The sequence below is a fragment of the Streptomyces spororaveus genome (genome assembly GCF_016755875.1).
Lineage (GTDB): Bacteria > Actinomycetota > Actinomycetes > Streptomycetales > Streptomycetaceae > Streptomyces > Streptomyces spororaveus.
Map to the genome: position 1 here is coordinate 335,500 of NZ_BNED01000005.1, position 452,986 is coordinate 788,485.

The following is a 452,986-nucleotide window of genomic DNA, read 5'->3' on the forward strand; positions in this document are numbered from 1 at the left end:
GGCTGGTGGCGGGAACGCTGGTGGATGTCTTGACGCTCTGCGCGTCGATCACACACGCAGTTGGCTCTGCATTCCGCCCTTCCTTCTCCCGTAAAAGCTGCCTGAGCAGGCCATTGAGCTGGGCAAATACGCCCTCGTCAGCCCATCTGGCGAAGTAGCCGTAGACGCTCTGGTGCGGTGGGAAGTCGTGCGGGAGGTAGGCCCACTGGCAGCCGGTGCGGTCCACGTAGAGGATCGCGTTCATGATCTCGCGCAGGTCATGCCTCGGAGGCCGGCCAAAGTCCAGAGCCCGGCCACGGCGCTCGAAGCGCCAGGCCGCAAGGACCGGCTCGATCAACTCCCAGCGTGCGTCGGACAGATCACTCGGATACGGACGTCGTGTTGTCATGAGTCCGGCGTACCGCCGCGGACCGAATGCGCCCAGGCGCACGGCCGCGACGCTGGAAGCACACGGGCCGCCAATCGACGGACATCCTGGGATGAGACAGGCGCAAGAACCAGCCCGCCCCACAAGCCACCCCACACACCCCACAGAAACCGACTCCGTCAATGGTCACTACCGCACCGTGGTCGACCACTTCAAGAATCGCATCAAATCTCCAGATTCTGGGATAAAAAGACCTCTTAGAGGTCATCTCATTTGGCGAGTCCGCGGTACCCGGCCGCGACCGGTACTCGGCAGCACCACAAGGTGCAGGGTGACTGCCGATGGCTCGCCACGGTGGTCACGGACGGAGCGCGGGCCCGGTCAGAACACGTCGGTGGTCCACAGGACGTGCATATCCCATGCGATGTCCAGGGATTCCTTCGCTCCCTGATACCACGCACGTTGCGCGGTGTCGTCCGGCACGGTGTGGAGGGCCGCGAGCACATCGGCCGGCATCCATGCTCCACCCCAGTGGCCCAGCCAGGTCCCCGGCGTCTCGGCGGGTTCCGGGGTTCGCGGTATGGAGTAGCCCTCGCTCCGGAGAATCTCCAGAGCGGTATCCCGTTGATTCCTCATCAGATGCTCTGGGGAGAAGATCCCGTAGGCATCTAGACTGATTCTGTTCCCGTTCAGGTAGGCCTCCCATGCCGCCTCCGCCGTGGGCTGATCGCGCCAATCGACCACGGGGATCTCCACGGAGGGCCGCGCCGCCCACGGGCCGCCGGTACTCGCGCGCACCTCCTGCGGTGCGGATCCCACCACGACGAATGCGAGCTCATGGCGCGGAACAGGGAGCTCGATGCTCTGTCCCGTCCCGCTGTCCCAGCTGGTCGTCATTCCCGCCGCGATCCGGACGATGTACTCGCCATCGTCAAGCCCCTCATGCGCGTCGAACAGAGCGCCCTCGCGTATCTCGGCCGGCACGCCGTCACGGTTGAAGAACCTCCGGATCGGAGGGCCCCCCGTCGCGGAAACGATCTCGACGTCGTAGTTGCCCGGGCTGCCCAGGTCGCGGCCGAGTGCGTAGGACGAAACCCGACAGGCAATACCGTCCTTCACTACGTACGTCTTCCGGGCCAGACCGCAGGTGATGAACTTGCGACCCTCAGACGTAGGAACTCTCACCTCCAAGCGCGTCTGCATCAGGTGCAGGCCGTCCTGAGACACCGTCTCCACCCAGTCGGTGCGGATCTTCCCGTTGGTCATGCTGCTCTCCCTGCCGTCCGGTGCGAGTGGATTCGATGCCCGGCCGCGGGCAGGGCCCGATGCCGCCCGGCCCGGAGGTGGGCGATCACGGCGTGCCGGACGTCGGTCTCCGGGGTGAGGGACAACGCGACGGTGGCCTTGCCGCTGGTCAAGGCACATCTACGGGCTCGTAGAGCACGTCGGTTCTGAGTATTGTTTTCGTACCCTCAAGAAGCGGGGCCGAGTCGTGAAGTGTCCGATGCCAGAAGAGGAGCGCATCGCCCGGTTCGGGGTGGTGGGCACTCAATATTTCCTCAGGCTTCGCGAGCCGCGGCCAGTCAGAGAAATCACGTTGCGCAAAGGGAAGATCGTTCTGCTTATCGGCGATGAACCGCGTTTCTCCGCCCACGGCCTCATACGACAGGTAGATGACGACCGTCAGGAGAGTGCGCCTTCCGTCGGGGGCGAAATAGGGCGAATCGTAGTGCGGGACAATGAATCCGCCGTGTTCGTACGTGATGAAGCGCATACGCGGATTGACGGCCGTCGGCCTCCAAGGCCTTCCGTCCGAATCCGTCGGATCGCCCGATCCCACTTCAAGCGATAGAAGCGTCCGCAGCCTGCGGTAGAATTCAGCCGCCAGGACTGTAGATTCGGCCGTGGCGCGGAGATGAGCGACCGGATCTCCCTCTGCATAGTTGGCGGCAACGCCGTCTCGGCCCACCGGGGCAAAGCGCTGGGCGGCCAGTTCGGTCGTGAATGCCTCCACTTCGGCCGGAGTGAGGAAATGGCGAATCACCTTGGCGTTGGCCTTTGGGATCTCCGACTCGATCGGGGTCCATGAGTCATCGGCAGATATTCGGCTCAGCGCTTCTTCGGAGAGCTCAAAGGGATTTACCGGCATTTCGAACATGATCACTTCTCCGTGCTGAGGCCGTCGTCGATCCCAGCGTGGTCGTGGGCTCCACCGCCCGGAACGGCCGCGGGCAGCGCATTGAGGTGGACGGCGGGACCGCGGGCCACGTACTTGTGTGCTTCGGGTCCATGGAGGGACTCGAAGCCCCTGGAGTCAATGCCTGCAGGGAGGGGGCCACTGGGCGGTTATCGTCACGATGACGATATTAGGCCGGGGTGAGCCCACAAAGCAAGTAGGACGACCCAACGCGGCGGAAAGGGCCGGGAGACGGGGCGGGGACCGGCTCAGGGGACTACCGAGGCGACAACTGACGACGGCCGGCCAGGACGAGGTGGAGCGGCTCCGGGCGCGGCAGGAGGCCGTCTGGCAGAGCCGGATCAAATCCCTGCTGGAGGACCTGGACGGGGTAGAGCGCGACCAGTCGGTGGCGGAGCTCAGCGAACTCCTGGCCCAGGCCCGCCCACAGCCCGGCCCCGCGGACGCCGGCCCCGCCGAAGAGTCCGGCAACACGTTCAACGACCCTGCCGCCTTCCAGATCGGCGGCGAGCAGCACGTCCACTTCACTTCCGGCTCCCAACCCAACCTCCTTAGAAGCCATCTCATCCGGTGAGTCTGCGGTAGCAGATGAGGGCTGCGGCGATGCCTGCGAACGCGAGAAAGTACTCGGCCTTGCGTTCGTAGCGGCGGTGTAAGCGGCGGCAGCCCGCGAGCCAGGACACGGTCCGTTCCACGACCCGTCGGTGTCGGCCGAGCCGGTTCGACGGTTCGATTCCTTTGCGGGCTATGCGGTGCTTGATGCCGCGTTCGCGTAACCATCTGCGCAGGTGGGGGTAGTCGCCTCGTACGTCCACCGCAGGGTGACGCGGTAGGTGGTGGGGTCGTCGCCGTTCCCGGCGGTGAAGGACGTCTACGTCAACGACGCCGTCCGGGCCGAGCCCCTCGCCGTTCGGTTCGCCCTCCAGCACCGCGGCGAACCGGTCGGCGAGCAGCTGCCCGGTACCGGCGTGACCGCGGTCGACGTCCAGCCCATGGAAGCCGCCCGGCAGGACAACCCGAGGTTCGTCGCCCCGGTGCCCGGCGCCACGCCGCCGCCCCCGTCCTCCTAGAGGGTGTCCGGCAGCATGACGTGATCCGGGATCGGCCTCGGTCCTGACGTCACCGGCGGGGGTGGGCTTCGCGCTTCTATTTCCAATCTGCGTTGTTCCTAGAATGGGTCGCGTGAACGATATCGACGCGATCGCGATGTTGCAGGATCCGGTGCGGCGCCGCCTGTACGAGTACGTGGCGGCACAGGGCCGCGAGGTCGGCCGCAACGAGGCCGCCGAGGCGGCCGGGGTCGCGCGCACCCTCGCCGCGCACCATCTGGACCGGCTGGCCGAGGCCGGGCTGCTGGAGAGCGGCAGCCGCCGCCTGACGGGCCGCTCGGGTCCGGGCGCCGGCCGCCCGGCCAAGGTGTACACGCGGGCGCGGGCCGAGCGGTCGGTGTCGCTGCCCGCCCGCGACTACCTCACCGCCGCCGAGTTGCTCGCCGAGGCCGCCGAGCAGGCGGGACTGGACGCGGGGCTGTACGCGGCCGCGGGCCGCCGCGGCGAGGCACTGCGGGGCTCGGCTGCGCCCTGTGGCGGCCTGGAAGAGGCCGTGGAGATGCTGGCCGGCCGCGGTTACGAACCGTACCTGGACGGCGGCGAGGGCGGTGAGGGCACGGAGGGTACGGAGGGTGTCCGGGACGCCGAGGGCGCCGCGGCGACGCCCGGAGCGGCCGCGGCTGTCGTCCGTATGCGCAACTGCCCCTTCCATGCCGTCGCCGAACGCTTCCCGCCGCTCGTCTGCGGCATGAATCTCGCCCTGCTGGAGGGGCTGCTCGGCGTGGACGGTCCCGTGCGCGCCCGGATGGACGCCCGGCCCGGGGAGTGTTGCGTGGTGGTCGAGGCTTCTAAAAACAATGATCGTTGACATAGAAGGAGGGGCGTGCTGGGATGACGCCATGACCGCATCCACGCGTGCCACCCACCTCGCCCAGCTCAACGTCGCCACGCTCCTCCACCCCTTCGACGACCCGCGCATGGCGCCGTTCGTCGAGATGCTCGATCCGGTCAACGCCGCCGCCGACAGCACGCCCGGCTTCGTGTGGCGCCTCGTGGAGGAGGGGGCGGCCGACGCCACCGGCCTGCGCCCGGCGGGAGCCGACGTCGTCGTCAATCTGTCGGTGTGGCAGACCCAGGAGTCTCTGTGGGACTTCGCCTACCGCAGCGGGCACCTGGAAGTGATGCGACGGCGCCGCGAATGGTTCGAGCGGCACGTCGAGGCGCACATGGTGCTCTGGTGGATCCCCGCCGGGCACCTGCCGACCGTGGAAGAGGCTCTGGAGCGTCTGGCGGATCTGCGGGCGCACGGGCCGTCCCCCCGCGCGTTCACCTTCGCCTCCGCCCATACCGCCGCCGAGGCGGCCCCTCACCTCCGGGCCGCCCCGCCGACGCAGACGGCCTAGACCAGGCGGGCCGCGCCGGGCGACGGGGATGCCGTCGTGATGCGGGGCGGGGCGAAGCCGGCGCGGCGGAAGGCGTCCGTCACCGCCCGGGTCACCGACCGCTCCGCGTCCGCGTCGATCAGGGACAGGGCCGAGCCGCCGAAGCCGCCGCCCGTCATGCGGGAGCCGTACGCGCCGGCCGCGTCGGCCGTCGAGACGGCCAGGTCCAGCTCCGGGCAGGACACCTCGTAGTCGTCGCGCAGCGAGGCATGGCCTTCCGTGAGCAGCGGGCCCGCCTCGCGCAGCCGACCCGCGCGCAGGAGTTGCTCGACGCGCAGGACCCGTTCGTTCTCGGTCACCACGTGCCGGACCCGCTTGCGTACGACCGGGTCCTCCAGGCGGGCCAGGGCCTGCTCCAGCCCCTGGTGGGGGAGGTCGCGCAGGGCGGCCACGCCCAGGGCCTCGGCCGCCCGGTGGCAGGAGGTTCGGCGCTGGGCGTAGGCCCCGTCGGCCAGTGCGTGCCGGACCCGGGTGTCGATGACGAGCAGCCGCAGGCCGGCCGCCTCGCAGCCGAAGGGGATGTGGCGCTGTTCGAGGCTGCGGGTGTCCAGGTGGAGGGCGTGTCCCCCGGTCGCGCAGGCCGAGGCCGTCTGGTCCATGACCCCGCAGGGAACGCCGACGTACGCGTTCTCGGCGCGCCGGGCGAGGGCCGCCAGGTCGGTGCGGGTGAGCGGGATCCCGTACAGGTCGGTGAGGGCCAGCGCGGTGGCCACCTCCAGGGCGGCGGAGGAGGACAGGCCGGCGCCGGTCGGCACGTCGGACCGTACGTGCAGATCGGCGCCCCCGACCGGAAGTCCGGCGTCCAGCAGGGCCCATGCGACTCCGGCCGGGTACGCGGCCCAGCTCGCGGCGCCCTGAGGAGGGCGCTCCGGATCGAGCTCGGCGAGGTCGAGGGTGACCGCGCCGGAGGGGACTTCGGCGGAGTGGACCCGCAGGATCCGGTCGGTGCGCCGGGCGGCGGCCACCTCGGTGCGCTGCGGCAGGGCGAAAGGCAGGGCGAACCCGTCGTTGTAGTCGGTGTGTTCGCCGATCAGATTGACCCGGCCGGGGGCCGCCCAGACCCCCTCGGGCGGGTACCCGTACAGCTGCCGGAAGTCGTCCTGGGCCGTCCCGCTCACGCGCTCGCCACCTCCCGCAGTCGCGCGGCCGCGGCCTCGGGCCGGACGTCGTTCATCTAGGCCTCCATGCCGGACTCGGTCCCGGCCAGGTACTTGAGCTTGTCGGCGGTCCGGCGGATCGTGAAGAGCTCCAGGTGGAGCGCGAAGTCCGCGCGGCCCTCGCCCGCCGGGGCCTGGTGCCAGGCGGAGATGTACGGGGTCGGTTCGGGCCGGTCGAAGAGCCGGTCGAACCGGCGCAGCAGCTCCAGGTAGACCCGGGGGAAGTCGGCGCGGGCCGCGTCGCCGAGGGCGGGCAGGTCGGGGACCCGGTGGCGCGGGTAGAGGTGGACCTCGTACGGCCAGCGCGCCGCGTACGGCACGAAGGCGGTCCAGTGCTCCGTTTCGAGGACGACGCGCGTGGCCTCGGCACGCTCGGCCGCCAGGACCTCCTCGAAGAGGTTGCCGCCGGTCCGCTCGCGGTGGGCGGCGGCGGTGGCGAGCATCCGGGTGGTGCGCGGGGTGACGAAGGGAAAGGCGTAGATCTGCCCGTGGGGATGGGCGAGGGTGACGCCGATCTCGGTGCCGCGGTTCTCGAAGCAGTAGACCTGCCGGACGTCCTCGCGGGCCGAGAGTTCGGCGGTGCGGTCGCTCCAGGCGGCGAGGACGAGCGCGGCGCGCTCCTCGTCGAGCTCGGCGAAGGAGGTCCGGTGGTCGGGGGTGAAGCAGATGACCTCGCAGCGGCCCGTGTCGCCGGAGAGGGAGGGGAAGCGGTTCTCGAAGACGGCCACCTCGTAGTCGGGGGCCGGGATCTCACTCGCGCGTCCCTCGGTGGAGGGGCACAGGGGGCAGGCGTCGGCAGGCGGGTGGTAGGTGCGGTCCTGGCGGTGGGCGGCGATGACGACCCGGTCGCCGAGCAGTGGATCGCGCCGTACCTCGGGGCCGGTCCCGGCGGGCGGGGCTGCCAGGGGACGGGTGTCCGGGACGGCGCGGACGGCGGTACGGGCGGCCTCGCCGCCGGCGTCGTAGTAGAAGATCTCGCGGCCGTCGGCGAGGCGGGTGCTCGTGCGCTTCACGGGAAGAAGTCTCTCACTGGAGTGTGGGGCGGCCTCGGGGCGGCCGAGGTCGGGCTGTTCGCGCAGCGGCAGCTCGGCGCCGGGGCGCTCCGGTTCGAGAACGCGGTGGTGGATCAGGCGGTGGCTCTGTCCGAGCCGTTCCATGGACTCGGGGCGGGGCGACGGGACCTGGCAGGGCGGTGGAAGCGTGGGCCCAAGCGTCACATAACGTGCCCCGCATGGATCAGGAGTACACGGCCGGGCCCGCCGCCAACCACGAGCACGCGGGCCCAGGCGAAGGCGAAGGCGCCGCCAGGCGGCGGTTCCTCGCGATCGCGACGGGGGCTGCCACGGCGGCGGGCCTCGGGGCCGTGACCGGCTGCGCGCAGGGCGACGGCCCACCCGCGGCGGGGTCCGGGGCGACGTCGGAGCCCGACGCGCGCGCCGGGAAGCCGCCCGCGGCCGGGGCGCGCGGTCTCGACGTCAAGGCGGAGAACGCCCTCCCGGGCCACCCCGACTGGCCGGTGGTCACGGCCGGCCCGGCGCGGGCCATCGAGGGGTTCGCGGACAGGGTGAGCGTCCTGCCGGGCGAGTCCTTCGGGCTGCACGTCTCCACGACAGCGCCCCGGTTCACCGTCTCCGCCTACCGGATGGGCTGGTACGGCGGGGCCCGGGCGCGGCTGGTGTGGCGCTCCGAGGCCCTGCCCGGAGCCCGGCAGCCGGAGCCCACGGTGGACGCCGGGACCAGGACGGTCCGCACGCGGTGGACCCGTACCGCCACGGTCGCGACGAAGGACTGGCCGGAGGGCAGCTACCTGCTGCGGCTCGACGCGCAGGGCGGCGAGGGGCGGCGCTTCGTACCGCTCACCGTCCGGTCCGCCGTGACCGCCGGCCGTACGGTCGTGGTCAACGCGGTGGCCACCTGGCAGGCGTACAACCGGTGGGGCGGCTACGGCAGCTACGACGGCCCCGGCGGGGGCTTCGCCTCGCGCTCGCTCGCCGTGAGCTTCGACCGGCCGTACGAGTACGACGACGGCGCGGGCCTGTTCCTGGTGTACGAGGCTCCGCTGATCGCGCTGGCCGAGCGGCTCGGCATACCCCTCGCCTACGCGACCACCACCGACGTGGCACGGGAGAAGCGGCTCCTGGAGGGGGCGACTGCGGTGCTCTCGCTCGGGCACGACGAGTACTGGTCGCCGGAGCAGCGGGCCCATGTCACCGCCGCCCGCGACGCCGGTACCAACATCGCGGTCCTGGGCGCGAACTGCTGCTACCGCCGGATCCGGCTGGAGGCCTCCGACCTGGGGCCGGACCGTACGCTGGTCTGCTACAAGTCGTCCTACGCGCAGGACCCGGGCTTCAGGCGCGGCCATCCCGCGACGGTGGACTTCCGCTCGGCTCCCGGCGCGGACCCGGAGAGCTCGCTGCTCGGTGTGATCTACGACGGCTATCCGGTGGACGCCCCCTACGTGGTGACCCACCCCGGGCACTGGCTCTTCGAGGGCACCGGCGCGCGGGAGGGCGACCGCTTCGAGCACCTGGTCGGGGTCGAGTACGACAAGGTCGACACCGGTTTCCCGACCCCGCGGCCGATCGAGATCCTGGCCCACTCCCCCGTGGTGTGCGAGGGGCGGCCCAGCCACCAGGACACGGCCTACTACACGGCGCCGAGCGGGGCGGGGGTGTTCGCGACCGGCACGATGCGGTGGGTCGAGGCCCTGGACGCGACGGGCGACGGCCGGAGCGGACGCAACCACGGCCTGGACGCGCGCTCGGGGGCGCTGACCACGCGGGTGACGGAGAACCTCCTGCGGGTGTTCGCGACGGGCCCGGCCGGCCGGACGCACCCGGCGCAGGACAACGTCAAGGCGGTGTACGGGAGTTCCTGAGGCGGGGACCGCGGGAGACGGGGCGGACGGGGTGGACTTCGCCGGGAGGGGTTGCCTAGGATCGTGATCACGGCATCGCGTGCCGGTCACCGACCGGGTGAGGCATGGAGGCGCCCGTGACGTGCCTTTCGGAGGCATTCACTCATGTCCGTTCATCTGAACCACACGATCATCCATTCCCGTGACAACCGGGAGTCCGCCACCTTCCTGGCACACGTCCTCGGACTGGAGGTAGGGACCCAGTGGGGTCCCTTCATCCCCGTGGACACCGGGAACGGCGTCACCCTGGACTTCGCGACCATCCCGGCCGAGTCCATCACCCCGCAGCACTACGCGTTCCTCCTCTCCGAGGCGGAGTTCGACGTGGCGTTCGAGAGGATCCGGGCGGCGGGGGCCCCGTACTTCGCCGACCCGCACGGCCGGCACCCCGGCGAGATCAACCACAACGACGGGGGCCGCGGCGTCTACTTCACGGACCCGAGCGGCCACGGCATGGAGATCATCACGCGTCCGTACGGCTACCAGGAGCCGGGCACCGAGTAGTTCCGGCTGAGCACGGGCGCCGCGGGGGATGGGTACTCCTACTCATCCCCCGTCGCCGCCGGCCCCGCAGACTTGGATCATCACCCCGAGTCAGCAACAGGAGCCGGCCATGCCCGCAACGCCCTTCGCGCCCGCCCGACCCGTCCCGCCGAACAAGGCCCTCGTCGTGGCGTCCGTCCTGCTGTGGGCCCTGACCGGACTGTCCCTCGCCGTCATCGGCTTCTTCGTGCTGATGATCGGCGTCTGGGGGATGGCGGCCGGCGAGGACGTGACGCGCCCGCTGCTCCAGGTCGCCGCCATCGTGGTCGGAGCGGCGCTGGTGGGCGCCCTGCTGTACGTCGCCCCCGGAGTCCGGCGGCTGTCGCGCGAGGCCCGTCTCACCCTGCTGGGCGCCCTGGCCTGCCCCGCGCCCCTCGTACTGGCGGCCCACCTCATGACCCTGTGACGGCCGTCCGTTCCATGACGGCCACCGGCGCGCCGGGGAAACAGCGGCGCCCGGCCGGGAGGGATGCTCTCGGCCGGGCGCTCCCGACAGCCGTGCCGTCGGTGTGGCAGGGGCGGCAGGATTCGAACCTGCGGCCTTCGGTTTTGGAGACCGGCGCTCTGACCAGCTGAGCTACACCCCTTCGGTGGGACCAACCATGGCACGACCCGGCCCCGAGATCCAATCAATTGCCGACCCGAACGGGTGCGAGTTTCCCGGCGGTGTGGACGCCGGGGCCGACCACGCCGACGCCGTGGAGGCCGGACGCGGCCCGGACCGCCCGGTGGCAGGGCCGCGGGGTGCGGAGGATCGTAAGTGGGGGGACCCGTGGAGCGGGAGGTCTCGTCATGCCCCGAAGTCGACGGCCGGGGCGCCTGCGGGGCCCGCTCCTGGCGCTCGCGCTCCTCGCACCCGCTCTGCTCGGCGCGGCCCCGGACGGCTCGGGCGAGACGATCTCCCTGGCCGGGAACGAGCCCGGCCTGCGGCTCGACGTCACGTTGACGCGGGTGGTGGATCCGGCGAGCCCGACCGGCCCGGAGTCCGCCGGTGGCGACCGGCTCGTCGCGACGCGCTTCAGCCTGGAGAACACCGGGACCGCCGTGTACGAGGACTCCCCCGCGCCGTCCGCGCACCTGCTGGACACCACGGGCCGGCGGTTCACCGGGACCGACACCGCCATCACCGCCGGACCGGGCTTCCCCGGAACCGTCGCGCTCGGCCCCGGCGCCTCGGCGGAGGGATTCATCACCTTCCGGATCCCGGTCGGCGCCGAACCGGCCGCCGTCCAGTTCGCCCTCGACACCGGCCTCGCCGACGACGTGGGCCACTGGAGCCTCCCGCTCGCGTAGGGATGTTTCGGCCGCCCCCTTGACCACTCTGGTCCAGACCAATAGTTTCCGGCATGCACAGCGCACGCGCACACGCCCCGCTCCCCGCATCCGCAAAGGAAGCCCATGCGCCGCAGCATGCTCGGCAGGCTGGCCGTCGCCGCCTGTTCCCTCTCCCTGCTGACCGCCTTCGCGCCCGCCGCCGCCGCGCAGGCCGACGGCGGCGGCCACGACCGTGCGTACAGGAAAGTCGGCTACTTCACCCAATGGGGTGTCTACGGGCGGGACTTCCAGGTCCAGGACCTGGAGGCGAACGGCTCCGCCGGAAAGCTCACCCACATCAACTACGCCTTCGGCAACGTCAGTCCGCAGGGCACATGCTTCACCGGGAACGTGCCCGGCGAGGCCGACGCCTGGGCCGACTACGTACGCCCGCTCGACGCCGCGAACTCCGTCGACGGGGTGGCCGACACCGGTGAGCAGCCGCTCGCCGGCAACTTCAACCAGCTGCGCGAGCTCAAGGCCAGGCACCCGGGACTCAAGGTGCTGATCTCGCTGGGCGGCTGGAGCTGGTCCACGCACTTCTCGGACGCCGCGCTGACCCCGGCCTCCCGCAAGGCCTTCGTCGAGTCCTGCATCGACCTCTACATCAAGGGCAACCTGCCGCAGGACGGCGCTCGCGGCGGGGCCGGAGCGGCCGCCGGCGTCTTCGACGGGATCGACCTCGACTGGGAGTGGCCCGGTTCCGCGGGCGACACCGACACGACGTACCGGCCCGAGGACAAGCAGAACTTCACCGCGCTCGTGAAGGAGTTCCGCACGCAGCTCGACGCGTACGCGCGGAGTCAGCGGAAGAAGACCTCGTACGAGCTGACGGCCTTCGTCCCGACCGCCCCCGCCAAGATCGACGCGGGCTTCGACGTCCGCCGGATCATGCGCGACCTCGACTTCGTGACCCTCCAGGGCTACGACTTCCACGTCTCCGGCGAGCCGAGGACCGCCCAGCAGTCCGCGCTCCACGCCCGGAACGACTTCAGCGTCGACGGCACGGTGGACGCCTGGCGCCGGCGCGGCGCACCCGCGGACAAGCTGGTGATGGGCATGCCGTTCTACGGGCAGGGCTGGACCGGCGTCAGCGGCGGCGGGGACGGTATGGGGCAGCCGGCCACCGGGCCGGCACCGGCCACCTGGTCCGCCGGGTACGAGGACTACAAGGCGCTGAAGAAGCTGGCCGACTCCGGCGCCTACACGGTCCACCGGGACCGGCGCGGGGGCCACGCCTGGCTCTTCGACGGCACCACCCTGTGGACGTACGACGACCCGCAGGTGCTGCGCGCCAAGACCGGGTACATCCGCGAACACGGCCTCGGCGGTGCGATGTTCTGGTCCCTCGACGCGGACACCTCGGACGGCGAGCTGATGACGGCCGTGGACCGGGGCCTGCGCGGCCGCTGACCCGGTCCGCGCCGACCCGCACGACCCGCACGACCCCTGACCGGCGCCGCCGGGCCGCGGAAATCCATCCGGCCCGGCGGCGCCCTCCACATACGCTCGGCCGCATGAAGACCGAGACGGTACGGGCGGTCAACCGCCTCACGGGACACTGGGCCGCTCAGGCCCTCGCGCGGGACACGGGGACGGTCTTCGCGGCCTCCGGGGTCTGGCCCCTGCTCGCCCTGCTCGCCGACGGCGCGAGCGGTCCCGCCCGCGCCGAGCTGGCGCAGGCCCTGGACATACCCGCCGACGCCGCGGCCGGGGCGGCACGGGAGCTGCTGGCCGCGCTGGCCGGCGTACGGGGCCTGCGGGCGGCGACGGGGCTGTGGACCGCTGCCGGGCTCCCCCTGGAGGAGGACTGGTCGTCGAGGCTGCCCGCGGGCGCCCGGGGCACGCTGACCGGTGTGCCGTTCGCCGACGAGAGGGCGTTGGACGCGTGGGCGGCGGAGCGGACCGGCGGGCTGATCGAGCACGTGCCGGTGACGTGGCCCGGGGACTCCTGCCTGGTCCTGGCCTCCGCGCTGGCGCTCCGGGTGCGGTGGGCCGAGCCCTTCCGGGAGACGCCCCTCGCGATGGCCGAGGGACCTTGGGCGAGGCGGGTCCTGCGACGGCTGTCCCGGAGCACCCGTGCGCTGGACGGGGTCCGGGTGGCCGACGGGCCTGCCGGACCCGTCACCGTCCTGGAAGTGGCCGGCACCGAGGACGTGGACGTGCATCTGCTGCTCGGCGAACCCGGGGCACCGTCCCGCTCGGTGCTGCGGACGGGTCTCGCCGCCGTCACCGGCGCCGCCGCGTCCCTCCCCGGCAGCGAGCTCCCCGACGGAACCCCGGGGCCCGGGCTGACCATCCGTACCGAGGACTCGCCCTACCCGGTGGACCTGCTGACCGTCCACGCCGTGGCGTTCTCGCTGTCCGCCGACCACGATCTGCTCGACCATGCCCCGCTGTTCGGGCTGGACACCGCCACCGACGCGGACCGCGGCCACTTCCGCGGGATCAGTTCCGAGCCGCTGGCGATCGGTTCGGCCCGGCAGTCCGCGATGGCCCGGTTCCACGCGACGGGATTCGAGGCCGCCGCCGTCACTTCCGTCGTGGGGCGCTTCGGCGGCGCGGCACGGCCCCCCGCGAACCGGCGGGTCCGCCGGGCGGACGTCCGGTTCGACCGGCCGTTCGGGTTCCTGGCCGTCCACCGGGCCTCGCGGCTCGTCCTCGCCGCGGGCTGGGTCACCGATCCGGACGGGGCGGTCGAAGGGGGAAGGCACGTCGGTGCGCGGCGGCCAGCGCCACGGTCTCGGTGAAGGCGGGGACGCGCCCGGTGCCGCCGCGGCCGGACACCGACAGGGAGGCGGCGGCCACGCCGTAGGCCACGGCGTCCGTGAGGGTGTCGCCGAGGGCGATCCGCGCGGTGGTGGTGCCGCTGAAGCAGTCGCCCGCACCGGTCGCGTCCACCGGCTCGGGGTTGACCGGCACGGGCAGGTACACGGCCCCCGAGCCGTCGTGCAGCAGCAACCGGTCGGCGCCCGCGGTGACCGCGACCGTACGGGCGCCCAGCGCGCGGCAGCGGGCGGCGGCGGCACGCGGGTCCGCGGTGTCCACGAGGGCCAGCGCGTCGGCCGGGCAGGAGGTCTTGAGCAGCCCGGTCAGCGGTGCGATCCGGGCCAGCAGCTCGCGCGCCTCGGCCCGGCCGGTGAGCCGGGAGCGGAAGTTGGGGTCGTACGTCAGGTGCCCGCCCGCCCCGTGCACCAGGCGGGCGGCTGCCAGTACGGCGTCGCGGCTGCTCGGCGACAGGGCGCCGGTGATGCCGCTGGTGACCAGGGCTCCGCAGCGGGTCAGCAGCCCGCGCCAGGAGGCGACGTGCCGGGGCGCGAGGGTGGATCCGGCGCTGCGGGTGCGCCAGTAGACGAACTCCCGGTCGCCGTCGGTGTCGGCGGAGAGCAGGTAGGCGCCGTTGGGGTGCGGGGCCCGGCGGACGTGCGAGACGTCCACGCCGAGCCCGGTGGCCCGGCGCAGCAGCGGGACGCTGAGCTCGTCGTCGCCGACGACGGCCAGCAGGGCGGTACGGGCGCCGGCGGCGGCCGCGGCGGCCGCCGCGTTGAGGGCGTCCCCGGAGTAGGAGATACGGGCCGGGGTGCCGGCGGCGGCATCGCGCAGGGCGGTGCCCGCGTGGATCTCCACCAGGACCTCGCCGAGTACGAGCACGTCGTAGCGCATGTCGCCCCGCGTGGCGGCCCGCGCGGCGGCTCGTCCGGCCACGCTCAGTGCCCCGCGGCGCGGGGCGCGCCGTACGGCACGGCCGCCGCGGCGAACACGGCGGCCAGTTCGCCCGGGTCGGACGGCAGGCCGTCGCCGAGGCCCACGGCCGTCGCACCCGCGGCGAGCCAGCCGGGGACCTCGGCGGGCCGGATGCCACCGGTGGGGATGATCACGGCCCCGGGCAGGACGGCCCTGAGGGAGCGGACGAACCCGGGTCCGCCCACGTGCGCCGGGAAGACCTTGGCCGAACCGGCGGCCCGGACGGCGGCGGCGATCTCGCCGGGGGTGAACCCGCCCTCGATGAAGACGGCTTCGCGGCGAACGGCGACGGCACGGACCTCGGGGGCCGGGTAGGGGGAGATCAGGAAGGCGGCGCCCGCGTCCAGGGCGGCCTCCGCCTGCGCGGTGGTGGTGACCGTGCCGACGCCGATGAGCGCCGGGCGGCCGTGGACGTCGCTCAGCAGGGCGGTGCGGGTGACGGCTCCGGCCCAGCCGGGGGTGGACGTGGTGAGCTCGACCGCGCGGCACCCGGCGGCGAGCAGGGCGGTGGCGCGGAGGACCGCCGCGTCGGCGTCGGCCTCGCGCAGCACGGGCAGCACGCGCTGGGCGGCCAGCACGGCGTAGGGATGGTCGGACGGGTGGCCGGGCAACGGACCTCCCCCTTCGCTCCAGGATTGTTCCACGTAGTGGAACGGCGTACCGTATGGCGGAACCCTGTGGTCTAGACCCTACCCATGCCAGGAGCGCTCGTGTCAATGGACGGAACGTCAGCGGGCGGACGTACGGGGCGGACTTCCGCGGCCGGTTCCGCCCTGGAGAAGTCGCTGCGCGTCCTGGAGGCGGTGGCCGCGCCCGGCGGCCCGCACCGCCTCGCCGAGGTGACGGCCGCGGCCGCGGTGCCCAAGTCGAGCACCTTCCGGATCCTGGCCTCGCTGATCGACCAGGGCTTCGTGCGCCAGGAGGCCGACAGCCGGTACGCGGTGGGGCCGCGGCTGCGCGGGCTGTCCGCCCTGGTCGGCGCCGGGGAACCGGCGGGCGTCGGGGGCGTCCTCAACGAACTCCGGCGGGCCACCGGCCAGACGGTCCATCTGGCCCTGCACAGCGGGCGGAACATCACCTGCGTCCGCAAGCTGGAGAGCGACGGCCAGCCGTTCCGGACGGCGTCCCGCGTCGGCATGCGCATGCCGCTGCACACGACCGCCATCGGCAAGAGCATCCTGGCCCACCTGCCGGCCGAGGAGGTATGGGAACTGATCGACGCGACCGGGCTGCCGCGCCGGACGCCGCGGACGCTCACGACCGCACGGGCCCTGCACGCCCAACTGGCGGCGGTCCGGGAGCAGGGCTTCGCCCTCGACGACGAGGAGAACGAGACCACCATCCGCTGCATCGGCGCGGCGGTCCTCGGTCCGGCGGGCCGCCCGGTCGGCGGGGTGAGCGTCACCACCGTCACCTTCCTGGTCTCCCGCGAGGAGATCGAGGCGTACGCACCGGCCCTGCGCACCGCCGCGCTCGCCCTGGCTCCGCTGCTCTGACCCCCGGTGGAGGGGCCCGGAGAAGTCTTCGGGAAAATTCTTCCGGATAACTGTTATCGACGCCCCCGTCGACGGTCTCCCATGTATCGGGCATCATCGACCGCCGGTACGGACAGGGAACATCACATGGCTACTCAGCACACCGCAGCGCTCGTGGCAGCGGCTCGCGCGGGCGACCCCCGCGCGCAGGACGAGCTCGTCGGCGCCCATCTCCCGCTCGTCTACAACATCGTCGGGCGGGCCCTCAACGGGTCCTGCGACGTGGACGACGTGGTGCAGGACACGATGCTGCGGGCGCTCGACGGGCTGGGCGGCCTGCGCGTGGACGAGAGCTTCCGGTCCTGGCTGGTGGCGATCGCGATGAACCGCGTACGGGCGCACTGGCAGGCCCGGCAGAGCGGCTTCGGCGAGAGCACCCTGGAGGCCGCGAGCGATGTGGCCGACCCCGGCGCGGACTTCGTCGACCTGACCGTCGCCCGCCTCCACCTCGCCGGCCAGCGGCGCGAGACGGCCCGCGCCACCCGCTGGCTGGAGCCCGAGGACCGGGCGCTGCTGTCGCTGTGGTGGCTGGAGTGCGCCGGGGAACTGACCCGGGCGGAGGTGGCGGGCGCGCTGGAACTGTCCCCGCAGCACACGGCGGTGCGGGTGCAGCGGATGAAGGCGCAGCTGGAGTCGGCCCGCGTGGTGGAACGCGCGCTGGACACCCACCCGGCGTGCGAGGAGCTGCGGACGGTGATGGCGGGCTGGGACGGCCAGCCCTCGGCGCTGTGGCGCAAGCGAATAGCCCGGCACGCCCGTGAATGCGTACGTTGCTCCGGTCTGTGGAGCGGACTGGTTCCGGCGGAGGGACTGCTGGCCGGTCTGGCCCTGGTACCGGTCTCGGCGGCCCTGCTGGCGGGGTTCAAGACGGCCGGGGCGGCCGGCTTCGCCCCCGCGAGCGTCGCCTTCGCCGAAGGTGGCGACGGGGGCCCGGGCGGCGGCTTCGGCGGCGGCTTCGACGAGGCGGCGACCCAGCTCACCCCGGTGGCCGACGTGGGCGGTGGTGGCGGTGGTGGCGGCCGCGGCGCGCTGCGCAAGCGCCGGCAGAGCCGCCGCCGGGTGGTCGGCGGTGCGGTCCTCGCCGCCTGTGTCGCGGGCGGCGGGCTCGTGTACCTCGGGGGGCTCCCCGGTTCCGGCGGTACGAAGGAGGGCGCCGCGGCGCCCGCGACCCCGCTGGCCGCGCTCTCGGCGACCGAATCCGCCGCTCCGCCCCCGGAGTCGGCCTCCCCCTCCGTGTCCCCCTCGCCCTCCGCGTCGGCCTCCGCCTCGCCGAGCCCGTCGGCGAGCCCGAGCCCGACGCAGTCCAAGAGCAAGTCCCCGAGCCCGAAGGCCTCCCCGGCCAAGCCGGCGCCCGCCCCGCCGTCGGGCGTGGCCGGCCAGGTCGTGGCCCTGGTCAACAGCGAGCGGGCGGCGGCCGGCTGCGGCCCCCTCAAGGAGGACACGCAGCTGCGCGCGGCCGCTCAGGGGCACTCCGACGACATGGCGGCCCGGGACTTCTTCGATCACACCAGCCCCGACGGCAAGGACCCGGGCGACCGGACGACCGCGGCCGGGTACCGCTGGTCGACGTACGGGGAGAACATCGCGCGGGGCCAGCAGACGGCCCAGTCGGTCATGGACTCCTGGATGAAGAGCCCGGGCCACAAGGCGAACATCCTCAACTGCTCCTTCAAGGACATCGGCGTGGGCATCCACCAGGGTTCGGGCGGGCCCTGGTGGACCCAGAACTTCGGCGCGCGGTAGAGCGCGGTCGCGTCTCCCGGCGGGTGCGGGGCCCCCGCGTCAGGGCCGCAGGCCCCGCAGCTTCTCCGGGTTGACGCTGACGCGCAGTGCGGTGATCCGGCCGTCGGCGGCCTCGAAGGTCATGGCGCCGACGGTCGTGCCGTTGTGGACGAGCAGCAGGCCCGGCTCGCCGTTGATCTCGGCCGGGCGCATCGCCCCGTCGCGGACCTCGGACTTGGCGAGGACGCCGAGCCACCAGCGGGCGACGTGGTCGGCTCCGTGCAGCGGCCGGCGGGCGGCCGTGACGACGCCGCCGCCGTCGGCCCAGGAGACGACATCGGGCGCGAGGACCGTGAGGACCTCGCCGAGGTCCCCGCCGAGGCAGGCCTGCCGGAACTTCTCGACGATCTCGCGCTGCTCGGCCGCTTGGGCGGTGAAGCGGGGGCGGCGGGCCCGGACGTGTTCGCGGGCGCGGTGGGCGCACTGGCGGACGCTCGCCCCGGTCTTCCCGACGACCTCCGCGATCTCGGTGTAGGAGTATCCGAACACCTCGCGGAGCATGAAGACCGCGCGCTCGGTGGGGGTCAGGGTCTCCAGTACGACCAGGACCGCCATGGAGACGGTGTCGGCCAGTTCGGCTTCCTCGGCGATGTCGGGCGAGGTGAGGAGGGGTTCGGGAAGCCAGGGTCCGACATACGCCTCGCGGACGACCTGGGCCGACCTGAGCCGGTTGAGGCTCAGGTTCGTGACGGTGCGCACCAGATAGGCGCGGGGGTTCTCGACGGCCGTGCGGTCGGCGCGGTGCCAGGCGAGCCAGGCGTCCTGCACGATGTCCTCGGCGTCGGCGACGCTGCCCAGCATGCGGTAGGCCGTGCCGAACAGCAGGCGCCGGTGCTCCTCGAAATCCTCACTCATGATCACCACAGTGTCAGGCGCGCACCAGGATGCTCAAGGGAGCCCTTGCCCCGGTGCCCGTCACGGCACGGCGGACGCGGGTCAGTGGTGGAAGCCGGACCGCGGCTCGGTGGCCGGTACGGGCGGGGGCGTGGCCGTCAGGTGTTCCACGGCGGCGCGCAGGTCGGTGACGAGCAGGGCCATCTGATCGCGGGTCACGCCGTGCCGGACGAGGACGCGCTGGATGACGGTGTCGTCGCGGTCGGCGGGCAGCGGGTACGAGGGCACCTGCCAGCCGCGCATGCGCAGCCGGTCGGAGAGGTCGTAGAGGGTGAAGGGGGCGGCGTCCGGGTCGGTGAGTTTGTAGGAGACGGCGGGCAGGGCCCCCTGGCCGTCGTAGAGGAGGGTGAAGGGCCCCATCGCGGCGATCTCGCCGGCCAGGTACTGCGCGGTGTCGGCGCAGGCCTGCTGGACGCTGCGGTAGCCGGCCCGGCCGAGGCGCAGGAAGAGGTAGTACTGGGCGATGACCTCGCCGCCGGGGCGGGAGAAGTTGAGGGCGAAGGTCGGCATGTCACCGCCCAGGTAGTCCACCGTGAACACGAGGTCCGCGGGGAGCAGGTCGGCGGTGCGCCAGATGATCCAGCCGACGCCCAGGGGCGCGAGCCCGTACTTGTGGCCGGAGGTGTTGACGGAGGCGACGCGCGGGAGCCGGAAGTCCCACACCACGTCGGGGTGGAGGAAGGGCGCGACGAACCCACCGCTGGCGCCGTCCACGTGGATGGGGACGTCCCAGCCGTGCTCGGCCTGGATCCGGTCGAGCTCGGCCGAGATCTCGGCGACGGGCTCGTAGTCGCAGGTGTAGGTGACGCCGAGGATGGCGACGACGCCGATGGTGTTCTCGTCGACGTACTCGGCGAGCTGATGGGCCTGCAGGCCGGTGGCGCCGTCCTCGATCGGGACCTGGCGCAGTTCGACGTCGAAGTAGCGGGCGAACTTCTCCCAGCAGATCTGGACCGGGCCGCACACGAGGTTGGGGCGGTCGGTGGGCAGACCGGCGGCGCGGCGGCGCTCGCGCCACCGCCATTTGAGGGCGAGGCCGCCGAGCATGGCGGCCTCGCTGGAGCCGGTGGTGGAGCAGCCGGCCGCGGTGGTGCCGGCGGGGGCGTTCCACAGATCGGCCAGGATGTTGACGCAGCGGGACTCGATCTCGGCGGTCTGCGGGTACTCGTCCTTGTCGATCATGTTCTTGTCGAGGCAGGCGTTCATCAGGCGGTGCACGCCCTCGTCCGACCAGGTGGTGCAGAAGGTGGCCAGGTTCTGGGCCGCGTTGCCGTCCAGGAGCAGCTCGTTGCGCAGCAGTTCGTAGACGACCTCGGTGGGTGAGTGGTCCTCGGGAATCCTGTACTTGGGGAGGATCTGGCCACTCAGCGTGGACGCGAACACGTCCGTGTCGGCGTCCTGGGCGCGTACGTCCTTCGTCTCATGAAGAGCCATATCCGCACTATAGGGACATGAAATGCCATTCCCGGGCAGGCCTGGGGCGGCGATTACCTCCGGGGTAATCGCCGGGACCGCCCCCGCGCGGCTACGTTCACGCCCGTCACCCACCGCCGCCACAGGAACGAAGGAGCCCCGTCGTGCCCGCCTACGGTTTCGCCCATCTCCGCGGCCGCCGCAACCACCCCGACGTCATCGAGTACCTGCACCGCATCCAGGCGACCCTCGACCCCTTCGCGGGCCGCTTCGTCATCCACGGACCTCCGGCCGAGGTCGTGGAGGGCTCGTGGCCCGGCAGCATGGTGCTGATCGAGTTCCCCGGCCTGGCCGAGGCCCGCGCCTGGTACGACTCCCCCGCCTACCGGGCCATCGTGCGCCTGCGCACCGACCACATCGAGGGCGATCTGCTGCTGATCGAGGGCGTCGGCCCCGACTACGACCCGAGGCGGCGGGCACAGGCCCTCCAGGCGGCTCCTTCCGCCCGCGAACCCGCCCGCGAGCCCGGCGGCGAGGGCGCCCGGTAGCCTCCGGGGCGCGGACGGCTCCCCTTCAGCCCCTGGCGTGGAGGTACGCGTCCAGGGCGGCCGCGCCCGTCAGCAGGGCGCGGCCGCGGGAGGAGAGTCGGGTGCGCCAGGCGGTCAGGGCCGACTCCAGGGGTTCCGGGCCGCCCGCGGCGCGGACCTGCGCGAGCAGGGGGGCGATCTGCTCCAGCAGGTAGCCGCCGCGCCGGAGTTGGTGGGCCATGCGGGCGTCCCGTACGTCGGCCTCGTCGTACACGCGGTACCCGGTGAGCGGATCGCGGCGCGGGCGGACCAGCCCGGCCCGCTCCCACGCACGCAGGGTCGCTGGCCGGATCCCGAGCCGGCCCGCGAGCGGCCCGATGAACAGGGGGCCGGATCCCGCCGTGGAGCCGGCGGCCGCGGGGCGATCGGCAACGGCGGCCGACGCCAGGTCGCGCAGGGCGTTCTCCACGGCTTCGAGGGTGCGCCGGTCGGCGAGCAGCTCGGCGTGGGTCCCGTCGATGAGGCCGAAGGCCTCGTCGGCCGCGCCCTCGTTCACGGCCCGCATGATCGATGCCGCCGTCCCGTGGCCGTGCCCCGGCACGAGGGCGAGGAACGCGGCCAGGGCGCGCTCGTGCAGCGGGGTATAGGCGCGGTAGCCGTGGGGGGTCCGGTCCGCGGCCGGGAGGATGCCGGCCTCCTCGTAGTTCCTGATCGCCTGCGTGGACAGTCCGTGCCCGCGCGCCAGGTCGATCGGCCTCAGCCGACGGCCGCTTTGAAGGTTTCGGGTCACCCACCCCACGATAGAGCGGAAAAGTTTCCACCGAAGCTTCAACGATAGCGTTGAAGGCATGCCCATCGACATCACTGACGTGAAGGAAACCGTCCGCCCGGTCGACGCCGCCGGCCTCATGGATCTGCTCGCGGCGCGACCGCGACTGCTCGCCCTCGGCGAGCCCACCCACGGCGAGGACTCACTGCTTCGAGTGCGCAACGAGCTGTTCCGCCAGCTCGTCGTACAGGAGGGCTACCGCACCATCGCGATCGAGAGCGACTGCCTGGCGGGCCTGCTCGTCGACGCGTACGTCACCTGGGGTACCGGACGTCTCGACGAGGTCATGGAGCGCGGCTTCAGCCACGGGTTCGGCGCCTCCCCCGCCAATCGCGAACTCGTCCGCTGGATGCGGGCGTTCAACGAGGGCCGGCCCGCGTCCGAGCGGGTGCGCTTCGCCGGGTTCGACGGCCCGCTGGAGATGGCGGGCGCCGCGAGCCCCCGGCAGGCACTCACCGCGCTCCACGCCCACCTCGCCCGCCGGGTCGACGCCGGCCTCCTGCCCTGCAGCGCGGACACGCTCGACCGCCTGCTCGGCGCCGACGACCGGTGGACCGAGCCCGCCGCGATGACGGACCCCGCGCGGTCCACGGGGCGCTCCGCCGAGGCCCGTGAGCTCCGGCTGCTCGCCGACGATCTGGTGGCGCTGCTGGCGGAGCAGTTGCCGCACCCCGTCACGGAATCCGGGGAGGACTCGCAGCGGGCGGAGTTGTTCGGACGCTCCGCCGTCGGCCTGCTGCGCTACCACCACTCGATGGCCGACACCTCGCCGTCCCGGATGACCCGGCTGGTGGGCCTGCGGGGCCGGATGATGGCGGACAACCTGCTCGCGCTGGCGGCCCGGGGCCCGGTCCTCGTCCACGCCCACAACGCCCATCTGCAGCGGGAGAAGAGCTCGATGCGGATGGGTGGCGTGCGGTTGGAATGGTGGAGCGCCGGGGCACTGGTGAGCGCCCGGCTGGGCGCGGAGTACGCGTTCGTGGCCACGGCCCTCGGCACGATCCGGCACCGGGGTGTGGACGCTCCGCCGCCGGACAGCGTCGAAGGCCTTCTGTACGCACTCCGGGACGAGCTCCGCCTCGTCGACGCCGGCCGGCTGGCCTCCGCGCTCGGCGACGCGCCGCCCGCGCCCCGGGTCTCCCCGTGGTTCGGCTACGCCCCGCTCGACGCGGCCCACTTGGGCGTGATCGACGGGGTCGTGTTCATCAAGGATCTTCCGGAGGTCCCGGACCCCGCCATCCCGGCGTCACCTCGTACGTCCCCGGCCCGGGCCTGACGCTCTGCTTCCAGCCGACTCTGCAGTGTGACCCCGCACATAGGGCCCCCTTGACGCAGGAGAAATTACTGCCGAGTAGAGTGCAGCCCGCAGATCTTCCCGTCCGGACCCCCGGAGCCGCTCCGGACGGGAAGATCATCCAACTTGTTCTATCCGAAACATATCCAGGGATGTCCGGATACAGGCCAACCCTCCCCCGAGCCCTGATACCTCTTCGGGCCATGAAGAAGATCACTCGCCGTCAGGCCCTGGGGACAACTGCCGGTGCTCTCACCGTCCTCGGCCTGACCGCTGCCGCCGCGGGCGCCACGAGCGCCGCCGCGACCCCCACCGAGCCCACCACCCCGGGCACGGTCGACGAGGTCTACAAGGGCCGTCGCATCCAGATCACCCCCGGCGGAGGCGGCCACCACGGCGGCCACCACTCGCCCGGTCAGCCCACCGTCCGAATAGACGGCCAGGAACTGCACATCATGCGCAATGCCGACGGCACCTGGATCAGCGTCATCAACCACTACGAGACCTTCGCCGACCCGAAGCTCCTCGCCCGCGCCGCGGTCCGCGATCTCCAGGGCGCCGCCCTCGTCCCCTTCGGAGGTGCGGCATGACCGTACGCAAGAACCAGGCCACGCTGACCCCCGAGGAGAAGCGCGCCTTCACCTCGGCGCTGCTGGAGCTCAAGCGCACCGGCAGTTACGACCGCTTCGTCACCACCCACAACGGCTTCATCATGAGCGACACCGACTCGGGCGACCGCGTCGGGCACCGCTCCCCGTCCTTCCTGCCGTGGCACCGGCGCTTCCTCCTGGAGTTCGAGGAGGCGCTGCAGAAAGTGGACGCGAGCGTCGCGCTCCCGTACTGGGACTGGACCGTGGACCGGACCTCCCGCGCCTCCCTCTTCGCCGCCGACTTCCTCGGCGGCACCGGGCGGGCCCGCGACGGGCAGGTCATGGACGGTCCGTTCGCATACTCGACGGGCAAGTGGAACATAAACGTCCGGGTGGACGGGCGCGCCTACCTGCGCCGTGACCTCGGCACGGCCGTCGCCCAGCTGCCGACCAAGGCCGAGGTCGACTCCGTACTCGCCATGCCGGTCTACGACATGGCGCCCTGGAACAGCTCCTCCAACGGCTTCCGCAACAACCTGGAGGGCTGGCGCGGCGCCAACCTGCACAACCGGGTGCACGTGTGGGTCGGCGGACAGATGTCCACCGGGGTCTCGCCCAACGACCCGGTGTTCTGGATGCACCACGCCTTCATCGACAAGCTGTGGGCGGACTGGCAGGCCAAGCACCCCCAGTCCACGTACCTGCCGGCCGCGGGCACCCAGAACGTGGTCGACCTGAACGACACGATGCGGCCGTGGAACAACGTGACTCCGGCGGACATGCTGGACCACCGGAAGTTCTACACCTTCGACACCGAACCGGCCGCCGCCAGCCAGCGGTAGTGCAGTTCGGGGCGGCCGACCTGGCCGTACCGGGGGGTGCGGTCCGCACGGCCGGTGTCCACCAGGTGCTCCAGGTAACGGCGGGCGGTGATACGGGAGATCCCGGCCGCCTCGGCCGCCCCTGCTGCGGTCAGCCCCTCGGGCGCCGCCCGCAGCAGGGCGGCGACCCGGTCCAGGGTCGGCGCGCTCAGCCCCTTGGGGAGCTCGGCCGGGCGGGGTGCGCGCAGTGCGGCCATCGCCCGGTCGACGTCGTCCTGGCCGACCGCCTCGCCCGCCGTCTGGCGGAACTCGGCGTAGCGCAAGAGCCGTTCGCGCAGGGTGGGGAACGCGAACGGCTTCAGTACGTACTGGACCACGCCGAGGGAGACGCTCTCGCGGACCACGGCCAGGTCCCGCGCGGAGGTCACCACGATCACGTCGACCGGATGTCCGGCGGCGCGCAGCCCGCGCGCGAAGCGCAGGCCGTGCCCGTCGGGCAGGCCGAGGTCCAGGAGCAGCAGGTCGACGCGGGTCCGCTCCAGGAACCGGGTGGCCTCGGCGAGCGAGTGGACGGCGCCGACGGCGGTGAAGCCGGGCACCCGGCCGATGTAGAGCGCGTGTGCGTCGGCGGCCACCGGGTCGTCCTCGACGATCAGGACGCGCACCTCGCCGCCGCTCACCGCGAACCCTCCGGCTCCGCGCCGGGCAGGGACCCGATCGGCAGGCGGACCGTGAACTCCGCGCCTCCGCCCGGGCCCTGCGCGGCGATCACCGCGCCTCCGCAGCGCTCCGCCACCTGCCGGACCAGTGCGAGGCCCAGTCCCCGGCCCTCCCCCTTGCCGGACCAGCCCCGGCGGAAGACGTCCACCCCCTCGGGCAGCCCGGGTCCGTTGTCCGCGACCCGCAGCAGCAGCTCGTCCGGCTCCGGCCGCAGCGTCACGGCGATCCGGGCCCCGGGTACGGCCGTGAGCGCGTCGACCGCGTTGTCGATGAGGTTGCCGAGCACGGTGACCAGGTCCCGGGCCGGCGGCAGCCCGGCGCCGTCGGCGAGGCTGCGGCTGTCGGCGGTCACGACCAGCTCGACGCCCCGCTCGTGCGCCTGCGCGGCCTTGCCCAGCAGCAGCGCCACGAGTACCGGCTCCCCGACCGCGGTGACCACCTCGTCGGTGAGGGCCTGGGCCAGTTCCAGCTCGGCGGTGGCGAAGTCGACCGCCTCGTCCGCGCGGCCGAGTTCGATGAGCGAGACCACGGTGTGCAGCCGGTTGGCCGCCTCGTGGGCCTGGGAGCGCAACGCCTGGGTGAAGCCCCGCTCGTGGTCCAGCTCGCCGGTCAGCGCCTGCAGTTCCGTGTGGTCGCGCAAGGTGACCACGGTGCCCCGGCGGCCGCCGCCCGCGACCGGCGAGCTGTTGACCACCAGCACGCGGTCCGCGGTCAGGTGCACTTCGTCCACCCGGGGCCGGTCGGCGAGCAGGGCCCCGGTGAGCGGGGCCGGCAGGCCGAGGTCGGCGACCCGGGTGCCGGTGATCTCGCCGCCCGGCAGGCCGAGCAGTTCCCGCCCGGCGTCGTTGATCAGGGTGATCCGGCGCTGCCCGTCGAGCATGAGCAGCCCCTCGCGGACTCCGTGCAGGGCCGCCTGGTGGTAGTCGTACATCCGGCTGAGCTCCGCCGCGTTCATGCCATGAGTGTGACGGCGCAGCCTCGCATTGACGACGTACGTGCCCACGCCGCCGAGGGCGAGCGCGCCGCCCGCGACCCAGGCGAGGGCGGACAGCTGCGTGGCGAGCCGGTCGCTGATGGCGCGGACGGTGATGCCCGCGCTCACCAGGCCCACGATCCGGTCCCCGTCCCGGAGCGGGGTGACCACCCGGATGGACGGGCCGAGGGTGCCCGTGTACGTCTCGCTGAAGGTCTCGCCGCGCAGTGCGGGGGCGGTGTTGCCCATGAAGGGCTCCCCGATCCTGCGCGGGTCCGGGTGGGTCCAGCGCCGTCCGTCGGGGGCCATGATCGTCACGAAGGCCACCCCGGAATCCGCCCGGACCTGCTCCGCGTAGGGCTGGAGCGCGCCGGACGGGTCGGTCCCGCGCGCCGCCCCGCGTACGGCCTCGCGTACGGACGGGGAGTCGGCGACCGCCCGGGCCACGGCTCCCGCCTGGCGGCGGGCGGCCTCCTCGGCCTGCCCCCGGGCGGTGGCGTACGCGAAGACGGCGCAGCCCGCGACGACCACGGTGACCAGCAGCACCTGCATGGCGAAGAGCTGGCCGGCGAGACTGCGCGGGGGCCGGGGGAAGCGGAACATGGCGCTCAGTGTGCACCGGGTCGTGAACTCAATGAACGCAAGGGTGACCGGGGTCACAGCCCTGGGCGATGGTCTCCCCGAACGTAATCACCACCGGGAGGCATCGTGGCCGCCAGGCGCGACAGAACGCACTTTCTCTACATCGCGGTGATCGGCGCGGTGCTGCTCGGCATCGCCGTCGGCTTCGCCGCCCCCGGCGTGGCCGTGGAGCTCAAACCGCTGGGCACCGGCTTCGTCAACCTCATCAAGATGATGATCTCGCCCGTGATCTTCTGCACGATCGTGCTGGGCATCGGATCCGTGCGCAAAGCCGCCAAGGTGGGCGCCGTGGGCGGGCTCGCCCTCGGCTACTTCATGGTCATGTCCACGGTGGCGCTGGCCATCGGTCTGCTGGTCGGCAACCTGCTGGAGCCCGGCAGCGGGCTGCACCTGACCGAGGCGGCGCGCAGTGCGGGCGAGGCCCAGGCCAAGGCGGGCGGGGCCGAGAGCACGCCGGAGTTCCTGCTCGGGATCATCCCGACCACGCTGGTGTCCGCCTTCACCGGCGGCGAGGTGCTGCAGACCCTGCTGGTGGCGCTGCTCTGCGGGTTCGCGCTGCAGGCCATGGGCGCCGCGGGCGAGCCGGTGCTGCGGGGCGTCGGGCACATCCAGAAGCTGGTGTTCCGGGTCCTGGCGATGATCATGTGGGCGGCTCCGGTGGGCGCCTTCGGGGCGATCGCGGCGGTGGTCGGGGCCACCGGCATGGACGCGCTGAAGTCCCTGGCCGTCATCATGATCGGCTTCTACACGACCTGTCTGCTCTTCGTGTTCGTGGTCCTCGGCACGCTGCTGCGGGTGTGCACCGGGGTCAGCGTCTTCTCACTGCTGAGGTATCTGGGCCGGGAGTTCCTGCTGATCCTCTCGACCTCCTCCTCGGAGTCTGCGCTGCCGCGGCTGATCGCCAAGATGGAGCACCTGGGGGTCTCCCGGCCCGTCACCGGGATCACCGTGCCGACCGGATACTCCTTCAACCTGGACGGCACGGCCATCTATCTGACGATGTCCTCGCTCTTCATCGCCGAGGCGATGGGCAAGCCGCTGGCGCTGGGCGAGCAGATCTCGCTCCTGCTGTTCATGGTCATCGCCTCGAAGGGCGCGGCCGGCGTGACCGGCGCCGGCCTGGCCACCCTCGCCGGCGGACTGCAGTCGCACCGGCCGGAACTGGTGGACGGGGTCGGCCTGATCGTGGGCATCGACCGGTTCATGAGCGAGGCCCGGGCCCTGACGAACTTCGCGGGCAACGCCGTGGCGACGGTCCTCATCGGGACCTGGACGAAGGAGTTCGACCGCGCGCGTGCCACCGAAGTCCTCGCCGGCCGGCTGCCGTTCGACGAGAGCACACTGGTCGACGACGGACACGGCGCGGAGCATGCGGTGACGGAGCCGGCCGCGGCACGGCCGGCCGGGTCCGACACGGCGCCGGCCGAGGCTCCGGTCCCGTCGCACCACCCCAAGGACGGCGTGCCGGTCTAGGACTCCTCCCCCAGCCGGTCCCGCCCGCACGGGCCGGCCGGGCAGGGCTCGCCCCCACGGTGCCCAGCCCGGTCGGCCCGCCGCATTCTCCGCACTTGCACCCATAGTCGGTATTCGGCCACCGATAACCGAACCCCCAGGCTGTAAAAGGTACTTCCGTAACAGGCTGTGTGCATGACATCTTGCGTCCACCACTTGTTTCGTTCGACCCGGCCTGACCACCGGGTCTTCGGAGGACGCATTGATACCCCACATATCCAGCCGACCTCGACGTACCCTCGTGCTGGCCGCCACGCTCGGCGCGGCACTCGCCTTCGGGGCTCCCGCCGCGCTCGCCGGCACCGCCCCCGTCTCGCCGAACGGCTCCTCGGCCCCCGCCCCCGCGGCGGCCCCCAAGGCCGCGGCCCCGACTTCCCAGAGTGCGACCTGGGTTGCCGGTACCCGCGCCTACCTCGTGATCACCGCTCCCGGTGACACCACCGCGGTGCGGAACGCGGTGACCGCCAACAGCGGCACGGTGTTCCAGTACTACGACGCGATCGGCGTGATCGTCGCCCACTCCGCGTCCGCGAACTTCGCCACCACCCTGCGCGGTGTCAGCGGCGTCCAGCAGGTCGGCGCCACCCGCACCTCGGACGTGCCGGCGGACGCCTACAACCCGGCGCTGCCCGCCAACCCGGCGCAGGCCACGACGCCTTCGGGCGAGCCGGTCCGCGCCGACATGACCCAGATCAAGGCCGACCAGGCCTGGGCCGTCACCACCGGCTCCGCCTCCGTCAAGGTCGGCATCCTGGACACCGGTGTGGACGACCAGCACCAGGACCTGGCCCCGAACTTCAACGCGGCGGACTCCGCGTCCTGCGCGTACGGCAAGCCGGACACCCGTACGGGCGCCTGGCGGGACGTCGGCACCCACGGCACGCACGTGGCGGGTACGGTCGCCGCCGCCAAGAACGGCAAGGGCGTCATCGGCGTGGCGCCGGGCGTGAAGATCTCCTCGGTGCGCATCGCCGAGCCGGGCACCTCGCTCTTCTTCGCCGAGAACACCGTCTGCGGCTTCATGTGGGCCGGCGACCACGGCTTCAAGGTCACCAACAACAGCTACTACACGGACCCGTGGCAGTTCAACTGCCCGGACAACGCCGACCAGGCCGCGATCATCGAGGGCGTCAAGCGCGCCCAGGAGTACGCGGAGGGCAAGGGCTCGCTGCAGGTCGCGGCGGCCGGCAACTCCAACGTCGACCTGGCCAACAAGACGACCGACAGCGAGAGCCCGAACGACTCGACGCCGGTCACCCGCACCATCACCAACGCCTGCCTGGACATCCCGACCGAGCTCCCGGGCGTGGTCACGGTCTCGGCGATGGGCACCACCGCGAAGGCCTCGTACTCCAACTACGGTCTGAACGTCGTCGACGTGACGGCCCCCGGCGGCGACACCGTCGGCATCTACAGCACCCAGCCGGGCGGCAAGTACGGCACGATGAGCGGTACGTCGATGGCGTCCCCGCACGTCACCGGTGTGGCGGCCCTGCTGGCCAGCACCAACCCGGGCATCACCCCGGCGCAGCTGCGCGACAAGCTGGCCACCCAGGCCAATGACGTCGCCTGCCCGTCGGACAGCCGCTGCAAGGGCACCACGGCGAAGAACGGCTTCTTCGGCGAGGGCCAGGTCGACGCGCTGAAGGCCGTCGGCAGCACGCCGCCGCCCGGCAAGTACTTCGAGAACACTGGTGACTTCGCCGTCGGCGACAACACCACCGTGGAGAGCCCGATCACCGTCAGCGGTGTCACCGGCAACGCCCCGGCCACCCTCAAGGTGGGCGTGAACATCGTTCACACCTACATCGGTGACCTCAAGGTCGACCTGGTCGCGCCCGACGGCACCGTCTACACCGTGCACAACCGCGCGGGCGGCAGCACCGACAACATCAACCAGGTCTACACCGTCAACGCCTCCTCCGAGGCCGCGAACGGCACCTGGAAGCTGCGGGTCAACGACAACGCCGGCGGCGACACCGGCAAGATCGACTCCTGGAACCTGACCTTCTGATCTGTCCTCCGGAAGTTCTGCCGGCGGAGACGGCCATCGGGGAGCAGTGCAACTGCGCCCCGATGGCCACCGTCGTTTTCCGGGGTCCAGACGTCCGTGAGCACGATGCCCTCGCGGGCCTGCCCCTCAGCCCGCCCGCCGCCCCGTCCGCAGGACGCAGTCGCCGCAGAGCCCGCCCGCGGGCACCTGGTAGTAGAGGCAGCAGCTGCGCCGTACGAAGGCCACCCCGAGCCCCTCCTCGTGGAGGAAGGTGCCGGTGCCCTCCAGCGCTCCGCCGTCGGCCAGCAGGGCGCCCGCCAGCTCCACGGCCGCGCCACCCGGCACCCGGTCGATCAGCACGCGCAGCGCGCCGACGAGCCCAGACGCCGCATTGCCCCGCAGGACCTTCGGGGAGACCCCGAAGCGCTGGCGCAGGCCCTCGTCGAGCACGGCCAGGTTCGCCAGGACGTTCTCCCCGAGCGCCTCGGCCGGCAGGCCGGGGCCCGGCTCGGGCAGCCACAGCTGGAGCGATCCCGCGTCCGGCAGCCGCCACCACACCCGGTCGGCGGCCAGGTCCGGCACCCGGCCCGCCAGGGCCGCGCAGCCGAGCCCCAGCGACCAGAGCCGGGAGGCGATGCCGAACTGCGCGGTCGAGGCGGCCACGCGGCCGGGACCGCTGCCGATGCGCCGGCCCACCTCGGCCACGTACGGCTCCAGCCGCTCCCCGTACAACGCCGAGAGCGGCCGGAAGCCGGGGCCGGGCGGCTGCGTCCCGTACGGAACGGTGAAGAAAGGTCCTACGGCGGCCAGTCGCCGCAGTACGTCGTCCATGACCGGAATGATCTCAAAGCCTCGCGGGGGGCCGTACGGGACCCGGGTGGCGCAGTCGTACCCCTCCCGTGATCCGGCCGTTCGTGGACACACCGCCGACGATCATCTGTTCGACGTCCGGGCGGGCCGTCCGGGCGGCGGATCCGTCCGGGGGATCCGCGCGCGGAGCCTTGCCCGGGACCACCGGACTTCGTCTGCATCCTTGCAGGTCAGACGTGATCGCACGGGGGGCGGAGGCCGCCGGGGCGGCCGTCCGGGGGGCTCGCGTCGTGCGCTTGAAGGGATGTCCGTGGATCAGGATTACGGGCGCTTCGCGGCGGGGACCAAAGTCATCGGAAATCGGTGTCGCGCCATTGCCAAATTGGGGGTTCATGAGAGGACTTTAAGGAGCTACATTGAGCCACTCGCGTTCACCTGACAGCCGGTTGCCTTTCACTCGTGTTTTGCACGGGGGGCGACGTCATGGACGCAGACTGTGCAACCACCCCACCGCCCAGAAGGACCGAAGGCTCCGTGCCCGTACCCGTACACCTCGCGGGCCGCACCGTGCGGCTCGAGCCCCTCGCCCCCCACCACACCGAGGCTCTGGCCGTGGCCGGGGCCGAGGATCGTACGACTTACGCCTTCACTCCCGTGCCCCACGGTGTGCAGGCGTCACACGAGTACATCGAACGTGCCCTCGCCGATCAGGCAGCGGGTCGATCGCTCCCGTTCGCGGTGGTCAGAGCCACCGACGGGCGGGTCGTCGGTTCGACCCGGTTCCTGGAACTCGACTACTGGCAGGGGCCTCTGGTCTGGCCCGCCGTGCCCGGAGTCCCGTTCGGCGATCCGGCGACGGCGATCCCCGATGCCGCCGAGATCGGCAATACCTGGCTGTCCCCGGGCGCCCAGGGGACCGGCATCAACACCGAGGCGAAGCTGCTCATGCTCCGCCATGCCTTCGAGACCTGGGGGGTACGGCGCATCTCGCTGCGCGCCGACGCGCGCAACGGCCGGTCGCGGGCGGCCATGGAACGTCTGGGCTTCACCTGCGAGGGGGTCCGCCGGGCCCATTCGCGGGGGCTGGACGGCGCCGTCCGCAGTACGGCCTTCTACTCGATCCTCGACGAGGAGTGGCCGGCCGTACGGTCGATCATCGAGCTGAGGCTGTCGGCGGGCGCGCAGCGCAAGCGCCGCCGCAAGACCCTGATCCCCGCCTGACCCGTTCCACCGGACGGACAAGCGGAAAAACGGTCCTGCCCTCGCCGCGGCCTCCTCAGCCGAGGAAGGCCGGGGCGAGGGCGGAATCCATGAGCCGGGCGGGGGCGCCGCCCCCGTCGGCGGCCACGGCGTACAGGTCGGCGCCGAAGTCCCCCGGCAGGGCGTAGACGACGGTCCCGTCGTCGCTCCACACGACCTGGTCGTCCACGCTGCGCTCCTCGGCGAGCGGGGTCTCGGCGCCGGAGGCCAGGTCCAGGGCGTACAGCCGCCACGGCACCTCGGCCGGCAGGCCCGGCACGCGCTTCTTGAACACCACCCGGGTCCCGTCCGGTGACAGTGACGGGCACTCGGCGTTCTCGCGCAGGGTCGTCACGGTGCGCTCGCCCAGGTCCCCGCGGACCAGGTGGGTCCGGCCGCCGGTGGCGAGGGTCGCGTAGAAAGTCCGCTCGTCGGCGGCGAAGGTCACTCCCCAGAAGTTGACGTCCGCGCTGCGGTACGGCTTGCCGTCCTTCAGGATCGTGAAGTCCTCCAGCGAGGCGTCGAGCCTGCCGGTGCGCAGGTCGAGCACCGAGGTCCGCGTCGAGAAATTCGTACCGGCGTACGAATCCCCGCCGACGAAGACGGTCCAGGCGGCGAGGTGCCCTCCCGGCGAGACCCGGGCCCGGGTGGGGAGGCCGCCCAGCGGATACGCGGACACCTGCTCCAGGTGTGCGTCCAGTACGACGGCCCGGTAGCCCTCCTGGATCCCGCTCCGGTCCGACTGGAGGCAGATCCCGGTGCCGGCCGCGGCGTGGAAGCGCAGGCAGCTCACCCCGGACGTGGTCCGGGCCCCTTGCGGTGCGTCGGCGGCGACCGTGGCGAGCTCGTCCCGGTGCGGCCCCCAGGCCAGGGTGCGGAACACGATCCGCCGGCCGCCGTCGCCCGGCGCCAGCGAGAGCGCGCCCCGGCTGACGGACGGGCCGCCCGGCCGGGTGTGGTCCTTCTCGGCGGCGCGCGAGGAGGCCCGCACGACGGCGAGTACGCCCACGGCGGCGAGCAGGACCACGGCGGTGGCCAGGATCAGGATCCGGCGCTGGAGCGTCATGGGAGGACTCCGGGGCAGGGTGGGGTTCCGGGGGCGGCGCGGGGGCACCATACCCAGCGGCCCGGACAAGAGCCAGGCACGGGCGGGGGCGGGTCGGTGAACTCCACCGGCCGTACGGGGGCCAGGCAATGGCCTCCCCCAGGGCACCCCAAGAGTAGGAAAAATGCGGAACCCTGACATGCTTGCGTTCATCCTTCGAACGGAAGGACCCAGCAGTCAGACCACCCCGCCCCTCTGGGGCAGCAGCAGCCGGAGAGCCACCGCACATGTCGTACGCACCCGACGGGCAGCAGTACCAGCCGTACCGGCCGGAAGGACGGATCCCGCAGCCGCCCCACGGCGACCAGTACGGCCAGCCGTACGGACAGCAGCCGCAGCCCGGCCGCCCCCAGCAGCCGTACGGGCAGCACGACCGGAACGGGCAGCAGGCCCCGTACGCACCGCAGGAGCAGTACGGCCAGCAGCAGTACGGGCAGCAGGAGCAGTACGGCCAGCAGGGTCACCACGACGGCTCCGAGCCGCCGCGCCGCAAGTCGCGCGGCCGCCGCTGGCTGATAGCGGGCGCCTCCGTGCTCGCGCTCGCCGGCATAGCCGCGCTCGTGCTGAACCACTACGAGATACCCCCGTTCACCGACAAGGGCTCCGCGGTGTCCTTCGGGCAGGCGCCCTCGGGCGGCGGCAAGAAGAACGACGCTCCCCCGCCGAACTCGAAGATGCTCATGCCCACCGGGCCGGCCGCCGAGTTCAAGAACACGATGACCCTCGCCGACGGCACGCACGTGGCCGTCACCACGCTGGACGGCAAGAAGTCCGGCTTCAAGGGCAAGGTCTGGGTCTGGGCCCCCAAGGAGTACAACGACCCGAAGTTCGCCAAGAGCGGCTTCCCGGTCATGATCGCCCTGCCGGGCGGCGCCGGTTACCCCAGCAACTACTGGATGGGCACCGACCTCGGTCTCCAGACCAGCATCAGCAAGTGGTACGCGGAGGGCAAGAGCAAGCCCTTCATCCTGGCCATGCCGGTCCTCAACCCGGGGCCGGACGACAAGGGCGTCTACTGGGACGGCTCCGACATCCCCGGCCAGCCCAAGATGGGCACCTGGCTGACCGAGGACGTCCCGGACCTGATGAAGGCGAACTTCCGCACCGTCAAGTCCCGTGACGGCTGGGCCTTCATGGGCTCCTCCACCGGCGGTTTCGCGGGCCTGAAGGCCGTGCTGAAGCACCCGGACAAGTTCAAGGCCGTGATCGCCTCCGGCCCGGACGTCGTCCCGGACTCCTCGCTGTGGAAGGGCCACGACAAGGAGAAGGCCGAGAACAACCCGGAGCTCCTGGCCAAGCAGCTCATCGACACCAAGGGGCCGGAGGTCTACCTCGCCTTCCAGGTCGGTGACAGCGAGAGCAACAAGAAGACCCTGCCCGACGTGCAGAAGTTCGTCGCCACCTACGGCAACAAGGGCCCCATCCACGCCGAGTTGAAGGTCATCAAGGGCGGGCAGCACAACGCCAAGACCTATGTGCCGAACATGGGCGAGGGACCGGTCCAGTTCATCAGCAAGGTCATGGAAGGGCCCGTCGAGTAACCACCGGCGCTCCCTCACGATCGGGCGACGGCCCGCCGAACACCTTCGGCGGGCCGTCGCCGTTCCATGCCGCCCAGCCCGGATCGCCCGTCACCGCGAACCGCACCCAGGCCGCGTGCATCTCGTCCGCCAGCGCCTGCGGGGTGTCCGGCCCGGCCAGCCAGGCGGCCTCCGGCACCGAGAGCGTGTCGAACACGAAGCCCAGCTCCAGGGCGTGGCAGGCGCCCAGGCCCGGAACCCCCGACGGCCAGCCGAACTCGTACAGGAAGCTCGGCGCCGCCCGCCGCGCGCCGGCGAGCCTGCGCAGCGGGTCGCGCAGCAGCCGGTCGGTGAGCAGCTGTCCGGCGAGCTCGGCCGGACCCGCCGCGGGCAGCGCGGTGCGCAGCGCCCGTACGGCCGCCCGGTCCGCGCCGGCCCGCGCCCGGGCCAGCGCCACGGCGAGCGGGCCGAGGCGGTCCAGCAGCCGCATCCCGCCGGTGGGGGCGAGCCAGAGCCGGTACTCCTCGGTGGTCCAGCCGAGGAGCAGCGGCACCTCGCCGGAGGAGGCCGCGGCGCACAGGGTGTCGAGGGGGTCGGCCGGGACCGTCCCGGGATCGGTGACCAGGCCGAAGGCGGGTCCGGCGATGAGCGGGCCGGATCTGCGCAGGACGGCCGCCTGGGCGGCGAGCAGGTCGGGCAGCGGGGTCGCGGTGAAGGCCGCGGCCGTGGCGTCCACCTTGAGGAGCGAGGCCATCCGCCGGACCATGGCACGGACCCTGGGGCGCGGCAGGACCTCGGGGGCCCCGCTCTGCAGGACGGCCCGGGTGAAGAGCCCGGCCGCGCGCGGGGCGGCGAGGAGGGCTCCGATGCTGATGGCCCCGGCGGATTCACCGAAGACGGTGACCCGGTCGGGGTCCCCGCCGAAGGCCGCGATGTTGTCGCGGACCCATGCGAGGGCGGCGATCTGGTCCAGCAGGCCGCGGTTGGCGGGGGCGTCGGGGAAGAGCCCGTAACCGAGGACGCCGAGGCGGAAGTTGCAGGAGACGAGCACGACGCCGTCGCGGGCGAAGGCGGAGCCGTCGTACACGGGGACGGCCGAGGAGCCCCGCGTGTGCGCCCCGCCGTGGATCCACACCATGACGGGCAGCCGGGCGCCGGGGGCCGGGTCGGGGGTCCACACGTTCAGGTTCAGGCAGTCGTCCCCGGGGATCGCCGGGTCGGGCAGCAGGGCCGCGAAGGTGTCCGGGTAGGGCACTTTGGGCGCGGTCGGCCCGTAGTGGGCGCAGTCCCGTACGCCGTCCCAGGCGGCCGGGGGCGCGGGCGCCGCGAAGCGGAGGGCGCCGACGGGCGGGGCGGCGTAGGGGATGCCCAGGAAGACGGCGGTCCCCCCGGGCCCGGTCCGGCCCTCGACCAGGCCCGCGGCCGTCCTGGCCCGCGGCCGGCCGCGGGCGCCTGTGGCGCCGTCTGCGCTCATCTCGTCCTCCCGCGATGCCGGGGTGCCGGTCGCACCGTCGCACGGTCGCACAGCCGTCCAACGGGTGACAAGGCGTGACCGGGTCCCGGCCCGGCCCGGTTGGACGGGCATGCGATTCCTGCGTATCCACCATGCCGTGCCCGTCGCCGTGCTGCTCGCGGGCGCCACACTCGCCGCCGGGCCGGCCCTGGCCGCCGGGCCGGACTTCCAGTACGTCGGCCAGGACGACCGGGTCCACGGCCTCACCGCGCCGAGGGGGTGCGTGGCGGCCGAGGGCGGCGGAGCCCGGGCGGTCACCAACGGGACCGGGCACTCGGCCACCCTCTACGAGGGCCCCGGGTGCTCGGGCCGGGTTCTGCGGGTCCTGCGGCCCGGGGAGGTCGGCCAGGTGCGGCCGTATTTCGCCTCCGTCCGGTTTTCCGTCACCGGGTAGGCGCACGGGCCGTGACCCCTTGGCCTCCCCCGCGTTGTATGCCATGTCAAATGCCACAGAGCCTGTGGCGCCCCACATATCTCATGAGGAGATCTTGATGTCGCGTATCGCGAAGGCATTCGCCATCACCGCTGTCACCGGCAGCGCCGTGGTCGCCGGTGCGGGTCTGGCAGTCGCCGATGCCGGAGCGCACGGTGCGGCGGTCGGCTCCCCCGGTGTCCTGTCGGGCAACCTGCTCCAGGTTCCGGTGCACGTCCCGGTCAACGTCTGCGGCAACACCGTGAACGTGATCGCCCTGCTAAACCCGGCGTTCGGCAACACCTGCGTCAACGCCTCCGGCGGCGGCGACCACCACACCGAGGGTGGCGACTACGGTCACTGATCGGCTGACCGCTGATCGGCTGACCGCTGATCCGCTGATCCGCTGATCGACGGAAGGGCCCCCGCCACCCGGCGGGGGCCCTCTCCCGTGTCCGCCCCGTGCGCACGGGCCGTTCGGGTGCGGGTCATTCGTAGCGGTACAGGCCCTGGTGGCCGGACATCTCGCGCGGGGTGACGTTCCACGGCGGCATCGGCTCGTCGAGGGCGATCACCCGGCCGCGCTGGAGGTCGCCGACGGCGAGCGGGGCGGCGGGCAGGTAGCCGGAGCCGGGGTGCCTCTGCTGCCAGCGGTCCCAGATCAGGTCGACGAAGGCGTGGTGCAGCCAGAACGCCGGGTCGTTGGGGGCCGTTCCGCCCGTCATGTGGCCGCCGATCCACTGGTGGACCTTGTTGTGGTTGCGCCAGCGCTCGCTCCTGGGGGCCGACCAGCCCTCCAGCTTGTTGCGGAAGCCGCCCGCGGTGGCCGTGGAGTCCCAGGGCGGGACGTCGTAGGTCGGGTCGTCGATCGCCCACCGGAGTTCGGCCTCGGTGGGAAGGGCGATCGGGTTCTGCGGCCGGCCGAGGTTGCGGGTGAGGAACGCGGACTCGGTGATGCCCACGGTCACCGTCCAGTTGCCCGTGTCGTAGGCGAACGGCCCGGTCATCACCTTGCGGTCGCTCGCCCGGCCGGTGCCGCCGAGGAAGTCGTCGGCCCAGAGGGAGGACACCGGGCTGGCGTCGGCGGTCCAGTCCCAGTACGGGACGCTCACGGCCGGGTCGATCGCCTGCAACTGCCGCTCGAACTCCAGCAGATAGCGCCTGTGCCAGGGGAAGAACGACGGGGACATGTGTCCGACGCGCAGTTTGCGGGCGCGGTCGGGCACGAAGTACTTGTCGTGGGTGCGCACCAGGGCGTCGTAGGCTCCGCTGCGCTTGAGCTCCAGCACCGCCGCGGTGAACCGCTTCTTCTGGGCGCTGGTGAGGTTCTTCTGGTTCTGCCGGACGTGCAACGCGGGGGTCCTCCCGTTCCCGTGGGTCAGTCAGCCGTGGTGCGGGGCCGCGAGGGCGAGCTGGGCGGTGCCCAGCTCGTCGACGGCGGCCCGGGCCAGTTCCAGTGGCGTGGCATAGGACTGGAAGTGGTTGATCCCGCTGAGGTAGCTGCCGTCGGCCCGGCGCATGACGTGCAGCGGGCGGCCGTCGATCCGGACCCCGGCGACGTCGACGGCGATGTGCCGACCGCGGTACGTCTCCTCCTCGGCCAGCGGAGCCGGGGTGAGGGTCTGCCGGGGGCGCCGGGCGCGCAGTACGGGGGTCAGGGCGGCGGCCGTACCGGCGAGCACGGCCGCGGTGAAGGCCGTACGGAGAACCGCGCGGCGGGTCAGTGGTGCGGCGGGCGATGCTGCGGACATACGGTCTCCCTCGCTCGGTGGCCGGCGGCTACGGGTCTAACGCCGCGCGGCGGGCGAGGTCACCCGTGGGCGCCGCGGAGCTGCTTGTAGAAGAGGGTCGTGGGGTGGAGGCGGCCCGCGGGGTCGGTGGCGAAGTCGGGGATGGTGCCGGCCTCCGTCCAGCCCGCGGAGCGGTAGACGCGCTCGGCTCCGCTGCCGGTCTCGGTGTCCAGGAACAGCAGCAGCACCCCGGCTCGGGCGGCTGCCGCCTCGGCCTCGGCGAGCAGGGCCCGGGCGGTGCCACGGCCGCGGGCGGCCGGGTGGACCATGAGTTTGCGCAGCTCGGCGCGGTGGCGGCCGTTCGCCTTGGTCTCCCGGTACCAGCTGACGGTGCCGTCGATGCGGCCGTCGCCGCCGGTGCGGGAGACCCACAGCGCGAGGGAACCGTCCTCGACGGCGGGCAGCAGGGAGTCCCACCAGGCGGCGGCGCCCCGGTCGTCGAGCCCGGCGAGGAAGCCGAGCGACGAGCCGCCGTCGACCACGGCGAGCAGCAGAGCGGCGAGTTCGTCGCGGTGGGCGCGGAGTCCGTCGGCGCGGAGCGCGGTGATGGTGGCCGTCATGGGGCGAGGATAAGGACCGTCCCACCCCCCGCCGGAGGCGGGGCGGCACGTCCCGGGAGGCTGTGCCCGGGCCGGGACCGGGAGGCGGAGGGGGCCGGAGCCTCCTCCCGGACCGGGAGGAGGCCGTACCGGACATGCCGTCCTACGGGGCCGGGAGTTCCACGAAGTCCGCCACCAGGCCCCGGTGGTGGCCCGCCGTGCCGAGGGCCAGGGCGTCGGCCTTGGCCCGCTTGAGGTAGAGGTGGGCCGGGTGTTCCCAGGTCATGCCGATGCCGCCGTGCAGCTGTACGCACTCCTCGGCGGCGCGGACGGCCACGCCCGAGCAGTAGGCCTGGGCCACGGCGACCGTCAGCGGGGCGTCGGGGGCCGCCGTGGCCAGGGCGTCGGCCGCGGCTCTCGCCGCCGCGCGGGCGGAGGCCACGTCGAGCCAGAGCCGGGCGAGGCGGTGCTTGAGCGCCTGGAAGGAGCCGACGGGGCGGTTGAACTGGTGGCGTCCCCGGACGTGGCCGACGGTCTCGGTCAGGCACCACTCGGCGAGCCCGAGCTGCTCGGAGGCGAGCAGGCCGGCCCCGGAGAGCAGGGCTCCGGCGACGGCCGCCCGGGCCGTACCGGCGTCGGCGAGGAGGGTGCCCTCGGCCGCTTCCAGGGTGACGGTGGCGAGGGGGCGGGTCAGGTCCAGCGGGACCCGCGGGGTCAGCCGGGCCGAGGCGGCCGGGACGGCGTACAGCCCGGTGTCGGCCAGGACCAGCAGGACGTCGGCGGCCACCGCGTCCGCCACGGAGGTGACCGTGCCGGTCAGGACGCCGCCGCCGTGGTCCCGGACGGGGGCCGGGAGGGGCGCGCCCGGGGCGAGGGTCAGCGGCACGGCGGGGATGCACACCGTGCTGCCCGAGGCCAGCTCCCGCAGCAGCGGGGCGGCTTCCGCGGTGTCGCAGCCGAGCAGGATCTCCGTGGCGAGCACGGCGCTCGTCAGGTACGGGACGGGGGCCACGGCCCGGCCCAGCTCCTCCAGGACCACGGCCGCCTCACGGTGGCTCGCGCCCTGCCCGCCGAGTTTCTCGGGTACGAGGAGGCCGGCCGTGCCGATCCCGGCGGCGAGGGTGTGCCAGAGCGCCGGGTCGTGCGGCCGGCCGGTCTCGGCCCGGTCGAGGACGCTCTTGGCGTCGCAGCGGTCGGTGAGGAGCGCGCGTACGGCGGAGCGCAGTTCCTCCTCGGTCCCGGAGTAGAGCAGGTCGGTGGGCGCGGCCGCGGTGGTCATCGGTTGAGGTCCTTCCAGGCGAGGTCCTTGTCGTCGCGCGGTTCGGGGGGCAGGCCGAGGACGCGTTCGGCGACGATGTTGAGGAGGATTTCGCTGGTGCCGCCCTCGATGCTGTTGCCCTTGGCGCGCAGGTAGCGGTAGCCGGCCTCGCGGCCGGTGAAGTCGACGCCCTCGGGCCGGCGCATGGTCCAGTCGTCGTACAGGAGGCCCTCCTCCCCGAGGAGTTCGACCTCCAGCCCGCTGATCTCCTGGTTGAGCCGGGCGAAGGTGAGCTTCATGCCCGATCCCTCGGGGCCGGGCTGTCCGGCGACGAGCTGCTGGCGCAGCCGTTCCCCGGTGAGGCGGGCGACCTCGGCCTCGACCCACAGTTCCAGCAGCCGCTGGTGGAGGGCGTGGGTGCGCAGCTCGGGACGTTCGCGCCAGGCCGCGGCGGCGGGGGCGATCATGCCGCCCTCGCGCGGGATGCGCATGCCGCCGATGGAGACCCGCTCGTTCATCAGGGTGGTGCGGGCGACCGCCCAGCCCTCGCCGACGGCGCCGAGGCGCTGGGCGTCGGGGACGCGGACGCCGGTGAGGAACACCTCGTTGAACTCGGCCTCTCCGGTGATCTGGCGCAGCGGCCGGACCTCGACGCCCGGGGCGTGCATGTCGCAGAGGAAGTAGGTGATGCCCTGGTGCTTGGGAAGCGCGGGGTCGGTGCGGGCGATCAGGATGGCCCAGCGGGCGGTGTGGGCGCTGGAGGTCCACACCTTCTGGCCGTCCACGATCCAGTCGCCGGAGCCGCCCTCGCGGACCGCGCGGGTGCCGAGCGCGGCGAGGTCGGATCCGGCGCCGGGCTCGCTGAAGAGCTGGCACCAGACCTCCTCGCCGAGCCACAGGGGGCGCAGGAAGCGCTGCTTCTGCTCCTCGGTGCCGTAGGCGAGGATCGTGGGCGCGGCCATGCCGAGGCCGATGCCGATCCGGCGCGGGTCGTTGTCGGGTGCGCCGGCGGCCTCCAGTTCGGTGTCGACGACGCTCTGGAGGGAGCGGGGCGCGCCGAGTCCGCCGAGGCCCTCGGGGTAGTGGACCCAGGCGAGTCCGGCGTCGAAGCGGGCGCGCAGGAAGTCGGCGCGGTCGGTGTCGGCGGGCGGGTGGGCGGCGAGCAGGTCCCGTACGCGTGTGAGCAGGTGTTCGGCGGTGATCACGGTCATCGGGACACACCCGGCTGCCGGGGCATGGCGAGGACGATCCGGCCGGTGGTGGTCCCCTCGGCGAGGCGCTGCACGGCGTCGGCGACGGCAGGGAGTGCGATGAGTTCGCTGATGAGGGGCTTGATGGCGCCTTCGCCGGCGAGGCGGGTGAGTTCGGTGTGGCAGGCCAGGACGGCGGCCGGGTCCTTGGTCGCGTAGAGGCCCCAGTGGAGGCCGAGGATCGAGTAGTTCTTGACCAGGGCGTGGTTGAGGGCGGGGGCGGGGACGGTGCCGCTCGCGAAGCCGACGACGACGATCCGGCCCTCGAAGGCCACGCATTTGGCGGAGGCCGTGTACGAGTCGCCGCCGACGGGGTCGTAGACCACGTCGGCTCCGCGCCCGGCGGTGAACTCCTTCACCCGGGAGACGACGTCCTCGGCCGTCCGGTCGATGACCAGGTCGCAGCCGAGTTCCTCGGCGGTTCGCGCCTTGTCCTTGCCTCCGACGACGCCGATGACGGTGGCCCCGGCGGCCTTGCCGAGCTGGACGGCGGCGCTGCCGACCCCGCCGGCGGCGGCGTGCACGAGCAGGGTCTCGCCCGGCTGGAGGCGCGCCCGGCGGTGCAGGCCGAACCAGCCGGTCTGGTAACCGATGTGCAGGGCGGCGGCCTGGGCGTCGTTCAGGCTCTCGGGGGCCGGGAGCAGAGCCCGTTCGGACGCGATCACGTACTCGGCGAAGCCGCCGTGGGGCAGGCTCGGGGTGGCGATGACGCGGCGGCCGTCTTCGGTGAGGCCGCAGACCTCGACGCCGGGGGTGAAGGGCAGCGGCGGGCGGATCTGGTACTGGCCGCGGACGAGCAGCGCGTCGGGGAAGTTGAGGTTCGCGGCGAGCACTTGCAGCCGCACCTCGCCCTCGCCCGGGACCGGTTCGGGAATCTCTTCGAGGCGCAGGGCCTCTCGGGGTTCGCCGGGGGTATGTACTCGCCATGCCTGCATCCGGGGCCTCCAGCCGCCGTCGATGAACCACGCTCCGCGGGCATACTAAGCGGTCGCTTGCCCTCTTGTGAACCGTCGGTCGGGGTGGAGAACCGTCCGGTCCGGATCAACACGCGCCATTCAGGCCACTTGCGCCTCAAGATCAGGCAACATGTGGCGTGCACGTGTCATGACTCAACGGGGAACAGCACCTGTCCAGGGGGGACCACCACATGAGAAGAAGCATGTCCGCGGCCGGAGCCGCCGTCGTTCTGGCCGGCCTGATCACCGCGGCCGGCCCGGCCGCGGCGGCGGGCACGACGGCCTCCTGCGCCCCCGGGATCGAGATCCTCCCGGGACTGCCGGGATCGACGGGCTCCACCGCGGTGGGCTTCGGCACCGGCGGGATCGTGGTCGGCGACAGCGCCGGTCTGCCCGTCTACTGGACCGGCGTCGAGCACACGGTCCACGCCGTCCCGCTGCCCGCCGGCTTCGACCGGGGCAGCGTCAAGGCGGTCAGCGCCAAGGGCCTGATGGTGGGCACGGCCACCCGCGCCTCGGACCAGGCCATGGTCGCCTTCACCCACCAGCGGGGCTCCGCGGCCTCCGAGCCGCTCACCGCCCCGGGCAAGGAGGGGCTCTTCGCCGATGTCGACGTCAACGAGTCGGGGCGGGTCGTCTTCGCCGACGGGGGCGTCGCCAAGGAGTGGGTGAACGGGAAGGTCGTGCGTGAACTGCCCGTCCCGGCCGACGCGATCGCCGGCAGCAAGGTCACCTCGCTGAACGGCGTCAACAAGCGCGGTGACATCCTCGGCACGGTCTCCGGCTCCTACTTCGACGCCGAGAACGACATCATGGTCACCAAGACCTTCCCGGTGGTCTGGCCCGCCGGCGGCGGCTACCCGCCCTACAGCCTCCAGGTGTGGAACGGCTACCACTCCTCGTTCGTGACGACCGGCCGGGACATCGACGACCGCGGCCGGGTGGTGGGCCTGGAGGACTACTACTACCGCAACGACCCGAAGCTGACCCCGGCCGTCTGGAAGAAGCCGTACGACGCCCTGCCCGCCGACCCGGGCCGGGCCAAGGGCTACCACGACCTGGAGCTCTCCGGCAGCAGCCCGACCACGAACGTGGCCGTCGGCACGGCCACCAACTTCGAGGAGAGCTGGCCCAGTTCCTTCCAGGCCGTCTACTGGCCCGGCAAGGGGGAGCCGCTGGTGCTGCCCTTCCCCGCCGGAACCCCGGGCGTGCCGCTGAGCCGGGCCTTCGCGGCCACCGACGACGACCGTGTCGGCGGCATGATCACCGACCGGGAGACGCGGGACAGCAAAGCCGTGGTCTGGACCTGCGCGAGCAAGCAGGCGTACGCCCCGCAGGGCTGACCGCCGGGCTGACTGCCGGGCGGTTCCGGAGCGCGGTCCCGAGTCGGTCCTGTCAGAGGGATGGCGATCTCGGCGCCCGCGCGCTATCGATGCCCCATGACGGACGAGATCCCGCGCGGGCTGCCCGCTCCCCCGGCGCTCGGCGCCGTCGCCCTGCCCCCCGGCACCTACGAGGGGCAGGTGGTCCTCGTGACCGGCGGCGGCACCGGGCTGGGCAAGGCCATCGCCACCGAGTTCGCCCGGCTCGGCGCCGACCTGGTGATCGCGAGCCGGCGCGCCGAGCAGCTCAAGGCGGCGCGGGAGGAGCTGGCGGCCGTCCCCGGCGCGGGCCGGGTGACGGCCGCCGTCTGCGACATCAGGGATCCCGAGCGGGTCGCCGACGTCTTCGACGCGGCTCAGGCGGCCTTCGGGCTGCCGGACGTGCTGGTCAACAACGCGGCCGCGAACTTCCCCTCCCCGGCCGAGGACCTCTCCCCCCGTGCCTGGCGGGCGGTGGTCGACATCACCCTGACGGGTACCTGGTTCATGACCCGCGAGTTCGGCCGCCGCCACCTCGCCGCGGGTACCCCCGGCTCGATCGTCAACATCGGCGCCTCCTACGCCTGGACGGGCGGACCCGGCTTCGCCCACAGCGCCGCCGCCAAGGCCGGGGTGAAGAACCTGGTGGAGACGCTCGCGGTCGAGTGGGGCCCGTACGGCATCCAGATCAACGGGCTCGTGCCCGGGCTGTTCCCGCACGCCGACATGAGCGAGGACATCCGGGGCGGGCTGGAGCGAGCCGCGCCCGGCACGAAGGACGCCCGGCAGCCGGCCCTGCGGGTCGGCGCACCGCGCGAACTGGGCTGGGCCGCCACCTTCCTGGCCTCCCCGTACGCCCGGTTCGTCACCGGGCACACGCTGGTGGTGGACGGGGCGAACTGGCAGCGCCGCTCGGTGGTCAACCCCGAGGTGGTCCCGGTCCGCACCCAGCTGGGGCGCGGCCCCTTCACCGCCTCCTCCTGACGCCCCCTGAACGCCCGTTGTCAGTGGGTGGTGCGAGGATCGGGGCATGTCTCTCGCCGACCTGACCCTCGACCGCTGGCGCTCCTTCGACCGGGCCGCCGCCGAACGCGTCGCCCACGAGGCCGCGGCGCAGGTGGGCGGCCGCGTGGTGCTGCTCGACGCCGTCGGCCACCTCGGCGGACCGCTGCACCGGGTACGCGTCGAGCGCGAGGGGCGGGAGTTCGCCCTCGTCCCCGGCGGGACGGTTCGGCTGGGGTTCGACCTGGACGCCTGGGAGCCGACGCCCGCCCAGGCCGCCGACTACGCGGAGAGCGCGGACGAGGGGTACGGGTACGGGCACCCCGACCTGAAGTCCTATCTCGCCGACGTGCTCAGTCCGCCGCGCACGGCCACGCTGGCCACCGTGCTCATGGCCGTGGAGGACGAGCACCTGACCGGGTCCGCGGCCGACCTGCCGGCCGCGCTCGCGGCGCGCGGACTGCGGATACCCGGCGCCGACGAGTGGGAGCACGCGTGCGGGGCCGGGGCGGACACCCTGTTCCGGTGGGGGAACGAGTGCCCCCTGGACGAGCCGTCGTACGGGAGCGGCGGCCCGCGCCACGAACCGAACGCCTTCGGGCTGCACATCGCCTACGACAGCTACCGCACGGAGCTCAGCGGCGACCCGACAGCGGTGCACGGCGGGGACGGCGGCGAGGCCGTCTGCGGCGGGTACGGCACCCTGCTCGGCTGGCTGCCGCTGGCCACCGCCAACCGCAACCCGTACGCGGCCGAGTTCGCGTACGGACCGGACGGCGCGGGCATGTACGAGGCGTTCTCGACCCGGCCCGTGCTCAGCCTCCGCTGAAGCGCGGGGGCCGGCGGGCCGCCTTGGCGGAGTAGCCCTCCCGGCAGTCCTCCGAGGTGAGGGTGAGGGCCGCGGTCATCGCCACCCGGTCGAGCGCCGCGGGCAGGGCCGCATCGGCATACCCGTCGATCGCCCGCTTGATGCCCTGGACGGCGAGCGGCGCGTTGGCGGCGATCTCCCGCGCCACGGAGCGCGAGGCGGCCTCCAGCTCGCCGCCGGGGACGACCAGTTGCACCAGATGGAGCCGCTGCGCCGTCGCGGCGTCGATGCGCCGGCCCGTCAGGGCCAGGTACTTGGCCCAGCCCGCACCCGCCTCGCGGGCGATGCGCAGGTCGCCGCCCGCGTCCACCGCCACGCCCAGCCCGGCTTCCGGCAGGGCGAAGACGGCGTCCTCGGCCGCCACCCGGACATCCGCCATCAGCGCCAGCTCGAAGCCGAAGCCGAGGCAGTAGCCCTGGACCGCGGCCACCACCGGCTGCGGGAGGCGGGCCAGGACCGCGAACCGCTCGTGCACCCAGCGGATGCCCTCGTAGTAGTTGCGGGTGCGCTCGGCCGGGGAGCCGCCCGTGACAGCGCCGCCCGGGGCGCTCACGTCGATGCCCGCGCAGAAGGCCCGGCCCTCGGCCCGCAGCAGCACCGCCCGTACGGACGCGTCGAAGCGGATCCGGTCCGCGAGCAGGCCGAGCTGGCGGGTGGACTCCCAGCTCCAGCCGTTGAGTTTGTCCGGGCGGCACAGGGTGAGGACGGCCAGGCCGTCCGCGACCTCCAGCCGGATCCGCTCCTCACCCTCCGCGATCTCCGTGGAAATGGTGTCGATCACCGTGTCCCGCACCCCCGGCCCGCTGGCTGACGACCGTCGAACTGACGGATCGTCAGACTAGGGGTGGCCGGTCAGCGGGGGAAGACCTCGAACGCCACGGCCGGACGCCCGCCGAAGCGGGCCGCGGCCTGCTGGGCGTTCCCGGTGAGGAAGGTACGGACGTACTCCTCGGGGTCCTGTTCCGTGAGCACCTCGATGTACGCCTTGTGCTCCAGCAGGGACTTGATCGAACGCTCCAGCCCCGGGCCGGCGTCGACCGCGTGCGTCGGGGTGGCGGATCCGGCCACCGCGACCCAGCGCACGCCGTCCCACGGCTCCAGGCCCTGCTCGATGAGCTCCGGGAAGATCCAGCGGTTCCCGGCGTCACCGGCTGCGTCCAGCACGGCCCGGCCGACGGCCTTGTGGTCGGGGGTGTTCCAGTAGCCGCCGCCCTGCGCGCCGCCCCACGTGTCACGGTGGTTGAGGGTGACGATCAGCTCGGGCCGGTGCCGCCTGATGGCCGCGGCGATGTCCCGGCGCAGGTCGAGGCCGTACTCGATGACGCCGTCGTGGTAGTCGAGGAACTCCACCTCGGAGACGCCGACGACCGCGGCGCTCGCCCGCTGCTCCGCCTCGCGCAGCGGGCCGCACTCGGCGGGGGCGATGCTGTCGATGCCGGCCTCGCCCCGCGTGGCGAGGAGGTAGACGAATTCACGGCCCCCGTCCGTCCAGTGCGCGATGGCCGCGGCGCACCCGTACTCCAGGTCGTCGGGGTGCGCGACCACCGCGAGGGCCCGCGTCCAGTCGGCGGGCATGGGCTGCAAGGCGGGCTGCTGATCAGGTTGTTCGGTCATGTCTCGCACAATAGGCGAATGGACCGTCATGGGCAGGTGGTGGCGTTGCTCGACGCCACGGGGATCTTCTTCGAGCCGGCCCGCACCGCTTTCCCCGGGGCGGACGAGGCGGCCTGGGAGCGGGCCGGGCGGCTGGATCCCGGCGCGGCCGGGCCCGACGGGTCCTGGGCGCTCGCCTTCAGGTGCTTCGCGGTCGCCCGGCCCGGCGGCCGCTGGCTGCTGGTGGACGCCGGGGTCGGGCCGGCGCAGTCCCCCGCCGCCGCGTGGGCACCGGTGCCGGGGCGGCTGCCGGACGCCCTCGCGGCGGCCGGAATCGCTCCGGCCGACGTGGAGGCGGTGGTCCTGACCCACCTGCACGAGGACCACGCGGGCTGGGCGTCGGGGATCGACGGGGAGCCCTTCTTCCCGGCGGCCCGGTACATCGTCCAGCGCGCGGAGGTGGCCGCGCTGGACCGGGCGGACCCGGTGTGGGACTGGACGGTGGCTCCGCTCCGGGCGAGCGGGCGGCTGCACGAGGTGGACGGCGTCCACCGGCCCGCCCCCGGCATCACCCTGCTGCCGACGCCCGGCCACACCCCGGGGCACCAGTCGGTGCTGGTGGACCAGGGTGCCGGGGCCCGGGACGTGGTGGTCACCGGGGACGTACTGGTGCACGCGGTCCAGCTGGGCGACCCGGCGGTGCCGTACTCCCACGAGCGCGACCGGCGGACCGCCCGGGCCTCCCGGGAGGACCTGCTGGCGCTGGCCCGGCGGCGCGGTGCCCTGCTGGCCACCGCGCACCTGACCCGCGCGTTCGTGGAGCCGCCCGCAGAGACGACGCCGGGCCGGCGCCCCTGAAGGGGGGCGCCGGCCCGGCAGGCTGAGGTGGCATCAGCCGATGGTGTGCGGGGTGGCGCCGATCCCGGTGGCGGTCGCCGCATGCACACTCCACACATCGGTCGGTTCTCCGGGTACGAGCGCCCACCCCAACCGTGTGATCAACTTCTGCGGGAGCGATGAACAGCCGCCCCTCGTCAAGCCATTGACCTGAGCGGACAGCAATCAGGCCTCGTCGCGGACGAGGGACAGCAGCCGGTCCAGGACGCGGGTGCCGCCGGCGCGGACGCCGTCGTGCTCGAACTCGTCCGTCACCCAGGTGCGCAGGCCCCGGATGGAGCGGGCCGTCTCCAGCGAGTGCGCGGTGTCCACGTACATGTCGTCGTGGTAGACGGCGGCGGCCACCGGCACCTCGTTGGCGGCCAGGCGCGCCGGGTCGTAGAGCGGCTGCCAGCCGGTACGGGCGGCCAGGAGTTCCGCGGTCTCGCGCAGCGGGGCGAGGGACGGGTCGGTGGTGAAGTGCCAGGGGTGGATGGTCTCGCCGCTGAAGAGCAGCGGCTCGTCACCGGCGAGCGTCTTGCCCGCGTCGAAGCGCGGGTGGTCCGCACGCACCCGCTCGGCGGCCCAGGCGGTGGGCGTGGCGGGGTCCTGGGCGTAGATCGCCTCGTGGACCAGCGCGTAGAGCGGGTGCCCGGCGAAGGAGAGCAGGGAGCGGGCGCTCTCCAGGAAGGCGTCGGAGAGGGCGGGTCCCCCGGGGGTCGTCACGAAGGCGTCCTCCAGCAGGTAGTGGAGCTGGTGGCTGCCGTCGCCGCCGCCGAGGAGGATGCCGAGGGACTGGAATCCCTCGACGGTGAGGCGGTGGCCGCCGGGGAGTTCGGCCGGGTGCTCCGCGAGATGGGCGGCGATCCGGCGGGCGCGTTCGACGTCCATCGGGTACCGGGCGTAGTGGGCCCGGTTCTTGCGCTCGATGCGGGGGAACGCCGCCTGGTACACCGCGTCGGCGGTGGCGGTGAGGGACGGGAGGCCGCCGGTGATCAGGGCGGCGGTCAGGCCCTCGGGGGCGGTGGAGAGGTAGTGGGTCGCGCAGAAGCCGCCGAAGCTCTGCCCGAGCACGGTCCAGGGCGCGCCGCCGGTCAGGCCGGGGCGGATGGCCTCGGCGTCGCGCACGATGGAATCGGCACGGAAGTGGGCGAGGTACTCCGCCTGCCGGTCGGGGGTGCCCCGCAGGGGCAGGGTCTGCCGGTTCACCGGGGTGGAGCGGCCGGTTCCGCGCTGGTCGAGGAGCAGCACCCGGTACTCGGCCAGGGCGCGCTGCAGCCAGGCCTGGCGGCCGATGAAGCGGCGGGCTCCGAAGCCCGGACCCCCCTCCAGGTAGAGCAGCCACGGCAGCGTCTCGGGGTCCTTGCCGGCGGCCACGACCTCGCGGGCGTACAGCTCGATCCGCTCCCCGTCCGGGCGGGCGTGGTCCAGGGGGACGGCGAACCGGTGGTCGGTGAGGACCGTGCCGGGCTGGCGGTAGCTGTGTGCGATGGTCACGGACGGCCCCCAGGGGTACGAGGAGAGGAAGGACCGCGCCCCCGGCCGGGTGACGGCGGGGGCGCGGGAGTTGTGGCGGTCCGAGTCTAGGCAGGACCTGCCGGGCCCGGCCGGGCAGGACCTGCCGGGCGGGGCGGACGGGGTGGACGGGCTGTCAGAACTCGACGACCGAGCGGAGGACCTCGCCGCGTTCCATCCGGGCGAAGGCGTCCTCGACGCCGTCGAGCGGGATGGTCTCGGAGACGAAGGCGTCCAGGTCGAGCCTGCCCTGCAGGTAGAGGTCGATGAGCAGCGGGAAGTCGCGCTCGGGCAGGCAGTCCCCGTACCAGGAGGACTTCAGGGCGCCGCCGCGGCCGAAGACGTCGAGGAGCGGGAGTTCGAGCTTCATCTCCGGGGTCGGCACGCCCACCAGGACCACGGTCCCGGCGAGGTCGCGCGCGTAGAAGGCCTGCTGGTACGTCTCGGGGCGGCCCACGGCGTCGATGACCACGTCCGCGCCGTTGCCGCCGGTGAGGCCCTGGATCGCCTTGACCACGTCGTCCGTGCGCCCGTTGACGGTGTGCGTGGCCCCCAGGCCGCGGGCCCACTCCAGCTTCCGGTCGTCCAGGTCCACCGCGATGATCTTCGAGGCGCCGGCCAGCCGGGCTCCGGCCACGGCCGCGTTGCCCACTCCCCCGCAGCCGATGACGGCGACGGAGTCGCCGCGGCCGACGTTGCCGGTGTTCAGGGCGGCGCCGAGGCCTGCCATCACGCCGCAGCCGAGAAGTCCGGCGGCGGCCGGGGCGGCGGCCGGGTCCACCTTGGTGCACTGTCCGGCCGCGACCAGGGTCTTCTCGGCGAAGGCGCCGATGCCGAGGGCCGGGGAGAGCGGGGTGCCGTCCTCCAGCGTCATCGGCTGCGTGGCGTTGTGCGTGGCGAAGCAGTACCAGGGGCGGCCGCGCTTGCAGGCGCGACAGGTGCCGCACACCGCGCGCCAGTTCAGGATCACGAAGTCGCCGGGGGCCACGGAGGTGACGTCCGCGCCGACCGATTCGACGACTCCGGCGGCCTCGTGGCCGAGGAGGAAGGGGAACTCGTCGTTGATGCCGCCCTCGCGGTAATGCAGGTCGGTGTGGCAGACCCCGCAGGCCTGCACCCGGACGAGGGCCTCGCCGGGTCCCGGGTCGGGCACGAGGATCGTCGTCGTCTCCACCGGTGCGCCCTTGCTCCGGGCGATGACCCCTCGTACGCGATGCGTCACGTCGTACCTCTGCTCTGATCGAATCCGTCTGGATCAACGAACGTACACGGATGCCACGCCGTACGGGAGTTGTGTCACCTCACGGCGCGCGACCCGGCCAGATCCGGTGGTACGGCGGCGCGAAGTGCCGTCCCGAAGGCGGCCACGGCCGGGTGGGCGCCGGCTCCGCTGCGGAAGGCGAGGTTGGTACGGCGCTCCATGAGCAGGCGGGTGAGGCGTACCGCCGGATCGGCCGGGCCCGTGATCCCGAGCTGCGGTACGACGGCCACGCCCTGGCCCGCCGCGACGAGGGCGAGCACGGTGGCGAACTCGTCGACCTGGTGGCGGACTCGGGGGGTGAAGCCGGCGGCCTGGCAGGCCCGGACGGTCATGGCGTGGCAGAGCGTGCCGGGGGTGGCGGTGATCCAGGGTGCCCGGGCGTGCGTACGCAGGACCGCGCCCTGGTCCGGTTCCCCGGACGGGCCGGGCGCCTCGGAGGCGGGCGCGGCCAGGTACATCGCCTCGCCGTAGAGCGGTTCGGTGGCCAGTCCCGGCTCGGGCTCGGCGGGTACGAAGTCGTACGCGTGCACCAGGGCCACGTCCAGGTCCCCGGCCCGCAGGGCGTGGGCCACCGCCGCCGGGTCGGTCTCCGAGACCATCGGCTCCAGCCCCGGGTGGAGCCGGGCGAGGGCGATCAGCGCGGCCGGGACGATGGCCCGGGTGGCGGTCGGGAAGGCGCCGATCCGCAGGGCCCCGGCCAGGCCCCCGCGCGCCTCGGCAAGGTCGGCGTCGGCCTGCTCCAGCCGTTCGAGGACGGCCTCGGCGTGCCGGACCAGGTTCTGGCCGGCCGGGGTGAGGCGGACCCGGCGGCCGGTGCGCTCCAGCAGGGGCAGGCCGGCCTCCCGTTCGAGGACGCCGAGCTGCTGGGAGACCGCCGAAGGGCTGAAGGCGAGGGCCTCGGCCACGGCGGCGATGGTGCCGCGGCGGGCGAGTTCGCGCAGCAGGCGCAGGCGTCGTACATCGAGCATCGGCTCAGCTTACGGGTCGGGTAAGAAATGCGAACTGGATTTGATCCTCGGAGCGGGCGAGGCTCGGGGGCATGGCACAGGACATCGCACAGGGCATCGCACAGACCTTCCCGCTGCACGGGATCCACGTACCGCTCGTCACCCCCTTCACCCGCGCCGGAGGCGTCGCCGCCGAGGCGCTGGAGGCGCTGGCCCACGAGGTGCTCGACGCGGGTGCGACCGGGATCGTCGCGCTCGGCACCACCGCGGAGACCGCCGGACTCGACGAGGCGGAGCGCGACCTCGTCACGTCGGTGTGCGCCCGCGTCTGCGGCGAGCGGGGCGCGCCGCTGACCGTCGGCGCGGGGGCGGGCGGCACCCGGGCCGCCGAGGCCTCGCTGACCCGGCTGACGCGGTGGCCCGAAGCGCGGGCGGCGCTGGTGACCGTGCCGCCCTTCGTGCGGCCCTCGGCCGCCGGGGTGCTGGCGCACTTCGCGCGGCTGTCCGAGGTGAGCCCCGTACCGCTGATCGTTTATCACATCCCCTACCGCACGGGGCAGCCGCTGGACGCGGCCGCGCTGCGGGCGCTCGGGGAGCTGCCGGGGGTCACCGGGGTGAAGTACGCGGGCGGTGGCATCGGCGAGGACGCGGTGGCGCTGCTCGGTGACCTGCCGGCCGGGTTCGGGGTGCTGGCCGGTGACGACGTGTACCTGTCACCGCTGCTGGCGCTGGGCGCGGTGGGCGGGATCCTGGCCTCGGCGCATCTGGCGACGGACCGTTTCACGGAGCTCGCCGCGGCCTGGCGGGCGGGCGACGCGGCCCGGGCGCGGCCGCTGGGGCACGCGCTGGCCCGGATGTCGGCGGCCGCCTTCGCCGAGCCCAATCCGGCGGTGATCAAGGGCGTCCTGCACGCCCAGGGGCGGATCCCGTCCCCGGACGTCCGGCTGCCCCTGCTGCCGGCCTCGCGGGGGGCGGTGGCGGCCGTGACGGCGGCCCTGGAGCGGCTGGCGTGACCCGCGGGCGCAGACCGGCCGGCGATCCGCCGGAAAGAGTCCTGAATGGGCGATTCGCCGCCTAAGGGCCAGTCGCCCGAATGAGCCCACCGGAGGGCGGACTTGCCCGTATTGGCCGTCCGGTCGGCGAGCCGTGATGTGAGCCACACCGGACACCTCAACATCATTTCCGGAAAACAGCCGATTCCCTTTCCCCGGAAAGGGAATCGGCTATTGCACCGATACCCCTTCAAGGTCATTTACCCGTCCGATAGCGAGATGTCGATCTATCGGTGGAATTCGGGTCTTGTTCCCACGTGGCGAGCTCACCTACGGTCACCTCGTTCCTGGTGGTCAGCTGCCTGATAAGGCCGCCGCCCGGGATCTCCCGTCCCCCCACGTGAGGAATTCCGCCATGCCTGCAAAGGGTAAGCACCGTCGGCCGAAGCAGTACCGGATCACCCGCAAGCTGGCTCTCGCCGGCACCGGTGGCGCGGCCCTCACTCTCCCGTTGATCAGCGCGACCACCGCCGGGGCGGCGGAGACGGCCGCCGCCCCCACGACGTATTCCGTGGTCGCGGGCGACACCCTTTCGGAGATCGCGGCGGACCATTCCCTGAGCGGCGGCTGGCAGCAGCTCTACGCGGCGAACCGGAGCGTCATCGGCGACAACCCGTCGATCATCCGGCCCGGCATCAAACTGAAGCTCGGCACCCCGGCGGAGACCGAACGTGCGAGCAGGTCCGCCGCCCGGACCACCCTCAAGCCCGCCGCCCAGCCCGCTGCCAAGCCGGCCGCGAAGCCCGCGACCGCCTACCCGAACAATCTCGACGGGTGGATCCGCGAGTCCCTCGCCGTCATGGCCAAGCACGGTATTCCCGGCTCCTACAACGGAATTCACCGCAATGTGATGCGGGAGTCCTCGGGCAATCCGCTGGCGATCAACAACTGGGACATCAACGCCCAGAACGGGATCCCGTCCAAGGGGCTGCTCCAGGTCATCGATCCGACCTTCCGCGCCTACCACGTGCCCGGCACCTCGCAGAACTCCTACGACCCGGTCGCCAACATCACCGCCGCCTGCAACTACGCGGCCGCGCGGTACGGCTCGATCGACAACGTCAACGGGGCCTACTAGAAGCCGGGAAACCCGCGCCGGTTCACACCGGGCGATGCCGGGCGGCGCGGACGAGGATCCGCAGGGGCGCCGCCAGGCCGTAGCCGATGTCCCGCCGCAGGGCGGTCACCCCCGCCCGCTCCACGGCGGTCAGCTGGTGCGCCATCAGCTCCGTCATGGTCGCGATGACGGGACGCAGCCCGGGTTCGGCGAGGCCGAGGATGCCGTGGGTGGCGTCCAGGGCCGTACGGGCACGCCGGCACTCGGCGGCCAGCAGAGCGCGCACGGCCGGGGTGTCGCGGGCCTGTTCCAGGTCGGCGCGGGTCACCGCATGCTCGTCGAGCCGGGCGCGCGGGATGCAGAGCCGGCCGTCCGCGAGGTCCTCGCGGAGATCGGCGAGGAAGTCCACGCGCTGGGCGGCGTCGACGAACCTCCGCCAGCCCGCGGCCTGCTCCGGGTCGGGGCCGCCCTGGTACTGCAGTCCGGTGAAGACCAGCACCCCGGGCCACGCGTAGGCGTCGAGGTAGGCCTGGAAGTCCTCCTCCGCGGCGAAGCCGTCGAAGCCCGCCTCGGCAGTGGCCGCGCCCTTCAGGAAGCGGGAGACCCAGTGCGGGGGCAGGCCGCGGGCGTCCACCGCGTGCGCGTAGGCCCGCAGAAGCGGGTCGGGGCTGTCCCCGGACGTCAGGGCCGCCTCCACCCGCTCGGACAACGCGGCGAGACCGGCCGCCCGTTGCTGCGGGGTACCGGTCTCGGCGACGTCGTCGACCAGGTTCATGAAGGCGAGACCTGCGGCGAGGGCGGGCACCAGCGGCGGCGCGGCGAGCAGCCGCAGCGCCAGGTACGGGGCGGGCTCGCGGCGGAGCACCCGGCGCGCGGCGTGGGTGTAGTCGTCGCGCAGCCGGGGGCCGGAAATGCCGGCCCCCGTGAGGGTGGTGCGCCAGCTGGGCATCGTGGTCGTACTCCTGAACGCGTCGGTCCGCACGTGCGTACGCACGCACGGGTATGACGATGTCAGAACTTGGTGACCTTCTTGACCTTGCCGTCGACACCGGCGAGCGCATAGCCGCCGCGACCGTACTCGTCGATGAGGTAGGGCCGCATGCAGGGGACCTGGTCCATCATCCAGGGCTCGACGACCACATAGGTCATGGTCGGCTTCTCGACGCCCGACTCCTTCTTGGTCTGCTCGAACAGGCTGGGCAGCGCGTCCCAGTTGACCGCGGCCATGTCGATGAGCGGCTTGCCCTCCCCGACGGTGCCGTCCGGGCCCGTGCGCCGGGCGGCGCCGTCACGGTACTGCCAGGCGTCGACGGTCTCGGCGCCGGGTGCGGTGGGGATCTTGGCGAGAACGTAGCCCTCGTAGACCTTGAGGTCCACGAAGGTGGTGGTGCCGGTCTTCTCCTTGAGCGCGTCCAGGGCGATCCGGATGTTCTCCGGGGTGAGCATGCTGCCGCGGGCCGTGCCGGCCTTGGACGCACTCGCCTTCGCAGCGGGGGTGGAAGCCGGGGTACCGCCCGCGGTGGCAACGGCGGGCCGGGTGGCGCGGGAGTCGGCCGCGTCGTCGTCCCCGGACTTCCCGTCGGGCATCAACTGGACGATCCCGACCACCGCGGCCGCCAGCACCACGGTCAGCACGGCGCCGATCAGAGCCGGGCGCCTGCGCGCTGCGGGGGCCAGCCCGACGGGCGTGGTGGGAGCCGCGTAGGGGGAAGCGCCCTGGCCGAACGGCGGCGGGGTGGGCGATCCGTACGGGCCGCCGTACGGGCCGTACTGACCCGGGACGCCGGGCGCGGCCGGTGCGCCCGGCGTGGAGACCGCCGGTGCGGAGACGGCCGGCGCGGCGCCCGGCGCCCCGTAGCCGGATCCGAAAGCGGCGCTCGCGGCCCGGAGCAGTTGTTCCAGCTGGGCCCCGTCGGGCCGGGCGGCCGGGTCCCGTACGAGCAGCCGTTCCAGTACGGGTGCCAGCGGGCCGGAGCGCACGGGCGCCGGGATCGGCTCGTCGAGCACGGCGACGACCGTCGCCAGGCTGGTGGCCCGGCGCAGCGGGTTGGTCCCCTCGGCGGCCACGTAGAGGAGCATGCCGAGCGACCACAGGTCGGAGGCGGCCAGCCCCTCCTCCCCGCGGACCCGCTCGGGCGCGATGTACTCCGGGGAGCCGATCAGCACGCCGGTCGCGGTGAGTCCGGTGGAGTCGTGCAGCGCGGCGATGCCGAAGTCGGTCAGCACGGCCGACCCGTCGGGGCGCAGCAACACGTTGGCGGGCTTCACGTCGCGGTGCAGGATCCCCTCGGCGTGGGCGGCGCGCAGCGCGGACAGCACGTCGAGGCCGAGCCGCACCACGTCGGCGGGCGGCATGGGGCCGGACTCCAGGCGGTCGTGCAGGGACCCGCCCCGGACCATCTCCATGACGATCCACGGGTGCCCGTCCGTGCCCTCCGTGGGCTCGACGATGTGGTGGATCGTCACCACGTGGGGGTGGGCGAGACGGGCGAGGGCGCGGGCCTCGCGGACGGCGCGTTCGCGCATCTGGTCCGCGAGGCCCGGCTGGGCGGCGGCGGTGGCCGGGTCCGGCGGGCGCACCTCCTTGAGCGCGACCTCGCGGTGCAGGGCGATGTCGCGGGCGCGCCACACCGTACCCATGCCGCCGCTGCCTAGCGGTGCGACCAGCTCGAAACGGCCGTCGATCAGCTGTCTGCCGGCCTCACTCGTATCCATGGGCGCTCATCGTAGGGGGCGGCCGGCTCAGCAGCGCAGGCGGTCCGCCGTGAGCGTCCCCTGGACGGTGGCCAGCGTCCGGTCGTAACAGCCGCCGGGCACCGCGGACCCGTACAAGCGGTATCGGGTGGAGGTGGTGGCGACCGCGTGCCGCTGGTCGCGCGGGACGTTCGCCGTGTAGGTGGCGTCGCCCGTGTACCGGTCGTCGAGACGGGAGTTGTCGACGGTCCGGCCGCCGCGCCGGGTGACGGTGTCGGCCCGGTCGCCGAGCGACAGGACGGTGCGCAGCCGGTCGCCGGCGCCGAGGGTGGTCTCGCCGTCCATCGTGTAGGTGCGGGCGGTCCGGGTGGTGACCGGCCCGCGCGTCACGTCCTCCTCGTCGGTCCAGGTGGCGGCGAGCGCGTCCTGGTTCTCGCCGTCGGTCCAGCGGTGCACGGAGGTGTTCCGCACGGCGCGCGTGACGGTGGTGGCCACGCGGCCGTGGGAGGTGTTCAGGTGTCCGGCGACGGTGAGCCGGTGGCCGCCCTCGGTGTCCAGGCGGTGCTGTCCGCCGGGGGCCGCGGGGGTCCAGCGGGAGTGGCCGCCCGGATCGCTCTGCTCGTGCCGGGTCAGGGCGCCGGTGACGACCGCCCGGGCCTCGTCCTGCCAGAGCAGCAGGTTGGTGGGGGTGCTCCAACCGCTCTGGCCGGCCGGGACCCCGGCCACCGAGACCTCGATCCGGTGCGGACGGCCGTCGTTGAGGAGGCCTGCGTAGGGGGTGAGGTCGTAGCGGATCGGCTGGACGTCGAAGGCGCGCGGGCCGGGGGTGACGTACCAGAGGAAGGGGTTGGACCAGCCGCCCGTCCAGACGGTGGGGAAGGGCGCGGCGATGCCGGCGAGCTGTCCGTCGACCGAGACGCGGACCTCGCGGTACGGGCCGTCGGCGGCCTTGCAGGAGTACGGGGCCGCGTCCGGGGTGGTCATGTACCAGTACTCCTCGCAGCCGCCGCCCGAGCCGGTGGCGTACACCTCGGCGAGGAGGCGCTCCGTGTTGCGCGGGGTGGTGACCGACGGGGAGGTCAGGGGCAGGACGCGGTCGGGGGTGTCGGGGGCCGGGTTGCGGCCGTCGGCGGCGTAGAAGGTCAGGGTCGCCTTGACGTCGATGACACCGGTGTAGGTGTCGTCGACGACGTTGCCGATGAGCATCTCGACGGGCTGCGGGCGGGCGAGGGTGTCGCGGTAGCGGGTGACGTCCTTCTCGACGGACCAGGTGATGCCGTCGGGCGAGGGCTGCGGGGTGGAGGTGCGCAGGATCTCGACCCCGCCGAGGGCGAGGTGGCCGAGGCGGTCGTACTGGCGGCCCTTGACCTTGCCGTCGAGGCGCAGGACCACCTTGGCCCAGCCGGCCGCACCGCAGTCGGCGGGCGGTGTGTAGCTGCCCCGGTAGGGCGTGAAGTCGCGGAACTGCGCCTCGGCGAGGGTCACCTGGCAGGACCGGGTGGCGGGCCGGGCGACGGGCGGGGCCGCGGTGAGCGGGTCGTGCCAGTCGGTGCCGAACTCGGCGGGCGGCGGGTCGGCGGCCGGGGTCCCGGCGTACGCGGGTCCCGCGGCGGCCAGGGCGGCGGCGGTCAGCGCGATCGCGCCGAGCAGGCCGGTGATCCTGTGTCGTCGTCGTCTCATGGGCCCGCAGTGAAACGCGGCTCGCCGGGGCCGTGCCAGGGCCGGTGGCGCGGCCCTGGCCGGTTCCGGCCCTCCGGTCGTCCTGATCCGCCGGGTCCGTCCGATCCGTTCGGTCCCGTCGAGGCCCGTGCGGACGTCAGCGGGGCAGGACGACCACGCCGTCGTCGTCCGCGTGGACGGTGTCCCCGGCACGGAAGGTGACGTCGCCGATGGTGACGGGTTCGTCGACCGCGCCGTCGCCGGTCTTGCCGCTCTTGCGCGGGACCGTGCCGAGCGCCTTGACGCCGAAGTCGAGTCCGCCGAGGGCGACGCTGTCGCGGACCGAGCCGTTGATGATCAGGCCGGCCCAGCCGTTGGCCTCGGCCGCGCCCGCGATGAGGTCGCCGACGAGGGCGGTACGCGGCGAGCCGCCGCCGTCCACGACGAGGACCGCGCCCTCGCCCGGCGTGTGCAGGAGGGTGCGCAGCAGCGCGTTGTCCTCGTGGCAGCGCACGGTCCGTACGGGGCCGGCGAAGAGCCGGCGGCCGCCGAACTGGCGGAACCCGGTGGCGCAGATGGCCAGGGACTCGCCGTACTCGTCGTACAGGTCTGCGGTGGGGACGGGGGTGACACTCATCTGGCTACCGGATTCCTCGCTGCTCGTGCTCGTACGTCGCGGTGGTGCGGCCAGCGTAGTCGGCGGTCGCATGGCCGCTGATCCGCAGGCCCGCGCCGAGGACGAGCACGCCCGCGCACACCGCGAGGAACAGGGCCACAGGCACCGGGACGGCCCTGAGCCTGGGGGCGGTCGGGGCCGAGGAGTCGAGCGGCCGCCTGGGCGAGGTGCTAGTCGCCGGTGGCGCTCCGGAAGTTGGAGCCTGACATCGGCCGGAACCCGACGGGCGGCCGGACGTCGCCGGGCGCGAGCGGGCTCGGTTCGAGGCGTCGGGAGGCGTCGGGAGGCGTCGGCGCGGATCCGGCCGGCTCGGCCGGCGGCGCCCGGGCGGCCCGGGTCGTCCCGTACGGCGATGCCGATCCGGACGCGCACGGCGTGCACCCGCCCGGCGGCGGCGTCCTCGCGCAGCAGCCGCTGGGCGGGTCCGAGCTGCCGGCCGAGCAGCCCGCCGAGGGCGTACAGGGACGTGGCGGCCCCGAAGAGGAAGGCGATCAGGGGCCGGGGCGGCGGGCGGGCGCGTGGGGCCGGGTCAGTTGCGGGAGTTGCCGAACAGGATGCGGTACGCGATCAGCAGGACCAGCGAGCCCGCGATGGCGGAGCCCCAGGTGGCGAGGTCGAAGAACTCGGTCGTGATGGGCTTGTCCAGGACCTTCGCCGACAGCCAGCCGCCGATGAAGGCTCCGGCGACGCCGATGAGGGTGGTGCCGATCAGGCCACCGGGATCCCGGCCGGGCAGCAGGACCTTGGCGATGCCCCCGGCCAGCAGTCCCAGGATGATCCAGCTGACGATCCCCATGTCCAGTCACTCCGCTTCAGTCGTTCGGGCGTTCTCCCGGGAGGACGCGCCCGGGGGCGGAACGGTTCTCCGACGCTCAGACCGCCACGCGGCCGACCGGTACGGGAAGCTCGGCGCCCGGGCCGGGACCGGCGCCCGGACCCGCCCCCGCGGCGGGGGTCCGGGTGAGGAGGAGCACCCCGCGTGCCGCCAGGAAGGCTCCGGCCCCGGCCAGCACCAGTCCCGGCACCCCGCCCTGCAGCCGTTCGCCGAGCAGGACCATGCCGATGGCGGCCGCGGCCAGCGGGTTGGCCAGGTTCACCACGGCCAGCGGGGCACCGAGTCCGCCGCGGTAGGCCCGCTGCGAGAGCAGCATCCCGCCGACCGCGAACACCATGACGAGCACGGCCACCGCGACGACCCGGAAGCTGAGCAGCGCTCCGCCGCGACCGGCCGCCACGGCCACCGTCTGGGTCAGGGCGGAGGCCGCCGCGGAGGCCAGCCCTGAGGCGGTCGCGTGGCGCAGGCCCGAACGCGGGTCCTTGTCCGCGGTCAGCATGAGGATCACCACGAGGGTCGCGCCGGAGACGGCCAGCGCCTCGATCAGCGTGAGGGTGTCGTCGGGGGCCGGCCCGGAGGCCGGAAGCAGCAGCAGGCCCAGCCCGGCGACGGTGGCCAGGGTGCCGCGCCATTCGGTGGCGGCCACCCGGCGGCCGGACCTGCGCGCACCCAGTGGGACGGCGGCCACCAGGGTGAGCGCGCCGAGCGGCTGCACCAGCGTGAGGGGGCCGTAGCGCAGGGCCGCGGCGTGCAGCAGCGCCGCGGCGGCGTTCAGCCCGGCCGACCACCACCAGGCGCCGGAGCCCAGCAGGGCCTTGGCGGTGCGTGCGACGGCGGCCCGGGCGAGCCGTTCCTGGGCTACGGCGGCGGCCGCGTAGGCCACGGCCGAAGCGAGGCAGAGCCCGACGGCGAGGGCGGTGTCGTTCATTGTCCTGCTCCTACGGCCGCGTCCGCGCTCCGCGGGCGCGGCAGGCCTCGTACGGGGATGTCCTGTCGGGGTTCCGGGCCCGCCTCCGGGTCCGCACCCCGATCCGGGTGGTGGTCCGGGTCGTGGCCCGGGTCGCTCGTGCGTGGCTTCGGGATGAGCAGCAGCGCCGCCCAGAGGAGGACCGCGGCCACGACGGCGTCGAGCCAGTAGTGGTTGGCCGTGCCGACTATCACGAGGAGGGTCAGCAGCGGGTGCAGCAGCCACAGGAAGCGCCACCGCGAGGAGGTGGCGGCGATCATGCCGAGCGCGAGCATCAGCGCCCAGCCGAAGTGCAGTGAGGGCATGGCGGCGAACTGGTTCGCGAGGGTGTCCTCGGCCGGTGCGGCCTTGTAGACGGTGGGCCCGTAGACCTGTGCGGTGTCGATGAGCCGCGCGGCGTCGAGCAGTCGCGGGGGCGCGAGGGGGAAGGCCAGGTGCAGGGCGAGGGCGGCTCCGGTGAGTCCGGCGAGTACGCGGCGCGTCCACAGGTAGTGGGCGGGGCGTCGGACGTAGAGCCAGATCAGGAAGAGCGCGGTCGCGGGGAAGTGGACGCCGGCGTAGTAGGTGTTCGCCGTGGTGACGAGGGCGTCCCCGTGCAGCAGCAGCCGCTGTATCGCGCCCTCGCCCGGCAGGTGCAGGAAGCGCTCGGCGTCCCATATTCGCGCCGCGTTGCGGAAGGCCTCTTCGGTGCGGTCGGTCGAGAGCAGCCGGCCCGCCTTGTAGACGGTGAAGAATCCCGCGACGAGCAGCAGCTCGCGGACGAGTCGGCGGCGCGCGGCTCTCGGTCCGGCTGCCGGCCCGGCAGGTGTGGTGTGGGAGCTCATCCCCCGGTCTCTCTTCCTGTTTACGCGCACAGCGACACGCCAGTGTATCGATACATTGGCGTATCGATACGCTGGTGTACCGATACGGTCGCGTTCCCGTACACTTCCGTAGTGGAACCTGCCGTCGAGGCGACCCCGAGGAGAGCCGCATCCATGACGTCGACACCGGCCCCCGCGCGCCGCTCCAAGATCACACCGGAGCGTGAGCAGGAGTTCTACGACGCCGTCCTGGAGCAGCTGCGCGAGCACGGCTACGAGGCGCTGACCATGGAGGGCGTGGCCGCCCGGGCCAGCTGCGGGAAGTCGACGCTCTACCGGCAGTGGAAGACCAAGCCCCAGCTCGTCGCCGCCGCGCTGCGCGCGGGACGCCGCGGCCCCTTCGTCGCCGTGGACACCGGGTCCCTGGCGGGCGATCTGCGCGAGGCGGCCCGGATCGCGGCCGGCACCTCCGGCCGGGACACCCGGCTGACGCAGGCCCTCGGGCACGCCGTGCTCAGCGACGAGGAGCTCCAGGCCGCACTGCGCGAGGCACTGGTCGAGCCGGAGCTGGCCGCGTTCGCCGAGATGGTCGGGCGGGCCGTGGCGCGGGGCGAGATCGCCGCGGACCATCCGGCCGTGGAGTTCCTGCCCGCCCAGCTGATGGGTGTGCTCCGGATCCGCCCGGTACTGGAAGGGCGGTACGCGGACGCCGACTACCTGGTCCGGTTCGTCGACGCCGTGATGCTCCCGTCCCTGGGCCTCGCGCCTTCCCTCCCCACCGGCCCCCCGGCCGACCAGGCCCCCTGAACCGGCGGGCCGCCGTCCTGATGACCTGACGGCGACCTGCCCGCGCTGCCTCGTGGGGACGGCGGCAGCGCGCCACCCGGACCGGTCGGCGGCCACTCACCCCAGGGGTGGCCGCCGCCCGGTCCGCGCGGCTCGGCACCGGTCCCGGCGGCGGCCGGCCTCAGCGGAGCGCGCCCATGGTCCGGGCGAACGCCTCCGGGTCGGCCTCGAAGCCGTGCAGGCGCAGGTCGAACGACCAGGCGCCCGAGGCGTCGCGGGTGAACTCGGCGACGGTGGCCGCGGTGGCGGTGGCCACGTCCGCGAAGTCACCCTGGGCGAGGTCGGTGTGGCCCTCACGGATCCGGAACCCGGTGCCGCCGATGTCGGCGAAGGTCTTGGTACGGCCCGCGTGGCCGGCCTCGGCGTTCTGGATGACCACGCCGACCACCACCCGGCTCGACCCCGTCGCCATCCGGTCCAGTTCGATGGTCATCACCTCGTCGAAGCCGAAGCCCTGGCCGGTATGGCTGTCCCGGTTCAAGGTGATGGTTCCGTCGGGCGACCGGCTGCCGAAGTGCACCAGCTGGACGGGCGTCCCGTGGAGGTCGGCGCCGCCGTAGACCGCGGCGACGATGTCGAGGTCGTTCGCGGGCGTGCCCGCCGGGCTGGGGTCCCACCGCAGCGCGAACTCCACCCTGGCCAGCCCCTTGCGTACACCGGTCACCGAACTCCCCCTTCGTCCACAGGCATTGCCCGCCGATGATCCCACGAGCCCCCGGCCCGGTACGAACGATCGTACGTTTTCGGCCAGTTAGGCCGGTTCGGCCATGCGGCCCGGCCCTGGTCACGGCTCCGGATCCCCCGACGGAAGGGCGTCCGTACCGGATTCCGGCAGCCGCGGGGTACGGGCAGACATGATGCGCGCCACTTCACCCCATAGCGGCGCTTTTCCGCCTATTCGCGCCACACCCCTTGCGTCGCCGCCTATTGCCCCGATCCAACGCCGGCCAATCGCACGATCCGCGGCTGACCCGGATCGTTATCCTCAAGTTTTGCTCAAATCTAGTGACGGTAAGCCCGTCCACTTCCTAGCTTCCTCGTACACGTGTCCCGACGCCCCCCGTATACGCGCGGTTCCACACGCCTCCGGCGATCCCGGTGGCGCGTCCCGCGTTCCCCAGGAAAGAGTGCAGCATGAAGGTTCCCCAGGCCGGTGCGGTCGCCGCAGTGATCGCGATCGCCCTGACCGCCTCCGGGTGCGTTTTCGGCGATGGGGACCAGGGGGACGGGACCCTCGCCATCGGGATCAAGTTCGACCAGCCCGGCATAGGCATGCGGGAGACCGACGGCACCTTCTCCGGATTCGACGTCGACGTCGCCACCTATGTCGCCAAGGAGCTCGGCTACAAGGCGAACAAGATCGAATTCAAGCAGGTCTTCAGCAACGACCGCGAACTGCTGATCCAGTACAACGAGGTCAAGTTCGTCGTCGCGAGCTATTCGATCAACGAGAAGCGCAAGGAGAAGGTCGACTTCGCCGGCCCGTATTTCGTCGCGCACCAGGACCTGCTGACCCGCGCCGAGGACCGCTCGATCAACAAGGCCGAGGACCTCAATTCGAAGAGCCTGTGCTCGGTCTCCGGCTCCACCTCGGCCGAGAACCTCCGCAACAACCTCGCCCCCAAGGCGGGCCTGCTGGAGATGGGCGGGTACTCGGACTGCGTCGTCGCCCTCCAGGAGAGCCGGGTCGACGCCATGACCACCGACAACTCCATCCTGGCCGGGTACGCCGCCCGGAAGGGCAACGAGGGCAAGTTCAAGCTGCTCGGCCAGAACCTGAGCAACGAGAACTACGGCATCGGCGTCAAGAAGGGCAACAAGGAGCTCCAGCGCAAGATCAACGACGCGCTGAAGAAGATGGTCGCGGACGGCTCCTGGGAGGCGGCCGTGAAGAAGAACTTCGGCGCGAACTACAAGTACGACCCCGCTCCGGCGATCACCCCCGTGAGCTGACGGCCGTCGGGCGGCGCCGCCCGACGACCTGGTCGGAACCGGCCCCGCCGACACGACCCGACGGCCGTGACCCCTGTGCGAGGGGGTCACGGCCGTCCGTGCGATCCGTTGTCCCGCTCAGGCCACCGGGGCCTTGCCGCGCAGCACGGTCAGGAACTCCCGCATCCACCTGGAGTGGTCGGGCCACGCCCGGGCCGAGACCAGGGTGCCGTCGACGACCGTCTCGGAGTCCTCGAACTCGGCGCCGGCCGCCTTCATGTCCAGCTCCAGCGCCGGGTACGCGGTCACCCGGCGGCCGGCCAGGCCTCCGGCCGCGGCCGTGATCAGCGGGCCGTGGCAGATCTGGGCGATCGGCTTGTCGGACTCCGCGAAGGCGGCCAGGATCCGGCGCACCTCGGGGTCGTTGCGCAGGTATTCCGGCGCCCGGCCGCCGGGGACGACCAGGGCCGCGTAGTCCTCGGTGACGACGTCCGCGAAGGCCAGGTCGGCGGGCCAGGTGTAACCGGGCTTCTCGGTGTAGGTGTCGAATCCCTCCTCGAAGTCGTGGACCACGAAACGCAGTTTCTTCACCTGCGGGGCCGCGATGTGGACCTCGTACCCCTCCTCGCGCAGGCGCTGGTACGGATACAGGACCTCCAGCGACTCGGCCGCGTCGCCGGTCACGATGAGGATCTTCACTGCCATGGGCTGCTCCCGATCGGGCTGGTCATGGTCGCTCCGGCCCCACCGGGGCCACCGCTACCCTGCCCGCGGCGCGCGACCGGCACACACGAAGATCACCCAGTCCCGACACATGGTTTTCACCTGTTCGGCACATGACAATGTGACCCTCGCTCTGCCACTGACACTCCGCCAATTCCCCGGGCGGAGACGGTGCGTATGGAGAGGTACCCCCCACCCGATGAGAATCTCGCGCCTGACCCCCTGGGCGGCCTGCCTCGCGGCCGCCGCTCTGTTCGCCGTACCGGCGGCCGCGTCCGCCGGACAGCAGCGCACGACCGCAACCGAGGACGCGACGGCCGCCGCTGCGGACCCGTACGCGGACTACTACGCGAGCGCCCAGGGCAAGACCGGGCCCGCCCTGAAGACCGCCCTGCACAACATCATCAAGACCCAGTCCAAGGTGACCTACGACGGCGTGTGGAACGCCCTGAAGGTGACCGACCAGGACCCGGCGAACCCCAACAACGTCATCCTGGTCTACTCCGGCCGCTCCCAGTCCAAGTCGACGAACGGCGGTGGGGTCAACGACTGGAACCGCGAGCACGTCTGGGCCAAGAGCCACGGCGACTTCGGCACCGCCACCGGCCCCGGCACCGACCTGCACCACCTGCGCCCCGAGGACGTCACCGTCAACAGCACCCGGGGCAACAAGGACTTCGACAAGGGCGGCAGCCCCGTCAGCGAGGCGCCGGGCAGCCTGACCGACGCCGACTCCTTCGAGCCGCGCGACGCGGTCAAGGGCGACGTGGCCCGGATGCTGCTGTACATGGCCGTCCGCTACGACGGAGGCGACGGCTTCGCCGACCTGGAGCCGAACGACAAGGTCAACAACGGTTCGGCTCCCGCGATGGGCCGGATCAGCCTGCTGAAGCAGTGGAACCAGATGGACCCGCCGGACGCCTTCGAGCAGCGCCGCAACCAGGTCATATTCGACCAGTACCAGCACAACCGCAACCCGTTCATCGACCACCCGGAGTGGGTCAACTCCATCTGGTGACCGGGTCCCGCAGTCACGGCGTCCTCCGGGGGTTGGGCCGCGTCAGGCAGGGTATTCCCAGGCCAGCGGCTGCGACCCGCGCCCGACGGCAGCAGTCGTCGGAGGTACGTCGTGATGGACGGAGCCGGACTCTCCGATCGCGAGCAGCGCGCCCTCTCCGCGATCGAGGCCGAACTCAAGGGTGACCGTTCCCTCGACCGGATCCTGCGGTCCACGTCCCACCGCCGTCACCGCACCGTGGCCGCCTGGCTGCTCGGTGTGGTGGCGGCGGTGCTGTTCGTGGCGGCCTCCGTCACCGTCTCCCGGCTCCTGATCTGGATCTTCGCCGCCGTCTGGACGGCGGCGGTGCTCCTGGCGCTGCCGCTGGCCGGCCAGTGGCTGCGGCGCCGTCGGCAGCGTGCCGCCCGTACGGGGCGGCCCTAGGCCGTCTCTTCCGGATCTTGCCGGGCCCGGCCCGCCCGGCACGGCACCTCGCCGGCCCCCGGGAAGATCCGTGACCATCCGCGACCGGGAAGATCCGTGACCGGTCAGAGCCGGTCGGCAAGGGCCTTGAATTCGGACCAGGGCAGCTGGGGGGTGCGCGCGTCCCACACCTTCTGGGAGAGCGCGGCCAGCGGGGCCTGGATGCCCGCGGCCACCTGGGCCTGCGTCTGGGCGCCGGACAGGTCGCTCCAGACGGCGAGGCGCCCGCCGAGGATCTGCGGCCCGTAGGAAGCCGGGACGGGGGTCGTGCCGCGCAGTACGAGCGGGGTCCACTGTTCGTAGATCCGCTTCCCAGTGGGGTACGTGAACTGGTTGGGCTCCCCCAGCACGTAGTAGAGGAACTCGTCGTTGAGGTTGACGAGCTTGCGGCCCTCGCGCAGGTACTCCAGCGGCGGCCGGGCGCCGTTCTCCTTGCCGGTCCAGTACTCGACCTGGATGTCCTTGGCCGCGCTGGTCACTCCGCCCGCGAAGAACCCGTCGTTCCACGCCTTCAGCGCCTTGCCCGACGGCCGGACCACGTCGGCGCGGTCGTTCAGCCAGCCCGTCGCCAGGTCCTGGACCCGCGCCGAGGGCCCGTACCGCTGCTGGGCGGCGCGGGCGAGCTGGGGGAAGGAGGCCTGCGGGTCGCGGTAGACCAGTGCCTGGTACTCGTCGGCGCCCAGGTGCCAGGCTCCGCCGGGGAAGAGCGGGATGTACTCGCGCAGCAGCTCGTCCACCAGCTTGGCGGAGGCCGGGTTGGATATGTCCACGGCCCCCTTCACCGCCCGTCCCTGCGTGTCGCGCAGCTGCAGGTCGGGGTGGGCGCGCAGGACCGCGCCGAGGTGGCCGGGCGAGTCGATCTCGGGAACCACCGTGATGTGCAGCCGGGAGGCGAGCGCGTTGATCTCCCGGACCTGGGCCTTGGTGAGGTGCGGGGTGGAGACGATCTCGGGGTGCGTGTCGGACTGGATGCGGAAGGCCTGGTCGTCGGAGAAGTGCAGGCCGAGCTGGTTGAGCTTGAGGTCGGCCATCTCGCGCAGCCGGTCCTCGATCCAGTCGGCGGTGAAGGGCTTGCGGGCTATGTCGAGGTTGAGGCCGCGCTGCGGTTTGGCGGGTGCGTCGCGCACGGTGCCCTCGGGGGCCGAACCTGCGCTCTTGACCGCCTGCTTGAGGGTGCGGGTCCCGTAGAAGACCCCGGCCTGGTCCGGGCCGTTGATCCGGACGCGGCCGTCCTTGACGTCGAGGGTGTACGACTCGGGCCCTCCCCCGGCCCCGGCGTCCAGGGACAGCTGGACGTCGCCGGCGCGCGGCGCCGCCGCCGCGCCGTATCCGATGTTCAGCTCACCGGCGAGCAGTCGGGCCTCGTCGGAGAGGGCGGCGGTGTCGTCCGGGGCGACGACCACGCGGGCGTCGGGGGTGGGCTTCCAGCCGGGGCCGCGGGCGGGCACGTGCTCCCGTACCGCCGGGATGGTGCGCGGGGCGGTGGACAGGGGGTAGGACGGGGTCGGCGTGGGGGTGGGGGTGGGGGTGGGGGCGGCCTCGGCCCGGCCGGCCGCTCTGGCGGAAGAGGCCTGGGCGGAGGCGTCCGGGGCACCGGGGGCGCGCGCCTCGTCCGAGGCGGCCGTGCAGCCGGGGAGGGCAAGGGTGACCAGCGCGGCGACCGCAGCCGTCACGCTCGCGCGGACCCTCTTGTGCCGTCTCGGTGTGCTCATCATGTGCCCGTGTCCCCCGTACCAACGTGGCACGGGGGACACGGGCGCGCGACCCGGAGGTCTCAGCCGAGGGCGTCCCGCGCGGCGGTGGCGAAGCCGTGGTCCTGGTCGGGGGCGCCGCCGCCGACACCGATGGCCCCGATGAGACGGCCGTCGCGGTGGACGGGCAGCCCGCCGGCGATGAACAGCAGGGGCCGGTCGAGGGCCGTGGGCAGGGTGTGGAAGGGGGCGCCGGGCTGGACGGCTTCGACCAGGTCGGCGGTGGGGGCGTTCAGCTGGAGCGCGGTGAAGGCCTTGCGGGTGCTGGTCTCGCCGCTGATCAGGACGGCGCGGTCGTCGCGGCGGAAGGCGAGCAGGTGGCCGCCGGCGTCGAGGACGGTGACGCTGACCGTGACCCCGGCAGCTTCGGCGGCGGCCGTGGCGGTGGCGACGAGCAGCTCGGCGTCCTCGGTGGTCAGGGGAACGACGGCGGCGCGGGTGGCGGTGGGCGTGGGCATGCGGTGCTTCTCCTTGCGGTGGGGCAGGCGGAAGGGGGCAGGCGGAAGGGGGCGGTTCAGTGGTGGGCGGGGACGGGCTCGGTCGCCCCGGGTGTTCCAGCCGCCACGACGGTGCCCCGGTCGCTGGGGGCCGCGCGCAGCGCCGTACGGCGTTCCAGTGCGCCGGAGACGAGGGCGAGCGCCAGGGCGGAGGCGGCCAGTGCCGCGCCGACCCAGTTGGGGGCGGTCCAGCCGAGGCCGGCGGCGATCACGAGTCCGCCGAGCCAGGCGGCGAGGGCGTTGCCGAGGTTGAAGGCGCCGATGTTGACGGCCGAGGCCAGGGTGGGCGCGCCTGCGGCCTGGTCCAGGACGCGCTTCTGGAGCGGCGGCACGGTGGCGAAGCCGAGGGCGCCGATCAGTACGAGGGTGACGGCGGCGCCGGCCTTGGTGTGGGCCGTGAGGGTGAAGACGGCGAGGGTGACGGCCAGGGCGCCCAGGGCCACGTACAGCATCGGCATGAGCGCGCGGTCGGCGTACCGGCCGCCGATGAGGTTGCCGGCGACCATGCCGAGGCCGAAGAGGACGAGGAGCCAGGTGACGGAGGTGTCGGCGAAGCCGGCCACGTCGGTCATCATCGGGGTGATGTAGGTGATCGCGGCGAAGACGCCGCCGAAGCCGAGGACGGTCATCGCCATCGCGAGCAGCACCTGGACGTTGCGGAAGGAGGCGAGCTCGCGGCGGATCCGTACCCCGCCCTCGGGACGGGGCAGCTCGGGTACCAGCCGGGCGATGCCGAGCAGACCGGCGACACCGAGCGCGGCGACGATCAGGAAGGTGACGCGCCAGCCGAGGGTCTGCCCGACGAAGGTGCCGAGCGGGACGCCGATGACGTTGGCCACCGTCAGCCCCGTGAACATCATGGCGATCGCGCCGGCCTTCTTCTCTGGGGCGACGAGTTCGGCGGCCACGACCGCGCCGATGCCGAAGAAGGCGCCGTGGGCGAGTGAGGCGACGACGCGGCCCGCGAGCATGACGCCGAAGGCGGGGGCGAGGGCCGAGAGTACGTTGCCCGCGATGAACAGGCCCATGAGCAGCATCAGCATGCGCTTGCGGGGAACGCGCGTGCCGAGCACGGTCATGAGGGGCGCGCCGAGGACGACGCCGAGGGCGTAGCCGGTGACCAGGAAGCCCGCGACGGGGATCGAGACGCCGTACGTACCGGCGACCTCGGGGAGCAGGCCCATGATCACGAATTCGGTGGTGCCGATCCCGAAGGCCCCGACGGCGAGGGCGAGGAGTGCGAGAGGCATGGGGGAGGTGTCCTTCAGGGGAGGGGGTGGTGCGGGTGCGGCGGGACGACGGCTTCGATCGCGATCGGGGGCGATTGCATGCGGTCGCCGCTTGCATGCGTCCACATTAATTGCAGACGCGGGATATTTGCAAGCGCGGGCTATTGCGGATGTGGACTATCCTGGTGGTCACAGACCCCAGCCCGGGACGCTTCGATGGAGGAGCCCATGACGGCCACGGACAGCGCGCTCACCGCCCTCTCCCAGGGCTGGTGCGCCCTCTCCCTCCTGCACGGGCGGATAGAGGCGCACATCGAACGGGCCCTGCAGGCCGGCCACGGCCTCAGCGTGCGCGAGTACTCGCTGCTCGACGTCCTCAGCCGCCAGCACAACGGCCCCGGCGGGCACCTGCGGATGCACCAGGTCGCCGACTCGGTGGTGCTCAGCCAGAGCGCGACGACCCGGCTGGTGAGCAGGCTGGAGGACCGCGGCCTGCTGAACCGCTACATCTGCGACACCGACCGGCGGGGCATCTACACCGACGTGAGCGAGGCGGGCCTGGCCCTGCTGGCCGCGGCCCGCCCCACCAACGACACCGCCCTGCGCGAGGCCCTGGACGAGGCCTCGCACACACCGGAACTCGCGCCGCTGGTCGCGGCGGTGGAGAACCTCCGGGGCTGAACCCGCCGCCGCGGACACGGCCTAGGTGTGTTGTCCCGGGACGTTGGTGACACGCGTGCTGGGTTCTTGAAATGGGTGAGGGCCTTCTGGCTCGGTGTGGACTGCGACATCTACGCCAACTTCAGGAGGCCCTCGTGGTCCACCGTAATGCGCCACCGCGACGTCGACCACGCCCTCGCCTACCCGGAACCGCCGCCCTCGCCGCTCTGGCACCGCAACCGCCCCAAGGCCCGCCCGATCGCCCCCACTCAGCAGCAGCGCAACTGCGAGCTCCTTCTCCGTGCGCATCACACCCCCCTACCCCGTACGCCGCGCACCGCCAAGGCCCGGGCGGAGGCCCGATGATGAACCCCCGGGCACACCTGGCCGTAGACGGCTACGTCGACGCGATCCCGACACCCCTGACGTCGCGTACGCCTGCACCACCGGCGACCCGCGCATCGCCGACGTCCTCCTGCGCGACATCCAGCCCGACGACCTCCTGCGCGTCACCGGCACCGTCGTCCAGCCTGACACCCCGGGCGCCTCCGCCCAGATCACCGTCGACGCCCTGGAGGTTCTGCACGCTGCCCCCGCGCCCGTGCCGTACGACCTCATGATCGAGCGCTGGGGCAACTACGCGACGGTCTTCGACGCCGACCGCGACACCGTGCCCGTATTCACCGTGGACGGGAAGTGGGTCGGCGAGGCCGCCAACCACGACAGCATCAGCGACCTGATCGACGCTTTCGAGAACGGAGGCGCACCATGACGACCGCCCTCCCCGCCCCGCGCACTGTCCTGGAGCGAGTCCCGCCGGTCATCCGCGCGGCTCCTGGCCCGCTGACGAGTACGCCGCCGAGCAGCGCGCCCGGGTCGCCGACGTCCGGGTCGTCATGGACCAGCGACCAGTTCCGAGTCGTCGTCGGCACTTGATCAGCGAAGGTGTCGCAGTCCACGCTGCCTCGCTTCGCCATGCCAAGGCCATGTCCGTTTCCGTGTCACCCACGGTGGGCGAGGCTGTGCAGGTGAGCGGTGCCGAGCACGGCGTGGTGGATTCTGGCGCTCTCAGGCGGCGGAACCGCTTTCCGCCGCCGTTGTCATATCGCGCCGCCGCACTCGTCGCATTCGCTGCGGCCCCAGGTGTTCGACGTGCCGCAGGCCGCGCAGGCCCAGGACGGGTGCTGATGGGCTTCGTCGGTGAGCCGGGTGTAGAGCTGGTCCCCGCGGTCTTGGCACCCGTCCACCCGGGCTAGGTCCCGGGCGGCGGACAAACGTTCGAAGCCGTGGAAGGTGGTGTCGTCGGCAAAGGCGATCAGGCGCTCGGCGCCCGCATCCCGGTACCCGTCCACGCCGGCCAATTTCGCTGCCGCCACGCGTCGGGAGCCATCGCGGGTGGTGTCGTCGGCGAAGGCGATCAGCCGGTCGGCGCCCGCATCCCGGTACCCGTCCACACCAGCCAGTTCCCGGGCCGCTGAGACGCGGTCGTTGTCAGTGAGGGTGGTGTCGTCGGCGAGCCGGGCGTAGAGCTGTGCCACGCGATCCCGATACCCGTTTGCCCTGTCCAGGTTCCGGGCTGCGGATAGGCGCGTGATGCCACGGAGGGTGGTGTTGTCGGCGAGGGCGATCAAGCGGTCGGCGCCCGCGTCCCGGTACCCGTCCACACCAGCCAGTTCCCGGGCTGCTGAGACGCGGTCGTTGTCAGTGAGGGTGGTGTCGTCGGCGAGCCGGGCGTAGAGCTGTGCCACGCGATCCCGATAGCCGTCCACGCCGGCGAGGTCCCGGGCCGCGGACAAGCGCTCGAAGCCATCGAAGGCGGTGTGGTCGGCAAAGGCGATCAGGCGCTCGGCGCCCGCATCCCGGTACCCGCCCACCTTGGCCAACTCGTAGGCTGCGGACACACGGTCGTGGCCACGGAGGGTGGTGTGGTCGGCGAAGGCGATCAGGCGCTCGGCGCCCGCGTCCCGGTACCCGTCCACGCGGGACAGGAACCCTGCTGCGGACACGCGCTCGTAGAGACTGAGGGTGGTGTTGTCGGTGAAGGCGATCAGATGGTCGGCGCCCGCATCCCGGCATCCGTCCGCGCGGGACAGGTACGCGGCCGCCAACACGCGCGCGATGCCAAGGAGGGTGGTGTCGCCGGTGAGGGCGATCAGGCGGCCGGCACCCGCATCCCGGTACCCGTCCACACCAGCCAGGCCCGAGGCTGCCTCCACGAACGCGAAGCCACGGAGGGTGGTGTCGTCGGCGAGGGCGATCAGGCGGCCGGCACCCGCATCCCGGTACCCGTCCACACCAGCCAAGCTCGAAGCTGCCTCCACGCGTGCGGAGTCGTCGAGCGTGGTGTCGTCGGCGAGCCGGGTGTAGAGCTGGGCCGCGCGATCCCGGTACCCGTCCACGACGGCCAGGCCTTGCGCCGCCCACACGCGGTAGAAGCCACGGAGGGTGGTGTCGTCGGCGAGGGCGATGAGGCGGTCGGCACCCGCATCCCGGTACCCGTCCATGCCAGCCAGGCTCGAGGCTGCCTCCACCCGCAGGGAGCGGTCGAGGGATCCGTTCTGAGCGAAGTTGCTGAGTTGTCTTGCGGTTGGCTCGGCTGGGAGGTTAGTCCTCAAGCCCACTTGTTCCACGAGGAACCAGCAGACGCGCTGTCCCTCCTGGCGGATGAGGGCTTCCAATCTGGTGGTGGTCTCGGCTGCGATGCCGTCTGGGGAGGCGAGGAGAGCGTCGAGGAGGAAGCCCAGGGAGGACTGCTCGAGGGCTGGAACCCGGGGTTGCTGTCCGGGAGGGAACAGCTGGTCGAGGAGCTTGGCACGCGTCTGTTCGTCGTGTGTGGCATGGCGGGCGGCGTGGTATTCGAGGAAGGTCTGGTGGGGAAATCCGAGGCCGTCCGCGTGGTGGACCAGCAGGCCGGTATGCCGCAGCAGGTCTTCCAGGAACGCCTGCCAGATCTCCGGGCGCACCTTGCCCGGACGGTGGAGGGCGTCGTGTGCGGACAGTGTCGCGGCCGCTGGGGCCTGTTGGCCGGTGAACCATTCGTAGGCGAGGTAGTCGATCAGTTCGGGCAGCTGCTCTTGGGCCTGCCGTGCGGCTTGGTCGGCTTCCTTGCGTGCCCGGGGGCTCTGGAGACTTTGAACGAGGTGCGTGATCGCTTCCTCGTGGCTGTCCGCGACGTGCTTGCTCTGATTGTTTTCGTAGATCAGATCGGTGAATGCCTCGTACACCGCGGTGCGGCCGCCGGGCAGCGGGCGGTCGGGGGCGGCGAGGTAGAGCTGACACAGCATGTACGCCATGAGCGGGGTGTGGGCCAGAACGGTCAGGGAAGCGCTGCGGAGCGCGCTGGTGAACTGCTCGGCACGGCGGGCGGCTTCCTCCGGAGGCCAGTGGGTGCAGAAGTATTTTTCGATGTAGGTGTGCAAGTCGTCGGTGGTGAAGGGCTGCAGGTCGTAGCGCGGAGCCTTGTGGCCGAGGACGTGGTCGAGTACGTCGAGTTCGTTCTCGGTCAGGGGCCGGGTGGCGATGAAGCACCGGTAGAGCGGTGGGTCGTCCGTGACGGCGTTGGCCAGCTTCTCCAGCACGGCGCGTCGCTGGGCCGCGTTGGGGAGCTCGTCGAGGTCGTCGACGAGCAGCTGCCAGTGCGCTCCGGTGCACGGCCGTTCTAGAAAGCGGACGTTTTCCAGTCCGGGGTGACGCCCGAATCGGCTGAGCTTTCGGGTGGCAGCGGCGAGCGCGTCGGCCACCGGCATCTCCTCCTGGGCGAGGATGTGTGCGCTGACCCAGACCGGCACAGCAAAGGTGCTCTTCGATGCGTTCCTCGTGGCGCCGAGCCATTCGTCGGCCGTATCGCGCAGCCACGTGCGCAGCAGTGTGGACTTGCCGCCTCCCGGGCCGGCGATGAGCACGCAGACACGATCAGGCTTCCGGAAGACAGCCTCCGCAGGCTCGGCCGCAGTGCTGCCCTGGGCTGCAGGCCTGCTGTGCTGGCGTACATAGACATGGGCCAGGGAGGGTGGGGCGGTCCGGCCGGGAATGCCCGGATGCGGGTGCTGCTCGGCGGCCTTGCGGCCGGCTTGAAGGTAACCGCGCACCTGCTCGTCCAGGCTGGTCCCGCGCTGGGCGTCGGTATGGAGCTCGTTCCAGTGGTGGCGTTGCCTGCCCGCGGAGGGTTTGTCGGGGAGCTGCCCGGTCCATTCCAGCATGACGGCGACCACGGACCACAGGTCCGCGAAGTCCTGCGGCATTCTGGGCTCTTTGGAGCCCTTCTGCTTGGGGAACCAGTCATTGACCGTCTGGACCGGCAGGTCCAGGCCGCCTTCCTTACGGGGCCACGGCGCATCTTGCGAACGGCCTGCAGCTGCCCGCCGACGCCGGTTGGCCTCTTCGACCGCAGCCTTCTGCGTCTTCCCTTTCCGGCGCAGCTCGGCCTGGAGCCACCCGAGCTCCTCCGCCAGAGCACCCCGTCCCGAGGCAGTACCTGTTGCCGCGTTCACTTGCCAACTTCCGCTCGGGGGCTGTTTCAATCCGGCCCGATCCGGAGGCCGAGGGCCGACGGGCTGCGAGACCTGGAGGGCTTGCTGCCGGGAATCCGGCGATCCGACATCCGTGGCCTACTGCGGAGGGCCCTGGCGAAGGTGCTCTTGGCCGTCTCGTCCGGGGCGGTCGAGGCTGCTTGCGGAAGGACTGACACATGGACATCTGGTCGGCAGCGGTGCTCGTGGCCGGGCTTGCGATCCTCGCGACCGCCGTGGTGACCATCACCGGCATGGCCCTGAAGGGCACCGCTTCGCAGGACCGCGCCGACGTCCTGCGCGCGGTTGCGGCATTCGTGCGGGAAGTTCGCCGGCGCCGATAACGACCCGGGCTCGGTGGCCCGCCGCCTCGCAGCCATCGGCCCTCCGCCACTGGGCCGATGGTGAGGCGGGAACCGAGGTCGAGTCGGACCTCGCCGTAAAGCCGTACGCGGGACCACAGCAGCGGGAGGCCCAGCTCCTTCAGTGTGTGCCCACCCCCGCGCACGGCCGGCAGGAGCACCTCGCCATCCGGCTCGCACAGCGACGCCTCGGCGATGGCGAGCAGAAGGCACTCCTTGCCCGACACCCGCTTGAAGGCGTTGATCAGCTCGTTGGTCACCTTCTGCCCGGCGCGGGAGCCGATCCGCTGCACCGTGGCGATCAGCAGGCCTCCCAGAGAGTCGGTGGCCGCCCGCTCCCGTTCCAGCAGCGCGGCAAGCAGCGTCACCACTGCTTCGTCCGACCGTCGGCACGGGCGGGACAGCGACTTGACGGCATGCCCCTGCCTCCAGGACGCCGGCACCTTCGGTGCCACGTCGGCAATGAGCGCCCCAGGCAGACCGATCGCCCGGGTCACGGTCAGCATGCGGATCTCCCGCAGCATCGGCTCCAGGCTGAGTTGGCCGGGCATCGCCTTGAACAAGGCCAGCACCGACTCGGCGTCAGAGTCATCCCGCACCTCGTTCTGCCAGTCGTCCGGCACCAGAGCAAGACCTCGGTCCCCTACGTCCAACGCCAGCCGAGCCGCTACCAGACAGGCTGTCAGCTTCTCCGCGTCTTGCACCGAGCACATCCGGAACCCCAGGACCTCGCGGGCTTGTGCGCGGTGGTACTCCATCCTGCTGCCGCTCCACTGGCACGAGTCGAACACTGCGGTCGGCACCTTCATCTGCCGGGCGACGAACTCCACTACCTCGTCAGGGAACTCCGCCCGTGGCCGGGGGCTCCAGCCGTGCCGGGTGGGGTACTTCAGCAGCGACACGAACCCCAGCCGGGCACCTCCCCGCTTGCCCGTCACGAGCCCCAGTTCGCCGTCAAGCACTGTCCAATGCTCGACCAGCTCGTCCATTCCCACCAGCTGCCGACCCACAGCCACGCATCATGCCCGAGCGTCGCTTGTCAGGGCAGTAACTCCGTCGAACCCGCTTTGAGGACAGGTGGCAGCCCGCCCACGAGTGGAGCGGCTCGCCATGCAGGAACCGTCCACGAGTGTCCTGTCTCAGCGAAGGTTCACCGGTCTCACCGAAGATTGACGACCGCCCTGTCCGTCTCATCGAAGTTTGATGAGCCAGCTGGCCGGCCGCTGTTCCGCCGCGGGTGATCTGGGGCTGAAGCCGATGGACTGGTCCGCCTTGACGGGCGAAGGCTGGCGCCCGCGGCACGCCATACTGCACATCGTGAATCGCGAAGACCTGGCTGCTGCGCTCGAACAACAGGCAACCGATGCTGCCTATGGGACTGCCCTGGCCTTGCGCTCCGGGGCAGCCTTCAAGGTGTGGGCAGGATCGCTGCAACCAGCTCGCCGGTACCTCGACATCTACGCATGGCGGGCTGAATGCATGGCGGAGGACGGCGTCTCCACCTGCAAGGACTTCGAACAGGGGTTGCCGGATCTTCAGCGTGCGGGAGATGACCCGGTTGCCCTGGGACGAGTTGATACCGCTGAAGGCACCCACGTGGTCTTCCTGGCCGCCGATCTGAAGTCGGTCGTTGCCGTGCTGTAGGGGCGGGACTCGTGACGGTGCCACTGCCGCCGGTCCGCCCGTCGCAAGCGCAGTAGCCCCGAACGTGGAGCAGCAGGCGGTCAAATTTCGGTGAGACCGGTCAATCTTCGTTGAGGCAGGACAACAATCACCGCATGATCCGCAACCGCGTCACCTATCGCACCGTGGACGGCGTCCGCATACCCGGAACCTGGCGGCACGTCTTCATTCACAACGGCCGCTACTTCCTGACCGACCTCCGCGTCTATGCCGACGGGCTCGTCGACTGCTGGGGCCTGGTCACCCTCGAGGAGTTCGAGGAGAAGCTCCGCTCCGGATGGGTCGCCACAGACCTGCCGGACGGCGCCCCAGCAGCCGCACACGGTATGGCGCGCTGGAAGTTCAGCGAGCCCCGGAGTCAGCTCACACCTGAACTGCTTCTCGCGGAAGTCAAGGACACCATCGACCAGCTGAACGACAGGCCCGACTCGACCGGCCGTTGCCTGGCCGCCGTCGACGCGTTCCTCGAGGATCGGACGGAGGAGAACCGGGCCCTGGCCCGCGATGCGTTCCTGGCCGTCCCCGTCACGAAGCGCCGCTTCGCCCTGGGCGACATGGACCGCAAGGACTGGCCCCTGCGAGTGCTGGTGGCAGGGCCTGGAGGCCGGACGTACCTGTCCTTCGACGAGCAGGTCACGCAGGAGGACTACGACAGGGCCCTCGCGTACTTCGAGGAGCGTTCCCGCTTGAAGGCCGAGTGGCAGACCCGCACATCGGCGGACGGCCCCGCGACTCCGTACGCTCCGGCGGTCCACCTACCCCCCTTCGCGGCGAAGGAGCGGGTGATGGACCCAGGCCTGCGCGGTCTGCGCAACGACTACCCCGCGCCGATCACCGTAGGCGAGGTCGACTACCCCTCGGTCGCACACGCCTACTGGGCTCTGTCGCTCGCGCGTCCGGAGGACCACGACGCGGTCGCGACGGCGGATTCCGGCGCTGCAGCACAGGAGATCGCGGCAGGTGCACCGTGCCGCGAAGGCTGGGAGCAGGCCCGTACCGCTGTCATGACCAGCTTGCTGCGCGCCAAGTACGAACAGCATTCCGAGCTGGCCGCGATCCTGCTGGCGACGAATGACTCCACCCTGCTCTACGAGGACGTGTACTCGAGCTTCTGGGGTGAGAGCGGCGGCCGTGGCCGCAACTGGCTCGGCCGGCTCCTCGAGCTCGTCCGCTCCGACCTCCACATGCACCGATCCGGGATTCCGGTGCTGTAGGCGGACCGCGGTACAGGTTGTCTCTCACCTTGTTCTTTATCTTCTGGCGCTTCGGAAGTGGTGCGGGCAGGGTGGGCGGCATGACAGACAGTTCCGCCTCTGTTCCTGTGGATGTAGATGACCGCCAGGCGATAGAGCACCTTCTGGTTCGTCCCTTGAGGGGGACATGGCCGACGGGTGCACTGGCACCGGGGAGCCGGGTCACGGTCGTTCGTGCCCCGGACTGGGACGGTCCTTGGCAGGCCGAGTTTCCCGGAACGATCGATGCCATGGGTGCACCCGAACCCAATGAACATGCCCAGGCGCTCAGCGGCGAGCTGGTGTACTGGGTGATCTTTGACGCGCCGCAGTACGACTGCGACGGGGACGGTCCCTATCGCAAGGCCCAGATCTGGGATCGGTACCTCAGGGCCGAGCCGGAGCCCGAGGCGTAGGGTTACCGCGCCTCGGGCTCCGGCTCGAATCGTCCGTCGAACTGGGTCGCTCACCTGGGCATTCGCCTGACGCGCGGGCGGCCTTCGTCTGATCATGTGCTCCGACCAAGGTGCACGTGACCAAGACGAAGGCCGTGAGGGTGAGTCTGCTGTCTGATGCTGTCCGGAGGGAAGCGTTCGCGGAAGCGTCACGCTTCCGGGGCGAGTTCTACGAGTGTCTGACCGCCCGGCGCGACGAGTTGTTCGAGCTGGTGGACGCGGTGCTTTGTGCGGACGGGGCGGTGAAGTCCCCGGTGGACCTAACGCTGCTGCCCGAGCATCGTCGTGGGCACGGAGCCATGTACGGCGGCCTGAACCGCGGCCGGATCGACGTCGACCGGCTGCGGACACTGCTGGCCGGGCTGCCGTTGCCGCGGTTCGACGGTGGACGCCTGGTCTTGGCGGTCGATGTGTCACCGTGGCTCCGCTCGGACGCGCCATGCTCAGCCGACCGGCTGTTCTGCCACGTCTACGGCCGTGCAAAGACGGCCTCCCAGTTCATCCCGGGCTGGCCCTACTCCTTCGTGGCCGTGCTGGAGCCGGGTGCCACGTCCTGGACCGCGATCCTGGACGCGGTCCGGCTCGGCCCGATCGACGACGCGACCGCGATCACCGCCGACCAGCTCCGAGGAGTCGCTGAACGCCTCATCGCCGCGGGGCAGTGGCAGGCAGGGGACCCGGCCATCGTGATCGTCTGCGATGCTGGCTACGACGCCACCCACCTGGCCTGGGTCTTGCGCGACCTGCCTGTTGAGCTGGTCGGCCGGGTCCGCTCCGACCGCGTGATGCGTCTGCCGAAACCACCGCGGATGCACGGCGTCAACGGCCTGCCACCCAAGCACGTCCCGGAGTTCCGGTTCACCAAGCCGGAGACCTGGCCCGAGCCCGCGATCACCACGGTCACTGACACCACCAACTACGGCAAGGCCGAAACCCAGGCATGGGACCGGGTCCACCCAAGGCTCACCCACCGCTGCTCATGGCTTGACCACGACGGTAGACTTCCCCTGGTCGAGGGAACGCTGATGCGGTTGAAGGTCGAGCACCTGTCGAAGGACCGGGACGCTCCGCCGGTGTGGTTATGGTCCTCCAAAACGGGCGCCACCCCGGACGATGTGGACCGTTGCTGGCAGGCATTCCTCCGCCGCTTCGACCTGGAACACACGTTCCGCTTCGCGAAGCAGGCCCTCGGCTGGACCACTCCGAAACTCCGCACTCCCGAAGCCGCGGACCGCTGGACCTGGATCCTGATCGTCGCCCACACCCAGCTCCGGCTCACCCGGCCACTCGCCGCGGCCCTCCGCCGGCCCTGGGAGAAACTCACCACCCCCGGGCCGGCTCACCCCGGCCCGGGTCCGCGGGGCTTCAGGAACATCCGCGCGCACCTCGCCTGCCCGACCCATGTTCCCAAACCCCGAGGAGCAGGCCCCGGACGCCCACCCGGCGCCAAGAACAAACAGTGGGCACCCCGCTACGACGTCGGCAAGACCGTCAAACGCCCCGAGACACTCAAGGCCATCGGCAAGCCCGGAAGATCTTGGTAGATAAAGAACAAGCTTAGCGCGGAGCGGAGCTCGGCGGGGGCGGCGAGGACGACACGGCGGCCCGGGCGCCGGACGGGCTCGGCGACGGGGACTGCGACCCCGACGCCCTGGGTGAGACGGGGACCGACGGGCTCGCCGACCCGCTCGGGGGCGAGGACACGGAAGGGGTCTGCCGCCCGGACGCGGAAGGCTGCGGGGCGGGTGACGTCGGGTCCCGCGGGGACGGGCCGGGGGCCGTGATCCGCGGCGGGTTCGCCGGCAGTCCGGGGCCGGGCGGCGACGGGTCCGGGGCGAGCAGCAGGTAGCCGATCCCGGCGACCGCCGCGGCCGCCGCCAGGCCCGCCAGCGGCAGCGCGAACCGCCGCAGCCCGGCCATCGGCAGCCGTCCCCGGTGCCCCCCCGGCGGCTGCGCGGGCCGCAGCCGGCGGACGTCGATGCTGTCCGCGCGCGCGTCGAGGGCCTGCCGCAGCCTGCGCTCGACGGGGCGCTCGGTGAGGCGTTCGCCGTCACGCGTCATATCCGTCCCTCCAGAATCCGTTCCAGGGCGTCCAGGCCGCGGCTCGCGTTGGACTTCACCGCTCCCCGGCTGATCCCGAGGGTGGCCGCGATCTCCGCTTCGCTGAGGTCGGCCCAGTACCGCAGCACCAGTACCTGGCGGCGGCGCGGCGTGAGCCGGCCGAGTGCGGCGAGCACCTCGCGGTGCGCCTCGTCCAGGACCACGTGGTCCTCGGCGGACGGGATGTCGGCCGCGGCCGGCGGGGTCCAGGCCCGGACGGTGCGGCGGCGGCGCAGCACCGAGCGCGAGGTGTTGACCACCGCGGTACGCAGGTAGCCCAGCGCGTTGTCGACCTCGGCTATCTGCTCCCCGTGCCGCCGGTAGAGGGCGGTGAAGGCGTCCTGGACCACGTCCTCGGCGGTGGCCAGGTCGTCGACCAGCAGCACCGCCAGCCGGACCATGCGCAGCCGGTGCGCGTGGTAGAGCTCGGTGACGGTGGGCGGCCGCTGGTCGCCGTGGCCCGTGAGGTCGTACGTGTGCGGGGAGCCGTACGGGTCCGTGTACGGCCGCGGGGTGACCGGCGGAGCGTGCCGCTCCCGGCGCAGCAACGACCGGAGGCCCCGCCACGCCCGGCCGAAGCCGGGCGTGAGGGGGCCGACGGGTGAGGCGAGTTGGAGCACGGGATTCCTCAGCTGTTCGCGCGGCGCCGCACGGCGTACAGGGCTCCCGCGCCGGCGAGGACCAGAACCGTGGCCCCCGCCCCCATGGCGATGGTCGTCGCCGAGGAGCCAGTATGCGCGAGCTCGGCCCCGCCCGGTGCGACGGCGGGTTCGGAGGGCGACGCGCTGGGCCTGGCGCTCGAACCCGGGGACGACGGAACGGCGCTGGGCGCGGCACTGGGGGACGCGCTGGGGGACGCGCTGGGGGACGCGCTCGGCGGGGTGCTCACCGACGGGGAGGGCTTGACCGCGCCCGCGCTGGGCGAGGCACTGGCGGGCGCGCTGACCGACGGGGAGGGCGCGGCGGCCGGGCCACTGCTCGCGGCGAAGGCCGGACCGGCGAGAGCGACGGCCGCTCCGGCGGCGGCAGCGGTGACGGCAGCGGTGACGGCCGTCCGGCAGAAGGCCAGGGGGACACGCGACAGGTTCTTCACGGAGGTTCTCCACGGTCGGGTCGAGGACGCGGTACTGCGCCCTTCACCCCCGCACGACGCGCGACCCCCCGGGAGGTTGCCGCCGTTCCGGAAAAACTTTCCGGCCGGTTTCCGGCAGCGCGTCCACCCCCGCCAGGGCCGTGGCCAGGGTGGCGATGCCCTCCTCGATCTCTCCGGCCGAGCCGGCCGCGTAGCCGAGGATCAGACCCGGCGGCCCTGGCCGGACCCGGTGCCAGGACAGCGGATGGGTCTTGACCCCCAGGGCCAGGGCCGCCGAGGCCAGGGCCGTGTCCTCGAAGCCCGCACCGTCGAAGGTGACCATCAGGTGCAGCCCGGCCGCCGCGCCGTGCACCCGGGCGCCGGGCAGCAGCTCGGCGACCGCCCGGAGCATGGCGTCGCGGCGACGGCGGTGGCGGCGCCGGACGTGGCGCAGGTGCCGTTCCAGCTCGCCCGAGTCCATCAGCCGCGCGAGGACCAGCTGGGCGAGGACCGGATTGCCGAGGTCGGCGTAGCGCTTGGCGGCGGTCACGGCGTCGAGCAGGCGCGGCGGGACCAGCAGCCAGCCCAGGCGCAGTGCGGGGGCGAGGAGCTTGGACACGCTTCCCGCGTAGCAGACGCCCTCGGGGAGCAGGGCGCGCAGGGCGGGGACGGGCGCCCGGTCGTAGCGGTGCTCGGCGTCGTAGTCGTCCTCGATGACCAGTCCCCCGGCGGCCGCCCAGCCGAGCAGGTCCCGGCGGCGCTCACCGTCGAGGACGACGCCGGTCGGGAACTGGTGCGCCGGGGTGAGCAGGACGGCTCCGGCCCCGCTCGCCCGCAGCGCGGCCACGTCCAGACCAGCCTCGTCGACCGGTACGGGGACCGTCTCCATCCGCCCGTACTCCAGTTGCTGCCGGGCTCCGAGCGAGCCGGGGTCCTCGACCGCGACCCGGTGCACGCCGCCCTCCTCCCGCAGCACGTGCGCCAGCAGCGCCAGCGCCTGGGCCACACCCCCGACGACGACCACCTCGGCGGGGTCGGCTCGGATCCCCCGGTTCCGGGCCAGCCAGCCGACGACCGCCTCCCGGAGCGCTGACGCGCCCTGGGGGTTCCCGTAGCCGAAGTCGGCCGGGGTGAGGGCGGAGAGGACGCGCCGCTCGGCCTGCAGCCAGGCGGTGCGCGGGAAGGCCGCGAGGTCCGGGACGCCGGGCGAGAGGTCGATCCGGCACGGTACGGCGCGCAGGGCGTCCACCAGCCCGCCGCGCGCCGGGGCGGTGGAGGGGGCGGCCACCGGGGCCGGGGCGGCGACGACCACGGTGCCGCCCCGGCCCCGGCCGCTGACCTGGCCGGTCTCGGCGAGGCGCTGGTAGGCCTCGGTGACGAGCCCCCGGGAGACGCGCAGTTCGGCGGCGAGGACCCGGCTGGCCGGGAGCCTGCTGCCGACCGGGAGGGTGCCGTCGGCGATGGCGGCCCGCAGCCGCCCCGCCAGCCATTCGGTGCGGCCGCCCGGCGGGGCCTGGCCTACGTCGAGCTGGAGGAAGTCCGAGCCGCTCGGGCTTTTGGACCCCTCGGAGGCATCATCATTGGACCTGCTCATGGGGCCATTGTGCGGACACGCTGAATGCCATGCAGACACCACCCGCTTCCACCACCGAATCCGGCTCCGGAACCGCCCTCACGACCGTCACCGCTCCGACCGCCTCCGCCACGACCGCCTCCGCTGCCACCGCCGGCTCCACGGCGTTCCGGGATCTGGTTCCGGGGATCGCCGGAATGGCCCTGGTCGGCAGCAGCGTCACGGTCTCGCGGGCGCTCGCCGACGCCCCGCTGTTCGCCACCCAGGCCGTCCGCTACGCGGCTGCCGCACTGCTGCTGTTCGCCCTGGCCCGGGCCGCCCGGGTGCCGCTCCACCGGCCGCGCGGCCGGGAGTGGCTGTGGCTGGCGGGGATCGCGGCGACCGGGCTGGTGCTGTTCAACGTGGCCGTGGTCCGCGGGGTGGCGCACGCCGAACCGGCCGTCATCGCCGTCGCGGTGGCCTCCGTGCCGATCCTGCTGGGGCTGCTCGGTCCCTTCCTGGAAGGGCGGCGGCCCAGCCGTCGGGTGCTGCTCGCGGCTCCGGTGGTGGTGGCGGGGGCGGTACTGGTCGAGGGAACGGGCCGGACGGACGCGGCGGGGGTGGCCTGGGCGGCCCTCGCACTGGGCTGCGAGGCCGCTTTCACCCTGCTCGCGGTGCCGGTGCTGCGCCGGCACGGGGCGTGGGGGGTGTCCGTGCACGCGGTGTGGCTGGGCGCGCTGATGCTGACGGGGCTCACGGTCGTCTTCGAGAGCCCGGCCGCGGTCGCGTCGCTCGGGCGGCCCCAGTGGGTGGCGGCCGGATACCTCGCCGTCATGGTGACGGCGGTGGCCTTCCTCCTCTGGTACCGCACGGTGGCCGCCGTGGGCGCCGGGCGCGCCGGCCTGCTGACCGGGGTCGCGCCCCTGGCCGCGGCCGGTGCGGGGGTCGTCACGGGCAGCGGGGTCCCGGGCCCCGCGGTGTGGCTGGGCCTGCTGGTGGTGATCGCGGGGCTGGCCGCGGGCCTGCGGCCCGACCGGACGCCGGGGCCGGGCGCGCGGGCGTCGCGTACCGACGGCCGGGCACCCGCGTCCCCCTGAGGGCGCCCGGCGGTCGGTACGGGCCTCACACGCTGCGGCGGGCGTAGCAGAAGAGGTGCTCCTCGGGGCCCGCCCGGTCATCGGCCGGCCGGAAGGGTGCGGTGTGGTGGTGCAGCACCTCCATGCCGAGGCCGGCGAGCCTGGCCAGGTGGTCCTCCGTGGAGAGGCTGCTGACGGTGACCTCGTGGCCCATCCACTCGATGTCCAGGCCGCGGATGTCCCCCGGCACCGTGGCCAGCACGAAGTACCCGCCCGGCGCCACCCAGGACGCCATGCGGTCCAGCGCCTCCGCGACCTCCGGCTGGTCCATCACGAGCAGCGGGAAGAAGGAGCACACCGCGTCGAAGCCGGCCCGCTCGGGCGTGTAGGTGCGTACGTCGGCCTGCTCGAAGCGGGCCTGCGGGACTCTGGCGCGGGCCAGTTCGACCATGGCCGCCGAGACGTCGATACCGGTGACGGCGCATCCGGCCCGGACCAGTGCCTCGGCGGTGGGCCGTCCGGTACCGCTGCCCACGTCCAACACCCGTGCTCCGGAGGGCAGTCGGCCGGTGAGCCAGTCAAGGGCCGCCAGTTGGCCGGGAACCCGCCCGAACACCTCCTCGTAGCGCTCCCCCAGCTCGTCGAACACCTCTGCCGCCGACTTGCGTTGACTCATCGGGCCGCCCCTTCGTCTCCGGAGCACCACCGTAGTGGCGCGGTGCGGTGGGGGCCACGCCCCCCGTTAGGCTCCGTCGGACCAGGAGCTGACGATGGGGTACGACGGGATCCGGACCTCGACCTCGTTCGGCAAGAGCAAGGGGCCCACCCCACGGTGCCGACGTACCTCACCGAAGTGACCCTCTGGAAGCGGTAGTCGCAGCCCGCCGTGTGAGGCCGCGGCCTCACACGGCCCGTTCCATGCAGACCAGCCGGTCCCGCTCGTCCCACGACTCGGTGACGGTGAAGCCGAGCCGTTCGTACAGCGCGATCGCGCCCGTCCGCCAGTCCCACACCGACAGCCGCACCACGTCGGCGCCGCTTTCCCCCGCATGGGTGAGCGCGGCGCCGACGAGGCGGGAGGCGATGCCCGTTCCGCGGAACTCCGGGGCCGTCCAGAGCCGCTTGACCTCGGACCGTCCCCCGGCCGGGGCGGTCACCACCAGGCAGCCCACCGCGGTGTCCCCGCTCAGCGCCAGCAGCACCATGTCACCGGCGAACGCGGTCCGCGGGTCCGCGATCTCCATCCGGTAGCGGTCCGGCAGGCCGTCCACCCCGGCGACGGCCGCACCCTTCTCGGCCTCTGTCCGCAGGTGGTAGGCGGCCAGCAGCCCGGCCAGCCCGTCCCCGGCGCGGAGCGCCCGGCCCGGCCGGCCGGCGATGACAACCTCGTGTCGATCCGTCATGGACCGAGCATCGCATCAGGGGCCGGCCGAAGGCCCGGCGGGTCGGGCGGCTCAGGTGGAGGCGGGAACGAGGACGACGGCCGTTCCGTACGCGCACACCTCGGTCCCGACGTCCTGCGCGTCGGTGACGTCGAAGCGCATCATCAGCACGGCGTTGCCGCCGCGCGCCTTCGCCTGCTCGATGAGCCGGTCCATGGCCTGGTTCCGGGTCTCCACCAGGGTCTTGGTGAGGCCCTTCAGCTCGCCGCCGATCATGGACTTCAGGCCCGCGCCGATCTGGCTGCCCAGGTGCCGGGAACGGACGGTGAGGCCGAAGACCTCACCGATGACCCGTTCGACCCGGTAGCCGGGGACGTCGTTGGTCGTCACGACGAGGACGCCGCTCTCGTGTGCGCCGGGGCCACCGCCGTAGTCATCGATACCCATGGCTCCCACTCTCGCTCGGGCCGCCACCGCCCGCATCCGGGGCCGGGCGGTCAGGGGGGCACAGCCTCGCACTCCAATAGACAAATTGGTCATATCGGGTTAAAGGACGGTGAGCCACCGGGGCTACGCGCCCCGCCCTCGTCATAGTCGTCCCTGGCAACCGCCTGGTTGCAGCCCCGCGCCGCACGCCGCGGCCGGGTGGATGTCTTCGTAGAGGAGCCGGCTCATGCTGAAGCCCACCAGAACCACCCTCGCTCTCGCCACCGGCAGCCTGGTTCTCGGTCTGGCCGGAGCGGGCGCCGCCGTGGCCGACGACGGTCCGGAGAACCGGCCGCCGCGGGAGATCGTCGTCGGCGGAGGGTCCCAGGAGCCCGGCGCGTACCCCGAAAAGAAGCACGTCACCGGCAAGGTCGTGTCGAAGGGCCCGCTGACGGTCCGCAGCAAGCCGAGCACCCACTCGCAGTCCCTCGGCCACGTGTACCCGAACAGCAAGGTCGAGATCGAGTGCAAGAAGTACGGTGAGAAGGTCGACGGCAACGGCATCTGGTACCGCCTGGCCGACAGGAACAGCAGCTGGGAGCACGACGCCGAGGCGCCCAAGCGCGCGTACGACAAGGAGCGCTGGGTCTCCGCGCGCTACGTCAAGAACCTCTCCGAGGTGAAGTACTGCCGCTGAGCGGTCAGTTCACCGGGCGTACGGCACGCGGCCCCACGCACTCGACGCCGTACGCCCGGACCCGCTCCCGCAGTTCACGGTCGGCCGTGACCACGACGCAGCCGCGCTCCGCGTATGCGGCGGCCAGCTCCACGATCCGGTCGTCACCGCTTCCGGGCGCCGAGTCCACCCGGACGCCGGGAACGGACCCGACGCCCCGGGCGGCACCCTCGACGACGAGTACGATCTCCTCGTCCCCGCCCCGGCCGGCCAGCAGGTCGCGCAGCCGGACCGCGGCGCCCCGCCGGTCCCGCCACCAGCCGTCCGGCACCGAGCCGACGACGTTCGCACCGTCCACGATCAGCACGTTCCGCACGGCGTCCGGAGCGTCCTCGGCGTTCACCGCGTCCACGGCAGCCCGGCCTCAGAAGTCTCCGTAGTTGACCTGCCAGGTGGGCAGGCCCATCCGGCGCCAGATCGCGACCACCCGGTCCCGGTCGTCGAGCGAGACCCGTACCGCGTACCGGTGGCGGACGTGCGTGTCGAACAGCTCCGCCTTCACCACGTCGTCGCGGCGTGTGTCGCCCGCCGCGCGCATCCACAGCTCGTCGTACGGCACCTCGTGGCGCCGCAGCCAGGATTCCGTCTGCGGGCGGTGCTCCTCGCCGCGCCCCGACAGCAGCACGATCACGTCGCCGTCTGCGCGGCGGAAGGCGTCGAGCGCGTGCCGTACCGGCTCGTTGAGCAGGTCGAGCTCGCAGCGCGAGAAGTCGTACGGGCCCCGGTCGCCGGTCAGCGCGAGCGTGCCGTCGATGTCGCACATGACCGCCGCCGGCAGGGCCGGGTCGGGAACGTACGCGGTCACGGGCGGCGCGGCCACCCCGCTCGACCCGCCGTTCATCCACGCCGACGTCAGCCGCCAGCCTCCCCTGCGTGCCTTCTCGTGCTTCTCGGCCAGGATGCGGATGATCTCCTCGCCGACCTGGCGCTCGCGCGCGGCGTCCCGGCGCAGGCACTCCTCCAGCGGGACGTCGGTGAAGTCGTGGACGACGAAGGTCGCGAGACCGCCGACCGCCGCCTTGAGCCGCTTGGGGATGTTCTTGGTCAGGTGGGTGTTGTCGACGACCACGTCGAAACCGCCGTCGACCGCCGCGCGGACCGCCGCGTCCTGGACGGCCAGCACGGTCTGCTCGTGCCGGAAGCTGCGGCCCCGTGCCGGGTCCGGGAGGTCGAGCATGAGCCGCAGGTCGTCGAGGTTGACGCGGCGCATGCGGCCACCGGCCTCGGCCTGCAGGGCGCGCGCGGCCGTCGTCTTGCCGGAGGCCGGCAGGCCCGTCATGACGTGCACGACGGGCAGCGGGGCCTCCTCGGCGGCGGCCACGGCCCCGGCCGCGTTCACGTCGTCATCCGCATCCGTATGCGTGGGTGTCTCTTCGGACACGGGTCAGTTCTCCTCGTCGTTCGTGAAGGGGTCGGACGTCTCCGGCCGCACGTTGCGCCATACGGCCAGTTCCGTGGACCGGCCGTCCAGGCGCAGGAACATCGCGGCCCTGACCTCCCGGTCGGGCAGTGTCTTCACCGCCCGGGCGAAGGCGCCCCGGTCGGCGGCCAGGTGCGCGAGGCCCGCGTACGCCTCGTCGATGGCGCGCTCGCGCCGCGCGAACTCGCTCTCGATCCGCTCGATCACCTCGCGCACCCACGTGTCGAACTCGTCGGGCACCTGGTCCAGCAGCGCGTCGAGGGGCTTGCCGCCCGAGGCCTCGATCTCGGCGACCGTGGTGCCGAGGCCCTGGGCCAGCTGCTTGAGGGGCAGGCCGGCGAACCGCTGGATGCCGTGGGCGCGCCAGATGTCCCGCTCGGTGGCCTTGGTGAGCAGCCGGTGGAGGCGTACGTACTCGGACAGCTTGGCCTTGGCGCGCACACCGGAGGCGAAGCGCAGGACGAAGCCCTCCGCCTGGGTGCCGGTCGCCCGGGCGCCCCCGGGCAGGGTGTTGGAGTCGGTCAGCGCGATCAGGTCGTCGATGGGCATGGCCGGCCACACCGTGACGACGGAGCCGATCCCCTCCCAGTGGGACGCGGCCTCGGCGAGCGGGACCTCGGTGCCGTCCTGTCCGAAGGCGGCGAGGAGGACGAGGTCCCGGCGGTCGCCGTAGTCGACGACGATGCGGTTCTGCGGGTACAGGATCTCGGCGAGGTAGGTGGTGCCGGGGCGCAGGGCCGCGGTGTCCCTGCCGTCGAGCGTGCGCTGCGCCCAGGTCGCCTGGGCGCTGATGAAGGACCCCTTGGAGGCGACCCGCCAGCGGTCGGCGTAGTGGAAGACGACGGCGAGGCTGCCGTCGACCTTGTCGTAGACCTCGAACGGCTCGTCCGGGAGGGCGGGGGCGTACGGCTGACCCGACTCGTGCTCGCCGACGTTGAAGAACTTCGGCAGCGGCAGGGCGACGATCGCGCCGGTGGTGTCGTCGGCGACGAGTCCGCGGCAGCGCGTGGTGACGTCGTTCCAGACGCGTTCGTACTGGGCCGTCCGTGTGTAGGTGTAGATGGACAGCGGCAGTTCGGGGTGCGACTTGCGGGTCACGTACCCGGCGTCGATCGAGTCCGCCAGCGCCTGTGCGGGCAGCAGGTCATGCAGAGTCAGGGTCTCCTGGCTCATGGGGTCCTCCCGGTTTGAGATGGCTCATTCTCACGTGCGGGAGGGTGTGCCCGGTAGTCAATTATGCCTGGTCGGCGCACCACCCAGGCGGTTGATGTCGGCGGGCCGCAGGATGTGGCCGGGGACCTCGGTGCCGGGCGTGGCGACGGCGATCATGGCGCGGCCGAAGGTCTCGGAGGTGATGACGAGGTTCGGGGCGACCCGCCGTACGAGGGGGACCAGGGGGCCGAGGACCGCGTAGAACATCCGGGAGATACGGGCCTTGGAGGGCACCCCGCGCACGGGCTGGACGATGCCGGGGCGGAACATGTAGGCGCGGAAGGGGAGTTCCAGCAGGTCGTTCTCGGTCTTCCCCTTGACCCGGGCCCACATGGAACGGCCCCGCTCGGTGCTGTCGGTGCCCTCGCCGGAGACGTAGACGAAGGTCATACCGGGATTGGCGGCGGCCAGCGGCCGGGCCACGGCGAGGGTCAGGTCGTGGGTGACGCGCCGGTAGGCCTCCTCCTTCATGCCGACCGAGGAGACCCCGAGGCAGAAGAAGCAGGCGTCGTGGGCGGCCGGGTCGATCCCGGCGGCGGCCAGGTCCGACGGGTCGTCCTGGACGCACTCGCGCAGCTTGGGGTGGCTGACGCCGAGCGGGGTGCGTCCGACGGCGAGGACGCTCTCGACCGAGTCGTCGCGCAGGCATGCGCGCAGGACGCCGCGGCCGAGCATGCCGGTCGCGCCGAAGAGGATGACGTTCACGAAGGGCAGCTTAGGCGGTGTCCCGCCGGCCGGGCGGGGCCGGCGAGCGGTCCGGTGCCGGCGAGCGGCGAGCGGTCCGGTGCCACGGTGCGGGCGCGGGGGCGTCATCGGGCCACCGGTCCGCGCCCGGCGGTGAGGTGCGAGGCGACCAGTGCGGCGAAGGTCAGCAGCCAGGCGCCCACGGCGATCCAGAGCAGTACCTCGCCGAGTGTGCGCAGCCGGGCGATGCCGGCCGGGGCCGCCACGGAGAGGCAGGCGGTGGCGGTCATGCCGAGCGGGAAGACGGTGGCCCAGCGCCGGATGTCGTAGCGCGGCCTCGGGTGGCGCAGTTCGGCGGCGAGGAGGACGACGTACCAGACGAGGGACAGGGCGAGCAGGGCCAGGGTGACGGTGCGCAGAACGCCGTGCGCGGCTCCGGCCCATACGGGTGACGCCATGAGCCTGGATCCGGCCAGGGCGGAGATGGAGAGCGCGCCGCCCGCCACCCAGTGGTCACCCGCACCGCCGACCACCTCGCGCAGGTCGAAGCGGAAGAGGGCCGCCAGGTAGAGCATCAGGCCGAGGCAGAAGGCGGCCATGGCCGCCCACGCCAGCGGGTCGCGGTGGCCGGCGTCGGCGAGGGACGCGGCGAGGAGGGAGAGCCCCTGGGTCGCCACACAGCCGAGGAAAGCCGCGCCCGGCATGCGCCGCCGCCAGTGCCGCAGGACGTTGAACAGCAGCCCGGGCCAGAGCACCGCCGCCAGCACGAGCAGTGCGGCGGCCGCCGTCTGCAGGCCCTGCTGCGAGAGCCGGGCCCCGATGACGGTGGTGGCGGCGACGGCCGTCAGCGCGGCCGGGGTGTCGGCCTCGGCGCGGAACCTTCCGCGGTCGCCGAGCAGCCGGGAGGTGAAATCGGCGGCGAGTACCAGCCACAGCGCCCCGGCGACGACCAGCGCGGCCAGCGACGCCGGCTCGTGCCCGGTCAGGTGCAGGCCGACGGAGATGATGCCGGTGGCCATGACCGCGGCTCCCGCCGCGGGCGGGAGCCCGGTCCACCAGTCGCGGCCGGGGAGGATGCTCACGCGTCCAGCGGACCCCACCGGCCGGCCGGCTGCCAGCGGACGGGGCCGACCCGCCGGACGAACCACACGCCCGGACGCCACACCCGCCGCACGCGGAACCGGGCGAACCAGCGCGCGATGCGCGGGCGGGGATGCGGGCCTGCCGGTCCGTCACAAGGGTGCGCGGCGGCGGGTCCCCGGTCCCTCGCGCGGGCGCGCCGACCCGCCCCGCCGCGCCCCGAGCGGGGTGGCTCGGGGCGTCGAACGCCCCGGTGGGTGGCCGGAACTCGCGCTTGTCAGCCCGGTTAGGGCTACCTAACCTATGGCTCGCCCACGCTCAAGAACCTCGGCACGACTTCGGGATCCGTCCCCGACCGAAGGAGCCTCCCCCCATGAACGTACGTCTCCACCATGCCCAGCCCTACGCCGTCGGGCTGTTCCGGATCGTCACCGGACTGCTCTTCGCCTCGCACGGTGCCGCTTCCCTCTTCGGTGTCCTCGGCGGTGCGCACGGTGGCGGAACCATCGCCGCCGGCACCTGGCCCGGCTGGTACGCCGCGGCCATCCAGCTCGTCGCCGGCGCCCTGATCCTGCTGGGTCTCGGCACCCGGGCGGCCGCTTTCGTCGCCTCCGGCTCGATGGCGTACGCGTACTTCACCGTGCACCAGCCGGACGCGCTGTGGCCGCTGCAGAACGGTGGCGAGGCCTCGGCGATGTTCTGCTGGGCCTTCCTCCTGCTGGTGTTCACCGGCCCCGGCGCCCTGGCGGTGGACGGGTTGTTCTCCTCGCGTTCGGCGGCGGCCTCCGCCGGGCGGCGGGACGAGAACCGCCCGGAGGCCGTGACCGCCTGAGAAAACGATTCAGCACCGCGCGGGTCAGCACCACGGGTGTCAGCACCGTGCGCGTCAGCACCGTGCGCGTCGGCGCCGATCGCGTCCCGGCGCCCGGGCCCTCAACGGGGCGGTGCGACCAGGCCCATCTCATAGGCCATGATGACGAGCTGGACCCGGTCCCGGGCGCCGAGCTTGGTGAACAGGCGCGAGACGTGCGATTTGGCCGTGGCCGCCGAGATGAACAGCTCCTCGGCTATCTCGCCGTTCGAACGACCCCGCCCCACCAGCGTCAGGACCTCCCGTTCGCGCTCGGTGATGCCCTCGACGGACCGCGGCGCCCGCGCCTCGGGTGCCGCGGGTCCGGGCGTCCGGACGAAGTCCGCGATCAGCCTGCGGGTGACGCCCGGCGCGATCAGGGCGTCCCCCGCGGCGAGCACCCGGATCGCTGCGAGGATCTCCTCCACGGCCATGTCCTTCACGGCGAATCCGCTCGCGCCGGCGCGCAGCGCCCCGTAGACGTGGTCGTCCTCGTCGAAGGTGGTCAGCACGAGCACCCTGACCGCCGCCGTCCCCGCGGTGATCAGCCGGGTCGCCTCGATGCCGTCCATGCCCGGCATGCGGATGTCCATCACCACCACGTCGGGGCGCAGTTCGGCGGCGAGGCGGACGCCTTCGGTGCCCGTACCGGCCTCGCCCACGACCTCCAGGTCGGTGGTGTCGGCCATCAGCACCCGCAGGCCGGACCTGACCAGCGGCTGGTCGTCCACGAGCAGGACGCGGATCGCCCGCGCGGGAGCCACGGTCATCGGAGCCCGCCCACGGCCGGTGCGGCGAGGGGCAGCGGCAGCGCCGCCTCGACCCGGAAGCCGCCCCCGGCCCGGGGGCCGGCGCTGAAACGGCCGTGCAGCAGGCTGACCCGCTCGCGCATGCCCGTGAGGCCGAATCCCGTACTCCCGATGCCGTCGGGCGTGCCGCGCCCGTCGTCGACGACCTCCACGGTCAGCTCCTGTTCCCCGTATCCGATGGTGACCCGGCAGTGCCCGGTGTCCGCGTGGCGGACCACGTTGGTCAGCGCCTCCTGCACGATGCGGTACGCCGACAGGTCCGTCTCGGGCGGAAGCCGACGGCTCTCCCCCTCCCACCGTACGTCGACCCGCACTCCGGCGTCGGCGGTGGTGGCCACGAGCCCGTCGAGTTCGGCGAGTCCGGGCGCGGGCCCGAGCGGCGCCTGCCCCTCGGGGCCGTCCGGCTGCGCCCGGCGCAGCGCGACGAGTGTGCGGCGAAGCCCGGACAGGGTTTCGCGGCTGGTGGCCTCGATGGCCCGCAGGGCGGCGCGGGCCTCGTCCGGCTGGGTGTCGATGACCCGGCTGCCGACACCCGCCTGGATGGCGATCACTCCGATGCTGTGGGCGACCATGTCGTGCAACTCGCGTGCGATGCGCAGCCGTTCGGCGGTCACGGCCTCGGCCACCTGCCGTGCGCGCCGTTCGGCCGCGTGCTCGCGGCGCTCACGGAACCGCAGGCCGGTCATGCAGACGGCACCCAGCGACAGGAAGGCGATCAGGCCCGTACTCATCAGGTCGTACGGTCCGATCGAGAACAGCCCGACCGCCGGAAGCTCCACGGCGAACACCATGACGAGGGCGATGGCCGCGTCCCGCCGGGGTCGCGTGGCGACGATGCATCCGAGGACGAGGTCCGAGGCGAGGAAGACGAGGAACCGGCCCGGGCCGTGGTCCCGGGCGGCTCCCGCGACGAGCGTGCCGCCGAGGAGGGTCAGGGTCAGTGCCACCAGGGGCCGGTACCGCAGCAGCGGGACGAGCGGGGTCACGGCCAGCAGCAGCACGATCCCGAGGAGCGGTCCGGCGGCGTCCGGGACCCCGCCGATCAGCAGGCCCGGGACGAGGGCGTAGAGGAGCGCACCGCCCCAGGCCGCGCGGGCGGAGCCGGGCACCCGTGACGAACTCCGCTTGACGTGCTCGGTGTTCGGCGCATGCGAGACGTTCGGCGCCTCCGCGGCCCTGTCGGCCTCCGTGGCTCTGTCGGCGTTCGCGACCCTCGCGGTCGTCTCGTGCTGCGGTGGGTTGTCCATGGCATGACCGTAGCCAGCCGCCCCCGACCGGGCATCGTCCCCCGGGCTTACGCCCCGGGGCCGTACGGTCGCGATCACCGGTGACCTCGCGGCCGAGGACGGGAGCGCGATCCTCGAACTCGACGCCCGCAGGCCCACGTTGGAGGTGGTGCTGGGCGAACTGCGCGCCGGTTCGCGGGCCGTGTCGGCCCCGTCCGGCCCGGACGGCGGGCGTTAGCCTGGGCGCATGGAGGAACTGGGCGGGGTGGAGATCATCGCCTTCGCGGACGCCGGGGCGTTCGAGGGCTGGCTGGCCGAGCACCACACGCGGCACGAGGGCGTGTGGATCAAGCTGGCCAAGAAGAAGTCCGGGATCGCGTCGGTCACCGATGACGAGCTGGTCGACATCGGGCTGTGCTTCGGCTGGGTCTCCGGGCAGCGGCGCGCCCTCGACGAGCGGTACTACCTGCAGAAGTACGTACCGCGCCGGGCCAGGAGCCTGTGGTCACGGGTGAACGTGGACAAGGTCGCGGAGCTGACGGCCGCGGGGCGGATGCGCGAGCCCGGGCTCGCCGAGGTGCGCAGGGCGCAGGAGGACGGGCGGTGGACGCACGCCTACGAGTCGCAGCGGACGGCGGCGGTGCCACCGGATCTCGCGGCGGCCTTCGCCGCGAACCCGGAGGCGGCAGCGGCGTTCGAGGAGCTCGATCGCACCGGGCGCTACCAGGTGATCCTGCCGCTGCTCCAGGCGCTCACACCGGAGACCAGGCGGGCCCGGCTCGACCGGGCGGTGCGGCTGCTGGGAGGAGACGGGGCTGCCGGGTGATCCGGCCGGGCCCCGCGGGCGCAGGGACGCGGGAGAGCGGGACGGCGGGAGGGCCGGGGAAGGCGTCAGGCCTGGCCTCCCCACGGGGAAGCCAGGCCTGACGGAAAGCGGAGGCGCGGGTCAGGAGTGCTGCTCACGGGCCTTCGCGGCCCGCTCCGCGTTCTTCTCCTTGATGCGGACCGTCTCCTTGCGGACCTCGGCCTGGGTGGTGCGCTCACGCTGGAGCCACTCGGGGGCTTCCTGCTTCAGCGCCTCGATCTGCTCCGTGGTGAGGGGCTCGGTGACCCCGCCGCGGGCGAGGCCGGCGATGGAGACGCCGAGCTTGGCCGCCACCACCGGACGGGGGTGCGGACCGTTGGCGCGCAGGTCCTGCAGCCACTGGGGCGGATCGGCCTGGAGCGCACTCAATTCACTGCGCGAGACGACACCCTCCTGGAACTCTGCGGGGGTGGCCTCGAGGTACACGCCCAGCTTCTTCGCCGCGGTCGCGGGCTTCATCGTCTGGGTGTTCTGGTGCGACGTCATGGTGTCAAGAGTATCGAGCGTGTGCGCTACCTCCGACCACGACCGGTAACCTTGCGGGGTGACAGGCTCGGAAGTACCCCATTCGTTCCGGCTCGCTTATGTCCCGGGGGTGACACCCAGCAAGTGGGTGCGTATCTGGAACGAGCGGCTGCCCGACGTCCCGCTGACCCTGGTCGCGGTGTCCCCGACCGAGGCGTTCGGCGTGCTGCGGGCGGGCGGCGCCGACGCCGGGTTCGTGCGGCTGCCGGTCGACCGTGACGATCTGAGCGCGATCCCCCTCTACACCGAGACCACGGTGGTCGTGGTTCCCAAGGACCACCTCGTGGCCGCGGCGGAAGAGGTGTCCACCGAGGATCTCGCCGACGAGATCGTGTTCCACCCGCTCGACGACACCCTGGCCTGGGAGCAGCTGCCGGGCAAGCCCGCGATCGAGCGCCCCGCGACGACGGCGGACGCGATCGAGCTGGTGGCGGCCGGGGTGGGCGTACTCGTCGTCCCGCAGTCGCTCGCCCGCCTGCACCACCGCAAGGACCTGACCTACCGGCCGGTCTCGGACGCGCCCGCCTCGCGGGTCGCGCTGTCCTGGCCGCAGGAGGAGACCACCGACCTGGTGGAGGAGTTCATCGGGATCGTGCGCGGCCGGACCGTGAACAGCACGCGGGGGCGCACGCCGACCCCGCCGCAGCCCAAGGCCAAGCGCAAGCGCCCGGAAACGGGTACGGGCGGTGCCGGTGGCGGTGGCGGCGCGCAGCGGAAGTCGGGGTCCGGGAAGTCCGGGGCCGGGAAGTCGTCCTCCGGGAGGCCGGCGGCGGGGAAGAACCCCCGTGGCGCCTCCGGCGGCCCCAAGGGCGGAAAGGGCGCGAAGGGCGGCAAGCCCCGCCGTCGCCCCTGAGGAGCGGCCACCGCGCCTGAGGACCGGCCGGGGGCCGGAGGACCGGCCGTCGCGCCCTGGGAGCGGCGGTCACCCCGGAGGTACGGTCGGGTGCCCGTGACGGCCTGGCTTCGGGGATCCTGCCCGCCTCGCGGTGTATGCAGGAGGGATGGATCTCCGGCCGCCGTCGTACCCACGTCATCACCGGTCCCCCGAGGTGAGCCGCGCGCAGCTGGCGGTCCCGTTCGCGCTGATCGCCCTTGTGACGACGATCGACGTGCTGGCTCCCCCCGACGTGCACCTCGGACCGTTCCTGGTCGCCGCACCGGCCGTGACGGCGTCGTTCGCGGGGCCCTGGATGACGGGCTTCGTCGGTCTGGTCGCCGTACTGGCGCAGGTGGTGGTCGCGGCCGCACGCACCAGCCTGACCGATCTGAACCACACCTTCCAGATCATCGCGCTCGTGATGATCTCGGTGTTCGTGACCTTCTTCGCCCACCTGCGAGAGGTGCACGAGAAGGAGCTGACCCAGCTGCGTTCGGTGGCGGAGACCGCCCAGGAGGTGGTCCTGCGGCCGCTGCCCGACCGGATCGGCCCGCTGGGTGTCGCCTCCGTGTACCTGGCCGCCGCGGCGGAGGCCCAGATCGGCGGCGACCTGTACGCCGCCGCGCGGACGGCCACCGGTACCCGGCTGATCATCGGCGATGTCCGGGGCAAGGGGCTGGAGGCGGTCGGGGACGCCGCGCTCGTGCTGGGCGCCTTCCGGGCCTCCGCCCACCAGGTGGCCGGGCTGCCGGGCCTGGTGGACTACCTGGAGGCGGCGGTCTCCGCGGACCTGGACGGCGCAGGGGACGAGGGCGAGAGCTTCGTGACCGCGGCCGTCCTGGAGATCCCCGACGCCGAGCCGGTACTGCACCTCGTCAGCTGCGGGCATCCCCCGCCGCTGCTCGTGCTGCGCGAAGGCGGCGCCGAACAGCTGGAGGCGGACCGGCCGGCGCCACCGCTGGGGCTCGCCGGCCTCGTCGCGTCGGCGGTCACCGCGCAGACCTTCGCCTTCGCCGAGGGTGACGTCCTGCTCCTCTACACCGACGGCGTCCTGGAGGCCCGCGACCGGGCGGGCGGGTTCTACCCGCTGGCGCGACGCGTGAGCGCCTGGTCGGGCCTGCCCCCGCACGCGCTCCTGGACCGGCTCTGCCAGGACCTGCTCGCGCACGCCGCCGGCAACACCCTGGACGACGACGCGGCGATGGTCGCGATCGAGCGGCTCGCGGCCCCGTAGGCCGGGCGAGCCGGACCGGGCGGGCCGGACCGGGCGGGCCGGACCGGGCGGGCGCCGGTTTGCCAGAATCGGATCATGCTGACCCTCGGAACGATCGTCATGGGAGCCGCTGACGTACGGCGGGCCGCGGAATTCTGGAGCCGGGCGCTGGGGTACGTACCCCGCGACGGCCAGGTGGACGACGGCTGGACCGTCCTGGTCCCGGCCGACGGCGGCGGGCCGGGGCTGGCACTCGGCCGCAGCGTGACACCCGTACAGGAACGGCCGCGCGTCCACCTCGACCTGTACGCGGCGGACGCGGCCGAGCAGGAGGCGGAGGTGGCACGGCTGGTCTCTCTGGGTGCCCGGCACGTCGACTGGGACGCGTACCCGGAGGATCCGGATTTCGTGGTGCTGGCCGATCCCGAGGGCAACCGCTTCTGCGTCATCGACGCCACGCACGGCCAGGCGACCTGAGGCCGGGGCGCGGTCGCTCGTCCGTGCTGCCGAAACCAGGGCGTGCGGGACGACGGTCGGACATATGGTCGTGATCAGCAGTAGTGATACGTCAACGGGGAGTTGTGATGCTTTCGGAGAACAGGGTGCCGCGCCGTGCGATGGGCGTGGTGGGGGTGTTACTGGCGACCGCCGGACTGGCGGCCTGCGGGGAAGGCGGCGGCGCGTCGGAGGGGAAGCCGTCCGGGGATCCGGCGAAGCCGTCGCAGACGGATGGCGGGAAGTCCGCGCGGCAGGCGTTCGACCCGCCGGTCGGGTTCGAAGCGGGCGGATTCGAGCTACCGGGTGCGAGCCAGCCGAGTACGGCGAGCGGAGGGGCCACGCGGGCCGCGGTCACCCTCGTCGACGGGGTCGCCTACGTCACCGCCGAATCCGGCCTTGAGGCCACCGACACGCAGACGGGCAAGCCCCGTTGGACGGTGGGGACGAAGAACGCGGCGGAGAAGGGCGGTTTCGGCAGCAACCGCGGCGCGCCGCGGGTGTTCGAGTCGGGCGGGAAGAAGACGGTGTACGCCGCCTGGAACAGGACCGTGCCGGGCGAGGGGACCGCCCCGTCCCGGAAGGTGATCGAGGTCCTCGCGGTCGACACGGCCGACGGCCGGACGGTGTGGTCGGGGGAGTTCCCGGCCGGCCCGCGGGGCGACGGCTGGTCCTCGGGCGCCATCGGTGCGGATGAGGTCCTCGCTCCGCAGGTCATCGGGGTCGAGGCGGGTGTGGTGGTGGTCACCGCGGACGACACCACCTACGCCGTCGACTCGGCCGGTGGCACGGTGCATTGGCAGAAGCCGGACTTCCGTGCCCTCGTACTGGCCGACGGGGTGGTGGCCGGGGGCGAGCGGGCCGGATACGGGGACCGCCGGCTCGTCGGGGTGGCCCTCGCCACGGGCGAGGCCCGCTGGACGGTCCGCGATGCGACGCGGCCGGCCGCCGCCGGGCCGAGACTGGTGACCGCCGACCGGGAGAACAGGACGCGCGTGCTCGACGCCGCCACCGGCTCGGAGCGAGCGGTCCTCGACACCGGGAGCTGGGGATGCCGCCACGACGCGCGGTCGCTGCTCCTGTGTTCCACGTACGGTTCCGCGTCGAAGGGCGCCATCGTGGTCTTCGACGCCACCTCGGTGCAGAAGCGGTGGGCCCTGCCCGACGCCTCGGGCCGGGTCGTGCCGAAGGTCAAGGCGTTCTGGCACGGCGCCGTGTACGCGGAGACGGAGGGCGAGAAGTCCGTGGTCCTGGACGGCGGGACGGGGCAGGACCGGGACACCGCACCCGGCGCGGCCCCGATCGAGGTCGACCAGTACGGCGGCCTGACGCACTCCCTGGACCACCCGGCCTACTACCGCGCCGTCCGCTGACCCCACGAACTCCACACCGGGGCCGGAGTCCGCGGAAGTTCCGTCGGACATCCTGCGCTGTACGAAGCTTCCCGCTGGGGTGCGGAAAGACAAGGTCCTCCGGGAGCAACGACCGGCCGGAACCCCCGAACGCCGCCTGCTGCTGCTCGGCGTCGGTGGCTCCGGCTCGCGTAGGCCTGCCCGAGGCCTTGGGACCGACAGCGCGGCAGCAGGGACTGCACACGGTGTCGGCCGCGCGCCTCTATGGCCAAGGGCTCCATATACGTGTGGGTCGACGGCCGAAGGGATGCCAGCGAGGCACGCTGTGGCGGTGGCCGACTGGATCCCGGTACCCCGGGATCATTGCTTGTTCAATTATGAAGGACCCCGTACCCGGCCCTGGAGAACCGGGCAAGCCATCCAGAGGAGACCATAAAAGCCCCTGCGTCATCCGACGAAATCAGCGTCAGGTTGTTTTCCTCAAGTTCTTTCGCACATCGCCTCATCTCAACACGGTCTCCGAATCCGAATAGATCGAAATCTTCGAACCGGCAAGCGCCACCATTGTCGGCCATGTCGTCCAACAGCCTCCAACTCGCCGCAGAAACACCCTCGCTTGCACTGTACTCGTCCGACACCTGCGCCAACCAGGACTGCAAGAGCTCCAGATGCTCCCTCTCCCCCACGCCGATTATTCCTTCGTCATGCAGCCAGAAGCTGAAATCCTCGCAGGCCTGAAGAGTGTCTCTGAGGTTACATCTCAGCACCTCATAGAGATACTGAAAGCCGACCGGGCCGACCGGCGGCGATCCACCCAACGAAAACTCCTCAATCCTGGCCTCAAGGGCTCTTATCGCATCATCCTTGGATAGAGGTTCAACCTTTATGGGCTGACACAGGCGACCTTGCAGTCGCGGCGATGCCACTGCCGTACGCACTACACCCCGAGCCCCGCAGACTATCCACCTCAGGCCCGGCTCGGCGAGAATCGTATCGCGAATTTCCTCAAGCACCTGTCGCGCCGAATCCGAGCTGACGAGAAGCTCCAGATTATCCAGGACGCAAACGAAGTACCCGCATCCTGGCGGGTCGAAGCACTCTTTCACCCAAGCGCGGACCGTGTTGGCCAGGCCGGACTCCGCAAATGCAGAGTTCGAGGATTCACCCCTGCCCCCGGAGAGCCCCAAACCGGCGAAGTTGACGCCTCCAGAGATCGACACCATGAGAGGTGAATTCATCTATTTATCGATCTCCTTCACCTTCGGAGTGCGATATCCCCAGGATTTCAAGTCATCGTGATACTGAATAAATGCCGCCGCGATCGCCCGGTAAACCTTTGCCTCAAGGAGGCTCGTGCCCCCCTTGTTGGCGATCTGAAATTTCTCATCGACTGGAAGCATGATGGGAAGGCGAGACTTGTCGCTATTCCTCTTCATGCGATAGCTCGCCACGGTCATCAGGCTAGTCTTCCCCACCCCGGCCTCGCCTTCGATAGTCACATGGCTCGATGAGGAAGACAGTCGATTGATCAGGCGGCGAATATGGCTCTCTCGCCCCACAAGCAGCCTCTCCCCTATCGCCGTCGGCGGGAGAGAATCGGTATTGTAGGGACTCTGCGTAAAGCCCAGATCCGTCCAAATTTCCATGGTGCAACAACCTGTCAGCTGTTGAAGGCGTCAATGACTGCCCCTGGACTGGCTCTTCTCATTGTCAGCCGTGCCGAGAAAGCGTTCCAGTCGGCATCACCGTCAGCCCCACTCTGGACGGAAGGAACCATCGCGACCACGGGGGTGGGGATCGCCACGCGTCGACGGCCGCAGCCAAGACCGGCGTTCCGATGCGGTGGGGCTCCTGGTGCTGGTCGCACTGGCGTACTCCTTCCCCCGCCGGCGGCTGACTCAGAGCGGCAGCGCCTGGATGGCGCGCCGGGTACGGCCTACGCGCTCGGCGTGCTGGACTGGCGCCGGCACGGCAGGCTGGGGGCGTGTCGGACCAGACGGAAATCATCGTGCATCCGGTATCCCCGAAGGGCGGCCGGAAGGTCACCGTTCATGCGCTCGGAGTGGACGCGGACCTCGGGCGTGCTCAGACGCCGAGGGACGTTGCCGAGTTCCTGCGTCGCGCCGGCCTGGAGGACGTGGACCTGAGCGAGGACGGGCCGATCACCTGGGAGGGCGGCGGCCCCGACGTATGGAAGCGCCCCGACGCCTGAGGGTGAGCGGCCCGTCCTCGGGGAGCCAATCGGGGAGCCGCCCGCGGCAGCACAGGCCGGATCGGCCTGGACTGCCGTGGACAGTGGGGAGCCGGAACCCTTGGGGTGGATGGGCTCCACAACGCCGCTTCCTGATCCCCCGCTTGTCCCTGCCTTAAGCGGAACCTAAGACTCATCAGAGCCGTGCCGAAACGAACGAATGTCCGTTTCGGTGCGGCTAGCGTGCTGCCGGATTCCCCAACTCCCCAGTAACACAGAGGCAGGCACGCGATGGGCAGCACAGTCGGGCACCGGCGCAGCACGAGTCGTACGGCGAAGGTCACGGGCGCGATCGTGACGGCGGCGCTGATCGGTGGGGCGGCCTTCGCTTTCACCGGGACCGCGCAGGCGACCTCCGTCGGAGCCGTGTACACGAAGTCCAGCTCCTGGAGCGGCGGTTACACCGGCCAGTACGTCATCACCAACAGCACCGGCACGGCGCAGTCGGACTGGACCCTCCAGTTCGACCTGCCGGAGGGCACGAAGATCGATTCGCTCTGGAACGGCACCCACACGGTCTCCGGTCGCCGCGTCACCGTGAAGCCGGCGAGCTGGAACGGGCAGCTGGCGGCGGGTGCCTCCGTCACCGTCGGTTTCGTCGCGAGCGGTACCGGCACCCTCGGCAACCCCACCGGGTGCCTGATCAACGGGGTGAAGTGCTCGGTGGACCAGGGCGCCACGGCCCAGCCCAGCGGGCGCCCCACCGCCCGGCCCACCGTCACGGCGAGCCCGGCCCCGACCTCGCCCGCCACGTCCGCCGCCCCCACCGGGACCAAGGCGCCCTCCCCCACGGCGACCGCACCCTCCCCCACCCCGGCGCCCGGGGGCGGCGGCGCGCGCTTCGCCCCGTACGTGGACACCTCCCTGTACCCCGCCTACGACCTGCTCGACACCGCGACGAACACGGGCGTGAAGGAGTTCCACCTCGCCTTCATCACCTCCGGCGGTGGCTGCGCACCGCTGTGGGGCGGTGTCACGGATCTCGCGAACGACAAGGTCGCCGCGCAGATCGGTGCGCTGCGCGCCAAGGGCGGCGACGTACGGGTGTCGTTCGGCGGGGCCGCCGGTCACGAACTGGCGCTGAACTGCGCCACCGTGGACGAGCTGGCCGCGGCGTACGGAAAGGTCGTCGACCAGTACCGGCTCACCAAGGTCGACTTCGACATCGAGGGCGCGGCCCTGCCGGACACCGCCGCCAACGCGCGCCGTGCGCAGGCCATCGCCCGGCTGCAGAAGTCCCACCCGGGTCTGGACGTCGCCTTCACCCTGCCCGTGATGCCCGAGGGCCTGACCCAGCCGGGTGTGGCGCTGCTGGCCGACGCCAAGAAGAACGGTGTGCGCGTCGACGCCGTCAACATCATGGCGATGGACTACGGGCCCGCGTACAGCGGGGACATGGGGCAGTACGCGATCCAGGCCGCGACGGCCACGCAGGCGCAGATCAAGGGCGTGCTCGGGCTGTCCGACGCGGCGGCGTGGAAGGCCGTCGCCGTCACGCCGATGATCGGCGTCAACGACGTCGCGAGCGAGGTGTTCACGGTGGAGGACGCCACCCAGCTCGTGAACTTCGCCTCCTCGAAGGGGATCGGCCGGCTGGCGATGTGGTCGTCCACCCGGGACAAGCAGTGCGCGGCGGGCGCGGTCGGCTACGCCGACGCGACGTGCAGTTCGATCCTGCAGCAGCCGCTGGCCTTCACCAAGGCCTTCTCCGCGCTCAAGTAGCGGCCTGGCGCGAGGAAACCACGGGCTCGCCCGCACGACACGTCCGGGCGAGCCCCTGCGTCCTGACGGCCGGTCCGAGGTCGTCTCCGGCGGGCCCGGCCCGGCGGGACCCGGAAGAGTCGGCCTAGGTGAGGATTCCGGCGCGCGTGGCGAGGTCGAGTGCCGCGTCGAGGCGTGGAGCGGGCCGGCCCTCGACCTGGCCCGCGGCGAGCAGGGCCGCCACGGCGGCCGGGTCGGCCTTGCGTTCGCGTGCCAGCGCCGCGAACCGGGCGACGGCCTCGGTCAGGCTCCGCTCCAGCGCGCCCGGGGCGTCGAACGAGGACACGGCGAGTCCGAGGTACTCCCCCTCGTCCGCGCCGACCCAGGCGGCGGCTCCGTCCAGCCCGTCCTCGCGCACCTCGTCCGGGTAGGCGATCCGGTGCCAGGCGCCGTTCTCCCACCAGTAGACGAACCCGAAGAGATTCCCGGCGGCGTCGTCGCGCAAGAGGTCCCAGGGCAGCCAGTCGGGGCCGCCGGCCAGGAAGTCGATCTGCTCCTCGCCGACATGGGTGTGACTGCCGTCGGGGTCCTGGCCGCAGAACACCGCGTGCCCCTCGTCCAGCACGGTCAGGCGCCACCAGCCGCACCCGCCGGTGGAGTGGCACCACAGGCCGTCGTCGTCGAGGGCGAACTCGGTGCCGGCCGAGTGCGCGGTGTCGACGACGGCCATGGTCACCGCCCTGGCCCAGAGCAGTTCGGGGTGTTCGAGGTCTTCGGGCCGGCTCGGCGTGTGCATCGTGTGGTCTCCTCCCGGGTGCCGGGCAAGCCTCGCACACGGGCCGGGATCGGTGGCGAGGTGGCCCTGGGGGCGCGGCGGATGGCTTCGGGCGCGTGGATCGCCACCCGTCGGCTCGCCACCCGTCGGCTCGCCACCGGACGGCTCCCCGCAGGGTGTACGCCCGCATTCTGAGAAGATCCAGGCCCCATCAAGCCTGCCCCCGAGCGGATCGCGCCATTGTGGTGGCCGGGCCGACGTGCCTGCCGGAACAGCGGGTTACGGTCCGGCCATGCCTTCGCACATACGAACCACCCATGCCCCGCACAGCCGTCGCGCCCTGCTGCGCACCGCCGTCGCGGGCACAGCGGCGGCCGGAGCGGGGCTGACCCTCGGCGCGGCCTTTCCCGCGTTCGCCACCTCGTGGGATCCGGAGAGCGACGAGCCCGTGGCCACCCCCGCGCAGGCCCTGCGCAGGCTGGCGGCCGGCAACCAGCGGTGGCGGGCCCGGGACCAGGAGCACCCGCACGAGTCCGCGGCCCTGCGCCGCCGGCTCGTCCAGGGCCAGCGGCCCTTCGCGATCGTGCTCGGCTGTGTCGATTCACGCGTTCCGCCCGAGCTGGTCTTCGACCAGGGGCTGGGTGACCTGCTGACCGTGCGGTCGGCGGGCGAGGTGCTGGACGAGGCGGTGCTGGGCAGCATCGCGTACGGGGTTCTCGAGCTGGGTGTACCGCTCGTGCTCGTCCTGGCCCATCAGTCGTGCGGGGCGGTCGCCGCGGCGGTCCACGCCGACGAGTCGGGCGGGCCGCTCCCGGCTCATGTCCAGTACCTGGCCGATCAGATACGGCCTTCCATCGACCACAGCCGGCACGGTGAGGCCCGCGTCGACGCGACGATCAACGCGCACGTGCGCAACGTCCGTAGGCGGCTCGCGGCCGAACCCGACCTGGCCGGGCGGGTGGCGACGGGCGAACTGGCGGTACTCGCCGCCCGCTACGAGCTGAGCGACCAGCACGTACGCACCCTGGCCTGACCCCGGCGGCGCCGCGTGCGGGCGGCTCATCCCGGTCGACCCTCCGACCGGGATGAGCCGCGGTTCACGAGCCTCAGGCGTTGACGCAGACGTTGCCGGCGGCCGGGTTGAGCGCGCCGATCACGTTGATGCTGTTGCCGCACAGGTTGATCGGAATGTGGATCGGGACCTGGATCACGTTGCCCGAAAGCACACCGGGCGAACCGATCGCGGCGCCGTTCGCGGTGGAGTCCGCCGACGCCGAGGAGGCACCGCCGATGACCGCCAGGCCCAGCACCAGGGCCAGACCCGCACTCTTCAGAACACGCGACACGTGAATCTCCTTGTAACCGCACAGCGGTGCCGGAGCACCGCACGGCCCCGAGCGGGGCCGTCGCCCTTTCCTTCGGCAGCCGAAGGCCTCCCGGCCTGGTTCCGGCCCCCCGGTTCCCTCGAATAGGTGGACCCGGGCCTCCGTTCGGAGGTACGGAGCGCCGCCGGGCGCCGCTGGTCCCGTACACGTGTCGGAACACCGGCCCTCCTCGCTAGCCTGAACCGATGCCCCTTCCAGACGCGCTGTCCCAGGCCCTGCACGCCCCTGCCGACCCCCCGCTGCGGTCTCTGCCGCCTCCGGTGGCGGGCCTGCTCCGGTCCCTCGATGCGCCGCCGCGGCTGGCCGCCCATCTGCGGGCCGTTCATGACGTGGCGGTCCAACTCGTCGAATGGCTGGAGCATCGCCATCCGCGGATCGCCGTCGACCGCGCGGCCGTTCTCTTCGGAGCGGCGACCCACGACATAGGCAAGACCGTGCACACGGCCGAACTGTCCGAGCCCGGCTCGGCGCACGAAGAGGCGGGCCGTGAACTGTTGTTGGCACACGGGTTCGGCCCGGAGCTGGCCCGGTTCGCCGGGACCCACGCCTCATGGACGGCTCCCGGTACGACCCTCGAAGACCTGCTGGTGAGCACGGCCGACAAGGTCTGGAAGAACAAGCGCCTCCCGGAGCTCGAAGACCTCGTGATCTCGCGCCTGGCGGGAGCGACGGGCGGACAGCACTGGGAGGAGTACCTCGCGCTCGACGATCTGCTCACCCGCATCGGCGACGGGGCCGACGGCCGGCTCGCCTTCCAGGCGTCCTTCCCGGTGCACACATAGCCGGGACGGCCGCCGCACCGCTGACGGTATTTCTTAGCATCAGAGGTCAACTATTCGTCCGGCCGCCGCCACGACGACTACAAAGGTCGGGACCGGACCGGCCCCGCCGACGGGGATGATGCCCCCGTCGGCGACCGGAATGATGCCTAAGGCGGTGGATACGCGTGCGTAGATGCGGCAGGATCCAATTGATAGCGGTCAGATTACTACCGGAAAGACCGAGTTCCGACTCCCTCACCTGACCCGGCCCGTGCGCAGGGAGGTGGGATTCCCCGGCCTCCTCCCTGCGCGCAGGGCTGTGCTTTTCCTTCATTGAGTTCACCCACCGCTCGGCAAAGACGCCGCCACGGCCTGATGTAGGCCGCCTACCTGCGGTGTTCGGGGTCCTCCCCCACGACCGCACCCCGAAATTGCGCCGTTTTCGCAAAGACTCTGCGGGGCCGCCGTCTTCCGCCCCCGACCGACGTGATGTCACGAGGTCGCAGCAGTCGAACGAAGTCATCAGAAATTTTTCATATGGGCACCCATCCGCAGGCGTTGGGGCTCCGAAGGAGGAGCGAGAGCCTCTTCAGGGCCTCGTGTAATCCCGTACGATCTGCGATTCCCGATCCTGGGGATCCACGGAACAGGAGCGAATGTGATAGTCAAGCGCGCCGGTCGCCACGTGGTTCTCGCCGCCATACCCGCAGCCGTGGCCCTGACCCTCGGCCTTTCCGGACCAGCTCTCGCGCAGGGCGGAAAGGCGTACCAGATCGACCTCGCGCAGCTGAACGCATCGGGCTCCAGCGGTACGGTCATGCTCAGCCTCAAGGGCAACCAGCTCACCGTACAGATCGAGTCCACGGGCATGGTTCCCGGACAGCCGTCGGCCCAGCATCTGCACGGCTCGACGAAGGGGCACGACTTCCACTGCCCGGACGCGACCGACGACACCGACGGCGACGGCGTCCTCAGCAACACCGAAGCCACGCACGACTACGGCGACATCAACATCTCGCTCACCACGGTCGGCGACACCAAGGCGACCAGTGGGCTCGCCGTGGACCGCATGCCCGTCGCCGACAAGCTGGGCAAGCTCTCCTACAAGCGCACGATCCCGGTCGGCCAGGACGTGGTCGACCACCTCAAGGACCTGCACGTGGTGCAGCACGGCATCGACCGCAACAAGAACAAGAAGTACGACTTCGAGGGGGCCGGCAAGAGCGAACTCGACCCGAAGCTGCCCCAGGAGGCCACGGCTCCGACCAACTGCGGAGAGGTCAAGGGCGCGGCCGTGGGGTCCATCCCCGTCGGCGGCATCGAGACCGGCGGCGGTACGGAGGCGCACGCGTCGACGCCGGTGACGGTGCGCGACGGTGTGGCCATCACCGTACTCGCGGTGGTGGCGGGCGCGGTGATCATCGGGCGGAAGCGGGCCGGAATCGGGCCCGTCCGCAGGGAGACCACCGGGGGCGGCGCGTGAAGCCGGACCCCATGACCCCCATGACCTCCGTGACCCCCAAGGCCCCCGTGACCCTCAAGGCCACCCCCAAGGCCCCCGTGACCGCCGTGGCCACCCCCATCGCCTCGGCCGCCGGGCGGACCCGCCGTCGCCGGATCGCGGGCCCCGTGGCCGCCGCCGCCCTCGCCGGGCTCCTCCTCGCGGGGTGCGGCGGCGGGCAGAACGCGGCGAAGCCCCCCGCCCCGGCGGGGCAGGAAGTCCAGGGCGGGGCACCGGCCGCCGCCGACGGCGCCGCTCCCGCGGCGAAGCCGTCCGCGGGCGCAGCGCAGGGCGGTGCGGGTGCGGGCACGGGTGGTGGTGCGGGCAAGGCCGAGCAGGCGCTGGCCAGGTCGGAGCCGCAGAAGATCTCGATCCCCTCCCTCAACCTGTCCAGCTCCCTGGAGACGCTGCGGCAGAACCCGGACGGCACCATGCAGACCCCGAAGGACCCCGCGCTCGCGGGCTGGTACGAGCCGGGGCCGACGCCCGGCTCCCAGGGACCGGCCGTGATCGCCGGGCACGTCACGTGGAACGGGGCATCCGCCGTGTTCGAGAAGCTGAAGACGATGAAGGGCGGCGACACCATCAAGGTGACCCGGCAGGACGGCAAGACGGTCACGTTCACGGTGGACCGGGTCGCCGAGTACCCGAAGGCCGAGTTCCCGACCCTGGAGGTCTACAAGAACATCGACCACGCGGGGCTTCGCCTGGTCACCTGCGGCGGCAGCTTCGACCCGCAGAAGCACTACTACGACAGCAACGTGGTCGTGTTCGCCCGTATGACGGGCGCCGCGTAGCCAGGACGACGGAGCCGGGAACACGCCCGTCAGCCGCAGGACCCCCCACCGCGGCTGACGGGCCCCGCCGTTTTCCGGACGGACGGGCCGCCCGCGCGCACGGCGGCACCCGACCCGTCGCCGGATCGGGTGCCGCCGTGCGCGCCTCGTGTCAGTCGGTGGCCTGCGTCCAACTCGTGCACAGGGCCCAGATGATGAACACGTCGATGGCGATGATGATGATCGACCACCAGGGCTGGTACGGCAGCCACATGAAGTTGAGGATCACGCTGATGCCGGCGAGTGCGATACCGGCGCCCCTCGCCAGGTTCGACCCGGCGAACAGGCCCACCCCGGTGAGGACGACGATGATCCCGACGATCAGGTGGATCCACCCCCACGCCGTGAGGTCGAACTCGAAGACGTAACTCCCGATGCGCGCGTAGACGTCGTCGTTGGCGATGGCCGCGATGCCCTGGAAGACCGCGAGGCAGCCGGTCACCAGGAGGAGGACCGCCGCGAACATCGTGCCCACGTTCCCCGCGCCGTGGCTGTCGCCGCCTGGGTACGACGGGGTGTTGCCCGGCGCAGGGCCGGTGTTCCAGTTTCCCCCGGTCGGTGTCGGCTGGCCCATGGAATTCACCTCACAGTTGGCAGTGCAGCGCAGGACCGTCCTGCTCTAGCTCGTCGGTCACCGGCTTCGGTGCCACATCGCAGTGTCGTCCGGCAGTCCGGTTCCTGTGATCACCCGAAGCGGGTGGTCTTCACCCGGTCCCCGCTCAGGCGGGCAGCCGGCGCATTTCGAGCACCCGCAGGCCCAGGGACTGGAAGCGGGTGAGGAGCCCGTACAGGTGGGCCTCGTCCGCCACGCTGCCGAACAGGAGCGTCTGCTCCGGTACGGGAATCCGGGCGAGCTCGGGAAAGCTCGCGGCGAGCGTGTCCGGTACGACCCCCGAGATGCGGAATTCGTAGCGCATGAGGCACTCACTCCTCTCGGAACGAGGGCTTCGGAGCCCGGGCCGGTGCGAGGGCCCGGGCCGCTCACGGCCCTCCCCCGCCATCGTCGGCCCCCGCCCGCCGCCCGGCATCGCCCGGGGCGGGCGAGAACCGCGGTCCCGGCCCCGGACACCACAGGGGACCCGGGTCCGGCTCAGAGCATCCCGAGGTCCTGTGCCCTGTGGACGGCCTCGCTGCGCCGGGTGACGCAGAGCTTGCGGTAGATGCTCTTCAGATGGGTCTTGACTGTGTTGGCCGACACGTACAGCTCGGCCGCGATCTCCTCGGTGGACAGCAGTTCCGCGGCCTTGCGCAGCACCTCGGCCTCCCGCGCGCTCAGCGGCTCCACCACCGGCGCCCGCCCGTCGGCGTGCGGGCCGCCGGCCTGCGCCGCGCGCGCCGTACGGGCCGGGGCGCGGTGCGTCAGCCAGCCGTGCGACCGCGCCGACCGCGGGTCCTGGCGCAGGGCCCGGCGCACCCAGGAGCCGCTCTCGGCGAACATCCGGCGCAGTTCCTCGGGGCGGGCGAGGGCCAGTGCCTCACCGAGGTGCCGGTGCGCCGCCCGGGAGTCGCCCTGCGCCTCGGCGATCTGCGCGCGGAGCAGGCGGGCGTGGGCCCGTACCGGGGTGGTGGCGCCTTCGTCGCCCGGTACGCCCGCCAGCGCCCGCGCCGCGCACACGTCGCGGCCGGCGGCCAGCAGGGCCCGGGCCCGGGCCAGCGCGTGCTCCGGCCGGTCGCCGTCGGGGGCCTCCACCGCGTCCAGGACCCCCAGGGCCGCGGCGGCTTCGCCGCGTGCCAGGTGTACGGCCGACTCGGCCACGGCCAGCTCGTCCGCCGCCCAGGCGGGCAGTCCCTCCCGGTCCACCGCGCGCAGGGCGGCGAGCGCGGCGTCCGGGTCGCCCTCGGCCGCCGTGATCCGGGCTCCGATGACGGCGGCCCGGGTCGCGATCGCGGGATCCGGGCGCGGCCCCCGCGCGGCGGTGGCCAGGTCGAGGTGGTGGCGGGCGGTCCGCAGGTCGTCCTGCTCGACGGCCACGCCCGCCAGGACGAGGTGGTCGGTCCCGGCCCGGTGCTCGGGCGGGAGCGCGGACCGCTCGGCTACGGCGAGCGAGGCGCGGGCGTGCTCGGCCGCCTGCCGCAACCGGCCGCGCAGGAGTTCCGTCAGGGCCAGTGAGCCGAGCGCGCCGCAGAGCGGGAGCTCCGTTCCCGGCTGCCCGCATGCGGCGACGGCGGCCGTGAGGGCGGATTCGGCCCGGTCCAGCCGTCCGGCGCCCAGCTCCACGGCGCCGAGCTGTGCCAGCAGAAGGGGGCGGAGCTCGGGGCGCTCGGCCAGCAGGGGCGGCGGCAGCTCCCGCAGCAGCCGGTCGGCGTCGGCGACCGCCCGTTCGGTGGCCGTCACGTCATCGGCCGGCCGCGCGGCGAGTACGCCGAGGAAGGCGCGGCCGAACCGCGCCGCCGGACCGTGGGTTTCCGCACGGGAGGCGTCCGTGGGGGACGCGTCCGCGAGGGCCGCGTCCACCCGCCGCAGTCCGGCCTCGCAGCCGGACAGGTCCTGTTCCGCCAGCCGGCAGGCCGCGTCGACCAGTGCGGGCGCCACCCCGGCCGTCCCGGGCGGCATCCCGGCGAAGGCCCGGCCCAGCTGGTCGGCCTCCAGCCCCGTGAGGAGGCGGCCCATCGCCAGGTTGTCGACCAGCTGCGCCGCCGCGAACTGCCAGTCCCCGGCGGCGGCGCCCTGCAGCACCGCCTCCGTGAGCCGCCCGGTCCGGGCGAGCCAGCGCGCCGCCCGCGCGTGCAGCCGGGGTTCGAGCCCGGGGCAGCGTTGCCGCAGGTGTGCGCGCAGGACCTCGGCGAACAGCGGGTGCAGGCGATACCAGGCCGAGGCGTCGATCTGCTCCAGGAACGCGTTGTCGCGGGCCAGCCCGGCCAGGGTGCGTGCGCCGTCGTCGCGGCCGGTCAGCGCGTCCGCGAGATCGGGATGCACGCGGTCGGTGACGCAGACGCGCAGGAGCAGGTCCTGGGTGGGCGGCGGCTGTGCGTCGAGCACCTCGGTGAGGAGGTAGTCGGCGATCGTGGTGCGGTCGGCCGCGAACTGCCGCAGGAACGCCTCCGGGTCGGCGCTGCGCTGCATCGCCAGGGCGCACAGGCGTACTCCGGCCGCCCATCCCTCGGTCCGTTCCCCCAGCAGCCGGATTCCGGCCGGTGAGATGTCCAGCCCGTGTTCGCGGAGCAGCGCCCCGGCGTCCTCGTCGGTGAAGCGGAGGTCGGTGTCCCGGATCTCCGTGATCTCGCCGGCCGCCCGGTAGCGGTGCAGGGGCAGCAGGGTGTCGGAACGGCTGGTGAGCACGATGCGCAGGCCGCCCGCCGCGTGCCGGAGTACGAAGTCCAGTCCCTCGGTCGTCGCGGGCGGCTGGGCGGTGTCGAACTGGTCGAGGACGAGGACGGCGGGCCGGGGCGACGCGGCCAGTCCGTCCGCCAGGCGTACCAGGAACGACCGGGTCACCCCTTCGGCACGGGTCGGCCGCCCCACCGCGTCCGGCAGTGCCGCCCCGCCCCGCTGGAGGGCCTCCAGGACGTACGCCCAGAAGGCGCCGGGGGCGTCGTCGGGTTCGACGGTGAGCCACATGGGGGGACGCGTCGCGCGCCCGCCGGCCGCCCAGTGGGCGGTGAGCACGGTCTTGCCCGAGCCGGCCGGACCGTTGATGAGGGTGAGCGGGCCCTGCGCCCCGGCCGTCAGCCGACCGAGCAGCTCGGGCCGGTGGACCAGCAGTTTCGGCACGGCCGGAGGCGAGAACCTGGCCGTGAGCATGGGGTCGCCGGTCGGGGCCCGGTGGTCCATGGAGGTCACCGGGGTTCCCGCGGGGGTACGGACTGTGATCGGCCCACGTTCACCACTGAACCGGTGATCGGTGGTGATCACCAGTCGTGTCACCTGGTCCGGGGGATGCGGGGGGCGCTGGCGGCCCGAAGCGTGGGCGCCGGTACCGAGGCCTTCGAGCCGGGCGGCGGGCTCGCGGGTCTGTCGACCGTGCTCGGCTTCGCGGCCGCCGGTGGCCGCCCGCTCAGGCCTCGGGGGCCGGGGAAAGGCTGATCCGGCGCCGCTCCAGGTCCACGGCGAGCAGGGTGACGCGTACGGCGTCCCCTGCCTCGAAGGTCCTGCCGGCGAACTCGCTCTCGTGGACCAGGCCCTCGACACCCGGTGCGATGCGCACGAACGCGCCGAACGGGATGGTCTTGGTGACGGTGCCGGGGAAGGTGTCGCCGGGCCGGAGGGCTTCGGCGAGGGGGCGCCAGGGGTCCGGACTCAGTGCTTTGACGGACAGGGCCACGCGCTCCCGCTCCAGGTCGACGTGGAGGACCTCGGCGCGGATCCGCCGTCCGATCGGGGCCACCTCGTCCACGTCCTCGAAGTACTCCCAGGACATTTCGGGGACGCGCAGGAAGCCCAGGGGCCGGCCCCGCTCGTGCTCCACGTCCAGGTGCACGTGTACGCCGACGTCGTCCAGGCCGCTCGCGACGGTGCCGGTCACCACGTCCCCGGTCCGCAGCGAACCGAGCAGGGTCCGCCGCTCGTCGGCCGGCGTACGGTTGGTGCGCCAGCGTGCCCGTACGACGCCGTCGGCGTCGGGCAGTACTCCGGCGAGCAGCGGGCGGCGATCGGCCGGTGCGAGCGGGACCAGGCCGGCCCGGCGCCCCGGGCCACTCCCGATCATCGGGAAGGCCATGTCGGTGCGGCCCATCCAGGACTCGGCGAGGCGTGCCCGGGGGATCCCGTCGCAATCCTGCTGGACCAGGAGTTCGAGGCGTTCCGAGCGGAGGACGGCGGCGCGGACCGCCTCGGTGTCGTCGGTCAGGTCCGGCCACACCGCCAGCCGGGCCCGCGGGGTCAGCAGCGCCCGTACCCGGGTGATCTCGGCGGCCGTGGCCGGCCGGTGCCACCGGTGGTCGCCGCCGACGTACCGCTCCTCGACCAGTACCCCGCCGTGCTCGGCGACCAGGCGGTGGACCGCCGTCCAGAAGGCCGCGTCCGCGGGCGGCAGGGGGTCGCTCTCGTCGAGGGCGGGATCGTACGGGGAGCGTTCGACCGCTTCGACGGTCAGCCCCGCTCGGCGGGCGTGCGCCGCGGCGTCCGCGTACGGCGTCGCGCCGCCGGTGTAGAGGTCGTGCCGTTCCCCGACGTGGAGGAAGAACCCTCCCTCGGCGTGCAGTCGGCACCAGGGGCCCTCGCGCGACAGCACGGCCCGCAGCAGTTCCAGGCCGGTGTCGAGCGGTACGCGCGCGCCGTCGTGGTAACCGGACGGCGGGAGGGGGCCGGACGGGCCCGGCCGGTCGGTGGGGAACAGCCCCGCCAGCTCCGGGGCGCGCGGGGCGGGATGGGATCGGAAGGAGAAGAACCCGCGCGCCATCGGGTTGTCGATCGTCAGCCGGTCGATGCCGGCCTCCAGGGCGAAGCGGCGCGCGGCGGCGACGAAGGCCTCGGCCACCTGCTCCCGGAGGGAGGAGGGGACGGCCGCGGCCAGGGTGAGCCGGTAGGTGAAGGGCGGCATCTCAGCGCCCCCGGCGGCTCGGAGTCGCCCTGAGGGCCGGTCGTGGACGGACAGGAAGTTGGATCATGCGGCTCAGCGTAGGGTACCGGGATGGTCGGGACACCAGAGATCTTCACGCGCGGCACCGTCGAGCGCGAGGGAGCGGCCGGGGCCGCATGGCTCGCCGAACTGCCGTCAATCGTGGACGAGTTGCTGGCGCGCTGGGAGTGCGTACCGGACGGCGAGGTCATGCACGGGGGTGTCGGGATCATCGTCCCGGTGCTGCGGCGGGACGCGGAGCGGGCCGTGCTGAAGGTCTCCTTCCCGCATCCCGGGAACGTCCACGAGCCGGACGCGTTCGAGGCGTGGGGCGGGCGCGGGGCCGTCCTGCTGCACGAGCGCGATGACGAGCGCTTCGCGATGCTGCTGGAGCGGGTCCGGACGTCGACGCTGGAGGAGGTCCGGGACGGCGACGAGGTGGTGACGGTGGCGGGGCGGCTGAGCCGCCGGCTGGCCGTCCCCGCGCCGGCCCACCTCCCCCGACTGCGCGGGCAGGCCGACTCCTGGGAGCAGCAACTACGCAGAGACGAAGGCGAGTTGACGCACACGGTGCCGCCGTACGTGGTGGACGCGGCGGTGGCGACCGTCCGCGAGCTGGGGCGCACCCAGCCGGACGTCCTGATCCACGGCGACCTCCACGCCAGGAACATCCTGCGCGCGGACCGCGAGCCGTGGCTCGCGGTCGACCCCAAGGGGTACGTGGGGGATCCCGCCTACGACGGTGGCACTCTGCTCAAGACGCGCGCGCTGTCCCTCCTCGATGCCGAGGACCTCGGCAGGGCGGTCCACCGCACCCTGGACCTCTTCGCGGAGGCCGCGGAGCTCGATCGCGAACGGGTCCGGCGATGGGCCCAACTCCATGCGGTGCAGGCCGCGTTCTGGGGCCGCCGGCACGGCTTCCGGGTCGCCCGCAGCGGGCCGGCCCTCGACTGGATCACGGAGTTCGCCGACCACCTGGCGCAGTTGCTGACGCGGCCCGCCCGCTAGGCCGTCTCTTTCGTAAGCGGTGCGGCGCGGGTGTGGCGACACCACTCGCCCCACCCGCGCCGTTCCGTACGTCTCCGGCGCACCCTCTGCCCTGGAGACCTGCCGGGGCCCCTCAGCCCCGGCCGTACGTGTGGAACCCGCGGCCGGTCTTCCGGCCGAGCAGACCCGCCTGCACCATCCGCTGGAGCAGCGGGGGCGGCGCGTACAGGGGTTCCTTGAACTCCTCGTAGAGGGATTCCGCGATGGCCGCGACGGTGTCCAGGCCGATCAGGTCGGCGAGCTTGAGCGGGCCCATCGGATGGGCGCAGCCCAGTTCCATTCCGGCGTCCACGTCCTCGGGGGCGGCGAACCCGGATTCGGCCATGCGGACGGCCGAGAGGAGATAGGGGATCAGCAGCGCGTTGACCACGAAGCCGGCCCGGTCCTGGGAGCGGACGGTGGTCTTGCCCAGAGCGTCGCGGGCGAAGGCCTCCACGGCCGCGAGGGTGTCGCGCGAGGTGTGGAGTGAGGAGACGACCTCCACGAGCGGCAGCACGGGGACCGGGTTGAAGAAGTGCAGGCCCACGACCCGGTCGGCGCGGCCGGTGGCCATGCCCAGGCGCATGATCGGGATGGCCGAGGTGTTCGTGGCGAGGATCGCCTCCGGGTCCGCCACGATCTTGTCCAGGGCGGCGAAGACCTCGGTCTTGGCTTCGGGGTTCTCGGTGACGGCCTCGACGACGAGCTGCCGGTCGGCGAGGTCCTCCAGGTCGCCGGTGAAGACGAGCCGGGCCAGGGCGTCCTCGGCGGAGATCCGGTCCAGTTTGCCGCGCTGCACGGCCCGTTCGAGGGAGACTGCGACGCGCTCCCGGGCGGTCCGGGCGGCGGTGGCGTCCGCCTCGGCGACGACGGTGTCCAGGCCGGCGCGGGCGCACACCTCGGCGATGCCGGCGCCCATCTGGCCGCCTCCGACGATGCCGACCCGCTGGATCGGCGCGATCGACGCTTTCGGCGTAGTCATGATCGGTTCTCCGTCCGGCTCACGAGGTGGCGGGTGTAGGCCTCGGGGGTGAAGAAGGCGGGCAGGCGGGGGGTGAGTGCCGTGTTCACGAAGACCTCCCGGGCCTCGGCGACCCGGGCCGACGGGTCCTCCTCCTCCAGCGCCGCGCATTCGGCGTCGAGGAGGTCGAGGACCGTCGCCCGGTCCGTCCGGTCGTGGCGCAGCCACTGCCAGATCTGGACGCGGGCGATCTCGGCGGTCGCGGCGTCCTCCATCAGGCCGTACAGGGCCACGGCGCCGCTGCCGCGCAGCCAGGCGTCGAAGTAGCGCAGGGCCACGGCGACGTTCGAGCGGATGCCCTCGCGGGTGGGGGGTGCGGCGATCCGGCGTACGGACAGCAGGTCGGCGGCCGTGATCTCGACGTCCTCCCGGGTCCGGTCCAGTTGGTTCGGCCGCTCCCCCAGCACGCCGTCGAAGACCTCGCGGCAGACCGGCACCAGTCCCGGGTGGGCCACCCAGGAGCCGTCGAAGCCGTCCTCCGCCTCCCGCTCCTTGTCGAGGCGGACCTTGGCGAGGGCGGCGGCGTTCGCCTCCGCGTCCCGGCTGGGGACGTGGGCCGCCATGCCGCCGATGGCCTGGGCGCCGCGCCGGTGGCAGGTGCGGACGAGCAGCTCGGTGTAGGCCCGCATGAAGGGGGCGGTCATGGTGACCGCGGCCCGGTCGGGCAGCTGGAAGTCGGTGCGGTGGCCGAAGGTCTTGATCAGGCTGAAGAGGTAGTCCCAGCGGCCCGCGTTGAGTCCCGCGCTGTGTTCGCGCAGTTCGTGGAGGATCTCCTCCATCTCGAAGGCCGCGGTGATCGTCTCGATGAGGACGGTGGCGCGGACGGTGCCTCGGGGGATCCCGAGGAGTTCCTGGGCGAGCAGGAAGACATCGTTCCACAGGCGCGCCTCGTACCGGTTCTCCAGCTTGGGCAGGTAGAAGTACGGGCCGTGGCCCGCGTCGATCTGCCGCTGGGCGCAGTGGAAGAAGTACAGGCCGAAGTCGACGAGGGACGCGGACAGCGGGCGGCCGTCGATCTCCAGGTGTTCTTCGAGAAGGTGCCAGCCGCGCGGCCGGACCATGATGGTCGCGAGCTGCGCGCCGAGGCGGTACTCCTTGCCCTCCGGGGTGGTGAAGTCGATGCGCCGTTCGATGGCGTCGAGCAGGGTCAGCTGGCCGCCGATGACGTTGGTCCAGGTCGGGGCGGTGGCGTCCTCGAAGTCGGCCATCCAGACCTTGGCACCGGAGTTCAGGGCGTTGACGGCCATCCGCCGCTCCGGCGGGCCGGTGATCTCGACGCGGCGGTCGGTGAGTCCGGGCGCGGGCGGCGCGACGCGCCAGTGCGGGTCCTCGCGCAGGGCGCGCGTGGCGAGCGGGAAGCCGAGCGGGGTGCCCCCGGCCAGGTGGCCCGAGCGGCGGTGGCGCTCCTTGAGGACCTCCCGGCGGCGGTCCGCGAAGGCGGTGTCGAGCCGGCCGATGAACTCCAGGGCCTCGGGGGTCAGGATCTCCTCGTGGCGCTCACCCGGCGCACCGAGGACCTGGACGCTGCTGGTCAGAGGCGAGAGGGGCATGCGGTTCTCCTCAGCGGGGGCGGTGGGTGGGTGCCCGGGGGAGGTCCCCCGGGCACCCGTCGCAGGAACTCGGCGCACAGACGGCCTAGTGGAACTGCTCTTCCTCGGTGGAGCCGGAGAGCGCGGTGGTGGAGGAGGCCGGGTTGACGGCGGTGGAGACGAGGTCGAAGTAGCCGGTGCCGACCTCGCGCTGGTGCCTCACGGCGGTGAACCCCTGGGCCTGGGCGGCGAACTCGCGCTCCTGGAGGTCGACGTACGCGGTCATGCCGTGCTCGGCGTAGCCGCGAGCGAGGTCGAACATGCCGTGGTTGAGGGAGTGGAAGCCGGCCAGGGTGATGAACTGGAAGCGGTAGCCCATCGCGCCGAGCTCCCGCTGGAACTTGGCGATCTGGTCGTCGTCCAGCGCGGCCTTCCAGTTGAAGGACGGCGAGCAGTTGTAGGCCAGCATCTGGTCGGGGTACCGCGCGTGGATCGCCTCGGCGAACTCCCGGGCCTGCGCGAGGTCCGGGGTGCCGGTCTCGACCCAGATCAGGTCGGCGTACGGGGCGTAGGCGAGGCCGCGGGCGATGACGGGGGCCATGCCGCCCCGCACGTGGTAGAAGCCCTCGGCGGTGCGCTCGCCCGTGCAGAACTCCGCGTCGCGTTCGTCGATGTCACTGGTCAGGAGGGTCGCGGCGAGGGCGTCCGTGCGGGCGATGATCAGGGTCGGGGTGTCGGCGATGTCGGCCGCCAGACGGGCCGCGTTGAGGGTGCGGACGTGCTGGGCGGTCGGGACGAGGACCTTGCCGCCGAGGTGGCCGCACTTCTTCTCGGAGGCCAGCTGGTCCTCGTAGTGGATGCCGGCCGCACCCGCCGCGATCATCGCCTTGGTGAGCTCGAAGGCGTTCAGGGGGCCGCCGAAGCCGGCCTCGGCGTCGGCGACGATCGGCGCGAGCCAGTCCGTGGTGTCGGTGCCGCCCTCGGCGGTGGCGATCTGGTCGGCGCGCAGCAGGGCGTTGTTGATCCGCCGGACCACCTGGGGCACCGAGTTGACCGGGTACAGGCTCTGGTCCGGGTAGGTGTGACCGGCCTGGTTGGCGTCGGCGGCCACCTGCCAGCCGGAGAGGTAGATCGCCTGGAGTCCGGCGCGCACCTGCTGCACCGCCTGGCCGCCGGTGAGCGCGCCGAGGGCGTGGATGTAGTCCTGTTCGTGGAGCTGTCGCCACAGCCGCTCGGCGCCGCGCCGGGCCAGGGTGTGCTCCTCGCGGACGCTGCCCGAGAGCCGCACCACGTCCTCGGCCGTGTAGGTGCGCTCGATGCCCGCCCAGCGGGGGTCGTCGGCCCACCGCTGCTTGAGCTGCTCGGCCGCCGCCGTCGTGTTCGCCTCTGCCATGACCGTCACCGTTTCCATCCGTCGCTTGTCTTGCCAAGGAGCCGGTCCGTGAGCCCGGCACCTTGGCACTCTGTGCCTGGTGGGGAGCTGCGGCCGCCGGACCCGGCCCTGGGCCGAAGCTGAGCAATGCTGCCGATCCGCCGGATCGAACTGTCTGGATGGCCGAAATCAGGGCGTGAATCGGGCCAGTCGGTTCTTCCCGGCCACCGTGTCCGGCGGGCCGCAGCACCGACTCTGGCAGTGACACCGGGTGCCATCAAGGAGGTACATCTGCCAAGCTCTGCGAATCTTCGGGGCGACAATTGCCAAGGTTGCGAAGCCCGGAGGTCGTGAAGATCCCCGTATCCTGGCGGCTCGTTCCGGCCCGGCAGACGGCGAGGGAGTGCGGTGGGCAAGACGTACGCGGGAGCGCGGCTGCGGCGGCTTCGTGAGGAGCGGCGGATGACCCAGGCCGACCTGGCCCGGGTGCTCGCCATCTCCCCCAGTTACCTCAACCAGATGGAGCACGACTCCCGGCCGCTCACCGTTCCGGTCCTGCTGCGGCTCACCGAGGCCTTCGGGGTGGATCCGGGGTTCTTCTCGGAGCGCGACACCAGCCGGCTGGTCGCCGACCTGCGCGAGGCGCTCGCGAACGAGGTGGCGCAGGCCCGCGTCTCCCCCTCCGACCTGGCCGAACTGGCCACCCGGATGCCCGCCGTCGCCTCGGTCCTGCTGGACCTGGGCCGCCGCGCCCAGCTCCTGGCCGAACGCCTCGCCGACGCGGCCGACGGCAGGGACGTGGCCGCCGACAGCCCGCGCTCGCCCCACGAGGAGATCCGCGAGTTCTTCTACCGCCGGCAGAACTACCTCCACGACACCGATCTCGCCGCCGAAGACCTCGCCGTCGAGATCGGCATCCGCCCGGGGGACGTCGTCCGTGCGCTGACCCGCCGGCTCTCCGAGCGGCACGGGATCAGGACGGCCACGGACTCCGACCGGCTGCACCACTACGACCCCGCCGCCCGCGTGCTGCACCTGTCGAACCGGCTCCGGCCGGGACAGCAGGCGTTCCGGATGGCCACCCAGCTGGCGCTCGTCGAGTACGGGGCCGAGCTGGACCGGCTGGCGGCCGAGGACTTCGCGCCCGGCTCCCCCGTCCACGCCCTCGCGCGGATCGGCATCGCCAACCACTTCGCGGGCGCGCTCATCCTCCCGTACCGCGCCTTCCACGCGGCCGCCGAGGAGTTCCGCTACGACATCGAGCGGCTCACCGACCACTTCGGGATCGGCTACGAGACGGTCTGCCACCGGCTGAGCACCCTGCAACGGCCCAGGCTGCGCGGGGTGCCTTTCTCCTTCGTGCGGGTGGACCGGGCCGGGAACATGTCCAAGCGGCAGTCGGCGACCGCGTTCCACTTCTCCCGGGCCGGCGGCACCTGCCCGCTCTGGAACGTCTACGAGGCGTTCGCCGCGCCCGGCCGTATCCACGTCCAGGTGGCGGCCATGCCCGACGGGCAGCGGTACCTGTGGACCGCCCGGGCCGTCACCCGCCACCGCGGCGGCTGGGGCGAGCCCGGCAAGACCTTCGCGATCGGGCTCGGCTGCGAGATCCGGCACGCCTCGCGGCTCGTCTACGCCGACGGGCTCGACCTCGGCAACACGGCGGCCGCCACGCCCATCGGCATGGGCTGCCGCCTGTGCGAACGGCTCGACTGCCCGCAGCGCGCCGTGCCGCCGCTCGGCCGGGCGCTGGCCGTGGACGAGAACAGCAGCACCTTCGTCCCGTACCCGGTGACCGGGAACCCTGCCCCGGCCCGGGGCTGAGCCGGCGTCAGGCACCGTCGCACAGAGGGCGCGCGGCGGCTCTGGACTTACTAGGACGTCCAACTATATGTTCGTGGCACAAGGTCCGCGGTGCAGGGAAGCCGGTGAGAAACCGGCACGGTCCCGCCACTGTGACCGGGGAGTGTGCTGCCATCCACACGCCACTGACGAGGTCTGTCGGGAAGGCGGGCGGCACGCGGGGATCCGGGAGTCAGGATACCGGCCGCGGATGTTCCGTGTTGTCCACGAGGATGGAGCAGACACGCATGGCACCGGTTTGTACCCACGACCCTGGTGATCCGGCGGAGCGCGCGCACACGTTCGCGCGCTCATAGGTCGTCCCTTTCGGCCCAGTCCCACGGCCTTCCCCAGCGGCGCACCCGATCGGGTGCCGTTCGCCGGCCCGCCGTGCCATCCCCGGATCCCACCTGACGAGAGCAGGCATCCATGGTCCGTGAACTCACCCATTTCATCGGCGGCAAGCACACCACAGGAACCTCCGGTCTCTTTTCCGACGTGTACGACCCCAACACCGGCGCCGTACAGGCCCGGGTCCCGCTCGCGGGGCGGGCCGACACCGAGGCCGCCATCGCCGACGCCGAACAGGCGCAGGCCGACTGGGGGCAGTGGAACCCGCAGCGCCGCGCACGCGTGCTGCTGCGCTTCCTCCAGCTGGTCGAGGACGAACGGGACTCCCTCGCCCGGCTGTTGTCGTCCGAGCACGGCAAGACCGTCGCCGATGCCCACGGCGACCTGCAACGGGGCCTGGAGGTGGTCGAGTTCGCGGCCGGTGTCCCGCACCTGCTGAAGGGCGAGTTCACCGACAACGCGGGCACCGGGATCGATGTGCACTCCCTGCGCTCCCCGCTGGGTGTGATCGCCGGGATCACCCCCTTCAACTTCCCCGCGATGATCCCTCTGTGGCAGGCCGCACCCGCCCTGGCCTGCGGCAACTCCTTCATCCTGAAGCCCTCCGAACGCGACCCGTCCGTACCGCTGCGCCTCGCCGAGCTGTTCCTGGAGGCCGGCCTGCCGCCCGGCGTGCTCAATGTGGTCAACGGCGGCAGGGAGGCCGTCGACACCCTCCTCGAAGACCCCCGCGTCCAGGCCCTCGGCTTCGTCGGCTCCACCCAGGTCGCCGCGCACGTCTACGCCGCCGCCGCGGCCCACGGCAAGCGCGCCCAGTGCTTCGGCGGCGCCAAGAACCACATGGTCGTGATGCCCGACGCCGACCTCGACCAGGCCGTGGAGGCCCTCATCGGTGCCGGCTACGGCTCCGCGGGCGAGCGCTGCATGGCCATCGCCGTCGCCGTTCCCGTCGGCGAGGAGACCGCGAACGCGCTGGTGGCCAAGCTGGCCGAGCGCATCGCCACTCTGCGCGTGGGCCGCTCCGACGACCCCGAGGCCGATTTCGGGCCCCTGGTCAGCCGCGACGCCCTCGACCGGGTGAACCGCTACGTCGGCATCGGGGCCACCGAAGGCGCCGAACTCGTTGTGGACGGCCGAGGGTTCACCCTGCCCGGGCACGGCGACGGCTTCTTCGCCGGAGCCACCCTCTTCGACCGGGTGACCCCGCAGATGCGGATCTACCGCGAGGAGATCTTCGGCCCGGTGCTGTCCGTCGTACGGGCCGCCGACTACGAGGAGGCCCTGCGCCTGCCCACCGAGCACCCGTACGGCAACGGCGTCGCGATCTTCACCCGCGACGGCGACACGGCACGCGACTTCACCCGCCGGGTGGGCGCCGGCATGGTCGGCGTCAACGTGCCCATCCCCGTCCCCGTCGCCTACCACACCTTCGGCGGCTGGAAGCGGTCCGGCTTCGGCGACCTGAACCAGCACGGCCCCGACGCCATCCGCTTCTGCACCCGTACCAAGACCGTCACCTCGCGCTGGCCCTCCGGGGCGAAGGAGGGCGCGAGCTTCACCCTTCCGACGATGGGTTGAGCCGGTGACCACGACCCTCACCCCCGATCAGCTCGCCCTCGCCGAGGTCACCCTCGACTTCGCCCAGGAGCAGCTCGGCCCGTACGCCGTCACCTGGGACCAGGACAAGCACTTCCCGCTGGACGTGATCCGGCGGGCGGCGGAGCTCGGGCTCGGCGGCGTCTACGTCCGCGAGGAGCACGGCGGTTCCGCCCTCGGCCGCGGCGACGGCGTCCTCGTCTTCGAGGCCCTCGCCACCGGCTGCCCCTCCATCGCCGGGTACCTCTCCATCCACAACATGGTCGGCTGGATGATCGACCGGTACGGGGACGCGGACCAGCGGTCCCGCTGGCTCCCCGGCCTGTGCTCCGCCCGGTCGCTCGGCAGCTACTGCCTGACCGAACCCGGCGCCGGGTCCGACGCGGCCGGGCTGCGCACCCGGGCCGAGCGCACCGACGACGGCTATGTGCTGACCGGGGTCAAGCAGTTCATCTCCGGCGCCGGCGCCTCCGAGGTCTACATCGTGATGGCGCGCACGGGCGGGGAGGGCCCGGGCGGCATCTCCGCGTTCGTCGTCGAACGCGCGGACCCCGGGGTCTCCTTCGGCCCGAACGAACGCAAGATGGGCTGGAACGCCCAGCCCACCCGCCAGGTGATCCTCGACGGGGTCCGCGTCCCCGCCGACCGGCGGCTCGGCGCGGAGGGCGACGGCTTCCGCATCGCCATGAACGGCCTCAACGGTGGCCGCCTCGGCATCGCCGCCTGCTCGCTGGGCGGTGCGCAGAGCGCCCTGGACCGCAGCCTCGCGTACCTGGCCGACCGGCAGGCCTTCGGGAACCGGCTGCTGGACGCCCAGGCCCTGCAGTTCCGGCTCGCGGACATGGCCACCGAGCTGGCCGCGGCCCGCGCCCTGGTCCGCCAGGCCGCCGACGCGCTGGACCGGGGCGACCCGCTGGCCCCGCAGCTGTGCGCGATGGCCAAGCGGTTCGCCACGGACACCGGCTACGCGGTCGCCGACCGGGCCCTCCAGCTCCACGGGGGCTACGGCTACGTGAGCGAGTACGGCATCGAGAAGATCGTCCGTGACCTTCGGGTCCACCAGATCCTGGAAGGCACCAACGAGGTCATGCGCATCATCGTCGCCCGCGGGCTCACGGAGGCCCCGCGATGAACCACGGAAACCCCGGGGACCACGACCGGGACCAGGACCACGTACTCCTGCGGACCGAGGGCCACACCGCGTACATCACCCTCAACCGCCCCCAGGCGCTCAACGCCCTCACCCGTCCCATGGTGCTGCGCATCGACGAGGCGCTCGCCGGCTGGCAGCACGACCCGGCCGTCGCGGCCGTCGTCGTCGAGGGCGCCGGCGAACGCGGCCTGTGCGCGGGCGGCGACATCCGCGCGATCTACGAGGACGCCCGCACGGGCGGCACGGCCTCGGCAGCCTTCTGGCGCGACGAGTACCGGCTCAACGCCCGCATCGCCCGCTACCCCAAGCCGTACGTCGCCCTCATGGACGGCATCGTCATGGGCGGCGGCGTCGGGATCTCGGCCCACGGCACCGTGCGGATCGTCACCGAACGCTCCCGCGTGGCCATGCCCGAGACCGGCATCGGCTTCGTCCCCGACGTCGGCGGCACGTACCTGCTGGCGCTGGCGCCCGGGGAACTGGGCACCCACCTCGCCCTGACGGGTGCCCCGGCCGGGGCGGCGGACGCGCTGATCTGCGGCCTCGCCGATCATTTCGTGCCCTCGGAACTGCTGCCGCGGCTGGCCGCGGACCTGGCGCGGGCCTCCGTACACGAGGTGCTGGAACGGTACGTCGGGACCGCACCCGGTGGCGCGCTCGCCGGTGACCGCGAGTGGATCGACCACTGCTACGCGGCCGACACGGTGGAGGACATCGTGGAGCGCCTGCTCCGCAGCGGCGTCCCGGCGGCGGAGAAAGCCGCGGCCACGCTCGGGGCCAAGTCCCCCACGGCGCTCAAGGTGACCCTGGCCGCCCTGCGCCGGGTACGCGAACTCGGCCCGCTGGAAAGGGCTCTGGAGCAGGAGTACCGGATCTCCTGCGCGGCGCTGTCCTCCCCCGACCTGGTCGAGGGGATCCGCGCGCAGGTCGTCGACAAGGACCGCAGCCCGCGGTGGTCGCCGCCCTCCCTGGCGGAGGTGGGCCCGGTGGACGTGGAACGGTTCTTCGCCCCGCTCGGCGCGCGCGAACTGGGGCTGACCCATGCGGAATCGACTCAGGAGGTGCCCTGGTGAGCACGACCGTGGCGTTCGTCGGACTGGGCCACATGGGTGGCCCGATGGCGGCCAACCTCGTCGGGGCCGGACACCGCGTCCTCGGCTTCGACCTGGTGCCCGAGCTGCTGGCCGCTGCCGCGGCGACGGGGGTGGAGCCGGCGGTCTCGGCCGCCGCCGCGGCCGCCGACGCCGACGTGGTGATCACCATGCTGCCGGCGGGCGGACACGTCCTCGCCCTGTACGGGGAGGGCGGCCTGCTCGGCGCCGCGCGGCCCGGCACCCTGTTCGTCGACTGCTCGACCATCGACGTGGCCGACGCGCGGGCGGCGCACGAGGCCGCCGGGGCGGCCGGTCACCGGTCCCTCGACGCGCCCGTCTCGGGCGGGGTGGTCGGCGCGCGGGCGGCGAGCCTCACCTTCATGGCGGGCGGCGGCGCCGAGGAGTTCGCGGCGGCGCAGCCGCTGCTCGGGGCGATGGGCAGGAAGGCCGTGCACTGCGGGGCGGCGGGCGCCGGGCAGGCCGCGAAGATCTGCAACAACATGATCCTCGCCGTCTCGATGATCGGTGTGAGCGAGGCCTTCGTCCTCGCCGAGAGCCTCGGCCTGGACCACCAGGCCCTCTACGACGTGGCGTCCACCGCCTCCGGCCAGTGCTGGGCCCTCACCGTCAACTGCCCCGTGCCCGGACCGGTTCCGGGCAGCCCCGCCAACCGTGACTACCTGCCCGGCTTCGCCGCGCCCCTGATGGCCAAGGACCTCGCCCTGGCGGCGAACGCCCTGCGGGCCGGCGGGGTGGAGGCTCCGCTGGGCCTGAAAGCCGCCGAGCTGTACGCCGACTTCGCCGCGGGCGAGGGCGCCGGCCTCGACTTCTCGGCGATCGTCCACACCCTGCGACCCCGGAACGGAACATCCGCATGACCTACGAAACCGTCCTGCTGGAGCGCAAGGGCCGGGTGGCCCTCCTCACCCTCCACCGGCCGGAGGCCCTCAACGCCCTCGACCTCCGGGTGATGACCGAGGTGGTGGCCGCCGCGGAGGAACTGGACCGGGACCCGGAGGTCGGCTGCATCGTGCTGACCGGCTCCGCGAAGGCCTTCGCGGCCGGCGCCGACATCAAGGAGATGCGGCCGCGCAGCTACATGGACATGTACCTCTCGGACTGGTTCACGACGTGGGACCGGCTCGGCCAGGTCCGTACGCCCACCCTCGCGGCGGTCTCCGGCTACGCCCTGGGCGGCGGCTGCGAGCTCGCCATGATGTGCGACATCCTGCTCGCCGCGGACACCGCGAGGTTCGGGCAACCCGAGATCAAGCTCGGGGTGATCCCGGGGATCGGGGGTTCCCAGCGGCTCACCCGGGCCGTCGGCAAGGCCAAGGCGATGGAACTGTGCCTGACGGGCCGCACCATGGACGCGGTCGAGGCCGAACGGGCCGGCCTGGTCTCCCGGATCGTCCCGGCCGACGAGTTGCTGTCCGAGGCCCTCGCGGTCGCCGAGACCGTCGCCGGGATGTCGAAGCCGGTCGCGATGATGGCCAAGGAGGCCGTGAACCGGGCCTTCGAGACCACCCTCGCCGAGGGCGTCCGCTTCGAACGCCGGCTGTTCCACGCGGCCTTCGCCACGGCCGACCAGGAGGAGGGCATGTCCGCCTTCGTGGACAAGCGCCCGCCCCGCTTCACGCACCGCTGAGCCACGCGCGGGGACCGGGTGCGAAGCCTCCGTGCCCAGTACGGCGCCGGCGAACAGTCCTGCGGCCATCCTCGGGAGGCGACGACGGAGCCGATGTACTTGTTCATCGACTCCGTACCGCCGAGAGCGGTCGCAAGAGCCGAAACCGGCCAGAGGCGTACTTCCGGCATTTCCCTTCGGATCGGACTGCGGCCGCCGCATTGTTCGGGGAATGTACGGATGGCGGCGCGCCCACCGGAAGGGCGGGGCGGCCCGGTTAGCATCGATGCTGCCAACCGCGGCTGAGAGGCAGTGATGACGGAGTCCAGGGGCCTCGTACTGATCGTCGAGGACGAGCGCCACATCTCCGACGTGCAGCGCCTCTATCTGACCCGCGAGGGTTTCGGTGTCCACGTCGAGGCCGACGGGTCCGCCGGTCTCGCGGCGGCGCGGCGCATGCACCCGGTGGCGATCGTCCTGGACATCGGCCTGCCCGGCATGGACGGCATCGCCTTCTGCCGCGCACTGCGGGACGCCGGCGACTGGACACCGGTCCTGCTGGTCACCGCCCGCGGTGAGGAGGCCGACCGGATCCTCGGCCTCGAACTCGGCGCGGACGACTACCTGACCAAGCCGTTCTCACCGCGCGAGCTGGTCGCCCGGGTCAAGACCGTACTGCGCCGGGCGGCCGGCCCGCCGGGTCCGCCGCCGACCGGGAGCGCCGGCCGCCTGAGCGTGGACCCGGTCAGCCGTACCGTCCGCCGCGACGGCGAGCCGGTCGAGCTCACCGCCACCGAGTTCAACCTGCTCTCCCACCTCCTGCGGCACGCGGGCCAGGTCTTCACCCGCGAGCAACTGCTCTCCCAGGTATGGGGGTACCCCGGCTACCGGGACACCCGCATGGTCGACGTCTTCGTCTCGCAGGTACGCGCCAAGCTCGGCGACGCGAGCCCGATCCGTACGGTCCGCGGCGTCGGGTACAGCGCGACGGCTCCCGGCCCGTGAACCGCGCCGGCCCTGGCTCCCTCGCACGCAAGATCGTGGTGCTGACCACCGTGGTGGCGGCGCTCGCGGTGGCCCTCACCGGACTGATCGCCTGGCAGACCGCCGCACACGGGGCCGAACAGCGCGAGCGTGACCAGCTGGCACGCCAGGCGACGGTGCTCAGCCGCCTGCCGGCCGTGTCCGAGGCGCTGTTCACCGGCGCCCAGGTCCTGGCAGGGCCCAACGGGGTGCAGATCGCGGTCATCGCCCCGGACGGCGCCGTCCACGGAACCGCCGGCCCCGCCGTCGACAGGACGTCCAAATCGGCCCTGCTGGCAGGGGATCCGGTCTCCACCACCGGCATCCTCGGCGGCCAGGAGGTGCTGCTGGTCGGGCAGCCCGCCGTACGCGGCGGAGCGGTGGTGCTGACCGAGCCGTACACGGTCGTCACCGAGGACACGAACCGGATCCGCCGCAACGTCGTCGTCCCGCTGGTCGTCGGCATGCTCGGCGCGGCCCTGGCCGGAGCGCTCCTCGCCCGCCGGATCGCCCGTCCGCTCGTGACGGCCGCACAGATCGCGCACCGGCTCGCCGACGGCGAACGCGGCGTACCGGCCCCGGTCGACGGCCCCCGGGAGACCGCGGACATCGGGCGCGCCCTCAACGTGCTGGACGAGGCGCTGGCCCACAGCGAGAACCGGCAGCGCGAGTTCCTGCTCTCCGTCTCCCACGATCTGCGCACCCCGCTGACCGCGCTCCAGGGATACGCCGAGGCACTCGCCGACGGCCTGATCGAGCCGGATCGGGTACCCGAGGTCGGCGGCATCCTGGCCGACGAGACCCGGCGCCTGGACCGGTTCCTCGGGGACCTGCTGGACCTGGCCCGGCTGGAGGCCGACGACTTCCGCCTGGACGTGGCCCCGGCCGACCTCACCGCGCTCGTCTCCGAGGCCGCCGCGTTCTGGACCGGACTGTGCGCACGCCACGGCGTCGACCTCCGGCTCGAACGGCCGGACCGGCCCGTCGTCGTCGCGACGGACGCCTTCCGGGTCCGGCAGCTGATCGACGGGCTGGTGCAGAACGCGCTGCGGGTCACCCCCGAGGGAGCGCCCCTGGTCCTCGCCGTCCGCGCGAGTGCCACGGGCGGCGGGGCCGAACTGCAGGTCCGTGACGGCGGGCCCGGACTCACCGACGACGACGTACGCATCGCCTTCGACCACGGCGCCCTCCACGAGCGCTACCGGAACACCCGCCCGGTCGGCAGCGGCCTGGGGCTGGCCATCGCCCACCGCCTGACCGGCCGACTCGGCGCCGGCATCCGGGTCGAGGGCCACGGCCCCGAAGGCGGCGCCTGCTTCACGGTCACCCTCCCGCCGGAGCCCGCCCCCGCGTGAGCCCGGCGGGGGCCCGGCGGGAGCCTCCCGTACATTCCCCGAACAATGCGCCCACGGCCCCCTTACACACACCGCGCACAGTGGCCCCATGAACACTCAATCGGCCCAGCGGCCGGGACTCCTGCACCGGAGCGGGCACTGGTGCGCCCGGCACGCCTGGCGGGTCGTCGCCCTGTGGGTACTGGCACTGGTCGGCCTCGGGCTCGCCAACCACACGTGGGGCGGCTCCTACGCGGACAGCTTCTCCCTCCCCGGTACCAGCACCCAGACGGGTGCCGACCTGCTGACCGCCCACACCACCGGGTCCGGCGGCACGGCCTCCGCCATCGTGATCACGACCGAGGAGGGCGCGGTCACCGATCACCGGGCGGCGATCGGCACGGCCGTCGCCGATCTGGGCCGGCTCCCGGACGTCCTGTCGGTGACCGACCCGCTCACCACCCCGGGGGCGGTCTCCCCGGACGGCGGGACCGCCCAGGTGACCGTGCGCTTCGACGGGAACCCGGCGAGTTTCGACCCCGCCTACCTCGCCGAGGTGGACCGCGCCGTCGAACCGCTGCGCGCCGACGACGTCACCGTCGAGTACGGGGCCCCGCTCGGCCAGCTGGCCAGCCCGAAGTCCGCCGACCGCGCCTCGGAGGCGATCGGCCTGGCCGTCGCCGTGCTCGTCCTGCTGATCGGCTTCGGCAGCGTCGCCGCCACCGGCCTGCCCCTGGTGACGGCCGTGATCGGCCTGGCCGTGAGCCTGTCCGGGCTCGGGCTGCTCGCCGGGCACTTCGGCTTCGCCCAGGCGGCCCCGACCCTGGCCGCGATGATGGGCCTCGGCGTCGGCATCGACTACGCGCTCTTCCTCGCCACCCGCTACCGGGCGCTGCTGCACGCCGGAACCGAACCCGCCGAGGCGGTCGGCCGTACGGTCGCCACCAGCGGCCGGGCCGTGCTGGTCGCCGCCGCCACCGTGGCCATGGCCCTGGGCGGGCTCTGCGCCTCCGGCGTGGGCTTCATCGGCGCCCTCGGTGTCGCCGCCGGACTCAGTGTCCTCGTGGCCGCCGCGGCCTCCGTGACGCTGACCCCCGCCCTGCTGGGCCTGCTCGGCCGCCGCATCGACCGCTTCCACGTCCGCGAGCCGGTCGCGGAACCGACCGGTGAGGCCGACGTCTGGCACCGCTGGGCCGTCCGGGTGAGCCGCCGCCCGTGGCTGTTCCTCGTCAGCGGCCTGCTCGTCCTCGGCGTGCTCGCCGTCCCCGTCGCGTCAATGCAGCTCGGACACGTCGATGCCGGCGCCCAGTCCACCAGCCGGACCGACCGCCGCGCCTACGACCTGATCACCGAGGGCTTCGGTCCCGGTGCCAACGGCCCGCTCACCGTCGTCACCCACCTCGACAGCCGGCACGTCGAGAGCGAGAGCCTGCGCCAGGACCTCGCGGCCTCGCTCCGGCGCGATCTGGCCGCCGTACCGGGCGTCGCCTCCGTCACTCCCCCAGTCCCCAGCCCCGACCACGCCCTGATCGTCACCACGGTGGTTCCCACCACCGGCCCGCAGGACGCGGCCACCGCCGACCTGATCCACACCCTGCAGGACGAGACGGTGCCGCGGACGCTGTCGGGCACGGGGGCCACCGGCTACGTCACCGGCACGACCGCCGCCGCCCAGACCTTCACCGACACCCTCGCCGCCAAACTCCCCCTGATCATCGCCGTGGTCGTCGCCGCCGCGTTCCTGCTGCTGCTCACCGTGTTCCGCAGCCCGCTCGTGGCGCTCAAGGCCGCCGTGCTCAATCTCTTCTCCATCGCCGCCGCCTACGGCGTGGTCGTCGCGGTGTTCCAATGGGGCTGGGGAGGCGCACTGCTGGGCATCACCGAGAAGGTGCCCGTCGAGTCCTACGTACCGATGATGATGTTCGCGATCGTCTTCGGGCTCTCCATGGACTACGAGGTCTTCCTGCTCTCCCGGATCCGCGAGACCTGGCTGCGGTACGGGGACAACCACCTGGCCGTCGCCACCGGACTCGCCGCCACCGCCCGCGTCATCACCTGCGCGGCGCTGATCATGACCAGCGTGTTCCTGGCGTTCCTGCTCTCCACCAACGTCGCCGTCAAGATGCTCGCGCTGGGCCTCGGCGTCAGCGTCGTCATCGACGCCACCGTGGTGCGCCTGCTGCTGGTGCCCGCGTCCATGTACCTCCTCGGGCGCGCCAACTGGTGGCTCCCCGGCTGGCTGGACCGCTTCCTTCCTCATCTCGACCCCGAGGGGCCCGCCGCCGGGCCCGAGCCCGCCGCCGGATCGGATCCCGCGCCGGAGACCGGTACCGAGCCCGGTCTGGCGCCCGCCCGAGGAGACCTCCGATGAAGCACCCCTTGAGGAGGACCTGGGCCGCCCTGCGCCGCCGTCTCGTCCTCACGGTCACGGTCACCGTGGTCCTGCTGGCCGTCGTGGCCACGGGCACGGCCGAGTACACGGTCCGCCACCGCATCCAGAACCGTGTCGCGAAGGCGGCCCCGGGTCTCGGCGACGACGTGTCGGTCGGTGTCGCCGACGGCTGGGCCCTGTGGGACCTGGCGCACGGGAGCATCCCCCGGCTCGACGTCAGCAGCGACGACGCCCGGGTCGGGCGGCTCTCCCAGGTCCGCGTCCGGGCCCGGCTGGACGACGTCCGCCTCGGCGGGACGACCACGGTCGCCGCCTCCCACGTGGACGTGACGGTCTCCACGCAGTCCCTCGCCGCCGCGATCCGCGGCGCCGTACCGTCTGTGGCGGTGGCCGCGGTCACCACCGACCCGGCGAAGGGGACGGTCCTCGCGGACGTCGGCCCGGGCGGTCTCGGGCGGCTGACGCTGCGTCCGGTACTCGCGGACGGCAAGGTCACCCTCGCCGTGGACGGGCTCACCCTGTTCGGCCGCCCGGTCCCCACCGACCGGCTCGGGATCGGCGCCGGCGGCTTCGGCCCGCAGGCGGGCGTGCCGAAGGAGTACCCGCTCGGGCTCGCCGCCACCTCCGCGGAGGTCCGGCCCGACGGTCTGCACGTCGCCCTGTCCGGCGGACCCAGCACCCTGTCCGACGCCTGACGTCCACCGCTCGACCGCATTCGCCCGGAACGTTCCGTACCCGCCCGGTGGCCGGATCCCGACGCACGACCGAGGCGTTCGACCAACCGTACGCACGGCCCCAGTTGGCGGCGGGTACGGTTCCGGCATGGATGTTTCCGCAATCAGTTCGACCGAGGACGACGACATCACCCCGGCGGCGGTGATCAAGGACATCGCCCGTCAGCAGCTGGTGAAGCGGGGCGCCGCCGGACTGTCCCTGGATGCGGTGGTCCGCGACGGCGGCCTTCCCGCCGCCGATGTCGAAGCCGTCTTCCCGCACCGCGACGATCTGCTGACCGCACTGGTCATCGACGCCTACGACGCGTCCGGCGCGGCGATGGAGCAGGCCGACCGGGCCGCCGCGGAGGGCGGCGCGTCCGGGGGCGCCCGGCTCCTCGCCGTCACCCGCGCGCTGCGGCGGTGGTCCTTCGAGAACCCCGCCGAGTTCACCCTGATCTACGGCTCACCCGTGCCCGGCTACGACGCCCCGCAGGACACGGTCCCGGCGGCCTCGCGCACCCCCGCGGTTCTCGCTGGCATCGTGCGCTCCGCGCTGGAGGCCGGTGAACTCACCCCGCCCCGGCGGTCGGTGCCCGGTCCGCCGCTGCTGCTGCCGGAGGCCGTGCAGCTCTTCGGCGGTGCGCCCGGGGCTCCGTTCGAGGACGTCGTCGAGCGCGGCATGGTCCTGTGGAGCGGTCTGATCGGCCTCCTGGTGTTCCAGGTCTTCAGCCGTACCCACGACAGTGTCCGGGACGAGGCCGCGTTCTTCGACTACGCCGTCGCCGTGTCCGCCGAGAGCATCGGCCTCGTGGTCCCCCTGGCCGGGCAGACCGGCTGACCCGACCGACCCATCCGCCCCGCGCGCGACCCACGCGACACCGGCAGAAATCCAGGACGTGAACACCACCAGGACCCTTTGCTTCGTCATAGCCGCGCTCTCGTCGTACGCGGCGCTCGTCTACCGGCTGTGCCAGGCGCGGCGCAGCTGGAAGGACGGCGCGTACCGCACGCTGATCGCCACGCTGCTGCTCCAGTGCCTCACCTTCACGATGGGCGCCCTGGCCATGGGGGGCGGGCCCCTGCTGGGGGTCGGCAACCTCGCCGTCCTGCTCATGCACCTGTCGGCGGTCGCCTTCTGCGTCAGCGCGCAGATCATCCTGCTGCGGTGGGCCGCGGCGGACGAGCGGTCCGTCCGCAGGACCCGCTACTGGGTGGTCACCGGCATCGCTCTCGATGTGCTGCTGACGGCCCTCTTCCTCCTCGCCGACGGCACCGCCCGGCCGGCGTCGGACTTCGACGGCACCAGCGAGCCGCTGCTGCTCACGTACCTCCTGGCCTTCATCGTCTCCCAGGCGATCCCGTGCGTCACGATCTACCTCCAGTGCGGGCCGTACGCGCGGATGACCGACAACGCCTCGCTGCGCCAGGCCCTGCGGCTGCTCTCGGTCACCGCCGTGGTCCTGTTCCTCTACTGCGCGGCCAGGACGGTCAACATCCTCACGGCGGCCGGCGGGGTCGACATCGGGGCCTGGAAGGTGGCGGCTTCGGTGTTCAGCGCCGCGGGCATCGTCATGCTCTCGCTCAGCCTGACCAACTCCTCCTGGGGCCCGGCGGCGAGCCGGCTCCTGGAGTGGGCCCGTACCTACCGGTCGTACCGGGCGCTCTACCCGCTCTGGCGGGACCTGTACGAGTCCTCCCCGGACATCGCCCTGGAGCCGCCCGGCGCCTCGGTGTCCGACCTCGGCTACCGGCTGCACCGCCGGGTCGTCGAAATACGCGACGGGTGGCGGGACTTGCGTCCGTACATCGACCGGAGCACCGGCGAGGGGTGCGATCCGGCCAAGGAGGTGAGCGCGGAATCGCGGCAGGCCTTCACCGAAGCCACACAGATCAAGCGGGCCTTGCAGGCAAAACTGACCGGGACGGTCCCCCGGAACAACAAAGACGAGGGTGACTTCGACGACCGGGACACGAACAACTTCGCGGCAGAGCTGGCATGGCTCACCCAAGTGGCAGCCGCCTACAGTAAGCTCGGCAAGGCGAGTTGAGAACTCCCGCCCGGTTTGCATCCCCCGTCAAACCGGGCGGGTATCCCGTTTCCCCGCTGCTTGGCGGCCGGACGGGTGGCTCCCGCCCGGACTGGCCCGGCCCATCCCCCGAGGGCCGGGCCAGTCCGATGTCACCGGCGACCAAATGTGCGTCCCCCGTGAACGCAAGTTAGCTGCCAGCTATCCGGCCGGACCCCACGTTCGCCGAGTCCTGGCCAATTGTCAACTGACAGCTAATCTGTGAAACTGACGTATAGCTGAGAGCTATACGGAGGAGGCGACGGGAGGATGGTTCACCATGACCGGGACCGAGCACGACACCGGGAACGGGAGTGAGGAACGCCCCCTGCTCGCGGTGCGCCTCGACGACCTGTTCAGAACGGTCCGCCCCAAGGGCAGGCACTGGACCAACGCCGAGGTCGCGGACGAGCTGAAGCGGGTCACCCCCGAACTCAAGGTCGGGGGCGTGTACCTGTCGCAGCTGCGCACGGGGAAGCGCTCCAACCCGTCACCCGATCTCCTGTCCGCCCTGGCCCGTTTCTTCGGCGTCTCGGTCGCCTACTTCTTCGACGACAAGGTCGCCGAGTCCGTGCTCGGCGAGCTCGCCGCCATCGAGGCGCTGCGCCAGTCCGGGGTGCGCGCCGTGGCGATGCGGGCGGCCGGGATGAAGAAGGAGAACCTCCAGGCCATCACGGCCATCATGGACCAGTACCGGCAGATGCAGGGCCTGCCGCCCGTCGCCGACCCCTCCGAGCCGGGATGAGGGGCGCCCGCAAGGAGCGGTCCGCCGACCACGACCGCCGCAGCCGGCTCAAGAAGCTCCGCAAGGCCGGAGCGCAGCGGATCGCGGAACTCGATCTGCCGAGGGCGACCGACGTGGCCGAGCTGTGCCGCCACCTCGGGGAGGTACGCGACCGCCCGATCATCCTGGTCCCGATGCAGATGCCCTCCTCGCATCCGTGCGGCATGTGGGTCGCCGCGCGCGACGAGGACCTCATCTTCTACGACGCCAACACCACCGGCGCTCATCAGGAGCACATCATCTTGCACGAGCTCGGCCACATCATCTGCTGCCATCGCGGGGCAGGCGGGCTGGACGGGGCGGCCGCACGCCTCCTCTTCCCCAACCTCGACCCCGAACTCGTCCGCGACATGCTCCTGCGCGCGACCTACGACGACGTCCAGGAGCAGGAGGCGGAGATCATCGCCTACCTCCTCTCCCAGCGGATCGGCGACGCCGGGCGGCGGCCCGCCGGGGCGCCGGGCGCGGGGGACGACGAGGACGGCAATTCCGCCAGGAGCGCCACACTCAGCCGCATCGAACGCACCCTGATCTGAGATGGACCACTCAGCGGGCGGCCACCTCTTCGGCGAGGATCGACACGGCCCGTCCGATGTCGTCCTCGTGGTGCTCGCTGGTGACGAAGAACCGCAGTCTCGACAGTCCCTCCTCCACGGCGGGGTGGAAGATCGGGTCCGCGACGACGCCCCGGGCGAACAGCCGGTCCGCGACGCGCAGGGTCCTCACGGAATCGCCGAGGATGCACGGCACGATGGGTGTGCCGCCGCTGGAGCCCGTCGCCAGACCCGCCGCGGTGGCGAGCCGGAGGAAGAGCCCGGAGTTCCGCCTGAGCGCGCGCACCCGCTGCGGCTGCGCGGCGAGCAGTTCGGTGGCGGCCAGCGCGGCGGCCGCGTTGGCGGGAGTCAGGCCGACGCTGTAGACGAAGCCGGGGAGCGTGTGGCGCAGCCAGCGCACCGTTCTGGCCGAGCCGGCGAGGTAACCGCCGCAGCTGGCGAGGGCCTTCGAGAGGGTGCCCATCCACAGGTCCACCTCGGACCGGTCGACGCCGTACAACTCGCCCACTCCGCGGCCGTGTTCGCCGACGGTGCCGATGCTGTGGGCCTCGTCGACCAGGAGCAGGGCGCCGTAGCGCTTCTTCAGCTCGACCAGGGCGGGCAGGTCGACGAGGTCGCCGTCCATGCTGTAGGCGCCCTCGACGGCGATCAGCACCCGCCGGAACCGGGACCTGTTGAGCCGCAGCATGTGCTCCAGCCGCCCCATGTCGTTGTGGGCGAAGGGGCGTCGCGCCGCCCCGGACAGGGCACAGCCCTGGAGGATGCTGTCGTGGGCGAGCGCGTCGTGCAGCACGAGGTCCTCGGGACCGACGAGGTGCCCGATCGCGGTGACGTTGGTGGCGTGGCCGCTCACCAGGGTCAGGCAGTCGTCGACTCCGAGGAAGTCGGCCAGCGCCCGCTCCAGCCTTACGGTCAGCTCCCGTTCGCCGGAGAGCACGCGGCTCGCGGAGACGGAGGTGCCGTACCGCTCCACCGCCCGGTGCACGGCTTCGTCGACCGCCGGATGACCGGAGAAGCCGAGGTAGTTGTAGCTGCCGAAGGACAACAGGGACCGCCCGCCGATGACGGTCGTGTCGCGGATGTTGCCCTCGTGGACCCGGAAGTAGGGGTTGGCCGCGCCGCTGTCGCCGATCCGGCCGAGGCGCTGCTCGAACTCGCCCACCTCGGGGAACTCGTCGATGACGGCCGTCCCGGCGGCCCATGCGGCGCCCTCCTGCCGGAGGGCCGGTTCGGCGGGAGCGGGAGCGGAAGCGGAAGCGGAAGCGGAAGCGGGATCCGTGCCCGGATCCGTGCCCGGGTGGACGAGTCCGATCAGCCGGCCGATGGTGAGTCCGGGCGAGAACAGCTCCTCGGACCGGAAGCCCGGTATGCGCTGGGCGATGCGGACTCCGAGCTCCTGCAGCATCAGGGAGTCGAATCCGAGGTCGGCCACCAGCGTCAGGTGTTCGCTCAGCTCGGAGGGCGGGAAGACACCGGTCCGCGCGACCTCTTCACGCACGAGGGACACGACGGATGCGGCCGGGACGGCGGACACGGCCGGTGCGGCGGGTGCCTCGGGGATCGTCCCGGCGGGATCCGGGACCTCGCGCGCCGCATCGTCCACGACCCAGTGGCGGCGCGGGGCCAGCGGGCTCGGGGGCAGGGTGCACGGGGGTGTCCGCACCGCCGTGGGCGGCCGTGGCACGGCGGCTGCGGCCGTGTGCTCGGTGAGTCCCTCCGTACGGCCCGCCGCGAGGGCGGCGGCCGCCGCCGTGAGCCGGGCGACGGCGTCGGCTCCGTCCCGGGCCACCAGGGTGAGGCACTGCGTGAGGGGTGCGCGGCGGGCGAGGGTGGCCGCCACCGCGGCGGCCGGGAGCCGGTCTCCGGCGATGGTGTCCGCGAGCTCCCGGGCGTAGCGGGCCAGTCCGTCACGGTCGCGCGCGCTGAGGGCCAGTACGTGCGGTCCGTCGTCCGGCGCCGCGGACGCCGCCGGGCCGGCCGGGGCCGTGGTGCACTCCTCCAGCACCAGGTGGACACCGGTGCCGCCGAAGCCGAAGGCGCTCACCCCCGCCCGGCGCGGACCTCCGCGCTCCGGCCACGGAATCGCCTCCGTGGCCACCGTGAGCCGGGCGGCGTCGAATCCGGAGCGGTCGGCCAGGTCGCACTCCGGCTGCGGGGGTATCACGCCCCTCTGCACGGCCAGGACCGACTTGACGAGCCCGGCGATCCCGGCGGAGTTCAGCGAGTGTCCGACCACCGCCTTCACGGCGCCGAGGTAGGCCGGTTCGGCGTGCTCACCGCGCAGTTCGCGCAGGACACCGAGCTCGACGGGGTCGCCGACGGTGGTCCCGGTGCCGTGCGCCTCCAGATAGCCCACCGCGTCCGGGGCCAGGCCCGCGTCGCGGTAGGCCCGGCGCAGCGTGCGGAGCTGACCGGCCGCCTGGGGGTGCAGGCCGCCCTGCACGGTCCCGTCGTTGGCCGTTCCCACGCCGCGGATCACCGCGTAGACCCGGTCGCCCGCCGCCAGGGCGTCGGTCAGGGGCCGCAGCACCAGGACCCCGGCGCCCTCGCCGAGGACGAACCCGTCGGCCTGCGCGCCGAAGGGCAGGCAGCGGCCGCTGCGCGAGAGGGCGCCGATCCGGCACAGCCCCACCAGCAGGTCGGGGGTGAGTACGAGTTGGGCGCCGCCGGCCAGGGCTATGCGGGAGCGGCCCGCGCGCAGCGCGTGCACCGCGTTGGCCACGGCCATGAGTCCGCCCGAGCACGCCGAGTCCAGGGCGTAACTCTCGCCGTGCAGGTCGAAGACCGAACTGATGCTGTTCGGGCCCATGTTGAGCAGGAGCCCGGCCACGGAGGTGCCGTTGAGCCCGTCGACGGCGCGTACCGATGCCGCCAGGTGCGGGTGGGTGTGCCGCGCCCCGAACTCGCCACCGGCCAGCTGGCGCATCCGGATCTGCAGGGTGCTGAGTTCGCGGTAGCCGCCCTCGGTGAGCGCCGTGATCACCGAGGTCTCCTCGCGGTCGAAGCCGTCGGCCTCCCACCCCGCGTCCTGGATGGCCTCGCGGGCGAGATCGATCAGCAGCCTGGCCTGCGGATCCATCGCGCGGGCCCGGCGCGGCGGGATGCCGTAGTGGGCCGCGTCGAAGTGGCCCGTTTCCGGCAGCAGCGCCATGGTGTCGGTGTACGCGGAAGAGGTGTCACGGAGGTTGTCGCCCCTGAAGGCCGCGGTGCGCCACCGCGCGTCCGGGATCGCCCCGAACTGTGCCTTCGGGGCCGTCAGGAGCCTCCAGTACTGGTTCACATCGCGCGCTCCCGGGAACCGGCACGCCATCCCCACGACGGCGATGCCTTCTCGCCGCGGCCTCCTGGAGTCCTCCATGTGGTCATCCCGTCCTGTCAGCCGTGTCAGCCGTGTCAGCCGTCGGCCGCGAGCCGTGCGCGCCACCATTCCACGGTCGCCTCGACCTGCTCGTCGACGGGGGTGGACCGTACCGCGAGCGCGACCTCGCAGGCACTCGAATCCACGACGAACGGGCGGTCGAACTGGTAGCGGATCTCCTTCAGTTCGCGGATCAGCGGGGAGAAGAGCGAGGCCACGCCGATCACGGCCGACGGGAGCCGCCGTACGGCGACCGGCCCCGTCCCGGCCCGCGCGCACAGTCGCCCCACCATCTCCCGTACGGACAGCGGGGGCTGGGTCGGGGCGTGCCAGGCGCGTCCCCAGGCCCGCTCGTCCTGCGCGGCCGCGCACAGCGTCCGGGCGACATCGGGAAGGTAGGTCCAGCTGTGCGGGGCGTCGGGGTCCCCCAGGGTGGTGACCGGCTTGCCGCGCAGCAGCGGCGGCACGACCCGTGCGGCCAGGTGACCGCCGTCGGTGACGCCGGGTCCGAAGAAGTCCGAGGCGCGTACCTCCACCGCCCTGATCCGGCCCTGCCCGTGCAGTTCCCGCGCCCGCTCCCACACCTCGGCGCGTACCCGCCCCTTGGGGCCGGTCGCCGCGAGCGGCAGTTCCTCGGTCATGGGGCCGTCCACCGGGCCGTAGCCGTAGAGGTTTCCCAGCATGACGAGGACGGCCCCGGTCGCCTCGGCCGCGGCGCAGAGGGACGAGGACAGCGCGGGCCAGTCGTCCGCCCAGCGGTGGTAGGGCGGCGCGGCGCAGTTGTGGATCGCCGCCGCGCCCCGCGCGGCCCCGGACAGCCGATCGGTGTCCGTCGCGTCGAGCGCGACGTGCTCGATCCCGGGTTCCGGGCTCCGGCCCGATCTGGTGACGACCCTTACGGTATGGCCCTGTTCGGCGAGGAGCCGGGCGGTGGCGGCGCCGGCGGGCCCGAAACCAATGACGACTTGGAAGCTCACGTGCGCACACTAGCGCGAGCGAACGGCGCCCCCTTCCGCCGAGAACGTCTCCCGGCCAGCGCGGGAGCGTGAACCGCCGGACACTGGGGTCATGAGCGGCAACCCCGGCGACGCCCCGGCCGGCACCGCCGGCGGCGCCCGAGGCGGTGCCCCCGCCGGCCGGCCGGACAACGGGCCCGCCGTCTCGCGCCAGGAGTTCGACGCACTGTTCGCTTCGGTCCGTACGTGGGGCCGGTGGGCCGAGGCCGACCGCGGGGCCTGGAACGGGGTGACGGCCGACCATGCGCGCAGGGCCGCCGCCGCGGTCAGGGACGGGACGGTGGTCCCGATGGCACGGCCCTGGGACACCCGCCCCGGCCCGGACAACGCGAAGCCCGCCCTGCACTACATGTCCGACCTCGGCGACGTACAGGCCCCGGAACCGTCCGTCCACAAGGACTTCCTGGCCGCCGACTACCACGGCAAGAGCGTGACCCACCTCGACGCGCTGTCACACATCGCCTACCGAGGGCAGCTGTACGACGGGCGCGCGGCGCGGGAGTCCGTCGACGCGGCGGGTGCCCGCTTCGGCGCGGTGTCGGCGCTGGGCCCCCTGGTCACACGGGGCGTCCTGGTCGACCTGCCCGCCGTCCTCGGGGTCGATTGGCTGGAACCGGGTCGTGCGGTGCACGCGCGGGACGTCGTCGCCGCGCAGGAGGCGCTCGGCGTGACCATCGGGGACGGCGACGCGGTACTGCTGCGCTCCGGGGCCTTGCGCCGGCGCCGGGAGCTCGGCCCCTGGAACCCCGACACGGCGAGTGCGGGCTGGCACGTGGACGCCCTGCCGATGCTGGCCGAGCGCGCCGTCGCACTGCTGGGCGGCGACGGGGACAGCGACGTACGGCCTTCGCCGGTCGAGGGGGTGCACTCCCCCGTCCACGCGCTCGCCGTCACGGCGATGGGGGTGCCGCTGCTGGACAACCTCGACCTCGAACCGCTCTCGGCGGCGTGCGCCGAGGCGGGCCGCTACACGTTCCTGCTCGTCGTGGCACCGCTGAACGTCCCCGGCGGCACGGGCTCGCCCGTCAATCCGGTCGCGGTCCTGTGACGCGGGCACCCGCTGATCGCTTCGCTCCCAGACCTCATTGCCGAAATGGGAGGAATATACTCAAATCTGGCGATCGAGGGTGCTCCGGTGAGGGGAAGTGATGCACATGGGGGTCGTCGGAGACCGCATCGGCCCCGTGCGATTCCGTGACCGATTCCTGCAGGGCGAGTCGGTCGAGGGAAGTGTGAGAAGTCCGATCCTGAGCTCGTGGCAGCGCAGTCGGCTGCTGGGGCTGTCGCCGGAGCAGTCCGAGCTCCCGTACCAGGAGGGCTGCGACCCGGACGGTCCGCTGCTGCGCGCCGCCGAGCCCGTACTCGACCGGCTCCAGAGCATCTTCGCGGGCAGCCGCACCAACATCTGCCTCGCCGACGGTCACGGCATGGTCCTCGCCCGCCGCTTCGGCGAGAAATCCATGCTCAAGGAGCTCGCCCCGATCCAGATCCTCCCCGGGTTCGTCTTCGCCGAGCAGGTGGCCGGTACGAACGGCATCGGCCTCACCCTCGCGGAGAGGCGCCTGTGCCAGGTCTACGGCGCCGAGCACTTCGCCGAGCGCTCCCAGTCGAGCGCCTGCACCGCGATCCCCCTGCGCGACCAGCTCAGCGGGCACATCCAGGGCGTCCTGTGCCTCGGATACCCCTACACCGACGCGGACCCGGCGCTGATCCCCGTGGTGCGCAAGGCGGCCGAGGCCATCGAACGACGGCTGATGGACCAGAGTTCGGCGCGCGAGCACGGCCTGCTGCAGGCCTATCTCCACACCGCGAGCCTGGCCGTGAGCGGCGAGCACGGCCTCGACGGGCACCCGGTGGCGATGGCCGACTTCCTCCAGAGCGAGCTGGAGCAGAGCGACCAGGCGACCCTGAAGGAGAAGGCCACGGAGCTGATGTCCGGGGACCGGCGGGCCGCCGCCGAAGTGCCCCTGTCCCGCGGCCGGTGGGTCACGCTGGTCAGCCGCCCCGTGACGAGCGCCGCCGGGGTGGAGGGGGTCGTCGTCGAGGCCCTGCTCCCCGAGGATTCGGAGCGGCACGCCCCCGCCCCCACCCACCCCCAGCCGCACGCCCCCGCCGGGGTGCCGCCCGCGTTCCGTCCTCACGTCACCCCCGGTCCGGAACCGGCGACGGTCCGCGCAGGCGGCGCACCGGGCGCCGGAGGCCCCGCCGGGGAGGCCGTCGCGGCGTCCGCCGCCGGCCCCGCCCAGGGCCGGGTCAGGGGGCTGGTGCTGGTCGGCGAGCCCGAGGTGGGCAAGTACGCCGTCGCGGCACGCCGGCGCCTGGAGCTGCTGGCCGAGGCCAGCAACCGCATCGGCACCACGCTGGACGTGAGCCGCACCGCCTGGGAGCTCGCCGAGACGGCCGTCCCGAGGTTGGCCGATTTCGTCACCATCGACCTGCCGGCGGCCGTACTGCTCGGGGAGGAGTCCCCCCATCCCACCACCGAGATGCAGCGCACGGTGGTCCACGGCATCCGCGAGGACTGCCCCTTCTACCCGGTCGGCGCGCAGATCAGTCTGCGGCCCACCACGCCCCACATGCGCTGCATAGCCACCGGGCAGCCGGTGCTCGAACAGGATCTGCGGGCCGCCTTCGGCTGGATCGCCCAGGACCCCCGGCACGCCGAACGGCTCCTCGCCCACAACATCCACTCCCTCATCACGGTCCCCCTGCTCGCCCGCGGTGCCGTCCTCGGCGTCGCGAGCTTCTACCGCTCGCAGGACCCGGCCCCCTACGGGGACGACGACCGCTCGCTGGCCCAGGAACTCGCCGCCCGCGCCTCCCTGTGCATCGACAACGCCCGCCGCTACACCCGCGAACACACCCTCGCCCTGTCCCTGCAGCGCAGCCTGCTCCCCCGCGACCTCCCCGAGCAGAGCGCCGTCGAGGTCGCCCACCGCTACCTGCCCGCCGAGTCGGGCGTCGGCGGCGACTGGTTCGACGTCATCCCCCTGTCCGGGGCCCGGGTCGCCCTCCTCGTCGGCGATGTCGTCGGCCACGGACTGCACGCCGCCGCCACCATGGGCCGACTGCGCACCGCCGCCCGCAACTTCGCCGAGCTGGAGCTGGCCCCCGACGAGCTCCTCACCCACCTGGACAACCTGATGGTGCGCCTCGACCGGGAGGAGGGCGGGGACGGTCCCGGCTCGGGCAGCACCGGCATCGTCGGCGCCACCTGCCTGTACGCGATCTACGACCCCACCTCCCAGCAGTGCACGATGGCCCGCGCCGGCCACCCTCCGCCCGCGCTGGTCCGACCCGACGGCACCGTATCCCTCCTCGACCTGCCCGCCGGTCCCCCGCTCGGCCTCGGCGGCCTGCCCTTCGAGTCGGCCGAGATCCGGCTCCCCGAGCACAGCCAGCTCGTCCTCTACACCGACGGGCTCATCGAGGACCGCCACCGCGACGTCGACGTGGCCCTCGACGCCCTGAACCGGGCGCTGGCCCACCCGGACCGGACCCCGGAGGAAACCTGCCAGGCCGTCCTCGACGCCGTGGCGCCCGAGCACCCCGACGACGACATCGCGCTCCTCGTCGCCCGCACCCACGCCGTACCCGCGGACCGGATCGCCACCTGGGAGCTGGCCGCCGATCCGGCGCTCGTCTCCGAGGTCCGCGCCGCTTCCGTGAGCCAGCTGAACCGGTGGGGGCTGGAGGAGTCCGCGTTCGCCACGGAACTCCTGCTCAGCGAGCTGGTCACGAACGCCGTCCGGTACGGGACCGCGCCCATCCGGGTCCGTCTCATCCACGACCGCAACCTGATCTGCGAGGTGCACGACGCCAGCAGCAGCGCCCCGCGCATGCGCCAGTCGGCGACCACCGACGAGGGCGGCCGCGGCCTGTTCCTCGTCGCGCAGCTCGCCCAGTCCTGGGGCACCCGCTACACCACCGGCGGCAAGGTCATCTGGGCCGAGTGCAGCCTGGCCGCGACATGACCCCCGAATCCCCGGCCGTTCGGCCATTGGGGTCAAACAGTGCGGCGATATGCCGGGAATGAGCCCCTATGTCACCGTAGAGTGCCCCGTACCGTCGGGAAGAACTCGGAGGCCGACCCCCGGAGAAGTCTGTGCATGACGCTCCCGACACCTGGGCGAGCCCACCCTCGCATTCCGGTGCCGCACCGCTCGTCCGCATGCGCGGCCTGAGCAAACGGTTCGGCGGCACCCTGGCGCTGGACGCGGTCGACCTCGACATCCACCGCGGCAGCGTCCTCGCCCTACTCGGCCCCAACGGAGCCGGAAAGTCCACCCTCATCAAGCTGCTCGCCGGTGTCCACCACGCCGACGCGGGCGCGGTCACCGTGACCGGCCATCCCCTCGGCAGCCACGCCGCGACCCGGAACATGTCCTTCATCCACCAGGACCTCGGGCTCGTCCCCTGGATGACGGTGGCCGAGAACATCGCCCTGGGCGCCGGATACCCCCGCCGCCACGGGCTGATCTCCTGGCGGCGGACCCGGGAGCGCTGCGACGAGGCCCTGCAGATCGTCGCCGGGCATCTGGACGCCGACGCCCGGATCGCCCGCCTCGGGCCCGCCGAGCGCTCGCTCGTGGCCATCGCCCGCGCCCTCGCCACCCGGGCCGAGCTCATCGTGCTGGACGAGCCGACCGCCACCCTCCCCGCCGCGGACTGCGCGCGGCTGTTCGGCGTACTCCACACCCTGCGCGACCGCGGCCACGCGATCCTCTACGTCAGCCACCGGCTGGACGAGGTCTACCAGGTCGCCGACACCTTCGCCGTCCTGCGCGACGGCCGGCTGGTCGACCGGGGCCCGCTCGCCGGTCACAGCCCGGACCGGCTGGTGCGCGCGATCGTGGGCCACGCACCGGCCGCACGGACGCCGGGGCCTCCCCCCGCCGCCGGCCCGCCCGTGCTGAGCCTCGACAGGGTGCGGACCGTGTCCACCGGCGAAGTCAGCCTGGACCTGCGGGCCGGTGAGGTCCTCGGCATGGTGGGCCTGACCGGCGCCGGCCACATGGAGCTGGGCCGCGCCCTCGCCGGCGCCCTGCCGGTCCTCGGCGGGCGGGTCCTGCTCGACGGCCGGCCGTACCACCCGCGTACGGTCCACGCCGCTCTCGACTCCGGCGTCGGCTTCGTGGCGGCCAACCGTCAGGAGGAGGGCTGCGCCGCGGATCTGACCGTACGGGAGAACTTCCTGGCGAACCCGCGCGCGGCCGGCGCCCCCGCGGTGCGCTGGATCGGCCCCCGCCGCGAGCGCGCCCAGGCCACCGCCCTCATCGACCGGTTCTCGGTGCACCCCCGCGACAGCGAGGTGCCGATCGCCACCCTGTCCGGCGGCAACCAGCAGAAGGTCATGGTCGGCCGCTCGCTCCGGGGACGGCTGCGCCTGCTCGTCCTGGAGGAGCCGACCGCCGGGGTGGACGTCGGGGCCAAGGCCACCATCCACCGGCTGCTCGACGACGCCCTGGCCTCGGGCCTGGCGGTCCTGCTCATCTCCACCGATTTCGAGGAGGTCGCGGACGTGTGCCATCGCGCCCTGGTGTTCGTGCGCGGGAGCGTGAGCACCGAGCTGAGCGGTGCGGCCCTCACGGTCACCGAACTCACCCGGACCGCCTCGGCCATGCCCGCGATCACCGGCCCCACGGCGGACCGATGACCCTTCCCCCCACGCCTGCGCCCCCACCCCCGCCCGCGCCTCCCACTCCGCCTCGGCCGCGGTCCCCGCTGAACCGCCTGCGGGGTCACCACATCGGCGCCTACGGCCTGCTGGCGCTCGCCGTGCTGCTGTTCCTCGTCTTCTCCCTCGTCCTGCCGGACACCTTCCCCACCCGGGACAACGTCTCCTCGATCCTCTCCAACCAGTCGATCCCCGCCATCCTGGCCCTCGGCGCGACCATCCCCATCGCCACCGGCAAGTTCGACCTGTCCATGGGCTACGGCCTCGGCCTGGCCCATGTGATGGTGATGCAGCTCATCGTCGACACGGGCTGGCCCTGGCCGCTCGCCTGCCTCACCGTGGTCATCGGAGGGACACTGGTCGGCATCCTCAACGGCGTCATCGTCGAGTACGTGCGCATCGACTCCTTCATCGCCACGCTCGGCACCGGCAGCATGATGTACGCCGTCACCGGCTGGATCACCGACGGCTCCCGGATCGTCCCCGGCCCGGACGGCCTGCCCGCCGCCTTCACCGGCCTGTACAACTCCCGGTTCCTCGGCCTGCCGCTGCCCGCCTACTACGTCCTGGCCCTCGCGGCCGCGCTCTGGGTGGTCCTGGAACGGCTGCCGCTCGGCCGGTACATGTACGTGATCGGCTCCAGCCGGCGCACCGCCGACATCATCGGCATCCCCAGCCACCGGTACTCCGTCTGCGCCTTCGCCGGATCGGGGCTGGTCGTCGGCATCGCCGGGGTACTCCTCGCCGCCCAGCAGCAGACCGGGAACCCGAGCGTCGGGCTGGACTACCTGCTGCCCGCCTTCGTCGGCGCGCTGCTCGGGTCCACGACGATCAAACCCGGCCGCGTCAACGCCCTCGGCACCGTCGTGGCCGTGGCCGTCCTCGCCATCGGCCTCGCCGGCATCGGCCAGCTCGGCGCCGACTTCTGGGCCACTCCGCTGTTCAACGGCGCCACCCTCCTCATCGCCGTCGGCCTGGCCGGCTACTCCGCCCGCCGCCGGCTGCGCAGCCCCTAGGGGGTGTCTTGTCGATCAGGGCGGGCTCGCGGCGCCCGGCACCGCGCCTCGCCGCGTTGTCCTCGGTCGGCGACGCTCCGCGTCGCCTCCCTCGTCCGCCTTGCGATACACGGCACCGACCACCGCTCCCTGATCCACCCTGATCGACAAGACACCCCCTGGAAGAGTTCGTACGCGCACCGCGTCAGGAGCACCGTGTACCCGAAGGACCCGTACTCGTACCCGTACTCGCACCCTCGCCCGCACCGCAGGACCACGCGCACGGCCGCGGCCCTGCTGACAGCGGTCGTCGCCCTCGTCGCCGGCTGCGGGGGCGGTGGCCCCTCCACCGGCGCCGCGCCGCCCAAGGCGGGCTGCCCCACCGCGCTCGCGAGCGCCCGGGCTGCCGTCGCGCGGGCCGAGAACTCCGACACCGCCTGGCACGGTCCCACCACCGGCCCCGCGGCCGTACCGGGCAAGTCGATCGTCTACGTCGCCCAGACCATGACCAACCCCGGTGTCGCGGGCGTCGCGAAGGGGCTGGAGGAGGCGGCGAAGGCCATCGGCTGGCAGGTCCGGGTGATCGACGGGGACGGCACCCCGGCCGGCATCCAGGCGGCCCTCAGTCAGGCCATCACCGTGCGGCCGTCCGGCATCGTCATCGGCGGCTTCGACCCCCAGCTGACCTCGCAGCAGATGGCGCGGGCCGAAGCGGCGCACATCCCGGTGATCGGCTGGCACGCGGTGGGCTCCCCCGGCCCGAGCGAGCGGCCCAAGCTGTTCACCAACGTCACCACCAAGGTGGAGGACGTGGCGAGGATCAGCGCGGACTGGATCATCGCCCGGTCCGCGGGTGACGCCGGAGTCGTCCTCTTCACCGACGACTCGATCCCCTTCGCCAAGAACAAGGCCGAGCTGATCCGCGCGGGGCTCGCCGCCTGTTCCGGCGTACGGATCCTCAGCTACGAGAACATCCCGATCCCGGACGCCGCGAGCCGCACCCCGCAGGCGGTCTCCTCGCTGCTCTCCCGCTTCCAGGACGACTGGACGTACTCCGCCGCCATCAACGACCTCTACTTCGCGGACGCGGCCCCGGCCCTGCGCGCGGCGGGCAAGCCGGGCTCCGGGCCGCCCTTCAACATCGGCGCGGGCGACGGCGACCCGTCCGCCTTCCAGCGGATCAACAGCAGGCAGTTCCAGGCCGCCACCGTGCCCGAGCCGCTGAACCAGCAGGGCTGGCAGATCGTCGACGAGTTCAACCGCGCCTTCGCCGGCCGGCCGCCCAGCGGGTACGTGGCCCCCGTGCACGTCGCCACCGCCGGCAACAGCGACGGCGCCACCTCCTGGGACCCGTCCGGCTACCGCGAGGGGTACCGCCGGATCTGGGCGGGCTGACGCCACGGCGCCCCGGGCACCGGTCCCGCTCGGTGCGGGGCCGGTGCCCGGGGCGTGCCGGGTGCCGGGTGCCGGGTGCTACTGGTATGGGTCGAAGGGGATCCCGGCAGGCTTGGCCTCCGCCAGGTGGGAGGCGAAGGAGTCGTCCTTCAGGCCGAAGTGCGCGCTGCCGAAATCAGCCTGGGTGAGCTTGTCGCGCACGGTCGCCGGGTAGCCCGACCACCCCACGAGCGTGGGGAACTGCCAGGTGCCGCGGTGGTTCTCGGGCGGCTCGTCGTTGGTGTTCGCCGCGCGGAAGCAATGCGTGCCGATGCCGTCCTTGTGGTAGACGATCTTGGGGTGGTTGCCGTCCCAGCGAATCTGGTCACGCGTGTGGATGTTGAAGTCCCCGTGTGCGGACGTCGCGACGTACTTGGCGTCGTTGCCCTGGATCCACACGACCACGTGCTCCCAGTCGTGGCGGTGGCCGCCGAGCTCGATGCCGGGCAGGGCCTGGTCCTTCTCGAAGTACAGCGCGTAGATGACGGCGCACCAGCCGTTGTTGCACTTCCAGCGGGAGTAGCCGTTGGTGTTGGCGAGGTCCGAGGCGTCCCGGCAGTTGCCGCTGAGGGCGCCGGTGGGTTTGAGTCCGCCGTTCAGGACGCCGGTCGAACTGATGGCGGGCGTCGGGTAGCAGCCGTCGGTGTCGTAGTCGTAGGCGGGCTGATAGGTCAGCTCGATCGCTTCCGCCTTGCCGGGGAGTGCCGGCGGCGGGGCCGCGAAGGCCACCTGGGGAACGGCGACGACCACCGCGAGGGCGGCACCGACGACGACCATCGATCTCCGGATGTGACGGTTCGTCCGCAAAACGGGCCTCCTGGCCGGCCGGGTGCGAGGATGGCGGACGCGGGGCGACGGAACACCGTCGACCGGCGCGCCGCGAGCATCATTCGCGAACCGGGGCGACACGGCAAGGGGCCGCGCAGACTCCGTTCCTTGCGTACCGAAGAGCCGGAAAAGGCCGCGTACACAAGGAAATTGACGGATTGTCAGAGGTAGGCCGGAGGCCTAGGCCGGGCGAACCGCGGCTTCGATGCCGGCGAGCTGGGCGGCGAGGATCTCTTCGAACGCGGCGCGGCGATCCTCCCCGAGGGGGCGGACGTCGCGGGCGAAGTGGGCCAGGGCCGGGAAGCGTTCGGGGTCGGCGCCCAGAACCGCCACGCGGAACAGCTCCATGCCCTGCTCATGCTCTGCCGGGGTGACGGTGCTGACCCCGGCCTCGGAGGCGATCAGCGCGGCAAGGAGGACCGCGAGCCGGTGGTAGCGCGCCGGGATCTCCTCGTCGGGCAGTCCCGACGCGCGCAGGGCCTGCAGCACCTCTTCCATGACCAGCCGCGAACCGGTGCCGCTCGACGCATAGCGCCCCCAGACCGCGGCGAGTTGGGGCTGCTGCCCGAAGGCCTCTCTCGCACGCAGGGCCAGGGCCGTGATGCGCTGCTTCCAGTCGCCCTCGGGGCGGTAGCCGTCCATCGCGGCCAGGAGGATCCGGTCGGCGACGGCGCGCAGCAGTTCGGTCTTGCTGCGGAAATGACGGTAGAGGCTGGAGGAATCGGTCCCGAGGGCCGCGGCCAGCTTGCGCACGCTGAACGAATCCGTGTCGCTCGTGCGCAGCAGCTCCGCCGCCGCATCCAGGATCTCTTCGGTCGACCAACGCCTTCGGCCTGCCATCTTGCTCCTCTCACCGGATCGCATCCTACCTGTGCACTTGGTGTTGCACGCACCGCGTGCATAATGAGGACATAGGCGTGTCGGTCGCGACGGCCCGCCACTCGTGCCCTGCTGGTCCGGGTCGGGCGAGCGATGCGGTGCTCGCCCCCGGGGAACACGAAAGGACGCATGACGTGAAGAACCCACTGGATGGCGCGGCGCTGGACGCGGCCATCGAAAACGTCCACCGCGCCGGGATGCCCGGCCTGTTCGCCGAGGTGCGTGACGGCGAGCAGGTCTGGCGCGGCGCCGCGGGGGTCGCCGATGTCGCCACCGGTCGCCCCGTCACCGCCGACATGCGGCACCGCGTCGGCAGCATCACCAAGACCTTCACCGCCGCCGCGGTCCTGCAGCAGGCCGAGAGCGGCCGGATCGGCCTCGACACACCGATCGGCCGCTACCTTCCGGGACTGGTCCCCGGGGAACGCGGTGCGGCGATCACGGTCCGGATGCTGCTCAACCACACCAGCGGCCTCGCCGAGTACCTCCCGTACGCCTACCCCTCCCTCAAGGCGTTCCCCTCCCTCGCGGACACCGGGCCGCAGAGCCTGGACGACCACCGGTTCACGCGGTTCGACCCTGCCGAACTGATCAGGACGGGGGTCACCGCACCTGCCGTCGGCATCCCGGGCGGACGGCCGGGGGTGTACTCCAACACCAATTACCTGCTCCTCGTCCAGCTCCTGGAACAGGTGACCGGCACCACGGCCGAGCAGTACATCACCCGGAACGTCATCGAGCGCGCCGGGCTCCTGGACACCGAACTCCCCGCCGGACCGTACGTCGACGGGCCGCACTCGCAGCTCTACGAGGCGTGGTTCGGCATGATCGACCCGCCGCGCGACTACAGCGTCTACGACATGTCATGGGTGGGGCCGTCGGCCTCGCTGATATCGACCGTCGCGGACCTCAACCGCTTCTACGCCGCACTGCTGGCCGGGGAGATCGTCGGCCCGTCGTCGCTGGCGCAGATGCAGCGCACGGTCCCGGTCGTCTCCCAGGAGGGCAGGACGATCGAGTACGGCCTCGGTCTGCACCCGATGGAGGGTCCCGGTCCCGGTCAGGGCGTCTTCTGGGGCCATGGCGGCACGGTCTGGGGTGGCGGGGCACTGGCCATGACCCGTGCCGACGGCAAGCGGCAGATGGCGGTCGCGGTGAACCTGCAGCGGTGGAACAGGCTCGACTCCGCCGGCGTACCGCAGCCCCATCCCGTCGACGGCGCGCTCGCGGCCCTGTACCGCCTGGCGATGTACGGCTGACCGGGACCGGGCTCAGCCGAGTGTGTTCATCAGGATGATGGCCAGGAGGTCCAGGAGGATGACGGCGACGACGACGCCGATCGTGAACCAGGCCCTGCGCGATTCGTCCATGCCTACGAGTCACCTCCCGACCCGGGCGGGCCGTCGCGCGGTCCCGGGGACGGCGCGACGGCCTCGTCCACCTCCGGCCATCATGACCCGGTTCCGGGCGGAGCACAGTTCGGGACCCCGCCCCCCTCCCGCCCGGGACGCCCGAGGCAGGTCAGGCGACCCAGGTCCCGGTCATACCGACGACCGCCGAGCCGTCCTGGTCGGCCAGCTTGGTCCCCGTGAAGTCACGGGCCCACTGCGAGGTCTGGATGCGGAAGGCGGGCCGGTCGGCGGTGAGCGCCTCCATGACGGACTCGGCCGCGCCGGCCGGGGTCTGCGCGCCGTTCAGGAACTGGCCGACCGTGCGCTCGACGTAGTGGCGCAGCGCGTCGGAGTACGGGCCGGCCGCGGCGATCCGGGCCTCGAGGTCGAGGCCGATGTTGTTCACGAACTCGGTCGCCACGGCGCCGGGCTCGATGACGGTCACGCTCACGCCGACGGCGCCCGCGACGGGGGCCAGGCTCTCCATGTACCCCTCCACCGCGAACTTCGCCGCGCAGTAGGCCTCGTTGAAGGGCTGGCCGACGACGCCGCCGACGCTGGTGACGGTGATCAGGCGGCCGCCGGTGGCCCGCAGGTGCGGCAGCGCGGCCTTGGAGACGTTCAGTACGCCGAAGAAGTTGACCTCCATGACCTCGCGTACGTCGGCGACGGATTCGAGTTCCAGGGTGCCCACGTGCCCGGCACCGGCGTTGTTGACGACGGCGTCCAGCCGGCCGTAGTCGGCGATGACGCCCTCGACGGCGGCGGCGACGGAGGCCTCGTCGACGACGTCGAGCTGTCGGATGTCGAGCTCGACGCCCGCCTCGACGGCGGCCTTGCGCAGGGCGTCGGCCCGGCCGGTGTCACGCAGGGTGGCGACGGTACGCCAGCCCGCCTGGGCGGCGGCGATCGCGGCGGCCAGGCCGATGCCGGAGGAGGTGCCGGTGATCAGGACGGTGCGGTCGGAGGCGGAGGTGGAGGAGGTCGACATGGCGGGGCCTTTCAGAGGGCTGGTTTATGTGCGTGCACACACACCATAAAATTATGTGCGTGCGCACGCAAGCTCTAGACTGCCGACATGCCGAAGAAGCTCACCGAAGCCGAGATGCCGGCGGCCGACTACGCCTTCTACGGGCTGGTGTGGGCCGGGACGGTCATGACCGATCGCGTCGACCGGGCCCTGGTCAAGGCCCATGACCTCCCCGTGTCCTGGTTCGAGGTCATGCTGTGGCTGGCCTCCAGCCCCGAGCCGGTGCCCGCGTCCGTACTCGGCAACAGCACCCTGCTCAGCCGCAGCCAGGTCTCCCGCGTCGTGGACGCCCTGCAGACCCGGGGTCTGGTGACCCGCACGCCCTCGGCGCGCGACGCGCGGTCGGTGGAGGTCTCCCTCACCGAGGCGGGCCGTACGGTGTTCGCCGAGGCGGACGCCACCCGGCGCGAAGCCCTGGCCCCGGTCTTCACCGAGCTCCTGGACGAGCGGGACCTGGAGGCGCTGGGCACCGTGTGGCGCAAGCTCAAGGCGGCGAAGGCCGCGGAGGCGGCGCGGGCCGATCAGGAGCGCGCCAGGTAGTCCCCCGTCCGGGAAGGGCCGGTCGAAGCCGCGACTCTGCCCCGCGGCACACTCAGCCGAGCCGGTAGTCGAACCAGATCCGGTGGGTGCCGTCCGCATCGACCGCCATGCCCCCGGCACCCGCGATTCCCGCCAGTGCGCCGGTGCCGCTGGAGGGCACGATGGTGAAGAACTCCGCCGTGCGGTCACTGCCGGACGTGGTCGCCGAGTGCACGAAGTTGAAGGACCCGTCCCGGCCGTTCAGTGAGCCCTCGAAGGACTCCATGGCGACATAGGTGCCGACGCCGGTCTCCTGGTCGAACGCGGCGGTGAACAGGGTCGCGGAGCGGCCGGCCACCTCGCCCTCGAACGACTTCTCCATGGTCGCGACACCGACGGGGAGCCCGGTGGTGACGGCAGGCTCCGGCTTCAGCCCGGTCGGGACGAACGCTTCGACGCTGAACGTTCCAGTAGCTCTCATGGACCGACCGTAGCGGTGGGCACCGACAACGCGCCGCCGGCCGGGACGGCGCGGCGCCACGCGCGGCGCCGGCGGCGCTGTCAGTCGGGGTGCCCGTCCGGGGTGAGGGTGGCGGCGGCCGCGAAGAGGCGGGCGCAGCGCCGTGTCATGGCCTCCGGAGTCTGCTCCGGGTGCTTGACCCACCAGCGGACGAGGGTGGCGACCAGGTCCCGCCAGACGTACTTGAGCGCGTCGGCGTCCAGCGGGTCGGTGGATCCGGCCTCGCGCAGCAGTTCCGCGGTGCCGCCCGCGGCGAGCCGGTCGATGGCCGCCCAGTACTCCGAGGCCCGGCGCGCGGCCTCGCCTCCGGACGGCAGGCTGGTGTCGTACAGCACGAACCACGCCTCCCGCCGGCCCTCCAGGGCGGTGAAGATGCCGTGGAGCACGCGCAGCGGCGTGTGCGGAGCGGCCCCACCCTCGCCCATCGCCGCGCGGATGGTGCCCAGCAGCCGGTCCCCGACCGGGACCAGACAGGCCACGTACAGGTCTTCCTTGGTACCGAAGTACTGGTGCAGCAGCGTCTTGGTGACACCCACGCGGGCGGCGATCGCGGGGAGCGACGCGGCCGCGTAGCCGTGCGCGCCGAACTCCTCCGTGGCCGCTTCCAGCATCTGCCGGCGGCGGTGCTCCCGCGGGACTCCCTTGGTTCCGGCTTTCGACGCATGCGAGGAAGGGGTTGCCATGAGCCGATATTATCAGTAGGTAATTTACCGCTAGGTAAATTACCTCGACCCCTGGAGCGCCGCCATGGCCGGCACCACCCCGCAGCCGACTCCTCCGACCTCCCGCACCCGCTCCTGGTGGGGCTGGGGCTGGACGGACGCGCATCCCGACGACGCCGAGTGCGCGGCGATGGGCGCCCTGCTCCCCGGCACCCTCGACCGTCCGCTCCCGGTTCCCCGCGTCCGCGACCTGGCGATCGCCGCCCCCGCCGCCGAACCCCCGGGGAGCCTCGCCCACCTGGTCAGCACCGATCCCGGGGACCGGGCCGCGCACGCCATGGGCAAGGCCTACCGTGACGTGGTGCGCGCCCTGCGCGGACGCCCCGGCCGCGTCCCCGACCTGGTGGCCCGCCCCACGGACGACCGGGGCGTGGCCGATCTGCTGGACTGGGCCGGCGAGCGGCAGGTCGCCGTCGTCCCCTTCGGCGGGGGCTCCTCGGTCTCCGGGGGCGTCGAGTACCGCGGCGATGCCCACCGGGCCGTCATGTCCCTGGACCTGACCGCCATGGACCGCGTACTGGAGGTCGACACCGAGGGCCGCGCGGCGCGCATCCAGGCGGGCACGCTCGGGCCGAGCCTGGAGGACCAGCTGCGGCCCCACGGACTCACCCTGCGGCACTTCCCGCAGAGCTTCGAGTTCTCCACGCTGGGCGGCTGGCTCGCCACCCGGGCCGGCGGCCACTACGCCACCGGCCGCACGCACATCGACGACTTCGTGCAGTCCCTGCGCGTCGTGACCCCGGCCGGCACCAGCAGCTCCTGGCGGCTTCCCGCCTCGGGGGCCGGCCCCTCCCCCGACCGGCTGTTCCTGGGCTCCGAAGGGGCCCTCGGCGTCATCACCGAGGCATGGGTCCGTCTGCAGGAGCGCCCCCGCCACAAGGCGTCCGCCGCGGTCGCTTTCCCGGACTTCCAGGACGCCCTCCGCGCGGTGCGCGCCCTGGCGCAGTCCGACCTCTCCCCCGCCAACTGCCGTCTGCTGGACTCCGGTGAGGCCGCGCTGTCGGGCGCGGCGCACGACGGCGCCTCCGTACTGGTCCTGGGGTTCGAGTCGGCGGACGAACCGGTGGCCGGCCGGCTCGAACGGGCCGTCGCCCTGGCCCGTTCGCACGGCGGACGGGACGACGGGACGGCCGGGGGCGGCGGTGCCCAGGAGAGCCCGCACGGCGACGCGGCCGTGAGCGCCTGGCGCTCGGCGTTCCTGCGGATGCCCTACCTCCGCGACGGCCTGGCCAGGATGGGCGCGATCGCGGAGACCTTCGAGACGGCGGCCACCTGGGACCGCGTCCCCGGCCTGATCGAGGAGGTGCGCAGGGAGGTGGGCGAGGCCGCGGCCAAGGCCACCGGTTTTCCGGCGACCGTCAACTGCCGTCTGACGCACGTGTATCCGGACGGCGCGGCGCCCTACTTCACCGTGCTGGCGGCGGGCCGGCCGGGCGACGAGGTCGCCGTCTGGGACGACCTCAAGGCCGTCGCGAGCGAGGTCCTGCACCGTCACCGGGCCACCATCACGCACCACCACGCCGTCGGCCGGGACCACCGCCCGGGCTACGACCGCCAGCGCCCCGATCCCTTCGCCCTCGCCCTGCGGGCCGCGAAGGGGGCACTCGACCCCCGGGGCATCCTCAACCCCGGGGTACTCGTGGACTGACCGGGACCCGCGCGTACGCCGGTGCCCGGGGGCACCCCGAAGGGGCCGGGTCCGTCGGACGACGGCCCCGGCCCCTTCGGTCGGCGTTCGGCGCTCCGCCGGACGCCGTCAGACGCGGTCGGCCGCGATCAGGACGTACTGGAAGGAGCCGTCCTTGTAGGACTCGATGAACGCCTCTTCGATGCCGGTGACCAGGGAGGACGTGGCACGCAGCTCCCAGTACGGCAGGGTGTCGGGCGTGAGGTCGATGACGGCCTGCGGCACGAGACGGTTGTCGGCCATCGCGCGCAGGTACTCCCGGCGCGAGTGGATGTTGCACTCGAAGTGCGCGTTGATCTGGGACACCCACTTCGACGGCTGGCCGTAACGCGGGTTCCAGCAGCCGGTGATGGTCACGTACCGGCCGCCGACCTTGAGGACGCGCGAGTGCTCCGCGAAGAGGTCGTGCAGGTCGACGTACATGCTGGACTCGTTGTTCCACGAGCCCGCGGCCTGCCCGGTCTCGAACGGCGTGCCGAGCATGTTGCAGACCCGGGCCCGGACATGGTCCTCGATACCGAGTTCCTGGGCGCGCCGGTTGGCGAAGTCGGCCTGCTTGGCCGACAGGGTGACGCCCTCGACCTTGCATCCGAAGCGCTGGTGGGCCATGACCATCGAACCACCGCGGCCGCAGCCCGCGTCGACGAGGGTGTCCTCGCGTCCGATGGGGCCGAGGTGATGAAGGAGGAGCTCGGCCTGGGCCGACTCCAGGCGGTGGAGCTCGGCGATCAGCTTCTTCTCGTATGCGCTGTCCTCGGTGTCGCCGAGGGCGGCGTGGTCGATGTCACCGATGCCGTAGTGGTGGTGGTAAAGGCCGTCGACGTCGCCGAGACGCAGGTTCACGGGCCTGGCCTCGCGGTCCCAGTAACGGGCGATGTCCCCCTGATAGGGAGTCACCGGGGCGGGGATGAACACGGAGGAGGTACCGGCGGCGGCGGTGAGATCGGTGCTAGTCATGAACAATTCCCATCTTTACCAGAAATCGGGCAGGCTATAGCGATAGGTGTTGGTCTGGTGCCAGTAGTGGTTGCCGTCGACCCATACGGCGACCCCGCGCAGGAAGCGCTGAACGCTCGGGACGGGGCAGGTGGCGGCCAGGTCGGCGGCCGCGGCCTCGAAGTCGCGCATGAGGTCGTTGTGGACCTCGACGGCCTTCAGATACGCCTCCTGGTCGGAGCAGCCCTCACGTTCGGCGATCACCACCGGCAGGTTCATGTGCCGTCCGGGAGCGGCCAGTTCCTTGGTGTAGGAGTACAGGTCGTTGACGATGGTGGTGGCGTTTCCGGCCAGCGCGATCACCCGTTGCATGGCGGGCTGCGCGTGGAGGTCCGCGGGCAGTTCGTAGCCGCCGACGGCGTCGGTGATGGTGGGGCAGGGGCGGAAGTTGTTGAACTGGCGCATCGCCAGGTACTCCCACACCTCGGGGACGTACTCCGTCTGTGCCCAGGCCCCCTCGGCGAGATAGCCCATGTGCAGCCGGGCCATGTCGTGCCGGAACCGGTCGGCCTGCGAGGGGGTGCTCGCCTGGAGGAAGTACTCCATGGCGGAGCGGTAGGCGCGCCGGGGTGCGTCCGACAGGAGCGACGCCTCCCAGTCCGGCGCGTACTCCTTCGTCGTGTGGAGGGGGTCCAGAGCGGTGTGCGCCAGCAGCAGGCGTCCGCCGAGGCCCACGGGCGAGCCGCCGTGGTCCTCGCAGTAGCAGTCGTCGACCGCGTTCTCGGCGACCATCAGCCGGGTGGCGAGCATCAGGTGGTCGATGCTGGGGGCGTCCGGATGGCAGGCGACCATGTAGCGCCCGACGGAGAAGCCGTCGAACTGGTCCTCCCAGTCCTCCGGGTAGAGCGACACCTCGTCCAGCGCCCAGGCCTTGATCCGGCGGCTGAGCTCCTCCACCCGCACCGGATCGGGCTCCGGGACCGGGTGGTGGTAGAGGCCCGGGATCGGACGGCCCGCGACCGGGGCGGGTGCGCCGGGCGCCGCGGCCGCCGTCGGCTCCTCACTCCGGGCCCAGTGCAGGCTCGCCGTGCCCAGACCGCTGGGGCCGCGCAGGATCCGTTCGAGGGCGGCACCCGGCTGCGGCGCCGCGGCCGCACCCGCACCCGCGTCGGGTACGGGTGCGGGTGCGGACACGGGTGTCAGTACGGGTGGTCCTGCCGGCAGGCCGGACGGCGCGGGCGGGGACGGCAAAGCGGGCTCGACGGGCCCGGCGGCGAGGGCGTTGGCGAGAATGTGGGCCCCGAAGGACACCACGGCTGCGGGCAGACTCGACTGCAGAGGGGAAGGCCCAGGATCGGGCATCCGTAACTCCTTGGAGAGGTAAGTGGGTTGTCCCGGATCCCGGGCGTGCTCGGCGGGCCAGGACAGGGGCGGGTCCCCCGGCTGTCACGGCCGTCGGGCAGGTCCTCTTAGTCCCGCCTGCGGGCGATCTGCACGTTCTCCAGCACTCCGAGCGCGTCGGGCACCAGGATGGCGGCGGAGAAGTAGGTGGTGACCAGGTAGGAGATGATCGCCTGCTCGCTGATCCCCATGAAGCGGACGGACAGACCCGGCTCGTACTCCTCCGGCAGGCCGGTCTGACGCAGACCGATGACGCCCTGGTTGTCCTCGCCCGTTCGCATGACGAGCACCGAGCTGGTGTTCTCCTTGCTGATCGGGATCTTGTTGCAGGGCAGGATCGGGACCCCGCGCCAGGCCGGGACCTGCTGCCCGCCGACGTCGACGTGGTCCGGGTAGAGCCCGCGGGAGTTGAACTCGCGCCCGATCGCGGCGATCGTCCGGGGGTGGGCGAGGAAGAACTTGGAGCCGCGGCGGCGGCAGAGCAGCTCGTCGAGGTCGTCCGGGGTCGGCGGGCCGGAGTGGGTCTGGATCCGCTGCTTGAAGGCGGCGTTGTGGAGCAGACCGAAGTCCCGGTTGTTGATGAGCTCGTGCTCCTGGCGCTCGCGCAGCGCCTCGATGGTGAGCCTGAGCTGTTCCTCGGTCTGGTTGTGCGGCCCGTTGTAGAGGTCGGCGACCCTGGTGTGGATCCGCAGGACGGTCTGCGCGATGGAGAGTTCGTACTCGCGGGGCTTGAGTTCGTAGTCGACGAACGCGCCGGGCAGGTCCGCCTCACCGGTGTGGCCGGCGGACATCGCGATCTCGGCCTCACCGTGCCGGTTCTGGCGCTGCTGCGGGAGCGAGCTGAACCGGTTGATGTGGTCCTGGAGTTGCGGTGCCGCGGAGAGCACGGAGGCGAAGTCGCCGCGGGAGAGGGTGAGCAGGATGCCGGGGGTCTCGGCGGTGGCCGTGTAGTCCCAGGTGGCGTCGGCGTCCAGCAGGGCGTTCTCGCCGAACCGGTCGCCGTCGGCGAGTACGGCGACGGCGACGTCGTCGCCGTACTTGCCGACGGAGGTCTGGCTGATCCGGCCGTGGGCGATCAGGTGGATCTGGTCGGCGGGGGCACCGCGCTCGACGATCACCTCACCGGCCCGGAAGTCGCGCTGGACGCACCGGCCGGCGATCGCGGTCAGGACCTCGTCGTCGTCGAAGCCGCGCAGCAGGGCGAGTTCACCGAGCTCGCGCGGGATCACCCGGACGTTCGCGCCGTCCTGGACGAACTCGATCGTGCCGTCGCCCACGGTGTACGTCAGCCGGCGGTTGACCCGGTAGGTACCGCCCTTGGTCTCCACCCAGGGGAGCATCCGCAGCAGCCAGCGGGAGGTGATCTCCTGCATCTGCGGGGCGGACTTGGTCGTGCTGGCAAGGTTGCGGGCAGCCGCCGTGCTCAGGCTGGACTGCCGCGGCGGCTCCAGCTGCGCTTCCGGGCTGGTGTCAACGGTCATCGGGCGAGCTCTCCTTCGCAAGGGTGGCGACCGGCGCGGACGCGCGCGTCACCGGGGAACGAGGAAAAAGGGGGGCGAATATCCGGGAATCCGTACAGATCCGGGGGAACAGTAACGGCGGGTACACCCACTTGAGCCTGAAAACCGTTGGCATTACCTCGAAGCGGTGATCTTGCACTTCAGGTGGTTTGCCGGGGTTATGAACGATATTCGGCCTTACCCACGAACGCGGCCGAAAAGCGGCGCGGTGGTCACCTCGTACGGCGGCCGCCTTCACCTGATAGGGCGCGCCGGGCCCCGGGGGCCTGAGTGGGGTGTACCACCAGTGCACCCTCGGGGGTGCCGATGCGAGGGGAACCGAATTGATCACGTTTGACGTCTTCGGGGAAACACGACCGGCCAGGAAGAGGAGAACCTGACGTGACGACCCCGGACACATCGACGTCCCGACGCGCACTGCTGGCCGCCGGGGCGGGGGTGGCGCTGGCCGCCGCACTGCCCGTGGGTGTGGCCCGCGCCGCTTCGCCCGGGTACGGCGAGAAGGGCGCCGTGGCGGGGCTTCGCGCGCTGGAGCGCGAGTACGGGGCGCGGCTGGGGGTGTACGCGCGCGACACCGCCACCGGCCGGACCGTGGTCCACCGGGCCGACGAGGCCTTCCCCATGTGCTCGCTGTTCAAGACCCTCGCGGCGGGGGCCGTGCTGCGCGACCTCGACCACGACGGCACCCGTCTCGCCAAGCGCGTTCACTACACGCTCCAGGACGTCACGGACGCGGGCGGCGGGTCGGTCACCGGGCGGCCCGAGAACATCGCGGGCGGCCTGACCGTGGCGGAGCTCTGCTCGGCCGCCATCGCCCAGAGCGACAACGCGGCGGGCAACCTGCTGCTGCGCGAGCTCGGCGGCCCCACCGCGATCACCCGCTTCTGCCGCTCGCTGGGGGACCGTACGACCCGTCTCGACCGGTGGGAGCCGGACCTGAACTCGGCCGAGCCGTCGCGGGTGACGGACACGACCAGCCCCCGCGCGATCGGGCGGACGTACGCCCGGCTCGCGCTCGGCGACGCACTGGACCCCGGGGACCGGGAGCGGCTGAACCGGTGGCTGCTGTCGAACACCACCAGCGGGGACCGTCTGCGGGCCGGGCTGCCGAAGGACTGGGCCGTCGCGGACAAGACGGGCGCCGGTTCGTACGGGACCAACAACAACGTCGGCATCGGCTGGCCCCCCGGACGTCCGCCGGTGATCCTGGCCATCCTCTCGACCATGCCGGAACCGACGGCGCCGCGGGACAACACGCTGATCGCCAGAACGGCGAAGCTGCTGGCGGACGCTCTCGCCTGACGGCGGGCCGGGGCTCCAGGGGCCAGGGCCCGCCGGCGCCCGGTCGGCGCGGGCCCCCGGTCACTCCCGGCGCAGGCGCAGTCCGTCCAGGTTGAGGTCGAGGAGGCGCTCCGCCTGGGCCCGCTGCTCGGGGCCGGCCGAGGTCAGGGCGATACCGGCGAGGGCGGCGAACATGTCGGTCGAGCTGATGTCGGAGCGGATCGCACCCGCGGCCGTACAGGCCTCCATGAGGGAGGTGAGGGCGTCCTGGATCATCCTGCGGCTGTCGGCGTAGGGATCGCTCCCCGCCGCGAGGACCGCCCGCATCGCGTCGGCCATGCCCATCTTGGCGGTGGCGTAGTCGATGAAGCGCCGCGTCCAGGCGCGCAGGGCCTCGTACGGCGGCATGGCCCCCAGGAGGGCGGGGACGGAGTCGCACAGCCGGGCGACCTCGTTCCGGTAGGCCGCCTCGATCAGGGCTTCCCGGGTGGGGAAGTTGCGGTAGAGGGTGCCGGTGCCCACACCCGCTTCCCTGGCGATGCGCTCGAAGTGCGCCTCCAGCCCCTGCTCGGTGAACACGCGCACGGCGGCGGCCAGGATCTTGTCCCGGTTGCGCTGCGCGTCGGCCCTCAGCGGGCGTCCTGCGTCTGCGGCCATCAGCGGCTCTCCCTGCTCCCCACTTGCTAAGTGGAGGCGCCTCCACTTACGGTGACTGAAGTGGCGGCGCCTCCACTTTCACCTTAGGGCATGCCCTCGGCCTGTCCCCGTTCCTCTCCCGAAGGGATTTCCGCCATGCCGGGAATCGAAGGCAAGGTCGTGGCCGTCACCGGCGCCGGCAGCGGTATCGGCGAGGCCACCGCCCTCCTGCTCGCCGAGCGGGGCGCCAAGGTGGTCCTCGGCGCACGCCGCACGGAACGGCTGGAGGCCCTGGCCTCCCGGATCGAGCGGGCCGGCGGCCGAGCCGCCTGGATCCGTACGGACGTCACACGGCGCGCGGACGTGTGCGGCCTCGTCGACCTCGCGCGAGAGCGCTACGGCAGACTCGACGTCCTCGTCGGCAATGCCGGGGTCGGGCTCATCTCCCCGCTCGACGACCTGCGCGTCGAGGACTGGGAGGAGATGATCGACGTCAACCTCAAGGGCTTCCTCTACGGGATCGCCGCAGCGCTCCCCGTCTTCCGCGAGCAGGGCTCCGGACACTTCGTCAACATCGTGTCCACCGCGGGCCTGCGCGTCGTGCCGCTCCAGTCGGTGTACGCGGGTACGAAGAACGCCGTGCGCACGATCTCCGAGGGCCTGCGCCAGGAGGCCGGGGACAGCCTGCGCGTGACCGTCGTGTCGCCCGGGGCCGTCCGTACGGACTTCACGGAGCGCATGGACCCGCAGGCCCGGGCCCGGATCGACCGGATGATGGAGACCGCGCTGTCGCCGGACGCGGTGGCACGCGCCATCGCCTTCGCCGTCGAGCAGCCGGACGGTGTCGACGTGGGCGACATCGTCGTACGGCCCACCGCGCAGGCCTGAGAGGGGGACCGGCACCGGCCGGCGCGGCCGGGCCCGGTCAGGCCAGGCCAGGCCGGTCCGGTCCGGTCCGGTCCCCCGGGACCGCGTCCCTACGGGGCCATCTCGTACGTGTCGGACAGCGCCTCGACCCGCGCCCAGACGCGCGCCGCACGCTCCTCGTCGACGACCGGGCGCCGGACCGCACCCAGCGCCCACTCCTGCTGGGCCGCCGTCGCGGAGTCCTTCCCGTACAGCTCGACCGCGTGCCCGGAGAAGTCGCGCACGAGGACGGAGAACAGCTCGTCGAGCACGGACGCGTCCAGGTCCGTCAGACGGGCCTGCTCCAGGATCAGCTGTCCGTACACGACCAGCGCGAACAGCTGGCCCACGGAGAGGAGGAAGTCGAGGTCCCGGCTCTGCTCCTCGTCGGGGGCGACGGTGGCCACGAACGCGCAGAGGGCGTCGGCCTGTTCGCGGAACCGGGCCACGTTCGCCACGCCGGCGTACGCGTCGTAGGCGGTCCGCCAGTCGTGGAACTGCACGGAACCGAGGCCCCGGGCCGGGCCCTGCTGGAAGAGGAAGGCGTCGTCGGCCGCGTCGAGACGGGTCGGTACGGCCGGGTACTCGGCCGGGTTCAGCAGGTGGTTGCGCATGAACTTGAGGATCAGGGCGAGGTTGACGTGGACCGTGCCCTCCAGCTTGGGCAGTCCGCGGATCTCGATGGCCGCCTGCGCGAAGTAGTTGTCCTTCTCGAAGCCCTTGGCGGCGATGACGTCCCACATCAGGTCGATGACCTTCTCGCCCTCCGTGGTCACCTTCATCTTCGTCATCGGGTTGAAGAGCAGGTAGCGGCGGTCGTCCGGGCCGGCGGAGCGGAAGTAGTCGACGGCGCGGTCGCTGAAGAGCTTCATGCCGACCAGGCGGACGTACGCGTCGGCCAGCTCCCGGCGCACGTGCGGGAAGGCGGTGACGGGGCGGCCGTAGAGGACCCGGTTGTGGGCGTGGGTGACGGCCTCGTACATCGCGTGCTCGCAGATGCCGATGGAGGCGGTGCAGAGGTTGAACTTGCCGACGTTGACGGTGTTCAGGGCGGCGTCGAAGGCGGCCCGGCCGGTGTGCAGGACGTCCTCGGCGCGGACCGGGTAGTCGTCGAGGCGGAACTCGCTGACGTACTTGGAGGAGTCGACGACGTTCTTCACCAGGTGGTACGCCGGGTGGCGGCTGTCGGCGGCGAAGAAGACGTAACCGTCGGGGCCCTCGATGTCGGTGCGGCGGCCGAAGACGGAGACGAGGCCGGCGGCGTTGCCGTTGCCGATGTAGTACTTGGAGCCGCTCGCGCGGAAGCCGGCCGCACCGGCTTCGTCGACGTACGGCCGCAGCAGCATGTCGGTGGAGTAGATGTCGGCGCCGTGGGTCTTCTCGGACAGGCCGAAGGCGAAGACCTCGCCCTCGGTGAGGAGCTGCGCGGCGCGGGTGCGGGCTTCGGCGTTGTCGCTCTGCCAGACCGGGCCGAGGCCGAGGATGGTGACCTGCCAGGCGTACCAGTAGTCGAGGCCGTAGAAGCCGAAGATCTCGTTCAGGGCCGCGATCCGCGCGGTGTCCCAGCGCTTGTCGTTCTCCCCGTCGAGGGCCGCGGCGGCCGGGGTCAGGAAGGTCGCGAAGAGGCCTTCCTTCGCGGAGAAGGCGAGGAAGTCCGCGAGCCAGGCGCGGGAGCGGTAGTCCTCGATCAGGCGGCGCTTGCCGCGGCTCTCGAACCAGTCGACGGTGGCGCGCAGCAGCCTGCGGGTCTCGGGGTCGAAGTGCGCCGGGTCGTAGGTGTGCGGGTTGAAGAGCAGGGCGTCTGCCATGGAGGTTCACCTTCCGAGGGGTTGGAGGAGGGGAGGGGAGGCCGGGCGCATGCGTGGGGGGGGCGGTGCGGCGCGGGACCGTGGGCGGTCCGGCTGCCGCGCCGCGGCACGACGAGGTTCAGGCCGTGGAGGTCGGCGGGGGCCCGTCGAGCCGGTGGAGGGTGGCGAGGACGTCGTCGAGCCAGGCGATCGTCATCCGCTCGAACGCGATGCCGCCGCGCAGCACGACGTGCTGGAGCTCCTGACCGGCGTCGAGCGGTGCGGGGGCGTCCGGCCCGGTGAAGTCGCGCAGTTCACCGGCGAGGTAACGGGTCAGCCGGTCGCTGTGGGCCCGCAGGTGCCGTTCGACCTCGTGGATCAGCGCGGCCGGGTCGTCGAAGGCCGCGCCGCGGATCTTGACGGCGAGGTCGTGGCGGAGGCTCTCCGGTTCGATCGGCTCGTGCAGCCACGCGGCGAGGGCGGCACGGCCGGGGCCGGCCACGGAGTACTCCTTCTTGTCCGGTCGGCCCTGTTGCGGGACCTCGCGGACGGCCAGCAGCCCGTTGCCCTCCATACGCCCCAGCACGCGGTAGATCTGCTGGTGGGTGGCGGTCCAGAAGTAGCCGATGGACCGGTCGAACCGGCGGGCCAGCTCATAGCCGGAGCCCGGCTTCTCCAGCAGGGAGACGAGGATCGCGTGGTCGAGCGCCATGCCCCGATCTTTCTATGCAACTCGTTGCATAGACAAGCGGCAGCGGTCAGGTGAGACGCGGCTCACCCGGACCCTGCCCTGGACCCTGCCCCGGACTCCCCCCGCTCACTCGGCGCCGAGCCGCGCTCCTGTCCAGACGAGCGCCGGCGGGATCTCCCGGAGCCAGGTGTTGAAGCTGTGGCCGCCGCTGTCGAGGATGATCGACGAGACGTGCGCGGGCGCCTTCACCTTGCGGATGAACTCCTGGGTCTCCCCGTAGTTGGGCTCGCCCCGCAACGAAGAGGTCACCAGGAACGAGGAGTTCCCCTGCGGCTGGTGGTCCAGGTGCCACAGCAGGTCGGACCGCTTCTCCTCGTCCTTGTTCCCCTTGAACAGATCGCCGGAGTCCTTGTCGATCTCGGGCCGGTATTCCGCCGACAGGCCCACGCCGACCGCGTACGCCTCCGGGTGCTGCACCGCCATCTTCAGGGCGCAGTAGCCCCCGGTGGAATCGCCGATGATCCCCCAGCTCCGCGGCCCGGCGCCCACCCGGTACGCGCCGGAGACCGCCTTGACGACGTCCGCGCCGAAGAAGGCCTCGCTCTGCGGGCCCCCGGGGACGTCGACGCACTGGGTGTTGGGCGCGGCGATGGTGGGCCGCATCATCACCAGGATCATCGGCTGCATGCGCTTCTGCTTCGCCAGGCTCCAGGCCAGCCTCGGGTAGTGCAGCTTCTTGATGAGGTTCTCGGCCATGCCCGGGTAGCCGGTGAGGACGACGGCGGCCGGGAACCTGCGCTGCTCGTCGCTCTTGTCGAAGTACTCCGGCGGCAGGTACACGTACGCCTCGGCGGCGGCCCGGGACCGCTCGCCGTGGATCGTCACCTTCTCGATCACGCCGCCCACGCGCGGGTTCCGGCCGCCGGGCACCTCCGGGGCCTGCCGGCCCAGGACCTCCAGGGCGGCGCCGCCCGGCGCCGCCGGGGCCTGGCGCTTCGTACCGGCGAGGTCGGCCCAGGAGTCGTAGAGGAGGAAGGTGCGGTTGGCCGCGGCCCCGACCGTCGCGAGCACCATCAACTGCACGAGCACGAGCAGCCCGACGCGCCCCAGCACCCGCCGGGCGCCCCGCCGCCCCAGCCGGGGCCACAGCCATACCGTGAGGGCGAACAGCAGTGCCGTACACACCGCGACGCTCGCCATGAGCGTGCCACTCGTCAGACCCATGAATCAGTGAACTCTCTGCGCCGTCCCGATCCGGACGCTCGGGCCCGGAGCGCTACCAGCGGGTAGCGCACCAGGCAAGAGGGACGGACGGGGCCTCGCGTTCCCTCGCAGAGCCACAGGTCCCCTTGGTGAGGTACGGATCGCGGGCGAGGTCGAAAGCCGGCACCGCCCCCGCAGGCGCCCCGCCGGGCCGCTATGCGGGCCAGGCCCTGCTGGAGGAGTAGCCGATCCGAAGCGTCCGTCCGGGCGATGCACGGGAACCCGGGGTCACCTGCGGGCGTTGGTGCCACCATAGGAAGGCGATCAGCGGGATCCGACTTCCGATGACTCCGAGGGGAGCCGTTCATGAGCACGGCGAAAGACCTGTTCATCATCGCCATGGACCCGCAGCCGGATCATTCGGTGGGCCAGGGTGATCTGTCGCTCGCCCTCGCGGGCGCCGAGCTGATCGATCTCCTCGACGCGCAGGCCGCCGTCCTGGACGGCGACCGCATCGTGCCGGGCGGGCAGCCCGCGCTCGACGACGAGCTGCTGGCCGAGGCCTCGTCGGCGCTCACCCGCCAGACACCGTACGAGCGGGTCGAGGACTGGCTGTGGCGCCGCGGCCGTGAGCTCTCGGCCTCCTACCAGGCCACCCTGGAGGAGGCCGGTCAGCTGACGCGCGGACGCCGCGGCCTGCTGCCCTTCGGCACCGATCGCCTGGAGGTGGCCGATACGCCAGCCCTCCGTCGGGCCCGGACCCGCTGGGAGGACGACGAGCCCGTCCTCGCCTCCCTCGCCGCGACCGTGGGCATCCGCGGCCCGCGATCCGAGGACGAGCCGGGCCTGGACGACGAAGCGGTGACGACCGTACTGGCCGTCGTCGGCGACGCGGTGATGGAACTGGAGGCCGTACGCCAGCGGCGATCGATCGAGAACGCGGCGTTCGCCAACGTCTGGCGCGTCCCCTGAGCGCGGCCGGCACCCGGCGGGCGCAGCGCCCGCCGGGCCCACGTCAAGGCCGTCGCGGGCCCACGCCGCGCGCCTGAAGCTGCCGACGGGCCGTCGACCAGACGGTCGCGAACTCATCGGCCGACACCGGCTGCGGGTCGTGCCCCTCCCACTCGGAGATCGGTACGTACGTGGTCAGACCGTAGACGCTCTCGTACTCTCCCGCCCGGCCCGCGTCCTGGGCTTCCTGCCATTCGGCCAGTGAGGCGGCGGCCAGAGCCTTGCCGTCGGGCTCGTGCAGCTCCACCTGCCGGAGCACGTAGCCGTCGGCGTCCAGCTCGAAGTAGAACCAGACGGCTTCCTCGTCCCAGAAGCAGCGGAGCCTGCGCGTCACTCGTCCACCGCGTCGAACGGCTCGTCGTGCCAGCGCCAGCCTGCGGTGCCTTCCGCGTGGATGTGCAGCATGAACTCGGCGACCGGGCTGCCGTCGGGGAACGTCATGGTGAGCGCACCGCGGATCCGGGTGTAACAGTCGTCGGCCCGCTCCCAGTCCTCCTCGTCGACGGCCCGCTCCTGCTCGGCGAAGAGGGCGCGGAACTCCTCGAAGCCGGGAAGTGTCACCACCTCGGCGTGAGTCCAGGGCATGTCGGCGCCGACCACGCTCAGCCGGGCTATCTCCCGGTCGCCGTGGTGGAGCCGCCAGACACTGCCGTCGGACAGGTTCGGGTTGGTCATGCCCCCATGATGACGCTCACCACTGACAGGCGGGACGGACGGTCCGGTCAGCCGGTGTCGAGGACGAGGTCCGCGCGGTGGCGGCCCCGGGCGACGAGGCGGGCGTTGGCTTCGTCCGAGCGGGCCACCCACGCACGCGCGGACGCGGGGTCCTTGCCGTGCCGCACATGACGGTCGATCAGCCGGTCACGGCGCAGGTCCTCGGCCGGGGCGAGGTACCAGGCCTCATCCAGCAGCGGGCGTACCGGAGCCCACTCCCCCGCGTCGTGCAGCAGGTAGTTCCCCTCGGTGATCACGAGCGGTACGTCCGGAGGTACGGCGATGCTGCCCGCGATCGGCTCCTCCAGGGAACGGTCGAAGGCGGGCGCGTAGACCGTGGGCCCGTGCGGTGCGCGCAGCCGGCGCAGCAGGGCGACGTAACCGGCGGCGTCGAAGGTGTCCGGGGCGCCCTTGCGGTCGGCGCGGCCCAGCCGGTCCAGTTCGGCCCGGGCGAGGTGGAACCCGTCCATCGGGACCACCACGGCCCGGTCCGGCCCGAGGGCGTCCGCGAGCCGGGCGGCCAGTGTCGACTTTCCGGCCCCCGGGGGCCCGGCGATGCCCAGGACACGCCGCTCGCCCGGGGTGGCCAGCGCCCCCGCCCTCACTGCCAGTTCCGTCGTACGCATCCGCACATCCTGCCCGAGGGGTACGGCCCGACGTGCGTGAGGTACGCGTGGATGTGCTCGACAGGACCTCCGAACTCACCGGGCGGGCGCCGCCGTTCCGGTACGGGTCGCGTGACACGCGCCGGAATCACGGGTGGGGGCGGCCGTCCCGTCGAGGGTGTCGCCGCGGACCGGCCGGACAGGCCTACGATGTCCGTTATGCCCGGTACGGTCGCCGTTCTGCACAACCCGCCGCCCCGCGCACGGCTGCGTACCGCCACCCGCCTGGCCGTATGCGCCGCCGTGCCCTGGTTCCTCTGCCTCTGGTGGGGCACGAGCACGGTCCCGGTGCCCGCCGCCCTTCCCGCCGTGCTGATCCTCCGTGAGGACGTGTACGCCGCCCCGCGCCTGGGGTGGGACCGGCTCGTCGGTGTCGTCGTGGGCGTGGCGCTGAGCACGTTCGTGCTGCACTGGCTGCCGCCGCCCTCGGCCTCCTCCGTGACGTCGGCGTCGGCGGCGGCCTCGGTCTCCTTCCTCGCGGTACTGGCCTGCGGCTGCGCCGGCATGTACCTGATGTACCGGGACGGCGCCCCCAACCAGCAGGTCCTGATCACCGCACTGGTGATCTACGCGACCGCCGTCCCCGGCTACGCCCTGGCCCGCCTGGTGGAGAGCGTGGTCGGCATCGCCTGCGTCGTCCTGCTGGGACCCCTGCTGTGGCCGCCGGCCCCCTACCGGTCGGCCGCCGCCGGGCTGGACGCGTACCGGAGCGAGGTCGGCGGCCTCCTCGGCTCGGTGGCCGCCCGGCTCACCGGCGGCGGACCGCCCACCGCCCCGGAGCTCCCGGAGGGGGCAGTGCCGTGGACGCTGCCGCAGGACGGCCTCGCCGCCTACGACCGGGCCGCCCGGCGCGCGCGGCTCCCCCGGCCGTACGTGCGCGCCCCGAGCCGCCCGCCCGACGGGCTCGGGGCGCGGCTGCGGCTCGCCGCCCGCAGTGCCCTCACCCTCCAGTACTTCGCCCAGGAGCTCCGGGAGCGCGCCCGTGCCACCGGGACCACCGGGACCACCGGCGACACCGGCCGGGGCGGGCCGCCCGGTCCCGGCACACCGCCGCCCGGCCCCGGTGCGCCGCCTCCCGATCCCGCCCTGCGCGACCTCGCCCCGCTGGTGCGCGCCACCGCCCGCGCGCTCGACGCCGCCCTGCGCGGCGAGGACTGCGCCGCGGACCTCGAACGGGCCCGCGGCCTGGACCTCGCCCACCGTGCGGCCCACCCCACCCGGCACGACGCCGTCCTGCGGGCGGGTCTCCACCTGACCCACGAGGCCGTCGCCGACCACCTGTCGACCCGCCCCTGACGTCCGTCACCGAGCGGTGCCGGCCGGGCCCGGCGAGCGGGCCACCGATAGGCTCGTGCACCGACCGGGGAGATGAAGGATCGATGACGTTGAACGAAGGCCTCCGGGTGAGGCTGGCCGCGGACGTGACGCTGACCGGTTCGGTCGCGGCGGAGGGGGAGGCCGTCGCGGGCTTCCTGGCGCTGGCGGCGGGCACCGAGGGCACGGTCGAACGGGTGGACGAGCACCAGCCGCGCAGCGGTGAGGACGTCCGCGAGTACGAGCGCCTGAAGTCGCTCCTCGACTCGTTCGGCCATCAGATGCCCGAGGGCAGCAGGGGGCAGCTCCAGGAGAAGGTCCGCGCGCTGGAACCCGCGTGGATCGCCTTCCAGGAGCAGAAGGCCCGCGTGACGGTCCGCGTCCGCTTCGACAACGGGTTCGTCCTCGACGGCGTGCACGAGGCACTCTTCACGTCCACCTGAGGCCGCCCCGGCCGCCAGAGGCCCCCAGAGGCCCCAAGCCCCAGAGGCCGCCGGCGCTCGCCCGGGTCCGCCTGGCCGCCGCACCCGGCGCGCGTTTCACTGGGAGGTGCCGTACAGAAAGCGCGCCCGCGGAGGACCCGCACCCGGGAGGTCCCGTGAACACGTACGTGTCGCCCCGCTTCGACCCCACCCGCGTCCCCCACCTGCTGGGATCCTTCGCGCCCGTGTCCGAGGAGGTCGACGTCGCGGACCTGGAGGTGACGGGCGAGCTCCCGGACACCCTGGACGGCCTGTACGTGCGCAACGGCCCCAATCCGCGGTTCACGCCGATCGGCTCGTACCTGTACCCCATCGACGGCGACGGCATGCTGCACGGCGTCCGGGTCTCCGGTGGCCGGGCCCGCTACCGCAACCGTTTCGTACGCACCCCCGCGCTGCTGGCCGAGGAACGAGCCGGGCGGGCCCTGTGGGGCGGGCTCGCATCGATGGTCGTCCCGGACGCCGACCAGGTGGGTCCGGAGCTCGCCGGCACCTTCAAGGACCTCCCCGACATCAACGTCGTCCGGCACGCCGGCCGCCTGCTGGCCCTCGCCGAATCGGCCTGCCCCTTCCGGGTCGACGCCGACCTCGCGACGCTGGGCCGCGAGGACTTCGGCGGGGCCCTGCCCGCCGGCATCACCGCCCACCCCAAGGTCGACCCGGTCACCGGCGAGATGGTCGTCTTCTGCTACGGCCTGGAGCCGCCCTACCTGACCTGGTCCGTCATCGACCGCGACGGCACGGTCGGCCGCGGGCCCACCCCCGTCGACGGGGTGGACGAGCCGATCATGATCCACGACATGGCCCTGACGGACCGCTATGCCGTCCTCATCCTCGCCCCGGCCTTCTTCGACCTCGACGCCGCCATGGCGGGCGGCTCCTTCCTGGCCTGGCGCCCTGAGCGCGGCACCCGGGTGGCGATGATCCCCCGCGACGGCGGACCGGTGCGCTGGGCGGCCGACGAGGCCTTCTGGGCGTGGCACACCGTGAACGCGTACGACGACGGCCCGGGCCCGTACGCCCCGGTGGTCCTCGACTACGTGCAGTGGAGCAGGCTGACCGTCGGCGCCCCGGAGGAGGACGCCGAACCGGCCGGCGGTGGCCTGGTACGGGCACGCCTCGACCCGGTCGCCGGCAGCATGGCCCGCACCCTGCTGGACGACTCCCGGGTGGAGTTCCCACGGGTCGACGACCGGCGCATCGGCCGGCGCCACCGGTACACCGCGCTGGCCACCGGTACCGGGCGGACGGAGCTGCTGCCCGGCGAGTACGACGCCGTGCGCTGGTACGACGGCGAGAGCGGCACCTCCCAGGTCTGGGCGGCGGGGAACCTCTCCGTCGGCGAGCCGGTCTTCGCCCCCGACCCCGGCTCCGAGGAGGGCGGCCACTGGCTGACCTTCGCCACGGACCGCACCGACGGCACGAGCTGGTTCCTGGTCGTGCCCGCGGAGGACCCCGCCTCCGGCCCGGTGGCCCGCGCCCGTATCCCCGTACGCGTGCCGCTCGGCCTGCACGGCTGCTGGCTGCCCACCGAGGAGTGAACCCGTCCGGCGTGCCCGCGCGGCCCGGCCGTGCCACGCTGTTTCCTGGCCTCGGGAGGAGACAGCCGCGACGAACGGAGCGCGCTGTGAGCAGAGCGATCCACCCCGCACCTCTACGGCGCGGTACGGCCGCGGCCTGTGCCGCCCTGCTGTTCGTGGCCCTCGCCTCGGGGACCGCGACCGGCGCGGACCCGACGCCGAGCCCGAGCCCGACCCCGACCGCGTCCACGCCGCCCCCGTCCGGTGACACGGGCCTCGGCGGCCTCGATCCGCGCATCACGGCGATCATGCGCAAGCCCGACTACCGCAACGCCCAGTGGGGCCTGCTGCAGACCGACCCGGACGACGGCCGCGTGGTGCACAGCCTCTTCCCCGAGCAGTTCTTCATCCCGGGGTCCACGGCCAAACTGATCAGCGTCTCGGGCCCGTGGCACACCCTCGGCGCCGACCACCGCTTCGTGACCCCGCTCTACGCGGTCGGCGAGCGCGACGGGGCCACCCTGACCGGCGACCTGGACCTCGTGGCCCAGGGCGACCTCACCATGGGCGGCAGGACCCGCCCCGACGGCACGGTCGCGTACACCGACCTCGACCACACCTACGCCAACGACTTCCCCGGCGCGACCCTCACCCCGGAGAACCCGCTCGCCGGGATCGACCAGCTCGCCCGGCAGGTGCGCGACTCCGGCATCACCCGCGTCGACGGGGACGTGATCGTCGACAGCCGGCTGTTCCTCCCCGACCCGGAGCTCGTCCCCACCCCGACGCCGCTGATCATCAACGACAACCTGATCGACCTCATGACCACCCCCGGGAACCGGCCCGGCGCGGACGCCCGGCTGGACTGGCGGCCCAAGGTCGCGCCCTACGAGGTCACCTCGGCGGTGAAGACGGTGGCTGCCGGGAAACCGACCGCGATCACGGTGACGGCCACCGACGGCGGCACCCGGATCCGGCTGACCGGAACGATCGCGGCGGGCTCCGAACCGCTGCTGCGCACCTCCCCGATCGGTGACCCGGCCGCCTTCGGACGCGTCGCGCTGATCGAGGCGCTGGAACGCACGGGGGTGCACGTCACGGCCGACCCGTCGGGCGCCAACCCGGCGGGGCGGCTGCCGCGCGACTACGACGGACGCCCGCGGGTGGCCGCGTACACCTCCCCGCCCTACGCCCAGTACGCCAAGCTGATCCTCAAGGTCAGCCACAACCTGGGCGCCAACCTGGGCATCTGCCTCCTCGCCGGCACCGCGCACAGCAACCAGTGCCCGGCCGGCTTCCCGGTGCTCGCCGACTTCCTCGACCAGGCGGGCGTCGACCGCGAGCAGGCGCAGCTCATGGACGGCCGGGGCGGCAATCCCGCCGACCGAGCCACTCCGCAGGTGCTGGTGCAGATGCTGGCGTACTGGCAGCGGACCCCGGACGCGCGGCTGTTCCGGGAGGCGCTGCCGATCCTCGGGGTCGACGGTCTGCTGGCCGAGAACTGCCGCGGCTGTCCGGCCCGGGGAAAGGTGTTCGCCAAGACCGGCGCGGCCGTCGGCGGCGACGCCCTCAACGACCGGCTGGCCGTGGGCGCCATCACCATCGCGGGCTACCTGGACAAGGGCGGCGGCCGCTACGACACCTTCTACGCGGGCGTCAACGGTGCCTCGACGCCGGGCGCCGACCCCACCGAGGTGCTGACCATCGCGAACGACCTCGCGATGATCGCCGCCTACCTCCAGGAGTCGTCCTCACCCTGATCCGCCGGACACGCCCTACGGCTGCGCCCAGGTGCGCAGCAGGGTCTCCCGTACGCGCGGCTCGGGGGTGCCCTCCGCGGCGTGCTCCCGGCCCCACTCCTCGACGGCCCGCGGGTCTGCCGTTCCCGCCACGAAGCGGTCGAGGAGGTCCTGGGAGAGCCGTACCTCCTCGGTGAGGTAGCCTCCGGCCGCCGCCGCGTGGACGGTCACCTCCCGCGTCCCTTCGTCCGTCTCCAGCCGCAGCCTCATCTCGGGCGGCCCCTCGCCGGCGAACTCCCCTCCGATCGCGGCCGAGAACATCGCCCCGAGGAGGTTCGCGGCACGGCCCACCGGGTGGTGTCCGGGCACGTCCTCGACCACCGCGGAACGCAGCTCCGCCCAGCTCCACGACAGGGGTGTGTCCGGGTCCGCGGCCTCCAGCCCGTAGGAGGTCAGCCGGACGCAGATCCCGATGGCGTTCGGCGGCGAACCCACGTACACCGCGTCCGGAGTGACCCAGAACAGTCCGACCATGGCCGCCACGCGCCGCTCCCTCGCTCACGCCTCCGACACCACCCCCCATCCATACCGCCCACCGGAATCGGACCGCCGCAGACACACCGCGAGGCCGCCGTACCGGGCGCGGGCGTAAATCGGTGGGGTCCGGCGGCCCGGTCTGCGAGCATCCTCGGATGGGTGCGATGGACGCGGTGGCCGAGAGGGTCGCGGGCGGAGCCACCGTGGAGTTCCGGCCGACCGGCTCCTCGATGGTCCCGTTGATACGAAGTCGTCAGCAGGTGGTGGTCGCTCCGGTCGACCCGTCGAAGCTGAAGGTCGGGGACATCGTCCTCGCCCGCGTCGCCGGGACGGTGTACCTGCACCTGGTGTCGGCGGTGGAGCCGGCCCGCAAGCGGGTGCAGATCAGCAACAACCGGGGCCGGGTGAACGGCTGGACCGGCCATGACCGGGTCTACGGCATCTGTACGGCGGTCGACGGTGTCCCCCGGGCCGGCGCCGCGGACAAGACGCGCGCGACGTAGGGGTCCGGCGCGCCCGCCCCGCACGGCACTGGCCACCTCGGTCGGTACACATGGACCGTTCACGGTGCGGAGAGGCCCGGGGCCGCTGGAACCAGGGCCCGGCCCCGGGCGTCGGCAGCCAGTGAAGCAGCGGCCGCGTGGCCGCGTCCCCTGGATGCGGCCACGGAAACTCCCGGGTCCGCAGGGGGCGTTGTCATGCGGCCCAGTCCGGCCGGGGCCGGGCCGCGCAGCGGTGAGCTCGCCGGCAGGTTCTCGTACGGCCGTGCTCCGGGCGCGGCACGCGACCGCCGTCCCGGCGCCGCGGCCGACCGCCGGTGGGCCGTTAGGGTGAAACCTGACCCTCCGTGAAGAAAGGCCCTGACGGCGCACTGTGACCGCATCACGCACGCACACCCTGTTCTCCTTCGGCACACTGATGGACGAGCGGGTCCAGACCGCTCTCTTCGGCGGAGCCGTCCCCACCTCCCCCGCGTCGCTGGCGGGCTACACCACCCGGCCCCTGAAGATCACCGATCCGGCCGTGATCGCCGCCAGCGGGCTCGACGTGCACCTGATCCTGGAGCGCAGGCTCGGCGCCTCGGTCGAGGGCTCGGTACTGCACCTCACCGACGAGGGGCTCGCCGCGGCCGACGCCTACGAGGTCGACGACTACGCCCGCCGACGTGTGGTCCTGTCCTCCGGCGAGAGCGCCTGGGCCTACCTGGACGCCAGGCCGCTGCGCCCGGCGGAGCGCATCGTCGTCGTGGGCGACAGCATCGCCTACGGACGCTGCGACCCGCGGGGCGGCTGGGCGGGCCACCTGGCGGCCGCCCACATCGCCGCGAACGAGGCCGAGCGCCGCCTGTTCAACCTGGCGGTCCCCGGCAGCACCCTCGCCGACGTCGGCGAGCAGACGCCCCCGCTGCTGGCCGCCCGCCGGCCCGACACCCTCCTGGTCGCCGCCGGCATCAACGACTCCGCCGTGCCCCTCACCGGCGCGGCGGCCGACGCCGGCACCGAGGCCGACGGGACTGCCGGCACCGCACAGATCGACCGGCTCACCGGCAGCCTCGAGGCGCTGGCCGCCGCTGCCCTCGACCACAACGCACGGCTCGTCGTCGCCGGGCCGTCCTGGCTCGACGAGAACCGCACCCGCGACTACGAGGGCCTGCGCTTCACCCGGGCGCGCGCACTGGCCCTGCGCGCCTTCCTCCGGGCCTGGTGCGAGGCGAACCACATCGACTACCTCGACCTGTGGGAGCCGCTGCGGGAGAGGACCGAGCTGCTCGTCGACGGCCTGCACCCCACCGCCGAAGGGCACCGGGCGCTCTACGAGCACCTCGACGCGCACGGGCGCTGACCACCTCACCGCCCGTGGTGATCTTGGCGAAGCCGCTTGTAACCCCCGGGAGCCACCGCCCGTCACCTGCGCGCAACAGGGACTTCCTACGTTGGACCGCAGCCGGACCGACCTGCACACGGCCGCAGCGGCCCGGAGCGGAACGGTGTCGGCCGGAGGCGCGAGGAGGTCTGCTGTGGCGGAGGGGGAGGCGGGGGCGAAGGCCGCGGCCGGACAGCAGGTGCGTACGGTGTGCTCCTACTGCGGCGTCGGGTGCGGGATCGTCCTGGACATCGCCACGGGCGGCGACGGGCGCCGTACGGTGGCCAAGGCCGCCGGCGACAAGCGGCACCCGGCGAACGCCGGGCGCCTGTGCACCAAGGGCGCGACGCACGCCGACATGCTGGCCGCGCCCGGCCGGCTGACCACCGCGCTGGTCCGCGGCGAGCGGGGCGCCGGGCCCGCTCCCGCCCCGGTGGAGGCGGCCGTCACCGAGGCGGCCGGGCGTCTGCGGGCGATCCTCGACGCGCACGGTCCCGACGCGCTGGCGCTGTACGTCTCCGGCCAGATGTCCCTGGAGGCCCAGTACCTGGCGAACAAGCTGGCCAAGGGCTTCCTGCGGACGAACCAGATCGAATCCAATTCGCGCCTGTGCATGGCGAGCGCCGGCAGCGGCTACAAGCTCTCGCTCGGTGCCGACGGACCGCCCGGATCGTACGAGGACTTCGACCGGGCGGACGCCTTCTTCGTCATCGGCGCCAACATGGCCGACTGCCATCCCATCCTCTTCCTGCGGATGATGGACCGCGTCAAGGCCTCCGGCGCCAAGCTCATCGTGGTCGACCCCCGGCGCAACGCCACCGCCGACAAGGCCGATCTGTTCCTGCAGATCCGGCCGGGCACCGATCTGGCCCTCCTCAACGGCCTGCTGCACCTCCTGGTCGAGGGTGGCTGGACCGACCCCGCCTTCATCGCCGAGCACACCGAGGGCTGGCAGGACATGCCGGCCTTCCTGCGGGACTACGCGCCCGACCGGGTCGCCCGGATCACCGGCATCCCGGAGGCCGACATCCGGCTGGCCGCCCGCTGGATCGGCGAAGCCGGCGAGTGGACGAGCTGCTGGACCATGGGCCTCAACCAGTCCACGCACGGCACCTGGAACACCAACGCGCTGGTCAACCTGCACCTCGCCACCGGCGCCATCTGCCGCCCGGGCAGCGGCCCCTTCTCCCTCACCGGCCAGCCCAACGCCATGGGCGGACGGGAGATGGGCTACATGGGACCGGGGCTGCCCGGCCAGCGCTCGGTCCTGGTGGAGGAGGACCGCGGCTACGTCGAGGCGCTGTGGGGCGTTCCGGCGGGCACCCTGCGCACCGACGTCGGCCGCGGCACCGTCGAGATGTTCGAGAAGATGGCCGCCGGTGAGATCAAGGCGTGCTGGATCATCTGCACCAACCCGGTCGCCTCCGTCGCCAACCGGAGCACCGTCATCAAGGCCCTGGAGACCGCCGAACTCGTCATCACGCAGGACGTGTTCGCGGAGACCGAGACCAATGCCTACGCCGACATCGCGCTGCCCGCGACGCTGTGGGCCGAGGCGGACGGCGTGATGATCAACTCGGAGCGCAACCTCACCCTGGTGCGGGGCGCCGCCGACCCGCCCGGCGAGGCCCTGCCCGACTGGCAGCTGATCGCCCGGGTCGCCTGCGCGATGGGATTCGCCGAGGCGTTCACGTACTCGTGCGCCGAGGAGGTGTTCGAGGAGCTCCGGCGGGCCTGGAACCCGAAGACGGGCTGGGACCTGCGCGGGGTCACGTATGAGCGGCTGCGCTCGGGTCCGGTGCAGTGGCCGGCCGCCCCCGGCGGCCCGGACCGCAACCCGATCCGCTACGTCAACGACGGGATCAGCCAGACCCCGGCCGAGCACCCGGACGGCGGCCGCCCCCGGCTGGTCTTCCCGACGGCGACGGGACGGGCCGTCTTCTTCGCCCGCCCGTACCTGCCGGAGGGTGAACTTCCCGACGACGACTACCCGTTCGTACTCAACACGGGCCGTCTGCAGCATCAGTGGCACACCCTGACCAAGACCGGCAAGGTCGCCAAGCTCAACAAGCTCAACCCCGGACCGTTCGTGGAAGTCCACCCGCAGGACGCGGCCTCGCTCGGTATCGAGGAGGGCGACGGGGTGGAGGTGGCCTCCCGGCGCGGGCGGGCCGTGCTGCCCGCCGTCGTCACCGACCGGGTCCGGCCCGGGAACTGCTTCGCCCCCTTCCACTGGAACGACCTGTTCGGCGAGTACCTCAGCGTCAACGCCGTCACCGACGACGCCGTCGACCCGATCTCCTTCCAGCCCGGATTCAAGATGTGCGCGGTGACCTTGACCAGAACACGGACCCCGGCCCCGGTCCCGGCCCCGGCCCCGGCCCCGGTGGCGGCCCTGCCCGCCGGATCCGGCGCGGAGGCCGGATCGGGACCCGGCCGCGGCGGCCCCGCCACCACCGTGTCGGCCCTCGCCGCGACCGCCCCCGCGACGACCGCCCTGGCCGTCCTGTTCGGGCTGGACGACCAGGCCCCGCCCGCCCTCTCCGACGGGGAGCGCCGGTACCTCGCCGGTTTCCTCGCCGGGCTCGCCTCCGCCCCGCCCGGCACCGGTGTCCCCTCGCTTCCGGCCGGCGCCCCCTTCGAAGCCGGGCACGCGCTCTGGGTCGACGGTGCACTCGCCGGTACGTACTCGCGTACGGCCGCTGCCCTGGTCGGCGCCTCCCCGACCGCTCCGGCCGCTCCGCCCGCCGACCCGGCCCCGCCGACCCGGCAGACCATGGTCCTGTGGGCCTCGCAGACGGGCAACGCCGAGGACCTCGCGGCCACCGTCGGAGCGGCCCTCGCCGGGCACGGCCTCCCGGCGAGCGTGCACAGCATGGCGGACCGCACGGCCGCCGCCCTGACCCCGGGCACCGATCTGCTGATCGTCACCAGCACCTTCGGCGACGGTGACGCGCCGGACAGCGGAGCCTCGTTCTGGGAGTCCGTCAGCGCCGCCGACGCACCCCGCCTCCAGGACGTCCGGTACGCGGTGCTCGCCCTCGGCGACTCCACCTACGACGCCTTCTGCGGCCACGGCCGCCGGCTCGACCAGCGCCTCGAAGAACTCGGCGGCCGGCGCCTCCTGCCCCGCGTGGACTGCGAGCCCGACTACGAGGAGCCCGCGGGACGGTGGCTGGAGCAGGTGCGCGAGGCACTCACGGCCGGCCCGGAGGCGGAGAGCACCGGGACGCGGCGGCGCGCGGCGGACCGCAACTCCCCGCACACCGCCCGGCTGTCCGGCAACCGGCTGCTCAGCCTGCCCGGGGCCGCCAAGGAGGTCCGCAGGTTCACCTTCGATCTCGGCGAGGACGGCCCGGCGTACGAGGCGGGCGACGCGCTCGGGGTGCAGCCGGTCAACTGCCCCGGCCTGGTGACGGAATGGCTGGCCGCCACCGGCCTCTCCCCGGACGCTGAGGTCGCCGTACCGGGCCGCGACCCCATGCCGTTCGCCGAGGCGCTCCACCGGCACCTGGACATCACCCGGCTGACACCCGACCTGCTGCGCTTCGTCACCGAGCACACCGGCGACCGCACGCTCAAGCGGCTGACCCGCCCCGACAACAAGGACGGCCTCGCCCGGTGGACGTGGGGCCGCCAGCCCGTGGACGTCCTGTCCGAGTTCCCGGTCCGGCTGAGCGCACAGGAGTGGACCGAGCGCCTGGGACGCCTCAAGCCGCGCCTCTACTCGATCTCGTCCAGCCCGCTCACCGACCCGCGTGCCGTCAGCCTGACCGTCTCGGTCCTGCGCTACGAGGGGCCGGCGGGCGGGCAGCGCAAGGGCGTGGCCTCCGCCTTCCTCGCCGACGCCGAACCGGGCACGCCCGTACCGCTGTTCGTGCAGAGTTCGGCGCACTTCCGCCCGCCCGCGGGCGCCGACACCCCGGCGATCATGGTCGGTCCGGGGACCGGCGTCGCGCCGTTCCTGGCCTTCCTCGAACACCGCCGGGCGCTCGGCCACCAGGGCGGGAACTGGCTGTTCTTCGGCGAACAGCGCCGCGCCACCGACTTCTACTACCGCGAGGAGCTGGCGGAACTCCACCGGCACGGCACGCTCACCCGGCTCGACCTGGCCTTCTCCCGCGACCAGCGGACCAAGGTCTACGTCCAGGACCGCATGCGCGAGCACGGCGCCCAGCTGTGGTCCTGGCTCCAGGACGGCGCCCACTTCTACGTGTGCGGTGACGCGAGCCGGATGGCCAAGGACGTGGACCGGGCGCTGCGCGAGATAGCCATGACGCACGGCGGCCTCGACGCGGACGAGGCCGCCGCGTACCTGAAGCAGCTGTCCGCCGCCAAGCGGTACGGCCGCGACGTGTACTGAGCGCGCCATCGGCTCCGCCGCCGCCGGCCACTCCCCCGAGCGCCGCCCGGACGAGCGCATCGCCCGGTTCATCGCCGAGGCCCTCGGCGACTCCCGGACCGTCCTCGACGTCGGCGCCGTCGCCGAGGACCTGCCTTTCGCCGACGGCGAGTTCGACGCGGCGATGACCCTGTTCGGCGTCCGTCAGTGGCCCGACGTACGGGCCGGGCTGCGCGAGATGCGGCGCGTGACCCGCGGGCCGGTGGACATCCTGACCTGCGACCCCGTCCTGGTCCGGGACTTCTGGCTGTACCGGTACGCGCCCGAGGTCCTCGACATCGAGGCCCTGCGCCACCCGACCGTCGAAGAACTGGCCTCGGCCCCGGGCGGATCCGGCACCGTCCGGACCGTGCCCATCCCCCTGGACTGCACCGACGGATTCAACGAGGCCTACTACGGCCGCCCTGAGGCACTGCTCGACCCGGCCGCCCGCCAGGCGTGCTCGGCCTGGAGCTTCGTCGACGACCGGGTCCGCGAGCACTTCGACACGACCCTCCGCGCGGACTGGAGTCCGGCGCCTGGGACAAGGAATTCGGCCATCTGCGCGGCAGGCCGACCTACGAGGGGTCGCTCGTGATCGTGCGCGCGACCCCGTGGGAAGAAGCGGAAGAAGAGGAAGAACGCGATGTCAGCACCCGACCGGATGGACGAACGGCTGCGCGCCCTGGGGCTGGTGGAGACCCAGCGCATGGCCGAGGCCCTGTTCGCCGGAACCGCGGCCCGCGGCCTGTGGCGCCGGGCCGCAGTGAACGCGAGGCGAGCGACCGGATCGGGGACCTGGCGAGGGAACTGTTCGGCCCGGCCGCGCGCCCGACCGGGCCGCTCGTACGCTCGGGCCCGCGCACCCTGCTCCCGTACGGCCCGGAGACCCCGGACCGGGTGATAGGCGAGGACGACTGTCGTCGTCGCCGAACTCGGTTCGGTGCTCGCGGCGTCCGGGGCGGGCTTCGCCTCGACCCTCGTCCTCGGCGAGGACCCCGACAAGCACCGGCTCGCCCTGGACATGCCGAGGATGTTCACCGCCTGCCGCGAGGCCCTGCTCGCCGACGCGCGCATCACGGGCGGGCGCCTGCACGCCGAGGTCCTCGCGCTCGCCGCCGAGTCGGGCTGGACGGTCGCCGGATGGCACTGCGGTCACCTGGCCGGGGCGGATCCGGCGGCCGATGGCCGGGCCGCACCCCCGGACGCGTACATCTGCGCGGAGAACGACCGTCCCCTGCGCCGGACCGTGGAGGGAGGCTGGCAGGCCCACTGGCTCCTGGAGATCCATCTGGTCGACGGATCCGGCGCTTTCGGCGGCTCGTACAAGCGGCTGCTGGACCTCGTCTGAACGGGGTCGGGCCCGGCAGTCGCCCGGCGGGCCGTCAGCCGGCCGTCAGGAGCAGGGGCGCCGCACCGCCGTCGGTCCAGTCCGGGGGGAGCGCGGCGAGCGCGTCGCCCACGGCGGCCCCCGGAGGAAGGCGGCGCCGTGCCCTTCGGTGATCCTGGCCCGCGCGCCGTCCCAGGCGACGGGCACCAGCCGGGTCGCTCCGGGTGCGGGCCGCGCCCGCCCGTGCACCGGAACGCACGGCAGGGGATCGAGGGTGCGCCCGGACAGGGCCGCGATCAGGGGGCCGAGCAGGGTGCGGGCGGCGACCAGGGCGGCGTACGGGTTGCCCGGCAGCCCCACCACCCAGCGGTCCGGGGCCAGTTCGGCGAGCAGCATCGGGTGGCCGGGCCGGCAGGCGACGGTGTCGACGACCATCCGCGCCCCGGCGGCCTCCAGCAGCCGTCGCAGCTGGTCGGTGGCGCCGACGGAGGTGGAGCCGGTGACCACGACGACGTCGGCGCCCCGTACCGCGCGCACGGCCCCGGACAGCCCGCTCCCCGATGCGCCGGCCGGCCCGTCGGGGACGTGACGCACCCCTTCGGTCTCGCCGCCGAGTTCGGCGACCAGGGCCGGGAGCAGTGGCCCGAGCGCGTCGCGCACCCTGCCGGGGCCCGGAACGCCCGTGTGCTCCAGCTCGTCCCCGGTGACCAGTACGCCGACCCTGGGGCGCGGCCGCACCCGCAGGCTGTCGTGGCCGCAGGCGGCGGCGAGCCCGAGCAGCGCGGGACCGATCCTGGTGCCCGCGGGGGCGAGTCGGCGGCCGGCCGGGGCGTCCTCGCCCGTACGCCGGATGTGCCGGCCGGGCGGCGGCACGGGGCCGGACACCCGGCCGTCGGCCGTGGTCAGTGCCGACTCCAGCGGCAGCACGGCGCGGGCTCCGGCCGGTACCCCGGCCCCGGTGGAGATCTCCACGCATTCCGCCGGGCCGAGTACGCCCGCCCAGGGTGCGCCCGCACGGACGGCGGCCCGTATCCGCCAGGGGCCGGTGCCGGACACCGCGTAGCCGTCCATGGCGGCCGTGTCGAAGCCAGGGAGCGGCTGGAGGGTGGCCAGGCCGTCGGCCAGGGCGAGTCCGGCGGCGTCGCGCAGGGGCACCGTACGGGCGGTCAGCGGGCGCGCCGCGCCGTGGGCCAGCAGCCGGGCCTCGGCCCAGGACACCGCCGGTTGCCGTGCCGGGATCCGGGGCGGCGCGGAGGCGGGGGCGGGGGCCGGCACGGGGGCGGAGGCCGGGGCGGGCGCGGTCGTCGGAGGCATGGACACGACTGTCGGCCCGGGGCGTTTCCGCCTCCCCCCGCACGGATTGCGGTTGGGCTCCGATCCGCTCACCTCCGGCGTACCGCCGGTGTGAACCCGCGCGTCCGCGCCCTGGACACAGCCGGGGCCGCGGGAGGATCAGGCGGAGGCGAGGGAGATCTCGGTCGACTTGATCAGGGCGACGACGGAGGTAACGGAGGCCAGGCCGAGGGCCTCGACGGCGCCCTTGGTGATCGCGGCGGTCAGGAAACGGAAGCGCAAGCACGTCTGTGACCCGCGTCATGGCCGAACGTACCCGATGAGGAATGGCGTCCGGGGCGCCCCCATCGCATGCGCCAACCGAATGGACGCAACCTCCTGGCGCATTCCGGAAAGGCCCGAAGTCCTCTCTCTTTCGGGGCCCTTCTCCTGCTTGACGTGGGACTTCCGACCCGGTTGGCCGAACCCGCACCCCGCCGGCCGGGATCGGCGAATTGCACATGCGGGCCTTTCGGTGCTCCATTGACAGTAAATGCCGCATCGTTTCCGCACCTCGTGCCGAGTGTGCGCGGGGTGAGGACGACCGGACCGGAGAACACATTCCGCCATGCGCTTCCTTCAGCACGTCCGACTGCGCCGGGCGGCCGCCGGTCTCCTCGGCGGCGCCCTCCTCGTTCCCGTCCTGGCCGCCTGCGGCAGCGGCGGCGGCACCGCGACCTCCGCGGCCGCGGCTCCGACCGCTTCCGCGTCGGGCTCCGTACCGGCCGCGAAGCTGACCGTGCTCGCCGCCGCCTCCCTCACCGACGTGTTCAAGACCATGGGGTCGCAGTACGAGAAGGAGCACCCCGGCACGAAGGTCACCTTCTCCTTCGCCGGTTCGCAGGAGCTGGCCGCACAGGTCAGGCAGGGGGCTCCGGCCGATGCCCTGGTCACCGCCGACACCAGGACGATGGACGGCCTCAAGGCGGAGACCGGGACCCCGACGGTGATCGCGAAGAACGAGCTCGTGATCGCCACCGCTCCGGGCAACCCCCACACGATCGGCTCCCTGAAGGACCTGTCCGATCCGAAGCTGAAGGTCGTCCTGGCGGCCCCGGAGGTCCCCGCCGGCCGCTACAGCCGGGAGGTCCTCGACAAGCAGGGCATCACCGTCGATCCGGTCTCGCTGGAGCCGAACGTACGGGCCGTGCTGTCCAAGGTGGAGCTGGGTGAGGCGGATGCCGGCCTCGTCTACACGACGGACACGACCGCGGCTGGGGGGAAGGTCGGCGCGGTCGGGATCCCGGACGACCAGAACGCCGTCGCCTCCTATCCGGCCGCCACGCTGAAGGCCACCAGGAACGCCGCGGCAGCGGACGCCTTCGTCCAGTGGCTGTCCTCGCCCGAGGCCCGGAAGACCCTCCGGGAGGCGGGCTTCCAGCAGCCGTGACCGTGCGCCGTACCGCCGGGCCCCGCCCGCCGCTCCTCCTGGCCCTGCCCGCGCTCCTCGCGATCGCGTTCCTGATGCTCCCGCTCGTCGGGATCCTCGTCCGCACGCAGTGGAGCGAGCTCCGCGCGCACCTGACCACACCCGGCTCCCTGGAGGCCCTGCGGCTCTCCCTCGTCGTGTCCTTCTGGGCACTGGGTCTCAGCCTGCTGCTGGGCGTGCCCCTGGCCTGGCTGCTGGCACGGGTCCACTTCCCCGGCAAGACCCTCGTACGGTCCCTGGTTCTGCTGCCCATGGTGCTGCCCCCGACGGTGGGAGGTGTCGCACTGCTGCTGGGCTTCGGCCGGCGCGGCCTGCTGGGCCCCTTCCTGGAGGACATTTTCGGGATCACCCTGCCGTTCCACACGTCGGGGGCCGTCGTGGCGGCGACCTTCGTGGCGATGCCGTTCCTCGTCATCAGCCTCGAAGGGGCCCTGGGCGGGCTGCGACCCGGCTACGAGGAGACCGCGGCCTCCCTCGGCGCATCCCCGTTGCGCGTCTTCTTCACCGTCACACTGCCGATGGTGGCCCCCGGCCTGATCGCCGGGGCCGCCCTCACCTGGGCCCGGGCGCTCGGCGAGTTCGGGGCCACGATCACCTTCGCCGGAAACCTGCCCGGCGTCACCCAGACGCTCCCCCTCCAGGTCTACCTGCTGCTCCAGGACGACCCCGAGGCCGCGACCTCGCTGTCCCTCCTCCTGCTCGTCGTGGCGATGGCGGTGCTGGTCGCCCTGCGCGGCCGCTGGACCTCCGGACACGCCGTACGGGACACCCCTCACGCGACGCCCGCCGAGGACCCGGCCGCCCGGGCCCCCGAGCCGGACCCGGCCGACGGCTCCGCACCGGCCGGCCGCTGGTCCCTGCATGCCGAGGTCACCGGGTTCACCGAGCTCACCCTCGACGCGGAACCCGGCACCACGATCGCCGTGGTCGGCGAGAACGGCGCCGGCAAGACCACCCTGCTGCGCGCCCTGCTCGGCCTGACCCCGCGGGCCCACGCCGCACTGCGGCTCGGCGACGACGACGTGACGGCCCTGCCGCCGCACCGGCGGGGCGTGGCCTGGGTCCCCCAGGACGGCGCGCTGTTCCCCCACCTGACCGCGCTCGGGAACACCGCCTACGGCCTGCGCGCGCAGGGCACCAGCCGCGCCGAGGCCCGCTCCCGGGCGCGGCTGTGGCTCGACCGGCTCGGCGTCGGCCACCTCGCCGAGCGCAGGCCCGCGCAGCTGTCCGGAGGCCAGGCCCAACGGGTGGCGCTGGCCCGGGCACTGGCCGCGCAGCCCCGTCTGCTGCTCCTGGACGAGCCGCTGGCCGCGCTCGACCAGACCACCCGGGCCCGGGTGCGGCACACCCTGCGCACCCACCTGGCCGGCTTCGGCGGGGTCTGCCTCATCGTCACCCACGACCCCGTCGAGGCCGTCTCCCTGGCGGACCGGGTCCTCGTACTGGCCCACGGTCGCGTCCTGCAGGACGCGCCGCCCGCGGAGGTCACTCGCAATCCGCGCTCCCCGTGGGTCGCGCGCATGCTCGGCCGCAACGCGTGGCCCGGGACGACCACGGTGGACGGGCTCAAGCTGGTCGCCGGCGGGTCCGTCGTGGTGGCGGAACCCGTGGCGGAGGGCTCCGAGGCCCTGGCCATCGTCGCGCCCGAGGCCGTCTCCCTCCACCGCGAGCAGCCGTCCGGCAGTCCGCGCAACGTCTGGCCGGGAACCGTCCGTGAGATCACGGCGGCGGGCAGCCGGCTCCGGGTCCTCGTCACGTCGCAGGCCGCCGCCGACGTCGTCTCCGAGATCACCCCCCAGGCGGCCGCCGAGCTCGCCATCGCCGACGGCACCGCGGTGTGGTGCAGCGTCAAGGCCACCGAGATCACCCTCGTACCCCTGTGACCCTCCACCCCGCAGCTCTCCGACAAGCGGGCACACGCCACGAGAACAGAGCAAGTTCGGCACGTGGGGGCCTCTTTGCGTTCCGGCCGCCCGTCTCACGGACCGGAGCGCCTCTGGCACATGCGGCCTCCATGTGGGCATGCTTGCGCAGATACAGCTCGAAACAGCCACACCAGCTCGAATGTAAGGACTGAGGTATGGCGGTAGTCGTCGTGCAGCAGGAGGCCGGGCGGGCGCCCACCGCCGTGAGCCGGGTGCTCGCCGCCGCGGGTCTGACCTCCCGGACCGTGCCGCTCGCGGACGACGCCGCCCCGTCCGCCGGCCTCACCGGGGTGGAGGGCCTGATCGTCCTGGGCCCCGCCGATCCGGCGCTCCTGCGGGAAGCCCTCGCCGCGGAAGTACCCGTACTGGCCCTGGAACCCGGTACGCGACTGCTCGTACGGGCGGCGGGCGACGCCCCGGGGGCCCTGCCCGACTCCACCCCCGACCGACCGCCGGTGGAACTCACCCGCGCCGCCGGTACCGACCCGCTGTTCGCCGGGTCCGCCCGGCCCTCCCCCGGCCTGCGACCGGCCCGCGACCCCCTCGAACTGCCCGCCGACGCCGTCGTACTGGCCTCCTGCGACGGGTACCCCGAGCAGGCGTTCCGGATCGGCGCCAGCGCCTGGGGCGTCCGCTTCCTGCCGCAGAAGCTCCCCCTGGACCCCTGGGGGGAGCAGCTCCTCGGCCGGTTCGCGACCCTCGTGGCGGCCCGCGCCGAACACACCGCCACCCGGGCCTTCTTCACCCGCAGGGCCGACGCCTGGGAGGAGCGGTTCGCCTACCAGACCCCCGCCTACGAGGCCGCGACCGCCCGGCTGCGACTGGCACCGGGCACGCGCGCGGTGGACCTCGGCTGCGGTACCGGACGGGCCATGCCCGCGCTCCGGGCGCAGGTCGGCCCCCGCGGGCACGTGCTCGGTGTCGACCTCACCCCGGCCATGCTGGCCGCCGCGGCCCGGCACGGCCGCACCCGCCACGGGGACCTCCTGGCCGCCGACTGCACCCGGCTGCCGCTGGCCCGCGCGTCCGTGGACGGCATCTTCTCCGCGGGGCTGCTCGACCACCTCCCGGACCCGGCCGCCGCGCTGCGCGAATGGGCCCGCGTGACCGCCGCCGACGGTGTCCTGCTGCTCTTCCACCCGTCGGGCCGCGCGGAGCGCGCCGCCCGGCACGGCCGCCCGCTCGACCCCGACGACCTCCTCGCCGAGGGCAACCTGCGCGGCGCGCTGGAGACCGCGGGCTGGCACCTGGACTCGTACGAGGACGCCCCCGGTCACTTCCTGGCCCGTGCGGTGGCGCGGGGCTGAACCGGCACGGCCGTGCTCACAGGCGGTGGATCCGCTCGATGCCGTACCAGTTCGAGACACAGACCGCGACCCAGTCCCGCCGGTAGTCGGACGTGAAGAAGGGCTCGGCCAGGCTTCCGATGTACAGGGGCTGGTACCCGAGGTCGCCGGCACCGGCCGCGGCCTCCGTCCGGATGCGGGAGTTCTGGGCGTCCCAGGCCACCGCCCGGGTGACCGTGGCGGTGGTCAGCTGTTTCACGCTCGGGACGAGTACGGCCAGCGACGCCAGGGTCAGGCCGGCCGCGACCACGACGCAGGCCGGCACGGCGACGGCTGCGGTTCCCGGGCGCGCCAGGAACCGGCGGGCCCACACCCCCAGCAGTACGCCGTAGGCGCACAGCGCCAGTTCCATCGGTACGAGATAGTTCGTCCAGGTACGGGCATACGTCCAGCCGGTCGGCCCGTAGCCGCTGCGCAGCCCCAGCACCACGGCGAACGAACCCAGCACCACCACGGGCACCGGCAGCAGCAAGAGGGCGACCAGTGTCCTGCGCGGGACGGCCGCCCGGCCCGGCTCCCGCTTCCCGGGCGCGGGCACGGGCGCCGCGAGCCCGGCCCCCAGGCCCAGCAGGACGCCGACGGCCGCGGCGCCGAGGTAGGCCCACTGACCGGTGACGGTGTCCCACATGTGCAGCCAGTCCTGGTAGGTACCCCGGAGTTCGCCCGCGGAGAGCATGGACTCCTTGGCTGGCTGCTGGGCGCGGCGCCATCGGGCGCCGGGGGACGTGAAGAGCACGATCAGACCGATGGCGACTCCGGAGCACCAGAGCAGGCACCAGGTGAACGGGTACCAGGTCCGCGCCAGTTTGAGGCGGGGCACGGCCAGCAGGCCCACGCAGACCGCGAGGAGTCCGCTGACGAGGGAGAACGACTCGCTCAGGGTGCCGATCGCGAAGCCGATGAGGAACGCCGCGGCGAAGCCGCCCGCGCGTACGGCGGCCCGCTCCTGCCGGACCGTCCAGATGGCCAGCAGCAGCGCCCACACCCCGATGACGCTCGGAATGGTGTGGGAGATGGTGGCCGGAGCCCACAGCAGGACCTGATAGCTGCGGGTGCCGCCGTAGTAGATCACGGCCTGGACGGCCAGGGCGGCGGCGACCAGGAGGAGCACCGGGGGTTTCACGCCGAGCGCCCGCAGGAACCGGATCCCGAGCAGGACCAGGCCGGCGGTGAAGGCGACGGCGATGACGGTGGGCAGGATCTTCACCCCGGCGAGTCCGTCACCGTAGATGATGCCGCTCAGGAAGGCGTTGGTGATCCGGCCGTTCTGGGTGGCGTAGAAGTCGTGCGTGATGCCGAGGACTCCCAGGTCGCGGGACTTCCAGGCGGCGCACCAGTCGTCCGAGGTGGGACGTACGTAGAGGCCGAGGAAGCAGCCGACGGCGATCAGGGCGCCGGCGGCCGCCACGAGGGAGCCGCCCGCGGCCGGCAGGAGCCTGCGGACGAACCGGCGGTTCCCCTCGGTCGGAGCAGTGCTCATTCACCCGTCCTTCGCTGCGGAGTGCGGCCGGAGCGACTTCCTCCGGTCACCCGGTCACCCCAATGTGCACGGTCGGCCGTGCACCGGCATCCGAGCGGAGAGCCGCCGGGCCGGGCCCGGGGCGATCCCGCCGTGCGCCCCGGGCGTCCTCGCCCCCGCCGAGGGACTTCGGCCCGTTGCTCCGTCCGTCGCACCGGCCCCGCTCCGTCCGTCGCACCGGCCCCGCTCCGTGCGTTGCTCCGTGCGTGGACGCGAGGCCTCCGGCGGGCCGTGCGTCACCCGGGCGGCGGGTATGTCGTGGCGGGCTCCGCACCACCGGCCCACGATGGGAGGTCCGGGGCCGTGCGCGCGCAAGCCCGAAAGAAGGAGTGGCGATGCCTGCTGCCCTGCTCGTCCGCTGGGCGGCCGTCACGGCGTCGGTCGCGAGCGTCGCCCTCCCGGTGTGTGTCGCGGCGAGCCCGGCCGGCCGACCCGCGGGCGGCGAGCGGCCGGTGTTCTTCGTCCGGCCCCTCGGGCACCAGAGCCTTGGCGATGCCGAGGGCCGATACGCGCCCCTGTCGATGCTCGTCGCCCCCACCGTCGGCCTCCTCTCCAACACCACCGCAGCCGAGGGCGTCACACCCGCCGTCGCCGGGGGCGCGCGGTACGTCGAGGGGAGCCATGTGCTCCGGCTGCTGTCCGGCCGGTGGAGGTACCTGCCGGTCGGCCGGACGGCGTCGGTCGTGGTGGCCCCGGAGGATCCGGCGGCCCGTCTGCGGATCGCGGAGAGCCGCGCCTGGCTGGCCGCGGGCCGGGTGCCGGGCGGCTCGCCGGCCCGGCGGGCGGCGGCCGAGCGGGCCCTGCTGGCGATGCGCGCCCTGCTGCGGCCCAACGGGGCCATGGCGGCGGGCTGGTCCCCCGGCTGGATGTACTCCTGGCCGCGCGACTCCAGCTTCGCCTCCGCCGCGTTCGCGCACACCGGCCACGACGCCGAGGCCTACCGGATCCTGCGCTACAGCGCCGCGACCCAGCGCGCGGACGGTACCTGGGACGCGCGGACGGAGCTCGACGGATCCGGCCCGCCCGACGCCAGGCTGTGGCAGCTCGACGCCAACGGCTGGGTCCCCTGGGCCACCTGGCAGTGGTACCTGACAGCGCCGCCCGCCACCCGCCGCGCCCGGCTGGCCGCCCTCTACCCGATGATCCGCAAGGCGGCCGACCGCGCCGCGGCCTCCCTGGGGGCGGACGGGCTGCCTCCGGCCTCCCCGGACTACTGGGAGGTGATGACGACCACGACGAACATCGGTACGGCGGCGCCCCTGCTCGCCGGGCTCAACGCCGCCGCGGACCTGGCCGGCGAGCTGGACCGGCCGGCGGACGCGGCCCGCTGGAGCGGCGCCGCCGGGCGGCTCTCCACCGGCATCTCCAGGAGGTTCGCCCCTCTCGGCTATCAGCGCACCGTCGACGGACGGCACGGACGGGACAGCGCGGTGGCCTTCATGGCGCCTCCCTTCAACGCGGCCCCGGCCGGTCTGCCCCGGGCGCTGGACACCACGTACGAGGCGCTGCTCCTGCCCAACGGGGGGCTCACCCCCGGAAACGACCCGACGGCGCCCTGGGGCGCGAACGCCTGGACCCCCAGCACCTCGTTCTTCGCCCTCGCCTGGGCGGGTACGGGGCGGACGGCGCGGGCCGGGCAGGTGCTGGACTGGGTCCTCGCGAAGCGGAACGCGCTCGGGGAGCTGCCCGAGAAGGTGGACCGGGCGGGCAGGCCCTCGTCGGTCGCACCACTGGCCTGGACGGGATCGATCGTCGTCCTCACCCTGGTGGCGCTCGACGGCGGGGTGCTCCCCGCGCCGCCCCTGAGACCGTAGGGGGTGTCCTGCCGGTCAGCTCCGCGGCCGTCGGACCGAATCCGTTCCGTCACCGGGCGGCGGGGCGGTGCGCAGGCGCTCCAGCTCGGTGAGGAGGCGCTGGTAGGCGCGCTTCTCGGCCGCCACCGCGTGCGCGAGCGCGGGGTCGCGCGGATCCTGCCGGGCCCGGGCCTCGCGTGCGGCGGTGACGCGGAGTTCCCTCGCCCTGTCGAGTTCGTCCATCGCCTCGACGGCTCCGGCGTCGAGCAGCTTGTGCTCCAGGACCTGGGTGAAGGCCCGCTCCGTCGGCGCCGCGAGCGTGTCGAGGTCCTCCGCGCAGCTCTCCGGGGTGTCCGTCTCCGCGCAGGCCTCGTCGAGACCACGGGAGAGCGACCCGAGGGCCTTCCCCAGTTCCGGATACCCCCGGTCGGGCGCGGTGTCGTTGCCGCACCCGGCCACCAGGGCCGTGCAGGCCGCGAGGGCGGCCACGGCGCGCATCGTTGCGGGTCCCCCGCACAAGCGACGGCACGAGAGGAGAGGAGGGGTCATGAAAGCCCCGATCGCCCGTTGGTCCGAGTGCGCCGGCACCAGCAGCGCGAGGTGGTCCGGCTGCCATCGTCGCCCGCCCCGATCCGCCCTGCCACCCGGCGGCCACGGCCGCCCGGGTGTGCGCGGCGCGGGTCACCGAGGGGGCTGTCCCCCGGCGACGGCCGAGCCCGGACGTCCGGCCTGGGCGAGCGTCCAGGGCTGGACCGCCCGGTGCCACGGGGCGGGGGTCCTGCTGCCGGCCGGTGTGGCGCCGCCGGCGGGGACCGTCGTGATGACGTGGAGATCGGCGTCCAGGCCGAGCGCCGCGGCGACGGCCGAACCGGCTCCCTCGGCCACCCCGGCCGGGGCGCCCGTGTACAGCATCTGGGACTCCTGCCAGGGCTGCGGACCGTCGGTGGCCGCGACGCCGACCGTGCCCGCGCCCGCCCGGCCCGCGAGCAGGTCGCCCGCGATGCCCACGGCGCCGTAGCCGCCCAGGCCGCCGGCCTCGGCGACCGGGGAGAACTCCGGCGCGGGTCCGCCCGCTCGGGCCAGGCTCGTGGCGACCGTGCCGATCCCGGGCCGGCGGAAGAAGAGGCGGACGCCGTCGCCCTCCGCGCGCACGGAGAGCGTGCCCGTCGTCTGGGGCAGTCCGGTCGGGACGGGGCCGCGGAGGGGGGTGCCGGGTGCCGGCTGGACCCAGGCCAGTACGGATCCGGCCGTGGCCGCGTACACGTGGCGCCGCCCGGAGTCGTCGGTCGCGGTGACCGGATCGCCCTGGAGGCCGGCGCCGCCCAGGGCCTGCCAGGCCCCGAATTCGCCGCCCGGGGTCTCCTGTGCCCGGGCGCGCAGCGTCCGCCGGGAGTCGCGGACGTACACCGTCATCCGGCCCTCGGGGTCCACCACCACGGACGGCCCGCTGATCGCCGAGGTGCCGGACCTGTCCACGGTGTCCGGGGTGCCCAGCGACTGCCACGGGCCGAATCCGCCGTCGACCGAGCTCTGGACGGCGTAGACGACTTCCCGGCCGTACTCCTGGGGCGTGGCGCCGAGGGTGGTGCGGGTGGCGAACACGCCGATCCGGCCGTCCCAGAGGCGGACGGCCGCCGCCCCGGAGTCGATGCCGTCGCCGGGCAGGAACTCGGGGCCCTGCCACAGGGCCTGGGGGCCGCTGCGCGACCAGTACGCCATCCGGCCGTCCAGCGCGGCGAAGGCCCACAGGCGTCCGGAGACGCCCTCGGTCATCCAGGAGGTGCCGTCGCCGCGGCTGTAGCGGATGGTCCGGTTCCAGCCGGCGCCGGTGGGCCGGGTCGCGGTCTTGCGGTCGCCGCAGCCGGCGGGGCTCCCGCACCAGTCCTGGTGGTCGGTCCAGGCGTAGGTCTTGAGATAGCCGAGCTTCTCCTCGGCCGTCTGCGGGTCGAGCGTCGGGGGCAGCGAGCTGTTCGGGTAGCTCACGTAGTTCTGGACCGAGAAGTGCGGCCGGTCCGTGGTCTTCGCGTAGCGCTCGGCGGCGGCCTGCACGAAGCGGGCGCCGTACATGTGGTCCTGGTGGTCGAGGAAGGCGCCGCCGCCCTCCGCCCTGCCGGGGGTCGGGTCCTGGGTCCGTATCGTCGTCGGCCGGTACGCCTCGAACACGCCCGCTATGGCGGCCACGGCCTGGTCCTTGGTGTAGGAGAACGAGTCCTTGACCGGTGTCCCGGAGGTCAGCTGGGCGCCCAGGGCGGGGGTCCGGCCGTCCCACAGGCCGCGCAGGCTCTCCGGGTTGTCCCCGGAGATGCTGCGGGCCTCGCGCAGCTCCATCCAGACGAGGTTGACCTGGGGCCGGGCGACCAGGACGTCCACCTCGGCACTGCCGCCACCGGCGGTGGGTACGGACGTGCGCTGCCAGGCGCCGGCGCGGTCCCCGGTGGCCATCTGGGCGTAGGCGGCGCGTATGCCGTTCTGCCGGGCTTCCGCGTAGGCGGCGCGGTCGGCGGGTCCGGCGGCGTCCTCCAGGTGCGGGCTGTGGGCCTCGTTCCTGCCGTCGGACTCACCGGAGGTCAGGTAGACGGTGGTGACCTTGATGCCCGTCGATATGGAACGGCTCAGGTCGGGGTTCATGAAGAAGAGGTCGTCGTCGGGGTGCGCGACGATCTGGAGGGCGGAGCCCTCGGTCACGCTCGGGGTGACCAGCACCTTGGCGGCGGCCTGCAGGTGCTCGGTCCCGTGTCCGTAGGCCCAGGCCGTAATTCCGGCGGTGCCGACGGAGAACGCGGCGAGCAGGGCCGCGAGTCGGGTGCGGCGGGCCAGGGACATGTACGGCGCCTTGAGGGTCGGTCCGGTGCGGCGAGCCGCCGGGGAGGTCGATCGGTGTCCCGATGGCTCCACTGCTTCCGGAGACGACCGGGGCCGATTATGTCCCGCACGCTGAAGGCTGACACACCATCAAGTCGCTTATGAGAACAAAGGGAGTTGTGGGAAGAAGAGGGCGATTTGGCCCATTTTGCGATGCTTGCGCGATTGGCCCGGAAAACCGGCCTGAACCGGCGTTTGCCCTGGCCACCCGCGGGTTGTGGGGGATCGCGACGGCCGCCGCGCGCGTCGGCTTCTTCGTCACCGACCCCCACAAGTGGCGCATTCCACACCTCCGGCCGACCGGTGCCGACCGTGACGCAGCTCTCACCGGACGACGGGGCGGCCCCGGAGCCCGGGCGGCTCGGCCTCCCCGGCTTTAACATGGACGGAAGCGACCGAAAGAGCCGAAAGAGCCGGGCCGGTGAATCCCCGGCATTCCGCCCGGGGGGATCGAGTCGTTCGAACGGCCCTGAGGACGGTCGATGCCCATGAAGCGCATTACGGCATGGCGCTCACGCAAGGGAATCCCCGCCGTCGCCACCGTCGTCACCCTGACCGCCGGATGCCTGCTCACCGGGGCCGCGGATCCCGCCGGGAAAGCGGCCTCCTGCCCCACGGCACCCCCGGACAGTTTCTGGCACGCCCCCGTGGACAGCCTGCCCGTGCACCCGAAATCCGGCCAGTACGTCGCCTCGATCGGCGCCGCCGAGCCGCTGCACCCGGATTTCGGATCGGGGCTCGCGGAAGGCCGCCCCTTCGGCATTCCCGTCACCGTCTCGGACACGACGCTGCCGGAATCCCAGGTGTCCCTGGACTACGCCGAGGAGAGCGACACCTCCGGGTACCGGATCCCGCCGGACGCCAGGATCGAGAACGGTCCGGCGAGCGACGGGGACCGCCACGTCGTCGTCTGGGACAAGGCCCTGTGCAAGTCCTACGAGCTGTTCGACGCGAAGCGGCAGGGCGGCAACGCCTGGCACGCCGGCTCGGGTGCCGTCTTCGACCTGCGGTCCAACGCCCTGCGGCCCGACGGATGGACGTCCGCCGACGCCGCCGGTCTCGCCATCCTCCCCGGCCTGGCGCGCTACGACGAGGCGGCCGACGGGCGCATCGACCACGCGATCCGCATCACCGTGCCCCGCTCCGACCGGAGCTACCTCTGGCCCGCGAGGCACCAGGCGGGCGCGGCGGCCGACGGCTCGCTGCCGCCGATGGGGCTGCGGCTGCGGCTCAAGAGCTCGGTGGACACCTCGCAACTGGCCCCGCAGGCCAAGGCCGTGGCCGACGCGCTCAAGAAGTACGGCGCCATCGTCGCGGACAACGGCTCGGCCTGGTACATCACCGGCGAGGAGAGCCCCGGCTGGGACAATGCCCAGCTCGACGGGCTGAAGGACTTCAAGGGATCGGACTTCGAGGCGGTCGACGCGTCCGGACTCCAGCAGTCACCGGACTCCGGAGCCGTCGCACCGCAGTGACCCCCCGCGGCCGCTCGTCACGCCCGCTGCACGGGGCAGGGCCGGTATGCGAGGCGCGGTACCGCATCCGGGTCCGCCGCGCCTCGGCCTTCCCGTCCATCGGCAGGACCCGGATGCGGCGGCGCCGCGCCCTGACGCGCGGACACCCCGGTGATCACCCCAACGGGTCCTTAAGACGCCTGGTCGTTCCCGCCGCCTGCCGGTTCCACCGCTCCCGCCCGGGGCTCGCTCCCTCCCAGGTCCAGCCGGAACGGGGGGTACTCGTCCGTCATGAGGGACGCGTAGACGAACACCCGCAGCATCCAGCGCACGAGCCCGACGAGGAGGTCGAACAGACCCCTCGGATAGCTCCCGGTGCACGTCAGGATCACCACCGCGACCAGGGAGAGCAGACCGACGAGACCGGAGGAGAACGGACTGTAGTCGTCGAAGGACTGGTACGCCCGCCAGCCGCCGGTGAACAGCAGCATGATCACGAGCAGCTGCGGGATGACCAGCAGCCACTTGACCAGGACCAGCCCGCGGGACAGCTGCTCCGGATAGACCAGGTCGACGCGGATCGGGTAGCCGGGCGTCTCCCGGAGCGTGAACGGCGGGTACTCGTCGGTGGCCATCACCGCCGAGCAGTAGTAGGTGACGCGCGTGTTCCAGCGTATGACGCCGACATTGAAATCGAAGAGTCGCCGCGGATAACTGCCGGTGATGAGGATGCTGAAGAACGCGATGATGCTCAGCAGCAGGAAAGCGATCTGCAGGACGGACAGCACGATGTAGTGCGGGATGGCGAGGATCCACTTCACCAGCCACTTCCATCGGGTGAGCCGGGGATCCAGCGTCGCTTCGACGCTCAGGGGATGGGCGGGAGCGGTAGACATGACGGGCACGTCCTTTCTCTGCGGGGCCGTATCACCATTGGGCCCCGGCGCCCGAAGCCCGTCATGACACGGAATCGCGTGGCAGGACGACACGTGACTTGACGACCGCGGGAAGGAATGCGTGCCGGTGCGGCACCGCCTACGCGCCCTGCGCGGACCGCCGTTCGGTGAGGCTGCCGTAGAGCTCGGGGCGGCGGGTGCGCATGAGGCCGAACTCCAGCCAGTCGCGGCGCTGGTCGAGGTCGAGGTCGGCGACGAGGACGGCGGGCCGGTCCCGGGGCGCGCGGAGCATGACGCGGCCGTAGGGGTCGGAGATGAAGGAGGAGCCGTAGAAGGTGGAACGGCCCTCGGTGCCGACGCGGTTGGGCACGATGGCGAAGAGGGCGTTGGCCAGGCCGTTGGCGGTGATGGCGTGCTCCCACAGGGGCCGGGTGTCGAAGTCCGGCAGGTCCACCTCGGAGCCGATGGCGGTGGGGTGTACGAGGATCTCGGCGCCGGCCAGGGAGTAGGCGCGGGCGAGTTCCGGGAACCACTCGTCCCAGCAGGTGGGGAAGCCGAAGCGGGCCCCCTCGTGGGTGACGACGGGGAACCCGCTGTCGCCGGGGCGGAAGCACAGGTCCTCGCGGTAGCCGGGGAAGGCGGGGATGTGGTTCTTGCGGGTCCGGGCGATCAGCCTGCCGTCGGAGTCCACGCAGACGGCGGTGTTGTAGCCGAGGCCGCCGTCCTCGGCGCGTTCGTAGAGGGAGGCGTGGACGGTGATGCCGAGCTCGGTGGCGAGTTCTGCCGCGAGAGCGGCGGTGGGGCCGGTCGCCGCGTCCTCCAGCCAGCGCTCGGCGCCGTCGGCCATCGGGTCGTCGGTGTTGCAGAAGTAGGGGCTGCGGGTGAGCTCGGGGAGGCAGACGACCGTGGCGCCCTGCCCGGCGGCCAGGGCGACGCCCTCGCGGAGCCGGTCGTCGTGCTCGGCCGGGTCGGCGTACCAGCGCATCTGGACGAGGCCGACGCGCAGCGGTTCGCGTTCGCCGGGCTGGGTGCGGCCCGGGGAGCCGAGCGGTGATCCGAAGGAGGTGAGGAGCGCGTACGAGGTCACGGGCGGGCTGCTTTCGGAGTTCTGACTGAAATTTCAGTCAGGATGCGGGATACGGAAGGATCGGTCAAGGGGCGGTCCGCGCGGTGCGGCACGGGGGGCGGTGCAGTGCGGCGGACAGGCCGCGTCCGGCAGCGCCGGAACGTTCCGGCAGGACACGAATGTAGACCTTGCCGGAACGTTCCGGCAAGGTCGGACGGAACGTCTAGAATGCGGGGCGTGACCCCACCCGCCGTGACCCTGCTCGATGTCGCCCGCGCCGCCGGCGTCTCCAAGAGCACCGTCTCCGACGCGCTCCAGGGCTCCGGACGCGTCGCGGAAGCCACCCGGGACCGGGTCCGGGCGGTCGCCGAGGAGCTGGGCTACCGCCCCAACAGCGCCGCCCGCCGGCTGCGCCGCGCCAGCACCGGAGCCGTCGGCCTGCACCTGCCGCAGACCGCGACCCGGCTGGACTACTACATGAACCTGGCCTTCGGCGCCGTCCAGCGCGCCCAGGAGGAGGGCCTGGACGTGGTCCTGCTCGCCCCGGCCGGCGGGGCCTCCGGCCCGCTCGCCTCCCGGGTCGACGGCCTCCTCGTCATCGACCCCGAGGTCGGCGACAGCGCCGTCCCGGGGCTCCTCGGCTCCGGCGTCCCCGTGGTCACCGGCGAGCGCTACCTCGGCCCCTCCCCCTCCCCCGCCGGCGCGGTCGTCTGCGACAACGCCGCCTCGCTCACCGCCCTGCTCGACCACGTGCGCGACCGCGGCGCCCGCCGCCCCGCCCTCCTCGCGCCCGAGCCGGCCTCCGCCTGGGCCGAGGCCCTGCGTGGCGCGGCGGCCGCCTGGGGCGCCTCGTACGGGACCGAAGTCGCCGTGCGCACGGTCCCGTTCGCGGCGACCGCAGCCGACACCGAGACCGGCACCCGGCGGCTCCTCGAAGCCGACCCCGGGATCGACGCCGTGATCTGCGCCCCCGACGGAGCCGCCCCCGGGACCCTGCGCGCGGCGACCGTCCTCGGCCGCACGGTCGGCGCCGACCTGCTGGTCGCCTCCTGCGTCGACGGCGCCGCCAACCGGAGCGCGGACACACCCGTCACGGCGGTCGACCTGCGCCCGGCCGAATACGGGCGGGCCTGCGCCGCGCTCCTCTGCGACATCCTCGCCGGCCGCGCGGAGCCCGGCACCGTCCGCCACCACACCTGGGTCCTCGAGACCAGGCCGTCCACCACCGGATCCCGGGGGTGAGCACACGCCTCAGTAGGTGTCGTCCGGGCGCAGCTCGATGTGGTCCGCGGCCAGGTCGACCGCGACGCGGTGTTCCATGCCCAGGGCCTCCAGGAACTTCGGGGGGAGCTGGACGCGCCCGGAGCGGTCGAGGACGACGTACTCGCGTTCGCTGATCGATTCCTCGCCGTGCTCGTCGGTGACCAGGCGGCGCAGGACCTCGCTGCTGGTGCGGCCGTCGCGGATCGCCACGGTCCGGCGGACCTCGCCCGCCACCATCGGGTCGTGCGTCACGATGACCACCGTCACGCCGAGTTCCTTGTTCACGGTCCGGAAGGTGTCGAAGACGGCCGCGGCCGTTTCCGAGTCCAGTTCGCCCGTGGGTTCGTCGGCGAGCAGCACCTTGGGGTCGTTCGCCATGGCCACGGCGATCGCGACACGCTGCTGCTGACCTCCGGACAGCTCCGCCGGGCGCCGGTGTGCCAGGTCGCCGATCCCGAGGGCCTCCAGGATCTCCGCGACCCTGGCCGCACGGCGTGCGCCCGCACCGCGGCGGGGACCGTCGGCCTTCAACTGCATCGGCAGGGCGACGTTCTGGGCGGCCGTCAGGAAGGGCAGCAGGTTGCGGGCCGTCTGCTGGAAGACGAAGCCGACCGCCTCGCGCCGGTAGCGCAGCCGGTCCCGCGCGGACAGTTCCAGCAGGTCGTATCCGGCGACGGCCGCCTTGCCGGCCGTGGGGACGTCCAGGCCCGCCAGGATGTTCAGGAGGGTGGACTTGCCGCTGCCGGAGGCGCCGACCAGGGCCATCAGGTCACCCTGGTCGACCGTCAGCTCCAGCCCCTGGAGGGCCTGTACCTCGATGCCGTCCTGGCTGAAGATCCGGACCAGGCGGTCGCAGGCGATCGCGGCGTCCGCCGCCGGGGTGCGCGGCTCCGCGGCGGCCGTCGCCCGGCGGCGCAGCTCCTCGTACGTCGGCTGGTCGGTGTTCAACGCTGGTCTCCCGCTCTCAACTCGGTGGTGATCTGCCGTCGCCCGGATGTCGCCGCCTCCACGAACACCGCCGCGGCGACCAGGGCGGCGAGGCCCAGGGCCTGGGTCAGTACGGGTCCCGCCGTGAGCCGCACTCCGTCCGGCACGCGGGTGCCGACCAGCGTGGACAGGTCGATCGCCGGGCCCAGCAGGGCCACCGCGGCGGCCGCCACCAGGGCCCCGCCGAGCGTCGCGGCCAAGGTCTGCGGCAGGGTCTCGGCGAGGATCAGCGCCACGCCCTGCCTGCGGCGCAGCCCCATGGTGCGCAGCCGGGCCAGCAGCGCCGCGCGTTCGGGGACGGTGCGCATCAGCGTCAGCAGTACGGCCAGCAGCGCGAAGCCGGCCGCCCCGGCCACCGAGGCCCAGAAGAGGCGCTGCGCCGACCGCTGCAGCGGATCGGAACCCAGCTGGGCGACGGCATCGGCGCTGGTGCGCACGGGGTACACCTCGTCGACCGGGGCGGGGCCCGCGACGGAACCGGAACCAGGGATCGGAGCCGGCGCAGGCGCCGGGGTGGACGCCGCCGACGCCGCCGGGAGCTTCGACCTGACCAGGGCGCGCAGCCGGTCCCCGTCCACGTCACCGACGCCGAACCACCGGTTCGGATGGTCGGCTCCGCCCATGAGGGCCGTCGCCGCGCCCGTGGGCAGGACGACGGTCGCGGCGTCCCGGGCCGGATGGGCCGGAGTGCAGTCGAGCACGCCCGCGACGCGTACCCGCAGCTCTCCGCCGTCGCCGGGCCGCACCGTGTACGTGCCCTTGGCGGCCTGCCGGGCCAGGCCCGCGCTGAACAGCGCGGGTACCGGGGCGTCTGCGGACTGCCCGTCGCCGCCGGCCAGCAGGGCCGGGTCGAAGGAGCCGCAGCCGAGGACACGGGACAGTTCCGCGTACGCGGACGGATCGGCGGCGACCACGGTGACCTGGGTGGATCCTGCCGGGGTGCCGACTACGGAGGAGTCGTGGTCGATCCACAGCGGTACGGAGGTCCGCACGCCGGGCAGCTCGCCCGCGGCCTTCGCGAGTCCCTGCGGGAGCGGGGACTTCCCGTACGCGGAGATCACCGCGTCGCCCCCGACGGCGAGCCGGGCCACGCCCAGCCGGGAGGAGTCCACGGACTGCAGGACGGCGGCCCCGAATCCTCCGGTGGTGATGGCGATGAGCAGGGCGACCATCGGCAGGACGGAGGGGCCGGTGCGGCCGCGGCCCGGCGTTCCGGTTCCGGTGGCCCCCGAACCGCGGGCGGCCCGGGCCAGGCCCAGGAAGCCGACCAGCCCGGAACGGCGGCCGGCCGCCCGGGCGAGCCATCCGGTCACCACGGGCTGGAGCCGGGCCAGCAGCAGCCCCCCGCACAGGGCGAGCAGCAGCGGTGCCGCGATCAGCAGCGGGTCCGGGTCACCGCCGACCGGGCCGACCCCGCGGCGGCGGACCGCCAGTACGGCGGCGGCGGTGGCGATGAGGACGAGCAGCTCGGCCACGGGCCTGCGCCACCGCCCGCCCGGGCGGGCCGGGGACAGCAGTACGGCGGCCCTCACCGGGAAGGCCAGCAGCGCCAGCAGGGCGACGGCCGCGGCCGTGATCAGTGCGGGTGCGAGCCGGGGTGTGGGCAGGAGGAGTACGGCGAGTGCGGTGGCGGCGGCTGCCGCCGGGAGCACGGTGACGGCGCCCTCGCCGACGAGGCGGCCGACGATGGCGGCGCGGGAGCCGCCCCGTGCCAGCAGCAGCCGCAGTTCGGCGTCGCGGCGGTCGGCGGCGAGCGCGCCGGCCAGGCACAGGACGACGAAGGCGACCCCGCCGATTCCGGCGGGTCCGATCAGGGCGAGCGGTGCCGCGGCCTGGGTGCGGACGCGGGCCTGTTCGAACTGCTCGGGCAGCCAGGAGGTGGTGTGCAGCCGCGCGCGGCCGGTTTCCCGGGTGAGGGCGGCGGCGGTGGGGCCGGCGATGTAGGAGGCGATCTCCCGGCTCGTGGCGTCGAGCCGGTCCGCCCGCAGGCGGCCGACGTCCACCGGGAGCCGCCAGAAGTCCTCGGCGGTGCGGCTCCAGTTGGCCATCCGGTCGAGGTCGCCGGTGCCGACCAGGCCGTCGACGTCCCAGGCGAGGTTCTCCCCGATGTAGTTCTCGCAGGCGCGGGCGAGGCACCCCAGGTTGTCCGCCCAGAAGTCCTCGGTCCCGTCCAGGGGGGTGTACAGGCCGACGACCTCCACGGAGGGGGTGCCGTCGACGCGGGGTGCGCTCTTCAGGACGGATCCGACGCGGGCGCCGAGGGTCTCGGCGGCGGCCTTCGAGAGGACGATCTGCAGGGGCGGCGGTTCCCCGGCGGCGCCCCCCGGGGCGGCCACGGGTGTGCTGCCCGGCCAGCGGCCCTCCACCATCTTCACGTGTGCCTCGGCCTGGCGGACGTGCAGCAGCGCCATCCTGGGCGGGAAGCCGGACGGGCGGGACAGCTCCGGGTTCTCCAGCGACTCCCGCTTGGTGGTGCGCGTGCCGTGGACCACGGAGTCCGCCTCCACGTGGAAGGTGGAGCCGGTACGGGCGAGCAGCTGGTCCATGGTCCCGTCCAGGGCGCCGGTGGTCTGCCCGGTGTCCGGTGCGGGAGCCGTCACCTGCAGGCTGGTTCCGGCCGCGCCGCTGCGCGCCAGGAAGGACCGCAGGGCCTGGTCGGCGCCCCGGTCCTGGGCCCGTGGCAGGGCGGCGGCCAGCAGGACCGCCACGAAGGCCAGCGCGGCGCCGAGTACGGTGCCCAGCCGTGCCGCGCGCAGCCGGGTCCTGACCCAGGGCGCGGGCCGCGTACCGGAACGCGGGGCAGCCGCGGACGGCGGCGGGGTGGCGGACGGCGGCGGGGTGGTCACATCTCCTCCACGGGGCGCAGCCGGGCGGCGATGTCGCGGCCCCGGGGGCCGCTCAGCGCGGCCGACAGCAGGGGAACGGCGGCGATGGCGGCGACCGTCAGCAGGGTCTGCCAGACCGGCATGTCCACCTGTACGGGTGGGAACGGCCGCCCGGCGGTGGGTGTCAGCACGACCAGGGGCGCCATCAGATGGACGAGGGCGACCCCCAGACCGGTCCCTACCGCCGTCCCGATGACGATCAGTACCCCGCCCTCGGCGGCGGACGCCCAGGCCAGCGAGCGGCGCGGGGTGCCGAGGGCGAGCAGGACGGAGAACTCCCGGCCGCGCACGCGCCGTTCGGCGGCGGTGGAGGTCGCGAAGCCGATGGCCGCCAGGACCGCGCACGCGGCGGCGAGTGCGGCCAGCGCGCTCTGCGGGCCCGCGCTCAGCGGGTCGTCGAGCAGCCGCTCGGTGATCTCCTCGCGCAGCTGGACGCGCTCGATCCGGGCGCCGTCGCGCAGTTGGGCGGCCGCGCGGGCCGGGACCGGGTCGGCGGCCGAGTCGGCGGGCAGCCACCACTCGGTGGGTGAGGCCGGCTGCCGGCCGGCGGATTCCAGCAGGAACCGGCCGAGCACGTGCAGGTCGACGGCGAGCGCCGAGCGGCCGGCCACGGGGAGGGAGTCCACGGAGGCGGTGATCCGCATCGGGACGGCCGCGCCGTCCAGCGTGACGGGGACCGTATCGCCCACGGAGGCGCCCAGGGATTTCAGGTAGCGGGTGGTGGCGATCGCCGGGACGGTGGCGGCCGGCGGCGCGGCGGGCGCCGGGAACAGGACCGTGTTGACACCCTGCTGGGTGCCGAAGCCGCCCCAGTAGCGCAGCCGCAGCACGTCCGCGGAACCGGCGGGGACCGGGGACAGCTGGGGCACGCGCGAGGAGCCGGACCCCTGCGGGGGCGACGGCTGCCAGCCGCCGGTGGCCGCGGGGGCGGGCGCCGCGGCGCCGTCCGCGGTGTCGGAGGCCGCGACGCGGTGCACGGTCAGTTCGCTGCCGTCGCCGGGGAGGTCGCTGTCCCCGGCGTACGAGAGGCGTATCCCCGCCAGGGTCAGCGGGGTGGCCGCCGATCCGACGGGGGCGCCGGTCAGCGCGTCGAGGGGGAAGGACAGGGTGGTGTCGCCGGTTGCGGGCAGGGTGACCGAGGCCGTCCCGTAGGCCGCCCCGAACCGGTCGCGCAGCAGCAGGCTCACGGCGGCCCAGCTCGTCCCGGAGGCCCGGACCGACACGTCGAGGTCGATCCGCCGCGGGGAGCCGGGCAGGGTGACACCGGGGCTCACGGGGGCGGCCGCGGCGCCCGCGTCACCGGTGGCGAGCGGGGTGAACAGTTCCCGCATGCCGTGCCCGCCGCGCAGGTCCGCGCGGAGCGGCACGCGTTCGCCCGCCTTGACGGCGTCCAGCGCGACGATGTCGGCGGGGTTCCCGTCCGGCAGCTTCTGCTCGCGGCGGGCCACCGGTATCAGGCGGTCCCCGCCGGGCAGGGCCGCGTAGCGTCCGCCCTGCCCCATCGGGGACATGCTGCTCCCGGAGATGCGCAGGCCGCCCGCGGCCGCGAAGTCGGCCTGGTCGCGCTGGGACGCGGACCACGCGCTGTGCTGGCCGAGGGCGAGGATCCCGCTGGCGACGGCGAGGACGAGCAGCAGCACGGGCCCGGTGGCCCGGCCGGGCCGTCGGGCGAGCTGCCAGCCGAACAGGGCGGGGGCCAGGCTCCGGCCGCGTGCCGCCAGCCGTCCTCCGGCCCGCGCCGCGAACGGCAGCAGCCGCAGGACCAGCAGCGTGCCTCCGCACAGGGCGAGGGCGGGGGCGGCGACCAGGACCGGGTCGACACCGAGCCCGCCGGCGGAGGCGCCGGCCGCGGGGGCGTCCGTACCGCCGTACTGCGCGAGCTGCTGGTAGCCGAGCACGGCGAGGACCACGACGGCCAGGTCGACGCCGGAGCGGGCGGCGCCCGCCACCAGGGCCTGGCGGCTGCCCACGCGGCGCAGTACGGCGGCCGAGGCCCCGCGCAGGACGGAGGGCAGGGTCGTCAGCAGGACGCAGGCCAGGGCGCAGCCGCCCGCGACCGGCCAGACCAGCCAGGTGTCCGGGATCTCCAGGTGGACCCGCCCGAGTGGTCCGAACCGGCCGAACAGGCGCAGCAGGGGTGGTGTGAGCAGGGGTGCCAGGACGGCCGCGGGCAGGGCGAGCAGCAGGGACTCGGTCGCGGTGAGCGCGCCGAGGCGGCGGCGGGAGGCGCCGCGGGCGGTGAGCAGGACCCGTTCCGGTTCCTGGCGGACGGTCAGGATGTGGGAGACGAGGAGCAGCGCGGCGGTCGACAGCACGGCGAGCTGGAGCGCGCCCATCAGCAGGGTGGAGCGGGCGACGACCGTGCCGGCGTTCAGCTCGGCCAGCAGTGCGGGCAGTTCGGTGGCGGCCCGCAGCGAGCCGGCGCGTTCGAGGGCGACGCTCGCGGGGTCGGTCGCGGTCCGGACGGCCTCGGCCTCGGTGGCGCGGACGGTGCGCAGGTCCGGGGTGAGGAGCGTGAGGCGGTGGTTCTGCAGGAGGCCGCCGGTGGTGAAGGCGCTGTCGTCCACCAGCAGCGGGCCGTATATGGCGAAGGTGTCGGCGTGGACCTCGCGGCCGCCGAGCGGGTCGAGCCGCCAGTACGCGGCGTCCGGATCGGCTGCCCGGTACACGCCGGTGACCAGCACGTTCAGCGGCGGACCGCCGAACCGGTCGTCCAGCCGGACCGGTGCGGGCAGTGCGGACTCGGCCAGGCCGAGCCGGGTGAGCGCGGCGCGCGGCACGGCCACCTGGGTCGGCGTCGCGGAGGTGCCGGTCCCGGCCGCCCCGGCGGGCGCGGCCGGTGCGGCGACCGGCCCGGGCCACTGTCCGGCGAGCAGCTGTACGTGGTCCTTGCCGAGCGCGGTGAGCAGGGTCAGGTCGGCGTCACGGCCCGAGGCGGCGACGCCGGGCAGTCCGTACGACCGGCTGCGGGCCACGCTCTCGGAGGCCACCGGGAGCCGCCCGAACACCGTGTCCGCGAAGGCGCGTACGGACGCGTCGTCCTTGGCCCGGGATTCGGCGGGATGGCCACTGGTGATCACGACGGTGGTGCGGGGCTGTTCCGCCCCGGTCAGGGCCCGCCGGAGCCCTTCCTCGCCCACGCCACGGGTGAACGCCGTCAGCGCGGTCAGAGTGGTCGCGGTGATCAGTACGGTGAGCAGCACGGCGACGGCGAGCGGCCATCGCCCGCGCAGTCGGCGCACGACGAAGCCGAGCACGTGTTGAATTCCTCCCCCGTCCGGACCCTCGGTACCGGATAGCGGACGATGCTGTCAGATCCGGGCGAGAGAGGGAAGGGGCTTGCGTGATTGGTGCGACGGATGCGCAAATGCGATCAGAAGGCTGCAGCGGCAGCGTGTGCGGGACGCGGGGCCGGGCACCGCGCCCGGCAGGCGGACCATCGGACCAGCGGACAACTCGACGGGGGAACAGACGCGATGAGCAATCACCAGGAACCGGCGACGGTCGCGACGCGGGAACGTCGGGAGGGTGACGGCTCGCCCATCGTGGTCGTCGACGACGTGCACCACAGCTTCGGCAGCGGACCGCAGGCCGTCCACGCCCTGCGCGGCGTGTCCTTCGAGGTCCGCCGCGGCGAACTCACCGCCCTCAGGGGCCGGTCGGGCTCCGGCAAGACCACCCTGCTGAACCTCGTCGGCGGCCTCGACACCCCGACCGGCGGCCGGATCAGCCTCGACGGCACCGATCTGGCCTCCCTCGACGAGCCGGGCCTGCTCGCCCTGCGCCGCGACCGCATCGGCTTCGTCTTCCAGTCCTTCGGCCTGATACCCGTCCTGACCGCCGCCGAGAACGTGGGCGTCCCGATGCGGCTGCGCCGTGTCCCCGCCAAGGTGCGTGAGGAGCGGGCCCGGACCCTGTTGGCCCTGGTCGGCCTCGCGGACCACGCCGAGCAGCGGCCCGGTGAGCTCTCCGGCGGCCAGCAGCAGCGTGTGGCGGTGGCCCGCGCCCTGGCCAACGACCCCGACCTGATCATCGCGGACGAGCCGACGGGCCAGCTCGACTCGGAGACCGGCCGTTCGGTCATGGAGCTGCTGCGCGCGGTGGTGCGCAGTGAGTCGGTGACCGTCCTCGTCGCCACGCACGACCCGAACCTGATCGAACTCGCCGACCGGGTCGTGGAACTCCGTGACGGCCGTATCGTCGGGAGCGGGTCATGAACCGAGCGCGTCTTCGCCGGTCTGCTGCCAGTACGTGACCGTCAGCGCGCTGTCGTAGTGCACACCGGCCGCCGGGAGGGACGGGGTGGCGGACGCGCCGCCGTCGCTCCTGGGCGTCGGGCCCTGGAAGGCGATCGTGAGCCGGTGCCCGGTCGTCCCGCCCTCACCGCTGCCGTCGGCCGCGGACAACAGGGCCGCCGCGTAGCCCGACCGGCCGGGCGCGAGGGACACCACCGCCTGGGGCTTGGTCTCCTCCCGTGCGGCCGGCGCCCACTGCATCTCGTCGAAGCGGAGCAGCGGGTAGTAGGTCAGGTCACAGGTTTTCGAGCCGGTGTTCTTCACCGTGATCAGCATGTGGTTGAGCGGACGGGAGACCGGCTGGACGGTGACGGCGGTGTTGGAGCCGTTGCACAGGACCCGTCCCCCTTCGGCCGACCGGGCCGGGGCGGCCGAGTTCTTCGCGGAGCCCGGGGCCGAGGTCACCGGAGCGGCCGAAGCCGCCGGAGTCGCCGGATCGGCCGGAGTGGCCGGAGTGGCCGGAGCGGTCGGAGCCGCCGAGGCCGGGGCGGAGGCCGGGTCCGGGGTGGCGGCGGCTCCCCCGTCCTTGAAGCCCGTGCCGTCCTGGCACGCCGTGAGGACGAGCGCGGCAAGTGCAGCGGCGGCCGCACCCGCCAACCGCCGGAAGGTGCGGGGACGGGGCGTACGGACGCTGCTCGCGCTGGGGGCACTGGGGAACGTGTACATGACTGACGGCCTCTCATAGGGCATGCCCGCGGGGCCCGGTCGGGTCGGAACCGGCCGCCGGGAGCGGTGTGCTTGGATGGCCTGAGCCTGTCCGGTGATCCGTCCCAGCCGCCACAGCCACGGGGCGTTCAGGAATGCTGGAATGCCGGAACAGGCCCTGAGCTGCGCGAACAACCTGATCCTGGGATGCGGGACGGGACACGGGGTGGGAGGAACAGTGCCGGAGGACACGGCTGAGTCCGGGTTCGCCGTACTACTGCGGGAGTTGAAGGACCGCTCCGGCCACAGCTACGGAACGCTCGCCAAGCGGCTCCACATGAGTACGTCGACCCTGCACCGGTACTGCAGCGGTGAGGTCGTCCCGGCGGACTACGCACCGGTCGAGCGGCTCGCCCGGCTGTGCAAGGCCTCGCCCGCGGAACTCGTGGAGCTGCACCGGAGTTGGGTGCTGGCGGACACCAACCGCGGCCGCAAGGCGGCCGGTACGGACGCCGTGGCGCGGGCGGCGGCCGCGGAGGAGCCGGAGCCCGCCGCTCCGCTGCCCGCGGCGCCCGTCTCGGCCGACGCGGTGGACCCTGCCGACCTGGCGGACCCGTCCCAGCCCGCCGACGCGCCGGCTGCGCCCGACTCGCCCGACGAGCCCGACCGGCCCGGCCCCGCCGACGCGACCGTGCCGACGCGACGGCGCCGCCTCCCCCGGGCCGCCCTGGCCGCGGTCGCCGTGGCCGCCGTCGCCGCCCTCGCCGGGGCGCTCGTGCTCGATACGGACCGGCAGCCGGCCGGGGACGACGTCCACGGCGGCCCCGTCGGCGCCGCGCCCTTCGCTCCCGGCGAGGCGCGTACCGACGACCGGGCGCCGGAGTCCGCGGAGCCGTCCGCCGCGTCCTCCGCGGAGGCGTCCGCCGAGCCCTCAGCCTCCGCCGAGCCGTCCGCCGCGCAGCCCTCGGGCTCCCCGCCCGTCGCCCCCGCGGCCGGGAGCGGTCCCGGCGCGCCGGTGAAGGTGAGCGCCCAGCCCCACACCTGGCAGTCGCCCTGCGACCAGCAGTACCTCATCGGAAAGCCGCCGGCCCAGGTCAGCCCGCCGCCCGTGGAGCGCGACGCCCCGGCATGGGTGGCGGCGGCCGGTGCCGTGCCCGCCGGCGAGCAGTACGTCACGCTCACCCTGCAGGGCGCGGGCAAGGACACGGTGGTCCTGGACGGCCTGACCGTGCGTACCGTCGGCAAGCGGACGCCCCCCGCCTGGAACGTCTACGCCATGGGCTATCCGGGGGTCGGCTGTGGTGCCGGCGTCCCGACGCGCTCCTTCACCGTGGCCCTCGACGCCGCGCGCCCGGCCGTCGTCCCGGAGGCGGACCAGCCGGGCTTCCCGTACAAGGTGTCCGAGTCCGAACCGGAGGTGTTCCACATCAAGGCCGACGCCTCGGCCTACGACGTGACCTGGTACCTGGAGCTTTCCTGGTCCAGCGGATCCCGGCACGGCACGCTCAGGATCGACCACAACGGCAAGCCCTTCCGTACCAGCGGCCACAACGGGCGGCCCGGCTACGAGTTCCCCCTCGGCGGCGACGGATGGGTCAGGGCGGGGACGGGCACGGGCACCGGCACCCGTTCCTGAGCCGACGGCCGCAGGGCGTTGACCAGGAGCGACCGGGCGCGTACCGGGAGCGCACGGAGCACGCCGTCCCGGAGCGGTCCCGCAGGATCGCCCCTACGATGGGCGGGAACCGGCGCGGGCGGCTCGCCGGGCCGCCTGCCCAGAGCACTCGGGGTGGAGACGACGTATGGCACAGGCCGCCGACACAGCGCGGACCGTCATCCTGACCGTGGACGACGACCCGGGGGTCTCCCGGGCCATCGCCCGTGACCTGCGGCGGCGCTACGGGGCCGAGTACCGGATCGTGCGCGCCGAATCCGGCGAGTCCGCGCTGGAGGCGCTGCGCGAGCTCAAGCTGCGCGGCGACTTGGTGGCGGTGGTCCTCGCCGACTACCGGATGCCGCAGATGAACGGCATCGAGTTCCTCGAACAGGCCCTGGCGGTGTATCCGGGCGCACGGCGGGTGCTGCTGACGGCGTACGCCGACACCAACGCGGCGATCGACGCGATCAACGTCGTCGATCTCGACCACTACCTGCTCAAGCCCTGGGACCCTCCGGAGGAGAAGCTCTACCCGGTCGTGGACGATCTGCTCACGGCCTGGCGCACCAGCGACTACCGGCCGGTACCCGCCACCAAGGTGGTCGGCCACCGCTGGTCGGCGCGCTCCTCCGACGTCCGGGAGTTCCTGGCCCGCAACCAGGTGCCGTACCGCTGGTACTCGTCCGACGAGCCGGAGGGACGGCGGCTGCTGGAGGCGGCCGGGGCCGACGGCCGGCGGCTGCCGCTGGTGATCACGCCCGAGGGCACCGCGCTGGTCGAACCGGAGGCGCCCGAACTGGCCGCCCACGTGGGCCTGGCGACGACGCCGGCCGCCGATTTCTACGACCTCGTCGTCATCGGCGGCGGCCCGGCGGGGCTCGGCTCGGCGGTGTACGGGGCCTCCGAGGGGCTGCGTACCGTACTGGTCGAGCGGTCGGCGACCGGCGGACAGGCAGGCCAGAGCTCCCGCATCGAGAACTACCTCGGTTTCCCGGACGGCGTGTCGGGTGCCCAGCTCGCGGAGCGTGCCCGCCGCCAGGCCGGCCGGTTCGGAGCCGAGATCCTCACGGCGCGCGAGGTCACGGGGCTGGAGGTGAACGGTGCGGCACGCATCGTCCGCTTCTCGGACGGCTCGGCGATCGCCGCGCACAGCGTCATCCTGGCGACCGGTGTGTCGTACCGGCAGCTCCGCGCGCCGGGCTGCGACCAGCTGACCGGCTGCGGGGTGTACTACGGCTCCTCGCTCACCGAGGCGGCCTCCTGCCAGGGCCAGGACGTGTACATCGTGGGCGGCGCCAACTCGGCGGGGCAGGCGGCGATGTACCTGGCGCGCGGGGCCAAGTCGGTGACGCTGCTGGTGCGCGGGGAGTCCCTGGCGGCGTCGATGTCGTACTACCTGATCCAGCAGATCGAGGAGATGCCCAACATCACCGTGCGCACCCGGACCGTCGTCGAGGCGGCGCACGGCGACGGGCACCTGGAGCAGCTGACGCTCCGGGACGTGGACGGCGGAGCGAGCGAACTCGTCGACGCGCAGTGGATGTTCGTGTTCATCGGCGCGGCCCCGCTGACCGACTGGCTCGACGGCACGGTGCTGCGCGACGAGCACGGTTTCATCCTGACCGGGCCCGACCTCACGCCGGACGGGCGGCCGCCGGCCGAGTGGGAACTGGACCGGCCGCCCTACCACCTGGAGACCAACATTCCCGGCGTGTTCGTGGCGGGCGACGCACGCGCCCAGTCCGCGAAGCGCGTCGCGTCCGCCGTCGGAGAGGGAGCCATGGCCGTGATGCTCGTACACCGGTACCTGGAGCAGTCGTGAGCGGGCGGGTCATGCCCTGCAGCCCGCAGGAGATCGCCTCGTTGTTCCTGTTCGAGAAGCTCTCCCCGGAGCAGCTCGGGCGGCTGTGCGCCGAGGGGCGGGTGGAGCGGTTCGAAGCCGGCCCGGTCTACACCGAGGGCGCCACCGCCACCTGCTTCTACGTGATGATCGAGGGCACCGTCGTCCTGTCCCGCCGGGTCGGCGGCGACGACGTCGAGGTCAGCCGCACCTCGCAGCGCGGCGTGTACGCGGGGGCCATGCAGGCGTACCTGGGCGAACAGGTGCCGCAGACGTACACCAACTCGATGCGGGTGACCGAGCCCACGCGGTTCTTCGTACTGCCCGCGGAGTCGTTCGCGGACATCATGCGGGAGTGGTTCCCGATGGCGGCACACCTGCTGGAGGGGCTGTTCTTCGGCTCCAAGAACACGCAGCGGGCCATCGGACAGCGCGAACGGCTGCTGGCGCTCGGCTCCTTGTCCGCCGGCCTCACCCACGAGCTCAACAACCCGGCGGCGGCCGCCGTGCGCGCCACGGCGACGCTGCGGGAACGGGTGGGCAAGATGCGCCACAAGCTGGCCCACATCTCCCAGGGCCAGTACTCGCGCGAGACGATCGCCGAGCTCATCGACATCCAGGAGCGCACCGTCGAACGGGTCGCGAAGGCCACGGCGCTCAGTCCGCTGGAGGCCTCCGACCGGGAGGACGAACTCGCCGACTGGCTGGACGACCACGGCATCGCGGAGGGCTGGCGGCTCGCGCCCACCTTCGTACAGGCCGGACTGGACACGGACTGGCTGGAACAGGTCGCGGCGACCGTGGCCGAGGAGATCCTGCCGTCGGCCATCGGCTGGCTCAACTACACGGTCGAGACCGAGCTGTTGATGGATGAGATCGACGACTCCACCACGCGCATCTCCCACCTCGTCGACGCCGCCAAGCAGTACTCGCAGCTCGACCGCGCCCCGTACCGGGTCGTCGACGTCCACGAACTCCTCGACAGCACCCTGCTGATGCTGTCCGGCAAGATCGGCTCCCGGATCCGGGTGGTCAAGGAGTACGACCGCTCCGTACCGGACGTGCCCGCCTACCCGGCGGAGCTCAACCAGGTGTGGACCAACCTCATCGACAACGCCGTGTCCGCCATCGGGAGCACCGGCGAGGAGGGCACGCTGACGGTCCGCACGGCGCGGGAGGGCGATCGCCTGCTGGTGGAGTTCCGGGACACCGGGCCCGGTGTCCCGGCGGACATCCGCGGCCGTATCTTCGACCCCTTCTTCACCACCAAGCCGGTCGGCGAGGGCACCGGTCTGGGCCTCGACATCTCCTGGCGGATCGTCGTCAATAAGCACCACGGCAGCCTCCAGGTCGAGTCGGTCCCCGGTGACACCCGCTTCCAGGTACTGCTGCCCCTGACCGCCCCGGCCCCCGACGCAGACACGGAAACCCACACCGGATCCGACACCAGGACCGCGACCGCCGAGGAGCCCGCATGAGCGACATCGAGGGAATCGACCCGGGCGCCGCGCCCACCGGCACCGGCTGCGTCGAGTGCGACGAGCTGGGCGGCTGGTGGTTCCACCTGCGGCGCTGCGCCCAGTGCGGCCACATCGGTTGCTGCGACTCCTCCCCGGCCCAGCACGCCACCGCCCACTGGAAGTCCACCGGCCACCCCCTCGTGCAGAGTTTCGAGCCGGGCGAGGAGTGGTTCTGGAACTACGACACGGACGCCCTGTACGACTCCGGCCCCGAACTGACCGCTCCGCGCGACCACCCGGCGGACCAGCCGGCCCCGGGCCCGGCTGGCCGGGTTCCCGAGGACTGGACCCGGCGACTGAACCGCTGACCCGCGATCGCTCGGCCGACGGGCCGTTCCACGACAGGAGTCGCAGCCACCGGAGGCCGGGTTCCCGGGGCCGGCCGTGGCACGCGCCACACGTCGGCGGCGTACGGACGCCCGCCCCGGGCTCCCGGCGGCGTGGGCCGCGGCCTACTGCCCGAAGGCGCCGTGCCGGCCCGCCCCGGAAGCGAACCGGTCCGCTCCCTCCTGGGTCTCGCCCGCGTTCAGCGGTACCAGGCCGTGCCGGAACTCCCCCGCCAGCGCGTCCTCCTCGGTCAGGCCGTGCTGTTCCAGGACGGACAGCCGGTCGTGGCGCAGGCAGGTCTGGGGGAACCCGGCGATCTCGCGGGCCAGTTCCTCCGCGGCCGGCCTCGACCGGCCCGTGGGCACGACGCGGTTGGCCAGCCCGATCGCGTGCGCTTCGGCCGCGGTGACCGGGCGGCCCGTCAGGATCAGGTCCATGGCGCGGCTCTCGCCGATCAGGCGGGGCAGCCGCACGGTACCCCCGTCGATCAGGGGGACCCCCCAGCGGCGGCAGAACACGCCGAACACGGCGTCCTCCTCCGCGACCCGCAGATCGCACCAGAGCGCCAGCTCCAGGCCGCCCGCCACCGCGTGCCCCGCGACGGCCGCGATCACCGGCTTGCCCAACCGCATCCGGGTCGGCCCCATGGGCCCGTCGCCGGAGGCGAGCACCCGGTTGCCGCGCTCGGTGCCGATGGCCTTGAGGTCGGCGCCCGCGCAGAAGGTTCCGCCCTCGCCCCAGAGCACGGCGACGGCAGCACGGTCGTCCTGCTCGAACTCCCGGAAAGCGGCGCCCAGTTGCGCTGCCGTCGGACCGTCCACGGCGTTGCGTGCTCCTGGTCTGCTCAGGATCACCGTGTACACGGGCCCGTCCCGTTCCACCCGCACCGGGGGCTGCTCGTCCGCCATGCCCGTTCCCCTCCCGCTCGCCGGCCTCCATTGTGGGGGTGGGGAGGCCGCCGCGCGCGTGGCTCCCCGGACGCTCAGCCGGGCCCGCCCTCATCGGGGTGAGGGCACGGGAGGCTCGTCGGGCCGCCCGGTGTCACGAGCGCCGTCTCGTAGGCGAAGACGACGACCTGGGCGCGGCTGGAGAGCCCGAGCTTGCCCATCGCGCGGTTGAGGTGGGTCTTCACGGTGGCTTCGCTGATGAAGAGCTGCCGGGCGACTTCGGTGTTCGTCGCACCCGTGGCCACGAGACGCAGGACGTCGCGTTCCCGTCCGGTCACGGTGTGCCACTGCGGGGCGATCTCTCCCGGCGGTGTCGGCCCCGGGTGGTACGCCTCGATCAGGCGTCTGGTGACCGTCGGCGCGAAGAGCATGTCGCCCGAGGCGACGGTGTGGACGGCGGCGACGAGACGTTCCGGGGGCGTCTCCTTGAGCAGGAATCCGCAGGCGCCCGCGCGCAGGGCGTTGTAGACGTACTCGTCCAGGTCGAAGGTGGTCAGCACCAGGATCCTGGGCGCTGCGTCACCCGTGTCGGCGGCCCGGCGCAGGATGCGTCGTGTCGCCGTGATGCCGTCGGTGCCCGGCATCCGCAGGTCCATGAGGACGACATCGGGTGTGGTGGCCTCGGCCAGGCGGACGGCTTCCTCCCCGTCGCACGCCTCCCCGGCCACGGACAGCCCCGGCGCGGCGTTCAGCAGGGACACCAGTCCGGCACGGATGAGCAGTTGATCGTCGACCACCAGTACCGTGGGCATCGGGCGATTCGGTCCTCACCGGAAGGGGACGTCCCCGGTGCCCGGGGCCGGGAGACCACCCCGCCGGTCGCTGAGGGTGGGCGCCGGAAGGGTGAGCCGTACCTCGAACCCGCCGAGGGCGCGGGGGCCGGCGGTGACCGACCCGCCGTAGATCTTCGCGCGCTCCCTCATACCGATCAAGCCGTGACCAGGTGACATCCCTTGGTTTGGCCGGAAGTTGCCGTCCCCCTCGTCCGTCACGCACACCACGACGGTGCGGCGTTCGTAGCGGATGGTGACGGCCGCCCTGGTCGGTCCCGCGTGCTTGAGCACATTCGTCAGGGCCTCCTGGACCACTCGGTAGACGCACAGGGCCATGCCCTGCGGAAGCCGGGTGGGGGATCCCGCGACCTCCATGGTGACCTCGACCCCCGCTCCGCGCACCCGCTCCAGCAGCCTGTCCAGGAGGTCGAGCCCGGGGGCGGGCGCGTAGGCAGTGCCGTCCTCCGGCGGTCCCTCCTGGCCGACCCGCAGGAGTACGAGCATCCGGCGCATCTCCTCCAGCGCCTCCCGGCTGGTGTCCGCGATGGTGTCCAGAGCCTGCCGGCTCGCCGCCGGGTCCGTAGTGAACACGTACGAAGCCATGCCCGCCTGGAGCGAGATCACCGACATGTGGTGGGCGACCACGTCGTGCAGCTCCCGCGCGATGCGCACCCGCTCCTCCGTGAGCGCCCGGAGCGCGCGCTCCTCCTGCTGCCGGCGCAGCTGGAGGGTCAGTTCGGCGAACTGCCTGTTCCGTTCGGCGAGGGCCGCCGAGCCGCGACCGACGACGAAGACGACGGCCGGGAACAGGACCGCCTGGGCGAGGACGGTCGGCATGGAGCTGTTGTCGAGGTTGCCGACCCCGGCGTACACCCAGACTCCCGCCACGACGGCCGCGCACACGAGCGCTGTCCGGGGGCGACGGGTCGCCGCCACCGTGTACAGCCCCAGGAGCGCGGGCATCGAATTGACCACCGGCCAGTACCCGCAGGCGATGAAGAGGATCCACAGCACGGCGGCGGCGCCGAACACGGCGACGGGCGCGATCCGCCGGGCCACCATGACCAGACCCACCAGGGCGGTCAGGACCGCCCCCGGCCCGTCCACGGGCCGCCATCCGGCCGGCGGCTGCTCCCGCCCCAGCAACAGCCCGGCGCCGACGTAGCCCAGGGCGAGCAACAGGTCGACGAGCAGCGGCCGGTACCTTCCCCCGAGCCTGTCGAGAACTCCCGATCCAGCGTGCATCGGCGCAGCCTACGGGCCTTCGGGCGGCCGGGCCATGCGCCTGCCGCAGGACCGGTTCCTACCGCGGCCGCATGGTCCCCGTACCGCGGAAGTCGCAGGCCGACCGGCCGCCACCGGCACCGGGTGGAGCCCCGAATCAACCCGGTGCGTGCCGCCGGACTGCCTCCGGCTCGCCTAGTTTTCTGTCCGGCCGACCGCCGGAGCACCGTGTGGTGGCGGCGCACACCCCACGTTCCGATTTTCCGGGAAAGGAAGACATCGCCATGACCACTCCTGTGAAGCGCATGCTCGTCGGAGCCTCCGCAGTCGCCTCGGCCCTCGTCATCGGGCTGGCGGGCACCGCGAGCGCGGCCGCCATCGGCTTCAACCAGACCTCCACCAGCGGCAAGGCCGAGATCAGCGGTACCTACGAGTACCACGTTTCGGGAACGATCCCGCAGACCAAGGAGAAGCTCTACGCCGGGTCGTTCAAGGGCGCGACGGCCAAGGACAAGGTGGCGGGCGACGGCTACGAGGCGGTCCTGGCCCTGTCCTACCAGGACTGGAAGGGCGGTGCCTGGCACAGCGTGAAGAACCACGTGGCCGTGGTCAACGGCTCGAAGAGCTGGACCTTCAAGGACAAGAAGGACGTCAAGGCCTACGCCTGCGACCGCAAGGTCGGCACCGCCAAGCTGCTGAACTGCCGCGCCGCCTGGTAGGCCGGTCCCACCGTCGCCCACCGGCGAACGGATCCGGAGACCCACGGGGGAGCCTCCGGATCCGTTTGGCCGTGCCAGCAGGACCGCAGTACCGAAGGGCGGGCCGTCACCCCTGCGACGGCCCGCCCTTCGGCGCGCAGGCGCGCCCGGTCACGCCTTGAGGGCGCGCCCGGCCACGGTCAGCGCGAGGCGGCGGGGCGCCAGGGCGGACGCCGTGGCGGAGAGCCGGTTGCCGAGACCGACCACGATGCTGGGCGGGGTCTTGCCGCGTTCCAGTGCCCGGCGCGTGGCGGTGACGACCTGCTCCGGGGTGGCCATGCGGCCCACGGCGGCGTCCCGGCTGCCGACGACGTCGAAGAACTCGGTGCGGACCGGGCCCGGCGAGACGGCGAGCACCCGCAGGGAGGAGGCGCGCGTCTCGTACGCGACGGCCTCGGTGAAGTTCAGGACGAAGGCCTTCGTGGCGCCGTAGACCGCCATCGCCGGGGTCGGCTGGTAGGCGGCCGCGCTGGCCACGGTGACGAGGGCGCCCCGGCCGTCGGCCGTCAGGGCGGGCAGGAACTCCCTGGTCAGTTCCGTGACCGCGAGCACGTTGAGCTGGATCATCTCGCTGATCCGGGTGGGGTCCTCGCCGGCGAAGGGGCCGTGGCTGCCGAAGCCCGCGTTGTTGACCAGCGTGTGGACCGGTACGCCGAGTCCGTCGAGCTCCGCGCGCAGCGCCGCCGCGGCACCGGGCCGGGCGAGGTCCGCGGCGATCGGGCGGGCCTTGACCCCGTAGCGGCGCTCCAGGTCCGCCGCCAGGTCCTCCAGCCGGTCGACGCGCCGGGCGACGAGGACGACGTCCGCTCCGCGCTGCGCCCACTGCCGGGCGAACTCGACGCCGAGGCCTGCGCTCGCCCCGGTGATCAGGGCTGTGGTTCCGCGGTATGTCATAGACATGGGTCGGCGCTCCGTTCCGGGACTCCGGCTGTTGGTCGATACTTGAATGTAGACAGAGCAAACATTGTTGTCAATGACAACATCGAGGGAGGAGACCGCCTTGGCCGACGCCGACGCGCCCTATCACCACGGCAATCTCAGGGAGGCCCTGCTGGCCCGCGCGGAAGAGGTGCTCGCGACCTCGGGGGCGGACAGCCTGTCGCTGCGCGCCCTCGCCCGGGACCTCGGCGTCAGCCATGCGGCGCCGGGCCGCCACTTCCGCGACCGGCAGGCGCTGCTCGACGCACTCGCAGTGGGCGGCTTCACCCGGCTCAACGAACGCCTCCGGGCCGCCGTGGGCGAGCCCGGCCCCATCGCCACCCGGCTCGCCTCCATGGGCCGCGCCTACGTCGGTTTCGCCGTCGCGCACGCCCCCCTGCTGAGCCTGATGTTCACGGCCAAGCACGCCGACCGCTCCAGCGACGAACTGCGCGAGCTCGGCCACCGGAGCCTGGAGATCGCCGCCGAACTGATCGCCCTGGCGCAGCGGGAGGGTGTCGTACGGGCCGGCGACCCGGCCCGTCTCGCCCAGGTCGCCTTCTCCGTGGTGCACGGCCTCGCGGCCCTGGCCGTGGGTTCACTCCTCGACGACACTCCGCTGGAGGAGGCGACCGACCTCGCCCTCGACGTCCTGCTCACCGGCCTCGGGCCGGCCGGTTCCGCAGCGGCCGCCGAGACCGCGCGACCTGACGCTCCTTAGCGCATTTCCCTCCACGGCGCCACTGCCGAACACAGGGGTGCGGCCGAAATCGATCGAAAGGCGAGCGCGGAGTTCCCGCGCTTCGCGCGGCGCCCACAAGCCGTGGACCTGCCATGACGCCATCACACACCCCATAAGGGGCTCTTCCCTCGCCGGAATTCGGCACCTTCGATGGCGCATTACCGATCCTCCGGTCCGATGAACTCCAACGAAAGCCCGCATGCGGGAAGTTGGGCGTCGTTATGCTCCCGGCCACCGGTCAGAAGGTCCCCCTTTTCGATAGTTCGAGGACGCCGATGCAGCAAAGAGGTACTCCCCCCGAAAGTCCCCACCTTGAGGGAAGAGCGAGCCGGTTGCTTCCCGCGGTCGCGGTCGTGGGCGCGGCCTGCCTGGCAGCTGCGCTCGTCTCCTCCTCTCGACCGCTCGGCACCGTCCTGATCTCCGTCGGCGCCCTGTGCGCCGCCGCGATCCTGGTCGAGGCGTTACGGCGCGGTCGCACGGCCGCCGCCGGGCGCGCCCAGGTCGCGGCTCTCCAGCACGTCCTGGCCCGGCAGGAGGCCGAGGCGGGCCGGCTGTCCCAGGTGGTGCTGCCCGAGGCCATCGAGCGGCTGCGCAAGGGCGAGCTGGCCGAGGACGTGCTGACCGCCCTGGGCGGGCGCGGCGGCCACGGCAACCGCTGGGGCGACGACGAGGCCCTGACCCCGCGCTTCCGGGCCGCCCTGCAGGCCGTGCTGTCCCACGTCATCGACGCGGTCGACAACGAGGAGAGCCTTCGCGACTCGGCGCAGCGGGCCTTCGTGAACGTGGCCCGCCGGGTGCAGGCGATCGTCCATCAGCAGGCCCACGAGATGCGCGAGATGGAGGACCGGCACGGCACCAACCCGGACGTCTTCGGCGACCTGCTGCGGCTCGACCACGGCACCGCCCTGATCGGCCGGCTCGCCGACTCCATCTCGGTCCTCGGCGGTGCGCGCCCCGGCCGCCAGTGGAGCAGGGCCGTCACCCTGTACTCGGTGATGCGCGGAGCGATGTCGAGGATCATCGACTACCAGCGGGTGGAGCTCCACTCGGTCTCCGAGGTCGCCGTCGTCGGTCCGATCGTCGAACCGCTGATCCACACGCTGGCGGAGCTGCTGGACAACGCCACCCGGTACTCGCCGCCGCACACCCGGGTCCACCTGACGGCCGTCGAGGTGCAGTCGGGCATCGCCGTGGAGATCGAGGACGGCGGCCTCAGCATGAGCGAGGAGGCCCGCGGGCGGGCGGAGAAGATGCTCGCCCAGGCGCAGTCCGGGATCGACCTCAACGACCTGGGCGAGACGCCGAGGCTGGGGCTGGCGGTGGTCGGCCGACTGGCGCAGGCGTACGGGTTCCAGGTGTCCCTGCGCTCGTCCGCGTACGGCGGCGTCCGTGCCGTGGTCATCGTGCCGCAGCACCTGATCACGACGGCGTCCTCCGCGACCGGTCTCGCCCACGGCATCGGCTCCTCCTCGGGGCCCAGGGCCGTGGCCGCCACACCGCGCGAGCACCCCTTCGACCGCTCGCCGGCGGGCGTGGGCGTACCCCGGCCGGCTCCGGCGCCCAGGCCGGCGCCCGTCGGTGTCGAGCAGCCGGCGGCCACCGCGCGTACCGCGACCGGCCTGCCGCAGCGACGCCGCAAGGACCGTGTGGCCGTCTCCGACCCCCGGCCGGCCGTGGAGCCGCAGTCGGCGGACGACGGCGGCCCCGGAATGTGGCTGGAGGCGTTCCACAGCGGCCTGTCCGGTACGCCCGGCCACGACGTGCCGGGCGCCGAAGGCGCGTCGGGCTCAGCGACCAAGGGGGTATGAACAGTGATGACTCAGCGAATCAGCAGCATGGACTGGATGCTCAAGGACCTGGCCGCCGGAGTGCCGCAGACGCGGCACGTGATCGTCCTGTCCGCGGACGGGCTCTGCGTGGCGCAGTACGGGGCCGAGACCGACACGGCCGACCGCCTGGCGGCGGCCTGTGCGGGCCTGCAGAGCCTGGCCGGGGCGGTGGCGGCGGAGCTGCCCCGCTCGGAGGGCAGGATGCGCCTGGTCGTGATCGAGATGGACGGCGGGTTCTTCTACCTGATGGCCGCCGGCGACGGCTCCTACCTCGCGGTCCTCGCCGACGAGGGCGTGGACGCGGGCCTGATGGGCGCGCAGATGCGCAACCTGGTGACCCGAATGGGGGACCACCTGAGCAGCCCGCCCCGGCATGACGGGCAGCCCGCGTGAATGAGCCGCCCACCAGCTGGGAGGACAGCAGCCCGGAACGGCTCTACGTCATCACCGGCGGACGCAGTGGACCCTCCACCGCCGTCCATCTGGACCTCGTGACCTTAGTCGTGGCCAAAGGGTCCGCCCGGCCCGAGATGCAGCCCGAGCAGGCGGCCATCCTGCGGATGTGTCAGTCACCGCTGTCGGTGGCCGAGATCGCCGCATACGCGGGCCTGCCCGTGAGCGTCGTCACCGTGCTGGTCGGGGATCTGATGGCCGCTCGACGCGTGTACGTCCGTCCGCCCGTTCCCGCCGCGCAGCTACCCGACCTAGCTCTGATCGAGGCAGTGATCGATGGACTTCAGAAGCTCTGACCCGCCCACGGGGCCCCGCCCGGCGGACATACTCCCGCAGACGGCCGCGGCCGCCGTGAAGATCGTCATCGTCGGCGGATTCGGGGTGGGCAAGACGACGATGGTCGGTGCGGTCAGCGAGATCAAGCCGCTGACGACCGAGGAGACGATGACCCGGGCCGGCGTCGGCGTCGACGACACCTGGGGCGTGGACCGGAAGATCACCACCACCGTCGCCATGGACTTCGGCCGCATCAGCATCAACGACGAGCTCGTCCTGTACCTGTTCGGAACACCTGGCCAGGAGCGTTTCTGGTTCCTGTGGCGCGGGCTCTTCGAGGGAGCGCTCGGGGCGGTCGTACTCCTCGACACCCGCCGCCTGGAGATCAGTTTCGATGTGATCGGACGGCTGGAGGAGCGGGGCGTCCCCTTCGTCGTGGCCGTCAACTCCTTCCCCGGCGCGCCCGAGCATCCGCTGGAGGAACTGCGCCAGGCCCTCGACCTGCCCCCCTCCGTCCCGATCCTCACCTGCGACGCCAGGCGGCGGGAATCGTCCCGCGACGTCCTGCTGACCCTCATGCGCTACCTGCACTCCCAGGCAGCCACCCAGGAGGCAATGTGAGTACCACCCCCACCCCCACCCCCGGTACCGGCTCCACCCCACCGCCCGAGTGCCCCGCCCACGCGGCGGCGACCACGGGTGGCCTGCACCGTCTCCACGGGGCGGAGGCCCAGGCCGATCCCCTCGCCCTGTACGAGAAGCTGCGGGCCGAGCACGGCCCGGTGGCCCCCGTACTGGTGAGCGGAGACCTCCCGGCCTGGCTGGTCCTCGGCCACCGGGAGAACCTGGACGTGGCGCGCACGTCCTCGCGCTTCGCCCGCGACCCGCGGGGATGGCGCGACATGCGGGAGGGCCGGGTGCCGGCCGACACCCCGCTCGGCCCCATGGTGTCGTGGGTGCCGGTGTGCAACTTCACCGACGGACCCGCTCACGAGCGGCTCCGCTCGGCCGTGGTGGAGTCCCTGGAGCGGTTCGACAAGCGCGGCATCCGCCGCTACGTGACCCGCTTCGCCAACCAGCTCGTCGACCAGATCGCGCGTGAGGGGTACGCCGACCTGGTGTCCGCCTTCTCCGACCAGCTCCCCATGCTGGTCATGACGCAGCTCATCGGGGCGCCCGACGAGCACGGGCCCCTTCTGGTGAACGCGGCTCGCGACATGCTCCAGGGAACCGAGACGGCCCTGCAGAGCGACCGCTACGTCACCGCCACGCTGGAGAGCCTGGTCGTCGAGCGCAAGGCCAAGCCGGCCCGCGACCTCGCCTCCTGGCTGATCGAGCACCCCGCCGACCTGACCGACACCGAGGTGCTGATGCACCTGCGCGTCGTGCTGATCGCGGCCTACGAGACCACCGCCAACCTGATCGCCAACACGCTGCGGACCGTACTGACCGACCCGCGGTTCCGGGCCAGCCTCTCCGGAGGCCACATGACGCTGCCCGACGCCTTGGAGCAGGTCCTGTGGGACGATCCGCCGATCAACACGATCATCGGGCGCTGGGCCACGGGTGACACCCAGCTCGGCGGCCAGCAGGTGAAGGCAGGCGACATGATCCTGCTCGGGCTGGCCGCGGGCAACGCCGACCCGCAGATCCGGCCCGATCCCGCTGCCTCCGTCCACGGCAACCGTTCCCACCTGGCCTTCAGCAGCGGCCCGCACGAGTGCCCGGGCCAGGACATCGGCCGTGCCATCGCGGACACCGGCATCGAGGTCCTGCTGGACCGGCTGCCCGACCTCCAGCTGGCGGTCGACGCGAGCGAGCTGCAATGGCGCGGCACCCTCATGTCACGCCACCTGCTGTCCCTGCCGGTACGGTTCGCCCCGCGCGCCGCGCCGGACCCGCTGCCCCAGGAGGAACAGCCGGCCGGGCACCCCGTGCACGCGGTGATCCCGCCGCAGCCGACGGCGGCGCCCGCCGTCGCCGGTCGCCGTCGCCGCGGTCGCGGTCGCGGCGTCAGCTGGTGGAAGAGGCTGCTCGGCCGCGTCTGACGGCCTCCCGGCCCAGGGCTTCCGGCCCAGGGCTCCCGCCGTACCGGCCGGAGCCCTGGGCATCGCTCAGCCGGGTACCCGCCACCAGGAGGCGAGGGCCGGCAGGTCCGGCGCCCCGGTGCCGCGGAAGCTGGGGGCGTCGGCGAACCGGACCTCGAACCCGGCGTCCGCGAGGGGCAGTTCGTGCCGGTTACGCGGGCTCGCGTACCGCGGCGCCCGACTCTGCCAGGTGATGGAGCCGGCCACGTAGTGCCCCAACGCCGCCAGATGGCGGCGCAGTTCCGCGCCCGCTCCTTCCTCCAGCCCCGCCCGCAGCGTCATGAAGCGGACCATCACCCGGTCGCGCAGGGCCACCGCGAGCGGCACGGCCTCGGCGGGCGAGCAGTTCTCCTGGTGGGCGAGGACGTTGACGAGGTTGATCTCCCGCGGCCGCAGGTGGTCGTCCTTGTCGTAGGAGAACAGGTCGTTGTCCGCGCTGACGACGAATCCCGCCGTGTCCGTGAGTGCCGTCAGCGCGCGGGAACAGAGCACCTCCGCCGGCAGCCGGTCCCCGCGTGCGACGTCGGACCAGGTCAGCGAGAAGCGCGTGCCGTTGGCCAGCGGCCCCATGGCGACGAAGTCGTTCAGCCCGGGCATGGTCCCGGCCTCGGCCCGGGCGGCCCGCCAGGCCGCTCCGAGCAGCCAGTCGCGCGTCCCCTCGGTGAACCTGCGCAGCTCGTAGGGCGTGAGCATGGCGTGGGTGCGGCGTACCAGGTCCAGCAGCGCGCGGGTCATGGGTCCGTCGGGCAGTACCGACGCCCCCGGGTCCTCGATGGTCCGCAGCAGGCGTACGCCGTGTTCGACGACGGCACTCGTCCCCACCTCGTCGGAGCCCGAATCCTGCCAGTCGTCGACGGCGTTGGCCCAGTAGTTCCACTCGGTGAAGAGCTGGACGGCCGCCACGTCCCCGTCGGGGATGATGCGGCAGGAGAAGTCGGCGCTGTGGGTGGCGAGACCCCACGCGCGCTCGACCGGGTCCGGGTAGACGCCGAAGGCGTCCAGCCATGCGACCGCCCGGTCCTCCACCTGCTTCGCCTCGGGATGGACGAGGTCGCGCTCCAGCGGGCAGTAGAAGGACGGCAGGCGCGGACCGAGGAGCGAGGGGCGCGGCGCCGGCGGCGCCGGTGGCGCCGTCACGGGCGGCCACCGAGCCGGAAGCGCAGCAGCCGCGTCTGGACCGCGTGGTCACGCCAGAGCCGGAAGAACCTGCCGTGCGCCAGCGTCGACTGTTCGAGCCGTTCCCCGGACCAGGCGCCGGGCTCGGCGTCGGCGCCCGCGCGGAGCCGGTCGAGTTCGGCGGTGTTCCACGCCATGGACTGCACCCAGAACTCCGTCACCGAGTCCGTCACGTCCTCGTCGTGCACGAGCTCGAATCCGGCGGCCTCGGCCGCGGCGAGGTACTCCCCTCTCAGTCCGAGCCGCGTTCTGTAGTAGCCGTCGATGAACTCGCGCGACGCGGAGCGGCCCGCGAAATGCTCCTGGATCCCGAACCATCCACCGGGCACGAGCGCCTTGGCGACGACTTCGAAGAGTCTGGTCCGGTCGGTGTAGCCGCTGCTCTCGTTGGCGTAGACGGCGTCGTAGGCACGCGTTTCGTCCAGGTCGTGCACATCCGCCAGTACGGGGTTCACGCGCTCCCCGACCCCGGCGTGCAGGGCGAAGTGCCGGACGATCGGAATGTGTTCCGCGGCGACGGTGAGGCTGGTGACCGACGCCCCGTGCTCCTGCGCCCAGTACAGGGACGTCCCGCCGAGGCCGCAGCCGATGTCCAGCAGCCGCCTGGGAGGGGCCTCGTACGCGCCCCAGGACCGGGCCGAGTGCTGGACGATCCGTTCCTGCGCGTCGATCATGCGCTGCTTCAGCACGCTCTGGGGGACGGTGGTGTCCGGTGGGCCGTCCGGGTACAGGCCCACGTGGAAGTGGACGCGCGGGCCCGGGCCGTACTTGTGCAGGATCTCCTGCGTCTTGCGGCTGTAGTACAGACGTATGGGATCGTCCGCGGCCGATCCCTGGCCGCTGCCTAAGGATGGTGCGAGGGGGGTGACGCGCATGGGGTGTCCGCCCTTTCGTGGGGTAGGGCCGCCTCCGGGGCCCGCGGTCACCGCTCTCACCGCGTCCCGTCCGGCACACTGTTGAAGCACGGATCATCGTGGCACTTCACAAGCCCCACGTCAGCCCACTGGAGCAACACGGAGCGGCATCCGGGCGCCGCCGGAAGCGGGCTGGCCCGTCACGCGGGTCGCGCGCCCCCGCTCCGGCGCGTACCCGGCGTCACGCCGGAGCGCCCGTTCGCACAGCGGACATGTGTTCGATGGAAATCCTGCGGACCGAAGCGGACAGAAACGGTCCGCAAACCGGCCGGTACGCGTGCGCGGCGAAAGAGCGGAGCGCTCCGGGATCCCCCGGGCCGCAGTGCGTCCTGCCTGGCTTGATGCCCCGGGTTTTGCCTGGTAGGCCCCGGTGCGGAGCCCGGCACGACGGCCGGCGGCCGGGCGATCGGGAAGGAACGGTGCGGGCGGCGGGCGGCGGCCGCCAGAGCGCTGTGCCCGCATTACGTGGATACCCTGTGAAGTGTGATCGAGTCTGGACGGCCGCGGGTACGCCGGCGCCCCGGCCCGGGACGACTTGTGCGGCTGTCGCCGGTCTTCCTGACCGTGGTCATCGCCAGCCTGGCGTACGCCACTCCGCCGGAGATGGCCTTCAGCCGCCTCCTGCCCGCGGCCCCGGCCCTGGCCGCTGCCATGTGGCCGGTGCTTCCGACCGTCCTGCTCGGAACGGTCTGCCTCTGCCTGATGATCGGCCTCGGCTTCGTCTTCCCCGACCTGGGAACGTGGTGGACGGCCGCGGGGATCATCGCGGTCACCGTGGCCGCCGCGTACGGAAGCCATCTCCGGCTCCAGCGCGAGCGCACCCTCTTCCAGGTACGGCTCGTCGCCGACGCGGCGCAGCAAGTGGTCCTCAGCCCCATGCCCCGCCGCTTCGGCGCGATCGAGATCGAGTCGCTGTACCTCGCGGCCGCAGCCGAGGCCCGCATCGGCGGGGACTTCTACGAAGTGGTCGACACCCCGTACGGGGTCAGGCTGCTCATCGGTGACGTACGGGGCAAAGGGCTCCCGGCGGTGGGGGCCGCCGCGGCGATCGTCAACGCCTTCCGGGAGGCCGCCTACGACGAGACCGACATGGTCGAGGTCGCCCGCCGGATGGATGCCAGCAGCACCCGTTACAACGCCGCGTTCCCACCCGAGGGGCCGATGGAACGTTTCGCCACCGCCCTGCTCGTCCAGATCCCGCACGAGGGCAGACGCATCGACATCCTCAACTGCGGACACCCCCCGCCACTGCTCCTGAACCGCGGGGAACTGCACATCCTTGAGTCCGTCACCCCCTCACCGCTGCTCAGCCTCGCCGAGCTGATCGGCGACCACTACAGCGTCGACACCTTCGACTTCGCCTCCGACGACCTGCTGCTCCTCTACACCGACGGGATCGCCGAAGCCCGCGCCCGCGACGGCGAGTTCTTCCCGCTGGCGGCCTGGATGGGCCGGCAGCCCCCGACACCGCCCCGCGAACTGCTCGCGGCCCTTCACCGCGACCTGCTCCGCCACAGCAAAGGCAGCCTGGACGACGACATCGCCGCCCTCGCCATACGCCGGCGCGGCCCCTGAGACCGCCGGCGCGGGCGGGCGGCCTACTCTGGGACCCCGTGAACCGAACCGACAGACTCTACGCACTGGTCGAGGAGCTTCGGGCGGTGGCGCCCCGGCCGCGCAGCGCCCGGTGGCTCGCCGGACGCTTCGAGGTCAGCGCCCGTACGATCGAACGGGACCTCCGGGCCCTGCAGGACGGCGGGGTGCCGGTCTACGCCGAACCGGGCCGGACCGGCGGCTACGTACTGGACCGCAGCCGCAGCCTGCCGCCGCTGGCCATCACCGCCGCGGAGGCGACAGCACTGGCCGCCGGCCTGCACGCGCTGGCCGGTACCCCCTTCACCGAGGCCGCCCGCTCCGCGCTGCACAAGGTGCTCGCCGTCATGCCGCCCCCGGAACGCGACCGCGCCGCCGCCTTCGCCTCGCAGGTCCAGCTGGTCGGCACCGGGACGCCGGGTCCGCCCGCGGTGCCGCGGGTGCTTCAGGACGCCCTGACCGACGGCCTCGTGGTCCGGCTGCGGTACGCGGACCGCCACGGCGCCGCCACCGACCGGCTGGTCGAGCCCCTGGGCTTCCTGGGCGGCGAGCACTGGTACCTGATCGCGTGGTGCCGGCTCCGCGACGCACCGCGCGGCTTCCGCTTCGACCGGGTGCTGGAGGCCCGGTCACTGCCGGAGCGGGCGCCGCGCCGCGAGGTGGACATCGCCCAACTGGACGTGCTCGGGAGGGAGCTGACAGGGCTGGCCGGGTTGGGCGGCGCGGACCGGGCGGACCGAGTGTGACCGTAAACACCGACAGGACGGTGTCGCGGGAGGCCGGGAGTCTGGGTGACAGCAGAAGCACCGCAACGGAATCGAGGACTTCCCATGACCACCGACATCGCGACGAACGCCGCCCGCACCACCGGCTTCCGGTCCCTGGCCTCCACCCTGTTCGAGCAGTGGACGGCGCTCTGGAACGGTGAGACGGACCTCGCCGCGCGGATCGTCACCCCGGGCTTCCGGATCTCCCTGGCCAACGCCGTCGAGTCCGCCGCCACCGACGACCTGCGCGGTCCGCGGGACCTGGCCCGCTTCGTCGCCGACCACCGCGCGTCGATCCCCGGCCTGCACTACCGCCTCGACGGCGAGCCGGTCGTGGACGAGGCGACCGGCCGGATCACGTGCCGGTGGACCGTGACGTTCCCGGACGCCTCGGGGACCCCGGTGGCCAAGAGCGGCATCGACGTGCTGGCCGTGACCGACGGGCGCATCCGGGAGGTGTGGTCGGTGACCGGCCTGCGCGTCTTCGCCTCCGCCGGCTGAGGTTCAGGGCCACTCGACGGGCTGGACAACGGTTTCCCCGAGCACCTTCAGGAAGGCTTCGACCGGGGCGGGGACCGGTGGTGCGCCGTAGACGACGGCGTCGACGAAGCGGTGTTCGTCCGGTAGGCGGTCGATCCGCACACCGGGGTGGCGGTGAGCGCGCAGGGCGAGGCCGGGCAGCGTGGTGACACCGAGACCGGCGGCCACGAGCGCCTGGGCCGCGACGTAGTCGTCGGTCTCGAAGCCGATCGCGGGAGTGAAGCCACGCTTCTCGCACGCCGACAGGAGGTGCGTGCGGCACCGCTCGCAACCGGCGATCCACCGTTGTCCGCGATAGGTGCCGAGGTCGGCGCGCGGACCCGGCCAGGACGTACCGTCGCGGCTGACGACGTACACCGGCTCGTGCAGGATCGAGGTCGCCGTGTGGCCCGGGCGGCCACCGGGCGGGCCGTCACCGTGGTGGAAGGTGAAGGCGACATCGACCTCGCCGCGCCGCAGGGCCGCCAGGGCTTCCGGCGGTTCCGCCTCGGTCAGGGCCAGTTCGATGTCGGGATGCCGGACGCCGAAGGCGGCGCTCACCGTCGGTACGAGCGTGGCCAGCGCGGAGGGGAACGCCGCGAGGCGCACCCGCCCGGCGCCGAGCCCCGCATGGGCGGCCAGTTCGGTCCGGGCCGAATCGATACGGCCGAGGATCTCCTCCGCGCGATCGGCCAGCAGGCGGCCGGCCTCGGTCAGCCGGATGCCCCGGCCCGCCCGCTGGACGAGCGGTACGCCGGCCTCGGCCTCGAGCCTGGCGAGGTGATGGCTGACCGACGGCTGCGCGTAGTGCAGTGCGGTGGCGGCGGCCGTCACCGAACCCTCGCGGGCGATGGCGGCGAACACACGGAGTCGGTTCTCGTCGAACATTCATCGATGATATCGATGGGTTCATCAGAATCCGGCATTTGTCCTATGGATCGGCCCCTGCGCAGCATGAGGGCATGCACCTTCCCACGATCTCCGACGTCCTTCGCGCGCGCCGTCTACAGAGCGCGCACCTGTCCCCGACCCCCCTGCTCTCCTATCCGGCCCTCGACGCCACCGTCGGCGCCGGCATCCGGGTGCTGGTCAAACACGAGAACCTGCAGCCGACCGGCGCCCTCAAGGTCCGCGGGGGTGTCACCCTGCTGGCCTCGATGGATCCGGACGAGCGGGCACGGGGTGTCCTCTCGTACTCCACCGGCAACCACGCGCAGTCCCTCGCCTACGCCGCGGCGCTCTTCCGCGTCCCGTGCACCATCGTCATGCCGGAGAACGCGAACCCTCTCAAGGCCGCGGCCGTGCGGCGTCTCGGCGCCGAACTGGTCCAATCCGGCGCGGACTTCGAAGCGGCCCGCCGCCACGCCGAGCAGCTCGCGCCCCGGCGCGGGATGCGCCTGGTCAGTGCGGCGAACGAGCCGGCGCTGATCGCGGGCGTGGCCACCGCGTATCTGGAGGTCTTCGAGCAGGAGCCGGACCTCGACGCGGTCGTCGTGCCCGTCGGCGGCGGCAGCGGCGCCGCCGCCGCCGGCCTGGTGGCCGCGGCGATCAGTCCGGGCTGCCGCGTGATCGCGGTGCAGTCCCGCCTGTCCCCCGCCGCGCACGACTCCTGGCGCGCGGGCCGCTGTGTCGAGCGTCCGAACACCACCGCGGCGGAGGGACTGGCCACCGGATCGGGCTTCGAGCTGACGCAGTATCTGTTCCGGGAGCACCTCGCGGACTTCCGGCTGGTCGACGACGTGGACATCCAGTGGGCCCAGTGGCTGCTCATGCGCGATGCCCGAACGGTGGCCGAGGCGGCCGCGGCCGCACCGCTGGCCGCGCTCCTCGCGGCGCGTGACGACCTCGCGGGACAGCGGGTGGCGATCGTGTGCACGGGCGGGAACGCCGGCGAAGCCGAACTGCGGGACTGCCTCTCCGCCGCACCCGCGGGGGGATGAACGGCTCCGCGCCGTGGCCGGGCCCGGGCCGCCCGACCTGCGCCGGGCCGCCGGGCCGCCGGGCCGCCGGGCGATGTGCCGTCACGCGGGGCTCGCCGATACTGATCTTCATGCATGCCAACGTCACCGCCACCACCCTGGAACGCGTCGCCGGTCACCGGATCCGTTTCGACGCCCGGTTCGAGCAGTACTTCGACGGCATCGGCGAGCGGTTCGACGTCCCGGTGCCCAGCCGGTACGTCCCCCGCTGCCTCGAACTCCTGCGTGAGTTCTCGATGCGCGGCGGCAAGCGGCTGCGGGTCGTCCTGCTGTACGAGGCGGCCCGGCTGGTCACCACCGACGAGGTGCCGGGGCTCGCGGAGGCGGCGCTGAGCATCGAGCTGCTCCAGACGCACGGGCTCGTCCACGACGACATCATCGACGACGCGCCCCTGCGCCGCGGCGGCCCCTCGACGTACTACGCCTACCTCCGGGAGTTCCCGGGCCAGGACGCAACGGCGCTCGGGCTCTCGATACTCGCGGGCGACCTCGCCGCCTTCCTGTCCACCCAGGTGCTGCTGGAGGCCGATGCTCCCGCCGAGCTCCGCCAGGCGCTGCTCGGCGTGCACACGCGCATCGCGGCGGAGACCGTCGCCGGGCAGATCGCGGACCTGGAGCGGGACTCCCACCCCCTCCCCGACGAGGAACTCCTGCACACCGTCACCGACTTCAAGAGCGCGCGGTACTCGATCCTCGCACCGCTGACGATGGGCCTGCTGGCCGCGGGCGAGGACCCGGGGCCGCACCGCGCCCGGCTGCACCGCTACGCACGGCTGGTGGGCGTGTCCGAGCAGATGCGCGACGACTTCCTCGACCTGTTCGGCCCGTACGGCGACGGCCCGGCGGCCGAGATGAAGTCCACCGGCGCCGACATCCGCTCGGGCCGCCGCACCTACGCCGTCCGCGCGGTCCTGGCCGCCGCGAGCGGGTCGGACGCGCGCCTGGTCGAAGCGGCGCTCGGCGATCCCGGCTGCTCGGACGAGACCCTGGGCCGGATCAGGGAGATCGCCCGCAGCGCCGGCGTGGACCGGCGGCTCAGGGCGGAGATACGGCGGCACGCGGAGGCGGCCGCCGCCGAGGCCACGTCCTGGCAGCCGTACTGGCGCGCGGAGGCCGTGGACTTCTTCCGGGGCCTGCCGATGTGGAACGTGGACCGGATGTCCTGAGGGCGGCCGGCGCGGGCCGTCACAGGACACCGGCACCGAGACCGGCACCGGCACCGGCACGGGCACCGGCACCGGCGGTGTCGTCCGTGCCCGCGTCGAAGCCCTTGCCGAGCAGCCGGACGGCCAGCGTCACCTCCCAGGCGAATACGGGGAGCGCCGCGAGCGACCCCGCCACCGAGACCTGCTCGTAGGCCCCGAACAGCACGGCGGTCGCCGAGGCGCAGATCATCGCCCCGCCGACCAGCCCCAGGACGGACAGGGAACGCGGTACGAGCCGCGAGGTGTACATCAGGCCCGCCAGGACCAGGGTGTTGGCCCCGAGGACGAAGTTCGGCCCGAACAGGAACGTCCAGTCGTGGAACGCCACCAGGGCCTGGCCGGCCGTGACCAGGGAAGCCCCGTCGGTGCTCGTCCCGCCCTCGGCCCGCCTCCTCAGCGTCACGACCGACAGCACGCAGACGATGCCGATGACGATGACGGCGGCCTCCAGCAGACGCCCGCAGACGTAGGCGACGGCGGCGCCCTCGTTCCGCCTCCGCAGCACCGGGTACAGCGCGGCCCCCGTGCCCGTGACCGCCAGTGCGAGCACCAACTCGCACAGCGCCCCCAGGAACACCTGGGTGTCGGCCCCCGGTCCGAGGACGTAGCCGGTGTCGTGCAGGACGGGTCGGTAGAGCGCGAGCCCGCCCATCGCGGCGATCTCCGTGACGAGGAACAGCACCCCGGCGACGATCGCGGTTCTCCTGGTCGAGCTCATACGGAACAACCCCTCCCTTACGGGTGTACGGCGTACACCTGATGGTTGGCGCTCACCCTAGGTGTACGCCGTACACTCGTCAAGGCGGGAGGAGTGCCGCCCCCGCCCGCCCCGGGAACCGAACACATCGAGGGAGAGGCCCACATGCCCGAGCAGCCGCAGGAACGACGCCGGACCCCCCTGAGCCGGGACCGGGTGCTGCGCGCCGCCGTGGCCTTCGCCGACGGCGCCGGGATCGAGGCGCTGAGCATGCGCGGACTCGCCCAGGAACTGGGCGTCGTACCGATGGCGCTCTACAAGCACGTGGCCAACAAGGAAGAGCTCCTGGACGGCATGGTCGAAGTCGTCGTCGCGGGCATCGAGCGCCAGGTCCCCGGAGCCGACTGGAGGAGCGCGGTCCGCGCGCGGATCCTCGGCGCGCGCCGCGCCCTGCTCACGCACGCCTGGGCCGCTCCGGTGATCAGGTCGCGCACCAGCCCGACGCCTGCCGTGCTCGCGTATCTCGACTCGGTGATCGGAACGTTCCGGGCCGGCGGCTTCTCGACCGACCTCACCCACCACGTGATGCACGCCCTCGGCAGCCGGGTGCTGGGCTTCACGGAGGAGCTGTTCGACGCCCCGGCGGGGAGCGCGCCGCAGGACGAGCGGGAGCAGGCGGCCGCGCACGAGGCGATGGCCGGACGCTATCCCCATGTCACCGAACTGGCCCGGGCGGTGGCGCACGACCGGCGGTCGGTCGTCGGCCAGGGGTGCGACGACCAGTTCGAGTTCGAGTTCGCGCTGGACCTGCTCCTGGACGGATTCGAACGGCTCCACGGGCAGGGCTGGACGTCCACACCCTGAGCCGGCCGACGGCCCCCGCGGAGCCCGGGTCAACACCGGGTGCCCGTGATCATCCCTGCGGGGCGGGTCGGATCCCGCCGGGTGAAGCGGCCGCGCGCGGACCGGCCGTGCCCCGTGGATCCGGGCCGCGCGGGCGTCCCGCCGCCCATCGGCGCTGCTCCACGAGGAGTCCACCGCCCTCGGACGGGCCCCGGAGCGCACGGAAACGATCACATTCGGTGCCACCATGCCAGCGCACACAGCGGGTACGGGCGGGCTCGGCCGCGAGGCCGGTGCGCAGGGACGAGAGGTACGGAAAGTGGCGCCTCGGGTGGTCGAGAAAACGGACGGGCAGCTCCCCGCACGGGAAGGGCCGGACACCGTCGGCGAAGAGCCGGGGCCGGCCCACGCGGTCTCCCCGGACTCCGCGGTCTCCCCGGGCTCCGCGGCCGCCCCGGCGAGTGAGCGGACCGAGCCGAGTGGGCGGACCGCGCCGGCCGAGCGGACCGACGCCGAGCTCCTCATCGCCGCGTCGGTCCTGCTCGCGGACGCGGCCCTGACGGCCAGGCAGTCGGGGGCCGAGCTCACGGGAGCCCTGTTCAGCTGGCGCTTCGGCCTGGAGGCGATGCGCCGCCCCGGCTGGGCGCTCGGCACGGCGGTGGCCTGCGCCCAGGCCCTCACCCGCCCGTCGGGGCTCGGGTTCGGCGCCAACGGCGGCCTCGTCGGCGAACTGGCCCGGATGGCCGGGAACATGGCCTACCTGCGCCCCGCCAAGGTGGCCATGGCCGTGGACGCCTTCGCGCTGCGCATCAAGGCCGCCGCCGCCGAGCACCCCCACCTGGACGCGCCGTCCGCCCGGCGCGTCACCGACGCGGTGGTGGCGGGCAGGCGCCTGGAGGCGCTGCGGGCCATGGGAGCGCTGGTCGAACTGCTGGGCGTGACCCGCGCCCTGACCACGATCAGCCCGGTGATCATGGAGCTGCTGGCCCTGCTCGGGATGCTCGACGAGAACCCGGTCAACGACGACTTCTCCTGGGTGACGCTCGCGGGCGGGGTGCCGACCACCGACCCCTTCCTCGGACTGCCGAGTTCCGTGCTGCGGTTCCTCAACCCCGGCCCGGGCCGCGCCGAGCGCGCCGAGCCGGACCCGATCCTGTCCAAGGTCCTCGCCACCTCGCACAACGACATCGTCAGCTACGTGAACGACATCGGGGCCCTGGGCAACCACGGCCTGGTGCTGCTGCGCCGCGTCGCCTGCGCCGACGGCGCCGTCCGGCACGTCCTGCTGCTGCCGGGGACCAGCTTCGGGCTGCTGAGCAACAGCACCCCGCAGGACGTGGTCGGCGCCTTCGACGGCCTGCTGCGCACGGACACGACGTACACGCGCGCCGCGAAGAAGCTGCTGCTGCGCGCCGCGGTCCCGCCGGGGTCGGAACTCATGATCGTCGGGCACAGCCTGGGCGGGCTCACCGCGATGAACCTCGCGACCGACGTGGAGGTGTCGTCCACGTACCGGGTCACCCACGTGATCACGCTCGGTTCCCCGATCGACGGCAAGCGGCCCGCCGACCACACCACGCAGGTGATCAGCCTCGTCAACAAGCACGACGTGATCGCGATGCTGGACGGCCGCGGACCGGCCTCGCCCCACGACCTGCCCGAGAGCTGGGTCGAACTGGCCTGGCTGGACGAGTCGTACGACTACCCGCTGTCGCACGCCCCGCAGGCGTACTCCGACACCCTGCGCGGGGAGCTGACGCACTACCGGGAGCAGGTCAACAAGCTGATCAGCGCCTACGACGGTGAAGTCGTCGGCAACCAGCCGTACATGCTCCGCGACAAGTGACCACGAGGGAGACCGACCGATGACCACTGCCGACAGCCCGGCCACGGCGGCGCGACGTCCCGCGACGGCCTGGGCCCTGGAGAACGCCGTGTTCAGCGCGGCCATGGTCGCCCGGCGGCTGCCGTGGACGGACGCCCCGGCCCGCGCCCTGGGACTGGACGCGCTGACCCGGGACGGGGTGACGCGCCGGCTGCTCGCGCACCTGCGCCGCACCCGGTCCGGGCGCCCGGTCGAACTGAGCACCCCCTACGGCTCCTTCCTGGTGCCGCTGACCTCCGGCGACACCGAAGGGCTGCTCACCCGGGCCGACGAGGCGGGAGCCCTCGGTCCCGCGTCCGGGCTCACGGCGGGCGGACGGCGGTACGGGCTGTCGGCCCACGTGCCGCTGGACCGGGAGGCCGCGGTCGCCCCGGCCGCCGCCCCGGAGGCGCAGGAAGCCCTGGACGCCCTGCTGGCCGAGGACGTGGACGGGGCGATCGCGGCCCGCCGCGGGGACGGCACGCTGGAGTGGCACGAGTGGTGCCGCGGCATGCTGCGGCTGAGCCGCCGAGTGGTGGCGGGCGCCGGGGCCGCCCCGGACACCCTGCTGAGCGAGGTGACCGCGGTCGCGACGGCGGCCGCGGGCGAGCGGTCCTACGAGTCCGGGTACGCGGCGCTGCGCCGTCGGCTGGAGTTGCACCTGGCCGACCCGGATCCCGATGCCCTGGCCGGGCGGCTGATGGAGCGGGGCGCCGGTCCGGACGCGGCCGCACCGGCTCTGGCGCACGCCCTCGCGCTGGTCTCCGAGGCCGCGGCCGGTACCGCGCTCCAGGCGCTGGCCCTCCTCGCGGTGGGCGCCGCCGTGTCCCCCCGGGACGCCGTGGGCGAGGCGCTGCGCCGGTATCCGCCGGTGGCCGCCGCCGTCTATCCGGTGCGGGTGCCGTTCGTCTGGGAGGACCTGGCGATCGGGGCGGGGACCGAGATCCTGCGGGCACCGGCCTGGCTGCGCGGTCCGGGCGACACGGGCGGTCCGGACCTGGACCCGGGCCCCCTGGCCCTGTGCGGATCCCCGGCGGGGTGCGGGGCGGCGCGGTTCGCGGCGCTCGTCGCCGAAGGGGTCGTACGGGTCGTCACCGCGCGGGTCCGCCCGGTGCTGATCGCACCGGGGTTCACGGCCGACCGGCTGCCGGACGTGCTCGACCCGCGGACGCTGCTCGTGGCGCTGCAGGACATCCAGGATCCCGTGGACGGCGAGGACCACGACGGCCCCGACGGCCGTCACGGCCGGGCGGGCGACGGGCGGGTGACGGTCGGCACGGCGACGGCCGTGCCGGTCTCGGCGTACGGCTACGCCCCGGCGTCGTACGGCGCGCTGGCCCACGCCAGCGCCGACCGGCTGGAGCGGCACGCGGAGTCGCTCGCGGCCTGTGCCGACCACGGCGGCTGGAACCGGGACGAGGCGGGCGAGCGCTTCCGGATGGTCCTGCTCGGGCACGCGGAACGGTGCGCGAGGGCCGCCGAGGACGTCCGCCGGGCCGCCCGGCGGCTGGCGCGCTGAGGTGGACGGTCACATGAGGACGTCGGTCCTGGCGGGCCTGGGCGCCTACGTGCCGCCGCGGGCCCTGACCAACGCCGAGCTGTGCGGGCGGCGGCCGCTGGGCGACGAGTGGATCCGCGAGCGCATCGGCGTGGCCAGTCGGCGCATCGCCGACGGCGAGGCCACCGTCGACCTGGCCGTACGGGCGGGCCGGCACGCGCTGACGGCCGCCGGGGCGTCCGGGGCCGACGCGGTCCTGCTGGCGACGACCTCCCCGGACCGGCTGCTCCCGGCCGGGGCCCCGGAGGTCGCGGCACGGCTGGGGCTGGGCACCGTACCGGCGTTCGACCTGGCGGCGGGCTGCAGCGGGTTCCTGTACGGCCTCTGCGTGGCGTCCGCGATGATCACCGGCGGGACCTGCGACAGCGTGCTCGTGGTCGGCTCGGACGTGTTCAGCGCCTTCCTCGATCCACAGGACTGGCTGATGTCCGCGATCTTCGGCGACGGGGCGGGCGCGGTGCTGCTCCGCGCGGGCGCGGCCGGCACCGCCGGCGGCCCCGGCGTGTTCGGGCCGTTCGACCTGGGCAGCGACGGATCGCAGGCCGACCTCCTGGAGGTCCCCGGCGGTGGCTCGCGGGCCCGGAAGCGGCGGTCGGCGGAGCGGGACGGGGAGGAGGCCTCGCCGTACTTCCGGATGGACGGGCCCGCCGTGCTCAAGCAGGCGGTCGTCGGCATGTGCGATTCGCTGACGCGGGCCCTCGACCGGGCGGGGTGGTCGCTCGGCGAGCTGGACGTGGTGGTCGCCCACCAGGCGAACCAGCGCATCCTGGACGGCATCACCGACGAGCTGGGACTGGCTCCCGGGCAGGTGCTGTCGCACATCGGGACGTACGGGAACACGGCGGCCGCCTCGGTTCCGGTACTGCTGGCCCAGGCGGCCGCCGCCGGAAAGCTGGTACCCGGGCAGCGGGTGGCGCTCACCGCGTTCGGGGCCGGGCTGGCCTGGGGCTCGACCACCCTGGTCTGGCCCGGGGTGCGGGCGGTGACCGAGGGCGACGGCTGAACCGCCGGCCGGCCCGGTCACCGCGGCGGCGCTACCAGAAGGGGGTGTCCCGCTTGCGCCGTTCCCGGTCCACCAGGGTCTGCACCGCTGTCTGCGACTCGGCGCACAGCCGCCGGGCCGCGGCGGAGCGGCCGGCGAAGGACTCGGGCCGGGGCGGTGCGGGGATCGGCTCGCCGATGGTGACGAGCCATTTCGAGGGCAGCGGGAAGACCGTGGTGACCGGGAAGCAGGGGAGGCCGAGGAAACGCGCCAGGGCCGGGATCTCCCCCATCCGGGGACAGGCCTCCTCGGCTCCGATGACGGACACCGGTACGACCGGGGCTCCGGCCCGGACCGCGGTGACCGCGAATCCGGGACTGAAGGGGCGGAGCCGGTAGCGCTTGCGAAAGGGCTTCTCCAGCCCGGAGATTCCTTCCGGGAACACTCCGACGAGTTCACCGGCGTTCAGGTGTTCCAGTCCCAGCAGCGGATCGAGCGGAATCGCGCCGTTTTTGCGCGCGTACGAGCCGATCACCGGGAAACGGAATACCAGCGGGGCGGCGGGGATGTGCAAGGGACGCCGGAGGCTGCGCGCGAAGACCTTCTGGAGGACGAAGGCGTCGAGGCCCCAGGCGCCCGAGTGATTCGCTACGACCACCGCGGGCCCGTCCGCCGGAATGTTCTCCAGCCCCAGCACGTCCAGCCGGAACCAGTCGTCGACCAGCCAGTCGAGGAGCTGGTCCCAGGCGTTCTCCCCGGCATCCCCGAGCAGCCGCTTCACGTTCCTGAGTTCGGCGCCGGCCGCCCCGAGCACCTCGATCACATCAGTCAAACTTTCCGACACAAATGATCCCCACTCTCATCTTTCGAATCATCAGGAAGCCGATGTGGAACTGGTTTTGCGTAAATACCCTGTCGTGATAGGTATTTGAGCGCGAGAACGCCCCACATCGGGGCATCACTTCTTCGCCCCACTCCATCCCCGGCTTTTGCGCCACCATGCTGCAATGGCCTCGATACCGCAAATGAGAGCCCCTTGTGACCACTTCCGCGCCGGAATCCGTCCTCGACGTGATCAGTGAACTGCTCGTCGAGAGGTTCGAAGTCCCCTCCGACGAGGTACGGCCGGACGCGCTCATGCGCGACCTGCTGACCGACTCGCTCATGGTCGTCGAGATGGCCATCACCGTGCACGAGGTGCTGGGCGTCAAGGTCGGCGAGGACGAGCTGCGCGACGCGACCCTCGCCGGGTTCGCCGCGTCCGTCGAGGCGCGGCGGACGGACCGTTGAGCCGTCGCCGCGAGGCCGTCGTGACCGGGCTCGGCCTGGTCACGGCGGCCGGCTGCGACCGGGACGGCACCTGGTCGGCCGTCCGCGCGGGCCGCTCCACCGCGTCGCCCGACCCCGCCCTGGAGGGTCTGCCCGTCACCCTCAGCTGCCGCGTCCCGGAGCTCGACCACCCGGTGCTGCGCCGGCGCGGCGGGGCCCGGCTGGATCCGGTCGCCCGCTTCGGCCTGGCCGCCGTGGCGCAGGCCCTCGACCAGGCCGGGCTCGATCCGCGGGACTGGGACGGCAGCCGGGTGGCCGTCGTGACCGGCGGCGGCTTCGGCGGGGCGCGTACGCAGGAGACCGCGCAGGCCCGACTGGCAGAGCACGGACCGGAGTTCGTCTCGCCGTACTTCCTCACCGGCTATCTGACCAACATGATGTGCGCCAACATCGCCCTGCACTTCGGGGTGACCGGTCCGGCCCTGTTCACCTCCACCGCCTGCGCCTCGGGCACCACGGCCCTCGGCCTCGCCCGGGACCTCCTCGCGACCGGACAGTGCGACATCGCGATCGTCTGCGGCTCGGAGGCGGGCGTGACCCGGCTGAACGTGACCGGATTCGCCCAGTTGGGCGCCCTGTCCGATACGGGGTCACGGCCCTTCGACGGTACCCGGGACGGTTTCGTCATCGCCGAGGGCGCCGGCGCGCTGGTCCTGGAACGCCCCGGCCACGCCGCGGCCCGGGCGGCCCGCCCCCTCGCCCGCCTCATCGGCTACGCGGCCACCACCGACGCCCATCACCTGGTGGCCCCGCATCCGGAGGGGCGCGGCGCCGAACAGGCCGTCCGCGCCGCCCTCGTGGACGCGGATCTGGGCCCCGGGGACGTCGGCCACGTCAACGCGCACGGCACGTCGACCCGGCAGAACGACGACATCGAGGCCGCCGTCCTACGGCGGGTCCTGCCGCACCGGCCGCCCGTCACCTCGGCGAAGGGCACCCTCGGGCACACGCTCGGGGCGGCGGGCGTCATCGAGGCGGCCCTGACCGTCCTTGCCCTGGCCGAGGGCACCGTGCCGCCGACCGCGGGGCTGCGCGCGACCGGAACCGGCATGGACATCGACGTCGTCGGCGGGACGGCCAGGAACCACCCGTCGTCGGTCGCCATCAGCAACTCCTTCGGGTTCGGCGGTCACAACGCCGTGGCGGTCCTCGCCCGCGCCTGACCGGAGCCGCGCTCCTGGTCCCGGCGGCCATGGCGGTGGTCAGCCGGGCGTTCGAGCACGCTCAGCGGTCGGCACCCTTCGGCACCCTGTCGTCCTTCCCCGGCGTCGGCCTCGCCGCGGGGCCCATCCTGCAGGCCGCCCGTGGCGTCCGCGGCGGCCTCCGCGGCGGCCTCCGCGCCGCCGCGTTCGCGGGCATTCGGGTGGCGGCCCGCCGTGTCGGGCCGCCCGCTCCGGCGCGGTTCGCCATCCTGGGCCGGGCGCGGCAGCGCGATCGCCGCCGCCCTCCCCACCGGCGACAAGGAGTACGGCATGCCGACGGACGCGGTCGGGCGTTTCCTCGCGGCTCTGGGACCGGAGCGACGGGAGGCCGTCACCGGCAGACCGCAGGAGGAGCAGGAGCGGCTCGCGGCCGCCTGGGAGCAGGAGCTGGCCTCGGACGACGAGCTCGACACGCTCGACGAACTGTCACCACCCGCGGCCGAGGCGGAGGCGGCCCGTCGCGTCCTGGAGCGCGACGCGTGAGATGACCTCGCGGGGCGGTCCGGACCGGCGGCCACCGGCCGCCGTACCCGGGCGCCGGTCCGGACGTGTCAGAGGCCGGGGGTGCCGGAGCCGGACGTATCCGAACCCGGAGTGTCGAGCGGCCGCAGGAAGCGGCGCTCGTACCGCTTGATGCAGCGGGTCTCGCGGGCCAGGTCGAAGGCGGCCTGGCACTCCGGGTCGGTCTGGCTGTCCGTGCGGTACCGCTCGTACGCGGCGAATCCGGGGAAGGAGAAGAGGGCGTAGGCGATGTCGCTGTCGCCCTCGCTCGGCAGGAAGTAGCCGTGGTGCGTGCCTCCGAACCGGTTGACCAGCCGGACCCAACGGCGGCCGTACTCCTCGAAGTCCGCCAGCTTGTCGACGTCGATCTCGTACTTCAGATGAATGGTGATCACCTCCCCATCATGCCGGGCCCCCACGGCCCCACGGCTTTCCCCCCGGGCCCGAGGCAATCGACGCCTTCGGGGAGGGGAGCGGGCCGAATCCTCGTACGCTGCGGGAACTGGGACTGAAGCAGCGGCAGGGGGGATTCGCATGTCCATGCGCAAGGGCGCCAACGTACCGGTGCCGAGTGCCACGGTCCGGGTGGAGCTGGGCTGGCGAGGAGGTCCCGGAGCACCGGACGTGGACGTGTCGGCCCTGCTGCTGACGGCCGGCGGCAAGGTGCGGTCGGACGACGACTTCGTGTTCTACAACCAGCCCGTGCACCCCAGTGGCGCCGTGCGCCACGAGGGCCGGCGCGAGGACGGCACGGAGGTGCTCGAAACGATCGGGGTGACGCTGTCCGGGGTGGAGGAGGAGATCGGGACCGTGGTGCTCGCGGCTTCCACGGACGGCACGTTCGGTCAGGTGTCCGGCCTCTTCATACGGGTGCTGGACGCGCGGAGCGGCGCCGAGACGGCGCGGTTCGAGGCGACGGACGCGACGTCGGAGACCGCGTTCGTGCTCGGGGAGCTGTACCGGCGGGCCGGCGCGTGGAAGTTCCGGGCCGTGGGCCAGGGATACGCCTCCGGGCTGGCCGGGCTCGCCACCGACTTCGGGATCACGGTCGACGATCCGGCCCCGGCCCCGGCCGCCCCGGCCCGGCCGGCGGCCGCTCCCGTGCCCGCACCCGCTCCCGTGCCCGCTCCCACCCCGCCGGTGCGGCTGTCGAAGATCACCTTGACGAAGGCCGCCCCCGCGGTGTCGCTGACCAAGCAGGGGGCCACCTCGGGGGGCATGCGGGTCAATCTGACGTGGAGCGCCGCCGCGCCGCCGCGCGGCTGGATGCGCAAGGGCGAGGGCGCCGTCCGACTGGAGGACATCGACCTCGACCTGTCCTGCCTGTGGGAGCTGCGGAACGGCACGCGGGGGATCGTCCACCCCATCGACAACCAGTTCGGCTCGTTCCACCAGCCGCCCTACGTCCAGCTGGACCACGACGACCGGACCGGTGCCAGCGAGGCCGGCGAGAATCTCATGATCAACCTTGATCACGCGGCCGAGATCGAGCGCCTGCTGGTCTTCGTGGTCATCTACGCCGGGGCCACCAGCTTCGCCGGGCTCCAAGGGGTCGCCACCCTCCATCCGCCCGCCGGTCCGCCGATCGAGGTGCGCCTGGACGAGTGCACCGTCCCGTCGCCGGTGGCGGCGATCGCGCTGATCGAGAACGTGGGCGGCGAGCTGATCGTCCGGCGGGAGGCGAAGTACCTCCTGCCGGCGCCCGGCGTCTTCAAGCAGCAGGCGGCGGACATCGAGTACGGCTGGGGCATGAGCTGGCAGTCGGCGAGCAAGGACTGACCCACCGACCCCCTTCCGCCGCTTTGTGACTCGTGCGTACTGCACACCCCGTCGGTGACAGCCGCGACTGTCGCGGCTCCCGGGCCGCGTGACAGCGTGGACACGTCACCGACCGAGGGAGCAGGAGTGAACAAGGGGTACGCCGCCTTCTGCGACGCCGACCGCTGGTTCTACGACGCGCCGTACCGGCGGACCGAGGAGAACTACCCGGCCGCGCTCGCCCCCGTACCGGCGGGGTGGCGGACACACCGCAGCGGGGACTGGCTGGCGCTGAGGCCCGTCGACGCCCGGCTTCCCTCCCAGGGCTGGAAGATCCACGTCTCGGCGTGCCTGGACAACGCCGAGTCCGTCCTCGAACGGGTCCGCGCGTACTGCCTGGAGCGCCGGATCGCGTTCAAGTTCGTGCCGAGCCGGTATCTGCTGCACCTGCGCAACGCGAAGTACACCGACCGCGCGGCGAGCGGCAAGTTCCTCACCGTGTACCCGGCGGACGAGGCGCAGTGCCGGCGGATCGCCGAGGAGCTCGACGTGCTGCTGGCCGGGGAGCCCGGTCCGTACATCCTGAGCGACCTGCGCTGGAACGACGGGCCCGTGCACCTGCGTTACGGCAGTTTCACGCTGCGGCACTGCTACGACGACCGCGGCGAGCTCGTCCCGGCGATCGAGAACCCGGACGGCCGGCTCGTGCCGGACCCGCGAGGTCCGGTGTTCCAGCCGCCCGAGTGGGTCGGGTTGCCCGCGTTCCTCGCGCCCCATCTGGCCCGGCGGGCCGCCGTCACGCTGGAAGGCCTTCCGTACACGGTCGAACGGGCGCTGCACTTCTCCAACGGCGGCGGTGTCTACGCCGGCCGCGACGTGCGCACCGGCGAGCCGGTCGTCCTCAAGGAAGCCCGCCCCTTCGCGGGGCTCGCGGCCGACGGCGCGGACGCCGTGACCCGGCTGCACCGCGAACGCAGGGCCCTGGAGCGGTTGGCCGGGCTGGACTGCGTACCCGCGGTCCACGGCACCTTCACGGTCGGGGACCACCACTTCCTGGTGATGCAGTACTTGGAGGGCAAGCCCCTCAACACCTACTTCGCCCGCCGGCACCCGCTGATCGAGGCGGACCCCGATCCCGCGGAGCTCGCCGAGTACACCCGGTGGGCGCTGGAGGTCCACCGGGGGGTGACGCAGGCCGTGGAGGCGGTGCACGCCCGTGGCATCGTCTTCAACGACCTGCACCTGTTCAACATCATGGTCGCGGAGGACGAGCGGACCGGTGGGGCGTCGGTCGCGCTGCTCGACTTCGAGGCCGCCGCCCACGTGGACGAGGGGCTCCGCCAGACCGTCGCGAACCCGGCGTTCGTCGCCCCGGCCGGTCTGCGCGGTTTCGCCGTCGACCGGTACGCCCTGGCCTGCCTGCGACTGGCCCTGTTCCTGCCGCTGACCAGCCTGCTGGTGCTGGACCGGGCCAAGGCGGCGCACCTGGCCGACATCGCCGCCGAGCAGTTCCCCGTGCCCCGCGAGTTCCTCGACGAGGCCGTACGCGAGATCCTCGCGGCGTCCGGTCCCGGTCCCGGCCCTGATCCGGGGCCCGGTCCGGGCCCGCGTACCGGCGCTCGCGCGGTCGTCCCCCGCACCCGCCCCTACCTGCCGGTCGAGCCCGGCGACCGGGAGGCCGCCTGTGCCTCGATGACGGCGGCGATCCGGGCGAGCGCCACCTTCGACCGCGAGGACCGCCTCTTCCCCGGGGACCCGGCCCAGTTCGCGACCGCCGGCGGCGGAACCGCGTTCGGCCACGGAGCGGCCGGTGTGCTGTACGCGCTCGCCGAGACCGGCGCCGCCCCCTGGCCCGAGGCCGAGGAATGGCTGCTGGACCGGACGAAGGAACCGGCCTCCGGCATGCCGCTGGGCTTCTACGACGGCCTCGCCGGTCTGGCCTGGACCCTGGAACGGCTCGGCCACCGCGACCGCGCGCTCGCCCTCGCCGAACGACTGCTGGACCAGCCCTGGCAGTCGGCCGGACCTGATCTGCACAGCGGTCTCGCCGGCATCGGCCTGGCCCTGGACTCCCTGGGCTCGGCCACCGGCGAGGGCGAACTGCGCACCGCCGCCCTGCGCTGCGCCGACCTCCTCGCCGGGACGGCGACCACGTCCGGCCCGAAGCGGGCCGGTCTGCTCCACGGTCACAGCGGCCCCGCGCTGCTCCATCTGCGGCTCTACGAACGCACCCGCGACCAGGAGTTCCTGATCCGGGCCGGCCGGGCCCTGCACCGCGATCTCGACCACTGCGTGACCAGCGCGTTCGGCACCCTTCAGGTCGACGAGGGCTGGCGCACGATGCCCTACCTCGGGGGCGGCAGCGTAGGGATCGGCGCGGTGCTGGACGACTGGCTGGAGCACGCGCGGGACGACCGCTTCGAACGTGCCCGGCCGGAGATCGTCCGTGCCGCGCAGGCGACCTTCTACGCCCAGCCCGGCCTGTTCCGCGGCGCGGCCGGCATGATCCTCCACCTGGCGCGGACCACGACGCCCGGCCCGGGCTCCGCCCCCGCGGACATCGCCCGGCAGGTGGAGGCCCTGGCCCGGCACGCGCTCCCCTACCGCGGCTTCCTGGCCTTCCCCGGCGAGCAGATGATGCGCCTGTCCATGGACCTGTCCACGGGCACGGCCGGCGCGCTCCTCGCCCTCGGCAGCACGGCGCCCGACGGGCGCGCGCACCTGCCGTTCCTCCCGCCGCCGCGGTCGGCCGCGGCGGCCCCAGAGCCGGTCCCCGTCACGGGGGCCGTGACCCATCGGAACACCACAGTGAAGAGGATACGGACATGACGCTTCTCGACCTGCAGTCGATGGAGACCCCCAAGGAAGAGACCACCGAGGCGGCGCATGGTGGCGGAAGCCGCGCCAGCCTGCTCCTCTGCGGCGACAGCAGCCTGAGCATCACGACCTGTAACTGATCGGGGATCAGGTCCTCAGGGCCCGGGCGGTTCGCCGCCCGGGCCCGCAACACACCCTTGGAGCCCGCGCCCATGACCGCGCCCGATCCCCCCGGCGAGGCGACGGCCGCCCGCGCGGCCGACCGGGCGCTGCGGACGGCCGCCCGGCACAGCGCCGGCCGGCTCGCCGCCGCGTCCGCCTGCTCGGTGGCCGCCGCGGGCGCGGCCCTGGCCGAGCCGGCGGTCCTCGGCCACACCCTCGACCTGTTGCTGCGGCAGGACCCCGGCGGCGCCCGGTGGACCGCGTGGTGCGCGGTGGTGATCGCCGCCGAGGTCCTGTTCGACGCGGCGACGGCCCGGCTCACCGGCGGTGTCGACGCCCGCTCCACCGCCTGGCTGCGGCGGCTCGGGCTCGGCCGGCTGCTGCGCACCGCGCCGCACCACGCGGCCCGCCACTCCCCCGGTGAGCTCTCCGCCCGGCTGACCGCGCAGGCCACCACCGCGGGTGCCGTACCGGCGGCCGTCGTCACCGCGTCCGTGGCCCTGCTCCCCCCGCTCGGCGGACTGGTGGCGCTGATGCTGGTCGACGTGTGGACCGCCCTGGCCTTCCTCGCAGGACTCCCGCTGCTCGCCCTGCTGCTGAGGGCGTTCGCCCGCGACTCGGGCGCCAGTGTCAGCCGCTACCAGGAGGTGCAGCTCGCCCTGGCCGGGCGCCTCGTGGAGGCGCTCGGGGGCGCCCGCACCATCGCCGCCGCCGGCACGGCCGAGCGCGAACAGGCGCGCGTACTGGCCCGGTTGCCGGAGCTCGGTGCCGAGGGGCGGCGTACGTGGCGGATCTACGGCGCGACGGTGGCGCGTACCGGCGCCCTCATGCCCTTGCTGCTCTACGTGGTCCTCGGCGTGGGCGGGGTCCGCCTCGCCGAGGGGGCGCTCGGCGTCGGCGGGCTCCTCGCCGCCGTACGCTACGCGGGCCTCGCCGCCGGGGTCGGCGCGGTGACGGGGCGGCTGGCGGCCGTGGTGCGCGGCCGGGCCGCCGCCCGCCGCACCGCGGACCTCTTCGAACTGCCCGAACTCCCCCAGGGCGTACGCAGGTTGCCCGAGCGGGGGCCGGGCACGCTGGAGCTGCGCGGGGTACGGGTCGTCCGCGCCGGCACCGTGCTGCTGCACGACGTCGACCTGCGGATCCCCGGCGGGGCGACGGCCGCCGTCGTCGGCCGCTCGGGCTCCGGCAAGACGACGCTGGCCGCGGTGGCGGGACGGCTCACGGCGTGCGACGAGGGCCGGGTCCTGCTCGACGGCGTGCCCCTCGACGAGCTGTCCGCGGAGGAGTTGCGCCGCGAGATCGGCCACGCCTTCGAACGGCCGGCCCTCTTCGGGGAGAGCGTCGCCGCCGCCATCGCCTTCGGCGGGCCGGATCCGGATCCGGAGGCCGTGCGCGCCGCCGCGCGGGCGGCCGGGGCCGACGCCTTCGTCCGCCGCCTGCCCGAGGGGTACGACACGGCGCTCACGGACGCGCCGCTGTCCGGCGGGGAGCTTCAACGCCTGGGCCTGGCACGGGCGTTCTGCCGTGCCGGGCGGCTGCTCGTCCTGGACGACGCGACATCGAGCCTGGACACCCGCACCGCCCGCGAGGTGGAGCGTGCGCTGGCTCTCGACGTCCGGCCGGGGACCCGTCTCGTCGTCGCCCACCGCGTCTCCTCGGCCGCCGGCGCCGACCTCGTCGTATGGCTCGACGCGGGACGGGTGCGGGCGACCGGGGCGCACACCGAGCTGTGGCGGGACCCCGACTACCGGGCGGTGTTCGGCGAGGGGTCCGAGCCGGGCCCGGTAGCGGCCGCGGAACCGCCCGGCCGGGAGGCGGTCCGATGAGCGAGTACGGCACCTGGCGCCGGGTGTCCCGCGAGGGCCGCCGCTTCCTGCGCGGCCGGACCCGGACGCTGCGCCGGCTCGCGCTCTGGTCCCTGCTGGAGTCCGCACACACCTTCCTCGGCGGTTACGCGGTGGCCCGCGCCCTCGACGACGGCTTCCTCGCCGGCCGTACCGGTACCGGCCTCGGCTGGCTGGCCGTGGCCGGTGCGGGCGCCCTGCTCGGCGCCCTCGCCCTGCGCGGGGTGTTCGGCGGGCTCGCGGACCTGGTCGAACCCCTGCGCGACGGCCTGGTGCGGCGCTCCGTACGGCAGGCGATCGGGCGGGCCGTCGCCGCTCCCGGGCGGGACCCCGGCTCGGGTGCGGTCTCCCGGCTCACGCAGCAGACCGAGATGGCCCGGGACTCCTTCGCCGGGCTGGTGCTGGTCGCCCGGTCGTTCGTCTTCACCGCCCTGGGCGCGCTGCTCGGGCTGGCCGCGCTGGCCCCCGTCCTGCTGGTCCTGGTCCTGCCCGCACTGCTCCTGGGTACGGGCGCCTTCCTCGCCACGCTGCGCCCGATGACCCGCGTGCAGCGCGCGGCGCTCGACACCGACGAGGCGCTGTCCGCGCGCGCGGGCGAACTGGCGGCGGGGCTGCGCGACGTCGTCGCCTGCGGGGGCGGGGCGAGTGCCGGGGCCGGGGTGGAGCGGCTGATCGCCGAGCAGGAGCGGCTCGGCGGGCGCCTCGCGCGCTGGACCGCCCTGCGGACGGTGGCCCTGGGCGTCGCGGGCCGACTGCCGGTCGTCGCGCTGCTGGCCGGCACGCCCTGGCTGCTCGGGCGCGGGGTGAGCGCGGGGGCCGTGGCCGGGGCCCTGACCTATCTCGTGCAGTCGCTGCTGCCCGCCCTGGACGCGCTGATGACGGCGGTGGGAGCGGCGGGCACCCGGCTGCTGGTGGTGCTCGACCGGTTCTGCGAACCGGAACGACCGGCCCCGCGGCCGGACTCCGTGCCCCCGGCGGCGGACCCGGGGCCGGTACCCGCGCCCCCCGCACGGCCCGTACCCGCCGTCGAACTCCGCCGGGTCCGCTTCGCCTACGGTCCCCGGGCACACCCGGTGATCGACGGCCTCGACCTGGTGGTCGGGCCGGGCGAACACCTGGCCGTCGTCGGGCCGAGCGGTATCGGCAAGTCCACCCTCACCGCCTTGATCGCCGGTCTGCTGCCGCCCGGCCGGGGAACCGTACGGGTCGCGGGCGCCCCCGCACGCGGCGCCCCCGGCCACGCCCCCGACGTCCGCCGGACACTGCTGCCCCAGCAGGCGTACGTCTTCACGGGCTCGGTCCGCGAGAACCTGAGCCACCTGTGCCCCGGTCCGGTGCCCCGGGACGAGGTGGAGCGGGCCGCGGCCGTCCTCGGCGCGGACGCGCTCGTGGCCCGGCTCGGCGGCCTGGAGGCGGCCCTCGACCCGGGTCGGCTCACCCCGGGCGAGCGGCAGCACCTCGCCCTCACCGCCGCCTATCTCTCCCCCGCCCCGCTGCTGTTGCTGGACGAGGCCACCTGCCACCTGGACCCGCGGACCGAGGAACGCGCCGAGCGGGCGCTCGCGGAGCGCCCCGGCACGCTGGTGGTGGTCGCCCACCGCATCTCCTCCGCCGTCAGGGCCGACCGGGTCCTCGTTCTCGACGGGACCCGGGCGGTGTGCGGCACGCATGCCGAGCTCCCGGCCAGGTCGCCCCTGTACCGGGATCTGGTGGGCCTGTGGAACGCGCAAGGGTGAGGGAGGATCCGGGGGTGCTCGGGCCGGCGGCTCAGACCCAGCCGGCCCGCCGGGATATCCGTATGGCGTCGATCAGGTTGCGGGCGCCGGTCTTCCGGGTCACGGCGGCCATGTAGTTGCGTACGGTCCCGCTGGCGAGGTGCAGGGCGCGGGCGATCTCCGCGATCGAGTCGCCTTCGGCGACCCGGGCCAGCACGCTCAGCTCGCGCGGGCTGAGCGGCACGGGGTCGGCCTCCATGAAGGCCGAGGCGAGCGTGGCGTCGATGAAGCGTTCTCCCCCCGCGACCTTGCCGATGGCCCGGACCAGCCGGGCGGGCGAGCCGTCCTTGTCCACGTAGCCGAGCGCCTGGGTCCGGAAGGCACGCCGCAGCGAGCCGGGGAGGTCGGCCCGGGCGAGCACCAGCAGGGGCGAGGAGTCGGGTGCCTCGGGCAGCAGGCGGTCGGCGCCCGCGTCCGCGAGGGCGGCCGAGACCCCCGGACAGTCGAGGTCGACGACGACCACGTCGGGTCGTAAGAATTCGGCCTGCCGCGCGGCGGCCCGCCAGCCGGCGGAGGTGACCTCGAAGTCGCCTTCGGATCTGAGGAGCGCGGCCAGGGCCGACCTCACGAGGCACACGCTGTGCAGCACCAGGACCTTGGTCATCGGGCTTCCCCTCACGAGACGATCGATCAGCATCAAGCGGCTGCCCACCTACCGCTGTGAGGGAACGTCACGGCGGGAGGCGTGCGGGGGCGCGTGGCCTGAGCCTGGCGCTCCACCCGTTCCACCCCCGCGCGGCCGGTGGCCCTCCGACCTCGGCGGGCCTGCGGAATGCGCCGCGGAACCCCTCGGGACCCAGATAACCGGATGGGCTGATTCCGCGCGCATTCGGCGGACCACGCGCGCATCCCGACGCCGAAAAAACCTCGGACGGGGATGTCGAGAACCCGTGGCCGGCTCCGTCCCAGGGGTGAAGGCGGCCACAATGGGTCGCACCAGCACCGAGGAGAAGCACCATGGCCAAGTACTTGCTGCTCAAGCACTACCGCGGCGCCCCGGCAGCGGTCAACGACGTGCCCATGGACCGGTGGACGCCCGAGGAGATCTCGGCGCACGTCCAGTACATGCACGACTTCGCGGCCCGGCTCGAAGGAACCGGCGAGTTCGTCGACGGCCAGGCGCTCGCCCCCGAGGGGACTTTCGTGCGGTACGACGGCGAGGGGCGCCCGCCGGTCACCGACGGCCCGTTCGCCGAGACCAAGGACCTGATCGCCGGCTGGATGGTGATCGACGTCGACAGCTACGAGCGCGCCGTCGAACTGGCCGGAGAACTGTCGGCCGCCCCCGGGGCGGGGGGGAAGCCGATCCACGAATGGCTCGAACTCCGTCCGTTCCTGAGCGCGCCGCCCACCATCACCGAGTGACCTCACCGATGGACGAGTCCCTGCTCAGGAGCCTGACGCCGGGCGTGCTCGGCATCCTCGTCCGCCGCGGAGCCGACTTCGCGGCGGCCGAGGACGCCGTGCAGGAAGCGCTGATCGAGGCGGTCCGCACCTGGCCCGCCGATCCCCCGCGGGACCCGAAGGGCTGGCTGGTCACGGTGGCCTGGCGGCGGTTCCTCGATGCGGCCCGGGCGGACACCGCCCGGCGCCGGCGCGAGGACCTCGTGGACGAGGAGCCGGCGCCGGGGCCGGCTGCCGCGGTGGACGACACCCTCCAGCTGTACTTCCTGTGCGCGCACCCGTCGCTGACGCCGTCGTCGGCGGTGGCGCTGACGCTGCGCGCCGTCGGCGGGCTCACCACCCGCCAGATCGCCCAGGCCTACCTGGTGCCCGAGGCGACCATGGCGCAGCGCATCAGCCGGGCCAAGCGCACCGTCTCCGGAGTACGGTTCGACCGCCCCGGCGATGTCGCCACCGTGCTGCGCGTCCTCTACCTGGTCTTCAACGAGGGCTACTCCGGCGATGTGGACCTCGCGGCCGAGTCCATCCGCCTCACCCGGCAGCTCGCCGCCCGGGTCGACCATCCCGAGGTCTCCGGGCTGCTCGCCCTCATGCTGATCCACCACGCCCGGCGTGCCACCCGGACGGCGCCCGACGGCAGTCTGGTGCCGCTCGCCGAGCAGGACCGCGGCCGGTGGGACACGGGGTCGATCGCCGAGGGTGTGCGGATCCTGCAGGCGGCCCTCGGCCGCGACCGGCTGGGCGAGTTCCAGGCGCAGGCCGCCATCGCGGCGCTCCACGCCGACGCGCCCACCGCCGAGGAGACCGACTGGGTGCAGATCGTCGAGTGGTACGACGAGCTCGCGCTCCTGACCGACAGCCCGGTCGTGCGGCTCAACCGCGCGGTGGCCGTCGGCGAGGCCGACGGGCCGCGCGCCGGGCTGGCGGCGCTCGCGGCGCTGGACTCCGCGCTGCCCCGCCACGCCGCGGTGGCGGCGTACCTCCACGAGCGCGACGGCGACGTGGTGACGGCGGCCCGGCTGTACGCCGAGGCGGCCCGGAAGGCGCCCAACCTCGCCGAGCGCGATCATCTGACGCGCCAGGCAGCCCGCCTGAACAGCGCCCGCCGGCCCCGCTGACGGGCCGCCCCGCTCACCCGCCCGTCCTCTCGGGCCGCGGCCGTGTCGGGTACGTGTCCGCGGCCGGTGCGGACGGTCTGAGCGCGGTGTGGAGGAGCAGGCCCGCCGCCGCGCCGACCACGTACCAGAGCAGGTCGGGTGCGTTGAAGGTGGAACCGAGGACGAGGCGGGCCACGGTGCTGTGCCGCGAGAGCTCCGCGGGTACGGCGGTCAGTTGGAGGAACTCGACGGCCCAGCTGGCGGCCAGCGCGGTCACGGCCGCCCGCAGCGGCGTGAGCCGGGGCGCGACCAGCACGACGAGGGTCAGCAGCAGGACGGTGTACAGGGCGTCTCCGCCGTACTTGGCCGTGCTCCCCGTCGCGACGGCCCGCAGTTCCAGCCCCGCGCCCACGGTCACCACCGCGGCCCCGGCCGCCAGCAGCCGGGTCCGTCGGCGGCAGGCGGAGGCCGCGCTGTCACGGCACCGGGGTACGGGGTTCGCGGGGTTCACCGGGCCATACTGCCGGAGCCGTCCGGCCCCGCGGTGACAGGGGGCAAGACACCCCCTAGCGGGTCGGATAGTCCGTGTAGCCGCGGGCGTCGCCTCCGAAGAAGGTGGCGGGGTCGGGGGTGTTGTACGGGCCTTCGGTGCGCAGGCGCTCCGGCAGGTCCGGGTTGGCCAGGAAGAGCGCTCCGAAGGCGAGGAGGTCCGCGACGCCGTCCTCGATCAGCGAGAGGGCACGGTGGTCGGTGGGGCCCTCCGTCGCCGGATTCAGCACGAACGGTCCGGAGAACTGCTTGCGCAGGGCGAGCGTGGCCTCCCGTGCCGCGGGGCCGTGCTCCATGACGTGGAGGTAGGCCAGGCCGAGTCCGTCGATCTCCTTGACCAGGGCCTCGTAGACGGGCTGCGGGTCGGGCTCGGAAATGTCGTTGTACTGGTTGCCGGGCGAGACGCGCAGCGCCGTGCGCTCGGCGCCGATCGCGGCGGCCACCGCCTTGACCACCTCCACCGCGAAGCGGATCCGGTTCTCGGCGGGGCCACCCCACTCGTCGGTCCGCAGGTTCGAGCCGGGGGCCAGGAACTGATGGATCAGGTATCCGTTGGCCCCGTGCAGTTCCACGCCGTCGAAGCCGGCCTCGACCGCGTTGCGCGCGGCCTGCGCGTAGTCGGCGACGGTCTGCCGCACCTCGGCCGCGGTCAGCTCGTGCGGGGTGACGTAGTCCTTCATGCCGTCGCCGGTGAAGAGCTGGCCCTGGGCGGCCACCGCCGACGGGGCCACGGGGACGAGTCCGTCGGGCAGCAGCGACGGGTGGCCGATGCGCCCGGAGTGCATCAGCTGGGCGAAGATCCGGCCGCCTGCCGCGTGCACGGAGTCGGTGACCTCACGCCAGGCCGCGACCTGCTCGGCGGTGTGCAGGCCGGGGGTGAAGGGGTAGCCCTGTCCGACGACGGAGGGCTGGATCCCTTCGGTGATGATCAGACCGGCGGACGCGCGCTGGGTGTAGTACTCGGCGACGAGGCTGGTCGCGATGCCGCCCTGACCTGCGCGGCTGCGGGTCATCGGGGCGAGGGCGATCCGGTTGGAGAGGGTCGCGCCGGCCACGTGGACCGGTTCGAAGGCGCTGGTCATGTCTACCCCACAAAAACAATTGGTCGGCCAATGATTGCTGCGAGATGCAGCGTACCCCATTGCTTGGCCGACCAAGAGAAAATGGGGGCGGAAGGTAGAATCCACTCGGAACCCCGGAGATCCATCGGACCGACCCAGGAGGAGCACTTCCATGACCGCGGAATCCGTACAGGAGCCGCGCTCCGCCGTGCAGTGCACGGCGGCGCCGAGCGCGGTGCTGGACGGGCCGGTGAGTCATGCGATCAGCCGGGTCTCCCGGCTCCACCGGATCGCGGCGGGCCGGGTCCTGCGGGACCTGGGACTGCACCCGGGGCAGGAGTTCCTGATGATGCACCTCTGGGACAACGGGGCCGTGCGCCAGTCCGAGCTGATCAGAGCGGTCGGCCTCGACCCCTCGACGGTGACCAAGATGCTCCAGCGCCTGGAGCACTCCGGCCACGTGCGGCGCCGTCCGGACCCCGCGGACCGACGGGCCTCCCTGGTCGAGGCGACGGACGCCAGTCATGGACTCCTGGTCGAGGTCCGCAGGGCATGGGGCGAGCTGGAACGCCAGACGCTGGACGGCCTCGACGCCACCGAACGCGCCGAACTGGCCCGCCTCCTGGGCAAGGTCGAAGCCACCCTCTGCACGGAGGTCGCCCGCGGCGGCGGCGAATGCGGCACCGCCTCCAAGGGCCCGGGCGGCTGTTAGGCCGTCTCTTTCGGATCTCGCCCGCTCCCGCCCCACAGTGAGCGATCTTGTCCGGTTTGGCAGAGAATCGCCATGAGGGGCACCCTCACCCGATGTCGGCATGCTCGCATCGGCGGTCCGAAGGTCGTGGGACATGGCACCTGCAACACTCCAGGGCGCGGAACGGACCGGGACCGTCCCCGCCCTCGAAGATCCCGGGGCACGGACATCGGACGAACGCTCACCCGCCTCGGAGGAACTCGCCTCCGTCCGGACCACCGTGGCGCGGCTGAAGGCGGCCTACCCCTCGGTCGACGCGGACACCGTCGAAGCGACCGTCAGGGCCGCCTACGACTCGTTCCGGCAGGCCAAGGTCAGGGTCTACGTCCCGATCCTGGCCGAGCGCCGGTCCCGGAGAGCGCTCGCCGCCGCCGGTCACGCAGGGCTCCCGACGGGGAGCACCCAGGACGTGGCGGGGAAAGGGCCGTGACCTCCGCGGGCCGGGAAAGGGGCGCGCCCTGATGTCCGACAAGAGAGCCGAACGCATCGCGGATTTCATCGAGCCGCTACGGGTGCCACCGGGCTCGAAGGTGCGCCTGGAACGGGACTTCGACCCCCGCTACAAGGGCGGAATGAAGAAGCGGGACGGCGCCGAGCTCCTGCGGACCGGGGTGTCGCTGCTCGCCGAGTACCAGGAACGACTGGCCGCCCAGAACACGTACGGCGTGGTGCTCGCCCTCCAGGCGCTCGACGCCGGAGGCAAGGACGGCACGATCCGCCACGTGATGAGCGGCGTCAATCCCCAGGGCGTACGGGTCAGCAGCTTCAAGGTGCCCTCCTCCGAGGAACTCGACCACGACTACCTGTGGCGCTACGCCCGGCGGCTGCCCCAGCGCGGCGAGATCGCCATCTTCAACCGCTCGCACTACGAGGAGGTCCTCGTCGTACGGGTGCACCCCGAGGTCCTGCTCCGGCAGAAGCTGCCGGAGCACGTGCTCGGGCCGGACATCTGGGACCGGCGCTACCGGGAGATCAACCGCTGGGAGCGCTACCTCACGGACAACGGGTTCAAGATGGTGAAGATCTTCCTGAACCTGTCCAAGGAGGAGCAGCGCACGCGCTTCCTGAAGCGGATCGACCTGCCGGAGAAGAACTGGAAGTTCTCCGCCGCCGACGTCCGGGAGCGGCGCCGGTGGGACGAGTACCAGCACGCGTTCTCCGAGATGCTGTCGGCCACCAGCACCAAGTGGGCGCCGTGGTACGTCGTGCCGGCGGACCGGAAGTGGTTCGCCCGGATCTGCGCGGCGGCGGTCCTCGCCCACACCCTGATGGACATCGATCCGCAGTACCCCGACGTCGGGGAGGAGGCCCGCAAGGATCTCCTCGTCACGAAACGGGGCCTGGAGCGGGAGGCCCCGGCCGGCGCCGCGGCCGATCCGTACACCGCCCGGGGCGGCAAGCCTGGCAAGAAGCGCGGCCGGCGGTCCTCGGACGGCGCGTGACCGGCGCGGACGCGTCCGCGGCCCCGGATCGGAGGCACAACCATGACGGTGCGGTCGGATTCCCTGGCCGAACAGCCCCGGGCTGCCGGTGACGGCTGGTACGCGCGCTCTCCCGCGGAGGTCGTGGCGGCGTTCGGTGTCGATCCCGCGGCCGGGCTGTCCGCGGCGCGCGCCGCGGAACTCCTGGCGGCGAACGGTCCCAACGCGCTGCCCGAGGAGCGGCCGACCCCGGCCTGGCGCCGGTTCCTCGCCCAGTACCGCAGTTACATGCAGATCGTCCTGGTGGCGGCGGCGATCGTCTCGCTGGTCATCCAGGAGTGGACCACCGCGATCCTGCTGATCGTGCTGACCCTGCTGAACGCGGTCGTGGGCCTGCGCCAGGAGGGCAAGGCCGAGAGCGCCATGAACGCGCTGAAGTCGATGATGAAGGCGACGGCGCGGGTGCGCAGGGACGGCAGGGAGGCCGAGGTCCCCGCCGAACAGCTCGTCGGCGGAGATGTCGTGCTCATCTCCGCGGGGGACCAGGTGCCGGCGGACGGACGTCTCATCGAGGCCAGCGCCCTGCAGATCGACGAGTCGGCGCTGACCGGTGAGAGCGTTCCCGCGGCGAAGGAGACCGGCCCACTGGCGGGCAGCCGGCTGTCGCCGGGCGACCAGACCAACACGGCGTTCATGAACACGCCGGTCACCCACGGCAGCGGCGTCATGGTCGTCACCGCGACCGGCGCGGCCACCGAGCTCGGCAAGATCTCCGGAATGCTGTCGGCCACCGAGAAGGAGGTGCCGCCGCTCACCAGGGAACTCGACCGGCTGACCCTGTGGATCACGGCGGCGGCGGGCCTCACCATGATCGTGATGTTCGCGCTGGGGCGCCAGCGGGACCAGGCCTGGGACGTCCTGTTCGTCAGCGCGGTCTCGCTGGCCATCGCCGCCATCCCCGAGGCCCTGCCGACGGTGACCCAGGCGATCCTGTCCGTGGGGAGCCTGAACCTGGCGAAGCGGAACGCCATCGTCAAGGAGCTGCCGTCGGTGGAGACGCTGGCGTTCACGTCCGCGATCAACTCGGACAAGACCGGCACCCTGACGATGAACCAGATGACCGCCGTCGAGGTCCTGAGCCCCACCGACCGGTACACCGTGTCGGGCACGGGCTACGGCCTCGAAGGGAAGGTCCACCACGCCGCCGGGTCCACCGCGGGGATCGAGGACGCGATCCTGCCGTACGTGGTGGCCAGCGACGCCAAGCTGGTGGGCGGCGCGGTGGTGGGCGATCCGACCGAGGGCGCGCTCCTGGTCCTCGCGCACAAGGCCGGCCTGGACACCGACGCCACCCGCGACGCCCTCCCCCGGCTCGCCACCCTGCCGTTCGACCCCGAGTACAAGCTGATGGCCACCTTCCACTCGGCGGTCGACGCCTCCGGGCGGCAGGTCGTGCGCTGCTTCGTCAAGGGAGCGGCCCCCGCGGTGATGGCCCGGGCCGCCACCGCGCTCGCGGCGGGCGAGACCGTCCCGTGGGACGCCGGTCTGCTCCGCCGGGCCGAGGAGGAGAGCGAGCGGATGGGCGGCGAGGGGCGCCGGGTGATGGCGGCGGCCATGCGTGACCTGGACCCGGACGGCTTCGATCCGGACGGCGACCTGCTCGCGTACGTCACCGAGCTGCGGATGACCAGTCTCGTCGGCATGGTCGATCCGCCCCGCGAGGAGGCCAGGGCCGCGGTGGCCGACGCACAGTCCGCGCACATCAGGGTCCGCCTGGTGACGGGGGACGACGTCACCACCGGGGCGGCGATCGCCCGGCAGATCGGGATCCCCGGCGAGGCGGTGCTCGGCTCCGAATTCGCCGCCATGAGCGAGGAGGAGCAGCTCGCCCGCATCGAGGCGATCGGTGTGGTGGGGCGGGTCGCCCCGGAGCACAAGGTGCTGCTCGCGAACACGCTGAAGAAGAAGGGCGAGGTCGTGGCGATGACCGGGGACGGCGTCAACGACGCGCCCGCCATCAAGGCCGCCGACATCGGGATCGCCATGGGCAGCGGCACGGACGTGGCGAAGAACGCCGGGCGCATGATCCTCTCCGACGACAACTTCGCCACCATCGTCTACGCCGTCGAGCAGGGCCGGACGATCTACGACAACCTCACCAAGTACATCCGGTTCGTGCTGCTCCTGCTGGTCACCTTCGTGCTGACGTTCCTCGGGGCCACCGTCTTCAACATCGCCGCCGGTGAACCGTTCACCCCGCCGCAGGTCCTGTGGATCCACTTCGTCGTCAACGCCTCGTTCGGCTTCGCCCTCGGCTTCGACCGGGAGAGCGCCGGACTCATGCGGCGCCGTCCGCGTCCGCGCGGGGAATCGGTGCTCACGCGGTCCGTGCTGGTCACGGTCGGGCTGGGCGGGCTGGCGGTCACCATCCTCCTGCTCGGCCTGATCACCCTCGGCGAGAGGCACTTCGACGACATCGAGATCGGCCGGTCGATCGCGTTCACGGCCTTCTCCCTCTGCCTGATCGTGGCGGCGTTCGAATGCCGCAGCGAGACGGACACCGTGCTGACGCCGTCGACCTTCGACAGCAAGCAGATGAACTGGGTGGCCCTGGCCCAGTTCGTGCTCGCCGTGCTGGTGACGCAGCTGGACGGCTTCCAGCGCATCCTCGGGACGACCGAGATCGACGCGCGGCAGTTCGGCTGGGCGCTGCTGGCCGCCCTCGCGCTGCTGCTCGTATGGGAATTGGGCAAACTCGTGGCCCGCAGGTCGAAGGCAGCCTGAGGAAGGCCGGTCCGTGACCACCCGGCACGACGGCCACGGGATCCTCTCCCGCGTCCGGGCGGTTCCCGGAATCCGCGCGGCGACGTCCTACCGGCGCGAGTGGCTGTCCAAGGACCTGGTCGCGGGAGTAGTCCTGACCACGCTGCTGGTGCCGCAGGGCATGGCGTACGCGGAGCTGGCGGGTCTGCCGGCGATCACCGGCCTGTACACGACGATCCTCTGCCTGCTCGGCTACGCGGTCTTCGGGCCGTCCCGGATCCTGGTGCTGGGTCCGGACTCCTCGCTCGGGCCGATGATCGCCGCCACCGTGCTGCCGCTCGTGGCGGCCGGCGGGGATCCCGGCCGGGCCGTCGCGCTGGCGTCGATGCTCGCGCTCATGGTGGCGGCCATCATGATCCTGGCCTCGGTGGCGAAGCTCGGCTTCATCGCCGACCTGATCTCCAAACCGACGATGATCGGCTACATGAACGGCCTGGCCCTGACCATTCTCATCGGCCAGCTGCCCAAGCTGCTCGGGTTCAAGGTCGAGGCGGACAACCTGATCGGCGAGTGTGCCGGCCTCGTGCGGATGATCGCCGACGGGGCGACCGTCCCGGCCGCCGCGGCCGTGGGCATCGGCGGAATCGTGCTGATCCTGATCCTGCAGCGCTTCCTGCCGAAGGTTCCCGCGGTACTCGTGATGGTGGTCCTGGCGATCGCCGCCGCCACCGTCTTCGACCTGGACGAGCACGGCGTCGGCCTGGTCGGCGTACTGCCCGAGGGGTTCCCGCCCTTCACGATCCCCGACATACGGGCGGCCGACCTCGCACCGCTGCTGGGCGGTGCGCTGGGCATCGCGCTGGTGTCGCTCGCCGACACGATCTCCAACGCGTCCGCCTTCGCGGCCCGCACCGGCCAGGAGGTCCGCGGCAACCAGGAGATGGCCGGCGTCGGTGCGGCCAACCTGGCGGCCGCCCTCTTCCAGGGCTTCCCCGTCAGCACCAGCGGTTCCCGGACGGCGGTGGCGGAGCGGGCGGGGGCCCGGACCCAGCTCACCGGGGTCGTCGGGGCGGCGCTCATCGTCCTCATGCTCGTGCTGGCTCCGGGGCTGTTCCGCAACCTCCCCCAGCCGGCCCTCGCGGCCGTGGTCATCACCGCGTCGCTGTCCCTGGCCGACGTACCGGGAGCCGTACGGCTGTGGCGGCAGCGGCGGGCGGAATTCCTGCTCTGCTTCGCGGCCTTCGCCGGCGTGGCCCTGCTCGGTGTGCTGCCCGGGATCGCCATCGCCGTGGGCCTGTCCGTACTGAACGTCTTCCGGCGGGCCTGGTGGCCGTACGACACGGTGCTGGGGCGGGTGCGGGGCCTGGAGGGCTACCACGACATCCGTTCCTACCCCGAGGCCGAGCAACTGCCGGGCCTGGTGATCTACCGGTTCGACGCCCCGCTGTTCTTCGCCAACGCCAAGACCTTCCGGGACGAGGTCAGGCGGCTGGCCGCCGCGGATCCGCGGCCGGGCTGGATCGTGGTCGCGGCGGAGCCGATGACCGATGTGGACACCACGGCCGCCGACGTACTGGAGGAGCTCGACGAGGCGCTCAACGCGGACGGCGTGCACCTCGTGTTCGCCGAGCTCAAGGACCCGGTGCGGCGGAAGATCGAGCGGTACGAACTCACCCGGACCATCGACCCCCGGCACTTCTTCCCCACCGTGGAGGCCGCGGTCGCCGCCTTCCGCCGGGGCACCGGAGCACAGTGGACGGCGCCGGGCCCCGACACGCCCACCGGCCCGGAATGACGGCCCGGGCCCTGGATGGCAGGACCGGCGGAGCCGGGGCACCATGGCCGTGGAGGACGCCATGAACCAGGACCCGCAGGTACCTCCCGCGCAGGACGAACCGGTACGCGAACACCGTCTGCTGCCCCGCCTGACGCTGCCCGGCTGCTGGGGCGCGCTCCTCCTGGCCTGTCTGTCCTTCACTCCGTCACTGCTCCCCCGCGGCGGCGTACTCCAGGGCCTGATCTGCGGTATCAGCGCGGCCATCGGCTACGGGCTGGGCGTGGTCGCGGCGTACGTGTGGCGCGCCTTCGCCGACCGGGACGCACGCAGCGCCTCCCGCCGGTCGTGGCTCGTCCTGATCGTCGGCGCGGTCGTGCTCTTCGGCGTCTCGTTCGGGCTCGGCCAGTACTGGCAGCACCAGATCCGGCTGCTCATGGGGGTCACCGACTACAACGTCCTCTTCACCGTCGCCTGCCCGTTCGTCGCGGTGCTCGTCTTCCTGCTCCTGCTCCTGGCCGGGCGGGGGCTCCGGGCCCTGTACCACCGGGCCGCCGACCTGCTCGGGCGCTGGATCGGCAGGCGCGCCGCGCGGGTGGTCGGCTGGATCCTGGTGGCGGGCCTGGCCTGGGCCGCGTTCTCCGGGCTGCTGCTGAACGGCTTCGTGAACGCGTCCAACGAGGCCTTCTCGCTGCGCGACACGGAGACCCCGGAAGGCGTGCACCAGCCCACCTCGGCGCTGCGTTCGGGCGGGCCCGGCTCGCTGGTGCCGTGGGACTCGCTGGGCAGGGAGGGCCGGGCGTTCGCCGACGGAGGACCGTCGGCCCAGGAGATCGGCGCGTTCACGCACCGTACGGCGCAGGAGCCCATCCGCGCCTACGCCGGGCTGGAGACCTCCGACGACACGGAGACCCGGGCGGCCCGGGCGGTCGCGGACCTCGAACGGGCGGGCGGCTTCGCACGCGAGAACCTGCTCGTGATGACCACCACGGGCAGCGGCTGGGTGGATCCCGCGGCTGTGGACTCGTTCGAGTACCTGGGCAACGGCGACGCGGCCACCGTGGCGATCCAGTACTCCTACCTGCCGTCGTGGATGTCGTACCTGGTGGACCAGTCCAAGGCGCGCGCGGCCGGCCGCGATCTCTTCGACGCGGTCTACGACAAGTGGTCCAAGCTGCCCCAGGACCGGCGCCCGCGCCTGTTCGTGGCCGGTGAGAGCCTGGGGTCGTTCGGCGGTGAGACGGCCTTCAGCGGGGAGGCCGACCTGCGCAACCGCACCGCCGGCACCGTGTTCGCCGGCCCGCCCAACTTCAACACGCTGTTCCGCGAGTTCAGCGACCACCGCGACGCCGGCAGCCCCGAGATCGGGCCCGTCTACCGGGAGGGGCGGACGGTCCGCTTCACTGACGACCCGGCCACCGGGACGCCTCCGGCCGACCGGCCGTGGGACGGCCCGCGGGTGCTCTACCTGATGCACCCGTCCGACCCGATCGTCTGGTGGAGCCCGAACCTGGCCTTCACCGAGCCCGACTGGATCGGGGAACGGCCCGGCTCGGACGTGCTCGAAGCCATGGTCTGGATTCCGTTCGTGACCTTCTGGCAGGTCACCGCCGACCTGCCGTTCTCGACCGGTGTTCCGGACGGCCACGGCCACACGTACAAGGCCGCGTACGTCGACGCCTGGAAGGACATCATGCGGCCCGAAGGATTCACCGCGCAGGACCTGAACGAGCTGAAGGGCATCGTCTCGCCGCCGAGCTGAGTCCGTCCCGCCGCCGGTCAGCGCAGCAGGTACCCGACGAGGTAGCCCAGCGCGTTGACCGCCCAGTGCAGGCCCATGGGAGCGAGCAGGCTGCCGCTGCGGCGGCGCAGCTCGCAGAACAGGACGCCCGCCGCAGCCGTGAACAGTACGGCCCCCAGCACCGCCAGCACCACCCCGAGCCCGGAGTCGCCGACGACCGAGTTCACGGCCGGTTTCGCGGTCGCCAGGTGCAGCGACGGCAGCACGTGCCACAGCCCGAACAGCCCGCTCGACACGGCGGTCGCCCCTACGACCCCCCGCACCCGGAGCACGAGGCCGTAGAGCACACCCCGGAAGGCGATCTCCTCCACCAGGACCGTGCCGACGGGGACCAGCACGAAGGCCCGCAGCAGTACCTCGCCGCCGTCCATCGCCTCGTACCGCCGGTCCTCGAACAGCCCCCTGGTCGCGGGCAGCAGGGCCCCGGCCAGGTAGACGACGGCGACCAGGCCGGTCAGGGCCAGCGCCCAGCGGGCACCGCGGGCCCACGTGTCCCGGGCCAGGCCCGCGTCGGCGAGGGTACCGCCGGCCCAGCGCAGGACACCGAGCAGCAGACCGCTGACCAGGACGGCCGTCACCAGGCTCCACGGGCCCGTCCAGCGGTGCAGGGCCTGATTGGCGGCGGCGAGCACGGTCACCGCGAGTCCGACGGCGGGCCAGGTACCGATGCGTCGCGGGAGGCGGGGGTGCCGCCGCCCGGCCTCATCGTCGGTGCTGCGGGGCATGCGGACGCACCTCGGTCAGGACGACTGGTCGGTCCGCATCATCTTGCACCCTCGGCGGTCGGCGACGGGGCAGTGGCGCCGCCGACCGGGCTGTTCCTGGACGTTCACTTCGTGTGTGCGCCGCCGGCACGTCGTGGCGTCCGCACGGGTCTCAGTAGTCGATGCGGTCGGCCTTGGCCACCCATGCGTCGAACGGCGCCGTACGGTTGGGCAGGTCCAGGTGCTCGACCGCCAGCGGCCACTTGGACGCGGGCTGCTTCTCGAACAGGTCGTAGAACTTGCGGTCGTCGAATCCGGCCACCGCGGCGTCGTGCCGGTCGGCGGCGAAGACGATCCGGTCGACGCGCGCCCAGAGGGCCGAGGAGAGACACATCGGACACGGTTCGCACGAGGTCACCAGGACACAGCCTTCGAGCGAGAAGGTGCCCAGCTCCTTGCAGGCGGCACGCATCGCGCTCACCTCGGCGTGGGCCGTCGGGTCGAGGGTGGAGGTCACCCGGTTGTTCCCGATCGCCACGATCTCGCCGCCCTTGGCGACGAGGGCGCCGAACGGACCACCGCCGTTCGCGACGCTGTTCGTGGCCAGTGTGATCGCCTCGTCCAGCCAGGTGCGCTCGAGGTCCTGGATGTCGGCTTCTTGGGTGTGCGCGGTCATGGTCACTCCTTAGGAGACGGTGGGGGTGTTCCCTGGTGCACCAGGGGCTACGGGTGTGGCTCGCGGGTACCGCCCGGCGCCCGGGTATCCGGGGATCGGCGCAGGAGGCGGTACCCGCGGTGGATCGCTACGGCCGAACGCCGGCGACGGGCTCCGCTGCGAGCGCGGTGCGGGTCGGGTCCGCCGCCGGCGATCGGCCGGAAAACGTCTCGCTCAAGGCTTTTCTCCCCCGCGTGATGCATCGTGTGTGAGGAGTACACAGGCAACCGAGCGGAGTCAGGCAGGGACGGAAGACATGAAAACGTCCGCTGGCTGAAACCTACTCTTCGTACAGATCTACAAAAATCGTTCGCGGCGCGTGATATGACCTCTGGTCAATGGTCCGGCCCGACCCGTCGCGGAAGCGAACATTCCTGGTGAGCGACGCAGTTGAGCAGGGTGGACGACCCCGGCGGCCACGGGCGACGGAGCCGCCGTCGAGGGTTCCGCGCTCCGCCCGGCGGCGGGAGGACGACGGGCAGCGCGTTCCGGTTCGCAATGCGGTCGCGGCGCGGGACGTCGAGGCCGTCAGCCGAGGCCGAGGACGACCGGTCCGCCCGACCGGTCGACCCGGTCCATCCATCCCGGAGGCAGCCGCAGGGACCGCGATGGCGGCATCCTGACCGGGAACCGCCGGCGCCACAGCAGGCTGCCGTCCTGGGCGGCTGTCAGCACCGGGGCGGTCAGCGGCTCCCCCGACCGGAGCAGCAGAGGGCGCCGCGCGATGTCCGTGAGCCGGTTCGGCACCACCCACACCAGCGGGGCCCGGACGACGAGCGGTGGACCGGGCTCCGGCCATGGCGCCCCCGAGAGGCGGGCCAGGACCGGGGCCGCGGCGGCGGCGCCCTCCGCGAAGGCGGTGGCGGCGGATTCGACGCCGTGGAGGGCGTTGCCGACGGCGAAGACCCCCGGCACCGACGTACGGAAGGACGCGTCCACGGAAGGACCGCGGGTAGCCGGATCCACGGCGATGCCGCCGCGGCGGGCCAGCTCGTGGTCGGGGATCCAGTCGCCGGTGAAGACCACCGTGTCGCAGGCGAGGACCCCGGTGCGCCCGTCCGCGTGACGCACCGCCACGCCCGACAGGCGGCCCCGGCCGCGCAGTTCGCCCACCGTCGTGGCCGTGAGCAGCGGAACTCCCGGCACGGCGGCGCCTCGGGAGCGCTCCGTGACCACGGCCACCACCTGCGCTCCCGCCCGGCGCAGCGTCCGTACCGCATGGCGGGCCACGGGCTCGGCGCCCACCACGACGGCCCGGCGGCCGACGTCCTGGCCGTACAGGTGGACCGACTGCTGCAGCTCCCCGGTGGTCAGCACCCCCGCCGGCCGGGAGCCCGGCACGAGCCGGGCGCTGCGGGGGCGCTCACGGGCGCCCGTGGCGAGGACGACGGCGCGGGCCGTGATCCGCTCCAGGCCCGCCGGGCCGGTGGTCTCCAGGGTCAGCGGGCCGGCCCAGCCCGTGGCACTGACACCGGTACGGAGCACGGCCCCGGCCGTCACCGCCGCCTGGGCGGTCCGCCGCGCGTACGCCGGTCCGGTGAGCCAGGGGCGCCGGGGCGCCCCGAATCCCCCGTGGTGGCAGTGGCGCGGCACCCCGCCCGCGTCCTGCTCGCGCTCCAGGACCTCGACGTGCCCGGCGCCCGCGCGGGCGAGGCGGGCGGCGAGGGCCAGCCCGGCGGGGCCGGCGCCGACGACGAGGACGTCGACCGTGCGGGCGCGGCTCACCGGCGGGCCTCCTCGAACAGCGCGCGGACGGCGGCCCCGCAGTGGAATCCCTGGCAGCGCCCGCCCCGTGCGCGGGTGCGCCGCCGCAGGCCGTCCGGCGAACCGGGCGGGACCGCCGAGGCCAGCGCGTCGCGGATCTCCCCGCGGGTGACGCGCTCGCAGTGGCAGACGATGCGGCCGTACTCCGGGTCCCGCGCGATCAACTCCGCGTCGCGGTACGGCCGGAGGAAGGCCTCGCCCAGGTTCGGCATCCGCACCGGCACCAGGTCCCGGGTCCCCGCCACGGGCAGACCGCCCTCGGCGAGCAGTTCCACCACATGGGCGGCGATCGCCATCGAGGCCGTCAGTCCCGTGGAACGGATCCCGCCCACGGTGACGTACCGCTGCGCGGGGTGGGCCCGGATCGCGTAGTCCTCGTCTCCGGTGGCGGCCCGCAGGCCGGCGTACACGGCGGTGACCTCCTCCTCCAGCAGGGCCGGCAGGATCCGGCGGCCCTTCTCCCGCAGCAGCGCGAGCCCTTCGGCGGTCGATCCGGTGTCCGTCCTGTCGTCCAGGTCCTCGGCGGTCGGCCCGAGCAGTACGTTCCCGTACACCGTCGGCGACACCAGTACCCCCTTCCCGAGGGCGCCCGGTACGGGGAGCAGGATGTGACGTACGAGGCCGCGGGCGAGCTCGTCGAAGACGATCAGCTGGCCTCGCCGGGGCGTCACGGCGAAGTCCGCGTGGCCGAGGAGCCGGTCGATCGCGTCGGCGTACAGACCGGCCGCGTTGACCAGGTGCCGGGTGCGCAGCGCGCCCCGGTTCGTGGTCAGCGTGGTCGGGGTGCGCGTTCCGTCCGAGGTGATGTCCTGGACACGGCAGTTGAGGTGCAGGTCGACGCCTGTGCGGACGGCCTGCGTCGCGTAGGCGAGGGTGGTGGTCCAGGGACAGATGATGGACTCCCCCGGTACGTCGAGCGCTCCCAGCGCCCCGGGTCCGAGCCGCGGTTCGCGGGCACGCACCTCCTCGGCCGGGATGATCCGGGCCGAGCGGTGGCCGTTGCGCACGGCCTTCCGCGCGAGGCCCGGCAGTGCGGCGAGCTGCTCCTCGTCCCAGGCGACGAGGAGCGCCCCGAGCGGTTCCACCGGGATCCCGGTCTCGGCGGCGTACGCGGAGAGCAGCCGGTGGCCCTCGCGGACGAGCCGGGACTCCAGGGAGCCCGGCACGGCGTCGAAACCGGTGTGCAGGATGGCGGTGTTGGCCTTGGAGGTGCCGTCCCCGACGTCGTCGGACGCGTCGACGAGGGCGATCCGCAGCGGGAGCCGGGCCAGTTCGCGGGCGATCGCCGTGCCCACCACGCCGGCGCCGACGACCGTCACGTCGTACTCCCCGCCCGGCAGGGCGCCGCCGGTCGTGACGGCGCCGCCGGTGGTGCCGGTCATGCCGGTGCGTCGTCGAGCAGGGCGGAGACCGCCGCGCGGAACCGTGCGCGGCGCTCCGCCGCCTGCGCCGCGCCGGCCCGCGGCTCGTAGACGGCGGACGGCTTCCACTCCGGGACGGCTTCGGCGACGGTGAGCGAGGGATCGAGCCCGAGCCGGGCGACGGCGCCGACGCCGAGCGCGGTGACGTCGGGCAGCGCCGACACCTCCACGGGGATGCCGAGGAGATCGGCCTGGGCCTGCATGAGCAGCGCGGAGCGGGTCAGTCCCCCGTCGACGCGCAGGGCGGCGAGCGGGGCGCCCAGATCGGCGGCGACCGCGTCCGCGAGCTCCGCCACCTGGGCCGCGACACCGTCGCACAGGGCCCGCACCAGATGCCCGGCGGTGGTGTCGAGGCCCAGGCCGGTGAGCGAGCCCCGCAGGTCGCCGCGCCACCACGGAGCGGCGAGCCCGGCGAGCGCGGGAACGAAGGTGACGCCCCCGGCGTCCGGGGCGCTCGCGCCCACGGTGTCGATGTCGGCGGCGCCGGAGATCACGCCCAGGTCGGTGAGCCAGCGCACGGCGGAGGCGGCCGTGTAGACCTGCCCGTCCAGGCAGTAGCTCGTCCGGCCGGCGAGCCGCCAGGCCACGCAGCCCACGAGCCCGGAGGTGCTGCGCAGGGGGCGCGACCCGGTCTGGGCGAGGAGGAACGCGCCCGTGCCGTAGGTGCACTTGGCGGTGCCGGGCTCGGTGACGCTCTGGGCGAGCAGCGCGGCCTGCTGGTCCACGAGCAGGCCCGTCAGCGGCAATGCGGGGCCGAAGGCGGTGGTGGTGCCGACGTGGGTGTCCGCGTCGACGACCTCCGGCAGCCGCTCACCCGTGAGGCCGAAGGCGTCGAGGGCGGCGTCCGACCAGCGCGTGGTGTCGAGGTCGAGCAGCTGGGTGCGGCCCGCGGTCGCCGCGTCGGTGACGAACGCGCCGGTGAGGCGGTGCACGAGCCAGACGTCGCTGGTTGTCACGACGCCGCGCCGGGTCAGGTGGCGGCGTATCCAGGCCATCTTGGGGGCGGCGAAGTACGGGTCGAGCGGCAGACCGGTGGTCTCCCGCAAAGCCGGTGCGTGCGGGGCCAGTTCGGTGCAGAGCTGTTCGGCGCGCCGGTCCTGCCAGACGATCGCGTCGGTCAGCGGTTCGCCGGTCGCCGGGTCCCAGGCGAGGACGGTCTCTCCCTGGTTGGCGAGGCCCACCGCCACCACGGGCTCGCCGGCCGCGGCCAGTGCGGCGCGTCCGGCGTCGACGACCGAGTCCAGCAGCTCGCCGGGAGTGACCTCGACCCGGCCGCCGGGCAGGTAGCGGGGCCGTACCGGGGCGGATCCGGAGCCGATGACCCCGCGTAACGGACAGACGACCAGCGCCTTGGTCCCCGAGGTGCCTTGATCGACAGCGAGTACCGGGCCCGTCATCACCACTCCGTCCCTGCTGTCGCCTTGATCGAACGTCCGCCGGAAGCCTTGCCCAGCGGGCGGCGCCCGTCAAGATCCGCCCACGGCCGTCCCCCGGCACTGACGCATCCTCATATGCCGATCGTGGCTTGATACTTACGTTCGAACAGAGATCTGGATGCGTATGCTCCTGATCGCCATATAGTGATCGCCGATCAACGGGCAGCGACATCGGCCGTGGGTCAACGGCGGGGGTTCTACGGACAGTTCTCGCATGGTTCACGCATCCCTGGCACCGGGCACCGCTGCCGCACGGCAGCCGGCGGCCGGATGGACCCACCTTCCATGCGATCCGAGGACTGATGATCACGACCACCGCAGAACGCCCTCGCCCGGGCCGCCCGTCCACCGGGACGAGGTGATGGCAGGCGGCGATTTCCGGCCCGTCTACCACCCGGCCGGCCACGACAAGGAGCTGCGTTCGGCCGCCCAGGACCTGCGCACCGGCCGTTGGGTGGCGATGGCGCGCTTACTCGAACGTACCGACAACTGGGGGCTGTGGACCCAGCGCACCCAGGTCCTCGCCGCCGTGTCCGCCGGATCCGACGTGGTCCAGGCCTGGCGGGCCGAGGAACCGCACAGCGTCGCCGCACTCGTGATGCACACGCGCGTCTGCGTCGAACGCGCCGTCCGCGCCCACCGCGCCGGGCACCCGCGCACGGGCGAGCTGTGGCAGGAGGCCTGGTCGACCTGCCGGGAGGCCGCCCGCATCAGCCCCGCCGACCCCGTGCCCTGGGTCTGCCTCCTCGCCCTCGCCCTCCTCGACGAGCAGCGCCAGATGGCCGAGCACCGGGTCGCGCCGCCCGGCCCGATGCTGCCACCCGGCCCCTGGGGCATCCTCGCAGAGGCCGACAAGCGCGACCCGCACAATCGCGAGGCCTACCACCGCATGCTCCAGTTCGTGTACGCGGGCACGCCCGGACCGCTCTCCGAGGCCGCCAACTTCGTCCACTGGGCCTCCGGTTCCGCGCCGCCGGGTTCCGCCGTGCACGTACTGCCGCTCTACGTACGGGTCGAGCGCTACCGCCGCGAGCGCGGCCAGGAGCGGGCCCTCGACCTGCACTGGGTCGCCGAGGACGCGGTCCGCGACGCGCTCCACGCCCTGGAGACCTGGTTCGAGCACGCCGACCTGCCGACCGCCTCCCCGCTCGATCTGAACCAGCTCGCCCACGCCCTGTGGGGAGCCCTCCAGTTCGAGGAGGCGGCCCGCGTCTTCGACACGATCGGCCCGTACTGGACCACGCTGCCGTGGGCCCTCCGGACCCGCGACCCCGCCGACCGCGCGCTGGCCGAGGAGGTGTTCCTGCAGGCCAGGTCCCGCAGCCTGGCCGGCCGGAACTGACCCCCACCGCCGTCCCCCACGGCGCAGACCCCTCGCTCCACCCGCACCACCCAGGCCGCACCCGCACCCCCGTGCTCCACCGTCCCCGTGCTCCACAGACCCCCGGAGGTACCGCCGTGTCCAGAACCGAATGGGCAGCCCGCCAGGATCGCAAGGCCCCACCCCAGCAGGACGAGGAACAGCGGCTCAGGGAACTCGGCTACCAGCCCGTCCTCGCCCGCCGGATGGGCGGATTCGGCAACTTCGCCATCAGCTTCTCGGTCATATCCGTCCTCTCCGGCTGCATGACGCTGTACGGCTTCGGCATGGGCTCCGGCGGCCCGGCCGTGATGCTGTGGGGCTGGGTCGGCGTAGGCCTCTTCGTCCTGTGCGTGGGTCTCGCCCTGGCCGAGGTGACCAGCGCCTACCCCACCTCCGGCGCGCTCTACTACATGGCCGACCGGCTCGGCGGACGCCGCTGGGGCTGGTACACGGGCTGGCTGAACCTGCTCGGCCTGCTCGGCGCCATCGCCGGCATCGACTACGGCGCCGCCCTGTTCACCGGCGCCTTCCTCAACCTCCGCTTCGGGTTCGTGCCCACCCCCGGATCGACGTTCCTGATCTTCCTGTGCATCCTGCTGCTGCACGCCGCGCTCAACCTCTTCGGGGTCCGCCTCGTCAGCGTGCTCAACTCCGTCAGCGTCTGGTGGCACCTGGGCGGTGTCGCCGTGATCGTCGGCGCCCTGGCCTTCGTCCCGGACAACCACCGATCGGCCTCGTTCGTCTTCACCGAGTTCGTCAACGACACCGGCTGGGCCAACCCGTTCTACGTGGCGGCGGTCGGCCTGCTGCTCGCCCAGTACACCTTCTCCGGCTACGACGCCTCCGCGCACCTCTCGGAAGAGACGTCCAACGCCTCCGTCTCCGCCGCCAAGGGCATCGTCCGGGCCATCTGGGTCTCCTGGATCGCCGGTTTCGCCCTGCTCGCGGGCCTCACCTTCGCCATCCAGGACTACGCGGCGGTCCAGGACAGCGCCACCGGCGTCCCGCCCGCCCAGATCTTCATCGACGCACTGGGCTCGGGCGGCGCCACCGCGCTGCTCCTCGTCGTCATCGTCGCGCAGCTCTTCTGCGGCAATGCCGAGGTCGCCGCCGCGAGCCGGATGGTCTTCGCCTTCAGCCGTGACAACGCCCTCCCCGGCTCCGCCCTGTGGCGCAAGGTCAGCGGCCGGACCCAGACGCCGGTGCCGGCCGTATGGCTCGCCGTCGCCGTCGCGGGCGTGCTGGCCCTCCCCTCGCTCTACTCCGCCACCGCCTACGGGGCCGTGACGGCCATCAACGTCATCGGCATCACTCCGGCCTACGCCATCCCGATCTACCTGCGCCTGCGCGCCGGCAACCGCTTCGAGCCCGGCCCCTGGAACCTGGGCCGCTGGAGCAAGCCGATCGGCTGGATCGCCGTCGTCTGGGTGGCGCTCGTCACCCTCCTCTTCTGTCTGCCGCAGAAGTCCCCCGTCACCATCGACTCGATGAACTACGCCGTGATCGCCCTGGCCGTGGTCCTGGTCCTGGCCAGCGTCTGGTGGTACGTCGCACGCCGCTCGTACGGCACCCCGGCGGCCTACGGCAACGCCCGCGAACAGGCGGAGATCGCCGAAGACATCGTCTGATCCGGCCCGGCCGCCCCGCGGCCGGCCGGTCAGCGGCGGCCGGCCGTGCGCCGCTGCGGGGGCGCGATGCGCACCCGCTTCTCGACGGGCCCGCTCTCGAGGTCGTCGAGCTGCGCGAGGACCGTCTGGCGCAGGTCGTCGTAGTCGTCGAAGCGGAAATCGTTGAAGAGCGTGTAGCCGGTCCACATCAGGTTGGCGCAGACCCGGGCCGGCACCCGGCCGGTCCGGGCTCCCATGCCGACCAGCGCCACCGACCGGATGCTGCCCGGCGCTTCGGCGTTCTGCAGGTGGATCGCCTGGAAGGCGGCCGCGCACGCAAGGGCGACGTTCAGGGTCTCGCGCACGTTCTGCGAGGACTGCTCCATCGTCGGCGTCGATATCAGGAACTTCGGCTCGACCGCCCCTGACGCGACGCACACCGCGCTTCCCACGGGGAGGCTTCCCGCGAACCGGGCGCGGATCGCACGCTGCACACGCAGCTGGATGCCCGCTCCCAGATGCCGCTTGATGACCGCGTCGACCCCGCCGTCCATCCGGCCCCGGGAGTTGGTCGGGCTGACCCAGGCGTCGACCGCCTCGTCGAGGATCGAGCCCTGGCGGATCTCGATGCCGGGAGTGTCGGCGAACGCCGCCCGCCACGCCTGGACCACCTCCGCGTTGACGTCGGTCAGCACCACTCGCAGCGGCGACGGCACACGGTCCACACTCATGTTCTGCTCCGATCGGAAAAGGGTCGAAGGGGTTCCTGCCCTGCTCAAGGACGCTACCGCGAGCCACTGACAACGCCCCCGAAGGCGACGGACGATGACGTCCCGTCACGATTGCGCGCCTCCCGGCCCGGTGTTAGCCTGCCGCCAGATTCCCGTCGGCCACGCCTCGACGCCCGAGGCCGCGGACGAGCGCCGACCGCCTGCCCACGCGTATTCCTGCTACGCGTACGGGCCGTTGCGGCCGCTCGCGCCGGTTTGAGGACCCGACACCTGACACCTGAGATCTGAGACCCGCACGGGCGGCTCGCCCGTGTCCTCATCGTGCCCGCCGGCACGGTCCGACCACTCGGAGCACTTCCATGAGCGACGCCGCACCCTCCCCTGCCCAGCCCGACGCCGACGACCCGCTGGGCCTCGCCGAACTGTTCAAGGGCGGTGGTGAGCCGTGGCTTCCGCTGCTGAAGCCCGTCATCGAAGCGCAGCCGGACGCCGCGGCGTTCATCGGCCCCGGCCGCGGTCCCGAGACCGTCCCCGTGCGCGAACTGACCTTCCAGGCGCTCAAGCCCAACCCGCCGCACAAGTGGAAGGTGGTCGTCTTCGGTCAGAACCCGTACCCGCGGCCCGAGAGCGCCACCGGCATAGCCATGTTCGACAACACCTTCCACGACTGGACGGACAGCCAGTTCGGGAGGGTCGTCAGCATCCGCTGCATCATCAAGGCGGCGGCGATGTGGAAGTACGGGATCGTGAAGAAGACCCCCATCGCCGACGTGCGGTCCCTGCTGAAGGAACGGGACACGGTCCAGCCGCCGGAGTGGTTCCAGGCGATGCTCACGCAGGGCGTGCTGCTGCTGAACGCGGCGCTCACCGCGGGCAGCGACGGGGCGGCGGGCGTCGACCGGCACACCGCCTTCTGGCGTCCGGTGGCCGAGCGGATCGCGGAGGAGATCCTCAAGGCCAAGCAGAACGCCGCCGAGGAGGACCGCGGTGTCGTCTTCGCCTGGTGGGGGGCGCACGCCCGCTCCCTGAAGAAGGTCGTCCTGCGGCTCCAGGAGAAGTACCCCGAGGTTGAGGTACGCCACATCGACCACCCCAACCCCGCCGCGCAGGGCGACGTCTTCTGCGACGGCGACCACTTCGGCATGGTGAACGACGCCCTCGCGTCGCTGGGCGCCGACGCGATCGACTGGCTGCCGAGCAAGGGGTGGAACGCGGCGCTGCCGGCGGCCGGCGGAGCGGACGGCGATGTCGCCGAGCGCATGGGCGCGTTCATCTCGTCCACCATGGAACTGCACCAGCTGTACCTGGACCGGCTCGCGAGCGTCAAGGACGAAGGGCTCGTCCTCCCCGCGATCAGCGGCGTGTTCGACACCCCGCTGATGGGCTTCCAGGACGCCGTCACCCCGGTCGTCGAGGTGCTGTCCAGCCTGGACCGGCACGTCAAGCTGTCCCACGAGTTCGGCCTGGGGCGGGCGGACGGGTCGGCGGACGGGCTCTCCGCCGACGCGATCGCCGCGCTCCACCTCTACACCTGCGAGTCCGCGTTCTACCGGGAGATCAACGCCGTCCTGCGCTCCCCGGACCGTGCCCGGCTCGTTCCGTACCTCCCGTACCTGCGGCTGCTGTTCTCGGCAGTGGCGGAGCTGCCGGTCCGTACGGAGCCGCTGTGGCGCGGGGTCGCGCTGGACCTGCGGGCCCAGTATCCGCTCGGCCGGACGGTGACCTGGTGGGGTGTGTCCTCGTGCACGTCCGAGGTCGGCGTGGCCCGGGCGTTCCTCGGTGGGCGGGGCAGGCGGACGCTGTTCGAGGTGACCCCGGTCCGGGCGGTCGGCATCCGCAGGTTCTCGGCGTTCACGGGTGAGGAGGAATTCATCCTCGCCCCGGGTACGCAGCTCAAGGTGACGGACGTGAAGAGCGAGCGCGGCGGCCTGTGCACGGTGCGGCTGGCCGAGCTGGAGGAGCAGACCCTCGTCTCCTGAGCGCGTTTCCCCTTTGCGTTCCTAGGGGTCCTAGGTTAAAACTAGGACCCCTAGGAACGGAGGGTTCATGGCACGGGCAGGGCTGACGGCGGAGCGGGTGACGGTCGCGGGCGCCGAGTTGGCCGACGAGGTCGGACTCGACCGGGTGACGATGTCGCAGGTGGCCCGGCGGCTCGGCGTGAAGGATGCGAGCCTCTACGCGCACGTGCGCGGCCTGGAAGACCTGCGCGGACGGATCGCGCTGCTGGCGGCGGACGAGAAGACCCTCCGGATCGCGGAGGCGACGGCCGGGCGGTCGGGCAAGGACGCGCTGGTCGCGTTCGCCGACGCCTGGCGTGCCTACGCGCACGCGCATCCGGGCCGCTACACGGCGACCCAGACCCCGATCCGGATCGACCCCGAGCTGGCCGCGCGGGCGCCCGGACCGCGCCGTGCCGTCGAGCTGACCTACGGCATGCTGCACGGCTACGGTCTGGCGGAGCCCGACCTGACCGACGCGGTCCGGTTGCTGCGCAGCACGTTCCACGGGTTCGTCGCCCTGGAGGCCGCGGGCGGGTTCGCGCACGAACGCTCACCGCAGCGCTCGTGGATCCGCGCCCTCGACGCCCTCCACACCCTCCTGGAGCACTGGCCCGCACCCCGAGAAGGAGACCCCTCGTGACCCACCCGGACCTCGGCAGCCTGCGCGTGGACGGCGCGACCCTGCACTACGAAGTGCGCGGCCAGGGCCCGCTCCTGCTGCTGGTCCCCGGCGGGACGGGCGGCGCCGCCGCCTTCGACGGCATCGCCGACGGCCTGGCCGCCGAGTACACCGTCGCGACCTACGACCCGCGCGGTATGTCCCGGAGCCCGCTGGACGATCCCGAGGCCGGGCAGCACGTGGCCCAGCACGCCGACGACGCCTTGCGGCTCGTGGACCTGCTGTCGCCCGGTGAGCCCGCCCGGGTGTTCGGCACCAGCTCCGGCGCGATCGCCGCCCTGCACCTGCTCACCGCCCGTCCCGACCGCCTCGCGCGCGTCGTGGCGCACGAGCCCCCGGTCGTGGAGGTACTGCCGGACGCCCCCGCGCACCGGGTGTTCCTCGCACGCGTGCAGGAGACCCTCGATGCCCGGGGGCTCATGCCGGCGATGGCCGAGTTCGCCGCCGGGCTGAGGAAGGAAGGCGGCCCCGCGGGGCCGCGGGCGGCCGAGGCCGGGCTTCCGCCGCAGGCGGCGGCACGGGCCGGGCGGACGATGGCCGGCCTGCCGTACTTCCTCGGCCGCATCGTCCCCGCCTTCATGTCCTACGTCCCCGACGTTGAGCGGCTGGAGACCCTGTCGGACCGGCTCGTGCTCGCCTGCGGCCAGGACTCCCGCGGCGAACTCCCGTACCGTCCGGCCGCATTTCTGGCCGAGCGCCTCGGCACGGAGCTCCTGCACTTCCCCGGCGGACACATCGGCCTGACGACGCACCCCGCCGGCTTCGGCGAGGCCGTCCGGAAGGCCTTCCTCCGGTCGGCGTAAGTGTCGCTGCGCGCGGCCCGATGCATTTCTACGCTGGATGAATGAGCATCAGATCCTCCGGGCGCAGGACCGGCACGGGCGCGGCGGCTCTCGCCGTCGGCGCATCGGTTCTCCTCGTGCCGACGGCCTCGGGCGCCACCCCGGCCGAGCCGCTGCCGCCCCGACCGGCCTCGTCCGTAGACGCATCGCTGTTGCACCGCTCCGGGACCCACGTACGGGCACGGCAGGGGGCGCCCGCGCTGCCGGACGATGTGTCCGCCCTGTCGTGGCTGGTGGCGGACGCCGGTAGCGGCGCCGTGCTCGCGGCGCACGACGCGCACCGCCGGCTGCCGCCGGCGAGCACCCTCAAGACCCTCTTCGCCCTCACCGCACTGCCCCACCTGCCCGGATCGAGCCGGCACACGGTCACCGACGCCGAGCTGGACGAGGTGCCGGAGGGAAGCAGCACGGTGGGGCTTTCCGCGGACCACACCTACCGGGTGGCCGACCTGTGGCGGGGTGTCTTCCTCAGCTCGGGCAACGACGCCGTGCACGTGCTGGCCGCGATGAACGGCGGCTGGGACGTCACGTCGGCGCAGATGCAGGCCAAGGCGCGCGCCCTGGGCGCACGGGACACGACCGTGGTCTCCCCGGACGGCTTCGACGCGGACGGCCAGGCCTCCTCTGCCTTCGACCTCGCCGTCTTCGGCCGTACGGGTCTCGCCGATCCGGCCTTCGCCGAGTACGCGGCGACCGCCGACGCCCGCTTCCCCGGCGGTACCCACACCGACGGCAGTCCCACCTGGACGTACGGGATCGAGAACACCAACCGGCTCGTGACCGGCCAGGACGGGCTGGGCCGGTACCCGGGGATCATCGGGGTCAAGAACGGCTACACCTCCCAGGCGGGTTTCACCCTGATCGCGGCCGCGCGCCGGGACGGCCGCACTCTGGTGGCGACGGTGATGAACCCTCAGTGGGGCGGCGCGAACGCCGTGTACGAGGAGGCGCGGTCGCTGCTGGACTGGGGATTCGCCGCGGCGGGCCATGTGGACCCGGTCGGATCACTGGCTCCCCCGGCGCTGCCCGAGGCTCCGCCCCCGGCGCCGTCCCCCGCCGCCCGCGCCGCCACGGCGCACCCGGTCCGGGTCGGTACCCCGATGGTCTACGGCATGGCGGCCGCGCTCCTCGCCGCGGTGGCGGCCCTGGTCGGCGCGGCCGTCCTGCGTCGCCGCCGAAGCCTGCCGTGAGCCGCCCGGCCGGCTCGATCTCGGGGCACCCGACGTCCGCGCGGCCGCCGCCTTCTAGCGACCCCCTGGGGGACAGTTCGCCGTCTGGCAGCCGGGGAGGGACCAGGGTGTCGAGCTGGTGGACGCACCGGGCTCGCTGTGCTGGACCGAGCTGTACACGACGGACGCCGCGGCCGCGAAGGAGTTCTACGGCGGCCTCTTCGGCTGGCGGTTCGGCGACATGGCGCTGCCCGGCGGCGGGGGCGCCTACGCCCTCATCACCCCCGCCGGGCTTCCGGAGGAGCGGATGCACGGCGGCCTCATGGAGCTCCCGGCGGAGCACCTCACCCTCGCTCAGGGGAGGCCGTACTGGCACCCCGTCTTCGCCGTCGCCGACTGCGACGCAGCGGTCGCCGCGGTGACCGGGAACGGCGGCCGTGTGCAGATGGGGCCGCAGGACGCGGAGGGGGTGGGCCGTCTCGCCGTCTGCCTCGACCCCGCGAACGCCGACTTCGTGGTCCTCACACCGGTCCGCGGCTGAGGCCGGGCGGCCCGGCAGCACTCCGCGAGCGCCGGCGGCGGCCGTGGCCGCAGGTCCTCGGGGGCGGTCCGCCGGAGTGGCGGCCCCCGGTCCGGGCGAGGCAGTCTGTACTCATGAGAGCGCCCTTGCGCTCGCCTCCTGGACCGCGAGCCGATGGCCACCACCAGGTCCTTTTCCTCTTGGCGGAGTGCGTGCCCTTCGCGATCGCCCTGCTGGTGCTCCTCGTCGAGTTCACACCCCTGCACGTCCTCTACACGGGCCCCCTGCTGGTCGCGACCCCCGCTCTGGCGGCCGTGACGATGGGCCCCCGGGGCACGCTCGCGGCGGCGGGGGTGGCCGTCGGTGTCAGCGTGACCACCGCCAGCTACAACGGGGCCTGGGGCAGCCAGCAGGTCTACACGAACTTCCTCGCCCTGTTCCTGGTGTCCGTGGCGAGTTTCCTGACGAGCCGCTCCGCGCGCACGCGTACGGAGAACGAGCTCAACCAGGTCCGCCGGATCGCCACGGCCGCCCAGGAGGTCGTCCTGCGGCCGGTGCCGGACCGGCTGGGCTCGGTACGGGCGGCCAGCATGTACCTGGCTGCCGAGACCGGCGCGCAGATCGGCGGCGATCTGTACGACGTGGTGCAGACCCGGTACGGGGTCCGGATGATCGTCGGGGACGTCCGGGGCAAGGGACTGCCCGCCGTCCGGGCCGCCGCGATCGTGCTGGGCGCGTTCCGGGAGGCCGTGCACTACGAGGACGACCTGGTCGAGGTCGTCAACCGCTGCGGAGCGGCCCTGCGGCGGGACGCCGCCGTCTCGGGCGCCGGCGGTGCGGACGCCCTCCTGGAGGGATTCGTCACCGCCCTGGTGGCGCAGGTCCCGGACGGCCCGCACATCGAGGTGATCAACCGCGGCCATCCGCCACCGCTGCTGCTGTCCGGCGGCTCGGTGCGGCCCCTCATGCCCACCGTTCCCCTGCCGCCCCTCGGTCTGGAGGAATTCCTCGCCGGTCCTCCCGTGCGGGCGGAGCGCTATCCGTTCGTGCCGGGGGACCGGCTGCTGCTGTATAGCGACGGTGTCATCGAGGCCCGCGACCAGGAAAAGATCTTCTTCGACCTGGCCGGGGCCATGGTGAGCATGTGCGACCTCACCCGGGAGGCGTTCCTCACGGGCCTGCACCAGGCCCTGATCCACCACACCCGCAACCGCCTGGCGGACGACGTGGCGGTCGTCGTCGTCGACCGGTGCGAGGACGAGGGGAACCGCTCGGCCGGAGGTCCGACGTAGTGCCCGTGGACTCGCCCGGACGGTCCGGGACGCGACAGCATGGAGAGAGCGGTCGGCGAGATGCCCTCGGGAGGAGGTGCTACGGACAGTGACCAGTCATCGCTTCTCGTTCTGCGGGGCCGAGCTCGCCGCTGTCTACGTGGTCGCCGACCAGGGCAGGGAGCTCCATCTCGCCGAGCTGACCGGAAACCGCGGCGTCCTGTACGGACTGCCGGCGATCCTCGCCGTGGCCGGCCACTCCCCCGCCGCCAATGCCTTCCGCTCCGGCCGCCCGCTGTGGCTGGCCCCCAAGGAACTCGCCACGTTCATCGAGGAGGACCCCCACCACTTCCCCACCCGCGTGCGGGACGGTGACCCCAACTCACCGGCCAGGATCTCGCTGGGCGCGCTGCCGCTGGGGTACGACGACCAGGAGCTCGGGTGCCTGATCGTCGCCGGGCAGGCCGGGGACGGCTTCAGCGCCGACGACCGCAGCCTGCTGGAGCTCTACGCCGACCAGGTGGCCACGGGACTCGAATCGGTCGCCGCGCGCTTCGCCGGACGCAAGGCCCCGCAGGCTCATCTGGGGCAGTCGCTCGTCCCCGACCAGGGCGGCGCGTTCATCCTGGAACTGAGCACCGGCCGGATGGAGGCCCACGCCCACGTGCTGGAACTGCTCGGACTGCCTCCCGAGGAGTTCGACGGGCAGGTGGAGACCGTGCTCGCCTGCGCCGTCCCCGACGACATGCCCGCGCTGATGGCGATCGTGGAGCCGAACCGGCTGGCCGCTGCCGGACAGCAGCTGGCGTTCCGCATCCGCCGGCCCAATGGCGAGCTGCGCTGGCTGGGGCTGCGGTGCCGCGTGGAGGTGGGCCCCGACGGCACCCCGCAGCGCGTCCTGGGTGTGGTGGCCGATGCCACCTATCTGCGGCCCAGCGCCGACGAGGTCTCCCTCGTCCAGCGGCTTTCGGCCACCCTGGCGGGGGCGGCGACCATCCGGGAGGTCAGCCGGCTGGTGGTCGCCGCCCTGCGCGAGCCGCTCGGCGCCTCCCGGGTCGCGGTCGGCGAACTGGAGCCCGAACGGCTCATCGTCACCGCCCTCGACCCTCCGGAGCCCGATGCCTGGCCCGAGGTGTGGCGTTCGGAGTGGCGGTCCGATTGGCCCGACGTGGCGCTCAGCGACCTGCCCACCCTGCAGAGCGCGCTGCGCGGGGGGCACCTGAGCCTGTGGCCGCCGGGCGCCGATCTCGAACCCGGGCTGCTGGGCGTCGGGCCGGGTGGTCTGGCCGTGCTGCCGCTGCCCGCCGACGGCCGGATGGTCGGGGTGTGTCTGGTGGGGTGGGACACGGAGCACCGGTTCGGGCCGGAGGAACGGTCGCTGCTGACCGCGGCCGCCGGGCTGGTGGGGCAGGCGCTGGTACGCGCCCACGCGCTGGACGCGGGCCACGAGCTCGCCACCATGCTCCAGCGCAGCCTGCTGCCCCGGAAGCTCCCGGAGCTGCCGGGCGGGGTGGCGGTGGCCCGCTATCTGCCCGCGACGGCCGGGCTGGAGGTCGGCGGCGACTGGTACGACGTCATTCCGCTCCGCGACGGGCATGTCGCGTTCGTCATCGGGGACGTACAGGGGCACAGCGCGGGAGCGGCCACCATCATGGGCCAGATGCGTACGGCGGTCAGGGCCTACGCGGTGGAGGGCCACCCGCCCGACGTGGTGGTCGCGCGGGCCAACCGTCTGCTCGACGGCATGGAGACGGACCTGTTCGCCACCTGCGGGTACGTGGACCTGGACATGGAGGAGGGCATCGCCCGGGTCGTACGGGCCGGCCATCTGCCGCCGGTCCTGCGTCATCCCGACGGGGTCGCCGAGGAGATGGCGGTCGAGGGCGGCCCTCCCCTGGGTGTGCTCGCGGAAGCGGAATTCCCCATGACGGAGGTGGGGCTGGTCCCCGGCACCCTGCTGGTCCTGCTGACGGACGGCCTGGTCGAGTCCGCCAGGCTCCCCCTGGACGAGGGCATGCGGCGGGTGTGCGACGTGCTCGCCGCGGCCGACCCGGTCGACGTCGGAGGGGTCGCCGACGAGTTGGTCGTCGGTGTGGGCCGCCGCGACGACGACGTGGCGTTGCTGCTGCTGCGCTACGACGGCCAGGGAGACCGGCCCAGGCGCAGTCACTGGACGGTGTGGCGACTGCCCAACGCGGTCCTGCACGCACGCCGCTTCACGGCGCGCACCCTGCGGTCCTGGGGCATGACGGAGGAGGTCGACGAGGCCCTGCTGGTCGTGTCCGAGCTGGTCACCAACGCGATCGCGCACACGCAGGGCGAGGTGGGGATGGATCTGACCCTGTCCGCGGACCGGCTGCGGATCGCCGTGAACGACGCGTCGCCTCGCAGCCCCGTCAAACCGGTCTGGGTGAGCTGGGAGTCGACCGGCGGCCGCGGGCTGCTCATCGTCGACGCGGTGACGACGGCCTGGGGCTCGGTGCCGCTCAGCGGCGGCAAGCAGGTGTGGGCCGAGATCCCCTGGCGCCGCGACGCCTGACCCTGACCCGACGTCCGCCTCCGCGCCCGCGTACGGCCCCGCGCCGGACGCGGGCGTCCGGCGGCGTCCCGGTACCCGCACCCGGTCAACCCGACGGCCTCCTATTGCATATAGGTTGCAGTTGCAGCAGAGGTGCACAAGAAGGCGGAGAGCAGTGAGCGGACCAGTGGTGCTCGGGATCGAGTCGTCGTGCGACGAGACCGGCGCGGGAATCGTGCAGGACGGCAGACTGCTCGCGCACGTGGTGGCGTCGAGCATGGACGAGCACGCCCGTTTCGGCGGCGTCGTGCCCGAGATCGCCGCCCGCGCGCATCTGCACGCCTTCAACCCGGTCGTCCGGCAGGCCCTCGACCAGGCCGGCCTGCCCCTGAGCCGGATCGACGCGGTCGCCGTCACCACCGGACCCGGGCTGTCGGGCGCGCTGCAGGTGGGCCTGGCCGGGGCGAAGACCCTGGCGTACGCGGCCGGCGTGCCGCTGTACGGCGTCCATCACCTGGCCGGACACGTCGCCGCCGACACCCTGGAGCACGGTCCGCTGCCCGACCCCTGCGTGGTGCTGATCGTCTCCGGCGGCCACACCTCGCTCCTCCTGGTCCGGGATCTGGTCCGCGAGCCGATCCTCCATCTGGGGGACACCCTGGACGACGCGGCGGGCGAGTGCTTCGACAAGGTCGCCCGGATCCTGGGCCTGCCGTATCCGGGCGGTCCCGCCATCGACCGGGCCGCCCGCGACGGCGACCCGAAGGCGGTGGCCTTCCCGCGCCCGCTGACCCGGCCCGGTGACGACCCGTACGCCTTCTCCTTCTCCGGCCTGAAGACGGCGGCCGCGCGGTGGGCCGAGAAGCACCGCCAGCGCGGTACCGAACCGCCGGTGGCCGACGGGGCCGCCGCGCTGCAGGAGGCGGTCGCGGACGTGCTGACCCGTAAGGCCCTCGCGGCCTGCCGCGCCTACGACGTGAAGACGCTGATCGTGGTCGGCGGCGTGGCCGCGAACTCGCGGGTCAGGGCCCTGGCGGAACGGCGATGCGCCTCCTCCGGCATCGAACTGCGCGTTCCGCCCATGACTCTGTGCACGGACAACGGCGCCATGATCGCGGCCGTCGGCGACCTCCTGGTCCGCTCGGGGGCGGAGCCGGCGCCGCTGAACGTGTCCGTCGACCCGTCCGCACCCCTGGAGTACGCCTCCCTGACCCCGCTCCCGGCCCGGCCGTCCACGGGCGCTACCGCGGTGCCACGTCGCCACCGGTGCTGATACCGCCACCGCCCGCGACCCGGCGCCGGACCTGGTCCTCCTGCGCGAGCCGGCGCAGCAGCTCGAACACCGGGGCGCAGATCGCGAAGACGATGACGGCCCGTTCGGCCAGCGCCACCGGGTCGTCCAGGCCCGCCGCGCGCTCCAGGTCCAGCCGGGCCACGGACTCCGCCAGCCTCGCGTAGGCGGCGAGCTCGCCCGGGGCGTACTGGGCGTCCAGCCGGCGCAGCTCCTCCAGCGCCACCGTCAGCCCCTGCACGTGCGGCGAGGTGCCGGGTGCCTGCCAGTCCAGGGCCGCGAGGAGCTCCGCCACCTCGGCGGCGGCGGTCCCGTCGGCCTCGGCCTCGGCCTCGGCACCGGCCTCCGCCCCGTGGACCGCGGCGCCCTGGGCCGCCACCGGCACGGGAAGCGCGTAGCTGACCGCCCCGAGGGCGCTCTCGGAGCTGTGGGCCTGGTCGACGGCCCCGAGCACCTCGCGGGTGGCGGCGATGGAGAGGCCGCCGAGCGTGGTCAGGGCCTTGATCAGCCGCAACCGCTGCGCGTGCTCGTCCCCGTACTCGGCCAGGGTCGCGGCTGTCGCCCGCCCGGCGGGCAGCAGCCCCTGCCTCAGGAAGTACTTGATGCTGGCGACCGGCACGCCGGTCCGCCGGCTGAGCTCCGAGATCTTCATACGGCTTCCCTGCTGGTCACGCGGTCGGTCCGGTGTCCGTCGCGTCGTCGGCGATTGGACACCACAGCAAGATACTGCCACTATCCAGTAACTGGATACCATAAGTATCCAACCTAGGAACGCAGCCGCACCGGAGAATCGATGCCTCACCCCACGCCACCCTCCGTGCTCCGCCGACCCAAGCTGTGGATCGGGACGGGCCTCATCGCCGCAGTGGTCTCGATGGTGTTCGCCCTGCTCTACGTCGGTGGAAACGTCAACCCCAAGGGCAACCTGCGCGACCTGCCCGTGGCCCTGGTCAACTCCGACAGCGGAGCGGACGTCAACGGCGGCCACATCAACCTGGGCGAGCAGATGGTCTCCGGCATCCAGAAGGCCGCCGAGGGGGACAAGAGCATCGACTGGCAGGTCGTCACCCGCGCGGAGGCCGACAAGCGGCTGGGCCGGGGCAAGGTCTTCGGCGCCCTCGTCATACCCGCCGACTACTCCGCCACGGTGGCCGCGCTCAGCGCGCCGCAGCCCGCGCCCGCGGGCAAGGCGGCCCCGCCGACCCTGACCGTGCTGACCAACCAGGCGGCGGGCAGCATCGGCTCCTCCATGTCCTCCCAGGCCGCCCAGAAGGCGGCCCACGCCGCCTCCGCCCAGCTCGGCCAGGAACTCCTCAAGCAGGCCGGCGCCCAGAAGACCCCCCTCCCGACGGCGGCCCAGCTCAAGCTGGCCGACCCCGTGACCGTGACGGTCGCCGACGGCCACCCCGTCGGCCCGCGCAGCGCCATGGGCCTGAGCGCCTTCTACTACGCCCTGGTCCTCGTCGTCTGCGGCATGCTCGGCGCCAACCTCGTCAACTCCCAGGTCGACACGGCCCTCGGCTACCTGCACACCGACTACGGCCCGGTCCGCAAGCGCGAGCCCGTCCAGCACACCAGCCGCGTCCGCACGCTGGCCGTCGGCATGGTGCTCATGCTCGGCATGTCGCTCGTGATGGGCACCCTGGTCGAGGTCGCCACCGTCGCCATCCTCGACATGGACGCCTCCCACCTCGGCCTGCTGTGGCTGTACTCGGTCGCCACCATCGCGGTGGTCGGCATCGGGAGCCTGGCCCTGTTCGCCGCCTTCGGCACCCCCGGCATGCTGCTGGCCACCATCGTCTTCGTCGCGATGGCCGTACCCTCCTCCGGCGCCACCGTGCCCGTCCAGGCGCTCCCCGGATTCTTCCGCGCCCTGTCCGAGTTCGAGCCGCTGCGCCAGATCACCGAGGGCCTGCGCTCCCTCCTCTACTACGGAGCCCAGGCCGACGCGGGCCTGACCCGGGCCTGGACCTCGATGGGTGTCGCCCTCGTCGCCGCACTGGTCTTCGGCTTCGTCGTCACCCGCGTCTACGACCGCAGGGGGCTGCACCGCATCCCCCACCCCGATGCCGAATCCGGCGCCGAGGACCCCGCCGGGACCCCGAAGTCCCCCGAGGCCCCCGAGGCCCCCGCGCCCGCCACGGCCTGAGACGTCCTCCCGGCCGAAGCCGACACCCCGGCAGCGCTCCCGCCCACTGGGCGGGCCCGCTGGCCGGGGTGTCGTGCTGTTCGCCCTCCGCGGGGTCAGCTCCAGCGCACGAGCGCGGTCATCCCCACCAGGTCCGTCTCGGACCGGGCGACCGGTACCCGGGGCCAGAGGAGTTCGTACGCGGTCTGGATCCGGAAGACCTCATCGGCGAAGGAACGCACGGCCTCCTCGGTGACCGTGCCCCGCTCCGCGTGCTCGATGAACCGCCCGCAGGCCTCCACGGCGCCCTCGCAGTCGTCGTCGAACTCGAACAGCGCGCAGATCGCGCCGACGGCGCGTTCACGCGAGGTCAGATGGCCGATCCCGCAGTCGAGCCCGTCGTCGTGAAGGTCGCCGGGGTACGGGGCACGGTGCCAGGAACCGCCCTCGAACCAGTAGACGCACTCGACCCTTCCCTGGTCCAGGAGCTCGTCCAGGCGCGCATGGCGCACCCAGCCGGGCGCCCCGGCGAGGAGATCGATCGGGGGCTCGTACCGCGCGACCGTGCTGGAGTCGTCCTGCCCGAAGAGGACAGCGCGGCCCCCGTCGCCCCGGAGCAGTGCCCACCGGCTGCACGCACCGTCGTCGTAGCGCAGATCGTGGTCGCCGTCCCCGAGCCAGTACCCGTACCGGAAGCGTTCGTTCTCCTCCTCGGCGTTCCAGGTCGCCACGGCGAACGCGGCCCAGCGCGCCCACAGCACGCCCGCGTCGGGAAGGTCCTCCGGCCGCCCCGGACGATGCGTCTCCATACCCACCTCGTACTTCTCCGCCCGTGTGTCCGGTCAGAGACACTATCGGCGGCCGTGCGGGCCGGCGGAGCGGGACGGGCGTCCGGGCAGCCAGCGGAGCGCGATCAGCGCTGCCATCAGGCAGAATCCCGCGCCGATCCAGGTGGCGGTCTGCATCGCGGCCAGGAAGGAGTCCTTCGCGTGAGCCGCCGCCGCGGCGAGCGCCTGGGGGTCGTGGCCGGTGGACCCCAGGTGGGCCAGCCGCAGCAGTGTGCTGCCCAGCGAGTTCGTCTCGGCGGCCTGCTGCGTGTGGGAGAAGAGGCCGCCGCCGTCCCCGAACCGGTCGCGGTACACGACACCGAGAACGGCACCCAGTACGGCGACGCCCAGTGCCGAGCCCAGATGGCGCACGGTGTTGACCACGGCCGACCCCGCGCCGGCCTTGGCGTCGGGCACCACGGCCAGGGCGACCGCCATCGCCGGGGAGAGCGTCAGTCCGAAGCCCGCGCCGAAGACGACCTGGGTGAGCTCGACGATCCACACGGGGGTGTGTTCGCCCAGCCCGGAGACCGCGAGGCACCCGGCTCCCATCGCCGCCATCCCCACGGCGACGGTCGCCGACGGCCCCATCCGGTCGGCCAGCCGGGAGCTCTTCGCGCCGGCGACCGTCGTCCCGACCGCGTAGGCCAGGGTCAGCAGTCCGGCCTCGACCGGGGAATTTCCGCGCACCTGCTGCAGGTAGAAGGTGAGGATGAAGCCGACGCCCATGGCCACGAAGAACGAGCAGGCCAGTACGCCGGAGCCGGCCGTGAAGCGTGCGCTGCGGAAGAGTTCGGGATCGATGGACGGGTTGTCGCTGCGGCGTTCCACCAGGATCAGGACGACCAGGAGCACCAGCCCTGCGGCGATCGGTCCGGCCACCCCGGGGGCGATCCAGCTTCCGCCCTCGCCCCCGGCGATGATCCCGTACACCAGGGACCCCACGGCGAGAATGGACAGCAGCATCCCCGGGAGGTCGAGCGGCACCGGGTGCTCCGCCCGGCGCTGCGGTACGAGCCAGACGATCAGAACGATCGCCACGAGGGCCAGGGGCACATTGACCAACAGTGCCGACCCCCACCAGAAGGAGGCGAGCAGCGCACCGCCCACCACCGGGCCGGCGGCGATACCGACACCGGTGGCCACCGACCAGAGCGCGATGGCCTTCGGGCGTTCCTCCGGTACGAACGCGTCGATGATCACAGCCATGCTGCAACCGGGAACGACGGCGGCGCCGAGTCCCATCAGGGCGCGCCCCATGATGAGTTGGGCGGGATCCGCGGACCAGGAGGCGAACGCGGAGGCGATCAGGAAGACCAGCAGGCCGGCGGCGAGCACCCACCGCCGCCCGAACCGGTCGCCGAGCAGCCCGGCGGTGAACAGCAGGGCGGCGAAGGTGAGGGCGTACGCGTCCATGACCCACTGCAGCTCACCGTTGGTGGCCTCCAGTGCCTGCTGGATCGGGGCGAGCGCCACCGTGAGGATCGTGTTGTCCAAGGTGGCGACGAACATGCACAGGGACATCACGAGGAGGATCAGCCACCGGCGCGGGTGTCCGGCCGGTGCGGACGCGGGCACCGTCGGAGGGCCGGTCCTCGGCTCCGTGTCCCGGGGGGTCATGGCCATAGCAGCTCCTGGGTCCACTGGGGTCGGGCACCGCCGGTGCGGCGGTAACGCACTCTGATGTGGCGGCGGTCGGCGGCTCCCTGGAAGAACTCGACCTCGTCGGGCTCCAGCAGGTACCGCCGCCATGCGGGCACCGGCGTCCGGGGGTCGTCCGCCAGTGCGCCGCGCGCCGTCCCGTAGGCCGCGGCCAGGTCCTCGCGGCGGGCGAGGACCTCACTCTGCCGCCCGGCCAGGGCGGCGGCCCGGGCGCCCGGCGAGCGGCCGGCCAGATCCGCGGCCCCGGCGGCCGCGTCCGCCAGGGTGACCGGCCCGCGGATGCGCACCTGGCGCCCGTGGACCGGCCAGTAGGCGAGCAGCGCGGCGTGCCGGCGCCCGTCGAGCTCCTGCCCCTTCCGGCTGGTCTCCAGGGATGCGAAGTGCCAGCCCCGGGCGTCGGCGTCCGCGAGCGTCATCATCCGCGCGGAGGGGCGGCCTTCCGTGTCCGCGGTGGTCAGCGCCAGGCAGTGCGGCTCCGGACAGCCGGCCGCCGCGGCTTCCGTGAGCCACGTACGGAACAGCGACACCGGTTCGGCGGGCAGACCGACGGGGTCGAACCCGGGGAGTGGATGGTTCCAGATCCGCAGCCCGCCGAGAAGGCGCAGGAACTCCCGGTGCGCGGCTTCCTCTGCTGCTTCCTCTGCTGCTTCGTCCGTCTCGTGTCCGGTCATACGGGCGCCTTTCGACTTCGTCACGTCTACTTCGATGGCTGTGCTCGCGCTGCCCGGGTGCGTGGCGCGCTCGCACCGGCCGACTCGGCGAGGGCGCCGCTGTCGGCGGCCGGTTCGAGATCCACCTCGGCGACGGCGCAGAAGCCGCAGATCATCTGGTAGTAGCCGGCCGTGATCACGATCTCGACGAGTTCGCGGTCGTCGAATCCGGCGGCGGGATCGGCCGGGCCGCCCGTGCGGACGGTCTCGCGGTCGACCACCCTCCGGGCCAGTTCGACGGCCTGCCGCCGGCTGTCGCCGAAGGCCTCGCCGAGCGCCTCGCCGCTGCGCAGGATTTCCAGTTGGAGGTCGGTGCAGCCCGCTGCTCGCGCGAGCGGTTCGTGGTGCGCGATCACGTACGCGCAGGCGTTGCGGTGCCCGACGGCGAGGATCACCAGTTCACGCAGGTCCGCGGGAAGGGCCAGGGCGGTGAACTGAGTGATGCCCTGCTGGGCGACGGCCAGGGCCAGGTGGGGCGAGTTGAGCATGGCGCGGGTCACGTTCGGCAGCGGCCGGCCGTCGATGGCGGCGATGACGTCGTCGGGCAGGCGGGAGGGATCGGGGTAGCGGATGCGGGGCATCGGTTGCCTGCCTAGAGGGTGTAGAGAGCGGTGGCGATGGTGGATCCCGCGTCGGCTGCGACGAACAGGACGGTGTCGTACGCACCGAGTCGCCCCGTTCCGGCGGCGTGGTGGTAGGCGAGGGTGAGGGCGGAGGTTCTGGGGTCGGCGTCGACTCCGTCGAGGGTGACGGCGGCGGTCGCGGGAAGCCCGAGCCCTTCGGCGATGCCGATACCGAAGCCCGGTGTGGGCAGCGAGGTGACGAGCAGCGTCCGTTCGGGATCGGCGCCGTCCTCGCGCAGTCGTGCGGCGGCCGCGTCGACCGCCCGGGTGGTGAGGGCGGGCACGTCGAGGTCCTGCTCGATGGTCACCGTGCGGCGCCCCTCCGTCCCCATGGTGTCCAGATCCAGGTACCCCCGCCGCTGGACGGGGTGCGCGCGGTCGGAGTCGAGGGTCACCCGGCCGAATCCCCGGCCGCTGTCGCTCAGGGTGAGCAGTGCGGCGCCGCCCGCCTCGGCGTACGGGAACGCGGGGTGGGGCCGGCCGCCGGGATGGCCGTCCGCGGCCACAACGAGCATGTTCCGCGGACCACCGGGCACGAGGAACGCCTGGGCGAGCTGAACCGCGGTCAGGAACCCGCAGTCACCGTTCATCAGGTCGAAGGAGAAACCGGTGAAGGGGTCGCGGGTCAGCAGGTAGTCCGGGCGCATGCCGATCGCCTCCTGGACCAGGGCGGCCAGGGCCGGTTCGACGACGTTGTCCTCCCGGTAGAGGCCGACATGGACGAGCATGTGCAGGTCCGACGGTTCGAGCTCGGCCGCCGCCAGGCACTGCCGGGCGGCGTCGACCGCGCGCGTGAACGCCCCGGTGGCCGCGGAGGCGGCGGTCGCGGTGATGGTGACGGACATGTCAGACCTTCGTGTGGGTGATCGTGGTGGACAGGTGCCCGATCACGATGCCGGACCCGCTGGGCGCGAAGGCGATCGTGTCGCCCGGCGAGATCGTCCCCCGCCGGAAGTGCTCGTAGAACGTGAGCAGTTGGGAGGTCGAGCCGGTGTTCCCGAAGTCCTGCACGATGGCCGGCGCCTCGGGCGACGTCGGGTGGAAGATCCCCTCGGCCATGGCGTGGACCCGTTCGACGAACTGCACGGAGTTCTGGTGGTAGATGGAATGGGCGAAGCCCGGGTCGGCGGGGGTCCGGCCCGCACGCGCGTGGACGTCCTCCGTGAGGCTGACACCGATCTGCATACGCTCCGAGGCCTGCTGGCGGGCGCTGTCGGTGTGCATGACCAGACCTGCCGTCTCGTCGCTGGGCATCGCCTTGCACAAGGACGCGTACGCCGCGGAGGTGGTCATCTCGAAGGCGTGGATGCGGTCGGCCGCGTCCGTCGAGCCGTCCACGATGACCGCCATTCCGGCGTCGCCGACGGTGAGCGAGGCCAGTTGCAGGTCCCGCAGGCCGGCGATCTCCTGCCGGGCGCTGCCGGTGATCAGGGAGGCGTGCTCCCCGCTCACGACCATGCCCCGGCGGATCGTCCCGGCCTTGATCATGCGGTCGAGGAGCAGGATCCCGGTGAACATGCCGGCGCAGGCGTTGCTCACGTCGAAGCAGGTGGCGGCCGTCGAACCGATCTCCCGGGCGATGACCGAGGCGACCGACGGTTCGAAGGACAGACGCCGGCGCTCGTCCGAACGGAAGATCGCCGAGGAGATCACCACGTCCAGGTCCGCCGCGTCGTAACGGGACTTGGACAGGCAGTCCCGGGCCGCGGACAGCGCCAGCTGCTCCGCGCACTCGCCGGCGTCGACATCGCAGGCGAGCCGCCGCCGGATCCCCGTCAGCATGAGGAGGGCGCGGGCCGAGACCGGGGTGCCGGACACGACCTCCTCGGTCGTCCGCTCCAGGGACGGCAGGCACCGGCCGAAGGCCTCGAAGCGGCTGTACTCGGGGGCGTTCACCGCCGTCATCGGCCGCTCCGTCCCTGTATCGCGAGCTGGACGAGGCCGCCGACGGTCTCGTCCCGGAAGTCGGCGGGCTCGACATCGGAGCGGAACTCGTCCTGCAGGACCATGGAGATCTCGACCTCCGCCAGCGAGTCCATCCCGAGATCGCCGAGCGAGGTGTCCGGGGTCAGGTCACCGGGTTCGACCCGCAGCGTCGTCGCGAGCAGGCGGCGTACGGAGTCGGCTAGTTGCTGTGTGTCAGACATGGATCGGCCTTACGTGGTAGTTCGGTTCCCTCGTGGATCGAGCCGAGGGGAGTTCGGGGCGGGGAGTCAGTGGGGCAGGTCGGGCCAGGTCAGGGTGGTCGACCCCCAGGCGAGGCCGGCCCCGAAGGCGGTGAGCAGGACCCGGTCCCCCGCGCGTGCGCGGCCCGAGCGGTGCAGATGGGCCATCGCCAGCGGGATCGACGCGGCGCTGGTGTTGCCGACGAGGTCCAGGTTGACGACGCAGCGTTCCTCGGGGATGTCCAGGCGGTCCGCGACGGCGGTCAGGATCCGGACGTTGGCCTGGTGGGCCACGAGCCAGTCGACGTCCGAGGGCTGCCAGCCCGCGTCCTTGACCGCCGTCGCGCCGGAAGCGGTCATCCGCCGGACGGCGTGGGTGAACAGCTCCGGTCCGGCCATGCGCAGGTAGTGGTCGCGGTCGGCCACGACGGACGGGCCGGTCCGTGAGCGCTGGCGTGAGCCACCGGCGTCGATGCCGACCAGCCGTGTGCTGCCGCCGTCGCTGCCCAGGTCGAAGGGACCGAAGGAGCCGGTCTCGGCGCCGGAGTCGGCCTCCAGCAGCACGGCTCCGGCCCCGTCGCCGAAGAGGATCGCCGTGTTGCGGTCACCGGGATCCACCACGGTCGACATCGCGTCGGCCCCGATCAGCAGGGCCCGGCCGAACACTCCGGCGGAGATCATGGAGGTCACCGCGGCCAGACCGGTGACGAAGCCGGAGCATGCCGCGTTCACGTCCCAGGCCGCCGCGTCGACCAGTCCCAGTTCCGCGGCGACGATGGGCGCGGTTGCCGGAATGGGGAAGTCCGGGGTGGTGGTCGCCACGACGACGGCGTCGATGCGACCGGTGGTGGAGGCGACCAGCGGCGCGGCCGCCCGCACCGCCATGTCGGAGGTGGACATACCCGGTTCCACGCGCCGGCGCTCCCGGATTCCGGTGCGCTGGACGATCCACTCCTCGGTCAGGCCCTCGGGAAGACGGGCCAGCACGTCCGTGTTGTCCACCGTACGGGAGGGCAGCCAGCCCGACAGGCCGGACAGGACCACAGGCTGCGGCATCAGTTCCCCTCGGTCCGGATACGGGGTGCGGCGGATGCCGCGCCGCATGTGCTCGGATCGACGGCCGGAGCCGTGTTCTGCTCTGTCATCTGTGTGCGTCCTGCTTCTTCGTGGTGTGGGAAGGGGAGTCCGCGGCTCACGGTCGGAGGCGGATCCGGATCGGGAGGGGAGAGAGGCCCGCCGGCAGGCGCAGGGCGAGGGCGCCGACATGGCCCGGCGGCACCGGAACCGCCGTGAGCCACCAGTCGCCGAGTGCCGCGGGCCGCGGCTCGGGCCGGCCGAAGCCGGGGCCCGTGCCGACGTAGGTGCGCTCCAGCCCGTCGGCCAGACCCGCCCCGGTCCCCTTGAGGTAGGCCTCCTTGCGGACCCAGCAGGTCAGCACCGCCTCGTCGCGCCGTCCCGGGGGCAGTGCGGAGACGGCCGCGCGTTCCTCGGGGTGGAGCCGGCGGAGCAGGCCGGGTCGCGGCTTGCGGCCGACGGCTTCGACGTCGACGCCGACGGGTGCGCCGGCCACGGCGATGAGGACGCGGTCACCGGTGTGGGACAGCGAGAAGTGCACCCCGGTGCCGGTGGCGAGGGCCGGCCGGCCGTGCCGGCCACCGCAGCGGGGACATTCCTCGCGGGTGAACCCGACCTCGGCCGGAGCCAGTCCGAGCCGGCGCCCGAGGATCTGCCGCAGCCGCACATGGGCGACCAGGTAGGTGTCCCGCGCGGCGGGCGGAGCCAGTGACTCCGCCCGCCGCGCCTCCGACGCGTCCAGTACGGACTCCGCGCGCCGGGCGGCGGCGACATTGCCGGGTCCGGCGCGCAGCGACCACAGGTCGACCGTGCCGGGCGGCGGGGTCATCCGAGGCCCCGGTAGCTTCCCCGGTGCCGGACCAGAGGCGTGCCGGCCGCGCCGTCGGCACGGGCGGCCCCGGTCACCCGGCCCACCAGAATGGTGTGGTCCCCACCGGGGTGGGTGTCGAACACCTCGCAGGTGAGGCCGGCCAGGGCGTCCCGCAGGAGCGGCACGCCCCGCTCCGTGCGGTACGGCACCCGCCGGAACCGTTCCAGCGGCGGCCCTTGGGCGAAGGCCTCGGAGACCGCCGCCGCGTCGCTCCCCAGCACGCTGATGCCGAACCGCCCGGCCTCCAGGATCAGGGCCAGGGTGCTCGAACTCCGGTGGACACAGGCCAGCATGAGCATCGGGTCGAGCGACAGCGAGGTCACCGCGCTGCTGGTCATCCCCACCGGCCCGTCCGGGGTCATGGCGCTGAGGACCGTGACCCCGGTCGGGAGTTCGGCCAGGACCTCCCGCAGGTCCCGGGCGTGCCCGGTCTGCCCGGTGCCGGTCAGCACTCCGCCCATCTACGCCAGCTCCCCGGCGAGGTACAGTCGGCGCATCCGGTCGCGCTGCCGCTTGCCGCTGGTGGTCCGGGCGATACCACCGCGCTTCACCAGTACGGTGTCGCGCAGCCCGAATCCGAAGCCCTGGCGCACGAGGTTGTCGATCTCCAGCCGCAGCCGGCCGTCGGCCGTGTCCGCGGGCGCGACCTCGACGACCGCGACGACGTGCTCGCCGCCCGCGTCGTCGGTGTACGAGAAGACCGCGCTGTTGCCCCGCATGACGGCCCGGTGGGCCTCGATGGCCTCCTCGACGTCGTACGGCGGAATGTTCCGGCCGCGGACCACCAGCATCTCCTTGACCCGTCCGACGACGTACAGCTCGCCGTCCATGACGAAGCCGAGGTCGCCGGTGGCGTGCTTCCCTCCGGGCGGCGGTACGGGAAGCCCGTCCGGCCCCAGGTAGCCGGCCATCACGGAGGCGCCGCCGAGGTGGATCTCCCCCACCTCGCCCTCCCCGCAGGGCCCGCCGGTCCCCGTCCTGACCTCCAGGTCGAGGCCCCCGATCGGACGGCCGCAGGAGACGGTCGTGAGCGTGGTCCGCCCGGCACGGGCGGGAGTGACCCGGCCGGAGTCCTGGAGATCCGCGCGGTCCACCCGCAGCGCCCGCACGTGGCCTCGGGTCAGGGGGCCGCCGGGGTAGGGAGCGGCCGGCATCGTGGACGCCAGCACCGTCTCGGCCATCCCGTAGCAGGGGATGAGCACGTCCTCCGCCAGCCCGTGCCGCCCGAACTCGTCCTGGAAGTCCGACAGCACGTCCACCGGGATGGGTTCGGCCCCGACGTACGCCCGGCGCAGCCGGGACAGGTCGAGCCCCGGCTCCGGCTTGCGCCGGTAGCGCTCCAGCGCGGTCCGGTAGCCGAACGGGGGTGCGGCGGTGATGGTGCCGCCCCGGACCGCCAGATGGCGCAGCCACGAGACCGGGTCGCGCAGGAAGCCGATGGACGGCATGAGGTCGAGCGGCGCGCCGGTGGAGAGGGCGAGCAGGACCATCACGAAGCCCATGTCGTGGTGGAGCGGCAGCCATTCGCTGAGCCGGTCCCGGTCGGCCCGCAGCCCGGTGGCCTCCACCAGGGCCCGCAGGTTGGCGGCGGTGTTGGCGTGGGTGAGCGCGGCGGCCTTGGGGGTGCTGGTGGACCCCGAGGTCAGCTGGATGTGGTGGATGTCGTCCGGGCGGGGCTCCGGCAGCCGGTCGTCGGTCAGCGGCTCGTGGTACCGCAGTTCGTCCAGGGTCAGGTGGACGGCCGCGCCCTCCTCCGCCAGGGCGAGTGCCGTGGCGGTGTCGGGCATGATCACCGCCGCGGGCCGGGCGGCGGCGCGGGCGGCGTGGAAGCGCCGTACTCCGACGGACTCCGCGCCGGTGTTCGGCGGCGGGGCGACGGTGCACGGCACCACGCCCGCCAGCAGGCAGGCGAGCAGCGCGACCAGGTAGTCGGGACCCGTCGGCAGCGGCAGCAGCACCCGTTCGCCGCGCCGCAGACCGCGCTCGCCGAGGCCGGCGGCGACGGACCTGGCCTGCCGCTCCAGGTCGGCGTAGTCGAGCTCCGCGGTCACGCCGCGGGAGTCGAGGAAGGTGACTCCGTGTCCGTGGCGGCCGAGGTCCCGGTAGGCCACCGTGCTCATCGGCCGCTCCGGGCGGCCGCGGAGTGGGCCGCGATGTGGTCCATGAGATCGCCGACGACCTGGAAGGCGAACGCCTGCTCCTCGGAGATGGCGGCCGCGTACCGGTCCTCCAGCCGGGTCATCAGGTCGACCAGGGTGATCGAGTCGAGCGGCAGGCTGAGCAGGTGCGTGCCGCGTCCGAGCGAGTCCAGGTCGACGTGCTCCAGCAGGTCGTCCTCCAGGACGTCCGCCAGCGTCTCGCGGAGGGCGGCGAGCACGGCCTCGTCGGACAGCTCGGAGGAGGTGGAGGTGGAGATGGGGATGGACGTGGGGGTGGGGCTGGTCACGATGCTGGCTCCTGTGCCGGGTCTCGCTCGGGGACGGTGTCGCTGAAGGGATCGAGGCCGAGCGCGGTCTTGCCGATCAGGTCCCTGAGAACATCGAGGTTCGATCCCATGACCGCGCCGGCGCGGGCGTCGCGGTAGTGGCGCTCCAGCGGGTTGGAGCGCAGGTAGCCGCGGCCTCCGGTGACCAGCATCGCGGTGTCCGCGACGTCGAGGGCGGCCCGGTTGGCCACGTACTTGGCCATGTTGAGCGCGGGGATGGCCTGCGCCGGGTCGGTGTCCACGACCCAGGCCGCGTGCAGCAGCATGAGGTGGGCGACCTTCACGGAGACGGCCATGTCCGCGGTGTGCAGCCGCACGCCCTGGAAGGCGGCGAGGGGCTGTCCCGTGTTGGCCAGGGTCCGCCGCAGCACATGGGCGTCGGCGAAGGCCCGCGCCGCGCGGGCGACGCCCAGCGACGCCGCGCTCAGACCGAGGAAGAGCGCGGGGAGCGCCTGCGAGAGCAGCAGGAGGCCGCCGCCGGGCCCGCCGATGGCGTTCCCGACGGGGATCCGGCAGTCCAGCAGCAGGGTGTTGGCGCAGTTGGCGCGCATGCCCAGTGCGTCCCAGACCTCCTTGACGGAGAGCCCGACGGTGTCCGCCGGCACGAGGGCCATGGTCTGGCCGGTCAGGAAGTCCTGTTCCCCGCTGTCCGCGTTGACCAGGTAGTAGTCGGCGTGGCCGGCGGCCGTGCAGAACGCCTTCGTTCCGCTGAGGTGCAGCTGGTCTCCGTCGGGGAAGGCCGTCAGCTGCGGGGCGAGCAGCTGGGCGCCGGTGCCCGGTTCCGAGAATCCCCAGGCCAGCAGCTTGCCTTCGGTCACCACCTCGCGCAGCACGCGCTCCGCGAACGGGCTGCCGGCCGCGCCGGCGGCCACCAGGCGTACGGCCCCGGAGTGCATCGCGAAGATGAGTCCGGTGGAACCGCACGCCTCGGCGAGCTCGGCGACCACCAGCGCCCAGGTGGTGAGATCGGCGCCCCGGCCGCCGTACTCCTCGGGGACCAGGAGGCCCAGCAGTCCGGCGGCGTGCAGATCGGAGATGTTCTCGGCGGGGAAGGCGCCGGTCCGGTCGTGCTCGGTGGCCCGCGGGGCCAGGCAGCGGCGAGCGATCTCGCGGGCCTCGTCCACGACGGCCTGCTGGTCAGGGCTCAGTGCAAGGTCGACCACAGGGACTCCTCGGTGTGCGGCGGGTTCGGTACGAGGGAGGGGCCGAGCGAACGAAGGCGGTCGACCAGGCCCACGGTGGTGGCCGCGGCCGACAGGACCGCCCGCTCGTCCGTGAAGCGGCCCGCGCTGAACCGCACCGCCGCCCGGGCCCGCGCCACGGGGACGCCCATCGCGGTCAGGACGTGCGAGGGCTCGTCGCTGCCCGCGTGGCAGGCGGAGCCGGCCGAGACGTAGACGTCGTGCAGGGCGAGCAGATCGACGAGGGTGTCGCCGCGGACGCCGGCGAAGGAGACGTTGAGGGTGTCCGGGAGGCAGGGCGCCCCGGCCCCGTTGACCTCGACGCCGCTGGCCGCGGACAGCGCCGCGAGCAGGCGCTCACGCAGCCGCTCCCGGCGTTCCCGCTGCCCGGGTTCCGCGAGGTGTTCCAGGGCGGCGGCCGCGGCCGCCGCCATCCCGAGGACACCGGGCACGTTCTCCGTGCCTGCGCGCAGCCCGCTCTCCTGGCTGCCGCCGCGGACCAGCGGCGCCAGGGTGACGCCGCGGGCCACCTTGAGCGCGCCGACCCCCTTGGGCCCGTAGAACTTGTGGCCCGACACCGACACCAGGTCGGCGCCGATGCCGGTCAGCGGCACCTTGCCCGCCGACTGCACGGCATCCATGTGGAACAGCGCACCGGCCCGGTGGGCGAGTTCGGCGATCTGCGCGACCGGCTGGATCACACCGGTCTCGTTGTTGGCGTGCATGACGGACACCAGGGCGGTGTCCGGCCGCAGCTCCCGCCGTACGGACTCCGGGTCGACCCAGCCGCGCGCGTCGGGTGCCACCACCGTGACCTCGGCCCCCAGTTCGCGCGCCAGCTGGCAGGACTCCAGGACGGCCGAGTGCTCGAGGGCGGTGGTGATCAGGTGGACCGGGCGGCCCGCGCCCTTGGCGGCCAGCACCGTTCCGCAGATGGCCAGCGCGTCGGCCTCCGAACCGCTGCCGGTGAACACGACCTCCTCGGGAGCGCAGTCCAGCAGCAGGGCGAGCTGGGCCCGGGAGGACTCCAGGGCCTCCTTGGCGGCGTCGCCGGCCGCGTGGCGGCTGGACGGGTTGCCGGTGATCTCCATGCCGCGCAGCACGGCCTCGACGGCCTCCGGGCACAGCGGGCTGGTCGCCGCGTTGTCCAGGTAGATGCCCGGCCGGCCGTCGGCGGACTGGTCGGGGCTACGCACAGCTGAGGGCGATGTCATCGTTCGTTCCCTCCTGGTAGTTGGTGACCAGGCGGCGCGCCACGTCGGCGCCCAGCGCCGCCACGTGTCGCTGGGCGGGGGGCAGACCGCCGAGCAGTTCCTCGACGTGCTCGGCGTTCCAGCCGGCCAGCTCGTCCAGCGGGCGGCCCGTGGCCGCCTCGGTGATCACGCTGGCCGTGGCCAGCGAGGCGGCGCAGCCGTGCGCCCGGAACCGGGCCTCGGTCACGGTGCCGTCGGCGACGTGCGCGGTGAGCATGATCTGGTCGCCGCAGACGGGGTTGCCGATGAAGGCGCGGGCATCGGGGGCGTCGAGCTCGCCGGCGTTGCGCGGGTTGGTGAAGTGGTCGACGACCACGGGGGTGAAGCGGGCCACGGCTCAGCCCTCCACAGGTGCGAGGGAGGGGAGTTCGCACTCGGCGACGATCTCCCGGCTGTCGATGAACTTCTCGATGCTGACCGCGCAGCAGCCGAGCTCCGCGCCCTGCAGGCGGCGCCGGAAGGTGACGGTCTGACCGGTCCGGCCGCACGGGCACGGCGACACGTCGACCTCGCCGACGTCCTGGAAGAGGACGTAGCCCGGGTAGGCCGTGTTGAGGGCGTCCAGGGTGGCGATCACACCCGTCTTGCCCGGCGCCACCTCGACGCTCGTGTCCGTCACGTCGCGGACGCTCACGTAGCTCCACGGCGGGACGTGCTTGCGGTGGTGCTCGCACTCGACGGCGAGCATGTTGGACTCGATCATTCCGTACATGTCACGCACCCGGTCGGCGGGAACGCCGAGGGTCCGGTCGAGCTGCTCGTAGAACTCCGCGGGGACGATCTTCTGGCCCGTGTACCGGGTCCATCCGCCGAGCGTGATGACCATCGAGTCGGGGTCGAGCCGAAGCGTGCTGCCCTGCTCCTCGAGGGCCTGCACCAGACGGGTGATCAGGAACGGCGGCCCGATGATGTGCCGGGTCATCGACTCGCCCCAGGTGCGCAGGAGGCCGAGGGCCTCCTCCGGGTCGAAGGTGTAGTCGCGCACCACGTACGCGTGGTGGTCCAGCAGGCCGTTGAGGACCACGGCGGCCTTGACCATGCCCATCTCCGGAGCCTCGACCGCGGACGGGCTGAGGAAGAGCCCCGCGCCGTTGGAGATGCCGAAGAACTCCCGGTACTGGGCGAAGACCGCCGAGAGCATCCGGGTCGTCGTCGTCGCGTCGCGTCGCGCGACGCTGGGCACGCCGCTGTCCCCGGTACTGCGGATCTCCAGCTCCACGTCGGCGAGCGACGCGGTCAGCAGGACGTGTGCGTCCGGGTTCTTGAACATGCTCATCGGCAGCAGCGGCATCTTCGCCAGATCCGCGAGGGTACCGATGTCGTCCGGGCCGACCCCCGCCGCCTCGCACTGGGCGCGGTAGAAGGCGTTCTTCTCGGAATGGAGCGCGAAGGATTCGCGCAGGGCGGCCGTCACGGACTCTTCCCACTCGCCCTGCGGCATGCGGAACGCTTTCTCCGGACAGCCCAGCATGGCAGACAGTTCCATAGCTCCCCCAGCTCATGAAATGTTGTGTTGCGTTGTGTTGTTCTGTGATGCGCGGGCGGAATGCGGGCATGACTCATCGCCACACGCCGACCACGACGTGATCGAAAGGAAAGGAAAGAAAAGGAAATCGTGAAGGTGAAAGTGAAAGTGAAAGGTGGAAATCAAACGGCGGAACGGCGACCCGGCCGCGTAAGGCCCAGGGGGCCCGCGGTCACACGGCGTCGAATTCGATGTCGAGCCGGGCCGGCCCCCGCAGATTCAGATTGGGCTTGTAGGCGATTTCGGTGGCGCACAGCCGAGGTTCGACGAAACGGCGCGCGAAGACCTCGAAGACGATGCGCGCTTCGAGCCGGGCGAGACCGGCACCGAGGCAGAAGTGCGGGCCGGCGGAGAACGACAGGTGCGGGCGGGCGGCGGTGCGGCGGATGTCGAAGCGGTCCGGATCCTCGTACGCCTCCGGGTCCCGGTTCGCCGCGCCGAGCAGCAGCACGACCAGGTCGTCGGTCTCGATGTGCGCGTCGCCGAGCCGGGTCGGCCCGCTCGCCACGCGCAGTGTCAGCTGCACCGGGGTGTCGTAGCGCAGCACCTCCTCGACCACGGCCGGCGCGAGCGCGGGGTCCTGGCGCAGGAGCCGGAGCTGGTCGGGGTGGCGCAGCAGGGCCAGCACGCCGTTGTTGATCAGGTTCGCGGTGGTCTCGTGGCCCGCGTTGATCAGCAGGATGCAGGTCGCCAGCAGCTCGCTCTCGGTCAGCTGGTCGCCGTCCTCCTTGACCTGGATGAGATGGGACACCAGGTCGTCCCGGGCGACCGCCCGGCGCGCGGCTATCAGCTCGCGGAAGTAGGCGATGAACTCGGCGCGTGCCTGTGCCGCCGCCACCTTGGCGCGCGGGCCGACCAGGCCGGGAAGGGGCGGTTCGAGCGTTTCGGCCAGGCTGGCCGACCACTCCTGGAACCGGCCGTGGTCCTCCGCCGGAACGCCGAGCAGCTCGCAGATCACGCGGACCGGGAGGGGATGGGCCAGTCCGGTCACCACGTCGAGCGATCCCCGGTCCCGGGCCGCGGTCAGCAGCTCGTCCACCATGGCCCGGATACGCGGCTCGAGCGCGGCGACGGCGCGCGGCGTGAACGCCTTGGTGACGAGCCGCCGGATCCGGGTGTGGTCGGGCGGATCGAGGTGCAGGAAGTTGCCGGTCCGCATGGGCCGGGCGCCGCGCCGCGGGGCCAGCCTCGAACGGTCGTGCTCACTGCTCATGCCCGGGTCGCGCAGGACCTTCGCACAGTCCCCGTACCGGCCGACGACGACCAGGCCGTCGGACGCGGCGCGGGGGGAGGCCTCCCGCAGGGCGCCGAGGATCGGATAGGGATCCGGCCGGGAGGCCGGGTCGATGAGCATGCCGAGATCCGGTGGTTCCGACTTGGGTGACTCGGCGGCACAGGCGATCTCCGCTAATGACATGAACGCACCTATCGATGAGACGGCTGCTGGAGGGTACCGCTGTGAAGCGCACCGCGCGGCCATATGACAGGCACCTCCCCCCGGCGAGACATCAGCAGTTGATCACGGTGTTGGAACCATCGTCAACGGCGAAATACAGCGTTAATGCGAAGCCACGGACCGCGGGGGCGTCGGCTGTGGGTTCGCACATCAGGATTTCCCCGAACCGGTTCGGTGTCCGTTATTTGTAAACCCGAGTCCGGTACCGGGCTCCGGAATTCAACATTCCGTACGCTCTCGCGGCAGAGTTCCGGCCGGAGAACTCGTAGGCTGCCGCCATGACGAATGAAAGCGATACGCGGAGCGGGGGCCGGGAATTCCGGATCGCGGAACTCGCCGAGGAAGCCGGAGTGAGTGTCCGCACGGTTCGCTTCTACCGCGAGCGCAGGCTGCTTCCGCCACCGCGCCGCGACGGTCGGATCGGCTGGTACTCCGAGACCCACCTCGCCCGGCTGCGGACGATCGCCGCCCTGCTCGATCGCGGGCACACACTGGGCGGCATCGCCGAGCTGATGGACGCCTGGGGGCGCGGCCGCAACCTGGAGTCCGTCGCCGAACTCCTGGGACTGGACAGCTCGTTGGCCCGCTCCGGGAACACGGACCTCCGAAGCGGGGAACCTCGGGGCCGGGCTTCCCGGGGCGGGGGCTCTCGCCTGGCTTCCCGGAGCCGGGACCGCCGGGCCGGGGACCCCCGGGCCGGGGACGCGGACGTCCGGGCCCAGGTGACGCCCCAGGACCAGCCGATGCCCCAGGACCTCGCCGATGCCGTACGGGCCGCCGGCCGCGAAGTCCGCGCCCACGTCGACGCGCTCGCGGACCTCTTCACCGTCCAGGTCCGCACCCGCCTGCTCGAAACCATCGGCGGCGAGGCGGTCCCGAGCGGGTCGGGCCGGCTCGCCGCCGCGCTGAAGAGCGTGCATCCGCTGGTCACGTACGTGGTGAGAGCGGAGCTCTCGCTGGCCGTGGACCGCCGCGTCCAGGCCGAACTCGACCACTGGGCCGACGGCCCGGCGCCGCGCCCGGCGGTTACTGCGCGCTCGCGGCCGGACGTACGACGATCTCGTTGACGTCGACCCCGGCCGGCTGGGCGACGGCGTAGGCGACGGCCCCGGCGATGGCGGACGCGGGCAGCGCGACGGCGCGATAGGCCTTCATGGCCTCTCGCGCGGCAGGGTCCGAGATCCCTTCGGCCAGCTCGGATTCGGTCACGCCCGGAGAGACCAGAGTGACCCGGACGGAGCCGTCCGACTCCTGGCGCAGTCCCTCGGAAATGGCTCGGACCGCGAATTTGGTGGCGCAGTAGACAGCCGCGGTGGGCGACACCTCGTACGCGCCGACGGAGGCGACGTTCACGAAGTGTCCGCCGCCTTGTGCGCGCATCACGGGCAGGGCGGCGGCGATCCCGTGCAGCACACCCCGTACGTTCACGTCGATCATCCGGTCCCACTCGTCGACCTCCAGCGCGTCCAGCGGCGAGAGCGGCATCACCCCGGCGTTGTTGACCAACACGTCCATGCGGCCGTAGCGCTTCCGCGCGGCAGCCACGAAGGCCCGTACATCGGCGGCGTCGGTGACGTCCAGCCGCCGGAAGGCCGCGGTACCACCCGCCTCGCCGATCTCGCGGCTGAGCGCGTCCAGCCGATCGGTGCGCCGCGCGCCCAGGAACACCCGGTGGCCGTCGCCGGCGAGCCGCCGGGCCGTCTCCTCCCCGATCCCGCTGCTGGCTCCGGTGATGGCCACGACCTTGCTCTCGTTCCTCATACCTGCCCCACTCCTCGTTCCGGGCGGATGGCTCCGCCCGACCGAGTCTGGGCACGGCGCGGCCGACCAGCCAGGACGCGCCACACCCTGGCTGCCCGCCCTCCGTACGGGGCCGGCCGATTCCAACTCTCCTTCATCGCTCCGCTATTCACGCGATTCCATCGCGGCCGGCCCCCGTGTGCGTGCTTCACCCTCCGGGACCGTGAGGCCGCGCAACAGCCCGCGCACCCGGCCGGAAGACTCGTCGGCCGCGTCGATGGCCTCGATGCACTGCCAGTAGACGTGTTCGTCGTCGGTGACACACGCGACCGCGACGGGTGCGATGCCGACTTCGCCGAGCAGCGCGGCCAGGGCGCGCAGAGTGCGCGCGGGGTCCGAGACCTCGGTCAGCATCGCCGCCCTCGGTGCGGAGGTGGCCCGGGCGGCCGCGTCCCGGTCGTCGACCCGACCTCCTCGGCCCGCGGTGTGGGAAAGGTCGCGCGCCCCGGCGCGCAGGCCGGCCGGGCCGCTGACCGCCGGCGTCGCCCCGATCGCCTGGGCAAGCGCTTGCGCCTGCCACGCCTCCGTCAAGACGTCCACCGCCAACGGGCTTTGCGCCAGGGTGTGACGGCAGGCGGCGACCCGTCGGGTGGCACCACTCTCGGGAAGCACCGAGCCCCTCCCTCATCCGCTCGTAGCGCGCGGCAGTGCCTTCGGGGTCGCTCCACATGTCGTCGACTGCACGCGCCCCCGCCCCGCGGGGCCGTTGACCGAGATCACGGGCCGTCGGCGGCCGACGCTGCCGGCATGTGGCTGCACACCGGGACGGCTGACATCGCCGGGATCCGCATGCGGCGCAGGAGATCGCGGGTGGCGCGCAGGCTCAGGGTGCTGCCCCAGGTGATGCCGGGGTGACGGGAGCGCAGGTGAGACAGGGCCCGGGTGCCCAGGCCCGCCGCGAGGAAGCGCTCCTCGATGACGATGCCGGTGATGACGGCCCGCGCGCAGTCCGGGCACATCCGGTAGTGGACGCGGCCCACGATCGTGCGGACATGGACCAGGAGGAGACACTCCTCCCCGGCGCCCGGATCCCCGGGAATGCGGGTGGAGAGGAACTCCACCTCCCGGTAGGCCAGGAGACGCCGTCGCAGTCGGCCGGTGAAGTTCGTCCAGCCGGACCGCTTCGCACGGTGGCCGTTGGGCTGCTGTGGCTTCTGTGGCTGCGGTGGCTTCTGCACGGCCCCGGCCTTCGACCGGGCCGGGGCGGAGGCGGGGGCAGGACGTGTGAAGTGCGCCTCATCTGCTTCCATGCATGCGCATGTGCCCAGCCACCGCCGACTGACTCGCGCTGTCATGACCGAATCAGCTGCGGCGCGGGTGTTGAGGACGCCGGCTGTACGCCGCCCTCGATGAGGGGCCACCCCGACGAGACCTGGGGCGGCGGGGGCTCGCCGAGCCGGTGAACCCGCGCAGCCCGGCGGTCCGGGCCGTCGCTCCGGCGTGAGTACGGCGGGAGAGGGCACACGAGGGACGCGTCGTACCGCCTAATCCGGAGGCTTCCCTCATGTCGTGCGTGTCCAGTCTGATCGCGGTCCATCTTGAGTCGGGAGAGGCTGCTGTGCCGCTCTTCGCCCGGTTTTCGTACTCTGCTGACAACCCGTACGCGGTGAAGGCGGACTTCCTGGACGGTCTGGCCGTCCTGGCTTCCTGGCAGTTCGACCGGCAGATGCTGGCCGAGGGGGCGCGGCGGCCGGTGGGTGAAGGAGACGTCACCTTCCAGCCGCGCAGGGGGGCGGGCGGCGACGAAGTCCGCATCGGCTTGCGCAACCACGGCGACGGCGGAGCAGAACCTGCGGTGCTGTGTGCGGATGCCGGCGCGCTGCAAGGTTTCCTGGACCGGACTTACGCCGTTGTCGGCGAAGGAGAGGAGTTCCTCGATCTCGACAAGGCCCTGGAGGAGTTGCTGGCCGGCTGAAGGCCCGGGGCGGGCCCCGGGCCTCACGGACGGAGCGGCGAGGCGGAACCGCACACTGCCGGTCAGGCGCCGGACTTCGCGCCGAGGCCGGTCAGGGAGTGCTCGGTTCCGGTCGGTCCCGACGGCCCGTGGCCTCCCTACGCAGCCCTGCCGGTCGGCCGTGAGGACGTTCCAGGGGCCCGCATGTACCGGCGGAGTACGGGCGGGTGCCGTGGACTACGGCCGGCCCGGCCGCCTGTGCCGTACCGGCCCCGGGTCGGTCCGGTACGGCACCGCTCCACCGCTCTCTCAGACCGCTTCGGCCATGACCACGTCGATCAGCTGCCGCTGGTCCTCGGTGAGGTAGGGCTCCTGTAACTCCACCAGCTTGCCGTCGACCCGGAGGACATAGCTGAACGCGTCCGGCACGGGATCCGGACCCGCGGGGACCTCACCACTGAGTGCGCGCTCGGCCAGCCGCTCAAGCTCTGCACCGTCGGCGCGGCACTGTGTGTCGAGGGAAGCGGTCCGCTCCCCGCCCGCGAAACCGCCTGTGCGGATGACACTGATCAACATGACGAAACCTCCTTGAACGGAACGCCGCCCGGTCGGTCGTTCGGCCGGAGACGGCGTGCGGCTACGGAACAAACCCTCGCCTGCCCCCGAAAGCCGCGCACGTGCCTCTCCGCTCGGCATCGGCGCGAAATGTCCGAAAGCCGCCGCCCTCGCCACGTACGTCGGCTGTGGCAGCAAGCCGGTGAGGACGTCACCGACGAGCGCGAGGTCCTGGACCTCGGCAATCGAGGCGCCCTCGTAGTCGACGGACAAGGAACCGACTCCCAGGGCTTCGACATGGTCGCGGCGTTCAATTCGGTGGTGGTGGGAGAGGGTGAGTTGCTTGGATCGGCGCATGGAGAACTCGATCTGGGATGCGTTGCCGCCGGTGGTTCGGGAAGAGGTGGACGAGCTGATCAGGAGTGGTCGGCAGCTTCAGGCGGTGAAGCTCATCCGGGAAGCCCACCCCGGGCCGCTTCCTCGACTGCCTGACGCTGTGGAGGTGATGTGCGATCGCGCGGCGGAGCTGCGGTGCTGACAAGGGTGCCGGAGCCCTGTGCAGCGAGTCCGTGGGCGAGTAAATCGCTGACGCCCCGCCCTGTGGCCTGGAGCGCCTTGGCGTACGGCCCGATCCGCCGTTCCCGAAGCGATGCACGTGTGCGGAATCGACGGTACGACTACCGCTGGGCCGTATCGACGGCGACGTGTCGGGCCGGGCCGTGTGCGGCGGGCGAGACGTATCAAGCGACTACGCCGAAGCCCCGACGCGGCCTCTGACCAGCTCGCGGAGGGTACGGGCGGCGGCGTCGGCCTTCGGGGCGTACCAGGTCACGCGCAGCACCCAGATGTACAGCAGGAGGCCGCCGGGAACGAAGGCGGCCACCGTGAGATGGGGCGGCAGGGAGAACGCGCCACCTTCGGGTCGTCCCACGTCCGCCGCCCGACGCTGACGACCGTGCCCTCGGCGGTTTCGGCGCCGGCCTTCTGTATCGCGGCGATGCGCCTGAGGTCGTCGCCGTCCGGCCGGATCGCCAGCTCGGTCGCCACGGACAGGGCGGGCAGGATCACGGCCACGCCCAGCAGCCACGGTGTGATGCGGCAGATCCACAGCGGCTCGACGGGCAGGCGTGCGGGCTGCGAAGGATCGCGCCCGACAGGGCGACGGCCGCCTCGCCCGCCAGGGGTGAGGCGGCCCGCTTCGCTCACCCCTGGTGTCATGGCCTCGCCATCCCGGGATGCCGGGTCCGGTGTCCGTGGGTGTCGATAGGCTTGACGGATGGCACTTCCGGACACCTCCCCCGAATCCTCCGACGCTCTGCAGGTTCTGCACCGTGTGTTCGGATACAGCTCCTTCCGCGGCGAGCAGGAGGAGATCATCGAGCAGGTCGTCGGCGGCGGCGACGCTCTTGTGCTGATGCCGACCGGCGGCGGCAAGTCGCTCTGCTACCAGATCCCGGCGCTGGTCAGAGACGGCACGGGCGTGGTGATCTCGCCGCTCATCGCGCTCATGCAGGACCAGGTGAACGCGCTGACCGCCCTCGGGGTGCGGGCCGGATTCCTCAACTCGACGCAGGACCCCTTCGAGCGGCAGGCCGTCGAGCAGGCCTTCCTCGCCGACGAGCTGGACCTGCTCTACCTGGCTCCCGAGCGGCTGCGCACCGAGAGCACCCAGCGGCTGCTCGACCGGGGCAAGGTGTCGGTCTTCGCGATCGACGAGGCGCACTGCGTCGCCCAGTGGGGTCACGACTTCCGGCCCGACTACCTCGCGCTGTCGATGCTGCACGAGCGCTGGCCGAAGGTGCCGCGGATCGCGCTCACCGCGACGGCCACCGAGGCGACCCACGCCGAGATCGTGGCGCGGCTCGGTCTGGAGGACGCCCGGCATTTCGTCGCGAGCTTCGACCGGCCGAACATCCAGTACCGCATCGCCCCGAAGAACAACCCGCTCAAGCAGGTGCTGGAGCTGATCCGCAGCGAGCACGCCGGGGACGCGGGGGTCGTCTACTGCCTCTCGCGGGCCTCGGTGGAGAAGACGGCCGCCTTCCTGGTGGAGCAGGGCATCGACGCCGTGGCGTACCACGCCGGCATGGACGCCCGGGCGCGTGCGGCGAACCAGGCGCGCTTCCTGCGGGAGGAAGGGGTCGTCGTGGTGGCCACGATCGCCTTCGGCATGGGCATCGACAAGCCGGACGTGCGCTTCGTGGCCCACCTCGACCTCCCGAAGTCGGTCGAGGGCTACTACCAGGAGACCGGCCGTGCCGGCCGTGACGGCGAGCCGGCCACGGCGTGGCTGGCGTACGGCCTGCAGGACGTGGTCCAGCAGCGCAAGCTCATCGAGGGTTCCGAGGGCGACGAGACGCATCGCCGCTCCCTGGGCATGCACCTGGACGCCATGCTCGCGCTGTGCGAGACGGTCGACTGCCGCCGGGTGCGGCTGCTGGCGTACTTCGGCCAGACGGGCACGCCGTGCGGCAACTGCGACACCTGCCTGACGCCGGCCGAGTCCTGGGACGCGACGGTCGCCTCGCAGAAGCTGCTGTCGACCGTGTGGCGGCTGGCGAACGAGCGGCGCCAGAAGTTCGGCGCCGGCCAGATCATCGACATCCTCCAGGGCAAGAAGACGGCCAAGGTCATCCAGTTCGACCACGACGCGCTCTCGGTGTTCGGCATCGGCGCGGACCTGAGCACCGCCGAGTGGCGGGGCGTCGTACGGCAGCTGCTGGCGCAGCGGCTGCTGGCGGTGGAGGGCGAGTACGGGACGCTCGTGCTGACCCCGGACAGCGGCGAGGTGCTGGGCGGACGCCGCAGCGTCCCGATGCGGAAGGAGAAGGCCCCCACCGGCCCCGCCCGCAAGGAGTCCGGATCGCGCTCGGGGAAGGGCGCCCGGGTACCCGTCGACCTGCCAGCCGCAGCGGAACCGGTGTTCCTGGCCCTGCGCGCGTGGCGGGCCGAGACGGCGAAGGAGCAGGGCGTACCGGCGTACGTCGTCTTCCACGACGCGACGCTGCGGGAGATCGCGACGCGGCTGCCCGCCACGGCGGAGGAGCTGGGCACCATCGGCGGCGTCGGCGAGGCCAAGCTCGCCAAGTACGCCGAGGGCGTCCTCGACACCCTGGCCGAGTGCGGGGCGGCGGCCTCTCCCCCGGCGGAGTCCGAGGGCGCGGCGCCGACTCCCCCGGCGGCCCGGCCCGCGCCTTCGGCGCCCGCCCATGCGGAGGCACCGGCCCATGCGCAAGCGCCGGCCCGTGCGGAGGCGTCGGCCCATGCGCAGGCTCCGGACCCCGACGAGCCGCCCTTCGACCTCGACGAGATGCCTCCCCCGCCGTGGGACGACTGGCAGTAGCCGGTTCGGCCGTGCTCCCGGCCCCTGAAGTTACCGAGAGGTAGCCACGGGGCCGTGGGGCACGGTAGCGTCGGCCGCCGAGAGGGGGAGCCATGCCTCGTACGTTCACCGTGTCCGACAGCATCGTCGTCGACGTCAGCCCCGCCGACGTCTTCCGGCACGTCTGCGATCCCACCCGGATGGGCGACTGGAGTCCGGAGAACCTCGGCGCCACCGTGCGCGGAAGCGCCGGGGAGGCCCGCGTCGGGACGGTCTTCGACGGGCGGAACAAGCGCGGCGCCTTCCGCTGGACCACCCGGTGCACGGTGACGGCGGTCGAACAGGACCGGCTGTTCCGGTTCCGGGTGCACGCCATCGGGATCCGGCGGCCGCGGGTGCCCGGCTCCATCGCCACCTGGGAGTACCGGTTCGAGCCGGTCCCGGAGGGCACCCGGGTGACCGAGACGTGGACCGACGACCGGCGCGCGTGGCCGGACTTCGTGGCCCACGCCTTCGACCGGATCGCGACGCGGGGACACACCTTCGCCGACTTCCAGCGCGGGAACATCCGCACCACCCTGCGCAACCTCAAGAGGGTCCTGGAGGCACTGCCGGCGTCCGACACCCGGTGACCGCCGAGACCCGGTGACCGCGGTGGCGCGCAGGGCCGGCGCGGGGTGGTGTGGCACCCGGGGGACACAGGTCTCCGGGCGGCGAACGGAACGGTGACTTCCGGCCCCGCGCCGGGAGGATGGGGCGGTCATGCCCTCACGGGCACCCGCCTCACCGAGGACCACACATGAACCCTGCGCCCGCGCCCTTCCGGATCCTGCCCGGCGCCGGCACGTCGCCGGTGATCCTGCACGTACCGCACTCCTCGCGCGTCATACCCGAGTCCGTCCGCGGCGGCATCCTCCTGGACGACCGGGAGCTGGAGCGGGAGCTCGACCACATCACCGACTCCCACACCGCGGACATCGCCGCGGCGGCCTCGGCCGCGGCCGCCGTCACGCCGTGGCGGTTCGTCAACGGGCTGTCCCGCCTCGTCGTCGACCCCGAGCGCTTCCCCGACGAGCGCGAGGAGATGCTGGCCGTGGGGATGGGAGCGGTGTACACGCGCACCACCCACCGCGAGCGCCTGCGCGCCGACGGATTCGACGGCCGGCCGTTGGTCGACCGCTACTTCCACCCGTACGCGGACGCGATGGCGCGGGCCGTGGGTGACCGGCTGGAGACCGTCGGGCGCGCCGTGATCATCGACGTGCACTCGTACCCGTCGGAGCCGCTCCCGTACGAACTGCACGGCGCCGGCCCTCGCCCCCCGATCTGCCTGGGCACGGACCCCTTCCACACCCCGCCCGGCCTCCTCGCCGCGGCCGAGAAGGCCTTCGCGGGCTTCGGCGGCACCGGGCTCGACAGCCCCTTCGCCGGTACGTACGTGCCGCTCGACCACTACGCCAGGGACCGGCGGGTCGGCGCGCTGATGATCGAGATCCGCCGCGACGTGTACATGCCCGAGCCCGGTGGTCCCGCCGGCTCCGGCCTCGTCGCGCTGGCGGCGGCACTGGCGGAACTCGTGGACGACGTCAGCCCGTAGCCGCGGGGTCCGGGCGCACCCGGTGTGACGGGCCCGACACCCTGAGCACCCCCGGGAAACCTGCACATCGCGTCCGCGATCTCGACAGCCAACCTCCCCCACACGGCGGTTTGTCGCGCTTTGGTCTATCCGTTTAGGGATGGTTCCTCCCGTTAGGTGCCATGTAAGGACCGCACTGCCCATTTCTGTTACTCGATTCTGTGAAGAAGTCGCCACCATTCGGTGAATCAAGCTGCACGTCCGTCGGCGGAGACGGCTGTCCACCCGTGACGGGAAGTCAACGGGATTGGGTGGGCGGCCCGTTCGCGTGCTTTCATCATTCGCATCGCAGCAGTCGGGAACGGCGGCCGAGTTTCACGCCGCCCACCGCTCGGCGATGAATTCCTCCCCCCAGATGAAAGGTGCGCGCCATGCGTAACGACCTTGAGACCCGTGAGATCGACGACACCGAGCTGGACGCCGTGTCCGGTGGCATCATCAGCGTGTCCGGCGGCCTGGCCGGCGCTGTGACCAGCGATGTCAACAATGTCGTGGGCGTCGTGGGCGTCGTGGGCTCCCTCCACACCGTCCAGGCCGCGACGGGCATCGTGTCCCACGTCCCCGGCCTCGTCACGGGCATCACCGGCGTTTCGGTGAACGCCGGTCGCGCCGGTCTCTGATCCGGAAATACCCGTGAACCCCGGAGCGTCCCCCACGGCTCCGGGGTTCGCGGGCATCCGCATGTCCGCCCGAAGATACGAATGCAGCTGAAGGAACAGTTCGTGCAGTTTCGCCAAAAGGCTCTTTCCAAGCTGCAATCGCCCGAGGAATTGGACCTGCCCGTTCGCTTCGCCCGCCCGCAAGGGCGACTCGTCCTGGCCGTCACGGTCGTCGTCATGGCGGCCGCGGCCTACTGGGCCTTCACCGGCACCGTGTCCTCCAAGCTGAGCGCGTCCGGCATCCTCACCCGGGCCGAGGGCAGTTACGTCCTGCAGACGCCGATCGCGGGACAGGTGACCGGAGTCCTCGCCGAGGAGGGCCAGTTGCTGGCCGCCGGCGCGCCCCTGCTCAACGTCCGTACGGAGCAGGGGGAACGGCCCGTGCGCGTGGTGACCGGCGGCCGGCTGACGACGCTGGTGGCCAAGGTCGGTTCGGTCGTCGCCACGGGGGCGGACGTGGCCACCGTGGAACGCGTGCGCGATCCGGAGGACCCGCTGGTGGCCGTGCTGTACGTGCCGGACGGCAGCGGCTCGGCCGTCGCCGTGGGCTCCCCGGTCGACCTGAGCCTCCAGTCCGTCCCGCAGCAGCGGTTCGGCACGCTGCGCGGGCGCGTCACGGCGGTGGGCCGCGCGCCCCTGACGCGGGCGCAGATCGGCGGCTTCCTCGCCGACGGGGGGCTCGCCGAGCAGTTCTCCCGCCACGGCAGCCCGGTGGCCGTCGTCGTCCGCCTCGACCGCTCCGCCTCCACGCCCTCCGGATACCGGTGGTCCTCCGCGGACGGGCCCCCGTACGCCGTCGATTCGCGGACGCCGGTCACCGGCGCCATCCACCTCGCCGCGCAGCGCCCGGTCGACTGGCTGCTGCCGTGACCGCGCCGCACCCGGGTCCCACCGGGCGCCGGCGCCACCGCCCCGAGCCCGGGTCCGGGGGCGGCTCGCGCCGCAGGACCGCGCCCGCGCCCCCGCGCGTACCCCGGGGCAGGACGCCCCGCCCCGTACGCACCCCCACCGTGCTGCAGATGGAGGCGGTGGAATGCGGCGCGGCCGCCCTGGCCATGGTCCTCGGCCACCACGGCCGCTTCGTCCCGCTCGAAGAACTGCGCATCGCCTGCGGTGTCTCCCGCGACGGCTCCCGCGCCAGCAGTCTCCTCAAGGCCGCCCGCGGGTACGGACTGACGGCCAAGGGCATGCAGATGGACCTGGCCGCGCTCGCCGAGGTGCGCGCCCCGGCCGTGCTCTTCTGGGAGTTCAACCACTACGTCGTCTACGAGGGCACGGCCCGGCGGCTCGGCCGCCGGGGCGTGTACGTCAACGACCCCGCCAAGGGCCGCCGGTTCGTGCCCATCGAGGAGTTCGACACCAGCTTCACCGGGGTCGTCCTCACCTTCGAGCCCGGCGACGGGTTCCGCCGCGGTGGCCGCAGGCCGGGCGTCCTGGGCGCCGTACCCGCCCGCCTGCGCGGCACTTCCGGCACCCTGGCCGCCGCCATGGTCGCGAGCCTGCTCCTGGTCGCCGTCGGCGTCACGGTGCCGGCCCTGAGCCGTACCTACATCGACATGTTCCTCATCGGCGAGCAGACCTCCCTGCTCGGGGTGCTGTTCGCCTCGATGGCCGTCGCCCTCGTACTCACCGCGGCCCTGACCGCGGTGCTGCAGGCCAATCTGCTGCGCGGGCGCGTCATCTCCTCGACCCTGGGCAGTGCCCGCTTCTTCCGGCACCTGCTCAGGCTTCCGGTCACCTTCTACTCCCAGCGCAACCCGGCCGACCTCGTCCAGCGCCTGCAGTCCAACGACGCGGTCGCCGAGACGCTCGCCCGGGACCTGTCCGCCGCGGCCGTGGACGCCGTGGTGGTCGTCCTCTACGCGGTGCTGCTGTGGACGTACGATCCCCAGCTCACCCTCGTCGGCGTGGCCGTGGCCCTGCTCAACGTGGTCGCCCTGCGGATCGCGATCCGGCTGCGGGCCACCGGTACCCAGAAGCTGCGGGCCGAGAGCGCCCGGCTGACCAACACCGCGTACAGCGGTCTCCAGCTCATCGAGACGATGAAGGCGACGGGCGGCGAGAACGGCTTCTTCCGCCGCTGGGCCGGACAGCACGCGGTCACCCTCGACGTGCAGCAGCGGCTCGGCGTCCCCAGCGCGTGGCTGGCGATCGTCGCGCCCACGCTCGCGGCGTTCAACAGCGCGCTCATCCTGACGATCGGCGGCCTGCGGGCGGTGGAGGGCCACCTCACCGTGGGCCTGCTCGTCGCCTTCCAGGCACTGGTGACCAGCTTCACCGCCCCGATCTCCCGGCTGGGCGGCGTCGCCGGCCGGATCCAGGACTTCGCGGCCGACGTCGCCCGCCTGGACGACGTCGAGAACTTTCCGGTCGACCGGGTCTACTCGCGGCGCGAGCCCGCGGCCTCCACCCGGCGCCTCAAGGGCCACGTGGAGCTGGACCGCATCACCTTCGGCTACAACCCGCTGGACGCCCCGCTGCTCAAGGACTTCTCGCTCACGGTCGGCCCCGGCCAGCAGGTCGCGCTCGTCGGGGGCTCCGGCAGCGGCAAGTCCACCGTCTCCCGGCTGGTCTCCGGCCTCCACGCCCCCTGGGCCGGGGCCGTCCGCATCGACGGGATGCGGCTGGAGGACATCCCGCGCGGGGCGCTCGCCGCTTCCGTCTCCTTCGTCGACCAGGACGTGTTCCTCTTCGAGGGCACCGTGCGCGACAACGTCACGCTGTGGGACCCCTCCATCGCGGACGAGGCCGTCGTCGCCGCCCTTGAGGACGCCGCCGTGCACGAGGTGGTCGCCCGCCGCCCCGGGGGCATCCACAGCCGCGTCGAGCAGGACGGCCGCAACTTCTCCGGCGGCCAGCGCCAGCGCCTGGAGATCGCACGGGCGCTGGTGCGCCGTCCCAGCGTCATGGTGCTCGACGAAGTGACCAGCGCCCTGGACGCGGTGACCGAGCAGATCATCATCGACAACCTGCGCCGCCGCGGCTGTGCCTGTGTGGTCATCGCCCACCGGCTGAGCACGGTGCGCGACAGCGACGAGATCGTCGTGCTGGACCGGGGCACGGTCGTGGAACGCGGGCGGCACGAGCAGCTGATCGCCGCGCGGGGCCCGTACGCCGCACTGGTGAAGGAGCACTGAGGTGACCTACGCGCACCACACCGCCACTGCCGCTTCCACGGCCGCTTCCGCCGGCTCCGGCGGGCCGCCGCCCGGGGTGCCGGACCCGGTCGTCGCGGCTCTGGGCGGCCTGGGCGCGCCGGTCGACTGCTCGGGCGTGCGCAGCCTGTCCCTGGAAGGCCCGCTCGTCCTGTGGCTGGTCGTCGAGGGCGAGCTGGACCTGTTCGCCGTGGACGCCGCGCTCGGCGGGCACTGGCACTTCCTGGGCCGGCTCGAGCCGGGCACGCTGCTGCTCGGTCCGGCCGAGGGACCCGACCACACCCTGGTCGGCCGGCCCCTGCAAGGGTGCCTGCTGCGCCGCATAGCCCTGCGGGAGCTCTACCGTCCGGAGTCCCCGGAGCACCCGGAGTACGCCGGCGGTTTCCAGGGCGGACCGTGGTACGCCGACGAGGGGCAGTACGGTACCGCCGCGGGCCGGCCGAGCCCGCTGGAGGACGCCTTCGCGCGCGGCATCGGCCGCGGTCTGCGCGTGCTCTACGAGGCACCGCTGGACGCCGCGGCCACCGTCACGGCCACCGCCGCCGGCGGGCACGGCGGAGCCGACGAGGACATCCTGTGGATGCGGATCGTCCCCGGCAGCGTGCAGTACGGCGCCGTGTACGAGGCGGAGGCGGTGGGCACCCTTCTCGTCGACGCGGCGCTGTGGCAGGGCATGGTCGACCAGCAGTACCGGCTGCTGTACGCCCTGGACGGCTGGATCGAACAGCAGGAGCGCGCGCACGAGGACCGGACCGCCGCCGGGATCGAGGCGGGCCGGGCGGCCCGCACCCAGGCCGACCGTACGCTGCTGGCGTCCATCATCCGTTCCGGTCGCGGTGCCGACCGGAACGGGAGCGCCGACGCGGCCTTCGCCGCGTGCCGCCTCGTCGCCGGGGCGGCCGGCATCGCCCTGTCCCCACCGGGCGAGGTCGCCACCCCGTCCGAGCAGCTGGACACCGTGGAACGCATCGCGCTCGCCTCCCGGATCCGCACCCGCGCGGTCCGGCTCGGCGGACGCTGGTGGCGGGAGAACTGCGGTCCGCTGGTGGGCAGGCGCGAGAAGGACGGCGCGCCGGTCGCCCTGCTGTGGCGGCGCGGCCGCTACGAGGCCGTCGATCCCGCCACCGGCGGGCGCGAGCGCGTCGGCAGAAGCAACGAGGCCGCCTTCGAACCGCGTGCCGTCATGCTGTACCGCCCCCTGCCCGACGGGCGGGTGGGCCTGTTCGCGCTGCTCCGCTTCAGCGTGCGCGGCACCTTCCCCGAGCTGCGCAGCCTGCTGCTGGGCGGGCTGGTCGCGGTGGTGCTGGGCGCGCTGGTGCCGGTCGCCACCGGCCGGGTCCTCGGCCGGTACGTCCCGCAGGGCGAGACCGGGCTCATCGTGCGGACCGGGGTGGCCCTGGTCGCGACCGCCGTGGTCTCGGCCGTCTTCATGCTGCTGCAGAACACCTCGCTCCTGCGCGTGGAGGGCCGTGTCGAGGCCACCTTGCAACCGGCCGTGTGGGACCGGCTGCTGCGGCTGCCCGCGAAGTTCTTCGCCGGTCGCTCCACCGGTGAACTGGCCGGGGCGGCCATGGGCATCAGCGCCATCCGTCGCGTGCTGTCCGGCATCGGCCCGGTCTGCGTACAGGCGGGCGCGGTCGGCGCGGTGAGCCTCGTCCTGCTGCTCGTCCACAGCATGCCGCTGGCGCTCGCGGCGCTGGCCATGCTGGTCGTCGTCGGGGCGGTCTTCCTGGGGCTGGGGCTGTGGCAGCTGCGGTACGAGCGCCGGCTGAACACGCTCGGCCTCCGGCTGAACAACCAGGCCTTCCAGACCCTGCGGGGCCTGCCCAAGCTGCGCGTCGCCGCGGCCGAGAGCTTCGCGTACGCCGCCTGGGCCCGGGAGTTCGCCCGTACCCGGGACCTGCACCAGCGCATCGGCCGCATCCAGAACGTCCTCACGGTCCTCGGCGCCGTCTGCCTCCCGCTCTGCACCCTGGTGATGTTCGTCCTGCTGGCCGGTCCGGCCCGCGGCGCCATGTCGGCAAGCGAGTTCCTCACGTTCAGCACCGCGTTGACGATGCTGCTGTCGTCGGTCACGCAGGTGACCGGGGCGCTCGTCTCGGCCGCCTCGGTGCTGCCGATGTTCGAGCAGATCCGGCCGTTGCTCCGGGAGATCCCCGAGGTGGACCGCTCCAGTACCCGCCCGGGAGAGCTGACCGGTGCCATCGAGGCCAGGAACCTGTCCTACCGCTACGCCGACGACGGCCCGCTCGTGCTCGACGACGTCAGCCTCCGCATCGGGCCGGGCGAGTTCGTCGCGGTCGTCGGGGCCAGCGGCTGCGGCAAGTCGACACTGCTGCGGCTGCTCATCGGCTTCGACCGGCCCGTCTCGGGCAGTGTGCTCTACGACGGCCAGGACCTGGCGGCGCTCGACCGGGCGGCCGTACGCCGCCAGTGCGGTGTCGTACTGCAGAACGCCCAGCCCCTGACCGGCTCGATCCTCGACTGCATCCGGGGCGCCGGGACGTTCTCCTTGGAGGAGGCCTGGGAGGCGGCCGCGATGGCGGGTCTGGCGGAGGACATCAAGGCCATGCCGATGGGCATGCACACCATCCTGTCCGACGGCGGCGGGACCGTCTCGGGCGGACAGCGCCAGCGGCTGATGATCGCCCAGGCCCTCGTCCGCAAGCCGCGCGTCCTGTTCCTCGACGAGGCCACCAGTGCGCTCGACAACGAGGCCCAGCGCGTGGTCATCGAATCCACCCGCGCCCTGCGGACCACCCGTCTGGTGATCGCCCACCGGCTCTCCACGGTGATGGACGCCGACCGCGTGTTCGTCATGGAGGAGGGCCGGATCGTCCAGCAGGGCGCGCCCGCCGAGCTGCTCGCCGACACGACCGGCCTCTTCCACGGCCTGGTCCGCCGCCAGCTGCGCTGAGGCACGGGTGCGGGTGCGGGTGCGGGTGCGGGCCTGACCGGTGGCATGCCCCACAGCCTCCGGGGCGCCGGGCTGATCCGCTATCGGAGCTCGGACAGGTCGACCGAGTCGGCGGGCGCCGGGGGCTTGGCCGTGACGGGCTCGTCGAAGTCGGAGAAGGTGGCCGCCACCCGCTGCCCGGACTTCTCGCTGCCCTGGAGCTTCAGCAGGTACGGCTCGTCCTCGGTGGAGACCTGGAAGACGCCCGTCCCGGCGGCGCTGCGGCTGGTGACCGTGATGGCCGGCTGTCCGTCCACGGTGGTCTCGGATCCCTTGGTCAGCTGTTCGCCCGGCGACTTCGCGGAGAACTCCTTCTTGAAGAAGCCCAGGTCGCAGACGTCTGCGAAATCGCTCAGCATGGCGCTGTCCGTGGTGCCGTGCAGGTAGCGGCCGTTGATGAGCGCGATCGCGTCGTCGGCCGCGGGACCCGGTACCTGGGATCTGAGCAGGTCCTCGTCGAGTTTCATCCAGACGTCGTTGCCGCGCTTGACGATGTCGGCCGTTCCCGCGTTGCCGGGAGGCGTGACGGTGCCGACGCAGTTGCCCTGCTCGTCGAACCGGAGGTCGAGGGCGGTGGTGCCCGAGGTGTCGGTCACCTTGCCCACCATGCGCATGGAGGTGAGCCCGTTCATGGCCTCGCGCGAGGCCTGGGCGATGGCCTGGGCGCTCTTGTCGGCCATACCGTTGTCATCGGCTCCGGCGGAGCCCGCGCCCGCGCACACCAGCACGCAGGCGGCTCCGGCGGTCGCGCAGCGGGCCGCTGCCGTCCGGGGTCCGGACATCGGGCATCACCTCTCTCGGGCTGCTCCCGGGCGGGGCGGGCGTCACCGCTCCCCGGGCGTCACCGCTCCCCGGGCGCGGCCGGTCACCCGTTCAGCGTAGGTCCGCACCAGGGCGGGCGCAGTTCGGCCGGACCGGACCGGGACGGACCCGGCGTCGGGCAGCATGGTGGCGATCACGTCCGCAGCGCCGCAGATGGAGGGTTCGATGAGCAGTTCCACGTCCTTACCGCCGATGAGGGCACGCCTCGCCGTGGCCGTGACGGCCGCCGCCACCGCTCTCACGATGGCCGGGGCGGCCACCGCCGGGGCGAGCGCGCCCGCACCGGAGGCGAAGGCGCCGAGCGCGTTCGTGGCGCTGAGCTCGGTCGACCCGACGATCCTGCAGGAGATGCGGTACGTGCGGCCGCACAACTTCGTCGGCGACCCGGTCGACGGCTACCGGCAGCCGGTCTGCATCCTGACCCGCCCCGCCGCCCAGGCCCTGCACCGGGCCCAGGTGAACCTGCTGCGCCAGGGGTACTCGCTCAAGGTGTACGACTGCTACCGGCCGCAGCGGGCCGTCGACCACTTCGTACGGTGGGCGCAGGACCTCGGCGACGAGCGGCGCAAGGCGGAGTTCTATCCGCGCGTCGACAAGTCCCGGCTGTTCGCGGACGGTTACATCGCGGAGAAGTCGGGACACAGCCGGGGCAGCACCATGGACGTGACGCTGGTGCGGCTGCCGGCGCTTCCGGCGCCCCGCCCGCGGCCCGGGCAGGCGTCGGTGCCCTGCTTCGCACCCCGGGCGGAGCGGTACCCGGACAACTCGGTGGACATGGGTACGGGCTTCGACTGCTTCGACACCCTGTCGCACACGGACGATCCGCGTGTCCAGGGGGCACAGCGCGCGAACCGGGACCTGCTGAGGTCGGCGCTGACGGCGCAGGGGTTCGTCAACCTGCCCGAGGAGTGGTGGCACTTCACGCACAAGCCGGAGCTGTTCCCCGACACGTACTTCGACTTCCCGGTGGCGCACCGGTCGGTCGCCGGACACCGCCCCTGAGGATGCCGGGCGCCGCGGTCCGGCGGGACGGCGCCCACGTCGCGGCGCCGGAGCGCGGCGCGGCCGCCGCCCCGGCGCCGGGATGCACGCGGCGCGGGGGCGGCGGACAGTGGAGGCGGGGCCTTCGGCAGACCGGGAGGACCCGCGTGACGGACGTCGACCCGACACCCGACGGGACGGTGTCGCCTTTCATGACGGAGGCGGCCTTCCGCTCCCTCCACTCCGAGCTGCTCCGTCAGGCGTCCGACGGCGCGGAGCACCGGCGCGGAGCCCTCGCCCACCTGACCCCCGCGCGCGTGGCCGCGGCCGCGGCCGACGTGCGGCACGGGCGCACCCTGTCGCTGGCCGCACCCATCGAGACGCAGCCGGGACCGGACGATCCGCAGCCCGCCGTCTACCGTCTGACCGCGCCGACCCCGCCCGAGACCGGAACTCCGGGGGTGCACTTCGCGCTGGACCGGTTCGCCATGAACGTGCACGGGGACGCCCACACCCATCTCGACGCGCTGTGTCATGTCGTGTTCGACGGCGAGCTCCACGGCGGCGTCCCGGAGAGCCGCCTGGCGGCGGGCGCTGCCCGCGGGATCACCCTCGACCTGGTGCGCGACGGGATCGTCGGCCCCGGGCTGCTGCTGGACGTCCCGCGGCTGCGCGGCGTCCCCTGGCTGGAGCCCGGGGACTTCGTGACCGCCGGGGACCTCGCGGCGGCCGAGGAGGCCCAGGGCGTCCGGATCGGGCCGGGTGACCTGCTGCTCGTACGGGTGGGACACCGGCGCCGGCGCCAGGAGGCCGGTGCGTGGAACGCGGCGCACTCGCGGGCGGGCCTGCATCCGGCGTGCATGCGGCTGCTGGCCGAGCGGCAGGTCGCCGTCCTCGGCTCGGACGGCAACAACGACACGGCCCCGAGCCCGGTGCCCGGCGTCTCCTTCCCCGTGCACGTCCTGGCTCTGCACGCTCTGGGCATGCACCTGATGGACTACCTGGACCTGGAGGAACTGGCCGACGCGTGCGCCGGGCTCGGGCGCTGGCGGTTCCTGTGCACGGTGGCACCGCTGCGGCTGCCGGGGGCCACCGGCTCCCCGGTGAACCCGATCGCCGTCCTGTGAGGGGACTCCGCGGCACCGCTCGGCCCCCGGGTGCCGCACCGGCGGGGGGCGTATACGTTCGAAGGGGGACCCTGCCGCGACCGGCCCGCCGGGCGGCGGCACCGCAGCCCGAGGACGGTGATCCGGTTGAACGACGCTCCGCACTACGACGTCATCGTCATCGGAACGGGGGCGGGTGGCGGAACGCTCGCCCACCGGCTCGCCCCGTCCGGAAAGCGGGTGCTGATCCTTGAGCGCGGGGGCTTCCTCCCCCGCGAACGCGACAACTGGGACTCCACGGCGGTGTTCGTCAAGGGGAAGTACCGCGCGCCCGAGTTCTGGTTCGACCGGCACGGCCGCGAGTTCCCGCCCGAGGTCAACTACTACGTCGGCGGCAACACCAAGTTCTACGGCGCGGCGCTGTTCCGGCTGCGCCCGGAGGACTTCGGGGAGCTGCGCCACCACGACGGCATCTCGCCCGCCTGGCCGATCCGTTACGAGGACCTGGAGCCGTACTACACCCAGGCGGAGCACCTGTACCGGGTGCACGGCCGGCACGGCGAGGACCCCACGGAAGGTCCGGCGAGTGCCCAGTACGCCCACCCGCCGGTGGAACACGAGCCGCGGATCCAGCGGTTGAGCGACGACCTGGAGAAGCAGGGCCTGCACCCCTTCCACCTGCCCATCGGGGTCGACCTCGACCAGGACGCCGACGGCCGGGCGACCCCGTCCAGCGTGTGCATCCGCTGCAACCGGGTCGACGGCTTCCCGTGCCTGGTACGCGGCAAGTCCGACGCCCAGGTGATCTGCGTGGAGCCCGCGCTGCTGCACCCGGGCGTCGAGCTGGTCACCGGCGCCCACGTGGTGCGCCTGGAGACCGACCCGACAGGACGCACGGTCAGTTCGGTCGTCGCCCGCCTCGCCGGCGGCGAGGAGGCCCGGTTCTCCGCCGACCTCGTGGTCGTGGCCTGCGGCGCGGTCAACTCGGCTGCGCTGCTGCTCGCTTCGGCGAACGACCGGCATCCGCAGGGCCTCGCGAACGGCTCGGACACGGTCGGCCGGTTCTACATGCGCCACAACAACCTGGCTCTGATGGCCGTCTCCCGGGAACCGAACGACACGCAGTTCCAGAAGACCCTCGCGCTGCACGACTGGTACCTGGGCGCGGACGACTGGGACTATCCCCTCGGCGGGATCCAGATGCTGGGCAAGTCGGACGCCGAGCAGATCCACGGCGAGGCCCCGCGCTGGGCCGGGGCCGTGACCCCCGACATGCCCTTCGAGGTCATGGCGCACCACGCGGTGGACTTCTGGCTGTGCGGTGAGGACCTGCCGCTGCCCGACAACCGCGTCACCCTGGACGGCGACGGCCGGATCCACCTCGCGCTCGACGAGTCCCACAACACGGCCGGACTGAAGCGGCTGCGGCACAAGCTCCAGAGCATGCTGGGGCACCTCGGCATGCACGAGCACCATCTGCTGGACCACAGCCTCTACCTGCACAAGGGCATGCCGATCGGGGCCACCGCGCACCAGGCGGGCACCGTACGGTTCGGCACCGACCCGGCGTCGTCGGCCCTGGACCTCAACTGCAAGGCCCACGAACTGGACAACCTCTACGTGGTCGACACGAGCTTCTTCCCGAGCATCGGCGCGGTCAACCCGTCCCTGACGGCCATCGCGAACGCCCTGCGGGTCGGCGACCACCTCCTGGAGCGGATGGGCTGACGCCCGGCGCGGGACACCGCCGACCGGGCGAAGATCCTGCACCGGGTGGCGCAACGCGGATCGCTGCTCACCGCCGCGCCCCGGACGCGGTGATTGGGTGACGCCGGACCCGCCGGGGTGCCGTCATCCCGACGGCGCGGGGTGGCGGTGCGAAGGAGGCAGTCCGTCGTGAGTTCCACCGAGGGCGTACCCCGGGGCGTGATCCCCGCACACCTGCTCCGGGGTCAGAAGGCGCTGGTGACGGGCGCGAACTCCGGCATCGGCAAGGCCACGGCGATCGGTATGGGCCGGGCCGGGGCGGACGTGGTCGTGAACTACGTGGCCGGACGGGAGGAGGCCGAGAAGGTCGTCGAGGAGATCGCCTCCTTCGGGGTGCGCGCGGTGGCGTACGAGGCGGACGTGTCCGACGAGGGCCAGGTCGTGGCCATGATGGACCGCATGGTCGAGGAGTTCGGGACCATCGACGTCCTCGTCGCGAACGCCGGACTCCAGCGGGACTCCGCCTTCACCGAGATGACCCTCGCCCAGTGGCAGAAGGTCATCGACGTCAATCTGACCGGGCAGTTCCTGTGCGCCCGCGAGGCTACGAAGGAGTTCCTGCGGCGCGGCGTCGTCCCGGAGGTCTCCAGCTCCGCAGGCAAGATCATCTGCATGAGTTCGGTGCACCAGATCATCCCCTGGGCCGGGCACGTCAACTACGCGTCCTCCAAGGGCGGCGTGCAGATGATGATGGAGACCCTGGCGCAGGAGCTCGCCCCGAAGAAGATCCGCGTCAACGCGATCGCCCCCGGCGCGATCCGTACGCCCATCAACCGCAGTGCCTGGGACACCGAGCAGGCCGAGCAGGACCTGCTGAAGCTGATCCCGTACGGCCGGGTCGGCGACCCGGCGGACATCGCCCACGCGGCGGTCGGCCTCGCCTCCGACCTCATGGACTACGTCGTGGGCACCACGCTCTACGTGGACGGCGGGATGACCCTGTTCCCGGGCTTCGCCACCGGCGGCTGACCTCTGTTCCGTGTCGGCCCCGGAAAGGGACGCATGCACACCACGCTCCACCTGCTGGCGGAGGCGGCGCCGCCGCAGATGCTGCCGGCCCGCTCGCTCATGGCCTTCACCCTCGCCTCGCACATCATCCTGGTGCCGCTGGGCGTGGCGCTGCCGCTGATCACCCTGATCATGCACGGCTACGGGCTGCGGCGCGGCGACGCGACCGCCCTCCTGCTGGCGCGCCGCTGGTCGGCGGTCATGGCGGTGCAGTTCGCGATCGGCGTCGTCACGGGCACCGTCCTGTCCTTCGAGTTCGGCCTGCTGTGGCCGGGTCTGATGGGCCGGTGGGGCGACGTGTTCGGGATCGGCTTCGGCGTCGAGGCATGGGCCTTCTTCCTGGAGGCCGTACTCATCGCCATCTACCTGTACGGCTGGCGCCGGCTGCCCGCCCGTACGCACTTCCTGCTCGGGCTGCCCCTGCCGGTGACGGCCCTGCTGGGCGCCTTCGGCATCCTGGCGGCCAACTCCTGGATGAACACCCCGCGGGGCTTCTCCCTCGACTCCGAGGGCAACCCCGTGGACGTGAACGTCTGGAAGGCGATCTTCACGCCGATGTTCGGGCCGCAGTACTGGCACTTCGTCGTGGCGATGCTGGTCACCGCCGGATACGTCGTGGCGGGCGTCTACGCCGTCGGCTGGCTGCGCGGCCGCCGCGACCGCTACCACCGCCTGGGCTTCACCGTCCCGTTCACGGTCGCGGCGGTCTTCACCCCGATCCAGTTCATGCTGGGCGACTCCATCGCGCGGGCGGTGTTCCAGAAGCAGCCGGTGAAGTTCGCGGCGATGGAGATCGTCTGGAACACCGACACGCACGTTCCGGAGTACCTCTTCGGCCGCCTGCATCCCGACGGGACCGTCACCGGCGGCATCAAGATCCCGCAGCTCGACTCCATCCTGGCCGGCTTCAGCCCCGCCACCGAGGTGCACGGGCTGTCCTCCGTGGCGGCGGCCGACCGGCCCACGGTGGCCCAGGCGACCCTGATCCACTGGACCTTCGACATCATGGTCGGCATCGGCTCGGTGCTCCTGCTGCTCGCCGTCTGGTACGCGTTCGTCTGGTGGCGACGCCGCCGGCTGCCCGCCTCGCCGTGGTTCTACCGCAGCGCCGCCTGCGCCGGCGTGGCCAGTGTCGTCGCCGTCGAGTGCGGCTGGATCACCACCGAGGTGGGCCGCCAGCCCTGGATCGTCTACGAGAACATGCGGGTCGCCGAGGCCGTGACCGGGGCCCGCGCCGGCTCTCTGTGGACCATGTTCGGGCTGGTCGTCGTCGTGTACGTCTTCATCTTCGGCTCCTTCCTGGCCGTGCTCCTGAAGATGCGCACCCGATGGCGCCTGGACGACGAACGCAGCCCCGAGGCAGGCGCGATGGTGACACCGGAGACCGACACCCCCTACGGCCCGCGCTCCGCCGTCGCGGCCGGCGACAGCCCCGCCCCGGGTGACGGCGGCGGCGCGGCACCGACCCGGGACGGCAGGCCGTGACCGCCGCCGGGGTGATCGCCGCCGTCCTGCTCCTCGCGGTGGCCGCCTACACCTGCGCCGGCGGCACCGACTACGGTGCGGGCTTCTGGGACCTGACGGCGGGAGGCGCGGAACGCGGGAAGCGCCCCCGGTGGCTGATCGACCACGCCATGGCCCCGGTCTGGGAGGTCAACAACGTCTGGCTGATCTTCGTCCTGGTCATCATGTGGACCGGCTTCCCGGAGTTCTTCCAGACCGTGTTCTCCTCGATGTGGCTGCCCCTGGCCCTCGCCGCGATCGGCATCGTGCTGCGCGGCGCGGGCTTCGCGCTGCGCAAGCCCACCCGCCGGATCGCCGGGCGGCGCGTCTACGGAGCCGTGTTCGCGGTCTCCTCGCTGCTCACCCCGTTCTTCCTCGGTGCCGCCGCGGGCGGGATCGCCTCGGGGCGGGTGGGACCGGGCACCGAGCCGACGGCACACGCCTGGTTCAACCCGACCTCCGTCTTCTTCGGCCTGCTGGCCGTCGTCGGCACGGCGCTGCTCGGGGCGGTGTTCCTGGCCGCGGACGCCACCCGCTACGAAGCCCCCGACCTGCACGCCTACTTCCGGCGGCGGGCGCTGGTCGCCCTGGCCGTCTTCGCCGTGCTGGGGGCCGTCACGCTGATCGTCGCCCACGGGGACGCACCGCACCTGTGGCACGGCCTCACCCACGGCGCCGGGCTCGTCCTCCTGATCGTGTCCGTACTGGCCACGCTCGTCACGGCCTGGCTGCTGCTGCGCCCGTCCGGAGCGTGGTCCCGGCCCGCGGCCGTCGTCCTGATGGGCTCGGCCGTACTCGCCTGGGGCGTGGCGCAGCGTCCGTACCTGATCCCCGGCCGGCTGACGGTGGCCGAGGCGCCGGGGGCGCCCAGCACCCTGCACTGGCTGATCGTCGTGACCGTCGTGGCCGCCGTCCTGGTCTTCCCCGCCGTGGCCCTGCTCTACCGGCTGGACACCCGCGGCGAGTTGGAGCCCCTCACCGACGCCGACCTGCGAGGGGGCGGCCCGGAACGCGAGGGCTGACGCACCGGCTTCCGCCGCAAGGGGGGACACCGCGGACCGTCATGTCCGGCACGGTCGACGGCCTCGAAAGGGCGGCGCCACGACCGTGGGCGGAAACCCCTGGGCACCTCCTACGGGGCGGAGCCCCGGTTCAGGGCCGCGTCGAGGGTGATCGCCGCGTCGATGAGGGCGAGGTGGGTGAACGCCTGCGGGAAGTTGCCCAGTTGGCGTCCTGTCAGGTCGATCTCCTCGGAGTACAGGCCCAGGTGGTTGGCGTAGCCCAGCATCTTCTCCAGGACGAGCCGGGCCTGGTCGATGCGTCCGGCCCGGGCGAGCGCGTCGACGTACATGAAGGTGCACAGCGAGAAGGTGCCCTCGGAGCCGCGCAGCCCGTCGGGCGACGCCTCGGGGTTGTAGCGGTACACCAGGCTGTCGGAGACCAGTTCCTGCTCCATCGCGTCGAGGCTGGAGGCCCACATGGGGTCCTGGGGGGTGAGGAAGCCGACGGTGGGCATGCGCAGCAGTGACGAGTCCAGGACCTGGCTGCCGTAGTGCTGCACGAACGCGCCGCGTTCCTCGTTCCACCCCTTCGCCATGACCTGTTCGAAGATCCGGTCGCGGGCGGCGCTCCAGTGCTGTGCCGGTGCGGGGCGGCCGCTGAAGTCGGCGAGCCGCAGCGCACGGTCGAAGGCCACCCATGACATCACGCGGCCGTAGGTGAAGTCCTGGGCCCCGCCGCGGGTCTCCCACAGGCCCTCGTCGGCCGAGTCCCAGTGGTCGGCCAGCCAGTCCAGCACGTGGATCAGGCCGGTCCACTCGCGGTAGCCGAGGTGGATGCCGTGCCGCTGGGCGAAGGAGATGCTGTCCAGCGCCTCGCCGTAGATGTCCATCTGGAGCTGGGTGGCCGCTCCGTTCCCGATGCGGACGGGTGACGAGCCTTCGTATCCCTCCCAGTGGTCGAGGGTCTCCTCCTTCAGGTCGGAGGAGCCGTCGACGGCGTACATGATGTTCAGCGGCCCGGTCTCCCCCGCTTCGCCGGCCCGTTCGTGGATGCGGTCGCCGAGCCACCCGATGAATGCCTTGGCCTCCTCCGTGAACCCCATGCCGAGCAGGGCGTACACGGAGAACGAGGCGTCCCGGATCCACGTGTAGCGGTAGTCCCAGTTGCGCTCGCCGCCGAGTTGCTCGGGCAGTCCGGTGGTGGGGGCGGCGACCACGGCTCCGGTGGGGGCGTACGTCATCAGCTTCAGTGTCACGGCGGAGCGCTCCACCGCCTCGCGCCAGCGGCCGGTGTAGCGGGAGGTGCTCAGCCAGGACCGCCAGAAGCCGATGGTGGCGTGGAAGAGTTCCTCGTACTCGGCGAGGCGGATCTGCCGGGGCGGCCCGTCGGCGGCGGACTCCAGCATCAGGCCGCGCTGTTGTCCCGCCTCCAGGTTCAGGGTGAGGTGTACGTCGCGGTCGCCCGAGAGGAGACGGCCCAGCCGCTCGTCGTCCGGTTCCCGGAGGGTGTGCACGGTCAGGGTGGTGCCGTCGGCGGTGAACACCGCCCCGTTCTCCGTGACGTGCAGCTCGTGCGACGCACGCCCGTAGTCGAACCGCGGCGCGATGTCGACGTCGAAGGTCATGCTGCCGCGCACGCAGCGGACCATGCGGACCAGCCGGTGCCGGTCCGTGACGGTGGTGCCGGTCAGCGGCATGAAGTCGACCACTTCGCCGGCGCCGACCTCGGTCATGAAGCGGGTCACCAGGACGGCGGTGTCGGGCAGGTACAACTGCTTCGTCGCGTACGTCGCGTGGGCCGGGCGGACCGAGCAGTGGCCGCCCTTGCCCTTGTCCAGCAGTGATCCGAACACACTGGGCGAATCGAAACGCGGACAGCAGAACCAGTCGACCACTCCGTCGGTGGTCACCAGCGCCGCGGTCTGCAAATCGCCTATCAGGCCGTGGTTCTCGATCAGCGGGTACTCGTCCATCAGGGCGTCCCTTCCGGCATGCGTCGCCGCCCGGATCTCTGCCCCCCGAACCAGCGTATGCCGGGCCCGCGGCACCGTCCCGCCGAGCCGCGACCCCGCGGCGTACGGGGTACGCCGGGGCGGCTTCCCCGGGGCCTTAGGCCGGGGCGCTCATGTCCCCCGTCGCGGGGATGCCGTCGGCGAGCCCGTAGCGCAGGTACACGGTGCCCTTCGGGCCGGCTGCCGGGGGCGCGAGGAGCGTGACGTTGGCGGGTACCGCACCGCCGTCGAACACCTTCTTCCCGACGCCGAGCACGATCGGGTGCAGCCAGAGGTCGAGCCGGTCGTAGAGCCTCTCGCGCAGGAGGGTCTGCACGAGGTTCAGGCTGCCGACGACCTTCACGTGCTCGTGGCGGTCACGGATCTCGCGCACCGCGCCGGCCAGGTCCGCGCCGAGCCGTGTGGACCCGGCCCACGAGAGGTCGGGCCGGCCGCGGGACGCCACGTACTTCGGGACGCGGTTGAAGAGCGCGGCGATCCCGTCGTCCGCGCCGCCCTCCTGGTGCGGCCAGTACGCGGCAAAGATGTCGTACGTCCGGCGGCCGAGCAGGAGGGCGTCCGTGCCCTCGTACGCGGCTGCGATCTGCGCCCCGCCGACCTCGTCCAGCAAGGGCGCCTGCCAGCCGCCGAACGGGAAACCCACCGGGTCCTCGTCGGGGCCGCCGGGTGCCTGCCCGACGAGGTCGAGGGTCGCGAACAGCTCGATGTGGATGAGCCCCATGGTGCGCTCCCTATGAGTCGGTCCGGTTTACCTATATCCTTTAGGTAAATGCATAATGACTGTCGTCAGATCGAAGGAAGGTGAAGGTTATGGCGAGAGCGGGGCTGACCCCGGAGCGCCTGACCCTGGCGGGCGCCGAACTGGCCGACGAGGCTGGATTCGACCAGGTGACCCTCTCGGCGCTCGCCCGGCAGTTCGACGTCAAGGTCGCGAGCCTCTATGCGCACCTGAAGAACTCCCAGGAGCTCAAGACCAGGATCGCCCTGTTCGCACTCGCGGAACTCGCCGACCTGGTCGCGGCGGCCGTGGCGGGACGCGCGGGCAAGGACGCCCTGGTCGCCTTCGCGAACGCCTACCGCGACTACGCCCGGGCCCACCCCGGCCGCTACGACGCCGCCCGGCTCAGGCTCGACCCGGCCACGGCGGCCGCCAGCGCCGGGGTGCGGCACGCGCGGATGACGCGGGCGATCCTGCGCGGCTACGACCTGGCGGAGCCGGACCAGACCCACGCGGTCCGCATGCTGGGCAGCGTCTTCCACGGTTACGTCAGTCTGGAGGCGGCCGGAGGCTTCAGCCACACGGCCGTCGACTCGGAGGAGTCCTGGGCCTGGACCCTGGAATCCCTCGACGCCATGCTGCGCCACCACAACCGCGACCGGGGCCGGACTCCGTCCGGGCCCCCCACCCCTGAACCGACGGGCTGAGACGATGAGCACCGAACACGACTGGATCACCACGCCCGTCACCGCGGACCTCCTGCGCGGCCACCTCGACCTGGAGCGGACCGCGCACGGTCTGCTGCCGCACCGGCTGCCGGCCTGGGCGCGGCGGCAGATACCCGACGACCGCCTGGCCGTGGCCGAGGCCCAGCCCTCCGGCGTGCGGCTCGCCTTCCGCACCCGGGCCACCGTCGTCGAACTCGACGCGCTGCCCACCAGGCGGGCATACCAGGGCTTCCCTCCCCCGGCGGACGGCGTGTACGACCTGCTGGTCGACGGCCGTCTCACCGCACAGGCCACGGTGCCCGGCGGGAACGTCCGTACGGTCACCGACATGGTCAGCCAGACCTCGGAGCTGAGCGAAGGTCCCGCGGGCACCGCCCGGTTCGCCGGTCTGCCGGCCGGTGACAAGCATGTCGAGATCTGGCTTCCGCACACGGAGATCACCGAGCTGATCGCCCTGCGCACCGATGCCCCGGTGGAACCGGCACGCGACAGCGGGCACAGGGTGTGGCTGCACCACGGCAGTTCCATCAGCCACGGGTCGAACGCCGTCCACCCGAGCGCCATCTGGCCCGCCCTGGCGGCCGCCCGGGGCGGAGTGGACCTGGTCAACCTGGGATTCGGCGGCAGCGCGCTGCTGGACCCGTTCACCGCGCGTGCGATGCGGGACACCCCCGCGGACCTGATCAGCCTCAAGATCGGCATCAATGTCGTGAACGGCGACACGATGCGCCTGCGCGCCTTCACCCCTGCCGTCCACGGCTTCCTCGACACCATCCGCGAGGGCCGTCCGACGACACCCCTGCTGGTGGTGTCCCCCCTTCTGTGTCCGGTCCAGGAGGACACCCCCGGTCCCCTCGCGCCGGACTTCGCCGATGGGACCCTCCGGTTCAAGGCCACGGGCGATCCCGCCGAACGCGCTGCCGGGCGACTCACGCTCACCATCATCCGCGACGCACTGGCCGCGATCGTGGAGCAGCGCGCGGCCGACGACCCGCACCTTCACCACCTCGACGGACGCGACCTGTACGGCGAGAGCGACCACGCCGAATTCCCGCTGCCGGACGCGATCCACCCCGGCCCCGAGGGGCACCGCCGCATCGCCGAGAACTTCGCGCGGCTGGCGTTCGCCGACAACGGCCCGTTCTCCACCGGGACCTGCTGACCGGGCAGGCGGGCGGGCCCGCCGGGGCGGGGCCCTTCCGGGGCGGGACTACCAGCGCATACGGACGTCCTCGGCCCATCCCAGCAGCCGGTCCACCGCGATCAGCTCGCCGTCGTCCGTGCGGATCGAGCCCGTGTAGTGGCCGAAGCACTGATCCGTGCGGTTGGCGAGGAGGCCGATGTCGGTGCGGGCGGAGCGGTTGTGGAACGGGGTGAACACCAGGTCCACCTGGGCCGTTCCAGGGCTGCGGATCGACCACGGCGCCAGGTGATCGGCTCGGGACCAGCGCCACTCCAGCTCTTGGCCGATCTTGCTGATCCGGCCGTCCACGCACACCGCGTTCTCCGTCGTGCCGGTACCGCGGGTCCAGCGGCCGCCGAACTGCAGCCCGACGGTGCGGCTGTCCGTACGCCCGGAGGCCGCGCCCCAGTTCCAGGCCACCGAGCGGGGCCAGCGGCCGCGCCCGTGGTCGAGGGTGCCCCAGGCGCCGTCGCCGAACTCCAGCACCTCACGGCCGATGCGCACCGTGCCGGACGCGGGCCGGGCCGTGTGCTTGGAGGTGTACTGGAAGCGGCGTTCGTCCCAGGGCACCACCACGGAGAGGGTCTCGTGCCCGGCGGGCATCGCGACGAGGAGGTCCACCTCCACCGGGAGGCCCCGCGGACCACGACACCGGGCCCGCAGGCGGGTGCCGGATCCCTCGGGGCGGATCTCGATCCGCACCCGGCCCCCGGCCGGCCGCGGCGGCCCGACCACGAGCGGAGGAGACCCCGGATCCGGAGCTCCGGCGATGGTGTCGGGGAGGCGGACGCCGAACCCGCCCGGCACGATCGCGGTGCGCTCGAACTCCCGCACAGCGGAACCGAATTCCAGGACGTAGATCGAGTTCAGGGCCAGGTAGTCGAGATCGCTCACGGTCAGGGCCACCACGTGGGTCGGCGTGGTCACGCACCAGTACTCCCACCGCTTCGTCCGCCCCCAGCCGGGAATCCGGCAGCGGTGCAGCGGCCGGCGTGACCAGCCGACGGCGGCCGGGGCGAGCGTTCCGTCGGGACGGCACAGGTCGACGGGAACGGTGATCTCACGTTCGTGCGTGGACATGGCCGGACCCTATCGCCGGAGGCCCTCGCCCACAGGTGCAGTCACCCTCTGTGTTTAACAGCCCGGAATTCGGTAACAAGATGTAGTGACAGGCAGTCAATACCCGACGAAAGGCAGGACCATGAACCTCGTTACCGTGCTCATCCTCGTCGCGGTCCTCGCGCTTGTCGGCCTTCTGATCGCGGCCCCCAGCGCCACCGTACGGCGCAACCCCTTCCCGGGCCGCCGCCGACAGCGAGCCGACCACCGCCGCTCGGGCGCTCCCCGGTCGGCCCGGGTCCCCGGTCAGCGGGGTATACAGCACCAGGCGCGCTGACCCCGGACCGTTTCCACCGTCCCGTCACCCGGGGTCAACTGCGGCCGCACGCCCCGCCGTCAGGTCGGCGGCGGGGGCGGGCGGGCCCTGCGTGAGGATCCGGGCCGCCGCGAACTCGTCGCGTGAGGCCTGCTCGGCCAGTTCCAGGTAGCCGTACGCGTCGTCGCCGACCGGAATCCGCAGCGGCGTGGGGTCCTTGGCCCCGACGATGTCGAGCACCCGAGCGGCGAAGTCCTCGGGGCGCCCGGTCTCGGGATGCTCGGCGAGACCGCGGGCGCCTTCGAGCATCTCGCGGTTGGTGGCGTCGTAGGCCGGGATCCGGCGGTGCGCCTGCGCCATGGACGTGCCGTAGCGCGTGGCGAACATGCCCGGCTCCACCACCGTGACGCGGATGTTGTGCGGGGCGGCCTCGACGGCCAGTGCCTGGCTCATGCCCTCCAGGGCGTGCTTGCCCGCGACGTACGCGGCCAGGCCCGGGAAGGCGATCCGGCCGACCACGGAGGAGACGTTGACGATGTGGCCGTGGCCCTGGGCCCGCATCAGCGGCAGGACGAGCCGGGTGAGCCGCCACGGGCCCACGGCCAGGGTCTCCAGCTGGTCGCGCAGTTCGGCGTCCGAGACCTCCTCGACCGCGCCGAACAGTCCGATGCCCGCGTTGTTGACGAGGATGTCGATGCCGCCGAGACGGTCGGCGGCGGTGCGGACGGCCTCCTCGCAGGAGGCGGCGTCCCGCAGTTCGAGCGGGATCGGGACGATGCGGCCGGGCCAGGCCGCGGCGAGGTCCTCCAGATCGGCGGTCTTGCGGGCGGTGACCGCCAGTGCGTCCCCGGCCCGGGCGGCGGCCGTGGCCAGCGCGTGCCCGAGGCCGGAGGAGCATCCCGTGACCAGCCAGCGTCGTCCCATCGTTCCCCCGTGACCAGTGAGCCGTTCCGGATGTGATGTGGTGGTGACGGCCATGGTCACGGCCCGGCGGTCGACGGTCATCCCCTTGCGCGGGGGCGTGCGGAGGCGTGCGGGCGCGCGTACGGGCGCGTACGGCACGGCCGGCCGGGCCGCGGCCGGACCGCCACGGCCCGGCGATCCGGCGTGCGGGCACCGCGGGAGGCGGGTGAGCTACTTCACCGCGGGGGATGCTCCGCGGCCGCGGTCCGGGTTGCTAGATTGTCCGGCGGCCGGTCCAAGGCCCCGGACGAGATGCGCCGTACCCGGTTACGCACGACGACGCGCGAGATGCTGCACGAGCAGCGTCATCCGCTGTCCGCACCCGGGCAGCGTCCTCGTCGAGCAAGATGGGCCGAACACCGTGACCGTTCCAGTGCCACTCACCCGCAGCCTGTACCGGACGACCGCGCACGCCGAGGGGGGACGTACGGGATCCGTCCGCACGGACGACGGACGCCTGGACGTCCGCCTCGCCCCGCCGCGCAAGAAGGTACCCGGCACCACCAATCCCGAGCAGCTGTTCGCGGCCGGTTTCGCCGCCTGCTTCACCTCCGCGCTCGCGGAGGTCGCCGCCGAGTTCGGGGCGGACGCCTCCGCCGCACGCGTGGCCTGCGAGGTCCAGCTCGGCACCACGGACACTCCGGCGGGCTACGGCCTCGCGGTGACGCTCACCGTCGGCCTGCCCGGGTGGCAGGCCGCGGACCTGCTGTCCCTGCTGCACCGGGCGGACGCGGTGTGCCCGTACTCGCAGGCCGTGCGCGGCAACGTACCGCTGACGCTCCTGGCCGTGGACGAGCCCGCCGCCGATGACCGCGCCTGAGCCCGGACCGGCCGCGCACGCCCAGGACGGTCCCGGAGTCCCGGTGCCCGAGCACGGCGCCTGGCTGCGGCGCGGCATCAGCCGCGACGGCGGACCCCTCGTCGAGGACCGGGAAGTGGTGTGGCTGCAGGCCGGGCCGTACTACGCCGACAGCCGGGGCTTCGCCGGTACGACGTCCTTCGACGGCTCCCAGGTCCGCTTCCACCACCTCACGGGCGAGCCCGGCGAAGACGCCGGAACCTTCCGGTGGGACGGTGCGAACCTCGTCGAGCGGGGCACCAACCCGGACGGCAGCACCTTCCTGGAAATCTGGACCCCCCTGTCCGCGGCCGACGGCACGTGCGGCTCCTGGTCCGGCCCGGACCACCACGTGGTGCGTGTCGGCCACCACGTGGTGCACGTCGATGCCCGCGCCGGTACGTACTGGCGGTTGTGACTCCCCCGCGAGGGCACCGCGGGCCCGTTGGGCGACAACTCACCTGCCCGGGGAACGAGTTGGCCCGCTGACCCGTCACGTCATCAGGTCATCACGTCACGGCAGGAGTCCCGCCGGGAGGTATTCCGCGTAGGGCGAGGCCGGCCGGCCGGTGGCCTCGCGGACCAGGTCCCCGATGGGATCGGAGCCCTCCGCCGGCTCCGGCGCGGGCATGCCGAGGCGGGCCGCCACGTCCTTGCGGAGGGTGGGGAGCATGGCGTAGAGGTGGTCACCGGGGCAGGAGGTGGCGTTGAAGTCGCGGTGGCCGTAGATCTCCGACGCGGGCAGTCCGTACTGGTCGCAGATGTGGGCGCACAGGTCGGCCAGCGCCGCGTACTGCGCCGCCGGCGGGGCCTGCGAGGTGTACGTCCCCTCGTTCTCGATGCCGATCGACACCGTGTTCTGGCCGACGCAGTGCGCCGCCCGAACCTGGCGGGTGCCGGTGCGCAGCTCCGCCAGGCTGTTGTGGCGTCCCTCCAGCACGAAGGCCCCCCGGCTGACGGTGAAGTGCTGTCCCGTGTCGATCCAGCCCTGCGCGTCCATGTGGTACGTCTGGATCGCGCGCGCGAGGGCGACGGCACGCTGCATCGAGTAGTCGGTCACGTTCGCCGTGGCCGTGTGGTGGACGATGATCCGCTCCGGACGGTTGGCGAGGACGACGACCGGCTCGGACGCCGCCCGCGCGCCCCAGGCGGCGCAGCCGATGATGTCGGGGACCGCGGCGGAGTACGCCCGGCCCGCCGCGGCGAGCGGCAGTGCCGTGGCGGCCGCCAGGGCGAAGGCTCCTGCGAGGACCGACCGACGGGTGTACGGAGCCGCGGCGCGCGCCGGCGGCTGGTGCAGTGCGGAGAAGGTCATGCGGCGCCATTGAAGGGACTGCGGCTCCACCGGCCGCGCAGACACACCGCGAAGCCCCCCGGACTGATCATGCGTTCGCATCGGATGTCACCCGAAGGGCTGACCAGGTCCCTTCTCACGCATGGTGCGCCGGGGCGGTTCTAACCTGAGCACGCGGCACGTTCGCGCGCTGCGGCCCCTCCCGGCCTGCCCCGAATGCAGGATTCGGGAGAGGGCCCGGCCGCCCGGCCCGCCGCCCGGCCCGCCGCCCGGCGGCCGCACGCGACCGGATTCCGGCCCGAGATGCCGAACACCGGATTCAGGACTAGCGTCTCTAAATGAGAACCGCAACTGCGGGGAACACACTCAGCCCGCAGTAGTGCTCCCGAGCACCATGCTTGAGGGATCGCGCGTCGGCCCGGAGGTCCGCTGCCCCAACCAGGTGGCGTTGACAGGGGATACGCGCGCACGCACCCATGCGGTCATGCACGCAACCGCGCTTCACCCCTTGCGCGGGAGGGCATTGCGCATCACGCCCCCATTGCGTGACACGACAACGACATGAAGGGTTCGAAATCATGCAAGCACTGAGAGTGAAGCGGCTCTTCGCGGTGTCCGCCATCGGTGTTCTGATGGCAGGTGGCGCCGCCCTCGGAGCCGCGGGTACGGCCTCGGCCGCAGCCCCCACGCACTCGGTCACCTACGTCGCAGGCGGCGGTGGCTGGGACGACGATGACGGCGACGGGTACGGCGGGTACGGCGGCCACAGGTACGGCGGCCACGGCCACGGCCATGGGCACGGCAACTACAACCACGGTCACGGCTGGGGCGGAGGCTGGGACGACGACTGCTGATCGCACCGCTTTCGGCGAGGACGGGCCGGCGCACGGACTGCACGCGCCGGCCCGTTCACGCACCCGCCCGGCTCCTGCTCGTGGCTGCCGCGGCCAGGGGGAACTCCGTCCAGACGGTCTTGCCGTCCCGGGTGTAGCGGGTGCCCCAGCGGTCGGTGAGCTGGGCCACCAGGAAGAGACCGCGTCCGCCCTCGTCCGTGGTGCGCGCACGCCGTAGGTGCGGAGCGGTGCTGCTGCTGTCGGAGACCTCGCAGATCAGGCTGCGGTCGCGGATGAGTCGCAGGGTCACCGGCTTGCCGCCGCCGTACCGGTAGGCGTTGGTGACCAGTTCGCTGACGACCAGTTCGGCGGTGAAGGCCAGCTCCTCCAGGCCCCAGCCCGTCAGCGTGGCCTCCGTGAGGTCGCGTGCCCGGGAGGCGGCGCTCGGCTCCGCGGGCAGTTCCCAGGAGGCGACCTGCTCCGGCGCCAGCACGCGGGTGCGGGCGAGGAGCAGCGCGACGTCGTCCGGTGGGTGATCCGGCAGCAGGGCCTCCTGCACCGCCGCGCAGGTCTCCTGCAGCGAGCCGCCGGGCCCGGACAGGGCTTCCCGCAGCCGTGCGAGTCCCAGGTCCAGGTCGAGGCCGCGGGCCTCGACCAGACCGTCCGTGTACAGCGCCAGCAGACTCCCCTCGGCGAGTTCGAGTTCGGCGGACTCGAAGGGCAGTCCGCCCAGGCCCAGCGGCGGCCCCTCGGGCAGGTCGGGCAGGCTCACCGTGCCGTCGGAGGCGACCACGGCGGGGGGCAGGTGGCCCGCCCGCGCCAGGGTGCAGCGGCGCGAGGTGGGATCGTAGACCGCGTACAGGCACGTCGCGCCGACGATCTGCCGGCCTCCCGGGCGTCCGTCGGCCGGCTCCTGCTCCTCTGCCAGGCGGTTGACCAGGTCGTCGAGGTGGGAGAGGACCTCGTCCGGCGCGTAGTCGAGGCCGGCCAGGGTGTGGACGGCCGTGCGCAGGCGGCCCATGGTGGCCGCGGCGTGCAGACCGTGGCCGACGACATCGCCGACGACGAGGGCGACGCGCGCTCCGGACAGGGGGATGACATCGAACCAGTCGCCGCCGACGCCGGTGGCGGGATCGGCCGGCAGGTAGAGGTGTGCGACCTCGACCGCGCTGTGTTCGGGCAACTCCTGCGGCAGCAGGCTGCGCTGCAAGGTGAGCGCGGCCCGGTGCTGCTGGGTGTAGCGGCGGGCGTTGTCGATGCACAGGGCGGCCCGGGCGGCGAATTCCTCCGCGAGCGTGAGGTCGTCCTCCTCGAACGGTTCGGGCCGCTTGGCCCGCCACAGGCTGAGCAGGCCGAGGAGCAGTCCGCGGGCCGTCAGCGGTACGACGATCAGCGAGTGCGCGTCGAGGCTGAGGGCGCGCTGCGTGCGCTCCGGGTCCTGGAAGTACCAGCCGGGGCTGCTCCGGAGGACCGGTTCGAGGATGGGCTGCTGTTCGGCGAGGCACCTGGCCTGCGGGGTACGGGGGTCGAAGCGGAAGACCTCTCCGGCGGAGTACATCACCTGGAGCGCCTCCGGCACGACCGAGTGGACGGCCATTCTGCGGACCTGTCCGCTCGCCTCCTCGGCGGTCTCGTCGCCACGGGCCACCGACTCCAGCAGATCCACCGAGACGGCGTCCGCGAGGTCGGGGACGGCTGCCTCGGCCAGCTCCGAAGTGGTCCGGCCGAGATCCAGCGTGGTCCCGATGCGGGCGCTCGCCCGGTTGAGCAGGGCGAGCCGCCGCCGGGCCCGGTAGCGGTCGGTGACGTCCTCCACCAGTTGGGTGACCCCGAGGATCTCGCCGGAGGGGTCCTCCATCCGGAACGCCGACACCGACACCACGCGCTCGTGGTCGGGGTCGCTCCTCAGACGGCAGGGCTGCTCGGTGAAGATGAGCGGGGCGCCCGTCTCCAGCACCCTGCGCAGCCTGGTCTCGATGGTCTCCACGTCCGGGCCGATGAGGAAGTCGCCGATGCGCCGTCCCCGGATCTCCGCCGTGGAAAGCTGCGTGAAACGGGCCAGCGCCCGGTTGATCCGCAGGATGCCCAGGTCGGGGGCGTGGACGGAGAGACCGATCGGGGAGCGCCGGAACAGGCCGTCCAGGACCGACCGGTCCGTCTCCCACCGCAGCACCTCCTCGGCCGGGGCCACGACGAGGAACCACTCCCGGGCCGGGCCGGCACGGACGACGGCACGGGCGCGGAAGCCCAGTTCCACCCGCCGCCCGCTGCGGTGCAGGACGGGCAGGACACCGGACCAGCCCCCCTCGTGCTCGTACGCGGCCACCGCGTCCAGGACCGCCTCACGGGCACGTTCATCGAACAGGAATTCTATGGCGGGCCGTCCCAGCACCTCCTCGGGCAGGTAGCCGAGGTGCTCCTGTGCGCGCTCGCTCCAGCCGACGACGATGCCGTGGTCGTCCAGTACCGCCGAGGCCGAGTTGTTCAGCGCGTACGGGTCCTCGGGCCCCTCGCCCGATCCCGGCGCCGGTGCGTCCATCGCTGCCACCCTTCGGCCTGCCGAACCCTCCGCTCGGCGGGCAATCCCCCGGCGGCCACCCGGTGTGGTCGGAATCCAGAGGTCGAGCGTCCGCCTCTCTCAGTATCGCCCGGCCGCCCCGGACGGCCCGCCGCTCGCTGTCAACTGGGCCTGCTCAACGGCATCGGGGTCGTACCGGCACCTCACGAACGCTCGATCCGGCGTCCGGGGGCAGCCGCGGGCCGCCCCCGGACGCCGGGAGCCATCCGAGGGCCGGCCGTCAGCCCTGGGGGGCGGCCGGTTGGGCGTCCTTGGACAGCGGCACCTCTCCGGTGTTGTCGACGTGGCGGGCGGCGACCCACACGGCCTGGTCGCGCAGCAGGTACCAGATGCTGTTGCCGTCGATGGTCTGGGCGTGCACCTTGCTGTGCAGACCGATCTCGGCGCCGTGGTTCAGGTTGCCGACGAGGGAGGAGTCGGTACTCGGATATTTCCGCAGGTTGACGCCGGACGTGCTGACGACCGTGCCGAACGGCTGAGCGGGACTGGGCATCACGACCTCCAAGGGAAACGACTGAGTGGCGGGACGTGGTCCGGGATACGGACGGGTCGCTTGCACGGTAGGGCCAACAGCCGTCGGGGCACCGGAGGCGTGCGGGGCACCACCACGACCGGCGACCGGGCGTCATTCCGATGGTTCCCGATTTCGTCATGCGGGTATGCCGGGACGGACGGACCATGAAGAGGGGCCCTCGGACCGGCGTGCGGTGCGGGGTTCAGGTGCTGGTTTCAACTGTGCGCCGTTCAACCATCGGAGGCGCCGAGATGACCACGCTCTTCTTCGACATCGGGGCGACCCTGGCGGACGGCGTTCGTGAGCCGGACGGATCCTGGCTGTTGACGCCCCTCCCGCGTGTCTCGCAGGTTCTCGACGCTCTCGCAGTGGAACCGAAGGGCATCATCTCCAACCCGGGCACGGAACAGGATGCCGCCGAGCGGCTCACGGTCGCTCTCCATGCGGCGTTTCCCGGCCGGTTCACGGACGACCGCCTCCTCCACTTCGGCCCCAAGGACAGCCGCGCGATCTTCGACGACGCCGTCGCGAGCACCGGCGGCCCGGCCGACGACTGCGTCTTCGTGGGTGAGGCCCCCGCCGAGCGCGCGTTCGCCCGCACGGCGGGCATGCGTCTCGCACCCCACCCCGTGTTCGCCCGGGCCGCCATCGAGGACCGCCCGGTCTTCTGGACGAGCATCGACGTGCCGGAGGTCGGCGGCCTGGGCGTGCTGAAGTCCGTGGCGAACGGCACGGAGGCCGTTCCCTCGCGTACCTCCTCCCCTCATCTCGTCCTCGCGATGGCGACCGGGCTCGGGGTCGAGGCGCTCCGGCAGGCGGGGTTCACGACCGAAGTGCGCGAACGGGTGGAGAACACGGCCGCGTTGTCACCGTGACGGCCCCCGGGCCGTGTCCGCGAAGCAGCGCCGGCCGCCCGCCGCCGATCTGTCACGGCAGCTCGGGCGCGGGGGACGCCGGGGCCTCCCAGACGAACCCGTCCGGGTCCGTGAAGGAGTCGGCGGTGCTGCCGAGGACGATGCGGTGCGAGCCGGTGCCGTCGACCGGGACGCCGAGGTCCTTGGCCAGGCCCCGGCGCTTGTACAGCGCCAGCTTGACGGGGCTGGACTGGCCGGGGGCGAACTCGGCGTACTTGCCGCCGAAGCTCTTGGCCACGGTCAGGCCCCGGCCGACGTAGAACTGCCTGGTGGCCTTGACGTCCTCGACGCCGATGAGCAGGACGACCTCGTCGATCTCACGGGTGGCCGGGCCGGTGTCCTTCTTCGCCGAGGTCGCGATCTTCCAGATCGTCCCGTCCGGGGCCTGGACGACACCGCCGTACCCCCACATCGACTTCACGGCGGGCTTCAGCACCGTGGCACCGGCGTCCACCGCGGCGGCGACGAAGCCGTCGACGGTGGCCGGCCCCGACACCGTGAGCCCCAGGGTGAAGCCGCGGAATCCGGTGGAGTGCGCCTCGGACGCCCGAAGACGTACGTACGAGTCCACGCCGAAGGCGCGGTAGAAGCGGCGGGCGGCCTCGGGATCGGCCACCTCAAGGGTGACGGACGCGAGGGACGTGTGGGCTGCGGTGAAAGCGGTGGTTGCCATGACCATCACGCTAGGGGCTGCGCCGCGGTCGTGGCTTCTCCATTCCTGACCGGTCCGGGGACGCACCGGTACGGGGCCCGCGCCCCCGTACGCGGACCCCGCGCACGGGGGACGTCAGGCCGCGGGCCGGCTCGGCAGCGCCGTCCCGCAGCCGCTGCAGAAGCGGGCGTCCGCCTCGATCGCGTGCCGGTGACACCGCCCGCACACCAGGTGCAGCGCGCACGACCCGGGCATGGCAGCGGGCTCGGCCGCGGTGGTGGCGGCGGGTTCCGCCCGCCCGATGCGCATGCCGCGGCGCCTGCGGTGCGCGGTGAGCACGATCAGCCCCTCGGGACCGGCCAGCAGCGCCCGGGAGGTGCCGCGCGGCAGCAGGCCGAGGAAGCCGGGAGCCAGCTGGGACACGGTGCCGTCGAGGGTGAGGGTGCCACCGCCCGCGACGACGACCAGCATCACGTCGACCTCGTCCTCGGTGTACGCCGCCCCGCCGGTGCCGGGCAGGTGGCGCACCAGGTTGACGTCCAGCTGCCGCTCGGCGCCCTCCAGCCGCCACAACGCGCCGCTCTGCCCCTGCGCCGCACCTTCGAGCAGCCCCGCCACCGCTGCGAACTCCGCGCCCCGCGCAGCCTCCACCGTCGAACCCTCCGTGCCTGTGCCGTACCCACTACACCTGCATGATCGCCCACCCGGGCCCGTGGCGGGGACCAGCGGGGCCCGGGGCCGAAGGCGCCGCTGCCCAGGGCGCGAGACGTTTCGCCGTACGGGAAGTAGATTGCAAGGGGTGGGGGAAAGCCGGGGACGCGGCAGGTTCCGACCGGACCTGACATCGGGAGCGGACATGGGAGCGACCCTCTTGGCCGTGGCGGTCGTCGTCGCTGCCCTGGTCATCAGAACCGCGGTCGCCGAGCTCAGGGAGCCCGGCAGCGGCCGGCGCCAGTGGACGTTCCTCGCCGACCCCCGCGCCGTCTCCGCGGGAGCGCTCACCGTCGTGGCCCTGGGAGCCCTCGGCTGGCTGCACGCCGGTTCCGAAGGCGCCGTCTGGGCCGGGCTGGCCGGATTCCTCGTCGCCTTCACCGTGTCCCAGGGCCGCCGGTCCCGCTGAGCCGTCCGCGCGCGGTCGGGACCGGTCCCCGTGCCGGGGTCGTCCCGGTGTCCTCCCGGCGTTGTCCCGCGGCCCACCCGGGGCCTCGTCCCGGTTCGGGCCGAGATCCCCTCATCCGTTCCCCGCCCGGTCCTCCGGCCGTTCCGCGCGCTCGTCCTTCGGCTCCTCCGCCGTCCACAACGGGTGCTCCCGCTCCGCCCAGGGCCGCTCGACCGACCCGGTACGCATTCCCCTGCGCGCCTCCGGGTCGGCGAGGGCCATCCGGATGTGCCCTGCCACCACCACTCCGACGGCCAGGGCCAGCCAGTCGTGCACGAAGGTGGCGCTCGTACGCCACACCAGCGGTGTCAGGTGGGTGAACCACATCAGCAGACCGGTCGCCAGCATGACCAGGACCGCGCCCGCGATCCACGACGCGTAGATCTTCTGCCCCGCGTTGAACTTGCCCGCGGGCCTGGACCCGGGCCGGTGGTCTCGCCGCCGCACCGCGCGCAGCCACTTCCCGTCGTGCGGCCCGAAGCGGTTCAGCCTGCGCAGATCGGTCCGGAAGGCGGGCGAGGCCAGACCCAGCAGGAAGGGGGCGGGCAGCAGGATCCCGGCCCACTCGTGAACGGTCACCACGAGGTACCTGCGGCCGACGAGTTCGGCGAGCTGGGGTACGTAGAGGGCGGCCGCGGTCGCCACGCACAGCAGCGTCAGTGCGGCGGTCGTACGGTGGACCCAGCGCTCGGCGCGGGTGAACCTGGCGATCCGCCGGTGCGGCTCAGACGGTGGGGGTGTCACTGCGCCCGTTGGACCCGCCGACCCAGGCGTCGACGTCATAGCCCCGCTCCTCCCAGTAGCCCGGTCGCACCTCGGAGGTGACGGTGATGCCGGAGAGCCATTTCGCCGACTTGTAGAAGTACATCGGCGCGACATAGAGCCGGACGGGGCCGCCGTGCGCGTGGCTGACCGGCTCGTCCTGCATCCGCAGGCAGACCAGCACGTCGTCGCGCCGGGCCTGCTGCAGGGTGAGGCTCTCGCTGTACGTACCGTCGAAGCAGGTGAAGCGGACCGCCTTCGCCCCGGGACCGACACCGGCCGCGTCCAGCAGGAGGGAGAGCCTGACTCCCGAGAACGGGGTCTCGGGTACCCGCCAGCCGGTGACGCACTGCACGTCCCGTACGACCCGGGTCTGCGGCAGCGCGCTCAGGGTGTCGAGGGTGTACGTGGTGGGGCGGTCGACCAGGCCGTTCACGGTGAGCCGGTAGTCCTGCTCGTTCTTCCGCGGTACGGAGGTGGCGACGGAGTAGTAGCGGAAGCCGCCCCCGTTGGGCAGCAGCCCGGTGAGGCCGGTCGGGTCCTTGTCCGAGGCGGCCCCGAGGAACGCCTCGATCCCGCGCTGCACGTACGGTGCGGCGACGAGGCCTCCTGCGCCGAGCCCGAGCATGCCGAGCACCAGACGGCGGCCGACGGGGGCGCCCTCGGTGTCGGGGTGGTCTGTGGTCACCCTTCGATTGCAGCATCCGCGGGTCCGGGAAGCCAGGGAGACCGGTGCGACGTCAGAATTCCGTCATGGTTCGCCCCGGGGCACCGGCGACCCGGGTTCTGGATCCCACCGCGCAGCCGAGGGCGGCAGGCCGGGCGCGTCAGTTGAGATGACCTCTCAAACCTCAGGAACCCCACCCGCCACTGTGGCATTCGGGTGATTTTCGCCGATCCAATGAATTTTCACTGTTTATGATCCATCTTCATGACAGAAAGTCAGAAGGCCCGAACGGTCCGGGACTCGGCCGACGTGGTCATCCTCGGAGCCGGGCCCGCGGGGCTCGTCCTCGGCAATCTCTTACGCGCGGCCGGTGTCGACTGCGTGATCCTCGAACGCGCCGCGCGCGAGCACGTACAGACCCGGGCGCGCGCCGGCTACCTCGCCCAGCACACCGTGAGCATCCTGGAGCGCCACGGCCTGGCTGAGGGTCTCCGCCGGCGCGGGCAGGAACACGCCGTCTGCGAGTTCCGCACCGAGGACGACCGCTTCCGGCTCGACTACAGCCTTCTCGGCAAGGGCGAGCAGCACTGGGTCTACCCCCAGCAGGAGCTGGTCACGGACCTCCTGAACCGGTACCTCACCGCCGGCGGCCGGATCTGTTTCCAGACCGGGGCGGAGGCCGTGCGCGACTTCGGCGGTACCCGGCCGACGGTCGACGTGCGCGACGCGGACGGCCGCCCGGGCCGCTGGCACGCCCGGTACGTCGCCGGATGCGACGGGCGCCACGGCGCCGCCCGGCGCTCGCTCCCGGCCGGAGCGGTACGCCGCTACCACCGCGACCACGCGGTGACCTGGCTCGGCCTCCTCGCCCAGGCACCGCCGAGCCTCGACGCCGTGGGCTACGCGGTCCACCCCCGCGGGTTCGCCGGGCACATGGCCCGGTCCCCCGAGGTCACGCGCTACTACCTCCAGGTCCCGCGGGGGACGGCACCCGGCGCCTGGTCCGGGGAACGGATCTGGGACGAGCTCGCGCTGCGGCTGGGCGCGGCCGCCCACGGCCCGCTCCGGAGCGGCCCGATCGTCCAACGCGCCGTCGTGGACCTGGAGTCCGACGTACTGGAGCCGCTGCGGCACGGCTCGCTCTTCCTCGTCGGCGACGCCGCCGGCCTGATCAGCCCGTCCGCCGCGAAGGGTGCGAACCTCGCGGTGCTGGAGGCGGAGATCCTCGCCGACGGCCTCACCGCGGCCCTCCGGCACTCCGACCCCGGGCCGCTGGACCGCTACTCGGCGCAGTGCCTGGCGTACATCTGGCGCGCGCAGGAGTTCTCGCACTGGATGATCCGGCTGCTGCACGCGGAGCCTGAGGCGGGCGGCGCGCAGGACGGTGCGGACGGCGGCTCGCCGTTCCAGGACCGGCTGCGCCACTCCCGGCTCCAGGCGCTGCGGAGCTCGCGTACCCAGCAGGACTGGTTCGCCGAGAACTACGTCGGTCTCTGAGCGCCCGCCTCGCCCACCTCGCCGAGCTCGCGGACGACCGCCCGGTCCCCCGGCCACCCCGGCGCCCGCTTCCCGCGCGCCCGTCTCCGCCGCCTCTTCGAACTCCCGCCACCCGCCCCTGACCCATTTCTGCTCTGCTTCCGTCCAGGGGCGGCTCTTCCCTGCCCGCGAGCTGTTCCACCTCCCCTCCCCTTCTCCACCGAGGCGCCTCCGTCGCCTCCGCCGCCTCCCGATGACCGAAATACACCGGAACGAGGATGCCTTCCCCATGACGACACCGACCGCGGTCACCGCGCACACCCTCGACGACACGGCCCGCCTCAGCGGGGCGGCGGACTTCGTCCGCGAGCAGGACACCGCCACCCTGCTGCGCCTCCTGCTGCCCGGCCTCGACGGCCTGGAGCTGCGGGCGCTGGCCGACCGCTGCCACTTCGCACACGCCGCCCTGCTGGTCTGTCCGCCCGACGAATCGTCTCTGCGTGAGCAGTTGGCCGCCTGTGGCCTCGACGCGTACGCGGCCGCGCAGCCGAGCGTCGTCGTCCGGGAGCGTCTGGCCGTACGCCATCGCCGTGACGCGGCGGATCTGGACGTAAGGATTCTGCGCCCCGAAGTGCACTGCACCGACGGCGAGCGCCGGGTGGTCGAGGTCTTCGCCCTGGCCGTCCCGCCCGGCTCGGAGCTCGTGGAGGTCGCCGCGCACGAGCGTGCCCACGACCACGAGGCGCACCTCGCCTTCGAGGTCGACCGCCCCGATCCACTGGTGCTGCGGGGCTTGTGCGAGACGTTCGCGCAGCACGGTGCGGTCGCCGACGGAGGCGGCTACAACCCCCACGAGGACGGCACGGTGTTCTACTTCACCGCGCCCGCCGACTCGAAGGCCGGGTACGGGCGGGTCGAGCTCTACGCGAGCGGCGACCACCGCGCCGTGCTCACCCCCCACCTCGCCGCATATCAGGCCCGGCAGCCGGCGGAAACGCTCCTGCGCCTGATGACCGGCGCGTGGACGACCCAGGCCCTGGCCGCCTGCGCGCAACTGCGGCTGCCGGAGGCGATGGACGCCCAGGGGGCCGACCGCCCTCGCACCGCCGTCGACGTGGGCGTTCTGGCCCGGGCGGTCCCTTGCGACCCGGAGAACCTCGCCACCCTCCTGCGCTACCTCGCCATGCTCGGCGTGGTCACGTCGGAGCCCGGCGGCTTCCGCCTCACCGAGCTCGGGGTGCTTCTGCGCGCGGATTCCCACGGGTCGATGCGGTCGCTGGCGCTGATGTACGGAGGTGCGTTCTACCAGTCGTTCGCGCTGCTCACCGATGCCGTACGAACGGGGCAGACCGGCTTCGAGCAGCTCTTCGGCGAGAACCACTTCGACTACTTCGCCCGCCGGCCCGCACTGGCCGAACGTTTCGACCAGTCCATGGCCGCGAGCGCGCGCATGTTCGATCCGCTCCCCCTCCACCCGGTCATCGCCGCGGCGGGCGCCGCGCCCGGCCGCCGGACGGTCGTCGACGTCGCGGGCGGTACCGGTGAACTGCTCGGCCGCATCCTGGCCGCGCACCCGGGGCTGGACGGCGTGCTGCTCGAACGCCCGCACGTGGTTGAGGCCGCCCGCCGGCACCTCGACACGTTCGGCGTCGGAGCCCGCTGCGGCTACGTGGTGGGCGACTTCGCCGACATGCCCGCCGGCGGGGCCGTGTACGTCCTGGCGCGGGTCCTGCACGACTGGGACGACGACCGCTGCCGGGAGATCCTGCGCCACTGCGCCCGGGCCATGCCCCTGGACGCCGACCTGCTCGTCGTGGAGCGGCTGCTGCCGCCGGACGGCTCGCCGTCGCTGGCGACGGCCTGGGACCTCCACATGATGTGCAACGTCGGCGGTCGGGAGCGACGGGCCGACCACTACGCGGAACTACTCGACGACGCGGGCCTGCGGCTCGTCGGTCACTCACCGCTCCCGCTGGGCGCGAGCGTCCTGCATGCCCGCAAGGCGGCCCCGGGCGCCGCGGGCGCCTCGGGCACCTCGGGCACCTCGGAGGGGGAGGGCAGGACCTCCTAGAGCCCCACCGGAACGGGTACTCGTCCCGCCACCGGCAGCGGCGTTCGACGGCCTCGGCCGTGGCGGGAACGACCACGTGGGGGGCTGACCGAGGGACACCGGATGCGGTGCCGGGAAAAACTGCTCCTGAATTGACAGTTGGGGCTCATGGGTGTCCGGGGCCGGTCAATGATGGGCCCGACATGGCCGGGGACCCTGCAGGGACGCGCTCGCGTCCACGGCCCGAGAGGCCCGGCGGACGTCGGCTGCGGGCTGCCGTGTTCACACTGCTCAGCTCCGCCCTGGCGGTTGCGGGCCATCACCTTGCCGCCGGAGACCCTGTGCCCTGGGAGCGGGTGGCGGCCGGGTCGGCGTGCGCGTTCGTGTTGTCGTGGTCCGTGACCCGGCGGCCCCCTCCGTGGTGGCAGGTGGTCACCGCCACAGGCGTTGCGCAACTCGTCCTGCACCGGGCCCTGTCCGTGAGGCAGCCGGTCCATCACGGTCATGCCGCAGCCCACGGCGTGCTGCCGGACGTCGTCCGCACGGCACACCACAGCCCGTGGGCGATGCCGGCGGCCCACTGCGTGGCCGCCGTCGTGATGGCTCTGCTCATGTACCACGCGGACCAGGTACTCAGCCGTCTGCCGGAGACGGTGGGCCGCTGGGCCGAGAAGGCTGTGGCGGCCGTGGCGGCCGTCGCGGCCGTCGCCGCGGCTTTCGGTGCTCTCCGCGGGCCGGCGCGCGGAGCAGGTCCCCGGATCGTGCAGGTACCGCCTGACGGCCCTGCCGTACGACCGGCGGTGGCAACGATGCTCTGTGACGCGGTGGTACGCCGGGGGCCTCCTGCCGGGCGGGCAGGAGACGTTCCCCTGATCCTGGCGGGCAGACACCGGTGCGGTGCGGCCCGCCCGCGTACCGAGAGGGTTCCTCACCGTGAACACGACACACACCCGCCCCCTGCGCCGCAGGCTGGGTCTTGCGGCGGCCGGCTCCCTGGTGCTGGTGGCCATGACTGCCGGCCCTGCCGCCGCGCACGCGGAGGTCACCGCCTCCGATCCACGCGCCCTCGCCGAGAACGTGACGCTGTCCTTCACCTCCGAAGCGGAGTCGGACACGGCTGGCATCTCGGAGCTGCGGGTCGTCCTCCCCACGGGCATCACCCCGGACGCCGTGACGCTGAAGGATGCCCCCAAGGAGTGGAAGCTGACGCCCACCCCGGACGGGTACGCCGTCGGCGGCACCGCTCTGGCCACGGGCACCGATGCCGAGTACAGCATCACGGTGCGTCAGCTGCCCGACGCGAAGTCGTTGGCGTTCAAGACACTTGAGACGTACGGCGACGGGAAGGTCTCCCGATGGATCGAGGTGCCCACCGGCGGGGAGAAGGTCGACAATCCGGCCCCCGTGCTCGACCTGAAGGCGGCGGCCTCCGGGGCGAAGCCGATCGCCCCGAGCGCGTCACCGACGCCGAGCACCGTCCCGTCCGCCCCGCCGTCGGCAGCGGCTGCCGCTGCTCCCCCGGCTTCCGCCGCTTCCGCTGAGAAGGACACGGGCGGCAGGACCGGAGCGGTCGTCGGGGTGGCCGCGGCCGTCGTACTGCTCGCCGTCGGCATCGTCTGGTGGTTGCGCCGCAACCGCGGCCGCGGCCAGGCCTGACCGACACGGCCGGGTCCGGTACACGGTTCGTACGGTGTACCGGACCCGGCCGTGCGGCGGCGGGCGTCTACGAGGACGACGGCGTGATGCGGACGGTCTCGCGCACCGTGACCTGGTCGATCTCACTGGTCCGCACCGTGATGTTCATGGTCCACTCGCCGGGCATGGGCAACCGCAGGTCGTAGGCGGCCCAGTACCCCTTCTGGTTCGTGAGCTTGGCGTCGATCGGGCCGATGCCCAGGTCCTCCTGGGTGAGCGTCAGCCGGAGTTCGGGAACGGTGGCGAGGCCTCCGTCCGCGGTGTACACGACGGCCTCGACCGTGTTCTCCCCCACCCGTCCCGGCTCAAGGCTGATCTGTACGCTGCCCTGGTGGTTCGCCGTCCCCATGTCGAACGGGACGGTGACCACCCGCACCTGCGGCTCGTGCCCCGCGGCTGCCTTGGCACTCCCGGCTGCCGCCCGGCTGGGCTGGGTTCCTGTGAGCACGGTGGTGATCGCCAGAACCACCACACCGAGTACGACTTCCACGGCCACCGTCCGACGCAGGCGTCGCCGGGATGCGTCGGCGGGCGTAACCGGCCGCTGGGTGTCCGTGCCCTCTGCCTCGCCTCCGCGAGGCGTCTCGGGCCGGCCGCTGGGTTCCGCCGCCGCCGGGACGGACGGCGCGCCGGCCGTCTCCCTCACCCGCTCGGGCGCGGGCTCACGGAGCTTCAGCTTCAACTTCCGCGCGGCCGCAGGCGCTTCACGCACGAGGCGGGCGGTCCACCGTCGTGAGAAGAACGCCACGCACAGCACGACGGCCACGGCGGCCACCTTCACGACGAGTGTCCTGCCGTACGACGTCGTGGTCAGGGCTCCCCAGGAGCCGACCTGCCGCCAGGACTGGTACACCCCGGTGCCGACGAGAACGGCGACGGCGGCGAAAGCCAGTGTCGAGAACCGGCTCATCGCGGCCGCCGGAATCGCGGGGGCGGTGTCGCCCCGGCTCCGGAGGAGCAGTACCACCGTGATCAGGCCGCCGAGCCAGACCCCCATGGCCAGCAGGTGTAGGACCGCCACGGGAACGGCGAGGAGGACCTGGATGCCGGCGGAGGCGTGCTCGGCCGCGGCCCAGGTGAGCGCCAGCCCGAGGGCGAGTACCGCCCCGGCCGGCCGGGCGCGGGAACCGAGGGCCTGCGGCTCGGCTCCGCCGTCCTGACCGCGGAACCGTACGGCCGACCGCTTGACGGCCACCGCCGCCACGGCGAGCAGCGCGAGCCTGGCGAGCAGTGCTCCACCGGGCCGACCGGTGGCCGTTCGGCTCCATTGGGAGAGGTCGAACGCCGACGTCAGCGGGCCGGCCGTCTCGTACGGGCCACGCAGCAGCAGGAGGGCCACGGTGGACGCCACCAGCATCACCCATCCCACCGCCAGCTGTCGGCGCACCGGACGAAGCGATGCCGCGGCGGGCCAGCACACGACGACGAACGCGGTGACCCCGACGAGGAGGGCGAGCCCGCTGTAGGCGACGTAGCGGACGAAGCCGTACAGGCGGCCGACCGCCGTGTCCGTCGGCGAGCCGGTCGGGACGACGGCGGCGGTCTCGGACGGCTCGCCGACGGAGAAGACGAAGGCGCCGGAGATCGGGTGGCCGTCGGCGGAGACGACCCGCCAGGCCACCGTGTAGGTGCCCTGGGGCAGTTCGTCGGACAGGTCCACCCGAGCGGTGTTGTCCTTGCCGTCCACGTGCTCGGCCGGGCGGGGGTTGACGCGCTCGTTGCCCGGCGACAGCACGCGCACCGAGTCGTCCGAGAAGCCGACCGACTCGGTGAAGGTCAGCGTCACCGCTTTCGGTGCCGTCTTGAGGACGACGCCGTCGCCGGGGTCGGAGCCGCTGAGGCCGGCATGCGCGAAGGCCGATCCGGCGCCTCCGACGATCAGCGCGAACACGGCGGTGAGCAGGGCCAGAACGGTCAGTGAGGTTCCGGTGCGAGGCGATCCTGGGCGCATGAGCAGGCAGCCTCCGAGGCGGCGTCGATGGTGGCGCCACCGCCCGGTACCGGGCTCGGGCAGGGCAGGACGCATACCGAGATGTGGACGGTAGTGCCGCCGGCCAGGTCAGAAGGCTCGTTGCGCAACTTCCGCTAAAGAGTGGTCACCCCGGCTGTGTGTGTAACAGGAAGGTATTAAGGGGCGGCGGAACGGAACGGCCGGCCGGCCCCGACGGGTCCTCGTGTTCAGAAACGCTCGCTCGTACCGACCATCGATTCCGAGGATGCAACGATGCGCGTTCACCAGCTCACCTTCGCCGCCCTGGCCGTCGCCGCCGGCCTCACGCTCACGGCGTGCCAGAACGGCGAGGACGGCACAGCGCAAGGCGGCCCGTCGCCCTCGTCCACCTCTTCCAGCAGCTCCACCGCGCCCGCCGCGCCCGCCCCGGCCACGAGTTCCGACGGGAAGGGCAAGACTGCCGGCACGAACACCGGCTCGGGCTCGGGCTCCGGCGAGAGCGGCAAGGCCGGCAAGTGCCGCACCGACGACCTGGAGATCACGGCGATCGACAGCACCGTCGGCGGCGACACCGACGGCACCGTCGCGGTGCAGCTGAAGAACCGCGGCGGCGGGGACTGCACGCTCTCCGAGTACGCGGGCGTCGACCTGAAGACCAGCGCCGGGACGCTGTCCGCGAAGCGCACCGGCGAGCACCCCGGTCCGGCCGTCCTCAAGAAGGGGACGGCGGTCTCCTTCGGCGTCACCTACCCGCTCAACACGTCGGGCGGTTCCGGCGTGCGCGTCACGGGGCTGACCGTGACCCCGCCGGACGAGACGAAGTCGGTCACCCTCGCCTGGCCGGGCGCAGCCACCCTGCCCGTCACGGACGGCTCCGGTTCCGCGGTCGAGGTCGGCCCGATCGGAAGCGCGGGCCAGGGCGGCTGACCCACGCAGGCGTCGGCGGCTCGCGACCATCCGGGTGGCCTCTGCCCGGCTTACGGCGCTGTACGGTCGCGCCGCACGCGCGGCAGCGCGAGGATGCACGGGCCCGGTTTCCCCTTCTTCGCGGCTGGAGACTTCAGTGCTCGAACGCAAGCGGCTCAAGGGCCGCACCCAGGTCACCTTCATCCTCCCCGAGGAGACCCCGCACGGGCCCGTCAGCGTGGTCGGCGACTTCAACCACTGGAACCCCGCCGCTCACCCCTTGGCGCCGCGCGGCGACGGGACCCGCGCCGCGACGGTCGCCCTCTCCGCCAACACCGCCCATTCCTTCCGCTACCTCGCGGTCGACGGCCACTGGTTCGACGACGAACAGGCCGACAGCCACGACGGAGTCAACAGCCGCGTCCACACCTGACCTTCGGCCTGCCGACGGCCGCCCGTGCCGTCGGCAGGCCACCAGGTGGACTACCCCGCCCTACCCTTCAGGGTCCGGTCGTCCTGCGCCTGCGCCGGGGCGTCCGCGTCACCGAGCCGTGCGGTGCGCAGCCGCTCCCGGGCCGCGGCCAGCGCGGCGTCTATGTCACGCGTCCCGGTCGTCACGCACAGTGTGTAGACCACGTCTTCCATCCGCTGCCGCACCGGTTCGTGACGGCTCACCGCCTCAGGCTCGGACACCCTCTCGTACTCCGCCACCAGGCGTGCCAGTACCGCGGGGTGAGCCATCATCACGATCTCGCTCCTTCGTACACGCCGCCGTCACAGGCGGCTCGCCGCCACCGATGCCTCGTCTGCCCCGGACCGGTGGACCCATGCGCCACACGCGTTGACGCGCGTCTCCCCCTGTCGCGCAGTCAGTCGTCCGGGCCGCGGATACCGCCGCCGGGCCGCAGACGGGAGTACGACCTGTCGTGCGACCGGCTGCCCGAACCGGCCGCGAACGCGCCTCGGGACAAACGGCATTGCGTGCGCCGGCGCTCCGGGGAGGGCCGGCCTGACGGGCCTGCTTCACTTCAGGTGCCGGTCGCAGAACCTGACCCCTTCCTCCACCTCGAACCACGGGGTGCCGACGTGCCCGCCCATGTTGGCGTGCAGCGTCTTCTCCGTGCTGCCGAAGGCGTCGAACAGGTTCAGGGCCCCTTGCCGGGGGTTCCCTTCGTCGTCCCACTGCAGCAGGAACAGCAGCGGGATGGTGACCTGCCGTGCCTCCTCGCGCTGGGCGCGGGGAACGTAGCCCCCGGCGAAGAGTCCGGCGGCGGCGATGCGTGGCTCGACCACCGCCAGGCGGATGCCGACGGCCGTCCATCCCGAGTACCCGACCGGGCCGGCGATCTCGGGGAGCGCGAGGAGGGCGTCCAGGGTGGTCTGCCATTCCGGGACCGCCTTTTCGACCAGCGGGCCGATGAAGGACTCGAAGATGTCGTCGACCGGCTCGCCTGCCTGCATCGCCCGGCGGAGGTCGGCGCGTGCCTGCTCGTCGGCGGCGGAACGGGGTCGGTCACCGCACCCGGGGGCGTCGATGGCGGCCACCGCGTAGCCGCTCGCCGCGGAATGCCGGGCCCGTGCCGCCAAGCGGGCTGCCGCCCTGGGCAGGCCGTTGTTGTGAGCCATGAGGATCAGCGGGACCGGTGCGGCGGAGGCGGGCGTCCACAGGGTGCCGGGGATCTCGCCGAGGGTGAATGCGCGTTCGAGGACGCCGTCGTCGAGGCGCTGCTCGGAGGTGAAGTGCATGGTCGTGCCTTTCGGGAGGGCTCGTATCGGCGCTCCCGGACGACCTATCGCCCGACCGTGACCCCGGAGGGGAGCACCCGTGTCGATACTGCGTTCACGGGTACCACCTCCTCTTTCTCTCGCACGGCCTCCGGAAACGTAGCAGCGGTCGCCGCGGTGCGCCACACGGTTTTCCCGCGGGCTCGCTCCGTGGTCGGACTCGTTGGTGGGGGGTTGTTCGATCGGCCCCCGGTTCCGCGTCGAGCCCGGGAGGATCTGTGCCGACGGCTCCCCACACCCGACCGAGGAGACCCACGGATGACGAAAATGCCCACCGCGGCGACAGGCGGTGGCGATTGCGTGTGCCGCGAGACCGCGTGCAAGGTCACGGTCACCGGAGATCCCGGCACCCGCTGCCCCGGGGCCGCACGGTGAGCGGCGGGGCCCGGTACACCGTGCCGGTCGACGTCCACCTCATCCTGCGCCGCGACGGCGAAACCGGTCCCGAGGTACTGCTGTCCCGCCGCGCCGGGCCGGTGTACGCGTCCGGGCTGTGGCACCTGCCGTCCGGGCACCTCGACCCGGGCGAGGACATGCTCGCGGCGGTGATCCGGGAAGCCCGCGAGGAGACCGGAGTGGTGATCGACCCCGAGGACGTGACCGCTGCCGTCACCGTCCACCATCGCCCTCCGGTGGGCGCCCATTCCCGGATCGGCGTGTTCTTCGAGGTACGGCGCTGGTCGGGCCGGCCGGAGGTGAGGGAGCCGGACCGGTGCGACGGCATGGGCTGGTACCCGCTGGACGGGCTGCCGGACCCGATGGTGGCCTACTGCCGGGCCGGCCTCGACGCCTACCGCGCCGGGCTGCCCGCCGCCGTGCACTTCCAGCGGCCCGGCGACCCGATCCGGTACACCCGCGGCGACCCCGACCGCAGCCGTCCGCTGCCCGGACCACCCGTCGGCGGCGCGGAGTTGCCGCACCGACTGCGAACGTTCGCAGAGCAGGCGGTCGGCCGGATCACCGAGGCGGTCGACGCCTCCTGGGCGCGCACCGGAAGCCGGGTGTGGCTGATCACCGGCGCCGGCGGCGGAACCTGGTACCTCAAGCGGCACCGGGGACCGAAGTTCCACGAGCGGGAGGTGGCCGCGTACCGGAGGTGGGTGCCGGCACTCGGCGCACACGCTCCCCGCCTCGTCGCGGCCGACCCCGCGGCGTGCGCCGTCGTCGTCACCCCCCTGGCCGGACGGCCACTGCACGGCATGGTCCTCGATGCGGCCGCCGAGGCAGGCGTCCAGCAGGCGTTGGGCCGTCTTGCCTCCGCGCTGCACCACAGTGCCCCGGAACAGCCCGTCGGAGCGGCCCCGGCCGCGGCCGGGGTGAAGGGCCGGCTGGACGCGGCCCGGCCGTGCCTGGCGGACGGGGACGAGGACCTGGTCCTCGCCCTGGCCCGCACGTACGAGGACCTCCCGCGGCCGGCCCTGGTACCGACGCACGGGGACCTCCAGTACCGCAACGTTCTGCTCGGCGAGGACGGCGAGCCACGGCTGTTCGACTTCGAGCGGTCGGAGTACGGCACCGCCACGCGGGACATGGTGCGCCTGAGCGGCACCTGGGACGGCCGGCCCGACCTGCGCGCCGCGTTCCTCGCCGGGTACGGCAGGCCGCTGACCCCGGTCGAGGAGCTCCGCCTGGACTGCGAGTCGGCCTTCGACGCCGTTTCCGGTATCGCCTACGGCAGCACCCACGCCGACCCGGAAGTCGCCGAACGCGGCCGCCGCACCCTGCTACGCCTCCGTGTCACAGGGCGCCCGTAGGCGCCGCGCGCCACGTACCCGCTGGTGACGGCGCGGGGGTGAGGCCGTTCTCGCCCCCGCTCTCGGCATCCTGGACGGCATGGCCGACACAGCCAGGGGCGAGGGCGCCCAACAGGCCCGAGGTGTGGACGAACAGACCCGGCAGGGAGGCCGAACGGCCGCGGGACGCAGTCGATGTCGTCATAGTGTGAACGCCGCGCACTAAGTGACGCTATGTTGCAGGCATAGCACCGACAGCAACGAAGGGTCCACTGCCATGGCTCGCCTCAACTTTGCTCAACTGGCTCTCGCCTTCGCCCTCATTCACGCCGTCGACGAAGTCCGCCGTGATCCGGCCGTGGTCAAGGCGGCCAGGCAGTTCATCGAAGACAGCCTCCAGGCGATCCGCTCCAGTGCTGCGGTGGCGCGTGAGGCCCAGTCCTCCTGGCGTCGCCACAGGCCGCCGGCCCAAGGCGCCGGGGCCGGGACCGGTGAATGAGTTCAGCGCGGAGGCGATGGGCCTCGTGATCCGCGAGTACCGCCTGGACCAAAGTCCCTCGATGACCCAGGACGAGTTGGCCAGGCGGGCCGACTACGGGAAGGGTGGCGCGGTCTCGATCTCCCGGATCGAGCACGGGCTCATCAGCCCCAGAGAGCACCGTCTGGCCGCCATCGCCCTCGCCCTCCGGCTGACGCCCGAGCAACTCAAGCAGGAGGCGGAGGACCGAACCAGGTCCCTCGCTCATCAGCGGGGCCAGCGGCCCGTGAAGCTGCGCGAACAGGTCGCGGAGACGAAGCGACGCTACGCCGAGGTCAACGAGAAGGCGGCCCAGCGGTCGAAGATCACCCAAGAGCACGGGGAAGCCTTTTACCGCGTCCATGATGTCGTCCGCGACGAGTTCTTCATGAGGTTCGTGGAGCTGGCCAAGAGCATCAGCGGGGCGCCCGAGCCGGAAAGACCGCGCCAGGAGGAGATCGAGAGCGCGGCCAGGACCCCTACGGCGATACGTATCGGAGCCATGTCCGCCGGGATCGCCAACGCCATCCGGGGGGCCACCGCCGGAGGTGCGGCCGGGGCGGCAGTCGGCGGCGCCGCGGCCTACGGCGCTTTCACCGCGGCCGCGTTGTTCGGTTCCGCCTCCACCGGAACGGCCATCTCGACGCTGTCCGGGGTTGCCGCGACCAACGCGACGCTGGCCCTCCTGGGAGGAGGCACGCTGGCCGCCGGCGGTGCGGGCATGGCCGGCGGGATTCTCCTGCTCACCGGCATGGTCGCCGCTCCGGCGGCAGCACTGGCAGCCGCCGGGTTCTACGTCTTGAGGCGGCGCCGGAACAAGAAGGAGGAGGAACGTCTGCGAACCGAGGTCGAGGCTGCGGAGGCGGCGCTGGACCAGTCGCAGCAAGGGTTCGACGCGATGATCGAAGTGCTGCTCCGTGCCCCGGACATCGTGGAGTACGTAAGCGTCCACGGCACCCACGCCCTTGAGAAGTGGAGGGCCGGTCTGCCGCCGGAACCCCGGGACTGGGCTTCGCTCGGGCAGGACGGGCAGGAACGGTACAAGGGGTTCCTCAGGGTGGCGGGCTGCCTCCTCGCCGTGGGCAGCATCAACGTCAGCGCTCTCCTCACGGCTGAGCCCGACGCTCTGCGCGAGATGGACGCGGCCATCGACGAGACGCTGCGGTACGCGGACAGGACCATCAGGTCGATCGTCTGAACACGCAAACCGGACCATGGCCGACCAGGCCTTCCGCTGCTCCCGGGCCCCCGATGACGGGACGACGGCTGCGGTGTCAGTCCTCTGAAGTAGTCTTCCGGCCACCGCACACCGACTCGGAGGACCAGAAGAATTGACCGGCCTGTCTGCTTTCCCGCTGCCTTTTCAGGCATCCCGTTCCCTGTCGTTCGCGACGCCCCGAACACTGCGGGAGGTCCAGATGATGCAGTGCAGCGCGCACATTCGGGCCAAGCCGGGATGGTTCGACAAGATGAACGACGCCGACATCGTCGCCCGATGGACGCGGGAAGCGGTCGCCCAGGGCCTCACTGAGGCTCAGGTGCGTTACGTGCTTGCCGAACTCGTGCATTACGCCGCCCTGCGGGACGGGCGAACCGGCGTCGAGGTGTCCGCCGTCGACGGGGTCTGGCAGTCGGACACTCTGGTCGACGACAAGCTCCGATCGCGGCTGCGCGAGGCGGTTCGGGTGCTGGAACAGGTTCCCGAGGCAGAGCAGGACTGGCATCCCGGATCCGACGGTCAGGTACTGGATCTGGTCCACCCCTCGCTGTTCTGCTTGGTGAGAGAGGCGAGCGGCGCGCACGATCGGGCTTGGCAGAGCCCGACCGACCGCTATTCGAAGTACGAGTTCTCGGAGAAGTTCCAGTGGCTTCCCACGGACGTCGACATCAGCGACGACGGCGATGCCACCTTCTGTTCGTACGTCAACAATGTCCACCCCGAGACCCACCGCGAACTGGTACCTGTCCTGGAGGACTTGTTCGCCCGCATGCGGCCGCTGCTGGAGAACGTGCTGACGGATCTGCGCCATCCGCGGCCCTTGCGGATCGAGGCCGATCCCTACGGGTGGTACGACTCGGAGCCGGAGTATCCCGATAAGTCCGCCTACGGTGACCGTGAGGCCTATCGAGAGGCCCTGGGTGTGTGGGAGCAGGCCCACGACGCATGGTGGGAGAACCGGCGCCCGGTCATCCCGGACGCCCCGGCCTTCACCATGCCCGACTCGCCCGACGCATCCGCCCGGGTCGACCTGCGGGGCCGCCGTCTCCAGGTCATCGTCAAGCTCGCCACCCTTCATCTCACCCCGGAGAAGCCCGAGTACGCCGGCGGTTCCTGGCACGTCGAGGGGATGATGAACGAGCGGATCGTATCGACCGGTATCTACTACTGGGACAGCGAGAACATCACGGAAAGCCGGCTGGGTTTCCGGGCGGCACTCGACGATCCGAACTACGAGCAGAACGACGACAACGGTCTGCGTGAGGTCTACGGCCTGGAAGACGAAGACTCGCTGAACCAGGTCCTGGGATCCGCGTCGACCCCGGCGGGCCGCTGCCTGGCGTTCCCGAACATCCTGCAGCACCGCGTCGACTCGTTCCGCCTCGCGGACACCGCTCGCCCGGGGTACCGCAAGATCCTCGCCTTCTTCCTGGTCGACCCGTCGGAAAGAATCGTCTCGACATCCGATGTGCCACCGCAGCAGCCCTGGTCCGATACGTCGACCATGACGCTCGAACAGGCGAAGACCTATCGTGAACAGCTCATGCAGGAACGGAAATTCTTCGTCGCCGAGCACAACGAGCAGCTCTACGAACGCGAATTCTCCCTCTGCGAGCACTGACACCGCGGACTCGGCTGCCTGACGGCCGGACCGCCCCGCCTCGGTCACCGCCCAGGCAGGGCGCCGGTCGTCGCCCGGAGAGCCTTGCCGTCACCCAGTGGACGGACGTGGTGAGTTGGCCCGGACCGGCTCAGACGCCGGAGGAGACCTCGGCCTTCTCGTGCGACCCCGTGCGCTCTCCCCCGGACGCCCCCAGCCTCCGGTTGCGCACGACCGAGGAGAAGAAGGACCCGGCGATCAGGACGACGCCGACGAGACCCGTGATGACCTCGTGGATCTCGTACTGGATGGTGACGAGCAGGATGATGGCGAGCGCGCCGATGGCGTAGTGCGCGCCGTGCTCCAGGTAGACGTAGTCGTCGAGGGTGCCCTGGCGGACCAGGTAGACCGTCAGCGAACGGACGTACATGGCACCGATGCCGAGGCCGAGGGCCATCAGCACGATGTCGTTGGTGATGGCGAAGGCGCCGATGACGCCGTCGAAGGAGAAGGAGGCGTCGAGGACTTCGAGGTAGAGGAACATGAAGAAGGCCGCCTTGCCGGCCATGGCGACGGCCGTGACGGGCTTGCCGCTCTTCTTGGCCTCCTCCTCGGCCTCGTGCTCGGCCTCCTCCTCTTCCTCCAGCTTGTTCTCGAAGTAGCCGGAGAGGCCGCCGACGATCATGTAGGTGATCAGGCCGAGGACGCCGGAGACCAGGACGGTCTGCGCCTTGTCCACGTGGACGCCACCGTGCTGGTGGGCGTGGGCACCGACGGTCATCGAGGCGACGACCAGGACGATCAGCGCGATGCAGGCGGACAGCATGTCGACCTTGCCGAGCTTGGCGAGCGGGCGCTCCAGCCAGGCGAGCCACTTGATGTCACGGTCCTCGAAGATGAAGTCGAGGAAGATCATCAGGAGGAACATGCCGCCGAAGGCGGCGATGGACGGGTGGGCGTCCGTCACCAGCTGCTCGTACATCTCCTTGTCGGAGAGGGCCAGGTCGACGGCCTCGATGGGCCCGATCTTGGCGCTGATCGCGACGATCACGACGGGGAAGACCAGCCGCATGCCGAAGACCGCGATGAGTACGCCGACGGTGAGGAAGATCTTCTGCCAGAAGGCATTCATCTTCTTCAGGATCCCGGCGTTGACCACCGCATTGTCGAAGGACACCGAAATCTCGAGAATGGACAGGATCGCCACGATCCCGAATCCGGTCCAACCCCCATATAACAACGCTGCGACCAGACCGAGGGCGGTCACCGCGAACGACCAGCCGAAGGTTTTCAGAAGCACTGACTCCCCCATCGTTCTGTGCGCGGCTCCCCCGCGCCGTACCTGACTTTACGAAGTATTGACCCGAAGTCCAGAGCGATGCCCCCAGCTCCGACGCGTACAGGCCAACGGCCAGGCCTGGACACCGCACCGCGCTTTCCTGGGCCGGTCGGCGGAATCAGTGGGCCCAGGGCAGTCGTACGGCCTCGGTCTCCGGGTCGCCGAGGAGGGCTTCGACGAGTGGGGCCGGGCCGGCGAGCTTGGTGGCCCACAAGTCGTAGTCCGTGCACAGGATCCAGGACCGGTCATGGGCCCAGAAGTTGGATGGAGTCCACCACTCTTCGTCGGGGTGGTCGTACAGGGCCTTGGCGTCCCCGAGACGGCCGGCCCGCACGTGCAGGTGGTCGAAGTCCTCGGCTCCCTGGCCCAGTGGCGTGTAGTAGGCGAGACAGGGGGTGTCCGCGCCCTGAGGGCTCCACTCGGTGAGGATCCCGATCAGCCGGTTCCAGTCCGCACGGGCCAGGGTGCCCTCGGACGGGCCGGTGATGCCGAGCGGCCAGCCGCCCCGATCGCGGAGCGAGGCGAAGGACGTGTAGCAGGGCAGGCGGCCCTCGGCGGCCACGGGATCTCCGGTCCGGCGGGCGAGCTCCGCCCAGCGTAGACGGCGCCAGCGCGGCCCCGGGTGCTCGCCTCTGGACGGCGCGAAGGTGTCCGGGAGGTCGGTGAACACCTCCGCGGGGTCGAGGCCCGGGATGATCTCCAGGCCGCCGCTCTTGCTGTTCAGGAACGCCCGCCGGTACTCGACGTACGGCATGTCGAAGGGCCCGAGTTCGTGCTCGTACATGGAGTGGAGCACCCAGGCCGCGTCGGGCATCGCCGGGGGCATGAACCCGGTGAGCCCGTCGTCGCCGGCCAGTTCCCGCAGCCCGTCGGTCTCGGCGGACGCGACCAGCGGCCAGCAGGCGGCCGCCTGAGCCGCGGAGGTCTCGTCCATCGGTTCAGCATAGGGGCCCGGAGTCTGCCGCCGTTCAGGCGGCGGTTCGCCGCCGCCCCCGGGCAGGTCACCAGGCAACGTCCCGGTAGTCCTTGAGCAGCACGCCGTGGATGGGGCTGCCTGCCTGTCCCTGGACGATGGGGTGGTAGATGCGCGCAGCGCCGTCGATGACGTCCAGGGGCGGACGCCACCCGGTGGCGGCATGCCGCTCCCGGGCGGGCAGCGGCTTCTCGTCGGTGACCCAGCCCGTGTCCACGCTGCAGGTGTGGATGCCCCGGGCCGCCAGGTCCGCCGCACTGGTGCGGGTGAGCATGTTCAGTGCGGCCTTGGCCATGTTCGTGTGCGGGTGGCCGCTGGTCTTGTTGCGGACATCGAACTGGCCCTCGACGGCCGAGACATTGATCAGGTAGCGGCGGGCATGCGGGGACGCCTCCAGCAGGGGCAGCAGGCGGTCGGCGAGCAGGAACGGCGCCACGGCGTTGACCAGCTGGACTTCGAGGAGCTCGGCCGGTTCGACCTGGCCGAGCCGCAGGGTCCAGGAGTTGCTGGAGCCCGTCTCCTGCAGGAGCCCTGCCTCGTCGGTGCGCTCCTGCAGGTCCGAGGCCGGGGCCGGAGTCGGAGCCGGTTCCGTGGTCGGCTCCGTGGTCGGCGCGAGGGCTCCTTCGGCCCCGCGGCGGACGCCGGCCAGGGCGCCGGAGACCCGGGCGCGTGAGGCGAGTTCTGCCGTCAGAGGGAGTGCCGCGGTATGTGATCCGGGAACGGCGAATCCGGGGGCGGTCCAGATCTCCGGGGCGGTGGCGGGCTGGGCCGTCGCGACGGCGGCGGCCTCAGCCGCTGCCAGCGCACGGTACGCCCGGGGAGACCGGTGCAGTGTCTGGGCCGCGTTGTTGACCAGGATGTCCAGAGGTGCGGCCTCGTCGAGCAGGTGGTCGGTGAGGGCGAGTACCTGTCTCGGGTCGCGCAGGTCCAGCGCGGCTATCCGCAGTCGGTGCCACCAGTCGGCCGCACCCGGCGCCGCGGCGAAGCGGTTCGCCGCGTCCTGCGGGAAGCGGGTCGTGACGGTGAGTTCCGCTCCGTCACGCAACAGCATGAGGGCCACATGGAAGCCGATCTTGACCCGCCCACCGGTCAGCAGCGCCCGCCGGCCGGTGAGATCGGTCCGGGCGGTGCGCCGGGCGAGGTTCTCGTCGGCGCAGCCCGGGCACAGCTGGCCGTAGAAGTGGTGGACCAGCCGGTAGTGGTTCTTGCAGACGTAGCAGCGTTGCGGACGGTTGAGCAGTCTGGGTGGCTCGTCGCCGTCCGGTACGCGACCCGGCGTCCGGCGGGTCACTCCGCCGGGACCGCTGTGCCCTTGGACGTACTCGTGCACGGACAGGCCCGCCCGGTGCCGGGTGTCGGCCGACAGTGCCGTATCCATGATCCGGTCGGGCGCTCGGGTCACCGTGTCGGCCAGCAACTCGGCGTCGGCGGCGGCCCGGACGGCTCGTCTCGCGGCACGCCGACGACGCCGCCCGTCCCGGACGAGGTCACTGGCGGCCTGTTCCAGCAGGCGGCGCCGCTCGTCCTCCAGCGACAGGTGGCGCGCCTGCTCCAGCAGGTCCAGGCAGGCCTGTATCGGCTCGTTCTCCATGGGATACCCCTCCGTGTGGTGTGTCGTCGGCGGCTGCGCCGTGAGCGCCGTGAGCATCAGTGGATGCGCGTCAGGACCGGAGTGCCGACAGGGCGTCGAGGGCAGCGCGGAGCGACTGCTCGTACTGAGGGCGGGAAAAGGCCAGGATGCCGAGGGAGTCGTGGTTCCAGTCCCGGGAATTGTTGCGGAAGCCCGACCACGTCACGGTGGTGTCCGTGACCGTGATGTGCGCCGTCAGCGCCCAGCAGTCGTCAATTCCGCACGTGCACGACAACAGCAGCGTTTCTCCCCGCTCTGCGCCGTGCGGCACACGGTCGGGTTCGCCGCCGAGCAGGTTCCGGGCGGACAGGAGCGCCGGATATGCGTACGCGCCTGCGAGCAGCGGAACAGGGTCGGGCGCGAACTCGGCGGCTCGCTCCTGCTGTTCTGCGAACGCGTCGGGAAGCTCCGCCCTGCGTACCAGTTCCAGGAACGGAATCCCATCCACCAGGAATTCCACCGCAGAGGGCGTCTCGCCCCGGCCCTGACCCCCGCCGGATTGGGGAGCCACACGAAACTCGATCGAATGCATGGCGGTCACATTAGCCGGTGATCGATCCGGCATGCGGAGCGCTCGGCAGCCGTCGCCACCTGCGGCAGGGCATCGAATCGTCCCGGATCCGGAGGACGAGGCAGCAGGGGGAGAACAGGTCATGCGGGCTGCCCGCCGAAGCAGGACGAACCCAACCGGTCCAGACTGGGAATGGTCCACGACTCGCGCTGTGCACTCTTCGCCGAACGAGCCATCACGGCCTCTTGGCAGGAACAGGGATGGAGCCTGGATCCTGATCGCTCACGGTATCGCGACGCCCCTCTCGTCGTGCGCCATTTTCTCATGACGCACACGGAGCCGATTCAGGACACGGCGGGGCTGGACGTGCGGTTCCGGATATCACGGATCGGCCGCACCAGCGTGGTGGGCCGGGCGGTAAGTCGGTTGCGACCGCAGGCCGGCTCCTGACACGGTGCGGTTCCCGCCCCTGCCACGAGGTTCGTATGCCGATCTACTTCTATGGCGCCGAGGAAGTTCCCTACGGCTGCTTCTCCAACTTCTCCGCACATGGCGTGGACCTCGACGGATACTGGTGGCCGACCACGGAACACTATTTCCAGGCACAGAAGTTCACCGGCACCCGCCACGCCGAGCTCATCCGCCGGGCCGGCACCCCGCTGCGCGCCGCGGAGCTGGGCCGCGACCCGTCGAAGCCGATGCGGCGGGACTGGGAACGGGTGAAGGACGACGTGATGCGCCGCGCCGTGGCGGCCAAGTTCCGTACGCACACCGACATCGGCGCGATCCTGCTCGCCACGGGAGACGCAGAGATCGTCGAGGACACGACGTCCGATCACTACTGGGGACGCGGCCGGACGGGGACCGGAAAGAACATGCTCGGCCGGATCCTGATGCGTACGCGCAGTCGGATCCGTGCCGAACGCGGCGAAGCAGGTGACGGGCGCGCTCCCCGGGGACGCGTCAGCTGGCCGTGAGGGGAAGGTTTCCTGTCGCCGCTCTGGCAGCGGCAGCCCTCTTGGGAGAAATGAGCTCCACCTTTGCGTTCTTCCCCGCCTCGTACACCCCTGACACTGGTTTGGGGCTGATCGTTGGTGTCGGGAATCCGCCAGAGGATGGTGCCCGTTCCTGCTGGACTGGTGGTCGCACTCTGCATGTGATGTCCGCGGCTCAGGACGGGATTCATGTCTGCAACAACCACCGCTTCTGCCCAATCTCCCGCACCGCCGGATCGCTCGGCTTCGGCTTCCTGGCTGGCTGTGATTGCGGTGATGCTGGGGATCTTTTCGATCGTCACCGCTGAGATTCTGCCGATCGGCCTGCTGACCTCGATCGGATCGAGTTTCACCGTCTCGGACGGAATGGCCGGTCTCACGATGACCATGCCAGGATTCCTGGCCGCGGTTTCAGCCCCCTTGGTCACGGTGGCCACGGGGCGTATCGACCGGCGGGTCATGCTGGGGGTGTTCATCCTCGTGCTGGCGCTGGCCAATTTCCTGGCCGCCACAGCGCCGGACTACTGGCTGGTCCTGGTCTCCCGCGTCATGGTGGGGGTCACCATCGGCGGCTTCTGGTCGATCGGAGCCGGGCTCGCCCGCCAGTTGGTGCCTGCCGAATCCGTAGGCCGCGCGACCTCGGTGATCTTCTCCGCGGTACCGCTCGGCTCCGTACTCGGGGTACCGCTGGGCACCCTCATCGGTGACATCGCGGGCTGGCGGACGGCGTTCCTCGTCATGGGCGGCTTCACGCTGGCCGTCCTCGCCCTGCTGCTCCTGGTCGTCCCGCCGCTCCCCTCCGACCAGACGACGCGCCTCGACGTCCTCGGCGGCATGCTCCGGAGCGTCAACACCCGCTTCGCCCTGGTGATGACCTTCCTCGTCGTGCTCGCTCACTTCGGCACGTACACGTACGTCACCCCCTTCCTGGAGCAGGTGACCCAGGTGAGCTCGGCCCTCATCACGGTCTATCTGCTCGTCTACGGAGCAGCCGGAATCGCCGGCAACTTCCTCGGCGGATCAGCGGTGGGGCGCTACCCGCGGGCGACCTTCGCCGCGGCCGCCGCGTTGATCGCCGGTGCGACCCTGCTCCTCCCGGTCCTCGGCCGGTCGGACGTGGGAGCGGTGGCACTGCTGATCGTCTGGGGCGTCGCCTACGGAGCCGTGCCGGTCTGCTCGCAGACCTGGTTCGCCAAGGCTTCGCCCGACTCCCCCGAGGCGTCCTCCGTCCTCTTCACCGCCTCCTTCCAGGCCACCATCTCCATCGGAGCCCTGGTCGGAGGGGCCGTCCTCGACCACTCCTCGCCCTCGACGGTCATGGTGCTGGGCGGACTGGCAGCCGTCCTGATGGTGCTGGTGGCCTGGGCCCACTGGGCGGGGAGGTTCCCCTGGCCCAAGGCTTCGTAGCCACACCGGGTCAGGTGCAGCCATCCTGCTCGGGACGTGCCCACAGCGTTTGCCTTTCGTCCGGTCGCGCCGCCTCACCGGGCTCTCCGTGCCGCAGGCGAGCATCGTGAGCCTGCGTCCGGCCCGTACCTGCGGCACGGCTCCGTAGGCGCCGGCCCGGGACTCAGCCGAGGGCGCGGTCGAGGTTGAAGGCGGCGCTGATGAGCGAGAGGTGGGTGAACGCCTGCGGGAAGTTGCCTAGTTGTTCGCCGCTCCGGCCGATCTCCTCCGCGTAGAGGCCGAGGTGGTTGCCGTAGGTGAGCATCTTCTCGAAGGCCAGGCGGGCATCCTCCAGGCGTCCGGCACGCGTGAGCGCCTCGACGTACCAGAAGGAGCAGATCGAGAACGTGCCCTCGGCGCCGCGCAGGCCGTCCGGGCTGGCCTCCGGGTCGTAGCGGTAGACCAGCGAGTCGGAGACCAGATCCGTGGTGAGCGCATCCAGGGTCGAGAGCCACTTCGGGTCGGTGGGCGAGATGAACTTGGCCATCGGCATCATCAGCACGGACGCGTCGAGTACGTCGTCCCCCAGCCCTTGGACGAACGCGCCGCGCTTCGCCGACCAGCCGTCGCGCATGATCTGCCGGTAGATCGCGTCCCGGCTCCGCTGCCAGCGCGGAAGATCGGCGGGCAGGCCCCGCCGGTTGGCCATCCGGATGGCCCGTTCGATCGCCACCCAGCACATCAGCCGCGAGTAGACGAAGTTCCGCCGGCCGCCCCGGGTCTCCCAGACGCCCTCGTCGGGCTGGTCCCAGTGGTCGCAGAGCCAGTCCACCACCGCGCCGACCTCGTCCCAGTGATCACTGCTGATGGGCTGCCCCCACTTGTCGTAGAGGTAGACCGAATCGATCAGCGCGCCGTAGATGTCCAACTGGAGCTGCTTGGTGGCGGCGTTCCCGACCCGCACCGGAGCGGATCCCAGGTGCCCTTCGAGGTGGAGCGGCTCGGATTCGGGCAGTTCGGTGCGCCCGTCGATGCCGTACATGATCTGCAGTGGACCGGTGGGGCCGACGCCCCGCATGATGCCCCGGTCGGAGAGGAAGCCCATGAACGCCTCGGCCTCCGTCGTGAAGCCCAGGCGGAGCATGGCGTAGATGGCGAAGGCCGCGTCGCGGACCCACACGTACCGGTAGTCCCAGTTGCGCTCACCGCCGACCCGTTCGGGCAGGCTGGTCGTCGGTGCGGCCACGATCGCACCGGTCGGCACATAGGTGAGCAGCTTGAGCAGCAACGCGGAGCGGTGCACCATCTCCCGCCACCGGCCGCGATAGCGCGAGCGGCCCAGCCAGTGGCGCCAGAACCGGACCGTCGCCTCGAACTGCTCCTCCGCCTCGGCGTGCGGACAGGCCTGCGGGCGGACGTCATCGCTGATCTTGTCGAGGGCGAAGACGACGGACTCGCCTTCGAGGAGCTTGAAGTGCGACCCCACGTCGGTCCCGTCGCTTTCGAGCGGCACGGTGGAGGTCAGCGCCAGTGAGATCGACGGGGCTTCGAAGACGGCTTCGTGGACCTGCGTGCGTACGGTGTGCGCTTCGGCGCCGTAGCCGAAGCGCGGGGCCACCCGTGTCCTGAAGGGGAGGGTTCCCCGCACGCATATCACCCGGCGGATCAGCCGGTGCCGTGACGCCTCGCGCGACTCGTCGACGACCGGCATGAAGTCCTGGATCTCCGCCACCCCGTCGGCCGCGTAGAACCGTGTGATCAGGACGTTGGTGTCGGGGAAGTAGAACTGCCGGGTACGCGCCGGCACCTCGGCGGCCAGCTCCCACGATCCGCCTTTGTCGGCGTCGAGGATGGACGCGAAGACACTCGGTGCGTCGAAGCGCGGGCAGCAGTACCAGTCGATCGTTCCGTCGGTCCCGACGAGCGCGGCGGTGCGGAGATCACCGATCAGGCCGTGCTCGGAAATCGGCAGATAGCGTGCACCGTCCACTCCCCCGGATCCGGTGCCGAACTCCATGCCGGCCTCCCTACCGTCTCGCCGTGAGCAGGTGCGGGAATGAAGAAGACTGTGTGTTTCATGGTAGAACGCCTCGCGGTGCGACACGATGTGGCGCCACGACCACACAAGGTGGTGACGTCCGCCTTCGTCCGGAACGAGGATGGTCCACCGCGACGATCCGATCGAGCAGCGCGGCGACGCCCGCGCCGGGTCCGGCGCTCCGACGGCCGACTGCCCTGTCGAGAGGCTGGTCGTTCGGGTGCCAGTGGGGTCCGGGGCGGGATCGCGGTGTGGGACCGGGTAGGCGTCGAGTATGAACGCACACACCCCCGACGCCTCGGCCGTGACCGGGCGGACCGCAGTACTCGACACCGCCTCGACCCGGTGGCTGACCGCGCTGGACCGGCTCGAACGGACCTCGGTGGCCGATCCGGCGATCAGAGTGCTCCAGCGGGGCATCCGCGCGCTCCCCCTGGGCGGACTGCGTGATCTGCTGCGCGGCAGGCCGCTCGGGCACCCCCTGCATCCCGTACTGGTGCAGGTGCCGATCGGATGCTGGCTCTCGTCCGCCGTGCTGGACGTCGTACCCGGTACGCAGCGGGCGAGCACGACCCTCACCGCCGTCGGACTGGCCGGGATCGCCCCGGCAGCGGTGGCCGGCTGGGTGGACTGGGCGGACCTGCCCCCCGAACAGGCCCGGGTCGGCCTGGCCCACGCGGCCTCGAACGCGGCCGCGGTGGCCTGTTACGCCGTGTCCCTGACGTCGCGGCTGCGCGGCCGCCCGGCGAAGGGCCGGCTCTGGTCCCTCGGCGGGCTGGCCGCCGTCGCCGTCACCGGCGCCCTTGGCGGGCACATGGCCTACCGCCGGGCGGTCGGAGGGTACCCGGCAGCATGAGCGGCACGGGCCGGCTCCCCTCCCCCGGGCTCGGCCTTCGTTTCACGAGCCGGACTGCGTGGCGGCGTGGTCCGGATGGCCGTGAGTGCGGCGGATCGTACCGTCGACCTGTCGATGAGCCGGGTCGGCTCACAGGTCGTCACCCGCGGCATCATCGCCCCGACCATCCGTCTCGGCCGATCGCGCGGGATTCACTGCGCGGAGGATGTCGGGGCGTTCCGGCCGACGGGGCTCGCTTCCGGCAACGGCGGTGTCGGCCGGTTCCGGCGCCGGCGCAGCCAGACGTACAGCAGCAGGCACGGAAGGAGCACCCCGAGGAGGGTGAGGGTGAGGAACGCCGTGAAGCTGCTGATGTGGGTGACCAGCCAGGCGAAGTTCTGCCCGAAGAAGCCGACCACGAAGGACAGCGGGAGGAACACGCTCGCGAGGATCGTGAGCCGTTCCATCGTGGCGCTCTGCCGAAGGTTGATCTTGTTCTGCTCCACGGAGATCACCGCGATGTTCGCTTCCAGGACGGTGGTCAGGAGGTCGCGCTGGGCGGCGACCTCCTCGTTGACGAGCAGCAGGTGATCGTGCACGTCACGCATGTACGGCTGGAGCGCGGGCGGCGTCCTGCCGGGCTGCAGTCTCCTGGTGAGGACGGCGAGCAGCGGGTGTACGGCCCGGTAGAAGTCGGTGGCCTCGCGGCGCAGGGAGTAGATCCGTTCGGTCGGGGCGACGGCCCCGGAGAACACCGTGGCCTCGATCTGCTCGATGTCGCGCTCGAGCTCGCCGACGACCGGCGCGTAGCTGTCGACGACCTGGTCGAGGATCGCCCACAGCGTGGAGGAGCTGCCGGTCTTGAGCAGTTCGGGGCGGCTCTCCAGTCGGCTGCGGGCTTCGTGGAGCTCGCTCGCGATGCCCTGGCGGACGGTGATCACGAAGTGGTCGGCGAGGAAGACGCTGATCTCGCCGGTGTCGATCTCCTCGCGCTCGTCGTCGTAGCGGGCCGTGCGCAGGATGATCAGTTCTGTGCCGTCCTCGTACTGCTCGGCCTTCGGCCGCAGGTGGAAGGCTGCGGCGTCCTCGACGGCGAGCTCGTGCAGTCCGAAGATCTCGCGGACCCGGTCCAGTTCCCCGGGAGACGGTTCGAAGACGCCCAGCCAGACGAATCCGCCTTGCCGGCAGCGCGCGGCCGCCTGCTCCAGAGGCATGGCGCCCTCGTCCTGTCGACGCCCATCGCGGTAATGTGCGCAGTCGACGATCATGGCCTTCCTCCTCGCGGCCGACCGATGTGCGCCGCCTCGTGCCCGCCGGGGCGTGGCGCGCCGTTATGGCCCCACAGCAATAGATGCTCCTCCGACTCGGCAGAGATGTCCTCGCAGCCGTCCGGGGTGACCGCCCTCCGGGGTCGATTTCGCTGGTCACGAAGGCATGGGCGGACGAGGCGGCGCCACACCGCGCGGGATCCCGAGCTCGCCGCCCGGCGGCTGCCAGGCCAGGACGACCCACAGCTCCGCATCACGCACAAGGGCCGCCGCGGCGGCCTTGTGCAAGACGGCCGGGCTCCCCGGGGTGCCCGTAGCACCGATCACGACTTTTCGTACGGCCTCTTCCCTCTCCTCTCACGCGGATGTCCACAGCCGATACGGAACCCTGATGCCGCCCCGGTCGGGGGGCCGTCAGCGATCCGTATGGACTTGACCCGCCGCCGTAAAGGTCCCGTCATGGGGTGGCCGCACGTGCGTGCGGGCGGGGATAGCTTCGTCGTCGTGCCCTGGACCGCCTCCCCGCGTCCGGGGCCTCAACCGTCACTCGTGGTTCCTCTGGGAGGGCCTCATGTGTTTGTTCCAGTACGAAGACGACCCGGAGCCTGAAGAACGCGTCCCGGCCGGGCCCCTGTACGTACCGGTCCTGCCGGGAAGGGCGGAGGTGGTGGTACGCCTGTTCCGCACCCCGCTGGGCGCGCGTACCGCTGTGGGCTTCACCAGTGCCGAACGGCTGGCCGCGACGCTCGGCGCAGGCCAGCGGTGGATCCGGCTCTCCGAGTCCGCGCTCCGCGCGATGACCGAACCGGTCGGAGCATCGCTGCTGACCGTCGACCCGGCCCTCACCGCACCTGCGGTGACGGGGACGGCCACCGCGGCGGCTACGGGGGCGGTCACCACTCCGGTCCCGCAGGCTCCCGGGACCATTGCCCGGACCGTCTGAAGGGAACCGCACCATGTCCATCGCCTCCCTCCACGAGGTTCCGGCCCGTGCCGGTGAACTGTCCGTGTGGCCCGCCTCCGCGACCCTGCTTCCGCACGGTGACGTGGCCGTCGGCGGGGTGTCCCTCACGGAGATCGCCGACCGGTTCGACACTCCGGCCTACGTTCTGGACGAGAGTGAGGTCCGCGAGCGGTGCCGCACCTACCGCACGGCCCTCCCCGAGGCCCACGTCCTGTACGCCGCCAAGGCCTTCCTCTCCCGCGCGATCGTGCGCTGGGTGGAGGAGGAAGGACTGGGCCTGGACGTCTGCTCCGCCGGGGAGCTGGAGCTCGCCGTCACCGCCGGGTTCCCGCCCGAGCGGATCGTGCTGCACGGCAACGCCAAGTCGCCCCGCGACCTGGAGGCGGCGCTGCGGCTCGGCGTGGGGCGGATCGTCATCGACGGGCCGTCCGAGATCGCCCGGATCGCGGCCGCCGTCGGGCCGGAGGGGCACCAGAAGGTGATGGTGCGGGTGGTGCCGGGCGTCTCGGCCGGGGGCCACGAGAAGATCCGTACCGGTACGGAGGACCAGAAGTTCGGCCTCTCACTCACCGACGGCTCGGCGCAGGACGCCATCGCGCGCATACTCGGACAGCCTCAGCTCGAACTGACCGGCCTGCACTGCCACATCGGCTCCCAGATCACCGAGGTGGAGCCGTACCTCGTCGCCCTGCGCCGCATGGTCGGGCTGATGGCCCTCATCCGCGACACGCACGGCATCGACCTGCCCGAGCTGGACATGGGCGGCGGCCACGGCATCGCCTACCGGCCCGGCGAGTCCGCCCTCGACCTCACCGCCCTCGCCCGCGGCCTGCGCACCGAGCTCGGCGAAGGCTGCGCCGCCGCGGGCCTGGCCGTGCCCCGGCTCCTCGTCGAACCGGGGCGTGCGGTCGCCGGGCCGGCCGGGGTCGCCCTGTACCGCGTGCTCGCGGTCAAGCACACCGGCGAGAAGGTGTTCGTCGCCGTGGACGGCGGGATGAGCGACAATCCGCGGCCCGCCCTGTACGGGGTGCGCTACGCGCCCCGCCTGATCGGTCGGCACTCCACCGCCGACGCCTGCACGGCCACGGTCGTCGGCCGGCACTGCGAGGCCGGGGACGTTCTCGCGGCCGATGTGGAGCTGCCGGGCGACGTCCACCCCGGTGACCTGATCGCCGTACCCGTGGCGGGCGCGTACCAGCTGTCCATGGCGTCCGGTTACAACATGGTGGGGCGTCCCCCGGTGGTCGCCGTCCACGAGGGCACGTCGCGGGTGCTGGTCCGGCGCGAGACGCTGGAGGACTTCCGCAGCCGGGACATCGGCAGCTAGGGGGCCCGCCGGGCGGCTCAGCCGGCGTGGACGTGGGGGCGGCGGGACCGGTCCGGTTCGGCTTCCCGGATGACCTCGCGGGTGACGGGGGCGACCTCGCCCTGGCCGAAGAGGAAGAAGCGGAGGAAGTTGGCCATCGGGTTGCCCTCGGTCCACTCGAAGTAGATGTGCGGGCGCTGGCCGGTCTCATCGCGTACGTGGAGCAGGAGCGCGGCCAGGGCGTTGGGGATGCTGGAGCTCTCCAGGGTCAGGACGCGGTAGCGGTCGTGCAGCACTTCGCCGCGTACGCGCATGCCGGACTCGAACTCGGACGCGTCCAGGACGGTGACCTCGACGAACATCACGTCGTCCCCGGCGGGGATGTCGTTGTCCGCGCGGATCTGTTCCTTCTTCTGCCGGTACTCCTCGCGGTCCCGGTTGTCGGGCTCGTTCGCGATGAAACGGATCGTGCGGTTGGCGGTGTCGCGGATGAACCGCTGGGCCATGTCGTCGAACTCCACGTGCGTGACGCGCAGCTCGAAGACGCGGGCCAGACGGGAGAGGAGGGAGAGGGCCATGATGCCGGCGATGAAGCAGGCGCCGATCTTCACGCCGTCGGGACGTTCCACGATGTTGATGGCGGTCGTGTAGATGAAGACGGCGGAGATGATGCCGAAGCCGATGGTCCAGCCGCGCTCCCCCGCCCGGCGGGCGGCGATGGTCACGGCGACCGCCGCCGAGGTGATGAGAACGAGGACACCGGTGGCGTACGCGCCGCCCTGCGCGTCCACGTCGGCGTTGAAGATCCAGGTCACCAGGAACGCGACCAGGGTGAACACGATGACCATGGGGCGCAGGGCGCGGGCCCAGTGCGGGGCCATGCCGTACCGGGGCAGGTAGCGCGGCATCAGGTTCAGCAGGCCCGCCATCGCGGAGGCGCCCGCGAACCAGAGGATCAGGATCGTGGAGATGTCGTAGACCGTGCCGAAGGCGGAGCCGAGGTACTCGTGGGCGAGGTAGGCGAGGGCGCGGCCGTTGGCTTCGCCGCCCGGCTCGAACTGGGCGGCCGGGATCAGCAGGGTCGTGATCAGGCTGGAGCAGATCAGGAAGATGCTCATGATCACGGCCGCTGTGGTCAGCAGCTTCTTCGCACCGCGGATCCGGCCCGCGGGCTTCGCATCGGTGTCGTCCGGATCGCCCTTGACGTGAGGCATGACGGCCACGCCGGTCTCGAAGCCCGACAGGCCGAGCGCGAGCTTCGGGAACACGACGAGTGCGATGGCGATCATCATGAAGGGGTTGCCGTGCTCGGCGGTGAGCGCGGTCGTCCAGTCGGTGATGACCTGCGGCTGCGTGAACACGTTCCACAGCCCGACGGCCACGACGACGACGTTCAGGCTGAGATAGGTGGCCACCAGGACCACGGCGACGCCGATGGCCTCGCTGAACCCCTTCAGGAACACCCCGCCCAGAAGCGCGATCAGGATCAGGGTGATCACTACTTCGTGGCCGTGCAGGGTGCTGGTGAGGTGCGGGTTCTCGACCATGTGCGCGGTCGCGTCCGCCGCGGAGAGGGTGATCGTGATGAGGAAGTCGGTCGCCGCGAACCCGAGCAGGGTCAGGACGAACAGCTTCCCCTTCCAGAAGGTCAGCAGCCGCTCCAGCATGGCGATGGAGCCTTCGCCGTGCGGGCTCTCCTCCGCGACCCGCCGGTAGACGGGCAGCGCGCCGAAGAGGGTCAGCAGCACGAGCACGATGGTCGCCAGCGGCGACAGCAGACCGGCCGCGAGGAAGGCGATGCCGGGCTGGTAGCCGAGGGTGGAGAAGTAGTCGAGACCCGTCAGGCACATGACGCGCCACCACGGCCGGCCGTGGGGCTGGGCCGCCGCCTCCTTGGCGGCGGGCGAACTGTTCTCGGCGGTCAAGCCTTCCAGCATCCACGCGCGCAGGCGTGACGTGCGGGCAGGGGTGGCCATCGTGGGGTGCTCCTGTCGTACGCAAAGAATCAGCCATCGACACCGACGACTGAGCAAGCGTACGCAGACTGATCACTCATGCACGCGAGCGAGCAAACCCTGACGCGTCCTTAACGCAAACAGGGCCACCTGTGGCGTAGCGGACGTACTTCCCTCGCACCCGGAAACCCGGCGGCGGCGGGATGAGCGGCGATACTCACCCGATGGACTCCGGGTGGCCGCTCGTCCGGCGCCGCCATCGCCCCGTCCAGCCGGACTCGGCCGGCGGGGTCGGCGTGGTCAGTGCGTCGCGCCCGTCCCGGGGACCGGCGGCTCGGCCTCCGCCATGATGCGGAAGCGGAGGCGGCAGATGACGGCGTCGGTGTCGCGCCGGACCGCGTGGGCGACGACGGAACCGCGCTGGTTCTGGAGCAGCCGCTGCCAGAGGCGGGCGGGTTCGGTTTCCGGGATGAGGACGGTGATCTGGGCGTCCGGGTGGGTCTGCGCGAGCCTGCGGACGTACGCCGATACGGGGCGGCCCAGCGAGCGTGTCTCCGGGGAGAGTTCGGTCAGCTCGACGCCCGGCTTCCACGACTCCCAGTCGCGGCGCAGGGCTTCGGCCGCCCGCCGGTCCTCCGCCGTGGGGTGGGTGACGGTGACGGCGAGGACCTCGTCGCCGAGGGAGCGGGCGGCGGTGAGGGCCTGGCAGGTCAGGCGGGACAGACCGGAGACGGGGACGACGACGAGCGAGTGGGACCGGTTCGGCGGCTGCGGGACGCGGCCCAGCTCCAGCCGCTCACCGATCTCGGCGTAGGCACGGTGAATCTTCTCGAAGGCGAGGACGATCAGCGGCAGGGCGAGGACGATCAGCCAGGCGCCCTCGGTGAACTTGGTGGCGGTGACGACCACCGCGCAGACGCCGGTCAGCAGCGCGCCGAAGCCGTTGAGGGCGGCCTTGGTCCGCCGGCCCCCGGGGCGCTCGCCGTACCAGTGCCGGACCATGCCGACCTGGCAGATGGTGAAGCCGACGAAGACGCCGATCGCGAAGAGCGGAACGAGGGTGTTGGTGTCCCCGCCGGAGAAGACGAGCAGGGCGGCGGAGACGAGCGCCAGCCAGACCACGCCGTGGCGGTGGACCTGCCGGTCGGCCTTGAGGGCGAACACGTGCGGCAGGTGGTTGTCCCGGGCCAGCAGGCTCAACAGCACCGGAAGACCGCCGAAGGAGGTGTTCGCGGCGAGCGCCAGCAGCACCATGGTGGCGAACTGGACGACGTAGAACGCCGCGTTGTGCCCGAAGGAGGCGTCGGCGAGCTGGGCGAGGACGGTGACGCCCTCGACCGGCTGGAGGTGGAATCGGCCGATGAGGACGGACAGGCCGATCAGCATGGCGCCGAGCAGGGCGCCGAGCGCGACCTCGGTGCGCTGGGCGCGGCGGGCGGCCGGGGCGCGGAAGGAGGGTACGGCGTTGGCGACGGCCTCGACGCCCGTCAGCGCCGAGCAGCCGGCGGCGAACGCCTTCAGCAGCAGGAGTGCCCCGACCGCGGTGGCACCCTCCCCGAGGGCGGAGTCGTGCCCCGCCGCGGAGGCGGTGCTGACCGGACCGTCGCGGAAGAGACCGACGGCGATCATCGCCAGGATCGACCCGACGAAGAGCGCGGTCGGGACCAGGAAGGCCTTGGCGGAATCGACGACCCCCCGCAGGTTCACCGCGGTGACCAGGACCAGGACCCCGAGGCAGATCCAGACCCGCTCACCGTGCAGGCCCGGGAAGGCCGAGGTCAGGGCGGCCACGCCGGCCGTGACGGAGACGGCCACGTTGAGGACGTAGTCGAGGATCAGCGACGCGGCCGCGACCAGGCTGGTCCGCCGTCCCAGGTGCCGCTTGGCCACGGCGTAGGACCCGCCGCCGTCGGGAAACGCGGCGATCACCTGCCGGTACGAGGCCACGAGCACGGCCAGGAGCGCGGCGATGGCGAGGGTGACCGGGAGGGTGAACCCCATGCCGTACGCGCCCGCGGCGGCCAGGACCAGCACGATCGACTCGGGCCCGTACGCCACGGACGCCATCGCGTCGAGCGACAGCGCGGCCAGGCCTTGGAGAGCGGTCAGCCTGTGGCGGTCCCCGGCTCCGGTGGCGCTGGCGTCCGGGGGCTCCTCAAGGCCCGGTTCCTGGGCGAGCGCGGTCGGTTTTCCTACGTGTACGGCCATGTCGCCGGTCCCTCCGAATGAGCAAAGTGAGGACAGCGTCGGAGCCGCGCGGGGCGGCGAACAGCGCCCTTGGCGCATTCCATACGTCCGGCCCGCCCCTCTTCTCGCATTCCATACGTGCGGGTGGGACCGGCGTCAGCGGTCCGTCAAGAGGCGGCGCCCCGCGGTGCGCCGGCGCTGCGACGGGGCAGGCTTGACCACGAACGGCTCGTCCGGACGGGAGGCCTCACGTGTCCGGCTACTGGTTCCGGCTCCGCGCCCCCCTCGCAGGCGTCGCGGCCCTCGTGCCCCCCTTCGTCGCCGCGCTGGCGCTCGTGCCCTTCCGTACGGATCTTTCGGCGACGAACGAGGCGCTGATCATGGTCGTCGTGGTGGTCGCGGTCGCCGCCCTGGGTACGCGGGCGGCCGGGCGCGCTGGCCGCGCAGGCCGGGACCGCCCTGGACACGGCGGGCCTGCCTCACCAGGTCTGATGCCCTGCGGGCGGCCTGCACCGTCAGGGTGGCGTTAAGGCTTCCCGCGCCCTCGTATGGACCCCGTCAAAGTGTCTTAACACCCGGGTGGAGACGCGGTTGTCTCGTCATCGGCCATCTGGCTGATTCATTTCTTCCACTTCACTCAGGAGCTCGCGATGGCCGATCTGGCCTTCGTCGTCACCACGGTCGCGGTGTTCGCGCTGGTGGCTCTCATCGCCCGGGGGGTGACCAAGCTGTGACGGTCGAAAACGTCGTCGGCCTCGTCGTGGCCGTCTCCCTGCTCGGTTACCTCGTCCTCGCCCTTGTGTACCCGGAGAGGTTCTGAGCACTGCTATGAGCCCCGTAACCGCTGGTGTGCTCCAGCTGCTCGCGCTGATCGCCGCGCTGGCTCTGGCGTACCGTCCCCTGGGCGACTACATGGCCCGGGTCTACTCCTCCGAGAAGCACCACAAGCCGGAGAAGTGGATCTACAAGGCCATCGGCGCCAACCCGTCGGCCGAAATGCGCTGGCCCGCCTATCTGCGTGCCGTCCTCGCCTTCTCCGCCGTCAGCGTCCTCTTCCTCTACCTGATGCAGCGCGTGCAGGGCATCCTGCCCGGTTCGCTCGGCTTCTCCTCGATCGACCCGGACCAGGCATTCAACACCGCCGCGTCGTTCGTGGCGAACACCAACTGGCAGTCGTACTCCGGCGAGCAGGCCATGGGCCACGTCGTGCAGACCGGCGGCCTCGCGGTCCAGAACTTCGTCTCCGCCGCTGTCGGCATGGCCGTCGCCGTGGCCCTCGTACGGGGCTTCGCGCGCTCCCGCACCGGCGAACTCGGCAACTTCTGGGCGGACCTGGTGCGCGGCACCGTCCGCATCCTGCTGCCGATCTCCGTCGTGGGCGCACTGGTCCTCGTCGCCTGCGGCGCCATCCAGAACTTCGCCGGCATCCACGAGGTCGGGCAGTTCCTGGGTGGCACGCAGCAGTGGAACGGCGGCGCGGTGGCCTCGCAGGAGGTCATCAAGGAGCTGGGCACGAACGGGGGCGGCTACTTCAACGCCAACTCGGCCCACCCCTTCGAGAACCCCACCCCCTTCTCCAACCTGTTCGAGGTCTTCCTGATCCTGGTCATCCCCTTCGCGATGACCCGTACGTTCGGCCGCTTGGTCGGCAACCTGCGCCAGGGCTACGCGATTCTCGCCACCATGGGCGTCATCTGGGTCGGCTTCACCGCTCTGATGATGTGGACCGAGTTCGCCCACCACGGCCCGGCCTTCGAGGTCACGGGCGGGGCGATGGAGGGCAAGGAGACCCGCTTCGGCGTCGGTGCCTCCGCGATCTTCTCGGTCGCGACGACGCTCACCTCGACGGGCGCGGTCAACTCCTTCCACTCCTCCTACACCGGTCTCGGGGGCGGCATCCAGCTGCTGGGCATGCAGCTCGGCGAGATCGCGCCCGGCGGTGTCGGCTCCGGCCTCTACGGCATGCTGATCATGGCGATCATCGCGGTGTTCATCGCCGGCCTCATGGTCGGCCGCACCCCCGAGTACCTCGGCAAGAAGATCAGCACCCGCGAGATCAAGCTCGCCGCCTGCTACATCCTCATCACCCCCGCCCTGGTGCTCTGCTTCACCGCGGCCGCCATGGGCCTGCCCACCCCGGGCGACTCCATGACGAACTCCGGCGCGCACGGCTTCTCCGAGATCCTCTACGCCTACACCTCGGGTGCCAACAACAACGGCTCCGCCTTCGCCGGCCTGAACGCCGACACTCAGTGGTTCAACAGCACCATCGGCATCGCCATGCTGCTCGGCCGCTTCCTGCCCATGGTGTTCGTCCTGGCTCTGGCCGGTTCGCTCGCCGAGCAGAAGCCCGTCCCCGAGACCGCGGGCACCCTCCGCACCGACAAGCCGCTCTACGCGGGCCTGCTCGTCGGCACCATCCTCATCATCACCGGTCTGACCTACTTCCCGGCCCTGGCGCTGGGTCCGCTCGCCGAAGGGCTCGCATCATGAGCACCGCCACACCGACCCGTGCTCCGCACGACGACCTGCCGACCGGCCACAAGCCGCCCGCCGGCCGCGTCGGTGGGGGGCTGTTCGACCCCACGGCACTGCTGAACTCGTTCCCGGACGCGGTCCGCAAGCTCGACCCCCGGATCATGATCAAGTCCCCGGTCATGTTCGTCGTCCTGATCGGCTCGGTCGTCACGACCGTCCTGGCGATCGCGGATCCGACGAACTGGTTCGGCTGGGCGATCACCGCCTGGCTGTGGCTGACCACGATCTTCGCCAACCTCGCGGAGGCCGTGGCCGAGGGCCGCGGCAAGGCCCAGGCCGACACCCTGCGCAAGGCCAAGACCGACTCCGTCGCCCGCCGCCTGGCCCAGGACGGTACGCGCGAGGAGCAGGTCCCCGGTACCGATCTCAGGATCGGCGACCTGGTGGTCTGCGAGGCCGGCGACATCATCCCCGGCGACGGTGACGTCGTCGAAGGGGTCGCGTCCGTGGACGAATCCGCCATCACCGGCGAGTCCGCCCCGGTCATCCGCGAGTCGGGCGGCGACCGCAGTGCGGTCACCGGCGGTACCAAGGTGCTCTCCGACCGGATCGTCGTCAAGATCACGACCAAGCCGGGCGAGACCTTCATCGACCGCATGATCGCGCTCGTCGAGGGCGCGGCCCGGCAGAAGACGCCCAACGAGATCGCGCTGAACATCCTTCTCGCGTCCCTCACCATCGTCTTCCTGCTGGCCGTCGTGACCCTGCAGCCGTTCGCGATCTACGCGGACGCCAAGCAGTCGATGATCGTCCTCACCGCACTGCTGGTCTGCCTGATCCCCACCACCATCGGCGCGCTCCTCTCCGCGATCGGGATCGCCGGCATGGACCGCCTCGTGCAGCGCAACGTCCTGGCGATGTCCGGCCGGGCCGTCGAGGCCGCCGGCGACGTGTCCACGCTCCTGCTCGACAAGACCGGCACCATCACCCTCGGCAACCGCCAGGCATCGGAGTTCGTCCCCGTCAGGGGAACGACGGAGGCCGAACTCGCCGACGCCGCACAGCTCTCGTCCCTCGCCGACGAGACCCCCGAGGGCCGCTCGATCGTGGTCCTCGCGAAGGAGAAGTACGGCCTGCGCGAACGCCACCAGGGCGAGCTCGCCCAGGCCGAGTGGATCGCGTTCACCGCCCAGACCCGTATGTCGGGTGTGGACGTGGACGGCCGCAAGACCCGCAAGGGCGCGGCCGGTTCGGTCATCACCTGGGTGAAGGAGCGGGGCGGCCGGGTCTCCGACGACGCCGACCTCCTCGCCAACCGCATCTCCGAGGCCGGCGGCACCCCGCTCCTGGTGGCGGTGGAGGACGAGAACGGCGCCCGCGTCCTCGGCGTCATCCACCTCAAGGACGTCGTCAAGGACGGCATGCGCGAGCGGTTCGACGAACTGCGCCGCATGGGCATCAAGACCGTCATGATCACGGGTGACAACCCGCTGACCGCCAAGGCGATCGCGCAGGAGGCGGGTGTCGACGACTTCCTCGCCGAGGCCACCCCCGAGGACAAGATGGCCCTCATCAAGCGGGAGCAGGCGGGCGGCAAGCTCGTCGCGATGACGGGCGACGGTACGAACGACGCCCCGGCCCTCGCACAGGCCGACGTCGGCGTGGCGATGAACACGGGCACCTCGGCCGCCAAGGAGGCCGGGAACATGGTGGACCTGGACTCCAACCCCACCAAGCTCATCGAGATCGTGGAGATCGGCAAGCAGCTGCTGATCACGCGTGGCGCCCTCACCACGTTCTCCATCGCCAACGACGTGGCGAAGTACTTCGCGATCATCCCGGCCATGTTCGCCGTGGTCTACCCGGGCCTCGACAAGCTCAACATCATGGGCCTGTCCTCGCCGAACTCCGCGATCCTCTCGGCCGTCGTCTTCAACGCGCTGATCATCATCGCGCTGGTCCCGCTCGCCCTCAAGGGCGTCCAGTACCGGCCGACCAGCGCCGACAAGATGCTCCGCCGGAACCTCGGGATCTACGGACTCGGCGGCCTGATCGCCCCGTTCATCGGCATCAAGATCATCGACATGCTCATCTCCCTCATCCCCGGGCTCGCCTGAGTTAGGAACGTGCTGATCCGCCATGAACAACTCTCTGAGCAACACAGCGCGCCTGATCGGCGCGGGTCTGCGGGCCCTGCTGGTTCTGACGGTGATCTGCGGCGTGCTCTACCCGCTCGCCGTCACGGGGATCGCCCAGGCCCTCTTCAACGACAAGGCCAACGGCTCCGAGATCAAGGACAAGAGCGGCCGGGTCGTCGGCTCCTCCCTCATCGGACAGACCTACAACCGGCCCAAGCAGAACCCCGACGACCCGGAGGAAGCCGCCAGGCCCGACCTCAAGTGGTTCCAGCCGCGCCCCTCCAACGGCCTCGGCTCCAACAGCGTCAACACCCAGTACTCGCTGGTCCTCTCCGGCGCCACCAACCGCTCCGCCGACAACGGCGCCGTCAACGGCCAGTGCGCCAAGGACGCCGAGGAGGGAACCCTCTGCGCCCAGGTGATCGCCGCCAAGGAGGCCGTCATCGCCGACAACTCCACCGCGGGCCACCAGGTCAGGCCCGAGGACGTGCCGGCCGACGCCGTCACCTCCTCCGGCTCCGGCCTCGACCCGGACATCTCCCCGGAGTACGCGAGGATCCAGGTCGACCGCGTCGCCGAGCAGAACGGGCTCGACGTCGAGCAGGTCGAGAAGCTCGTCGCCGACCACACCACCGGCCGCACCCTCGGCTTCATGGGCGAACCGCGCGTCAACGTCCTCGAACTCAACACCGCGCTCAAGGCACTGACCAAGAGCTGACACTCCGCATATTCCGCACATTCCGCACAGCGAAGGTCTGGAGCCGGCGGGACGCTCATCTCTCCCGGCTACGGCCGGGTGGGGAAACCCAGCGTCCCGCCGGCTCCGACCGCTGCCCACTGGGAGAGGAAGGCCCCACGCCGATGATCAAGGTGCTGGTGGTGGAAGACGATGCCCGGCTCGTCCGCGCACTCAAGATCAACTTGGAGGCGCGGAAGTTCGAGGTGGAGTCGGCTTCCGACGGACACACCGCTCTGAGGCTGGCGGCCGCGCGCAAGCCGAGCGTCATCCTGCTGGACCTCGGCCTCCCGGACATGGACGGCATCGACGTGATCAAGGGGGTACGGGAGACCAGCGGCGTGCCCGTCCTCGTCCTCTCCGCACGTCACACGTCCGAGGAGAAGATCCGGGCCCTGGACGCGGGGGCCGACGACTACGTCACCAAGCCGTTCAGCATGGACGAGCTCCTCGCCCGGCTGCGCGCCGCCGTCCGCCGCCGGGAGGCCCCGGCGCCCGCCGACGAGATCGCCACGGTCACGACCGAGGACTTCACCGTCGACCTGGTCGCGAAGAAGGTCGTCCGAAACGATCGCAGTGTTCGGCTGACCCCCACCGAGTGGCACCTCCTGGAGATCCTCATCACCCATCCCGGCAGGCTGATGAGCCAGCAGAGGCTGCTGCTCGACGTCTGGGGACCGACGTACTCCGACAACACCAACTACCTGCGGGTCTACATGGCTCAGCTGCGCCGCAAACTGGAGGCGGACCCCTCGCACCCCAGGTATCTGATCACCGAGCCCGGCATGGGCTACCGCTTCGAGGGATGACGTCATGGGACGCGGCACGTTTCGTATCCATCTGGGCTCGGCCCCCGGCGTCGGCAAGACGTACGCGATGCTTTCCGAGGGCCACCGCCGGGTGGAACGCGGCACCGATGTCGTCGTCGCCTTCGTGGAGCACCACGACCGACCGCGCACCGAGGTGATGCTGCACGGCCTGGAACAGATCGCGCGGCGGGAACTGGAGTACCGGGGAACCACCTTCACCGAGATGGACGTGGACGCGGTCCTCGCCCGCCGCCCCGCCGTGGCGCTCGTGGACGAACTGGCCCACTCCAACGTGCCCGGCTCGCGCAACACCAAGCGCTGGCAGGACGTCGAGGAACTCCTCCGGGCCGGCATCGACGTCGTCTCGACCGTCAACATCCAGCACCTGGAATCCCTCGGCGACGTCGTCGAAACGATCACCGGGGTGCGGCAGCGGGAGACCGTCCCCGACGAAGTCGTGCGGCGCGCCGACCAGATCGAGCTCGTCGACATGTCGCCCCAGGCACTGCGCCGCCGCATGGCCCACGGAAACATCTACCAGCCCGACAAGGTCGACGCCGCCCTCTCGAACTACTTCCGGCCCGGGAACCTCACCGCGCTGCGCGAGCTCGCGCTGCTCTGGGTGGCCGACCGGGTCGACGAATACCTTCGCGAGTACCGCGGCGAGCACGACATCCGCACCACCTGGCAGGCCCGCGAACGCATCGTCGTGGGCATCACCGGCGGTCCGGAGGGACGTACCCTCATCCGGCGGGCCGCCCGCCTCGCGGAGAAGGGCTCGGGCGGCGAAGTCCTCGCCGTCTACATCGCCCGCAGCGACGGGCTGACCGCCGCCTCGCCCAAGGAACTCGCCGTCCAGCGCACCCTGGTGGAAGACCTCGGCGGCACCTTCCACCACGTCATAGGCGACAGTGTCCCCGACGCCCTGCTGGAGTTCGCCCGCGGGGTCAACGCCACCCAGATCGTCCTCGGCGTCAGCCGCCGCCGCTCCTGGCAGTCCGTCTTCAGCCCCGGCGTCAGCGCCACCGTCGCCCGCGAATCCGGACCCGACCTCGACGTCCACATCGTCACCCACGACGAGGCCGCCAAGGGCCGCCGCGGCCTGCCCGTCCCCCAGGGCGCGCGGCTCGGCAGACCCCGCCTGCTCTGGGGCTGGCTCACCGGCCTCGCCGGCCCCGCCCTGCTCACGGTCCTGTTGAGCCGGGTCGTCCCCGAGCTCGGACTCGCCAACGACATGCTGCTGTTCCTCACCTTCACGGTGGGGGCGGCACTCCTCGGCGGGCTGCTCCCCGCGCTCGCCTCGGCGGCCTTCGGGTCGCTGCTCCTGAACTACTGCTTCACCCCTCCGGTCCACGAGCTCACCATCGCCGACCCCAGGAACATCGTCGCCATCGCGATCTTCGTCGGCGTGGCCGTGTCCGTGGCATCCGTGGTCGACCTGGCCGCCCGCCGAACGCATCAAGCCGCCCGGCTGCGCGCCGAATCCGAGATTCTCTCCTTCCTGGCCGGCAGCATCCTGCGCGGCGAGACCGCCCTCGACGCCCTGCTGGAACGGGTGCGCGAGACCTTCGCCATGGAGTCCGTCGCGCTGCTGGAACGGGGTACGGACGTGGATCCGTGGACCACGGCGGGCAGCACCGGCCGGAACCCGGTCCCCCGCCCCGAGGACGCCGACGTGGACATGCCGATCGGCGAGAACATGGCCCTGGCCCTGTCCGGGCGGGTACTGCCCGCCGAGGACCGGCGCGTACTCGGCGCCTTCGCCGCCCAGGCCGCCGTCGTACTCGACCGCCAGCGCCTGGTCTGCGAGGCCGAGGAGGCCCGCCGCCTGATCGAGGGCCATCAGATCCGGACCGCGCTCCTCGCCGCCGTCAGCCACGACCTGCGGACCCCGCTCGCGGGCATCAAGGTCGCCGTCACCTCGCTGCGTTCCACGGACGTGGAATGGTCGGAGGAGGACCGGGGCGATCTCCTGGAAGGCATCGAGGACGGAGCCGACCGCCTCGACCACCTGATCGGCAACCTCCTCGACATGTCCCGCCTCCAGACGGGCACCGTCGTCCCGCTCATCCGCGTGACCGATCTCGACGAGGTCGTCCCGATGGCCCTGGCCGGGGTCCCCGAGGACGGCGTGGACCTCGACATCCCCGAGACGCTGCCCATGGTCGCCGTCGACCGCGGCCTCCTGGAACGGTCCGTCGCGAACATCGTCGAGAACGCCGTCAAGTACAACCCCGCCGGCCGGCCCGTCAAGGTATCCGCCAGCGCCCTCGCCGACCGCCTGGAACTACGCGTCGTCGACCGCGGACCGGGTGTCCCCGACGAGGCCAAGGACCGGATATTCGAAGCCTTCCAGCGGCACGGAGACGCCCCCGCAGGCACCGGGGTCGGCCTTGGACTGGCGGTCGCGAGGGGTTTCCTGGAGGCCATGGACGGCACCCTCACCGCCGAGGACACTCCCGGCGGAGGCCTGACGATGGTCCTCACCCTCCCCGTCGCCGGAGACGCCCGTCCGGTGGCCGGCGAACTCCCGGCCGACGCCACGACGTGACCGGGAACCCCGTGGCCTTTGGAGCGCTCCACAGGCCGTCAGCTTCCGGACGTCAGCTCCCGGATGTCAGCCTCCGGCCGCCGCGCCGAACTCGGCGGTGAGGATGCCGTCGAGGACGCCCAGGCCGCTCCAGTCGCCGTTGACCTGGCTGGTGAGCAGGTGCTTGCCGTCACGGGAGCCCATGGCACAGGTCCACGAGCCGTACGTCGCGCCGGCGTTGCCCCAGACCGTGACGCCGGACGGCAGTGCCCAGGAGAACACGCCCAGGCCGTAGCGGGTTCCCGGGATCCACGGGACGGGTCCCGTGGTGTCGACGGTGGTGAACATCTCCTGCTGCTGTCCGGCCGGCAGCAGGTGGCCTTGGAGCAGCGCGCCGAAGAAGCGCTGCAGGTCGCCCGTGGTCGAGATGACGCCGCCGGCCGCCCACGCGAAGGACTGGTTCATGTCGGTCGTGTCGTGGATCTCGGGCTGTGCATCGGAGGCGAAGAGGGTGGAGTAGTGCCGGGTGTGCGGCCCTTGGATCGTCGGTTCCGTGCCGGGCAGGTAGGTCCCGGTCAGCCCCAGAGGGCGGGCGATGCGCTGGGTGAGCGCTTCGGCGAACGTCCCGCCCGTGATCTTCTCGACGATCAGGGCGGCCAGGAAGTAGTTGGTGTTGGAGTACAGGAAGGCCTCCCCCGGAGCGAAGGACGGTGGCGTGGCCAGACCGATCCTGATCAACTGCTCGGGGGCGTAGGTGTCGTAACGGTGCTGGAACCACGCGGCGCCGATGCCCTTCGTGAAGAACTGCGCGTCGTTGCCGTAGTTGAAGATGCCGCTGGTGTGGTTGAGCAACTGCCGGATGGTGATCGCCCGGCCGTCGTAGCCGTTGCCCACCACCATCCCGGGCAGCCACTGCTCGATCGTGTCGTCGAGGCGGAGCCGGCCTTCGGCCGCCAGCTGCAGGACGAGCGTGGCGGTGAACGCCTTCGTCGTGCTCCCGATCCGGAACCGCTCGGACGGCCGGCGTTTCTCCCGGGTCCCGGTGTCGGAGACGCCTGCCGAGCCGAACCACGCGCCGTGGCCGTCCCGTACGTCGACGACGACGCCGGGAGCGCCGCCCGGGGCGGTGGCGCGGTCCAGGACCTGCTGCAGCGCGGAGCGGTCGGGGGTGGCCGTGACGGCCGCTGCGAGGGCCGTCGGCGCGCTCCGCGTGGTTGCCTCGGTGGAGAAGGGCTGCCTGGTCATGTCGGTTCTTCCTCTCGGGAGTTCGGTGCGTCGGATCAGGGAAGTGGTGTCAGCGGGCCGGGGGCGAAGGCACGAAACTCCCGGCCGGTGGCACTGTGGTGCGCTGGGCGGTGGTGCGCTGGGCGGTGACGATCACTCGCGCGGTGGTCCCCCACGTGAGCAGCACCACCGCGGCGAGGGCGAGGAGGGTGGCGGTGTCCGGATGGATCAGGGACTGTCCGCGCCAGGCCTGCCAGGTCACCACCGCGACCAGCCCCGTGTAGCCGAGGGCGGCACTGCCGACCAGCCGGGCCCGTACCGTCTCGTCGCGCAGCCAGACGCGCTCGGCGGCCAGGGCGGCCAGTAGCGCGGCGATCAGGAGGAGTACCTGGATACCGTGCAGCGCGAAGAAGTGCGGAACCCGGAAGTCGCCGCCGGTCACGCTCCAGTTGGTGAGGGGCATCCCGTGGCCGTCGGGGTCGCCGATGCCGTGGCCCTGGTACATCTGTACGGAGTGGCCGTTGGCGTCCGTCACCGTACGGGAGTGGATCTCGGTGACCATCCAGAAGACCGGTACGACCATGCCGAAGGTGGCGAGCGCGAGGCCGGCGCGGATGGCGCGGTTCAGCGCCGCTCCGCCGGTGCGCTGGATCAGGACGACGACCGCGAGGACCAGCTGCGCGATGACGATGACCATCACGCCGAACGTGAGGAGCGGGACCAGGGCCAGGGTGATCGGGTCGGTCTGGTCCGCGTTGAAGTGACTGAAGGTGCCGCGGGCCGCTTGGGCGGTGATGGCGCCCACCTCCACGGCGGCGGCCACCGCGAAGACGGTGCCCAGCCGGCGACCCAGCCGCCTGCCCCTGGTCAGCTTCGTCAGCAGCCAGGCCAGCGTGGCCGCGTAGAGGCCGAAGGCGAAGCCGAACTTGAGCGGCTTCACCCACACCGACTCGTCCAGCAGGGTCCGTCCGTCGACGACGGTGGCGACGCCGGAAACGAGCACCAGGCCGAACATGAGCGCGGCACAGACCACCAGCGGCCGGTGCCAGCCACGCACGGGTGTGAGCAAGGACGTCATGAGGGCTCCGATCAAGGCGACGAGCGGCCCTCGTCCGGGCCGGCTCGGTTCGCATCGCTCGTTCGCGAATGACTAAAAGCTAAATTGCTTTCACTCTTTCGTCAATCAAAAAGACGACCTACTCGGCAATCACCCAGGTCAAGACATGGAACTCTTGCAATGACAATGCAATCGAACGCAAAAGCAGCGGGAGGGAATTTGCAATGACCTGGCCGCGAAAGCAATACTGGCCGCACACGCGGACCCGACACGGAGGCAATGGCGATGCCCGGAGGCAGACTGACCCACCACGAACGACAGGCGATCGCCGAGGGGTTGGGGCAAGGACTCAGCTACACCGACATCGCCGGGCGCCTGGGCAGGCCCATCTCCACCGTCACCCGGGAGGTGGCCCGCAACGGCGGCCCCACCGCCTATCGGGCCGACGCGGCCCATCGCGCCACGACAGGACGCGCCCGCCGCCGCAAGCAGCCCACGGCCCCGGCCGCCGCCACGACCGCGGGCGACATGCACGGACGCGACCCGGAGGCCGTCCTCGAACTGGAGGAACAGTTCACGGCGATGATGGTCGCCACCGGTCTCCCGCGGATGACCGCCCGAGTGCTGACGTGCCTGTACGTCACCGATGGGGGCAGCCTGACCGCCACCGAGCTCGCTGAGCGCCTCCAGGTCAGCCCCGCCTCCGTCTCCAAGGCCGTCGGCGAACTCGAACAGCAGGAGCTCATCAGGCGCGAACGCGACCCCGGCCGGCGGCGCGACCGGTACGTGATCGACGCCGACGCCTGGTTCCGCGGCTGGATGGCCAGCGCCCGCCAGAACGCCATGCTGGCCGACTTCACCCTGCGCGGCGCCCAGGTCCTCGGCACCACGACACCCGCCGGCACCCGGATGCAGGACATGGGCCACTTCTTCGAGCACGTCGGCCGGACCATGATCGAGGCGGCCGAGCAGTGGCGGCAGGCCGATGCGGAGAGGCGGAGCACACCCGACTGAGACGCCGGAGAACCGCCCCCTCCCCCGGCGGGGATACCTCGACGCGGATCCCTCCTCGGCGTGTGCCCTCACTGTTCACGGAGTGCCGGCGGACCCATGCGCGGTCGCCGCCGAGGAACTGGGCGCGCGCGGACGTCCACACGCCCCCCATGTGCCCCCAAGGGCAGCCGCGCGCCCTTGCCGCGCATTTCGGACACTCACTACGGTCACGCAGCGTACACATTGTGCACGCACAGTCACTGTAAGGGGATCTATGAACAAGGCTGCTTGGCGTTCGCTCGCGCTCGCGACCGTGCTCGCCGTCCTTCCACTCGGAGCGCCGGCCGCCGAAGCGGAGCCGCCCGGGCCCCTGTCCGCAGACGTCGTCGCGGCCATGACGCCACAACAGCAAGGCGAGGTACTGGAACCCCTGCGGGTCGTGGCCGACGCCGCCGCGAGGGCCGGCCGGGGGCCGCACGCGGACGTGTACACACAGGTCGAGATGGCCTCCGACTACCGCTCGGTCAACGTCTACCTCACCGATCCGCAACGGGGCCCTGCCTTCCTCGACGCGGTGCGCAAGGCCAACCCGAAGGCCGACACGAAGCTGCTGAACGTGCGCACGAGCGCGAAGACGCTGCTGCAGCTCAGGAAGGAGATCACGGACTTCCGCAGCCGCAAGGACCTGCCCTTCAAGATCGAGATGGCGGGCAGCACCGTCGACGGCGGAGCGATCGAGCTCGCCGTGGACGACGCGCGGGCCGCGCAGAAGTACCTCGCAGGGCCCGCCGTCGCCCAGCAGCTCGCGGCAGCCCGAGCCACCCCCATCCGCATCCGCGCGTCCGCTCCCTCGGTGCCGCTGAGCCGGTGGGACGACCGGGCGCCGTTCTACGCAGGGGCCGCGCTCGGACCCGCGAGCGGCTCGTTCGCCACATGCACCAGCGGAATCCCTGCAGTAAGCACCGTGGACAACCGCCAGTGGCTCGTCACCGCGGGCCACTGCTATGGCCCCGGCGCGACCGTCTTCACTGCGGGCGGCTTCCGCGTCGGCCAGATCGAAGCCGAGATCGCCGACCTCGACTCGGCGTTCATCGCGGCGCCGGCGAGCCGCTACACGTGGGACGGCCTCGACGCGCAGGGGTACACCCGCCGCCTCAACGGCGTACGCAACGCGGCGGTGGGCGACTTCACCTGCCAACTCGGCTACAACTCCAAGGTCGTCTGCAACATCCGTACCACTTACGCGGGCAGCGCCACCTGGGTGACCGAAAGCGCGTACGTCTGGGGAAGCGCCGGCGTCCCGCACAACGGCGGCATCGTCGCCCGGCCCGGCGACAGCGGCGGCCCCGTGATCACCATCAACGACCAGGACTCCCGGCAGCTGAACGGCATGGTCGTCAATGCGTGGGGCTGTGAGGGCGTCGGCAACGACAGGGTCTGCCGTTACGAGGTGGGCTGGATCGAAGTGGGCGACATCTTCGAACGGTTCGGCCTCAGGCTCGCGGACTGACACGGGCTGACACGGACGGGACGTGGGGTCGGCCCGGTGACTGCCGGGTCGGCCTCCGGGGCCTGAAGCCCGGCGCGCCCCTCCGGGCCGTTCCTGCCCGCCGAGCTCGGCAACAACCGACGCTCGACTGCCACGAGCAGCGCGAAGGCGAGCCGATCCAACCGCAGCACTACGCGTGGTCCTGCTCATTCCGCCGCGAACCCTGCCCCGCGGCTCCATGCCCGATAGGCCTCCAGAGCCGTGGGCAGGGTCGGGTAGATGCGGTCGGCGCCCACCGAGGCGGTCAGGCCGTAAGCGTCCAGGTCCTCGCGGAGTTCCTGTTTGACCCTGGCCAGGGCGAGGACGATGCCGCGGTCCTCGAGTTCCTGGCGGAGTGTCTCCACGGCGTCCAGTGCCGTGATGTCCACCTCCACGTTCGCCTCGGTGTTGAGGACGAACCAGCGCGTCGGAGACCGCTGCCCGTCGACCGCTGCCAGGGCACGGCGGCGGAAGTTCTCCGCGTTGGCGAAGAACAGCGGCGAGTCGTAGCGGTAGATCAGCAGCCCCGGGACCGTCCGCGCCGTCGGGTAGTCGTCCACGTCGTGCATGCCGGCGAGCCCGGGCACCATGCCTTCCACGGCGTCGTGCGGGCGGGCCACACGGGCCAGCAACTCGACCACGGACAGGGTCACGGCGACGAGCACTCCGTACAGGATGCCGAGGGCCAGAACGCCCAGGAGGCATCCGAGTGCCAGCAGCAGCTCGCGCCGGCGGAAGGCCGCGAGACGCCGGAACTCGCCCACTTCGACGAGGCGGACGGCGGCGTAGACGACGATGGCGCCGAGGACGGCGCTCGGGGTGTGGGCCAGGAGCGGCCCCAGGAAGAGGAGGACCATCAGTACCGCGAGTGCGGCGAACAGGGAGTAGGCCTGGCTCCGCGCCTTCGCCGACTGGGCCAACGCGGTGCGGCTGGCGCTGCTGCTGACGGGGAACCCGTACATGAGGCCCGCCCCCAGGTTCGCCGCCCCCAGGGCCAGCAGCTCACGGTTGGGGTCGAGCGGAAGCGGGTCGCCCCGGTCGGCGAAGGCCCGGGCGGTGAGGATCACGTCCGAGTAGCCGACGAGAAGGACGCCCAGCGCCGGGATCACCAGCTGCGGAAGGTCGCCGGGGGGCGGCAGCGCGGGCACGGGCAGCCCGGAGGGTACGGATCCGATCACGGCGATCCCGTACCGCTCGTCCAGCCCGAATGCCGCCACCAGGGCGGTGACGGCGACAAGGGCGAGCAGGGGACGCGGAACCGTCCGCCAGTACCTCGGCGCCACCAGGAGCAGGACCAGCACGGCGGCGGCCAGGACGACGGTCGGCCAGTGAACGTGCGAGACGTTGAGGGCGAAGGTGTACAGCTGTGTGAAGAAGCCGGAGCCGGTGGCTCGTACTCCGGTGAGCCGGGGCAGCTGGTCGACGATCATGATCAGGGCGACACCGGCGAGGTAGCCGACGAGCACGGGCCGTGAGAGCAGGTCGGCGAGAAACCCGAGGCGCACGGCCCAGGCCGCCAGCGACACCAGGCCGACGACCACGGCGAGGGCCGCCGCGAGCACCGCGTACCGGCCCGGGTCCCCTCCTGCGAGCGGCCCCACGGCGACGGCCGTCATCAGCGCGGTGGTCGACTCGGGTCCCACCGAGAGCAGCCGTGAGGAACCGATCGAGGCGTAGAGCACCATGGCGGGCAGCACGGCCCAGAGTCCCGCGACCGGTGGCAGCCCAGCCACCCCCGCATAGGCCATGACCTGGGGCACCAGATAGGCGGCCACGGCGATTCCGGCCAGTGCGTCCCGACCGAGCCACGCCCGGCGGTACCCCCTGAGACCGAGGGGCAGCAGGGACGGCCTTCCACGTGCGGACATCGCGCTCCTCGCTGACGGTGCACTTGGCGACTCCGCGTCGGAATCTGCCGCGCTTCAGTCGTTCCCGAGCGTGGACGCATGGTCGGGGACGGCGTTCTGGAGGTCCTTGGGAGGTCGCTGGTATCCCGTGGAAGGAGGACGGGGCGGCAGGGTGAGCGACGGCAGGGCCACGTCCGCGTAGGGAAGCGAGGACAGCAGGTGGGCGATCATGTTGAGTCTCGCGCTGCGCTTGTCGTCGCTCTCGACCACGTACCAGGGGGCGTCCGCCGTGTCGGTGTGGACGAGCATTTCGTCCTTGGCCCGCGAGTACGCCTCCCAGCGCGTGAGGGACTCCAGGTCCATCGGGGAGAGCTTCCAGCGCCGCAGCGGGTCCTTCGCCCGGGCGCGGAACCGCTCCTCCTGCACTGCGTCGCTGACGGAGAACCAGTACTTGCGGAGCAGGATCCCGTCTTCGACGAGCATGTGCTCGAAGACCGGACACTGGCGCAGGAAGAGCCGGTGTTCCGCCGGTGTGCAGAAGCCCATGACGTGCTCGACTCCGGCGCGGTTGTACCAGCTGCGGTCGAACAGGACGATCTCGCCGGCGGCGGGCAGGTGCTCGACGTAGCGCTGGAAGTACCACTGGCTGCGCTCCCGTTCCGTCGGCGTGGGCAGGGCCGTGATGCGTGCGACACGGGGGTTGAGGTGTTCCGCGACCCGCTTGATCGTGCCTCCCTTGCCCGCCGCGTCACGGCCCTCGAAGACGACCACCAGCCGGGCGCCCTCCGCGCGCACCCACTCCTGGAGTTTGATCAGCTCCGTCTGGAGCCGCAGCAGCTCGTCCTCGTAGACCGCCTTCTTCAGACCCATGGCGCATCCTCCCCGTCGTCGTGCGTTTCGATCAAAGTCAGTCACGGCGGCCATCCGCGCGCAACGACGCCCATCGGGCCCCGGCGTGTCGATACGCTGACCGTGGATCGGGCAACCGAGCGGCCGTCGGAGGGGAAGCGCGTGGGTGTGGGGGATCCGTTGACCCGGGTACCGAGGATGCGGCTGGACGAGCTGCTGGACGAGCTCCAGGTGCGCATCGACGAAGTGCGCGGTACGCGGGACCGGGTGCACAGCCTCCTGGAGGCCGTGGTGTCGGTGGGGCGGGAGCTTGATCTCGCCCAGGTGCTGCGGCGGATCGTGGAGGCGGCCGCGCTGCTCGTCGACGCCGAATACGGCGCGCTGGGAGTGATCGGCCCCGACGGCCGCACGCTTTCGCAGTTCCTGACCGTGGGGCTCACGGATGCGGAGATCGCCGAGATCGGTCCCCTGCCGGCGGGCCACGGCCTGCTGGGGGAGGTCATCCACCACCCGGAGCCACTGCGCCTGACGGATCTCGGCGCGCACTCCTCGTCCTACGGCTTTCCGGCCCATCACCCGCCGATGCGTACGTTCCTGGGCGTGCCGATCCGGGTCCGCGAGGAGGTGTTCGGCAATCTCTATCTGACCGACAAGCGTGGCGGGATCGACTTCGACACCGAGGACGAGACGGTGATCTCCACCCTCTCGGTGGCGGCGGGTGTCGCGATCGACAACGCGCGGCTCTACGAGGGCTCGCAGCGCCAGCAGCGATGGCTCAAGGCCAATGCGGAGATCACCGAAAGCCTGCTGTCGGGCAGCTCCCGCCCGGCGGTGCTGGAGCTCATCGCCCGCCGCGCACAAGAGATCACCGCGGCACGCCTCGCGGACATCGCCATGCCCGTGACCGGTATCGACGGCCTGGTCGTGGAGTTCGCGGCCGGTACGGACGCGGGCGCGCGGCAAGGCCTCGTCGTCCCCTTCGCCGGCACGCTCTCCGGAGCCGCGTACCGGGCCGGCAAGCCCGTGACGGCCGCGCCGGCCCCGGCCGGCGAACGGTACCCGGCCGAGGCCCAGGTGCAGGACGGACTGGGGCCCGCCGTGGCCGTCCCGTTGGGCACCGCGGGCGGCGAAAGCAGGGGCGTCCTGCTGCTTGCGCGCGCATCGGGAGAACCGGCGTTCGGCGAGGGCGAGCTGGAGCCCCTCGTCGCCTTCGCGGGTCAGGCCGCACTCGCGCTGGAGCTGGCGGAGCGGCGCCGGGACGCCGAGCAGATAGCACTGCTGGAGGAGCGCGACCGGATCGCCCGCGACCTGCACGACCTGGCCATCCAGCGGCTCTTCGCCACCGGCATGACCCTGCAGAGTGCCGCTCGGCTCGTCGAGCACGAGGAGGCCTCGGAAAGGGTCGGCCGGGCGGTCGACGACCTGGACGAAACGATCAAGATCATCCGGTCGACGATCTTCGGGCTGCGCACCAGGGACCGCGAGAGCAGCCCTGGTCTGCGGGCACGCGCCGCCCGCGCCATCGGCGACGCGGCCACCACCCTCGGTCACCCGCCGCGCCTGAGCATGGAAGGCCTGCTCGACACCGACGTACCAGCGCAGATCGCCGACCACGTGATGGCGGTGCTGGGCGAACTCCTCAGCAACGCCGCCCGGCACGCACAGGCGACCCGGGTCGGCGTGACCCTCAAGGCCGGCCGGGGCGAGGTCGTGCTGACCGTCTCGGACAACGGGAAGGGCATCGCGGCCCAGGGGCGCAGGAGCGGCCTGCGCAACCTCGACGAGCGGGCGCAGGGCCTGGGCGGCTCCTTCACCCACGAGAGGCCCGCCGCGGGTGGCACCAGGCTCGTCTGGCGGGCACCCCTCCCCACAGGGAGCTGAGAACCGGGGCAAGGGCGTCAGCCCCGGATCGCCGGCACGGGCCGCGTCGGGTCCCCCTCCAGCCGGAACCCGGTGACGAGGTCGGGGCGGATCCGCAGGACGCCGGTCATCGGGTGCGTCACCCATGGATGCAGCAGGTGCGCGTACCGGTCCACCTCGTCGGCATCTGCCACCACCCTCGCGTAACCGGTGACGACGACGCTCCAACCGAGGTGCGTGACGGGATCGATGACGTCCGCTTCGTAGGCCACCACCACACCGGGAGCGTCGGCGGGTGCCACCAGAGCGCCCAGTGCCCCGTCCTCATGGATCCGGATGACGATGTCCCCGCCCGAGACGAAATGGTTCACCGGACGGACGGCGGGCAGCGCGTGGTGCGTGAAGACGATGCGCCCCAGGGACACCGTCGAGAGCAGCCGCAGGGCCTCGGCCCTGTCCAGCTCCCGCATGTGCCGGGCGGCCGTCGTCTCGACGCACCGACCGCCGGGTCCGCGTACGGCTTCCTGATCCATGGTGTGTACCTCACGAGACGACGAGCTGCAGGTCGCGGTCCGCGGCGAGCACCCGCATGGACTTGGCCACCAGGGGCGGCACATCGCACAGCAGGAGCCGCGTTCCCTCCGCACGACAGCGGCGGTGCAGACGGATGAAGAGGTCGATGCCCGCGCTGTCGCAGAAGGAGAGGTCGCACAGGTTCAGGATGATGTTCCGGTGGCCGGATCGGGCGAGTTCGCACAGGCGCGGCCCCACTTGCTCCGCCGTGTAGAGGTCGAGCTCTCCGGCCAGGGCGATTCTCAGGCCCCGGTCGTCCCGGGCCACGGTCTTCAGGTCGATCAAGGCGGTCGTCATGACGTCCTCCGCGCTGCGTGCGGCTCCGTCGAGTCGCGCCGTTCCCCGTGCACCATCAGTTCATCGGGGGGCGAGTGCGCTCGGGAAGGCCCGGCAGGCCCTTCGGACAGGGCCGAAGGTCCCTTTTCCAAGGGGCCGGTCCGATCGTGGCCAGCGGCATGCGCCAGTGCATGAACGACGCCGACGGAACCCAGGCCCCCATGACCGAGGAAGAACTCGAAAAGCTCTTCCTCACCCTCGCCTGACAGCCACCCGGAAGAGGCCGAGTCGAGGAACGCCATAGGTCATCCGCTCAGGCGGTCGCCCGGACGAGTCCCGAAGGCCGTGGCAGCGGCTGCGGCCGAGAGGACGGCGAGCAGCGCGAACAGTGCGGGGTATCCGCCGAGGGGCCCGGCCAGGACTGCGCCGGCGAAGGGCGCGAGGGCGGCCGCGGCGTGTGCGGGTGCGCCGAGGAGGCCGGAGAGTCGGCCGTAGTGGGTGGTGCCCCAGCGGTCGGTGACGGCGGTGGCCTGGAGGAGGGTGAGGTTGCCGCGGATCACCCCGGCGAGCACGGATACGGCGACGAGCAGGGCGTAGGGGCCGACCACGGTGGCGAGGGCGGCGGTGGTGAGGGCGCCGAGGGCGATCAGGGTGACGGTGCGGGCGGTGACGCCGAGGTGGCGGGCGAGGGCCGCGTACAGGGTGCGGCCGAGGGTCTGGCCGGCTCCGCCGAGGCCGAGGGCCCATGCGGCCTGGGTGGTGCTGTAGCCGCGTTCGAGGAGGAGGGGGACGAGGCCGATGACGACGGCGTACATGGCGAACGCGGACAGGGTGAAGGTGACGGCCAGCATCCGGAACGCCCGGCTGCGCACGACATCTTCGTGGCCGCCGGTGACGTGCGGCGGGCTCGGCGGGGCCGACGGCCAGGGGGCTTTCAGCGCGACCGCGTGGGCCGGGACGGTCAGTGCCGCGAGGATGCCGGCGAGCACGACGTAGGTGGCGCGCCAGGACATGTGGTCGGCGAGGATCGCGGCCAGGGGTGCGAAGACGGTGGAGGCGAGTCCGCCGGCGAGGGTGACGATCGTGAGTGCGCGGATGTGGTCGGGGGCCCACCAGCGGGTGAGGGCGGCGAAGGCGGGCTGGTAGAGGATCGCGGCCATGGCTGCTCCGGCGAGCAGCCATCCGGCGGAGAAGACGGCCAGGTTGGGGGCAGCGGCGATCACCAGCAGGCTCAGCGAAGCCAGGACGGAGCCGGTGGTCATGACGGTGCGGGGGCCGCGGTGGTCCAGGACGCGGCCTACGTAGATCCCGGCTACGGCCGAGACGACGAGGGCGGCGGAGAACGCCGCGGTGGTTGCGCCCGCGCTCCAGCCGGTGTCGGCGGTGATGGCCGGGTTGAGGACGAGGAAGGCGTAGTAGACGATGCCCCAGCTGGTGATCTGGCTGAGGCAGAGGGCGGGCAGGACGGCGCGTGGCCGCGACCGGACCCCCGTCCCGGCCGCGGCCACGCCGCTTTGAAGGTCGCTCACCTCAGCAGCCGCCGGAAGAAGCGGGAGCGGGAACGGCGCCGATGGTGAGGGCGGCCGGGGCCGCGCAGCACCCGCCACCGGTCTCCTCGGCGGCGGCGGGCTCGTCGAAGAGGCCCGCGCCGCCGCACACCCCGGTTTCGGGGAGGGTGAGTTCGACGCGCTCGGCCGCTTCCTGGTCGCCTGCGAGGTGGGCGGCGATGGAGCGGACCTGCTCGTAGCCGGTCATGGCGAGGAAGGTGGGGGCGCGGCCGTAGGACTTCATGCCGACGAGGTAGACGTCCTTCTCCGGGTGGGAGAGCTCGCCCATGCCGTGGGGGTAGACGGTGCCGCAGGAGTGCTGGTTGGGGTCGATCAGCGGCGCGAGTGCGACCGGGGCCTGGAGGCGCTCGTCCAGGCCCAGGCGCAGCTCGCCGAGGAAGGACAGGTCGGGGCGGAAGCCGGTGAGGACGATGACCTCGTCGACCGGGTCGAGACGGCGGCCGTCCTCACCGGTCAGGATCACGCGGCCCTCCCCGTCACGCTCGAAGGCGTCCGTGCGGAAGCCGGTGACCGCGTCGGCGTAGCCGCCGTCGACGGCCGCCTTGGCCGCCAGGCCGAGGGCGCCGCGGGCGGGCAGTTGGTCGGCCTCGCCGCCGCCGAAGGTCGAGCCGGAGATTCCGCGGCGCAGGATCCACGTGGCGTGGGTCCCCCGGCCGTCGTCGGACGTGGCGAGATCGGCCAGGTAGGCGAGGGCGGTGAAGGCGGAGGCGCCGGAGCCGATGACCGCGGTGCGCTTCCCGGCGTAGCGGGCGCGGACGGCGGGGTCCTTCAGGTCCGGGACGCGGTGGGCAATGCGGTCGGCGGCGGCCTTCTCGCCGAGGGCGGCGAGCCCGCTGCCTCCGGCGGGGCTGGGGGTGGACCAGGTGCCGGAGGCGTCGATGACGGCGCGGGCGAAGAGGCGGTGCTCGTGGCCGTCGGCGTTCTCGTAGTGGACGACGAAGGGCTGGGTGTCGCGGTCGGCGTCGACGATGCGGTCGCGGCCGGCGCGGGAGACTCCGGTGACGCGCGCTCCGTAGCGGACCTGCTCGCCGAGCACGTCGGCCAGCGGCTGGAGGTAGAGCTCGGCCCAGTCCCCGCCGGAGGGATAGGTGTCCTCGGCGGGCTTGGTCCAGCCGGTCGGGGCCAGGAGCTTCTCGGCGGCCGGGTCGACGAGTTCGCCCCAGCGGGAGAACAGCCGCACGTGAGCCCACTCGCGCACGGCGGCACCGGCGAGCGGGCCTGCTTCCAGGACGAGGGGCGTGATGTCCCGGTCGAGGAGGTGGGCGGCGGCGGCGAGTCCGGCGGGGCCGGCCCCGATGACGACGACGGGCAGCTCGGTGGTGGTCTCGCTCATGGCATGTCTCCGGGTCTTCGTGCAGGCGGGTGGGTGGGTGGAGGCTTCTAGTGGTCAGCAGCAGCCGGCGCCGTTGGCGACGGCCTCGCGCTTGGCCTGCGGGTCGCAGCAGGCTCGGGCCGCTTCCGCGCCCTCGCTGGTGCCGCAGCAGGGTGAGGACTGGGCGGGCGCCACCTCGGCGGCGGGCCGGGCGGGGGCGCAACAGGAGCCTGTCGCCGCGGCGCGGTTCGAGCTGGTGGGGCTGATCGGCTCGTTCATGACGACTCCTTGTTTCGAAGTTTGTCTATGACCTACGTGATCAGCATGGCACCTGCATCGACAGACGTCAACATAGACATTCATCGAATCACCAGGGGTGAAGGCGGCTCCCCGCCGCTCTTAATTCGATGTGTGTCAACATAGACGTATGTCGAATGTGAAGGTTCTGCCGCTGCTGGAGCCCGACGTCGTCGCGGCCTGCTGCCCGCCACTGAACGAGCGCCCGATGTCAGCCGACGAGGCCGAAGTCGCGGCGAAGATGTTCAAGGCCCTCGGGGACCCGGTGCGCCTGCGCCTGTTCTCCGCCGTCGCCTCCCACGAGGGCGGAGAGGCGTGCGTGTGCGACATCTCCGACGTCGGCGTCTCCCAGCCCACCGTCTCCCACCACCTCAAGAAGCTCAAAGAGGCCGGGCTGCTGTCCTCCGAGCGCCGTGGTACGTGGGTGTACTACCGGGTCGAGCCATCCGTCCTGTCCGCCATGGGCGCACTGCTGACCGGCGCCGCGAAGACAGCGTGACCGCGATGCGCATCGAGCCGCTGCTGCCCGAGCACACCGAGGCCCCCAAGTGGGCCGCGTTCGACGAGGCCAAGCTGCCCTGCCACCGCTTCCTCGCCGTCAAGGATGGATTCCGCATCATCGGAACGCGCGGACGGATCGGCCGGCACCACGGGGCCTGGCGGGACGTGGTCCTGCTGGAACGCCGGAGCCCTCTGACCGACTGAACAGGGTCCGGCGGCTCGTGCGGCCGCGTCCCGGCGAAGTCAGTCGTGACGTGCGAGCTTGACCGCGGATACGAGGAGGATCACGGAGAGCAGGGGGATGAGGATCAGGTCCGGGAAGACGCCGAGGAGCATCCCGCCCAGGACCGCGCCGGCGATGGACCCGGCGGCCATGATCGTCATGAAGCGGAGGTTGGCGCCGAGGACGGCAAAGCTGCCGTCGCGGCTGTAGCGGGCGAACGCCACGAGCATGGTGGGCAGCGAGACCAGCAGGGAGAGGCTCCCGGCGGTCTTGATGTCCTCTCCGAAGAGCAGCACGATCGTCGGGATCAGCAGCTCACCGCCTGCTACGCCCATGATCGCGGCGACCACGCCGATGCCGAACCCGGCCACCACACCGGCGGGTACCTGCGCCCACAGCGGCAGATGGAGGGTGCCCGAGGCGGTGGTGTGGGTGACCACGAGGGCGGCGGCCATGAGCACCATCAGGGCGGCCAGCACCTTGTAGAGGGTGCTGCCGCGCATGCGTATGACCCAGGTCGCTCCCGCCCACGCTCCCAGCAGGCTGCCGGCGAGGAGGTTGACCGCCACCGGCCAGCGCGCCGCGATCTCGGCCGCCGGGACGGCGCCAAGACGGGCGGGCAGCGCGACCAGGACCACGACCAGGCTCATCGCCTTGTTCAGGATGACCGCCGAGAGTGCGGCGAACCCGAAGAGTCCGATCAGCAGCGGCAGACGGAACTCGGCGCCGCCCAGCCCGATCATCCCGCCCAGAACACCGATCGCCGCACCCGCGGCGAACACGACCGGCGTCGCGTGCGTCGAGCGGAGTGAGGCGAGGTTTCCGTCAGCTGGCACGACGGGCATCATCCCTGGTCACGAGGGTCATCCGCTACGGTACGACCCCAGCTTCGGGGGAAGTTACCGGGTGCGCGCTCGGGAATCGTCCAGACCTCCCAGCGCCGGACTGCGCGCCGGCGGTGCGACCGCGGGTGCCGCGCAGGCGCAAGTGGGCGAAGAGCGCGAGGGCGGGGCGGAATCCGGTGCACCATGACGGTGTCGGCCTCGGCCGGGGTCCAGCCGAGGTGAGCCCCAAAACCGCCACGGAGTGATCTCCGAGCAGTGTCCGACGTGCCCGTTGGGGTCCCAGGCGATGGTGCCGGCCCGGTGTTGGAGGAAGCATGGCACGACGGATGCGTGAAGAGGCGTTCCGAGTGGAGCAGGAGCAGGAGCGTTATGCCCCCCATGTCCGTCCGATCAACGAGATGGTCGACATCTTGCGCGATGAGGACGGGCGTGGCTGGATGCCGCATGTCGCACCCTGGCACGGGGGAGCGGAGGCTCGCGTGTTGTCCGTTCTGCGGGACCCGGGCCCCAAGACGCAGGAAGGCGCCGGCTCGGGATTCCTGTGTGTGGAAAACGACGACCCGACGGCAGAGCTCCAGGCCCAGATCTTCGAGGAGGCCGGGATAGCACCGCGTGACGTCACTCCATGGAACGCCTATCCCTGGTACATCAACCGCTCACCGAACGCGGCCGAGCTCCAGGCCGGTGCCGAGGTCCTGAAACAGCTGCTGGGGCTGATGCCAAAGGCAGAGGTCGTGCTCCTCCAGGGCAACGAAGCCCAAGACGTGTGGCGCCGCCTGCTCAAGACGAGCCCCGAAGCCGTCCGCGGCAGGACCCTGGAGGTGGTCAGCACCTACCACCCCGGTCGGCAGGCCCTCTTCGTACGAGACCCGGAGGAACGCGCCCGCCGCGCCCAGCACCGTATCGACGCCTACCAGAAGGTCGGTGACGCCCTCCGCGGCACAGGCGGACAGCTGTAGGGGCCCTGTTCCCGTATGGACGCCGACACGGTCGGCCGGGAGCGGCCGATCGCCCCCGAGGCGATCGGCCGGCGGCAGCGCCAGGGCTGGTCTCGACGTCACCCTGCGGGGTAACCGGCGGCGAGCCCTGATGGGCCGCAGCCGACGACCACCACGTCCGTACGCCGCGTCATGCCGCGGGCGTTCCGTTGTCCGTCCTGCCTCGCATGAAGATGACCGCCACCAGAGCCAGGCCCACCACGGCGCCGATCACCTGCATGCCGATGAATCCGGGCACCGAGGCCGGGGCGATGCCCGCGAACGTGTCGGTGAAGGCGCGGCCGACGGTGACGGCCGGGTTGGCGAAGGAGGTGGAAGAGGTGAACCAGTACGCGGCGCCGATGTAGGAGGCCACCGCGACAGGGGCGAACCGCAGGCGGTCCGTACGCGCCAGGCCGAAGATCAGCAGGACCAGCCCGGCCGTGGCGACGACCTCGCCGAGGAGGAGGTGGCCGGCGGAGCGGTCGTGGGTGGACCACTTGACCAGCGGTTCGCCGAACATCGCGTCCGCGAGGATCGCGCCCGCGATCGCGCCGGCGACCTGCGAGGGCACGTACACGGCGAGGTCGCGGGCGGTGACGCCGGAGCCGCCGCGGCGGGAGGTCCACCACTCGGCCAGCGTGACGGCCGGGTTGAAGTGCGCGCCGGAGACCGGGCCGAGGAGCGCGATGAGGACGCCGAGCCCGAAGACGGTGGCGGTGGAGTTGGCCAGCAGCTGCAGGGCCACGTCCTGGGTGAGCTTCGCGGCCTGGATGCCCGAGCCGACGACGACCGCGACGAGCGCTGCGGTACCGACCAGCTCGGCGGCGGCGCGGGCGATCAGCGGGGTGCGGGGCGGGGTCGCGCCGGGGGCGGGCTGGGGCACGTCGGCGGGTATCGGGGTGCCGACGGGCTGGGTGGCGGTCAAGGCGGGTTCTCCTCGGGCAGGTGAGGCACAGCACGGAAGGCCGGGGAAGGCTACGGACAGGACCGCTTGAGGTTCGCTTCGGCGGTGGCTCGCGCGGTCTGGGCGAGGTCGGCGAACTGACCGGCGAGGGCTTCGATGACTTCCGGGCGCAGGCGGTAGTAGATGTACCGGCCGCATGGCTCCGTGTCGACGACCCCCGCCTCCCGCAGCACCTTCATGTGGTTGGAGAGGTTCGTCTGCTTGGCGCCCGTCTCCTCCACGAGGTGGGTGGTGCAGAGGGTCTCGCGGGCGAGCAGGGTCACGATCCGGAGTCTGAGCGGGTCGGCCAGAACCCGGATCAGATCAGTGTCGACTGACGTCATCATGGACTGATACTGTCACATCAGCTGGGGCTGACACCAGCCTGAGCTGATCCCGCCTCACCCCAAGGAAGACAGATGTCCACCGCCCCTGCCGCCTCCGTCCTGTTCGTCTGCATCCACAACGCGGGCCGCTCCCAGATGGCGGCCGGGTTCCTGCGCCACCTCGCCGGTGACCGCGTCGAGGTACGCTCCGCCGGCTCCATGCCCGGCGAGCAGATCAACCCCTCGGCCGTCGCCGCCATGGCCGAACTGGGCATCGACATCTCCGACCAGAAGCCCAAGGTCCTCACGCCCGAAGCCGCCCAGGCGTCGGACTACATCATCACCATGGGCTGCGGAGACGCCTGCCCGTACTTCCCCGGCAAGACCTACCTCGACTGGCAGCTCGAAGACCCGGCAGGCCAGGGCGTCGAGGCCGTCCGCCCCATCCGCGACGAGATCAAGGGCCTCATCGAGGGCCTGATCGCCGAGATCGACGCCAAGTCGAAGGCCTGACTCCTCCATCGCCCCGCCCATCGTCGAACTGGGCCGCGCGGCGGGCTGGACCCCGCTGCCGCTCTCGATCCGCGACGCCCGCCGGGCCGCGGCCCCCCCTGCGGGCGCGGCTGGCCGACGCCCTTCCCCCGCCGGTCCGGCCCGTCCCGCCCTCAGGCCGCCCAGAACTCCTCGCCGCACGCGGCATCACCGTGGCCCACCACGGCGTACCGGCCGTCCGCGAGGTCGACCTGACCCTGCACGGCGGCGAGATCACCGCGCTCATGGGCCGCAACGGCTCCGGCAAATCCTCCCTCCTGTGGGCGCTCCAGGGCTCCGGCTCACGCAAGGCCGGCTCAGTGGCCGTCAGTACACCCGGCCGCCCGAAGCAGCTTGACCCGCGGAAGCTGTCCGCTGCGGACGCCCGGCAGCTGGTCGCGCTGGTCCCGCAGACCCCCACCGACCTCCTCTACCTGGAGTCCGTGAAAAAGGAACTCGACCAGGCCGACGCCGAGTCCGGGGTCGCCGCCGACGGGATCAGGGCCCGCACCCTCCTGGACCGGCTCGCACCCGGCATCCCCGACTCCACCCACCCCCGCGACCTGTCCGAGGGCCAGAAGCTCGCGCTCGTCCTCGCGATCCAACTGACCGCGGCACCGCAGGTACTGCTGCTGGACGAACCCACCCGCGGCCTCGACTACCGGGCCAAGAGCGAACTGATCAGCGTCGTCGACGACTTGGCCGCCGAGGGCCGGGCCGTGGTGATCTCCACCCATGACGTCGAGTTCGTCGCCCGCGCCGCCGACCGCGTCGTGGTCATGGCCGAGGGCGACATCGTCGCCGACGGCCCCACCACCGAGGTCATCGTCGCGTCCCCCGTCTTCGCCCCCCAGACCGCGAAGATCCTCGCCCCGCTCCCCTACCTCACGGTCGCCCAGCCGGCCGCCGTGATCACCGACCACGGGACGGACCCGGCCTCATGACCGCACGCGCCGCAGCCGTCCGGATCAGCGCGCGGGCCGGAACGGTCATCGCCATGGCGGCCTTCCTCGGCGTCGTCGCCTTCTTCTGGCCCTTCCTCGTCGCGCCGGGCAAGTTCGGCTCCCACTACGCCCCGCCCCTGATCTTCGGCGTCCTGCTCGTCATCGTGCTCTGCGTCGTCATCTCCGAGATCGCCGAGGGCGGCATCAGCTCCAAAGCCCTGGCCATGCTCGGTGTCCTGTCGGCCGTCAACGCCGCCATCCGGCCGCTCGGCGCGGGCACGGCGGGAATCGAGACCGTCTTCTTCATCCTCGTGCTGGCCGGCCGGGTCTACGGCCCGGGCTTCGGCTTCACCCTGGGCTGTACCTCCCTCTTCGCCTCCGCCCTCATCACCGGCGGGGTCGGACCCTGGATGCCGTACCAGATGTTCGGCTGCGCCTTCGTCGGCATGCTCGCCGGATTCCTCCCGAAGGCCACCGGACGCAAGGAGGTCGCGCTGCTCGCCGCCTACGGCTCCGTCTCCGGCTACCTCTTCGGCTTCCTCCTCAACCTCTCCTTCTGGCCCTTCTCCCTCGACCCGAACAGCTCCATCGCCTACCTCCCCGGCCTGCCCTTCACCGAGCAGTTCCAGCGCTACCTCGCCTTCGACCTCGCCACCTCGCTGGGCTGGGACACCGGCCGCGCCGTCACCAACTTCATCTGCATCTGCCTGGCCGGCCCCGCCGTCCTCACGGTGTTCCGCCGCGCCGCCCGCAAGGCCCGCTTCCAGGCCCCGGTCCGCTTCAGTCCCCGCACGGTCCCGCCCGAACAGTGAGCCGCAACGCCCGGCGTCACATGGCACTGCCCCGGAACACCTCCTGGAGAGGGCAACCGCGTTCCTGCCGGATCCGGGGCGCCCAGCAGGCACTACGATGGCAGGAGCGAAGGGGAGTAGTCCTGCAATACCGCTGGTCGACACACTGGAAGCCCTCGGGCATCCCGGCCATCGGGCCCTGCATCCGGGGGTGGACGAGACCTTCGGCTACGGCATGACCGGGCCCGCATCACCGTGCGGGCCGCTTCGTCGTGCCGGGCCGAGTGGTTCTTCCCATCGCCCAGTCCGGGTGTCGAAGGAACAGGCGGCCCGGCCCCTGCAGAAAGACCCCGGAATGTCCTTCGACCCTGTGGCGATCCTCACCGCCTTCGGGCTGATCTTCCTCGCCGAGCTCCCCGACAAGACCATGTTCGCCTCGCTGGCCATGGGCACCCGCATGCGCCCCCTGTATGTATGGTTCGGCACCTCGACCGCCTTCATCGTGCACGTCGCCATCGCGGTGAGCGCCGGCAGCTTGCTCGGCCTGCTGCCCACCATGGCCGTCAAACTGGTCTCCGCCGCCCTGTTCGCCTTCGGTGCGTTCATGCTGCTCCGGGGCGGGGACGACGACGAGGAAGACGGCGGCGGCAAGATCGCGACGGGTTTCTGGCCCGTCTACACCACCGCCTTCATGGCCGTCTTCATCAGCGAATGGGGCGACCTGACCCAGATCACCACCGCCAACCTCGCCGCCTCCAACGGCTGGCTTCCGACCGCCATCGGCTCGGCCCTCGCCCTGATGTCCGTCTCCGCACTCGCCCTCGTGGCCGGACAGTTCATCGCGAAGAAGGTGCCGTTGAAGACCGTCCAACGCATCGGCGCCCTCTGCATGGCAGGCCTCGCCGTCTGGACCCTCATCGAGGCCTTCACCGGCTGACCTGGAGGCGGGCCCGCGCACGACGTACCGCTGGGCCCGTCTCCGAGGCGGGTATCCGTCGCGCGTCCGGTGCGGCCTTCCTGCGGTGCGCCTATGGGCTCCGCAGAATCACTGCTCCTCTGAAATGCGGGAACGATCAGCGACGGGCTTCGTTCCGCTTCCCTCTTCCTGTCTCTCGTTGACCGCTGATCACCGTCCCTGCCGGCATGGTGTGGCGCGGCCTTCCGTCATCCACGCCATTCGAACAGGACGAGCGACGCATCGTCCGAGGTGGTCTCGCCGCGTGCTCTCTTGAGGGTGTGGGACAGGTCCCGTGCCACCGTGCGGATAGCGTGGTCGGCCTGCTCCAGCCGGTTCACCCAGTCGATCAGCTGCTTCTCGCCGAACTGCTCCTGCCCTCTTTCGTGTTCTTCGATCAAGCCGTCGGTGAAGCAGAGGACGCGGTCGCCCGGCTCCAGCTCCATCGTGCTGACCTGCGGCTGGTCCCCTCCGAAGCCGACCGGTAGGGTCGTGGGGCTGTCCAGACGGCGTACGACGCGGTGCGCGCGGACCAGCATCGGCGCGGGATGCCCCGCGTTGACCCACTGGAGGTGTCCCGTGTCCGTGTCCAGGCGCATCATCTGGGCGGTCACGAAGTGGTCCGGGTCGAACTGCTCCGCGACGGCCCGGTCCATGAAGAGGTAGATCTCGGACAGTTCGATGCTGATCCGGCGGGCGTGGCGGTACGCGCCGATGGCCACCGTGGCCATCGTGGCCGCGTCCAGACCGTGCCCCATGGCGTCGACCATGGCGAGGTGCAGGACGTCGCCGTTCAGGGCGTAGTCGAAGCTGTCCCCCGCCACTGCGTAGGCAGGCTCCAGGACTCCGGCGACCGCGACGTGCGGCATCACCATCGACAGCGGGGGCAGCAGGGACCACTGGATCTCCGCGGCCACGCTCATCGGTTCGCCGCGGCGGGTCCGGAAGAAGAGGTCCGTGTAGCCGTTCTTGGTCTGCAGCAGGTCGGCCGTCAGGCCCGCGATCCTGCACAGGAGGCGGCGGGTGTCGTCGTCGACACCGTCCAGGGTGACCGCGAGCACCCCCACCTGGTCGCCGCCGTCCAGCAGGGGCAGGTGGATCCGTATGCCGTCGGGCGTCGGGACTTCGACGGGGCGTGACTCCAGGAAGCACCGGCCGGCTTCGGACCGGTCGATGGGCAGCGGATCACCGGCGGCCCCGCCGTCGGCGGGCAGGGGGACCAGCTGTTGCTGTCCGTAGTCCTGAAGCAGGATCTGCGCGTCACGTCCCCCCACGCGGGCCATCGTCTCCGCCACCAGCGGGCCGACCAGATGGGGTGGCAGCTCGTGCGCCCCGTCCAGGAGCACCCCGAGCAGTTCCTCCCCGAAGCTCTCCGAGCGGTCCGGGTCCGCGCGGCCTCCGACGGTCATCCTGTTGCCTCCAACCAGCGGCGGGCGAGGTCCGGCTGCACGGGCGGCGTGGCCTCCAGGATGCTCTCCGGCGACCGGGCACGCCACACGGCTTCGGCGCCCCGCCCCCAACGGCCCTGCCGGAGCGCGCGTAGTCGCTGCCGCGCGCGCCGGCTCGCATCGGCTGATGATGGGAGTACGGGCGAACACGCGGAGCTGACCATGACGGCGTGGCGTGTCAGGGAGTACACCCAGGACGATCTCGAAGCGGTGATCCGAGTCGACGCCGAGAGCGGCACGGCCGAAGAGCCGCCTCTCTTCCCGCTCTCGGATGCCGTGGCGGCCCTCCAGGCCCTCCACCCGGCGGTGGTGGCCACGGCGGACGACGTGGTGGTCGGTGCCGCGGTGAGCAGGGTGGACGGTGACCGGGCGTGGATCCTGCGCATCAGCATGGCGCCTGCCTGGCGGCACCAGGGTCTGGGCAGCGACCTGATCACGGCCTTGGAGCACCGGTTGTTCGCCGGTGGCGTCCGGACGGTGCACGCGGTCCTGCCCGACGGTGAGACCGGTGCCGCCGCCCTGTACAACTGCGGCTTCGGCGCCCGTCCGGGCCTGGTCTTCTTCGAGAAGCGCGGGCGCGTGACCCCTCAGGCGGTCAGCATGCTCGCGTCGCTGGGAGCGGAGCTGCCGCCCGGGGGACTGTGGCAGAAGGTCGCGGGCATGGAGCGGGAGAAGGAGCTCATCGAGCGGCGTCTGGTCCTGCCACTGGCCCATCCCGAAATGGCCGCCCAGCACGGCGTGGAGCTGCCGCGGGCCGTGATGCTGTTCGGGCCGCCCGGGACGGGGAAGAGCACGTTCGCGCACGCGATCGCCAGCCGCCTGGGATGGCCGTTGCTCGAACTGTTCCCCGCCCGGCTGGCCGCCGAATACGGGCTGGCCAGCGGGCTGAACCGGCGCTTCGACGAGATCGCCCGGCTCGATCACGTCCTGGTCTTCATCGACGAGGTCGAGGAGATCGCGGGGACCCGGAGCGGCGCCGACGCGACCGCGGTCGGCGTCGTCAACGAACTGCTCAAGGCGATCGTCCGGTTCCGGGGCCAGGACGGGCGGCTGCTCGTCTGCGCCACGAACGACGTAACCACGCTCGACTCCGCGTTCCTGCGGCACGGCCGTTTCGACTACGTCCTGCCGATCGGCCCCCCGGACCACCGCGCGAGGACCGCGCTGTGGGAGAGCTACCTGGCCCAGGCGGGCGCGCAGGCCGACGGCGCGGCGCTGGCGGACGCCAGCGAGGGGTTCACCCCCGCCGACATCGCCCATGTGGCGCGCACCGTCTCCCAGGTCCAGTTCGAGCACACCTTCGACACCGGGACCCGGGCCCGCCCGACCACCGCGGACTACCTGCGCACGATCGGCGAGACCAGGCCCACGGTCAGCGCGGCCATGGCACAGGAATTCGCGCATCAGACCGAGAAGTTCGCCCGTATCTAGGCCGTCTCTCCCGGATCAGGCCGGGCCGGTGGCCGTCCCTTCCTCCTCCGCCTCCATGCGCCGGATGCCCTCGTGGGTGAGGGTGACCATCGCGGGTGTGTTGCCGGGCTCCCAGTCGACGGTGATCAGTCCTTCGCCCGCCAGGTAGGTGCAGGCGGCGGCCAGGTCCTGTTCCGGTACGTGGAGGTCGCGCCGCAGCTGCGCTCCGGTGAGGCCGAGGAGGCGGTTGCCTTCGACGGCTTCGTACAGGACCCGGAGCACCTGACCGCGGTAGGTCTTGCGTTCGCGCAGTGTGGCCATGACCGCGTCCTTTCGTGTGTGGGGTGGAGTGGGCTCCGGGGCCGGTCGGGACGTCTCAGATCTCGTCGGAGTGTGCGCCGGTGCCGGCGGTGGTCCTGCTGGCGGCCAGCCACGAGCGGGCGGGGCCGGCGGGTGTCGCCGTGTCCACGGTGAGGTGGAGGCGGGTGTTGCCGTCGAGGGCGGGGTAGCTGCGCTGTTCCGCGCCTGCGAAACAGCGGCGGAGCGCCTCCGCGACCGCTCGGGCGGCTTCCGGAGTGTGCGCGATGATCCGGACCTCGGCGTGCCCGAGCGAGGGCAGTGTCTGGGTCTCGATGTACTTCACGTGGGCGTGGTTCCCTTCAGGGCGGGTGAGGGGGCCGGCGGGTCGGGGCGCCGAGGCGCCCCGACCGCTGCCCCCGGTCGGAGGAAGGCCTGTTCCTCACCGGCCGGCACCCGTGTGGTGGGCTCGACGACCGGTGTCGTCCGGCAGGCCTGGAGGCCTCGGCAGGGGGTCACTGAACCGGTAGGCCTCGATCCGCGCCTCGTCCCGGGCGTTCAGCAGGTGGATCCAGCGCATTCCGATGCCGGTCATGAGGATGATCACTGCGATGAGGACGGCGGTCTCCACGAAGCTCACCTCCACCCGTTTCCGGGCAGCGGCAGGGCGGACCGGCCCATCGGCTCCCCGAAGGGCGACATGCAGGCCCCGCCCTCGCCCTCCCAGGTGGCTTCCCGGCGGCGGGCGTCGCGGATGCCGCGCCCGATGACGGTTTCGTTGGCCATCAGGACGCCTGCGGCCAGGACGCTGCCCGGGATCGCGGCGGCGGCCATCAGCCGGGCCGCGGCAGCGGGCTCGGTCTCGGGCGGGATCACCAGGAGGTCCCAGCGGCCGACGGTGTAGGAGAGCAGGATCAGCTTGTCGGGGTCCTGTTCGGTGAACCAGCCCACGTGCAGCACGTGCCCGGCCACGGCAACCGTGCGCGGGACGACCGGCCAGCGGCTGGGGTTCACGCTGACACGGGTGACGCGCCCCCAGGTCTCGTCCAGCGCGGCGGCAAGAGCGGGGAGCTCGGCCTCGAGGTCACGGGAGTAGGGCCACCAGGCACCGTCCAGCCGGCCTGCCAGCGCGGTCTTCGGCGTAAGGGACAAGCGGGCAGGGCGCAGGACAACAGCCCGCTGCGCAGCGCGGTCGAGGGTCGTGGTCATGTCGCGGACCCGTCCCCGGACCGTTCGAGAACGGCCCGGTGCAGTGATCGCCGGAAACGACGTCCGCGTGGGAGCGGGTGTGCGAAGTACTCCCGGTCTCTTCACCGTACTCCGGTTCGCGATCCAGAAAGCTGCTTCTGACCAGGTATTTTTCGCCGCAGAAGGCGAGAGCGGCGTGGCCGGTTCCCCTCGCCGCACCGTGAAGGTGGGCGGAGTACCGTGAAACGACGGAGACGTTCCCCAGCTCAACAGCCTTTTCGACGCGGCTGCCGGCCGCCGAACGGGGTGCCGCTGCACCGCGAGACAGGCGGAATCATCATGGCCGCATCCGACAACCCCGCCCCTTCGAAGCTCCTCCCGGACGCGATCCACCATGCGGTCAAGCCGGGCGCCGCCCTGCTCCGGCTGGAAACCACGCGGTCCCGCACAGGGCTCCTGGACGGCGCCTGGTGGCCGCGTTCCAGGGACGTCACGACCGAGCTGCCCGCACTGATCACGGCACTGACCGCGCACCTCGGGCCCATCACGCGGGTTGGCCTGGACGCCTCCGCCTGGCAGGACGTCCCGACCCGTCTGGTCGTCGACGGCCAGGTCGTGCACCTCGACGCCGACCCCGTCGGCGACGACACCGTCCTCGTCACTCGCGGCCACAACGACCACTTCGCCCTGCTGGTGGTCCCCCCGGGCACCACCGCCGACGCCGCCCGCGAAGCGATGGCCCGCGCCGTCCGCGCCGACAACATCACGCAGGCCGCTCAGATCCTCATCGCGACCACACCCGGACCTGAGGACGGCGCCGCCCAGGCGGCGGGCTGACCCCGAATCCTCAGTGGCCGAGTGGCCGAGTGGCCGAGTGGCGCGCCGGTCAGAGCCCCTCGTCGTGCAGGTCCTCCTCGCGCAGGAGATCGTCCTCGCGGCGGCGCGAGGTCTCCTTCGGGCCGGACTTCTGTCCCTTTTCGCGGGACGACTTGCCGGGCTGGGGCTGCGCAGGGTCTCCGGGGCGACGGTGTTCCTGCGCCTCGTGCCCCTTGCCCGGCTCCTGACGCTTGTCCTGCCTTCCGTCCATGACGGCGACTCCTCTTGATGGGGGGTACGGATTCCTCTCCGATCACGCTGACACGCACCGCGGCGGCCTGCATCATGTCGACCGCGAAGCGAGGCACAGGGCGATGTCACCAGCACAGCCGTGGTCACCCGACCGGCAGCGTGTACGGGGGCGCGGTGGGCGCTCGCGGGCGGTGCGGGTGCTGGGCGCGCGGATCGAGGATCGAGGATCACGACGGGGTCCGTGGCGGGGCCCGGCCGGGGTGGCTTCGTCGACCGGCCGGGCCCCGCGTGCGTGGACCTCTCGTCGCCCTGTCACCGTGCCACACACCAGGCCGCAACGCCCGGCACGAGGCAGGAGGTGTGGGCCGGCCGGGTGATCCACGCTCTGGGCGTGACGCGCCGAGAGGATCCGGATGCCCTGGGTGGCGGTGGCGGAGGCGGTCAGGGCCGATGCCGTTTGCGGTGGCTCGCGTGCGGGTCGTCGGCGAAGAGGGCGAGCAGCCCCGCGATATCGCGGCCCGCCTCGGCGGGGTGGCGGAACTTGGCCCCGGGGGTGATGCGGTAGTGGTTGCGTCGTCCTTCGCGTACCCGGGTGAGGTATCCGCCCTGCTCCAGGTCCGCGACGATCGCCTGTACGGTCCGCTCGGTGAGCACGCAGGTCTCGGCGACCTCCCGCAGACGTACTTCGGGGTCGCGGGCGAGGGCGAGCAGGACGCGGGCGTGGCTGGTCAGGAATGTCCACGACCCGTGGGGAAGGCCTTCATCACCCATACCTCCAGACTGCAGCAAAATTTGTATATACGTCCTGTTTTTCACGTATTTCTTGACGTAGGTCGGATGGGTACCGACGATGCTGGTGGAAGCAGAATCAGCCCCAGAACGCGTGGGGAGGCAGCGATGACCGCGCTCGCGCAGGACGAACGAGTCGACAGTCCGGAAGCGGCCGGCATGGAGGTGGGGGTGGCCGCGGGCCCGCGGCCCGGGACGGTCCAGGTCGTGGTGACCGGCGAGATCGACTTCGACAACGCCACGGTTCTCCGCGAGGTTCTCCTGGCCGCCCTCGTCTCTCACCGCACCACCCTCCTCATCGACTTGGGACGGGTGACCTTCTGCGACTGCGCCGGCCTCAACACCCTCCTTACCGTCCGCCACGCGGCCCTGCAGGCCGGGCGCGGCTTGCACATCACGGCGGCGGGCCGCCGCGTCGAGCGGCTCCTGACCCTCACCGACACCCGCACCCTCCTCATGTGACCACGTGCGCTCGAAAGCGCGTGACCCCATGACCGCGGCCGACCGCCTCGCGGCGCCCGGGACCCGGCACCCGGGACCCGCCCAGTCCCAGGAGCGCTTGCGTCAGGGCGGCAGTCGATTCAGGGACGGCGTCGATGAGGACGGCCGCTTCCTGGTCGGGGCTGCAGACCGTCACGTCCTCCAGGACGTTGCCCCGGGTCGGCCGGACACCCTTGGCGCCGAATTCCAAAGCGCCGCCGCGAAGCCGCATCCGCTGCGAGAAGGCCATCCGGTGCGTAGGCCTTGCGCGTGCGCCACCCTGCGCCGGATCAACGAATCCCTGAGCGATCCGCCTGCCTTGCGATTGTCGGCGAAGGGTGCCCTCTCGGCCCGTCGCGCTCCGCGCCTGGATCCAGTCACGCGAGCCTCGCCACGCCGAATGTGACGATCTGTCAGAATACGCCCGATTCTGTCAGCCCGGCCGGGAGGATTGCTGTGACTATCTGTCAAACCATGAGGGGGGTGGGCGTGCAGGAGGCCCTCCCGTCGTCGGCGCCGCCTGGTCGCCGAGTGCGTCGCTCGTCGCGGGGTGGGTTACTGCGGGCGCTGGTGGCAGGTCTCGTCCTACTGGCCGGCCTGGCCCTGCCCATGGTGGCCCCGCAGCCCTCCCAGGCCGTGCCGCCCGGCACCTATGCCTACGTCGCCAACTTCCTGGATGACACGGTGTCGGTGATCGACACGGCGACGAACACGGTGGTGGTCACGGTTCCCGTCGGCGGTGCGCCGTGGGGGGTGGCGGTGTCACCGGACGGCACCCGCGCCTACGTCACCAACCGCACCGATGGCACGGTGTCCGTGATCAACACCATGACCGACACGGTCGTCGCCACCGTCCCCGTCGGCCTTGAGCCCCTGGGGGTGGCGGTGTCGCCGGACGGCACCCGCGCCTACGTCACCAGCTACGGCGCCGACACGGTGTCCGTGATCAGCACGGCGACGAACACGGTCCTCACCACCATCCCCGTCGGCGATACGCCCATCGGGGTGACGGTGTCGCCGAACGGCACCCGCGCCTACGTCACTAATTCCGGCGCCGACACGGTGTCCGTGATCAACGCCGCCACCAATACCGTCGTAGCCACCATCCCCGTCGGCGACTTCCCGTTCGGGGTGGCGGTGTCACCGGACAGCACCCGCGCCTACGTCACCAATTCCGACGGCGACACGGCGTCTGTGATCAACACGGCGACGAGCACGGTCCTCGCCACCATCCCCGTCGGCGATGCACCCCAGGGGGTGGCGGTGTCGCGGGACGGCATCCGCGCCTACGTCATCAACGCCGGCGGCGACACGGTGTCCGTGATCAACACGGCGACGAACACGGTCCTCGCCACCATCCCCGTCGGCGATGCACCCCGAGAGGTGGCGGTGTCGCCGGACGGCACCCGCGCCTACGTCACCAACGCCAACGACGACACCGTGTCCGTGATCAACACCGCCACCAACACCGTCGTGGCCACCATCCCCGTCAACGACCTCCCGTTCGGGGTGGCGATCGGGGTCGTGCCCCGGCCGGCGCCGACGCTGACGCTGATCAAGCTCACCGCCGGCGGGACGTTCACCCGGGGCGGGCAGGGCGCCTACAGCCTCACCGTCACCAACACCGGCGACCTGCCCACCGACGGCAGCACCGTCACTCTCACCGACACCCTCCCCACAGGCCTGACCCCGGTCAGCTTCTCCGGCACCGGATGGACCTGCACCCTCACCCCGCTGTCCTGCACCCGCAGCGACATCCTCGCCCCCGGTGCCGGCTACCCGCCCCTCACCCTCACCGTTCAGATCGCCCCCAACGCGCCGAAGCAGGTCACCAACACCGCCACCGTCACCGGCGGCGGCGCCATCGGCACCAGCATCGCCACCGCAACCACCACCGTCGACAGGAAGCAGCAGCCCAAGCCCCCGCACCACGACCACCCAGGCCCCCACTGGCCGGGGCACGGAAAGCCAGGCCACCACTGGCCCCACCTCGGCCACCGCCCCGGCCCCCGGTAACCGCACACCGGCATTGCGAACGCCCCGGCGCCGGCCGCCCACCCTCGGACCACCGGCGCCGGGGCATCCCGTGACCAAGCAACCCCACACCACGCCCCGCCACCCAAAGCCTCCGCCGCCCCTTCGCCCCCCCCCGGACGACCGATCAGACCGCGCCACGTGACTCCACTTGTCCGAACGGCCTTCGGGCTCCGGCGCTGGAGCGTGGAAGTCCTGAGCGACCAGCCCGTCGGGCGCGCCGGTCACCACCGCGTCAGGCGCGGCGCGCCCCGGCGTGATCCTGTTCCACGATCTTGGCCAGGCGGGCCAGCATCCCCCGATGGCGGAGCTGGAGCAGGGCTTCGATCGCGGGGTTGTGCAGGGTTCCGCCCACGCCGCGCAAGGGGTGCTCGTCGCACACGACCAGGGTCTCCTCGCCCCACGGCCGGAGCTGGAGGAAGATCCTCGCAGTGCCCAGCGACTTGAACGACGCTTCCAGTTCCAGTTCCCGGCCGGCTTCCGTGTGGCGTACGGTCGTCACCCCTTCTGTCGACCAAGGGCCCAGCCGCACGGTGTAGCGGAGCCGGGACCCGACCTCCGGCCAGGCCTGATCGAGCGGTGTGGACTCGGACGGACCCACCACCCACTCCCCGTACGAGGCGGGATCGGCGAGCACCGCCCACACCGCCTGCGGGGGCCGATGAATCAGCTGGTTGCGGACGGCCATGAGAGAAGTCCTCCTGCCGGAACGGACACTGTTCCCGGACCGCCGACGGCCGGCGACCCGGGGCACTGGGCGAAGCCCTTCGTGTGCCGGTAGCGACGCTCGTGCCCTCGTCCTTCGGCCTCGCGTCGGCTCAGCGCGAAACGTCGGCCCGCGACCACGGACGGCTGCTGTGACCGTCTCGGGGACTGCCGCGGCACACCGTAGGACGGCGCACGCCCAGGCTGCGCTACCCGCGGCCGCGCCTGCCGGGCGGGTCCTGGGGGTCCACGCCCGTCGAGGCGGAAGCGTCCTTCGTTCCGCTGGGACGCTGCGACCGGCCCCGGGGGCCCAGGTCGTGCATGCCCTTCTCCCCTGAGCCCTTGCTCTGGTCCTCCCCGCGTGCTCCCCTGCTCTTCACCGGCTTGCCGTGGGGGTTTCCGGCCTCTTCCTTGGAAACCGTCCGGCCGGGCCCCTTGTCCGGAGCGTACTCGTCCGGGTGGAAGGAACGGTGGGCACTCGGGTTCTCCTGCTGACGGGTCTCGTCCACGTCCGGCGACCAGCCGTGCTGCTTGGTCCCCTCGTGGCGACTCGGACCCTTGCCGTGGGCGGGCTGGGACGGCTTCGGCTGCTTCGTCATTGGCCTGGCCTGCTGTCTGTCTCGGGACGGGCGCACGGGTACGAGCGCCTCTACCGCTGTCTTGCCATCGTCCCACCGTTCGCGGAAGTGGTCGCGCCGGGCTCCGGAGGGCTCAGCGCGCTCTTGGGAGCGGGGCACGGCCTTCGGATCCGGCAGGGCGACAGCGGAGCCAGGGGCGCATGTGGTCGGCCTATGGGAGCCGGCTCTTCCGCAGCACCTCGGGCCTACCCCGCCGTTCGGCCGCCAGCCGCTGCCGGGGCCGCACCGTCGACGCACGCGCCCTTGTCACCGTAGACCGGCGAAGGGGCCCTCCGCTGGCCTACCATGTCGTCGAGGGCTTCGGGACAGCGCGGCCGGAGGACAGATGCCGAAACAGGGCCAGGAATCCGGAGCGGACCCGGGCAGCGCACAGCGGCGGGCCGTGAGGCTGGCCGGGCTTTCGGCAGCCTCCGATACCGGGATGGACCGGTTCGCCCGCCTGGTTTCACGACTGCTCCGCGTGCCGGTGGCCTTCGTTTCGCTGGTCGAGGAGGACCGGCAGATCCTGCCCGGACTGTGCGGTCTGCCGGAGCCCTGGGCGGGGAGCCGCGCGCTGCCGCTGTCGCACTCGCTCTGCCGGTACGTGGTGGCCTCCGGGCAGCCCCTGGTCGTGCCCGATGCCCGCGCCGACGACCGGCTCCGTACCAACCCGGCCATCGCGGATCTCGGGCTCATCGCGTATGCGGGGATGCCGCTGACCGATGCCGACGGGCTGGTCCTGGGCTCCTTGTGCGCCATCGACCACGAGCCGCGGACGTGGGGTGACGGCGAGCTGGCCGACCTGAAGGATCTGGCCGCGGCCTGTTCCGCCGAGCTGTGCCTGCGCATCCTGTCGGCGCAGAGCCGGTCCGCGCAGAAGGTACTGGAGACCGCGCGGGCCGCCGCCGAGCGGGCGTGGAGCGACGCGGAGCGCCTGGAGCAGGAGGCACAGGCCGGCATGGACCATGCCGAGCTGCTGCTGAGGGCATCGGAGGAACTCGCCCAGACGTCGGGGCTGGAGGACGTCCGGCGCCGGCTGCGGGACCTTTTCGTCGGTGTCGGGAAGCCCTCGTACGTCGGCCTGTTGGTCGCCGACGAAGACGAACTGCACCGGGTTGCCGACCCGGACATCGAGCACTCGGTGGAACGGGAGGTCCTCACGCTGCCCGTGAGCGCGGCGTTCCCGAGCACCCGGGCCATGCGGGAACGGCGGGCGGTCTTCGTGCCCGACCGTGAGGCGCTCGTCGCCGGGTACAGCCCCGAGGCGGTCGGCTTCTTCGACCGCATGGGCTTCACCACCGTGCTGTGCCTGCCCCTCTGGGGCAGCCGCGCCCTGCTGGGCGTACTCGCCGTCTGCTGGGCCAAGCGGCACGAGGTGGGGGTCACGGAGCGGGCCACGCTCACCGCCGCGTCCGGATACATCGCGCAGGCGGTGGAGCGCGCCCTGTACCTGGACGAACGCATCTCCGTGGCCCGGCAGCTCCAGGAAGCCATGCTCACCGACCTCCCCGTCGCCGACCACATCGAGATCAGCGCCCTGTACGAGCCGGCCGCGGTCGGCGACATGATCGGCGGTGACTGGTACGACGCCTACCACCTGCCGCCCGCCTCACCCGGCGGCGAGCCCGGAGCCCTCATGGTGACGGTGGGCGACATCACCGGCCACGACATGCACGCAGCCACGATCATGGGCCAGATCCGCAGCATGCTGCGGCAGGCCACCCTCGACCACCCGCCGTACAGCCCGGCCACGGCGCTGACCGCCCTCGATACCGCTTGTTCGATCCTGCCCTTCGAGGCCGGCGGCACGCTGGTCCACGCACGCCTCGACCTCGCCGACGGCGGTCCCGACTGGACGCTGACCTGGTCCAACGCCGGCCACCCGCCGCCGCTGCTCCTTACCCCCAACGGCCGGGTGACCCTCCTGGAGGAACACGACATCCTCCTCCACAGGGACCTCGGGCCGTCCCGCCGCACCGAGGCCCAGCGCGGCCTTCCCTCTGGTTCAACGCTGTTGTTCTACACCGACGGGCTCATTGAACGCCGCGGCCACGACATCGATGCCTCCCTCGCACAACTCGTCGCCCTGCTCGCCCGCCACGGTGACCGTCCGCTGCCCGAACTGCTCCACCGGATCAGCAAAAGGCTGGTGGCCCCGGCTCCCGGGGACGACGTCGTCGTACTGGCGCTGCGCGTTCCCTGACGGCGTGACCGGCCACTTCCTGGATCCGGCGAACGTCCGATGACCAGCGGAATGAGGATGGTCCAGAGGATCGGAACTCCCGTCACGAAGCGGATGACGAGGAGAATGACGCCGATGACAGGACCAATGTCTTCCGTTTCGGCGTGACGGTTCACAACCGGGGTAGACGCCAGCCGTGTCCGGCGGCTTGTTCGGGCGCGCATCCAAGGAGCAATCCCATGATTCTCATCCTCGGGCTCATCATTCTGATCGCCGCCATCATCGTCGGCCTGGCCGGAGTATTCGGCAATACCGGCGCGGGACACGACCTCGGCGTCGGCGGCGACTTCTCGATTTTCGGCTACCACGTCACCGGTTCGACCGGATCCCTCTTTCTGAGCGGAATCATCGTCGGAGCCATCGCCCTCTTGGGTCTGACTCTGGTCATGATGGGCGCCCGGCGTTCGGCCCGTCGCTCGGCGCAGGCCCGACGCGAACTCGGCACATCACGCCGGGAGGCCGCCGCCGTCGACCGCGAGCGCGACGATCTGATCAAGCAGCGCGACGACGCCCGCGCCGGGGCCGGTGCTCCGACGGCCGACGTGCCCCGCACCGAGACCGGTGCGCCGGTGACCGACGCACCTCGCGGCCGAGGCCACTGGTTCGGCCACCGGGCCGCGCACCGCTGACGGCAGCCCTCGTCGTTCCGCAGAACCTTGCCGATGCACCATCAGCCGCAGGGAGCGGCGCGCCTTGCCCGAAGGGGCCGGCGCGCCGCTCCCCATGGCCGAGAGCCCGCCCTCACGGCCCCGGCACGGGCGAACGCAGAGCGCTGCGCCCCTGATCCCAGGCCTCGCGGATGTGCGTCGCGAGGCGGTCCTCCAGCAGGACGGTCGCCGCGCACCCGAACGCGATGTCCGCCTCCAGGTCCGGCTCGTCGGCCAGCAGACCTCCGATCACCTCGTGGCGCACGACCTGTTCGTGGACGGCGTCGGCTTCGACGTGCTCCGCGTAGAAGTGTTCGGCCGCAGGTCCCGCTCCGCAGCGCCGCAGGGCCTTGGCCAGGCGCCTGGACCCGGGCGACGAGGTGACCTCGACGCACGCGAAGTGGCCGACGAGCGCGCCGCGCAGGGCGCGGTGGAGCCCGAAGAGGGACATCAGGTTCACCGTCGCGAGCAGCGGCGCCGGCGCGCGGTCCAGGTAACGGCCGTAGGCGGGATCCAGCTCCAGGTCGGCCATGAGGTCCGCGAAGAGCCGTGCGTGGATGCGGTCGGCGCGGCCGGCGCCGAACTCGTCGTACTCGATGGCGACCATGGCGGCCTTGGCCCGTCCGGTGAGCCGCGGGATGACCCAGGCGTGCGGGTCCGCCTCCTTGAGGTGGTAGAGGGAGCGCAGGGCCGCGTATTCGCGCAACTGCCAGAGCTCGCCCTCGGTTTCCAGGTGGTGGCTGAGACTGCCGGAGAGGTCCACGGGCTCGACGAGGAGCGGGGCGAAGGCTTCCTCGACCGTTCGGGGCGCGTCGGGCAGCTCGGTGCGCAGGGCGTGCAGCACGCGGGTCTCCATCGACTGGCGCAGCCGCAGCAGCTCAGGGTCCCATTCGCGCTCGTCGTCCACGCCGTCGAAGCCGCGGTAGTGCAGCTCGTACAGCAGGTAGAGGGCGAGCTGAAGGTCCTCGCCCCAGGGGTCCGCCGTGAGCACGGACCCCGTGGCGTACACCGGCGGGCCGCCGGATCGCAGGGCCTGCGTCACGGCGCAGGACAGCTCGCCCCGTCCTTCGACCGGGCAGGGGCCGGCAGCGGTCGTCGTGGCGCTCGGGCCGGGAGGGGTCATCGCGGGGTCCTGTCCTCGGGCGGCGGCGGGTCGGCTCGCTCGCGACGGCGGTGGCTGGTGTCGCACCAGGGGTACGTACGGCTGCGGCGACAGGTGCACACCGCGACCATGAAACGGTCCGAGCGGGCGACCGTCCCGTCGTCCAGGACGATCTCGACCGGACCCTCCACCAGGACCGGGCCCTGCGGGTCCACCGACACCCGGCGGGCCGGCGTCCGGCCGGGGGCCGGGGAGCTGTCAGAGGGACCGGGCACGGATGATCACCAGCTCTTCCCGCTCCTCGGCCGCTGCCGCCAGACCCCGCCGCTCCAGCCAGGCCCGTCGCGAACGCAGTACGGGGCCCCACGGCACCGAGGCACTCGCCGTGACCTCCGCAGCCAGCCCCACCCCGGTCAGCCGGTCGAGGGTCTCCCCGGCCCCGCACATCGCCGAGTGCACCATGAGCAGGACGCCCCCGGGACGCAGCAGGGCGGGGGCACCGCCGCAGATCCGGTCGATGACCCCGCGCCCGTCGGGGCCGGCGTCCCAGGCCCGCTCCGGCCCGCGCGACGGCAGCCGGACCCCCGGGGCCGGGACGTAGGGCGGATTCGTGACCACCAGGTCGAAGCGACACCCCGCGGTGCGTGCCGCGAAGTCGCCGTGCAGGACGCGCAGGGGCAGCCGTCGGCGCAGGGAGTTCAGCCGCGCCGTGACCACGGCGGGCCAGGAGACGTCGACCGCCGTGACCCGGGCTCCCCTGCCCGCGGCGTGCAGTGCCAGCGCACCGGTGCCCGTGCCGATCTCCAGCGCGTCCGTCCACGGCCCGAGCTCTTCCACGGCAAGCGCCTCCGCGAGGAGAAGGGTGTCCGCCTGCGGCCGGTAGACGCCCGGCAGCGCCATCAGGGGGACCGGGAGCGGGGGCAAGGACATAGCCGTGGCGGGCACCGCGTACCTCCCGGATTCGAATGCGGCCCGCGGAGCGGACCGCGGAGATTGACCGACATGCTGCGGCTGCCCGGAACTGAGCGGCCCATCCAAATTTTCGTCGACCTTCAGAGGATCAGACGAGTATCGGCCTTTTCCGCTATTCGCGTCCCTGAGCGCACCGGGCCGGCTCACACGCGCGGCGCCTGGTCGCCTGCGTTTCCGTCCGGCGTCTTCCACGAATCACCACGCCCCCGCGCCACGGGATTCTGCTCGGCCGGCCGTACAGGGGCCCGGCGCCGCGCGCTGCGTCGGCTGCCGTACCAGAACGCGCCGACCAGAAGGACGACCACCACCACGCCGGCGAACATGAGGAAAAGTGCTCCTTGGCCTTCGGCCGCGAGAATTTCGGTAGGAATCATGGCTCGCGCCTACCCACAATCGGCGGGCTTACGGGACATCTCCCTCCCGGATTCCCTCCCGGAATTCGCGGCAGGTAACGGGCGGCGGTCGTCGGAGCGGGCCCGCCCCTCATCGGAAGCTGCACCTCCCCCCGTCACCGAGGCACCGCACGGCCCTGCCCGGTGGTGTGGACGTGCTCAGGTCGGCGTCGGCGCGGGTCAGCCCGGCCAGGTGCCCGTCACGCGACGTGTGGCCACGGCACCCGAGCGGTCGACAGCGGCCTTGACCACGGCGAAAATCGCGCCCTGGAGCGCGGCGGCGATCAGGATCTGCTTCCACGAGCGGTCTTCGTCCGTTGCGCTGGGAGCATCGCCTTCTCCCTCGACGGCCTTCCAGAGCTGCTTGAACGCCGCCCCCGCGATCATGCCGCTGACAGCACCCAGGGCCAGACCCACCGGCTTGTACGCGACCTCGGAGGCTTTCATCGGCTTCGGCGGCTGCGCCGCACCAGCAGAAGGACGACCAGAGCGGCGCCGCCGGCCACGAGCAGCAGCCTGCGGTGGGCGCGTGCCATGCTCGCGGCCCGGCCCGCCCTGTCCAGAACCGGCCCGGACGTCGTGTCCTTCACCAGCCGGGCCGCATGCCGGGTCTTCGTACGGATCTGGTCGGCCGCCACGCCGGCCGTTGCGGCGGCATGTCGCATCATGTCGGCCGTCTTCTCTCTCGCCTGTGCCTTGATGTCTGCCTTGCCCACCAGCGCCTCGATGGTCTGACCGAGTTCGTCGCGGGTGCGCTCGACCTGCTCGCGCAGCTCGTCGGGGGTGGGTGTGGCGATATCGGTTCGGGGTTCGTTCGTCATCGGAACGCTTTCTCCTTGATCTCGGCCAGATCGGCCTTGACGCTGTCGATGGTCTGCTCCGGGACGGGTGCGCCTGGCTCGGCGATCCCTCTCACGATGCGCACGCCGTCGTCATGGCGCGCCTACCCGGTAAATGAACGCGCAGCCACGCCACGGGCCGATGCTTCCGCGAGGGCGGCGCGGTCCGGTGCGATCACCTCTCCATACGGCGGTGGTCCTGATCGCTCCAGGCGCGGGTTCCACGGGGCCGGACACAGGGTTCGGCGTCCTCGGGCAGCCCTCAGGGCGGCCATCCAGATCACCAGGGCCAGGCGGCTCCCCGGTGTCACCCACCTGTCCCGGACGCGGGGACGCGCTTCCGCGACTTCCACACCGGCGCGACGGAGCCAATGGGGACGGATCACATCGCTTGCGACATCAATAAGGGAGGTGCGGGTAGCCGGACACCATGGACCCCGACAAGCACACGCCGCTCCGCGCTGGCGCACTCGTCTGCACCCTGTCCCCCTCCCCCGCGCCTTCCAGCTCCCAGCTGCTGGCCGAACACACGATGGCCGCCCTCGCCGAGCACGGTGTCACCGGGAAGACCGTCCGGATTTCCGCCCACGACGTGGAGCCCGGCGTGAAGAGGACAAGGGCGACGGGGACGCCTGGCCGGATACCCGGGACGCCATCCCGGGCTGCGACATCCTGATCCTCTCCACGCCCATCCGGCTCGGCCACCCGTCCGGCATCGCCCAGCGGGTCCTGGAGCGGCTGAACGCGGAGATCTCCGAGAGCGACGACGAACGCCGCCCCCTACCCGGCGAGCTGACCTGCGGGTCCGCCCCCGCACACCGCGCAGCCCGGACCGGAGATGTCACGGCTCTCGCCCGTCCACCACGTCTACGGTCCCAAGGAGAAGGATCATGAGCAAGCAGCAGTCATCGAACAGCACCGCCAGGAGCGAGCTGCCGGGCAGGCCCGGCCCCGAGTCTCCGCAGCTGATCGAGCCGACGGAGCCGACGGAACCCCTTCCGCCGAAGCCCGACCAGGACGGCCCCGAGACGGTGGGGCCCACCGGACAGGCGACAGGGGTGGACCAGGCGCGCGTGGCGCAGAGCGGCGCGTACCTGACGACGGCCCAAGGGACGCGGCTGCCCGACACCGATCACTCCTTGAAGGCCGGACCCCGCGGCCCGGTGCTGCTGCAGGACCACCATCTGCGCGAGAAGATCACGCACTTCGACCACGAGCGGATACCGGAGCGGGTCGTCCACGCGCGTGGTGCCGCCGCTCACGGCGTGTTCCAGGGCTACGGAACGGCCGGGGAGGTGTCAAAGGCCGCGTTCCTCGCCAAGGACGTGGAAACACCGGTGTTCGTGCGCTTCTCCACAGTCCTCGGCTCGCGCGGCTCCGCCGACACCGTGCGCGACACCCGCGGCTTCGCGACGAAGTTCTACACCGACGAGGGCACCTTCGACCTGGTCGGCAACAACATCCCGGTGTTCTTCATCCAGGACGCGGTCAAGTTCCCCGACGTCATCCATGCCGCCAAGCCGCATCCGGACCGGGAGATCCCGCAGGCGCAGAGCGCGCACGACACGTTCTGGGACTTCGTGTCCCTGCACACCGAAGCCACCCACCACACCATCTGGAACATGTCCGACCGCGGGATCCCGAGGTCGCTGCGGATGATGGAGGGCTTCGGCGTCCACACCTTCCGTCTGGTCAACGCGGCCGACGAGAGCGTGCTGGTGAAGTTCCACTGGAAGCCGAAGCTCGGCGTGCATTCCCTGGTCTGGGAGGAGGCGCAGATGATCAGCGGGATGGACCCCGACTTCCACCGCCGGGACCTCTTCGACGCCATCGAATCCGGCGCCTTCCCCCAGTGGGAACTGGGCATCCAGGTCTTTCCCGACACACCGGACCAGACCTTCGAGGGCATCGACCTCCTCGACCCCACCAAGATCGTCCCGGAGGAGCGCTCGCCCGTGCAGCCCATCGGGCTGATGACCCTCAACGCCAACACCAAGAACTACTTCGCCGAGACCGAGCAGGTCGCCTTCCACCCCGGACACCTGGTCCCCGGCATCGACGTCACTGACGACCCGCTGCTCGCCGGACGGCTCTTCTCCTACCTCGACACCCAGATCAGCCGCCTCGGCGGCCCCAACTTCGGCCAGATCCCCGTCAACCGGCCCCACGCCCCCGTCAACGACATGCTCCGCGACGGCATGCACCAGAGCGCCGTCCACACGGGCGTCGCCCCCTACCGGCCCAACAGCCTCGACGGGGGCTGCCCCTTCCTGGCAGGAGCCGATACCGCCGCCTTCGTCGAAACACCCGTGAAGGTGCCGGAGGCGAGCAAGGTCCGCGAGTCGCCCGCCTCGTTCTCGGACCACTTCACCCAGCCGCGCCTCTTCTGGCTCAGCATGACCCCGCCCGAGCGCGAACACATCATCGCCGCCTACACCTTCGAACTGGGCAAGTGCCACGAGCAGGCCGTCAAGGAACGCACCCTGAAGGTGCTCGCTAACATCGATCCGCAGCTGTGCGCACAGGTCGCCACGGGCCTCGGGCTGCCGGCCCCCGCTGCCACCGTTCCACTCGTCGCGGCCGACCCCAGCCCCGCGCTCTCCCAACTGGGCGGAACCTGGCCGACGGACGGACGTGTGATCGGCATCGTCGCCGACGCCACGGCCGACCTGAACGGAGTACGCGACTCCCGGCAGGCCGTCCTGGACGCGGGCATGGTGCCCCTCGTCATCGCCCCGACCGGCGCCACTCTCGGCGACGACAGCGAACCGATCACCGTTCAGCGCACCTTCGCCACCGCCCGCTCCGTCGAATTCGACGCCCTCCTGCTGGCCGGAGTGCCCCAGGCCGGCGCGGACGCGTACGGCGCCCGCGACGCCAAGGCCGGCACGGCCCGGCCCCCCGAAGCCCCCGACCCGCGCGTACTACTGCTCGTGACCGAGGCGTACCGGCACGGCAAGGCCATCGGCGGCTGGAGCGGCGCCGAGCACCTCCTCGAACTGTGCGGCATCACGGCAGCCGAACCGGGCATCGCCGTCGCCGACAGCGGCAGCACGGTCGTGGACGCCCTCGCGGCGGCATTGGGCGAGCACCGGGCCTGGGACCGGTTCCCCGCCGCCCTCTGATCCGGGCCGGCCCCGGCCCCGCCCCGGGGCCGGGTTTCCCCCGGCAGGCCGGGGAAGCGTCAGCGTTCGGCGTAGGGAAGGTCGCCCGTACGAGGCATCGCGCCCGGCCAGCAGTGTCCCCTCCACCCCACCGGGTACACGGGGTCAGGGCGATCGGCCGCGCCCCCGACGGACTATCGAAGGAGACCTGGTGGACGGGATCGTGCTGCTCAAGGAAGACCACAAGACGGTCGAGAAGCTGTTCAAGCAGTTCGAGAAGGCCGGCGACAACGCGTACGCCACGAAGCGGAAGATCGCCGACCAAGTCATCGAAGAACTCACCACGCACACCTGGATCGAGGAGAAGATCTTCTACCCCGCTGCCCGCGAGGCCGACCCCGACACCAAGGACCACGTCCTGGAAAGCATCGAGGAGCACCACGTCGTGCTGTGGATGCTCTCCGAGCTCAAGGGTCTCGACGCGAGCGACGAGCGGTTCGACGCGAAGATGACGGTCCTCATGGAGAACGTCCGCCACCACGTCGAGGAGGAGGAGAAGGAGTGGTTCCCCGAGGTCCGCAAGGCGATGGGCCGCAACCGCCTCACCGAACTCGGCGAACAGATGGAAGCGGCGAAGAAGACCGCCCCGTCCGATCCCTTGGCCGTCCCCAGCGCATGACCCCTCCAGCCGTCCGGACGGCCGCGATCCGAGGGCATGGACACGCCCGCGCGACCGCCCCGGCGGGAGACTGGCCGTTCGGGTGCCCCTGGTGACTGGAGCGGGTCCGTCGGACTGGCCGGGATCGCCCCGGCAGCGGTGGCCGGCTGGGTGGACTGGGCGGACCTGCCCCCGAACAGGCCCGGGTCGGCCTGGCCCACGCGGCCACGAACGCGGCCGCGGTGGCCTGCTACGCCGTATCCCTGTGACGTCGCGGCTGCGCGGCCGCCCGGCGAAGGGCCGGCTCTGGTCCCTCGGCGGGCCGGCCGCCGTCGCCGGCGGGCTCCCCTCCCTCCGGGCTCGGCCCTCGTTTCAGGAGGCGGGCGGCGTGGCCGTGTGGTCCGGATGGCCGTGGGTGCGGCGGATCGTCTTCAGGCGGGCCTCAAGGAGGTGCTCACGCCCGCCGGCCAGCTCGTCGACGATGTCGCCTTCCACTGCGGTGAAGGGCCGGTGGTAGGTGGAGTCGTAGGCCTCGATGATCTGGAACGTCCAGTGGCCCGGGATGACGTTGCGGCCCACGATGTCGCGCTCGACCCGTGCGGCCTGCTCCTCGTGGCCCGCCTCGCGCAGGAGCCGGACGGCGTCGCCGAGCTCGAAGTCCGCGGTCCCGGTCAGCTGGTGGAAACCGTAGAGGTGTCCGCGGGCCCGCTCCGTGGTCTCCAGAGCCTTCGAGAGCGCGCCCAGGGCGCGCAGTGTCTTCTCGTCGACGCCTTCGGGCACCTGGTGCTCCGGGTCCATCTCGCGATTGCTGTCCATGGTGATCTCCTGCCCTCGAGGCGCCTTCCCGAGCCGTCGATTGAGCCGTACGGAGCAAGGCCTCCTCACGTTCGATCGGGGTGCGTGAAGCGGTGAAGGGGGTGCGGCGATCACGGCCGGGCGGTCGGCGCTGCGGCGGCCGGCAGCTCCTGCGCGGCGCGGGTGATGAAGCGGCGGGTGTGCTCCGGGTCCAGGGCCTGGGTCTGAAGGCATTCGAACATGGCGCTGTAGTGCCGCACGTCGGATCGTTTCTCCAGGTAGAGGTCGCTGGTGAACCGCTCCAGGTACACCGTCCCCGTGGCGGTGTCCGGGAAGTCGAGGATGGAGAACTGTCCGGAGACTCCCGGATGGGATCCCGCGCTGTGCGGGAGGACCTGCACGGTGATGTGCGGCTGCTCGCCGAGGCGGTTCAGGTACTCGAGCTGTTCGCGCATGATCTCGGGGCTGCCGACGAGGCGGCGCAGGGCTGATTCGTCCAGCACGACCCCCAAGCGGAAAGGCCGGGCCGGGTGGTGGGCGCGGGACTGACGGCGCAGCCGTACCTCAAGGCGCACCGCGATCTGTTCCTCCGTGGCCAGAGGGATCGTTTCCGCGGTGACCGCTGCCGCGTAGGCGGGCGTCTGCAGCAGGCCGGGGATCACCAGGGGTTCGTAGGAGCGGACAGAAGCGGCTGCCGTCTCCAAGCCGATGTAGACGGCGTAAGGGACTTCCCCGCAGGCGACCCACCAGCCCTGCCGGTTCGCCTCTCTGGCCATTTCCAACAACGAGTCGATGACCTGCTGGTCCGTGACCCCGTAGAGGCCGCACAGGTCCCGCACATCGCGCGGGCTGATCCCGCGGCGGCCGGTCTCCAAGTGGCTGACCTTGGGCTGGGAGATCAACAGGTGCTCAGCCACCTGCGTACTGGTCAGACCGCGGTCCAGACGGAGCCGGCGCAGCTCCGCGCCCAGCCGGCGTCGTCTGACGGTCGGGTTTCCGTTCACCGCCACGGGCGGTCTACCTCCGGCTCGGGACTGTCTGCCAGCCACAGAAATCGCCACGGCCGGGCCCGGGTGCACGCATGCGCCGCGGAATGATGATCAACGGGCCCCGCTGTCGAGTGTCACGCGGCGCGAGCGCGACCGCGTGCACAGCCCGAGCAGAGTTCACCCGAATGCCACGGCCCTCCACCTGTACGCCGGAAAAGACCGCTTATCTGCTGCATCCCGCGCATGGGGACGTAGCTCGTCCTTGCCGTATGACGTTGGGGGGTGTCCGGGCTGGTGCGGGCGGGCTTTGCGGGGCAGGCTGAAAAGTACAACGCCTGTCGGCGCAACGTTGCGGGAAGGGGGCGCTCGGGATGATCGGGATCGCGGACATCCGGGAATGGCGTACCCACGACGTTGTCGATGCCGCAGGCCACAGGATCGGAGCGCTGGAGGCGGTCTACGTGGACACCAGCACGGACGAGCCGGCCATGGCCACCGTCCTGGTCGGGCTGCCCACCCGCCGCCACCTGGTCTTCGTCCCGCTGGTCGGCGCGGTCGTGGGGCCCGGCTACGTCAAGGTCGGTTACGACAGGTCGCTGGTGAAGAAGTGCCCGGCGATCGGGACGGACGACGTCCTGCCCGCCGAGGACGAGGCGGCGGTCTTCGCACACTACGACCTGCCCTATCAGCCCGGCGTGAACGGCGAGCGGCAGCTCGCCCGCCGCTGACCGGCCCTTCGAGGAGGTGTCCTACGTCATGACGCTCTTCCTGATTCTCGTCATCGTGGCGATCGTGCTGGGCCTCATCGGCGCCGTCGCCGAAGGGCTGTTCTATCTGCTGATCATCGGCATCGCCGTATTCATCGGCGCCCTGGTGTACCTGGTCCTGCACATCCGGCGTTCCGGCCGGCGCCACCGCACGCTCCGCTGAGCCCCGCCGGGGCTTCGGGTACCGGCCTGCCGGGCAGCGTGGCTGGGGGCCTTCGCCCCGCTCGACGTACGGGGCGAGGGCCTGAATGCTGCGTGGGGCGGTGCGTGAGCCGGGCCGCCTGGTATTGCCGGAGATGAAAAGCGGCCGGAGGTCACCTGCGGATGAACTCACGCCCGATCCGGCGGAACTGACATCGCTCATCAATTCGACGAGGTCAGTGTTCGAACCCGCACAACAGGAGGAGTGCAATCGCTCCCGATCAGAGCCATATGGACTGACGGAAGAACGATCGGCGCGCCCACCCTCCCACAAACTCATGAAATCACCCTCCTGGCGGCACTTCTCCCGCATGGCGGGTTTGAATACATTCCCATATGAGCGGCTCCGCCTCGTACGAGTCAATCCGAACCCATCCGGCGGAGAGAATGTCGCATGATAGGCGGGGTGAGTTTTAATATCTTCATCGCGCTGCGCGGTGCTGAATATGCTTGTAATTCCCCCTCCTTCTCCCTGCCTATTTTTGCCATGCGAATGTTGCTGCGTAATATGCGGCGACAACGACAAGGCTTCCCGGGCGATCGACAGGAGCCCGGTATGCCACGGCCCCCCTAGGAAGTGGCCCCCTCGATGAAGCTGAAAATCCAAGCGGCTCAGCGCCGCACTTTTTCCGGCTGGCTGGCCTCGGCCGTCGCCGTAACAGTTGCCGCTGTCATGGTCGCGGGATTGCCGACGCAGGCCCTGGCCATCGCGACAGCCGTACCTCTGGGCACCACCGCCAGCTACTCCGTTCTGGCAGGTCAGGGAGTCACCAACACCGGCCCCACGGTGATCGACCACGACCTCGGGACGCACCCGAACCCGGCCATCACCGGATTCCCGCCCGGCCTGGTCCTCGGCGCCGTGCACCCTGCGGATGCCCAGGCCCTCCAGGCCAAGAGCGATCTGATCATCGCGTACAACAACGCGGCGGGCCAGGCCGAGGACTTCGACCTTCCGGCGGCCATCGGCTCGGGAACATCCGGCCCCACAGAGCTGATTCCGGGCGTCTACACGAGAGACCCCGCCGGCAGTGTCGGACTCACCGGCGACCTGGTCCTGAATGCCGGGGGGAACCCCAACGCGGTCTGGGTATTCCAGATCCCTGCAGCCCTGACGACGGCGACGTCCAGCCGGATCCTCCTCACGAACGGCGCTTCGCCGTGCAACGTGTTCTGGCAGATCGGGAGTTCGGCGGAGCTCAACACCAACACCACCTTCGTGGGCACCATCATGGCGCTGACCTCGATCTTCCTGCGAACCGGAACGAACATCGAGGGCCGGGCCCTGGCCCGTAACGGCGAAGTGACGATGGACAACAACCGGATCTTCCTCGGCGGGTGCGCCACGGGCGGGACGACCACGGGCACGACCACCGGTACGACGACCGGAACGACGACCGGCACGACCACCACCGGCACGACGACCGGCACGACCACGGGCACGACCGCCGGAACGCCGACCGCCGGATCGACGACCGGTACGACCGTGGGTCTGATCGGTGGCGGCCTCCTGGGCGGACCCATCGTCGACCTCGTGTCGGGCGGCACCTCGGGGAACATCGCCGGCAACACCTCCGGAAACACCGCGGGCAACACGGCGGGGAACACGACCGGTGGCAACACAACCGGAGGCAACGTCACCGGCGGGCACGGTGGTCATCCCGGCGGACCGGGCGGACCGGACCACGGCGGCCTGGAGCATCACGGACCGGACCACGGCGGCCTGGAGCATCACGGGCCGGAGCACGGCGGGCCGGGCAACGGGCACGACGAGGGACCCGGTAAGCCGGACCACGGCCACGACCACGACCACGGCGGGAAGCCCGGCGACCACTACGGCTACGGCAACAAGCCCGCGGGCCACGAGGGTCACCAAGGCCACGAGGGCTAGGCAACAGCCTGCACGAAGCCCGTTCATCGGGTGACGGCGCGCGGCGGAATCCTCATCGATTCCGCCGCGCGCCGTCAGTGAATCGCAGAGACCTCAGGCGAACAGCAGACATGAGAAGGACCGGGTGGGCGGTGTCGAGCGGAATTGAATCTGCGGGCGTGAAGGAACTTCATCGGTCCGATTCCGGTCCGGTCCCCCAACAGCGCCATGACGAAGCGGCCATGCCGGGCAAGCGGCCCATAAGAGTTCGCGCAGTGAAGGCAGGGCTGCGCACTGCCGTAGCCCTCTGCCTGGTGACGACTCTGGTACACGTCGTCCTGGTGTTCCTTCATGTGGCCCCCGCCAACCCTGTGTCGAAGCGGTACAGCTCACAGGTCAACGGATGGGTGTACCCACTCTTCGAACAGAACTGGCGGCTCTTCGCCCCGGACCCCGACTCCTTCAACCGAAAGATCCTGGCGAGAACCGCGCACACCGACTCCAAGGGATCGGTGCAGGTGACCCCCTGGTTCGACCTGGCTGCCGTCGACCATTCCGCAGTCGAACACAACGTATTTCCGAGCCATACGTCACAGAACCTTCTGCGCCGCGCCTGGACCTCTTATGTCGAGACGCACGGAGGAAGCGACACGGCACGCTCGGAACGCGCCGTGATGCTGCAGACGTACCTGCGCAACATCGCCGCGGACCGCATCGTCGCCCACAACGACGGCGGCGCTTTCGACTTCATTCAGCTCCGGGTCGTCACACTGCCCGTCGCTGCGCCCGGCACAGCGGCCGGGAACCGCCCGCCGGCTCCCACCGAGGACCGGCTCCTGCCCTGGTGGAAGGTGGACTCCCATGGGAAGTGAACAGATCCCCCAGCCCCCTTTCACGGCGGCCGCGCCTCACCGGCCCGCGACCCAGGAGACTTCGGTCGCCGGCACGGCCCACCGGTGGCTCCTCGACCGAATCGGCGATCTGTGGGCGCTTCTCACCGACCGGCCGATCTCCCTGTACGCCGCGTCGGTTCTGCGCATCGGCTACGGGCTGCTCTACCTGGTATTCCTGCTGCGTGAGTTCCCGCACCGTGACCAGATCTGGGGCCCCGGCTCCCCCTGGACGCCGGCGCTGGCACAGCAGCTCTTCGACCAGACGGGCTGGAACAGCGTCCTGATCCTGTCCGACAGCCGCGCCTATTTCGAACTTTGCTACGTGACGGCCCTCGTCACGTCCGCGCTGTTCATGCTGGGCTGGCGCACCCGCGCCATGTCCGTCCTCTTCGCCGTCGTGGTGACCTCGTTCCACGCCAGATCGATCTTCATGACGGACGGGGGCGACAACCTGATCCTGCTGATGGCCCTCTACCTCGTCCTCACCGCGTGCGGTCGGCGCTGGTCCCTGGACGCACGCAGGAACCGGCTCAAGGCAGCCCGTGCGGGCGACGCGCCGGAGTCGGCGAGGAGCTTCTCCGCACAGCAACTCCAGGATGCCAGAACCACCTTGACGACGGTGGTGCACAACTGCGGCATCCTCGTCATCGCGGCACAGGTCTGCTTCCTCTACGGATCGGCCGGCCTGTACAAGATCCAGGGCCCGACCTGGGGCGGCGGCACCGCCCTCCACTACGCGCTGAGCCTCGAACTCTTCCAGCCCTGGCCCGCACTGTCCCACCTCGTGGACGAGTACCCGATGGTGATCGCGATCGCCAGCTACGTGACGGTGCTCGTGCAGGTCGCCTTCCCGTTCGTACTCTTCGGCAGGCTCAAGTACCCCGTTCTGACCGTGCTGCTGGGCATGCACATCGGCATCGCGGTGCTCCTGGGACTTCCTCTCTTCTCCGGCGCGATGATCGTCGCGGACGCCGTGTTCCTTCCCGACCGCTTCTACGCCATCCTGCCTCGCCTGTGGCGACGCGCAGCACGGCGCGCAGGGGTGTGGCGGCCGGCACCCGGCCGAGCGGCGGGATCCGCATCGGTACCTCCGCAGGGCAGGCCCGGCGAACCCAGCTCGCCGCGGCCCAGGCGCTCACGGGTGTGAGGGGATTCAGCCGTGCTCTTCCTCATCGGCTTCCATGTGCCGGATGCCCTCGTGGGTGAGGGTGACCATCGCGGGTGTGTTGCCGGGTTCCCAGTCGACGGTGATCAGTCCTTCGCCCGCCAGGTAGGTGCAGGCGGCGGCCAGGTCCTGTTCCGGTACGTGGAGGTCGCGCCGCAGCTGTGCTCCGGTGAGGCCGAGGAGGCGGTTGCCTTCGACGGCTTCGTACAGGACCCGGAGGACTTGGTCGCGGTAGGTCTTGCGTTCGCGCAGTGTGGCCATGACCGCGTCCTTTCGTCGGAGTGCGCGCCGGTACCGGCCGGGGTCCTACGCGGGGGCGGGTGTAGCCGTCGAGGGCGGGTGAGGAGCCCGGCGGGTCGGGGCGCCGAGGCGCCCCGACCGCTGCCCCCGGTCGGAGGAAGGCCTGTTCCTCACCGGCCGGCACCCGTGTGGTGGGCTCGACGACCGGTGTCGTCCGGCAGGCCTGGAGGCCTCGGCAGGGGGTCACTGAACCGGTAGGCCTCGATCCGCGCCTCGTCCCGGGCGTTCAGCAGGTGGATCCAGCGCATTGCGACGCCGGTCATGAGGACGATCACCGCGATGAGGACGACGGTCTCCACCGAACTCACCTCCAGCCGTTCGCGGACAGCGGTAGGGCGCTTCGTCCCATCGCGACCCCGAACGGGGACATGCAGGCCCCGCCTTCGCCCTCCCAGGTGGCTTCCCGGCGGCGGGCGTCGCGGATGCCGCGCCCGATGGCGATTTCGTTGGCCATCAGGACGCCTGCGGCCAGGACGCTGCCCGGGATCGCGGCGGCGGCCATCAGCCGGGCCGCGGCAGCGGGCTCGGTCTCTGGCGGGATCACCAGGAGGTCCCAGCGGCCGACGGTGTAGGAGAGCAGGATCAGCTTGTCGGGGTCCTGTTCGGTGAACCAGCCCACGTGCAACGTCCGCCCGTCCACGGCAACCGTGTGCGGGACGACAGGCCAGCGGGCGGGATTCACGGTGACGCGGGTGACGCGCCCCCAGGGTTCCTCCAGGGCGGCGGCCAGCGGCGGGAGCTCGGTTTCGAGGTCGCGGGAGTAGGGCCACCAGGCCCCGTCCAGCTGGCCGGCGAGCGTGGTCTTCGGGGTGAGGGACAAGCGAGCCGGGGACTCTGCGGCGAGGTCGCGGGGCGCGGTCCGGTCGAGGGTGGTGGTCATGGTGCGGACCTGCCCCCGGACTGCCCGTCGGCAGCCCGGTTTTTAGGCGATCGCCGGAAATGACACCCGCGTGAAGCCGGTGTTCGAAGTACTCCCGGTCCTTTCACTGTACGCCCATTCGGTGGGCAAAGACCGTTGTGACCAGGTATTTTCTGGCGGAGGCGTTGGAGGGGACCGCCGACCTGCTCAGCTTCGAGGCGTTCAGTCGGCAACCGCGAGATGGTCGGCGGCGCCCCCGCGCCATTCGATCATGAAGAGGGTGGCGTCGTCGCTGGTGTGCCCGCCTCGTTCGCTCTTCAACGTGTGGGAGAGCCGGCGCAGATCTGCCCGCATCCCCTCTGACGGCAATTCCCCGAGGCGGTCGACGCAACGGATGAGGCGTTCCTCGCCGAACAACTCCCCGCCGCTGACGTGCTCTTCGATGATGCCGTCGGTGTAGCACAGCACGCGGTCGCCTTGCCGGAGCGTGTGCTCTCCGATCCGGGGCTCTTCGCCGCCGAAGCCGACGGGCAGTGTCGTCGCGCTCTCCAGCTGCCGCAGGACCTTGCCGTCGCGGATCAGCAGCGGCGCGGGGTGGCCCGCGTTGACCAGCTCCAGCTGACCGGTGGCGATGTTCAGGTGCATCAGCTGGGCGGTGACGAAGTGGTCGGGACCGAACTGCCGGGAGATGGCGTCGTCCATGTACGTGTACTTCTCGGCCAGGCTGACGGACACGCGCCGGGCATGCCGGTAGGCACCGATGGCGATGGTCGCCATCGCGGCGGCGTCCAGGCCGTGGCCCATCGCGTCGATCACGGCCATGTGCAGGATGTTGCCGTTGAGGGCGTAGTCGAAGCTGTCTCCCGCGACCCGGTAGGCGGGCTCCAGCATGCCGGCCACCGCGACCTGCGGCACGGTCATCGTCAGCGGCGGCAGCAGGCTCCACTGGATCTCCGCGGACACGCTCATCGGCTCCCGGCGCCGGGCCAGGAAGAACTGGTCGGTGTAGGCGTTCTTGGTGACCAGCAGGTCGGCGGCCAGGCCGGCGAGCCGGCGCAGCAGGCGCCGGTCGTCGTCGCCGACGCGGTCCAGGGTGAGGGCCATGACGCCCACCGTGTCGCTGCCGTCGGGCAGTGGCACGTACATCCGGACGCCGCCGTGGGCCAGCGGCACCTCGACGGCCTCCCCGCGCATGAAGGCCCGCCCGGCCGGGGAGTCGATCACCGGCTGGGGCCGGCCGACGTGCAGCTTCCTGCCGGGAAGCGGCACCAGCAGCTCCTGCGCGTAGTCCTGGAGCAGGATGGAGACGTCACGGCCTCCGATCCCGGCCATCTCCTCCGCGATCAGTGGGCCGATCAGCTGCGGTGGCATCAGCCGCGCCCGGTGCAACAGCAGGCCGAGCGGCCGCTCGCCGAGGCCCTCGGCCCGGTCCACGCTCTCCTCGTTCACGACCCGCCTCGCCGCCTCGTTCCTGCCCGCCCGCGCCGCTCACCGCCTCCGCACAAGGTGGCCTGGGAAACCGCCGGAGCGGCTCATTGCGCCATGCGCGGCATGTCGGCCCACGCTGACCGCGGGGCGTGGGACGCGGCCTACGCGAACCCGCCCCACACGGAGGCGCCGCGCTCCGCGGCACCGGCAGTGGCGTCGATCCGGTACGTGTCGTCCTTCGCATCGCGTCCGCCGGTGGCGTGGTCGTACTGGCCGGCGAAGACGTGCTCGCCGGGCGGGACGGTTCTGCCGGGTTTGAGGGTCCACCGGTAGACGAGGAAGCCGCCTTCCTGCCGGGCGGAGAGGTCGAAGTCCGCGGCGGGGCGGGTCCGCCAGTTCCCGGTGTCCTTCACCCCCTCGGTGAGGGCGATGCGCAGCTCGACGACGAGCGCGGTGAGCGGCTCCCCCGCCTTGAGGGTGACGTTGCTCTGTGCCCAGTAGGCGTTGCTGTGGGGGTCGACGGAGCCGTCGGCCCCCAGGGGACCGTCCTCGGTCCGGCTGCCCGCGGCCGTCGGTGGCACCGCGCGGCCGACGGCGGACGGGCTCCGCGGCGGGTCCGGATCGTGCACGGCGTCGACGTCGACCACCATGAGGGCGCTCGCCGTCAGGGTTCCGGCGGTGGCCAGGGTCGCGAGGACGATCCTCGGCCAGGACAGGGCGCGCGTCCGCTCGCGGTCCCGCGATCGGCGGGCGGTGCCGGGACGGGCCGTGCCGCGCTCGACCCGGGCCAGCATGCGGGCCCGGTCGGGCTGGTGGGCTTCGGCGCTCTCGCGCAGCAGGCCGCGCAGTTCGTCGGTCACCGGCTTCCCCTTCCCACCAGCTCGCCGGCGGCACGGGTACCGAGCAGCCGCTGCAGTTCCGCCGTAGCCTTCGAGGTCTGGCTCTTCACCGTACCCACCGATATCCCGAGTGCCGCCGCGGTGTCCTTCTCCGAGAGGTCGAAGGCGTACCTGAGCACCACGCAGGCGCGTTTGCGGAACGGCAGCGTGTCCAGGGCGGCTCGCACGTCCATGACGGCGGCCATGTCCGGGCCGTCGGTCCGCTCCGGGCGGTGCGACCAGAACAGCAGGACGCGCCGCCGCTCGCGCACCGTGCTCCGGATCCGGCTGCGGGCGAGGTTGGCGACGATTCCACGGGCGTAGGCGGCCGCGGAGCCGGCGCGGCGGGCCCTGTCCCAGCGGTGCCAGAGCGCGACCATCGCGTCCGCGGCGAGATCGTCTGCGGCGTCCGCCTCCCCGGTCAGCAGGTACGCCAGGCGGGACAGTTCGGCGTGGTGGCGTTCGAAGAATGCGTGGAACTCTGCGGCCGCCTCGTCTTCGGTCATGGCCTCGGTACGGCCTCTCGGTGCGGCGGGTGCGTTCTCAGGCAGGTGCCGGAGCGTAGCAGTCCGTTCGAGCATTCGTTCGGACACTTCGGTTCGCCCGGGCCTGGTCCGCACGGTGACGCCCATCAGTGCGTCGGGTTCCAGTCGTCGGTGCCGGCCAGGTAGGCGCGGGCGGTGTGGGCTGCGGCCCGGTCCGGGGCGAGCTGGGGACGGTTCGCTCCGGTTCCGGCGCCGGGGCCGGTGTTGGCGTACTCGGCGAACCGGGCGGACTTCCAGGAGAAGCCCCCCATGTCCGTCCACGGCCCCTCTGTCTTCACGGCCGCGGGCAGGCTCGTGTTGCGGATGACCAGCTGACCGACCGCGCTCGGGCCCGGGTGCCAGGGCCGGCCGAGGTAGTAGGTCCCGGGCCGGGCGGGGCTGCTGATCGTGCTGTCCGTGATGAGGATCCCGTACGGCTTGGCGGCATCGGTGTTCGGTGCGGCGAGGTATCCGTTGTGGCCGCCGGCCGCGGCACCCCGGTCGCGCAGGGTGATGTTGACCTGGTCGTAGACGGCGGTGGCGTTGCCGAAGACGAAGTCGACGTCCCCCGCGATGAAGCAGTGCCGGAAGTACTGCCGGTACTGGCCGGTGGCGGAGGGAGCCCAGTTGAGGACGGTGTCCTGGTGTCCGATGAAACGCGAGTCGACGTACTTCTGGCGGTCGCCGGACGCGTTGACCGCCACGGCCTGCGTATCCCTGACGTCCGGGTGAGCCGACCGCTCCCACGTGTTCTCGACCGTCACTCCGGTGACGGTGATGTCGTTCGCCGAGAAGGTCGCGGTGGCACTGCCCGCGGTTCCGTACGTACCGCCTCCGGGCTTCGGTGTGCCGGAGGCGTTGTCGTAGGTGATGACGACGTCCTCGGCGTTGCCGGTGGCGCCTTTGAGGGTCAGTCCGTGCTTGGAGGCGGGGACGTTCACCGTCTCCCGGTAGGTGCCGCGCGAGACGAGGACGGTGTCGCCCGCGGTGGCGGCGTCGACGGCGGCCTGCACGGAGCGGTGGGCCGCGGAGCCGTCGGCGGCGACCGTCAGCGTACGGCCGCCGGCCGGACCGGACGGGGTGGGAGCGGCCTTGCCGCCGGTCTCGGTGAGGATGCCGGCGCCGGCCTTCGCCGCCAGCTTGGCCGGCAGTCCGGCGGCGGGTTCGAGTCCGGCGGTGAGGGTGGGCCGCCAGTCGACGGTGGTCTTGATCTTCTTCCCGGGGCCGGCGGAGTTGTGGGCGGCGACCAGGTCGACGGGGGCGCCGCCGACGAGGTTGCCGCTGCCCGCGATGGCTCCGGTGCCGTCGCCGGTGAGCAGTTGGGAGGTCTTCCGGTCGGAGGAGAGCTTCCAGTGGTTGTTCTGCGCGACGACCTGTGCGCCGGCCCGGGAGTTGATGCTGTAGCTGTGCGCGTATCCCTCCGACGGCGTGGTGTCGTAGGAGTTGTCATACAGGTGGATCTGGCCCACGCGGGCGAGAGGGGCACGCTGGACGATGCCCCGGAAGACGTTGTGGTGGAGCGTCACCCGCAGCTTGGTGTCCTTGTCGCTGCTGCCGATCAGCATGGTCTTGTCGTGGTTGCTGAACGAGTTGTATCCGACGGTGACCAGGTCGGAGGCGTTGGTGATGTCGAGGGCGCCGTCGTGGACCTGGTACTCACGGCCGAAGCGGACCGGGTTGGCGGAGTCCGGGTGCGGGGCGTCGGAGAAGCTGTTGTGGTCGACCCAGACATGGGTGGCGCCGCGCAGGCTGACGGCGTCGTAGGCGGAGTTCCAGTTGCCGGTGGAGCCGTCGGTCGGGTCCCACTGGGGGAAGCAGTCCCGGACGTCGGTGAGCGACAGGTTGCGGATGATCACGTTGTCGGCGTTCTTCACCACGAGGCTGCCGCCGGTGAGGCCCGCTCCGGTGCCGGGCACCCCGATGACGGTGGTCCGTGCCGGCACCGTGAAGACCATGCGGGCGGCCTGCCTGGCCTGGGCCGCCCTGCGGGCGTCCTCCTGGGCGCCGGACGGCACCTTGGCACGGCCCCAGACGGCGGGATCGTAGGCCTTGAGGTAGGAATCGAGCGAATAGCCGGTGCCCGCGGCGTGGTCGGCGCAGCTCTGCGGCTTCCCGCTGTCGTCGGCGTCGGCGTGGATCAGGCCTTTGACCCGGATGATGCGCGGGGCCCCGGCCGGCCCCGCGCTCAGGGCTCTGACCAGCTCGGCGCGGGTGGAGACGGTGAAGACGTGAGCCGCGTCCGCGGCCGCGCCGCCGGTGGTGCCCGAGCCGCTCGCGGCCCAGCCGTCCCGGGCGGGCAGCACGCCGTGGGCGAGGTCGGCGGGCGCCACGGCATCGGCCTTCACGACCAGCGGAACGGCGCCGAGACCGGCGGCGACCAGGGTGGCGGCGCCGGCCAGGGCGAGCCTTCTACGTCCGGTGGGGCGGCGGTGGGGGGAAGCGGACATGGGCGGCGGCTCCTTGGGGTGGGGTGCACTGTTCACCCCTCAGTTGCCGCCGCAGCCCGAAAGGTTGCCGGGCACCCGCCGAAAACCTCCCCCGCGGCGTTGCCCGTTCGGGTCACCCCTTCCGAACGGGCACCTCCTGCGGCACCTCCGTCGTCAGGGACCGCCGGTGGCCGGTCACGGTGTCGTGGCCGCGCCGACATCGGGGTGGATGGTGAAGACCCGGTCGAGCCCGACGACGCGCAGGATGCGGATCGTGTTGTCGGGGACGGCCGCCAGGGCGATGTCCGCCCGGGCGGCGACGGCGTGGTTGCGGGCGACGATGAGGGCGGTGATGCCGCTGGAGTCGCAGAACCGTATGCCGGAGAGGTCCAGCACGAGACGCTGTCCGCGCTCCAGGCTGAGGGCTGTCACAGCCTGTCGAAGGCGGGGGGCCTGGTCGAAGTCGAGGTCGCCGGCGATTTCCAGCACGGGGCCGGTGGTGGCGTCTCGGGCGGTGATGGTCAGGGCGCTCATGTCAGACCGTGCTCTCGCGCAACGGGGATGGGACGGGGCACGCCGAGGGCGAGCAGAGCCGTGTCGTCGTCCAGGCCTTCACCGAAGCCGTCCAAGAGACCGGTGAGAGCGGTGATCAGCTCCTGTGCCCCGGCAGGGGCGAGACCGGCGGTGAAAGTCCGCAGGGCGTCTTCGCCGTAGAGCTCGCGGTTCGTGCCGACACGGGCTTCGGTGAGGCCGTCGGTGTAGAGGAGGAGGGAATCGCCGGGGCCGAGCGTGGTCGAGGCAGGGGTGAAGCGGGGGTCGGGCAGGATCCCGATGAGCAGGCCGCCGGGGGTGGGGAGATAGTCGGCCCGGCCGTCGGCACGCACGACGAGTGCGGGGGGATGGCCCCCGGAGGCCAGGTGCACGGCCACCGTTCCGGTGCTGGGGTCGGGTTCCATCACGCCGAAGATCGCGGTGCAGTAGCGCGGGTCCCCACTCGTGAACCGCTCGTGCAGCACGGTGTTCAAGGTGGACAGCGCGGCCACGGGGTCGGAGTCGTGGAGGGCGGCGGCGCGCAGGGTGTAGCGGGTCAGGGAGGTCACCGCGGCGGCCTGGGGACCCTTGCCGCAGACGTCGCCGAGGAAGAACGCCCAGCGCTTGTCGTCCAGCGGGAACAGGTCGTAGAAGTCTCCGCCGAGCCGGTCGACGGAGGCGGTGTGGTAGTAGGAGGCCGCTTCCATGCCGGGCACCGCGGGCAGGGCGGAGGGGAGCAGGCTCTGCTGGAGCACCGCGAGTGCTTCACGCAGCCGCTCCCTGTCGGCTTCGGCCTGTCGGCGGGCTTCCTCCGCCAGCTGACGCTCGCGCAGCAGTTCGCCTTCGTAGGCGCGGCGCTGTCGTGCGTCGAAGACGGTGGTGCGGATCAGCGTCGGCTCGCCGTCGCCGCTCGTCTTCACGTGGGAGGTGACCAGGACCGGGAGGCGTCCGCCGCCCGACGCCTTGAGTTCCAGCGCTATCTCGCTGATCTTTCCCTGCATCCGCAGGAGCGGCGCGAAGTGCGTCTCGTGGTAGAGCTTGCCGCCGATCGTGAGGAGGTCGGTGAAACGTCTACGGCCCACGACTTCCTCGCGCGTGAGACCGAGCCAGTCGAGGAGCGTTCCGTTGATCCTGGCGATGGTGCCGTCCATCAGGGTGGACAGGTAGCCGCAGGGGGCGGATTCGTAGAGCTCCTCGGCGGTGTCCTCCAGCAGGGATGAGAACACCGCGTCAGTGGTGGACTCTTCCTCCTCGGGCCGCTCGGGGTTCTGGGCGGTGCACCCCATCACGGTAGCTCCCGCAGGAACGCGCGGATGGCCGACGTGGTGGCCTCGGGAGCGCTCAGCTGGGGGCAGTGCCCCGTTGCGTCCAGGGTGATCAGGCGGCTTCCGGGGATGGCCGCGTGGACGTAGCCGCCGACCTCGCGCGGCGCGATCACGTCCTGGGCACATTCCAGGACCAGCGTCGGTACGTCCACCGACTTCAGGTCGGCACGGCTGTCGGAGAGGAACGTGGTGCGGGCGAAGACGCGGGCGATCGCCGGATCGGTGGCGCAGAAACTGTTGGCCAGCTCCTCCCCCAGTTCCGGACGTTCGGGGTTGGCCATGATCACCGGTGCCATCGTGGCCGACCAGCCGAGGTAGTTCGACTCGAGCGACTCCAGCAACTCGTCTATGTCCTCGGCACTGAAGCCGCCGCGGTAGGCGTCGTCGTCGATGTAGCACGGGGAGGGGCCGACCATGACCAGGGAGGAGAACCGCTCGGGGGCGGTGGCCGCCGCGCGTACTCCGATCATCGCGCTGACCGAATGCCCGACGAAGGCCACGTCCTCTAGGTCCAGGGCCTCGCACACCTCGACCACGTCCCGGGCGTATCCGTCCAGTGAGCCGTAGCGTTCGGCGCTCCAGGCGGACGGGTCGGAGCCACCCGACCCGACGTAGTCGAACAGGACCACCTGGAATTCCACGGCCAGAGCCGGGGCCACCAGGCCCCACATGTTCTGGTCACAGCCGAACCCGTGCGCCAGCATCACCACGGGGCCGCCGGGTGATCCGGTGACCTTCACGTTGTTCCTACGGAGGATATCCATCCGGTCATCCTGTTCATCGGTCTGGACGTCAGCGTTGCCGACCCGATCGGGGGTGGGCCCCGCCCCGGTCCCGTCGGTCAGATGGTCGGCGGGCGCCGAGGGCGAGGTCCGACCGCGGTGAGGCTGTTCAGCCTGCGAGGGCGAGGACGCCCAGGGCACTGCCTTGTTCGTCGACGACGGGCAGGGCGTCGAGCCGGCGGTAGCGCATCGCGTGCTCGGCTTCGGCCATCGTGGTGCGGGGCGAGGTGGTCGGTCCGCGGTCACCGAGGACGTCGCGCAGCCGGATTCGGTCCGTGTACGCGTCTCCGTCACGGACGGCCGCGAGCTGAGCAGGGGTCACCAGACCGGCGCACAGGCCGTCCTCGTCGCAGACCAGCAGATGTCCCGCGCGAGCACTGGCCATGACGGACAAGGCCACTTCGACCGTCATGTCGTCGCAGACCTGCGGCCCGGCGGCCTCCATGGCATCGGCCACCGCCTGGTGCGCGGGGTTGGCACTCAGCGAGCGGAACTGCATCTGGACCAGCGTCAAAACGTGCCTCCTACAGAGATGGGTCAGTTTCCTGATCACGTGGTTCTCAGGCCGCCGCCGCGTTGACGGCGGACCGGCGCACGTTCAAGCGCCGGGCTGCCGAAGCGGGACCGCGGCGGCTGCGGGAGGCCGCGGTGCGCTTGGGTCGCTCGGACACCGGCGCGGTGATGGTGACCGGGATGCCGGAGGGGGCCTGGGCTCCGGTGATCCGGCTCAGTGCCTCCTCACCCGAGCGGACCTGGGTGGTCTGCGGGACGATGCCGGCGGTGGCCATGAGGCGGGTCATGTCACGGCGCTGGTTCGGGGTGACCAGCGTGACGACGCTGCCGGACTCCCCGGCACGTGCGGTCCGCCCGCCGCGGTGGAGGTAGTCCTTGTGGTCGGTCGGCGGGTCCACGTTGACCACGAGGTCGAGGTTGTCGACGTGGATGCCGCGGGCGGCGACGTTGGTGGCGACCAGGACGGTGACGTGTCCGGTCTTGAACTGGGCGAGGGTGCGGGTGCGCTGCGGCTGCGACTTCCCGCCGTGCAGGGCGGCGGCCCGGACACCGCTGTTCAGCAGGTCCTGGGTCAGCCGGTCGACTGCGTGCTTGGTGTCCAGGAACATGATCACCCGGCCCTCGCGCGCCGCGATCTCCGTCGTCGTACGGTGCTTGTCAGCCCCGTGCACGTGCAATACGTGGTGCTCCATCGTGGTGACGGCACCGGCCGAGGGGTCCACCGAGTGCACGACGGGGTCGGCCAGGTAGCGGCGCACCAGCAGGTCGACGTTGCGGTCGAGGGTGGCGGAGAACAGCATCCGCTGGCCTTCGGGGCGCACCTGGTCGAGCAGTGCGGTGACCTGCGGCATGAATCCCATGTCGGCCATCTGGTCGGCTTCGTCCAGGACGGTGATCGCGACCTGGTTCAGTCGGCAGTCCCCGCGGTCGATGAGGTCCTTCAGCCGTCCGGGCGTCGCGACGACGACCTCGGCGCCGACACGCAGCGCGCCCGCCTGCCTGCCGATCGGCATCCCGCCGACGACGGTCGCCAGGCGCAGCTTCACCGAGCGGGCGTACGGAGTGAGCGCGTCGGTCACCTGCTGCGCCAGCTCACGCGTCGGTACGAGGACCAGTGCGAGCGGCTGACGGGGCTCGGCGCACTGTCCGGCGGTGCGGGCCAGCAGGGCGAGGCCGAAGGCCAGGGTCTTGCCGGAGCCGGTGCGGCCGCGGCCGAGCACGTCGCGGCCCGCGAGGGTGTTGGGCAGGGTGGCTCCCTGGATCGGGAACGGCACGCTCACGCCCTGCGCACCGAGGGCGGCCAGCAACTCCCCGGGCATGTCCAGGTCAGCGAAGGCCTCGACGGCAGGGAGGGCAGGAGTGATCGTCTTCGGCGGGGCGAACTCGCCCTGCACCGCGGCGGGCCGCCGGCCGTAGCCGCCCGAACGGCTCGGACCGCCCGAACGGCTCGGGGCGGAGGTACCGAAGCGGCTGCCCCGGCCTGAACCGGCAGCGGAACCGAAAGCGGGGCCACCGGTGCGGCCTCGGGTGCGAGCGGAGCGGTTGTTCGTACGTACGGGGTTCATTCAGAACCTTCCTTGATACGGCACGCATCAAGGAATTCCGGCAGCTTGACAACAGCGCGGGGAATCGCAAGAACGGGCCGAATGAAATGCGAAAGCGGAGCCGGCCGCAGGGAGTCCGTGCGGGCGCCGCTGTGAAAATGGGTGATGCCGGGTATGAAATCCCCGAGATCGACTCGGGTGCAGTTCCGAAGAGGTCCGCGTGCCGGAGCAGCGCCTCTGGCCGGTCAGGGGCGTCCCGCAGGTGAACCCGCCGCGGGAGATGCCTGCAGCTGGGGCCCGCACCCCGAAGGATGCGGGCCCCAGCTACGAAATGCGCGTCAGTGTCAGGCGGGAACGATGTTCTCGGCCGTCGGACCCTTCTGGCCCTGCGCGATGTCGAAGGTGACCTTCTGGCCTTCGGCCAGCTCACGGAAGCCCTGGGCGGCGATGTTCGAGAAGTGGGCGAACACGTCGGCGCCGCCACCGTCCTGCTCGATGAAGCCGAAACCCTTGGCCGCGTTGAACCACTTCACGGTGCCAGATGCCATGTCAGATCTCCTTTGGGGCAGTACAGCGGAATCCGCACTGCACGGACACCGTGTCGCCGCGATGATGCCCCGCCGGAAAATGACCCGGAAATACGAAGCACTCCCATCAGGGGCCCGGAGACCGGCTGGAGGTACTTGAAGTTTTGGGAACCACGACTGCAACCGAGATCGACAATAGCATGCCGTAGCGGTCGGCGTACGAATAGCAATTCACGATGGCCGCCGTGCAAAAAACCCTCTCCGCAGGGACCGCTAAATCCTTGCACCGCGGTGACAGATATTGGCGGCCCGGGCGCAACGCTTTGGGAAACAGAGGGGCACGATCACCACCACGCCCCGACACACGCGTGCGAGGCCCACCGGGAGCGGCGGGCTCGCCCACCTCAGTCCGCGGTCGGCGGGCCGGACGACGCGGCGGCGCGGCGGTACTCGGCATTGAGGCGCTGGGCTTCCTCGAGCTGGTCCTCGAGGATGACGATGCGGCAGGCGGCCTCGACGGGGGTTCCCTGATCGACGAGTTCCCGGGCTCGGGCCGCGATGCGCAGCTGGTAGCGGGAGTAGCGGCGGTGGCCGCCCTCGGAGCGGAGAGGCGTGATCAGGCGGGCTTCGCCGATGGCACGGAGGAAGCCCGGGGTGGTGCCGAGCATCTCCGCGGCCCGACCCATGGTGTACGCGGGGTAGTCGTCGTCGTCCAGGTGGCCGCCGAGCGGGCCTGTCGGATTCTCTGCTGTCATTGCACCTCTCTCCGAAACACATGGAGGGGCCCTGGTGCCGTACGGCACCAGGGCCCCGAGGGAACTTCTACACCATCTGCCGGCATCAGTTCCTAACCGGCCTTCTGTTTCCGCATGCCCGACGTGAACGATGTCGGGGGTGCGGGGATCGCGGTTGCTTGACCGGAGACCACCTCACTGTCGATGTCCTGCGGTACCCGGGCTCAGGACTTCCGCCCGGGCGATCCTGATGGCGCGGTTCCTCCGTTCTTCCCTCGGTGATCAACCTGTTTGCTGCGTCGACTGCGGTACTGCTCGTGGCGGCCCCTGATCACCGCGGGCCACCCGGTCCGGTCGTCAGCCCCGTCGCCCCACTGCAACAAACCTGGCTTCGGAGCTCCACCACCGCACCGTCCTGCGAACTGCACTTACGGGCACTGCGCCCGGCAGTTCATCTCTGCCGGGCCCTGCTGTCTCTCTGGGCTACGAGAGAAACCATAACAAGGCCACCACCCAATGTCTACTCTGACCGACGTAGATTTTTGTGCGTTCGACGGATAGGTAATCGGCCTCGAACGCCTACGGTGGTGGACGGGTAGGCCACACCGGGGCGGCGCCGGTGCGGGAGACGGCGCCGCCGGGCCGGATGGCCGGATCTGAGACGACTTCGTCATTGCGGACACCGGGGCAGGGGAACGAGGATCGGTGCATGCCCGCACCCCACCGCGTCGTCATCGTCGCCTTCCCCGGCGTGGAGCTCCTGGACATCACAGGACCCGCCGAGGTGTTCTCGGTCGCGTCCCGGGTCTCCGAGGGCGGCATCCCCGGCTACGCCGTTCAGGTCGCCACGGAGGACGGCGCTCCGGTGGCCACCTCCAGCGGCCTGCGGGTCCATTCCGACCTGCGGCTGGACGAGGTGACCGGCCGCGTCGACACCCTCCTGGTGTCCGGAGCGGTCGCCCACCCCGAAGGGGGTGGCGTCCAGGCCGTCGTCGATCCGGTGGTCACCGACTGGCTCCGTAAGGCGGCACCGCGGGCGGGGCGTACCGGATCGGTGTGTGCGGGAGCCCATCTGCTGGCCGCGGCCGGCCTGCTGGACGGCCGGACCGCCACCACCCACTGGCTCACGGCGGCGCAACTGGCCGCCGCACATCCAGAGGTCGACGTGGACCCCGATCCGATCTTCATCCGCTCCGGTCGGGTGTGGACCTGCGCCGGGATCACCTCGGGCATGGACATGGCGCTGGCGATGGTGGCCGAGGACCACGGCCAGGCCCTCGCGCTCGCCACCGCGCGCGTGATGGTCATGTACGTCCAACGCTCCGGCGGCCAGAGCCAGTTCAGCGTGCCCCTCTCCGTCCGGGCACCCGCTGACGACCGCATCGGCGAGCTCCGCCGGTGGATCACCGAACACCCCGACGCGGACCTCTCCGCCGAGTCTCTCGCCCAGCGCCTCAGCCTCAGCACGCGGCACTTCTCACGGCTCTTCGCGCAGCGCACCGGCACCACGCCCGCCGCCTACGTGGAGTCGGCCCGGCTGGAGGCCGCACGGCGCCTCCTCGAGGAGAGCGACGCCGGTCTGCCGCAGGTGGCCGCCGCCAGCGGCCTCCGCTCCTTGCAGACCCTCCACCGGTGCTTCCAACGGCACCTGGGGACAACCCCCGCCGAATACCGCCGCCGCTTCCGCTGAGAGCGGCCCGTCCCCTACCGCACACCCGCACCGCCCGCCCCTGCCTGCGGCCGGCGGAAGCCGAGGCATGCCCACGCCCGGCCCCTACACGAAAGGCCGTCATGTCCGGCACGAAGATCATTCCGATTCCGGTGCTCGGCAAGCACGCCGTCAACGCCTACTTGCTGCTGGGCCGACGTCCCGTCCTCGTCGACGCCGGAACGCCGGGCAGCGGACGCCTCATCCACGACCGGATCGCCGCTCACGGAGTGGACCCCGCCGACCTCGCCCTGATCGTCATCACCCACGGCCACATCGACCACTTCGGCTCCGCAGCAGAACTGCAGCGCCTGACGGGCGCACCCGTCGCCGGGCACACCGCCGACCTCGAACCCTTCCGTACCGGCCGACCGCTGATGCCGTACCTTCCCACGGGACCCATGGGTCGTCTGATGAGCAGGAACAGGAAGCTCCACGTCGCGGCGGACCCGTTCGAACCCGAGATCCTGATCAGCGGCGAAACCGATCTGTCGGACTTCGGGCTGGCGGGACGGATCATGCCCACCCCGGGCCACACCGCAGGCTCCGTCTCCGTTCTCACCGATGACGGGAACCTCGTCGCCGGTGACCTCGTGGCCAACTCCTTCATGGGGCTCATCCCCGGCAAGCCGGCGAACCCGCCCTTCCATGACGACTCCCTGGGCAACCTCACGAGCCTGCGCGCCATGCTCGACCTCGGCCCCAGCCGCCTCCACGTCGGCCACGGCACTCCGCTTGACCCCGATCGCGTACGCCGGTGGGCGCGGCGGGAGCAACGACGGCTGTCCCGCCTCGACTCCCGAGGGCGTCTCCGAAGCCGTACGAAGAGCTGACACGGGCATGCTGCTGTCCCTCCCCAGGTGGTCCTCGCGGGAGTCGGCCTGGATCACCTTGACGTCCTTCGGGTACCACTCCCGGTAGGGGAATGCCGGTTCAGCGGGTGGTGCAGCGGGTGGTTCAGTGGGTGAAGAGGTCGGGGTCGGCCGCCTTCCAGTCGGCTGCCCAGCTTTCGGGCGGCGAAGCGATCAGTTCTCCGGGGGCGAGCCAGGCGTGCAGTTCGGCGTACGAGCGGACGGTGTGCGGGTCCACCCGCTGGAGCAGCATGTGGGGGCGCAGCCCGCGCGCGTCGTCGACGCCCATGGCTGCCATGATCTGCAGCGCGCTCTTGACGGTCGCCTCCTGGTAACGCCGTACGCGCTGCGCCTTGTCACCGACGTCCAGGGCCCGGGCGCGCCGCTCGTCCTGGGTGGCGACCCCGACGGGGCAGGTGTTGGTGTGGCAGCGCTGGGCCTGGATGCAGCCGATCGCGAACATCATGGCGCGGGCCGAGTTGGTGTAGTCGGCGCCTTGGACCAGGCGTTTGACGAGGTCGCTGCCGGTGGCGATCTTCCCGGAGGCTCCGATCCGGATGCGGTCGCGCAGCCCGGAGCCGACGAGGGCGTTGTGGACGGTCATCAGTCCGTCGCCGAGCGGCAGGCCGACGTGGTCGGCGAACTCCAGGGGTGCCGCGCCCGTTCCGCCCTCCGCCCCGTCGACGACGATGAAGTCAGGGGTGACGTCCGCGTCCCGCATGGCCTTGCACACGGCGAGGAACTCGCGGCGCGAGCCGACGCACAGCTTGAACCCCACGGGCTTGCCACCGGCGAGCTCCCGCATGCGGGCCAGGAAGTGCACCAGCTCGCGCGGGGTGGAGTACACGCGGTGGAACGGCGGCGAGACGACGGTCTCCCCCTGCGGCACCCCGCGCACCTGCGCGATCTCCGCGTTCACCTTGGCACCGGGCAGGACGCCGCCGATGCCCGGCTTGGCGCCCTGACTGATCTTCAGCGACACGCATTTGACCTGTGGGTGCGCGGCCTTTTCGGCGAACTGCCGCTCGTCGAACCCCCCGTCGCCGGTACGGCACCCGAAGTATCCGGTTCCGATCTCCCATATGAGGTCCCCGCCGGGGCGCCGGTGGTACTCGGACACGCCGCCTTCGCCGGTGTCATGGGCGAAACCGCCCAGCTGTGCCCCGGTGTTGAGGGCGAGGACGGCGTTGGCGGACAGGGAGCCGAAGCTCATCGCCGAGACGTTGAGCAGGGACATGTCGTACGGCTCGGTGCAGTCGGGTCCGCCGACCCGGACCCGGGGCGGATCGGCCTGTACCGGGTGCGGGGCCATGGACGGCGTGAGGTATTCGCTGCCGGGCCGGAGAAGGTCGCGCTCGGTGCCGAATGCCTCCTCCGCGTCTGTGCCCTTGGCCCGCTCGTAGACGATGCTGCGGGTGTCACGGTCGAAGGGGCTGCCGTCGATGTTCCGTTCGATGAAGTACTGCTGGATCTCCGGCCGCAGCGCCTCCAGCGCGAACCGGAGATGACCGAGAAGGGGGTAGTTCCGCAGGACGGAATGCCTGCGTTGCAGCAGGTCGTACGAGGCCACCAGGGCGAGCAGCAGCGACGGAGCGGCCACGGCCCACCACCAGGGCGAGAGGAGGGCGGCGCCGACCGCGGCGAGCGCCGCTGCGGCGCCGGGCAGGATCAGGGTGAGTGTCTTCAGCACGCCCCGCTTGTGTCCCGAAGACCGCGCGCCAAGCACTCGGGGCGGCCCGCGCGTGCCGGGCGTGGAGCCCTCTGTCACGACAGTCCTGGTCGGCGGCACCGACCGAGGCGATCCGGCGAACGCGTCGGCCAGTTCTGCGGCGATGCAGTCGCCGCCGAGGCGCATCACGGTGTCGGACGTCTCGTACGGCGGCGTCCACGTCGTACGCGCCCGCTTCGCGGACGGTGCGGGCGAGGCGCGCGGTGCAGGCGGGCATCTTGCTCGCAATGGATCCGGCGTTCAGGCAGGTTCCTCGGAACCGGCGCTCCCCGACTGTGGCCACGTCCAGATTGCGAACGAGTCGACGAGGGCGTTGCCGGATCCCGCACCGATGACGACAAGGTCGTGATGACGCATCCGGCCGGCCAGGCACACCCCGCCGGCATTTCGCCAGTGAGCGTGGGACCGGTTCAGGCTGACGTCAGCGGTCCTCGGAGGTCTCCTGCGGCTCGTCATCGGGGTGGATCTGCTCCTCCCGGCCGATGCCCGGACGGTGGCGCTTGGCACGGTGGCTCCCGCCGGCATCCGTATCCGAGTCGTCGTCCGCCAGGCCCGAGCGCTGGACGACGGCGTCGTCCGCCTGCTGCCGGGCCTCGCGGTCACCGCTCTCGCCCACGGCCTCGGACGGCGTGGTCCGCCGCGCGTGCTGCCTGGACGTTTCGTGGTCTGTCACCGTGTCCTCCCTCGGTGGTGCCTACGTACCGCGGCTACCCCGCCCCCTCACCCGTAGTCCCCCGTAGTCCTGGGAGGCTCGCCCCGCGGGTCGGTTGACCGGACGGCCGACCAGGCTGGGAGTGCCCCCGGCAGCTCTCTCGACGGCCTCAGGGTGGGCGCCGCGCGCAGTTGCATCGCGTCGAACGAGTCGTCGCCGCCCCCGAAGCGCTGGTTCCAGAAGTCCGGACCGGCATCCAGAAGGTAGGAGCGCAGGACCCTTGTGCCGGAACGAGCGGCCGTCGTCGAAGCCGAAGGTGTAGACGCGGGCGATGGGCCGTCGAAGGTCACGTCCTGGACGATGACCGGGATGTCGTCGACCCCGTACGTCCTGGGCAGGGGCAGGGCCGCCCACTCCGTGTCTCCGTGTCGTCCAGGAGGAACAGGCCCGCAAGGCCGCGCCGGGCGTGCGTCTGGTCGCACCGAGCGGGTGCGGGTGGTACCAGAGGGTCGCGGCCGGCTGCGCGATCGTCCACTCTGAGGCCCAGCTATCGCCCGTCGGCACCATCTGGTGCGGGCCGCCGTCCATCGCGGCGGGCAGGTGCATGCCGTGCCAGTGAAGGGTGGATTCCTCCGGCAAGGTGTTGGCCACCCGCACCCGGGTCTTCTCGCCCTTCGCCGCGCGGAGGGCGGGGCCGAGGTGGCTGCCGTTGAAACCCCAGGTGGGGGGCTCCCGATTTTAGACATGCCCATGACGCTACGGACGGCGCTCGCGCCCCACACCGGGGACCGACCCCGGGCCGACCCCCACACCGCCCCGAGTCGGTTCAGGGGCGCGGGCCCGGATGCAGGCCCGGTACTCAACTTTCGAGGCCCACCCAGCCGAGCAGGAGTACCGCGACCGGACGGCCCAGCCCGGTCGCCGGGGTGACGGCGGCGTCCTAGCGTGGAGGAGTTCGGGCCTGCCCCGCGGTCCGAGGCCTGCGTCGTCTGCCCCGTCATCGCGTGCCGCGGCACGGCTCGATCCCGAGGCCGGCCGCACCGCCGCACACACATCACCGGTGGTCGTGCCGCTGGTGGGACGGAGACAGATGGCGCAGTCGTCGTGGCGTGAGTACCGGCCCGGGCAGCGGTTCCCGGGGGTGATCGGCCGCACGGCCGAGGAGTCGACTCCGGCCTGGCCACAGCCGGTGCGCGCGGTTCCGGGTGCGCCGAACGTGCTGTTCATCGTGTTCGACGACGTCGGATTCGGACAGTTCGGCTGCTACGGAAGCCCGATCGAGACGCCGCATCTGGACGCACTGGCCGCGGGCGGGCTGCTGTACAGAAACATGCACACCACCGCGCTGTGCTCGCCGTCGCGCTCCTGCATCATCACGGGCCGTAACCACCACGCGAACGGCATGGCGGCGATCACGGAGCTGGCCACCGGCTATCCGGGTTACGACGGGCAGATCCCGTTCGAGAACGGGTTCCTGTCGGAGATGCTGCTGCAGCACGGCTACAACACGTACATGGTCGGCAAGTGGCACCTGATGCCCTCGGAGCAGGAGTCGGCGGCCGGGCCGTACGACCGGTGGCCGCTGGGGCGGGGCTTCGAGCGGTTCTACGGATTCCTGGGCGGGGACACGAGCCAGTGGTATCCGGAACTGGTGTACGACAACCACCAGGTCGAGCCTCCGGCCTCGCCGGAGGAGGGCTACCACCTGACGGAAGACCTGGTGGACCGGGCGGTCTCGTTCATCGCCGACGCCAAGCAGGTCGCCCCGGACAAGCCGTTCTTCATGAACCTTTGCCCGGGTGCCGCGCATGCCCCGCACCATGTGCCGAAGGAGTGGGCCGACCGCTACCGGGGTCGGTTCGACGACGGCTGGGAGGCCTACCGCGAGCGGACCTTCGCCCGGCAGAAGCAGCTCGGTGTGGTGCCCGCCGACGCGCAGTTGTCCCCGCACGATCCGGACGTGCCGCCGTGGGAGTCGCTGACGGCGGACGCGCGGCGCGTGGCCGCGCGGATGATGGAGGTCTACGCGGGATTCCTCTCCCACACCGACCACCACCTCGGCCGGCTGATGGACTTCCTGAAGGAGACCGGCGAGTTCGACAACACGCTGATCATGGTGGTCTCCGACAACGGGGCGAGTGCCGAGGGCGGGGCGACCGGCACCACCAACGAGCTGCAGTTCTTCAACAACGCGCCCGAGACGCTGGAGGAGAGCCTGGCGCGGATCGACGAGATCGGCGGCCCGACCACCTTCAACCACTACCCGTGGGGCTGGACCTCCGCGGGCAACACCCCGTTCCGGCGGTGGAAGCGGGAGACCTACCGCGGCGGCGTCAGCGACCCCTTCCTCGTCCACTGGCCCAGCGGCATCAAGGCCCGGGGCGAGGTCCGCGGCCAGTTCGCGCACATCATCGACATGGTCCCCACCGTCCTGGACGTGCTCGGCATCGAGGCACCGGCCACCATCCGCGGTGTCACCCAGTCGCCCCTGCACGGGGTCAGCTTCGCCCACACCTTCGACGACGACGGCGCCGCGAGCCGTCACCTCACCCAGTACTACGAGATGTTCGGACACCGGGCGATCGACCACGACGGATGGCGGGCGGTCTGCCCCTGGCCCGGCCCCTCCTTCACCGAGGCCGGGCGGCCTTTCGGCACCCCGATCACCATGGCCGACCTCGACGACCTCGATGCCCATCACTGGGAGCTCTACCGCATCGACGAGGACGTCGCCGAGACCCGGAACCTCGCTCAGGAAAACCGCGCCAAACTCATCGAAATGATCTCCCTGTGGTACATGGAGGCCGGCAAGTACAACGTGATGCCGATCGACGGGAGCGCCTTCGAGCGCATGATGCAGGAACGCCCCCAGATCACCCGGACCCGCACCAGCTACACCCTCCGCCCCCACACCCAGGTCGTCCCCGCCGCGGTCGCCCCCAGGGTCCTCAACCGCCCGCACAGCGTCACCGCCGACGTCGAGATCCCACCCGCCGGCGCGGAAGGCGTCCTGCTCAGCCAGGGCACCAACGCCGGCGGCTGGTCCTTCTACATCAAGGACGGCCACCTGCACTACGCCCACAACTACGTCCAGCGGACCCTGCACCACGTGGCATCCGGCGAGAGCGTGCCCGCAGGACGCCACACGCTCCGCTTCGAGTTCGAGCCCACCGGCGCCCCGGACATCGCCCACGGCAAGGGCGCGCCCGGCCGGGCCCAGCTGTACATCGACGGCCGCCTCGTCGGCCACACCGAGATGCCGGTCACCACGCCGATCGCCTTCAACCCGGGTGGCATGGCCTGCGGCGCCAACCCCGGATCGGCCGTCACCCCCGACTACCGGGCACCGTTCCGCTTCACCGGCACCCTGCACAGCGTCACCGTCGACCTGTCCGGCGACCTGATCGTCGACGCCGAGAGCGAGATCCGCATGTACATGGCCCGCCAATAGGCGGGCCGTACTGTGGCCCCCCCTTTCGGCTACCGGTGCATTCATCAGACGGCTGTTAGGCGCGCTCGGTGTCCTCCGCGGGGATCTGGTAGACGCCGAATCCGAGGAGCGGCATCCGGGCGCCGTTGTTGAGGGTGACGGTCTGCATGAGCGCGATGTCCTTCGCTGTGCGGGTGGGAGCGGGTGGTCAGGGGCTGACGAGGGCCTTGAGGACCCGGCGGTCGGCCATGTCCCGGTAGGCGGCCGGCGTCCGGTCGAGGGTGAACGTGCGGTCGAAGACGCGGCCGGGCGTGATGGTGCCGTCCAGGGCGTCGGGGCCGGTCCGCAGTCCGGTCACGTCCGCGCCGGTCTCCTCGACGACGCCGAGGAACTCGTGTCCCATGGGGCGGCCGACGTGTGCACCACCGCGTCGGCCGGATCGAGGATCTTCGGGTCGGGCCGGTCCTCGACGCGAACGTCGCCGGCTCCGTACATCACTGCTGCACGCATGCGGGGTACTGCTCCCAACGGGGGTCGTGCCGGGCGGTGCGGGTGATCAACGTTCGAGCATCCGTGCCTGGACCTCGGTGTGGGTGTCGCCGGCGGCGGGCGGCAGGCTGCTGAGCTTGTGGAGCTGCCCGGCGGTCAGGGTGACCGTGTCGGCGGCAGTGTTCTCCTCGACCCGGCTGACGCGCTTGGTTCCGGGGATCGGGGCGATGTCGTCGCCCTGGGCGAGGAGCCAGGCCAGTGCGACCTGGGCCGCGGTGGCGCCGACCTCGGCGGCCAAGGCCTTGACCTCGTCGGCCAGCGCCAGGTTGCGCTGGAAGTTCTCGCCTGTGAAGCGGGGGTTGTCGCGGCGGAAGTCGTCCTCGTCGAACTGGTCGGTGGAGCGGATGGTGCCGGTCAGGAAGCCGCGGCCCAGCGGGGAGAACGGCACCAACCCGATGTTCAGCTCCCGCAGGACGGGCAGGACGCGCTCCTCGATACCGCGGGTGAACAGGGAGTACTCCGACTGCACCGCGGTGACCGGCTGGACTGCGTGGGCGCGGCGGATCGTGTCAGGACCGGCCTCGGAGAGCCCGAAGGCGCGGACCTTGCCCTCGGCGATCAGCTCGCCCACGGCGCCCGCGGTCTCCTCGATCGGCGTGCTCGGGTCCACCCGGTGCTGGTAGTACAGGTCGATGTGGTCGGTGCCCAGCCGCTTGAGGGAGCCCTCGACCGCCGCGCGGATGTTGGCCGGGCGGGAATCCAGGTTCCACGCACCGTCACCGGTGTGCGAGACCAGGCCGAACTTCGTGGCCAGCACCGTCTTGTCCCGGCGCCCCTTCAGCGCCCGTCCGAGCAGTTCCTCGTTGGTGTAGGGGCCGTAGATCTCGGCGGTGTCGATCAGAGTGACGCCCAGCTCCAGCGCCCTGTGCACGGTCCTGATCGACTCCGCGTCGTCGGTTCCGGAGCCGGTGTAGCCGTGAGACATACCCATCGCGCCCAGCCCGATCCGGGAAACCTCCAGGTCACGCAGCTTGATGTACCGCATCCGCTCGCTCCGCTCCGTCTTCCGTCTTCCGTCTTCCGTCTTCCGTCTTCCGTCTTCCGACCGTGCCCACCCTTACCCGCGCATGCCGTACTCGGTCACCGCGACGCGCGGACGGCCAGGAGACACGGCTCGTGGTGTATCCACCCTCGCGCTTTCAGCCCCGCGCAGGTAGGCCGAGCTGTTCGGGGGTAACGGCAGGGCCCCCACCATGCGGCCGCCCAGATCAGGGCGGTGTGCGGTCGAAGTTGTGCGGCGCGGGCCAGGAGGCATGTTGAGCCGTCCGGGTCAGGGACCGGCACGCAGAAACGATCACTTGTGCGGCGCGGCCGAACGACCGTGCCGGAACCCGCAAGGATCGAGAAGCCAAGATCCTCTTTCTTCGAAGGAGAACAGCATGGCTGTGCGCTCCCGTCGTGCCGGGATGGCCGTGGGGCAGTCCTTGCGGGTGACCGGCGTACGACGGGCTCGGACCGCTTCCGGGCTCCGCGACCGCCGCTGATCTCCTTCGGATCCGGATGAGAAGGACTTCATGAGCAGCATCGCCAACATCCAGGCACCCTCCGGGCTCCTGGCCGACATCAAGCACCGATCCGACGGCGACCACCAGGTGTTCGGCATCCACCTGCGGTGGCAGATCGGTGACAATCAGCCCGACCACGGAACCTGGCCCCCGCCGGCGGACTGGAACGAAGGCAACGCACCCTACCCGCACCTCTACGAGGTGTGGATCAACGGTGAGGCCCGACAGACGGTGTTCCTCCATTGGCCGGCCTGGAACTGGTCCCCGTCCAACTCCCACTGGGTGGACCTGGGTGAAGAGCCCGACGCCGAATACCGGGTGAAGATCCGGGCCAAGGCCGACGGTTCGTTCACCCCGTTCACCAACGAGGTCACCGTCGCCGCGGCCGCCGCGGTGGCCTGGTCCGCCCCTCCGAAGCCCCGGGGCGCGAAGTCCGGCGCCGACCGCTCTCCGCGTCACGGCACGATGAATCAACCGCGCAGCCGGGCCGCCGCCGCGATCAGGGACGAGGACCAGTCTCCGATCTGCGCGAAGGCCCGGGCCGAGAACACCAGCACCACCTGGCAGGAGGTGCTGCCGGGCGCCGACCGGATGCTGGCCGACTACCCCTGGAACAACGCCCTGCGCTATCTGGAGTACCGGAAGTTCTTCGAGGGCAGCACCGTCGCCTCCACCGGGAACCCGGCGTTCGCCGGTCTCGACCTTGTTCCCAGCGCGGACCTCGGCGACTGGCCCACGACGCGGCTGGATGCCTCGGCCGCAAGCCACACGTTCTCGTACGACTACATGGCCTATCACACCGACGACACCTGGTCGCACCGCTGGTTCCTCACCCGCGAGGGGTGGGACCCCCGCAGCGGACTCTCGTGGGAGGACCTGGAGCCCGTTCCGTTCCTGGTCGAAGTCCAGGGAGCCCCGCGTGAGGAGGACTCGACCTCGTGGGAGTTCGCCACCCTCCCGACCCGAAGCGGGCGGGCCGCGATCGTGCATGTCTGGGGCGGTCACGGCGGCCCTAACACCCCCGACGGCGGCAACGGCGGCAACACCGGCGAGTTCTTCCTGTCCGTGTGCGACGTGGTGTTCCACTGACGCCTTCCGGATCCGAACGCCCGTTCAGGGGAAGCGGAACGGGTGAGGCTCCATGGAGGGGGCGGCCGCGCGAGGCCGCGGCCGCCCCGCGGGGAGGGTAACGGCAGGGAGAGCCAGACCGCCGTGCCCTCAGCCGCAGCTGCTCGTCCTCCTTGCCCCACGCCGCCAGAGTGGCGTGGGGGAAGCGCCGCCCCTCGGCCACGCCGCTCG

The 452,986-nt window shown here is 72.3% G+C and carries 419 protein-coding genes, 1 tRNA gene, 10 pseudogenes and 2 riboswitches (2 of these 432 running past the window's edge); of the genes and pseudogenes, 214 read left to right on the top strand and 216 right to left on the bottom strand.

The window, feature by feature from the left end:
• The 3 genes from Sspor_RS04165 to Sspor_RS04175 all read right to left on the bottom strand — a co-directional run.
• On the bottom strand, positions 1-388 hold the beginning of the coding sequence (locus tag Sspor_RS04165; protein ID WP_202197346.1) for an IS5 family transposase. Its footprint begins 482 nt before the window's first position; 388 of the gene's 870 nt are visible here — the first part of the coding sequence; its start codon is at positions 386-388; its stop codon lies beyond the left edge, outside the window.
• Positions 389-748: 360 nt separating this feature from the next.
• Complete coding sequence (locus Sspor_RS04170; protein WP_237403659.1) at positions 749-1,633, bottom strand: hypothetical protein; 885 nt, start codon at positions 1,631-1,633, stop codon at positions 749-751.
• Positions 1,634-1,781: 148 nt separating this feature from the next.
• Positions 1,782-2,525: a 2OG-Fe(II) oxygenase gene (locus tag Sspor_RS04175; RefSeq protein ID WP_237403660.1), complete on the bottom strand. Its 744-nt coding sequence runs from the start codon at positions 2,523-2,525 to the stop codon at positions 1,782-1,784.
• Between the two features lie 334 nt (positions 2,526-2,859).
• Here Sspor_RS04175 and Sspor_RS04180 point away from each other — a divergent pair, with 334 nt between their 5' ends.
• Positions 2,860-3,138 (top strand): hypothetical protein, encoded by a 279-nt coding sequence (locus Sspor_RS04180; RefSeq protein ID WP_202197808.1) that lies wholly within the window; start codon positions 2,860-2,862, stop codon positions 3,136-3,138.
• Here Sspor_RS04180 and Sspor_RS04185 read toward each other — a convergent pair.
• Complete coding sequence (locus Sspor_RS04185) at positions 3,128-3,259, bottom strand: hypothetical protein (RefSeq protein ID WP_373318737.1); 132 nt, start codon at positions 3,257-3,259, stop codon at positions 3,128-3,130. The two genes, Sspor_RS04180 and Sspor_RS04185, sit on opposite strands and share 11 nt — an antisense overlap.
• A 138-nt stretch (positions 3,260-3,397) precedes the next feature.
• Here Sspor_RS04185 and Sspor_RS04190 point away from each other — a divergent pair, with 138 nt between their 5' ends.
• The 3 genes from Sspor_RS04190 (at position 3,398) to Sspor_RS04200 (ending at position 5,016) form a co-directional block, all read left to right on the top strand.
• The gene (locus Sspor_RS04190) at positions 3,398-3,634 is read left to right on the top strand and encodes a hypothetical protein (RefSeq protein WP_202197809.1); all 237 of its coding nucleotides are present in this window, start codon (positions 3,398-3,400) and stop codon (positions 3,632-3,634) included.
• 112 nt (positions 3,635-3,746) lie between these two features.
• Positions 3,747-4,481, top strand: coding sequence for a helix-turn-helix transcriptional regulator (locus Sspor_RS04195; protein ID WP_202197810.1), 735 nt, complete (start codon positions 3,747-3,749; stop codon positions 4,479-4,481).
• 31 nt (positions 4,482-4,512) lie between these two features.
• Positions 4,513-5,016, top strand: coding sequence for a DUF3291 domain-containing protein (locus tag Sspor_RS04200; protein WP_202197811.1), 504 nt, complete (start codon positions 4,513-4,515; stop codon positions 5,014-5,016).
• On the opposite strand, the gene galK is transcribed toward Sspor_RS04200, so the two are convergent.
• Together galK and galT are read right to left on the bottom strand one after the other, a co-directional pair.
• Complete coding sequence (galK, locus tag Sspor_RS04205; RefSeq protein ID WP_202197812.1) at positions 5,013-6,173, bottom strand: galactokinase; 1,161 nt, start codon at positions 6,171-6,173, stop codon at positions 5,013-5,015. The genes Sspor_RS04200 and galK overlap by 4 nt on opposite strands.
• Before the next feature lie 56 nt (positions 6,174-6,229).
• The gene (gene galT, locus Sspor_RS04210) at positions 6,230-7,225 is read right to left on the bottom strand and encodes a galactose-1-phosphate uridylyltransferase (protein ID WP_202203472.1); all 996 of its coding nucleotides are present in this window, start codon (positions 7,223-7,225) and stop codon (positions 6,230-6,232) included.
• 218 nt (positions 7,226-7,443) lie between these two features.
• Here galT and Sspor_RS04215 point away from each other — a divergent pair, with 218 nt between their 5' ends.
• The 3 genes from Sspor_RS04215 (at position 7,444) to Sspor_RS04225 (ending at position 10,081) form a co-directional block, all read left to right on the top strand.
• On the top strand, positions 7,444-9,093 hold the full coding sequence (locus tag Sspor_RS04215) for a N,N-dimethylformamidase beta subunit family domain-containing protein (protein ID WP_237403662.1): 1,650 nt from the start codon (positions 7,444-7,446) through the stop codon (positions 9,091-9,093).
• A gap of 144 nt (positions 9,094-9,237) precedes the next feature.
• Positions 9,238-9,636 (top strand): VOC family protein, encoded by a 399-nt coding sequence (locus tag Sspor_RS04220; RefSeq protein ID WP_202197813.1) that lies wholly within the window; start codon positions 9,238-9,240, stop codon positions 9,634-9,636.
• Between the two features lie 109 nt (positions 9,637-9,745).
• Entirely contained in the window at positions 9,746-10,081 is a 336-nt protein-coding gene (locus tag Sspor_RS04225; protein ID WP_202197814.1) for a hypothetical protein, read from the top strand.
• Between the two features lie 104 nt (positions 10,082-10,185).
• Here Sspor_RS04225 and Sspor_RS04230 read toward each other — a convergent pair.
• Positions 10,186-10,262, bottom strand: a tRNA-Trp gene (locus tag Sspor_RS04230).
• Between the two features lie 205 nt (positions 10,263-10,467).
• On the opposite strand from Sspor_RS04230, the gene Sspor_RS04235 reads away from it, so the two are divergent.
• From Sspor_RS04235 to Sspor_RS04245, 3 genes are all read left to right on the top strand, one after another.
• On the top strand, positions 10,468-10,968 hold the full coding sequence (locus Sspor_RS04235) for a hypothetical protein (RefSeq protein ID WP_202197815.1): 501 nt from the start codon (positions 10,468-10,470) through the stop codon (positions 10,966-10,968).
• 105 nt (positions 10,969-11,073) lie between these two features.
• A complete protein-coding gene (locus Sspor_RS04240) occupies positions 11,074-12,402 on the top strand; it encodes a glycoside hydrolase family 18 protein (protein ID WP_202197816.1) in 1,329 nt (442 codons plus the stop codon).
• Between the two features lie 104 nt (positions 12,403-12,506).
• Positions 12,507-13,739 (top strand): serpin family protein, encoded by a 1,233-nt coding sequence (locus Sspor_RS04245; RefSeq protein ID WP_202197817.1) that lies wholly within the window; start codon positions 12,507-12,509, stop codon positions 13,737-13,739.
• On the opposite strand, the gene Sspor_RS04250 is transcribed toward Sspor_RS04245, so the two are convergent.
• On the bottom strand, positions 13,666-14,694 hold the full coding sequence (locus Sspor_RS04250) for a PfkB family carbohydrate kinase (RefSeq protein WP_202197818.1): 1,029 nt from the start codon (positions 14,692-14,694) through the stop codon (positions 13,666-13,668). The two genes, Sspor_RS04245 and Sspor_RS04250, sit on opposite strands and share 74 nt — an antisense overlap.
• A 2-nt stretch (positions 14,695-14,696) precedes the next feature.
• A complete protein-coding gene (locus Sspor_RS04255; protein ID WP_237403663.1) occupies positions 14,697-15,344 on the bottom strand; it encodes a bifunctional 4-hydroxy-2-oxoglutarate aldolase/2-dehydro-3-deoxy-phosphogluconate aldolase in 648 nt (215 codons plus the stop codon).
• A gap of 105 nt (positions 15,345-15,449) precedes the next feature.
• Between Sspor_RS04255 and Sspor_RS04260 the strand changes: the two genes are divergently transcribed.
• A complete protein-coding gene (locus Sspor_RS04260) occupies positions 15,450-16,229 on the top strand; it encodes an IclR family transcriptional regulator (RefSeq protein ID WP_202197819.1) in 780 nt (259 codons plus the stop codon).
• A 126-nt stretch (positions 16,230-16,355) separates the two neighbouring features.
• Positions 16,356-18,011 carry a sigma-70 family RNA polymerase sigma factor gene (locus tag Sspor_RS04265; RefSeq protein ID WP_202197820.1) on the top strand — a complete coding sequence of 552 codons (1,656 nt, stop codon included), beginning with the start codon at positions 16,356-16,358 and terminating at the stop codon, positions 18,009-18,011.
• A gap of 39 nt (positions 18,012-18,050) precedes the next feature.
• Here Sspor_RS04265 and Sspor_RS04270 read toward each other — a convergent pair whose 3' ends face one another.
• Entirely contained in the window at positions 18,051-18,905 is an 855-nt protein-coding gene (locus tag Sspor_RS04270; protein ID WP_202197821.1) for an RNA polymerase sigma-70 factor, read from the bottom strand.
• A gap of 81 nt (positions 18,906-18,986) precedes the next feature.
• On the bottom strand, positions 18,987-20,378 hold the full coding sequence (gene gad, locus Sspor_RS04275; protein ID WP_202197822.1) for a glutamate decarboxylase: 1,392 nt from the start codon (positions 20,376-20,378) through the stop codon (positions 18,987-18,989).
• Between the two features lie 143 nt (positions 20,379-20,521).
• On the opposite strand from gad, the gene Sspor_RS04280 reads away from it, so the two are divergent.
• Entirely contained in the window at positions 20,522-20,905 is a 384-nt protein-coding gene (locus Sspor_RS04280; RefSeq protein WP_202197823.1) for a DUF1330 domain-containing protein, read from the top strand.
• A gap of 25 nt (positions 20,906-20,930) precedes the next feature.
• Here Sspor_RS04280 and Sspor_RS04285 read toward each other — a convergent pair whose 3' ends face one another.
• Positions 20,931-21,674, bottom strand: coding sequence for a TioE family transcriptional regulator (locus Sspor_RS04285; protein WP_202197824.1), 744 nt, complete (start codon positions 21,672-21,674; stop codon positions 20,931-20,933).
• Positions 21,675-21,732: 58 nt separating this feature from the next.
• On the opposite strand from Sspor_RS04285, the gene Sspor_RS04290 reads away from it, so the two are divergent.
• The 3 genes from Sspor_RS04290 (at position 21,733) to melC2 (ending at position 24,439) form a co-directional block, all read left to right on the top strand.
• Complete coding sequence (locus Sspor_RS04290; RefSeq protein ID WP_202197825.1) at positions 21,733-22,989, top strand: erythromycin esterase family protein; 1,257 nt, start codon at positions 21,733-21,735, stop codon at positions 22,987-22,989.
• 221 nt (positions 22,990-23,210) lie between these two features.
• A complete protein-coding gene (melC1, locus tag Sspor_RS04295) occupies positions 23,211-23,597 on the top strand; it encodes an apotyrosinase chaperone MelC1 (protein WP_202197826.1) in 387 nt (128 codons plus the stop codon).
• Positions 23,594-24,439 (top strand): tyrosinase MelC2, encoded by an 846-nt coding sequence (gene melC2 / locus Sspor_RS04300; RefSeq protein ID WP_202197827.1) that lies wholly within the window; start codon positions 23,594-23,596, stop codon positions 24,437-24,439. The genes melC1 and melC2 overlap by 4 nt, the downstream gene beginning before the upstream one ends.
• Here melC2 and Sspor_RS04305 read toward each other — a convergent pair.
• Positions 24,397-25,098, bottom strand: coding sequence for a response regulator (locus Sspor_RS04305; protein ID WP_202197828.1), 702 nt, complete (start codon positions 25,096-25,098; stop codon positions 24,397-24,399). The genes melC2 and Sspor_RS04305 overlap by 43 nt on opposite strands.
• Positions 25,095-26,714 carry a sensor histidine kinase gene (locus Sspor_RS04310; RefSeq protein ID WP_202197829.1) on the bottom strand — a complete coding sequence of 540 codons (1,620 nt, stop codon included), beginning with the start codon at positions 26,712-26,714 and terminating at the stop codon, positions 25,095-25,097. The genes Sspor_RS04305 and Sspor_RS04310 overlap by 4 nt, the downstream gene beginning before the upstream one ends.
• A 105-nt stretch (positions 26,715-26,819) precedes the next feature.
• On the opposite strand from Sspor_RS04310, the gene Sspor_RS04315 reads away from it, so the two are divergent.
• Both Sspor_RS04315 and Sspor_RS04320 read left to right on the top strand, forming a co-directional pair.
• A complete protein-coding gene (locus Sspor_RS04315; protein ID WP_237403664.1) occupies positions 26,820-28,226 on the top strand; it encodes a cation:dicarboxylate symporter family transporter in 1,407 nt (468 codons plus the stop codon).
• A gap of 280 nt (positions 28,227-28,506) precedes the next feature.
• Positions 28,507-30,279, top strand: coding sequence for a S8 family peptidase (locus Sspor_RS04320; protein WP_202197830.1), 1,773 nt, complete (start codon positions 28,507-28,509; stop codon positions 30,277-30,279).
• Positions 30,280-30,405: 126 nt separating this feature from the next.
• Here the strand turns inward: Sspor_RS04320 and Sspor_RS04325 are convergent, their stop codons facing one another.
• Positions 30,406-31,089 carry a (2Fe-2S)-binding protein gene (locus tag Sspor_RS04325; protein ID WP_202197831.1) on the bottom strand — a complete coding sequence of 228 codons (684 nt, stop codon included), beginning with the start codon at positions 31,087-31,089 and terminating at the stop codon, positions 30,406-30,408.
• Positions 31,090-31,602: 513 nt separating this feature from the next.
• Between Sspor_RS04325 and Sspor_RS04330 the strand changes: the two genes are divergently transcribed.
• Positions 31,603-32,289: a GNAT family N-acetyltransferase gene (locus Sspor_RS04330; RefSeq protein ID WP_150261243.1), complete on the top strand. Its 687-nt coding sequence runs from the start codon at positions 31,603-31,605 to the stop codon at positions 32,287-32,289.
• A 55-nt stretch (positions 32,290-32,344) separates the two neighbouring features.
• On the opposite strand, the gene Sspor_RS04335 is transcribed toward Sspor_RS04330, so the two are convergent.
• The gene (locus tag Sspor_RS04335; protein WP_202197832.1) at positions 32,345-33,373 is read right to left on the bottom strand and encodes a TolB family protein; all 1,029 of its coding nucleotides are present in this window, start codon (positions 33,371-33,373) and stop codon (positions 32,345-32,347) included.
• A 266-nt stretch (positions 33,374-33,639) separates the two neighbouring features.
• Here Sspor_RS04335 and Sspor_RS04340 point away from each other — a divergent pair, with 266 nt between their 5' ends.
• Entirely contained in the window at positions 33,640-34,953 is a 1,314-nt protein-coding gene (locus tag Sspor_RS04340) for an alpha/beta hydrolase (RefSeq protein WP_202197833.1), read from the top strand.
• Here the strand turns inward: Sspor_RS04340 and Sspor_RS04345 are convergent.
• Complete coding sequence (locus tag Sspor_RS04345; protein WP_202197834.1) at positions 34,931-36,406, bottom strand: carboxylesterase/lipase family protein; 1,476 nt, start codon at positions 36,404-36,406, stop codon at positions 34,931-34,933. The genes Sspor_RS04340 and Sspor_RS04345 overlap by 23 nt on opposite strands.
• Before the next feature lie 109 nt (positions 36,407-36,515).
• On the opposite strand from Sspor_RS04345, the gene Sspor_RS04350 reads away from it, so the two are divergent.
• Positions 36,516-36,839: a hypothetical protein gene (locus Sspor_RS04350; RefSeq protein WP_202197835.1), complete on the top strand. Its 324-nt coding sequence runs from the start codon at positions 36,516-36,518 to the stop codon at positions 36,837-36,839.
• 97 nt (positions 36,840-36,936) lie between these two features.
• Complete coding sequence (locus tag Sspor_RS04355; protein WP_052872877.1) at positions 36,937-37,221, top strand: chaplin; 285 nt, start codon at positions 36,937-36,939, stop codon at positions 37,219-37,221.
• Positions 37,222-37,345: 124 nt separating this feature from the next.
• Here the strand turns inward: Sspor_RS04355 and Sspor_RS04360 are convergent, their stop codons facing one another.
• The 6 genes from Sspor_RS04360 to Sspor_RS04385 form a co-directional block, all read right to left on the bottom strand.
• On the bottom strand, positions 37,346-38,209 hold the full coding sequence (locus tag Sspor_RS04360) for a tyrosinase family protein (RefSeq protein ID WP_202197836.1): 864 nt from the start codon (positions 38,207-38,209) through the stop codon (positions 37,346-37,348).
• 30 nt (positions 38,210-38,239) lie between these two features.
• Positions 38,240-38,608 (bottom strand): tyrosinase family oxidase copper chaperone, encoded by a 369-nt coding sequence (locus Sspor_RS04365; protein WP_202197837.1) that lies wholly within the window; start codon positions 38,606-38,608, stop codon positions 38,240-38,242.
• Positions 38,609-38,667: 59 nt separating this feature from the next.
• Positions 38,668-39,207, bottom strand: a complete 540-nt coding sequence (locus Sspor_RS04370; protein ID WP_202197838.1) for a GNAT family N-acetyltransferase — start codon at positions 39,205-39,207, stop codon at positions 38,668-38,670.
• Positions 39,208-39,349: 142 nt separating this feature from the next.
• Positions 39,350-40,465 (bottom strand): acyl-CoA dehydrogenase family protein, encoded by a 1,116-nt coding sequence (locus Sspor_RS04375; protein WP_202197839.1) that lies wholly within the window; start codon positions 40,463-40,465, stop codon positions 39,350-39,352.
• Positions 40,462-41,655, bottom strand: coding sequence for an acyl-CoA dehydrogenase family protein (locus Sspor_RS04380; RefSeq protein ID WP_202197840.1), 1,194 nt, complete (start codon positions 41,653-41,655; stop codon positions 40,462-40,464). Before Sspor_RS04380 ends, Sspor_RS04375 begins: the two co-directional genes overlap by 4 nt.
• Positions 41,652-42,629 carry an NADPH:quinone oxidoreductase family protein gene (locus Sspor_RS04385; RefSeq protein ID WP_202197841.1) on the bottom strand — a complete coding sequence of 326 codons (978 nt, stop codon included), beginning with the start codon at positions 42,627-42,629 and terminating at the stop codon, positions 41,652-41,654. The genes Sspor_RS04380 and Sspor_RS04385 overlap by 4 nt, the downstream gene beginning before the upstream one ends.
• A gap of 212 nt (positions 42,630-42,841) precedes the next feature.
• On the opposite strand from Sspor_RS04385, the gene Sspor_RS04390 reads away from it, so the two are divergent.
• The 3 genes from Sspor_RS04390 (at position 42,842) to Sspor_RS04400 (ending at position 45,842) form a co-directional block, all read left to right on the top strand.
• A complete protein-coding gene (locus Sspor_RS04390) occupies positions 42,842-43,993 on the top strand; it encodes a hypothetical protein (protein ID WP_202197842.1) in 1,152 nt (383 codons plus the stop codon).
• 96 nt (positions 43,994-44,089) lie between these two features.
• Complete coding sequence (locus Sspor_RS04395) at positions 44,090-44,995, top strand: SDR family oxidoreductase (protein WP_202197843.1); 906 nt, start codon at positions 44,090-44,092, stop codon at positions 44,993-44,995.
• 46 nt (positions 44,996-45,041) lie between these two features.
• Positions 45,042-45,842 carry a hypothetical protein gene (locus Sspor_RS04400; RefSeq protein WP_202197844.1) on the top strand — a complete coding sequence of 267 codons (801 nt, stop codon included), beginning with the start codon at positions 45,042-45,044 and terminating at the stop codon, positions 45,840-45,842.
• Here Sspor_RS04400 and Sspor_RS04405 read toward each other — a convergent pair.
• The gene (locus Sspor_RS04405) at positions 45,829-46,662 is read right to left on the bottom strand and encodes an enoyl-CoA hydratase/isomerase family protein (RefSeq protein ID WP_202197845.1); all 834 of its coding nucleotides are present in this window, start codon (positions 46,660-46,662) and stop codon (positions 45,829-45,831) included. The genes Sspor_RS04400 and Sspor_RS04405 overlap by 14 nt on opposite strands.
• A 71-nt stretch (positions 46,663-46,733) precedes the next feature.
• Positions 46,734-47,495 carry a PIG-L deacetylase family protein gene (locus Sspor_RS04410; RefSeq protein WP_202197846.1) on the bottom strand — a complete coding sequence of 254 codons (762 nt, stop codon included), beginning with the start codon at positions 47,493-47,495 and terminating at the stop codon, positions 46,734-46,736.
• A gap of 18 nt (positions 47,496-47,513) precedes the next feature.
• Here Sspor_RS04410 and Sspor_RS04415 point away from each other — a divergent pair, with 18 nt between their 5' ends.
• Positions 47,514-48,332 (top strand): MBL fold metallo-hydrolase, encoded by an 819-nt coding sequence (locus Sspor_RS04415; RefSeq protein ID WP_202197847.1) that lies wholly within the window; start codon positions 47,514-47,516, stop codon positions 48,330-48,332.
• 204 nt (positions 48,333-48,536) lie between these two features.
• On the opposite strand, the gene Sspor_RS04420 is transcribed toward Sspor_RS04415, so the two are convergent.
• The 3 genes from Sspor_RS04420 to Sspor_RS04430 all read right to left on the bottom strand — a co-directional run bounded on the left by Sspor_RS04420 (position 48,537) and on the right by Sspor_RS04430 (position 52,094).
• Positions 48,537-49,841, bottom strand: a complete 1,305-nt coding sequence (locus Sspor_RS04420; RefSeq protein ID WP_202203475.1) for an alpha/beta fold hydrolase — start codon at positions 49,839-49,841, stop codon at positions 48,537-48,539.
• 160 nt (positions 49,842-50,001) lie between these two features.
• Positions 50,002-51,087: an S-(hydroxymethyl)mycothiol dehydrogenase gene (locus Sspor_RS04425; protein ID WP_202197848.1), complete on the bottom strand. Its 1,086-nt coding sequence runs from the start codon at positions 51,085-51,087 to the stop codon at positions 50,002-50,004.
• A 74-nt stretch (positions 51,088-51,161) separates the two neighbouring features.
• Entirely contained in the window at positions 51,162-52,094 is a 933-nt protein-coding gene (locus tag Sspor_RS04430; RefSeq protein WP_202197849.1) for a LysR family transcriptional regulator, read from the bottom strand.
• A gap of 71 nt (positions 52,095-52,165) precedes the next feature.
• Between Sspor_RS04430 and Sspor_RS04435 the strand changes: the two genes are divergently transcribed.
• Positions 52,166-53,086, top strand: a complete 921-nt coding sequence (locus tag Sspor_RS04435; RefSeq protein ID WP_202197850.1) for a dihydrodipicolinate synthase family protein — start codon at positions 52,166-52,168, stop codon at positions 53,084-53,086.
• A 394-nt stretch (positions 53,087-53,480) separates the two neighbouring features.
• Positions 53,481-54,203, top strand: coding sequence for a transglycosylase SLT domain-containing protein (locus Sspor_RS04440; RefSeq protein WP_202197851.1), 723 nt, complete (start codon positions 53,481-53,483; stop codon positions 54,201-54,203).
• A gap of 22 nt (positions 54,204-54,225) precedes the next feature.
• Here Sspor_RS04440 and Sspor_RS04445 read toward each other — a convergent pair whose 3' ends face one another.
• From Sspor_RS04445 to Sspor_RS04480, 8 genes are all read right to left on the bottom strand, one after another.
• Entirely contained in the window at positions 54,226-55,131 is a 906-nt protein-coding gene (locus Sspor_RS04445; RefSeq protein WP_202197852.1) for a phytoene/squalene synthase family protein, read from the bottom strand.
• Positions 55,132-55,193: 62 nt separating this feature from the next.
• Entirely contained in the window at positions 55,194-56,897 is a 1,704-nt protein-coding gene (locus Sspor_RS04450; protein WP_202197853.1) for a serine/threonine-protein kinase, read from the bottom strand.
• 27 nt (positions 56,898-56,924) lie between these two features.
• Positions 56,925-58,556, bottom strand: a complete 1,632-nt coding sequence (locus Sspor_RS04455; protein WP_202197854.1) for a peptide-N4-asparagine amidase — start codon at positions 58,554-58,556, stop codon at positions 56,925-56,927.
• A gap of 136 nt (positions 58,557-58,692) precedes the next feature.
• Positions 58,693-59,172: a ribonuclease E activity regulator RraA gene (gene rraA / locus Sspor_RS04460; protein ID WP_202197855.1), complete on the bottom strand. Its 480-nt coding sequence runs from the start codon at positions 59,170-59,172 to the stop codon at positions 58,693-58,695.
• Between the two features lie 4 nt (positions 59,173-59,176).
• On the bottom strand, positions 59,177-59,317 hold the full coding sequence (locus Sspor_RS04465; RefSeq protein ID WP_202197856.1) for a hypothetical protein: 141 nt from the start codon (positions 59,315-59,317) through the stop codon (positions 59,177-59,179).
• Between the two features lie 423 nt (positions 59,318-59,740).
• On the bottom strand, positions 59,741-60,007 hold the full coding sequence (locus Sspor_RS04470; protein WP_202197857.1) for a GlsB/YeaQ/YmgE family stress response membrane protein: 267 nt from the start codon (positions 60,005-60,007) through the stop codon (positions 59,741-59,743).
• A 76-nt stretch (positions 60,008-60,083) separates the two neighbouring features.
• Positions 60,084-60,974, bottom strand: a complete 891-nt coding sequence (locus Sspor_RS04475; RefSeq protein ID WP_202197858.1) for a hypothetical protein — start codon at positions 60,972-60,974, stop codon at positions 60,084-60,086.
• Positions 60,971-61,837, bottom strand: a complete 867-nt coding sequence (locus tag Sspor_RS04480) for a phosphatase PAP2 family protein (protein WP_202197859.1) — start codon at positions 61,835-61,837, stop codon at positions 60,971-60,973. Before Sspor_RS04480 ends, Sspor_RS04475 begins: the two co-directional genes overlap by 4 nt.
• A 153-nt stretch (positions 61,838-61,990) precedes the next feature.
• On the opposite strand from Sspor_RS04480, the gene Sspor_RS04485 reads away from it, so the two are divergent.
• On the top strand, positions 61,991-62,623 hold the full coding sequence (locus Sspor_RS04485; protein ID WP_202197860.1) for a TetR/AcrR family transcriptional regulator: 633 nt from the start codon (positions 61,991-61,993) through the stop codon (positions 62,621-62,623).
• A gap of 160 nt (positions 62,624-62,783) precedes the next feature.
• Here Sspor_RS04485 and Sspor_RS04490 read toward each other — a convergent pair whose 3' ends face one another.
• Positions 62,784-63,326 (bottom strand): TerD family protein, encoded by a 543-nt coding sequence (locus Sspor_RS04490; RefSeq protein ID WP_202197861.1) that lies wholly within the window; start codon positions 63,324-63,326, stop codon positions 62,784-62,786.
• A gap of 470 nt (positions 63,327-63,796) precedes the next feature.
• Here Sspor_RS04490 and Sspor_RS04495 point away from each other — a divergent pair, with 470 nt between their 5' ends.
• Complete coding sequence (locus Sspor_RS04495; RefSeq protein ID WP_202197862.1) at positions 63,797-64,615, top strand: glutamate ABC transporter substrate-binding protein; 819 nt, start codon at positions 63,797-63,799, stop codon at positions 64,613-64,615.
• 117 nt (positions 64,616-64,732) lie between these two features.
• On the opposite strand, the gene Sspor_RS04500 is transcribed toward Sspor_RS04495, so the two are convergent.
• The gene (locus Sspor_RS04500; RefSeq protein ID WP_202197863.1) at positions 64,733-65,299 is read right to left on the bottom strand and encodes a DJ-1/PfpI family protein; all 567 of its coding nucleotides are present in this window, start codon (positions 65,297-65,299) and stop codon (positions 64,733-64,735) included.
• Positions 65,300-65,516: 217 nt separating this feature from the next.
• Between Sspor_RS04500 and Sspor_RS04505 the strand changes: the two genes are divergently transcribed.
• Together Sspor_RS04505 and Sspor_RS04510 are read left to right on the top strand one after the other, a co-directional pair.
• Positions 65,517-66,335: an endonuclease I family protein gene (locus tag Sspor_RS04505; protein ID WP_202197864.1), complete on the top strand. Its 819-nt coding sequence runs from the start codon at positions 65,517-65,519 to the stop codon at positions 66,333-66,335.
• A gap of 114 nt (positions 66,336-66,449) precedes the next feature.
• Positions 66,450-66,758: a DUF3040 domain-containing protein gene (locus tag Sspor_RS04510; RefSeq protein ID WP_202197865.1), complete on the top strand. Its 309-nt coding sequence runs from the start codon at positions 66,450-66,452 to the stop codon at positions 66,756-66,758.
• 104 nt (positions 66,759-66,862) lie between these two features.
• Here the strand turns inward: Sspor_RS04510 and Sspor_RS04515 are convergent, their stop codons facing one another.
• The 3 genes from Sspor_RS04515 to Sspor_RS04525 all read right to left on the bottom strand — a co-directional run bounded on the left by Sspor_RS04515 (position 66,863) and on the right by Sspor_RS04525 (position 70,295).
• Positions 66,863-68,509 (bottom strand): beta-N-acetylhexosaminidase, encoded by a 1,647-nt coding sequence (locus Sspor_RS04515; protein ID WP_202203476.1) that lies wholly within the window; start codon positions 68,507-68,509, stop codon positions 66,863-66,865.
• A 62-nt stretch (positions 68,510-68,571) separates the two neighbouring features.
• Positions 68,572-69,006 carry a GlcG/HbpS family heme-binding protein gene (locus Sspor_RS04520; RefSeq protein ID WP_202197866.1) on the bottom strand — a complete coding sequence of 145 codons (435 nt, stop codon included), beginning with the start codon at positions 69,004-69,006 and terminating at the stop codon, positions 68,572-68,574.
• Positions 69,007-69,062: 56 nt separating this feature from the next.
• Positions 69,063-70,295, bottom strand: a complete 1,233-nt coding sequence (locus Sspor_RS04525) for an MFS transporter (protein WP_202197867.1) — start codon at positions 70,293-70,295, stop codon at positions 69,063-69,065.
• 207 nt (positions 70,296-70,502) lie between these two features.
• Between Sspor_RS04525 and Sspor_RS04530 the strand changes: the two genes are divergently transcribed.
• Both Sspor_RS04530 and Sspor_RS04535 read left to right on the top strand, forming a co-directional pair.
• Positions 70,503-70,955: a MarR family winged helix-turn-helix transcriptional regulator gene (locus Sspor_RS04530; protein ID WP_202197868.1), complete on the top strand. Its 453-nt coding sequence runs from the start codon at positions 70,503-70,505 to the stop codon at positions 70,953-70,955.
• A 280-nt stretch (positions 70,956-71,235) separates the two neighbouring features.
• Positions 71,236-71,706, top strand: coding sequence for a hypothetical protein (locus Sspor_RS04535; protein ID WP_202197869.1), 471 nt, complete (start codon positions 71,236-71,238; stop codon positions 71,704-71,706).
• Positions 71,707-72,034: 328 nt separating this feature from the next.
• Here Sspor_RS04535 and Sspor_RS40255 read toward each other — a convergent pair whose 3' ends face one another.
• Positions 72,035-75,454, bottom strand: coding sequence for an NACHT domain-containing protein (locus tag Sspor_RS40255; protein ID WP_237403665.1), 3,420 nt, complete (start codon positions 75,452-75,454; stop codon positions 72,035-72,037).
• 167 nt (positions 75,455-75,621) lie between these two features.
• Between Sspor_RS40255 and Sspor_RS40260 the strand changes: the two genes are divergently transcribed.
• Positions 75,622-75,786: a hypothetical protein gene (locus Sspor_RS40260; RefSeq protein ID WP_237403666.1), complete on the top strand. Its 165-nt coding sequence runs from the start codon at positions 75,622-75,624 to the stop codon at positions 75,784-75,786.
• 695 nt (positions 75,787-76,481) lie between these two features.
• Here the strand turns inward: Sspor_RS40260 and Sspor_RS41465 are convergent.
• Positions 76,482-76,793 (bottom strand): annotated as a pseudogene (locus tag Sspor_RS41465) (DUF4158 domain-containing protein); the annotation flags it as partial.
• Positions 76,794-77,007: 214 nt separating this feature from the next.
• Here Sspor_RS41465 and Sspor_RS04545 point away from each other — a divergent pair.
• From Sspor_RS04545 to Sspor_RS04560, 4 genes are all read left to right on the top strand, one after another.
• Positions 77,008-77,448 carry a hypothetical protein gene (locus Sspor_RS04545; protein ID WP_202197871.1) on the top strand — a complete coding sequence of 147 codons (441 nt, stop codon included), beginning with the start codon at positions 77,008-77,010 and terminating at the stop codon, positions 77,446-77,448.
• A 134-nt stretch (positions 77,449-77,582) separates the two neighbouring features.
• Positions 77,583-78,701 carry an NADAR family protein gene (locus Sspor_RS04550; RefSeq protein ID WP_202197872.1) on the top strand — a complete coding sequence of 373 codons (1,119 nt, stop codon included), beginning with the start codon at positions 77,583-77,585 and terminating at the stop codon, positions 78,699-78,701.
• Positions 78,702-78,781: 80 nt separating this feature from the next.
• Entirely contained in the window at positions 78,782-79,135 is a 354-nt protein-coding gene (locus Sspor_RS04555; protein WP_237403667.1) for a ferrous iron transport protein A, read from the top strand.
• A 140-nt stretch (positions 79,136-79,275) separates the two neighbouring features.
• Positions 79,276-80,718, top strand: a complete 1,443-nt coding sequence (locus Sspor_RS04560) for an NF041680 family putative transposase (RefSeq protein WP_308445572.1) — start codon at positions 79,276-79,278, stop codon at positions 80,716-80,718.
• Positions 80,719-80,731: 13 nt separating this feature from the next.
• Here Sspor_RS04560 and Sspor_RS04565 read toward each other — a convergent pair whose 3' ends face one another.
• The 4 genes from Sspor_RS04565 to pdxR are packed head-to-tail and all read right to left on the bottom strand — an operon-like array spanning position 80,732 to position 83,940.
• Positions 80,732-81,235, bottom strand: a complete 504-nt coding sequence (locus Sspor_RS04565) for a hypothetical protein (protein WP_202197874.1) — start codon at positions 81,233-81,235, stop codon at positions 80,732-80,734.
• Entirely contained in the window at positions 81,232-81,894 is a 663-nt protein-coding gene (locus Sspor_RS04570; protein WP_202197875.1) for an RNA polymerase sigma factor, read from the bottom strand. The genes Sspor_RS04565 and Sspor_RS04570 overlap by 4 nt, the downstream gene beginning before the upstream one ends.
• Before the next feature lie 8 nt (positions 81,895-81,902).
• Complete coding sequence (locus Sspor_RS04575) at positions 81,903-82,367, bottom strand: LAETG motif-containing sortase-dependent surface protein (RefSeq protein WP_202197876.1); 465 nt, start codon at positions 82,365-82,367, stop codon at positions 81,903-81,905.
• Positions 82,368-82,410: 43 nt separating this feature from the next.
• On the bottom strand, positions 82,411-83,940 hold the full coding sequence (gene pdxR, locus Sspor_RS04580; protein WP_202197877.1) for a MocR-like pyridoxine biosynthesis transcription factor PdxR: 1,530 nt from the start codon (positions 83,938-83,940) through the stop codon (positions 82,411-82,413).
• A 29-nt stretch (positions 83,941-83,969) separates the two neighbouring features.
• Here pdxR and Sspor_RS04585 point away from each other — a divergent pair, with 29 nt between their 5' ends.
• Entirely contained in the window at positions 83,970-84,995 is a 1,026-nt protein-coding gene (locus Sspor_RS04585) for a DMT family transporter (RefSeq protein ID WP_202197878.1), read from the top strand.
• A gap of 25 nt (positions 84,996-85,020) precedes the next feature.
• Here the strand turns inward: Sspor_RS04585 and Sspor_RS04590 are convergent, their stop codons facing one another.
• From Sspor_RS04590 to Sspor_RS04600, 3 genes are all read right to left on the bottom strand, one after another.
• Complete coding sequence (locus tag Sspor_RS04590; protein WP_202197879.1) at positions 85,021-85,650, bottom strand: class I SAM-dependent methyltransferase; 630 nt, start codon at positions 85,648-85,650, stop codon at positions 85,021-85,023.
• Between the two features lie 226 nt (positions 85,651-85,876).
• Complete coding sequence (locus Sspor_RS04595) at positions 85,877-86,377, bottom strand: GNAT family N-acetyltransferase (RefSeq protein ID WP_202197880.1); 501 nt, start codon at positions 86,375-86,377, stop codon at positions 85,877-85,879.
• Positions 86,378-86,428: 51 nt separating this feature from the next.
• The gene (locus Sspor_RS04600) at positions 86,429-86,803 is read right to left on the bottom strand and encodes a YbjQ family protein (RefSeq protein ID WP_202197881.1); all 375 of its coding nucleotides are present in this window, start codon (positions 86,801-86,803) and stop codon (positions 86,429-86,431) included.
• Between the two features lie 226 nt (positions 86,804-87,029).
• On the opposite strand from Sspor_RS04600, the gene Sspor_RS04605 reads away from it, so the two are divergent.
• On the top strand, positions 87,030-87,479 hold the full coding sequence (locus Sspor_RS04605; RefSeq protein ID WP_202197882.1) for an SH3 domain-containing protein: 450 nt from the start codon (positions 87,030-87,032) through the stop codon (positions 87,477-87,479).
• A 4-nt stretch (positions 87,480-87,483) separates the two neighbouring features.
• Here Sspor_RS04605 and Sspor_RS04610 read toward each other — a convergent pair whose 3' ends face one another.
• From Sspor_RS04610 to Sspor_RS04630, 5 genes are all read right to left on the bottom strand, one after another.
• Positions 87,484-87,861, bottom strand: a complete 378-nt coding sequence (locus tag Sspor_RS04610; RefSeq protein WP_202203478.1) for a PIN domain-containing protein — start codon at positions 87,859-87,861, stop codon at positions 87,484-87,486.
• A 21-nt stretch (positions 87,862-87,882) separates the two neighbouring features.
• Positions 87,883-88,899 carry a phosphatase domain-containing protein gene (locus Sspor_RS04615; protein ID WP_237403668.1) on the bottom strand — a complete coding sequence of 339 codons (1,017 nt, stop codon included), beginning with the start codon at positions 88,897-88,899 and terminating at the stop codon, positions 87,883-87,885.
• A gap of 3 nt (positions 88,900-88,902) precedes the next feature.
• The gene (locus tag Sspor_RS04620; RefSeq protein ID WP_202197883.1) at positions 88,903-90,111 is read right to left on the bottom strand and encodes an RNA ligase; all 1,209 of its coding nucleotides are present in this window, start codon (positions 90,109-90,111) and stop codon (positions 88,903-88,905) included.
• Between the two features lie 57 nt (positions 90,112-90,168).
• Entirely contained in the window at positions 90,169-90,855 is a 687-nt protein-coding gene (locus Sspor_RS04625; protein WP_202197884.1) for a Rossmann-fold NAD(P)-binding domain-containing protein, read from the bottom strand.
• Between the two features lie 104 nt (positions 90,856-90,959).
• A complete protein-coding gene (locus Sspor_RS04630; protein ID WP_237403669.1) occupies positions 90,960-91,916 on the bottom strand; it encodes a tellurite resistance/C4-dicarboxylate transporter family protein in 957 nt (318 codons plus the stop codon).
• Positions 91,917-92,287: 371 nt separating this feature from the next.
• Here Sspor_RS04630 and Sspor_RS04635 point away from each other — a divergent pair, with 371 nt between their 5' ends.
• Positions 92,288-92,746: a DoxX family protein gene (locus Sspor_RS04635; RefSeq protein WP_202197885.1), complete on the top strand. Its 459-nt coding sequence runs from the start codon at positions 92,288-92,290 to the stop codon at positions 92,744-92,746.
• A gap of 101 nt (positions 92,747-92,847) precedes the next feature.
• Here Sspor_RS04635 and Sspor_RS04640 read toward each other — a convergent pair whose 3' ends face one another.
• A complete protein-coding gene (locus tag Sspor_RS04640; RefSeq protein ID WP_202197886.1) occupies positions 92,848-93,534 on the bottom strand; it encodes a response regulator in 687 nt (228 codons plus the stop codon).
• Entirely contained in the window at positions 93,531-94,820 is a 1,290-nt protein-coding gene (locus tag Sspor_RS04645) for a sensor histidine kinase (protein ID WP_202197887.1), read from the bottom strand. Before Sspor_RS04645 ends, Sspor_RS04640 begins: the two co-directional genes overlap by 4 nt.
• A 226-nt stretch (positions 94,821-95,046) precedes the next feature.
• Between Sspor_RS04645 and Sspor_RS04650 the strand changes: the two genes are divergently transcribed.
• Complete coding sequence (locus Sspor_RS04650; RefSeq protein ID WP_202197888.1) at positions 95,047-95,625, top strand: YdeI/OmpD-associated family protein; 579 nt, start codon at positions 95,047-95,049, stop codon at positions 95,623-95,625.
• 120 nt (positions 95,626-95,745) lie between these two features.
• Here the strand turns inward: Sspor_RS04650 and Sspor_RS04655 are convergent, their stop codons facing one another.
• Positions 95,746-96,150: a DUF5997 family protein gene (locus Sspor_RS04655; protein WP_202197889.1), complete on the bottom strand. Its 405-nt coding sequence runs from the start codon at positions 96,148-96,150 to the stop codon at positions 95,746-95,748.
• Positions 96,151-96,208: 58 nt separating this feature from the next.
• Here Sspor_RS04655 and Sspor_RS04660 point away from each other — a divergent pair, with 58 nt between their 5' ends.
• From Sspor_RS04660 to Sspor_RS04675, 4 genes are all read left to right on the top strand, one after another.
• Entirely contained in the window at positions 96,209-97,042 is an 834-nt protein-coding gene (locus Sspor_RS04660) for a LysR substrate-binding domain-containing protein (RefSeq protein WP_202197890.1), read from the top strand.
• Between the two features lie 148 nt (positions 97,043-97,190).
• Positions 97,191-98,300: a PP2C family protein-serine/threonine phosphatase gene (locus Sspor_RS04665; RefSeq protein WP_202197891.1), complete on the top strand. Its 1,110-nt coding sequence runs from the start codon at positions 97,191-97,193 to the stop codon at positions 98,298-98,300.
• A gap of 75 nt (positions 98,301-98,375) precedes the next feature.
• On the top strand, positions 98,376-98,756 hold the full coding sequence (locus Sspor_RS04670; RefSeq protein WP_202197892.1) for a VOC family protein: 381 nt from the start codon (positions 98,376-98,378) through the stop codon (positions 98,754-98,756).
• Between the two features lie 107 nt (positions 98,757-98,863).
• Positions 98,864-100,147, top strand: coding sequence for an outer membrane protein assembly factor BamB family protein (locus Sspor_RS04675; protein WP_202197893.1), 1,284 nt, complete (start codon positions 98,864-98,866; stop codon positions 100,145-100,147).
• 350 nt (positions 100,148-100,497) lie between these two features.
• On the opposite strand, the gene Sspor_RS04680 is transcribed toward Sspor_RS04675, so the two are convergent.
• A complete protein-coding gene (locus tag Sspor_RS04680; RefSeq protein ID WP_202197894.1) occupies positions 100,498-101,364 on the bottom strand; it encodes a hypothetical protein in 867 nt (288 codons plus the stop codon).
• A complete protein-coding gene (locus Sspor_RS04685; RefSeq protein WP_202197895.1) occupies positions 101,365-101,772 on the bottom strand; it encodes an ATP-binding protein in 408 nt (135 codons plus the stop codon).
• Positions 101,773-102,110: 338 nt separating this feature from the next.
• Here Sspor_RS04685 and Sspor_RS04690 point away from each other — a divergent pair, with 338 nt between their 5' ends.
• Together Sspor_RS04690 and Sspor_RS04695 are read left to right on the top strand one after the other, a co-directional pair.
• Positions 102,111-102,338 carry a hypothetical protein gene (locus tag Sspor_RS04690; RefSeq protein ID WP_202197896.1) on the top strand — a complete coding sequence of 76 codons (228 nt, stop codon included), beginning with the start codon at positions 102,111-102,113 and terminating at the stop codon, positions 102,336-102,338.
• Positions 102,339-102,608: 270 nt separating this feature from the next.
• Positions 102,609-104,099 (top strand): cellulose binding domain-containing protein, encoded by a 1,491-nt coding sequence (locus Sspor_RS04695; RefSeq protein ID WP_202197897.1) that lies wholly within the window; start codon positions 102,609-102,611, stop codon positions 104,097-104,099.
• 124 nt (positions 104,100-104,223) lie between these two features.
• Here the strand turns inward: Sspor_RS04695 and Sspor_RS04700 are convergent, their stop codons facing one another.
• Positions 104,224-104,874, bottom strand: coding sequence for a hypothetical protein (locus Sspor_RS04700; RefSeq protein ID WP_202197898.1), 651 nt, complete (start codon positions 104,872-104,874; stop codon positions 104,224-104,226).
• Positions 104,875-105,145: 271 nt separating this feature from the next.
• On the opposite strand from Sspor_RS04700, the gene Sspor_RS04705 reads away from it, so the two are divergent.
• Positions 105,146-105,886, top strand: a complete 741-nt coding sequence (locus tag Sspor_RS04705; RefSeq protein ID WP_202197899.1) for a carbonic anhydrase — start codon at positions 105,146-105,148, stop codon at positions 105,884-105,886.
• 73 nt (positions 105,887-105,959) lie between these two features.
• Here the strand turns inward: Sspor_RS04705 and Sspor_RS04710 are convergent, their stop codons facing one another.
• Positions 105,960-106,199, bottom strand: coding sequence for a chaplin (locus Sspor_RS04710; protein ID WP_150261185.1), 240 nt, complete (start codon positions 106,197-106,199; stop codon positions 105,960-105,962).
• A 224-nt stretch (positions 106,200-106,423) separates the two neighbouring features.
• Between Sspor_RS04710 and Sspor_RS04715 the strand changes: the two genes are divergently transcribed.
• The 3 genes from Sspor_RS04715 to Sspor_RS04725 all read left to right on the top strand — a co-directional run bounded on the left by Sspor_RS04715 (position 106,424) and on the right by Sspor_RS04725 (position 109,297).
• Positions 106,424-107,020, top strand: coding sequence for an HD domain-containing protein (locus Sspor_RS04715; RefSeq protein ID WP_202197900.1), 597 nt, complete (start codon positions 106,424-106,426; stop codon positions 107,018-107,020).
• 637 nt (positions 107,021-107,657) lie between these two features.
• Entirely contained in the window at positions 107,658-108,482 is an 825-nt protein-coding gene (locus Sspor_RS04720) for a hypothetical protein (protein ID WP_202197901.1), read from the top strand.
• Between the two features lie 20 nt (positions 108,483-108,502).
• Positions 108,503-109,297 (top strand): class F sortase, encoded by a 795-nt coding sequence (locus Sspor_RS04725; RefSeq protein WP_202197902.1) that lies wholly within the window; start codon positions 108,503-108,505, stop codon positions 109,295-109,297.
• Between the two features lie 151 nt (positions 109,298-109,448).
• Here Sspor_RS04725 and Sspor_RS04730 read toward each other — a convergent pair whose 3' ends face one another.
• The 4 genes from Sspor_RS04730 to Sspor_RS04745 all read right to left on the bottom strand — a co-directional run bounded on the left by Sspor_RS04730 (position 109,449) and on the right by Sspor_RS04745 (position 114,816).
• Positions 109,449-109,910: a DUF7144 family membrane protein gene (locus Sspor_RS04730; protein ID WP_202197903.1), complete on the bottom strand. Its 462-nt coding sequence runs from the start codon at positions 109,908-109,910 to the stop codon at positions 109,449-109,451.
• Between the two features lie 145 nt (positions 109,911-110,055).
• A complete protein-coding gene (locus tag Sspor_RS04735) occupies positions 110,056-110,253 on the bottom strand; it encodes a DUF8691 family protein (RefSeq protein WP_030717589.1) in 198 nt (65 codons plus the stop codon).
• A 173-nt stretch (positions 110,254-110,426) separates the two neighbouring features.
• A complete protein-coding gene (locus Sspor_RS04740; RefSeq protein WP_202203481.1) occupies positions 110,427-113,108 on the bottom strand; it encodes a winged helix-turn-helix domain-containing protein in 2,682 nt (893 codons plus the stop codon).
• Positions 113,109-113,331: 223 nt separating this feature from the next.
• A complete protein-coding gene (locus tag Sspor_RS04745) occupies positions 113,332-114,816 on the bottom strand; it encodes a S1 RNA-binding domain-containing protein (RefSeq protein WP_202197904.1) in 1,485 nt (494 codons plus the stop codon).
• A gap of 90 nt (positions 114,817-114,906) precedes the next feature.
• On the opposite strand from Sspor_RS04745, the gene Sspor_RS04750 reads away from it, so the two are divergent.
• Positions 114,907-115,842 carry an aminoglycoside phosphotransferase family protein gene (locus Sspor_RS04750; protein ID WP_202197905.1) on the top strand — a complete coding sequence of 312 codons (936 nt, stop codon included), beginning with the start codon at positions 114,907-114,909 and terminating at the stop codon, positions 115,840-115,842.
• 112 nt (positions 115,843-115,954) lie between these two features.
• Here the strand turns inward: Sspor_RS04750 and Sspor_RS04755 are convergent, their stop codons facing one another.
• The 3 genes from Sspor_RS04755 to aceA all read right to left on the bottom strand — a co-directional run bounded on the left by Sspor_RS04755 (position 115,955) and on the right by aceA (position 119,803).
• Positions 115,955-116,842, bottom strand: coding sequence for a 3-hydroxybutyryl-CoA dehydrogenase (locus Sspor_RS04755; protein ID WP_202197906.1), 888 nt, complete (start codon positions 116,840-116,842; stop codon positions 115,955-115,957).
• Positions 116,839-118,431, bottom strand: a complete 1,593-nt coding sequence (gene aceB / locus Sspor_RS04760) for a malate synthase A (protein WP_202197907.1) — start codon at positions 118,429-118,431, stop codon at positions 116,839-116,841. The genes Sspor_RS04755 and aceB overlap by 4 nt, the downstream gene beginning before the upstream one ends.
• Positions 118,432-118,516: 85 nt before the next feature.
• Complete coding sequence (aceA, locus tag Sspor_RS04765; RefSeq protein ID WP_202197908.1) at positions 118,517-119,803, bottom strand: isocitrate lyase; 1,287 nt, start codon at positions 119,801-119,803, stop codon at positions 118,517-118,519.
• A gap of 387 nt (positions 119,804-120,190) precedes the next feature.
• Here aceA and Sspor_RS04770 point away from each other — a divergent pair, with 387 nt between their 5' ends.
• The 14 genes from Sspor_RS04770 (at position 120,191) to Sspor_RS04835 (ending at position 136,296) form a co-directional block, all read left to right on the top strand.
• Complete coding sequence (locus Sspor_RS04770; protein WP_202197909.1) at positions 120,191-121,606, top strand: short-chain fatty acyl-CoA regulator family protein; 1,416 nt, start codon at positions 120,191-120,193, stop codon at positions 121,604-121,606.
• Positions 121,607-121,677: 71 nt separating this feature from the next.
• Positions 121,678-121,848, top strand: a riboswitch (cobalamin riboswitch).
• A 205-nt stretch (positions 121,849-122,053) separates the two neighbouring features.
• Entirely contained in the window at positions 122,054-123,553 is a 1,500-nt protein-coding gene (locus Sspor_RS04775) for a CoA-acylating methylmalonate-semialdehyde dehydrogenase (protein ID WP_202197910.1), read from the top strand.
• Between the two features lie 4 nt (positions 123,554-123,557).
• Positions 123,558-124,703: an acyl-CoA dehydrogenase family protein gene (locus Sspor_RS04780; RefSeq protein ID WP_202197911.1), complete on the top strand. Its 1,146-nt coding sequence runs from the start codon at positions 123,558-123,560 to the stop codon at positions 124,701-124,703.
• Complete coding sequence (locus Sspor_RS04785; RefSeq protein ID WP_202197912.1) at positions 124,700-125,797, top strand: enoyl-CoA hydratase/isomerase family protein; 1,098 nt, start codon at positions 124,700-124,702, stop codon at positions 125,795-125,797. The genes Sspor_RS04780 and Sspor_RS04785 overlap by 4 nt, the downstream gene beginning before the upstream one ends.
• Positions 125,794-126,696: a 3-hydroxyisobutyrate dehydrogenase gene (gene mmsB / locus Sspor_RS04790; protein ID WP_202197913.1), complete on the top strand. Its 903-nt coding sequence runs from the start codon at positions 125,794-125,796 to the stop codon at positions 126,694-126,696. The genes Sspor_RS04785 and mmsB overlap by 4 nt, the downstream gene beginning before the upstream one ends.
• On the top strand, positions 126,693-127,466 hold the full coding sequence (locus tag Sspor_RS04795; protein ID WP_202197914.1) for an enoyl-CoA hydratase: 774 nt from the start codon (positions 126,693-126,695) through the stop codon (positions 127,464-127,466). Before mmsB ends, Sspor_RS04795 begins: the two co-directional genes overlap by 4 nt.
• A gap of 294 nt (positions 127,467-127,760) precedes the next feature.
• Complete coding sequence (locus Sspor_RS04800; protein WP_202197915.1) at positions 127,761-128,450, top strand: response regulator transcription factor; 690 nt, start codon at positions 127,761-127,763, stop codon at positions 128,448-128,450.
• Positions 128,447-129,823 (top strand): HAMP domain-containing sensor histidine kinase, encoded by a 1,377-nt coding sequence (locus tag Sspor_RS04805; RefSeq protein ID WP_202197916.1) that lies wholly within the window; start codon positions 128,447-128,449, stop codon positions 129,821-129,823. The genes Sspor_RS04800 and Sspor_RS04805 overlap by 4 nt, the downstream gene beginning before the upstream one ends.
• Before the next feature lie 88 nt (positions 129,824-129,911).
• Positions 129,912-132,173 (top strand): MMPL family transporter, encoded by a 2,262-nt coding sequence (locus Sspor_RS04810; protein WP_202197917.1) that lies wholly within the window; start codon positions 129,912-129,914, stop codon positions 132,171-132,173.
• Positions 132,170-132,889, top strand: coding sequence for an LmeA family phospholipid-binding protein (locus Sspor_RS04815; RefSeq protein ID WP_202197918.1), 720 nt, complete (start codon positions 132,170-132,172; stop codon positions 132,887-132,889). The genes Sspor_RS04810 and Sspor_RS04815 overlap by 4 nt, the downstream gene beginning before the upstream one ends.
• A 127-nt stretch (positions 132,890-133,016) precedes the next feature.
• The gene (locus Sspor_RS04820; RefSeq protein WP_202197919.1) at positions 133,017-133,748 is read left to right on the top strand and encodes a TetR-like C-terminal domain-containing protein; all 732 of its coding nucleotides are present in this window, start codon (positions 133,017-133,019) and stop codon (positions 133,746-133,748) included.
• 58 nt (positions 133,749-133,806) lie between these two features.
• Positions 133,807-134,958, top strand: a complete 1,152-nt coding sequence (locus Sspor_RS04825; RefSeq protein ID WP_202197920.1) for an MAB_1171c family putative transporter — start codon at positions 133,807-133,809, stop codon at positions 134,956-134,958.
• A gap of 298 nt (positions 134,959-135,256) precedes the next feature.
• Complete coding sequence (locus Sspor_RS04830; protein ID WP_202197921.1) at positions 135,257-135,721, top strand: helix-turn-helix domain-containing protein; 465 nt, start codon at positions 135,257-135,259, stop codon at positions 135,719-135,721.
• Positions 135,718-136,296 carry a toxin gene (locus tag Sspor_RS04835; protein ID WP_202197922.1) on the top strand — a complete coding sequence of 193 codons (579 nt, stop codon included), beginning with the start codon at positions 135,718-135,720 and terminating at the stop codon, positions 136,294-136,296. The genes Sspor_RS04830 and Sspor_RS04835 overlap by 4 nt, the downstream gene beginning before the upstream one ends.
• Before the next feature lie 10 nt (positions 136,297-136,306).
• On the opposite strand, the gene Sspor_RS04840 is transcribed toward Sspor_RS04835, so the two are convergent.
• Positions 136,307-139,624: an aminotransferase class I/II-fold pyridoxal phosphate-dependent enzyme gene (locus Sspor_RS04840; protein ID WP_237404258.1), complete on the bottom strand. Its 3,318-nt coding sequence runs from the start codon at positions 139,622-139,624 to the stop codon at positions 136,307-136,309.
• Between the two features lie 83 nt (positions 139,625-139,707).
• On the bottom strand, positions 139,708-140,649 hold the full coding sequence (locus Sspor_RS04845; protein WP_202197924.1) for an NAD-dependent epimerase/dehydratase family protein: 942 nt from the start codon (positions 140,647-140,649) through the stop codon (positions 139,708-139,710).
• Positions 140,650-140,740: 91 nt separating this feature from the next.
• Between Sspor_RS04845 and Sspor_RS04850 the strand changes: the two genes are divergently transcribed.
• From Sspor_RS04850 to Sspor_RS04870, 5 genes are all read left to right on the top strand, one after another.
• Complete coding sequence (locus tag Sspor_RS04850; protein ID WP_202197925.1) at positions 140,741-141,736, top strand: cyclase family protein; 996 nt, start codon at positions 140,741-140,743, stop codon at positions 141,734-141,736.
• A 106-nt stretch (positions 141,737-141,842) separates the two neighbouring features.
• Positions 141,843-144,662: a SpoIIE family protein phosphatase gene (locus Sspor_RS04855; RefSeq protein ID WP_202197926.1), complete on the top strand. Its 2,820-nt coding sequence runs from the start codon at positions 141,843-141,845 to the stop codon at positions 144,660-144,662.
• A gap of 131 nt (positions 144,663-144,793) precedes the next feature.
• Positions 144,794-146,344 carry a sugar ABC transporter ATP-binding protein gene (locus Sspor_RS04860; RefSeq protein WP_202197927.1) on the top strand — a complete coding sequence of 517 codons (1,551 nt, stop codon included), beginning with the start codon at positions 144,794-144,796 and terminating at the stop codon, positions 146,342-146,344.
• The gene (locus tag Sspor_RS04865) at positions 146,341-147,381 is read left to right on the top strand and encodes an ABC transporter permease (RefSeq protein ID WP_202197928.1); all 1,041 of its coding nucleotides are present in this window, start codon (positions 146,341-146,343) and stop codon (positions 147,379-147,381) included. Before Sspor_RS04860 ends, Sspor_RS04865 begins: the two co-directional genes overlap by 4 nt.
• A 273-nt stretch (positions 147,382-147,654) precedes the next feature.
• Positions 147,655-148,755, top strand: a complete 1,101-nt coding sequence (locus tag Sspor_RS04870) for a substrate-binding domain-containing protein (RefSeq protein WP_202203482.1) — start codon at positions 147,655-147,657, stop codon at positions 148,753-148,755.
• Positions 148,756-148,833: 78 nt separating this feature from the next.
• Here Sspor_RS04870 and Sspor_RS04875 read toward each other — a convergent pair whose 3' ends face one another.
• Together Sspor_RS04875 and Sspor_RS04880 are read right to left on the bottom strand one after the other, a co-directional pair.
• Positions 148,834-149,571 carry an NPP1 family protein gene (locus Sspor_RS04875; RefSeq protein ID WP_202203483.1) on the bottom strand — a complete coding sequence of 246 codons (738 nt, stop codon included), beginning with the start codon at positions 149,569-149,571 and terminating at the stop codon, positions 148,834-148,836.
• Positions 149,572-149,802: 231 nt separating this feature from the next.
• Positions 149,803-150,462: a TetR/AcrR family transcriptional regulator gene (locus Sspor_RS04880; RefSeq protein WP_202197929.1), complete on the bottom strand. Its 660-nt coding sequence runs from the start codon at positions 150,460-150,462 to the stop codon at positions 149,803-149,805.
• Between the two features lie 173 nt (positions 150,463-150,635).
• On the opposite strand from Sspor_RS04880, the gene Sspor_RS04885 reads away from it, so the two are divergent.
• A complete protein-coding gene (locus Sspor_RS04885; protein ID WP_202197930.1) occupies positions 150,636-151,760 on the top strand; it encodes a serine hydrolase domain-containing protein in 1,125 nt (374 codons plus the stop codon).
• Positions 151,761-152,022: 262 nt separating this feature from the next.
• On the opposite strand, the gene Sspor_RS04890 is transcribed toward Sspor_RS04885, so the two are convergent.
• On the bottom strand, positions 152,023-152,883 hold the full coding sequence (locus Sspor_RS04890; protein ID WP_202197931.1) for an SDR family oxidoreductase: 861 nt from the start codon (positions 152,881-152,883) through the stop codon (positions 152,023-152,025).
• 87 nt (positions 152,884-152,970) lie between these two features.
• On the opposite strand from Sspor_RS04890, the gene Sspor_RS04895 reads away from it, so the two are divergent.
• A complete protein-coding gene (locus Sspor_RS04895) occupies positions 152,971-153,462 on the top strand; it encodes a MarR family winged helix-turn-helix transcriptional regulator (protein WP_202197932.1) in 492 nt (163 codons plus the stop codon).
• 52 nt (positions 153,463-153,514) lie between these two features.
• Here the strand turns inward: Sspor_RS04895 and Sspor_RS04900 are convergent, their stop codons facing one another.
• The gene (locus tag Sspor_RS04900) at positions 153,515-153,922 is read right to left on the bottom strand and encodes a DUF3224 domain-containing protein (protein WP_202197933.1); all 408 of its coding nucleotides are present in this window, start codon (positions 153,920-153,922) and stop codon (positions 153,515-153,517) included.
• 80 nt (positions 153,923-154,002) lie between these two features.
• Positions 154,003-154,644 carry a TetR/AcrR family transcriptional regulator gene (locus Sspor_RS04905; RefSeq protein WP_202197934.1) on the bottom strand — a complete coding sequence of 214 codons (642 nt, stop codon included), beginning with the start codon at positions 154,642-154,644 and terminating at the stop codon, positions 154,003-154,005.
• 64 nt (positions 154,645-154,708) lie between these two features.
• Here Sspor_RS04905 and Sspor_RS04910 point away from each other — a divergent pair, with 64 nt between their 5' ends.
• Positions 154,709-156,331, top strand: a complete 1,623-nt coding sequence (locus Sspor_RS04910; RefSeq protein ID WP_202197935.1) for an FAD-binding oxidoreductase — start codon at positions 154,709-154,711, stop codon at positions 156,329-156,331.
• A 108-nt stretch (positions 156,332-156,439) separates the two neighbouring features.
• On the opposite strand, the gene Sspor_RS04915 is transcribed toward Sspor_RS04910, so the two are convergent.
• From Sspor_RS04915 to Sspor_RS04925, 3 genes are all read right to left on the bottom strand, one after another.
• Complete coding sequence (locus tag Sspor_RS04915) at positions 156,440-157,327, bottom strand: geranyl diphosphate 2-C-methyltransferase (RefSeq protein WP_202197936.1); 888 nt, start codon at positions 157,325-157,327, stop codon at positions 156,440-156,442.
• Between the two features lie 15 nt (positions 157,328-157,342).
• Positions 157,343-158,668 carry a family 2 encapsulin nanocompartment cargo protein terpene cyclase gene (locus Sspor_RS04920; RefSeq protein WP_202197937.1) on the bottom strand — a complete coding sequence of 442 codons (1,326 nt, stop codon included), beginning with the start codon at positions 158,666-158,668 and terminating at the stop codon, positions 157,343-157,345.
• Between the two features lie 107 nt (positions 158,669-158,775).
• Positions 158,776-160,188, bottom strand: coding sequence for a family 2B encapsulin nanocompartment shell protein (locus Sspor_RS04925; protein WP_202197938.1), 1,413 nt, complete (start codon positions 160,186-160,188; stop codon positions 158,776-158,778).
• Positions 160,189-160,608: 420 nt separating this feature from the next.
• Here Sspor_RS04925 and bla point away from each other — a divergent pair, with 420 nt between their 5' ends.
• Entirely contained in the window at positions 160,609-161,529 is a 921-nt protein-coding gene (bla, locus tag Sspor_RS04930; protein ID WP_202197939.1) for a class A beta-lactamase, read from the top strand.
• A 60-nt stretch (positions 161,530-161,589) separates the two neighbouring features.
• On the opposite strand, the gene Sspor_RS04935 is transcribed toward bla, so the two are convergent.
• Positions 161,590-162,165 (bottom strand): TetR/AcrR family transcriptional regulator, encoded by a 576-nt coding sequence (locus Sspor_RS04935; protein ID WP_202197940.1) that lies wholly within the window; start codon positions 162,163-162,165, stop codon positions 161,590-161,592.
• A 135-nt stretch (positions 162,166-162,300) separates the two neighbouring features.
• On the opposite strand from Sspor_RS04935, the gene Sspor_RS04940 reads away from it, so the two are divergent.
• Positions 162,301-163,032: an SDR family oxidoreductase gene (locus Sspor_RS04940; protein WP_202197941.1), complete on the top strand. Its 732-nt coding sequence runs from the start codon at positions 162,301-162,303 to the stop codon at positions 163,030-163,032.
• Positions 163,033-163,121: 89 nt separating this feature from the next.
• Here Sspor_RS04940 and Sspor_RS04945 read toward each other — a convergent pair whose 3' ends face one another.
• The 3 genes from Sspor_RS04945 to Sspor_RS04955 form a co-directional block, all read right to left on the bottom strand.
• Positions 163,122-164,858, bottom strand: coding sequence for an acyl-CoA dehydrogenase family protein (locus Sspor_RS04945; RefSeq protein WP_202197942.1), 1,737 nt, complete (start codon positions 164,856-164,858; stop codon positions 163,122-163,124).
• A 118-nt stretch (positions 164,859-164,976) separates the two neighbouring features.
• Positions 164,977-165,549: a PadR family transcriptional regulator gene (locus Sspor_RS04950; RefSeq protein WP_202197943.1), complete on the bottom strand. Its 573-nt coding sequence runs from the start codon at positions 165,547-165,549 to the stop codon at positions 164,977-164,979.
• 105 nt (positions 165,550-165,654) lie between these two features.
• On the bottom strand, positions 165,655-166,752 hold the full coding sequence (locus Sspor_RS04955) for an alpha/beta hydrolase (RefSeq protein ID WP_202197944.1): 1,098 nt from the start codon (positions 166,750-166,752) through the stop codon (positions 165,655-165,657).
• A 345-nt stretch (positions 166,753-167,097) separates the two neighbouring features.
• Between Sspor_RS04955 and Sspor_RS04960 the strand changes: the two genes are divergently transcribed.
• Entirely contained in the window at positions 167,098-167,703 is a 606-nt protein-coding gene (locus Sspor_RS04960; RefSeq protein WP_202197945.1) for a GOLPH3/VPS74 family protein, read from the top strand.
• A gap of 43 nt (positions 167,704-167,746) precedes the next feature.
• Here the strand turns inward: Sspor_RS04960 and Sspor_RS04965 are convergent, their stop codons facing one another.
• From Sspor_RS04965 to Sspor_RS04975, 3 genes are read right to left on the bottom strand one after another with little or no spacing between them, the layout of a single operon-like run.
• Positions 167,747-168,076 (bottom strand): hypothetical protein, encoded by a 330-nt coding sequence (locus tag Sspor_RS04965; protein WP_202197946.1) that lies wholly within the window; start codon positions 168,074-168,076, stop codon positions 167,747-167,749.
• Positions 168,073-168,417: a hypothetical protein gene (locus Sspor_RS04970; protein ID WP_202197947.1), complete on the bottom strand. Its 345-nt coding sequence runs from the start codon at positions 168,415-168,417 to the stop codon at positions 168,073-168,075. Before Sspor_RS04970 ends, Sspor_RS04965 begins: the two co-directional genes overlap by 4 nt.
• A 47-nt stretch (positions 168,418-168,464) precedes the next feature.
• Entirely contained in the window at positions 168,465-169,082 is a 618-nt protein-coding gene (locus Sspor_RS04975) for a nucleoside/nucleotide kinase family protein (protein ID WP_202197948.1), read from the bottom strand.
• A gap of 198 nt (positions 169,083-169,280) precedes the next feature.
• On the opposite strand from Sspor_RS04975, the gene Sspor_RS04980 reads away from it, so the two are divergent.
• The 4 genes from Sspor_RS04980 to dacB all read left to right on the top strand — a co-directional run bounded on the left by Sspor_RS04980 (position 169,281) and on the right by dacB (position 174,197).
• Positions 169,281-170,417: an aromatic acid exporter family protein gene (locus tag Sspor_RS04980; protein ID WP_202197949.1), complete on the top strand. Its 1,137-nt coding sequence runs from the start codon at positions 169,281-169,283 to the stop codon at positions 170,415-170,417.
• A gap of 83 nt (positions 170,418-170,500) precedes the next feature.
• Positions 170,501-170,878, top strand: a complete 378-nt coding sequence (locus Sspor_RS04985) for a hypothetical protein (protein WP_202197950.1) — start codon at positions 170,501-170,503, stop codon at positions 170,876-170,878.
• Between the two features lie 167 nt (positions 170,879-171,045).
• Positions 171,046-172,458 (top strand): carotenoid oxygenase family protein, encoded by a 1,413-nt coding sequence (locus Sspor_RS04990; protein WP_202203484.1) that lies wholly within the window; start codon positions 171,046-171,048, stop codon positions 172,456-172,458.
• Positions 172,459-172,544: 86 nt separating this feature from the next.
• The gene (gene dacB, locus Sspor_RS04995; RefSeq protein WP_237403670.1) at positions 172,545-174,197 is read left to right on the top strand and encodes a D-alanyl-D-alanine carboxypeptidase/D-alanyl-D-alanine endopeptidase; all 1,653 of its coding nucleotides are present in this window, start codon (positions 172,545-172,547) and stop codon (positions 174,195-174,197) included.
• Between the two features lie 15 nt (positions 174,198-174,212).
• Here the strand turns inward: dacB and Sspor_RS05000 are convergent, their stop codons facing one another.
• On the bottom strand, positions 174,213-174,719 hold the full coding sequence (locus Sspor_RS05000) for a hypothetical protein (RefSeq protein WP_202197951.1): 507 nt from the start codon (positions 174,717-174,719) through the stop codon (positions 174,213-174,215).
• A 149-nt stretch (positions 174,720-174,868) separates the two neighbouring features.
• Between Sspor_RS05000 and Sspor_RS05005 the strand changes: the two genes are divergently transcribed.
• The 6 genes from Sspor_RS05005 (at position 174,869) to Sspor_RS41295 (ending at position 182,308) form a co-directional block, all read left to right on the top strand.
• Positions 174,869-175,216, top strand: a complete 348-nt coding sequence (locus tag Sspor_RS05005) for a S24/S26 family peptidase (RefSeq protein WP_202197952.1) — start codon at positions 174,869-174,871, stop codon at positions 175,214-175,216.
• 370 nt (positions 175,217-175,586) lie between these two features.
• Entirely contained in the window at positions 175,587-176,555 is a 969-nt protein-coding gene (locus Sspor_RS05010) for a GDSL-type esterase/lipase family protein (RefSeq protein WP_202197953.1), read from the top strand.
• Between the two features lie 175 nt (positions 176,556-176,730).
• Entirely contained in the window at positions 176,731-180,939 is a 4,209-nt protein-coding gene (locus tag Sspor_RS05015; RefSeq protein WP_237403671.1) for a bifunctional nitrate reductase/sulfite reductase flavoprotein subunit alpha, read from the top strand.
• 163 nt (positions 180,940-181,102) lie between these two features.
• The gene (locus tag Sspor_RS05020) at positions 181,103-181,555 is read left to right on the top strand and encodes a class I SAM-dependent methyltransferase (protein WP_237403672.1); all 453 of its coding nucleotides are present in this window, start codon (positions 181,103-181,105) and stop codon (positions 181,553-181,555) included.
• Between the two features lie 48 nt (positions 181,556-181,603).
• The gene (locus Sspor_RS41290; RefSeq protein ID WP_308295764.1) at positions 181,604-181,861 is read left to right on the top strand and encodes a hypothetical protein; all 258 of its coding nucleotides are present in this window, start codon (positions 181,604-181,606) and stop codon (positions 181,859-181,861) included.
• Positions 181,862-181,900: 39 nt separating this feature from the next.
• On the top strand, positions 181,901-182,308 hold the full coding sequence (locus Sspor_RS41295; RefSeq protein WP_308445519.1) for a hypothetical protein: 408 nt from the start codon (positions 181,901-181,903) through the stop codon (positions 182,306-182,308).
• A gap of 45 nt (positions 182,309-182,353) precedes the next feature.
• Here the strand turns inward: Sspor_RS41295 and Sspor_RS05030 are convergent, their stop codons facing one another.
• Together Sspor_RS05030 and Sspor_RS05035 are read right to left on the bottom strand one after the other, a co-directional pair.
• A complete protein-coding gene (locus Sspor_RS05030) occupies positions 182,354-183,601 on the bottom strand; it encodes a molybdopterin molybdotransferase MoeA (RefSeq protein ID WP_237403673.1) in 1,248 nt (415 codons plus the stop codon).
• Between the two features lie 138 nt (positions 183,602-183,739).
• Positions 183,740-183,847, bottom strand: a pseudogene (locus tag Sspor_RS05035) (TOBE domain-containing protein); the annotation flags it as partial.
• A 340-nt stretch (positions 183,848-184,187) separates the two neighbouring features.
• Between Sspor_RS05035 and modA the strand changes: the two are divergent.
• From modA to Sspor_RS05050, 3 genes are all read left to right on the top strand, one after another.
• Positions 184,188-185,009: a molybdate ABC transporter substrate-binding protein gene (gene modA / locus Sspor_RS05040; RefSeq protein ID WP_202197954.1), complete on the top strand. Its 822-nt coding sequence runs from the start codon at positions 184,188-184,190 to the stop codon at positions 185,007-185,009.
• A gap of 2 nt (positions 185,010-185,011) precedes the next feature.
• On the top strand, positions 185,012-186,931 hold the full coding sequence (locus Sspor_RS05045) for an ABC transporter permease (protein WP_237403674.1): 1,920 nt from the start codon (positions 185,012-185,014) through the stop codon (positions 186,929-186,931).
• A gap of 197 nt (positions 186,932-187,128) precedes the next feature.
• Positions 187,129-188,280, top strand: coding sequence for a methyltransferase domain-containing protein (locus tag Sspor_RS05050; protein WP_202197956.1), 1,152 nt, complete (start codon positions 187,129-187,131; stop codon positions 188,278-188,280).
• 16 nt (positions 188,281-188,296) lie between these two features.
• Here the strand turns inward: Sspor_RS05050 and Sspor_RS05055 are convergent, their stop codons facing one another.
• On the bottom strand, positions 188,297-189,799 hold the full coding sequence (locus Sspor_RS05055) for a DUF6056 family protein (protein ID WP_202197957.1): 1,503 nt from the start codon (positions 189,797-189,799) through the stop codon (positions 188,297-188,299).
• 374 nt (positions 189,800-190,173) lie between these two features.
• Here Sspor_RS05055 and Sspor_RS05060 point away from each other — a divergent pair, with 374 nt between their 5' ends.
• A complete protein-coding gene (locus tag Sspor_RS05060; RefSeq protein WP_202197958.1) occupies positions 190,174-191,652 on the top strand; it encodes a glycoside hydrolase family 15 protein in 1,479 nt (492 codons plus the stop codon).
• A 15-nt stretch (positions 191,653-191,667) separates the two neighbouring features.
• On the opposite strand, the gene Sspor_RS05065 is transcribed toward Sspor_RS05060, so the two are convergent.
• Positions 191,668-192,120, bottom strand: a complete 453-nt coding sequence (locus Sspor_RS05065; RefSeq protein ID WP_202197959.1) for a hypothetical protein — start codon at positions 192,118-192,120, stop codon at positions 191,668-191,670.
• A gap of 192 nt (positions 192,121-192,312) precedes the next feature.
• Positions 192,313-194,454 (bottom strand): PIG-L family deacetylase, encoded by a 2,142-nt coding sequence (locus tag Sspor_RS05070; protein WP_202197960.1) that lies wholly within the window; start codon positions 194,452-194,454, stop codon positions 192,313-192,315.
• Positions 194,455-194,981: 527 nt separating this feature from the next.
• On the opposite strand from Sspor_RS05070, the gene Sspor_RS05075 reads away from it, so the two are divergent.
• Positions 194,982-195,968 carry a hypothetical protein gene (locus Sspor_RS05075; RefSeq protein ID WP_202197961.1) on the top strand — a complete coding sequence of 329 codons (987 nt, stop codon included), beginning with the start codon at positions 194,982-194,984 and terminating at the stop codon, positions 195,966-195,968.
• Positions 195,969-196,138: 170 nt separating this feature from the next.
• On the opposite strand, the gene Sspor_RS05080 is transcribed toward Sspor_RS05075, so the two are convergent.
• On the bottom strand, positions 196,139-196,843 hold the full coding sequence (locus Sspor_RS05080) for a DUF4389 domain-containing protein (protein ID WP_202197962.1): 705 nt from the start codon (positions 196,841-196,843) through the stop codon (positions 196,139-196,141).
• A 139-nt stretch (positions 196,844-196,982) separates the two neighbouring features.
• The gene (locus Sspor_RS05085; RefSeq protein WP_237403675.1) at positions 196,983-197,930 is read right to left on the bottom strand and encodes a nitrilase-related carbon-nitrogen hydrolase; all 948 of its coding nucleotides are present in this window, start codon (positions 197,928-197,930) and stop codon (positions 196,983-196,985) included.
• A 216-nt stretch (positions 197,931-198,146) separates the two neighbouring features.
• Between Sspor_RS05085 and Sspor_RS05090 the strand changes: the two genes are divergently transcribed.
• Entirely contained in the window at positions 198,147-199,151 is a 1,005-nt protein-coding gene (locus Sspor_RS05090) for a LacI family DNA-binding transcriptional regulator (protein WP_202197963.1), read from the top strand.
• Between the two features lie 9 nt (positions 199,152-199,160).
• Here Sspor_RS05090 and Sspor_RS05095 read toward each other — a convergent pair whose 3' ends face one another.
• The 3 genes from Sspor_RS05095 to Sspor_RS05105 are packed head-to-tail and all read right to left on the bottom strand — an operon-like array spanning position 199,161 to position 206,301.
• Positions 199,161-200,120, bottom strand: a complete 960-nt coding sequence (locus tag Sspor_RS05095; protein ID WP_202197964.1) for an ATP-binding cassette domain-containing protein — start codon at positions 200,118-200,120, stop codon at positions 199,161-199,163.
• Positions 200,117-203,005: a hypothetical protein gene (locus Sspor_RS05100; protein ID WP_202197965.1), complete on the bottom strand. Its 2,889-nt coding sequence runs from the start codon at positions 203,003-203,005 to the stop codon at positions 200,117-200,119. The genes Sspor_RS05095 and Sspor_RS05100 overlap by 4 nt, the downstream gene beginning before the upstream one ends.
• Complete coding sequence (locus tag Sspor_RS05105; RefSeq protein WP_202197966.1) at positions 203,002-206,301, bottom strand: FtsX-like permease family protein; 3,300 nt, start codon at positions 206,299-206,301, stop codon at positions 203,002-203,004. Before Sspor_RS05105 ends, Sspor_RS05100 begins: the two co-directional genes overlap by 4 nt.
• Positions 206,302-206,520: 219 nt before the next feature.
• Between Sspor_RS05105 and Sspor_RS05110 the strand changes: the two genes are divergently transcribed.
• Positions 206,521-207,261, top strand: a complete 741-nt coding sequence (locus Sspor_RS05110; RefSeq protein ID WP_202197967.1) for an ABC transporter ATP-binding protein — start codon at positions 206,521-206,523, stop codon at positions 207,259-207,261.
• Here Sspor_RS05110 and Sspor_RS05115 read toward each other — a convergent pair.
• Complete coding sequence (locus Sspor_RS05115; RefSeq protein WP_202197968.1) at positions 207,256-208,005, bottom strand: DUF4232 domain-containing protein; 750 nt, start codon at positions 208,003-208,005, stop codon at positions 207,256-207,258. The two genes, Sspor_RS05110 and Sspor_RS05115, sit on opposite strands and share 6 nt — an antisense overlap.
• 142 nt (positions 208,006-208,147) lie before the next feature.
• Here Sspor_RS05115 and Sspor_RS05120 point away from each other — a divergent pair, with 142 nt between their 5' ends.
• The 4 genes from Sspor_RS05120 (at position 208,148) to Sspor_RS05135 (ending at position 213,309) form a co-directional block, all read left to right on the top strand.
• Complete coding sequence (locus tag Sspor_RS05120; protein ID WP_202197969.1) at positions 208,148-209,620, top strand: helix-turn-helix domain-containing protein; 1,473 nt, start codon at positions 208,148-208,150, stop codon at positions 209,618-209,620.
• Positions 209,621-209,786: 166 nt separating this feature from the next.
• Complete coding sequence (locus Sspor_RS05125) at positions 209,787-211,463, top strand: NAD(P)/FAD-dependent oxidoreductase (protein ID WP_202197970.1); 1,677 nt, start codon at positions 209,787-209,789, stop codon at positions 211,461-211,463.
• The gene (locus Sspor_RS05130; RefSeq protein ID WP_202197971.1) at positions 211,460-212,959 is read left to right on the top strand and encodes an ATP-binding protein; all 1,500 of its coding nucleotides are present in this window, start codon (positions 211,460-211,462) and stop codon (positions 212,957-212,959) included. The genes Sspor_RS05125 and Sspor_RS05130 overlap by 4 nt, the downstream gene beginning before the upstream one ends.
• A complete protein-coding gene (locus tag Sspor_RS05135; protein WP_202197972.1) occupies positions 212,956-213,309 on the top strand; it encodes a UBP-type zinc finger domain-containing protein in 354 nt (117 codons plus the stop codon). Before Sspor_RS05130 ends, Sspor_RS05135 begins: the two co-directional genes overlap by 4 nt.
• Before the next feature lie 144 nt (positions 213,310-213,453).
• Here the strand turns inward: Sspor_RS05135 and Sspor_RS05140 are convergent, their stop codons facing one another.
• The 3 genes from Sspor_RS05140 to Sspor_RS05150 all read right to left on the bottom strand — a co-directional run bounded on the left by Sspor_RS05140 (position 213,454) and on the right by Sspor_RS05150 (position 216,293).
• Positions 213,454-214,236, bottom strand: a complete 783-nt coding sequence (locus Sspor_RS05140) for a crotonase/enoyl-CoA hydratase family protein (RefSeq protein ID WP_202197973.1) — start codon at positions 214,234-214,236, stop codon at positions 213,454-213,456.
• A 74-nt stretch (positions 214,237-214,310) separates the two neighbouring features.
• Complete coding sequence (locus Sspor_RS05145) at positions 214,311-215,027, bottom strand: response regulator (RefSeq protein ID WP_202197974.1); 717 nt, start codon at positions 215,025-215,027, stop codon at positions 214,311-214,313.
• Positions 215,028-215,042: 15 nt separating this feature from the next.
• Positions 215,043-216,293, bottom strand: coding sequence for a sensor histidine kinase (locus tag Sspor_RS05150; RefSeq protein ID WP_202197975.1), 1,251 nt, complete (start codon positions 216,291-216,293; stop codon positions 215,043-215,045).
• A 263-nt stretch (positions 216,294-216,556) separates the two neighbouring features.
• Between Sspor_RS05150 and Sspor_RS05155 the strand changes: the two genes are divergently transcribed.
• Positions 216,557-216,991, top strand: a complete 435-nt coding sequence (locus Sspor_RS05155) for a hypothetical protein (protein WP_202197976.1) — start codon at positions 216,557-216,559, stop codon at positions 216,989-216,991.
• Between the two features lie 150 nt (positions 216,992-217,141).
• On the opposite strand, the gene Sspor_RS05160 is transcribed toward Sspor_RS05155, so the two are convergent.
• Complete coding sequence (locus Sspor_RS05160; RefSeq protein WP_202197977.1) at positions 217,142-217,930, bottom strand: SDR family NAD(P)-dependent oxidoreductase; 789 nt, start codon at positions 217,928-217,930, stop codon at positions 217,142-217,144.
• A 73-nt stretch (positions 217,931-218,003) separates the two neighbouring features.
• On the opposite strand from Sspor_RS05160, the gene Sspor_RS05165 reads away from it, so the two are divergent.
• From Sspor_RS05165 to Sspor_RS05190, 6 genes are all read left to right on the top strand, one after another.
• Positions 218,004-218,669 carry a TetR/AcrR family transcriptional regulator gene (locus Sspor_RS05165; RefSeq protein ID WP_202197978.1) on the top strand — a complete coding sequence of 222 codons (666 nt, stop codon included), beginning with the start codon at positions 218,004-218,006 and terminating at the stop codon, positions 218,667-218,669.
• Positions 218,670-218,965: 296 nt separating this feature from the next.
• Complete coding sequence (locus Sspor_RS05170) at positions 218,966-220,498, top strand: sensor histidine kinase (RefSeq protein ID WP_202197979.1); 1,533 nt, start codon at positions 218,966-218,968, stop codon at positions 220,496-220,498.
• 6 nt (positions 220,499-220,504) lie between these two features.
• On the top strand, positions 220,505-220,912 hold the full coding sequence (locus Sspor_RS05175; protein ID WP_030713382.1) for a roadblock/LC7 domain-containing protein: 408 nt from the start codon (positions 220,505-220,507) through the stop codon (positions 220,910-220,912).
• Positions 220,909-221,268: a DUF742 domain-containing protein gene (locus Sspor_RS05180; protein WP_202197980.1), complete on the top strand. Its 360-nt coding sequence runs from the start codon at positions 220,909-220,911 to the stop codon at positions 221,266-221,268. Before Sspor_RS05175 ends, Sspor_RS05180 begins: the two co-directional genes overlap by 4 nt.
• Positions 221,249-221,869, top strand: coding sequence for a GTP-binding protein (locus Sspor_RS05185; protein ID WP_202197981.1), 621 nt, complete (start codon positions 221,249-221,251; stop codon positions 221,867-221,869). Before Sspor_RS05180 ends, Sspor_RS05185 begins: the two co-directional genes overlap by 20 nt.
• Positions 221,866-223,296, top strand: a complete 1,431-nt coding sequence (locus tag Sspor_RS05190) for a cytochrome P450 (RefSeq protein ID WP_237403677.1) — start codon at positions 221,866-221,868, stop codon at positions 223,294-223,296. Before Sspor_RS05185 ends, Sspor_RS05190 begins: the two co-directional genes overlap by 4 nt.
• A gap of 66 nt (positions 223,297-223,362) precedes the next feature.
• Here Sspor_RS05190 and Sspor_RS05195 read toward each other — a convergent pair whose 3' ends face one another.
• Together Sspor_RS05195 and Sspor_RS05200 are read right to left on the bottom strand one after the other, a co-directional pair.
• On the bottom strand, positions 223,363-224,472 hold the full coding sequence (locus Sspor_RS05195; protein ID WP_237403678.1) for a terpene synthase family protein: 1,110 nt from the start codon (positions 224,470-224,472) through the stop codon (positions 223,363-223,365).
• Positions 224,469-225,386, bottom strand: a complete 918-nt coding sequence (locus tag Sspor_RS05200; RefSeq protein WP_202197982.1) for an SAM-dependent methyltransferase — start codon at positions 225,384-225,386, stop codon at positions 224,469-224,471. The genes Sspor_RS05195 and Sspor_RS05200 overlap by 4 nt, the downstream gene beginning before the upstream one ends.
• 522 nt (positions 225,387-225,908) lie before the next feature.
• Between Sspor_RS05200 and Sspor_RS05205 the strand changes: the two genes are divergently transcribed.
• The 3 genes from Sspor_RS05205 (at position 225,909) to Sspor_RS05215 (ending at position 228,286) form a co-directional block, all read left to right on the top strand.
• A complete protein-coding gene (locus tag Sspor_RS05205; RefSeq protein WP_202197983.1) occupies positions 225,909-227,000 on the top strand; it encodes a PP2C family protein-serine/threonine phosphatase in 1,092 nt (363 codons plus the stop codon).
• Positions 227,001-227,038: 38 nt separating this feature from the next.
• Positions 227,039-227,764, top strand: coding sequence for a helix-turn-helix transcriptional regulator (locus tag Sspor_RS05210; RefSeq protein WP_202197984.1), 726 nt, complete (start codon positions 227,039-227,041; stop codon positions 227,762-227,764).
• An 84-nt stretch (positions 227,765-227,848) separates the two neighbouring features.
• Complete coding sequence (locus tag Sspor_RS05215; RefSeq protein WP_202197985.1) at positions 227,849-228,286, top strand: nuclear transport factor 2 family protein; 438 nt, start codon at positions 227,849-227,851, stop codon at positions 228,284-228,286.
• 3 nt (positions 228,287-228,289) lie between these two features.
• Here the strand turns inward: Sspor_RS05215 and Sspor_RS05220 are convergent, their stop codons facing one another.
• Positions 228,290-229,192, bottom strand: coding sequence for a LysR family transcriptional regulator (locus Sspor_RS05220; protein WP_202197986.1), 903 nt, complete (start codon positions 229,190-229,192; stop codon positions 228,290-228,292).
• Between the two features lie 74 nt (positions 229,193-229,266).
• Here Sspor_RS05220 and Sspor_RS05225 point away from each other — a divergent pair, with 74 nt between their 5' ends.
• Positions 229,267-230,244: a threonine ammonia-lyase gene (locus Sspor_RS05225; RefSeq protein WP_202197987.1), complete on the top strand. Its 978-nt coding sequence runs from the start codon at positions 229,267-229,269 to the stop codon at positions 230,242-230,244.
• A gap of 110 nt (positions 230,245-230,354) precedes the next feature.
• Positions 230,355-231,449 (top strand): polyprenyl synthetase family protein, encoded by a 1,095-nt coding sequence (locus tag Sspor_RS05230; protein WP_202197988.1) that lies wholly within the window; start codon positions 230,355-230,357, stop codon positions 231,447-231,449.
• Between the two features lie 19 nt (positions 231,450-231,468).
• Here the strand turns inward: Sspor_RS05230 and Sspor_RS05235 are convergent, their stop codons facing one another.
• Positions 231,469-232,206, bottom strand: a complete 738-nt coding sequence (locus Sspor_RS05235) for a DUF4386 domain-containing protein (protein ID WP_202197989.1) — start codon at positions 232,204-232,206, stop codon at positions 231,469-231,471.
• Between the two features lie 144 nt (positions 232,207-232,350).
• Here Sspor_RS05235 and Sspor_RS05240 point away from each other — a divergent pair, with 144 nt between their 5' ends.
• The 4 genes from Sspor_RS05240 to Sspor_RS05255 all read left to right on the top strand — a co-directional run bounded on the left by Sspor_RS05240 (position 232,351) and on the right by Sspor_RS05255 (position 237,453).
• Entirely contained in the window at positions 232,351-233,049 is a 699-nt protein-coding gene (locus Sspor_RS05240) for a TetR/AcrR family transcriptional regulator (RefSeq protein ID WP_202197990.1), read from the top strand.
• A gap of 226 nt (positions 233,050-233,275) precedes the next feature.
• Positions 233,276-234,874 carry a lipase family protein gene (locus tag Sspor_RS05245; RefSeq protein ID WP_202197991.1) on the top strand — a complete coding sequence of 533 codons (1,599 nt, stop codon included), beginning with the start codon at positions 233,276-233,278 and terminating at the stop codon, positions 234,872-234,874.
• A 19-nt stretch (positions 234,875-234,893) separates the two neighbouring features.
• The gene (locus Sspor_RS05250; protein WP_202197992.1) at positions 234,894-236,411 is read left to right on the top strand and encodes a hypothetical protein; all 1,518 of its coding nucleotides are present in this window, start codon (positions 234,894-234,896) and stop codon (positions 236,409-236,411) included.
• 13 nt (positions 236,412-236,424) lie between these two features.
• Complete coding sequence (locus Sspor_RS05255) at positions 236,425-237,453, top strand: beta-ketoacyl-ACP synthase 3 (RefSeq protein ID WP_202197993.1); 1,029 nt, start codon at positions 236,425-236,427, stop codon at positions 237,451-237,453.
• 31 nt (positions 237,454-237,484) lie between these two features.
• Here the strand turns inward: Sspor_RS05255 and Sspor_RS05260 are convergent, their stop codons facing one another.
• Positions 237,485-238,255: a lysophospholipid acyltransferase family protein gene (locus Sspor_RS05260; RefSeq protein WP_237404260.1), complete on the bottom strand. Its 771-nt coding sequence runs from the start codon at positions 238,253-238,255 to the stop codon at positions 237,485-237,487.
• A gap of 215 nt (positions 238,256-238,470) precedes the next feature.
• Here Sspor_RS05260 and Sspor_RS05265 point away from each other — a divergent pair, with 215 nt between their 5' ends.
• From Sspor_RS05265 to Sspor_RS05275, 3 genes are all read left to right on the top strand, one after another.
• The gene (locus tag Sspor_RS05265; protein WP_202197995.1) at positions 238,471-238,722 is read left to right on the top strand and encodes an acyl carrier protein; all 252 of its coding nucleotides are present in this window, start codon (positions 238,471-238,473) and stop codon (positions 238,720-238,722) included.
• Positions 238,719-239,924, top strand: coding sequence for a beta-ketoacyl-[acyl-carrier-protein] synthase family protein (locus tag Sspor_RS05270; RefSeq protein WP_202197996.1), 1,206 nt, complete (start codon positions 238,719-238,721; stop codon positions 239,922-239,924). The genes Sspor_RS05265 and Sspor_RS05270 overlap by 4 nt, the downstream gene beginning before the upstream one ends.
• Positions 239,925-240,233: 309 nt before the next feature.
• Positions 240,234-240,446 carry a hypothetical protein gene (locus Sspor_RS05275; RefSeq protein WP_202197997.1) on the top strand — a complete coding sequence of 71 codons (213 nt, stop codon included), beginning with the start codon at positions 240,234-240,236 and terminating at the stop codon, positions 240,444-240,446.
• A 68-nt stretch (positions 240,447-240,514) separates the two neighbouring features.
• Here the strand turns inward: Sspor_RS05275 and Sspor_RS05280 are convergent, their stop codons facing one another.
• Positions 240,515-240,859 carry an NIPSNAP family protein gene (locus Sspor_RS05280; RefSeq protein WP_202197998.1) on the bottom strand — a complete coding sequence of 115 codons (345 nt, stop codon included), beginning with the start codon at positions 240,857-240,859 and terminating at the stop codon, positions 240,515-240,517.
• Positions 240,860-240,998: 139 nt separating this feature from the next.
• Here Sspor_RS05280 and Sspor_RS05285 point away from each other — a divergent pair, with 139 nt between their 5' ends.
• From Sspor_RS05285 to Sspor_RS05305, 5 genes are all read left to right on the top strand, one after another.
• Positions 240,999-242,243: a TerD family protein gene (locus Sspor_RS05285; protein ID WP_202197999.1), complete on the top strand. Its 1,245-nt coding sequence runs from the start codon at positions 240,999-241,001 to the stop codon at positions 242,241-242,243.
• Positions 242,244-242,369: 126 nt separating this feature from the next.
• Positions 242,370-245,051: a class III lanthionine synthetase LanKC gene (lanKC, locus tag Sspor_RS05290; RefSeq protein ID WP_202198000.1), complete on the top strand. Its 2,682-nt coding sequence runs from the start codon at positions 242,370-242,372 to the stop codon at positions 245,049-245,051.
• On the top strand, positions 245,048-245,179 hold the full coding sequence (locus Sspor_RS05295; protein WP_202198001.1) for a SapB/AmfS family lanthipeptide: 132 nt from the start codon (positions 245,048-245,050) through the stop codon (positions 245,177-245,179). Before lanKC ends, Sspor_RS05295 begins: the two co-directional genes overlap by 4 nt.
• Positions 245,180-245,251: 72 nt before the next feature.
• Entirely contained in the window at positions 245,252-247,027 is a 1,776-nt protein-coding gene (locus tag Sspor_RS05300; protein WP_202198002.1) for an ATP-binding cassette domain-containing protein, read from the top strand.
• Positions 247,024-248,781: an ATP-binding cassette domain-containing protein gene (locus tag Sspor_RS05305; protein WP_202198003.1), complete on the top strand. Its 1,758-nt coding sequence runs from the start codon at positions 247,024-247,026 to the stop codon at positions 248,779-248,781. Before Sspor_RS05300 ends, Sspor_RS05305 begins: the two co-directional genes overlap by 4 nt.
• A 31-nt stretch (positions 248,782-248,812) precedes the next feature.
• Here the strand turns inward: Sspor_RS05305 and Sspor_RS05310 are convergent, their stop codons facing one another.
• Positions 248,813-249,424 carry a response regulator transcription factor gene (locus tag Sspor_RS05310; RefSeq protein WP_202198004.1) on the bottom strand — a complete coding sequence of 204 codons (612 nt, stop codon included), beginning with the start codon at positions 249,422-249,424 and terminating at the stop codon, positions 248,813-248,815.
• Between the two features lie 353 nt (positions 249,425-249,777).
• On the opposite strand from Sspor_RS05310, the gene Sspor_RS05315 reads away from it, so the two are divergent.
• A complete protein-coding gene (locus tag Sspor_RS05315) occupies positions 249,778-250,185 on the top strand; it encodes a YciI family protein (RefSeq protein ID WP_202198005.1) in 408 nt (135 codons plus the stop codon).
• Between the two features lie 8 nt (positions 250,186-250,193).
• Positions 250,194-251,342, top strand: a complete 1,149-nt coding sequence (locus tag Sspor_RS05320) for an RNA polymerase sigma factor (RefSeq protein ID WP_202203490.1) — start codon at positions 250,194-250,196, stop codon at positions 251,340-251,342.
• Positions 251,343-251,355: 13 nt separating this feature from the next.
• Here Sspor_RS05320 and Sspor_RS05325 read toward each other — a convergent pair whose 3' ends face one another.
• Positions 251,356-251,832, bottom strand: a complete 477-nt coding sequence (locus Sspor_RS05325; protein WP_372499506.1) for a ribosomal maturation YjgA family protein — start codon at positions 251,830-251,832, stop codon at positions 251,356-251,358.
• A 55-nt stretch (positions 251,833-251,887) separates the two neighbouring features.
• Complete coding sequence (locus Sspor_RS05330; RefSeq protein WP_202198006.1) at positions 251,888-252,952, bottom strand: alkene reductase; 1,065 nt, start codon at positions 252,950-252,952, stop codon at positions 251,888-251,890.
• Positions 252,953-253,103: 151 nt separating this feature from the next.
• Between Sspor_RS05330 and Sspor_RS05335 the strand changes: the two genes are divergently transcribed.
• The 6 genes from Sspor_RS05335 to Sspor_RS05360 all read left to right on the top strand — a co-directional run bounded on the left by Sspor_RS05335 (position 253,104) and on the right by Sspor_RS05360 (position 261,402).
• A complete protein-coding gene (locus tag Sspor_RS05335) occupies positions 253,104-253,643 on the top strand; it encodes a MarR family winged helix-turn-helix transcriptional regulator (protein ID WP_202198007.1) in 540 nt (179 codons plus the stop codon).
• A 133-nt stretch (positions 253,644-253,776) separates the two neighbouring features.
• Positions 253,777-254,112 (top strand): three-helix bundle dimerization domain-containing protein, encoded by a 336-nt coding sequence (locus Sspor_RS05340; protein WP_202198008.1) that lies wholly within the window; start codon positions 253,777-253,779, stop codon positions 254,110-254,112.
• Positions 254,113-254,143: 31 nt separating this feature from the next.
• The gene (locus Sspor_RS05345; protein ID WP_202198009.1) at positions 254,144-255,124 is read left to right on the top strand and encodes a polyphosphate kinase 2 family protein; all 981 of its coding nucleotides are present in this window, start codon (positions 254,144-254,146) and stop codon (positions 255,122-255,124) included.
• 42 nt (positions 255,125-255,166) lie between these two features.
• Positions 255,167-257,887 (top strand): cation-translocating P-type ATPase, encoded by a 2,721-nt coding sequence (locus tag Sspor_RS05350; RefSeq protein ID WP_202198010.1) that lies wholly within the window; start codon positions 255,167-255,169, stop codon positions 257,885-257,887.
• A gap of 13 nt (positions 257,888-257,900) precedes the next feature.
• Positions 257,901-259,661, top strand: coding sequence for a SulP family inorganic anion transporter (locus tag Sspor_RS05355; RefSeq protein WP_202198011.1), 1,761 nt, complete (start codon positions 257,901-257,903; stop codon positions 259,659-259,661).
• A gap of 43 nt (positions 259,662-259,704) precedes the next feature.
• The gene (locus Sspor_RS05360) at positions 259,705-261,402 is read left to right on the top strand and encodes an alpha/beta hydrolase (protein WP_202198012.1); all 1,698 of its coding nucleotides are present in this window, start codon (positions 259,705-259,707) and stop codon (positions 261,400-261,402) included.
• A 17-nt stretch (positions 261,403-261,419) separates the two neighbouring features.
• On the opposite strand, the gene Sspor_RS05365 is transcribed toward Sspor_RS05360, so the two are convergent.
• The 5 genes from Sspor_RS05365 to Sspor_RS05385 all read right to left on the bottom strand — a co-directional run bounded on the left by Sspor_RS05365 (position 261,420) and on the right by Sspor_RS05385 (position 267,442).
• Positions 261,420-262,166 carry a CPBP family intramembrane glutamic endopeptidase gene (locus Sspor_RS05365; protein ID WP_202198013.1) on the bottom strand — a complete coding sequence of 249 codons (747 nt, stop codon included), beginning with the start codon at positions 262,164-262,166 and terminating at the stop codon, positions 261,420-261,422.
• 151 nt (positions 262,167-262,317) lie between these two features.
• On the bottom strand, positions 262,318-262,821 hold the full coding sequence (locus Sspor_RS05370) for a nucleoside deaminase (protein ID WP_202198014.1): 504 nt from the start codon (positions 262,819-262,821) through the stop codon (positions 262,318-262,320).
• Between the two features lie 567 nt (positions 262,822-263,388).
• Positions 263,389-264,585 (bottom strand): NAD(P)/FAD-dependent oxidoreductase, encoded by a 1,197-nt coding sequence (locus Sspor_RS05375; RefSeq protein ID WP_202198015.1) that lies wholly within the window; start codon positions 264,583-264,585, stop codon positions 263,389-263,391.
• Entirely contained in the window at positions 264,582-266,006 is a 1,425-nt protein-coding gene (locus Sspor_RS05380; RefSeq protein WP_202198016.1) for an FAD-dependent oxidoreductase, read from the bottom strand. Before Sspor_RS05380 ends, Sspor_RS05375 begins: the two co-directional genes overlap by 4 nt.
• The gene (locus Sspor_RS05385) at positions 266,003-267,442 is read right to left on the bottom strand and encodes an FGGY family carbohydrate kinase (protein WP_202198017.1); all 1,440 of its coding nucleotides are present in this window, start codon (positions 267,440-267,442) and stop codon (positions 266,003-266,005) included. Before Sspor_RS05385 ends, Sspor_RS05380 begins: the two co-directional genes overlap by 4 nt.
• Before the next feature lie 400 nt (positions 267,443-267,842).
• Here Sspor_RS05385 and Sspor_RS05390 point away from each other — a divergent pair, with 400 nt between their 5' ends.
• Positions 267,843-268,823, top strand: coding sequence for a hypothetical protein (locus Sspor_RS05390; RefSeq protein WP_202198018.1), 981 nt, complete (start codon positions 267,843-267,845; stop codon positions 268,821-268,823).
• Between the two features lie 224 nt (positions 268,824-269,047).
• Entirely contained in the window at positions 269,048-270,472 is a 1,425-nt protein-coding gene (locus Sspor_RS05395) for an amino acid permease (RefSeq protein WP_254722475.1), read from the top strand.
• 29 nt (positions 270,473-270,501) lie between these two features.
• Here Sspor_RS05395 and Sspor_RS05400 read toward each other — a convergent pair whose 3' ends face one another.
• Positions 270,502-271,182, bottom strand: a complete 681-nt coding sequence (locus Sspor_RS05400; RefSeq protein ID WP_202198020.1) for a macro domain-containing protein — start codon at positions 271,180-271,182, stop codon at positions 270,502-270,504.
• Between the two features lie 359 nt (positions 271,183-271,541).
• Between Sspor_RS05400 and Sspor_RS05405 the strand changes: the two genes are divergently transcribed.
• The 8 genes and pseudogenes from Sspor_RS05405 to tsaD all read left to right on the top strand — a co-directional run bounded on the left by Sspor_RS05405 (position 271,542) and on the right by tsaD (position 281,454).
• Complete coding sequence (locus Sspor_RS05405) at positions 271,542-273,161, top strand: ADP-ribosyltransferase domain-containing protein (RefSeq protein WP_202198021.1); 1,620 nt, start codon at positions 271,542-271,544, stop codon at positions 273,159-273,161.
• Between the two features lie 67 nt (positions 273,162-273,228).
• Positions 273,229-273,822, top strand: a complete 594-nt coding sequence (locus Sspor_RS05410; RefSeq protein ID WP_202198022.1) for a TetR/AcrR family transcriptional regulator — start codon at positions 273,229-273,231, stop codon at positions 273,820-273,822.
• On the top strand, positions 273,819-274,664 hold the full coding sequence (locus Sspor_RS05415) for an alpha/beta fold hydrolase (RefSeq protein ID WP_202198023.1): 846 nt from the start codon (positions 273,819-273,821) through the stop codon (positions 274,662-274,664). Before Sspor_RS05410 ends, Sspor_RS05415 begins: the two co-directional genes overlap by 4 nt.
• Before the next feature lie 41 nt (positions 274,665-274,705).
• The gene (locus Sspor_RS05420) at positions 274,706-275,893 is read left to right on the top strand and encodes a D-alanyl-D-alanine carboxypeptidase family protein (protein WP_202198024.1); all 1,188 of its coding nucleotides are present in this window, start codon (positions 274,706-274,708) and stop codon (positions 275,891-275,893) included.
• Between the two features lie 61 nt (positions 275,894-275,954).
• Positions 275,955-276,413 (top strand): annotated as a pseudogene (locus Sspor_RS05425) (VOC family protein); the annotation flags it as partial.
• 191 nt (positions 276,414-276,604) lie between these two features.
• A complete protein-coding gene (locus tag Sspor_RS05430) occupies positions 276,605-277,684 on the top strand; it encodes a PP2C family protein-serine/threonine phosphatase (RefSeq protein WP_237403679.1) in 1,080 nt (359 codons plus the stop codon).
• An 88-nt stretch (positions 277,685-277,772) separates the two neighbouring features.
• Entirely contained in the window at positions 277,773-280,202 is a 2,430-nt protein-coding gene (locus Sspor_RS05435; RefSeq protein WP_237403680.1) for a SpoIIE family protein phosphatase, read from the top strand.
• A 166-nt stretch (positions 280,203-280,368) separates the two neighbouring features.
• The gene (tsaD, locus tag Sspor_RS05440; RefSeq protein ID WP_202203492.1) at positions 280,369-281,454 is read left to right on the top strand and encodes a tRNA (adenosine(37)-N6)-threonylcarbamoyltransferase complex transferase subunit TsaD; all 1,086 of its coding nucleotides are present in this window, start codon (positions 280,369-280,371) and stop codon (positions 281,452-281,454) included.
• Here tsaD and Sspor_RS05445 read toward each other — a convergent pair.
• On the bottom strand, positions 281,423-282,124 hold the full coding sequence (locus Sspor_RS05445) for a MerR family transcriptional regulator (protein WP_202198027.1): 702 nt from the start codon (positions 282,122-282,124) through the stop codon (positions 281,423-281,425). The genes tsaD and Sspor_RS05445 overlap by 32 nt on opposite strands.
• Before the next feature lie 141 nt (positions 282,125-282,265).
• Between Sspor_RS05445 and Sspor_RS05450 the strand changes: the two genes are divergently transcribed.
• Positions 282,266-283,621, top strand: a complete 1,356-nt coding sequence (locus tag Sspor_RS05450) for a YhgE/Pip domain-containing protein (RefSeq protein ID WP_202198028.1) — start codon at positions 282,266-282,268, stop codon at positions 283,619-283,621.
• A 95-nt stretch (positions 283,622-283,716) separates the two neighbouring features.
• Here Sspor_RS05450 and Sspor_RS05455 read toward each other — a convergent pair whose 3' ends face one another.
• The 17 genes from Sspor_RS05455 to Sspor_RS05535 all read right to left on the bottom strand — a co-directional run bounded on the left by Sspor_RS05455 (position 283,717) and on the right by Sspor_RS05535 (position 299,393).
• On the bottom strand, positions 283,717-284,409 hold the full coding sequence (locus tag Sspor_RS05455; protein WP_202198029.1) for a hypothetical protein: 693 nt from the start codon (positions 284,407-284,409) through the stop codon (positions 283,717-283,719).
• Between the two features lie 42 nt (positions 284,410-284,451).
• On the bottom strand, positions 284,452-286,053 hold the full coding sequence (locus Sspor_RS05460) for an MFS transporter (protein ID WP_202198030.1): 1,602 nt from the start codon (positions 286,051-286,053) through the stop codon (positions 284,452-284,454).
• Positions 286,044-286,760, bottom strand: coding sequence for a pyridoxal 5'-phosphate synthase (locus Sspor_RS05465; RefSeq protein WP_202198031.1), 717 nt, complete (start codon positions 286,758-286,760; stop codon positions 286,044-286,046). The genes Sspor_RS05460 and Sspor_RS05465 overlap by 10 nt, the downstream gene beginning before the upstream one ends.
• 26 nt (positions 286,761-286,786) lie before the next feature.
• Positions 286,787-287,380 (bottom strand): carboxymuconolactone decarboxylase family protein, encoded by a 594-nt coding sequence (locus Sspor_RS05470; RefSeq protein WP_202198032.1) that lies wholly within the window; start codon positions 287,378-287,380, stop codon positions 286,787-286,789.
• An 11-nt stretch (positions 287,381-287,391) separates the two neighbouring features.
• Entirely contained in the window at positions 287,392-288,267 is an 876-nt protein-coding gene (locus Sspor_RS05475; RefSeq protein ID WP_202198033.1) for a beta-ketoacyl-[acyl-carrier-protein] synthase family protein, read from the bottom strand.
• Between the two features lies 1 nt (position 288,268).
• On the bottom strand, positions 288,269-289,327 hold the full coding sequence (locus Sspor_RS05480) for a 3-oxoacyl-ACP synthase III family protein (RefSeq protein WP_202198034.1): 1,059 nt from the start codon (positions 289,325-289,327) through the stop codon (positions 288,269-288,271).
• On the bottom strand, positions 289,324-289,569 hold the full coding sequence (locus Sspor_RS05485; RefSeq protein ID WP_202198035.1) for an acyl carrier protein: 246 nt from the start codon (positions 289,567-289,569) through the stop codon (positions 289,324-289,326). The genes Sspor_RS05480 and Sspor_RS05485 overlap by 4 nt, the downstream gene beginning before the upstream one ends.
• 66 nt (positions 289,570-289,635) lie before the next feature.
• Positions 289,636-290,643, bottom strand: a complete 1,008-nt coding sequence (locus Sspor_RS05490) for a beta-ketoacyl-ACP synthase III (RefSeq protein WP_202198036.1) — start codon at positions 290,641-290,643, stop codon at positions 289,636-289,638.
• A 136-nt stretch (positions 290,644-290,779) separates the two neighbouring features.
• The gene (locus Sspor_RS05495; protein WP_202198037.1) at positions 290,780-291,490 is read right to left on the bottom strand and encodes a 4'-phosphopantetheinyl transferase family protein; all 711 of its coding nucleotides are present in this window, start codon (positions 291,488-291,490) and stop codon (positions 290,780-290,782) included.
• Complete coding sequence (locus Sspor_RS05500; RefSeq protein ID WP_202198038.1) at positions 291,487-291,993, bottom strand: flavin reductase family protein; 507 nt, start codon at positions 291,991-291,993, stop codon at positions 291,487-291,489. Before Sspor_RS05500 ends, Sspor_RS05495 begins: the two co-directional genes overlap by 4 nt.
• Complete coding sequence (locus Sspor_RS05505; protein WP_202198039.1) at positions 291,994-293,652, bottom strand: AMP-binding protein; 1,659 nt, start codon at positions 293,650-293,652, stop codon at positions 291,994-291,996.
• A complete protein-coding gene (locus Sspor_RS05510) occupies positions 293,649-293,978 on the bottom strand; it encodes an acyl carrier protein (protein WP_202198040.1) in 330 nt (109 codons plus the stop codon). Before Sspor_RS05510 ends, Sspor_RS05505 begins: the two co-directional genes overlap by 4 nt.
• On the bottom strand, positions 293,975-295,180 hold the full coding sequence (locus tag Sspor_RS05515; protein ID WP_202198041.1) for an acyl-CoA dehydrogenase family protein: 1,206 nt from the start codon (positions 295,178-295,180) through the stop codon (positions 293,975-293,977). Before Sspor_RS05515 ends, Sspor_RS05510 begins: the two co-directional genes overlap by 4 nt.
• Positions 295,162-296,412: a cysteine desulfurase family protein gene (locus Sspor_RS05520; protein WP_202198042.1), complete on the bottom strand. Its 1,251-nt coding sequence runs from the start codon at positions 296,410-296,412 to the stop codon at positions 295,162-295,164. Before Sspor_RS05520 ends, Sspor_RS05515 begins: the two co-directional genes overlap by 19 nt.
• Positions 296,387-296,785 (bottom strand): iron-sulfur cluster assembly scaffold protein, encoded by a 399-nt coding sequence (locus Sspor_RS05525; RefSeq protein ID WP_202198043.1) that lies wholly within the window; start codon positions 296,783-296,785, stop codon positions 296,387-296,389. Before Sspor_RS05525 ends, Sspor_RS05520 begins: the two co-directional genes overlap by 26 nt.
• A 3-nt stretch (positions 296,786-296,788) precedes the next feature.
• Complete coding sequence (locus tag Sspor_RS05530; RefSeq protein ID WP_202198044.1) at positions 296,789-297,937, bottom strand: LuxE/PaaK family acyltransferase; 1,149 nt, start codon at positions 297,935-297,937, stop codon at positions 296,789-296,791.
• 211 nt (positions 297,938-298,148) lie between these two features.
• Positions 298,149-299,393 carry a cytochrome P450 gene (locus Sspor_RS05535; protein WP_202198045.1) on the bottom strand — a complete coding sequence of 415 codons (1,245 nt, stop codon included), beginning with the start codon at positions 299,391-299,393 and terminating at the stop codon, positions 298,149-298,151.
• Positions 299,394-299,710: 317 nt separating this feature from the next.
• Between Sspor_RS05535 and Sspor_RS05540 the strand changes: the two genes are divergently transcribed.
• Positions 299,711-300,499, top strand: a complete 789-nt coding sequence (locus tag Sspor_RS05540) for a MerR family transcriptional regulator (protein ID WP_202198046.1) — start codon at positions 299,711-299,713, stop codon at positions 300,497-300,499.
• Here Sspor_RS05540 and Sspor_RS05545 read toward each other — a convergent pair.
• The 3 genes from Sspor_RS05545 to Sspor_RS05555 form a co-directional block, all read right to left on the bottom strand.
• Complete coding sequence (locus Sspor_RS05545) at positions 300,459-301,193, bottom strand: SDR family oxidoreductase (protein WP_202198047.1); 735 nt, start codon at positions 301,191-301,193, stop codon at positions 300,459-300,461. The genes Sspor_RS05540 and Sspor_RS05545 overlap by 41 nt on opposite strands.
• A gap of 144 nt (positions 301,194-301,337) precedes the next feature.
• Positions 301,338-301,844: a DUF6099 family protein gene (locus Sspor_RS05550; RefSeq protein WP_202198048.1), complete on the bottom strand. Its 507-nt coding sequence runs from the start codon at positions 301,842-301,844 to the stop codon at positions 301,338-301,340.
• A gap of 104 nt (positions 301,845-301,948) precedes the next feature.
• A complete protein-coding gene (locus Sspor_RS05555) occupies positions 301,949-302,482 on the bottom strand; it encodes a hypothetical protein (RefSeq protein ID WP_202198049.1) in 534 nt (177 codons plus the stop codon).
• Between the two features lie 263 nt (positions 302,483-302,745).
• Between Sspor_RS05555 and Sspor_RS05560 the strand changes: the two genes are divergently transcribed.
• A complete protein-coding gene (locus tag Sspor_RS05560) occupies positions 302,746-303,147 on the top strand; it encodes an SsgA family sporulation/cell division regulator (protein ID WP_202198050.1) in 402 nt (133 codons plus the stop codon).
• A 288-nt stretch (positions 303,148-303,435) separates the two neighbouring features.
• Here Sspor_RS05560 and Sspor_RS41300 read toward each other — a convergent pair whose 3' ends face one another.
• Positions 303,436-304,038, bottom strand: coding sequence for a protealysin inhibitor emfourin (locus Sspor_RS41300; protein ID WP_308445523.1), 603 nt, complete (start codon positions 304,036-304,038; stop codon positions 303,436-303,438).
• Between Sspor_RS41300 and Sspor_RS05570 the strand changes: the two genes are divergently transcribed.
• Positions 304,037-304,219 (top strand): hypothetical protein, encoded by a 183-nt coding sequence (locus Sspor_RS05570; RefSeq protein WP_202198051.1) that lies wholly within the window; start codon positions 304,037-304,039, stop codon positions 304,217-304,219. The two genes, Sspor_RS41300 and Sspor_RS05570, sit on opposite strands and share 2 nt — an antisense overlap.
• Positions 304,220-304,429: 210 nt before the next feature.
• Here the strand turns inward: Sspor_RS05570 and Sspor_RS05575 are convergent, their stop codons facing one another.
• Positions 304,430-304,612 (bottom strand): hypothetical protein, encoded by a 183-nt coding sequence (locus Sspor_RS05575; protein WP_202198052.1) that lies wholly within the window; start codon positions 304,610-304,612, stop codon positions 304,430-304,432.
• Between the two features lie 345 nt (positions 304,613-304,957).
• On the opposite strand from Sspor_RS05575, the gene recQ reads away from it, so the two are divergent.
• From recQ to Sspor_RS05610, 7 genes are all read left to right on the top strand, one after another.
• Positions 304,958-307,024 carry a DNA helicase RecQ gene (gene recQ / locus Sspor_RS05580; RefSeq protein ID WP_202198053.1) on the top strand — a complete coding sequence of 689 codons (2,067 nt, stop codon included), beginning with the start codon at positions 304,958-304,960 and terminating at the stop codon, positions 307,022-307,024.
• A gap of 92 nt (positions 307,025-307,116) precedes the next feature.
• Complete coding sequence (locus tag Sspor_RS05585) at positions 307,117-307,635, top strand: SRPBCC family protein (RefSeq protein WP_202198054.1); 519 nt, start codon at positions 307,117-307,119, stop codon at positions 307,633-307,635.
• Between the two features lie 167 nt (positions 307,636-307,802).
• A complete protein-coding gene (locus Sspor_RS05590) occupies positions 307,803-308,600 on the top strand; it encodes an N-formylglutamate amidohydrolase (RefSeq protein WP_202198055.1) in 798 nt (265 codons plus the stop codon).
• A 410-nt stretch (positions 308,601-309,010) separates the two neighbouring features.
• Entirely contained in the window at positions 309,011-309,259 is a 249-nt protein-coding gene (locus Sspor_RS05595; protein WP_202198056.1) for a hypothetical protein, read from the top strand.
• A 102-nt stretch (positions 309,260-309,361) separates the two neighbouring features.
• Complete coding sequence (locus tag Sspor_RS05600) at positions 309,362-310,168, top strand: HlyD family efflux transporter periplasmic adaptor subunit (RefSeq protein ID WP_202198057.1); 807 nt, start codon at positions 309,362-309,364, stop codon at positions 310,166-310,168.
• On the top strand, positions 310,165-312,435 hold the full coding sequence (locus Sspor_RS05605; protein WP_202198058.1) for an NHLP family bacteriocin export ABC transporter peptidase/permease/ATPase subunit: 2,271 nt from the start codon (positions 310,165-310,167) through the stop codon (positions 312,433-312,435). Before Sspor_RS05600 ends, Sspor_RS05605 begins: the two co-directional genes overlap by 4 nt.
• Before the next feature lie 76 nt (positions 312,436-312,511).
• On the top strand, positions 312,512-315,370 hold the full coding sequence (locus tag Sspor_RS05610; RefSeq protein WP_202203494.1) for an NHLP bacteriocin export ABC transporter permease/ATPase subunit: 2,859 nt from the start codon (positions 312,512-312,514) through the stop codon (positions 315,368-315,370).
• A gap of 80 nt (positions 315,371-315,450) precedes the next feature.
• Here Sspor_RS05610 and Sspor_RS05615 read toward each other — a convergent pair whose 3' ends face one another.
• On the bottom strand, positions 315,451-316,191 hold the full coding sequence (locus Sspor_RS05615) for a hypothetical protein (protein ID WP_202198059.1): 741 nt from the start codon (positions 316,189-316,191) through the stop codon (positions 315,451-315,453).
• Between the two features lie 42 nt (positions 316,192-316,233).
• Positions 316,234-316,410 (bottom strand): hypothetical protein, encoded by a 177-nt coding sequence (locus tag Sspor_RS05620; RefSeq protein ID WP_202198060.1) that lies wholly within the window; start codon positions 316,408-316,410, stop codon positions 316,234-316,236.
• 13 nt (positions 316,411-316,423) lie between these two features.
• On the opposite strand from Sspor_RS05620, the gene Sspor_RS05625 reads away from it, so the two are divergent.
• The 6 genes from Sspor_RS05625 (at position 316,424) to Sspor_RS05650 (ending at position 323,618) form a co-directional block, all read left to right on the top strand.
• Positions 316,424-317,233 carry a M15 family metallopeptidase gene (locus tag Sspor_RS05625; protein ID WP_202203495.1) on the top strand — a complete coding sequence of 270 codons (810 nt, stop codon included), beginning with the start codon at positions 316,424-316,426 and terminating at the stop codon, positions 317,231-317,233.
• 191 nt (positions 317,234-317,424) lie between these two features.
• A complete protein-coding gene (locus Sspor_RS05630; RefSeq protein ID WP_202203496.1) occupies positions 317,425-318,339 on the top strand; it encodes a cyclase family protein in 915 nt (304 codons plus the stop codon).
• A 126-nt stretch (positions 318,340-318,465) separates the two neighbouring features.
• Positions 318,466-320,046, top strand: coding sequence for a GMC oxidoreductase (locus Sspor_RS05635; protein ID WP_202198061.1), 1,581 nt, complete (start codon positions 318,466-318,468; stop codon positions 320,044-320,046).
• A 213-nt stretch (positions 320,047-320,259) separates the two neighbouring features.
• Positions 320,260-321,054 carry an SDR family oxidoreductase gene (locus tag Sspor_RS05640; protein ID WP_202203497.1) on the top strand — a complete coding sequence of 265 codons (795 nt, stop codon included), beginning with the start codon at positions 320,260-320,262 and terminating at the stop codon, positions 321,052-321,054.
• A 33-nt stretch (positions 321,055-321,087) separates the two neighbouring features.
• Entirely contained in the window at positions 321,088-322,578 is a 1,491-nt protein-coding gene (locus Sspor_RS05645; RefSeq protein WP_202198062.1) for a cytochrome ubiquinol oxidase subunit I, read from the top strand.
• Positions 322,575-323,618: a cytochrome d ubiquinol oxidase subunit II gene (locus Sspor_RS05650; protein WP_202198063.1), complete on the top strand. Its 1,044-nt coding sequence runs from the start codon at positions 322,575-322,577 to the stop codon at positions 323,616-323,618. Before Sspor_RS05645 ends, Sspor_RS05650 begins: the two co-directional genes overlap by 4 nt.
• 110 nt (positions 323,619-323,728) lie before the next feature.
• Here Sspor_RS05650 and Sspor_RS05655 read toward each other — a convergent pair whose 3' ends face one another.
• Together Sspor_RS05655 and Sspor_RS05660 are read right to left on the bottom strand one after the other, a co-directional pair.
• A complete protein-coding gene (locus Sspor_RS05655) occupies positions 323,729-325,570 on the bottom strand; it encodes a glycoside hydrolase family 15 protein (RefSeq protein WP_202198064.1) in 1,842 nt (613 codons plus the stop codon).
• Positions 325,571-325,706: 136 nt separating this feature from the next.
• On the bottom strand, positions 325,707-326,330 hold the full coding sequence (locus Sspor_RS05660) for a dihydrofolate reductase family protein (RefSeq protein WP_202198065.1): 624 nt from the start codon (positions 326,328-326,330) through the stop codon (positions 325,707-325,709).
• An 89-nt stretch (positions 326,331-326,419) separates the two neighbouring features.
• Between Sspor_RS05660 and Sspor_RS05665 the strand changes: the two genes are divergently transcribed.
• Together Sspor_RS05665 and Sspor_RS05670 are read left to right on the top strand one after the other, a co-directional pair.
• Positions 326,420-327,034 carry a TetR/AcrR family transcriptional regulator gene (locus Sspor_RS05665; protein WP_202198066.1) on the top strand — a complete coding sequence of 205 codons (615 nt, stop codon included), beginning with the start codon at positions 326,420-326,422 and terminating at the stop codon, positions 327,032-327,034.
• Positions 327,035-327,038: 4 nt separating this feature from the next.
• Complete coding sequence (locus Sspor_RS05670) at positions 327,039-328,217, top strand: GDSL-type esterase/lipase family protein (protein ID WP_202198067.1); 1,179 nt, start codon at positions 327,039-327,041, stop codon at positions 328,215-328,217.
• Positions 328,218-328,265: 48 nt separating this feature from the next.
• On the opposite strand, the gene Sspor_RS05675 is transcribed toward Sspor_RS05670, so the two are convergent.
• Together Sspor_RS05675 and Sspor_RS05680 are read right to left on the bottom strand one after the other, a co-directional pair.
• On the bottom strand, positions 328,266-329,318 hold the full coding sequence (locus Sspor_RS05675) for a DUF2804 domain-containing protein (RefSeq protein WP_202198068.1): 1,053 nt from the start codon (positions 329,316-329,318) through the stop codon (positions 328,266-328,268).
• Between the two features lie 340 nt (positions 329,319-329,658).
• Positions 329,659-330,618, bottom strand: coding sequence for an SDR family oxidoreductase (locus tag Sspor_RS05680; RefSeq protein ID WP_237403683.1), 960 nt, complete (start codon positions 330,616-330,618; stop codon positions 329,659-329,661).
• A gap of 181 nt (positions 330,619-330,799) precedes the next feature.
• Positions 330,800-330,862: riboswitch (guanidine-III (ykkC-III) riboswitch) on the top strand.
• 75 nt (positions 330,863-330,937) lie between these two features.
• Here Sspor_RS05680 and Sspor_RS40265 point away from each other — a divergent pair.
• Both Sspor_RS40265 and Sspor_RS05690 read left to right on the top strand, forming a co-directional pair.
• Positions 330,938-331,396: an Ohr family peroxiredoxin gene (locus Sspor_RS40265; protein ID WP_237403684.1), complete on the top strand. Its 459-nt coding sequence runs from the start codon at positions 330,938-330,940 to the stop codon at positions 331,394-331,396.
• Positions 331,383-331,832 (top strand): hypothetical protein, encoded by a 450-nt coding sequence (locus Sspor_RS05690; RefSeq protein WP_202198070.1) that lies wholly within the window; start codon positions 331,383-331,385, stop codon positions 331,830-331,832. The genes Sspor_RS40265 and Sspor_RS05690 overlap by 14 nt, the downstream gene beginning before the upstream one ends.
• A 96-nt stretch (positions 331,833-331,928) precedes the next feature.
• On the opposite strand, the gene Sspor_RS05695 is transcribed toward Sspor_RS05690, so the two are convergent.
• Positions 331,929-332,729 carry a peptidoglycan recognition protein family protein gene (locus tag Sspor_RS05695; RefSeq protein WP_202198071.1) on the bottom strand — a complete coding sequence of 267 codons (801 nt, stop codon included), beginning with the start codon at positions 332,727-332,729 and terminating at the stop codon, positions 331,929-331,931.
• Positions 332,730-333,286: 557 nt separating this feature from the next.
• Here Sspor_RS05695 and Sspor_RS05700 point away from each other — a divergent pair.
• Positions 333,287-333,562, top strand: coding sequence for a hypothetical protein (locus Sspor_RS05700; RefSeq protein ID WP_202204135.1), 276 nt, complete (start codon positions 333,287-333,289; stop codon positions 333,560-333,562).
• A 55-nt stretch (positions 333,563-333,617) separates the two neighbouring features.
• On the opposite strand, the gene Sspor_RS05705 is transcribed toward Sspor_RS05700, so the two are convergent.
• Entirely contained in the window at positions 333,618-336,080 is a 2,463-nt protein-coding gene (locus Sspor_RS05705) for a SpoIIE family protein phosphatase (RefSeq protein WP_202198072.1), read from the bottom strand.
• A 259-nt stretch (positions 336,081-336,339) separates the two neighbouring features.
• The gene (locus tag Sspor_RS05710) at positions 336,340-336,612 is read right to left on the bottom strand and encodes an SH3 domain-containing protein (RefSeq protein WP_202198073.1); all 273 of its coding nucleotides are present in this window, start codon (positions 336,610-336,612) and stop codon (positions 336,340-336,342) included.
• 272 nt (positions 336,613-336,884) lie between these two features.
• Between Sspor_RS05710 and Sspor_RS05715 the strand changes: the two genes are divergently transcribed.
• Positions 336,885-337,508, top strand: coding sequence for an HAD family hydrolase (locus tag Sspor_RS05715; protein ID WP_202198074.1), 624 nt, complete (start codon positions 336,885-336,887; stop codon positions 337,506-337,508).
• 52 nt (positions 337,509-337,560) lie between these two features.
• On the opposite strand, the gene Sspor_RS05720 is transcribed toward Sspor_RS05715, so the two are convergent.
• Positions 337,561-338,226 (bottom strand): VOC family protein, encoded by a 666-nt coding sequence (locus tag Sspor_RS05720; protein WP_202198075.1) that lies wholly within the window; start codon positions 338,224-338,226, stop codon positions 337,561-337,563.
• A gap of 108 nt (positions 338,227-338,334) precedes the next feature.
• Positions 338,335-338,850 carry a zinc ribbon domain-containing protein gene (locus Sspor_RS05725; protein ID WP_237403685.1) on the bottom strand — a complete coding sequence of 172 codons (516 nt, stop codon included), beginning with the start codon at positions 338,848-338,850 and terminating at the stop codon, positions 338,335-338,337.
• A 205-nt stretch (positions 338,851-339,055) separates the two neighbouring features.
• Here Sspor_RS05725 and Sspor_RS05730 point away from each other — a divergent pair, with 205 nt between their 5' ends.
• Entirely contained in the window at positions 339,056-339,319 is a 264-nt protein-coding gene (locus Sspor_RS05730) for a hypothetical protein (protein ID WP_202198076.1), read from the top strand.
• A gap of 111 nt (positions 339,320-339,430) precedes the next feature.
• Here Sspor_RS05730 and Sspor_RS05735 read toward each other — a convergent pair whose 3' ends face one another.
• Together Sspor_RS05735 and Sspor_RS05740 are read right to left on the bottom strand one after the other, a co-directional pair.
• Positions 339,431-340,141 carry a cytochrome b/b6 domain-containing protein gene (locus Sspor_RS05735; RefSeq protein ID WP_202198077.1) on the bottom strand — a complete coding sequence of 237 codons (711 nt, stop codon included), beginning with the start codon at positions 340,139-340,141 and terminating at the stop codon, positions 339,431-339,433.
• Positions 340,083-340,748, bottom strand: coding sequence for a molybdopterin-dependent oxidoreductase (locus Sspor_RS05740; RefSeq protein WP_202203500.1), 666 nt, complete (start codon positions 340,746-340,748; stop codon positions 340,083-340,085). The genes Sspor_RS05735 and Sspor_RS05740 overlap by 59 nt, the downstream gene beginning before the upstream one ends.
• Positions 340,749-341,051: 303 nt before the next feature.
• Between Sspor_RS05740 and Sspor_RS05745 the strand changes: the two genes are divergently transcribed.
• From Sspor_RS05745 to Sspor_RS05755, 3 genes are all read left to right on the top strand, one after another.
• Positions 341,052-342,284 (top strand): 4-hydroxybenzoate 3-monooxygenase, encoded by a 1,233-nt coding sequence (locus Sspor_RS05745; protein ID WP_202198078.1) that lies wholly within the window; start codon positions 341,052-341,054, stop codon positions 342,282-342,284.
• 268 nt (positions 342,285-342,552) lie between these two features.
• Positions 342,553-344,334: a methyltransferase gene (locus Sspor_RS05750; protein WP_202198079.1), complete on the top strand. Its 1,782-nt coding sequence runs from the start codon at positions 342,553-342,555 to the stop codon at positions 344,332-344,334.
• Positions 344,335-345,246: 912 nt separating this feature from the next.
• The gene (locus Sspor_RS05755; protein ID WP_237403686.1) at positions 345,247-345,969 is read left to right on the top strand and encodes a DUF1775 domain-containing protein; all 723 of its coding nucleotides are present in this window, start codon (positions 345,247-345,249) and stop codon (positions 345,967-345,969) included.
• A gap of 67 nt (positions 345,970-346,036) precedes the next feature.
• On the opposite strand, the gene Sspor_RS05760 is transcribed toward Sspor_RS05755, so the two are convergent.
• Entirely contained in the window at positions 346,037-347,959 is a 1,923-nt protein-coding gene (locus Sspor_RS05760; protein ID WP_202198080.1) for a copper resistance CopC/CopD family protein, read from the bottom strand.
• A 273-nt stretch (positions 347,960-348,232) separates the two neighbouring features.
• Between Sspor_RS05760 and Sspor_RS05765 the strand changes: the two genes are divergently transcribed.
• Positions 348,233-348,886, top strand: a complete 654-nt coding sequence (locus Sspor_RS05765; protein WP_202198081.1) for a DUF4232 domain-containing protein — start codon at positions 348,233-348,235, stop codon at positions 348,884-348,886.
• 136 nt (positions 348,887-349,022) lie between these two features.
• Positions 349,023-349,298, top strand: a complete 276-nt coding sequence (locus Sspor_RS05770) for an isoamylase early set domain-containing protein (RefSeq protein ID WP_202198082.1) — start codon at positions 349,023-349,025, stop codon at positions 349,296-349,298.
• 50 nt (positions 349,299-349,348) lie between these two features.
• Here the strand turns inward: Sspor_RS05770 and Sspor_RS05775 are convergent, their stop codons facing one another.
• Positions 349,349-349,612, bottom strand: coding sequence for a DUF5133 domain-containing protein (locus Sspor_RS05775; RefSeq protein ID WP_202198083.1), 264 nt, complete (start codon positions 349,610-349,612; stop codon positions 349,349-349,351).
• 276 nt (positions 349,613-349,888) lie between these two features.
• The gene (locus Sspor_RS05780) at positions 349,889-350,611 is read right to left on the bottom strand and encodes a dienelactone hydrolase family protein (protein WP_202198084.1); all 723 of its coding nucleotides are present in this window, start codon (positions 350,609-350,611) and stop codon (positions 349,889-349,891) included.
• 410 nt (positions 350,612-351,021) lie between these two features.
• On the opposite strand from Sspor_RS05780, the gene Sspor_RS05785 reads away from it, so the two are divergent.
• The 4 genes from Sspor_RS05785 to Sspor_RS05800 all read left to right on the top strand — a co-directional run bounded on the left by Sspor_RS05785 (position 351,022) and on the right by Sspor_RS05800 (position 355,740).
• Entirely contained in the window at positions 351,022-352,404 is a 1,383-nt protein-coding gene (locus Sspor_RS05785) for an NUDIX domain-containing protein (protein ID WP_202198085.1), read from the top strand.
• Positions 352,405-352,660: 256 nt separating this feature from the next.
• Entirely contained in the window at positions 352,661-352,882 is a 222-nt protein-coding gene (locus tag Sspor_RS05790) for a hypothetical protein (protein ID WP_202198086.1), read from the top strand.
• On the top strand, positions 352,875-354,098 hold the full coding sequence (locus Sspor_RS05795) for a helix-turn-helix domain-containing protein (protein WP_202198087.1): 1,224 nt from the start codon (positions 352,875-352,877) through the stop codon (positions 354,096-354,098). The genes Sspor_RS05790 and Sspor_RS05795 overlap by 8 nt, the downstream gene beginning before the upstream one ends.
• Positions 354,099-354,231: 133 nt before the next feature.
• The gene (locus Sspor_RS05800; protein WP_202198088.1) at positions 354,232-355,740 is read left to right on the top strand and encodes a DUF4246 domain-containing protein; all 1,509 of its coding nucleotides are present in this window, start codon (positions 354,232-354,234) and stop codon (positions 355,738-355,740) included.
• 130 nt (positions 355,741-355,870) lie between these two features.
• On the opposite strand, the gene Sspor_RS05805 is transcribed toward Sspor_RS05800, so the two are convergent.
• The 4 genes from Sspor_RS05805 to Sspor_RS05820 all read right to left on the bottom strand — a co-directional run bounded on the left by Sspor_RS05805 (position 355,871) and on the right by Sspor_RS05820 (position 360,193).
• Positions 355,871-357,019, bottom strand: a complete 1,149-nt coding sequence (locus tag Sspor_RS05805) for a DUF475 domain-containing protein (RefSeq protein ID WP_202198089.1) — start codon at positions 357,017-357,019, stop codon at positions 355,871-355,873.
• Positions 357,020-357,176: 157 nt separating this feature from the next.
• Entirely contained in the window at positions 357,177-357,992 is an 816-nt protein-coding gene (locus Sspor_RS05810; RefSeq protein ID WP_202198090.1) for a hypothetical protein, read from the bottom strand.
• Positions 357,993-358,059: 67 nt separating this feature from the next.
• Positions 358,060-359,622 (bottom strand): SDR family NAD(P)-dependent oxidoreductase, encoded by a 1,563-nt coding sequence (locus tag Sspor_RS05815; protein ID WP_202198091.1) that lies wholly within the window; start codon positions 359,620-359,622, stop codon positions 358,060-358,062.
• A gap of 70 nt (positions 359,623-359,692) precedes the next feature.
• A complete protein-coding gene (locus Sspor_RS05820) occupies positions 359,693-360,193 on the bottom strand; it encodes a hypothetical protein (protein ID WP_202198092.1) in 501 nt (166 codons plus the stop codon).
• A 464-nt stretch (positions 360,194-360,657) separates the two neighbouring features.
• On the opposite strand from Sspor_RS05820, the gene ybiA reads away from it, so the two are divergent.
• Entirely contained in the window at positions 360,658-361,149 is a 492-nt protein-coding gene (ybiA, locus tag Sspor_RS05825; RefSeq protein ID WP_202198093.1) for a riboflavin biosynthesis intermediates N-glycosidase, read from the top strand.
• Positions 361,150-361,356: 207 nt separating this feature from the next.
• Positions 361,357-362,574: an MFS transporter gene (locus Sspor_RS05830; protein WP_202198094.1), complete on the top strand. Its 1,218-nt coding sequence runs from the start codon at positions 361,357-361,359 to the stop codon at positions 362,572-362,574.
• Between the two features lie 163 nt (positions 362,575-362,737).
• Here Sspor_RS05830 and Sspor_RS05835 read toward each other — a convergent pair whose 3' ends face one another.
• Positions 362,738-364,570: a glycoside hydrolase family 15 protein gene (locus Sspor_RS05835; RefSeq protein ID WP_202198095.1), complete on the bottom strand. Its 1,833-nt coding sequence runs from the start codon at positions 364,568-364,570 to the stop codon at positions 362,738-362,740.
• A gap of 295 nt (positions 364,571-364,865) precedes the next feature.
• On the opposite strand from Sspor_RS05835, the gene Sspor_RS05840 reads away from it, so the two are divergent.
• Entirely contained in the window at positions 364,866-365,447 is a 582-nt protein-coding gene (locus tag Sspor_RS05840) for a DUF2231 domain-containing protein (protein WP_202198096.1), read from the top strand.
• A 191-nt stretch (positions 365,448-365,638) separates the two neighbouring features.
• Here Sspor_RS05840 and Sspor_RS05845 read toward each other — a convergent pair whose 3' ends face one another.
• Complete coding sequence (locus Sspor_RS05845) at positions 365,639-366,640, bottom strand: magnesium and cobalt transport protein CorA (RefSeq protein ID WP_202198097.1); 1,002 nt, start codon at positions 366,638-366,640, stop codon at positions 365,639-365,641.
• A 625-nt stretch (positions 366,641-367,265) separates the two neighbouring features.
• On the opposite strand from Sspor_RS05845, the gene Sspor_RS05850 reads away from it, so the two are divergent.
• Positions 367,266-367,637 carry an SAV_915 family protein gene (locus Sspor_RS05850; RefSeq protein ID WP_202198098.1) on the top strand — a complete coding sequence of 124 codons (372 nt, stop codon included), beginning with the start codon at positions 367,266-367,268 and terminating at the stop codon, positions 367,635-367,637.
• Positions 367,638-367,650: 13 nt separating this feature from the next.
• Positions 367,651-368,985, top strand: coding sequence for a diaminopimelate decarboxylase (lysA, locus tag Sspor_RS05855; RefSeq protein ID WP_202198099.1), 1,335 nt, complete (start codon positions 367,651-367,653; stop codon positions 368,983-368,985).
• Between the two features lie 17 nt (positions 368,986-369,002).
• Here the strand turns inward: lysA and Sspor_RS05860 are convergent, their stop codons facing one another.
• Both Sspor_RS05860 and Sspor_RS05865 read right to left on the bottom strand, forming a co-directional pair.
• The gene (locus Sspor_RS05860) at positions 369,003-370,940 is read right to left on the bottom strand and encodes an APC family permease (RefSeq protein ID WP_202198100.1); all 1,938 of its coding nucleotides are present in this window, start codon (positions 370,938-370,940) and stop codon (positions 369,003-369,005) included.
• A 279-nt stretch (positions 370,941-371,219) separates the two neighbouring features.
• Positions 371,220-373,127, bottom strand: a complete 1,908-nt coding sequence (locus tag Sspor_RS05865) for an APC family permease (protein WP_202198101.1) — start codon at positions 373,125-373,127, stop codon at positions 371,220-371,222.
• Positions 373,128-373,836: 709 nt separating this feature from the next.
• On the opposite strand from Sspor_RS05865, the gene kdpF reads away from it, so the two are divergent.
• The 6 genes from kdpF to Sspor_RS05895 all read left to right on the top strand — a co-directional run bounded on the left by kdpF (position 373,837) and on the right by Sspor_RS05895 (position 381,818).
• A complete protein-coding gene (kdpF, locus tag Sspor_RS05870; protein WP_037860493.1) occupies positions 373,837-373,926 on the top strand; it encodes a K(+)-transporting ATPase subunit F in 90 nt (29 codons plus the stop codon).
• A gap of 8 nt (positions 373,927-373,934) precedes the next feature.
• Positions 373,935-375,599, top strand: coding sequence for a potassium-transporting ATPase subunit KdpA (gene kdpA, locus Sspor_RS05875; protein WP_202198102.1), 1,665 nt, complete (start codon positions 373,935-373,937; stop codon positions 375,597-375,599).
• Positions 375,596-377,701, top strand: a complete 2,106-nt coding sequence (gene kdpB / locus Sspor_RS05880) for a potassium-transporting ATPase subunit KdpB (protein ID WP_202198103.1) — start codon at positions 375,596-375,598, stop codon at positions 377,699-377,701. The genes kdpA and kdpB overlap by 4 nt, the downstream gene beginning before the upstream one ends.
• A gap of 22 nt (positions 377,702-377,723) precedes the next feature.
• Positions 377,724-378,440, top strand: coding sequence for a potassium-transporting ATPase subunit C (locus Sspor_RS05885; protein WP_202198104.1), 717 nt, complete (start codon positions 377,724-377,726; stop codon positions 378,438-378,440).
• A 143-nt stretch (positions 378,441-378,583) separates the two neighbouring features.
• Positions 378,584-379,267, top strand: a complete 684-nt coding sequence (locus tag Sspor_RS05890; RefSeq protein WP_202198105.1) for a response regulator — start codon at positions 378,584-378,586, stop codon at positions 379,265-379,267.
• Between the two features lie 4 nt (positions 379,268-379,271).
• Positions 379,272-381,818 (top strand): DUF4118 domain-containing protein, encoded by a 2,547-nt coding sequence (locus Sspor_RS05895; RefSeq protein ID WP_202198106.1) that lies wholly within the window; start codon positions 379,272-379,274, stop codon positions 381,816-381,818.
• Positions 381,819-381,884: 66 nt separating this feature from the next.
• On the opposite strand, the gene Sspor_RS05900 is transcribed toward Sspor_RS05895, so the two are convergent.
• Positions 381,885-383,042: a serine hydrolase domain-containing protein gene (locus tag Sspor_RS05900; protein ID WP_202198107.1), complete on the bottom strand. Its 1,158-nt coding sequence runs from the start codon at positions 383,040-383,042 to the stop codon at positions 381,885-381,887.
• 49 nt (positions 383,043-383,091) lie between these two features.
• The gene (locus Sspor_RS05905) at positions 383,092-384,099 is read right to left on the bottom strand and encodes a hypothetical protein (protein WP_202198108.1); all 1,008 of its coding nucleotides are present in this window, start codon (positions 384,097-384,099) and stop codon (positions 383,092-383,094) included.
• 264 nt (positions 384,100-384,363) lie between these two features.
• Between Sspor_RS05905 and Sspor_RS05910 the strand changes: the two genes are divergently transcribed.
• On the top strand, positions 384,364-385,092 hold the full coding sequence (locus Sspor_RS05910) for a GbsR/MarR family transcriptional regulator (RefSeq protein WP_202198109.1): 729 nt from the start codon (positions 384,364-384,366) through the stop codon (positions 385,090-385,092).
• A 253-nt stretch (positions 385,093-385,345) separates the two neighbouring features.
• Positions 385,346-386,581 carry a chymotrypsin family serine protease gene (locus Sspor_RS05915; RefSeq protein ID WP_202198110.1) on the top strand — a complete coding sequence of 412 codons (1,236 nt, stop codon included), beginning with the start codon at positions 385,346-385,348 and terminating at the stop codon, positions 386,579-386,581.
• 185 nt (positions 386,582-386,766) lie between these two features.
• On the opposite strand, the gene Sspor_RS05920 is transcribed toward Sspor_RS05915, so the two are convergent.
• Both Sspor_RS05920 and ppk2 read right to left on the bottom strand, forming a co-directional pair.
• A complete protein-coding gene (locus tag Sspor_RS05920; RefSeq protein WP_202198111.1) occupies positions 386,767-388,467 on the bottom strand; it encodes a SulP family inorganic anion transporter in 1,701 nt (566 codons plus the stop codon).
• 54 nt (positions 388,468-388,521) lie between these two features.
• Positions 388,522-389,316, bottom strand: coding sequence for a polyphosphate kinase 2 (gene ppk2, locus Sspor_RS05925; protein ID WP_202198112.1), 795 nt, complete (start codon positions 389,314-389,316; stop codon positions 388,522-388,524).
• A gap of 177 nt (positions 389,317-389,493) precedes the next feature.
• Between ppk2 and Sspor_RS05930 the strand changes: the two genes are divergently transcribed.
• Entirely contained in the window at positions 389,494-391,176 is a 1,683-nt protein-coding gene (locus Sspor_RS05930; RefSeq protein ID WP_202198113.1) for a sensor histidine kinase, read from the top strand.
• A 17-nt stretch (positions 391,177-391,193) separates the two neighbouring features.
• On the opposite strand, the gene Sspor_RS05935 is transcribed toward Sspor_RS05930, so the two are convergent.
• From Sspor_RS05935 to Sspor_RS05955, 5 genes are all read right to left on the bottom strand, one after another.
• Positions 391,194-391,688 carry a pyridoxamine 5'-phosphate oxidase family protein gene (locus Sspor_RS05935; RefSeq protein WP_202198114.1) on the bottom strand — a complete coding sequence of 165 codons (495 nt, stop codon included), beginning with the start codon at positions 391,686-391,688 and terminating at the stop codon, positions 391,194-391,196.
• A 10-nt stretch (positions 391,689-391,698) separates the two neighbouring features.
• Positions 391,699-392,025 (bottom strand): STAS domain-containing protein, encoded by a 327-nt coding sequence (locus Sspor_RS05940; RefSeq protein ID WP_202198115.1) that lies wholly within the window; start codon positions 392,023-392,025, stop codon positions 391,699-391,701.
• A 284-nt stretch (positions 392,026-392,309) separates the two neighbouring features.
• Complete coding sequence (locus Sspor_RS05945) at positions 392,310-393,533, bottom strand: MFS transporter (protein ID WP_202198116.1); 1,224 nt, start codon at positions 393,531-393,533, stop codon at positions 392,310-392,312.
• Position 393,534: 1 nt separating this feature from the next.
• Positions 393,535-394,905, bottom strand: coding sequence for an NAD(P)-binding domain-containing protein (locus Sspor_RS05950; protein WP_202198117.1), 1,371 nt, complete (start codon positions 394,903-394,905; stop codon positions 393,535-393,537).
• A gap of 54 nt (positions 394,906-394,959) precedes the next feature.
• Entirely contained in the window at positions 394,960-395,163 is a 204-nt protein-coding gene (locus tag Sspor_RS05955; RefSeq protein ID WP_202198118.1) for a hypothetical protein, read from the bottom strand.
• Between the two features lie 148 nt (positions 395,164-395,311).
• Between Sspor_RS05955 and Sspor_RS05960 the strand changes: the two genes are divergently transcribed.
• Together Sspor_RS05960 and Sspor_RS05965 are read left to right on the top strand one after the other, a co-directional pair.
• On the top strand, positions 395,312-395,680 hold the full coding sequence (locus Sspor_RS05960) for an ArsR/SmtB family transcription factor (protein WP_202198119.1): 369 nt from the start codon (positions 395,312-395,314) through the stop codon (positions 395,678-395,680).
• Between the two features lie 107 nt (positions 395,681-395,787).
• Positions 395,788-395,886 (top strand): annotated as a pseudogene (locus Sspor_RS05965) (GNAT family N-acetyltransferase); the annotation flags it as partial.
• A 39-nt stretch (positions 395,887-395,925) separates the two neighbouring features.
• On the opposite strand, the gene Sspor_RS05970 reads toward Sspor_RS05965, so the two are convergent.
• Positions 395,926-396,741: a sulfite exporter TauE/SafE family protein gene (locus Sspor_RS05970; protein ID WP_237403687.1), complete on the bottom strand. Its 816-nt coding sequence runs from the start codon at positions 396,739-396,741 to the stop codon at positions 395,926-395,928.
• 446 nt (positions 396,742-397,187) lie between these two features.
• Between Sspor_RS05970 and Sspor_RS05975 the strand changes: the two genes are divergently transcribed.
• Positions 397,188-397,709: a uracil-DNA glycosylase gene (locus Sspor_RS05975; RefSeq protein ID WP_237404264.1), complete on the top strand. Its 522-nt coding sequence runs from the start codon at positions 397,188-397,190 to the stop codon at positions 397,707-397,709.
• Between the two features lie 169 nt (positions 397,710-397,878).
• Here Sspor_RS05975 and Sspor_RS05980 read toward each other — a convergent pair whose 3' ends face one another.
• Entirely contained in the window at positions 397,879-398,655 is a 777-nt protein-coding gene (locus Sspor_RS05980) for an aquaporin (protein ID WP_202198122.1), read from the bottom strand.
• A gap of 50 nt (positions 398,656-398,705) precedes the next feature.
• Positions 398,706-399,020: an ArsR/SmtB family transcription factor gene (locus Sspor_RS05985; RefSeq protein WP_007267709.1), complete on the bottom strand. Its 315-nt coding sequence runs from the start codon at positions 399,018-399,020 to the stop codon at positions 398,706-398,708.
• Positions 399,021-399,092: 72 nt separating this feature from the next.
• Here Sspor_RS05985 and Sspor_RS05990 point away from each other — a divergent pair, with 72 nt between their 5' ends.
• From Sspor_RS05990 to Sspor_RS06005, 4 genes and pseudogenes are all read left to right on the top strand, one after another.
• Entirely contained in the window at positions 399,093-399,512 is a 420-nt protein-coding gene (locus Sspor_RS05990; RefSeq protein WP_202198123.1) for an arsenate reductase ArsC, read from the top strand.
• Position 399,513: 1 nt separating this feature from the next.
• Positions 399,514-400,474, top strand: a pseudogene (locus Sspor_RS05995) (ATP-binding cassette domain-containing protein); the annotation flags it as partial.
• Positions 400,471-401,286, top strand: a complete 816-nt coding sequence (locus tag Sspor_RS06000) for an ECF transporter S component (protein WP_202198124.1) — start codon at positions 400,471-400,473, stop codon at positions 401,284-401,286. The pseudogene Sspor_RS05995 and the gene Sspor_RS06000, both read left to right, overlap by 4 nt.
• Positions 401,287-401,620: 334 nt before the next feature.
• On the top strand, positions 401,621-402,202 hold the full coding sequence (locus Sspor_RS06005) for a TMEM165/GDT1 family protein (RefSeq protein WP_202198125.1): 582 nt from the start codon (positions 401,621-401,623) through the stop codon (positions 402,200-402,202).
• A 227-nt stretch (positions 402,203-402,429) separates the two neighbouring features.
• Here Sspor_RS06005 and Sspor_RS06010 read toward each other — a convergent pair whose 3' ends face one another.
• The gene (locus Sspor_RS06010) at positions 402,430-403,629 is read right to left on the bottom strand and encodes a PP2C family protein-serine/threonine phosphatase (RefSeq protein ID WP_202198126.1); all 1,200 of its coding nucleotides are present in this window, start codon (positions 403,627-403,629) and stop codon (positions 402,430-402,432) included.
• A 201-nt stretch (positions 403,630-403,830) separates the two neighbouring features.
• Here Sspor_RS06010 and Sspor_RS06015 point away from each other — a divergent pair, with 201 nt between their 5' ends.
• Positions 403,831-405,099, top strand: coding sequence for an ATP-binding protein (locus Sspor_RS06015; RefSeq protein WP_202198127.1), 1,269 nt, complete (start codon positions 403,831-403,833; stop codon positions 405,097-405,099).
• Positions 405,100-405,114: 15 nt separating this feature from the next.
• On the opposite strand, the gene Sspor_RS06020 is transcribed toward Sspor_RS06015, so the two are convergent.
• The 4 genes from Sspor_RS06020 to Sspor_RS06035 all read right to left on the bottom strand — a co-directional run bounded on the left by Sspor_RS06020 (position 405,115) and on the right by Sspor_RS06035 (position 406,584).
• The gene (locus tag Sspor_RS06020; RefSeq protein ID WP_202198128.1) at positions 405,115-405,399 is read right to left on the bottom strand and encodes a hypothetical protein; all 285 of its coding nucleotides are present in this window, start codon (positions 405,397-405,399) and stop codon (positions 405,115-405,117) included.
• Positions 405,400-405,454: 55 nt separating this feature from the next.
• A complete protein-coding gene (locus Sspor_RS06025; protein ID WP_202198129.1) occupies positions 405,455-405,721 on the bottom strand; it encodes a hypothetical protein in 267 nt (88 codons plus the stop codon).
• A gap of 96 nt (positions 405,722-405,817) precedes the next feature.
• Complete coding sequence (locus tag Sspor_RS06030) at positions 405,818-406,006, bottom strand: hypothetical protein (protein ID WP_202198130.1); 189 nt, start codon at positions 406,004-406,006, stop codon at positions 405,818-405,820.
• A 5-nt stretch (positions 406,007-406,011) separates the two neighbouring features.
• Positions 406,012-406,584 (bottom strand): DUF5994 family protein, encoded by a 573-nt coding sequence (locus Sspor_RS06035; protein ID WP_202198131.1) that lies wholly within the window; start codon positions 406,582-406,584, stop codon positions 406,012-406,014.
• A 318-nt stretch (positions 406,585-406,902) separates the two neighbouring features.
• Here Sspor_RS06035 and Sspor_RS06040 point away from each other — a divergent pair, with 318 nt between their 5' ends.
• Positions 406,903-407,400 carry a DUF5994 family protein gene (locus tag Sspor_RS06040; RefSeq protein WP_202198132.1) on the top strand — a complete coding sequence of 166 codons (498 nt, stop codon included), beginning with the start codon at positions 406,903-406,905 and terminating at the stop codon, positions 407,398-407,400.
• A gap of 49 nt (positions 407,401-407,449) precedes the next feature.
• Here Sspor_RS06040 and Sspor_RS06045 read toward each other — a convergent pair whose 3' ends face one another.
• Entirely contained in the window at positions 407,450-407,650 is a 201-nt protein-coding gene (locus Sspor_RS06045; RefSeq protein WP_202198133.1) for a hypothetical protein, read from the bottom strand.
• 422 nt (positions 407,651-408,072) lie between these two features.
• Positions 408,073-408,402, bottom strand: coding sequence for a helix-turn-helix transcriptional regulator (locus Sspor_RS06050; protein WP_202198134.1), 330 nt, complete (start codon positions 408,400-408,402; stop codon positions 408,073-408,075).
• A 126-nt stretch (positions 408,403-408,528) separates the two neighbouring features.
• Between Sspor_RS06050 and Sspor_RS06055 the strand changes: the two genes are divergently transcribed.
• Entirely contained in the window at positions 408,529-408,882 is a 354-nt protein-coding gene (locus Sspor_RS06055) for an STAS domain-containing protein (protein ID WP_202198135.1), read from the top strand.
• Here the strand turns inward: Sspor_RS06055 and Sspor_RS06060 are convergent.
• Complete coding sequence (locus Sspor_RS06060; protein WP_202198136.1) at positions 408,875-409,150, bottom strand: hypothetical protein; 276 nt, start codon at positions 409,148-409,150, stop codon at positions 408,875-408,877. The genes Sspor_RS06055 and Sspor_RS06060 overlap by 8 nt on opposite strands.
• A gap of 320 nt (positions 409,151-409,470) precedes the next feature.
• Here Sspor_RS06060 and Sspor_RS06065 point away from each other — a divergent pair, with 320 nt between their 5' ends.
• Positions 409,471-410,916: a YVTN family beta-propeller repeat protein gene (locus Sspor_RS06065; protein ID WP_202198137.1), complete on the top strand. Its 1,446-nt coding sequence runs from the start codon at positions 409,471-409,473 to the stop codon at positions 410,914-410,916.
• A gap of 253 nt (positions 410,917-411,169) precedes the next feature.
• Here the strand turns inward: Sspor_RS06065 and Sspor_RS06070 are convergent, their stop codons facing one another.
• Positions 411,170-411,622 carry an SRPBCC family protein gene (locus Sspor_RS06070; protein WP_202198138.1) on the bottom strand — a complete coding sequence of 151 codons (453 nt, stop codon included), beginning with the start codon at positions 411,620-411,622 and terminating at the stop codon, positions 411,170-411,172.
• Positions 411,623-411,848: 226 nt separating this feature from the next.
• Positions 411,849-412,238, bottom strand: coding sequence for a hypothetical protein (locus tag Sspor_RS06075; protein WP_202198139.1), 390 nt, complete (start codon positions 412,236-412,238; stop codon positions 411,849-411,851).
• Positions 412,239-412,698: 460 nt separating this feature from the next.
• On the opposite strand from Sspor_RS06075, the gene Sspor_RS06080 reads away from it, so the two are divergent.
• On the top strand, positions 412,699-414,459 hold the full coding sequence (locus Sspor_RS06080) for a SpoIIE family protein phosphatase (RefSeq protein WP_237403688.1): 1,761 nt from the start codon (positions 412,699-412,701) through the stop codon (positions 414,457-414,459).
• 218 nt (positions 414,460-414,677) lie between these two features.
• Entirely contained in the window at positions 414,678-415,127 is a 450-nt protein-coding gene (locus Sspor_RS06085) for a hypothetical protein (RefSeq protein ID WP_237403689.1), read from the top strand.
• A 112-nt stretch (positions 415,128-415,239) separates the two neighbouring features.
• Here Sspor_RS06085 and Sspor_RS06090 read toward each other — a convergent pair whose 3' ends face one another.
• The 6 genes from Sspor_RS06090 to Sspor_RS06115 all read right to left on the bottom strand — a co-directional run bounded on the left by Sspor_RS06090 (position 415,240) and on the right by Sspor_RS06115 (position 418,432).
• On the bottom strand, positions 415,240-416,268 hold the full coding sequence (locus tag Sspor_RS06090) for an iron-containing redox enzyme family protein (protein WP_202198141.1): 1,029 nt from the start codon (positions 416,266-416,268) through the stop codon (positions 415,240-415,242).
• On the bottom strand, positions 416,265-416,522 hold the full coding sequence (locus Sspor_RS06095) for a CDGSH iron-sulfur domain-containing protein (protein ID WP_237403690.1): 258 nt from the start codon (positions 416,520-416,522) through the stop codon (positions 416,265-416,267). The genes Sspor_RS06090 and Sspor_RS06095 overlap by 4 nt, the downstream gene beginning before the upstream one ends.
• Positions 416,506-417,177 (bottom strand): HemK2/MTQ2 family protein methyltransferase, encoded by a 672-nt coding sequence (locus Sspor_RS06100; protein ID WP_202203504.1) that lies wholly within the window; start codon positions 417,175-417,177, stop codon positions 416,506-416,508. The genes Sspor_RS06095 and Sspor_RS06100 overlap by 17 nt, the downstream gene beginning before the upstream one ends.
• A gap of 185 nt (positions 417,178-417,362) precedes the next feature.
• On the bottom strand, positions 417,363-417,593 hold the full coding sequence (locus Sspor_RS06105) for a DUF6479 family protein (protein ID WP_202198142.1): 231 nt from the start codon (positions 417,591-417,593) through the stop codon (positions 417,363-417,365).
• 198 nt (positions 417,594-417,791) lie between these two features.
• Positions 417,792-418,058 carry a DUF4235 domain-containing protein gene (locus Sspor_RS06110; protein WP_202198143.1) on the bottom strand — a complete coding sequence of 89 codons (267 nt, stop codon included), beginning with the start codon at positions 418,056-418,058 and terminating at the stop codon, positions 417,792-417,794.
• Entirely contained in the window at positions 418,055-418,432 is a 378-nt protein-coding gene (locus tag Sspor_RS06115; RefSeq protein ID WP_202198144.1) for a DUF3618 domain-containing protein, read from the bottom strand. Before Sspor_RS06115 ends, Sspor_RS06110 begins: the two co-directional genes overlap by 4 nt.
• Before the next feature lie 448 nt (positions 418,433-418,880).
• On the opposite strand from Sspor_RS06115, the pseudogene Sspor_RS40270 reads away from it, so the two are divergent.
• From Sspor_RS40270 to Sspor_RS06130, 3 genes and pseudogenes are all read left to right on the top strand, one after another.
• Positions 418,881-419,233, top strand: a pseudogene (locus Sspor_RS40270) (flavodoxin family protein); the annotation flags it as partial.
• A 107-nt stretch (positions 419,234-419,340) separates the two neighbouring features.
• Complete coding sequence (locus Sspor_RS06125; RefSeq protein WP_202198145.1) at positions 419,341-421,575, top strand: catalase; 2,235 nt, start codon at positions 419,341-419,343, stop codon at positions 421,573-421,575.
• A 190-nt stretch (positions 421,576-421,765) separates the two neighbouring features.
• Positions 421,766-422,233 (top strand): hemerythrin domain-containing protein, encoded by a 468-nt coding sequence (locus Sspor_RS06130; RefSeq protein WP_202198146.1) that lies wholly within the window; start codon positions 421,766-421,768, stop codon positions 422,231-422,233.
• A gap of 351 nt (positions 422,234-422,584) precedes the next feature.
• Here Sspor_RS06130 and Sspor_RS06135 read toward each other — a convergent pair whose 3' ends face one another.
• Both Sspor_RS06135 and Sspor_RS06140 read right to left on the bottom strand, forming a co-directional pair.
• A complete protein-coding gene (locus Sspor_RS06135) occupies positions 422,585-423,028 on the bottom strand; it encodes a hypothetical protein (RefSeq protein ID WP_202198147.1) in 444 nt (147 codons plus the stop codon).
• Positions 423,029-423,138: 110 nt separating this feature from the next.
• Entirely contained in the window at positions 423,139-424,017 is an 879-nt protein-coding gene (locus Sspor_RS06140; RefSeq protein WP_202198148.1) for a helix-turn-helix domain-containing protein, read from the bottom strand.
• A gap of 350 nt (positions 424,018-424,367) precedes the next feature.
• Between Sspor_RS06140 and Sspor_RS06145 the strand changes: the two genes are divergently transcribed.
• From Sspor_RS06145 to Sspor_RS06165, 5 genes are all read left to right on the top strand, one after another.
• Complete coding sequence (locus Sspor_RS06145) at positions 424,368-424,724, top strand: PRC-barrel domain-containing protein (protein ID WP_202198149.1); 357 nt, start codon at positions 424,368-424,370, stop codon at positions 424,722-424,724.
• A 28-nt stretch (positions 424,725-424,752) separates the two neighbouring features.
• Complete coding sequence (locus tag Sspor_RS06150; protein ID WP_202198150.1) at positions 424,753-424,926, top strand: hypothetical protein; 174 nt, start codon at positions 424,753-424,755, stop codon at positions 424,924-424,926.
• Between the two features lie 627 nt (positions 424,927-425,553).
• Entirely contained in the window at positions 425,554-426,855 is a 1,302-nt protein-coding gene (locus Sspor_RS06155) for an ice-binding family protein (RefSeq protein WP_202198151.1), read from the top strand.
• 110 nt (positions 426,856-426,965) lie between these two features.
• Positions 426,966-427,706, top strand: a complete 741-nt coding sequence (locus Sspor_RS06160; protein WP_202198152.1) for a DUF5819 family protein — start codon at positions 426,966-426,968, stop codon at positions 427,704-427,706.
• Entirely contained in the window at positions 427,696-428,874 is a 1,179-nt protein-coding gene (locus Sspor_RS06165; RefSeq protein ID WP_202198153.1) for an HTTM domain-containing protein, read from the top strand. Before Sspor_RS06160 ends, Sspor_RS06165 begins: the two co-directional genes overlap by 11 nt.
• 6 nt (positions 428,875-428,880) lie before the next feature.
• Here Sspor_RS06165 and Sspor_RS06170 read toward each other — a convergent pair whose 3' ends face one another.
• The 15 genes and pseudogenes from Sspor_RS06170 to Sspor_RS06240 all read right to left on the bottom strand — a co-directional run bounded on the left by Sspor_RS06170 (position 428,881) and on the right by Sspor_RS06240 (position 441,284).
• Positions 428,881-429,153: a hypothetical protein gene (locus Sspor_RS06170; RefSeq protein ID WP_202198154.1), complete on the bottom strand. Its 273-nt coding sequence runs from the start codon at positions 429,151-429,153 to the stop codon at positions 428,881-428,883.
• Positions 429,154-429,302: 149 nt separating this feature from the next.
• Positions 429,303-429,491 carry a hypothetical protein gene (locus Sspor_RS06175; protein ID WP_202198155.1) on the bottom strand — a complete coding sequence of 63 codons (189 nt, stop codon included), beginning with the start codon at positions 429,489-429,491 and terminating at the stop codon, positions 429,303-429,305.
• A 5-nt stretch (positions 429,492-429,496) separates the two neighbouring features.
• Positions 429,497-430,072, bottom strand: coding sequence for a DUF5994 family protein (locus Sspor_RS06180; protein ID WP_202198156.1), 576 nt, complete (start codon positions 430,070-430,072; stop codon positions 429,497-429,499).
• Positions 430,073-430,273: 201 nt separating this feature from the next.
• Positions 430,274-431,500, bottom strand: coding sequence for a PP2C family protein-serine/threonine phosphatase (locus Sspor_RS06185; RefSeq protein WP_202198157.1), 1,227 nt, complete (start codon positions 431,498-431,500; stop codon positions 430,274-430,276).
• A 140-nt stretch (positions 431,501-431,640) separates the two neighbouring features.
• Positions 431,641-432,339: a hypothetical protein gene (locus Sspor_RS06190; protein ID WP_202198158.1), complete on the bottom strand. Its 699-nt coding sequence runs from the start codon at positions 432,337-432,339 to the stop codon at positions 431,641-431,643.
• A complete protein-coding gene (locus Sspor_RS06195) occupies positions 432,336-432,863 on the bottom strand; it encodes a SigE family RNA polymerase sigma factor (protein ID WP_202198159.1) in 528 nt (175 codons plus the stop codon). The genes Sspor_RS06190 and Sspor_RS06195 overlap by 4 nt, the downstream gene beginning before the upstream one ends.
• A gap of 125 nt (positions 432,864-432,988) precedes the next feature.
• Positions 432,989-433,996, bottom strand: coding sequence for a pectinesterase family protein (locus Sspor_RS41715; protein ID WP_202203505.1), 1,008 nt, complete (start codon positions 433,994-433,996; stop codon positions 432,989-432,991).
• A pseudogene (locus tag Sspor_RS41720) lies at positions 433,988-435,328 on the bottom strand (pectate lyase family protein); the annotation flags it as partial. The gene Sspor_RS41715 and the pseudogene Sspor_RS41720, both read right to left, overlap by 9 nt.
• A gap of 174 nt (positions 435,329-435,502) precedes the next feature.
• The gene (locus tag Sspor_RS06210) at positions 435,503-435,841 is read right to left on the bottom strand and encodes an STAS domain-containing protein (protein ID WP_202198160.1); all 339 of its coding nucleotides are present in this window, start codon (positions 435,839-435,841) and stop codon (positions 435,503-435,505) included.
• A complete protein-coding gene (locus Sspor_RS06215; RefSeq protein ID WP_202198161.1) occupies positions 435,838-437,124 on the bottom strand; it encodes a PP2C family protein-serine/threonine phosphatase in 1,287 nt (428 codons plus the stop codon). Before Sspor_RS06215 ends, Sspor_RS06210 begins: the two co-directional genes overlap by 4 nt.
• Entirely contained in the window at positions 437,124-437,927 is an 804-nt protein-coding gene (locus tag Sspor_RS06220) for an alpha/beta fold hydrolase (protein WP_202198162.1), read from the bottom strand. Before Sspor_RS06220 ends, Sspor_RS06215 begins: the two co-directional genes overlap by 1 nt.
• 127 nt (positions 437,928-438,054) lie before the next feature.
• Positions 438,055-438,459, bottom strand: a complete 405-nt coding sequence (locus Sspor_RS06225) for a CBS domain-containing protein (RefSeq protein ID WP_237403691.1) — start codon at positions 438,457-438,459, stop codon at positions 438,055-438,057.
• A gap of 46 nt (positions 438,460-438,505) precedes the next feature.
• A complete protein-coding gene (locus Sspor_RS06230) occupies positions 438,506-440,023 on the bottom strand; it encodes a DEAD/DEAH box helicase (protein ID WP_202198163.1) in 1,518 nt (505 codons plus the stop codon).
• A gap of 323 nt (positions 440,024-440,346) precedes the next feature.
• Positions 440,347-440,550, bottom strand: coding sequence for a cold-shock protein (locus Sspor_RS06235; RefSeq protein ID WP_030722003.1), 204 nt, complete (start codon positions 440,548-440,550; stop codon positions 440,347-440,349).
• A 383-nt stretch (positions 440,551-440,933) separates the two neighbouring features.
• On the bottom strand, positions 440,934-441,284 hold the full coding sequence (locus Sspor_RS06240) for a MerR family transcriptional regulator (protein ID WP_202198164.1): 351 nt from the start codon (positions 441,282-441,284) through the stop codon (positions 440,934-440,936).
• Positions 441,285-441,972: 688 nt separating this feature from the next.
• On the opposite strand from Sspor_RS06240, the gene Sspor_RS06245 reads away from it, so the two are divergent.
• Positions 441,973-442,953 (top strand): GlxA family transcriptional regulator, encoded by a 981-nt coding sequence (locus Sspor_RS06245; RefSeq protein WP_202198165.1) that lies wholly within the window; start codon positions 441,973-441,975, stop codon positions 442,951-442,953.
• Between the two features lie 101 nt (positions 442,954-443,054).
• The gene (locus Sspor_RS06250) at positions 443,055-443,804 is read left to right on the top strand and encodes an MBL fold metallo-hydrolase (RefSeq protein ID WP_202198166.1); all 750 of its coding nucleotides are present in this window, start codon (positions 443,055-443,057) and stop codon (positions 443,802-443,804) included.
• A gap of 124 nt (positions 443,805-443,928) precedes the next feature.
• Here the strand turns inward: Sspor_RS06250 and Sspor_RS06255 are convergent, their stop codons facing one another.
• From Sspor_RS06255 to Sspor_RS06265, 3 genes and pseudogenes are all read right to left on the bottom strand, one after another.
• Positions 443,929-445,512, bottom strand: a complete 1,584-nt coding sequence (locus tag Sspor_RS06255; RefSeq protein ID WP_237403692.1) for an FMN-binding glutamate synthase family protein — start codon at positions 445,510-445,512, stop codon at positions 443,929-443,931.
• 460 nt (positions 445,513-445,972) lie between these two features.
• Positions 445,973-446,224 (bottom strand): hypothetical protein, encoded by a 252-nt coding sequence (locus Sspor_RS06260; protein WP_202198167.1) that lies wholly within the window; start codon positions 446,222-446,224, stop codon positions 445,973-445,975.
• A 21-nt stretch (positions 446,225-446,245) separates the two neighbouring features.
• Positions 446,246-446,869: pseudogene (locus Sspor_RS06265) on the bottom strand (multicopper oxidase domain-containing protein); the annotation flags it as partial.
• 424 nt (positions 446,870-447,293) lie between these two features.
• Between Sspor_RS06265 and Sspor_RS06270 the strand changes: the two are divergent.
• Positions 447,294-449,654 (top strand): arylsulfatase, encoded by a 2,361-nt coding sequence (locus tag Sspor_RS06270; protein ID WP_202198168.1) that lies wholly within the window; start codon positions 447,294-447,296, stop codon positions 449,652-449,654.
• 58 nt (positions 449,655-449,712) lie between these two features.
• Here the strand turns inward: Sspor_RS06270 and Sspor_RS06275 are convergent.
• From Sspor_RS06275 to Sspor_RS06285, 3 genes and pseudogenes are all read right to left on the bottom strand, one after another.
• Positions 449,713-449,802, bottom strand: a pseudogene (locus tag Sspor_RS06275) (aldo/keto reductase); the annotation flags it as partial.
• A gap of 168 nt (positions 449,803-449,970) precedes the next feature.
• Positions 449,971-450,143, bottom strand: a pseudogene (locus Sspor_RS41470) (IMP dehydrogenase); the annotation flags it as partial.
• A 46-nt stretch (positions 450,144-450,189) separates the two neighbouring features.
• Entirely contained in the window at positions 450,190-451,167 is a 978-nt protein-coding gene (locus tag Sspor_RS06285; RefSeq protein WP_202198169.1) for an aldo/keto reductase, read from the bottom strand.
• Positions 451,168-451,696: 529 nt separating this feature from the next.
• Here Sspor_RS06285 and Sspor_RS06290 point away from each other — a divergent pair.
• Positions 451,697-452,776 carry a lytic polysaccharide monooxygenase auxiliary activity family 9 protein gene (locus Sspor_RS06290; RefSeq protein WP_202198170.1) on the top strand — a complete coding sequence of 360 codons (1,080 nt, stop codon included), beginning with the start codon at positions 451,697-451,699 and terminating at the stop codon, positions 452,774-452,776.
• Positions 452,777-452,905: 129 nt separating this feature from the next.
• Here Sspor_RS06290 and Sspor_RS06295 read toward each other — a convergent pair whose 3' ends face one another.
• Positions 452,906-452,986, bottom strand: the final stretch of a protein-coding gene (locus Sspor_RS06295; protein WP_308445524.1) for a SpoIIE family protein phosphatase. It continues 729 nt past the right edge of the window; 81 of the gene's 810 nt are visible here — the last part of the coding sequence; its start codon lies beyond the right edge, outside the window; the stop codon is at positions 452,906-452,908.

Coding starts and splice junctions, on each gene's coding strand:
- Sspor_RS04730 (WP_202197903.1), bottom strand. CDS start 109,910: ATGGGCCAGCCGACACCGACCGGGGGAAACTGGAACACCGGCCCTGCG.
- Sspor_RS05830 (WP_202198094.1), top strand. CDS start 361,357: ATGTCTGCAACAACCACCGCTTCTGCCCAATCTCCCGCACCGCCGGAT.
- Sspor_RS05975 (WP_237404264.1), top strand. CDS start 397,188: ATGCCGCATGTCGCACCCTGGCACGGGGGAGCGGAGGCTCGCGTGTTG.
- Sspor_RS05175 (WP_030713382.1), top strand. CDS start 220,505: ATGACTCAGCGAATCAGCAGCATGGACTGGATGCTCAAGGACCTGGCC.
- Sspor_RS04705 (WP_202197899.1), top strand. CDS start 105,146: ATGCCTTCGCACATACGAACCACCCATGCCCCGCACAGCCGTCGCGCC.
- Sspor_RS04850 (WP_202197925.1), top strand. CDS start 140,741: ATGAGCGGCAACCCCGGCGACGCCCCGGCCGGCACCGCCGGCGGCGCC.
- Sspor_RS06115 (WP_202198144.1), bottom strand. CDS start 418,432: ATGACGAACGAACCCCGAACCGATATCGCCACACCCACCCCCGACGAG.
- Sspor_RS06100 (WP_202203504.1), bottom strand. CDS start 417,177: ATGTCCTTGCCCCCGCTCCCGGTCCCCCTGATGGCGCTGCCGGGCGTC.
- Sspor_RS05365 (WP_202198013.1), bottom strand. CDS start 262,166: ATGCCCCGCAGCACCGACGATGAGGCCGGGCGGCGGCACCCCCGCCTC.
- Sspor_RS05690 (WP_202198070.1), top strand. CDS start 331,383: ATGACCGCGCCTGAGCCCGGACCGGCCGCGCACGCCCAGGACGGTCCC.
- Sspor_RS05585 (WP_202198054.1), top strand. CDS start 307,117: ATGCCTCGTACGTTCACCGTGTCCGACAGCATCGTCGTCGACGTCAGC.
- Sspor_RS04375 (WP_202197839.1), bottom strand. CDS start 40,465: ATGACCACCGCGGCCGCGCCCACCGACCTGCTCTACTCCGGGACCGAG.
- Sspor_RS04680 (WP_202197894.1), bottom strand. CDS start 101,364: ATGAATTCACCTCTCATGGTGTCGATCTCTGGAGGCGTCAACTTCGCC.
- Sspor_RS04745 (WP_202197904.1), bottom strand. CDS start 114,816: ATGCCGCCCTTCACCTACCGGCTCACCCTGGCCGCGGCCGTCCCCTCC.
- Sspor_RS04495 (WP_202197862.1), top strand. CDS start 63,797: ATGAAGGTTCCCCAGGCCGGTGCGGTCGCCGCAGTGATCGCGATCGCC.
- Sspor_RS05400 (WP_202198020.1), bottom strand. CDS start 271,182: ATGAGTGTGGACCGTGTGCCGTCGCCGCTGCGAGTGGTGCTGACCGAC.
- Sspor_RS06035 (WP_202198131.1), bottom strand. CDS start 406,584: ATGACCACGACCCTCGACCGCGCTGCGCAGCGGGCTGTTGTCCTGCGC.
- Sspor_RS05845 (WP_202198097.1), bottom strand. CDS start 366,640: ATGCCTCTGGAGCAGGCGGCCGCGCGCTGCCGGCAAGGCGGATTCGTC.
- Sspor_RS04830 (WP_202197921.1), top strand. CDS start 135,257: ATGACCGGGACCGAGCACGACACCGGGAACGGGAGTGAGGAACGCCCC.
- Sspor_RS05125 (WP_202197970.1), top strand. CDS start 209,787: ATGGCACAGGCCGCCGACACAGCGCGGACCGTCATCCTGACCGTGGAC.
- Sspor_RS05500 (WP_202198038.1), bottom strand. CDS start 291,993: ATGGGCGGAGTGCTGACCGGCACCGGGCAGACCGGGCACGCCCGGGAC.
- Sspor_RS05460 (WP_202198030.1), bottom strand. CDS start 286,053: ATGGCCATGACCCCCCGGGACACGGAGCCGAGGACCGGCCCTCCGACG.
- Sspor_RS05410 (WP_202198022.1), top strand. CDS start 273,229: ATGGCACGGGCAGGGCTGACGGCGGAGCGGGTGACGGTCGCGGGCGCC.
- Sspor_RS04480 (WP_202197859.1), bottom strand. CDS start 61,837: ATGAGCTCCCACACCACACCTGCCGGGCCGGCAGCCGGACCGAGAGCC.
- ppk2 (WP_202198112.1), bottom strand. CDS start 389,316: ATGGGTCTGAAGAAGGCGGTCTACGAGGACGAGCTGCTGCGGCTCCAG.
- Sspor_RS06105 (WP_202198142.1), bottom strand. CDS start 417,593: ATGATTCCTACCGAAATTCTCGCGGCCGAAGGCCAAGGAGCACTTTTC.
- Sspor_RS04245 (WP_202197817.1), top strand. CDS start 12,507: ATGAAGACCGAGACGGTACGGGCGGTCAACCGCCTCACGGGACACTGG.
- Sspor_RS04485 (WP_202197860.1), top strand. CDS start 61,991: ATGACGTCGACACCGGCCCCCGCGCGCCGCTCCAAGATCACACCGGAG.
- Sspor_RS06215 (WP_202198161.1), bottom strand. CDS start 437,124: ATGGGGTGCACCGCCCAGAACCCCGAGCGGCCCGAGGAGGAAGAGTCC.
- melC2 (WP_202197827.1), top strand. CDS start 23,594: ATGACCGTACGCAAGAACCAGGCCACGCTGACCCCCGAGGAGAAGCGC.
- Sspor_RS04220 (WP_202197813.1), top strand. CDS start 9,238: ATGTCCGTTCATCTGAACCACACGATCATCCATTCCCGTGACAACCGG.
- Sspor_RS05360 (WP_202198012.1), top strand. CDS start 259,705: ATGGCCGTGGAGGACGCCATGAACCAGGACCCGCAGGTACCTCCCGCG.
- Sspor_RS05750 (WP_202198079.1), top strand. CDS start 342,553: ATGACGACACCGACCGCGGTCACCGCGCACACCCTCGACGACACGGCC.
- Sspor_RS06230 (WP_202198163.1), bottom strand. CDS start 440,023: ATGAACCCCGTACGTACGAACAACCGCTCCGCTCGCACCCGAGGCCGC.
- Sspor_RS05285 (WP_202197999.1), top strand. CDS start 240,999: ATGTCCATGCGCAAGGGCGCCAACGTACCGGTGCCGAGTGCCACGGTC.
- Sspor_RS05480 (WP_202198034.1), bottom strand. CDS start 289,327: ATGACGGCGGTGAACGCCCCCGAGTACAGCCGCTTCGAGGCCTTCGGC.
- Sspor_RS04815 (WP_202197918.1), top strand. CDS start 132,170: ATGAAGCACCCCTTGAGGAGGACCTGGGCCGCCCTGCGCCGCCGTCTC.
- Sspor_RS05075 (WP_202197961.1), top strand. CDS start 194,982: ATGAAGCGCATTACGGCATGGCGCTCACGCAAGGGAATCCCCGCCGTC.
- modA (WP_202197954.1), top strand. CDS start 184,188: ATGCGCTTCCTTCAGCACGTCCGACTGCGCCGGGCGGCCGCCGGTCTC.
- Sspor_RS05790 (WP_202198086.1), top strand. CDS start 352,661: ATGGCTCGCCTCAACTTTGCTCAACTGGCTCTCGCCTTCGCCCTCATT.
- Sspor_RS05350 (WP_202198010.1), top strand. CDS start 255,167: ATGACGGTGCGGTCGGATTCCCTGGCCGAACAGCCCCGGGCTGCCGGT.
- Sspor_RS04270 (WP_202197821.1), bottom strand. CDS start 18,905: ATGAGTGAGGATTTCGAGGAGCACCGGCGCCTGCTGTTCGGCACGGCC.
- Sspor_RS06005 (WP_202198125.1), top strand. CDS start 401,621: ATGTCCTTCGACCCTGTGGCGATCCTCACCGCCTTCGGGCTGATCTTC.
- Sspor_RS05895 (WP_202198106.1), top strand. CDS start 379,272: ATGGGACGCGGCACGTTTCGTATCCATCTGGGCTCGGCCCCCGGCGTC.
- Sspor_RS06160 (WP_202198152.1), top strand. CDS start 426,966: ATGAGAAGGACCGGGTGGGCGGTGTCGAGCGGAATTGAATCTGCGGGC.
- Sspor_RS05885 (WP_202198104.1), top strand. CDS start 377,724: ATGAACAACTCTCTGAGCAACACAGCGCGCCTGATCGGCGCGGGTCTG.
- Sspor_RS05320 (WP_202203490.1), top strand. CDS start 250,194: ATGGACGAGTCCCTGCTCAGGAGCCTGACGCCGGGCGTGCTCGGCATC.
- Sspor_RS04235 (WP_202197815.1), top strand. CDS start 10,468: ATGCCCCGAAGTCGACGGCCGGGGCGCCTGCGGGGCCCGCTCCTGGCG.
- Sspor_RS04620 (WP_202197883.1), bottom strand. CDS start 90,111: ATGAGCCAGGAGACCCTGACTCTGCATGACCTGCTGCCCGCACAGGCG.
- Sspor_RS05920 (WP_202198111.1), bottom strand. CDS start 388,467: ATGTCCGCACGTGGAAGGCCGTCCCTGCTGCCCCTCGGTCTCAGGGGG.
- Sspor_RS04925 (WP_202197938.1), bottom strand. CDS start 160,188: ATGACCGTTGACACCAGCCCGGAAGCGCAGCTGGAGCCGCCGCGGCAG.
- Sspor_RS05705 (WP_202198072.1), bottom strand. CDS start 336,080: ATGGACGCACCGGCGCCGGGATCGGGCGAGGGGCCCGAGGACCCGTAC.
- Sspor_RS05540 (WP_202198046.1), top strand. CDS start 299,711: ATGACGAATGAAAGCGATACGCGGAGCGGGGGCCGGGAATTCCGGATC.
- Sspor_RS06015 (WP_202198127.1), top strand. CDS start 403,831: ATGACGGCGTGGCGTGTCAGGGAGTACACCCAGGACGATCTCGAAGCG.
- Sspor_RS04170 (WP_237403659.1), bottom strand. CDS start 1,633: ATGACCAACGGGAAGATCCGCACCGACTGGGTGGAGACGGTGTCTCAG.
- Sspor_RS05625 (WP_202203495.1), top strand. CDS start 316,424: ATGAGGGCACGCCTCGCCGTGGCCGTGACGGCCGCCGCCACCGCTCTC.
- Sspor_RS06040 (WP_202198132.1), top strand. CDS start 406,903: ATGGCCGCATCCGACAACCCCGCCCCTTCGAAGCTCCTCCCGGACGCG.
- Sspor_RS04240 (WP_202197816.1), top strand. CDS start 11,074: ATGCGCCGCAGCATGCTCGGCAGGCTGGCCGTCGCCGCCTGTTCCCTC.
- Sspor_RS05955 (WP_202198118.1), bottom strand. CDS start 395,163: ATGAACGAGCCGATCAGCCCCACCAGCTCGAACCGCGCCGCGGCGACA.
- Sspor_RS05110 (WP_202197967.1), top strand. CDS start 206,521: ATGAGCAATCACCAGGAACCGGCGACGGTCGCGACGCGGGAACGTCGG.
- Sspor_RS04550 (WP_202197872.1), top strand. CDS start 77,583: ATGATCCGCAACCGCGTCACCTATCGCACCGTGGACGGCGTCCGCATA.
- Sspor_RS05535 (WP_202198045.1), bottom strand. CDS start 299,393: ATGTCATTAGCGGAGATCGCCTGTGCCGCCGAGTCACCCAAGTCGGAA.
- Sspor_RS04350 (WP_202197835.1), top strand. CDS start 36,516: ATGCGATTCCTGCGTATCCACCATGCCGTGCCCGTCGCCGTGCTGCTC.
- Sspor_RS05245 (WP_202197991.1), top strand. CDS start 233,276: ATGCCAGCGCACACAGCGGGTACGGGCGGGCTCGGCCGCGAGGCCGGT.
- Sspor_RS04880 (WP_202197929.1), bottom strand. CDS start 150,462: ATGGCAGGCCGAAGGCGTTGGTCGACCGAAGAGATCCTGGATGCGGCG.
- Sspor_RS05900 (WP_202198107.1), bottom strand. CDS start 383,042: ATGACCAGGCAGCCCTTCTCCACCGAGGCAACCACGCGGAGCGCGCCG.
- Sspor_RS06070 (WP_202198138.1), bottom strand. CDS start 411,622: ATGGCCGTCCGCAACCAGCTGATTCATCGGCCCCCGCAGGCGGTGTGG.
- Sspor_RS04835 (WP_202197922.1), top strand. CDS start 135,718: ATGAGGGGCGCCCGCAAGGAGCGGTCCGCCGACCACGACCGCCGCAGC.
- Sspor_RS05120 (WP_202197969.1), top strand. CDS start 208,148: ATGCCGGAACAGGCCCTGAGCTGCGCGAACAACCTGATCCTGGGATGC.
- Sspor_RS06050 (WP_202198134.1), bottom strand. CDS start 408,402: ATGGGTGATGAAGGCCTTCCCCACGGGTCGTGGACATTCCTGACCAGC.
- Sspor_RS05765 (WP_202198081.1), top strand. CDS start 348,233: ATGCGCGTTCACCAGCTCACCTTCGCCGCCCTGGCCGTCGCCGCCGGC.
- Sspor_RS06000 (WP_202198124.1), top strand. CDS start 400,471: ATGACCGCACGCGCCGCAGCCGTCCGGATCAGCGCGCGGGCCGGAACG.
- Sspor_RS06240 (WP_202198164.1), bottom strand. CDS start 441,284: ATGACAGCAGAGAATCCGACAGGCCCGCTCGGCGGCCACCTGGACGAC.
- Sspor_RS04215 (WP_237403662.1), top strand. CDS start 7,444: ATGGATCAGGAGTACACGGCCGGGCCCGCCGCCAACCACGAGCACGCG.
- Sspor_RS05155 (WP_202197976.1), top strand. CDS start 216,557: ATGACCACTCCTGTGAAGCGCATGCTCGTCGGAGCCTCCGCAGTCGCC.
- Sspor_RS04600 (WP_202197881.1), bottom strand. CDS start 86,803: ATGGGTATCGATGACTACGGCGGTGGCCCCGGCGCACACGAGAGCGGC.
- Sspor_RS05530 (WP_202198044.1), bottom strand. CDS start 297,937: ATGGAACTGTCTGCCATGCTGGGCTGTCCGGAGAAAGCGTTCCGCATG.
- Sspor_RS04440 (WP_202197851.1), top strand. CDS start 53,481: ATGCCTGCAAAGGGTAAGCACCGTCGGCCGAAGCAGTACCGGATCACC.
- Sspor_RS05170 (WP_202197979.1), top strand. CDS start 218,966: ATGCAGCAAAGAGGTACTCCCCCCGAAAGTCCCCACCTTGAGGGAAGA.
- Sspor_RS04915 (WP_202197936.1), bottom strand. CDS start 157,327: ATGACTAGCACCGATCTCACCGCCGCCGCCGGTACCTCCTCCGTGTTC.
- Sspor_RS04715 (WP_202197900.1), top strand. CDS start 106,424: ATGCCCCTTCCAGACGCGCTGTCCCAGGCCCTGCACGCCCCTGCCGAC.
- Sspor_RS05665 (WP_202198066.1), top strand. CDS start 326,420: ATGGCGAGAGCGGGGCTGACCCCGGAGCGCCTGACCCTGGCGGGCGCC.
- Sspor_RS04890 (WP_202197931.1), bottom strand. CDS start 152,883: ATGTCGACCTCCTCCACCTCCGCCTCCGACCGCACCGTCCTGATCACC.
- Sspor_RS05455 (WP_202198029.1), bottom strand. CDS start 284,409: ATGGAGACGCATCGTCCGGGGCGGCCGGAGGACCTTCCCGACGCGGGC.
- Sspor_RS04290 (WP_202197825.1), top strand. CDS start 21,733: ATGCCCATCGACATCACTGACGTGAAGGAAACCGTCCGCCCGGTCGAC.
- Sspor_RS05395 (WP_254722475.1), top strand. CDS start 269,048: ATGGGCGGATTCGGCAACTTCGCCATCAGCTTCTCGGTCATATCCGTC.
- Sspor_RS05935 (WP_202198114.1), bottom strand. CDS start 391,688: ATGGATCAGGAAGCCGTACGCGGACCCGGCGGTCGGTGCGTCGAGACG.
- Sspor_RS06235 (WP_030722003.1), bottom strand. CDS start 440,550: ATGGCATCTGGCACCGTGAAGTGGTTCAACGCGGCCAAGGGTTTCGGC.
- Sspor_RS05745 (WP_202198078.1), top strand. CDS start 341,052: ATGACAGAAAGTCAGAAGGCCCGAACGGTCCGGGACTCGGCCGACGTG.
- Sspor_RS05915 (WP_202198110.1), top strand. CDS start 385,346: ATGAACAAGGCTGCTTGGCGTTCGCTCGCGCTCGCGACCGTGCTCGCC.
- Sspor_RS05490 (WP_202198036.1), bottom strand. CDS start 290,643: ATGCCGCAGCCTGTGGTCCTGTCCGGCCTGTCGGGCTGGCTGCCCTCC.
- Sspor_RS05595 (WP_202198056.1), top strand. CDS start 309,011: ATGCGTAACGACCTTGAGACCCGTGAGATCGACGACACCGAGCTGGAC.
- Sspor_RS04525 (WP_202197867.1), bottom strand. CDS start 70,295: ATGCCTCTCGCACTCCTCGCCCTCGCCGTCGGGGCCTTCGGGATCGGC.
- Sspor_RS06085 (WP_237403689.1), top strand. CDS start 414,678: ATGATTCTCATCCTCGGGCTCATCATTCTGATCGCCGCCATCATCGTC.
- Sspor_RS04900 (WP_202197933.1), bottom strand. CDS start 153,922: ATGAGAGCTACTGGAACGTTCAGCGTCGAAGCGTTCGTCCCGACCGGG.
- Sspor_RS06210 (WP_202198160.1), bottom strand. CDS start 435,841: ATGAGCGCCCTGACCATCACCGCCCGAGACGCCACCACCGGCCCCGTG.
- Sspor_RS06180 (WP_202198156.1), bottom strand. CDS start 430,072: ATGACCACCACCCTCGACCGGACCGCGCCCCGCGACCTCGCCGCAGAG.
- Sspor_RS04470 (WP_202197857.1), bottom strand. CDS start 60,007: ATGGGGATCGTCAGCTGGATCATCCTGGGACTGCTGGCCGGGGGCATC.
- Sspor_RS05165 (WP_202197978.1), top strand. CDS start 218,004: ATGACAACATCGAGGGAGGAGACCGCCTTGGCCGACGCCGACGCGCCC.
- Sspor_RS06125 (WP_202198145.1), top strand. CDS start 419,341: ATGAGCAAGCAGCAGTCATCGAACAGCACCGCCAGGAGCGAGCTGCCG.
- Sspor_RS05835 (WP_202198095.1), bottom strand. CDS start 364,570: ATGGAGTTCGGCACCGGATCCGGGGGAGTGGACGGTGCACGCTATCTG.
- Sspor_RS05645 (WP_202198062.1), top strand. CDS start 321,088: ATGCACACCACGCTCCACCTGCTGGCGGAGGCGGCGCCGCCGCAGATG.
- Sspor_RS05145 (WP_202197974.1), bottom strand. CDS start 215,027: ATGCCCACGGTACTGGTGGTCGACGATCAACTGCTCATCCGTGCCGGA.
- Sspor_RS05345 (WP_202198009.1), top strand. CDS start 254,144: ATGTCCGACAAGAGAGCCGAACGCATCGCGGATTTCATCGAGCCGCTA.
- Sspor_RS06245 (WP_202198165.1), top strand. CDS start 441,973: ATGCCCGCACCCCACCGCGTCGTCATCGTCGCCTTCCCCGGCGTGGAG.
- Sspor_RS06270 (WP_202198168.1), top strand. CDS start 447,294: ATGGCGCAGTCGTCGTGGCGTGAGTACCGGCCCGGGCAGCGGTTCCCG.
- Sspor_RS05520 (WP_202198042.1), bottom strand. CDS start 296,412: ATGACATCGCCCTCAGCTGTGCGTAGCCCCGACCAGTCCGCCGACGGC.
- Sspor_RS06110 (WP_202198143.1), bottom strand. CDS start 418,058: ATGAAAGCCTCCGAGGTCGCGTACAAGCCGGTGGGTCTGGCCCTGGGT.
- Sspor_RS04935 (WP_202197940.1), bottom strand. CDS start 162,165: ATGGCCGCAGACGCAGGACGCCCGCTGAGGGCCGACGCGCAGCGCAAC.
- Sspor_RS05230 (WP_202197988.1), top strand. CDS start 230,355: ATGCATGCCAACGTCACCGCCACCACCCTGGAACGCGTCGCCGGTCAC.
- Sspor_RS04650 (WP_202197888.1), top strand. CDS start 95,047: ATGGAGGAACTGGGCGGGGTGGAGATCATCGCCTTCGCGGACGCCGGG.
- Sspor_RS04410 (WP_202197846.1), bottom strand. CDS start 47,495: ATGACCGAACAACCTGATCAGCAGCCCGCCTTGCAGCCCATGCCCGCC.
- Sspor_RS05315 (WP_202198005.1), top strand. CDS start 249,778: ATGGCCAAGTACTTGCTGCTCAAGCACTACCGCGGCGCCCCGGCAGCG.
- Sspor_RS04500 (WP_202197863.1), bottom strand. CDS start 65,299: ATGGCAGTGAAGATCCTCATCGTGACCGGCGACGCGGCCGAGTCGCTG.
- Sspor_RS05215 (WP_202197985.1), top strand. CDS start 227,849: ATGACCACCGACATCGCGACGAACGCCGCCCGCACCACCGGCTTCCGG.
- Sspor_RS05990 (WP_202198123.1), top strand. CDS start 399,093: ATGTCCACCGCCCCTGCCGCCTCCGTCCTGTTCGTCTGCATCCACAAC.
- Sspor_RS04865 (WP_202197928.1), top strand. CDS start 146,341: ATGACCCTTCCCCCCACGCCTGCGCCCCCACCCCCGCCCGCGCCTCCC.
- ybiA (WP_202198093.1), top strand. CDS start 360,658: ATGCCGATCTACTTCTATGGCGCCGAGGAAGTTCCCTACGGCTGCTTC.
- Sspor_RS05730 (WP_202198076.1), top strand. CDS start 339,056: ATGGGAGCGACCCTCTTGGCCGTGGCGGTCGTCGTCGCTGCCCTGGTC.
- Sspor_RS04325 (WP_202197831.1), bottom strand. CDS start 31,089: ATGGACGACGTACTGCGGCGACTGGCCGCCGTAGGACCTTTCTTCACC.
- kdpB (WP_202198103.1), top strand. CDS start 375,596: ATGAGCACCGCCACACCGACCCGTGCTCCGCACGACGACCTGCCGACC.
- Sspor_RS05255 (WP_202197993.1), top strand. CDS start 236,425: ATGAGGACGTCGGTCCTGGCGGGCCTGGGCGCCTACGTGCCGCCGCGG.
- Sspor_RS05555 (WP_202198049.1), bottom strand. CDS start 302,482: ATGGAAGCAGATGAGGCGCACTTCACACGTCCTGCCCCCGCCTCCGCC.
- Sspor_RS05020 (WP_237403672.1), top strand. CDS start 181,103: ATGACCCTGTTCGGCGTCCGTCAGTGGCCCGACGTACGGGCCGGGCTG.
- Sspor_RS05250 (WP_202197992.1), top strand. CDS start 234,894: ATGACCACTGCCGACAGCCCGGCCACGGCGGCGCGACGTCCCGCGACG.
- Sspor_RS05780 (WP_202198084.1), bottom strand. CDS start 350,611: ATGCACTTCACCTCCGAGCAGCGCCTCGACGACGGCGTCCTCGAACGC.
- Sspor_RS05495 (WP_202198037.1), bottom strand. CDS start 291,490: ATGACCCCGCCGCCCGGCACGGTCGACCTGTGGTCGCTGCGCGCCGGA.
- Sspor_RS04365 (WP_202197837.1), bottom strand. CDS start 38,608: ATGTCCGCAGCATCGCCCGCCGCACCACTGACCCGCCGCGCGGTTCTC.
- Sspor_RS05890 (WP_202198105.1), top strand. CDS start 378,584: ATGATCAAGGTGCTGGTGGTGGAAGACGATGCCCGGCTCGTCCGCGCA.
- Sspor_RS04515 (WP_202203476.1), bottom strand. CDS start 68,509: ATGAGCACACCGAGACGGCACAAGAGGGTCCGCGCGAGCGTGACGGCT.
- Sspor_RS04265 (WP_202197820.1), top strand. CDS start 16,356: ATGGCTACTCAGCACACCGCAGCGCTCGTGGCAGCGGCTCGCGCGGGC.
- recQ (WP_202198053.1), top strand. CDS start 304,958: ATGGCACTTCCGGACACCTCCCCCGAATCCTCCGACGCTCTGCAGGTT.
- pdxR (WP_202197877.1), bottom strand. CDS start 83,940: ATGAGCAGGTCCAATGATGATGCCTCCGAGGGGTCCAAAAGCCCGAGC.
- Sspor_RS05370 (WP_202198014.1), bottom strand. CDS start 262,821: ATGACCGCGCACACCCAAGAAGCCGACATCCAGGACCTCGAGCGCACC.
- Sspor_RS05240 (WP_202197990.1), top strand. CDS start 232,351: ATGCCCGAGCAGCCGCAGGAACGACGCCGGACCCCCCTGAGCCGGGAC.
- Sspor_RS05815 (WP_202198091.1), bottom strand. CDS start 359,622: ATGGAGAACGAGCCGATACAGGCCTGCCTGGACCTGCTGGAGCAGGCG.
- Sspor_RS04955 (WP_202197944.1), bottom strand. CDS start 166,752: ATGGGTCTGACGAGTGGCACGCTCATGGCGAGCGTCGCGGTGTGTACG.
- Sspor_RS04400 (WP_202197844.1), top strand. CDS start 45,042: ATGTCTCTCGCCGACCTGACCCTCGACCGCTGGCGCTCCTTCGACCGG.
- Sspor_RS05310 (WP_202198004.1), bottom strand. CDS start 249,424: ATGACCAAGGTCCTGGTGCTGCACAGCGTGTGCCTCGTGAGGTCGGCC.
- Sspor_RS04260 (WP_202197819.1), top strand. CDS start 15,450: ATGGACGGAACGTCAGCGGGCGGACGTACGGGGCGGACTTCCGCGGCC.
- Sspor_RS04895 (WP_202197932.1), top strand. CDS start 152,971: ATGCCGAAGAAGCTCACCGAAGCCGAGATGCCGGCGGCCGACTACGCC.
- Sspor_RS05135 (WP_202197972.1), top strand. CDS start 212,956: ATGAGCGACATCGAGGGAATCGACCCGGGCGCCGCGCCCACCGGCACC.
- Sspor_RS05080 (WP_202197962.1), bottom strand. CDS start 196,843: ATGTCTACCGCTCCCGCCCATCCCCTGAGCGTCGAAGCGACGCTGGAT.
- Sspor_RS05390 (WP_202198018.1), top strand. CDS start 267,843: ATGGCAGGCGGCGATTTCCGGCCCGTCTACCACCCGGCCGGCCACGAC.
- kdpA (WP_202198102.1), top strand. CDS start 373,935: ATGAGCCCCGTAACCGCTGGTGTGCTCCAGCTGCTCGCGCTGATCGCC.
- gad (WP_202197822.1), bottom strand. CDS start 20,378: ATGGCTCTTCATGAGACGAAGGACGTACGCGCCCAGGACGCCGACACG.
- Sspor_RS04755 (WP_202197906.1), bottom strand. CDS start 116,842: ATGACTACGCCGAAAGCGTCGATCGCGCCGATCCAGCGGGTCGGCATC.
- Sspor_RS04685 (WP_202197895.1), bottom strand. CDS start 101,772: ATGGAAATTTGGACGGATCTGGGCTTTACGCAGAGTCCCTACAATACC.
- Sspor_RS05740 (WP_202203500.1), bottom strand. CDS start 340,748: ATGCTCGGGCTCGGCGCAGGAGGCCTCGTCGCCGCACCGTACGTGCAG.
- Sspor_RS04975 (WP_202197948.1), bottom strand. CDS start 169,082: ATGCGTACGACGGAACTGGCAGTGAGGGCGGGGGCGCTGGCCACCCCG.
- Sspor_RS04595 (WP_202197880.1), bottom strand. CDS start 86,377: ATGACGGATCGACACGAGGTTGTCATCGCCGGCCGGCCGGGCCGGGCG.
- Sspor_RS04605 (WP_202197882.1), top strand. CDS start 87,030: ATGCTGAAGCCCACCAGAACCACCCTCGCTCTCGCCACCGGCAGCCTG.
- Sspor_RS05985 (WP_007267709.1), bottom strand. CDS start 399,020: ATGATGACGTCAGTCGACACTGATCTGATCCGGGTTCTGGCCGACCCG.
- Sspor_RS06055 (WP_202198135.1), top strand. CDS start 408,529: ATGACCGCGCTCGCGCAGGACGAACGAGTCGACAGTCCGGAAGCGGCC.
- Sspor_RS04505 (WP_202197864.1), top strand. CDS start 65,517: ATGAGAATCTCGCGCCTGACCCCCTGGGCGGCCTGCCTCGCGGCCGCC.
- Sspor_RS04175 (WP_237403660.1), bottom strand. CDS start 2,525: ATGTTCGAAATGCCGGTAAATCCCTTTGAGCTCTCCGAAGAAGCGCTG.
- Sspor_RS05670 (WP_202198067.1), top strand. CDS start 327,039: ATGAGCACCGAACACGACTGGATCACCACGCCCGTCACCGCGGACCTC.
- Sspor_RS04450 (WP_202197853.1), bottom strand. CDS start 56,897: ATGGATACGAGTGAGGCCGGCAGACAGCTGATCGACGGCCGTTTCGAG.
- Sspor_RS05140 (WP_202197973.1), bottom strand. CDS start 214,236: ATGGCGGACGAGCAGCCCCCGGTGCGGGTGGAACGGGACGGGCCCGTG.
- Sspor_RS04795 (WP_202197914.1), top strand. CDS start 126,693: ATGACCTACGAAACCGTCCTGCTGGAGCGCAAGGGCCGGGTGGCCCTC.
- lysA (WP_202198099.1), top strand. CDS start 367,651: ATGTCCATCGCCTCCCTCCACGAGGTTCCGGCCCGTGCCGGTGAACTG.
- Sspor_RS05380 (WP_202198016.1), bottom strand. CDS start 266,006: ATGACCGGCACCACCGGCGGCGCCGTCACGACCGGCGGCGCCCTGCCG.
- Sspor_RS05305 (WP_202198003.1), top strand. CDS start 247,024: ATGAGCGAGTACGGCACCTGGCGCCGGGTGTCCCGCGAGGGCCGCCGC.
- Sspor_RS06010 (WP_202198126.1), bottom strand. CDS start 403,629: ATGACCGTCGGAGGCCGCGCGGACCCGGACCGCTCGGAGAGCTTCGGG.
- Sspor_RS41300 (WP_308445523.1), bottom strand. CDS start 304,038: ATGCGCCGATCCAAGCAACTCACCCTCTCCCACCACCACCGAATTGAA.
- Sspor_RS04585 (WP_202197878.1), top strand. CDS start 83,970: ATGCAGACACCACCCGCTTCCACCACCGAATCCGGCTCCGGAACCGCC.
- Sspor_RS05950 (WP_202198117.1), bottom strand. CDS start 394,905: ATGAGCGAGACCACCACCGAGCTGCCCGTCGTCGTCATCGGGGCCGGC.
- Sspor_RS05720 (WP_202198075.1), bottom strand. CDS start 338,226: ATGGTCATGGCAACCACCGCTTTCACCGCAGCCCACACGTCCCTCGCG.
- Sspor_RS04640 (WP_202197886.1), bottom strand. CDS start 93,534: ATGACCGTGGCTCCCGCGCGGGCGATCCGCGTCCTGCTCGTGGACGAC.
- Sspor_RS05185 (WP_202197981.1), top strand. CDS start 221,249: ATGGACTTCAGAAGCTCTGACCCGCCCACGGGGCCCCGCCCGGCGGAC.
- Sspor_RS05865 (WP_202198101.1), bottom strand. CDS start 373,127: ATGGCCGTACACGTAGGAAAACCGACCGCGCTCGCCCAGGAACCGGGC.
- Sspor_RS04910 (WP_202197935.1), top strand. CDS start 154,709: ATGGCCGGCACCACCCCGCAGCCGACTCCTCCGACCTCCCGCACCCGC.
- Sspor_RS04530 (WP_202197868.1), top strand. CDS start 70,503: ATGACGGCCACGGACAGCGCGCTCACCGCCCTCTCCCAGGGCTGGTGC.
- Sspor_RS41290 (WP_308295764.1), top strand. CDS start 181,604: ATGTCAGCACCCGACCGGATGGACGAACGGCTGCGCGCCCTGGGGCTG.
- Sspor_RS04455 (WP_202197854.1), bottom strand. CDS start 58,556: ATGAGACGACGACGACACAGGATCACCGGCCTGCTCGGCGCGATCGCG.
- Sspor_RS04940 (WP_202197941.1), top strand. CDS start 162,301: ATGCCGGGAATCGAAGGCAAGGTCGTGGCCGTCACCGGCGCCGGCAGC.
- Sspor_RS04225 (WP_202197814.1), top strand. CDS start 9,746: ATGCCCGCAACGCCCTTCGCGCCCGCCCGACCCGTCCCGCCGAACAAG.
- Sspor_RS05465 (WP_202198031.1), bottom strand. CDS start 286,760: ATGACCGGACACGAGACGGACGAAGCAGCAGAGGAAGCAGCAGAGGAA.
- Sspor_RS04545 (WP_202197871.1), top strand. CDS start 77,008: ATGAGCCAGCTGGCCGGCCGCTGTTCCGCCGCGGGTGATCTGGGGCTG.
- Sspor_RS04520 (WP_202197866.1), bottom strand. CDS start 69,006: ATGCCCACGCCCACCGCCACCCGCGCCGCCGTCGTTCCCCTGACCACC.
- Sspor_RS05760 (WP_202198080.1), bottom strand. CDS start 347,959: ATGCGCCCAGGATCGCCTCGCACCGGAACCTCACTGACCGTTCTGGCC.
- Sspor_RS06220 (WP_202198162.1), bottom strand. CDS start 437,927: ATGGATATCCTCCGTAGGAACAACGTGAAGGTCACCGGATCACCCGGC.
- Sspor_RS05545 (WP_202198047.1), bottom strand. CDS start 301,193: ATGAGGAACGAGAGCAAGGTCGTGGCCATCACCGGAGCCAGCAGCGGG.
- Sspor_RS04700 (WP_202197898.1), bottom strand. CDS start 104,874: ATGCACACGCCGAGCCGGCCCGAAGACCTCGAACACCCCGAACTGCTC.
- Sspor_RS05330 (WP_202198006.1), bottom strand. CDS start 252,952: ATGACCAGCGCCTTCGAACCGGTCCACGTGGCCGGCGCGACCCTCTCC.
- Sspor_RS04775 (WP_202197910.1), top strand. CDS start 122,054: ATGGTCCGTGAACTCACCCATTTCATCGGCGGCAAGCACACCACAGGA.
- Sspor_RS40260 (WP_237403666.1), top strand. CDS start 75,622: ATGGACATCTGGTCGGCAGCGGTGCTCGTGGCCGGGCTTGCGATCCTC.
- Sspor_RS04735 (WP_030717589.1), bottom strand. CDS start 110,253: ATGCGCTACGAATTCCGCATCTCGGGGGTCGTACCGGACACGCTCGCC.
- Sspor_RS04855 (WP_202197926.1), top strand. CDS start 141,843: ATGGGGGTCGTCGGAGACCGCATCGGCCCCGTGCGATTCCGTGACCGA.
- Sspor_RS05295 (WP_202198001.1), top strand. CDS start 245,048: ATGACGCTTCTCGACCTGCAGTCGATGGAGACCCCCAAGGAAGAGACC.
- Sspor_RS06290 (WP_202198170.1), top strand. CDS start 451,697: ATGAGCAGCATCGCCAACATCCAGGCACCCTCCGGGCTCCTGGCCGAC.
- Sspor_RS05840 (WP_202198096.1), top strand. CDS start 364,866: ATGAACGCACACACCCCCGACGCCTCGGCCGTGACCGGGCGGACCGCA.
- Sspor_RS05030 (WP_237403673.1), bottom strand. CDS start 183,601: ATGCCTCCGACGACCGCGCCCGCCCCGGCCTCCGCCCCCGTGCCGGCC.
- aceB (WP_202197907.1), bottom strand. CDS start 118,431: ATGCCCCTCTCGCCTCTGACCAGCAGCGTCCAGGTCCTCGGTGCGCCG.
- Sspor_RS04840 (WP_237404258.1), bottom strand. CDS start 139,624: ATGGCGTGCCGGTTCCCGGGAGCGCGCGATGTGAACCAGTACTGGAGG.
- Sspor_RS06080 (WP_237403688.1), top strand. CDS start 412,699: ATGGACCGGTTCGCCCGCCTGGTTTCACGACTGCTCCGCGTGCCGGTG.
- Sspor_RS06135 (WP_202198147.1), bottom strand. CDS start 423,028: ATGGACAGCAATCGCGAGATGGACCCGGAGCACCAGGTGCCCGAAGGC.
- Sspor_RS04970 (WP_202197947.1), bottom strand. CDS start 168,417: ATGACCAACCCGAACCTGTCCGACGGCAGTGTCTGGCGGCTCCACCAC.
- Sspor_RS05715 (WP_202198074.1), top strand. CDS start 336,885: ATGACCACGCTCTTCTTCGACATCGGGGCGACCCTGGCGGACGGCGTT.
- Sspor_RS06090 (WP_202198141.1), bottom strand. CDS start 416,268: ATGACCCCTCCCGGCCCGAGCGCCACGACGACCGCTGCCGGCCCCTGC.
- Sspor_RS05300 (WP_202198002.1), top strand. CDS start 245,252: ATGACCGCGCCCGATCCCCCCGGCGAGGCGACGGCCGCCCGCGCGGCC.
- Sspor_RS04415 (WP_202197847.1), top strand. CDS start 47,514: ATGGACCGTCATGGGCAGGTGGTGGCGTTGCTCGACGCCACGGGGATC.
- Sspor_RS04340 (WP_202197833.1), top strand. CDS start 33,640: ATGTCGTACGCACCCGACGGGCAGCAGTACCAGCCGTACCGGCCGGAA.
- Sspor_RS04390 (WP_202197842.1), top strand. CDS start 42,842: ATGAGAAGAAGCATGTCCGCGGCCGGAGCCGCCGTCGTTCTGGCCGGC.
- Sspor_RS04820 (WP_202197919.1), top strand. CDS start 133,017: ATGGATGTTTCCGCAATCAGTTCGACCGAGGACGACGACATCACCCCG.
- Sspor_RS04740 (WP_202203481.1), bottom strand. CDS start 113,108: ATGGACCACCGGGCCCCGACCGGCGACCCCATGCTCACGGCCAGGTTC.
- Sspor_RS05220 (WP_202197986.1), bottom strand. CDS start 229,192: ATGTTCGACGAGAACCGACTCCGTGTGTTCGCCGCCATCGCCCGCGAG.
- Sspor_RS05055 (WP_202197957.1), bottom strand. CDS start 189,799: ATGAGCACTGCTCCGACCGAGGGGAACCGCCGGTTCGTCCGCAGGCTC.
- Sspor_RS05475 (WP_202198033.1), bottom strand. CDS start 288,267: ATGTCCGTCACCATCACCGCGACCGCCGCCTCCGCGGCCACCGGGGCG.
- Sspor_RS05275 (WP_202197997.1), top strand. CDS start 240,234: ATGCCGACGGACGCGGTCGGGCGTTTCCTCGCGGCTCTGGGACCGGAG.
- Sspor_RS04800 (WP_202197915.1), top strand. CDS start 127,761: ATGACGGAGTCCAGGGGCCTCGTACTGATCGTCGAGGACGAGCGCCAC.
- Sspor_RS05695 (WP_202198071.1), bottom strand. CDS start 332,729: ATGACCTTCTCCGCACTGCACCAGCCGCCGGCGCGCGCCGCGGCTCCG.
- Sspor_RS05655 (WP_202198064.1), bottom strand. CDS start 325,570: ATGGACGAGTACCCGCTGATCGAGAACCACGGCCTGATAGGCGATTTG.
- Sspor_RS04675 (WP_202197893.1), top strand. CDS start 98,864: ATGCTTTCGGAGAACAGGGTGCCGCGCCGTGCGATGGGCGTGGTGGGG.
- Sspor_RS04445 (WP_202197852.1), bottom strand. CDS start 55,131: ATGCCCAGCTGGCGCACCACCCTCACGGGGGCCGGCATTTCCGGCCCC.
- Sspor_RS04670 (WP_202197892.1), top strand. CDS start 98,376: ATGCTGACCCTCGGAACGATCGTCATGGGAGCCGCTGACGTACGGCGG.
- Sspor_RS04475 (WP_202197858.1), bottom strand. CDS start 60,974: ATGAACGACACCGCCCTCGCCGTCGGGCTCTGCCTCGCTTCGGCCGTG.
- Sspor_RS05335 (WP_202198007.1), top strand. CDS start 253,104: ATGACCGCGGAATCCGTACAGGAGCCGCGCTCCGCCGTGCAGTGCACG.
- Sspor_RS05470 (WP_202198032.1), bottom strand. CDS start 287,380: ATGCCCCGCATCCGCTACCCCGATCCCTCCCGCCTGCCCGACGACGTC.
- Sspor_RS05660 (WP_202198065.1), bottom strand. CDS start 326,330: ATGGGGCTCATCCACATCGAGCTGTTCGCGACCCTCGACCTCGTCGGG.
- rraA (WP_202197855.1), bottom strand. CDS start 59,172: ATGAGTGTCACCCCCGTCCCCACCGCAGACCTGTACGACGAGTACGGC.
- Sspor_RS05385 (WP_202198017.1), bottom strand. CDS start 267,442: ATGACGGGCCCGGTACTCGCTGTCGATCAAGGCACCTCGGGGACCAAG.
- Sspor_RS05905 (WP_202198108.1), bottom strand. CDS start 384,099: ATGACGTCCTTGCTCACACCCGTGCGTGGCTGGCACCGGCCGCTGGTG.
- Sspor_RS05505 (WP_202198039.1), bottom strand. CDS start 293,652: ATGAGCACGGTGGCCTACCGGGACCTCGGCCGCCACGGACACGGAGTC.
- Sspor_RS05225 (WP_202197987.1), top strand. CDS start 229,267: ATGCACCTTCCCACGATCTCCGACGTCCTTCGCGCGCGCCGTCTACAG.
- Sspor_RS04385 (WP_202197841.1), bottom strand. CDS start 42,629: ATGCAGGCATGGCGAGTACATACCCCCGGCGAACCCCGAGAGGCCCTG.
- Sspor_RS05930 (WP_202198113.1), top strand. CDS start 389,494: ATGCGGCTGGACGAGCTGCTGGACGAGCTCCAGGTGCGCATCGACGAA.
- Sspor_RS04395 (WP_202197843.1), top strand. CDS start 44,090: ATGACGGACGAGATCCCGCGCGGGCTGCCCGCTCCCCCGGCGCTCGGC.
- Sspor_RS05060 (WP_202197958.1), top strand. CDS start 190,174: ATGCCTGCTGCCCTGCTCGTCCGCTGGGCGGCCGTCACGGCGTCGGTC.
- Sspor_RS05735 (WP_202198077.1), bottom strand. CDS start 340,141: ATGACGTCGACGCCTGGGTCGGCGGGTCCAACGGGCGCAGTGACACCC.
- Sspor_RS06045 (WP_202198133.1), bottom strand. CDS start 407,650: ATGGACGGAAGGCAGGACAAGCGTCAGGAGCCGGGCAAGGGGCACGAG.
- Sspor_RS04635 (WP_202197885.1), top strand. CDS start 92,288: ATGAACGTACGTCTCCACCATGCCCAGCCCTACGCCGTCGGGCTGTTC.
- Sspor_RS05850 (WP_202198098.1), top strand. CDS start 367,266: ATGTGTTTGTTCCAGTACGAAGACGACCCGGAGCCTGAAGAACGCGTC.
- Sspor_RS05200 (WP_202197982.1), bottom strand. CDS start 225,386: ATGCGCGTCACCCCCCTCGCACCATCCTTAGGCAGCGGCCAGGGATCG.
- Sspor_RS04430 (WP_202197849.1), bottom strand. CDS start 52,094: ATGCTCGATGTACGACGCCTGCGCCTGCTGCGCGAACTCGCCCGCCGC.
- Sspor_RS06250 (WP_202198166.1), top strand. CDS start 443,055: ATGTCCGGCACGAAGATCATTCCGATTCCGGTGCTCGGCAAGCACGCC.
- Sspor_RS05485 (WP_202198035.1), bottom strand. CDS start 289,569: ATGTCTGACACACAGCAACTAGCCGACTCCGTACGCCGCCTGCTCGCG.
- Sspor_RS05590 (WP_202198055.1), top strand. CDS start 307,803: ATGAACCCTGCGCCCGCGCCCTTCCGGATCCTGCCCGGCGCCGGCACG.
- Sspor_RS04785 (WP_202197912.1), top strand. CDS start 124,700: ATGAACCACGGAAACCCCGGGGACCACGACCGGGACCAGGACCACGTA.
- Sspor_RS05160 (WP_202197977.1), bottom strand. CDS start 217,930: ATGTCTATGACATACCGCGGAACCACAGCCCTGATCACCGGGGCGAGC.
- Sspor_RS04435 (WP_202197850.1), top strand. CDS start 52,166: ATGGCACAGGACATCGCACAGGGCATCGCACAGACCTTCCCGCTGCAC.
- Sspor_RS05615 (WP_202198059.1), bottom strand. CDS start 316,191: ATGTCCGGACCCCGGACGGCAGCGGCCCGCTGCGCGACCGCCGGAGCC.
- Sspor_RS05810 (WP_202198090.1), bottom strand. CDS start 357,992: ATGGACGAGACCTCCGCGGCTCAGGCGGCCGCCTGCTGGCCGCTGGTC.
- Sspor_RS05960 (WP_202198119.1), top strand. CDS start 395,312: ATGTCGAATGTGAAGGTTCTGCCGCTGCTGGAGCCCGACGTCGTCGCG.
- Sspor_RS05630 (WP_202203496.1), top strand. CDS start 317,425: ATGACGGAGGCGGCCTTCCGCTCCCTCCACTCCGAGCTGCTCCGTCAG.
- Sspor_RS05420 (WP_202198024.1), top strand. CDS start 274,706: ATGAGCATCAGATCCTCCGGGCGCAGGACCGGCACGGGCGCGGCGGCT.
- Sspor_RS05445 (WP_202198027.1), bottom strand. CDS start 282,124: ATGAAGATCTCGGAGCTCAGCCGGCGGACCGGCGTGCCGGTCGCCAGC.
- Sspor_RS04370 (WP_202197838.1), bottom strand. CDS start 39,207: ATGACGGCCACCATCACCGCGCTCCGCGCCGACGGACTCCGCGCCCAC.
- Sspor_RS04945 (WP_202197942.1), bottom strand. CDS start 164,858: ATGGCAGACGCCCTGCTCTTCAACCCGCACACCTACGACCCGGCGCAC.
- Sspor_RS04905 (WP_202197934.1), bottom strand. CDS start 154,644: ATGGCAACCCCTTCCTCGCATGCGTCGAAAGCCGGAACCAAGGGAGTC.
- Sspor_RS06020 (WP_202198128.1), bottom strand. CDS start 405,399: ATGGCCACACTGCGCGAACGCAAGACCTACCGCGGTCAGGTGCTCCGG.
- Sspor_RS05710 (WP_202198073.1), bottom strand. CDS start 336,612: ATGCCCAGTCCCGCTCAGCCGTTCGGCACGGTCGTCAGCACGTCCGGC.
- Sspor_RS04655 (WP_202197889.1), bottom strand. CDS start 96,150: ATGACGTCGCACCAGAACACCCAGACGATGAAGCCCGCGACCGCGGCG.
- Sspor_RS05340 (WP_202198008.1), top strand. CDS start 253,777: ATGGCACCTGCAACACTCCAGGGCGCGGAACGGACCGGGACCGTCCCC.
- Sspor_RS04950 (WP_202197943.1), bottom strand. CDS start 165,549: ATGGCGCTCGACCACGCGATCCTCGTCTCCCTGCTGGAGAAGCCGGGC.
- Sspor_RS05070 (WP_202197960.1), bottom strand. CDS start 194,454: ATGTCCCTGGCCCGCCGCACCCGACTCGCGGCCCTGCTCGCCGCGTTC.
- Sspor_RS05940 (WP_202198115.1), bottom strand. CDS start 392,025: ATGACGACCGCCTTGATCGACCTGAAGACCGTGGCCCGGGACGACCGG.
- Sspor_RS04565 (WP_202197874.1), bottom strand. CDS start 81,235: ATGACGCGTGACGGCGAACGCCTCACCGAGCGCCCCGTCGAGCGCAGG.
- Sspor_RS06170 (WP_202198154.1), bottom strand. CDS start 429,153: ATGGCCACACTGCGCGAACGCAAGACCTACCGCGACCAAGTCCTCCGG.
- Sspor_RS05050 (WP_202197956.1), top strand. CDS start 187,129: ATGGCGGTAGTCGTCGTGCAGCAGGAGGCCGGGCGGGCGCCCACCGCC.
- Sspor_RS04590 (WP_202197879.1), bottom strand. CDS start 85,650: ATGAGTCAACGCAAGTCGGCGGCAGAGGTGTTCGACGAGCTGGGGGAG.
- Sspor_RS05570 (WP_202198051.1), top strand. CDS start 304,037: ATGGAGAACTCGATCTGGGATGCGTTGCCGCCGGTGGTTCGGGAAGAG.
- Sspor_RS06145 (WP_202198149.1), top strand. CDS start 424,368: ATGATCGGGATCGCGGACATCCGGGAATGGCGTACCCACGACGTTGTC.
- Sspor_RS04665 (WP_202197891.1), top strand. CDS start 97,191: ATGGATCTCCGGCCGCCGTCGTACCCACGTCATCACCGGTCCCCCGAG.
- Sspor_RS05675 (WP_202198068.1), bottom strand. CDS start 329,318: ATGTCCACGCACGAACGTGAGATCACCGTTCCCGTCGACCTGTGCCGT.
- Sspor_RS04645 (WP_202197887.1), bottom strand. CDS start 94,820: ATGGACAACCCACCGCAGCACGAGACGACCGCGAGGGTCGCGAACGCC.
- Sspor_RS04310 (WP_202197829.1), bottom strand. CDS start 26,714: ATGTTCCGCTTCCCCCGGCCCCCGCGCAGTCTCGCCGGCCAGCTCTTC.
- Sspor_RS06060 (WP_202198136.1), bottom strand. CDS start 409,150: ATGGCCTTCTCGCAGCGGATGCGGCTTCGCGGCGGCGCTTTGGAATTC.
- Sspor_RS05860 (WP_202198100.1), bottom strand. CDS start 370,940: ATGGCCACCCCTGCCCGCACGTCACGCCTGCGCGCGTGGATGCTGGAA.
- Sspor_RS04695 (WP_202197897.1), top strand. CDS start 102,609: ATGGGCAGCACAGTCGGGCACCGGCGCAGCACGAGTCGTACGGCGAAG.
- Sspor_RS04985 (WP_202197950.1), top strand. CDS start 170,501: ATGACGTTGAACGAAGGCCTCCGGGTGAGGCTGGCCGCGGACGTGACG.
- melC1 (WP_202197826.1), top strand. CDS start 23,211: ATGAAGAAGATCACTCGCCGTCAGGCCCTGGGGACAACTGCCGGTGCT.
- Sspor_RS04555 (WP_237403667.1), top strand. CDS start 78,782: ATGACAGACAGTTCCGCCTCTGTTCCTGTGGATGTAGATGACCGCCAG.
- Sspor_RS05910 (WP_202198109.1), top strand. CDS start 384,364: ATGCCCGGAGGCAGACTGACCCACCACGAACGACAGGCGATCGCCGAG.
- Sspor_RS04335 (WP_202197832.1), bottom strand. CDS start 33,373: ATGACGCTCCAGCGCCGGATCCTGATCCTGGCCACCGCCGTGGTCCTG.
- Sspor_RS06165 (WP_202198153.1), top strand. CDS start 427,696: ATGGGAAGTGAACAGATCCCCCAGCCCCCTTTCACGGCGGCCGCGCCT.
- Sspor_RS06195 (WP_202198159.1), bottom strand. CDS start 432,863: ATGACCGAAGACGAGGCGGCCGCAGAGTTCCACGCATTCTTCGAACGC.
- Sspor_RS04980 (WP_202197949.1), top strand. CDS start 169,281: ATGCCCGGTACGGTCGCCGTTCTGCACAACCCGCCGCCCCGCGCACGG.
- Sspor_RS05150 (WP_202197975.1), bottom strand. CDS start 216,293: ATGCACGCTGGATCGGGAGTTCTCGACAGGCTCGGGGGAAGGTACCGG.
- Sspor_RS05700 (WP_202204135.1), top strand. CDS start 333,287: ATGCAAGCACTGAGAGTGAAGCGGCTCTTCGCGGTGTCCGCCATCGGT.
- Sspor_RS05450 (WP_202198028.1), top strand. CDS start 282,266: ATGCCTCACCCCACGCCACCCTCCGTGCTCCGCCGACCCAAGCTGTGG.
- Sspor_RS06075 (WP_202198139.1), bottom strand. CDS start 412,238: ATGACGAAGCAGCCGAAGCCGTCCCAGCCCGCCCACGGCAAGGGTCCG.
- Sspor_RS05005 (WP_202197952.1), top strand. CDS start 174,869: ATGGGTGCGATGGACGCGGTGGCCGAGAGGGTCGCGGGCGGAGCCACC.
- Sspor_RS04200 (WP_202197811.1), top strand. CDS start 4,513: ATGACCGCATCCACGCGTGCCACCCACCTCGCCCAGCTCAACGTCGCC.
- Sspor_RS04750 (WP_202197905.1), top strand. CDS start 114,907: ATGGTCGGGACACCAGAGATCTTCACGCGCGGCACCGTCGAGCGCGAG.
- Sspor_RS05680 (WP_237403683.1), bottom strand. CDS start 330,618: ATGACCGTCGACCGCCGGGCCGTGACCATGGCCGTCACCACCACATCA.
- Sspor_RS05235 (WP_202197989.1), bottom strand. CDS start 232,206: ATGAGCTCGACCAGGAGAACCGCGATCGTCGCCGGGGTGCTGTTCCTC.
- Sspor_RS06155 (WP_202198151.1), top strand. CDS start 425,554: ATGAAGCTGAAAATCCAAGCGGCTCAGCGCCGCACTTTTTCCGGCTGG.
- Sspor_RS06285 (WP_202198169.1), bottom strand. CDS start 451,167: ATGCGGTACATCAAGCTGCGTGACCTGGAGGTTTCCCGGATCGGGCTG.
- Sspor_RS06150 (WP_202198150.1), top strand. CDS start 424,753: ATGACGCTCTTCCTGATTCTCGTCATCGTGGCGATCGTGCTGGGCCTC.
- Sspor_RS05820 (WP_202198092.1), bottom strand. CDS start 360,193: ATGCATTCGATCGAGTTTCGTGTGGCTCCCCAATCCGGCGGGGGTCAG.
- Sspor_RS04810 (WP_202197917.1), top strand. CDS start 129,912: ATGAACACTCAATCGGCCCAGCGGCCGGGACTCCTGCACCGGAGCGGG.
- Sspor_RS04510 (WP_202197865.1), top strand. CDS start 66,450: ATGGACGGAGCCGGACTCTCCGATCGCGAGCAGCGCGCCCTCTCCGCG.
- Sspor_RS04380 (WP_202197840.1), bottom strand. CDS start 41,655: ATGACCGTGATCACCGCCGAACACCTGCTCACACGCGTACGGGACCTG.
- Sspor_RS04345 (WP_202197834.1), bottom strand. CDS start 36,406: ATGAGCGCAGACGGCGCCACAGGCGCCCGCGGCCGGCCGCGGGCCAGG.
- Sspor_RS05405 (WP_202198021.1), top strand. CDS start 271,542: ATGAGCGACGCCGCACCCTCCCCTGCCCAGCCCGACGCCGACGACCCG.
- Sspor_RS04725 (WP_202197902.1), top strand. CDS start 108,503: ATGACCTCCGTGACCCCCAAGGCCCCCGTGACCCTCAAGGCCACCCCC.
- aceA (WP_202197908.1), bottom strand. CDS start 119,803: ATGGCAGAGGCGAACACGACGGCGGCGGCCGAGCAGCTCAAGCAGCGG.
- Sspor_RS04875 (WP_202203483.1), bottom strand. CDS start 149,571: ATGGTCGTCGTCGGTGCCGCCCTCGCGGTGGTCGTCGCCGTTCCCCAG.
- Sspor_RS04960 (WP_202197945.1), top strand. CDS start 167,098: ATGAGCACGGCGAAAGACCTGTTCATCATCGCCATGGACCCGCAGCCG.
- Sspor_RS04355 (WP_052872877.1), top strand. CDS start 36,937: ATGTCGCGTATCGCGAAGGCATTCGCCATCACCGCTGTCACCGGCAGC.
- Sspor_RS05115 (WP_202197968.1), bottom strand. CDS start 208,005: ATGTACACGTTCCCCAGTGCCCCCAGCGCGAGCAGCGTCCGTACGCCC.
- Sspor_RS04920 (WP_202197937.1), bottom strand. CDS start 158,668: ATGCCCGATCCTGGGCCTTCCCCTCTGCAGTCGAGTCTGCCCGCAGCC.